Genomic DNA, 455,465 nt, shown 5'->3' on the forward strand with positions numbered 1-455,465 from the left:
CGGCGCGACGGTCGAGGAGGGTGACGACTTCCTGCGCGTCACGCCGCCGGAAACCCTGCGCGCGGGCGCCGTTATCGACACCTACGACGACCATCGCATGGCGATGTGCCTGTCGCTCGTGTCGCTCGGCGGTGTCGCCGTCCGCATCAACGACCCGGGCTGCGTCGCCAAGACCTTCCCCGGTTACTTCAACGCCTTTGCGGAGATCGCGCGATGAGACCGTCCGATTCCTTGGCCCCGGTCCTGACCGTCGACGGCCCCTCGGCCTCGGGCAAGGGCACGGTCGCCGAACGCGTCGCGGCCGCGCTTGGCTTCCACTTCCTCGACAGCGGTGCCCTGTACCGGCTGACCGCGCTCATGGCCATGAAGCGCGGCGTCGCGCTCGACGACGAAGCGCGGGTCGCCGAACTCGCGGCGCAACTGCCGGCGAGTTTCGGCGGCGGCGCGGTCCGTCTCGACGGCGAAGACGTCAGCGACGCGATCCGTGCCGAAGCGGTCGGCGAGGGCGCGTCGAAAGTCGCCGCCTTGCCCGCCGTGCGCGCGGCCTTGCTCGACCGTCAGCGCGCGTACCGCGAGGCGCCGGGGCTGGTCGCCGACGGGCGCGACATGGGCACGGTCGTGTTCGCCGACGCGGTGGCCAAGGTTTTCCTCACTGCGAGCGCCGAAGCGCGGGCGGAACGACGCTATAAGCAGTTGATCGAAAAGGGGATGTCTGCTAGTCTACCGGCCCTTGTTGCGGATATGCAGGCCCGCGACGCACGCGATAGCGCGCGTGCCGTCGCCCCGCTGAAACCCGCCGCCGACGCCCTGGTTCTCGATACCACCGACATGGACGTCGTCGCAGCGGTCGATGCGGTGCTCGCCCACTACCGCGACAAGTCTGGCAAGTAAGTTTTTATTCCGTGTCGGTCGTGCGCCCTGCCGGCTGACGATGTGCAACGAACCCCGTCCTCGCCGACGGACTGAAGGTTTTTAATGTCTACTGCTACCGCTTCTTCCGCTCCCGCCTCCATGGAAAGCTTCGCCGCGCTGTTCGAGGAGTCGCTCTCGCATCAGGAGATGCGTCAGGGCGAGGTCATCACCGCCGAGATCGTCGGCATCGACCACAACTTCGTGACCGTGAACGCCGGCCTCAAATCCGAGAGCCTGATTCCGCTCGAAGAATTCAAGAACGACCAGGGCGAAGTCGAAGCCAAGGTCGGCGATTTCGTTTCCGTCGCCATCGAATCGATCGAAGACGGCTTCGGGGCGACCAAGCTGTCGCGCGAGCGTGCGAAGAAACTGGCAGCGTGGCTCGACCTGGAAGCGGCCATGAACGAAGGCCGCGTCGTTTCGGGCATGGTGCAGGGCAAGGTCAAGGGCGGCCTGACGGTGCTGGTCGGCGGCCTGCGCGCTTTCCTCCCGGGTTCGCTGGTCGACATGCGCCCGGTCAAGGACACCACGCCCTACGAATACAAGGAAATGGAGTTCAAGGTCATCAAGCTCGACCGCAAGCGCAACAACGTCGTCGTGTCGCGCCGTGCCGTGCTCGAAGAGACCATGGGCGCCGATCGGGAAGCGCTGATGGAAAGCCTGAAGGAAGGCTCGATCGTCAAGGGCGTCGTCAAGAACATCACCGACTACGGCGCGTTCGTCGACCTCGGCGGCATCGACGGCCTGCTCCACATCACCGACATGGCGTGGCGCCGCGTCAAGCATCCGACCGAAGTCGTGCACGTCGGCCAGGAGCTCGAAGCCAAGATCCTGCGCTACGACACCGAGAAGAACCGCGTTTCGCTCGGCCTGAAGCAGCTCGGCGACGATCCGTGGGTCGGCATCGCACGCCGTTACCCCCAGGGCACCCGCATGTTCGGCAAGGTCGCGAACCTGACCGACTACGGTGCGTTCGTCGAGATCGAAGAGGGCATCGAAGGTCTGGTCCACGTTTCCGAAATGGACTGGACCAACAAGAACGTCAGCCCGTCGAAGATCGTGCAGCTCGGCGACGAAGTCGAAGTCATGGTGCTCGACATCGACGAGGACAAGCGCCGCATCTCGCTCGGCATGAAGCAGTGCAAGTCGAACCCGTGGGAAGACTTCGCGATGAACCACAAGAAGGGCGACAAGGTCTCCGGCGCGATCAAGTCGATCACCGACTTCGGCGTGTTCATCGGCTTGCCTGGCGGCATCGACGGCCTCGTCCACCTGTCCGACCTGTCGTGGAGCGTGCCTGGCGAAGAAGCCGTGCGCAACTTCCGCAAGGGCCAGGACGTGGAAGCCGTGGTGCTCGGCATCGATCTCGAGCGCGAGCGCATCTCGCTCGGCATCAAGCAGCTCGAAGGCGATCCGCTGACCAGCTACGCGACCGGCCACGAGAAGGGCAGCATCGTCAAGGGCACGATCAAGACCGTTGAAGCCAAGGGCGCCACCGTCAAGCTCGACAGCGACATGGAAGGCTATCTGCGTGCCTCCGAAGTCTCGCGTGACCGCGTCGAAGACATGCGCAGCCACTACAAGGAAGGCGACGAAATCGAAGCCATGATCATCAACGTCGATCGCAAGAACCGCGTGATCAACTTGTCGATCAAGGCCAAGGACATGACCGAGCAGGACGCGGCGATGAAGAAATTCGCAGCCGAATCCGCTGCGGCCGCGAGCGGCTCGACCAATCTGGGAGCGCTGCTGAAGGCCAAGCTCGACAACAAGAACGCTGAGTAACCATGACCAAGTCCGAGCTGATTGCTCAACTGGCGGGGCGGCATTCGCAGTTTTCGATCGCGGATATCGAAATGGCGGTGAAAACGATCCTCGACGCGCTGGCGAAGAACCTGTCGCGCGGGGAGCGCATCGAGATCCGCGGTTTCGGCAGCTTCAGCCTGAGCTTTCGACCCGCGCGTCTCGGTCGCAACCCCAAGTCGGGCGAGCGCGTGCAGGTGCCGGCGAAGTATGTGCCGCACTTCAAGGCCGGCAAGGAACTGCGCGACCGCGTCGATTTCCCGCTGTAGTCGCTTCCGCCCGCCTCGCGGGCGGGTCGGCGGGCACGGCCTCGCTTGGAAAGGACTGGAAAACGGCGCGCAAGCGCCGTTTTCTTTTTCCGGTGCGCGCTTTTTGAAGCCGGTGCGCAAAGGTAGAATGGCGCCAACCCGACGCGACATACCATGAAAAATCTCACCCGTTATCTGGGACTGGCGGCGAAAGTCGCGCTGTTCCTGCTGGTTCTGGGGTTTGCGCTGAAGAACAGCCACACCGCGACCTTCTATTCCTATCTCGGTTACGTGTGGCAGGTGCCGCTGATCGTGTTGCTCGGTCTCGCTTTCCTGCTCGGTGCCTTGACCGGCGTGGTCGCGCTCCTGCCGACGCTCTTCCGCCTGCGGCGCGAGCTTGCGCGCAAGCCGCGCCTGCCCGAGCCGGATACGACGACGATTCCGACCGATCTGCCGGGCGTGTGACCGCGGATGGAATTCGAATTCTGGTGGCTGCTCGCGTTTCCGCTCTTTTTCGCCCTCGGCTGGATCGCGGCCCGGGTCGACATCCGGCAGGTCGTCACCGAATCGCGGGCGCTGCCCAACTCGTATTTCCGCGGCCTCAATTTCCTGCTCAATGAGCAGCCGGACAAGGCCATCGAGGCGTTTCTGGAAGTCGTCAAGCTCGAGCCCGAGACCATCGATTTGCATTTTGCGCTGGGCGGACTGTTCCGGCGCCGCGGCGAATTCGACCGCGCCATCCGCATGCACGAGCACCTGCTCGAGCGCGAATATCCTCAGGGTCACAAAGGGCTCGCCGAGGAGCAGCGCCTGCGGGCGATGAGCGAGCTGGGCCAGGACTACCTCAAGGCCGGCCTGCTCGATCGCGCCGAGCAGGTGTTCGGCAAGCTGCTCGAGACCTCCCAGCACGGGCAGGCGCGCACGCATCTGCTCGAAATCTACGTGCAGGAAAAGGACTGGCAGAAAGCGATCGACGCGGCGCGCCTGCTCGAGCGCGACACGAGCAAGCCGCTGAACGCGGATATCGCGCACTTTTATTGCGAGCTCGCCCTGCTCGAGTCAGCCAAGGGCAATTCGGACGCCGCAGCAGCGCAGCTGCAGCAGGCGCTCGCCGCGAACCGCCAGTCGGTGCGCGCGAACCTGATGACGGGCGACCTGCACGCCGCGGCCGGGCGGCACGAAGCGGCGATCGCGGCGTGGCGTCTGGTCGAGACCCAGAGCGCGGGTCACATGGCGCTCGTCGTCGACCGCGTGCTCGGGAGCTATCGCCAGCTTGGGCGCGTCGGCGAGGGCGTGCAGTGGCTCCGCGCCTTCTATGCGCGGCAGCCTTCGCACGATGTTTTCAACGCCTTGTATCTGGCGGTGTCCGAGACCGAAGGGGCGGCGGCCGCGCGCCAACTCGCACGAGAGGAACTGCGCCGCAACCCGAGCCTGCGCACGCTCGATCGCCTGCTCGAGGCCGAAATCGTCACGGCAGACCCCGAGCAGCGTGAGCTGTTGCAGGTGGAAAAGAGCCTCGTCGCCTCGTACAGCCAGCGCATGATGCGCTACCAGTGCGGCAGCTGCGGCTTCAAGGCCAAGCAATTCTTCTGGCGTTGTCCGGCGTGCGGGCGCTGGGACAGCTTCGATCCCGAGCGCGGCGAAGGCGAGAGCTAGAGGCACGATCCAGGGGGCAGGGAAGAAGAATGACGCACAAGATTATCGTCGCGCTGGATTTTCCGGCGGGTGCCCCGGCGCTGGCACTGGCGGATCGGCTCGATCCCGCACGATGCCGGCTCAAGGTCGGCAAGGAGTTGTTCACGGCAGCCGGACCCGATCTCGTGCGCGCGCTGGTCGCGCGCGGCTTCGAGGTCTTTCTCGATCTCAAGTTTCACGATATCCCGAATACCGTCGCCGCCGCGTGCCGCGCGGCCGCGGGACTCGGCGTGTGGATGCTCAACGTCCACGCCGCGGGCGGTCGGCGCATGATGGACGCCGCCCGCGAGGCGCTCGAATCCCTGCCCCCGGGGGATGGCGCCGCGGATACGCCGCAACGCCCTTTGCTGATCGCGGTCACTGTGTTGACGAGCATGAGCGCCGGCGACCTCGCCGAGACCGGCGTCGCCGACACGCCGGCCGAGCAGGTGATGCGGCTCGCCCGCCTCGCACACGCCTGCGCGCTCGACGGCGTCGTCTGCTCCGCGCAGGAGGCCGCAGGTCTGCGTGCCGCGCTCGGCGCGGACTTCCGTCTGGTCACCCCGGGGATTCGCCCGGCGGGCGCCGCAGCGGCGGACCAGCGCCGCGTGATGACGCCGGTCGAGGCGCTGCGCGCCGGAGCCACCGATCTGGTGATCGGCCGCCCCATCACCGGCGCGGGCGATCCGCTCGCGGCGCTCGCGGCGATTCAAGCGGACATTGAAGAAAATCTAGGGAGAGCGTTTTGAAAATCACTGTGATCGGCACGGGCTACGTCGGCCTGGTGACCGGAACCTGCCTGGCCGAGGTCGGCAACGACGTGCTGTGCCTCGATCTCGATCCGAAGAAGATCGAAACGTTGAAAGCCGGCGGCATCCCGATCTACGAACCCGGGCTCGAAGACATGGTGCAGCGCAATGTCGCCGCGGGCCGCCTGCACTTCACGACCGACATCGAGGAATCGGTGGCCTTCGGCCAGATCCAGTTCATCGCCGTCGGCACGCCGCCTGACGAGGACGGCTCGGCCGACCTGCAGTACGTCGTCGCGGCCGCGCGCAATATCGGGCGGCACATGGACGACTACAAGCTCGTCGTCGACAAGTCGACCGTGCCCGTGGGCACCGCCGACAAGGTCAGGGCGGCACTTGCCGAGGAACTGGCGAGGCGCGGCGCGGCGATCGAATTCAACGTCGCCTCCAACCCCGAATTCCTGAAAGAAGGTGCGGCGGTCGAGGATTTCATGAAGCCCGACCGCATCGTGATCGGCACCGACAGCGAGCGCGCCACACAGCTTCTGCGCCAGCTCTACGCGCCCTTCCAGCGCAACCACGAGCGCCTGCGCGTGATGGACGTCAGGAGCGCCGAATTGACCAAGTACGCCGCCAACGCGATGCTGGCGACGCGCATCTCCTTCATGAACGAACTCGCGGTCCTCGCGGAAAAGCTCGGCGCCGACATCGAGCAGGTGCGCCACGGCATCGGCTCCGACCCGCGCATCGGTTACGACTTCCTGTATGCCGGCTGCGGCTATGGCGGGTCGTGCTTCCCCAAGGATGTGCAGGCCCTGCGCCGTACCGGCCAGGAAAACGGCGTGCCCCTGCGCGTGCTCGACGCGGTCGAGGAGGCCAACGACGCGCAGAAGCAGATTCTCGTGAACAAGCTCGTCGCGCGCTTCGGCAACGACCTCGAAGGCAGGCGCTTCGCGATGTGGGGGCTCGCGTTCAAGCCGAATACCGACGACATGCGCGAGGCGCCGAGCCGCACGATGCTCGACGCGCTCTGGGCGATGGGTGCGAGCGTTTCCGCCTACGACCCGGCGGCGATGGACGAGACCCGCCGTATCTACGGCGAGCGGGCTGACCTGCAACTCGTCGACAGCCCGATGGACGCCTTGAAGGGCGCCGACGCGCTGCTCATCGTGACCGAATGGAAGGTGTTTCGCAGCCCCAACTTCGACACCCTTAAATCGCTGCTGAAGGCGCCGTTGATCTTCGACGGCCGCAACCTCTACGAGCCGCGCGCGATGCGCGAAATGGGCTTCGACTATTTCCCGATCGGGCGCCCGTGACGCCGTTGCGTGACGCGATCGCGCGCACCCGCATCCTCGTCGCGGGTGACGTGATGCTCGACCGCTACTGGTTCGGCGAGGTTTCGCGCATTTCGCCCGAAGCGCCGGTGCCGGTCGTGCATGTCACGCGCAACGAGGATCGCATCGGCGGCGCAGGCAACGTCGCACGCAACGCCGCGGCGCTCGGTGCGCAGGTAACCCTGCTGTCGGTGGCGGGGCGCGACGAAGCCGGATTGGCCTTGCGCCGCCTGCTCGACGCCGAGCCGTTCGCCGTGCAGTTGCACGAGGACCCGGCGTATTCGACGATCACCAAGCTGCGTGTCATCGGCCGGCAGCAGCAACTCCTGCGCGTCGATTTCGAAACCCAGCCCGGCCATGAAGTGCTCGCCGCCAAGCTCGAAGCCTTCGCTCGGCTTCTCGCGGAGTGCGACGTGGTGATTCTCTCCGACTACGGCAAGGGCGGGCTGACGCACGTCGGCCGCATGATCGAATTGGCGCGCGACGCGAAGAAGCCTATTCTGGTCGATCCCAAGGGTGACGACTGGGCGCGTTACGCCGGTGCGACGCTGATCACGCCGAACCGCAGCGAATTCCGCGAGATCGCGGGCGGCTGGAAATCGGAGCGCGAGCTCGCCGACAAGGCAGCGGAGGTACGTCGCAAATTCCGCTTCGACGCCCTGCTCGTGACACGCAGCGAGGAGGGCATGAGTCTCTTCGACGCCGAGGGCGCGCACCACGAAGCGACGCGCGCGCAGGAGGTGTTCGACGTCTCGGGCGCCGGCGATACCGTCATCGCTGCCCTCGCGGTTGCGTTGGGTGCGGGGGCGAGCAGCGTCGAGGCGATGCGGCTGGCGAACCGCGCCGCAGGCATCGTCGTCGGCAAGTTCGGCACCGCGGTCGCGACGGCGGACGAGGTTTTTGCAAACAGCTCAACCGGAGGACAGCCATGAGCCAGTACACCGTGGTCACCGGCGCCGCCGGTTTCATCGGCGCCAACATCGTCAAGGCGCTGAACGAGCGCGGCGAGACGAACATCATCGCAGTCGACAACCTCACCAAGGCCGACAAGTTCAAGAACCTGACCGACTGTGAAATCGCCGACTATCTCGACAAGACCGAATTTCTCAGCGTGGTCGAAGAGGGTGTGCTCGACGGCAGCGTCGCGGCGATCTTCCACGAGGGCGCCTGCTCCGACACAATGGAGACCGACGGCCGCTACATGATGGACAACAACTACCGCTATTCGGGCGCGTTGCTGAAGTTCTGCCAGGATGAAGGCGCGCAGTTCCTGTACGCCTCGTCGGCGAGCGTCTACGGCAGCGGGCGGGTGTTTTCCGAATCGCGCGAGTGCGAGTCGCCGCTCAACGTCTACGGCTACTCGAAGTTCCTGTTCGACCAGAGCGTGCGCCGGCTGTGGGCAGAGCGCACGGCGCAGATCGCGGGCTTCCGCTACTTCAACGTCTACGGGCCGCGCGAGCAGCACAAGGGCCGCATGGCCTCGGTCGCCTTCCACTTCTTCAACCAGTACCGTGCCGAGGGCCGGGTGAAGCTGTTCGAGGGGTGCGACGGCTATCCGAACGGCGAGCAGCGCCGCGACTTCGTCTCGGTCGAGGACGTCGTGCGGGTCAACATGTGGTTCCTCGACCATCCCGAGGTGTCGGGCATCTTCAACGTCGGAACCGGGCGCTGCCAGAGCTTCAACGACGTCGCCGTTGCCACGGTCAACGCCTGCCGCGCGGCCGAGGGCCAGGATGCGTTGACGCTCGACGAGATGCAGGCTCAGGGGCTCATCGGCTACGTAGCCTTCCCCGAGGCGCTCAAGGGCAAGTACCAGAGCTATACCGAAGCGGATACGGCGGCCCTGCGTCGCGCCGGCTACGACGGCTCGTTCTACAGTGTCGAAGAGGGAACTGCACGCTACATCGAGCGTCTGCTGCAGTCATGAGCACTTACAAGACCATCGAGGATACGGTCGGCAATACGCCGCTGGTGCGTCTCAAGCGTCTGCCCGGCGAGACGTCGAACATCGTGCTGGTCAAGCTCGAAGGCAACAATCCGGCCGGTTCGGTGAAGGACCGCCCCGCGCTGTCGATGATCGAGCAGGCCGAGGCGCGCGGCGAGATCCGGCCCGGTGACACGCTGATCGAGGCGACCAGCGGCAACACGGGCATCGCGCTCGCGATGGCGGCGGCGATGCGTGGCTACAAGATGGTGCTCATCATGCCCGAGCATCTGTCGATCGAGCGGCGCCAGACCATGCGTGCCTTCGGCGCGGAGTTGCGGCTCGTCAGCCGGGAGGCGGGCATGGAGGGGGCGCGCGATCTGGCGATCGAACTCGAGAAACAGGGCGTCGGCCGCGTCCTCGACCAGTTCACCAACCCCGACAATCCGGCCGCGCATTACCGCAGCACCGGCCCGGAGATCTGGCGCGACACCGAAGGCCGGATCAGCCATTTCGTCTCGAGCATGGGCACGACCGGCACGATCATGGGCTGCTCGCGCTACCTCAAGGAGCAGAACCCCGCGATCCAGATCGTCGGCGTGCAGCCGACCGAAGGCGCGCAGATTCCCGGCATCCGTAAGTGGCCGGCCGAATACGTGCCGAAGATCTGCGACCCGAGCCGCGTCGACCGCATGATCTACGTCGGCCAGCAGGACGCCGAGGAGACGACCCGGCGCCTCGCGCGCGAGGAAGGCATCTTCGCCGGCATCTCTTCGGGCGGCGCGCTGTGGGCCGCGCTGCAACTGTCGAAGGAAGTCGAGAACGCGACCATCGTCTCGATCGTCTGCGACCGCGGCGACCGCTATCTGTCGACCGGCGTGTTCCCCGCGTAAGCGGCGTCATGGCGAAGGCCAAAACGGTTTACACCTGCACCGAGTGCGGCGGCAGCTCGCCCAAATGGCAGGGCCAGTGCCCGGCGTGCAACGCCTGGAACACGCTGGTCGAGACGATCGCCGAGACGGCAAAGCCCCGCTTCGCCGCGCTCGCGGCGACGAGTCAGGTACAGCTGCTGCACGAGGTCGAGGCCTCGGAGGAAAGCCGCATCGCGACAGGGATCGGCGAACTCGACCGCGTCCTGGGCGGCGGCCTCGTCCCGGGCGGCGTCACGCTGATCGGCGGCGACCCGGGCATCGGAAAATCGACGCTGCTGCTGCAGGCGCTCGCCGGGCTGGCGGAGCGCATGGGGACGCTCTACGTCAGCGGCGAGGAATCGGCACGTCAGGTCGCCTTGCGCGCCCGGCGTCTTGCCCTGCCCGAAACGCGGCTGCCGGTTTTGCCCGAGATTCGGCTCGAGGCGATCCTCGCGCAGCTCGCGGCGACCTCGCCCGAGGTCGCCGTCGTCGACTCGATCCAGACCGTTTATTCGGAGGCCCTGACCTCGGCGCCGGGATCGGTCGCGCAGGTGCGCGAGTGCGCGGCGCAGCTCACCCGCCACGCCAAGCAGAGCGGCACCGCGGTCATCCTGGTCGGGCACGTCACCAAGGAAGGCGCGATCGCCGGGCCGCGCGTGCTCGAGCACATTGTCGACACCGTGTTGTACTTCGAGGGGGACACGGGCTCGAGCTACCGCCTCGTGCGCGCGTTCAAGAACCGCTTCGGGGCGGTCAACGAGATCGGCGTGTTCGCGATGACCGAAAAGGGCCTGAAGGGCGTTTCGAACCCCTCGGCAATCTTTCTCTCGCGTCACGGCGAGCCCGTGCCGGGTTCGTGCGTGCTCGTGACGCAGGAAGGAACGCGCCCGCTCCTCGTCGAGATCCAGGCGCTCGTCGACACGAGTCACGCGCCCAATCCACGCCGTCTGAGTGTCGGCCTCGAGCAGAACCGTCTCGCGATGCTACTCGCCGTCTTGCATCGCCACGCCGGCATCGCCTGTTTCGATCAGGACGTCTTCGTCAACGCGGTCGGCGGGGTGAAGATCAGCGAGCCGGCGGCCGACCTCGCCGTCCTGGCCGCGATCGTGTCGTCGCTTAGGAGCCAGCCGCTGCCCGACAAGCTCGTGATGTTCGGCGAAGTGGGGCTCGCCGGCGAGATCCGTCCGGTGCAGCGCGGACAGGAGCGCCTGAAGGAAGCGGCCAAGCTCGGCTTCACCCAGGCCATCGTGCCGGCCGCGAACCAGCCCAAGCAGAAAATCGCCGGCATGACGGTGCACGCGGTGCAGCGTCTCGACGACGCGATCAGCCTGTTCCGCGGCTAGCGGTCATGCCTGCGCGGAGCGTTTCGGCCCGCAGCCGCTGGCTATACTTCGAAGGCGAATCAAACGCGTACGGAGGCTGTCATGAAGAGATGCGGAAAGGTATTCGTCACGGCCGCTCTGCTCGGCACCGTTTTCCCGGCGTATCCGGCCGAGGCGCAGCAGGCCGACGACACGGCGCCCGCCGCCCAGTCGCCCAGCGACGCGCCTTCCGCGGCGGAAGTCCGGCAGAAGCTCGGCAGCGCGGCCGACGCGATCAAGCGCTACAGTGCGGACAAGCGCGACGAAGCCGCGCAGAAAGCCAAGGTCGCGCTCGACCTGCTCGACCGCCGCATGGACGCGCTCGAGACCGACATCGACCGGAACTGGGAGCGCATGGATGCCGCGGCGCGCGCGCGTTCCCGCGAGGCCATGCGTGCCTTGCAGGACGAGCGCGTTGAGGTTGCCGAGTGGTACGGCAGCCTCAAGAGCAGCACGGCGAGCGCCTGGGAGGAAACCCGGCAGGGCTTCGTCCGAGCGTATCAGGCGCTCCAGCGCGACTGGGAAAACGCCGAGCGCCAACAGGCGGACGACGCAAGCGGGAAGTAGCGCGGGTCGCGCGGCGCTTTTCACCGGAAGATTTTCCTGAAAGACCGGCATCCATCAGCCGGCCTTTTTTGGCGTGCGACCGCCCGCTTAGCCTTTTGCGGCGACGACCGGCGCGGCGGCCCTTGAGGCGCTCTGCCCGTGCTTCAGCGAACCGTGTTCGTCGGCGTATACCTTCGTGAACTCGGCACCGAGCAGGAAGATCTGCGAGGCATAGTAGACCCAGGCCAGCAGCACCACCAGCGAGCCGGCCGCGGCGAAGGATTCGGAGAGCGCGCTTTTGCCGAGGTAGAGCCCGATCAGCAGCTTTCCGAGCTCGAAGAGGACCGCGGTCACCGCCGCGCCTATCCACACGTCGCGCCATGCGACGTCGGCGGACGGCATGAGCTTGAAGATCATCGCGAAAAGCAGGGTCGTGATCGACAGCGATATCGCCATGTTGACGCACTGCAGCACGACTTCCCATCCCGGCATGAGCGCGCCGGTCCATCGGCCGAACACCGCGATCGCCGTGCTTACGATCAGCGACACCATGAGCAGGAAGGCGAGGCCCAGGATCAGGCCGAAGGACAGCAGGCGTGCGCGCAGCAGCGCCCAGATGCCCGATGGCCTCTCGGATTTCGGCACCTTCCAGATGCGATCGAGCGCGCGCTGCAGTTCGGCAAAGACGGTCGTCGCACCGAGTGCCAGGACGCCGCCGCTGACGAGGCCGGCGACCAGCCCTTTTTCCGTGTCGCTCGCGCTGCGCACGAGACGTTCCACGAGGATGGCGCCCTCCTGCCCGATCAGTCCGCCGATCTGCGCGACGATCTGACCCTGGATGGCATCGCGGCCGAACACGGCGCCGGCGACCGCGATCACGATCACCAGAAGCGGGGCGAGCGAGAACGCGCTGTAATAGGCGATGGCGGCGCCCATGCTCGGTGCGTAGTCCGCGATGTAGGCGGACACCACCTTGCGGGCGAGGACGAACAGACTGCGAACACTCAGCATTGCACGGCTCCTTCGTTGCCGCCGGGAGGCCCCCGCGGCGAGAGCTCTTGGTATAGCAAAGGCGCCGCGGCACGCGTGTCACGAAGCGCGCCGCTTGCGTTACCGCGCGATCACCGCGACCGCGCGATCCTCAGGCGTGTTCTTCAACGGCCGCGCCGCATACGGAACGTGCGACTCAAGTCAGGAGCTGTCCGTGCTCGCGCGTGTCGTGGAACGCGACCTTGGGCCAACGTTCCTGGGCGAGGGTGAGGTTCACGCGCGTGTCGGCCAGATACACGAGATTGCCGTCGACGTCCTTGGCGAGCCGCAGCGAATTGGCCTTGGTGAATTCGGCGAGGTGCTGGGCGTCGGGGCAGGTGACCCACCGCGCCGTGTGAATCCCCGCGTTCTCGAAGCTCGCGTCGACGCCGTATTCGGTCTTCAATCGGTGCGCGACGATCTCGAACTGCAGCGGGCCGACTGCGCCGATCAAGAGCGTGTTGTCGGCGAAGGGCTCGAACACCTGCACCGCGCCTTCCTCGCCGAGTTCGAGCAGGCCCTTGTTGAGCTGCTTGGCGCGCAAGGGATCGCGGAGCCGCGGCTTGGAGAACAATTCGGGCGCGAAGTAGGGGATGCCCTTGAACTGCAGCGCCTCGCCTTCGGTCAGCGTGTCGCCGATCTGCAGCTGGCCGTGGTTGTGGATGCCGATGATGTCGCCCGCGACGGCGTCGTCCGAGCGCTGCCGCTCGTTGGCCATGAACACGACCGCGTTGGCGATCTTCATGTCCTTGCCGGTGCGCCGGTGGCGCACCTTCATACCCGGCGAATAGCGGCCAGAGCAGACGCGGAAAAACGCGATGCGGTCGCGGTGCTGCGGGTCCATGTTGGCCTGAATCTTGAAGACGAAACCGGTGAACTTCGGTTCGGTCGGCTCGACCGTGCGCTCGACCGCATCGCGCGGCAGTGGCGAGGGCGCCCAGTCCGACAGTGCGCGCAGCACCTCGCGCACGCCGAAGTTGTTGATGCCGGAGCCGAAGAACACGGGCGTCTGGCGGCCAGCGAGAAAGTCTGCCAGGTCGAAGGCCGCGCCGGCCCCGCGAACGAGTTCGATCTCGGACAGCAGCGCGTCGGCCTCGAGCGGAAAGAGCTCGCGCAGCTTCGCGTCGCCGAGGCCCTGCAGCGACTCGAACTGCTGGCCCGCGTTTTCCTCGCCTGCCTTGAACCGCAGGATCTCGTCGTGGATCAGGTGATACACGCCCTGGAAGCGCTTGCCCATGCCGATCGGCCAGGTCACTGGCGCGCAGTGGATCTTCAGGATCGACTCGATCTCGTCCAACAGCTCGAGCGGCTCGCGCACCTCGCGGTCCAGCTTGTTGATGAAGGTGATGATCGGCGTGTCGCGCAGTCGGCAGACTTCGAGCAGCTTGATCGTCTGTTCTTCGACGCCCTTCGCGGCGTCGACGACCATGATCGCCGCGTCGACCGCGGTCAGCACGCGATAGGTGTCTTCCGAGAAGTCCTTGTGGCCCGGCGTGTCGAGCAGGTTGAACACGCAGTCGCCGTAGGAGAACTGCATGACCGACGAGGCGACCGAGATGCCGCGCTCCTGTTCGACCGCCATCCAGTCCGAGGTGGCGAACTTGCCGCTCTTCTTCGCCTTGACCGTGCCGGCCATCTGGATCGCGCCGCCGAACAGCAGCAGCTTTTCGGTCAGCGTCGTCTTGCCGGCGTCCGGGTGGGAGATGATCGCGAACGTGCGGCGCTTCTTGACGTCGCGCGCAAGGGCCGGGTCGCCGGCCTGGGCCGGTGCGGGGGAAGCGGATTCCATCGGGGTGTTCTGATACTGAGGCAGGCGCAATTTTAAGCGATTCCGCGTGCTTCCCTACGGCGTGGATGACGATATCGCAGGGTGCGGGGTTGCCGTCACGCAGGCCGTTTGCATGCGACGCCGAAAAGCCGGACCGGCGATCTGCGATAAGAAAAAAAAGTCCGGTCGGATGACCGGACTTTCGATGTTTGGCGCGCCCGAAGAGATTCGAACTCCTGACCCCTTGGTTCGTAGCCAAGTACTCTATCCAGCTGAGCTACGGGCGCTTTGAAGGATGCGCATTATACGCGGTTTTCGCGCTGCGACGCAAACTTGTTCGGATTGGCGGAGACGGAGGGATTCGAACCCTCGATACAGGTTTAAGCCCGTATGCTCCCTTAGCAGGGGAGTACCTTCAACCACTCGGCCACGTCTCCGAACCGCCGCGCATTGTAGCGGAATGCGCGGCGGAAAGCCACTTCAGGCCGTCGCCTTGTCCAGTTCGAAGGCCTGGTGCAGCGCGCGCACGGCGAGTTCGAGGTACTTGTCCTCGACCACGACCGAGATCTTGATCTCGGAGGTCGAGATCATCTGCAGGTTGATGTTTTCCTTCGACAGCGTCTCGAACATCTTTTTCGCGATGCCGACGTGCGAGCGCATGCCGACACCGACGATCGACACCTTGGCGATCTTGTCGTCACCGGTGACTTCGCGTGCGCCGACCGTCGCGGCGGTCGCCTTGACGAGGCTCATCGCCTTGGCGAAGTCGTTGCGGTGCACGGTGAAGGTGAAGTCGGTGGTGTTGGCGTGACCGACGTTCTGCACGATCATGTCGACGTCGACGTTGGCGTCGGCGACGGGGCCAAGAATCTGATAGGCGATGCCCGGATGGTCCGGCACGCCGACGACAGTGATCTTCGCTTCGTCACGGCTGAAGGCGATGCCCGAGATGATGGCCTGTTCCATGTTGTCGTTTTCCTCGAATGTGATGAGCGTGCCGTCGCCTTCGTCCTGAAAGCTCGACAGCACGCGCAGTTTGACCTTGTACTTGCCTGCGAACTCGACCGAGCGGATCTGCAGCACCTTGGAGCCGAGGCTCGCCATTTCGAGCATTTCCTCGAACGTCACGGTCTTCAGCCGCCGTGCTTCGGGGACGATGCGTGGGTCGGTCGTATAGACGCCGTCGACGTCGGTATAGATCTGGCATTCGTCGGCCTTGAGCGCGGCCGCGAGCGCGACGCCGGTGGTGTCAGAGCCGCCCCGTCCCAAGGTCGTGATGTTGCCGCCCTCGTCGACGCCTTGGAAGCCCGCGACGACGACGACGTGACCCGAGTCGAGGTCGCGCCGCATCTTGGCCTCGTCGATGCTGAGAATGCGGGCCTTGGTGAAGGCGTCGTCTGTGAGGATGCGCACCTGGGCGCCGGTGTAGCTCTTCGCCTTGAGGCCGAGATCCTTGAGCGCCATCGCGAGCAGCGCGATCGTGACCTGCTCGCCAGTCGACACCATCATGTCGAGCTCGCGCGGGTCGGGTTCGGCCTGGATCTGTTTGGCGAGGCCGATCAGGCGGTTGGTTTCGCCCGACATCGCCGAGAGCACGACCACGACCTGGTGGCCGAGCATTTTGAACTTGGCGACGCGTTCGGCCACGGCGCGGATGCGTTCGACGTTGGCGACCGAGGTGCCGCCGTACTTTTGTACGATGAGTGCCATTTCTGGGGGCTGGGATCCAGGAGTTAGGGGCTGGGGGCGAAAAAAACGGATTCTAAGGGATTAGCGCTCGAATAGCGCGATCGATTCGACGTGCGCGGTGTGAGGGAACATGTTGGCGACGCCGGCCGCTTCCAGCCGGTAGCCCTTGACGTGGACGAGCACCTCGGCATCGCGTGCGAGCGTCGCTGGATCGCAGGAAACGTAGACGATGCGGCGGGGCGCGCCGGCCTCCGGCAGCGACTTCACGACCTCGATCGCGCCCGAGCGCGGGGGGTCGATCAACAGCTTGTCGAAGGGCCCGAGCGCGGCGAATTTTTCCGGCGTCATCTCGAACAGGTTGTCGACCTCGAATCGCGCGTGGGGCAGGGCGTTGCGCAGGGCGTTTTCGCGCGCCCGGGCGACGAGCTCCGTGCTGCCCTCGATGCCGAGGACGTCGGCGCCGCGGTGCGCGATCGGCAGCGTGAAGTTGCCGAGGCCGCAGAACAGGTCGGCGATGCGTTCGCCTGGCCGCGGGTCGAGCAGGCGCAGCGCGCGGCTCACGAGCGCGCGGTTGATCGCACTGTTGACTTGGGTGAACTCGGTCGGCCGGAAAGGCATTACCAGCCCGAATTCGGGCAGGCCGTAGCTCAATTCCGGCGCGATGTCGGGCCAGAACGGGCGCGCGGTCTCCGGACCCTTGCGCTGCTCCCAGACCTGCACGTGGTGCGCGTCGGCGAATGCGCGAACGTGCGCCGCATCGTCGTCGTTCCAGGGTTCGAGCAGGCGGAACACCAGCACGATGACGTGTTCGCCGGCGGCGACTTCGATCTGCGGGATGCGGTCGGCGTTCGACAGGCGGCCGATCAGCTCGCGCAGCGGCTGGATCAGGGCCGACACGCCGGGGGCGAGCACCTCGCAGCTGGCCATGTCGGCGATGAAGCTCGAGCGCTTCTCGTGAAAGCCCACCAGCACGCCGCCTTTCTTCTCGACGCGGCGCACCGAGAGGCGCGCGCGGCCGCGGTAGCCCCAGCTCGGGCCGTGCAGCGCCGGCAGCAGGACACTGGGGCGGACCTTGCCGATGCGGGCGAGGTTTTCCTCGAGCACGCGTTGCTTGGCCGCGACCTGGGCGCTCGGCTCGAGATGCTGCATCGAGCAGCCGCCGCAGCGGCCGAAATAGCGGCAACGCGGTTCTGCGCGCTGCGCGCTGGGCGCGAGAATCGCGACCGCATTGGCCGAGTTGTACTTGGCGTGCTTGCGAAAGATCGCGATTTCCGCGCGCTCGCCGGCCAGCGCGCCGTCGACGAAGGTGACCTTGCCGTCGAGGCGTGCGACGCCGTGGCCCTCGTGATCGAGGGAAAGGATGTCGACGACCGGATTCATGCCCAGGCCGCGAGAAACTCCCGCCAGTGCGCCGCGGGATGCGCCTCGACGGTGGCGCGCGCAAGCGCGATTTCAGCGAGGTAGGCGGCTTCGGAAAGCGTGCCGCGTATCTTCTGGAAACGCAGATAGACGAGCCAGGTGTTCATGACGTCGGTCTCGCAGTAGTTGCGGATCGACTCGATGTCGCCGTTTTGAAACGTTTCGAGCACCTTGGAGCCATCCATCCCGAGCTTGCCGGGGAAGCCACACAGCTTCGCCATCTGGTCGAGCGGCGCGCTCGCGCGCGGCTGGTACATCGCAAGCACGTCCATCAGGTCGAGGTGACGCGTGTGGTAGCGGCCGAGGTAGTTGTTCCACTTGAATTCCTTGTCGTCGTCGCCCCAGTCCCAGTAGCGCGGCGCCGCCACCCCATGGCTGAGGCTGCGGTAGTGGAGAACGGGAAGGTCGAAGCCGCCGCCGTTCCACGAGACGAGTTGCGGCGTGTAACGTTCGATTCCGTCGTAGAAGCGATGAATCAGTTCGGCCTCGCCGCTGTCGTTCTCCCCGAGCGACCAGACACGCAACTGATCGCCGCTGCGCAGCACGCAGGAAATCGCGACGATGCGGTGCAAGTGATGCGGCATGAAGTCGCTGCCGGTCTTCTGTCGGCGCGCGAGCAATGCCATTTCCGCGAGTTCGGCTTGCGGCAGCGCCGACTCGTCTATCCCGTGGACCGCGGCGAAGCCGGCCAGGTCGGGAATGGTCTCAATGTCGAATACGAGGGTCGGGTGCATGGGCTGGCGATGCGCAAAAGCCGCCATTTTACGCCGTCAATGCAGCGCGACATCGAGGGCCGACGCGGCGATCAGCGCGTCGAGATAGGCGACCGATATCTGGTGCAGCGGAACGCCGAGCTGCTGGGCAAAGCGCGCCAGGGTCTCGGCATCGTTGCTCTCGCAGGCGTAAGTCAACTGCAGCAGCCTGCCCTCGGCGGAAGGGTGGGCGCTCAAGGCGCGCGCGCTCGTCGCCGACAGGCCGAGCCTGCGTATCAGACTCTCCACCGGCAGGGAAAGGGCATAGGTGGCGGTCGACAGCAGGCCGATCTCGAACGCGGCCGCCGCGCTCTCGGCCGGTGCGCCGAGCCGGGTGATCTTGCCCATGAACAGCGCACGCGTGAGTGCGGTCACGGCATAGTGGCGGCTCGCATCGCCCGGCGCCCCGCCGGCGAGCGCAAGCAAGGCGGCCACGCGACGTGCGCGCGGCCCGCCGAGCATGACGAGTGCGTGGGCCGCCGACTCGGCGGGCCGGCTCAGCCCGCCCACCGGCGAGTTGGCGATCGCGAGGAAACGCTGGGCCATGTTCGGGTTGAGGCGAAAGAACTGCGCGAGTGTGTCGACGGGCTCGCGCAGCGCGATCGCCAGCAGGTCGAGCTGCATGGCCAACTCGTGGCTGCTCGCTACGGGTTGGGTGTCGCCGGAAAAGAAGCTGCCGCGGAACCACGCGTCGACGGGCCAGCGCGCGAGGGCCGGCGCGTTGCGAATCCCTTCGACGATCAGGCGGGCACTCGTCCTCGGCCGCACGTCGTCAGCATGGCAGGCGAGATAGGGCCAGGCCGACGCGCTGTCCTGCACGACGGCGTCGCCGCGGTCGAGCGTCGGACAGAAATTGAGGCCGGCGTCCTGCAGGGCCAGTGCCCGCGCGAGATCGCGGGAACTGGAAAGACGCACGCACCAGATCAGCTGGCGCTGGTTGATCTCGCGCGGGATCTCGCTGAACAGCACGCCTGTACTGATTCGGACCAGCAGCGGCAACGCTTCGGAAAGGCCGTCCTGCGTCAACGAATACAGGCCCGTCAACAGCATGTCCTCGTCCATCTGCCGGAGTTCCGGCGCAGCGTCCGGGGCGGCGGTGCGGCCGCGCAAGACGAGTTCGTGGGCGACCAGCCGGGACGTCGCGTCGAACAGAGGGTCGAAGGACAAGAACCGTTCGCGCAGCGCTTCTTCACGCACGGGCGCGCTGCTGGCGGCGCCGAGCATCTGGGTCACGGCGACGGGTTGCTCCGAGTCGCCGGTATTGATGCCTCCGCCGACGATGTGGGACGGAGGGGATGCGTCTGAGGTCATGGCGTTCGCTGCGGGTTTGCCCGGCATTCTAGCGCCGCGCGGCAGTTTCGCCGATATCGTGCATCATGGGCGCTACGCTGCAAGGAGGAAAAACCATGTTCCGTAACACGAGGCTGCTCGGCACGGCGATCGCCGGCCTGGCCGTGGCGGGCCTGTCCGCAGGCGCGTCCGCCACGAACGATATCGTCAGCCGGGTCGCCGACCGCGAGAGCGTCGCACTCACGCTCTACGCCGACGATCTCGCCCTGATCAAGGACGTCCGCCGCGTCCGCCTGGGTCCCGACATGAACCGCCTGAGTTGGCTCGACGTCGCCGCGCAGCTTCGCCCGGAGACGGTGCGCTTGCGCAATCTGTCCGATCCCGCCGGCTTTCGGGTCAGCGAGCAGGCCTTCGATTTCGACCTGCTGACGCCAGAAAGACTGATCGAGCACTACGTCGGGCGCGAAGTCGGTGTCATCCGAACACATCCGGGCACGGGCGCCGAAAGCCGCGAGAAGGCGACGCTGCTGACGAGCCGCGGCGGCGTCGTGCTGCAGTTCCCCGACCGCGTCGAAACAGGAATGCCGGCCCGGCTCGCATTTCCCGCCGTGCCCGACGCGCTCCACACGGCGCCCGCACTCGTCTTTTCGCTCGCCGACGCGCGGGCGGGCGCGCAGCGGCTCGAGCTTTCGTATCTGACGACGGGCCTCTCGTGGCGCGCGGATTACGTCGTGGAACTCCGCGACGATGGGGCGCATCTGGATCTCGACGGTTGGGTGACGCTGGTCAACCAGAGTGGCGCCGCCTATCGCGACGCCCGGCTGCAGTTCGTCGCCGGCACGCTCAACCGCGTCCGCGACGGGGCGCAGCCGCTGGCGCGCGAGTCGATGTCGCTCGGCGCGAAGTCCGCGGGTGGCGCGTATCTGCAGCCCGAGCCGCTGGCCGGCCATCATCTCTATACGCTGCCGCAGCCGACGAGCCTCGCGGAAAACCAGACCAAGCAGGTCGCACTCCTGCGCGCGGCGCGCGTGCCGGTCAGGAAGGAACTCGTGCTGCAGGGCGTCGGCCACATCTATACGGGCCGCTATCCGGCCCCGTCGCAGCCGGCGCACGTCGGCATGTTCCTCGAATTTGAAAACCGGGGCGCCGGCCTCGGGCTGCCCTTGCCTGCGGGCGTCGTGCGCGTCTACGAGCAGGATGCCCGTGGCAGCAGCCAGTTCGTCGGCGAGGACCGGATCGGCCACACGCCGAGGAACGAATCGCTCCGGCTGACGCTCGGCGAAGCCTTCGACCACACCGCCGAACGCAGGCAGACGGCTTTCGAGCAACGGCCCGGCACGCAGCGTGACGCCGCCGTCTACGAGTCGGCGCATGAAATCGTGTTGAAGAACGCAGGGAAGGAAACGGCGACCGTCACGGTCCGCGAGCCGATCCCCGGCGACTGGGAGATACTTTCCGAGTCGCGGCCGCACGCGCGACCCGACGCCGGCACCGCCGAGTGGAAGCTGCGCGTGCCGGGCGGCGGCAAAGCGACGCTCGTTTATCGCGTGCGCGTCAAGGGCCTGATGCAGTAGGGCTCGCCGCGTGGAATGGCGGCGGCGCGACGGCGTCGGGGCGTGCGTTAGGTACTGAGGCCGCGGCGCCGCCGGATGTCGGCGATGAGGCCCTGGGTCGAGCCGTCGTGTTCGCCGATCACGCGTACCGAACTGAGCGCCGCGCGAATCGGCGGTGCGAGCTGCTTGCCGAGCTCGACGCCCCACTGGTCGAAACTGTTGATCTGCCAGATCACGCCCTGCACGAAGACCTTGTGCTCGTAGAGCGCGATCAGCATGCCGAGCGTGTGCGGGTCGAGCTTCTGGTAGAGCAGCGTGTTGCTCGGACGGTTGCCCGGAAAAACCTTGTGCGGAGCGAGCGCGCGGGCGTCGTCGCGGGTCATCCCCTGTGCGATCAGTTCGGCTTCGATGACCGCGCGCGACTTGCCTTTCAACAGCGCCTCGGTCTGTGCGAGACAGTTGGCGAGCAGCCATTCGTGCTGGTCGGCCAGCGGCGTGAGGTTGACGGCGGCGACCAGGAAGTCGGTCGGAATCAGCCGCGTCCCCTGATGCACGAGTTCGAAGAAGGCGTGCTGGCCGTTGGTGCCGGGCGCGCCCCACACGATCGGCCCGGTGTTGTAATTGACGAGCTTGTTGGCGCGGTTGACGTTCTTGCCGTTCGACTCCATGTCGAGCTGCTGCAGGAACGGCACGAGCAGGCGCAGACGCTGGTCGTAGGGAAAGACGCCGTAGGTGTCGGTGCCCCAGAAGTTCGCGTACCAGATGCCGAGCATGCCCAGAATGACCGGCATGTTGGCCTCGAGCGGTGCCTCCTTGAAGTGGACGTCCATTGCGTGCGCACCGGCGAGCAGGGCCTGGAAGTTGCCCCAGCCGATCTGCAGCGCGATCGACAGCCCGATCGCCGACCACAGTGAATAACGGCCGCCGACCCAGTCCCAGAAGATGAACATGTTCTCCGGATCGATGCCGAAGGCTTCGACCGCCTGCGCGTTGGTCGACAAGGCGACGAAGTGGCGCGCCACGGCTTCGGGTGCCCGCAGCGCTGCAAGCAGCCAGGCCTTGGCCGAGTTGGCGTTGGCGAGCGTCTCGAGGGTGGTGAAGGTTTTCGAGGCGACGATGAACAGCGTCGTCTCGGGATCGAGCTGGGCGAGCGTTCCGGCAAGATGCGACGGATCGAGGTTGGAAACAAAATGCACGCGCACGTTTTCGACGGCGTAGTGGTCGAGCGCGTGGCACACCATCGCGGGACCGAGGTCCGAGCCGCCGATTCCGATGTTGACGACATTGCGGATCGGCTTGCCGGTGTGGCCGCGCCAGCTGCCGTTGTGGACCGATTCGACGAAGCGCTGCATGCGGTGCAGCACCTTGGCGATCTCGCGTTCGACGTCGACGCCTTCGACCATCAGGGCGGGTCGTACCGGCGCACGCAGGGCCACGTGCAGCACGGCACGCTTCTCGGTGAAGTTGATGCGCTCGCCCGTGCACATGGCGTTGCGCATCTCCTCGAGCTCGGATTCGCGCGCCAGTTGCGCGAGATGCCGCATCGTCTCCTGCGTCACGCGATTCTTCGAGTAGTCGAGCAGCAGATTTCCGCAACGCAGCGACAGGGTCTCGAAACGTGCGGCGTCCTCGCGGAAGGCCGCGCGCATGTCGAAGTTGCGCATGCTCTTGAAGTGCTGCTCGAGCGCTTTCCAGGCGGGGAGGGTCTTGAGTGGTTTCATGGACGTGCGATCAGTCGGCCGGGCTTCGAAGGTATCATAAGCAGCGGCAGCGTCGCCGCCGGGGCGTGCGCCTTTCTTTCGACGGTTCAGGATGAGACAGCATGGTCACCGTGACACGGAACAAACTCGTATACATCACCTATTCCATCCTCGACGCGCGCGGAATGGTCGTCGAGCAGCACGATCTGCCGGTCGGCTACGTCCAGGGCGCGCACAGCGGCATCCTTCCCGCAATCGAGACGGCCGTGGCGGGGCGCAAGATCGGCGACCGCGTCGAGATCCAGTTGTCGCCCGAGGAGGGGTACGGACTGCGTGACGAGAGCCTGGTCTTCGTCGACGAGATCGAGAACGTTCCGCCCGAGTTCCGGCGCACCGGCGCCGAAGTCATGTTCGAAAACGAGTCGGGTGAGACGAAGGTTTTTTACGTCACCTCGGTCGAAAACGGCAAGGTCACGCTCGATGGCAACCCGTCTCTGGCCGGACAAAGCGTGACCTGCCTCATCAACGTCGTCGACGTTCGCGACGCGACGCCCGAGGAAATCCGCAACGGCCGCCCGCTCGACGCCGCGGGCGGAACCGTCCATTAGGCCCGATCCTTTCGGCAGGTCCTGACGCAAGAAAGCCGGGATTTCTCCCGGCTTTCCGTTTCAGCCGCGCGTTTTTACTTGGCCGGGCAGGCTTTGTCGCCGGGGATTTTCCCGGGCAGACGCAGGAAGGCTTCGAACGGGCCCATCACGCTCATCGCCTCCATCTTCGGTCCGGCGAACTTCAGGCGGCCGAACATCATGGCCTTCATGGGGCCGTATTCGCCAGCGCCCATTTCGTCCCAGCGGTCGGTCGTCGCATGCATCGTGTAGTCGACGGCGTGATCCATTTTCGGGTTCTGCACGGCGCCGCCGTAGACGCACATCGCCTTGCCGTCCTTGGCCGAGATCTTCATTTCGGTCTGCGTCGGCTCGCCGCAGTCGGTGCGGTAGAGGTGGATGATCTTGTAGCCGCGGCCCTTGTCGTTCTTGACCCATTTTTCGGCCAGACCGTTGGTGAGTGCCGCGTCCTTGTTCCAGGCGTCGCAAGCCTGTGCGGTCCACTCCGCGGACATCATTGCGGGTGCGGCCTGCGCGGCGCTTGCGAATGCGGCCACAAGGGCCAGTGCGACGGATGCGTATTTCATGGGTACCTCCTCCTTTTATTGAATATTTGGCTTGCAGCCCGACTCGGATACAGCTTGTTGTTACTGCTGAAGAACCGCATTCTCCGAGGCTGCACGGTAATCATAGGTCGCGGCCTTGTCAATGCGGCGAACGGTTTTTCTGGATGCCGCGCGGGCCGGGCTTTGGCGCCGGTTCCGCGGCGCGTGCACCGACACGCGCATGGCGTCGAGCATCGGCCGGCGCAGCAGCCCGCAGGGCGTTAAACCGGTCAGGGTGAGGCCGCGATATTTTCCTCGACGAGACGAATGCGTCGTGCCAGGCGCGCCTCGGTTGCGTGATCGCCGCGGCTGGCGGCCTGCGCTTGCTCGAGTTTGAGATAGGTCAACAGCGGGTGGCGCCAGCCGTTCGACGAGGCGGTTTCCGTCGCGAGCGACAGCGTGGCGGGTCCGGCTTCGCCGCGCATGAGCAGCAGGCTCGCGTCGAGCAAACGCGCGAGCGGATGGTCGATCGCGGCGAGGGCCTCGTGCCGGCGCGCGGCCTCGGCGCGGAGCAGCGCGCGATGCTGCCGGGGCAGCAGGCTCGGATCGAGATCCTGCCAGCGCAGGGTGACGAAGCGGAAGTAGGCCGCGTCCTCGGCATCGGGCTTGGCCTCGGTCGCGGCGAGTTCCGCATATTCGGCGCATGAATCGTCGATCAGCATCGCGCGACGGGTGGCGCAACGCACAAGCCACAGGCGCGCGGTCTCGCGGACTCGGCCGGCGCCTCCGGTCGCGGCGACGGCCTGCTGGAAGTAGCGCTCGGCGAGCGTGTTTTCGCCGCGCAGCGCGTGCTTCTGATAACGCGCGACCAGATCGGCCGAATCGGTCTTCCAGTCGGGCGGCGGCGGGCCTCCGCTGCCGCAGGCCGCGAGCAGAAGCGGGAAGGCAAGCACGATCAGACGCTTCATGGCAGCTTCACCTCTGGGTCGCGCGCAAACGGCCACTTCTTGTTGATCTCGTTGACGAGCGCGTTGGCCTTGCGCACGGCGTCGTCGATTTCGCTGCGCAGGGCGGCGATGTCCTGCGTGCCCTGCTTGACGTCGGCCGAAATGTCGACGGCGTTCGCCATCACCGCATCGGCCTTCTTCAGGCTCGCCTGCGCGTCGTTCAGCATCAGCCTGACCTGGGCGAGCGAGGCCCGTGTCTCCTCGGCGACGCCGTCGGGCGCGAACAGCCAGCGGTCGGTTTTCAGCGCGATGCCGTCGAGTTTGGTGATCAGGGCGCGGGTCTTGTCGAGCGAATCGGTGACTGCGCGCGCCTTCTCCGCGCTGCCGAGCAGGCCTTCGAGCATGCCGTATTCGCCGGTCATGCGCCCGGTGAGCTTCTCGACGTTGGCGAGCGTCGCGTTGACTTCGCCGTCCTTGCGCGTCAGATGTTCGACGTTGGCGAGGATGGCCTTGACGCGCTCGACGAGCGCGGGGATTTCCTTGCTGACGTCGGAACTGAGCAGCAGGACCGTCGAGCCGTCGGCCAGCGTGGGCGCGTCGAGGTCGGGTGAATCGACGCGTATCTTCGCCCCGCCGACCAGCGGCTTGTCGAGCGTGAAGGTGCTGGTTTCGCGCAGCCATTTGGCATTGCGCTCGAGAAACTCGGCGCGGATCACGATGCCGCCGTCGTCGTTGAGGCCCAGCGTGCTGACGCGGCCGATTTCGATGCCGGAGAACACGACCGGGACGCCGGGCGCCACGCCGTCGGCGCTCGCCGCCGCGAGTCGCAGCTCGAAGATGTCTTCGAAAAAGCCGCGCGCGTGCAGCAGATAGACGACGAACACCGCGGCGAGAAAGAGCGACGTCGCGGCAAAAAGCCCGACCTTGAAATGCAGTTTGTTCATTCCGAATGCGTGGCGGGCGCGTAGAGCACCCGGTTCCAGTCGAAGTCGTAGATATCCCAGGTCCCGCCGGTTTCGGCGGTCGCCGCTAGCTGGCGGATGAAATCCGGGTAGGGAACATCGTAAAGCATGGCCCCCGGGCGGTCGATCAGGAGCCGCGGGCGCTTGAGTATGAGCGCGCGCGCGAGCTGGGTGATGAAGCGCTGCGCCGGCGTCATGTCCGGGTCGCGCAGCGACGCGATCTCGCCGTGGCCGAGGCGTTCGAGCAGCTGCCGCGCCTGCCGGGTGGACTCGGCGACGTCGTGATGACGCTGGTAGATCGGGATCAGCGCGATGTTGTCGAGCGCCGAGAGATTGGCCCGCAGCGGCAGCTCGAGCGCGACGCGCGCCACCTGGTCCGACAATGCAGCGACCGCGGCGCGCAGGCTGTCGCGGTCGGCGAACGTGGTCAGATGTATTTGAGCGCTAATGACACCACCTCGATCGCCACAATGGCGAAGAATACGCGCATCATGCCGCGCAGCACCGACACCGGCACCATGAAGAGCTTCTTAGGCGTCTCGAGACCGGCGGTCACCGGGATTAGCGTGACCGCCAGGCCGAAGAGCGCGGACTTCACGACCAGGCCGGCGAGGATGCCGAAGTCGAAGATCTTGGCGATGGTCTGCGTGTAGGGCTCGAAGCCGGCCGTTCCGGCGCCGTAGATCGCGAGATAGCCGAGCAGCAGCGCGAGCAGCCCGGCGAGCCCGGCGAGCGTGACGACCGACACCACGCCGCCGATCAGGCGCGGCAGGAACTCGAATTGCATCGGTGGAACCTTGCAGTGCGCGAGCGCATCCAATTCGTTGTTCACCTGCATCAACGCGACTTCGGTGTTGATCGCGCTGCCCGAACGCAGGGCGACGAACAGGGCCGTGAGGAAGGGCAGCAGTTCGAGAACGAGCACGCGGATCGTCATTTCGCTCGCGAAGGCGGTCAGGCCGAAGTCACGCGCGGTCGACAGAATGATCGTTATGATCAGCCACGAAATGACCAGGGCGTAGCCGAGAAAAACGTGCAGAATCTGTACGGCGGTGAAGTAGACCTGCTTCACGACGACGTCGAAGGTGGCGCGGTTCCAGGTCTCGCGCTCGAGCAGCAGCAGGCCTGCCTTGCCGAGGAACGAGAACATCGCGTAGCCGACCGTGAACCAGCCGACGACCTTGGCGCCGAGCGATTCGAGGGAGGCCGCAATGGAATTCATCGCGGCATCTTAACGTCATCGCCGAGGCTTGCGCCATTGTTCGAAAGGACGGCCGCGCGTGCTTGCGCACGCGTCGGTCACGACATACAGTTTTGCAGTCACACGGAGACCGGCATGAAAAAAACATTTCTGATCAAGGGGCTCGCACTGCTGCTGGCGATGGGCGCGATGCCTGCGCTCGCTGCGCAGGGCACGGTATTGCGTAACGAAAAGCTCTACAGCCAGCCGAGCGCGACGTCGAAGGTGACGGCGACTGCGGCGAAAGGGGCGAGCGTCACGATCCTCGCCAAACGCGGCGGCTGGTTGCAGGTGAAGTCGGGCAGCTCGAGCGGCTGGATCCGGCTGCTGTCGGTTCGCGCGGGCGCCGGAGGTCTCGGCGGCGCGGGGCTCGGTGATGTGGTCGGCGCCGCGACGACGCGCTCCGACCCGAGCCGGGTCGTCGCGGTGGCCGGCCTGCGCGGACTCGACGACGAGGATCTCAAGCAGGCCAAGTTCGACGGCGCGGAGCTGGCGCGGATGGACGCGTGGGACGCCAGCGCCGCGCAGGCGCGCAGCTTCGCGGCGCGCGGCGGTCTTGCCGCCGCCAACATCGCTGCGCTGCCTGAACCGCGGCCCGCGCAGCAGCCTTCGACCTGGGAGGCCAACTGATGAAAACCCGTGCGATGCAAATCAAGGCCCTCGTCCTCGCGGTCGCCCTCGGCCTGAGCGGGGGTGCGAGCGCGATCGATTTCGGCAAGCTGCTCGAAGAGCGCCTCAACCAGGAATTGAACAAGAACAAGCAGCCGCCCGCCGAGCAGACGGCTCCGCCCGCGGCGCAGAGCGCGGCCGCGTCGCCGCCTCCCGAGAACCAGAAAATCGACGCGCGCCAGCTCGGTTTTGCCCTGTTCGGCGACTACTCGCCCGAAGAGGAGGCGCGCATCGGCCGCCAGATTTCCGGAAACCTTCTCGGTGCCGTGCCGCTCGTACCTGACGACAAGCTGCAGAATTACGTCAACCTCGTCGGCAACTGGGTCGCCGCGCAGAGCGGGCGCAGCGACGTCAAGTGGCGTTTCGGCGTACTCGACACCGAGGACATCAATGCTTTCGCGGCACCGGGTGGCTACGTGTTCATCACCAAGGGGCTTTATCGGCGGCTTGGCAACGAAGCGCAGCTCGCCGGTGTCCTCGGCCACGAAATCGCTCATGTCACCAAGAAACATCACCTCAAGGTGCTCAAGCAGTCGAGCCTGATCGGCGCACTCGGCCAAGCCGCCAGCAAGAAGGCGAAGGACAGCGATCAGGTGGTGCAGAACCTGATCGGCAACGGGGCCGAAATCATGGCGCGCGGGCTCGACAAGAACGCCGAGTTCGAGGCGGACCGCGTCGGCATCGTGTTCGCGGCGCGCGCCGGCTACGAGCCGTGGGGGCTTCCCGACGTTTTGCAGGATCTCGCCGGCCTGCCGGCCAAGGACGCGCGCACCGGACTGCTGTTCAAGACCCACCCGCACCCGGCCGACCGGCTGGCGGCGTTGGGCGAGGCGGTCGATGGCCGCCTCGACGCCGTGCAGGGCAAGACGCTCGCCGACCGCTTCTACCGCATCAAGTGACGCGGGTCTCGTCGAGGCTGCTTCAGGCGGGGCTGTCGGCGCTGTTCGTGCTGCTGATCGCGGCGCACGTCGGCGGCGCGCTCCATTTCGATCCGATCGAGCGCGTCGAGGCTTGGCTTTACGACGCGTGGCTCAAGCGCACCGCGCCGACCGGGGCGGACGATCGCATCGCGATTCTCGACATCGACGAGGCGAGCCTGAAGAGCGTGGGCCGCTGGCCATGGAGCCGGGACACGATGACCGCGCTGGTCGAGCGCCTGTTCGACCATTACGGCGTCGCAGCGGTCGGCTTCGACGTCGTCTTCGCCGAAGCCGACCGCAGTTCCGGGCTCGATACCTTGAAGGCGCTCTCGCAGGGCGAGCTCGCAGGCGAGCGCGCGTTCGCTGCGGCGCTGCAGAAGATCGCGCCGCGCCTCGACTACGACGCGCGGTTTGCCGAGGCGCTCGCGGAGCGGCCGGTGTCGCTCGGCTATTACTTCGTCCCCGAGGGATACCGTGCGACGCGCACCGGTACGTTGCCCCCGTGGTCCCTGCCGCCCGAGGTGTTCGGCGCGCTGAAGCCGGGCAGGCCGGCGGCCGGGTATGGCGCCAATCTCGCGCCCTTCCAGGACGCGGCACAGGGTGCGGGCTTCTTCAACATGCTCGCCGACGACGACGGCACGGCCCGGCAGATGTCGCTCGTTCTCCCTTACGGCGAGGGCTATTACCTTGCGCTCTCGGCGTCGACCCTGCGCATCGCGTTCGGGGGCGACGCCGCGAGCGCCGGGGTCGAGCAAAGCGAACTGCTCGGGCGCAACTACCTCGCGCCGTGGCTCGAGGTCGGCGGCATTCGCGTGCCGCTCGGCGCCGACGGCACCGTGCACGTGCCCTACCGGGCGGGCTCGCCGTTTCCCTACATCTCGGCGGCCGACGTGCTGGCTGGCAAAGCGCCGGTCGGGCAACTCGAGAATCGCATCGTGCTCGTCGGCTCGACCGCGCCGGGGCTCGCCGATCTGCGCGTCACCCCGTTCTCCAGCACCTTTCCGGGCGTGGAGATCCACGCCCACCTGATCGCGGGCATGCTCGACGGCACGACGCGGGTGACGCCGCCGTGGGCGCGCGACGCGAGGCTGGCGGCGGTATTGCTGCTGGGCGCCGTGCTGATCGTGGTGCTGCTGCGCTTCGGCCCGGCGCTCGGCCTCGCCGCGACGCTCGCGTTGCTCGGCCTTCTGCTCGCCGCCTACGGCGCCGCGTGGGCGCGCTTCCAGGTGGTGCCGATGGCGGCGCCGATGCTCGCGGTGGCGGGGCTGTATGCGCTCAACACCGCGTACGGCCTTTTCGCCGCGACGCGCAGCAAGCGCCAGATCACGCGGCTCTTCGGCCAATACGTGCCACCCGAACTCGCCGCCGAGATGAGCCGCGATCCCGCGCACTACACGATGGAAGGGCAGTCGCGCGACATGAGCGTCCTGTTCTCCGACATTCGCGGCTTCACCAATTTTTCCGAAAAGCTGAGCCCGACCGAGCTTTCCGAGGTGCTCAACGCCTATCTTTCGACGATGACGCGCATCGTGCAGCAGCATCAGGGCACGATCGACAAGTACATCGGCGACGCCATCATGGCGTTCTGGAATGCGCCGGTCGATCTCGCGGACCATGCCGCGCGCGCGGTCCGCACAGCGCTCGAGATGCAGGCGGCGCTGCCGCAGCTCAACGACGAGTTCGCCGCGCGCGGCTGGCCGGCGGTGAAGATCGGCGTCGGCGTCAACACCGGGCGCATGAGCGTGGGCAACATGGGCTCGGAATTCCGCATGGCCTACACCGTGATGGGGGACGCGGTGAACCTCGGATCGCGCCTCGAGGGCATCACCAAGCAGTACGGCGTCGGCATCCTCGTCACCCAGTCGACGGTCGACGCCGACCCGGTTCACGCCTACATGAAGGTCGACGAAGTCCGCGTCAAGGGCAAGGAGACGCCGGTCGCGATCTATGAGCCGCTCGGGGCAAAAGACCGCCTCGCCGACGACGTGCGCAGCGCCGCCGCCGCCTTCGACGCCGCCTTCGCCGCGTATCAGAAGCAGGACTGGGACGCTGCCGAGACGGCCCTGCGCGCGCTTGACGCGAAGTCGCCGCGCGCGTTGTACGATGTCTATCTTGAGCGCATCGCGCAGTTCCGCGCCGCGCCTCCGCCGCAAGGCTGGGACGGCGTCTACGTCTACACAACGAAATAACGATGAAACTCACCGTATTGGGCTGCAGCGGCGGGATCGGCAGCGGCCGCCACACGACCGGCCTGCTCGTCGACGACGACATCCTGATCGACGCCGGCACGGGCATCACGACGCTCGACTTCGAGCAATTGCAGGCGATCGACCACGTGTTCCTGACCCACGCGCACCTCGATCATGTGCTCGGCCTGCCACTCCTGCTCGACAGCGTCGGCGACCTGCGCGAGGCCCCGCTCATCGTGCACGCGCTGCCCGAAGTCCTGCAGGTGCTGTCGGATCATCTGTTCAACTGGCAGCTGTGGCCGGACTTCCGGAAAATTCCGAGCGAGGACGCGCCGTGGCTGCGTTTCGAACCGCTCGGATTCGGCGAGGTCTGCACCGTCGACGGGCGCAGCTTCCGGCCGCTGCCCGCGAACCATGTCGTCCCCGCCTGCGGCCTGCACGTTTTTGCGGAAGCCGGCGGAATCGTCTTCAGCGGCGACACGACCCATAGCGAGGCATTCGTCGCCGCGCTCAACGCGATTCCCGACCTGCGCCACCTCATCATCGAGACCTCGTTCGAGAATGCACTGGCCGCCATCGCCGAGGTGTCGAAGCATCACTGGCCCGATTCGCTGGCAGCGGAATTGAACGGGGTCAAGATCGCGCCAGCGGTCTGGATCACCCATCTCAAGCCCGGCAACGAGTCGGCGATCATGAACGAGTTGCGCGAGGCCGCGCCCGCGTGGCGAATCGAAGCCCTGATGCAGGGGCAGGTGATCGAAATCTGATCCGTTCGGCGCGCGTGCGCCGCTTCACACCGCAAAAAGCGCCAACTCGTCGGCGAAGCCGGCCGCGCTGAAACCTTCGTAATCCTCACGGCTGAAGCGCGTGACCGCGCCGGCCATTTCGCTCCATCCGTAGCCGCGGACGCGCGCATTCAAGGCCGGCGCATCCTGGGGGGCGCGGGCGACGAGATGCATGCATCCCTGGCTGTAGACGAGGTTGTAGGGGGTGTCGCGGCGATGCAGCCGCTCGAGCGCGTGCCAGGCCTCGGCGCGATCGGCAAAGCGCAGGCAGGCGAGCGGATAGGGCGCCGCGCCGCCATTGTGGACGAAGCGCGCGTCCTGTATCGGCAGCGGCGTCGCCTGCACGAAGCTCTGGAAATGCAGGTGGTTCACCGAAGCACCCGCGCCGTTGCTGTTGTAGCCGAGGCAGAGCCCGGGCACCGCCGCCGTCGCGCAGACCTCCCAGGCCCAGGCGTGCGATTCCGAAGTCAGGAACTGCGGCGCTTCGCGCAGCGGCTCCGGCACGAGCAGGCCGTGGAGGCGGGCGAACGGAAACTTGTTGTACAGCATGCGCACGTGCATGCCGGCGAGGTCGCCTTCCCACAGCACTTCCTTCATCAGGAAGGGCTTGTTGAAATGAAAGCCCCCTCCGTCGAACGGGCGCAGCAGCGCGCCGAATGCCGTGCCGCTGATGCGCGGCGGGCGCAGGGCGCGGACCGGGTTGAACGCGACCTGCCAAGGCCCCGCGCGCCGGCTCTCCATCAGCCCGACGCGGCCGAAGCCGATCGCATCGAGCTTGAGGAAGACCAAAACGTCGTCGTCCGGTTCGTCGATCTGTCGGCCCTCGCGCAGCGCGTTCCGGAGCGCCGTCGCGAGTTCGTCGTGGCGAACTGCAAGTGGCGGCGAGAGGCGTTCCCACAGTCGCGGATCGTAAGCCGCGTTCGCAAGAACGAGGACGAAGACGCCAAGGCCGCGATGCTTTTCGAGCATCGCGAGCAGGCCGTCGGCGAAGTCTTGCTCAAGCGCGGGAAGCGAGCGGAACGGGGAGGAAGCTGTCATGGCGGGTGGCGGGATTTGCGGTCGCGTGAAGAATACCGAAGAACTGCGTGCGCGCTGCGTGGTGTGAAGCGCTGCGCAGGCCGCTTGTCGCCCCGTGCCCCGTCGGTGCGGTCAGAGCTCGCCGTTGGCGCCCGCGCGCATGACGCTGTCGAGTTTTTCGCGGACGACGCGCGCGCCTTCGCGCAGTTCGGGCGTGATCCCGGCTTGCTTGCCGGCCTGGTCGAGCCAGATCAGATCCCAGTCGAGCGTCATGACCCAGATGTTCTTGTCGGCGTCCTCCATGACCGCGATGCGGCAGGGCAGGAATACCGCCATTTCCGGAATCAGCCGCAGCAGATCGCGGCCGACGGCGATATCGCAGAAGCTGAAGACCTCGATCCGCGGCGCGGTCTCGTCGTTCAGCACCGAGCGGAACTCCTTCCAGATCAGATTGCTGCCGACGAACTTGAGGTTGACCTGATTCGCGCGCAGCATCATCGACTCGACGACCTCGTCGAACGAAACGCCGGGCTTGGCCTTGTATTTCGCGGCGAAATAATTCATCGCCTCGCGCGCATCCATCTGCATCATGTGCGCGATGACCGGCATCGTCAGTTCGCGCCAGCGCTGTTTTTCCTCCGGCGTCAGCACCCGGTTCATCTGGTAGTCGCGATACGGCGGCGGCGCGGCCTGCTGCCTCATCAGCGGGCCATAGGGTGTCGGCGTCACGTCGATCCAAGGCGTGCTCTGCGGGTGCGCCTCGGCCGGCGCCTCGGCAGGCGGGGCGGCGAGCGCGACGCTGGCGAAAAGCGCGGCGAGGGTGAACAGGGCAGGGCGCATCATGTTCGGTCTCCCGGACGGTAACAACTTCATCCTATGCATCACAGTGCGGGCGTCAATGCGTAGGCCGCGACGAGCGCTTCGAGCACGGCGAGTTCGGCCGCCGCACCGCCAAAATCCGCGTTTTGCACGCACGCCTCGATGCGCGCCGCGGCATCTTGCACGGCGACGGCCATCACGCTCGCCGCCGCGCCTTTCAGTGCGTGGGCTTCCTTGCGGCAGGCCGCTTGATTCCGCGCGGCAATCGCCTGTTTCAGGGTCGCGAGGCTCGTCTTGGTCGTGGCGATGAAGAGCCGCTCCAGCTCGCCGACGAGTTCGGGATTTCCCGGGTAGCGGGCATCGAGCGCCGCGCGGTCGAGCAGGCTGCCCTTGACCTCGGCCGTCGCGCTCGCAGGCGCCGGCAGCCATTGCATGAGCAGCGCAACCAGGGCGGCCTCGGTGTAGGGCTTGCTGAGGTAATCGTTGGCGCCCGCGGCGAGGCAAGCCTCGCGAAAGCCGACACTGGCGTTCGCGGTAAGCGCGACGACCGGGGTACGGCCCGCCCGCCCGGGGAGCTGGCGAATACGCCGCGTCGCTTCGAGGCCGTCCATTTCGGGCATCTGCCAGTCCATCAGCACAAGATCGAAGTCGGCGCTGCCGAGGCGCTCCAGCGCTTCGCGTCCGCTGGCAGCGAGTGTGTACTGCAGGCCCATTGCACGTAGTTGGTGCGCGAGCACCTTCTGGTTGACCGGGTGGTCTTCGACGACCAGGATGCGCCCCTGCAGTTCGACGCTGCTCGGCGCCGGCAGTTCGGCCAGCGGGAGATCGGTCGTCGGGAGCCGGACGGAAAGCGTGAAGCGGCTGCCGCGGCCGGGCGCACTCTCGACCGTCAGCTCGCCGCCCATCAAGGCGGCGAGCTGGCTGCTGATGGCGAGTCCGAGGCCGGTACCGCCGTAGCGCCGCGTGGTCGACGAGTCGGCCTGCGAGAACGCCTGGAACAGGCCGGCCTGGGTCTCGGCGCTCATGCCGATGCCGCTGTCGGTCACGCTGAAGCGGCATGCGACCTCGTCGCCCAGGGTTTCGAAGCTGCCCGAGAGTTCGACATGGTCGCGATCGGTGAACTTGATCGCGTTGTCGACGAGGTTGAGCAGGATCTGGCGGATGCGCGTGGGATCGCCGAGCAGGGCCGGAGGAGGCGACTCGTGGAGCGCGAGGGTCAGTTGCAGGTTCTTCTCGAGCGCCCGCGCCTGGAAGAGCGCGACCACTCCCTGCATCAGCGCGACCGGCGAGAACGCGACCGCTTCGATCGCGAGCTTGCCCGCCTCGATCTTCGAGAAATCGAGAATGTCGTTGATGATCTTGAGCAGGCTTTCCGCCGAGCTCTTGAGCGTCGAGACGTATTCGCGCTGCCGCCCGTCGAGCGGGGTTTTGAGCAGCAGGCTGCTCATGCCGAGAATGCCGTGCATCGGCGTGCGGATCTCGTGGCTGACGTTGGCGACGAATTCCGACTTCGCGCGCGCCATCTGGAGGGCCGCTTCGCGCGCGGCTTCCTTGGCGGCCTCGGCGGCACGGCGTTCCGATACGTCGCGCATGATCGCCTGGATCACCGGCCGGCCTTCGAGCTGCATGGCATGCAGAGCGATCTCGGCAAAAAAAGTCGTGCCGTCGGCGCGGCGTCCCTGCCAGTCCATGACCGCGTGACCCGTGCTGCGCGCCGTTGCGATGGTCTGGCGCGCGTGATCGGAGGCGCTCACGCCGTTGGCCTGCATCGGCGTGCCAAGCCGGGGAATCGGGGTGTTGACGAAGTCGGCGACGGAGTCGATGCCGAACATCGACAAGGTCGCCGGGTTGCAGTCGGTGAAGCCGTGGTCGTCGAGGATGACGACCGCGTCGGAATTGGTTTCGAAGAGCGTCCGGTACTTCTGCCGTTCGGTCTCGAGCTGACGCGTCTGCGTCAGCATGCGCCGGCTTACGAGCACCGCGACGAGCGTCGCCAAAAGCGTCGCGAAGATGCCGAGCACGAGCATCAGCGTCCGCGTCGCCTGATAGGCGTCGAAGGTCTTGCCGAGCGCGACCTCGTTGGCCTTGCGCTGCAGGTTGGTCATGTTGTCGAGCGCCTCGACCAGGCGGTTCTGCAACGGGATCGCCTCGCGCTGCAGCTGGGTCAGTGCGCCGTAGTTGTTCTCGTCGAGCGCGGCTTCGACCACCGCGAACATCACCGGCTGGTTGGCGAAGGTGATCGCGTCGAGCTCGGCCATCAGCCGCTTTTCCTCGGGCGTCGCGAGCATCGCCGCGAGCTGGCCGCGGTCCTTGGCGTACTGCTCGCCGTAGCGCTGGAAGCGCAGGAACAGGGCGTCCTTCTCCCACGGGTCGATCGACACGACGATGTTGTGCATGATGACGGCGCGGTCGCGCAGGGCGTCGCGCATCTGCGACGCGAGGCGCGTCTTGACGTTGTTCACCGACACGACGCGTTCGAGTTCGGCGTTGAGCTGCGCCATCTGCGTGACGCCGAGTCCGATCACCGCGAGCATCAACAGCAGGGCGGCGGTGAATCCGAGTCCGACGTTGAAGATCAGGCCGCGCAGTGGGGACGGCAGCATGGGCGTCAGGAGACCTACTCGCGACGGAAGGCCACGACGTGATCGACCGCGAGCTTGATGCCGATCTTCTCGCCGATGGCGTGATTGTGGTGCGAGGGCACGAGCGACAGGGCCCGCTGGCCGCTCGGCAGCTTGAGCGTATAGAGGAATTCGGCGCCGCGGAAAGCCTTGTTCTCGACTTCGGCGAGCAGCAGGCTGTCGTCGTCGTGCACGATGTCGTCGGGCCGTAGCAGCACGTCGACCTTGCAGCTGCGCACGCATTCCGCGCAGCCGCTGGCGTCGCACTCGACCGGAATCTGGCCCTTCAGGACCCCGAGTTCGATCTCGACGAGGTGATCGTTGATGACCTCACCGGTCACCAGGGCGCCCTGGCCGACGAAGTCGGCGACGAAGCGGTTGGCCGGTTCGTGATACAGGTTGTAGGGGGTGTCCCACTGCTGGATGCGCCCCTCGTGCATGACCCCGACCCAGTCGGCGAGCGCGAAGGCTTCGTGCTGGTCGTGGGTGACGATCAGCGCCGTCGTCGCCTCGCGCTTGAGGATGTCGCGCACCTCGAGCGACAGGCGCTCGCGCAGCTCGACGTCGAGGTTGGAGAAGGGCTCGTCCATGAGGATCAGGCGCGGGCGCGGCGCCAGCGCGCGCGCGAGCGCGACGCGCTGCTGCTGCCCGCCCGAGAGCTGGTGCGGGAACTGCTCGGCGTGGCCTGCGAGCCCGACGAGCCGCAACAATCCCGCGACGCGAGCGGCGCGGGCGTCCCTCGATTCGTCGCGCAGCCCGAAGCCGACGTTGGCGGCGACGCTCAGATGCGGAAACAGCGCGTAGTCCTGGAACACCATGCCGACGCGGCGTTTTTCCGCGGGGAGCATCCACCCCGGTCGGCTGACGACCTCGCCGCCGATGCGGATCTCGCCGCTCTGTATCGGCTCGAAGCCTGAAATGCAGCGAAGCGCGGTCGTCTTGCCGCAGCCCGAGGGGCCGAGCAGACAGCCGATCGAACCTTCGGGCAGGGTGAAAGTGAGGTCCGCGATGATTTGCCGGGCGGCATACGACTGCGAGACCGAGTCGAGGATCAGTTCAGCCATGGGGCTTAGCCGTGCGCGCGCGTTCCGCGCCAGGTCAGGAGAATAACCGGGATGATACCGGCGATGACGATCGCCAGCGACGGCAGCGCCGCGCGCTCCCATTCGCCCTCCGAGGTCATCTCGAACACGCGTACCGCAAGCGTGTCCCAGCCGAAGGGCCGCGTCATGAGCGTGATCGGCATTTCTTTCATGATGTCGACGAAGGCGAGCGCTGCCGCGGTCAGCAGGCTTGCGCGCAGCATCGGCAGATGGACGCGCGCGAGCAGGCCGGCCGTGCCGGTGCCGAGGTTGCGCGCGGCCTCGTCGACGTTGCGCGTGATGCGATGCAGGCCGCTGTCGACGGGGCCGAAGCCGACGGCGAGAAAGCGCACGAGGTAGGCGAGCAGCATGACGACGAGCGTGCCCTTGAGGATCTCCGAGCCTTCGAAACCGAACCAGGCGTGGCCGGCCTCGATGATCTGGTTGTCGAGCCAGGCGACGGGGATGAAAAGGCCGACCGCTAGGACCGCGCCCGGGAAGGCGTAGCCCAGGGTCGCGAGGCGCTGCAGCCAGGCCATGCCCGAGCCCGGCCGCTGCCGCCCGGCGTAGGCGAGCAGCAGCGCGATCGTGACGACCATCGCCGCACCGATTCCCGACAGCAGCACCGAATGCCAGGCGAAGCCCCAGTAGCGGTTGTCGAGATCGCTGGCGACGACGTCGCGCGTCCACAGCGCCAGCTGCGTCACCGGAATCACGAAGGCGATCGCGAGCACGATGCCCGCGTAGGCGAAGGCGAGCGTGGCGAGCAGCGGCGAGAGCCGGATGCGGCGTGACGCGGCGCCGCGTCCGACCGCGCCGTAGCGCATGCGCGCGCGTGAACGCTGTTCGAACACGACGGCGACCAGCACGAAAAGAATCAGGATCGATGCCAGCTGCGCTGCGGCCGAGAGCGAAAACAGGCTGTACCACGCCTTGTAGATCGCGGTGGTGAAGGTGTCGTAGTTGAAGATCGCCATGGTGCCGAAGTCGGCGAGCGTTTCCATGAGCGCGAGCATCATGCCGGCCGCGATCCACGGGCGCGCCATCGGCAGCGCGACACGAAAGAAACCGCGCGTGCGCGACAAGCCGAGCGACTGCGCCGCTTCGAGCGCGATCGCGCCTTGGGTCGCGAAGGCATTCCGCGCGATCAGGTAGACGTAGGGATAGAGCGCGAGCGACATCACGAGAATGACGCCGCCGCGCGAGCGGATTTCCGGCAGGCCGGTAAGGTTCCAGGTATCGCGCAGCCAGGTCTGCAGCGGCCCGGTGAAATCGAGCAGCCCGATCGCGACGAAGGCCGTGACGTAGGCCGGCAAGGCGAGCGGCAGCAGGAGGGCCCAGTCGAACACGCGGCGGCCCGGGAATTCGCACATTGCGGTGAGCCAGGCGAGCGACACGCCGAGGACGCTCACGCCGACGCCGACGCCGAACATCAGCCACACGGTGTTGCCGACCAGATCGGGCAGCACGAACTCGGTCAGGTGGGCAAGGATGTCGCCTTCGACCTCGGCGAACGAGGAGAACGTGACGGCGACCGGAATCAGCACCAGCGCCGCGACGGTAAGCGCGAACAGCATCCAGCCGCTTGCCCGCCGGCGGGACGCAGGGAAAACAAAAACGCCCGCGGGGGGCGTTTTTGCAGGTGCTGCAGCGGTTTCGGACAAGGTGTGTTTATTTGTAGCCAGCGCGGTCCATCAATTTTACGGCCTTGGCCTGCAGGCTGCCAGCGTCCTTCACGTTGATGAGGTTCTGCTTGAAGTTGCCCCAGGCGGCGACCTTCTGGTCGGGCGAGACCTTCGGGTTGACCGGGTATTCGAGGTTGACGTCGGCGAACTGGTTCTGCGCCTTTTCCGACGACAGCCACTCGATCAGCTTTTGTGCCCCCGCCGGGTTTCTCGCATGGCGTGTGACGCCGGCACCCGAGACGTTGACGTGCACGCCGGCGGCCTTGTTCTTGAGATTCTGGTTCGGCCAGAAGATCGCGAGCGGCAGGTCGGACTTCTTGTCCATCAGGCGACCGAAGTAATAGGTGTTGACGAGCGTGACGTCACATTGCCCGGCGGCGACGGCTTCCATTGCCTTGGTGTCGTCGGGGAAGGGCGAGGTCGCGAGGTTGGCGACCCAGCCGCGCACCATGTCTTCGGTCTTGTCCTCGCCGTATTCGGTGATCATCATCGCGACCAGGCTCTGGTTGTAGACCTTCTTCGAGGTGCGCAGGCAGAGGCGGCCTTTCCATTTGGGGTTGGCGAGGTCTTCATAGGTCGACAATTCGCCGGGCTTCACCTTGCCGGTGTTGTAGACCATCGTGCGCGCGCGCACCGACAGGCCGAACCACTCGTTGTCGGGGTCGCGCAGGTGGGCCGGCACGTTGGTCTGCAGGGTCTTCGACTTGATCGGGCGCAGCAGGCCTTCTTCCGACGCCTGCCACAGGTTGCCGGCGTCGACCGTCAGCAGCACGTCGGCCGGCGTGTTCTTGCCCTCCGCCTTGAGGCGCGCCATCAGGGGGCCTTCCTTGTCGGTCACGAACTTGACTTGTACGCCGGTCTCGCGCGTGTAAGCGTCGAACAGGGGCTTGATCAGCTGCTCGTTGCGCGCCGAGTAGACGACGACTTCCTCTGCCAGGGCAGGCAGCGAGGCGAGGCCGAGGGCTACGACGGAGAGGAGCCGGGTGAGCGTCGATTTCATCTTCGTTTCCTTGGGGTGAAAGGGATTGTGCGGCATCCTACTACTAATGAGAACGGTTATCAATAATATGCCGTTCAGCGGTGCTCGAACTGGAACACAAGGCGCAGTTCCCCTTCGAAATGCGTGTCGAGCTTCACCCGGCCGGGCGCTTCGTCGTGTGCGAAGCCGGGCTGCCGCTCCGGGCTGACGTCGAGCAGCCGCAGTTGCGCCGCGGGGTAGGTGACGTCGAGTGTCACGTGCATCGGGTAATAGCCGTCGAGGAACTTGCGCATGTAGGGGCCGTGCGAGAGGCTGTAGTAGCCGTTGCCGGTGTTGCGCAGCGCACGCGTCCGGGCCGAAAGACACAGCCGCGCGCCCGGTGCGACGTTCTCGAGCTGCACGCTCGCGCCTTCGACCCACGCCCGGCCGATGCCGGAAAAGGTGTCGATCGCGAGCCCGCGCACGTAGCCCTCGCGAAACGTGATCTGGCTGCGCGGCACCGCGTCCATGTGGCTGTGGCATTGCTCGAGTTCGACCCAGCCCGAGCGCAGGCTCTCGGCGGTGACGCGGACGCGGTTCTCGTGATGATGCACGGCGTTCGCAGGCGGCGCCTCGAGGAAACGCAGCGCGCCTTCGTTGACGGCGTCCGCGCTACGCATGTCGAAGTCGTCGCTGGCCGCGGTCGGTACCGCTGCGACCAGTGCCAGCGCCGCGAGTACGCGGCGGCCGAGGCGGGGCTTAGCGCGGATCATCTGCGGCCGGTTGCCCGGCGTCCGGCACGACGACGCGGCGCGCGCCGTCGTAGCGTTCACGCCAGTACGGGTCGCCGATACGGGAGACCATGACCGCGCCGCTGCGGCTGCTCGCCGCGTGCACGAAACGGCCATCGCCCAGATAAATGCCGACATGGGAAAACGCGCGCTCGAGGGTGTTGAAGAAGACAAGATCGCCGGGCAGGAGTTCGTCCGGCGCGAGCGGAATCGTCTGCGTGCTGATCGAACGGCTGTCGCGCGGCAGGACGACCCCGGTCACCTGTCCGTAGACGTGAGCGACGAAGCCGCTGCAGTCGAGCCCTGTCTCGGGCGAGGTGCCGCCGAGCCGGTAAGGGTGCCCGATCAGACTCAGGGCGTAGATCGGGACATCCGCCGGCACGTCTGCCGCCGCGACGGGAAGCGCCAGCAAGGCCAGCAGGGGCAGGAGGGCGCGGTTCATCGAAACAATCTGCTCTATAGTTGAAACGGAAACGGTCACAGGTCGTGAATCTTATACACGAGGACAGCATCATGAACGACGCGCCCGCGCCAGGCACCGCCGGCAGCACCATTCCCGACAACATGCAGTTGGCGAAACTGCACGACGAGGCCGCGGCAAGCGCGTCCGAGCCCGATCTGCGCGAGCGCGTACGCGCGCTGACGGCGCGGGCGCTGGATGAGCGCCGGCTGGCGCTGGGCGAGGTCGCGTCGGTGCTCTCGGCGATCATCTCCGGCGTCGGCAGCGGACTCGGCGCGCGCGGCGGCGAAATCCGCGAGGGCCTTAAGCAGGCGGTTGCCGGTCTGGACGAAGCCGTCGGCAGCGCGGCGCAGGCGACTTCCTATACCCTGAGCGAGGCCGCCGCCCAAGGTCGCGCGTTCAAGGACAACGAACTCAAGGCGAGCCTCGAACAGCTGCGCGCCCTGGAGGGGCAGATGGTCGATGCCCTGAAGCGCGCTGCCAGCGAGTCGGGCGGCAAGCTGAAGGAAGAGCTTGGCTACCTCAGCGATCACCTCAAGCACAGCGGCACCCGCACCGGCACCCAGGTGCGCGAAGCGCTGCAGCAGCTCGCGAGCGGCGTCAAAGCCAGCGGCAAGGCCGGCCGCGCCGGCCTCAGCGAATCCGCGAGCGTCGCCACCGACCACCTCGCGCAGGTCGCGAGCGGCGTACTCGCTGCGCTCTCCGAGTCGCTCAAGCGAAGCAGCGAGCGCTTGCGCCCCTGATACGTACTAAGCCCAAGCGGGGGACACGCCCGCACCGCCTGCCGCTACACTCTCGGCAACGGCATTACTGACGCCACAAAACCAACGATGCTCTGGGAAACCCTCTCGGTCGTTCGCGACCTGCCGCGCCTGCACGAAATTGCCTCGGTGATGATTCGCTACGGCTGGGGCGATCTGGTACGCGTGCTCGGCATCAACGGCGCGCTCGAACGCGCCGGCCGCGTGCTGCACTGGCACAGCACGAGCGAGATCAGTCAACTCGACGCGCCGGTCCGCGTACGCCGCGCGCTCGAGGAACTCGGGCCGACTTTCGTCAAGCTCGGACAGGTGCTGGCGACGCGCGTCGACATGTTCCCGCCGAACTGGATCGCGGAATTCGAGAAACTGCACAGCCAGGTGCCCGCGCAGAGTTACGAGGTGATGTACCCCGAACTGGTCGCCGCGATCGGCGGCGAGCCCGGCGAGGTGTTCGCCGCCTTCGACCCGGTGCCACTCGCCGCGGCGTCGATCGCCCAGGTGTACCGCGCGACGCTCAAGGACGGCACGCCGGTCGTCGTGAAAATGCGCCGCCCGGGCATCGAGACGGTGATCCGCGCCGATCTGCGCATCCTCGACCATGCGGCGCGGCTGCTCGAGAGCGAGGTCGCCGACGCACGCCGCTACGACCCGGTGCAGATCGTGTCGCAGTTCAGGCGCTCGCTCAGCCGCGAATTGGATCTCGCCAAGGAGGCGCGCAACATCGACCAGTTCGCGCGTCATTTCGCGACCGACCCGCTGGTCAAGATTCCGAAGGTCTACTGGGAATTCACCAACGACCAGGTCAACGTCCAGGAGGAGATCGTCGGCCTTGCCGGCGTTTCCCCCGACAAGCTGCGCGCGGCGGGTCTCGACCCCAAGCTCCTCGCCGCGCGCGGCGCCAACGCCGTGCTGTCGATGGTATTGCTGCACGGCTATTTCCACGCCGACCCGCACCCCGGCAACGTCCTCTTCCTGCCCGGCAACCGGATCGGCATGATCGATTTCGGCATGGTCGGGATGCTGACCGAGCCGCGCCGCAACCAGATCGTCGACCTGCTGCATGCGCTGACCCGACGCGACGAACAGGCGCTGCTGCAGGTGCTGCTCGACTGGAGCGGGGACTCGGTTCCCGACGACGAGCGTCTCGCCTACGACGTCGCCGAGCTCATGCAAAGCTACGACGACCTGCAGCTCAAGGACGTCAAGATCGGCGCCCTGCTGAATGACATCACCGCCTTGATGCGCGACAACAACCTCGTGCTGCCGGCCGACCTGACCTTGCTCTTCAAGACCCTGATCACACTCGAGGGCCTCGGACAGCAGCTCGATCCCGAGTTCCACATGATCGACAACGTGACGCCGTTCGTCGAAAGCGTGATCAAGGAGCGCTATACGCCGCAGGCCCTGTTCGTGCGCGGACGCAAGAGCGTGCGCGAGGCGCTCGAAGTGGCGGCCGATTTGCCGCGCGATCTGCGGCACCTGTTGCGTGACATGCGGCGCGGCCGCGTCAAGGTCGATTTCGACCTCAAGCGCCTCGACCATTTCGGTCACCAACTCGACAGTGCCGCGAGCAGGCTGACGATGGGCATTCTGACCGCTTCGCTCGTCGTCGGGTCGAGCATCATCATGACGGTCAAGGGTGGTCCGGAGCTGTTCGGGCTGCCGTTCTTCGGGCTGGTCGGGTTTCTGATCGCGTTTTTCAACAGCGTGTGGATCGTGCTGTCGATCTGGCGTTCAGGGAAGCACTGACGCGACCTCGGCGGATTCGGCGACGCGCTCCTGCGCGGCGCCCGCGTTCGCCAGTTTGTCGAGCGGCAGGGGCCGGCTCAGGAGATAGCCCTGCACGTGCTCGACGCCGAGGCTTTCCACCTTGCGCAGAACGGCGTCGGTCTCGACGCCCTCGGCGACCAGTGAATAGCCGGCTTCGCTCATCATGCGGGCGAAATCTGCGACGACCTGGCCCGCCCGATTGTCCTGGGCGAGCTTGCTGACCAGCGAAATGTCGAACTTCACCACGTCGACCGGCAGGTCGACCAGATAGCGCAGCGGCGAGTAACCGGTGCCGAAATCGTCCATCGCGATTCGGTAGTGCACGGTGCGCAGCAGGTCGAGATAGGTGCTGACCTCGGCCATCTGCGTGATCAGCGAGGTTTCGGTGATCTCGAGCATGAGCGGATGGCGCGGAATGTGGCGCGACAATTCGAGCAGGAGCGAGACGACCTCGGCACGCGACAGGCTTTGCGCCGAGAGATTGAACGAGATGCCGATTCCGGCCGGCAGCCGTTGCGAGGAGAGATCGGCGTCGACCTGGGCGAGCACCGCAAGGTCGAACTCGGTTTCGAGGCGGCGGTTGTTGATGACCGGAAGAAAGGCGTCCGGCATGATCAGTTCGCCGTTGTAGCGGATGCGCGCGAGGGCCTCGTAATAATCGATCTTGCGTCCCGGCAGGCTGTGGATCGACTGGTAATGCATCTCCACCATGCCGGGGGTCGACAATGCCTGGAACAGGGCGTTGGTTTCCCGGCTCGCGACCAGCGCCTGCGCCGCGCGCTCGGTGTCTTCGCCATAAAGCGCGATGCGGTTGCGCCCCGGCTGCTTGGCGGTATACATCGCGATGTCGGCGTGCTTGGGCAACTCGTCGATCTGCTCGGCGTGCTCGGGTCCGCAGAACGCGATGCCGATGCTGATGCCGACCGGCTCGCTGATGCCGAGCTCGCTGAAGGCCGACGCGTCGAGCAGGCTCTGGCAGCGCTGCGCGATCTGCTTCGCCTGGCCGGGCGTCGTGCGCGAAAGAAAGGTCGCGAACTCGTCGCCGCCGAGGCGATACAGGCGGTCGTTGGCGCGCAGGGCCATGACCAGCGCGTCGGCGATGATCGTCAGCACGCGGTCGCCTTTGGCATGGCCGTAGGTATCGTTGATGGCCTTGAAGCGGTCGCAGTCGAAGAGCAGGAAGGCGACGCCCTGCGGTGCGTTCTTGAGGTCGCGACGGAAGGTCTCCCAGTCCTCCTCGTAGGCGCGACGGTTGTGGCAGCCCGTAAGGGCGTCCTGGCGCGCCTGCGAATGAAACTCGCGATTCTGGTCTTCGAGCGAGCCGTGCAGTTCGCGCAGCTGCAACTGATAGTCGTAGAGTGACCGGCGGATGTTCTCGAGCTCGCGGATCCGCATCGACTCGAAGCGGGCCGGCTGGGCGCTGAAACGGCCCTGCTGCATGGCGTCGATGTCCTTCGACAGGTGTCGCAGGGGACGTACCAGCAGCCGGTTGTACGCGACGAAACCGAGCAGCGCGGTAAGCAGCAGGAGCGCGAAAAGCGCCAGCAGTGTGCGCGACAGGATCGTCTGGAAGCGCTTCTGCTCGGGATCGGGGCGTGCGCTGTAGCGCAGGTGCGAGAAGAGCTGCGAGGCGGGCAGCACTTCGCCCGGTTTCAGCGCCAGTTTCACGCTCGGAACGTCGACGAAATACAGCCGATCCTGACTCAGCAGCATGGGCATGAACTCGACGCGGATCACACCGTAGCCGAGCAGGGATTCCCGCTGATCGTCGCCGTAGACCGGGAAGGCGTGATAGAGCGCCGTCATGCCGTTTTCGCTCGCGAGCCAGCTCGCCCGTTCGTGGAGCGCGATGTCCGCTGGCAGCACCGCCGGCAGCGTGCTCTTCGAGGAGTTCGGCGCGAGCAGGGCGCGCCCGCGCGTATAGAGGCCCGCGCGCGTGAAACGTGCCGGCAGCATCCCGCTCTCGTAGACGCGCTGATCCCGCCAGTAGGTGTAGTACTCGGGCAACACCAGTTGCTGGCGGGTCTCATCCCATTGCGCGAGGGCGTCGGCCTGGGCCTTGGTCTGGTCCAGCAGTCGCTGGACCGCCGCGACGAGTTCGGAGCGTGCCGCATTCTCGTTGTGCAGTTCCAGGCTGCGCGTGACCGATCGGGTCTGGTAGGCGGCAAATCCGCCGATCAGGCTGACGAGCACGAGCAGCCCCGCGATGAAGGCGAGCGCGACGTGCTTGACCGACAGACTGTCCGCCTTCAACGTGCGGGCCTCCGCTCGGGCGCTTCGAGGAAGCGCTGCGTGAGCTCGAGCAGTTCGAACTCGTGGGTCCCGTCCATGAAGTGGCTGGCGCCGGGCACGATCACCATCGGCACCTGGATGTGGCGTAGCGCCTTCAGCCAGCCGCGGCCCAGGCGCTCGTCGGCGTCGCCCATGATGAGCAGGGTGTCGACCGGCGACCGCTTGAGTGCGGCCAGCACGCGCGAGGGATCCCATTGCAGGTAGGACAGCAGGCTCTCGGGCGTCGAGGTGTAGTTTCGGCAGAACGAGAGCGAGCGGGTCACGAGATCGCGCTGTCCGTTCTGCGCACGGCTTTGCATGTCGGCAATGAGCGGCTGGCGCGGGAGCGCCCCGATCTGCGCGTCGACCAGCGAAGCGCCGACGTAGCCTTTCACCGCCGGGTCGGGGTTCTGGCTCAGGTAGGCGAGAAGCTGCAGGCTGCCGAAGCTGTGCCCGACGAGGACGATCGAATCATGCCCGCGCGCTTTCAACCAACTCACCCAGCGCGAGATCTCCATCAGATCCTGATCCATGCCGTGCCGGTGCGCGGCTTCGCAAGCCAGGCTGCGTGTGCGGTTCGGAATGTCGAGGCTCAGTGTCGGCGCGAGCACGGTGAACCCGGCGCTCTGCAACCCGCGGCCCAGCGTCGCGATCGTGGGGAATTCGCGGGTTTGCAGGAAACCGTGCAGCAGCAGGACCGCCGGTTTCCCGCGCTCGCCGACCACATACTCGGCGCTCGCCGTGATGGCGGGCCGCATCTGCTGCTCGACGATCGCTGCCTGAGCAGCGGGAACAAAAGCGGAGAGCAGCAGGCAGAACAAATGAAATCGCATGTCGAACTGCTACGGGGAGATATCCGGACCTAACGACAGAATGGGGGCAAAACTAAAGGGGCGGACGCCCGGGGCCTTGCCTACCCGATGGTAAACTCGATGCCGCTCAATCCGGTCTCGACATGTCCGATCTGACCCACTTTTTTTCTCCGGAAGGCGCCTGCGCGGCGGTTCTCCCGGGGTGGCGCGCGCGCCCGCAGCAGCTCGCCATGGCCGAGGCGGTCGAGCGCGCGATCGCCGGCAATCTGACCTTGCTCGCCGAGGCCGGGACCGGCACGGGAAAGACGCTCGCCTACCTCATCCCCGCCCTGCGCTCGGGCGGCAAGGTAGTGATCTCGACCGGTACCAAGGCGCTGCAGGATCAGCTCTTCCATCGCGATCTGCCGGCCGCGCGCCGCGCGCTGAAGTCGCCGGTCAAGGTGGCACTGCTCAAGGGGCGTGCCAATTACGTCTGCCACCATCATCTGCAGCGCAACCTGGCGGACGGCCGTTTTGCCCACCGCGACGACGCCGCGTGGTTGCAGAAGATCGCACGCTTCGCCGAGGCGAGCGCCAGCGGCGACCGGGCCGAGGCCGAGGGCATTCCCGAGGACGCGACGGCCTGGCAATACGCCGTGTCGACTCGCGACACCTGCCTCGGCAGCGAGTGCGCACACTTCAAGGACTGTTTCGTCATGGCGGCGCGCAAGGCCGCGCTCGACGCCGAGGTCGTCGTGGTCAACCACCACTTGTTCTTTGCCGACCTCTGGCTCAAGGACGAAGGCGTCGCCGAACTGCTGCCGGCCTGCAACACGGTGATTCTCGACGAGGCCCATCAGCTCGCCGAAACCGCCGCGCAGTTCTTCGGCGAAACGCTGTCGACGGCCCAGCTGCTCGATCTGGCCGGCGACACCAAGCGTCTGGCGGCGGTCAAGGCCGGCGATTTTCCGGCCCTGCGGCGTGCGGCCGAGGATCTGGCCAAGGCCGCGCGCGATCTGCGTCTCGCCTTGCCGCAAAACCCGCTCAAGTCGACGCTCGCCGAAATTGGGCGCCACGAAAAATGGCCGGACGCGCTGGCGGGGCTATCGACCGCGCTCGGCGCTGCGCGCAAGCTGCTCGAAACCCAGGCCGAGCGCGATGCCGACCTCAAGAATTGTCACGAGCGCGCAGAGGCGCTTGCCGCGACGCTCGATCGGTGGCGGCGCGACGACGAACCTGACGCCCCCCGGGTGCGCTGGCTCGAGACCACGATGAGTTCGCTGCTGCTGCATGCCACGCCGCTTTCGGTCGGCAGCCTGTTCGGCGCCAAGCTCACCGAACGTGCGCAGGCGTGGATCCTGACCTCGGCGACACTGTCGGTCGGCGGCGACTTCAGCCACCTGAAAACCCGGCTCGGCATCGAGGAGGCGGAAACCCTCTGCGTCGACAGCCCCTTCGACTACCCGCGGCAGGGCGTGCTCTACGTGCCGCCGAACCTGCCCGCGCCGAATACGCCGAGCTTCACCGAGGCGGTCGTCGACGCCGCGTTGCCGGTGCTCGAAATCAGCCAGGGGCGCGCCTTCATTCTGTTCACGAGCTTGCGCGCACTGGAAAAGGCGCGCGAATTGCTCGCTGCCGCGTTCACGTTCCGCGGCTGGGCGTTTCCCTTGCTGGTGCAGGGAGAGGCGCCGAAAAACGAACTGCTCGCACGTTTCCAGCAATCCGGCAACGCCGTCCTGCTCGGCAGCCAGAGCTTCTGGGAGGGCGTCGACATGCCGGGCGACGTGCTCTCTGTCGTCATCATCGACAAGCTGCCCTTCCAGCCGCCCGACGATCCCGTCGTCGCAGCCCGCATCGCGCATCTCGAGAAAAGCGGCGGCAAGCCCTTCATGGACTACCAGCTGCCGCACGCGGCGATCAGCCTCAAGCAGGGGGCGGGGCGGCTGATTCGCACCGAGACCGATCGGGGGGTGCTGATGATTTGTGATACGCGGCTGGCGGAGAAGCCGTACGGGCGCTTGCTGCTCAATGCGCTGCCGGCGATGACGCGGACGCGGAAGCTGGAGGTGGTGGAGCGGTTTTTTTGCGGCGCATGAGGGTTCGCCGGTTGGTGCGAGGGATGCGAAGCAAAGTGGTTGAGTTTGGGCGCGGAGCAGTGGTTAGGTTTCGCTGGACTGCTGACCGTTGGCCGGGGGTTGCCCGGCGGCAAGTTACTTTTCTTGTCTCGCCAAGAAAAGTAACCAAAAGAAGGCGACCCCGACATCCCCGAAACCCCGAAGCTCAAGCGCGCCGGGCGGGCGGCAAAGAACTCGCCCCGCTTGTGCTGTTATTAATTTGATTTTCGTGAGCGGGGCTCAGACACCTTTGCCGCTGATCCGCCCGACGCACTTGAGCTTCGGCGGGGCTGTGAGGGGAGAAAAGTCAAAACCAGGGCGCGATGCGGTGGCGGTTTGTGTGCTTGCGGGGAGGCTGCCTGCCGTGAACGTTACCGCGAAGCACTCGATCCGGTTGCTTCGGTCGCTATCGATCACACTGGTTTTGACTTTTCCCCTTACGACCACGCCGAGAATTGGCCCTGCGGGGCGGATCAGCGGCGAAGGTGTTTGAGCCCCGCGCACAAAAATTAACTTAGCCCAGCAAAAGCGGGGCGAGTTCTTCGACGCCCGCCCGGCAGGGCTAATTCTCGGGAATTCGTGGCCGTCGGGGTCGCTTTTTCTTGGGTTACTTTCTTTTGGCGAGACAAAAGAAAGTGACTTGCTGCCGGGCAACCCCCGGCCAACGGTTAGTACCCCGGTGAAGGTTTAACCACTACCGTGCCGCGCGTCTAACCACGCCGTGGACCGCGGGCGGCTTCGCTGGTTCACCATGGCGGCGCGGGGTCGCGACTTCACAGCCCCTGCACAAACCCCAGCACCTCCGCCGCATGCCCCGGCGCCTTCAACCCGCGCCAGCTCTTCACGAGCTTGCCGTTCACGTCGAACACGAAGGTGCTCCGCTCGACGCCGCGCACCTGCTTGCCGTACATGTTCTTCAATTTCATCACGCCGAACAGTTCGCAAACCTTCTCGTCGGTGTCGGCAAGGAGTTCGAACGGAAAACCGTGCGCCGCCTTGAAGCCCTCGTGCGATTTCAGGCTGTCACGCGAGACGCCGACGACGATCGTGTTGGCTTTGGTGAATTCGGGATAGAGGTCGCGGAATTCCTGGCCCTCGAGCGTACAGCCCGAGGTGTTGTCCTTCGGGTAGAAGTAGACCACGACATTCTTGCCGCGCTGCCCGGAAAGCTTGAAGGGCGTGTTGCCGGTCGTGGGGAGTTCGAAGTCCTGGATTTCGGGTTCGTTCATTACGATCTTTCTCGATTTGCTAGCGGGTTGACGATTTGAGCAGCACGAGGACGGCGCCGGTGCCGCCGTCGACCGCGCGTGCCTGGCAGAAAGCGAGCACGTCGTCGCGCTGGGTCAGCCAGTGGCGGACCTTGTTTTTCAGAACCGGCAAGCGGTTCTTCGAGCGCAGGCCCTTGCCGTGGATGATCCGCACGCAGCGCCTGTCCTCGATCATGCAGCGGTTGAGGAAAGCCGCGAGCGCGACGCGGGCCTCGTCCGCGGTCAGACCGTGCAGGTCGAGCTCGGCGCGAATCACCCAGCCGCCGCGGCGCAGCTTGCGCAGGGCTGCCGAGGGAACGCCGGGGCGGACGAAGAACAGCTCCTCGCCGGTAGACGCAGCCGCTTCCCAGTCCCACGGGTCGGAGAGGGCGTCGACGAGGACTTGGCGCTCGTCGCGCTGCCGCTGGCGGGCGATCGGCTTGAGGCGCGGGCGAGTGGGCTCGGCACGGCCGGCGGGCGGCAACGGGACGACGTCGGCGACCGCACGGCGGAAAAGCAGCCGTCCGTCGGCGGGCGCCGCCGGCTCAAGCGGGGTTTGGGGCGCCTGTTCCGGACGGCCAGGCTGTTCGTGCAGGACGCGGCGCACGCGCGCCAGCGCGTCGAACGCGGCTGGCGCGAGCGCGCTGCGACGCCGTTTCATCTCACTTGGTCTTGCCCAGCGCGTCGAGATAGCGCTCGGCGTCGAGTGCCGCCATGCAGCCAGTGCCGGCGCTCGTGACGGCCTGGCGGTAGATGTGGTCCTGCACGTCGCCGGCGGCGAACACGCCCTCGACGCTGGTCGCCGTCGCGTTGCCCTTGTTGCCGCCGCGGGTGACGATATAGCCGCCTTCCAGTTCGAGCTGCCCTTCGAAGATGCCGGTATTGGGCTTGTGGCCGATGGCGATGAAGACGCCGGTCAGCGCAATGTCGCGGGTCGCGCCGTCCTTGGTGCTCTTGATGCGCATGCCCGTCACGCCGGTCTTGTCGCCCAGTACTTCGTCGAGCGTGCTGTCGAGCGCGAGCGTGATCTTGCCCTCCTTGACCTTGTCCATCAGGTTGTTGATCAGGATCTTCTCGGCCTTGAAGGTGTCGCGGCGGTGCACCAGGGTGACGTGGCGCGCAATGTTGGCGAGATAGAGCGCTTCCTCGACGGCGGAGTTGCCGCCGCCGATGACGGCGACGTCCTGGCCCTTGTAGAAAAAGCCGTCGCAGGTCGCGCAGCCCGACACGCCCTTGCCCATGAAGGCCTGTTCGGACGGCAGGCCGAGGTACATGGCCGACGCGCCGGTTGCGATGATCAGCGCGTCGCAGGTGTAAGTAGCCGAATCGCCGATCAGCGTGAACGGCTTCTCGCTCAGCTTGGCGGTGTGGATCTGGTCGAAGATGATCTCGGTCTGGAAGCGCTCGGCGTGGCGCTGGAAACGGTCCATCAGTTCCGGGCCCTGCACGCCGTCGACGTCGGCCGGCCAGTTGTCGACCTCGGTCGTCGTCATCAGTTGGCCGCCCTGCTGCATGCCGGTGATCACGACGGGCGAAAGATTGGCGCGCGCCGCATAGACGGCGGCCGAGTAGCCGGCGGGGCCGGAACCGAGAATGACAAGTTTGTGGTGTTGAGTGCTCATGGCTCGTGTTCTTTGGCTTCCGAGTGGTGGGATGGGGCAGTGGCTTATTCTAACCAAAACCGGGAGCGGCATTTCCATGCTGCCGCCCCGGTATAATCCGCCACACTTTCGCTCGTCACCTTTCCATGGCGCGACCCGCTCCCCGTTCGTCCCCTTCGCTGCCGCCACGCATGCAACGCCTGGTGCGCGAGGCGCGTGCCTTGCTCGTAGGCTTCGTGGCGCTGCTGCTCGCGAGCATTCTGCTGACCCACGACGCGGCCGACCCCGGCTTCAGCACGACCGGCAACGGCGGCCCGCTGCAAAATCTCGGCGGCAGCGCCGGCGCCTGGCTGTCCGATCTGCTGCTCATGCTGTTCGGCGCATCGGCCTGGTGGCTCGTTGCGCTGGCGGCCGCCTACGTGTTCCATACCTTCCGTCACCTCGATGAGGCGCCGATCGCCGGCGCGCGCCAGCGCTGGCTGCGTCTCGGTGGCTTCGCGCTGCTGTTGCTCGCGAGCACGGGCGTCGAGTGGTTGCGCGCCTGGCATTGGGCGCTTGCGCTTCCCGACGCAGCCGGCGGGGTTCTCGGCACCGGCGTCGGCGCTGCGGCCGCCGCCGTGCTCGGGTTCACGGGCGGCTCGCTGCTTCTGCTGCTCCTGATGGCGGTCGGGTTTAGCCTCTTCACGGGCGTGTCCTGGCTCACCATGGCCGAACGGACCGGCGAATGGCTCGAGCGCGCGTACTGGAAGACGATCGACAGCTGGCAGGCCCGGCGCGACCGCAAGCTCGGCGAAGTCGCGCAGCAGAAGCGCCAGGCCAAGGTTTCGGTCGTCAAGAAAAAGCTCGAGGAGGCGCCGCCGGTGCGCATCGAGCCGGTCGTGCGAGAAGTGCCGCAGTCGGAGCGCGCGGTGACCGAGAGGCAGGCGCCGCTCTTCTCCGATCTACCGGATTCACCGCTGCCGCCGCTGCACCTGCTCGACCCGGCCGACGAGGCGGTCGAGACCGCGAGCCCGGAAGCGCTCGAGTTCACCTCGCTGATGATCGAGCGCAAGCTGGCCGAGTTCGGCGTCGAGGTCAAGGTGGTGTCGGCGTCGCCCGGCCCGGTCATCACGCGCTACGAAATCGAGCCCGCCACAGGCGTGAAGGGCAGCCAGATCGTCAACCTGGCGAAGGACCTCGCGCGCACGCTCTCGGTGATCAGCATTCGCGTCGTCGAGGCGATTCCGGGCAAGCACACGATGGGACTCGAGATTCCGAACCCGAAGCGGCAGATCGTTCGCCTCTCCGAGATTCTCGGCTCCAAGGCCTACCACGACAGCGCGAGCGCGCTGACCGTCACGCTGGGCAAGGACATCGCCGGCAACCCGGTCGTCGCCGATCTCGGCAAGATGCCGCACCTGCTCGTCGCCGGCACGACCGGCTCGGGCAAGTCGGTCGGCGTCAACGCGATGATCCTGTCGCTCGTCTACAAATCCGACCCGAGCGCGGTGCGCATGATCATGGTCGACCCCAAGATGCTCGAGCTGTCGATCTACGAGGGCATTCCGCATCTGCTCGCGCCGGTCGTCACCGACATGAAGCAGGCCGCGAGCGCGCTCAACTGGTGCGTCGCCGAGATGGAGCGGCGCTACAAATTGATGAGCGCGGTCGGCGTGCGCAACCTCGCGGGCTACAACCAGAAGGTGCGCGACGCGAAGAAGGCCGGTACGCCGCTGACCCATCCGTTCAGCCTGACGCCCGACGACCCCGAGCCGCTGGAGACCATGCCGATGATCGTCGTCATGATCGACGAGCTCGCCGACCTCATGATGGTCGTCGGCAAGAAGGTCGAGGAACTGATCGCGCGGCTCGCGCAGAAGGCGCGCGCGGCCGGCATCCACCTGATCCTCGCCACGCAGCGGCCCAGCGTCGACGTCATCACCGGCCTCATCAAGGCCAACATCCCGACGCGCATCGCCTTCCAGGTGTCGTCCAAGATCGACTCGCGCACGATTCTCGACCAGATGGGCGCAGAGGCGCTGCTGGGGCAGGGCGACATGCTCTACCTGCCGCCCGGCACCGGGCTGCCGCAGCGCGTCCACGGCGCCTTCGTCTCGGACAATGAGGTGCACCGCGTCGTCGACTATCTCAAAGCGCTGGGCGAGCCCGAATACATCGAAGGCGTGCTCGAGTCGCCCGAGGAGGGCGGTGAAGGCAGCGAGTTCGGCGAGCCCGGCGCCGAGGCTGATCCGCTCTACGACCAAGCCGTCGCCTATGTGCTCAAGACGCGTCGTGCGTCGATTTCGTCAGTGCAGCGCCAATTGCGCATCGGCTACAACCGCGCCGCCCGCATGATCGAGGATATGGAACGCGCCGGGCTCGTCTCGTCGATGCAGTCGAACGGCAACCGGGAGGTGCTGGCGCCCGGAGGTGAGGCATGAAATTCTACGCACTGATACCCGCTGCCGGCTCGGGCTCACGCATGGGCGGCGCGATCGAAAAGCAGTATATGGATGTCAACTCGGTGCCGATGATCGCGCACGCGATGATGGTGCTCGCGCGCGAGCCGCGCATCGCCCGAATTTTTGTTGTGCTCTCGCCGACCGACAAGCGCTGGAACAACTACGAATGGCAGGGCTGGGAGGAGCGCATCGAAGTCCTGCGCTGTGGCGGCGGGACCCGCGCCGAAACCGTGCTGAACGCGCTCGACGCCATCGCCGAGGTCTGCGACCCCGCTGACTGGGTGCTCGTGCACGACGCCGCGCGGCCCTGTCTGCCCGACGAAATGCTCGGCAAGCTGCTCGACGAAGTTGCGGACGACCCGGTCGGCGGGTTGCTTGCGGTGCCGGTCGCCGACACCCTCAAGCGCGCCGCTGGCGACACGTCATCGGGCACGCGGGTTGAGGCCACCGTGCCGCGTGCCGGCCTGTGGCAGGCGCAGACCCCGCAGATGTTCCGCCACGGCACGCTGACCGAAGCGCTGCGCGCGGCGGGCAGCGACATGACCGACGAGGCCTCGGCGATCGAGAAGCTCGGGCTGCAGCCGCAGCTCGTCGAATCCGACAGCCGCAACCTCAAGGTCACCTATCCGCAGGACCTCGAACTCGCGAGCCTGATCCTGGGGAAGATGAATGCGTGAGATGCGCGTCGGCCACGGTTACGACGTCCACGTGCTCGTCGAAAATCGCCGGCTCATCATCGGCGGGGTCGAGATTCCCTACGAGCGCGGCCTCGCGGGACATTCGGACGCCGACGTGCTGCTGCACGCGATCTGCGACGCGCTCCTGGGTGCGGTCGGGCTCGGCGACATCGGCCGGCATTTTCCGGACACCGACGCTGCGTTCGCCGGCATCGACAGCCGTATCCTGCTGCGCCGCGTCGCGCAGCAATTGAAAGAGCGCGCCTGGCAAGTCGGCAACGTTGACGCGACCATCATCGCCCAGGCGCCGAAGATGGCGCCGCACATCGCGCGCATGACCGCCCACATCGCCGACGATCTCGGCGTCGCGATCGACCGCGTCAACGTCAAGGCGACGACCACCGAAAGGCTCGGCTTCGCCGGCCGCGGCGAGGGCATCGCCGCCGAGGCCGTATGCCTGATCGAGCGTGGCTGACTCCCGCACGCCGGACGTCCCTTCCCTCCGCCTGTTCTTCGCCCTGTGGCCGGACGACGCCACCCGCGACGCGCTCGACCGCACCGGCAAGTGGCTGCATCGGCACTGGGGCGGGCGGCGCATGCGTGCCGAGACCCTGCACATCACGCTCGCCTTTCTCGGCACGACGCCCGCCGACAGGCTCGACGCGCTTATTGGCTGCGCCGACGGCATAGCCGCCGAGCCCTTCGCGCTTGTGCTCGACCGGCCCGGCTACTGGCGGCATAACCATGTCGGCTGGCTCGGCGCGAGTGAGGCGCCGCCGCCTCATCTCGCGCTCGTGACGGCGCTCAATGCCGCTCTCCAGGCGGGCGGTTTTCCGGTCGATGCACGTGCGCACGTGCCTCATGTCACGCTGTTGCGCAACACCGCCGGCGGCGACCTGCCCCTATGCAGGCCGGTAAGTTGGGCGGTCCCGGATTTCGTGCTCGTGAGATCCCGTACCGATCCCACAGGTGCGCAGTACGAAGTGATTCGACGCTGGCTGCTGGTCCATCCTAAATGAGAGCCAGGGAACCGAGTCGGCGACGCTGGAAATGAGCTGTCTGGCCCTTTGCGTGCCCTGAAATGATCGGTTGATCGCCTACCTGTGTGCTCCGCACGCGCTCGTGCTTCAGAAAGAGGCCAGCCACCGCCTGCGCCCTAAAGTCTCTCGGCCCCGCACCCGTTATGTGATCGGACGACTCCACTCTCAACGGGCTGCCGCGCATCCCGCCTCGACGTCCCCCCTAATGTTTCGATTAAGTCGCTATTACTCGATTGCCAGCCTCGTCGGCATATCGATCGTCGTGGTGGTGCTGTCCTGGTTTTACCGTCAGCTGGCCATCGAGACCCTGCTCGCACACCAGACCCGTTCCAACGTCGACCTGACCCGTAGCTATGCGAACGCGATCTGGCACCGGTTCGATGCATTCGTGTCGGCCTCGGGCGAGTGGTCCGCAGAAGATCTCAGGCGACGGCCCGAGGTGGCATCCTTGCACGCCGCGACCTTGGCGCAGATGCATGGCATGAATGTCGTCAAGGTCAAGGTGTACAACCTGTCCGGGACGACGGTGTACTCGTCCGAAGCCGGCCAGATCGGCGAGGATAAACACGACAATCCGGGCTTTCTCAGCGCGCGTGCCGGCAAGCCGGCGAGCGAAATCGTGTTTCGCGACCAGTTTTACGCCTTTGAGGAGGTGATCGCCGATCGCAATCTGATCGCGACCTATCTGCCGATTCACGAGCACGGCAACGGGCCCGTCAAGGCCGTGTTCGAGGTGTACACGGACGTCACGCCACTGGTCGCGAAAATGGAGGCGACGCAGACGAAGATCATCACGGGCGTCGTGCTGGCGCTGGCACTGCTTTACCTGTTCCTGTTCTTGATCGTCCGCCGCGCCGACCAGATCATCACGCGACAGGACCGGGAGCGGCAGGACAACGAGCAGCGGATCCGCCATCAGGCCTTCCACGACTCGCTGACGGGCCTGCCGAACCGCAACAGTTTCTTGGAGCACATCTCCGAAGCGATCGACCGGTCGAAACGCTCAGGCAACCCCGGCGCCTTGTTGTTCCTGGATCTCGACCGCTTCAAGCTGGTCAACGACAGTCTTGGCCACGATGCGGGTGATCAGTTGCTGCGGATCACCGCTTCGCGGATTCAGAAATGCCTTCGCGAGACCGACATGGCCTTCCGCATGAGCGGGGACGAGTTCGTGGTCATTCTTGAAAGCGTGGACAAGGGCGAGCACGCCGCGCTGGCCGCGCAGCGCGTCATGCAGGAGATGGCTGTGCCCATGTCGCTCAGCGGCTGCGAAGTGATCGTAAATGTCAGCATAGGCATCACGACTTTCGCTGGCGACAGCGCCGACGTTCAGGCCCTGCTGAAAGAAGCGGACTCCGCGATGTATCGCGCCAAGCAGGTCGGCCAAAACCATTACGAGTTCCATACGCCGGACATGAACAGTGCCGCGCATGAACGGCTATCGATGGAAACGGATTTGCAGCGCGCCCTGCAGAACCAGGAATTCGTCCTGCATTACCAGCCAAAAATCGACACCGCGACGAAAGCGATCGTCAGTGTCGAGGCGCTGCTACGCTGGAACCATCCCACTCGCGGCCTGGTGCTACCGAACACGTTCATACCCTTGCTGGAGGATACCGGACTGATTAACCCGGTCGGCGAATGGGTGCTGCTTCAGGCGGCCTGCCAGGCGCAGGCCTGGATCGACGCGGGCCTGGAGCCGATACGCATGTCCGTGAACATTTCGGCCAAGCAGTTCCGTAGCCACATTCTTGTCGAGACGGTACGACGCACGCTCGGCGCGTCGCAACTCGAATCACGCTATCTGGAGCTCGAACTTACCGAGAGCATGTTCATCGAGAACGCGGAACGCTCGATCCAGATAATGCAGGAATTGAAATGTCTGGGTGTGAGTCTGTCCATCGATGATTTCGGTTCGGGGTATTCTTCGCTTGCCTATCTCAAGCAGTTTCCGGTCGACTACCTCAAGATCGACCGCTCGTTCGTCACCGATCTGGTGTCCAACAAAAAGGATGCGGCCATCGCGGTGGCGATCGCGGCGCTCGCGCACAGCCTGGACCTGAAGCTCGTGGCGGAAGGCGTCGAGGATCAGGCCCAGGTCGAGTTCCTCGAAAAACAGGGGTGCCATGAACTGCAGGGTTATCTGTTCGGTCGCCCGGTTTCCGCCGAAGAACTGGAACAGGTGCTACGCCAAGCGGACCGTGGACAAGAGGCGCGGCGGCCGGTTGACACGGCCGCGTAAGGCCGCGTTTTTTCGTTACGGGATGCCGTGCATCACCAACAAGTATTTTTTCGCAGGTGACTGAGCACTGAAAAAAAGCGCCGCCGACTCGACAGTCACAGCGGCTTTCGGTTATGATGCGCCCCGCATTAGGCGCGTAGCTCAGCTGGTTAGAGCACCACCTTGACATGGTGGGGGTCGTTGGTTCGAGTCCAATCGCGCCTACCAATATTCAGAGGGCCGGGATGGCCTGTGGGGGTTGCGAAATGTCACCGCGAACTAGCTCGGCTGTCACTGGATAAACACCCGGCGCACAGTCGTTCGCAGACGTTCTGCAATCTTGAAAAATGTAGTACCCCGAAAAGCGCGGCCGGTCCGCGCTTTTTTTCTTTTCCGGAGTCTGAAACATGGTCACTGTCACGCTGCCCGACGGCTCGGTCCGCCCCTTCGAGGGTCCCGTCACGGTCGCCGAGGTCGCGTCGAGCATCGGCGCCGGGCTTGCCAAGGCGGCACTCGCGGGCAAGGTCGACGGCAAACTCGTCGATACCAGCTACGTGATCGACGCCGACGCGCAGCTCGCGATCGTCACCGCCAAGGACGCCGAGGCGCTCGACCTGATCCGCCACGACGCGGCGCACGTGATGGCGCAGGCCGTGCAGGAGCTCTACCCGGGTACCCAGGTGACGATCGGCCCGGCGATCGAGGACGGCTTCTACTACGACTTCGCGCGCGAGCAGCCTTTCACGCCAGAAGACCTCGAGAAGATCGAGAAGCGCATGGACGAGATCGTCAAGCGCGACCTGCCGATCCGGCGCGAGGTGTGGAGCCGCGACGAGGCGATGAAGGTGTTCGGCGATCTCGGCGAGACCTACAAGGTGCAGATCATCGACGAGGTGATACCCAAGGGCGAGGAGCTGTCGATCTACCGTCAGGGCGAGTGGTTCGACGTCTGCCGCGGCCCCCACCTGCCGTCGACCGGCAAGTTGCCGCGCGCGTTCAAGCTGATGAAGCTCGCCGGCGCGTACTGGCGCGGCGACTCGAAGAACGCGATGCTGCAGCGCATTTACGGCACGGCGTGGGCGAAGAAGGAGGACCTCGAGGCCTATCTGCACCGGCTGGAGGAGGCCGAGAAGCGCGACCACCGCCGGCTCGCCAAGCAGCTCGACCTCCTGCACATGCAGGATGAAGCGCCGGGCATGGTGTTCTGGCACCCCAAGGGCTGGATCGTCTGGCAGCAGATCGAGCAGTACATGCGCGAGAAATTCGTCGAATACGGCTATCAGGAAGTGCGCACGCCGGCTGTCATGGACCGCAGCATGTGGGAGAAATCCGGCCACTGGGAAAACTACCGCGACAACATGTTCACGACGGCGTCGGAAAACCGCGACTACGCGGTCAAGCCGATGAACTGCCCAGGTCACGTGCAGATCTTCAATAGCGGGCTGCATTCCTATCGGGACCTGCCGCTCAGGCTCGCCGAGTTCGGCTCGTGCCACCGCAACGAGCCGTCGGGCGCGCTGCACGGCATCATGCGCGTGCGCGGCTTCACTCAGGACGACGCGCACATCTTCTGCATGGAGGAGCAGGTCGAGCAGGAGGTGGCCGACTTCATCGTCATGCTGCAGAAGGTCTACGCCGACTTTGGCTTCAACGACGTATTGGTCAAGCTTTCGACCCGGCCCGACAAGCGCGTCGGCTCGGACGAGAGCTGGGATAAGGCCGAGTCGGCGCTCGCAGCCGCGCTCGAGAAGAACGGTCTCTCCTTCGACCTGCAGCCGGGTGAGGGCGCGTTCTACGGGCCGAAGATCGAATTCACGCTCAAGGACACGCTCGGCCGTCTGTGGCAGTGCGGCACGATCCAACTCGACTTCAACCTGCCGGTGCGGCTCGGCGCCGAATTCGTCGCCGAGGACAACACGCGCAAGATCCCGGTGATGCTCCACCGCGCGATCCTCGGCTCGATGGAGCGCTTCATCGGCATCCTGATCGAACACCACGCCGGGAACTTCCCGTTGTGGCTCGCGCCGGTCCAGGTCATGGTGATGAACATCAGCGAGCGCCAGGCGGCCTACGCCGAGGCGGTCGCCGAGGCCTTGCGCCGCGCCGGAATCCGGGCCGCGCTGGACTTGAGTAATAACAAGATTAACTATAAAATCCGCGAGCACAGCTTGCAGAAGCTGCCCTATCAGCTTGTCGTCGGCGACAAGGAAATGGAGGCGCGCGTGGTCGCAGTCCGCGCCCGCGGCAACCAGGACATGGGGCAGTTGGGTTTGGATGACTTGATTGCGCGGCTCAGGGCGGAAGTCCTGGCGCGTCAGTAACAGCGGTCAAACAAGGCGTGGGGACTTCGTTCCGCGCCTTCTTTATTTAGTGTTTGGCCATTTGCCTCGGCATGGCGCCGGGTTTTATTTGGAGAACGACTCATCGCGACAGAAAAGAAGCAGACACGCATCAACGGCGAGATTACGGCGCCTGAAGTGCGTTTGGTCGGCGCGGAAGGGGAGCAGCTTGGCATCGTAAAGATCTACGAGGCGCTGCGGCAGGCTGAGGAAGCTGACCTGGACCTGGTAGAGATCGCGCCCACGGCGCAGCCGCCCGTGGCCAAGATCATGGACTACGGCAAGTTCAAGTATCAGGAAAGCAAGAAGCAGCACGAAGCCAAGCTCAAGCAGAAGCAGGTCCAGATCAAGGAAATCAAGTTCCGTCCGGGCACGGACGAGGGCGATTACCAGATCAAGCTGCGGAACCTGATCAAGTTTCTTGAAGAAGGCGATAAGACGAAGATTACGCTGCGTTTCCGGGGCCGCGAAATGGCCCACCAGGAAATCGGCATGGCGCAGTTGAGACGGGTGTCGACGGATCTGGCCGAATTGGCCGTCGTCGAGCAGTTCCCGAAGATGGAAGGTCGTCAGCTCGTGATGATGCTGGCGCCGAAGAAGAAATAAGGTTTGTGAGGCTGGCGTTCCTCGGCTCGTCAGGGCCAAAACGCCGACAATACGTGCATCCGGGTAGGTGAAGCATTCCGCGTCGCGGGGTCACCTGGCTGCATGAAATAAAGGAAGCATCATGCCCAAGATGAAAAGCAAGAGCGGCGCTGCGAAGCGTTTCCGCGCGCTCGGCGGCGGCGGTTTCAAGCGCTCGCACGCCTTCATGCGTCATATTCTCACCAAGAAGAGCACCAAGCGTAAGCGCCAGTTGCGCGGCATGGAAACCGTCAATGCCAGCAACCACAAGGCGGTTGCCCGCATGTTGCCCTACGCATAAGGAGAGATTAGATGCCACGCGTCAAACGGGGCGTAACCGCCCGCGCCAGCCACAAGAAGATCCTCGACGCCGCCAAGGGTTACCGCGGTCGTCGCAAGAACGTATTCCGCGTCGCCAACGAAGCGGTGATGAAGGCCGGTCAATACCAGTACCGCGACCGTCGTCAGCGCAAGCGCCAGTTCCGCGCACTGTGGATCGCCCGTATCAACGCGGCAGCCCGCCAGCACGGCCTGACCTACAGCGTGTTCATGAACGGTTTGAGCCGCGCCGAGATCGGGGTCGACCGCAAGGTGCTGTCGGATATCGCGATTTTCGACAAGGACGCCTTTGCCAAGATCGTCGATCAGGTCAAGGCCAAGCTGGCGGCGTAAGCCGTCAACGTGTCACAAGAAAAGGCCGCAAGGCCTTTTTTTGTTTGTGAGTGATTCGAGATTTCCGCCATGCGCAACCCCAACGAAATCGTTGCCGAAGCCCTAGCCGCCATCCATGGCTGCCCTGACCTGCCGAGCCTGGAACAGATCAAGGCCGGCTACCTCGGCAAGAGCGGCCAGCTCACCGAACTGCTGAAGAGCCTCGGCGCGATGCCGGCGGACGCGCGCAAGACCGCGGGTGCGCGCATCAACGAAGCCAAGCAGGCCGTCGAGGCGGCGCTCAAGATACGGCGCGAGGCCTTGCAGCAGGCCGAACTCGACCGCCAGCTCGCGGCCGAGACGCTCGACGTGACCCTGCCCGGCCGCGGACTCGGCACGGCTGGCGTGCATCCGGTGTCGCGCACGCTCGCGCGCATCGAGGCGCTGTTCCATTCGATCGGCTTCGACGTGGCGACGGGGCCGGAAATCGAGACCGATTTCTACAACTTCACCGCGCTCAACATCCCCGAGGATCATCCGGCGCGGGCCATGCACGACACCTTTTATCTGCGCCAGAACAATGCGGGCGGCGGTGAACTGCTGCGCACGCACACGTCGCCGGTGCAGATCCGGCACATGCAGACGCACGAGCCGCCGCTGCGCATCATCGCGCCGGGCCGCGTCTACCGCTGCGATTCCGACGTCACCCACACGCCGATGTTTCACCAGATCGAGGGCCTGTGGGTCGACGAGTCGGTGTCGTTCGCCGACCTGAAGGGCGTGCTCGCCGACTTCATGCGCAACTTCTTCGAACGCGACGACCTTGCCGTGCGCTTTCGCCCCTCGTTCTTCCCGTTCACCGAGCCCTCGGCGGAAATGGACATCGGCTGCGTGATGTGCGGCGGCTCGGGCTGCCGCGTGTGCTCGCACACCGGCTGGCTCGAGGTGCTCGGCTGCGGCATGGTCCACCCCAACGTCTTCAGGCACGTCGGCGTCGACGCCGAGCGTTTCATCGGCTTCGCCTTCGGCCTCGGCGTCGAGCGCCTCGCGATGCTGCGCTACGGCGTCGACGACCTGCGGCTGTTTTTCGAAAATGATCTGCGTTTTCTCAAGCAATTCAATTAGTCGGGCGCGGATCGCTTCGTCGGAGAGTTGTCCTTGCACGGCATGGGCCGGAGCGGTTTCCTGAAGAATTTCAACTAAATACGGCGCACTTATCATGCAATTTTCCGAAGCCTGGCTGCGCAAGCTCGTCAATCCCGCGCTCGATACCACCGAACTCGCCCACGCCCTGACGATGGCCGGGCTCGAAGTCGAAGCGCTGACGGCGGCGGCACCGCCTTTCAACGATGTGGTCGTGGCGGAAATTCTCTCGGCCCAGAAGCATCCCGACGCTGACCGCCTGCGCGTATGCCAGGTCGACATCGGTGAGGCCGCGCCCGCGACGATCGTCTGCGGCGCGCCGAACGCGGCGGCGGGTCTCAAGGTTCCGTGCGCGCGCCCGGGGGCGAAACTGCCGGGCATCGAAATCAAGGTCGCCAAGGTGCGCGGCGTCGAGTCGTTCGGCATGCTGTGCTCGACGAAGGAACTCGGCCTCGAAGGCGCAGCCGACGGCCTCATGGTGCTTCCCGACGATGCGCCCGTGGGGGAGGACCTGCGTGGCTGGCTCAATCTCGACGATACGCTCGTCACGCTGAAGCTCACGCCGAACCGGGCGGACTGCCTGTCGCTCGTCGGCATCGCGCGCGAAGTCGGCGCGATTACCGGTGCAGAAGTCCGCATTCCCCAGGCATCGCCGGTCGCGCCCCGCATCGCCGATACCGTCGAGGTGACGGTCGCCGCGAGCGACGCGTGTTCGCGCTACCTCGGCCGCGTCGTGCGCGGCATCGACGCCCAGGCGACGACGCCGCGCTGGATGGCCGAGCGCCTCGAGCGGGGCGGCATCCGCCCGCTGCTCGCGCCGATCGACGTCACCAATTACGTCCTGCTCGAGCTGGGCCAGCCGATGCACGCCTTCGCGCTGTCGCGCCTGTCCGGCGGGATCGAGGTGCGGCTGGCGCGCGCGGGAGAAACGCTCGCGCTGCTCAGTGGGCAGACGGTCGAACTGTCGCCCGACATGCTGGTGATCGCCGACGCGAGCGGTCCGGTCGCGCTCGCCGGGATCATGGGCGGGCAGGCGACCAGCGTCGAGCGCGCCACCGTCGACGTCTTCCTCGAAGCCGCGTTCTTCGCCCCCGCAGCGATCGCCGGGCGTGCGCGTCGCCTGGGGCTTTCGACCGATTCGGCGCACCGCTTCGAGCGCGGCGTCGATTTCGGTGCGATCCACGCGGCGATGGAGCGCGCGACGCAACTGCTGCTCGACATCTGTGGCGGTCAGCCGGGGCCGATCAGCGAGGTCACGGGTTCGCTGCCGCGGCGCGAGCCGATCGAGCTGCGTCTTTCCCGCCTGCGCCGCGTTGCCGGCGTCGAGCTTGGCGCCGATCAGGTCATCCGGGATCTCGCCGCGCTCGGCTGTGTCGTCGAGCAGGCGGATGAGCGTCTCGTCGTTACCCCGCCGAGCTTTCGCTTCGACCTCGCGATCGAGGAAGACCTGATCGAGGAGGCCGTCCGTCTGTTCGGCTACGACCGCATTCCGGCGCGGCCGCCCGCCGCGCCCTCGCGCATGCTTGCGCAAGACGAAACGCGGATCGCCGACGACGCGCTGCGGCAAAAGATGGTCGACCTCGATTATCAGGAGGTCATCACCTACAGCTTCGTCGATCCGGCAGGGGAGCAGGCGCTCGACCCCGACGTACGCCTGCTCACGCTCGCGAACCCGATCGCGAGCCAGCTTTCGGTCATGCGTACGACGCTATGGGGCGGACTGATCGAGACGCTGCGCCACAACCTGAACCGTCAGCAGGAGCGGGTGCGGATCTTCGAACTCGGGAGGGTGTACGCCTCGCTCGCCGAGCAGCCGCGGAAGCTCGGCGGCCTGGCCTACGGCGAAGCGCTGCCCGAGCAGTGGGGCGTGCCGGGGCGACGCGTCGATTTCTTCGACGTCAAGGGCGACCTCGAGCGGCTTTTCGGGCAGCCGCTCGACGCCGGGCGCGGCGAGCATCCTGCGCTTCATCCCGGGCAAAGCGCCGCGCTCTGGGTGGACGGTCACCGCGGGGGCTGGATCGGCGCCCTGCATCCGCGTCTGGTGCAGGCGTTCGACCTCGCCGCCGCGCCGGTATTGTTCGAGCTCGACAGCGAAATCCTTGCCCGGCGTGCGTTGCCGCGACACGCGGGGCTGTCGCGCTTTCCGCAGGTCCGCCGCGATCTTGCCTTCGTCCTGGACGCCGGCCTTGCCGCGGGCGACTTGCTCGCGGCGCTACGTGAAGCGGCGCCGGCATCGATACGCGCGATCGAAGTGTTCGACGACTACCGGGGAAAGGGTGTGGATCAGAACCAAAAAAGCCTTGCAATACGGGTAGTTATGCAAGATACTGAACGCACATTGACGGATCGGGATGTCGACGAAGCGGTGCAGAAACTGGTCGACGCCGCCGCCCGTCGGTGCAGCGCCACGCTGCGCGCATGACTGATTTTTCACCTGCCATTGCGGCCTCTACACCATGACGACTCTCACCAAAGCTGATCTGGCCGAACTGCTGTTCGAAAAAGTGGGCTTGAACAAACGCGAGGCGAAGGACGTCGTCGAATCGTTTTTCGATGAAATCCGTCTCGCGCTCGAGAAGGGCGACATCGTCAAGCTCTCGGGCTTCGGCAACTTCCAGTGTCGCGAGAAGCCGCAGCGCCCCGGACGCAATCCGAAGACCGGCGAGGAAATGCCGATCTCGGCTCGCCGCGTGGTGACCTTCCACGCCAGTCAGAAACTCAAGTCGCAGGTCGAAGGCGCCCGAATTGGAACGCCCAGCCAAGAGTGAACTCCCGCCGATTCCGGCGAAACGCTATTTCACGATCGGTGAAGTCTCCGAGCTGTGCGCCGTCAAGGCGCACGTGCTGCGTTACTGGGAGCAGGAATTCTCCCAGTTGCGGCCGGTCAAGCGGAGGGGCAATCGGCGCTACTACCAGCACCACGAAGTCCTGCTGATCCGGCGCATCCGCGAACTCCTCTACGAAGAAGGTTTCACGATCAGCGGTGCGCGCCAACGCCTCGAACATGACGCCGATTCGGCGCCGAGCCCTGCGCCGGCAGGCGCGACGACCGGCCTCGATGTCGGCGAACTGCGCAGCGAACTCGCCGCGATTCTGAAAATATTAGGTTAACAGGCTTACGCCGGACGCGACTCCTCTGCTAGAATCTCGGGCTTCGTCGGGGCGTAGCGCAGCCTGGTAGCGCACCTGCATGGGGTGCAGGGGGTCGGAAGTTCGAATCTTCTCGCCCCGACCAATCAACACAAGAAGCAGGGTCGGGTCATACCGACCCTTTTTCTTTTGCGGCAATCAAAACCGGATGCGTGAAAGGGTCTGCAAAGCGCGCCGGACGCACTAGAGTGTTTAGTTGTTGTTTCAGTTTGTTCAATATCAGGAGAGAGTTATGGAACATACCTTGCCCGCACTGCCTTTTGCTATGGACGCGCTCGAGCCGCACATGTCGAAGGAGACCTTCGAATACCACTACGCCAAGCACCATCAGGCCTACGTCACGAATCTCAACAACCTGATCAAGGGTGGCGAATTCGAGAGCAAGTCCCTCGAGGACATCGTCAAGACCGCTCCGGCCGGCGGCATCTACAACAATGCGGCGCAAGTCTGGAACCACACCTTCTTCTGGAACTGTCTGACCCCCAACGGTGGCGGTGCCCCGAGCGGCGCGCTCGCTGACGCGATCAACAAGAAGTGGGGTTCGCTCGACGAATTCAAGAAGGCCTTCCAGACCAGCGCCGTCGGCAACTTCGGCTCCGGCTGGACCTGGCTCGTCAAGAAGGCCGACGGCTCGGTCGACATCGTCAACATGGGCGCCGCCGGCACCCCGCTGACCACCGGCGACAAGGCCCTGTTGTGCGTCGACGTGTGGGAGCACGCCTACTACATCGACTACCGCAACCTGCGTCCCAAGTTCGTCGAGACCTTCCTCAACAACATGGTGAACTGGAAGTTTGCCGAAGCGAATTTCGCTTAAGCTGCTTTGCGCGCATCGCGCTTCTGCATAGGCATCAAAAACCGGGACCGAGTGTCCCGGTTTTGTTTGGCAGGCGACGCCGCGGCCGCAAAATTGGATCGCCGTATGCGTCGATCTGCAACCGCTTGTGAGGTAACTGATGGCCTACCGGCCCAAGGCTTTCTCCCGGTGCGGACGGATTTGTTCTTCAACTGAGGCAAACTCTGACTCGAACTCCTGCCGCAGAGCAGCCAACCGCACTACGTTCCCGTGGAGCTTGGCGAGGGTCGCGGCGAGATCTTCCGAAGATGAGCGGCGCAATAGACTCGGATTCTCGATAAGCCTTGACGCCTCTTCGCTCAGGTCGGGTATTTCGCCTTTCTTTTTCTCGACCTTGGCAAGAGCGCTGATTTCCAGTCCGCTTTTGGAACGACCAGCCAAGGCAAACAGGCTCTGATATCCATTTACGAGCCGAGACGAGCTTGCTTCCAGTCGCTGGTGTTCTGCGAGTACACCTTGAGCCGTACCTATGACATCGCGGATAAGGCCACGGACCTCCACTGCGTGCGCTTCACGAGCAGACGTCTCCGCGGCATTTGCAGATCGAGGGCCGTGGCGGCGGAGACCGCGGCAACAGCCAAGGAGAGCAGTCCTGTAATGGCACCAATGATTGCAACGGTATTGCTGCTTTCGTCAGCCACGTCATCCCCCTTTTTTGACGCCTAATGGTTATTCAACAGACCCCAAGAGTCCGATCCTTCCGACATATAGAGCGAGGTAATTCTCACGGAGCTTTTGATCCCTAAGATCTACTGATTGGGGGTTTCGATATTACGTTATGAAAAACCCGACGGCCTGGGTAATTTCGATCGGCGTGGCCTTATCCATCATTGATTGGCCGGTGCGCATCCTGTGTCAGCCTCGGGATCTCGCGATAGCCACCCGCAGCCAGCGTCCGTGCTTCATCCAGCAGTCCCGTGGCATCCGCGTCTGCCGCGGCGGCGCCGTCAAGCAGGCGCAGCATCGTGGTCCAGTGGGCGCGCTGATTCGCCACCGTCTTCGGCGCCGCGTAGCCCTGACGCCGCAAGTCGGCGGCGCGACTGACGAGGCGGAACTTCGCGGCTTCGAGCTGTGGCGGCAACGGCAGGGAAAGATCGAACGCGACGTCGAGGCGGTAGGGTGCTTCGATCTCCCGCTCCTGCTGCGGCGGCGGGCGCCACGACAGTTCGTCGGGCGCGGGCGCGATGCACGCGGGGTCGAGCGGGAATTTGTAGAAGCCCCACTTGGCACCCATCCAGCATTCGAGCAGCACGCGCTCGTCGTCGACCGTGCACAGTTCGCTCTTGGGTGTTGCGACTTCGGCCTCGCCGGGAAGCGGGCCATAGGCGCGGGGGTCGCGCTTCCACTTCGAAAAATCGCGATCGGGAGGCGCGCCGTAGTCCGCTTCGAGTGCGCGCCAGATTGCGATGAAGGCGCGGTAATCACGCTGGTAGTCCGGATTGCGGCGCAGGAATTCCCAAGCCCACTGGTCGCGCGTGAGGGTCGCGCAGTAGGCATAGGCATCTGCGGTCATGTTCAGATCGGCAGCAGGATCATGCTGGCGACGTTGACGACGCCGAAGCGGATCGCGCGGTTGTTCTTGTCTTCGACGATTTTCGCCAACGTGTCCTGCAGGCCGATGAGCTTGCCGAATTCGCGCTCGAAGCTGAGATTGGCGACGCCCTTGTCGTCGACGCCGTTTGCGAGCAGCAGCGGTTTCCCGCCCCGGTCGCGTGCGGTGGCGAGTCGCCAGACGATGGCCTCGGTGTTGCGCGCGGCGTTGTAGAACTTCTGCGGATCGAGTTCCGAGAGCAGGTAGAACTCGGTCTCGTGGTTGTAGGCGGCCATGTGCATCACGAGCAGGCCGCCCATGAGGGCTTCGACGCGATTGCCGGCGTAGTCCTCGCGCAGCGCATCGAGTACGCTCGCTTCCCAATTGATCGAGCGTTGCGACGATGAGCGCCAGTTCGGCAGCGCTTCGAACAGCGCATCGGTCGCGGCTTCGGCGCTCCTGAATCCCGCTTTGCGCCATTCGCCCGGGTTGCGGCGATAGAGCTTGAGCGTCAGCGTCTTCAGTGCTGTTGCGACTTCGTGTTGATGGATCTCGACGACCGTGTCGACGTCGCTCTTCACGAGTTCTTTGAGGCTGAACCCGCGCAGGCTGCTGCTGCCATCCTTGCGCTGAATCGGCTGGCCACCGCAGGCGGCGAGCAGTCCGGCGACGAGCAGGTAGACAAGGAGGGCAGGACCCGGTTTCACGAAGAGCAGCTTACTTCGATCCTTTTCGCCCAGTCCGGCGGCTCGGCCGCGTAAGCCTCGAACGCCGGCTGTTCGTCGAAGGGACGGGCGAGCAGACGATGCAGGCGCTCGACTTCGCTGTAGTCGCGCAGATCGGCGGCCCGGCGAATCGCGTTCTCCGCGAGGTAGTTGCGCAGGATGTATTTCGGATTGCGTGTGCGCATCGTGGCGGCGCGTTCGGCGTCAGGCTGGCCGTGCTGCCGCAAGGCCGCGCCGTAGCGCACGGCCCAGGCGTCGAACGCGGCGCGGTCGAGGAAGAGATCGCGCAGCGGTGCGTTGCCCGCATCCGCCTGGCTGTCGAAAGCGCACAGTTTGCGCAGGAAGATCGTGTAGTCGACGCGATTGCCGGCCAGCAGCTGTAGCGCGTCCGTGATCAAGGGCACGGTGTCGTCGCCCGGTGCGAGGCCGAACTTGGCGGCCATCCGTGCAAGGTAGGCGCGGCCGAAGGCCTGCGGGTACTCGCTGATCGCCTGCGACGCGGTCTCGACCGACATCAGCGGCACAAGCGCCTGCGCGAGCTTGGTGAGATTCCACGCGGCGACGTCTGGCTGCTGGTCGAAGGCGTAGCGCCCGCCGGTGTCCGAATGATTGCAGACGAAGCCGGGGTCGAAGGCGTCGAGAAAGCCGAAAGGGCCGTAGTCGAGCGTGAGGCCGAGAATCGACATGTTGTCGGTGTTCATCACGCCGTGCGAGAAGCCGACCGCCTGCCATTGCGCCATGAGTTCGGCCGTGCGCAGCGAAACCTGGCGCAGGAACTCGGGGTAGGGGTCGGCGAGCGTCTTGAGTTCGGGGTAGTAGCGCGCGATGACGTAATCGGCGAGATGCCGGATCGGCTCGACCTGGTTGCGGTAGTAGAACACCTCGAACGAGCCGAAGCGCACGAAGCTCGGGGCGAGCCGCGTGACGAGTGCAGCGGTCTCCTCGTCCTCGCGGTAGACCGGGTGGTCGCTGCCGACGACCGCGAGTGCGCGCGTGGTCGGAATGTCGAGCGCGTGCATCGCCTCGGAGCAGAGAAATTCGCGGATGCTCGAGCGCAGCACCGCACGCCCGTCGCCGCCGCGCGAATAGGGGGTGCGCCCGGCGCCCTTGAGCTGGATCTCCCAACCCTCGCCGGCGCGGTTCCTGACTTCGCCCAGGAGGATCGCGCGGCCGTCGCCGAGCTGCGGCACGTAATGGCCGAACTGGTGGCCGGCGTAGAGTGCGGCGATGGCGTCCATGCCGGGCAGCAGGCGATTGCCGGCGAGCGTCTCGATCGTTTCGGGCCGCTTCAGTTCAGTTGCGTCGAGATCGAGCAGCGACAGTGCCTCGGGGCTGTAGCAGACGAGATAGGGATCGGGCACCGGTGTCGGGCAGACGCGCGCGTAATAGGTCTCGGGCAGACGGGCGAAGCCGTTGTCGAAGGTGAGCGATTCAAGCGTGGCCATGCGCAAATTCTACGGGCTCGCGGCGCGGACCCGACCCGGCCGACGAAGGGGATAAACGCGGCGAGACTCGGCGTCAGCCGGTTTCGCATGCGCCATACAACTGCACCGCGAAGCCCTCGTGCTCCCAGTGCCGCGCGCATTGCCAGCCTGCGGATTCGGCCAGCGCCGCGAATTCGTCGCCGCGGTATTTGTACGAATGCTCGGTATGCAGCGTCTCGCCGAGCGCGAAGCGGAAGGATTCGCCCGCGACCCGCACCGTCTGTTCCGCGAGGCTGACGAGATGCATCTCGACGCGGCCGCGCACGGGCTGATAGAACGCATAGTGGCGAAAGCGCGCGAGGTCGAAATCGGCGTCGAGTTCGCGATTGAGCCGCGTCAGCAGGTTGAGGTTGAACGCGGCGGTCATCCCGGCCGCGTCGTTGTACGCTGCGTGCAGCCGCAGCGGATCCTTCTTCAGGTCGAAACCGATGAGCAGCCGTCCCTGCCGGCCAGCCAAGTCGCGGAAGCGCGCGAGCAGGGCCTTCACGGCTTCCGGTTCGAAATTCCCGATGCTCGAGCCCGGGTAGTAGACGAGCCGCCGCCCCGAAGGGAGCCACCGGGCGGCCGCTTCGAGATCGCGCAGAAAATCCATCGACAAGGCGGACACGGCGAGCCCGGGATGGTCGCGCGCGACGGCTTCGGCAGCCGCCGCCAGGGGGGCGCCGGCGATGTCGATGACGACGAGGCTCTTCGGATGCAGCGCACCAAGCAGCTGCCTCACCTTGACGCAGTCCCCTGCGCCGGGCTCGATGATGCAGTCGACTTCGCCCACGGCGTCGGCGATCTCGGGCAGATGGGCCGCCATGAGACTTTGCTCGGTGCGGCACAGCGTGTATTCGGGCTGTGCGCAGATCGCGTCGAACAGTCGGCAGCCGGCGGCATCGTAGAAATATTTCGGCGGAATTGCCTTCGGATGCGCGGCAAGTCCCGCGAGGACCTCGCCGCGCACGTCGTCGTGGGCGGCGGGATAGTCCTGGAAGGCGAAGGCCACTAGGGGCGGACCGTGACCCGGCTGCCGGCGCCGAGGCGGCCGATTTCCGCAGCGTCCGCGAAGCCGTGGCGATGAAAGATATCGAGCACGGTGTCGCGCGCAGCGGGATCGCAGCTCACGAGCAGTCCGCCGCTCGTCTGCGGGTCGGTGAGCAATGCGCGTTGCCACTCGGGCATGGCGTCGGGCAACACGACTTCGCCGCCGTAGCTCGCCCAGTTGCGTGCGCTCGCGCCTGTGACGTGGCCACCTTGCGCCAGCTCGCCGACGCCCGGCAACAGCGGCAGACGACCGAGTTCGACCTCGGCCGACAACCCCGACGCCCGCGTGATCTCGAGCAGATGGCCGAGCAGGCCGAAGCCCGTGATGTCGGTCATCGCATGAACGCCGGCGGCGTCCGCGAGTTCGCCGCCCGGGGTATTCAGCTGCGTCGTCGCGGCGATCATTGCCGCATACTGGGCGTCGCTCAGCAGGCCTTTTTTCAGCGCCGCGCTGTAGACACCGACGCCAAGCGGCTTGCCGAGGACCAGGCTGTCGCCCGCGCGGCCGCCCGCGTTCTGCTTGACCCTGCGCGGGTTCACTACGCCGATGCCCACCAGACCATAGATCGGCTCCGGTGCGTCGATCGAGTGGCCGCCGGCGATCGGCACGCCTGCGGCTTTGCAGACCGCTTCGCCGCCGGCGAGAATCTGCCGGATCACCTCGTTCGGCAGCCTGCCGATCGGCATGCCGACGATCGCGAGCGCAAAAAGCGGCCGCCCGCCCATGGCGTAGACGTCGGAGAGCGCGTTGGTCGCGGCGATCCGTCCGAACTCGAAGGGGTCGTCGACGATGGGCATGAAGAAGTCGGTCGTCGCGACGATCGCCTGCTCGTCGTTGAGCTTGTAGACCGCCGCGTCGTCGCCGTGCTCGATCCCGACGAGCAGATCGGGGTAGGCGGCCGCCACGTGCGAGGAGAAGGGTGTGTCGGCGAGGATGTCGCGCAGCACGGCCGGGGCGATCTTGCAGCCGCAGCCGCCGCCGTGCGAGAACTGGGTGAGACGGATCGGAAGAGCGGTGGTGTCGTTCATGTTCGGGTCTGTGAGAAGTGGGCGCCGCACGCATGGGCTAAAGTGTTTTATACAACATGAACGCAACTCGACCTATCAGCGGCTACCGCGCCGATCAACTCGTCGCCCGCCTCGCCGAGGCGCGCGGGCGCCTGCAAAGCCTGATCGATCGCCTGCCGGAAAACAACGGCTGGCTCGGACCCAAGGCGCCGCACCTCAATCCGCCGCTGTGGGAATACGGGCACATCGTCTGGTTCCAGGAGCGCTGGTGTCTGCGCGAGGGCGCGGACGGCGGCCGGGCCGAAAGTCTTCTGCCCGGCGCCGACGCGCTCTACGACTCGTCGAGCGTCGCCCACGACACGCGCTGGGACCTCGCGCTGCCCGCGCCCGAGGCCGTCGACGCCTATGCGGCGCGCGTCGCCGACGCCGTGGCGGCGCGCCTTCACACCGCGCTCGACGACCGGCTCGCGTATTTCGCCGAACTGAGCCTCTATCACGAACTCATGCACGTCGAGGCGTGGTGGATGGCCTTCCAGAACCTCGGCTACGCGCCGCCGGCGTCGCTCGAACGCGTGGCGCGCACACCCTCGCGTCGCCTCGCGTTCGCCGGCGGCGAGATCGATCTCGGCAGCAGTGCCGACGCCGGCTTCATTTTCGACAACGAAAAGTGGCGTCATCCGGCGGCGTACGCCGCGTTCGACATCGACGCGTCGCCGGTCGGCGAAGCCGAGTTCGCCGAATTCGTCGACACCGGCGGCTACCAGCAGCGTGCGCTATGGACCGACGAGGGATGGCAGTGGCGCGCTGCGAATGGCGCGCAGCATCCCATGTACTGGCGGCCCGCGGACGGAACTTGGGAGGTCCGCCGCTTCGAGCGCTGGACGCCGCTCGCGGCGGACCTCGCGATGCTGCACGTCAACCGCTTCGAGGCCGAGGCCTACGCGGCATGGCGCGGGCGGGCGCTGCCGACCGCGGCGCAGTGGGTCCGCGCCGGGCAGTATCCGGGGTTTCGCTCGGGCGATGCCTGGGAGTGGCTGCGCGATCCGTTCACGCCGTATCCGGGCTTCGCACCCGACCCCTATCGCGACTACTCGCAGCCCTGGTTCGATACGCACTGGGAATTGCGCGGCGGCGGCCCGTTGACCGACGCCGCGCTCAAGCGACCCGGGTTTCGCAATTTCTATCTGCCGCACCGCCGCGATCCTTACGCCGGGTTTCGCACCGCGAGCGCCGAGTAGGCGACTAACCGCCGGTCATCGACATGAAGCGCACGAGCTTGTGCGGCGCCTCGCGGAATTCGTGGCGTTCGGGCTTGAGGTTGATTGCCTCGACGATCGCCGCGTCGAGCTCGGCGTCCGAACAGCCGTCGCGCAGAAGCGGGCGGAACTCGAATTTCTCGTCCTGCCCGAGGCACATGTATGCCGTGCCGTCGACCGCGATGCGGATGCGGTTGCAGCTTTCGCAGAAATGCTGCGAGATCGGCGTGATGAAGCCGACGTTGAAGCCGCCGTCGGCAGTGCCGAGATAACGCGCAGGCCCGCCGCCCGGCAGCGCGGTTTCGACGAGGCCGAAGCGTGCGCGCAGGCGTTCCTTTACCGGCTGCAGGTCCAGGTACTCGGTGTTGCGGCCGGTCGCACCCATCGGCATCGCCTCGATGAGGCGCAGGACGAAGCCGCGGTCCATGCAGAAGGCGACCATCTCGTCGATTTCGTCGTCGTTGCTGCCGCGCATCGCGACCATGTTGAGCTTGATCGGCGCAAAGCCCGCTTCCTGCGCCGCGGCAAGGCCCGTCATCACCTTTGCCAGCACGTCGCGGCCGTTGATCCGCTCGACCCGTGCCTGCTGCAGCGAATCGAGGCTGACGTTCAGACGCGTCACGCCCGCGGCCTTCAGCGCGGCGGCGTGCCTGTCGAGCTGGGTCGCGTTGGTGGAAAGCGAGAGGTCCTCGATCCCGGGCAGGGACGCGATGCGCCGCGCGAGTCCGCTGATGTCGCGGCGCAGCAGGGGCTCGCCGCCGGTCAGGCGCACGCGGCGCACGCCGAGCCGGGCAAATGCGCCGAGCAGACGCTCGATCTCGTCGAAGTCGAGCCAGTCGGCGGGCTCCTCGAAACCCTTGAAGCCCTCGGGCATGCAGTAGCTGCAGCGCAGGTCGCAGCGGTCGGTCACGGAAAGCCGCACATAATCGATGTGGCGGCCAAACTGGTCGACGAGGGCGGGCGCGTTCATAGCTGGTGATTGGCAACGACGGGTTATATATGAAAAAATATAACCCTCTTCCTTTCCGATGGCAACGGCATGAAAGTCTTCGGCATCGCCGGCTACAGCGGTAGCGGAAAAACCACGCTCGTCGAGCGCGTCCTGCCGGCCTTGTCCGCGCGCGGCCTGCGCGTCGGGGTGATCAAGCACACGCATCACGATTTCGACATCGACCAGCCGGGCAAGGACAGCTGGCGTGCCCGTGAAGCCGGGGCGGCGGCGGTGTTGCTCGCGTCGGATCACCGCACCGCGCTGCTGACGGAGCACCGCGACGCGCCGCCGGCGCTCGATGCGCTGCTCGCCCGACTGCGCCACTGCGATCTCGTGTTGGTCGAAGGCTACAAGCGCGAGCCGATTCCGAAGCTCGAAGTGCATCGCGCGCAGACCGGGCGTCCATGGCTATTTCCAGACGACGCGAATATTCTCGCAGTCGCGTCCGACGTCGACCCGCCGCGCGCTTTTCCCCGCATCGACATCGATTCGATTTCCCAACTCACCGACTTCATCCTGAACCATGCTCTCAGCCGACCAACTGCTTGATGCCTTGCTCGAACGCGCGCGCCCGCTCGCGGCGACCGCCGTGGTACCCGTCGCCAACGCACTCGGGCGCGTCCTCGCCGCGCCCTTGACCTCCGCGATCACCGTGCCGCCCGCGGACAACAGCGCCATGGACGGCTACGCGGTTCGCACCGCGGATGTCGCGGCGCCCGGCGCGACCCTGCCGGTGACGCAGCGCATCCTCGCCGGCGCGGTCGGCGAGGCGCTGCGCCCCGGGACCGCCGCCCGCATCTTCACCGGCGCACCGGTTCCCGCGGGTGCCGACGCCGTGCTGATGCAGGAAGACTGCAACGTTGCCGGGGACGAGGTCGTCGTCAACGCGATGCCGCGGCAGGGCGAGAACATCCGCCGCGCCGGCGAGGACATCGTGGCGGGGGCCGAGGTGCTTGCCGCCGGAACGCGCATCGGCGCGGCCGAAATGGGTCTGGCGGCGTCGGTCGGCGCCGCGGAGCTGGCCGTGTTTCGCCGGCTCAAGGTCGCGTGCTTCTTCACCGGCGACGAACTCGTCACGCCGGGCACGCCGCTGCGGCCGGGGCAGATCTACAACTCGAACCGCTATACGCTGACCGGGCTCGTGCAGGGGCTCGGCTGCGAACTCATCGACCTCGGCATCGTGCCTGATACCCTGGAAGCGACCGAGGCCGCGCTCGAAGGCGCGGCGAGCGTCGCCGACGTCGTCATCACGAGCGGCGGGGTGTCGGTCGGCGAGGCCGACTACGTCAAGGCGGCCGTCGACAGGCTCGGCCGCGTGGAAATGTGGAAAGTCGCGATGAAACCCGGCAAGCCGCTCGTCTACGGACGCGTGAACGATACCGATTTCATCGGCCTCCCCGGCAATCCCGTCTCGGCCTTCGTGACCTTCTGTCTCTTCGTGCGTCCCTTCCTGCTCAAGCGCATGGGCGCCGGCGACGTGCTCTACCGCGCTTTCAGCGTGCCCGCCGGGTTCACCTGGGCCAAGCCCGGCACGCGGCGTGAATTCCTGCGCGCGCAGCTGCAGCACGACGGGCGGCTCGCGCTCTTCGCGAACCAGAGTTCGGGCGTCCTCACGTCCTGTGCGTGGGCCCACGGTCTCGTCGATGTGGCGATCGGGCAGACCGTGGCGCCGGGCGATCTCGTGCGTTTCATCCCGTTCTCGGAGCTCCTCGCATGATCGTCCGCCTGCTGTATTTCGCGCGCCTGCGCGAGCGCTTCGGCCTGGCCGAAGAAACGCTTGATGTCGCCGGGGGCAGCGTGGCCGATCTGATCGCGCAACTGCAGCGCCGCGGCGGGGTGTGGGCCGAAGAGCTCGGCGCAGGCCGGCCTTTCCGTGTCGCGGTCGATCAGGAAATCGTCGCGCTCGACGCGACGCTTGCGGAGGGCGCCGAAGTCGCGATCTTTCCGCCCGTGACCGGAGGCTAGCCATGAAAATCGCGGTACAGAACGAAGCCTTCGATCTCGGCAGCGAAGTCGCGGCGCTGACGCACGGCCGGCGCGACGTCGGCGCGGTCGCGAGCTTCGTCGGACTCGCGCGCGACATCAACGAAGGCAGCGGCGTCGCCGCGATGACGCTCGAACATTACCCGGGCATGACCGAGAAGGCGCTCGCCGCGCTGGTCGACGAGGCCTGCGCGCGCTGGGCCTTGCTCGACGTGAGCGTGGTCCATCGCGTCGGGCGTCTGCTGCCGGGCGACCCGATCGTGCTCGTCGCGGTCGCGAGCGCCCACCGCGGTGAGGCGTTCGCCGCGTGCGAATTCATCATGGACGCGCTGAAGACGCGTGCGCCGTTCTGGAAGAAGGAAGAGACGCCGGACGGCGAGCGCTGGGTCGAGGCGCGCGCCAGCGACGAAGCCGCCGCCGGGCGCTGGGAGAAACGCTGAGCGTCGCAGCCGGAGGCAGCGCGTAAGGGGTTCCCAGGGCCGCTTGACATTTGTTCTAACAAGAACTAAATTTGGTTCTGGTTAGAACAAATTAGCGCCCATGCCCAAGCAACCCGAATTCCTGCCGACCCTGCGCGCCCTCGTCGAGTGCTACCAGGCGTTCGAGGCGTCGTCGGCCGCCGACATCCGTGCCGCGGGTCTGACGCCGCCGCAGTTCGACATCGTCGCGACGCTCGGCAACACGGCCGGCATGACGGCGACCGAGCTCGGCGAGAAAACCCTGATCACCAAGGGCACGCTGACCGGCATCGTCGACCGTCTGGTCGCACGCGGCTGGGTCGAGCGCGCCGCCCACGACAGCGACCGCCGCTGCCAGATCATCCGCCTGACCCAGGCCGGCGAGCGCCTTTTCAGCACGGTCTTTCCTGCGCACATGGACTACCTCGCGCAGCGCTTCGCCGGCACCGGCGCGGCCGACCATGCGCGCTGGCGCGAGGCCTTGCGCGGCCTCGAGCAGATCTTCCGCAAGGAGGCGTCATGAGCACGGTGAGCCGGTATTCGACCCCGGCGATCGTGCTGCACTGGCTGGTCGTGCTGGGGATCTTCGCGGCCTTCCCGCTCGGCGTGTACATGCACGAGCTGCCGCTCTCGCCGTACAAGCTCCAGCTCTATAGCTATCACAAGTGGATCGGGGTGACGATTTTCCTGCTCGTCGCGCTCCGGCTCGCCTGGCGCGCCGGCCATCCGCCGCCCGCGCTTCCGCCGCTGCCTGCCTGGCAGCGCCGCGCGAGCGCCGCCGTGCACGGCCTGCTTTACCTCTTGATGGTCGCGATCCCGCTCTCGGGCTGGCTCATGAGTTCGGCCAAGGGCTTCCCGACCGTGTGGTTCGGTGTGCTTCCGCTGCCCGATCTGGTTGACAAGAATCGCGAGCTCGGCGAGCTGCTGACCACGGTGCACAAGGGGCTCAACATCACGTTGCTGGCTTTGGTCGTCGTCCACGTCGCGGCGGCCCTGCAGCATCACTTCATCGAACGTCACCCGTTCCTGCAGCGCATGGGCTGGGGAAGAAAGGAGTTGTCATGAGGTCGACACTGAGACTGGCCGCGCTGCTGGCCGCGTTTACCGCGCCCGCGGCGCACGCCGTCGAGTACCGCACTGTGCTGCCGGAAAAGAGCACGCTTGCCTTCGAATTCCGCCAGATGGGCGTTCCGGTTAAAGGCGGCTTCAAGCGCTTCGCCACTGCGTTGCGCTTCGACCCGGCCAGACCCGAAGCGGGGCAGGCGCGGATCGAGATCGACCTCGCCAGCATCGACGCCGGTTCGCCCGAGGCCGACGAGGAGGCCGCCGGGAAGCTCTGGTTCAACCGCAGCGTCTTTCCGAAGGCGACTTTCGTCTCGCGCGAGGTGCGTGCGCTCGGCGGCAACCGCTACGCCCTGGACGGCACGCTGACGCTCAAGGGCAAAAGCCGCCCGCTGACGGTGCCCGTCACCTATACGCCAGGGCGCGAGGTCGCCACGTTCGACGGCGCCTTCGTCCTCAAGCGCCTCGATTTCGGCATCGGCGAGGGCATGTGGGCCGACGTCTCGGCCGTCGCCAACGAAGTCCGGGTCAAGTTCCGAATTGCCGCCCGCGGCAACTAACCGTGCTCATCCACCGAAGGAGATCGAAATGAACCGTCTTGCCACCCTTGCATCAATTCTGTCCGCCGGCTTCGTGCTGTCCGCGCAGGCCGCGCCCGTGACCTACGTCATCGACAACAGTCACACCTACCCGCACTTCACCTACAACCATCTGGGCTTCTCGAACCAGACGCACAAATTCGACAAGACCAGCGGCAAGATCGTGATCGACCGCGCCGCGAAGACCGGATCGGCCGACGTGACGATCGAGGCGACCTCGGTGAATACCGGTTACGCCCTGTTCAACGAGCATATCCAGGGCGCCGACTACTTCGACACGGCGAAGTACCCGACGATCCGCTTCAAGGCGGACGCGATGCAGTTCAAGGGCGACGTCCCCGCGAGCCTGAGCGGCGCGCTCACCATCAAGGGCGTGACCAAGCCGGTCAGCCTGACGATCACCCACTTCAAATGCCAGCCGCACCCGATGCTCAAGGTCGATGCCTGCGGCGCCAACGCCACCACGCAGGTCAAGCGCTCGGAATTCAACATGGGCAAGAACGCGCCCTACGTCAGCGACGAAGTCACGCTGAACCTCGCGATCGAGGCCGTGAAGGAGCACGCGCCGGCCGCCGAGTAGCCGAGCGCTCGCCAGTCCGCCGGCCCGACCCGGCGGGTGGCGCGTAACCCGTCGCCGCGGCGGTATTCCGTCACATTGCGGCGCGCGGCGTCGCCCCCCGGTCTTGGGGAGATTTCCTCAAGCCATTGTTAGACAAGCGATTTTTCGGCGTTCCCGGCGGGGCCGCCGCGTGGCACGTCCCTTGCCGGGGAAGCAGACCGGCCTCCGCTCGGCGTATCCGAGCTGCCGGGGTTCTGAAGTGTCCAATGGAAGTGTCTGCGTGTTCCCTCAACGAGGAGCTCGAATGAAACGTCCAGCCACCTTTGCCGCGCTTGTCCTTTTCACCGCCGCCACCCACGCGGCCTCCGAAACCTACGTCATCGACGCCCATCGCACATCCTCGCTGTTCAGCTATCGCAGCCTGGGGTTCGTCACGCGCGCACGCACCGCTTCGAAAGAATCAGCGGCACACTCATCGTCGACCGTGCCGCGCGCACCGGTCGCGCCGACGTGCGGATCGACGTCTCCTCGGTCGATACGGGGGCTGCGTCCCTGAACGAAACGCTATTGGGCGCGGATTTCTTCGACAGCGCCAACCATCCGGCCATCACCTTCCGCTCGACACAGATGACGCTCGACGGCGAGCATCCGACGCTCAGCGGCGACCTCAGCATCAAGGGCGTGACCCGGCGTGTGACGCTCGCACTCGGCAGTTTCCGCTGCGCCGCCGACGAGACCTTCAAGGCCGACGTGTGTCTCGCGCAGGCGAGCGTGACGATCCGGCGTTCGGATTTCAACATGCGCAAATACGCCTTCCTCGTCGGCGACGAGGTTCGGCTCACCCTGGCCCTGCGCGCGGTCAAGGAGACACCGGCACTGCACCTCGCGCGCGGCGATCCCGCCAGGTAATAGGTAAAATGGCGTTTTGCCGCATGGAACGCCCAGTGGACCCGCATCAACTCGAACTGCTCGCGCCTGCGCGCGACGCCGATATCGGTATAGAGGCCGTCAATCACGGCGCCGACGCGGTCTACATCGGCGGCCCCGCGTTCGGCGCGCGGGCGGCAGCGTGCAACGATATCGCCGACATCGCACGGCTCGTCGCACACGCCCATCGCTTCAACGCGCGCGTGTTCGCCACGCTCAACACCATTCTCGCCGACGACGAACTCGAGCCGGCACGTCGCCAGATCTGGCAGCTTTACGAAGCCGGCGTCGACGCGCTGATCATCCAGGACATGGGACTCCTGCAGCTCGACCTGCCGCCGATCCAGCTGCACGCGAGCACCCAGTGCGACATCCGCACGCCGGAGAAGGCGCGCTTCCTGCAGGATGTCGGGCTGTCGCAACTCGTGCTCGCACGCGAACTCGATCTCCGGGAGATCGCCGCGATCCGCGCCGCGACCGATCCGGCGACCACGCTCGAATTCTTCGTCCACGGCGCGCTGTGCGTGGCCTACAGCGGGCAGTGCTACATCAGCCATGCCCACACCGGGCGCAGCGCCAATCGCGGGGACTGCTCGCAGGCCTGCCGCCTGCCGTATCAGGTCACCGACATGGAGGGCCGCATCGTCGCGCACGACAAACACGTGCTGTCGATGAAGGACAACAATCAGAGTCGGAACCTCGAGGCGCTCGTCGACGCCGGCATCCGCAGCTTCAAGATCGAGGGGCGCTACAAGGACATGGGCTACGTGAAGAACATCACCGCCCACTACCGCGTTCTGCTCGACGAGATCCTCGAACGGCGCCCGGAATTCGCCCGCGCCTCGTCCGGGCGTACGTCGTTCAGCTTCACGCCGGATCCCAACCAGAACTTCAATCGCGAGTTCACCGACTACTTCGTGGAAGGCCGCAAGGCCGACATCGGTGCGTTCGACACGCCCAAGAATCCCGGCTTGCCGATCGGTCACGTCGTCAAGGTCGCTGACAAATGGCTCGAGGTGCGGGTCGATGCGGCCGATCTCGTGCTCAACAACGGCGACGGGCTGTGCTACTACACGCTGCAGAAGGAGTTGGCCGGTCTCGCCATCAACCGCGCCGAAAAAGCGGGCGAGGGCCTGTGGCGCGTGTTCCCCAAGGATCCGATCGCAGGCTTCAAGGACTTGCGCGCCGGAACCCCGGTCAACCGCAACCGCGACATGAACTGGACGCGCCTGCTCGCCCGACCGTCGAGCGAACGCCGCATCGCGGTCTGGCTGCGCTTTGGGGAAACGGCGGATGGCTTCGCGCTGACATTGACCGACGAGGACGGCCACACCGCGACCGTCTCAGCGCCTCACGCCAAGGAGGCGGCAAAGGACGCCGCGAAAAGCGAGCCGATGCTCCGCGAGCAACTCGGAAAACTCGGCGGGACGCCTTTCGCCGCGACCGGCATTGCGCTCGAACTGAGCGCGTCCTGGTTTCTCCCCCCGTCGTTTCTCAATGCCCTGCGCCGCGACGCCGTCTCGGCGCTCGAGACCGCGCGCGCCCGCGCCTACGAACGCCCGCCGCGAGCGCGACCGATCGAGCCGCCGGTCGTCTACCCGGAGGACACGCTCTCGTATCTCGCCAATGTCGCCAACAGCAAAGCGCGCGACTTTTACCTCAGGCACGGCGTCCGGGTCGTCGCCGCCGCTTATGAAGGGCACGCGGAGACGGGCGAGGTGTCGCTGATGATCACGCGCCACTGCGTGCGCTATTCGCTGTCGCTGTGCCCGAAGCAGGCCAAGGGCGTGACTGGCGTGCAGGGGACGGTGCGCGCCGCGCCGCTGACCCTCGTCAACGGCAGCGAAAAGCTCACCCTGCGCTTCGACTGCAAGCGCTGCGAGATGCACGTGCTCGGAAAGCTCAAGCCCGCGGTGGCGCGGCAGACGGCGCCGCTGACCTTTTATCGCTCGCGTCCTTCGGCGGCAGGCGACAACGCGGCGACCGGCACGTGAGCCCTCACGACGCGTCCCGCCCGACGCTGGCCCCGAGCGTCGCCATGAACGCCGTATGCTGCGCCTCCGCGTTCTGGAACACGATGATCAGCCGTTCTGCGTCGTCCGTCAGCCTGCTGCCGGCGGGCCCGCTCTCGACCAGCGGCGACTGCCACGCGGCGTTCATGGCGTCGACCGCGTCCCAGGCCGCCTTGTAGCTCATCTTCATCGCTTTGGCGGCCTTGGAGATCGAGCCGGTTTCGCGCACGCGCTGCAGCAGTTCGACGCGCCCGCGCCCGAGGAAATTTCTGCCGTCGAGCGTCAGCCAGAACCGGCCGTCGGCCTTGAGTTGCCTGTTCATGGCGGCGAGTGTAACAAAGGCCCATTGCCATCGCGGCGCGGGGGCCTAAAAATGAAATCTGAACCGAGGAGAAGACCGTGATGAAAAAACTCGTTGTGATGTGGGCGATGCTGTTGCTGCCGTTTTCCGCGTTCGCGGACGAGGGCTACGTCCGGATATACAAGACGCAGGGCGAATTCGAGATGGTCCGCGACGCGCTGCAGATGGCGATCGAGGGCAAGGGCCTCGTTATCAATCACACCAACCATATCGCCGAGATGCTCGACCGCACCGGCAAGGACCTCGGCGCGAGCAAACAGGTCTACAGTGCGGGCGAGCAGTTCGAATTCTGCAGCGCCGCGCTCTCGCGCCGCATGATGGAAGCCGATCCCCAGGCGATGGTGATCTGTCCGTACAGCGTCGCGGTGTATACGCGGCCGAACGACAAGAACGTCTACCTTGCCTACCGCAAGCCGCCCGAAACGCGCAACGCCGCGCTCAAGAAGGCGTTTGCCGAGATCGAGCAACTGCTCGACGAGATCATCCGCGACGCCATGTAAGCCGCGGGCCGCGCGGCTTCTCGGCTAGAATGCGCGCATGATCACGTCTGCCGCGCGTTCGCGATGACCGCCTTCCTCGCCGTCGGTTTCGGCGCCGCGGTCGGCGCGTGGCTGCGCTGGGGGCTCGGTCTGTGGCTCAATCCGGCGTATCCGGCGATGCCGCTCGGGACGCTGGCCGCGAACGTCATCGGTGGCTATTTCATCGGTCTCGTGCTCGCCTGGTTCGCAGAACATCCAGGGGTGCCGCCGGAGGCGCGGCTCTTCGTCATCACCGGCCTGCTCGGCGGGCTCACGACCTTCTCGACGTTTTCCGCCGAGGTCGTCACCGCGCTCACCCGCGGCCTCTGGCTCACCGGCAGCCTGATCGCGTTCGCGCATCTGGCCGGGTCGTTCATCGCAACCGGCCTCGGTTTCTACTCGTTGAAATTCCTCAAATGAACGCGATCTGCCTGCAGGTGTTTGTCTCGGAAGCGAGCCGCCATCACGGCAGGCTGACCTATGAATGGCTGCTCGATACGGCGCAGGAACTCGGCGTCGCAGGCGGCTCGGCGTTTCGCGCGCTCGCCGGATTCGGGCGCCATGGCAGGCACGACGTCGGTTTCTTCGAGCTTGCCGGCGAACTTCCTGTCGTCGTCGAGTTCTTCGCCGATGCCGCCACGGCCGATCGGATCCTGAACGCGATCGCCGCGGCCGGCCTGCAGCTCGTCTACGCAAAACTTCCCGCGGAGATCGGCGTCACCGCGGGATAGACGTGCTCGACCAGCTGATCCTGTTCGTCGCCTCGCTCGCGGCCAATTTCTTCTCGGCCCTGTCGGGCGGCGGCGCCGGACTGATCCAGTTTCCGATGCTGATTTTTCTCGGCTTGCCGTTCGGTGTCGCGCTCGCCACCCACAAGGTCGCAAGCGTCGCGCTCGGGCTCGGCGCAACCCTTCGCCATCTCAAGGAATCGCATCTCGAGCGGCGCTTCGCGGCGGTGATCCTTGCCGCCGGGCTCCCTGGCGTCGTACTTGGCGCGGTCACGATCCTCCAGATTCCGGAGCGCGCGGCGACCCTCGCACTGGGTCTGCTGACGCTGGGACTCGGCGTCTATTCGGTATTCAAGCCCCGGCTCGGGCTCGCGCACGAACCGAGAAACCGCGAGGGCGTCGCGCTCGTCGGCGGCGCCGCGGGACTGTTTGTCGTCGGCTTTCTCAATGGGTCGATCACCAGCGGAACGGGGCTTTTCCTCACCATCTGGCTGATCCGCTATTTCGGTCTCGATTACACGCGCGCCGTCGCGTACACGCTGATCCTCTGCGGTCTGATCTGGAACGGCACGGGGGCGCTGGTTCTCGGGGTCATCGGCACGGTGGCGTGGGACTGGATGCCGGCCCTGCTCGCGGGCTCGCTGCTCGGCGGTTATCTCGGCAGCCATCTGGCGATCCGCAAGGGCAATTTGTGGATCAAGCGCGCGTTCGAAACCGTGACGATACTGATCGGCTTGAAGCTGATTCTCGGCTAGGCCAGGGCCTGTGCAGGCATGCCGATGTGGACGCGATTGCGGCCGCGGTGCTTGGCCTGGTAGAGCGCTTCGTCGGCGGCCTTGATCAGCGCGTCGCCGCTCTGCTGGTGCGGATAACTCGCGACGCCGGCGCTGACGCTGGCGCTGAAATGGGTGTCCCGATAGGGGTGGCGAATCTGCGCGAAATCCTGGCGCACGCGCTCGAGGATCGCGAGCGCCTGGCCCGCGTCGGTGTGCGGCAGCCCGACGAGGAACTCCTCGCCGCCGTAGCGGCAGAGGATGTCGTGCTTGCGCAGTCGCTGCTTGAGCAGCCACGACAGGCTGCGGATCACCTGATCGCCGGTCGGATGGCCGTAGCTGTCGTTGATCTGCTTGAAGTGGTCGATGTCGATCATGACCACCGACAGCGTGCCTTCCTCATGCGCGATTCCCGACAACACCATGTCGAGCGTGTTCTTCCCGCTTGAGTGGTTGAGCAGGCCGGTCAGGCTGTCGTGGTACATCGAACGGCGCAAGGCGCGATAGCGCTCGATCTTGCTCTTGACTATCGTGTTGAGGAAAACCGGGTTGAACGGCTTGGTGAGGAAGTGATCGCCGCCGAGGCGCATCGCGTCGACCTGCAGCGCGACGTTCGTCTCGCCCGAGAGGTAGACGATGGGCATGCCGAGAAACTCGTCGTGCTGACGGATGATGCGCGCGACCTCGACGCCGGTGCAATCCGGCATGTACATGTCCATCAGGATCAGGTCGGGGTTGAACTGCTTCAGAGCGTTCAAGGTCTGGCGCGGGTCGTTGACGATCTCCGACGCGATCTGGCTCTCGGCCAGCGTGCGCTGGATCATGTGGCTCGCGGTCTTCGAGTCCTCCACGATCAGCACGCGGAAGGTTTCCTGCTCCTGCCGCTCGTTCAGTTCGAGGATATGCTCGACGATGGCGTGCGAAGGCGTCCCCTCGAGCAGGCAACTGTCGCAGCCGCCGCGCAGGGCCTGCTGCAACTGGTCGAAGTCGGAGCCGACTTCGAGGCAAATGAGCTGGCCGGTCGGAAAGCGCTGGCGCAGCTTCTGAAGGCGCGCCGTCCACTCGGGTCGTGGCGAGCCCGACATGTCGAGAAGCAGGAGCGGCGTGACGCCGGCGGCCTCCGGCAGCGCTTCGTCCCAGCGGATCGCGCGCGCGGCCATGCCGAAATACCCGAGCTGCGCCTGCAGCGCCGACCACGCCGAAGCGTCGGCCGTGATCAGCCAGGTCTGGTCGACGCGATCGGCATCCTACTGCGGGTCGTGACGCCGTTCGGCACGGCCCGCCGCGGCGGCGGCGTGGGCCTGCGTCAGGCGCGCGAGTTCCTGCAAACGGGCATCGAGATCGGCAAGCGCCGACGGCGGCAAGGGATGCGAGACTTCGTCGTTGAACAGCGCGAGCGCGACCTGTTCCAATTCATGGCTGGCGTGATGCAGGCCGGCGATCCCCTTGTCGATCAGATACGCGGTGAAGCTGTTGATCGAGACTGCAAGCTCGACGAAGCGCTCGAAGCTCGGCGCTGCCCGGTAGCGCCGCCAGGTGTCCGACAGCGCGCTGTTTTTCTGTACGAGTTCGTCAGGAGAACAGAGCATGGTGGATCGTCCAGAATTGTCCCGGTGATGCTGGTGTCCGAGCTTTCGGTGCGTCGGGTCGGATGACGCCAGCCGGATTCCACAAACGACGGCTGCGTCAGACCGTCACGGTTCGCTTTCCTGTTCGAGCCTCAGGTACTGGTTGTAGGCATTGACCCGATTGGCCTCCTCGAAGGCGGGCAGGTCGCGGTATTTCGACCAGTCGGTCTGCGCATAGGCCTCGTCGAACGGAACGAGATTGCGCGCCGCTTCGCCCATGCGGGCGCGCAGGTAGGCGAGATAGTCGCGGGTGAAGACGAGGTCCGCCCGCGGCGCGCGCGATGGCGCGCCGTGGCCGGGGACGAGTATTTCGGGATCGAGCGCGATCAGCTTGTCCAGCGCGGCGATCCACGCACCGCCGTCGGCGTCGCCGACGAACGGGACGCGGCCGCGAAACACGAGATCGCCCGCATAGAGCACGCGGTCTTCCTTCACCAGCAGCGCCATGTCCTCGCGCGAATGCGCCGGTCCGACGTGGCGCAGGGCGAAGTGGACGCCGCCGAGTTCGAAGTCGATGTCGCCGTCGACGAACCGGTCGGCCTCGAGCAGGCGTGTCGTGTCGTCCACCCACGGGAACAGTGCCTCCTTGCGCTGTTCCAGGCGCTGCGCCGCCTCCTCGGTGCGGGTCGCGCCTTCGGCCAGACGATGCGCCCAGATCTCCGCGCCTTGCGCCTTGAAGACCTGCAGACCGTAGAAATGATCGGCGTGGTAGTGGCTCACGATCACCCGCCTGACCGGCTGGGCGGTCACGCTGCGGATCAGGGCGAGCAGTTTCTCGGCCAGCGGCGGCGAGGCGAGCGCGTCGAACACGACGACGCCTTCGCGGGTGACGACGAAGCCCGCGTTCGACATGAAACCCTGGTTCTCGCTCGACGCTGCGCCTGCTAGCCCCTGCACGAAGTAGCTATGGGGCCCGAGCCGCACGGCTTCCATCGCTACCGTCACCTCGGCGTTTTCCGCTGCGGGCGTCGCGTACGCCAGCGGACAGAAGCACAGCAGGAGCATGAACAGACGCGCGATCATGGGAGTCCTTCGGTTGAACGGACCATTATAGGCGCGCGCGCCCTGTCTCTTCCCCGCCGTCGGGGCAGGGGTGCCCGGCGCCCCAGGCTTCGAATTGCCGCGCGGGCTGGGGCCGGTTGAACAGATAGCCTTGATAGGCTTGGCAGCCGTGTTCCGCGAGGAAGGCATGCTGGGCGTCGGTCTCGACCCCCTCGGCGACCACCTCGAGATTCAGGCTCTGTCCGAGCGCGAGAATGCTGCGCGCGATCGACGCGTCGTTGGCGTCGATCAGCACGTCGCGGACGAAGGACTGGTCGATCTTGATTTCGTCGAGCGGCAGGCGCTTCAGGTAGGCGAGCGACGAATAGCCCGTGCCGAAGTCGTCGAGCGAGAAGCCGATGCCATGGGCCTTGAGCGCGCTCATCTTCAGAATGGTGTCGTCGAGATTGTCTAGCATCAGGCTCTCGGTCAATTCGAGCTTGAGCCGGCGTGGGTCGGCCCCCGAGCGCTCGATCGCCGCGAGCACCTGTGCGGCGAAATCGGCCTGACGGAACTGGCGCGCGCTGACGTTGACCGCGAGACTCAGTCGGGCCATGTGCGGCATCTTCGACCACGCGACGAGCTGGGCGCAGGCGACGTCGAGCACCCACAGGCCGAGCGGCAGGATCAGGCCCGTTTCCTCGGCCAGCGGGATGAAGGAGGCCGGCGCGATCCAGCCGCGCTGCGGATGCTGCCAGCGCAGCAGCGCTTCGGCGCCGGATACGCAGCCGCGGGCGTCGACCTGGGCCTGGTAATGCAGCTCGAATGCGCCGAGCCTCAGCGCCTCGCGCAGATCCACCTCGAGCTCGGCCCGCGCGGCGACCACGGCCTGCATCGCCGGGTCGAAGAAGCGCAGCGCGTTGCGACCATGCGCCTTGGCCTGATACATCGCGAGATCGGCGCGCTTGCGCAATTCGTCCAGCGTGGTCGGACGATCGTTGAAGAGCGTGATGCCGATGCTCGCCGTGCAGTGGTGGACATAGTCCGCAAGCTGGAAGGGGCGGGCGAAGCTTGCGAGGATCTTTTCGCCGACGCGGGTCGCCAGCGACCCGGCGTCGCCCGGCGACGCCGACAGGCCTTCGAGCACGATGACGAATTCGTCGCCGCCCACGCGTGCGAGCGTGTCGCCTTTGCGCAGGCAGGTCTGCAGGCGCTGCGCGATCTGCTGGAGCAGCAGGTCGCCCATCGCGTGGCCGAGCGTGTCGTTGAGCGTCTTGAAGTTGTCGAGGTCGATCAGAAGCAGCGCTCCCACCTGGCCGTGGCGCACCTGCATCGCGTGTTGCAGCCGATCGCCGAGTAGCTCGCGATTCGGCAGCCCGGTCAGAGGGTCGTAGAACGCGAGCTGATGAACCTTGTGCTCGGCGGCCTTGCGCTCGGTGACGTTGGTATTGATCGCGAGGATCGCGTCGGGCTGGTCGTTTTCGTCGCGCAGCAGCGTCCAGTGGGCCTCGACGACGAGCGCGGTGCCATCCTTGCGCAGCTGCGTGATTTCACCGTTCCACTCGCTGTGCGCGATGACCTTCCGCGTGTTTTCGCGGAAGGCCGTCGGGTCGCCGTACAGCAGCATTTCTGTCGAGCGCCCGGTGACCTCGTCGGCTTTCCAGCCATACAGCCGCTCGGCGCCTTTGTTCCAGTAGCGGATCGCGTCGTCGAGGCCGCGCACCATGATCGCGTCCTGCGCCTTGTCGAGCAGTGACGCCTGACGGCGGATATGCGCGTCTGCGCTCTGGCGTTCGAGCTCCGCGGCAACCCGCGAGGCGAAGATCTGCAGGGTCGACGTGATGAAAGCCGTTTCGTGCAGCGGGCGGCTGAACAACACGAAGAGCTGCCCGATCGCTTGTCCGCGCGAGTCGACCAGCCGGTGTCCGACATAGGCGTGCGCCCGCCGTTTGCTGAGGTGTGCGGTGCAGGGGAACAGCTCGCTCACCCGCCTCGGAATGACGTGCGTCGCCGTTTTGGCGAGCTGTTCGCACGGCGTGCCGACGAGCGTGTACTCGAAATTCTCGATCCGCTCGCCCTCGACGTAGGCGACGACGGTCGTCGCAGATCCCGGATCGTCGGCCCGGATGCGGGCGATGAAGCCGGCCTCGGCGCCGAGGGCGGCGGTCATGTTGCGCACCAGTTCGTCGAAAAAGGCCGTGCCGGTGCTCGCGGAAACGCCAGCGGCGATCCTGTACACCGCTTCCTGGGTGCGGCGTTGCTCGCAACGGCTGCGCAGGGTGGCGATGCCGAAGGCCAGATCGTCGGTCAGCTCCTGCAACAGCCGCATCTCGTCGGAGGCGACGCGCGCCACGTCCGAGCCGAACAGCGCAAATATTCCGTAGGTGCGTTCCGCGTCGTGCAGCGGCAGCACGACGAGGCTGCGGTAACCGCGCGCGGAAGCCGCCGCGGCCCAGGGCTCGCGGTCCGGCGCGTTTCGAAGATCCTCGACGATCACGACCTGACGGCCGCGCAGCGCGCGGCCGAAGGGGCCGTTTCCGATCAGCTGTTCGTCGGACCACGTCGCCGCGCTGTCGTTGAAGGCGTCCGCGCCGTCCCCGGCACAGGCCACGGGCCGGATCGACCGCTCGGCCGCATCCTGCGCGAATCCTACCCACGCCGTCTGATAGCCGCCCAGCTCGACGGCGACGCGGCAGATCTCATGCAGCAATTCACCTTCGTCGGTCGCACGGGTCAGCGCCTTATTACAGGCGCTGCGCACGCGCAAGGCGCGGTTGAGGCGGGCGAGCTCGAGGTCGGCTTCCTTGCGCCGGGTGACGTCGCGTTCGACCGCCACGCAATGGGTGTAGTAGCCGTTCGCATCGGTCACCGGCACGACGTCGAGTTCGAGCCAGAAGGGTTCGCCGTGCTTGGAGTAATTGACGAGTTCGCTGCGCACAGGCCGCTGATTCTCGAGCGCTTCACCGATGCGACGCACTTCGGCCCGGTCGGTCAGCGGTCCATGCAGCAAGCGCACCGATTTGCCGAGCACTTCGTCGCGGCGATAGCCCGTAATGTGTTCGAACGCGTCGTTGACGAACACGATCGCCGGCCCGGCGGCGCCCCCGTGATCGGCTTCGGTGATGAGTACGATGTCGTTCAGTCGCGCGACGCTGGTCTCGAGCAGCGCGAGCTGCTGATGCGCCTCATAGCGCCCGCTCGCGTCCCCCGCGTCGCGCACGCGACAGGGATCGTCCCGATCAAGCACGGGCGCTCCGGAATAGCGATACGCAGGCGCGGCGCAGAGGTCGTTGCATGAGGTCGGATCGGGCGCAAGCCGGTTCCGCTGGCTTTTCGTTATCGGGCGAGAATACCCCCTTAGCGGCCATCGCCGGCGGTTCTTGAGGTCTTCCTGTGCGCGGCGACGGCTCGCCGGCCTGTGGTATCTTCACCGTCCTGAAGGGGGTCAACCGTGTTCAAGAAACAGTGGCCGGCATTCGTGCTGGCGTTCGTTCTGCCGCTCCTCGCGGTGTTCTGGTGGTGGGGGGGCTTCAACGCGGTCAGCGTCAGCGAGACCGAGGCCGGGCCTTATCGCTACGCCTACCTCGATTACGAGGGCCCGATCAGCAACATGCGCAAGACCCAGCGCAGGGCGCTCGACGAGTTTGCGGCGGCGAAGATTGAGGCGGGCGACACGATCAGCGTCATCCTCACCGACCCGCGCGCCGACCACGGCAAGGTCCGCGCACAACTCGGCTACACGCTCGCCGAAACCGCGGCCGTGCCGCGCGGGCTCAAGGAAGGGCGGATCGAGCGTCGTCCCGTCTATGCCGCGACCGTGCAGGCGGCCGTGCTGCTGGCGCCGTCGAAGGCCTATCAGGCACTCGCCGATACCCTCGAAGACGCGGGCAGGCCGCTCGTGATGCCGACCGTCGAACGCTATCGTCCGGCGGGCCAGGCCAATCGCATCGGCACGCTCACCCTGGAAATGAATCGCTGATGGTCTTTTTCTCGGTCCTCGCCGCCGTCGCGCTCGAGCATCTGCGGCCGCTGCGCCAGCCGATGCTCCACTATCGGCATTACACGCGTTTCATCCACTGGCTCGAAGGCAAGCTCAACGCCGGGGAATACACGCATGGCGCGATTGCCTGGACGCTTGCCGTCGTTCCCTGGCTCGTCGCGGTGTGGGCGATCTTCGCCGTGCTCGAAGACGTCAGCCCGGTTCTGGGCTGGGTGTGGAACGTGGCCGTGCTGTATTTCACGCTCGGGTTCAAGTATTACAGCGACAACGCCGAGCGCATCGCCCACCTGCTGCGCGCGGGCGACCTCGACGCGGCGCGCGCGCAGCTCGGCCTGTGGCGCGGCGGCGACACCACCCACTTCACGAGCGACGACATCACGCGCGTGACGATCGAGCAGGTGATGGCGGAAAGCCACCGGCAGATGTTCGGCGTGTTGTTCTGGTTCGTGCTGCTGGCGCCGCTCGGCCCGGTCGGCGCCGTCCTGTTCCGCGCGGCGTCGATTCTCTCGCGGCGCTGGGAGGTATCGCGCGGCCGCTTCGGCCTGTGCGCGTGCCGCGTCTTCCATATCATCAACTGGGTGCCCGCGCGTCTGACCGCACTGACCTACGCGATCGCCGGCAACTTCGAGGACGCGACCTACTGCTGGCGCACCCAGGCCGCGGCCTGGCCGGAGGAGGAAGAGGGCGTCGTGATCGCCGCCGGCGCCGGCGCGATGGGGGTCAGGCTCGGGCAACCCGTCACGGTCGGCGGCGAGTCCGTGTGGCGGCCTGAATTGGGGACGGGGCAGGCGCCCGACCCCGACTTCATCGCCAGCGCGGTCAGCATGATCTGGCGCGGCCTCGTGATCTGGCTCACGGCAGGCCTGCTCATCGTCATCGCCGGCTGGGTCTCCTGAACCCGGGCTTTCATTCATGCTGAACGCGCTGTGGGTCGGCTTCTTTTTCGTCGCCTTTCTGATCGCGCTCGCCAATCTCGTTTTCCTCGGCAACGCCGAGATCTTCGCAGCACTGGTCAAGGCGCTGTTCGATAGCAGCAAGGCCGCGTTCGAGATCGCGCTCGGCCTGACCGGCGTGATGGCGCTGTGGCTCGGCGTGATGAAGGTCGGCGAGCGGGCGGGCATGCTCGACCTGCTGACGCGCGGTCTCGCGCCGCTGTTCCGGCGGCTGTTCCCCGAAGTTCCGCCCAATCATCCCGCGCTCGGCGCGATGACCATGAACATGGGCGCGAACATGCTCGGGCTCGACAACGCGGCCACGCCGCTCGGCATCAAGGCCATGCAGGAGCTGCAGACGCTCAATCCTTCGAGCGACACCGCGAGCGACGCGCAGATCCTGTTCCTCGTCATCAATACCGCTTCGGTGACGCTGCTGCCGGTGACGATCTTCACCTACCGCGCGCAGCTCGGCGCGGCCGACCCGACCGACGTCTTCGTACCGCTTCTGATCACGACCTACATCGGCACCCTGACCGGTCTTTTTGTGACCGGTCTTTTCCAGAAGCTGCATCTTTGGAACCGTGTCACCCTCGCTTATCTCGGTGGCGCGACCGCGCTGGTCGGCGGGATGGTCGCCTACTTCTCGAGCCTGGATGCGGCGGCGATGACGCGGCAGTCGGCGATTCTCAGCAACGTGCTGCTGTTCGGTGTCGTCGCCACGTTTCTCGCGATGGCCGCGTGGCGCCGCGTCAACGCTTACGAAGCCTTCGTCGAAGGGGCCAAGGAAGGCTTCCGCACGGCGGTCACGATCATTCCCTACCTCGTCGCGATGCTCGTCGCGATCGCCGTCTTTCGCGCCAGCGGCGCGCTCGACCTGGCGATGTCGGCGATCCGCAGCGCCGTGCTCGCGCTCGGCTACGACGCGCGCTGGGTCGACGCCCTGCCGACCGCGTTGATGAAGCCGTTCTCCGGCAGCGGCGCACGCGCGATGATGATCGACACGATGCAGACCCACGGCGCCGACTCTTTCGCCGGCCGGCTCGCGTCGGTCGTGCAGGGCAGCACGGAGACGACCTTCTACGTGCTCGCCGTCTATTTCGGCGCGGTCGGCATCCGCCGTGTGCGCCATGCCGTCGCCTGCGGGCTGATCGCGGATGCCGCGGGGATCGTCGCGGCGATCGGCATGGCCTATCTCTTTTTCGGAGCCGTTGCATGAAAAGCTACGACACGCTCGCCGCCGTCGACCTCGGTTCCAACTCCTTCCGCCTCGAAGTGGCGCGCGTCGCAGGCGACCAGCTGTACCCCCTCGATTCGCTCAAGGAAACGGTGCGGCTCGCGGCCGGCCTGCAGGACGACAAGATTCTCGACGGTGCGGCGCGGGAACGCGCGCTGGCCTGCCTGAGGCGCTTCGGCGAGCGCCTGCGCGGCCTGCCCGCGGAAGCCGTACGCTGCGTCGGCACCTCGACGCTGCGCGTCGCGCGCAACGCCGATGCCTTCCTCGCCGAGGCCGAGGCGGCGCTCGGGCACCCGATCGAGATCGTCGCCGGCCGCGAGGAGGCGCGCCTGATCTACCTCGGGGTCGCGCATTCGCTGCCGGCCTCTCCCGACCGCCGGCTCGTCGTCGACATCGGCGGCGGCTCGACCGAATTCATCGTCGGCCACGGCCTGAAGCCGCACGAGCGCGAAAGCCTGCACCTCGGCTGCGTGCATTTCTCGCGGCGCTTTTTCGAGCAGGGGGCGGTCAGCCGCGCCGCGCTCAAGGCCGCCGAACTGAGCGCGCGTGCGGAGGTCGAGCGCATCGCTCATGCCTTCGGACGCGGCAACTGGCAGCAGGCGGTCGGCTCGAGCGGCACCGCGCGTGCGCTGCGCGACATCCTCGAGCAAAGCGGCTGGTCGGCAGGCGGCATCACCCGCGACGGCCTCGACCGCCTGCGCGATGCGCTGCTCGCGGCGGGCGACGTCGAGCGTCTCGAATTGCCCGGTCTTTCGCGGGATCGCCGGCCGGTTATAGCCGGCGGCTTCGCGATCATGGCGGGACTGTTCGCCGAGCTCGGAATCGAGCAGATGGACGTCGCCGAGACCGCCATGCGCGAGGGCATCCTCTACGATCTGCTCGGCCGCTTTCACGCCGACGACATGCGCGAGGCGACGGTCGCCGAATTCGCCCGTCGCTATCACGTCGACGCGGGCCAGGCCGAGCGCGTCGGACGCACCGTGCTGAGGCTGTTCGCGGCGACCGGGCGTGAAGACGACAATGACGCCCGGGTTCTCGGCTGGGCCGCGCGCCTGCACGAGATCGGTCTGTCGGTCTCGCACAGCGGCTACCACCGCCACTCGGCCTACATCCTCGAAAACGCCGACATGCCGGGGTTTTCACGCACCGAACAGGCGCGGCTCGCGCTCCTAGCGCGGGCGCAACGGGGCGCGCTGACCAAGGTGGCGGCCGTTGCAGCGGGCGCCGTCGACGAGCGCGACCGCCGCGCGATCTGGCTGCTGCGCCAGGCAGTGATTCTCTGCCGCAGCCGTGCCGATCCTCGCCTCGCCGAGGTCAGCGCCGAATCGACGTCGAAGCGCTTCTGTCTGACGCTGCCTCCGGGCTGGCTCGAGCAGCGGCCGCTCACGCAACGTGCGCTCGACGACGAGATCCAGCACTGGCAGGCGCTGGGGCTCAAGTACGTGCTCGGTTAACCGGCGTCCTCCTTGTCGCTAACGATCGGTTATATCGATAGATAAGTCATAAAAATATCGTTGGTTAAATAGATAGAAATATCTATCTTTTCCCCTGCAACTTTCGGGGGGAGCCACGATGCAAGAAGAGGAGACGCTGGCGATCGCACCAGCGGGCGCACGCGCGCCAGACGATTCGCCGGCAGTATTGCGTGAACTCGCAGCCCAAGCCGGCATTACGATAAACGGCGACGCGCCGTGGGACATCCAGGTCCGTGACCCGCGCCTCTACCACCGTATTCTGACCAAGGGCTCGCTCGGCTTCGGCGAAGCCTACGTCGACGGCATGTGGGAATGCGACCGCCTCGATCAGCTGTTCGACCGGTTGCTGAGGATCGACGCCGACGAAAAACTGGGCAGCTGGGCGCGCGTACGGCTATTCGGCGAAGTATTACGCCACAGCCTGTTCAATCTTCAATCCGACCGCCGCGCCTTCCAGGTCGCCGAGCAGCACTACGACATCGGCAACGACGTCTTCGTCGCCATGCTCGACCCGACGATGAGTTACTCATGCGCTTACTGGGACGGCGCGGCCGATCTCGTCGAGGCGCAGCAGAAAAAGCTCGACATGATCTGCCGGAAACTCGAGTTGAAGCGCGGCGAGGTGCTGCTCGAGATCGGCTGCGGCTGGGGCGGGCTCGCGCGTTTCGCGGCCGAGCGCTACGGCGTCGAAGTGGTCGGCATCACGGTGTCGAAGGAACAGCAAGCCCTCGCGCGCGAGCGCTGCAAGGGCCTCCCGGTCGCGATCGAGCTCATGGACTATCGCGAGCTCAGCCGCAAATTCGACAAGATCGTCTCGGTCGGCATGTTCGAGCACGTCGGCCCCAAGAACTACCGCACGTATTTCGACATCGCCCACCGGGCGCTCAAGAACGATGGCCTCTTCCTGTTGCATACGATCGGCAGCGCGGTCACCGTCGCGAAGACCGACCCGTGGATCGACCAGTACATCTTTCCCAACGGCAAGCTGCCGTCGGCAAGAGAGATCGCGGCGGCGGTCGAGGGCCGCTTCCTGATCGAGGACTGGCACAACTTCGGCGCCGACTACGACCGCACGCTCATGGCGTGGTGGGAGAAGTTCGACGCCGCCTGGCCCGAGCTGGAAGCCCGATACGGCACGCGTTTTTACCGCATGTGGAAATATTACCTGCTGAGTTGCGCCGGCTTTTTCCGATCGCGCCAGGGCCAGCTCTGGCAGGTGGTGCTGAGCAAGCCGCAGCGCGCCTCGACCTACCGCTCGGTGCGCTGACGATCCCTCCTGTCCACCCTGCGCTTGCCGGCCTCGCCGGCGCGCGCCTGCCTTGCCGCCCGGAAGAGACGATCCATGAAATTTCCGACCGATTACCTGCGCCCCGCCGAGGGCCAGGTTTTCAAGAACAATGCGCCCTGGTTGGTCTATGGATGGCAGACCAGCGACGGTAAGTTCACCGCTGTCGACGGCCGCAAATATCCGGCGGAACTCGCCGCGCCGATTGGCGAGCCGCTGGCGGGAGAAGACGGGACGGGCGTGGAACCGTGACGCCGACCGCGCTCAGGCGCTGCCGTGGTAGGCGTGATAGACGGTGTCCATGTCGATTTTCTTCATTTGCAGCATGGCCCGCATCGCCCGTTGGCAGCGGTCGGAGCCGGGGTCGCCGACCCATTCGGGCAGCGCGCGCGGGATCACCTGCCAGGACAACCCGAATCTGTCCTTGAGCCAGCCGCACTGCTGTGCCTGCTCGTCGCCGCCCGCGGCGAGGTGCGCCCAGTAGAAATCGACCTCCTGCTGGTTCTCGCACAGCACCTGAAACGAGACGGCCTCGTTGAACTGGAAGACGGGTCCGCCATTGAGCGCGGTGAAGACCTGGCCCTCGATTTCGAATTCGACGAGCATCACCGACCCCTCGGGCCGGCGGTGCACCTCGAATCCTTCCTTGCCGTAGCGGGTGGTGCGCAATATGCGCGAATTCTTGAAAATTCCGGTGTAGAACGCCGCAGCCTCCTCGGCCTGGTCGGAAAACCACAGGCACGGCGTGATTTTTTGGGCGAGTTGCATGGCAGGCTCCTTGCTCTGTCGGCGCCGCGGCATCGCCAGCGCGTGCCGGTGCCGCGCAGCCGTCCGCCGCGCAAATGAGGGGCGCGGCGGTGGGAATCGGTCGACGGCGCCGCGGGTGTGCGTCACGGCGCCACCAGAGTTTTATAGCATTCTTGATCTGACGCGGGCCGCGAACGAGGCGGGCGGACAGACGCGTGTCTTTACAAACCCAGTTCGGTGTCGCCGGCGGGTTGCCGATACTTGCTTCGCGGCGGCCACGGACGTGCGCGCCAGTCGGGTTCGAGCGCGAACGACGAGCGGCTGCGACCCGGAAGCAGCGCACCGTTGCCGGCGCCGCAGGCGTAGTCGTAATAAAGCTTGATCACTTCTTCCCGCGTGGTCTGCTGCGCGGCGGGATGGGCGACGCATGCGTCGATCCATTCGCGCACCCGCGCGTAACGAGATGCCGTGGGCAACTCGAAGTCTTCGTAGTATTCGAGAAACCAGAAGCGCTGGAAGAAGGGCGTGAACACGGTCTCGGCCCAGCCGAAGGTCTCGAACAGGAAAGGCCCCGGCGCGCCGTGTTCGAGCAGGAAGTCATCGAGCTGCGCGTACTGCTTGAGCATGTTCTCGCGCAAGGCGTCGCGCTGCTTGGGGTCCTGGTTCATGAGCCAGCCGTAGCCCGCGGCGACGAAATCGCGGTCCATTGTCGTCAGCATGTTCTCGACCGCCCGCCGGTAGGGGTCGGTTTGTGCGATCTGCGGCTCGCGATAGATATCCTCGAAGTAGCGCAGGATGACGAGGCTTTCCTTGATGACGCGGCCGTCCGCGGTTTCGAGGACGGGCAGCGCTGTGGTGCCGCGCGTTTTCTGCAACAGCCAGTCGGGCCGCGGCGCGGTGATGTCGATCATGCGGAAGTCGACGTCCTCGCGTCGGCCCTTGAGCGACAGCAGGATCTCGACGCGCTGACAGAACGGGCATACCGGGATGTGGTAGACAGTCGGGCGCGTCATGATGTCTTGCGTCTCCTTGGTCAGACTTGCGAGCGGAACAATGCGGAGCCGTGTTCGAGCAGCTTCTCGCGCCAGGGGCGGCGCTTCCACGCATCGTAGTCGACCCGCCGGGCTTTTCTGAGGTCGTCCTCGAAGATCGCGATCTGGCGCGCTGCGAAGGCGTGGTCGTAGATGTTGAGATTGGCTTCGTCGTTGAGGCGGAACGATCGCGAATCGAAGTTGGTCGAGCCGACCGACACCCAGACGTCGTCGACGATCATGAGCTTGCAGTGGAACATCGTAGGCTGATATTCGTATATCTCGGCCCCCGCCACGAGCAACGCGCCCCAGCGGGCGCGCGACGCGCGGCGCGCGAGCCCCGAGTCGGTGTGCCTGCCGGGCACGAGGATCCTGACTTTCACGTCCCGGCGCAGCGCGCGGGTGAGGGTCTCTACCGAAAGGTCGTCAGGCACGAAATAAGCATTGGCGATATAGACCGTTTCGCGCGCCGCCGCGATCGACAGCAGATACATCAGGCGCACGCTTTCGCTGCCTTCCGACGAGGAGCTCTTGAAGACCTGAGCGTAGTGCTCGCCGACGGGCTCGAGCGCCGGAAAATAGTCCTCACCGTGCAACACCGCCCCGCTGGTTTTCATCCAGTTGTCGAGGAAGGCCGCCTGCATGTGGGCGACCACGGGACCTTCGACGCGGAAATGCGAGTCCCGCCAGTGATTGTCATCCTGCGCATGGCCGAGCCAGGTGTCGGCGATGCCGACGCCGCCCGTGAAGCCGATGTGCCCGTCGACGACCAGGAGTTTGCGGTGCGTGCGGTTGTTCATGCGCGCGAGGTGGTACCAGTGCAGCGGGTGATATTTGAGGATCTCGACTCCGCCGTCTTTCATCAGCTCGAGCAAGTCGTCTTCCATCTTGACGCTGCCCGCCCAGTCGACGAGGACATGGACCTTGACCCCGGCGCGTGCGCGTTCGGCGAGCGCCTCGGCAAATTCCTTGCCGATTTCGCCAGACCAGTAGATGTAGGTCTCGAAGGTGATCGTTTTGCGCGCCGCGCGAATCGCCGCCAGCATCGGTGGAAAGATCTCGTCGCCGTTGATGAGCTCCTGGGCGCGGTTGCCCGGGACGAGTGGCGGGCCGAGCAGATGGCTCATCGAGCGCAGGAACTGCGGGTCGTGGATGAAATAGAGCTCGCTGATCCGGGTCTGGACCTTCTTTTCCCCCGGCAGAAAGTTCAGCGCGATGACGGTGGCCAGCACCGCGCCGAGGACGATCCAGAAAACGAGCATTTTTGTTCTTGAAGACGCCCTGAGGTTGAGATGCCCATCGCGCAAAGGGATGGGGCCGGGCGGCGCCACCCGCTATCGCGCACCGCTGGCCCATCCTAATTCATCGCCGTCCGTGCTTCCAGCCTCGGGGCGGCCTGGTAGCGGAGATCAGCGTAGACCTACACGGCGGGACGGTCCCGACCGGCAGAGACGGCACGAGGCCGGCGATATCGTGCAAACGGGTTCGCGGCGACGCGCTGCGAACGCCGCGGCTGTAGCCTCGCTTCGGCAGCAGTCGAACCCTTAACGCAAAGTGGAGGATAGAAAATGAAACTAGCGACTGGATTGATCTTGGTGCCGGCACTCGTCATGGGTCTCGCCGCTTGCGACGTCAAACAGACCGAAGAGGGCAAGCTGCCGGACGTCGACGTCGAGGGCGGCCAGGCGCCGAACTACGACGTCGATGCGGGCGACGTCGACGTCGGCTCCGAGAAAAAGGAAATGACGGTGCCGACGATCGACGCGGATACCCCGGCCCAGGACGAGGCCGAGGAAAAGGCCGGCAAGGACTGAGTCTCCGGCACAAGTGCCCGCGCGCGCGACGGTTGCGGTCGGCGCGGGCCGATTCCTCTGGTCCGGGCCCGAGGCTGCCCTCTCACGGTGCCGGATGGCCGGCGCGCCGTCCGATCCCGTTGCCCGGCAGAACCCACGTTTCGTCTCGACCGATGGCAACGCCGAGCCGCGCCGCTGATCGGCGCCGCCGCGTCGAGCGCGCTGACGATATTTCTCCTCTCATTCGAACGTTTTCCTAGCGGGCCGATCCATCAGAGGACGGTCAAGTGCGCTCGGCGTTTCGGCGCCTGCGCCCGTCGCCCCTGCAGGCGTTGACCCGCTTGCGCGCGGCCCCACGCAAAGCGGCCCTGTCCCCCAACATGCGGCCGTAACGGCCCGTTCGACTTATGGAGAAACGATTCGTGAAAGTCCCGCCCAAGATTGCCGCGCTGGCCTTGTTCCTCGCGCTCCCCGTTCCGTTGCATGCATTTGCCGAAGAATTCGCGCCCTACGGCACCGCCAAGGTCGACATGCACGCGATGCCCGTGACCGACGTCGTGTTCGACGTCAACTACGAGGACCCGCAGCAGTTGAACATCCTCTACAACTTCATCCGCAACACGCAGGCAGTCACCAAGGGCAAGGTCGCGGTGGTGACCCATGGCCCCGAGTTGCGCGCCTTCGCCAAGGAGAATTACGCGAAATATCAGGGCATCGTCGACAAGATGGCGGAGCTCGCGCAGGACGGCGTCGAATTCAAGATGTGCAGCAACGCGATGAAAGCGGCCGGTTTCCGCGCCGAGGACATGCACGGCTTCATCACGGTCGTTCCCGCGGGCTTCCCGGAGATCGCCTACTACCAGGCCAAGGGCTACCAGTACATCAACCCGATTCCGCTGCCGGTCAAGGACGTGCGCTATCTCGACCAGTCGCAGCTCAAGAAACAGTAGTTCCGTCCCGGCGCGTCCACGCCGCTGCGCGCGCTGTTTTCACCAAAGCGCCGGCCCGGATAGCTCGGACGGCAAGAACGGGCAACAGGCCGCGCCGCGTCAGTCGAGCTTCTTGCACAGCGGCAGATCGGACGGGTTTTCGATTGCCTGCGCGATCGCGCTGGCGATGTCGTGGATCTCGTCGACGCTGAAATGCTCGAACAGGCGGCGCGCGACCGGCGGCGGAATCCGCACCGAACGCGTCGTGCCGTCGCTCAGCGTGACCATGATCCCGGCCGCGTGATGGCTCACGAGCTCGGCGTCGGATTCGGCGGCCAGCATCTGCGCGTCCATGATCGCTTCGTACTCGGCCTCGAGCGCCTCCTGCTGGGCGTCGTCCAGGTTGTCCGGCAACTCGACGACGAAGCCCGCGATGTTGTCCTGCTCGACGGTGCTCGGAATGCCGAGCGCCGACGCAAACGCGACGAAGCGATCGCGCAACGCCGCATCGAAAAACATGTATTCCAGACCCATGCTCGTGACCTCCGTTTGCGTCAGGCGCGCCGTGCCGTCATCAGGAAAACCGGGTAGTCGCGCGTGCCGGCCGGCTGTTCCTTGCTGATGCTGAACACGGGCTGAAAGCGCACGTCGGTGAAGCCGGCGGTGGTCGCGCGCTGGCCGAGCGCGGCCCGGTCGAAGCCGTGGTGCACGTCGACCTCGACGCCGTGGAAGGAACCGTCTTCCTTGTCGAGGTCGGCGACGCACAGATAGGCGCCGGGCTTCAGAAGCGCGTGAAAGATGCCGAGGATGCGCGCCGTGTCGGGCACGTGGTGCAGCGTCATCGACGTATAGATCAGGTCGAAGCGCTGCGCCGGCGGCGGGTCCGCGAGCAGGTCAAGCTTGACCGGAGTCATGTTGTCGACGCCTTGCGCGGCGATCTTCTCGGCCAGCACGTCGAGCATTCCGCTCGAACTGTCGGCCAACAGGATCGAGCCGAGTTCATCCTTGAGCGGGAAGGAAAGCAGGCCCGTCCCGCAGCCGTAGTCGAGCGCCGCCATGTCGCGGCGCAGCGGCACGGTCGCGCGGATCGCGTCGGCGATCTTGCTGCCGCGTTCCTGGAACACCGGGTTCTCGTCCCACGCGCGGGCCTTGCTGTCGAAATGGGCGGCGTCGAGCCGGGTCGTGGGCGTAGTGGGTGGCGTGCTGGTCATGGCGTTTTCGTAAGCCGGGGAAATGTGCGAGGGGTACCACCGGATTCCGGCGTCCCCGTGTGACTGCGGTATGCCCGCTTCGCTCCTTGAAACGGAGTGCTTTAATGACGGAAGTGTCCATCTTCACGGGAGCGCGGCGATGCAGGATAAGCTCAACGACGTGGGCAAGCTGGTCTTGCGGCTGGCCCTGGGAATCCTGATTTTATTACACGGCGTCGCCAAGCTCACGCATGGCGTCGGGCCGATCGAAGGCATGCTGGGCGGAATCGGCCTGCCGGGTTATATCGCCTACGGCGTCTTCGCCGGCGAAGTGCTCGGGCCGCTGTTGCTGATTGCCGGCTTCTACGCCCGTATCGGCGCGGCGCTGATCGCGATCAACATGGTCTTCGCCTTGGTACTCGCGCACAGCGACGAACTTGCAAGCCTGAGCGAACAGGGCGGTTGGGCGCTGGAACTGCAGGGCATGTTCCTGTTCACGGCGATCGCGTTGCTCCTGATGGGGCCGGGCCGGATCAGCGTCAATCGCCGTTGACATAATGCGGCAGAAAAATGGCGGGACTGTGCGAACCGCCGGCATTTTTCAGTGACCGGCCGCCTCCTTGACGACCGACCAGTGCGCGAGTTTTTCCTCGAAGCGCATGCCCGCGTGCGCCGGGCTCGTCGACGGCAGTGTCCGGTAGGCGACGAGCCGCGGCGCCTCGGGCAGATCCGGCAGCACGAGGCGGCGATAGAGGCCCGCCGCCTTCGCCCCGTTGAAGCAGACGAGATGGATATGCGGGTGCGAGGCGAGGAACGCGGCGAAGTCGTTCGGCACCACGCTCGATGTCACGATCGCCGAATCGAGGCTGCCCGGCCGCTCGGCGGAGGCGCACACGTCCCAGAGCGCGACCCCACTCCTGACGAGCTTGCGGTAGCGTTCGGCGTAGGGCACGTCCGCGCCGGCACCGAAGAGGCGTCCCATGATCTTCCAGAACGCATTCTGCGGCTGCGCGTAGTACTGCTGCATCCTGAGCGACGTCTGCCCGGGCAGGCTGCCGAGGATCAGGACGCGCGCGTGCGTATCGGCGATCGGCGGGAAGCTCTGTGCGTGCGTCACGATCGCGGTGGGGCGACGAAGCTGGGGGAGGGCGAGGCGGGCGGCATGGAAAGGCTCGGGTCGGCGGCGCTCGTGTCATCCCGCCGCGCCGTCATTATCGGGGTTGCCGCGCAGATCGGTAAAGCCGCGTCGAGGTATGACGCGACTCGGTAAAGCCGCACCAACTCAAGCGGCGGCTCCGTGAAACCCCGCCCAGGTAGAGCGGCGCGCCCTCCCGCAGTGGCGACCACCCTGCGTCTGCCGCAGCCGCGCAAAGGCGGGGCCCGTGTGCTCAGTTCACGAGTTCAGGATTGACCCGGTCGTAGAAACGCGCGCGGAAGAGCAGGCGCTTGTGCGCCGCGTCGTCGCTGTCGACCAGCTTTTCCCGGGTATGCAGCACGTTGTTCGAGATCAGGCCCATTCCGGATTCGAGCCGGCCTTCGATGACCTGTGCCGACTCGTCCGAGATCAGCGACTCGAGCACCTGCCGCGCGGCGGCGACGTCGCTGTCCTCCGACCACGCCATGTCGGTCTTCCGGAACGAGAAGCGGTGGCACAGCGGGCCGTAGGGATTGGTCCAGAAGACCTTGCCGCCGCGGTGCAGGTCGATCTCGCCGCTCGCGGGGTTGCGGTAGTTGAAGCAATCCCGGTTCATCAGCACGTCGAGGGCCTCGGGGGCCTTGTCGCGCAGGTGGATGTAGAGCACTTCGTGGTCGAGCACCTTGTTGCTGCCGCCCTCGAGCGCGGGGCGCTTGCAGAGCAGGAACAGCGCCTGGATCGTGTGGTTCGAGCCGTAGTAGGTCGCATCGGTGTGCCAGTTGCAGTGCCGGGTCGAGAACGGGACCGCGCGGTTCAGGATGCCCGAGTCGGTCAACTCGTCGGACTGCGCGTGCCGCGCCGACTTGTCGGTGCGGCTGACGCCGAGCTGGGCGCCGAGTGCCAGCAGCGAAGCCATTTCGAGCTCCGCGGAACCGGCCGTGAAGACGCACATGTTCGCGCGTTCGACCGTTTCGAGGATCTTGGCTTTTTCCGCGGCGGTGGGCGCCGTCATGTCGCCGAGCTCGACCACGAGGTCGCCGACGTGGCCCGGATAGGCGGCGAGCTTCTCGTCGCGCCATCTGAGGTAATCGTCGTCCGAATCGAGGTCGAACCGGCGGGGATATTTGACGTTCCAGCGTTTCATGATCGGCCCTTAGTGCGGATATTCAGAGGGCAATATCTTAGAACAAAATCCCCAATGAAGCACCATGGGTACCTCTCTTAGACTGCCTCCCGCTCGAAACAGGTGAGCCGCACGTCGACGCCGAGCGAGAGCGCCGTCAGCGCGGCGGCGTCCGCGCGCGCTTCGGCCGTGGCGCGGTAGAGATGCGGCGTCATCGCGAGCAGGTCGGCGATCTCCTGCGCGCTTGCGAGTTCGATGCGAAAGCGCAGCGTCGTCGCCGGTCGCTCGGTGAAGCCCGCCGGGGTCGGCGGGTCCGCTGTGCGTTGCGGCTTCAGCGCGGGGTAGATGATCTCGCGCAGCTCGCGCAGATGCTCGGGCCCGGCGTCGACCTGGATGAGCCGTCCGCCCGGCTTCAGCACGCGCGCGAACTCGGGGTAGACCGGAAAGCCGAACATGCACAGCACGCGGTCGAGCGTGCCCGGCAGTACCGGCAGGTGGGCGTTGCTGCCTACGACCCAGCTGACCCGCGCATCCTGCTTCGCAGCCGACAGCACCGCCCATTTCGAAATGTCGAGGCCCATGAGTGCCAGCCTGCAGCCGGCCGGTGCCGACGCCGCGAGTTGACGCAGGTAGTAGCCCTCGCCGCATCCGGCGTCGAGGCAGGCGACGGTCGCGTCCGGCGGCAGGTCAGCGAGCACGGCCCGGTTCACGGCATCGGCGATCGGCGCGTAGAAACCCGCAGCGAGAAAGCGCCGCCGTGCCGCGACCATCTCCTTGCTGTCGCCCGGATCACGCGAGCGCTTGTGCTGCACCGGCAGCAGGTTCGCGTAGTTCTGGCGTGCGACATCGAAGCTGTGGCCCGAAGGGCAGCGCCATGCGGCGCCGTCGCGCTGCAGGGGCGTGCCGTCCAGCGGGCAGGCGAGCGCCTGGAAGAGCGTTACCGGCATCGCTTATGGCTGCGCGAGAACCGCCTCGAGCCGACGCGCATCCACCGGATAGCTCAGCACGGCGTGGAGGGGAAACAGTTCCAGCAGCTTGCCGATATGGTCTTCTTCGCGCGGATGCATGAACACGATCACTTTCGCCTGCGGCGCGAAGCGCTGCAGCGTGCGGATCGTGACGTCGAGATTCGAGACGTTCGCGCCAGCGTAGTTGTTGCCCCAGCCGTAGATGAACTCCCCGACGAAGAAATCCGGCGGCTGCTTCTGCAGCGCGCGGTGAAGGTTGCGCGCGGAGTCGAAGCGCTGGGCCGCGATGCCGAGCTTCCGATAGAGCGCGGCGAAATCGGGATGGAAAGGCGATTCGACCAGGGAAAAAAGCGTTTTCATGAGACGGGTTCAGAGCGGCGCGATCCGCGCCGCGTCAAGCGGGGCGACCGGCTTCGCATGCCGGATATGGAGGACGCGACATTAAACCAGACAGCAGGCGCCGCCAGAATCCCTAGGCGTCGCCGGGATAGGGCGCCGGACGCCCAAGCAAGTAACCCTGCACCTTGTTCACGTTGAGCTCGCGCAGCGCCTGCAATTCGCCTTCGGTCTCGACGCCCTCGGCGACGACCTTGCTGCCGGTCGCCTCGGCGAAGCGGATGACCGCTGCGGCGAGGGCGCGACGGTCGCCGTCGCGATCGATGCCGTGGATCAGGCTGTAGTCGAGTTTGATCACGTCGGGCTTCAACTGCAGGATGTGGCGAAAGCTCGCGAAGCCGGCGCCGGCGTCGTCGACCGCGAGTCGCAAGCCCTGCTGCCGTAGCGGCGCGAGTGTCGCGGCCACCCGCTCGTAGTCGTTGATCGACGCGTGTTCGGTCACTTCCAGCATCAGGCGTTCGAGGGGATGGCCGTTCAAGGCCGAGGCCAGCGAGCCCTTCAGAATCGTGTTCGGCGAGACATTGAGCGACAGATAAACCGTCGTCGGCAGGCGCGCGACGACCGCCAGGGCCGCGCGAATCGCCGCCAGTTCGAGCTCCTCGTCGAGGCCGACCTCGTCCGCTTCGCAAAACCACGCATCGGGCGTCCTGACGGGTTCTAGCGAGAACCGCGTCAGGGCCTCGTATCCGACGAGCGCATTCGGTTCGAGGTTGAAGATGGGCTGGTAGACGATACGGTAATGCCGGCCGTCGAGCACGGCGCGCACGCGCTCGCGGATGATGTTTTCGCGGGTGGTTTCGTTCGACTTCCTTTCGAGCAGCTTGGCGACGAAATCCGCGAACAGGCGCAAGGTCCCGAGGTCGCGCTCGGTGAGCGACGCGTCGGCGAAGGTGCTGAAGCAGCAGAAGGTCCCGTAGACGCGGCCGTCCCGGAACCGGATCGGCACGCTGAGATGGGCGCCCACCGGTAATTCGGTCGTCACCGGCAGGGCCAGGGCGGCCGGCTCCTGGCAGGCGTCGCGCATCAAGGGAGGCAGGCGTCCGTCGACGACACGCTGGCAATACGACGCGTCGAGCGGGTCCCATGCACCGACCTGAATGACCGAAAAGTCGGCGTCCGCATCGACGTGGCGAAAGATGCGCGCGCCGTCCCGAAACTCTGACACGAACGCGACCTGCATGCCGAGCAGGCTGCGGACCGAACGCAGGGCGTCGGAAACGATCTCGTCGATCTGCTGGGGCGTGCCGCAGACGTCGACGTCCAGTATGCTCATTTTGTCTTCGCGTGTTTGCATACTCGGTTCCGTCCGGAGGGTGATACGTGTCGCGTGCGTGGGGGAAGCACCCTGCACACTAGGTCGCGCCACCATCAAGCGCAACGTTCGACGACCGGCGCGCGCCATTTTTTTTGCGCTTGTGAACGCGTGAAACACGCCTGTCATGGCCCGCCCGTGAAAGCGAAGGCACAAGGAAACATTCCACGCCCGGCGCGCTCAAAATAATTTGAAATGAATGCGACGGCGGCGCTTTGCACGAGGCACCGACCGCCGACCCAAGGAGGTGCTCATGACCTACACAAGCAGCGACAGACAGGTGATCGAACTCGAGCGCGGCTACTGGCAGGCGCTCAAGGACAAGGACATCGACGCCGTGCTGAGCATGACCGACGATCCCTGCATCGTCAGCGGTGCTCAGGGCGTCGCTGAGATCGACCACAAGACATTCGAGCAGATGATGCGATCCGCGCCGTGGACGATCGACGCCTTCTCGCTCGGCGATGACGTACATGTACGCATGCTGAGCGAGGACGTCGCCGTCGTCGCCTACAAGGTCCACGAAGAACTTTCCGTCGAGGGCAAGCCGCTCACCCTCGATGCGGCCGATTCGTCGACCTGGGTGCGGCGCGGCGGCCGATGGCTCTGCGCCGCGCACAGCGAAGCACTCGCGGGCGATGCCTACGGGCGCGACCGGCGTTCGGCGGGCTGAGGCGCAGGATCAGTGCCGGCGAGGCCGGCCATACAAGGCGCGCAATTCGTCCTTGGCGGCTTCGAGCCGAGCCCTTTGTTCGGCCGTGAGCTGGCGGCCGGCGCGGTTGATGAAGAAGACGAGCATCGACATCGCCGAACGGAATGGCGTCGTCTTTCTGCGGTCGCTTCGCTCCGCCGAGCGCTTGAGCGAGCGCGCGATCGCACGCGGGTCGTCAAGCCGGAATACGCCGGCTTCGAGGTCGAGGGCATTGCTGTGGGCCGTGACCTGCTGGGACCAGCGGGCGCGTCCGGCGGAACCGCGTGTCTGCCGAGACGGTTTCACGCAACGCCCCTTAGGAAGCATCGGGCGAACGCGCGGGACGCCCGCTCGGGCCGCCCGTCGGGGCGGCGAGGCCGGAGCAAGAAAGCGCCGTATGAAAACATGATCGCCCGCTACCGTAGCGGCGCGCTGCTGTCGGCGCCCGGCAGGCCGAACGCGAACGAGTCCATCGACAGCACCTCGTAGGTCATGCCGCCTTCGATCAGCCGGGTTGCGTCCCGCGCATCACTGGCGCCCGCGGCCACCAGCAGCGGCAGATAATGATCCTCGCTCGGATGCGCGCGCGCAGCGTGGGGCGCGCGCCGGCGATAGTCGACCAGTGCCGCGACATCGCGGGCCTCGACCGCACCGCGAACCCAGTCGGCGAATTCCTGCGCGTACTCGGGATCGCGGACATGCTGGCGGAACTCGTAGAGATTGTGCGTAAGGCTGCCGGAGCCGACGATCAGCACGCCCCGCCTGCGCAGCGCCGCGAGCGCCCGACCCAGACGCAGCGCGCCGGCTGCATCGATGTCGTGCGGCAGCGAGACCTGAAACACCGGCTTGTCGGCCTTCGGGAACAGATGCCGCAGCGGCACCCAGGCGCCGTGATCGAGCCCGTGCCGTTCGTCGAGTCCCGCGTCGAATCCGGCCTGCGCGAGCAGTGTCGCAGCCTCTTGCGCCCATCGCGGCGCGCCCGGCGCGGGGTATTGCAGCGCATAGAGCGGCGCCGGAAAACCGCTGAAATCATGAAGGGTTTCCGGCGCCGGGCTGCTGCCGACGCGCAGCCCACGGGTTTGCCAGTGCGGCGACACGACCAGCACCGCGACGACGTCCGCGAGCGATTCACCGAGCGCGCGCAGGTTCGCGCCGAGCAGTCCCGGCTCGAGCGCGAACATCGGCGAACCGTGGGAAATGAAGAGGCAAGGGGCGGGAGTCATGAGGCCGGGCCGGACCCGCTTCGCGTCAGTGCCGACGTTTGAAGAACTGGATTTCGCGCTCGTGCTTTTCCGCCGCTTCGCGCGTCGCGAACGTCCCGAGGTTGCGCCGCTTGCCGGTCTTCGGGTCAGTCTTGATCGAATAAATGCGGTATTCGCCGGACTTGAGTTTCCTGATCATGGGATGCCTCCTTCGGATGAGCGCCCGAGCGGCCGTCGGCCGCGTCGGACCGGGGATATATCGCTAGAGGCGGGCGCAGGATCCGAAGTTCCTCTGTCTGCCGGCCGCTGCGAGGGCTTGCGCGCGGCTTCGGGGGCGCCATCGGGTTCAAACAAGAGGCCTGTTGATCATGATGCGCATTTTGTGGACTCGGACCTGCACGCCGCGCTTCTGCGAGGTGCGGCAATCCGTCGCATTGCCAGCGGGGAAGCCTGCTCGTTAGCATGGCTAAGGTAACCGAAAGACCCGGGCATTAAGGAGTCACGCCATGCGTATCCCTCTGACCTTCACCGTCCTGGCGGCGACCATTCCAGCCATGGCCGCGGCCGGCGCTTGCCGACACCACGGCATGCACCACGTCAGCTTCTCCGCGGCGCCAGCAGTCAGTGCAGCTGAACCTCAGTCGCCCGGCGCCCAACTCGTCGGTGCGTATTGCACCCAATGCCATCTCCAGCCCAGCACGGGACAACACGCCGCAGAGGAATGGCCGCATGTAGTGTCGCGCATGCTTGGCCACATGCGCCACTTCGCGGGCGGTTCCAGCGCGATCGCATCGCCGACCCGCCAGGAAGTCGCCGCGATACTCGATTACCTGCAGAGAAACGCAAGCAACTAGGCCGCATGGCGCGCAAGGCTCACGCTTGACGCGTGAAATCGGCAGAGGCCTCGCGTCTCGACGCGGGAAAGCCGTCCATCGTCTTTCGATGCTCGCGCTCGGGCGGAACAGTTCGACTTTCCCGGGAACTTGCCCCGAGGCAGTCGCCGCCTCGCTGCTTTATTGCGTGGCGCCCGGCGAGCTCGCCTTGATCGCTCGCATCATCTCCTGTTGCAGAACGGGCATCAGATCGGCCATGTAGTACTTCATCTTCCCCATCGCCGAGCGCGCCTCGGGCTGCTTGATGAAATCGACGAACAGCCGCAGTTCGCCCACCGTGAGATGCTTGGCGAGGCTTTGACGCGCCGCGTTCTCGAGCACTTCCACCCGCACGCTCTTCGTCATGACGTCGATGAACTGCTGGCGCCTTTCGGCCGGGAGCTGCCTGGACATCTCCTGGGCCATGTCGGCCATCAGCGCCTTCATCGGGATGTAGGAGAAATACTCGTTGATGAGCGCGGCCTTGGTGTCGCGCTCGCTCGCCGCGAAGGCCGGACCGGTCAGAAAGAGGGACAAAGCCAGCAGGGTCAGAATGCGTTTCATCGTTGGTCTCCTATCGGTATGTGATCGCGGCTCGAACGGAAAGCGGCTTCCATCTCGGAGTGCGGACGGTTTCGCGCGCGCGAATGACTGTTTGCGGCGCGTCCTCGCCGGGTCTTTAACTTCGATCGCAACCCTGCGTCTGCTCGGACGCGATATTGTCTCTCTCGTGTCGGGACTGCCTTTGCGCCACGACGCGTTTGAAGGGCGCGGACAACGCGATCTATTCGTTCACCGTGCAGAAATGGCTTGTTTGCCCGTGATCTCGGCCGCGGGCGAGTAGGTGTAACGCGTGTCGAGCCTGCCGTCCTTGTCGACGTCGACCTCGGCAGCGGTCAGCACGCTGAGTCGATAGTGCTCGACGCGGACCGGCAAGGCCGTATGGGGGTTGAGGTATTCCACGGATGCCAGTACGCCGTGTTGGTATGTCATCTTCAAATCGACGATGGTGTCACCATCGGTATCCACCTCGCCTGATTCGTAGTTGCCCGCATGAAAGCGGTATCCGGTTTCGAAGTTCCCGTCGAAGTCGTCATCCGCTTCGGCCGATACCACATAGCCGCGCCTGTCCGCGACTTCCAGGTAGTCGGTTCTTCCGTCGAGATTGCGGTCGACCCGGGTACCCAGAAATGTACCGCTCGGCGAATAGCGCCAGACCTGGTCGAGAACGCCGTCATGGTTGTAGTCGACTCCGTCATTGTTCATGGGTGCACGGAAGAACAGGAATGCACCGACGACGCCAATCAATACCCCGGCCAGGACACCGCCGAAACCTCCTGCCAGCGGTTGGGCCGGCGGTGGAGTCGGCTCGGATACCTCCGTTGCTTCCCAACGCCGAATGACGGCTCTCGCCCGCTCGTAGTCGTCATCTTCGACCACCAGCCGAACCAGGCCGCTGGCCGGAAGTTCGCCCACGGCGCCCTGAAGATAGGCCCCGTCCACCCGCGAGGGTATGCCTTCGTGCTGCAGGAGATCGTGAAGCATGTGGGCTTCGAGGGCGTTTGACGGTTCGTATACGGTTTTCATCGGTTCCGGTTGGCGGATGCCGGGGTCGTTTCGAGGGACCCAGCCTGGCAGGCGGCCCGCGGTACCAGCGCCAGCGCCGGTTGTGTTCGATATCAGCGAACCCGTTTCAGCAGCGATGGCCGAACCTGAAGCGGGGCGCCCCCGGCCGTCTTCAGCGCTGCAGCGATATCCCTGCGCTCGTCGACGACCTCCACCTTCGTGATGCGGTTGAAGTCGTTGCGGTGGTAGCGCAGCGTTCCGATGTAGACCGCACGCGCGCCTTCCGGAACGTCGAAATAATAGCCGCCTGGAAACCAGAGGCGGTCCTGTTCGCGGACGTCGAGGTAGGTCACGGCGCCGTTGAGAAAGGTCCGCTGGCGGGGTGCCTTCACGATGAAGGGCACGCCCCACTCGGCCTCCAGGCTGTCCCGGAAGTCCGAGCCGGCGAACGCGGAGGCATCGACCGGTCTGTTTTTAGCACCGGTTGCCATCAGCACGTGGTTCAGCATGCGTTCTTCGCCGAATACGTTCCAATACCGCCGCTGCTCGAACTCGCCATTGATCGGCGGGACCAGTTCGATCTTGCCGATGACGATCACTTCGGAGGCCTCTGTCTTCAGGTCGGTCGCCGGCGGTAGGGGGCGCGGCAGGGCGCAGGCCTGGAGCGCCAGACATAAAACCACCAGAAGCGCCTTCTTCATTTCAGCTTGGCCAGTTCACGCCGGACCCGCTCGGCGACCACCGGCTCGTCCTGCACGTTCTTCAGGATTTCCTCGAGCTGCTCGCGCTTCGACGGCGCGTCACGGGCCGGCGCGACGTCGAACTTGCCCTGTTCGAAAAAGCCGGTCTTCACTTTCGTCAGCTTGTAAGAACCGAGCGAATAGACCCCCGGGTTTTTGATGGCCACTGCGCCGACCTTATCGCCCTGCTTGCCAAACGAATACTCGTAGATCGTGTTGCTGCAGAGGAAGCCCAGGCATCGTTGGCCCGAGGCGGACTCTGTCTTGTGCGACCCGTTGGGAAGCACCATCGAGTAATAGAGAAATCCTTCCTTGAATTTGATCACCCGCGCCGGGTAGTACGGCTCGGCCGTGTGGGGACGGAACTGGTAGATGTTGACCGCATGCAGGCGGTTGGCGTCCACGTCGGTGATGTCCAGCCAGCCGTAGGCCAGCGAGCGGTCATGGAGTTCCGTGATCCGCGTTCCTGTCGCGCAGGCCGAGACCAGCAGTGCCAGACAAACCAGTGTCAATCGTTTCAGCATGAATACCCCCTGATCGTGTTATGCGAGCCGGGTCGGCTCTTTATTGAATCCCCGGCGTTTTAGCGGCAGCCATTTGTTGATCTTGAGCGGACGAGGGGATTAACACCCGGGGGACATGGATAGCGCGCGTCGGATTCAACAATGGGGGAAGTGCCGGTGTCGCACGCCATGCGCGCCCCCGTCGATCCAGTGCGCGGGGAGAGATAGCGGAAGTTGACGCTGCGCCGCCCCGATTCGATGCCGGTGGCGTCCGGGACGGAACAGTTCGACGATGCGCGGCTCGGTTCCCCACCGCGCGGGTGACTGCAGGCCGGCCGGCGGCGGGACGTAGGAGGCGATCAGGCGGAACAGCTCGCCGGTGAAGGCGCAGGCAGGGCGATAAGGAAGGGGCCGGGCCCAAGGCAACCGATGTTCGGCTGAAAGCCGGAAACAGGTGATGCGTGATTGCGCGACGTGGACCGGGATCGGGTAGGCCAAATGCGCGAAGCGGGTCTCGCCTCCCCGACCTTCCTAACCGGGCTGACCAGGCCGAACCGGACCGACGCGAAACGGCCGCATCATCTCGTTGTCCTCGTGCTCGAGGATGTGACAGTGCCAGGTGAACTGGCCGGGCGTGTTGAACCGCGCCCGCACGCGCGTGACGTGCCCGGGATAAGCGATGACGGTGTCCTTGAAGCCTGTCTCCCAGGCTGCGGGCGGCGCAGGCTCGGAACCGGGAGCAAGCGCGACCCTGCCCTCGGCCTCGTCCACGACGATATCCTGCCGATTGACGACTTCGAACGCGACCTCGTGGATGTGGATCGGGTGGGCGTCGCCGGTGGCGTTGTAGATTTCCCAAACCTCGGTGGCGCCCGTTTCCGGGTTTTCGCTGACCGGCTCCATCCACAGGCGCCCGGTGCACACGCCCGTGCCATTGCCGTCGAAGGCCACGGTGCCAAGCAGCGCCTCGACCGGCGCGTCCTCGAAGGCCGCCGACATCTCCTCGAGCAACGCCAACGGGCGGGTGACGGTTTCGGGCGGCAGCGGCGTGATCGCCGGCAACTGCAGGAACGCGGGCGGCGTGCTCGGATCGGGCCTCGCCGCCGGCGCGACGCGGAACTGCATGATTTGCCCGGTCGTGTCGGGGTCGGCGGCGTCGAATTCGTCTTCCAGACCCGGAAAAGGCTCGTCCGGCCCGACGTTGCCGAGCACGTAATGGCCAGGCGGAACGTTGGTGAAATCGACGATCACGTCCGCACGCTCGGCCAGGCCCATCAGCAGCGTGTTGTCGTTGATCGCGGTGAGGTTCACGGGTGCGGCGAGGAAGCCGCCCTCGTTGCCGATCTGCCAGACTTCCACGCCCGGAATGTTGCCGAAGTCCAGGATCAGGAAGCGCGACTGGCAACCGTTCAGGAAGCGGAAGCGGTAGCGCGCCTGCTCGACGGTCTGGAAAGGCCAGGTGTTGCCGTTGACCGTCATCATGTTGCCGAAGAACTCGGGGTTCCAGATCGGCGAGAGGTCGGACTCCGGAACGAAGGGGCCCGCGACCCCGTCGAAAAACGTGCGCGTGTCCGGATAGAACAGCGAGCCGTCGGCGTTGAACGAACGATCCTGGATCGCCATCGGGATCTCGCGATAGCTCTTGTTGGGCGGGAATTTGTCGTGCTCCCGCGGGGCCGGTCCCGGCAGTATGGCGGGCGTCCCGGTTCGGCTGTCGATCACGGTGTCATCGCCCGCGGGGCCGCCGCGGATGATGTAGAAACCGGCCGGGCCGGCGTATACGTTGAGGCGGGTCATGCCCAGGGTGTGGTCGTGGTACCAGATGGTCGAGGCGCGATTCTTGTTCGGATACTGGAAGACCGCGTAGCCCGGACCCCAGGTGACCCCGAACTTGGCGGCGGCCTTGTCGGCGAAGAAGCCGTACCAGCTACCCTCGGTCGCAAAACCCGGCGGGATGCCGCCCGCGGCGGGCAGATACCAGGCTTCGGCGTAGCCGTCGCTCTCGTCACCCACGCCCGCCGCACCATGCACGTGCGTGACGATGGGCACCGGCCCGTCATAGGGGCCGGGCGTCTCCGTGAAAGTCGGTCGCGTGTCGCGTCCTGTTGCGCCGCCGGGCGGGTTCGCCCAGTGCAGCGTCGGGTCGACGGGCAGCAGATGGGGCACGAAGTTGCCCGCCGCGTCCTTGAGATCGTTGATCCACTTCACGCGCACCGGCGTATCCCACTTGGCCTCGATCGTCAGCGACGGCGCATTGTGCAGCAGCAATCCTTTCTTGCTCGCGGACGTCACCGCGCCGTAGCCCCAGACCGGCGTGGCGGGCAGGCCTACGGGGAGGATCTGCTGATGGAGGGGCTTCATCGAGATCTCGTAATAGTCGACGTTCTTGCCGGCGCGAGCGATCTTCGCTGCTCGCGGCATCACGGGCGGGATCAGCAGCGGCGTTTCGAATTTTGGAACCCCGCGCGGGTCGAGCGATCCCCCGGGGATGTCAGCGATCGCCTTGCGGATCCCGAATCGGTCGAACGCGAACCAGGTCAATACGGTGCTTGCGGTGTATTTCAGGAATGCGCGACGTGTGACCATACGCTTGCCCCCCTTTGCCGATCGGATGAACCGCGCGAAGCCTTCCGCTGCGACGCCCCCGAGCATTCAGCACGGGCCAGTCGTCGCCGTCAGGCCGATTTTTATTGTGTAAATCTATTCTTAGGTCGGCTTGGGGGGGTCTGCCAAGGGGCGAGCCCCGGCCGTCACATACAGGCCGCCATATCGACCTCCTCGTCCGAGACGCAGCCGGCGGCATCGCCACGGATGAACTTCCCCTGGCCCCAAGTTCACCGGCCCCGCGCGGAGTGCGCAAGGATCAGCGATCGATTCTTCTTCTTCCAATCGCGGGGACCGAGCGATATTGCCCTTCGCCCCTACGGAAAAACATCAACGCTGGGAGCAGGAGCATCAGCCACAGCGTTCCGGGCTCGGGAACGGCAGCGACAGTTGCCGTGATCGTGTAATTGAAACTGGCATCGTAAGAGGTCTGGAAGCCACGCCACACGAGCGTCTGCCCGTCCCACGTCCCTTCCGATCCGGTTCGTGGCCCTGTCACCCATCCGCTACAGGATCCGGGGCCGACGAACAGGAAACAGGGATTGTCTTGTATCTCGAATGACTCCCCGCTCATCAGCCCCAAGTCGCCGGACAGGCTCAGACCAAGATCCAAGGCTTCCGAGGTCAGGTTGCTCGTAATCAGGTTCAACAGATCCCGCTCAACGTCGGGGTAACCGAAGCCAAACTGCCAGTGCTCGTGAATCGCGTTGGCGTCGACGTTGCCGGCAATCGCGAACGCCTGGGGCGGCGCCGGCGGCGGGCAGTCGATGCCCCCGAACTGGTCAACCGTGCAGATCGGGAATGGGGAATTGGGTGTGTAGAGAACTTCGCTGCGCGCAGGATCGATTTCCAGCAGGACCGCCTCGGACGCTTGTGAGAATAGCGTCAGCAGGAGCAAGGCGAGGGCTGACATGAGCGTTCCCAGGCGGGGGTTCGCCGATTTGCAGATGGTGGTTCGCATCGCGGATTTTCTCCAGAAGTGAATGCAGGACACGTGGCCGTTCAATCCGCTTTATTTGTAAGTTTTAGGTATCCATGCGGGCAGAGCATGAGTCATGCCATCGTCTCGAACGACGACTTTTTCCGATATGAATCAACGTTCCAGGCGCTCTCATGGAGAGCTTCGGGGAGAGATGCGTATAAGAATCCGACAGAGGATTGTCGGCCCGAGGATATTCGAGCATGCCCCTTTTATTCGCCACGATCCTGACCCCCCGTTGCGCATGCGCGATCGGCTTCGAGGCGGAGGCCGAGACGGGCGGTCGCTGGCCTAACGCCCCCTCGGCGGCAGGCTGGCGGTGCATGTCTGGAGTGATTCGGCGGCGGCCTCGACGAGCGCGGTCAAGTTTGAAATGGCTTCCGCTTCACCTTCCGCGCCAATCGGAGTCGTGAAATATCGAAGCCCGGCGACCTCTATACGGTCGCGCCCATGGACGAACAGCCGATGGACGGAAAGCGAAGCCAGCTGGCCGTCCGGGTCGGCCCTGACAGACCGAATGAAAGGGAACGGCGCCTCCTTCGAGCCTTCGGTTGCATTGCGCACGGTGAGCACGAGAGGCGGCCCAAGCAATCCGGTGGTTTGACGTTGCGAGAAATAGTCCGGGTAGGCGTCCACGAGCTTTTGATTCTGAGCAGCGAGGTTTCCGATCTCGGCCTCAACCGATCTTCCGGCCGGGACGACCGAGGTGACGACGTAAAGCGCGGTCATGTCCTTATATGCCGCATGGCTGTAATACAGCGTATCGCGGTTGTACATGGCTTGGCCAAGCGCCTCGACGTCCGTGCTGTGCGGAAAGGTCAGGCAAAACACGTTGCCGAATCGATGCGTGCCGTCCCAGGCATTGCCGCGAACAAAGCGGGCCTCGTGGAATTTTGAGGAGAGTTGAAAGGGCGGTTGCGCCGAGGCGGGCACTGCGCCGATCAGCGTTGTCACGGCGAGCATGGCGGCGCAAGCGAGACGGAAAGAATTCATGAGGACTTTCGATTATTTGGTCAAAGGCAATTCATAAATCGCGGGCAGGTCCTGCGGCTCTTGCTCGCGCGACTTCAGGGCCAAACGGGCTTCTGTTGTTTTCACCGCTTCTTCCGGGTTGAGGATGGCCCGTGGAGGGCGGCGGGGCATCGTCTAATTCGTTGCTGGTCAGCTAGCGCAACACGTCAGGATATTCGAGCCGGGCCCCTTTGATTCGTCGCCGAGCCATCACTCGTCACCGTGCCATCAGTGCGAACACGCCCCAGCCCAGGTATTCGCGGGTGTTAGTCGCGTAGCGTTCGGGTTCCGAGCTCAGTTGCGCGCGAACCTCTTCGGCGAGCTCGTCCTCGGGATTGGCGTCGAGCCATCGGCGCATCGTGAGCCACTTGGCCGCCTCGTACCGGTCCCAGCTGTCCTGGTCAGCCAGAACCATTTCGACGACGTCGTAGCCAAGCTTGCGGAAAGAGGCGAGAAATTCAGGAAGCAGCAGAAAGTCGGAGATCGTGTTGGCATGACACGCCTTGGCAACCGCTTCGGTCGTCGGCAACTTGCGCCAGAAGGGCTCGCCCATGAGGATGATTCCTCCCGGTTCGAGGCTTTGCGCCAGCAGCGTGATCGTGCCGGCGACGCCGCCGGCTATCCAACTGGCACCCACACAGGCTGCCACATCGACCTTCTCGTCCGAGACGTAGCCGGCGGCGTCGCCGTGGATGAACTTCACTTGGCCGGCAACGCCGAGCGCTTCGGCACGGCGTTTCGCTTGCTCGGTGAACAGCTGGCTCAGGTCGATGCCGGTGCCGACGATCCCGTGATCGCGTGCCCAGGTGCACAGCATCTCCCCCGAACCGCTGCCGAGGTCGAGTACGCGTGCCCCCGCTTCCAGACGCAGCGCCGCGCCGAGCGTGGCGAGCTTTTCGGGGGTGAACGGGTTGTGGATGCGGTGAGCGCTTTCGGTGATGTTGAAGATTCGTGGAATGTCCACTTCGGATAGCCTCCTTGGCGTGAGGGTTCACCCGGCCGCGTTATTGTTGCGCTGTGAGAGCTACCGCCACTGTTTTCTGAACCCGCGGTATTCGGGTAGGGGATGTGTTAATGCAAGGACCTGACCCCGTGACCTTCTCGGGTGAGGCGGCGGCGGGGCATTGGTATCGTTTGTCGATTAGGTAGTGAGACCGTCAGACATATTCGGCCTGGCCCCTTTGATTTTTTTAAGTAGCGTCTACCATTTTTTTCTGGTGTCAAATTGAGAAAGGCTCATAGGGCAAGACCCTGGCGACTGCAAGTAGAACCACCTTCATGAACAAGTCGGGAGTCACCTGCCCGACAATGAAGAACAAGCAGCCTACTAATACCAAGGCGGTGTGGCGAATAACACCTCCACCGTTTGCACGACGCACTTTTTTCACCATAGCCATTGCTCCTTTCTGCCCATTGGTGGGCTTATTACGAGATTTGCCAGGGTTACTCCTGCCCGCACCAAGCTGTGCCCTATGAGTCCTCCATTCTTAGGTGGAGAAAGGGGGCAGTAGTGCATCAACGGTATTCGCCCTCTTTAGCTTGCTTAAATTCCCGCGCTCAAGACTCATGCCTTCACATAGCGAAAGTTAAATGCGCTGGCATTCTCGTCAAGTGGCACGATATGGCCGGCTGCCCTGAGCTTTTGAAGTGCCAATTTCACCTTCTGCATGTCGTCTTCACCACTCAACTGACGAACAAGTTTATTAGTGATTTCAGTACCTGGATTTTCCTCGAGATAACTCAGTACGACTTCTTCAACAGAAGCGATTCGCTGATGTTTGATGGTTACAAGGAAAGCGTTATCTTTTTCTTCAAAGATGGGCTCAACTAATCCTGCTTTTTTTAATTCATTCTTGGCCGTGTCTAGACCCTCACCGATGTCGTGGTTTACTGGATTGGGAAGATTGTGAAGCATCCTAACGAGGTTGGGATTCCTCGAAAAGCGTTCTTCATAAAGATTGTCTAGGCTCATGTATCCAGGTAGCTTTCCGGGGCTTTGAACCTCGATTCGGTTGTCAAATATTCGAACGTGGATATCGTCGTTTAGGCTGTAGTCGCGATGAATTACAGCGTTAACTAATATTTCTTTTAGGGCTTCTGCTGGGTACCTAAGCTTGACAAGCTTGCCGCCATCCCGGAACGCTGCCCCATCAATATATTTCACGACTTGATCAATTGTTTTACGAATTACTTCTTCCGTGCCACCGTTGATGGTTACAGGCATTTCTTCCAACTGCTCTCTCTTATATTCCTTCTCGGTTGTTCGAAGTCGGTAGACTTTAACTGCACAACGTGTTTCCAGGGTCGCCTGGGGTTCTTCATCAAATAGGAGCACACAACCAACGTTCGGAATGCGTGTGCCGTCATGTGACGTTAAGAGTCTTTGCTTCCTTAAAAAAATTGTTGGCTCGAGATGAGTGGAAACGCGTCGCATATAGTCAGCGAGCTCTTCGCTTTGCGCGATCTCCTGAAGTTCAACATCGGCAACAGGTTTCCGTTCGTATGGCTCTGCCCCTTTGGAGTACCCAAGCTGAGTAATCCTTTCTCCTTTGATTTTCCTTTTTTGAGCATTAATTCGGATAAAGCAATCGCCCGAAGCTGTGTAGTGGACTTTTGGACTTTTGGGAATTCCAATATGTAACACCAAGCCTTTACCATCGGTATCGAGGAACTCAATGGAGACATTTTCAACTGCGGGCTGAGTCTCTTCCAGCAAAGTCGAGACGATAGCGTTTGCTTCTTCCTGTTCGCCAAATCCTACGACACGCTCACCGGTGTGCGCTTTATCCTCGATTCCAACATACAAGTCTCCGCCATCCGAGTTCGCGAAAGCGACGAACGTTTCCTGGAGTTTTGCGGGAAGAATCCGTTTGCTTTTTACATCGTTAAAGTGATCCTCATTCAAAAGCAAAAGGGAATTAAGTTCGTCTTCCTGAATTCTCGTGACTTCCACAAGATCTCCTTTGAATTATAAAAATTGGGTGCGAATGGCCAGGCATCAAGGATTGCAGCATTCAGATGAGTGCGCAACTTTGCGACTAGGCCAAAGCAATAAAAAACGCGACTGATTGCTCAGTCGCGTTGGATACAACAATTAAGGTCATTCGTGTTTCGACAAGCTCAACACGAACGGCTCTTGCGTCCTCAACCCGGCAACATCGCCAGCAACCCATTCAACCGCCGCACAAAACTCGCCGGATCGTCGAGCTGTCCACCTTCCGCCAGCAGCGCCTGCTCGAACAGCAGGTTGGCCCAGTCCTTGAAGCGGTCTTCGTCGGATTCGCTGTCGAGCCGCGTGACCAACGCGTGCGACGGGTTGATCTCCAGCGTGGGCTTCACGGTGGGCGCGGCTTGGCCGGCGGCTTTCAATAGCCGTTCGAGGTTGGCGCTCATGTCGCCTTCGCCGGTGACGAGGCAGGCGGGCGAATCGGTGAGGCGGTGGGTGACGCGGACGTCCTTGACGCGCTCGCCGAGCATGGCCTTGATGCGCTCGACCAGCGGCTTCATCGACTCCTCGGCTTCCTTCTGCGCGGTCTTCTCGGCTTCGTCTTCGAGTTCGCCGAGGTCGAGGCCGCCCTTGGCGACGGACTTGAGCGGCTTGCCGTCGAACTCATGCAGGTTGCCGGTGAGCCATTCGTCGACGCGGTCGGACAGCAGCAGGACTTCGATGCCTTTCTTGCGGAAGATTTCGAGGTGCGGGCTGTGCTGGGCGGCGGCGAAGCTGTCGGCGGTGATGTAGTAGATCGCGGTCTGGCCTTCCTTCATGCGGCCGACGTAGTCCTTGAGCGACACGACCTGCGCGTCGGTGTCGGTGTGGGTGGAGGCGAAGCGGAGCAGGCCGGCGATCTTCTCCTTGTTGGCGAAGTCCTCGCCCGGGCCTTCCTTCATGACCTTGCCGAACTCTTTCCAGAACTCGACGTATTTTTCGGGCTGGTTCTCGGCGAGGTCTTCGAGCATGCCGAGCACCTTCTTCACCGAGCCGTTCTTGATGGCGTCGATGTCGCGGCTCGACTGCAGGATTTCGCGCGAGACGTTCAAGGGCAGGTCGGCCGAGTCGATGACGCCGCGGACGAAGCGCAGGTATTGCGGCATCAGCTGCTCGGCGTCGTCCATGATGAAGACGCGGCGCACATAAAGTTTGATGCCGTGGCGCTTCTCTCGGTCGTAGAGGTCGAACGGCGCGTGCGAGGGCACGTAGAGCAGGGAGATGTATTCCTGCTTGCCCTCGACGCGGTTATGCGACCAGGCGAGCGGCGGCTCGAAGTCGTGGGCGACGTGCTTGTAGAACTCGTTGTACTCGTCGTCGCTGATGTCCTTCTTCGGGCGAGCCCACAAGGCCGAGGCTTTGTTGACCGTTTCGTCCTCGTCGGTCGGCGTCTCGACGCCGTCCTTCCATTCGGTCTTCTTCATCACGATCGGCAGCGTGATGTGGTCGGAATAGGTGCGGATGACCGACTTGATCTTCCAGTCGGAGAGGAATTCGTCCTCGCCTTCACGCAGATGCAGCACGATCTCGGTGCCGCGTTGGGGCTTCTCGACCGTTTCCAGCGTGTAGTCGCCGGCGCCCTCGGATTCCCAGCGCACACCGTGCTCGGCGGTAAGGCCGGCGCGGCGGGTCGTGAGCGTGACGCGGTCGGCGACGATGAAGGCGGAATAGAAGCCGACGCCGAACTGGCCGATCAGCGCGGCGTCCTTCTTCTGGTCGCCGGAAAGCTGGCTGAAGAATTCGCGCGTGCCGGACTTGGCGATCGTGCCGATGTGGTCGATGACCTCCTGCCGGCTCATGCCGATGCCGTTGTCGGAAATGGTGAGCGTGCGCGCGTCGCGGTCGAAGGCGATGCGGATCTTGAGCTCGGGGTCGTTCTCGAACAGCGCGGCGTCCGACAAGGCTTCGAAGCGCAGCTTGTCGGCGGCGTCGGAGGCGTTGGAGATCAGTTCGCGGAGGAATATGTCCTTGTTCGAATACAAGGAATGGATCATCAGCTGCAGGAGCTGTTTGACTTCGGCTTGAAAGCCCAGGGTTTCTTTGCTGCTGGTGGCGGACATGCCTTTATCTCCCGTTGGTTACACGTACAAACAAGGTGGGAGCGGAGATGGGGGCGGCGGCGCCGAGTTTCAAGCCCCCCATGCTCAGCGCCTCGGTGCGCGTCGCCGCCGGGGGGTCTATAAAAAAATTTCCCTTATGGTGGCCTTGGGCCGTCCGGGGCGAGGGAAAAGGAGGTGATCATGCAACGCAAATTCATCGATTGCCGGGACTACCCGAGCGAAATGAACTGCAGCCTGTTCATGTCGGCCGACAGCGAGGAGGAACTGCTGGAAGCAGCCGTTCAGCATGCCGTCGCCGTTCACGGCCACGCCGATACGCCCGAATTGCGTGAGACCTTGCGCGGATTGTTCAAGGAGGACTTGAGGACCGCCGCGTGACGTTCTTGAGGCAAATCGCTAGCCCGGGCGGCCGACCCGGGCTTTTTTTACACTAATCCATAGTCCCGGTCGCACCCACGGGGCGGGCAGACGGCTGCCGATCTTCGCCTCGTGCCGGATGCAGATGACCGACGAACTGCTCGGTCGCCGCGCGCCATGAGAACTTCTCGGCGTGGGCGCGGGCGGTGCTGCGTTCGATATTGAGCGCGGCCATGCACGCCTCGCGCAGGTCTTCGTGCATGACGCCGGCGCCGGAATCGCCGAGCACGTCGATCGGGCCGCTGACCGGGTAGGCGGCGACCGGCAGGCCGCAGGCCATCGCTTCGAGCAGCACGAGGCCGAAGGTGTCGGTCTTGCTCGGAAAGACGAAGACATCGGCGGCCGCGTAGACCTCGGCGAGCTCGGGCTGTTTCATGACGCCGAGGTAGTAGGCATCGGGGTAACGCTCCCGTAGCGCGGGCAGCGCCGGGCCGTCGCCGACGACCCACTTCGAACCCGGCAGGTCGAGTTCGAGGAAGGCCTCGACGTTCTTTTCGACGGCGACGCGGCCGACGTAGAGAAAGATCGGACGCGCGGTGTCGAGGCGGTGCGAGGTCTGCAGCCGGAACACGTCGAGGTCGACGCCGCGCGACCACAGCACGACCCTGTCGAAGCCGAAGGCCTCGAGGTCGGCCTTGACCGCGGGCGTCGGCGTCATGACCGCGCGCGCCGGCGCGTGAAACCCGCGCAGGAAGCGGTAGGTCCAGGCGAGCGGGATGCCGGTGCGCGCCTTCACGTATTCGGGAAAGCGCGTGTGGTAGGCGGTCGTGAAGGGCAGGCGGTGGCGCAGGGCGAAGCGGCGCGCGGCCCAGCCGAGCGGGCCTTCGGTCGCGATGTGCAGCGCGTCGGGGGCGAATTCGCGGATGCGTCGCGCGACCTTGCGTCCGGGCAGCAGCGAGAGGCGGATGTCGGGGTAGGTCGGGCAGGGCAGGGTGCGGAATTCGAGCGGCGAGAGCAGGTCGACTTCGTGGCCCATCGCCTCCATTTCGCGGCGCGTCGTCGTCAGCGTGCGCACGACGCCGTTGACCTGTGGCGACCAGGCGTCGGTCACGATCATGATCTTCATGCGGCCTGCCGCACTGCGGCGCTCCGTGGCGACGCCGCCGCGTCGAGACAATGTGTCCAGTGGAGGATTTCGAGCGTGCCGTCGGCGGTTTCGGCGAGCGCGCTCAGGCTTTCGACCCAGTCGCCGTCGTTGCAGTAGACGAGGCCGTCGACGGTGCGGATCTCGGCCTTGTGGATGTGGCCGCAGATCACGCCGTCGCAGCGGCGTCGCCGCGCCTCGTCGATCATGACCTTCTCGAACGCGGTGATGAAGCTGACCGCGTTCTTGACCTTGTGCTTGATGTATTGCGACAGCGACCAGTAGGGGTAGCCCATGCGCGCGCGCAGGCCGTTGAACCAGCGGTTGAGCGCGAGGATCAGCGTGTAGCCGCTGTCGCCGATGTAGGCGAGCCAGCGCGCGTGCTGGATCACGCCGTCGAAGCGGTCCCCGTGGGTGACGAGAAAGCGGCGGCCGTCGGCGGTGACGTGGATCACCTCGTCGGCGACCTCGATGTCGCCGAAGGCGAGACCGATGAACTGCCGCGCCATCGAATCGTGGTTGCCCGGCACGAAGATCACGCGCGTGCCCTTGCGCGCCTTGCGCAGGAGTTTCTGCACGACGTCGTTGTGCGCGCGCGGCCAGTACCAGCCGCGCCTCAGCTGCCAGCCGTCGATGATGTCGCCGACCAGATAGAGCGTGTCGGATTCGTTGTGCTTGAGAAAGTCGAGCAGGTAGCGCGCCTGGCAGCCGGGCGTGCCGAGGTGGATGTCGGAAATCCAGAGCGTGCGGTAGTGGCGGGGCGCGGACTGCGGCGAGTCGGGCGTGGCGTCCGGGCCGTGCGCGGGCCACGCGGGGCTTTCGGTGTGCGCGCAGGACGATGCATCGGGGCGCGCGCGGAGCAGGGTGGTGACGCGATTCAACATGCGCCCATGAAGCCAGCGCGACATGAAGGCGGCGTGACGGACCGGTGAAGATTTGCGGACGCACGGGGCCGGCCCCCGGGGCGCGCGGCGGTTTGTCAGTCGAGCGTCTTGCGGTAGCGCTTGAAGCCGATCGCCATCACGATCGCCATGAACAGCAGCAGCGGCCAGACATTGGGCCAGGTTTCGGCCCAGCCGTTGCCCTTCAACATGATGCCGCGAACGATCCGCAGGAAATGGGTAAGCGGCAGGGCCTCGCCGATGACCTGCGCCCAGTGCGGCATGCCGCGGAAGGGGAACATGAATCCGGACAGCAGCATCGACGGCAGGAAGAAGAAGAAGGTCATCTGCATCGCCTGCAACTGGCTCTTGGCCAGCGTGGAGAACATCATGCCGACCGTGAGATTGGCGGCAAGAAAAACCAGCACCGAGGCCAGCAGCAAGGACAGGCTGCCGGCGATCGGCACGCCGAACAGGAAATGCGCGGCGATCAGGATGACCGCGACCTGGATGTAGCCGACGATGATGTAGGGCAGGATCTTGCCGATCATGACTTCGAGCGGGTGCACCGGGAAGGCGAGCAGGTTTTCCATCGTGCCGCGCTCGAGTTCGCGGGTCATCGCCATGCCGGTCATCATGATCATGGTCATCGTGAGGATCGTCCCCATGAGGCCCGGCACGATGTTGTACTGCGTGATGCCCTCGGGGTTGTAGTTGCGCTGAACGCGGATTTCGAACGGCGCGGGCCCGCCTGCCAGCGGCGCCAGCGGGCCCTTGAGGTCATGCTGCAAGGCGGTCTGGTTGATCGTCGCGAGCGCCGAGAGCGCGTTGCCGGTGGCGGCGGGATCGGACGCGTCGGCCTCGAGCAGCAGCACCGGCTTTTCCCCGCGGATCAGCTGGCGGGAGAAATCAGGCGGAATCGAGACGATGAACTGGACCTCGCCGATGGCGAGCGCCTCGCGCGCCTCGGCGACGGTGGAGGGGGTCTCCAGCACGTTGAAATAGCCGCTGTTTTCGAGGCTGGCGACGAAGCTGCGCGAATAGGCGCTCTGGCTCGCGTCGAAGACCACGGTCGGCAGCCGCTTGGGGTCGGTGTTGATCGCGAACCCGAACAGCACGAGCTGGATCACGGGGATGCCGACCATCATCGCGAAGGTGATGCGGTCGCGCCGCATCTGCACGAATTCCTTCAGAACGATCGCCCACAGGCGGTGCCAGGCCAGCGCGGACCTCACGGCAGCGGGTCCTGCACGGTGTCCATGAGCCGGATGAAGACCTGTTCCAGCCCTGTTTCGGCACGCTCGAACCGCAGCGCCGGCAGGGCGGCGAGGCTGCGTTCGATCGATGCCCCATCCTCGCCGCTCACGCTATAGACGTTGCCCATCGCGACGACCTGCTGCACCCCGGGCAATTCGCGAAGGCGCGGTGCCAGCGCGGGGTCGTCGTCTTTCACGAGAAAGGTCGAGAGGCCGCTTTGGGCGATGAGTTCTTCGGGCGTGCCGGAGGCGAGCAGGTTGCCGAACGCGATATAGGCGAGGCGATGGCAGCGCGCCGCTTCGTCCATGTAGTGGGTCGACACGAGCGCGCTGATGCCGCGGCCGGCGAGGCGGTGGATTTCGTCCCAGAAGTCGCGCCGTGCCTTGGGGTCGACGCCGGCCGTCGGTTCGTCGAGCAGCAGGAGCTTGGGCCGATGGAGCATGCACGCGGCCAGCGCGAGCCGTTGCTTCCAGCCACCGGAAAGCGTGCCCGCGAGCTGGTTCGCGCGATCGGCGAGGCCCAGGTCTTCCATGCCGGCTTCGACTGCCTGCTTGCGTTCCGGCATCGCATAGAGCCGCGCGACGAAGTCGAGATTCTCGCGGATCGTGAGGTCCTCGTAGAAGCTGAAGCGCTGGGTCATGTAGCCGACCTGCTTCTTGATCTCGGCGCTTTGCCGGAGCACGTCGAAGCCGAGGCAGGTGCCCTGGCCTTCGTCCGGGGTCAGCAGGCCGCAGAGCATGCGGATGGTGGTCGTCTTGCCGCTGCCGTTGGGGCCCAGGAAACCGTAGATCTCGCCCGCTTCGACGCGCAGGCTCAGATCGTTGACGACGCGTTTGCGGCCGAAGGATTTGCTCAGGCCCTGCACGTCGATGGCGTAATCGCCACTCATCGTTTGCCGCTGTCGAGGGCGACGCTCACGGGCTGCCCCGGGTGCAGCCGCGCGGCGTCCCCGGCGGCCGGCCAGGCTTCGACGAGGTAGACGAGCCGATGGCGGTTCTTTTCGCTGTACAGCACGGGCGGCGTGTATTCGGCGGAGGCGCTGACGAAGCGGATCGTGGCGGGGATCCCGGCGCCGCAGCCGTCGCAGTGGATCGCGACGCCTTGCCCGGTCCGCAGCGCGCCGAGGCGGGGTTCCGGAATGAAGAATCGGACCTTGATGTTTTGCGGCGGCAGGATCGAGACCACCGCCTGCCCCGGCGTCGCCCATTCGCCCACCCGGAAAAACACGTCCTGCACCGAACCGCCCACGGGGGCGCGCTGCGATTTCTGCTCGAGCCTGATTGCGCTTTGCTCGAGCGCGGCCTGGCTCGCCGACACCGCCGCGCGGGCACCGGCGCGCTCGTCGCGGCGGCCCGGCAGGCGCGCGGTCGCGAGTTCGGCCCGCGTTTGCGCGACGCTGGCCTCGTCGCGCGCGAGTTGCGCGCGCGCCTCGTCGAGGGCTTGGGCGCTGATGAAGCCCTTCGCGACCAGGGCCTCCTGACGCGCGAGGTGGGCGGCGGACAGCTCCCGCCGCGCCTCGGCCTCGCGCTCGCGGGCGGCGATCGCCGCGATCTCGGGCGGTCGCTTGCCGGTCGCGAGATTGCCGAACTGAGCCTGCGCCTGTGCCAGCTGCGCGCGGGCCTCGCCGAGGCTGGCGGCTTCGGTCGCCGCATCCTGGCTGAAAAGCGGCGCGCCCGTCGCAATCATGTCGCCGCGTCGCACCTGCAGTGAGGTCAACTGGCCGCTTTGCTGCGCTGCGACCAGGACCGGCTCGCCTTCGACATAGCCTTGAAACCGGTCCTCGTCGGCCGCCTGGCAACCGGCCAGCAATGCCACGAACAGGAGCCGAAGGGGAGCGAGATGCAGGTTCATCGGGGCAGCCCGAAAGGACGCAATAAATAAGCCGAGTGTAATTCGTTTCACCGCTGCCCGCGGCGGTCCGGCGTTGCCCGCCGATGAGCGCGCAGGGGGAGTCACGGGCGGCGTGACGGGCGGCGCCGATCCCGTGCGAGGGCGGTTTGTCAGCTGGGGGTCGTCAGCAGCGCCAGCAGTGCGCACTGCGCGCAATAGGCTTTCGCGCCGCGCTTGGTGCGGCGGCGGTAGCTGCCGTCGGGCTGCATATCCCAGGCCTGGACGTTGTCGCGCAGATAGGGCGTGAGGCCTTCGTTGATGACGCGCTTTTTCAGCTTGGGGTTAAGGATGGGAAAGCTCGTCTCGATGCGGCGGAAGAAGTTGCGGTCCATCCAGTCGGCCGACGACAGGTAGACCTGCTCGTCGCCGCCGTTGCGGAAGTAGAAGATCCGCGAGTGCTCGAGAAAGCGCCCGACCACCGAGCGAACGCGGATTGTCTCCGAGAGGCCCGGGATGCCCGGGCGCAGCGCGCAGACGCCGCGGATGACGAGATCGATCCGGACGCCGGCCTGGCTCGCGGCGTAGAGCGCGGCGATGACCTGCGGCTCGACCAGCGCGTTCATCTTGGCGACGATCGCGGCGGGCTTGCCGGCGGCGGCGAATCCGGCCTCGCGGTTGATCGCGGCGATGACCTCGCTGTGCAACGTGAACGGCGACTGCCACAGGCGTTTGAGCTTGCCGGCCTTGCCGAGCCCGGTGATCTGGGTGAAGAGACTCGCGACGTCGGCGCTGATCGCCTCGTCGGCGGTGAGCAGGCCGAAGTCGGTGTAGAGCCGCGCGGTGCGCGCGTGGTAGTTGCCGGTGCCGAGGTGGACGTAGCGCCTGAGCTTGCCTTCCTCGCGGCGCACGACGAGCGCGAGCTTGGCGTGGGTCTTGTGGCCGACGACGCCGTAGATCACGTGGGCGCCGGTTTCCTCGAGCCTGGCCGCCCAGTTGATGTTGGCCTCTTCGTCGAAGCGCGCCATCAGTTCGACGACGACCGTGACTTCCTTGCCGGACTGGGCGGCGCGGATCAGCGCCTGCATGAGCTGCGAATCGGTGCCGGTACGGTAGACGGTCTGGCGGATCGCGACGACGGCGGGATCGGCGGCGGCCTGTTCGATGAAGTCGATGACCGGCTGGAAGGATTCGAAGGGGTGATGCAGCAGGATGTCGTTCTTGCGGATGTGCGCAAAGATGTCGTCCTGCTTGGCGAGCCGCGCCGGCAGCGCGGGGACGAAGGGCGTGAACTTGAGGTCGGGCCGCTCGACCCAGTCCGGCACCTGCATGAGCCGCACGAGGTTGACCGGGCCGCGTTCCTGGTAGAGGTCGTCGGCGTCGAGCTCGAACTGGGCGAGCAGGAAGGCCGCCATCTCCGGCGAGCAGTTGTCGGCGACCTCGAGGCGCACGGCGGCGCCGAAGTGGCGCTGCGGCAACTCGCCCTGCAGCGACTGACGCAGGTTCTTGTTTTCCTCCTCGTCGACGAAGAGGTCCGAGTTGCGCGTGACGCGGAACTGGTAGCAGCCCTGCACCGTCATCCCGGCGAAGAGTTCGCCGACGTGCGCGTGCAGGATCGAAGACAGGAAGACGAAGCCGTACTCGGCGCCGGCGATCTCGGGCGGCAGACGGATCACGCGCGGCAGCGAGCGTGGCGCCTGCACGACGGCAGCGCCCGAATTGCGGCCGAAGGCATCGCGCCCCGACAGTTCGACGGCGAAATTGAGGCTCTTGTTGAGCACGCGCGGAAACGGGTGCGAAGGGTCGAGGCCGACCGGCGTCAGCACCGGCATCAGTTCGTTGAAGAAATAGTCGCGTATCCACGCCGCCTGGGCCTCGTCCCACTGCGTGCGGCGGATGAAATGGATGCCGTGCGCGGCGAGTTCCGGAATGAGGTCCTCGTTGAAGAGCGCGTATTGGCGCGCGACGAGCAGGTGCGCGGCGTCCGCCACGGCGCGGAACTGCTGGCGCGGCGTCAGGCCGTCGGGCGAGGTGCGGGTCGAATCGGCGCGGATCTGTTCCTTGAGGCCGGCGACGCGCACCTCGAAGAACTCGTCGAGGTTGCTCGACACGATGCACAGAAAGCGCAGCCGCTCGAGCAGCGGTACGGCCGGGTCCTCGGCCTGGGCGAGGACCCGGCGCTGGAAGCCGAGAATGCCGAGTTCGCGATTGATGAGTGTGTCGGGGCTGGGCAGGTTCATGAGCCGGTGGTCAGGGTGTGCTTCAATGATAAGCCTCGACGTTTCTCGTGACACGGAGTTTATGGCCGCCGCGCATCCGCTCGAAATCGAGCTCAAGCTGGCCTTGCCGCCCGGGCAGGTCGAGGCGTTCCGCAAGAAGATGGCGCGGCGCCGGGCGGGCAGGGGCACGCGCAGTGCGCCGCAGCAGCAGGCGCTCGTGACGCGCTATTTCGATACGCCCGACTTCGACCTCGCCGCCCGCGGCGTCGCGCTCCGCGTCCGTCAGGCCGGCGCGGTCTGGCTGCAGACCCTGAAGACCGCGAGCGCGTCACACGGCGGGCTGTCGCGGCGCGTCGAGTTCGAAATGCCGCTCGACGGCGACGCACTCGACTGGGCCCGGTTTCCGCCCGAGGCGCGCGACTACGTGCCCGAGGCGCTGCGCGCGCAGGTGCGGCCGCTGTTCGAAACCGGCTTCGAGCGGACGACCTGGCAGGTCGCGTCCGACAACGGCGACCGCATCGAGGTCGCGCTCGATCTCGGCACTATCCGCACGCTGGAGGCCCCCGCCCTTGAAGGCGAGGTCGGCGAGCGGACGCTGCCGCTGTGCGAAATCGAACTCGAACTCAAGGCCGGCGAGCCCGACGCGCTGTTTGTGCTTGCCCTCGAATGGGCCGAGGCCTTCGATTGCGTGCCGCTCGACGCGAGCAAGGCTGCGCGCGGGATCGCGCTCGTGCGCGGCGAGGTCCCCGGTGCGACCGGGGCCCAAGCGCTCGCGCTCGACGCAGGCATGCGCGTCGAGGAGGGCTTCGCCGCGACCTGCCAGGCCTGCCTCGAACATTTCCAGGCGAACCTGCACGGCCTGCTCGAGTCGGACGAGGTCGAGTTCGTGCATCAGGCGCGCGTCGCCTTGCGCCGGCTGCGCGCCGCGCTGCGGCTGTACCGCGGGATCTGCGTCCCGCCCGACGAACTGGCCGCCGTCGTGCGCGAGCTCGCAGCCGCGCTCGGGCCCGCCCGCGACTGGGATGTATTCTGCAGCGAGACGCTGCCGGCGATCGCGCCTCATTACCCGGACACCGCGTTGTGGCAGCAGCGGGGCGAGACGCTGGATGCGCGCCGCGCCGCGGTCCGTGCCGAGATGCACGCGACCCTGCGCGCGGCTCGCCCGGGACGCTGGCTTCTCGCGATGCAGCGCTGGCTGCAGCAGGCGGGCTGGCGCAGCGACCCGTCGGGGCGCCCCTTTGCGCCCGCACAGCGCGACGCCCAGCAGGCGCCGCTTGAAGCCTTTGCGCGTGGCGCGCTCGACAACGGAGAACGCCGGATCGCCCGTCGCGCGCGCAAATTCAGTAAGGCCTCGGCGGCGCGACGCCATGCGCTGCGCATCGCGATCAAGCGGCAGCGGTACGCCGCCGAATTTTTCGAGGCCCTGTTCGACGCGACGGGCAAGCGGCGTCGGCGGCGGGCGCGCTACGTCGCGGCGCTGCGCGAGGCGCAGGACAGCCTGGGGCGCGCGAACGACCTGCGCACCGCGACGCGGCTGTTGCAGGAAGTCGATGCGGGCGCCACGGGCGCTTTTGCGCTCGGCTGGCTCGCGGCGCAGCAGGCGGGCGCCGGTGTCGGACAGAGCGCAGGGCCGGTGCGCGCCGTGTTGAAAGCGAAAACCTACTGGTAGATCGTGCCCACAGCCTTGCCGTTGCGGCGCGGTGCAATCCACGATCCGCTTTTTTTGGGAGGAAGACCGATGGAACTCATCTTGTGGCGCCACGCCGAGGCCGAAGACACGAGCCCCGACATGACCCGCGCGCTGACCGGTCGCGGCCGCAAGCAGGCCGCCCGCATGGCCGACTGGCTCAACCCGCGGCTGCCACAGGACATCCGCGTTCTGGTCAGCCCGGCGACACGCGCGGTCCAGACCGCGCAGGCGCTCGGCCGCTATTACGACCAGCTGCCCGAACTCGCGCCGGGTGCGGGCGTCGACGCGGTGCTCGCGGCGGCAGGCTGGCCGGACGGCGCCTACCCCGTGCTGATCGTCGGCCATCAGCCCACGCTCGGGCAGGTCGCGCTTCATCTGCTGGCCGGCCAGGAGGGCGACGTCGCGATGCGCAAGGGCGGAATCTGGTGGTTCCAGAACCGCGAACGCAACGGGCGCCTGCAGGTCGTGCTGCGCGCGGTCGCCAGTCCGGACTGGCTGTGATTCGTCCGTGCGGCAGGCGGGGATCAAGGCGAAGTCCGGCGGCATGCAGCCATTTCGGTGCCGCTTCAATATAATCGCCGTGTGACTACCCGCCCGATTCCACAGGACGCGAACATGCCGGACGCCACGCGCGAGCGGGCGCCGGACCCCGCCAGGCAGGGACGGACCCTGCGCGCGGCCCGGCCTGAACAGGCGACCCGCGCAGCGATGCGAGGAAGGTGCGAGCCGTGCCGGCCGGGCTGAGCTTCCTGCGCGAGCTTGTCGCGGAGGCGAGCCCGTGGCGCCGCCTCACGCTCGCCCTGCTGATTCTCGTGCCGCTCGGCGCGCTTGCTGCCGCCTACATCTGGTTCAATCCCCCCGCTTATCGCGTGCTGTACGGGCAGTTGTCCGATCGTGTCGGCGGCGAGGTGATTGGCGCGCTCGAACAGCTCGGCATTCCCTACCGCCTCTCCGCCGGCGACGGCCGCATCGAAGTGCCGGTCGACACTTTGCACGTCGCGCGCTATCGCCTTGCGGCGCTCGGGCTGCCGCGCTCGGACGCCGACGTCGAGGCCGACGTCGAGCGGGCGCCGAGCTTCGGCCTGTCGTCGTTGCAGCAACAGCAACGCCAGCAGCGCGCGCTGGAACACGAGCTTGCGCGCTCGATCCAGTCGCTCGAGGCGGTCGAGCTTGCGCGCGTCCATCTCGCGCTTCCCAAGGTCTCGCCCTTCCTGCGTGACGCGCCGCGCGCCACCGCGGCGGTGCTGGTGCGTCTGCGCCCGCGTGCGCAACTGTCGACCGAGCAGGTGACGACGATCCAGACGCTGGTCGCAGCCGCGGTGCCGCGCATGAAGCGCGCCGACGTCCAGGTGCTCGACCCGCGCGGCGTCGTGCTCGGCGGCGCTGCGCCGGAAATCGAGCCCTCGCTGCGCGTGGCGCTCGAGCAGGATCTGGCGCGGCGCGCGCTCGCCGTGCTGACGCCATGGCTCGGCGCGGAGCGCGTCAGCGTGCAGGTGACGGCGACCCTCGAGGACGCCACCACGCGCGAGACCGTCGAGCGCATGCGCCGGGTAGCGGGCGAGGGACAGGCCCGGCCGCTCGAAAAGACGGTGCGTACGACGGTCGAGCCCGAAGGCCGGATCCGCCGCATCGACGCAATCGTCATCCTCGCTTTCGACGCTGCGCCGGACGAGATCCGCAAGGCCGACGAATTGGCGCGGCAGGCGTTGGGCCTGCAGCCTGCGCGCGGCGACGCCCTGAACGTCTATGCACTGCCGCTCGCGCGCCGCCACGGCCGGCGCCGCCGGTGGTCGAGAAGCCTGCAGCCTCGCCGGTGTCGCTCGCGCTGGTCGCGGCCCTGGCCGGCGCGCTCGTCCTCGGCGGCTGGCAGTTAAGCCGGCGCAGGGTTCCGCCCGCGGCCGAGACAGCAGGCGAGGATTTCGACGCCGAGCTCGACGCCGCCCGGGCCGAAGTGCTCGCCGACCCGCGCGTCGCCGCCGACGTGATCAAGCTGTGGATGCGCGCATGAGCCAGGCCGGCACGCAAAAAGCCGCGGCGCTGCTGCTCGCCCTCGGCGAGGAGGCGACGGCTGCGGTGCTCCGTTACCTGAGCCCGCTCGAAGTCGGGCGGCTCGGTGCCGCGATGCGTGAGCTCGAGGTGCTGCCGCGCGAACGCGTGCGCGAAATCCTCCGTGACTACCACGCCGAAGCCGCCGAGCAGACCGGATTCGCCGCCGACACCGGGCGTTTCCTCGACGAGACGCTGAAGCGTGCGCTGAGCCCCGAGCGCGCCCAGATGCTGCTGCAGCGTCTCGGCGCGGGCACGGCGCAGGCGCTGGAAAAACTCGCGTGGCGAGAGCCGACCGAGATCGCCGGCCTGCTCGAAACGCAGCCGCCGCAACTGATCGCGGTCGTGTGCGCGCGTCTGCCGCGCGACGTCGCGGCCGCCGTGCTCGAACTGCTGCCGGGCAAGACGCGCGCCGACACGCTCTCGAGCCTCGCGCATAGCGACGTGCCCGACGGCGACATGCTCGGCGAGCTCGACGACTGGCTCGCGACGCTCGATCAGGGCGAGTCGGCGCAGGGCGAGGCCGCCGCGGCGCGCCTGCTCGGCCAGATGAGCCCGGGCAGCGTCGAGGCGGCGCTCAGCCAGCTCGACCAGAACGATGCAGGGCTCGCCGCGCGGCTGCGCGCACGCAACTTGGTCTTCGAAGACCTCGTGCGGCTGCCCGAGCCGGGGCGCAAGGCCTTCTTGCGCAACGTCGGCGCGCGCACGCTTCTGCATGCACTCAAGGGCAGCGACGGACGGGTGTTCGCGGCGCTCGCCGCAGTGATGAGCCCGACCGCCGCGCGGCGGATGAAGGACGATCTCGACACCCTCGGCGCCGTGCCGGTGACGGCGATCCAGGCGGCACAGGACGAGGCCGGTGCGACCTTGCGGCGACTCGTCGCCGAGGGCGCGATCGATTACCCCGAGGAGGAGACGGTATGAGCCTGGGCGACAAGCCGTCGGACGACGCCACCGCCTTCGAGCAGTGGGAGGTCGTGGAGGCCGCGCCGGCGAGCCCGGCGGCTCCTGCGGTCGACCCCGAAGCCGAACTCGCGCGCCTGCGCGAGACCGCACACGCCGAAGGTTACGCGGAGGGAATGGCCGCCGGCCGCGCCGCCGGCGAGCAGGCCTGCGGGCGTATGAAGCAGCTCGTCGAAAGCTTTTCGGCGACACTCGACAACCTCGATTTCCGCCTCGCCGACATGGTGCTCGACCTGGCGCTCGACGTCGCGCGCCAGGTCGTCGCCGGCGAACTCGCGGTGCGTCCGGAGCGCATCCTCGACGTCGTCAACCTCGCGCTCAAGCAGATGGCCGAGACCAGCCGGGAGGCGCGTCTGCTGCTGCATCCGGACGACGCCGCGCTGGTGCGGCCGCATCTCGACCAGGTGCTCGACAAGAACCGGCTGCGCATCGTCGAGGACGTGCGCATGGTGCGCGGCGGCTGCATGATCGAAACCGGACAGGGCGATCTCGACGGCACACTGCCGGCGCGCTGGCGCCAGGTCGTGCAGGTCCTCGGCTCCAATCAGAACTGGCTCGAATAGTATCCTGGGAACCCCGGTTGACCGCTCTTGCTGCTAATTTGCCATCACTTTCTGAATCAGCGTCGAGAATCTTCGATGTCCGAATCTGACGCTACGCATTCGATTGCACGACTGTCGCGCCGTCTGGCGGCGTTGCGCCTCGTTGCATGGAATGACCATGCTGCCTCGTTGCGCCTTGCCAGCCGACTCGACAGCCGCACACTCGAACGCGTCCAACCGGGGTTCTCAGGATAATGGATCGCATCGTCCGCCTGCGCGAATACCTCGCCGACTGTCGCCGCGCCACGGGCTGGGCGACGCCGATCGCCGCGAGCGGCCGGCTCACGCGGGTGTCGGGCCTGGTCATGGAAGCCGTCGGCCTGCGCATGCCGGTAGGCAGCCAGTGCCACATCCAGATTCCGGGCGGGCAAAGCATCGAGGCCGAGGTCGCGGGCTTCGCCGGCGACCGGCTATTCATCATGCCGGCTACCGACATCTACGGCGTGATGCCCGGCGCGCGCGTGGTGCCGGACAACCCGCTCGCCGCGCAGCCGCCGCGGCTCGGCATGCGCTACATCCCGCGCCGTCGCGCCCAGGACCGCGTGCGCCAGGTGCCGGTCGGCGACAGCCTGCTCGGACGCGTGCTTGACGGCGCGGGCCGCCCGCTCGACGGTATCGGCCCCTTGTCGCTCGAGCGCCGCGTGCCGCTCTACAGCCGGCCGATCAACCCGCTCGAGCGCGCGCCGATCCGCGAGACGCTCGACGTCGGCGTGCGCGCGATCAACGGCCTGCTGACCGTGGGACGTGGCCAGCGGCTCGGCCTCTTCGCCGGCAGCGGCGTTGGCAAGAGTGTGCTGCTCGGCATGATGGCGCGCATGACCGAGGCCGACGTCGTCGTCGTCGGCCTGATCGGCGAGCGCGGCCGCGAAGTCAAGGAGTTCATCGACCGCATCCTCGGCGCCGAGGGCATGGCGCGCGCCGTGGTGGTCGCGGCGCCGGCCGACCATCCACCGTTGATGCGGCTCAACGGCGCGGCCTACGCGATGTCGATCGCGGAATATTTCCGCGACCAGGGCAAGCACGTACTGCTGATCATGGATTCGCTGACGAGATATGCGATGGCGCAGCGCGAGGTCGCGCTGGCGATCGGCGAGCCGCCGGCGACCAAAGGCTATCCGCCGTCGGTATTCGCCAAGCTGCCGCAGCTCGCCGAGCGCGCCGGCAATGGCCGTAGCGGCAGCGGCTCGATCACGGCGTTCTTCACCGTGCTGATGGAAGGCGACGACCAGCAGGACCCGATCGCCGACGCCGCTCGCGCGATTCTCGACGGCCACATCGTGCTCTCGCGCGACCTTGCCGACGCCGGGCATTATCCTGCGATCGACATCGAGGCCTCGATCAGCCGGGCGCAGCCCGACCTGCTGACGGAGGAGGCGCTCGAGCGTACGCGCCGATTCAAATATCTCTATTCGCGCTACATGCGCAGCCGCGATCTGCTCGCAGTCGGCGCCTACGTTCCCGGCGCCGACGTCGTGCTCGACGAGGGCGTACGGCTGTATCCCCGCATGCAGGGCTACCTGATGCAGGGCATGCGCGAGCAGGCCTCGCTCGACGCGGCGCGCGACGGCCTCGAAGGGATACTCGGGTGAAGCCGTTCGCGCTCGCGCGCGTGTTGCAGCTGGCCGAGCGCCGCAGCGAGACGCTGGCGCGGACGGTCAAGCTCGCGCATGGCGTCTGGCTGCGCGCGCGCGGCCATCAGGTGCGGCTCCTCGCCCTGCGCGACGCCCACATCGGCGAACTTGCGAGCGAACTGCGTGCCGGCGTGAGCGCGGCGCAGTTGCAGCAAACCAGCCGCCTGCAGCGCGCGCAGGCCGCGAAGATGGCGGCGGCACAGGCGAGCATCGACAACGCGCACCGCGCGTGGCAAGCGCGGCTTGCCGAATGGATGGAGGTCGAGCAGAAGGTGAAGGCCTTGCGGCTGCTCGAGGCGCGCCATCGCGCCCATGCGGCAGTCCAGCAACGGCGCATCGAGCAGCGCCAGCACGACGAACTGGTCGAGCTGATCCACGGCCGCGCCGGGCGGGGGGTGCGCTGATGCAGCTGCTCGACCTGTCGGCCGAAGAATGTGCCTTCCTTGCCGGCCCGGCCCCCGCGCCGCCGGAAGGATTGGCGCCCCGTCTGACGCGCAGGCTGGCGGCGACCTTGAGCGCGCGCCTGCGCATGCCGGTGCAGGTGAGCGAAACCGGCGCGCCCTGTTCCGAGGTGCCCGGCCCGCTTTGGCAGCCCGATAACACGCTCGCCGCGTTGTGGCTCACGCGTCGTCTCGGCGGCCGTCACGTCGCGGGGCGTGCCGCCGGCGTGCCGCGCGGCCTGCTGCAGACCCTCGACGAAGTTCTGGCCGAGACCTGGCTCGACGCCCCGGTCGCCGCGTTGCCGGCTTGCCTCGCCTGGCAGGTGAGCGCGGAGGCGACGCGATCCTTGCTCACGCTCGCACTGCCGAGCGATTCACGCGACATGACGCGCTGGGCGCAGGAGGTCATTCGACATGGCTAGACGAACGTGCGCAGCGGCGATGCTGTTCGTGCCCGCACAGGTGTGGGCGGCCGCCCCCGACGCGACCGGCAGCATGCTGAGTGTGTTCGTGAGCTTGGCCCTCATTCTCGGCGGCTTCGTCGCCGTCGCATGGCTGGCCCGACGCTACCTGCCCGGGATGGCCTCGCAGGGGATCGTGAAGGTGATCGGCACGACCTCGGTCGGGCCGCGCGAGCGCGTCGTCGTCGTCGAGATCGACAATACCTGGCTGACGCTCGGCGTGGGCGGCGGCAATGTGCGATTGCTCCACACGCTGCCCAAGCCGGCGGCCGGCACGGAGTCTTCCCGATGAGTCGCCTGCTGCTGTTGACGCTCGCTCTGAGCACGCCCGCTCTGGGCGCGGAACCGACCGTGCCGCTGCTCGCGGTGACGCCGGCCGCAGGCGGCGAGGTGATTGGCGTGCCGGCCGCGAGCCTGCCGTGGCTGCTGCTGTTTCCGTTTCTTCCGGCCTTGCTGCTCGCGTTCACCGCGTTCACCCGGATCGCGGTCGTGCTGTTCCTGTTGCGTCAGGGCATCGGCAGCCCGACGGCGCCGCCGAATCTCGTGCTGACCGGCCTCGCCGTGCTGCTGACGCTGTTCGTGATGTCGCCGGCGCTGAAGACGATCAACGCGGACGCCTACGAGCCGTATCTCGCGGGAACGCTGGCCCTCGACGAGGCCGCCGCCGAGGCGGCCGCGCCGCTCAAGCGCTTCATGCTGCATCAGACGCGTGCGGAGGATCTCGCGCTTTTCGTCGAGGACGACCCGACCGTTGATCCGAGGCGCGCGGAAACGGTTCCGCTCGCCGCGCTCGCGCCGGCCTTCCTTACGAGCGAACTGAAGACCGCGTTCCAGATCGGCTTCATGGTCGTTCTGCCGTTTCTGGTGATCGATCTTGTCGTCGCGGCCGTGCTCACCGCGCTCGGAATGATCATGCTGCCGCCGCAACTCGTTTCGCTGCCGCTCAAGCTCTTGCTGTTCGTCGCGGTCGACGGCTGGCATCTGCTGGTCGGCTCCCTCATCGGCAGCTTCTGATGGAAGACCTGGCCCGCGACGCGCTCTGGCTGACCGTCACGATCGCCGGCCCGCTCCTGGTCGCGGGGCTGCTCGTCGCGTTCGCCGTCAGTCTCTTCCAGGCAGCGACGCAGATTCTCGAGCCCACGCTCGCCTTCGTGCCCAAGCTCTTGATCGTCGTGCTCGTGCTCGCCGCGCTCGGCGGCTGGATGAGCGATCAGCTGGTGGAATTCGCGCGGGGCGTGCTGACGGATTTCCCGAGCCTCCTCGAATGACGAGCTTGCCGCGGAAAGGTGTAGCGACCCGGCTTGCGCCGAACCCGGGGCAGCGGTGCCACTGACCGAAGCAGCGCTTGGTGCCTGGCTCTATGGCTTCGCCCGCCTTGCGGGGTGGACGCTGCTCGACCCGTTGACCGGTCGCCTGCCAGTCGGCCTGCGCCTGCTGCTCGCGGCGGTGCTCGCGCTGGCGCTGATGCCGGGTCAGACGCTCGCGGTGCCGCCGCCCTTTACCGCCGCCGGGCTGCTCGCGCTCGGCGTCGAGTTCGCGTGGGGCGCCGCGCTGGCCCTGTGCGTGTGGCTCGTGTTCGCGGCGGCGGCCGCCGCCCTGACCTGGACCGGGCACACCGCGACGGCGGGTCTCATGACGTTGACGGCCGAGCAGGCCGCGCCGGCCGACGCCGCGTGGCGGGCGCTGGCGGGGTGGCTCGCCGCGATGGCCTTCCTCGGCGCGAGCGGACACTTGCTCGTGGTCGACGCCCTGCGCGACAGCTTCACGGCGATGCCGCTCGCGGTCTTGCCCGAGGCCGCGGCATTGCGCGAGCTCGCCGAAGCCGGCGCCTGGCTCTTCGCGGCCGGGGTCCAACTGGCCTTGCCGCTGCTGGCGCTTGTGCTGCTCGTGCAACTCGCATTCGCCCTCGTCGCGCGGACGACGCCGGGCCTCGACCTGTTCTCGGCGGGCCTCGGCATCGCGGCTGCGGCTCTCGTGCTGGCGTGGATCTGGGCCGTGCCGCGGATCAGCCAGGGAATCGGCTCCGCCGTCGCGCAACTGGCGACCTGGATGGCCGCGCTCGCCGGGCGATGACGCCGGTCGCGTCACGCCCCGCGGCCAGATGGATTAGAATGTGGCGATTTATCACGGCTGTCGCCCCAAGGCGGCGCGGCAGTCCCATAACAGCGGCGGAAACAGCATGGCAGAAATAAGCACGGCCAGAGGAAGCCTGGTCGCGATCGTGACCCCGATGTCGGATGACGGCGCGCTCGATCTGGGCGCGTTGCGCCGTCTGATCGACTGGCACATCGAACAGGGAACTGACGGCATCGTCATCGTCGGCACGACCGGCGAGTCGCCGACGGTCAACTTCGACGAGCACTGTCTGCTGATCCGCACCGCGGTCGAACAGGCGGGTGGACGCGTGCCGGTCATCGCAGGTACCGGTGCCAATTCGACCAGCGAGGCGATCGCGCTCACCGAATGCGCGCGCGCGGCCGGTGCCCAGGCGGGCCTCTCGGTCGTGCCCTACTACAACAAGCCGACGCAGGAAGGGCTCTACCAGCACTACCGCAAGATCGCCGAAGCGGTCGACCTGCCGCTCATCCTTTACAACGTGCCCGGGCGGACGGTGGCCGATCTCGCCAACGACACGGCGGTGCGCCTCGCGGAAGTGCCCGGCATCGTCGGCCTCAAGGACGCGACTGGCAACATGGAACGCGCGGCCGATCTGGTGCGTCGGGTGCCGAAGGGTTTTGCTCTCTACAGCGGCGACGACGCGTCGGCGTTGCCGTTCATGTTGCTCGGCGGACACGGCGTGATCTCGGTCACGGCGAACGTCGCGCCTCGGTTGATGCACGAAATGTGCGTCGCGGCCTTCGAAGGGAATCTCGCGCGTGCGCGCGAATGCAACGACGCGCTGTTGCCGCTGCATAGCAAGCTTTTCGTCGAAGCCAATCCGATTCCGGTCAAGTGGGCGTGCGCCGAACTTGGCCTGATTCCCCCGGGCCTGCGCCTGCCGCTGACGCCGCTGTCTGGCGGACAGCACGAAGTCGTGCGCGCCGCAATGCGCCACGCCGAATTGATCTAGCGTGACGCGGCCGCGTTGCGTGCTCCAGATGTAAAACCCGCGATTTAGGACACCCTTTCATGCGTTTATTGCCCCTGTTCTTGATGGTCACCCTTGCTGCATCGGGTTGCGGCATCGTGGAATCCAAGAAGATCGACTACAAGTCTTCGAACAAGCTGCCGACGCTCGAGATCCCGCCGGATCTGGTCGCGCCCACCGCCGACAACCGCTACGCGATTCCAGACACCGAAGGTAGCGGTACCGCGACGCTCTCGACCTATAGCGCGGAACGCAAGGCGGCGCCCTCCGGCACCCCCAGCCTGCTGCCGGCGCAGGACAAGGCGCGTATCGAACGCGCTGGCACGCAGCGCTGGCTCGTCGTCCAGGCGACGCCGCAACAGGTCTGGCCGGTGATCAAGGATTTCTGGCAGGAGAACGGCTTCATCGTCAATCTCGAGTCCCCGGAGACCGGCGTGATCGAAACCGACTGGGCGGAAAACCGCGCCAAGATCCCGCAGGACGTGATCCGCCGCACGCTCGGCAAGGTGCTCGATGGCCTCTACTCGACCGCCGAGCGCGACAAGTTCCGTACACGCATCGAGGCGGGGTCAGGCGGCACCGAAATCTATCTGAGCCACCGCGGCATGATGGAAGTCTACGCGACCGAGGGCAAGGACAAGACGGTCTGGCAGCCGCGCCCGGCCGATCCAGAACTCGAGGCCGAGATGCTGCGTCGTCTGATGTTGCGCTTTGGCGTCGAGGAGAATCGCGCCCAGACGCTGCTCACGGCGAAACAGACGCCGGACCAGGCGCGCGTGATCCGCGACGCCGGCGGCAGTTTGCTCGAAATGGACGAAGGCTTCGACCGCGCCTGGCGCCGCGTCGGCCTCGCGCTCGACCGCGTCGGCTTCGCGGTCGAGGACCGCGACCGCTCGAAGGGCACCTACTTCGTGCGTTACATCGACCCTGACGCCGACAACGCGAGCAAGCGCGACGAGGGCATGTTCGCCAAGCTGGCCTTCTGGCGCAGCAAGAAGGATCAGGCGTCGCCGCAATTGCAGATCGTCGTCGACGAGGCCGGGGAAGGCAAGAGCCGGGTCCGCGTCGCGGGCGGGGAGGGCAGGGCGGCCGACGCGGCGACGCAGAACCGGATCATCAATCTGCTGCACAAAGAGCTGAAGTGATGCAGGAAGCGCGCTGATGCGGTTCGCGAGTCTCGGTAGCGGGAGCGAAGGCAACGGCCTCGTCGTCGAGGCGGGCGCGACCCGGGTGCTCATGGATTGCGGCTTCGGGCTGGCGGAAAGCACCGTGCGTCTGGCGCGGCTCGGCCTCAAACCGGGCGACCTCGCGGCGATCGTCGTCACGCACGAGCACAGCGACCATATCGGCGGGGTCGGCCGGCTGGCGCGCAAGTACAAGCTGCCGGTGCGGCTGACCGCCGGGACGCTGGCCATGGCGAACGATCTCGCCGGCGTCACGGTCGAGGTGATCGACAGCCACGCGGCGTTCGCGCTGGACGATCTCGAAATCCAGCCGTTTCCGGTGCCGCACGACGCGCGCGAACCGGTGCAATTCGTGTTCGGCGACGGCCAGCGCAGGCTCGGCGTGCTCACCGACGCCGGCTGCGGCACGCCCCATATCGAGGCGACGCTGGCGGGCGTCGACGCGCTCGTGCTCGAATGCAATCACGACGCCGTCATGCTGGAAAACGGGCCCTATCCGGCGAGTCTCAAGCGTCGCGTCGGCGGCCGCTTCGGCCACCTCGAGAACGGCCAGTCGGCGGCGCTGCTCGGCAAACTCAAGCACGAGCGGCTGCGCTGTGTGGTCGCCGCGCACGTGTCGAAGCGGAACAACACGGCGGCGCTCGCGCGGCGGGCGCTGGCACAGGTGCTCGACTGTGCCGACGACGAGGTGCGGGTGGCCTGTCAGACGGCGGGCTTTGACTGGATCAGTGTTTAATTGGACGGACTTTGACGACTTTTGCTGAACTCGGGCTTGCGCCCGACATCCTGCGCGCCCTCGACGAAATGGGCTACGTCTCGCCGACGCCGATCCAGGCGCAGGTGATTCCGCGTGCGCTGCAGGGCGGCGACATTCTCGGCGCGGCGCAGACCGGGACCGGCAAGACCGCGGCTTTCGCGCTGCCGCTGATCCAGCGCCTGCTGCCCTTCGCCAACACCAGCACCTCGCCGGCCAAGCATCCGATCCGTGCGCTCATCCTCACGCCGACGCGCGAACTCGCGATCCAGGTCGAGGAGGCGATCCAGGCCTACACCAAACACGTTCCGCTGCGCTCGCTGGTCGTCTACGGCGGCGTCAACATCAACACCCAGATACCGATCCTCAAGACCGGCGTCGAAATCCTGGTCGCGACGCCGGGGCGGCTGCTCGATCATGTGCAGAACAAGACGCTGATGCTGACCCAGGTCAACACACTCGTGCTCGACGAAGCCGACCGCATGCTCGACATGGGCTTCATGCCGGATCTCCGGCGCATCGTCGCCTTGCTGCCGGCGCAGCGCGTGAACATGATGTTCTCGGCGACCTTTCCGGAAGAAATTCGCAAGCTCGCCGACAGCATCCTCAGCACGCCGACCTTCATCGAGGTGGCGCGCAACGAGACGGCCGTCACGGTCACCCAAGTCGTGCATCCGGTGCATCACGAGCGCAAGCGGCAATTGCTCGCGCACCTGATCAAGAGCCGCGACCTGCGCCAGGTGCTCGTCTTCACGGGGACCAAGCTCGGCTGCAACCGGCTGGCCAACGAACTCAACAAGGCCGGCATTCATGCCGACGCGATCCACGGCGACAAGACCCAGCAGGAGCGTATCAAGGCGCTCGACGCCTTCAAGGCCGGCACGATCCGTGTGCTCGTCGCGACCGACGTCGCGGCGCGCGGAATCGACATCGAGGCGCTGCCTTTCGTCGTCAACTACGACCTGCCGCACAACGCCGAGGATTACGTCCATCGCATCGGCCGGACCGGGCGCGCGGGCGCCAAGGGCGAGGCGATCTCGCTCGTCAGCGAAGCCGAGACGCGCTACCTCAAGGACATCGAAAGACTGATCGGCACGCCGCTCGAGCCCGTGATCGTTCCCGGCTTCGAGCCCGGCGCGGCCGACGTGCCGGCGTTCGAGTCGCGCCCGGCGCGCGCCCCGCGCAGCAGCGACCGGGGACGTGAACGGGCGCCCGCCAAACCCCAGCCGAGCCGCGACGCGCTGTTCGACGCACCCTATGTGCCGCGCGAGCCCGGGCAGGGCGACGCTGCCCACGCTCCGGCGCGGCCGGCGCCGACAAAGCAGGTGGCGGCCCTCTTTCGCAGCCCGGTCAAGCGGAACGTCCCGGACCAGTGAGCTGGGAATTCCTGCTGCTGGGCCTGTTCGGCGCCCTCGGCTGGTATTGGTACGCGGGCATGCAGGCGCGCGAGCTGGCGGTCGCGGCCGGCCGTCGCGCCTGCGCGGACGCGGGTGTCCAGTTCCTCGACGAGAGCGTTGCGCTCCAGCGGCTCAGGTTTGCGCGCAACGACAACGGGCAGTTGCAGTTCCAGCGCGATTTCAGGTTCGAATTTTCGGACACCGGCGACAATCGCAGGCCGGGGGTCGTGCACATGTTCGGCGCGCGCGTGGTGTGGGTCAATCTCGACGGTGAATGGCGGCCGCAGGCGGTCGCGAGCGTGACCCGCCTGCACGATTGAAGCACGCGGCAAGTGCCGCGTGACTGCCTATTCCTGCTCGATCTCGAGTATCGCCAGGCTGATCTGGGGCCCGAGGTTGGCGTCCCACTCGGCCCAGTTCTTGTAGGCCTTGAGCTTTTCGGCGATGAGCGGCTTCATTTCGAAGTCGCTCTTGCCTTCGTCGTAAAGTCGCCGCACTTCGGCCATCAGCGCGTCGAAATAGGCTTTCTGTTCCTCGACCAGTTTGCGGTCGCCGGTCTTGCCGTGGCCGGGGACGTAGAGCTTCGCGTCGACCGCGAGCGCACGCTCGGTTTCCTTCATCACGCCCTTGAACGTGCCGTCGCGCAGGTTCATGACCTGACGGCTGAGGACGTTGTCGCCGGTGAAGAGCGTGCGGTCCTCGACGACCTCGATCATGAGGTCGGTCTTGCTGTGCGCGTGGGTCGACGAATGGATGCGGAAGGTCTTTCCGCCGATCTTGAATTCCTGTCCGTCGCGGGCCTCGACGGTCGGAATCTCGGCGCGCGTCCCGTCGGTATAGCCCTTGGTCATGTCCGACATCAGCTTGATCCAGAATGCGCCGGCGCCGTCGCGCGCGCCTTTGATCATGTCCGGGTGGCCGATGATCGTCGCCTTGGGCCAGACCTCGAGGATCGCCTGATTGCCGAGCCAATGGTCACCGTGGACGTGGGTGTTGAAGACGTGGGTGACCGGCTTCTTGGTCGTCTTGCGAACCTGCGCGACGACCATGCGGCCGGCCTGCACGCTGGAACCGGGATCGATGACGACGACGCCGTCGGGGGTGACGATCCACGCCGGGTTGTTCATGAAGCTCTGGTTTTCGACCGAGGGAACGCCTTGCGGGCCGTGGATGACGTAGGTCTCGGCGCCGACTTTCTGCGCGGGGTGCGTGCGGACGACGTCCTTGGGTCCAGCGGCTGCACTGGTGCAGAAAGCGAGGGTGGCGAGCAGCGGAAGTAGGCGCATATCAGAGTCTCCTTGTGGTTGCGGAACCATACACAGACAACCCTGAGAGTTTAATGGTCGAAAACGCCTACCACCATTTTTCGAAGATGATCCGGTTCATCGGCACGCCGAGGTCGTGGAGCAGCGTGCTCATGTCTTCGACCATTCCGCGCGGCCCGCACAGGTAATAGAGCGTATCGTCCGGCACGTCGAGCGCATGCAGCTTGACCGGATCGATGCGGCCGGTCAGACCATGCCACGCCGGATCGGGTTGGGTGACCGTGATGCTGAGATGCAGGTTGCGGTGGTTGCGGACCGCGGCTTCGAGTTCGTCGCGGAAGAGGATTTCGCGACTGTCCGATACGCTGTAGACCAGGTGCGCCTGCGTCCCCAGTCCGGCGTCGCGGACGTGGCGAAAGATCGAGAGCATCGGCGTGATGCCCACGCCGCCGCCGATCAGCACGACGTTGTCGCTCATCTCGGGCAGGTAGACGAACGGCCCCTGGCCCTGGCTCACGCGCACGCGGTCACCCGGCGCGGCCTCGTCGTGAACCCAACGCGCGAGCGGATGCCGCGCGCTCGCCTTGACGGCGAGTTCGATCGTGCCGGGATGCAGCGGCGAGGTCGTGATCGAGTAACCGGACGTGTGCCTGGCGCCGTCGACATCGACGCTCAGATCGACCCACTGCCCGGGCAGGAAGCGGAAGCCGGGGTCGGCGACGGCGAGGCGGAGAACACGTATCTGGGGGGTGGCGGCGACGACTGCCGCGATCTCGGCTTCAAAGACGTGCAAGGCTCAGTCCTTCGGGTGAAAACTGAGCGACGCCGAATTGATGCAGTAGCGCAGACCGGTGGGCGGCGGCCCGTCGGGGAAGACGTGGCCGAGGTGCGAGTTGCAGCGGCTGCACAGCGCTTCGGTGCGGACCATGCCGTGGGTGGTGTCGGTGCGCTCGCGCACGGCCTGCGCGTTCAGGGCCTCGTAAAAGCTTGGCCAGCCGGTGCCCGAGTCGAACTTCGCCGACGACGAGAAGAGCGGCGCGCCACAAGCCGCGCAGCGGTATTCGCCGTTCGCGTGGTGATCCCAGTACTCCCCGGTAAACGCCCGCTCGGTGCCCTGTTCGCGCAGGATGCGGTACTGCTCCGGCGACAGTTCGGCGCGCCACTGCGCGTCGGTTTTGGGTTCGTCAGTGCTCATCTCGCTTCTCCGTTCGAGGGCAAAAAAGTGTAACTGCGCGCCGCAAGTGGTACGGGCGTTCCGGCACCGCGACGATTTGCCGCGCGCGTGTTGACAGCATTATCGTAGCGGGTTTAATCTTCGTTCAGGTATTAGACTTAGTCTAAACACCGCAATTTCATCCCGCGGAGCCGTCGAACGCCGGCGGTGGAGGGCCCCGGGATGGAAGGTCTATGCTGCAAAGCATTTAATCAAACAAGGAGATCACGTCATGCAACTCAAAGGTTCGAAAACCGAAGAACATCTGAAGGCCGCATTTGCCGGCGAATCGCAGGCCAACCGCCGCTACCTCTACTTCGCAGCGAAGGCCGACGTCGAAGGCTACAACGACGTCGCTGCCGTCTTCCGTTCGACCGCCGAAGGCGAAACCGGCCATGCCCACGGCCATCTCGAGTACCTCGAGAAGTGCGGCGACCCCGCGACCGGCATGGCTTTCGGCCCCACCGCCGACAACCTGAAGACCGCGATCGCCGGCGAGACGCATGAGTACACCGACATGTACCCGGGCATGGCGAAGGACGCGCGCGGCGAAGGCTTCGATGAGATCGCCGACTGGTTCGAGACCCTGGCCAAGGCAGAACGCTCGCACGCCAACAAGTTCCAGAAGACCCTCGACAGCCTGGGTTCCTGACGCACTACGGGGAGACGGGCCGCGGGCCCGTTCCCTGGCCGGCGAGGGCGCCGACCGGACGCAAGCGTCCAAGCGCCTTCGTGCCGGGCCGAATACCCTGAATCCCATTTGGAGTTTGCATGAGCACCCGCGAAGGTAGCCTCGAAGCCCCGACCCGTCATCCGCTCGACTGGAAAAACCCCGATTTCTACGACGAAGAAAAATTTCTGCACGAGGCGGAGCGCGTCTTCGACATCTGTCACGGCTGCCGCCGCTGCGTCTCGCTCTGCACGGCGTTTCCGACCCTCTTCGACCTCGTCGACGAATCGTCGACCATGGAGGTAGACGGGGTCGCCAAGACCGATTACTGGAAGGTCGTCGACGAGTGTTATCTGTGCGACCTCTGCTACATGACGAAGTGCCCCTACGTACCGCCGCATCCGTGGAACCTCGACTTTCCGCACACGATGCTGCGCGGCAAGGCGATCAAGTTCAAGAAGGGCGAGACGATCTTCCGCGACAAGCTCTTGTCGAGCACGGACGCGATGGGCAAGCTCGCGTCGATTCCGGTCGTCGTGCAGGCCGTCAATGCCAGCCTCAGAAGCCGCCCGATCCGCAAGATCATGGACAGCGTGCTGAAGATCCATCCCGACCGCCGGCTGCCACATTACGACAGCGCGAAATTCCGCTCGACCGCGCAGCCGCGCAATGAATTCGCGGTCAGGGACGGCGCGAAGACGCCCGGCAAGGTCGCGATCTACGCGACCTGTTACGTCAACTACAACGAGCCCGGCATCGGCCACGATCTGCTCAAGCTTCTCGCGCACAACGAGGTTCCGACCGTGCTCGTCGACAAGGAGGCCTGCTGCGGCATGCCCAAGCTCGAACTGGGCGATCTCGACGCGGTCGAGAAGCTCAAACAAATCAATGTTCCGCATCTGGCGAAGCTCGCGCGCGAAGGCTACGCGATCCTGACGGCGGTGCCTTCGTGCACGCTGATGTACAAGCAGGAGTTGCCGCTGATGTTCCCGCACGACGCCGAGGTGCAGGCGATCAAGGAGGCGATGTGGGACCCCTTCGAATACCTGATGGCGCGCAACGCCGACGGCCTGTTGAAAACCGATTTCACGACGCCGCTCGGCAAGGTCGCCTACCACGTGCCCTGTCATCAGCGCGTGCAGAACATCGGCAACAAGACCCGCGATGCGCTGCAGCTGGCGGGGGCGGAGGTCAACATGGTCGAGCGTTGTTCGGGCCACGACGGCACCTGGGGCGTGAAGACCGAGTTCTTCGACAAATCCATGAAGATCGGCAAGCCGGTATTCCGGCAGATGTCCGAGCCCGCGCCGGACTATGTGAGTTCGGACTGCGCGATCGCCGCGCGCCAGATCATGCAGGGCATGGGCGAAACCGCGGCGCAGAAAGAGCATCCGATCACGCTCCTGCGCATGGCCTACGGCCTCGAATGAAGCGTTTTCTATGAACACCCATCTGCAAGGGGAAAGACATGCCGCAGATTACCCGTGACAGCCTGCTGACGCTCGAGGGCTACGCCAAGGTGCGGCCCGCGATGCGGGCCGAAGTGATGGCGCACAAGAAGAACCGCATGGTCGACCTGGGTGAGCACGTCACCCTGATCTTCGAGGACGAAAAGACCATGCGCTACCAGATCCAGGAGATGCTGCGTGCCGAGCGCACCTTCGAGGACGCGGGCATCCAGGACGAACTCGACGCCTACAATCCGTTGATCCCGGACGGCAGCAACTGGAAGGCGACGATGATGATCCAGTATTCCGACCCGGACGCCCGCAAGCAGGCGCTGTCCGACCTCAAGGGCATCGAGGGGCGGGTGTGGGTGCGGGTCGGCGATCAGCCGGCGATCTTCGCGATCGCCGACGAGGATCTCGAGCGCACGAATGCGGAGAAGACTTCCGCGGTGCACTTCCTGCGCTTCGAGCTCGACGCCGCGTCGATCGCCGCGGCCAAGGCCGGCAACCCGGTCCGCATGGGCATCGATCTTCCTGCCTACCAGGTCGACGCGCTCGTGCTGCCCGAGAACACGCGCGCTGCGCTGGCACTGGATTTGGCCTAAAGTAAATCCAGGGCGGCACCACAACGACGACAGCAACACGCCGCCTTTCCGAGGAGGGCGTGATGCTGGATCAACTGCTGGTTCATCAGGTGCGGCGGCGTGTCGAATCGTCGGAGTTGCCGCTCTCGGTCGAATTCTGGGATGGTCAGAAAGTCGGGCGCACCCCCGCTGCGGTGCGTGTGCGCCTGCGCGAGGCGCGGAGCCTCAGGGCGATCGCGAATCCCAGCCTCGGTGCGCTCGCCCGCGCCTACGTCGAAGGCCAGCTCGATCTCGAAGGCGACGTGCACGACATCCTGGCGCTCGGCGATCGCCTGTGCAGCGCGGGCGACCATAAAGCGGAAAGCGGTGTCGAGCGCTGGAAGTGGTGGCGGCACACGCGCAGCCGCGACCGCAGGAACATCCAGTACCACTACGACGTTTCCAACGACTTTTACGGCCTCTGGCTCGATGCGCGCCGCGTCTATTCCTGCGCGTATTTCCGCTCGCCCGACATGGATCTCGATGCGGCGCAGGAGGCCAAGCTCGAGCATATCTGCCGCAAGCTCGACCTCCGGCCCGGCGAGCGTTTTCTCGACATCGGCTGCGGCTGGGGCGGCCTGCTCCTGCATGCGGCCGAACGTCACGGCGTCCAGGGCGTCGGTATCACCTTGTCGGACGACCAGCATCGGCACGTCAGCGACCTCATCGCCCGCAGCGGTCTGGCCGACCGGGTGGAAGTACGCAAAATGGATTACCGCGATGTTCCCGAGCACGGGGGGTACGACAAGATCGCCAGCGTCGGAATGTTCGAGCACGTGGGGCGGGTGAACCTCGTCACCTATTTCGACAAGATCAATGCATTGCTGCGCCCCGGCGGTCTTGTTCTCAACCACGGCATCACGGCGGCGGCGCCGGGCTCGGCCGGACTCGGCAGCGGAATCGCAGAATTCATCAACGACTACGTCTTCCCCGGGGGCGAGCTCGTGCACGTGTCGGACGTCTTCCGCGCCGCCGCCGACAGCGGCCTCGAATGCCTCGACGCCGAGAATCTGCGGCCGCACTACGGCAAGACGCTGTGGCACTGGGTGAACCGTCTCGAGCAGCACGCCGACGTGGCGCGCCGTCTGATCGGCGAGCAGAAATACCGCATCTGGCGCATCTACATGGCCGGCTCGGCCCACGCCTTCGAATGCGGGTGGATGGAGTTGTGGCAGCTCCTCGCCGGCAAGGCCGAGCGCGGGAGCCAGCCGAATTACCCGTTCACGCGGGACTTCATGTACGGCACCCGCTGAACCGCCCTATCGCCGCGAACCAACGCCCAGCGACCCGCGCCGATACTGTCGAGCGAGCCCGATACAGCTTGGGTGCCTGTGCGGCCCTCCGTTTCCGGCGCTGCTTCGCTGCAGCGCCTAGGAGGCCGGACAAGGCGGCGGCGCCTGGCAGACCGGGCCGGCCGCCACAGGGCGTTTTCCCATGCGTTTTTCCATGTCCTCCAGGGTTTCCGCGAACGTGCGCTCGGCCGGTGCGATGCGCGCCGCGCAACGCGCCGCCTTGCGCGCCGCCTCGATGCAGCCGCGCCCGGCGAGCGCATAGGCGAGGTTGTTCCAGGCGGGCGCGGCATCGGCCTGGGCGCCGACCGCCGCGCGAAACGCGGCTTCGGCTTCCGGCAGTGCCCGCCGCGCGTAATGGCTGTTTCCGAGCGCGAGCCAGGCGGCGGCATGGTCGGGCCAGCGACGGGTGGCGGCCCGATAGGCAGTCGCGGCTGCGTCGCGTTGGCCGAGGGTTTCGAGCGTGCTCGCCGCCGCCAGATAGCTTGCCGGCTCGGCGCGCGCGGGGAGGGCGCCCGGTTCGAGAACGACCAGGCCCCAGCGGCCTGAACGGTCCCAGGTCTTGAGAAAAACGTCGAAGGGCGTGAGGCGTCTCGCCTCCGTTCCCGAACGCAGGATCATCGTGCTCTGCTCGAGGTCGTAGCCAATCACGACGGCGTAATGCCAGCGCGGCAGCCAGTCGAGTCCCAGGTTCTGCAGGACCAGCACCGGATGCCCGGCCGCGACTTCGGCCAGCAAGCCGTCGAGCGTCGACGACACGGGCACCGCCAGCTTTCCGCGTTTGCGCGCCGCGGCAACGATTTCCGTCTGCAGACTGCCCTTGCGCGACGGCAGGTAGACCTCGGAGACGAGCGCCTCGGGTGCCACCGCGCTGCCTTCGGCACCGAGCACTGTCGCGAGCGCGGCAGGCCCGCATTGATAGCGCTCCTGCGGGAAGAACGGGGTCTCGCTCAGTTCGACACGTTGTGGCAAGTCGCCAGCGTGTTCGAGCACGGCCCCGCGATGCGCGCAGGACGCCACGCCCAACCCCAGCCAGGCGGCGAGCAGAAGTGCTGCGCTGCGACGACCCGGCATCGGCCGCCGTTTACCGGATCGGGTCGACGAAGGGGAAGATGTCGGTCGCGCCGAGTGCGTCGGTGATGATGAAGATGATGAAGATCAGCACGATCACCCCGAGCGCGTCGCCGCCCGCAGGCAGTTCGGCGATGCGCGCATTCAGCTGGGCGACTTCGGGGTCGGTCAGCGAAGCCACGCGGGCCTTGGCATTCTGGACGTCGACGCCGAGCGCCGAGAGCTGTTGCTGCAGATCCTCGCGTTCGAGCAGCGTCGCCAGCTTGTCACGGTCGAGGCGTCCCTGCTCGGCGGCGAGGACCTGCGGCGTAGTCACCATCGCCGCGTGGACCGGAACGAGCTGTCCGCCAAGCAGGCAGGCCGTGAGCATCAAGGGAATCGATTTTCTGGACAATTGGGAATAGCGCATAGAACCTCCTCGCGTGAACGGGCGTCACAGTCATATCCAGCGAGCCTTACTGCCGGCCGCCGAACGCACGGGCGCACCAAAAATCGCAGCAACATGCAGCTTTGAACCTAGCATACCTGCCGACGTCCGCGAGCCGAATCGGAGAACGCCCACGGCGCCACGCGCCGCCGGCCGACATCCCAACGCCGATCGGTGCCTGCCAGGAGGCTCGATCCGAGCACACCATCCGACCCATGGAGCAGACCATGAAAATCCGCACGATCCGCCAGGTCGTTCCCGCCTTCGAGGTGACCGAAGGCGCGGGCGTTACCGTTCATCGCAGCATCGGCACGCCGGCGCTGAAGAACCTCGACCCCTTCCTGATGCTCGACCACTTCGGCAGCGACAACCCCGACGACTACATCGCCGGCTTTCCCGAGCACCCGCACCGCGGCTTCATCACCTTCACCTACATGCTCGACGGCCACATGGAACACCGCGACAGCATGGGCAACCGCGGTGACCTCGAAGCTGGCGGTGCGCAGTGGATGAAAGCCGCGAGCGGTGTCATCCATTCCGAGATGCCCAGGCAGACCGACGGCCTGATGCGCGGCTTCCAACTCTGGATCAACCTGCCCGCGAGTGAAAAGATGTCCGATCCGCAGTACCAGGAATTCTCGGCTGGGTCGATTCCCGAGGCGGCGGTCGAGCAGGGCAGGGTCCGCGTTCTCGCAGGCGAGTTCGGTACCGCGCGCGGCGTGATCGAAGACCCGGCAACGGACGTGCTTTACCTCGACGTGGCGCTCGACCGCGGCGCGGGCTTCCGTCATCTGCTGAGCGACGTGCGCAACGCCTTCGTGTACGTCTTCGAAGGCTCCGCGCGGGTCGGCAGCGAGGCCTTGGCGACGCACGCGCTCGCGGTCCTCGGCGCCGGGGATGCCGTCGAGATCGAAGCGGGCGGCGAGGGGGTGCGTTTCATCCTGGTCGCGGGCCGGCCGATCGGCGAACCCGTCGTGCAGCACGGCCCCTTCGTCATGAGCAGCCGCGAGGAGATCGAGCAGGCTTTTGCGGACTACCGTGAGGGCCGCTTCGTGCGCAGCAAGGCCACGATGACGGGAGGCTGACGGGAGCCAAGGCAGGATGGCGGCCTTCGCTGCCGACGCGCTCGTCGTCGTTCACCTGCTGTTCGTTGCCTTCGTCGTGCTTGGCGGCTTCCTGCTCGTGCGCTGGCCACGGCTGCTCTGGCTGCATCTGCCCGCGGCCGTGTGGGGCGCCTACATCGAATTCTCGGGAGGGATATGTCCGCTCACCCCGCTCGAAAACCGACTGCGCGTGCGTGCCGGCGAAAGCGCATATGCCGGGGATTTCGTCGAGCACTATCTGCTGCCGGTGCTGTATCCCGCGTTTCTCGACACCTCGCTGCAGACCGCGCTCGGTGGGGTGGTCGTCGTCGTCAACCTCGCCGCCTATCTCCTGGCATGGTCGGCGTGGCGGCGAAAAACGCGAGGCTAGGGCGGGGGCTGTCCCTGGGCGTGCGCCGTCGCGTTCATTCCCGCCTTCCCTCGTCGTGGCGGTCGAGGCCGGAGTCGGCCAGCGACAGCGGATCCTCGAGGGGCTCGAGATGGGTCGTGATGTGGACCTGGCTGACCGCGCGCCGGATGTCGGACTCCACGCGCTCCGACCAGTCGTGGCCCTGCTGGACGGTCCACGCTCCCGGCACCAGCAGATGCACACTGACGAAGGCGCGGGCACCGGCCTGGCGCGTGCGCAGCGCGTGAAAGTCCAGGCCGTGGCGGCGGTAGCCATCGAGGATGGTTTCGATGGCGCGCAGGTCGGCCTCGGGTAGCGAGACGTCCATGAGTCCGGAGGCCGAGCGCTGCAGCAACTGCCATCCGGTCCAGACGATGTTCAAGGCGACGAGCAGCGCGATGACCGGGTCCAGCCACAGCCAGCCAGTGAACCAGACGAGCGCGACGCCGGCGATTACCCCCGCCGACGTCCAGACGTCGGTCAGCAGGTGGTGCGCGTCCGCCTCGAGCGTGATCGACTTGTATTTGCGGCCGACGCCCAAGAGGACGCGCGAGGTGACGAGATTGATGATCGACGCGATGACCGAGATCGCGAGTCCGATTCCGACCGTCTCGAGCGGCTGCGGATTCAGCAGGCGCTCGACCGCGGCGTAGCCGATGCTCATGGCGGCGACGAGAATCAGGAAACCTTCGAACGCGCTCGAGAAATATTCGGCCTTGCCGTGGCCATGCGCGTGGTTGTCGTCGGCCGGCTGCGCCGCGAGCGAAAGCATCGCCAGCGCCATCATCGCGCCGGCGAGGTTGACGAAGGATTCGAGGGCGTCCGAGAGCAGGCCGACCGATCCCGTGAGCCACCATGCCGAGCCCTTGAGGAGGATCGTGGCCACCGCGGCGGCGATCGAAAGCCAGGCATAGCGTTTGAGGGAGGCGTGCATGTGCGGGGTCTGCGGAGCGGGAGGGGCATTGTATCGCGCGGCCGCGGCCGTCCCGCGCGGCTACGGGCGACTTGCGCTACGCTAGCGCGTCACGACCTTGCGAGCGGCCGGCGCCGCCCCGACCGATCTTATGGAAAACCTGCTGTACTGGGCCGGCCTGTCGGCCGTTGCGGTCAATGCGCTGACCGGCGTGCTCGACGCGGGCCGCAAGCGGATGGACCTGATCGGTGTGGTCATGGTGGGCGCAGCCACCGCGCTCGGCGGCGGCACCGTGCGCGACGTGCTGCTCGCGCGCCCCGTGTTCTGGATCGCCGACCAGGTCTATCTGATCGTCGCGCTCGCGGCCACGCTGGCCGTCTTCTTCGTCGTGCGCAACCTGCGGCTGCCGCCGCGGCTGTTTCTGATTCCCGATGCGTTCGGCCTCGCGCTCTTCACTATCGTCGGCACCCAGATCGCGCTCGAGTGGCAGGCGCCGTGGCTGGTCGCGAGCCTGCTGGGCATGATCACGGGCGTCGTCGGCGGCGTGTTGCGCGACGTGCTGTGCAACGAGGTGCCGCTGGTTTTCGTGCGCGGCGAACTGTATGCCTCCGCGGCGTGGCTCGGCGCGCTGGTCCTGGTCGGGCTGCAGGCCTTGTCGGTGTCGCCGGTCGCCGCGGCGTGGGCGGGGATGGCGACCGTTCTCGTCGTCCGGCTGGCGGCGATGGCCTTCCGCATCACCCTGCCGACGTATTCGGAGCGAGAGTAGGCGCGACCTCGTCGCCAGCCGGCGGTTCGCCGGCGCCGCCGAGATGGCCGGCGAGAAAGTCGATGAAAGCGTGCGCGCGGGCGGAAAGATGGCGCGTCGGCGGATAGACGGCATAGGCGGCGGGTTCCGGCCATCGATGATCCGCCAGCACTTCGCTCAACTGGCCCGATCGCAGCGCGGCGTGCAGGTAGAACGCGGGCAGCAGGACGAGGCCTTCGTCGGCAATCGCCGCCTGCAACAGGAATTCGCCGCTGCTCGCGGCGAGCCGGACCACTACGCGCACCTGGCCGGGCTCGCCGCCCGGATCGCGATAGCTCCACAGGCCCGGGTCGCGCACGTTGCTGTAGGCGAGGCAGTCATGCTGGGTCAGATCCGCGGCCGCCCGAGGCGTTCCGCGTCGCGCCAGGTAGCCGGGGCTCGCGACGACCCGGTGGGGAATCGCCGCGAGTCGGCGCGCGATCAGGGTCGAATCGGCAAGCGTGGCGATCCGTATGGCGAGGTCGAAGCCTTCCTGCATCAGGTCGACCTGCCGATCGTTGAAGTCGAGTTCGAGGCGGACGTCCGGGTGCCGCTTCATGAAGGTCTGGATCAGCGGCGCGAGATGGAGCAGGCCGAAGGCCTGCGGTAGCGCGACCTTGAGGCGTCCACGCAGCGCCCCGTGCCCCTGCGAGACCTCGGCCTCGGCGTCCTCGACGTCGGCGAGGATCGCGACGCAGCGCGCGTAGTAGGTACGCCCGCTTTCGGTGAGGTTGAGGCGACGCGTCGTGCGCTGAATCAGCGAGACGCCGAGGCCCGCCTCGAGTTCAGCAAGACGCCGGCTGACCGCCGACTTGGCGAGGTTCATGCGTTCCGCGGCCGCGGTGATGCTGCCGGCTTCGACGACGGCGACGAACATCTGCATATGCGCTAAGCGGTCCATTGTTCAGATTTTAGCAACACTTATTTCATAAACACCGCCTTTATTCTCTATCCGGCAAAACAAATAATGGCATCACCGCGTCACTTTTTGACGCCCTTCTTCCAGGAGCTGATGTCATGCAAGCCACGCCCGTCCCGTCCCTTCAATCCTCACTTCGCGTACTGCGCGTCGACGCGAGTGCCCGCGTCGACGATTCCGTCACCCGCCGCCTGGCCGACCTCATGCTCGAGATATTGGGCGAACGGGTGCCCGACCTGTCGGTCGTCCGGCGCGAAGCAGCGGGCATGCCCTTCGTCGATGACGCTTGGGTCGGCGCCAATTCGACGGACCCTGAAGCGCGCGATTCCGCGCAACGCTGGGCCCTGGCGAAATCGGACGAACTCGTGAGCGAAGTGATGGCCGCGGATGTATTGGTGATCGCTACCCCGATCTACAACTTCGGCGTGCCCGCCAGTCTCAAGGCCTGGGTCGACCAGGTCGCGCGCGCCAGGCTGACCTTCCGCGACACCGAGTACGGCCCGGAGGGGCTGCTGACCGGCAAGAAGGCTTATGTCCTCGTGGCGAGCGGCGGTACCGAAGTCGGGAGCGACATTGACTTCGCGACGCCGTGGCTGGAGTTCGTGCTGGGCTTCCTCGGTATCACCGACGTCGAGGTGATCGCGGCCGATCGCGGCATGTTGCGCGGCGACAGCGCTCGGCAGAACGCTGCCGAACACGTCGCCGACGTGCTGGAACGCGACTGGCCGGCGCTGGCCGAGGCGAGCTGACTGTGCTGTCCAACCGAATCACCGCATAAATCCGGAGCAGGAGCAGACCATGAAAATCCGTACGATCCGCCAGGTCGTTCCCGCCTTCGAGGTGACCGAAGGCGCGGGCGTTACCGTTCATCGCAGCATCGGCACGCCGGCGCTGAAGAACCTCGACCCCTTCCTGATGCTCGACCACTTCGGCAGCGACAACCCCGACGACTACATCGCCGGCTTTCCCGAACACCCGCACCGCGGCTTCATCACCTTCACCTACATGCTCGACGGCCACATGGAGCATCGCGACAGCATGGGCAACCGCGGTGACCTCGAAGCTGGCGGTGCGCAGTGGATGAAAGCCGCGAGCGGTGTCATCCATTCCGAGATGCCCAGGCAGACCGACGGCCTGATGCGTGGCTTCCAGCTCTGGATCAACCTGCCGGCGCGTGAAAAGATGTCCGATCCGCAATACCAGGAATTCTCGGCTGGGTCGATTCCCGAGGTCGGCGTGGAAGGCGGGCGGGTCCGCGTTCTCGCGGGCGAATTCGGCACCGCGCGCGGCGTGATCGAAGACCCGACGACGGACGTGCTTTACCTCGACGTCGCGCTCGGCGTGGAGGGAAGTTTCAGCCTGCCCCTCGACGATGCACGCAACGCCTTCGTCTACGTTTTCGAGGGCAGCGCCAGGCTCGCCGGCCAGCCCCTGCCTCGGCACACGCTGGCGGTGCTCGACAAAGGCGAGCGCTTCGAAATCCAAGCGGGCGGCGAGGGGGCGCGCTTTATCCTCGTCGCCGGCCGGCCGATAGGCGAACCCGTCGTGCAGCACGGGCCCTTCGTCATGAACGCCCGCGAGGAGATCGAGCAGGCTTTCGCGAACTACCGGGACGGAAGGCTGGTGCGGGCTCGCGCCGCGATCGCGGGCGATTGAAAAACGCCGCGCGGGCGGGCGATCTTTCTGCAGACAGCGCGCGGCCGAATCAATAAAATGCCGGGCATGAAAATCCTGCCCCTCCTGCTGCTCTGCCTGCCCGTCGCCGCGCACGCGGCCTGGGTCGACTTCGAAGGCGAGTTCGAAGAAGAAAAACCCTGGGTCGAGGTCGCGGCGCAATTGCCCACGTATCCGAAGGTCGAGAACCTGATTCCCTTCGACGTCTCGGCGGCGACGCGCAATCGCTTCTTTATCGACGCCGCATCAATCAGCGTCGGCAGCGACGGCGTCGTGCGCTACACGGTCGTCGTCGAGGCTGCCGGGGGCGCGAAGAACGTGTCCTACGAGGGCTTGCGCTGCGCTTCCGGCGAACGGCGGCTCTACGCCTACGGGCATCCCGACGGCAACTGGTCGAAGGCGCGCAACGCCGGCTGGGAGCCGGTCAAGTTCCGTTCGCTGCTGTCCTACCATAAGGCCTTGTTCGAGGATCATTTCTGTCCCGACGGCATCAGCGTTCGCGATGCCAAGCAAGCCGTGCAGAGCCTGCGTCGGGCGTCGCGGTGAGCACGTCGGTCGTCCGCCACGCACGGCGCATCGTCGTCAAGGTCGGTTCCAGCCTGGTCACGGCGGACGGGCGCGGCCTCGACCACGCGGCGCTGTCGCGCTGGGCCGAGCAGATCGCCGCGCTGGCCGAACAGGGCAAGGAAGTCGTGCTCGTGTCGTCGGGCGCGATCGCCGAGGGCATCGCGCGCCTCGGCTGGAAAAAGCGCCCGAAAGCGGTCAACGAGTTGCAGGCCGCGGCGGCGGTCGGGCAGATGGGTCTCGTGCAGGCCTACGAGTCGATTTTTCGCACCCACAAGTTGCATGCGGCCCAAGTTCTTCTGACCCACGAGGATCTCGCCGACCGCACGCGCTATCTCAACGCGCGCTCGACGCTACGCACGCTGCTTGAATTACGCGTGGTCCCGATCATCAACGAGAACGACACGGTGGCGACCGACGAGATCCGTCTCGGCGACAACGATACGCTGGGCGCGCTCGTGACCAATCTGATCGAAGCCGACTGCCTCGTCATCCTCACCGACCAGGCGGGGCTTTATACGGCCGATCCGCGCAAGGTCGCCGATGCGAGCCTCGTCATGGAGGCGCACGCCGGCGACCCCGAGCTCGAGCGCATGGCCGGCGGGGCCGGTAGCAGCGTCGGGACCGGCGGCATGCTGACCAAGATCCTCGCCGCCAAGCGCGCGGCGCGCAGCGGCGCGCACACCGTGATCTGCAGCGGCCGCGAGCCGCGCGTGCTGCTGCGTCTTGCCGAGGGCGAACCCATCGGCAGCCAGCTGGTCGCGCGCCAGGCGCCCCTCGCCGCGCGCCGCCAGTGGCTCGCCGATCACCTGCAACTGCGCGGCGGGCTCGTGCTCGACGACGGCGCCGTGCGCGCGCTGCAGGAGGACGGCAAGAGCCTCCTGCCGGTCGGCGTCCGGGGCGTGACCGGAGAATTCGAACGCGGCGAGGTCGTCGCCGTCGTCGACGCGAGCGGACGCGAGATCGCCCGCGGCCTGACCAACTACAGCGCCGCCGAAGCGCGCCGTATCGCGGGCAAGCCCAGTACCGCGATCGAAGCCGAGCTCGGCTACATGGACGAGCCCGAACTGATCCACCGCGACAACCTGGTCGTTCTGGCGTGACGACCGTGCTGGACTTCCTGCGGCACGGCGAACCCGTCGGCGGCCGCAAGTACCGCGGGCAGGTCGACGACGCGCTGTCCGAGTTGGGCTGGGCCCAGATGCACGCCGCGGTCGGCGAAGCCGCGCCGTGGACCCGGATCGTCGCCTCACCGCTGCTGCGCTGCCGCGCGTTCGCCGAGGTGCTCGCCGCGCAGCGCGGCCTGCCTCTGTTTTTCGACCCGCGCCTGAAGGAAGTCGGCTTCGGCGAGTGGGAAGGCAAGTCTGCCGCGGAGATCGAGCAGGCGGCGCCCGGTACGCTCGCGCGCTTCAAGGCCGATCCGATCAACGCGCGGCCGGCCGGGGCGGAAGCGCTCCCCGACTTCCTCGCGCGCGTCTCGGCGGCGCTCGACGAACTCGTCGCGCGCCATGCCGGCGAGCATGTGCTCGTGGTCGGCCATGCGGGCGTGATGCGCATGGCGCTCGCGTGGGCCCTGGATATTCCGTTGCAACAGGCCTACCGGATCGAAGTGGCGAATGCCTCGTTCACGCGTCTGCGTTGCGAGGGCGGCCGATCGACACTGGTTTTTCACGGCAGCGCGCGCGTCGAGGCGTGACCCGGCGGGGCATCCTCGCGCTGTGCCTGCTGCTCGCCGGGGTGACGCACGCCGCCCCGGTCCGCGTCGTCGACGACGCCGGGCTCACGCTGGAGCTTGCCCGAACGCCGCAACGCATCGTTTCCCTGACGCCGCACCTGACCGAGCTGTTGTTCGCGGTCGGCGCCGGCGAACAGTTGGTGGGGGTCGACAGCGCGAGCGACTTCCCGGAAGCGGCACGCGGTCTGCCGCGCGTCGGCGACTACAGCCGCGTCAGCTTCGAGCGCATCCTCGCGCTCAAGCCTGATCTCGTGCTTGTCTGGCTCGGTGGCAATCGCCCGGTCGACATCCACGGCCTGAAAGCCATGAAGCTGCCGCTCCTGCATACGCGTGCGGCGAAGCTCGACGACGTCGCGCGCCTGCTGCGCCTGCTCGGACGGGCGAGCGGGCATCCAGTGCAAGGGGAGCGGGCGGCGCAACAGTTCGCGCAGCGGCTTGCAGTGCTCGAGGAGCGCTACGCAAGCAGGCGGCCGATCCCGGTCTTCTACCAGGTATGGGACCGCCCGTTGATGACGGTGGGCGGCGGGCACTGGATCAGTGAGGCGCTGACAGTGTGCGGCGCGCGCAACGTCTTCGCCGACCTGGCGGCGCTCTCGCCGGTGGTGTCGCGCGAGGCGGTGCTGACGCGTGGGCCCGAAGTGATCGTCAGCGGCAGCGACGCGCCGGCCGTCCGATCCCAGTGGGAGCGCTATGCGGAATTGCCGGCGGCCAGGACGGGCGCCTTTCTGCGGATAGACGCCGACCGGCTGCACCGCCCGAGCCCGCGTCTGCTCGACGGGGTCGTGCAGTTATGTGAGGCGATCGCCCCTTACGGCCGCTGACGGTCGACGGACTTGCGGTTGGGGCAGTTTTCCTTGATGCAATCGGCGTAGATCTGCAGCGAGTGGTCGTGGATCGCGAAGCCGCGTTCCTTTGCGATGCGCTGTTGCCGCTTTTCGATCTCGGCGTCGACGAACTCCTCGACCTTGCCGCACTGCAGGCAGACCAGGTGGTCGTGGTGGTCGCCCTGGTTCAGTTCGAACACGGCCTTGTCGCTGTCGAAATGATGGCGCATCAACAGGCCGGCCTGCTCGAACTGGGTCAGCACGCGATAGACCGTGGCGAGCCCGATGTCCTGGCCTTCGTCGGAGAGCAGGCGGTAGATTTCCTCCGCGCTCAAGTGGCGCTTGTTGCTCTGCTCGAACAGATCGAGAATTTTCAGGCGCGGCAAGGTGGCCTTGAGGCCGATGCTCTTGAGGTCGGTCGGATTGCTCAACGAGGCTCCAGAACGGAAACGCGAATACGTTATGATACGTTTTTTTCACCCGCCTGGGCCCTTCAGGCTTCCCGGTTATGCCTCGTCTCCTGATCTCCGTTCTGCTTGTGGCCCTGGTCGCCGGCTGTTCGATCCCAAAGCTCGGCCCGCATCGCATCGACGTTCAGCAGGGCAACGCACTCGATCAGGAGAACGTCTCCCGCCTGAAGCCCGGCCTCAACCGCTCCCAGGTTCGTTTCCTGCTCGGCACGCCGCTCGTCGTCGACCCGTTCCGTGGCGACCGCTGGGACTACGTGTACGTGTACTACAAGGCGGGCAAACTCGCCGAGCAGAAGCGGATCACGCTCCATTTCGACGGCGATACGCTGGCGCGGATCGAGGGCGACGTGCCGCAGGAGGTCGCCGAAGCTCAGGCACAGCAGGCGCCGCCCGCACCTGAGGCCGACGCGGCGCCGGCAGCCGCGAGCGTCACCGCGGTCCAAGATCCTGCGTCTGCGTCTGCTCCGGAACCGGCCGCCGCGAACGTTGCTGAGCCCGCATCCGCACCCGCCGCGGCGCCGACGCAGGTCTCCGGGGAGCGGACATCTGAAACGAGTGCGGTCGCGCCCCGCTCGAGCCCGGAAGACGCGCCGGCCTCCGTCGACTCGCCTGCCGCAGCGGGCGCTCTGCGCAGGGACACCGACGTCGCGAAGATACACCCCGACGTCACGCCTGCATTCCCCGGAAGCGAGCAGGCCGCGCCGGTCGACGCGGCGCTGCTCAAGGCGCTTACCGAGTGGGCGGACGCCTGGTCTCGCCGCGATTCCGAAGCGTATTTCGCCGCCTACGACGCCCACTTTGTTCCCGACGACGGCGCCAGCCGCGAGGCGTGGCGGCGGCGCAAGCTGCAGGCGTTCGACGCGACGAAGGCGCTCGAGGTCAAGGTCGACGCGCCGGCGGCCGAGCGCACCGAAGAGGGCGCGGTCGCCCTGACCTTCAAGCAATTTTTCCGCTCGGATACTTACCGCGACGCCGTGCTCAAGCGGCTGCTCATGGTCGAACGCGATGGTCGCTGGCTGATCGTCGAAGAGAAAGTGCTGCAGACCCTCGAGCGAGGCCGCCCGTGAGCGTGCGCGTCGCCATCGCAGGGGTGTCGGGTCGCATGGGCCGTGCCTTGCTCGAAGCCGTGGCCGCGGACGACGGCTGCGCGCTCTACGCGGCGCTGGACCGGCCGGGCAGTTCGCTCGTGGGCCAGGACGCCGGCGCGGCCTGGGGCGCGGCGAACGGGGTGACGGTGACCGATCAGGCGCAGGCCGCGCTGAAGGGTGCGCAGGTGCTCGTCGATTTCACGCGCCCCGAGGCGACGTTCGGCTATCTCGAGGCCTGCGCGCTTGACGGCGTTCCCGTCGTGATCGGCACGACCGGGTTCGATGAGGCCGGCAGGGCGCGGATCGCCGCCGCGGCCGAGCGTGTCCCGGTCGTCTTCGCACCCAACATGAGCGTCGGCGTCAATCTGTTGATGAAACTCGCCGAAGTGGCGGCCGAGGTCCTGCAGGACGGATACGACATCGAAATCATCGAGGCGCACCACCGCCACAAGGTCGACGCGCCGTCGGGCACCGCGCTCGGACTCGGGCAGGCGGTCGCGCGCGCCAGCGGTCGCGACCTCGAGGCCTGCGCCGTCTATGGGCGCGAAGGGGTGACCGGTGAGCGTGATCCGCGCACGATCGGCTTTGCCACCGTGCGCGGGGGCGACATCGTCGGCGACCACACCCTGCTCTTTGCCGGCGTCGGCGAGCGGGTCGAACTCACCCACAAGGCCAGCAGCCGCGCGACCTTCGCCCAGGGCGCTCTGCGCGCCGCGAAGTGGGTGCAGGGCCGTGCGCCCGGTCTCTACGACATGCGCGACGTCCTTGGCCTGAAATAGTCAAACGTCTGAACAGGAAAACAGCATGAATGCCGTCAAGGTCTACAGTACGGGCACCTGCCCGATTTGCGTCAAGGCCAAGGCCTTTCTCGACAAGCGCGGAATCGGCTACGACGAGGTCCGCATCGATCTCGACCGCGAGGCGATGAAGGAATTCTCCGTCGTGACCAACGGCGCGCGCACCGTGCCGCAGATCGTCGTCGACGGCACCTGTATCGGCGGGTTCACCGAACTGACCGAGCTCGACATGGACGGCGGCCTGGACCATCTCCACCCCGCATCGCCGGGCGGCCAAGGGGGCTGAGCGCCGACGCCAAGATTGAAGCCGAAGGGCGGATCGGCTACAATCTCGTGATTCAAGTTCAGGCGGGTTCGCGCAAGCGGCTCGCCTGAATTTTGTCACCTGCACCACGCCCATTCGTCTTGCGGAGTTTTCCTTGTCACGTGCCCAGCCCGCCATCCTCGTTCTCGCCGACGGTTCGGTATTTCGTGGCCGGTCGATCGGCGCCGACGGCATCACGACCGGCGAAGTCGTGTTCAATACCGCTCTCACCGGGTACCAGGAAATTCTGACCGATCCGTCGTACTCGCGGCAGATCGTGACGCTGACCTATCCGCACATCGGCAACACCGGCGTCAATCCCGAAGACGTCGAGGCGGGGCGCATCCATGCCGCGGGCCTCGTGGTGCGCGACGTTCCGCGTCGCCACTCGAATTTCCGCTCTGCCGAGTCGCTGAGCGACTATCTCGCGAGCCAGAACATCGTCGGTATCGCCGACATCGACACCCGACGCCTGACCCGCATCCTGCGCGAGAAGGGCGCGCAGAGCGGCTGCGTGATGGCCGGCGGGGTCGACGAGAGCAAGGCGCTCGAGGCGGCGCGCGCATTCCCGGGGCTCGCCGGGATGGATCTCGCCAAGGTGGTCACCGCGCCCGCGATGTACGAATGGCACGAAACCGAATGGCGGCTCGGCCGCGGTTACGGCCAGGTGAGCGAGCCGCGTTACCACGTCGTGGGTTTCGACTACGGGGTCAAGCGCAACATCCTGCGCATGCTCGCCGAGCGCGGTTGCCGCGTCACGGTTCTGCCCGCTACCGCCACGGCGGCCGAAGCGCTCGCGCTGAAGCCTGACGGGATTTTCCTGTCCAACGGCCCCGGCGACCCCGAGCCCTGCGACTACGCGATCCGGGCGATCGGCGAACTGGTCGGCGCAGGCGTACCGACCTTTGGGATTTGCCTCGGCCATCAACTGCTCGCGCTCGCCTCCGGCGCGAAGACCGTGAAGATGAAATTTGGCCATCACGGCGCGAACCACCCAGTCAAGGATCTCGACAGCGGGCGCGTCACGATCACGAGCCAGAACCACGGCTTTGCGGTGGACCCCGCGACGCTTCCGGCCAATCTGCGCAGCACGCATGTCTCGTTGTTTGACGGCTCGCTGCAGGGCCTCGCGCGCACCGACGCGCCCGCGTTCAGCTTTCAGGGCCACCCCGAAGCCGCCCCCGGTCCCCACGACCTGAGCTACCTGTTCGATCGATTTATCCAGCTGATGGCCGACCGTGCCGCAGTACACTGATTATGCCCAGCCGCACTGATTTACAAAGCATCCTCATCATCGGCGCGGGCCCGATCGTCATCGGGCAGGCCTGCGAGTTCGACTACTCCGGCGCGCAGGCGTGCAAGGCCCTGCGCGAGGAGGGCTACAAGGTTATTCTCGTCAACAGCAACCCGGCGACGATCATGACCGACCCGGACATGGCCGACGTGACGTACATCGAGCCGATCTCGTGGCAGATCGTCGAGAAGATCATCGCCAAGGAGCGCCCCGACGCGCTGCTGCCGACGATGGGCGGGCAGACCGCGCTCAACTGCGCGCTCGACCTCGCCAAGCACGGCGTGCTCGAGAAATACGGCGTCGAGATGATCGGCGCGTCCAAGGACGCGATCGACAAGGCCGAGGACCGCGAGAAATTCAAGGCCGCGATGACCAAGCTCGGGCTCGGCTCGGCGCGCTCGGCGATCGCCCACAGCATGGAAGAGGCGCTGCAGGTGCAGGCCGCGCTCGGCTTCCCGACCATCATTCGGCCGTCGTTCACGATGGGCGGCTCGGGCGGCGGCATCGCCTACAACAAGGACGAATTCGTCGCCATCTGCGAGCGCGGGCTGGAAGCCTCGCCGACGCACGAACTGCTGATCGAGGAATCGCTGCTCGGCTGGAAAGAGTACGAGATGGAGGTCGTGCGCGACAGCAAGGACAACTGCATCATCGTCTGCTCGATCGAGAACTTCGATCCGATGGGCGTGCACACCGGCGATTCGATCACCGTCGCCCCGGCGCAGACGCTGACCGACAAGGAATATCAGATCATGCGCAACGCGAGTCTCGCGGTGTTGCGCGAGATCGGCGTCGACACGGGCGGCTCGAACGTCCAGTTCGCGATCAACCCCGACGACGGGCGGATGGTCGTCATCGAGATGAACCCGCGCGTCTCGCGCTCGAGCGCGCTCGCGTCGAAGGCGACCGGCTTCCCGATTGCCAAGGTCGCGGCCAAGCTCGCGGTCGGCTACACGCTCGACGAACTGCAGAACGACATCACGGGCGGCGCGACCCCGGCCTCGTTCGAGCCGTCGATCGACTACGTCGTGACCAAGGTGCCGCGCTTCGCGTTCGAGAAATTCCCGCAGGCCGACGACCGCCTGACCACGCAGATGAAATCGGTCGGCGAAGTCATGGCGATGGGGCGAACCTTCCAGGAATCGCTACAGAAAGCCCTGCGCGGACTCGAGGTCGGCGCCGATGGCCTCGATCCGAAGACGACCGATCGCGAGGAGATCGAGGCCGAACTGATGTCGCCCGGACCCGAGCGCATCTGGTACGTCGGCGACGCTTTCCGCGTCGGCATGACGCTCGACGAGGTCCACGCGGTGTCGAAGATCGACCCGTGGTTCCTCGACCAGATCGAGGTGCTGATCGAACTCGAAGCCTCGCTCGCGGGCCGCGCACTGGTCGACCTCGGGCGCGACGAACTGCGCGACCTGAAGCGCGCCGGCTTTTCCGACCGGCGTCTCGCCAAACTCCTGAACACCGACCAGCACGCGGTGCGCGCCCGGCGTAACGAGCTGGCGCTGCACCCGGTCTACAAGCGCGTCGACACCTGCGCGGCCGAATTCGCGACGCAGACCGCGTACATGTATTCGACCTACGAGGAAGAGTGCGAGGCGCATCCGAGCGACAAGAAGAAGATCATGGTTCTCGGCGGCGGCCCCAACCGCATCGGTCAGGGCATCGAGTTCGATTACTGCTGCGTGCATGCCGCGCTCGCGCTACGCGAGAACGGGTTCGAGACCATCATGGTCAACTGCAACCCGGAGACCGTCTCGACCGACTACGACACGTCCGATCGCCTTTATTTCGAGCCGCTGACGCTCGAGGACGTGCTCGAAATCGTGCGCATCGAGAAACCCTTCGGCGTCATCGTGCAGTACGGCGGCCAGACGCCGCTCAAGCTCGCGCGCGACCTGGAACGCAACGGCGTGCCCATCATCGGCACCAGCCCCGATATGATCGACGCCGCCGAGGACCGCGAGCGCTTCCAGCAGATGCTGCACGACCTCGGCCTCAAGCAGCCGCCCAACCGTACCGCGCGCGACCCCGAGAGCGCGCTGCGCATGGCCGCCGAGATCGGCTATCCGCTCGTCGTGCGCCCGTCCTACGTGCTCGGCGGCCGCGCCATGGAAATCGTGCGCGAGGAGGCCGACCTCGTCCGCTACATGACGGAAGCGGTCAAGGTGTCGAACAAGTCGCCGGTGCTGCTCGACCGCTTCCTCAACGACGCGATCGAGGTCGACGTCGACGCGCTCTCCGACGGCGAGCAGGTCGTGATCGGCGGCATCATGCAGCACATCGAGCAGGCCGGCGTGCACTCCGGCGATTCGGCGTGCTCGCTGCCGCCGTACAGCCTCGCGGACGCGTTGCAGGACGAGCTGCGCCGGCAGACCGTCGCGATGGCGAAGGCGCTGAAAGTCGTCGGCCTGATGAACGTGCAGTTCGCGATCCAGGGCGATACGGTCTACGTGCTCGAAGTGAATCCGCGCGCCTCGCGTACCGTGCCTTATGTGTCGAAAGCGATCGGCGCGCCGCTGGCGAAGATCGCGGCGCGGGCGATGGCCGGCATTTCGCTGAAGTCGCAGGCTTTCGAGAAAGAGGTCATTCCGCCGTATTTCTCCGTCAAGGAAGCCGTCTTCCCATTCCGTAAATTCCCCGGAGTCGACACGATTCTCGGCCCCGAAATGAAGTCGACCGGCGAGGTCATGGGGGTTGGCGACAATTTCGGCGAGGCCTTCGTCAAGTCGCAACTGGCGTCGAGTTCGGAGCTGCCGAAACCGGGCGGGCGCGCCTTCATCAGCGTGCGTTCGGGAGATCACAGCGCCGTGGTCGATCTGGCGCAAGGGCTGCGCGACCTCGGCTTCAGCCTCGTCGCGACGCGGGGGACGGCACAGGTCATCGAGGCCGCGGGGATTCCGGTCGCGATCGTCAACAAGGTCAAGGAAGGCCGGCCGCACATCGTCGACATGATCAAGAACGGCGACATCGATTTCATTGTCAATGTCGTCGAAGACAAGAAGGCGGTGAAGGATTCGTACGCGATTCGCGCCGAGGCGCTCTCGCGCAGGGTCGTATACTTCACCACGCTTGCCGGCGCGCGCGCGGCCTGCATGGGCATGCAGCACGGCAACGAACTCGAGGTGTATTCTTTGCAGGCGCTGCACCGGCGTCTGAACTGACTGGACAAAGGTAGGCTGTGACTAAATTTCCCCTCACCGTCGTCGGCGCCGAAAAGCTGCGCGCCGAACTCCAACATCTGAAGAGCGTCCAGCGGCCGGCTGTGATCCAGGCGATCGCCGAAGCGCGCGCGCAGGGGGACCTTTCCGAAAACGCGGAGTACGACGCTGCCAAGGAGAAGCAGGGCTTCATCGAAGGCCGCATCGCCGAGCTGGAAGGAAAGCTGTCCAACGCGCAGATCATCGACCCCACGACGCTCGACGCCGACGGCCGCATCGTCTTCGGCGCGACGGTCGACCTCGAGGACGTCGAGTCCGGCGACAGCGTGACCTACCAGATCGTCGGCGACGACGAAGCCGACATCAAGCAGGGCAAGATCTCGGTGTCGTCGCCGATCGCGCGCGCGCTGATCGGGAAGTACGCGGGGGACGCCGTCGACGTGCAGGCGCCCGGCGGGGTTCGCCAGTACGAAGTGCTCGACGTTCTTTACAAGTAAGCGGTCAGATGCGGCGTTTCTGGGACGGGCTGGCGGGCACCTTGCTCGTGCTGTGGATCGGCGGGCTCTGGGCGATCGGCTATGTCGCGGCGCCCACCCTGTTCGGCAATCTCGGCGACAAGCACCTGGCCGGCGTACTGGCCGGCAAGCTGTTCGAGATCATGGCCTGGATCGGCATCGTCGCGGCGGCCTATCTGCTGATTTACCGCATTGCGCGCGACGGCGGCGCGGCCTTGAAGACCCTGTTCTTCTGGGTAGTGGTTGTGATGCTCGCGCTGACGCTGATCGGCCAGTTCGGCATCCAGCCGATCCTGCAGGGTCTGAAGGATCAGGCGATGCCGCGCGCGGTGATGGAAAGCGTCTTCGCCGACCGTTTCCGGCATTGGCACGGCGTATCGAGCATTCTCTACCTGCTGCAGAGCGGATTGGGCCTCCTGCTCGTGTGGCGCGCGGGCCTCGCCCGCTGAGCGCGGCTTCAGGCGGGGAGCGTGATCTCAGGCTTCGCCGCCGGGCGATAAATCACCAATACCTTGCCGATTTGCTGGACCGGTTCGGCGCCGCTCGCGGCGCAAATTTCCGTCAGCCAGGCCCGGCGCACCTCGGACTCGTCGCTGGCCGCCTTGATCTTGATCAGTTCATGCGCCGCGAGGGCGCGCTCGATCTCTTTCAGCACCGCCGGCGTCAGCCCCTGGCCACGGATCATGACGACGGGCTGGCGGTTGTGAGCGAGGCCTCGCAGGTATTGGCGCTGCGCGGGGGTGAGTGGTTTCATGGGTATTCCTTAAATCGAGCGCGGATTGTAGCCGATACGACCTGAAGAAATGGCGCAGAAACCCAAGCGGACGAAATCGGGCAGCGCGTGGATGCACGAGCACGTGACCGACGCCTATGTCAAAAAGGCCCAGCAAGACGGCTTCCGTTCCCGCGCGGCCTACAAGCTGCTCGAAATCGACAGCCGCGACCACCTGTTGCATCCTGGAATGACGGTCGTCGACCTCGGTGCGGCGCCGGGCAGCTGGTGCCAGGTCGCCGTACAGAAAATGAAGCGGCAGGGCAGGGTGCTCGCGATCGACCTCCTGCCGGTCGCGCCGCTGCCCGGGGTCGAGGCGCTGCAGGGCGACTTCACCGCGCCCGATACCCTCGCATGGCTCGAAAATACCCTGCAGGCCGCGCGCGTCGACCTTGTTTTGAGCGACATGGCCCCCAATATGAGCGGGGTGATGCTGCGTGACCAGGCGCGCCACTACGAATTATGCGAGTTGGCGCTCGATTTCGCCGTAAATTGGCTGAAACCCGACGGCGCTTTTCTCGTCAAAGTGTTCCAGGGGAGCGGTTTCGAGGACTTTCGAAACGCGATGCGTCGAGCGTTCGACCAGGTGGTCATCCGTAAACCCGATGCGTCGCGCGACCGCAGCAGCGAGGTCTACCTTCTGGGGCGCCGTCCGGTTAAGCTGGAGTCCGTCGCAGCCACGGGCGCTTCGTGACAGGCTTCCGAAGTGGGCTTAGAATGAGTCTAAACTGCTGCGCAGAATTTGAACGTGCCGTGTTCGGCACCAAGGAGTGAACGTGAACAACTTGTCGAAGAACGTCGCCATCTGGTTGATCATCGCTGTCATCCTGATGACGGTCTTCAACCAATTCGGCGCGCAGCGCAGCGCCCAGTCGCAGATTCCTTATTCGCAATTCATCGAGGAAGTGCGGCAGCAGCAGATCGCCAAAGTGGTGATCGAGGGCAACGTGCTGAAGGGCGAGCGCAGCGATGGCCAGCGCTTCACGAGTTATGCGCCGAGCGATCCGTGGATGGTGTCGGATCTGCTGAAAAATGGCGTCATGGTCGAGGCCAAGCCCGAGGAGCAGCCGTCCTTCCTGATGAGCCTCTTCATCTCGTGGTTCCCGATGCTGCTGCTGATCGGCGTGTGGATCTTCTTCATGCGTCAGATGCAGGGCGGCGGACGCGGCGGCGCGTTCTCGTTCGGCAAGAGCCGCGCGCGCCTGCTCGACGAGAACGCCAACCCGGTGACCTTCGCGGACGTCGCCGGCTGCGACGAAGCGAAGGAAGATGTCGCCGAACTGGTCGACTTCCTCAAGGATCCGTCCAAGTTCCAGAAACTCGGCGGCCGCATTCCGCGCGGCGTGTTGATGGTCGGTCCGCCCGGCACGGGCAAGACGCTGCTCGCGCGCTCGATCGCCGGGGAGGCGAAGGTGCCGTTCTTCAGCATTTCGGGCTCCGATTTCGTCGAGATGTTCGTCGGCGTCGGCGCCGCGCGCGTGCGCGACATGTTCGAACAGGCGAAGAAGAACGCACCGTGCATCATCTTCATCGACGAAATCGACGCCGTGGGCCGTCAGCGCGGCGCCGGCCTCGGCGGCGGCAACGACGAGCGCGAGCAGACGCTCAACCAGCTGCTGGTGGAGATGGACGGCTTCGAGGCGACGACTGGCGTCATCGTGATCGCGGCGACCAACCGCCCCGACGTGCTCGACCCCGCGCTGCTGCGCCCCGGCCGTTTCGACCGCCAGGTCGTGGTCGGCCTGCCGGACATTCGTGGACGCGAGCAGATCCTGCTCGTGCACATGCGCAAGGTGCCGGTCGCACCCGACGTCCGTGCCGACATCCTCGCGCGCGGCACGCCCGGCATGTCCGGCGCCGACCTCGCCAACCTTGTGAACGAGGCGGCACTGTTTGCGGCCCGGGGCAACAAGCGCCTCGTCGATATGGACGATTTCGAGCAGGCCAAGGACAAGATCCTGATGGGCGCCGAGCGCAAATCCATGGTCATCACGCCCGAGGACAAGAAGAAGACGGCTTACCACGAGTCGGGCCACGCGGTGATCGGCATGTCCTTGCCTGGCTGTGACCCGGTACACAAGGTGACCGTGATCCCTCGCGGGCGCGCCCTGGGCGTGACGATGTCGCTGCCCGAAATCGACCGCTTCAGCCTGTACAAGGACCAGATGCTGGCGCAGATCAGCATGCTGTTCGGTGGACGCGTCGCCGAAGAAATCTTCGTCGGCAGCGTCTCGACCGGGGCATCGAACGACTTCGAGCGTGCGACGAGCATCGCCCGCGACATGGTGACGCGCTACGGCATGTCGGAAGCGCTGGGACCCATGGTCTATGGCGAAAACGAGGGCGAAGTCTTCCTCGGCCGCTCGGTGACGACGCACAAGAACATGAGCGAGGCGACGATGCAGAAGGTCGACGCCGAAATCCGCCGCATTCTCGACGAGCAATACGACGTCGCGCGCAAAATCCTCACCGACAACCGCGACAAGGTCGAGGCGATGACGGCCGCGCTGCTCGAGTTCGAGACGATCGATGCGGAGCAGATCGCCGACATCATGGCCGGTCGTCCGGTCCGTCCGCCGCGGCCTTCCGCGCCGCCGCAGCCGCCCGCGAGCGGGGGAGACAAGCCCAGCGCACCTGCGCCCACGGCGCACCCGGCGCAGGAAACCTAGGCGGGCGTACAGCGTCAGCCAGTACAATGGAGGGGCTTCGGTCCCTCCTTTTTCATGTCCATCCTGCACGCCGGACCCCACCGCATCTCTCTCGCAGAGCCCGTCCTCATGGGCATCGTCAACGTCACGCCCGATTCGTTTTCGGATGGCGGCTGCCTGGCCGGTCCGCGCGCTGCGATCGATCACGCGCTGAGGCTGCACGATGCGGGCGCGGCGATCCTCGACGTCGGAGGCGAGTCGACCCGGCCGGGCGCGGCGCCCGTTCCGCTCGACGAAGAACTGCAGCGCGTGCTGCCGGTGGTCGACGCGCTCGCGCAGCGCGGCCATGTCGTCTCGATCGATACGCGGAAACCCGAGGTGATGCGCGCGGCGGTCGCCGCGGGCGCCGCCATGGTGAACGACGTGGCGGCCCTGCAGGCGCCGGGCGCACTCGAGACTGTCGCCGCTTCCCCCGCCGCCGTGTGCCTGATGCACATGCAGGGCGCGCCGCAGACGATGCAGCAGGCGCCGCACTACGCCGACGTCGTCGAGGAGGTGAAGACCTTTCTCGCCGCGCGGGTCGCGGCGGCCGCGCAGGCGGGCATCGACCGTGCACGGCTCGTGGTCGACCCGGGCTTCGGCTTCGGCAAGACACTCGAACATAATCTCGAATTGCTGCGCAAACTCGATGGCCTGCTCGCGCTGGGCCTGCCGATCCTGGCCGGGATGTCGCGCAAGGCGATGCTCGGCGCACTGACCGGACGCCCTGTCGGCGAGCGCGAATTCGCCGGCGTCGCCGCGCACCTCATGGCTGTGGCGCGGGGCGCGCGGATCGTTCGGGTACATAATGTCGCAGCCATGCGCGATGCGCTGGCGATCTGGAAAGCGGTTGAGGGGAGGAGTCGTCAAGATGGGTCGTAAATACTTCGGTACCGACGGGGTCCGCGGCAAGGTCGGCGAAACGCCGATCACGCCCGAGTTCGTCATGCGTCTCGGCTACGCGGCCGGCAAGGTGTTGGTGTCCGACCGCGGGAGCTTGCCCGCGAACGAGCATCCGACCGTGCTGATCGGCAAGGACACGCGCATTTCCGGCTACATGCTCGAGGCGGCACTCGAAGCAGGCTTCACGGCGGCCGGCGTGAACGTTCTCATGACCGGTCCGATGCCGACCCCCGCCGTCGCCTACCTGACGCGTGCGCTACGCCTGCAGGCTGGCGTCGTGATCTCCGCCTCGCACAATCCCTTCGAGGACAACGGCATCAAGTTCTTTTCGGCGAGCGGGCAGAAGCTCCCCGACAGCGTCGAGGAAGCGATCGAGGCTGCGCTCGACCAGCCGCTCGCGACCGTCGCGGCGCGCCAGCTCGGGCGCGCGCGGCGAATCGAGGATGCGGCCGCGCGCTACATCGAATTCTGCAAGAGCACCTTTCCCAACCGGCTCGACCTGCGCGGCATGCGCATCGTCGTCGACTGCGCGCACGGCGCGACCTACCACGTCGCCCCCCATGTGCTGCACGAACTCGGCGCGGAAGTCGTGGCCATTGGCAACGAGCCCAACGGCTTCAACATCAACGAAGCCTGCGGCGCGACGCATACGCCGGCGCTGGCCGACGCGGTTCGCGCGCATCACGCCGACATCGGGATATCGCTCGACGGTGACGGCGACCGCCTGATGATGGCCGATGCCCACGGCCGGATCTACGACGGCGACCAACTCGTTTACGTGATCGCGCGCCACCGCCTCGAGACGGGCTACATGAAGGGCGGCGTGGTCGGCACGCTGATGACCAATCTGGGTACCGAGCATGCGCTCGCGCGCATTCACGTGCCCTTCGAGCGCGCGAAGGTGGGCGATCGCTACGTGCTCAAGCGTCTCCATGCCAACGGCTGGTTCCTCGGCGGTGAGACGTCGGGGCATATCCTCTGCCTCGACAAGCACACGACCGGTGACGGCATCGTCTCGAGCCTGCAGGTGCTGCGCGCGCTGCGCGAGACCGGCAAAACGCTCGACGCCTTCACCGCCGACCTGGAAACCTATCCGCAGGTCATGATCAACGTGCCCGTCGTCAAGGGATTCAGGCTTAGTGACGCGGCGGCCGTCACCGTTGCCGTTGCCGATGCGGAGTCTGCGTTGAATGGCAGCGGTCGCATCGTGCTGCGTGCGTCCGGTACCGAACCGCTGATCCGGGTGATGGTGGAGGGTCGCGACGGCGACCTCGTCCGCCGCACCGCCGAGATGATCGCGGACGCGGTACGAGCGGCCGCGGCGGCGAGCGATATCGCGGTCTGAAATATATCTGTAATATTCGGCCGCTAGTATGGCGCGGTTGCCCGCGCGGCGACGTCCAACTACTACGGAGATTCTTCAGATGCTTACACTCAACGGACTGGCGCGCGCCGCCGCAGCCGTCTTCGCGAGCGTCGCCGTGGCGGCGAGCGCGATGGCAGCGGACGTCACCGGCGCCGGCGCGACCTTCCCCTACGCCGTCTATACCAAGTGGGCCGAGGCCTATCGTGCGGCGACCGGCAACAAGGTCAATTACCAGGGCATCGGTTCTTCGGGCGGTGTGAAGCAGATCAAGGCGAAGACCGTCGATTTCGGCGGCACCGACGCGCCGCTCAAGGACGCCGATCTCGATGCGGTGCGCCTCGTGCAGGTGCCTACCGTCATGGGTGGCGTGACGATCGTTGCCAACGTCCCGGGAATCGACTCGGGCAAACTCAAACTCGACGGGGTGACGGCGGCGAACATCTTCCGCGGGGCGATCTACAAGTGGAACGATCCGGCAATCCGGAAACTGAACCCGGGCGTCGCATTGCCGAATCTGGCGATTACCGTCGCGCACCGTTCCGACGGCTCGGGTACGACCTACGCCTTCACCCATTACCTCGCCAAGCAGTCGCCGCGTTTCAAAAGCGAGGTCGGGGCGGGCAATACCGTGAACTGGCCGGCCAACGCAGTCGGGGGCAAGGGCAACCCCGGCGTGGCGGCCAACGTTCAGAAGATCAAGGGCGCGATCGGGTATGTCGACATCGCCGACGCGATGAAGAACGGGATGCGTTTCGTCGCCCTGAAGAACCGCGCCGGGAACTACATCGTCCCGAGCCAGCAGTCGGTCGCCGACGCCGCCGCCGGGGCCAACTTCAAGGTCAAGGGTATGGCTCCCGACCTGCTCGACCAGACGCACAAGAACGCCTGGCCGATCACCAGCGCGACCTATATCCTTGTCTATCAAAAAGGCGCCAGCGCTGCTAAACAGAAGGGCGTGGTCGATTTCTTCCGGTGGTCGCTCAGAAACGGCCAGAAGATGGCGACCGACCTCGGTTTCGTGCCCTTGCCGCCGAACGTCGTGCAAATGGTCGAAGCGGAGATGGGCAAGATCAAGTAAGGCTAGAGGCCCTCGCGCAATGCGCCGCGAGGGTATCTACGCAAGCTGCTGTCGCCGGGCGGCTGCTTGCGTAGATAAAATTGATCCATAGGCATTCCACCGTGAGCGAGCCCAGCGCATCCGCCCGAGTCGACCTGCATGCCCGTCAGGTCAGGACCTTCCAGCTGCAAGACAAGCTTTTCCATCAGGCGACCCGCCTGTTCGCGTTCGTCGTGCTGGCGGCGCTGGTCGGCATCCTGGTTGCGCTGAGCATCGAGGCGTGGCCGAGTCTGAAGGCCTTCGGTCCGGCCTTTCTGTGGACTAACATCTGGAGCGTGCCGGACGACCAGTACGGCGCACTGGCGGCGATCTACGGCACAGTCGTGACCTCGGTGCTGGCGCTGCTGATTGCCGTGCCGATCAGTTTCGGCATTGCGCTGTTTCTTACCGAGACCTGTCCGGTGTGGCTGCGCCGTCCGCTCGGCACGGCGATCGAGTTGCTCGCCGGCATCCCGTCCATCGTCTACGGCATCTGGGGCCTGTTCGTGTTCGCGCCGCTGTTTGCCGAATACGCGCAGCCCCGTCTACAGCAAGTGCTCGGCGACGTCCCCGTGATCGGCAGCTGGTTCTCCGGGCCGCCCATCGGCGTCGGCATTCTGGCTGCGAGCATCGTCCTCGCGCTGATGGTGATTCCGTTCATCGCCTCGGTTATGCGCGACGTCTTCGAGACCGTGCCGCATGTGCTCAAGGAATCGGCGTACGGCATGGGCTGCACCACCTGGGAGGTCGTGCGCAACATCGTCTTGCCATACACGCGTGTCGGGGTCATCGGCGGGATCATGCTCGGGCTGGGCCGTGCGCTCGGCGAGACGATGGCCGTGACCTTCGTGATCGGCAATGCCAACCGCATCAACGGCAGCCTGTTCGCGCCGGGCACCTCGATCGCATCCACCCTGGCCAACGAGTTCGGCGAAGCCGATCCGGGCCTGCACATCGCCTCGCTGTTCGCGCTGGGCCTGGTGCTGTTCGTCATCACCTTCGTGGTGCTGGCGATATCGCGCTGGCTGATCAGCCGCGGCCGCGGCGCCGAAGGGCTGTAGAGCATGATGAGTTTGTACGGACGCCGGGTTTGGAAAAACCGCATCGGCATCACGCTGTCGATGGTGGCGATGAGCCTCGGGCTGATCGCGCTGCTGTGGATATTGTGGACGCTGTTTTCGAAGGGATTCGCGGCGCTGAGCCTGGATCTGTTCGCGCAGGACACGCCGGCGCCTGGCTCGGAAGGCGGCGGCCTGCGCAATGCCATCGTCGGCAGCGGTTTGATCCTGCTGTTCTCGATGCTGATCTCGACGCCCATCGGCATTCTGGCCGGGATCTATCTCGCCGAATTCGGCCGGGTTTCGAAGTTCGCCTCGTTCACCCGCTTCATGACCGACATCATGCTGTCGGCGCCGTCCATCGTCATCGGCCTCTTCGTCTACGCCCTGTTCGTCGCGACGACGGGTGGCTTCTCAGGCTGGGCAGGGTCGCTGGCCTTGGCGCTGATCGCGATTCCCGTCGTGGTGCGCACGACCGAGAACATGCTGAAACTGGTGCCGACGAGTCTGCGTGAGGCGGCGTTCGCAGTCGGTGCGCCGCGCTGGCAGGTATCCCTCAAGGTAACCCTGCGCGCGGTGAAGTCGGGTGTGGCGACCGGCGTGCTGCTGGCGATGGCGCGGATCACCGGCGAAACGGCGCCGCTCCTCTTCACGGCGCTGAACAACCAGTTCTTCAGCACCAAGATGGCCGAGCCCATGGGCAACCTGCCCGTGGTGATCTACCAGTTCGCGCTCAGTCCGTACGACAACTGGATCAACCTTGCCTGGGGCGGCGCCTTGCTGATCGCCTTCGTCGTCCTCGCGGTCAACATCGGCGTGCGTGTGGTCTTCCGCAACAAAGACAAACGTTAACTACTCCGGAGCTTTCTTTCGATGTCCGATCAAGTCATGCCGACCGGTCAGAATCCCGCGCTGCAAATCCGCAATCTGGATTTCTTCTACGGCGATTTCAAAGGCCTCAAGAACGTCAATCTCGACATCGCGCAGAAGAAGGTGACGGCCTTTATCGGTCCGTCCGGTTGCGGCAAGTCCACGCTGTTGCGTACGTTCAACCGCATGTACGACCTGTATCCGGGACAGCGCGCCGAGGGGGAAATCCTCTTTCACGGCAAGAACCTGCTCGAAAAAAGCCAGGACGTTAACCTCGTGCGCGCCAAGATCGGTATGGTGTTTCAGAAACCGACGCCGTTCCCGATGACGATCTATGAAAACATCGCGTTCGGCGTGCGCCTTTATCAGCGCATGTCGGGGAGCGCGATGGACGATCGCGTGGAGTGGGCGCTCAAGAAAGCCGCGCTCTGGGGCGAGGTCAAGGACAAGCTCAATCAGAGCGGCCTGTCGTTGTCGGGCGGGCAGCAGCAGCGTCTGTGCATCGCGCGCGCCGTCGCCGTCAAACCCGAAATCGTTCTGCTCGACGAGCCGACTTCCGCGCTGGATCCGATATCGACGGCCAAGATCGAGGAACTCATCAACGAGTTGAAGAGCGACTACACGATCGCGATCGTCACCCACAACATGCAGCAGGCGGCGCGAATTTCGGACTACACGGCGTTCATGTACCTCGGAGAGCTGATCGAATTCAACGAGACCGGGACGATTTTCATGCGGCCCGGCAAGAAGCAGACCGAAGACTACATCACCGGTCGTTTCGGTTGACCGCGTCACGCGTAGCGCTTACCATCGCGCACTTTTGTTCGGCAGACATCCATGCGCAAGAAGCTCGTAGCCGGTAACTGGAAAATGCACGGCAGCCTCGCCGAGAACGCGGCGCTGCTCGCCGCGCTCAAACCCGCTCTGCAGGGGATCGAGGCTGCGGTCTGCGTGCCGTTTCCCTATCTGGCACAGGTGCAGACCGCGCTGGCAGGCTCGTCGCTTGCGTGGGGCGCACAAAACGTTTCCGAGCATGGCAAGGGTGCATTTACCGGTGAAGTGTCGGCGTCAATGCTGCTCGATTTCGGCTGCAAGTACGTCATCGTCGGCCATTCCGAGCGGCGCAGCCTCTATGGCGAGTCGGACGCGCTCGTGGCCGCGAAATACATGGCTGCGCAGGCCGCCGGGCTCACGCCGATCCTCTGCGTCGGCGAATCGCTCGCCGAGCGTGAGTCGGGCGTCACCGAGCAGGTCGTCGCGCGCCAGCTCGACGCCGTGGTCGCCGCCGCCGGCATCGCATCGTTGGCCCGGGCGGTCGTCGCGTACGAGCCCGTCTGGGCGATCGGAACGGGCAAGACCGCGAGCCCCGAACAGGCGCAGGCCGTGCACGCGTTCATTCGCGGCAAGCTCGCCGACCTCGATGCTGCGGTCGCAGCCGGCCTGATCATTCAGTATGGGGGTAGCGTAAAGGCCGCAAATGCGGCAGAATTGATGGCTCAGCCGGATATCGACGGCGGGCTGATCGGCGGCGCCTCGCTGCTTGCCGATGAGTTCGTGGCAATCTGTCGGGCGGCTGCCAAATAAGAGTTAGCACATGGAAACGCTGGTCTGGGTCCTTCACGTAATCGTCGCCATCGCCGTCATTGCACTGGTTCTGTTGCAGCACGGCAAAGGCGCCGATATGGGCGCAGCCTTCGGAAGTGGTTCATCCGGCAGCCTGTTCGGTGCCAGCGGTTCGGCCAACTTTTTGAGCCGGAGCACGGCGATCGTCGCGACGCTGTTCTTTTTGACCAGCCTCGGCCTCGCGTATTTCGGCCTTCAGCAGCACAAGCCGGCCAGCGTGCTCGATCGCACGCAGGTTCCGGCCCAGTCGGCGCAGCCTGCAGCGCCGGCGCCGAGCCAGGACACCGGCTCGAAAGCGGAGGATATTCCGCAGTAAGCTTTGCAGCACCCATCGGGCGCAAGCCCATTGGCCGACGTGGTGGAATTGGTAGACACGCTATCTTGAGGGGGTAGTGACCTTGGTCGTGCGAGTTCGAGTCTCGCCGTCGGCACCATCAAATTTCCTGATTCATTCATTAGTTCAGACTATTGGATAAATCATTGATTTAATGCGAGAAATCGCGATTTTTTCGGCTTGACACTCGGCGCTCGCGCCTAATACACTCCCCAGATGATTCAACAGCCTGTCTAGGCGCGCGGAGGGGCTCTTGCTGGAAAATTACCTCCCTATTCTGCTGTTCATTTTGGTCGGCCTCGCGTTTGGTATCGGTCCGATCGTGGCCGGCGGGCTCCTTGCCCCGCATCGGCCGGACAGCGAGAAGCTTTCTCCCTACGAGTGTGGCTTCGAGGCCTTCGAGGATGCGCGGATGAAGTTCGACGTGCGCTACTACCTCGTCGCCATTCTGTTCATTCTGTTCGATCTCGAGATCGCTTTTCTGTTTCCCTGGGCGATTGTGCTTGAGGAGATCGGAATGGCCGGGTTCCTTGCGATGATGGTGTTTCTCGGCATCCTCGTCGTCGGTTTCATCTACGAATGGATGAAGGGAGCGCTGGAGTGGGAGTAAGGCCTGTGAGCCCCAGGGCGAGGCGTGGCGCATGAGCATCGAGGGCGTCCTCGAGCAGGGCTTCGTCACCACCAAGGCGGACCAGCTCATCAACTACATGCGCACGGGGTCGATGTGGCCGATGACCTTCGGTCTTGCCTGCTGCGCGGTCGAGATGATGCAGGCCGGCGCCTCGCGCTACGACCTCGATCGTTTCGGCATCGTCTTTCGTCCGAGCCCGCGGCAGTCCGATGTGATGATCGTCGCCGGCACGCTCTGCAACAAGATGGCTCCGGCCCTGCGCAAGGTCTACGACCAGATGGCGGAGCCGCGCTGGGTGATCTCGATGGGCTCGTGCGCGAACGGCGGTGGCTATTATCACTATTCGTATTCGGTCGTGCGCGGGTGCGACCGCATCGTGCCGGTCGACATTTACGTGCCCGGGTGCCCGCCGACGGCCGAGGCGCTCATATTCGGGATCATCCAGTTGCAGAAGAAGATCCGCCGCACCAACACCATCGCCCGCTGACATGTCGATCACGCTGGAGTCCTTGTCCGCCTGCCTGAAAAATGCCCTCGGTGACGCGCTCGTTCAGACGATCGAGCGCCTCGGCGAACTGACGCTCGTGGTCAAGCCCCAGGCCTACGCGCCGGCGATGCTGGCCTTGCGCGACCACCCGGACTGCCGCTTCGAGCAGTTGATCGACCTGTGCGGTGTCGACTATTCCGGGTATGGCGAGGGCGCCTGGGAGGGTCCGCGCTTTGCCGTCGTCGCGCACCTGCTTTCGGTGTCGAAGAACGCCCGCGTGCGTGTGCGCGTGTTTTGCCCCGACGACGATTTGCCCGCGGTCGCGTCCGTCGTGGATATCTGGCCCGCCGCGAGTTGGTTCGAGCGCGAGGCTTTCGATCTCTACGGCATCGTTTTCGAGGGTCACCCGGACTTGCGTCGCATCCTCACCGACTACGGCTTCATCGGTCATCCTTTCCGCAAGGACTTCCCGCTTTCGGGCAACGTCGAGATGCGTTACGACCCGACCCAGCAGCGCGTGATCTACCAGCCGGTGTCGATCGAGCCGCGCGACAACGTGCCGCGCGTCGTGCGCGACGAAAGCTACGGCGACGGGCGGGCATGATGTCGCTCGATCGCATCACGGGCCCGAAGGGGGTCTGACGCCATGGCAGAAATCAGAAACTACACGATGAACTTCGGTCCGCAGCATCCGGCCGCGCACGGTGTTCTGCGCCTCGTGCTGGAACTGGACGGCGAAGTCATCCAGCGTGCCGACCCGCACATCGGGCTCCTGCACCGTGCGACCGAAAAGCTGGCGGAACACAAGACCTTCCTTCAGGCGCTCCCGTACATGGACCGTCTCGACTACGTGTCGATGATGGTCAACGAGCACGCCTACGTCATGGCGATCGAGAAGCTGCTCGGCATCGAGGTGCCCGAGCGCGCGCAATACATCCGCGTGATGTTCGACGAGATCACCCGCGTCCTCAACCACCTGCTGTGGCTCGGCGCGCATGCGCTCGACGTCGGCGCGATGACCGTGTTCCTCTACGCCTTCCGCGAGCGCGAAGACCTCATGGACTGCTACGAGGCGGTGTCCGGGGCGCGCATGCACGCGGCGTACTACCGGCCTGGCGGCGTCTACCGCGACCTGCCCGACCGCATGCCGCAGTATCAGGCGCAGCACACGCGCAACGAGTCGACGATGAAGTCGATGAACGCGAACCGACAGGGTTCGCTGCTCGATTTCATTGAGGATTTCACGACCCGCTTCCCGGCTTACGTTGACGAGTACGAAACCCTGCTGACCGACAACCGCATCTGGAAGCAGCGCACCGTCGGCATCGGCGTCGTCGCCCCGGAACGGGCGCTGGCCCTGGGTTTTACCGGGCCCATGCTGCGCGGTTCCGGCGTCGAGTGGGATCTGCGCAAGAAGCAGCCCTACGAAGTGTACGAGCGCATGGATTTCGACATCCCGGTCGGGACCAACGGCGACTGCTACGACCGCTACCTGGTGCGCATCGAGGAGATGCGCCAGTCCAACCGCATCATCAGGCAATGCGTCGACTGGCTGCGCAAGAACCCCGGCCCGATTATGGTCGACAACCACAAGGTCTCGCCGCCGCCGCGGGTCGACATGAAGCAGAACATGGAAGAGCTGATCCACCATTTCAAGCTCTTCACCGAGGGCATGCACGTGCCCGCCGGGGAAGCCTACGCCGCGGTCGAACACCCCAAGGGCGAGTTCGGCATCTATCTCGTCTCCGACGGTGCGAACAAGCCTTACCGCATGAAGATTCGCGCGCCCGGCTTCGCCCATCTCGAGGCGCTCGACGAGATGAGCCGCGGGCACATGATTGCCGACGTCGTCGCGATCATCGGGACGCAGGATATCGTTTTCGGGGAGATCGATCGTTGATGGCCGATCAGGATGTGAAAGACAAGGTCGAGCTCAGCGCCGAGGCGCTGGCTTTGATCGACGCCGAAGTCGCCAAATACCCGGCGGACCAGAAGCAGTCCGCGGTCATGGCCGCGCTCAGGATCGCGCAGGTCGAGAAGGGCTGGCTCAAGCCGGAACTGATCGACTATGTCGCCGACTACCTGCAGATGCCGCCGATCGCGGCCTACGAAGTGGCGACCTTCTACAACATGTACGACACCCAGCCCGTCGGTCGCCACAAGATCACGGTGTGCACGAATCTTCCCTGTGCCTTGAGGGGGGCGGGCGAGATCGCCGCGCACCTCAAGGAAAAACTCGGCATCGGCTTCGGCGAGACGACCGAGGACGGGCGCTACACGCTGAAGGAAGGCGAGTGCATGGGGGCATGCGGCGATGCGCCGATGTGCCTGCACAACAATCACACGATGCACACGCACCTTACGCCAGAGAAGGTCGACGAGTTGCTGGACAAGCTGAAATGAGTCTGCTCACGCCCACGCCGCAGGTCTGCAGCTGGACGCAGACGCTCGACGATCCGGCATCGCTCGCCACCTACGTCGCCAACGGCGGGTACCAGGCTCTGCGCCGCGTCGTCACCGAAGCGGTCCCGGGTGACGACATCATCGCCGAGATCAAGACCAGCGCGTTGCGCGGGCGGGGCGGGGCGGGGTTTCCGACCGGCCTCAAGTGGAGCTTCATGCCGCGTGCGTTTCCGGGCGACAAGTACATCGTCTGCAATAGCGACGAAGGCGAGCCGGGCACCTTCAAGGACCGCGATATCCTGCGCTACAACCCGCACCAGCTGATCGAAGGCATGGCGATCGCCGGGTACGTGCTCGGCGCGCGCGTGGGTTACAACTATATCCACGGAGAGATTTTCGAGGTCTACCAGATCTTCGAACGCGCGCTCGAGGAAGCACGGCAAGCGGGCTACCTCGGCGCCAACCTGTTCGGAACCGATTTCTGCTTCGACCTGCACGCCCACCACGGCTACGGTGCGTACATCTGCGGCGAAGAAACGGCCCTGCTCGAGTCGATCGAAGGCAAGAAGGGGCAGCCGCGCTTCAAGCCGCCGTTTCCCGCAAGCTTCGGTCTCTACGGCAAGCCGACCACGATCAACAATACCGAAACGCTGGCGAGCGTCCCCTGGATCGTGCAGCACGGCGGCCAGGCCTTCCTCGAGCTCGGCAAGCCGAACAACGGCGGCGCCAAGCTGTTTTCGGTATCCGGCCATGTCAACCGGCCGGGCAATTACGAGGTGCCGCTCGGCACGCCGTTCACCGAATTGCTGGAAATGGCCGGCGGCGTGCGCGACGGCCGCAGCCTGAAGGCCGTCATCCCCGGCGGATCTTCGGCGCCGGTGTTGCCGGGGCACATCATGATGGAGACGACGATGGATTTCGATTCCATCGCCAAGGCCGGCTCGATGCTCGGCTCCGGGGCCGTCATCGTGATGGACGAAACCGTATGCATGGTGCGCGCGCTCGAGCGGCTCTCGTACTTCTATTACGAGGAGTCGTGCGGCCAGTGCACGCCCTGCCGCGAGGGGACCGGATGGATGTATCGCGTGATCCATCGCATCGAGAACGGGCAGGGACGCCCCGAAGACATGGATCTCCTCAACAGTGTCGCAGGCCAGATCGGCGGACACACGATCTGCGCCCTCGGTGACGCGGCGGCCATGCCGGTGCAAAGCTTCCTCAAACATTTCGGCCACGAGTTCGAGCATCACATCGAACACAAGCGCTGCATGGTCTGACGGTACGACAACGATGGCTACCCTGAATATCGAAATCGATGGGCGCGCGCTGCAGGTCGAAAGCGGCGACACCATCATGGACGCCGCGAACCAGGCGGGTATCACGATTCCGCATTTCTGCTATCACAAGAAGCTCTCGATCGCCGCGAACTGTCGCATGTGCCTGGTTCAGGTCGAGAAGGCGCCGAAGCCGCTGCCGGCCTGCGCCACGCCCGTCACCGAGGGCATGAAGGTCCACACCCGCTCGGAATATGCGATCAACGCACAAAAAGGCGTGATGGAATTCCTGTTGATCAATCACCCGCTCGACTGCCCGATTTGCGACCAGGGCGGCGAATGCACGCTGCAGGATCTGGCGGTCGGCTACGGCGGTTCGTCCTCGCGCTACCAGGAGATCAAACGCGTCGTGCGCGAGAAGAATCTCGGGCCGCTCATCGCGACCGACATGACGCGCTGCATCCACTGCAGCCGCTGCGTGCGTTTCGGCCAGGAAATCGCCGGGATGATGGAACTCGGCATGCCTGGGCGCGGCGAGCACACGGAAGTTATGCCCTTCCTCGAAGGCCAGGTCGCGTCGGAATTGTCGGGCAACGTCATCGACCTCTGCCCGGTGGGCGCGTTGACCAGCAAGCCGTTCCGCTACACCGCCCGGCCCTGGGAGTTGTCGCGCCGCCCGTCGATAAGCCCGCACGACAGCCTCGGCTCGAATCTCGAGGTGCACGTCAAGAACAACAAGGTCATGCGCGTGGTGCCGCGCGAGAACGAGGACGTCAACGAATGCTGGCTCGCCGACCGCGACCGCTTTTCGTACGAGGGACTCAACACGGCCGAGCGCCTGACCTGGCCGATGATCAAGCAGGACGGCCAGTGGATCGAGACCGACTGGCGGACCGCGCTGCAATACGTCGCCGACAGGCTGAAGGCCATTCCGCCCGAGCAGATCGGTGCGCTGTCGACGCCGCACCGGCCGGCGGAAGAACTGTTTCTGCTGCAGAAGCTCATGCGCGGCATGGGCAGCGGCAACGTCGACCACCGTCTGCGGCAGTCGGATTTCGCGCTCGACGCCAAGGCGCAGGGCGGCTTCTGGCTCGGCATGCCCGTGACCTACATGTCGCGCCTCAACCGCATGCTCGTCGTCGGCTCCAACCTGCGCAAGGATCATCCGCTGATGGCCCACCGCATACGCGAGGCGGTGCGGTGGTACGGCGAACTTAACCTGATCAATGCTGCGGACGACGAATTCCTCGGCAAGGTCCACGCCAAACGCATCGTCGCACCGTCGCAGCTCGCCGGCGCGCTCGCCGGCGTGTGCGTCGCGCTGGCCGAACTGAAAAATCAGGCGGTGCCGAAGATCGCGGCGCACGGAGTCGTCGACGAGGTGGCGCGCAAGATGGCCGCGAGCCTCGCCGGCGGCGAGACCCGCGCGGTCTTCCTCGGCAACATGGCGCAGCATCATCCGGCTTACTCGCAGATTCACGCGCTCGCGCAGGAAGTCGCGGCGCTTGCGGGGGCGAGTTTCGGCGTCCTCGGCGAGGCGGCCAACAGCGTCGGGGCCGTCGCCGTCGGCGCGATCCCGGGGCGCGGCCCGCTCGGCCAGCCGGCAGTCGCCGGACTCAATGCCCAGGAAATGCTCGCGAAGCCCTTGCGCGCGTATCTGCTCCTCGGCGTCGAGGCCGAACTCGACACCTACGACCCCGTGGCCGCCATGGCGAGCATCGACGCCGCCGACTTCGTCGTCGTGATGTCGCCGTACAAGGGCAAATCGCTCGACTACGCGGACGTGTTGCTGCCGATCGCACCGTGGACCGAGACCTCGGGCACCTTCATCAACACCGAGGGCCGCGTGCAGAGCTTCGCCGCAGTCGTGAAGCCGCTCGCCGAGACGCGGCCGGCGTGGAAGGTGTTGCGCGTGCTGGGCAACCTGCTGGGGCTCGCGGGTTTTGAGCACGCCGATTCGAAGGAGGTCCTGCGCGATGCCTTGGGTGAGACACCCATCGGCTCGGTCCAGGCCTTCCTCAATAACGCTGTCAGTGACGTGGACATGCAGCCCGCTCCCGCGGGCGAGCATCTCGAACGCGTCGCCGAAGTGCCGATCTACCAGACCGACGCCGTCGTGCGCCGCGCGCCGTCCCTGCAACGCACGCAGGACGGCGCACTGCCGGTCGCGCGCATGCACAGCCGGCTCATCGCCCGCCTCGGACTCGAGGAAGACGGGCGGGTCTCGGTGCGCCAGACCGCGTCGGCGCTGACACTGAAGGTGCAGCGCGACGACCTGCTGCCTGACAACTGCGTGCGTATTCCGAGCGGCCATCCGTTGACGGCCGGGCTCGGCCCGATGTTTGGGCCGATCACCGCGGAGCCGGTCTGATGGAGGCGGGTATCGTGGAGGCCGCGGGAATGGATTGGGAGGCGTTCCAGACCGTCGCATGGACGCTGGTCAAGATCATGGCGCTGGTCGTGCCGCTGATGCTCGGCGTCGCGTATCTGACCTATGCCGAGCGCAAGATCATCGGCTGGATGCAGGTCCGGATTGGCCCCAACCGCGTCGGTTTCCAGGGTCTTCTGCAGCCGATCGCCGACGCCGTGAAGCTGCTGATGAAGGAAATCATCATTCCTTCCGGCGCCAGCCGCGCGCTTTTCATCCTCGGCCCGATCCTCGCTATCGCGCCGGCGCTCGCGGCTTGGGCGGTCATCCCGTTCAGCGACGGGCTCGTTCTCGCCGACATCAACGCGGGACTGCTCTACGTGATGGCGATCACGTCGATGGGCGTCTATGGCGTGATCATCGCGGGCTGGGCATCCAACTCGAAGTACGCATTCCTCGGCGCGATGCGCTCGGCGGCGCAGATCGTGTCCTACGAGATCGCGATGGGCTTCGCGCTCGTCGGCGTATTGATGGCCTCGCAGTCGCTCAATCTGAGCGCGATCGTGCAGGGCCAGGCCGGCGGCATCCAGCAGTGGTATCTGTGGCCATTGTTCCCGCTTTTCGTCGTCTATCTCGTCGCCGGCGTCGCCGAGACCAACCGCGCGCCGTTCGACGTCGCGGAGGGCGAGTCCGAAATCGTCGCCGGCTTCCACGTCGAATACTCGGGCATGGCTTTCGCCGTGTTCTTCCTTGCGGAATACGCCAACATGATCCTGGTCGCCGCGCTGACGACGCTCATGTTCCTCGGCGGCTGGCTGTCGCCGGTCGCCTTCCTGCCGGACGGCATCGTCTGGTGGTTGCTGAAGACCGGCTTCGTGTTGTTCCTCTTCCTGTGGTTCCGCGCGACCTTCCCGCGTTATCGCTACGACCAGATCATGCGTCTCGGCTGGAAGGTCTTCATCCCGATCACCATTGTCTGGATCGTCTTCGTCGGCGGCATGATGCAGACGCCCTACGGTCACCTTTTCCATTGAGCGCCCGATGAGACGGATCACCCATTTCTTCGGCAGCCTGTTCCTCGTCGAGCTTCTGCGCGGCATGATGCTGACCGGGCGCCATCTGTTCGCGCGCAAGGTCACGGTGCAGTTTCCCGAGGAAAAAACGCCACAGTCGCCGCGTTTCCGCGGCCTCCACGCGCTGCGACGCTATCCCAACGGCGAAGAGCGCTGCATCGCGTGCAAGCTCTGCGAGGCCGTGTGCCCGGCGCTCGCGATCACGATCGACTCCGAGCAGCGCGCCGACGGCACGCGCCGCACGACGCGCTACGACATCGATCTGACGAAATGCATCTTCTGCGGGTTCTGCGAAGAGTCCTGCCCGGTCGACTCCATCGTCGAGACGCGCATTCTCGAATACCACGGCGAGCAGCGCGGCGACCTCATCTACACCAAGCCGATGCTGCTCGCGATCGGCGACAAGTACGAGGCGCAGATCGCGCAGGACCGAGCCCAGGACGCTAAGTATCGGTAGAGCAGTATCCAGGCGCTGGATACGCGATTTAGGGGTGGCGCGCTGCGCGCCACTTGATTGAAAACAAACGAAACGGGAGGCAGGCAAACGGATAACTTCGAGCACGGGCGCGGAAGCTGGCTTCATGCCCCTGGCCCCTGATTCCAAGCCGTAACCCCTATGTATACGACCGCGATCTTCTACTTCTTCGCTGCCATCCTCGTGTTCGCCGGATTGCGCGTGATCACGGCGCGCAACCCGGTGCACGCGGCGCTATTCCTCGTTCTTGCCTTTTTCACCGCCGCGGGGCTGTGGCTGCTGCTCGAAGCCGAATTCCTCGCGATCACGCTGGTGTTGGTCTACGTCGGCGCGGTCATGGTGCTGTTCCTGTTCGTGGTCATGATGCTCGACATCAACCTCGACCAGTTGCGCGAGGGGTTCTGGAACTACCTGCCGCTCGCCGGCGTCGTGGCCATACTGCTGGTGATCGAGATGGCGCTCATTCTCGGCGGACGCCACTTCGGCCTCGATGTGATCGGCGTGCCGCCGGCGCAGCCTGCCGACTACAGCAATACCAAGGAACTCGGGCGCCTTATCTATACCGACTACGTCTACGCCTTCGAACTCGCCGCAGTGATCCTGCTGGTTGCCATCGTCGCGGCCATTGCGCTCACGCTGCGCCGGCGCAAGGACACGAAGTACATCGATCCGGCGCAGCAGGTGAAGGTCAAGCGTAACGACCGGTTGCGCATCATCAAGATGCCGGCCGAGAAAAAAGCCACGGCCGGCGCGCCGGCAGGGGGAGGGGACGCGTGATTTCCTTATCGCATTTTCTGGTGCTCGGAGGCGTCCTGTTCGCCATCGCCGTGCTGGGTATTTTTCTCAACCGCAAGAACGTCATCGTTCTCCTGATGGCGATCGAACTCATGCTGCTTGCGGTGAACATGAATTTCATCGCGTTTTCGCACTACCTCGGTGACGTCCACGGCCAGGTATTCGTCTTTTTCATCCTGACCGTGGCGGCGGCCGAATCCGCGATCGGTCTAGCGATCCTGGTGCTGTTGTTCCGCAACCTGCGCACGATCAACGTCGACGACCTCGACCAATTGAAAGGCTGATGCGGATGGACATGCAGACGCTTTATCTGGTCGTGGCGCTCGCGCCGCTGGTCGGTGCGATCATCGCCGGGCTGTTCGGCAGGCTCGTCGGCCGCGTCGGTGCGCACACCGCGGCGATCGCCGGGGTGGCCGTGTCGTTCATCGCCTCGGTACTCGTGTTCCAGGACGTGCTCGCGGGCAACGTCTACAACGGCACGGTCTACACGTGGATGACGGTCGGCGAGCTACGTTTCGAAGTCGGCTTCCTGATCGATTCGCTGTCGGCGATGATGATGCTGGTGGTGACCTTCGTCTCGCTCATGGTGCACGTCTACACCATCGGCTACATGCACGACGACCCGGGCTACCAGCGTTTCTTCAGCTACATCTCGCTCTTCACCTTCTCGATGCTCATGCTCGTCATGAGCAACAACTTCCTGCAGCTGTTCTTCGGCTGGGAGGCGGTGGGCCTCGTTTCCTATCTCCTCATCGGCTTCTGGTACACGAAGGAAACCGCGATCTACGCCAACCTCAAGGCGTTCCTCGTCAACCGCGTGGGTGACTTCGGTTTCATCCTCGGCATCGGCCTGGTCCTCGCGTATTTCGGCTCCCTCGATTACGCCACGGTCTTTGCCAAGGCGCCCGCGCTCGCCGACGAGACGATCACGCTGTGGCCGGACAGTCCGTGGATGCTGATGACCGTCATCGGCATCCTGCTGTTCATCGGTGCGATGGGGAAATCGGCCCAGTTTCCGCTGCACGTCTGGCTGCCCGATTCGATGGAAGGCCCGACGCCGATTTCGGCGCTGATCCACGCCGCGACGATGGTCACCGCCGGCATCTTCATGGTCGCGCGCATGTCGCCGTTGTACGAACTGTCCGACGTCGCGCTGTCGTTCATCATGATCATCGGTGCCGTCACCGCGCTGTTCATGGGCCTGCTCGGCATCGTGCAGAATGACATCAAGCGGGTCGTCGCGTATTCGACGCTCTCGCAACTGGGCTACATGACCGTCGCGCTCGGCGCGTCCGCGTATTCGGTCGCGGTGTTCCACCTCATGACGCACGCCTTCTTCAAGGCCTTGCTGTTCCTCGCCGCAGGCAGCGTCATCATCGCGCTGCACCACAACCAGGACATCCGCTACATGGGCGGACTGAAGAAATACATGCCGATCACCTGGATCACCTCGCTGATCGGGTCGCTCGCGCTGATCGGCACACCCTTCCTGTCGGGCTTCTATTCCAAGGAAAGCATCATCGAAGCGGTCAGACTCTCGCACCTGCCGACCGCACAGATTGCCTACTGGGCGGTGCTGATCGGCGTGTTCGTCACGGCCTTCTATTCGTTCCGCATGTACTTCCTCGTATTCCACGGCAAGGAGCGTTTCCGCCAGGGTCACGCGCACGGCAACGAGCCCGACGCGCACGACGATCACGGGCATGGCCACGGCGGCACGCCGCACGAAACCCCGTGGGTCGTGACCGGGCCACTGCTGGCGCTCGCGCTGCCGTCGCTGGCGATCGGCTACATGACAATCGAGCCGATGCTGTTCGGCGATTTCTTCGACCGGGCGATCTACGTCTCCGACCGCCACCCCGTGATGGTCGAGCTCAACCAGCATTTCCATGGGGCGGCCGAAATGGGCCTCCATGCGCTGGCGACACTGCCGTTCTGGCTGGCGGCAGCCGGCGTCGCGCTCGCGGCCGTGTTCTACCTGCGGCGTCCCGACATCCCGGCGGCGCTCGCGCAGCGCTTCGCGCCGATTCACCGCATGCTGCTCAACAAATACTGGTTCGACGAGCTCTACAGCTGGGCGTTTGCCAAGGGCGCGCGCGTCCTCGGCGGCTCGCTGTGGCGACGCGGCGACCAGGCCTTCATCGACGGCGTCCTCGTCAACGGCTCGGCGCACGTGGTCGAGCGTGTCTCCCGTCTGACCAAGCTTGTCCAGTCCGGCTACATCTACCATTACGCCTTCGCCATGCTGATCGGGGTCGTCGCCCTGGTGACCTGGTTCGCGCGGCTTAACTAACAACAACGCCCATGTTCGGACAGTCGATTCTTTCCCTCGTCATCTGGGTCCCGATTCTTGCAGGTGCAGCGGTCCTCGCCACGGGCTCCGACCGCAACGCGCCGCTCGCGCGCTGGCTTGCGCTGCTGGGGGCTGTGCTTGGCCTTGCGGTCGCGATCCCGCTGGTTACGGGTTTCGACAACGCGACTTCGGCGATGCAGTTCGTCGAGAAGAAAAGCTGGATTCCGGCGTTCAACGTCTTCTACCACCTGGGCGTCGACGGCATTTCGATGCCGCTGATCCTGCTGAACAGCTTCGTCACCGTGCTCGTCGTCATCGCCGGCTGGCAGGTGATCCAGGACAAGGTCGCGCAGTACATGGCAGCGTTCCTGATCATGTCGGGGCTCATCAACGGCGCCTTCGCTGCGCTCGACGGCATCCTGTTCTACGTCTTCTTCGAAGGCATGCTGATCCCGCTCTACCTGATCGTCGGTGTCTGGGGCGGACCGAACCGCGTCTATGCCGCGTTCAAGTTCTTTCTCTATACCTTGCTCGGCTCGCTGCTGATGCTGGTGTCGCTGATCTATCTCTATTTCCAGTCCGGCGGCAGCTTCGACATTCAGAGCTGGTACACCACGCCGCTCAGCATGACCGCGCAGACGCTGATGTTCTTCGCCTTTCTGCTCGCATTCGGCGTCAAGGTCCCGATGTGGCCGGTGCACACCTGGTTGCCCGACGCGCACGTCGAGGCGCCGACCGGCGGTTCGGTCGTGCTCGCGGCGATCACGCTCAAGGTCGGCGCCTACGGGCTCGTGCGCTTCCTGTTGCCCATCGTTCCCGATGCGGCCCACGAATACGCCTGGTTCGTCATCACCCTGTCGTTGATCGCGGTCGCGTACATCGGCCTCGTTGCGCTCGTGCAGGCCGACATGAAGAAGCTCATCGCCTATTCGTCGATCGCCCACATGGGATTCGTGACCCTCGGTTTCTTCCTGTTCAACCCGCTCGGCTGGGAGGGCGGCCTGGTGCAGATGATCTCCCACGGCTTCGTCTCGGCCGCGCTGTTCCTCTGCATCGGCGTGATGTACGACCGCCTGCACTCGCGTCAGATCAAGGATTACGGCGGCCTCGTCAATCGCATGCCGGTGTTCGCGGCCTTCTTCATGCTGTTCGCGATGGCCAATTCGGGGCTTCCGGCGACCAGTGGTTTCGTCGGCGAATTCATGGTCATCATGGCAGCCACCGAGGTCAATTTCTGGTTCGCCTTCGTCGCCGCGACGACGCTGATCTTCGGCGCGGCCTACACACTCTGGATGTACAAACGCGTCGTTTTCGGCAGCGTGACCAATTCGCGCGTCGCCCAGATGCGCGACGTGAACGCGCGCGAGATCCTGCTGCTCGGCCTCCTTGCCCTGTTCGTGCTGGGGATGGGGCTCTATCCCAAACCCTTTACCGACGTCATGCATGCCTCTGTCGTCGACCTGCTGGCGCACGCCGCGCAGAGCAAGCTTCCGTGAGCGCGACGCGATGAACATGCCCCTGAGCCTGATGCAATTTGCCCCCGCGCTGCCCGAGATTTTCGTGCTGGCGATGGTTTCGCTGATCCTCGTGATCGATGCCGCGGTCGGCGACGGCAAGCGCTACCTGGCCTACGGCCTGTCGCTCGTGACGCTGGCCGGCGCCGCCTTCCTGACCGTGCGCGATTTCTCGACCCTGCCGGTGCTCGCCCTGGGTGGCCTGTTCATCGACGATCCGCTGTCGGACGTCCTCAAGCTCTTCCTCTACCTGACGGTCGCGATCGTGCTCGTCTACTCGCGCGATTACCTCCGGGTCCGTGGCCTGTACAAGGGCGAATTCTTCGTGCTCGCGCTGTTCGCGCTGCTCGGCATGATGGTGATGGTGTCGGCGAGCCATTTCCTCACGCTCTATCTCGGCCTCGAACTCTTGTCGCTGTCGCTGTACGCGATGGTGGCATTGCAGCGCGATTCGAGCGTCGCGACCGAGGCCGCGATGAAGTATTTCGTGCTCGGTGCGCTCGCGTCGGGCATGCTGCTCTACGGCATGTCGATGGTTTACGGCGTGACGGGCTCGCTCGCGCTCGGCGACATCGCCATCGTGCTGCAGGACGGGACCGACCTGCGCATCCCGCTGGTGTTCGGCATCGTGTTCGTTGTCGCCGGCCTGGCCTTCAAGCTCGGCGCGGTTCCTTTCCACATGTGGGTGCCCGACGTCTACCACGGCGCGCCGACCGCGATGACGCTCTTCGTCGGCTCGGCGCCGAAGATCGCCGCCTTCGCGTTCGTCGTGCGCGTCCTCGGGCAGGGACTGGAGTCGCAGGTCAGCGAATGGCGGGACATGCTCGTGATCCTCGCGGTGTTGTCGATGGCGATCGGCAATATCGCGGCCATCGCGCAGAGCAATCTCAAACGCATGTTCGCCTATTCGACCATCTCGCACATGGGCTTCATGCTGCTCGGCGTGCTTGCCGGCTCGCAGAACGGCTACGGCGCCGCGATGTTCTACGTGCTGGTCTATACGCTGATGACGCTCGGCGGCTTCGGCATGATCCTGCTGCTGTCGCGGGCCGGCTTCGAGTCCGATCGGCTCGACGACTTTAAGGGACTGAACCGGCGCAGCCCGTGGCTCGCCTTCGTCATGCTGCTGCTGATGTTCTCGATGACCGGCATTCCGCCGACGGTCGGCTTCTACGCCAAACTCGCGGTGCTCCAGGCCGTCGTCGAAATCGGTTATGTCTGGCTCGCGGTGGCCGCCGTGCTGTTCTCGCTCGTCGGCGCATTCTATTATCTGCGTATCGTCAAGCTGATGTATTTCGACACGCCGCAGGACACCGCACCGATCGCCCCCGGCATCGACGCGCGGCTCCTCATGTCGGCGAACGGCCTCGCGGTTCTGGCGCTCGGGATTCTGCCGCAACCGCTCATGGCCGTGTGCGTGCAGGCGATCGGTACCTCGTTCTAGATCTCCCCTCCGGCCTGCGCGCCGGATCCATCTCGATTTTTCGGATTCATCGTGAATTTCTCGACTGTTTTATTGCTGCTCCTGGCCTTTGTGGCCGCCAACCTGCCGTTCCTGATCGAGCGGATCTTCTTCACCGTCAAGCCCAGGCGCGGCGAGAAGGCATTCAGCTGGCGTCTGCTCGAACTCGTGATCCTCTTTTTCGTGGTGGGTGGGGTCGCGGTGCTGCTGGAAGGCAAACTGGGCGACATCCACCAGCAGAACTGGGAGTTCTACGCGATCAATGCGTCGCTGTTCGTCGTCTTCGCCTATCCCGGATTCGTCTATCGCTATCTCTGGCGCCGGCGTGGGGCTTAGAGGATGAACGATTCCATCGAATTCGTACTGCGCGGCGAGCACGTCGCGCTCTGCGACCTATTGAAACTCGCCGGCATCGCCGACAGTGGCGGGCAGGGGAAGATGCTGATCGTCGATGGCGAGGTGAGCGTCGACGGCCGCCCCGAGTCGCGCAAGACGGCGAAGATCAGGGCGGGCCAGACCGTGACCTGCTTGGGGCGCACGGTCAGGGTCGTCGCGCAGGCCTAGAGGAAGCAGAAGGTGTAGCGGCCGGAATCGAAATCGACGGCCAGGCGCGCCCCGCGATTCAAGGCGTAATCCCACGACCCCTTGGTCGGACATCCCTGGTGGCATTCGCTCACCCCTGCCGGTGACTCGAGATCGCGTTCGCGGTCGTACCAGCTCAACAACATGGCGTCGTCACCGAGCTGCTGCTCGGCGATGGCCGTCGCCAGTTTCAGCGCGGCATTGAAGTCGATCGCCAACTCGGCGCTGTCCAGACGCAGGGTTTTCATGCCGCCGGATCGCGTCACGGTTCGCTGTCGGTCAAGGCTTTCAATGCGTAAAGCATGTCGAGTGCGGCCTTGGGCGTGAGCGTGTCGGGGTCGAGTTCGCGCAGCTGGTCGAGCGCCGGGTGCGGCGGGGCTTCGTCCCTGGGCAGGTGAGCGGCGAACAGGTCGCCTTGCGGGCCCGGCTGCAATTGCGCGTCTTCGAGTTCGCGCAAACGGCGCCGCGCCGCGTGGATGACGGGGCCCGGCACGCCGGCAAGCCGTGCGACCTGGATGCCGTAACTCTGCGAGGCCGGGCCGTCCTCGACGGCGTGGAGGAAAACCAGGTCCGCGCCGTGTTCCTTGGCGTCGAGATGAACATTGGCGAGTTGGCGGTATTCCTGCGCGAGCTGGGTCAATTCGAAATAATGCGTCGCGAACAGCGTGAACGCGCGGGTCGCACTGACGAGATGACGCGCGACGGCCCACGCGAGGGCGAGGCCGTCGAAGGTCGAGGTGCCGCGGCCGATTTCGTCGAGCAGCACGAGGCTGTCGGCGGTCGCGCTGTGCAGAATGTTCGCCGTCTCGGTCATCTCGACCATGAAGGTCGAACGCCCGCCCGCCAGGTCGTCCGACGCGCCGATGCGGGTGAAGATCTGGTCGATGGCACCGATCCTGGCCGAAGCTGCCGGTACCCACAAGCCGCAGCACGCCATGAGCGTGATCAGCGCGACCTGACGCATGTAGGTCGACTTGCCGCCCATGTTGGGCCCCGTGATCAGGAGCATCTGGCGCGTGCGATTGAGGACGACGTCGTTGGGAATGAAATGCTCGACCTGTGCTTCAACGACCGGATGCCGCCCGCCGCGGATCACGATGCACGGGTCGTCGCTGAACTCGGGCGCGCAGAGCCTGAGCGTACTCGCGCGTTCCGCCTGGCTGGCCAGCACGTCGATTTCGGCGAGGGCGGACGCGATCGACAGCAGGTTGGGGACGTGCGGGATCAGCGTGTCGAGCAAGGCCTCGAACAAGGCCTTCTCCCGCGCCAACGCGCGCTCCTGCGCCGACAAGGCCTTGTCCTCGAAGGCCTTGAGCTCGGGCGTCAGATAGCGTTCGACGTTCTTGAGCGTCTGCCGGCGGCGATAGTCGTCCGGCACCCGCTCGGCCTGTGCCCGCCCGACTTCGATGTAGAAGCCGTGCACCTTGTTGTACTCGACCTTGAGTGTCGCGATGCCCGAGCGCGCACGTTCGCGGGTCTCGAGTTCGAGCAGGAAGGCGCCGGCATCGCGCGTCAAGGCCCGCAGTTCGTCCAGTTCGGCGTCGTAGCCGTCGGCGATCACGCCACCCTCGCGCAGCACGCTGGCGGGCTCGGGCTGGATCGCGCGGACCAGCAGCGCGTGCACGTCGGGTGTGGCGGCGACCGCGTCGCGCAAGGCGGCGAGGCGTGCACCATCGGTGGGCAACGCCGCGGCGAGTTCGGGGAGCAGGGCGAGCGTGTCGCGCAGGCCGGAGAGATCGCGCGGCCGTGCGTTCTTCAGCGCGATACGGCCGCCGATGCGTTCGACGTCGGCGCAGCGTTTGAGCAGATCGGCGAGGCGGGCGGCGCTGTCCGGCGCGGCGGCGAGCACGCCGATCGCGTCACGACGGGCGGCGACGGCGGCGCGGTCGCGCAAGGGGTGGTGCAGCCAGTGACGAAGCAGGCGCGTTCCCATTCCGCTGCAGGTGGTATCGAGCACCGAGCGCAAGGTCGGCGCCGCGTCGCCGCGCAACGTCTCGGTCAGTTCGAGGTTGCGCCGCGTCGCCGCGTCGAGCAGCACAAAGTCGCTGTCGCGCTCGGCGCGGATCGACAGAAGGTGGGGCAGGGCGGTGCGCTGCGTCGTCTCGATGTAGCCCAGCAGCGCGCCGGCGGCGGCAATGGCGCAGTGCATTTCGGCCACGCCGAAGCCTTGGAGATCGCAGCTGCCGAACTGTCGCGCGAGGCGCTTGCTTGCCCCGTCCGCATCGAACTGCCAAGCATCGAGCCGGCGCACGGGACAGTCGGCAGCGAGGTCGAGGTGCTCGTGCGCAAGGATCTCGGCCGGCCGCACGCGCGCGAGCAGGGCGGGCAGCGCAGTGCGGTCGAGTTCGGTGACCTGGAAACGGCCGGCAGCGAGGTTGAGCCAGGCCACGCCCAGCACGTCGCCGGCGACGGCGATCGCCATGATCAGCGCGTCGCGCGTCTCGTCGAGAAGCCCCGCGTCGGTCAGCGTGCCGGGGGTGACGACGCGGCTGACGCGGCGCTCGACCGGGCCTTTCGATGCCGCCGGGTCGCCGACCTGTTCCGCGATCACGACCGATTCACCGAGCTTGAGCAGGCGCGCCAGGTATTGCTCGGCGCTGTGGTAGGGCACGCCGGCCATCTTGATCGGGCTGCCGGCCGAAGCGCCGCGCGTCGTGAGCGTGATGTTGAGCAGCCGCGCGGCCTTCTCCGCGTCCTCGAAGAACAGCTCGTAGAAATCGCCCATGCGATAGAACAGCAGCATGTCGGGATGCTGTGCCTTGATGCCGAGATACTGCTGCATCATCGGCGTGTGGGCCGCGGGCGCGATCGACATGGGGAGACGCGAATTCAGACCTTGAGTTCGGGCGGCAGATGCGGCGCGATCAGTTGCAGCATCTGCGCGAAGACTTTCGGGCTCGCGGCGACGATATTGCCGGACTCGAGGAAGCCTTCGTCACCGACCAGGTTGCCGACGAGCGCGCCCGATTCCTGGGCGATCAGGCTGCCGGCCGCGAGATCCCAGGGCTTGAGACGGATTTCCCAGAACCCGTCGTAACGGCCGCAGGCGACGTAGGCAAGATCAAGTGCGGCCGAACCGGGCCGACGCAACCCGGAGGTCGCGCGCATCATCTCGCGGAACATGTTGATGTAGGCCTCGGCGTAGCTGAACTCGCAGTAGGGAAAGCCGGTGCCGATCAGGCACTCGGAGAGTTTGCTGCGCTTGCTCGCACGGATCCGCCGGTCGTTGAGCATCGCACCGCGGCCGCGGCTCGCGGTGAAGAGTTCGTTGCGCGAGGGATCGAACACGACGGCCTGGGTGATCTGGCCCTTGTGCTTCAGCGCGATCGACACGGAATACTGCGGCAGGCCATGCAGGAAGTTGGTCGTGCCGTCGAGCGGATCGATGATCCACTGGTAGTCTTCGCCGTTCTTGGCGTCGGTGCTGCCAGACTCCTCTGCTAGAATCCCGTGGTTCGGATAGGCGTCGAGCAGCGTTTCGATGATGGCGCGTTCGGCCATCTGGTCGACTTCGCTGACGTAATCGCGGTCCTGCTTGCTCCGTACGGTGAGTTGGTCGAGGTCGAGCGAGGCGCGATTGATGATCGCCCCCGCCTTGCGTGCGGCTTTCACCGCCGTATTGAGCATGGGATGCATGATGTCTGGCAATGGATTCAAAGAACGAGCGCGCCATTTTACTTGATGACATCGAGCGATCCTAAACTTCTCGCCGACATTCGCGTGGTGCTCGCGCGCACGAGTCACCCAGGCAACATCGGCGCCGCGGCACGCGCGATGAAGACGATGGGATTGTCGCAACTGGTTCTGGTTGATCCCGCGGTATTTCCCAACAGCCAGGCCGACGCGATGGCCTCGGGCGCCGTCGACGTGCTTGCCGGCGCACGCGTTTGCCCGACCCTGACCGAAGCCCTCGCCGACACCACGCTCGCGCTCGGCGTCTCGGCGCGCCGACGCGACATCGTCGCCGAGGTGCTGAATCCCGCGGAGGCAGCGCTTCGGCTGCTCGGCGAGGCGCAGCGCGCGCCCGTCGCGCTGGTGTTCGGCAACGAGACCAGCGGACTGTCGAACGAGGAGCTGAGTCTGTGCCAAGGGCTCGTGACGATCCCGGCCAACCCCGACTACAGTTCCCTCAACCTCGCCGCAGCGGTCCAGGTGCTGAGCTACGAGATCCGCCAGGCCTGGCTCGACCGTCCGTCCTGGCCGGCGCCCGAGATCGACGCCGCGAGCGGAGACGAAGTCGAGAAGTTCTACGGCCATCTCGAGGCCGCGCTCGCCGACCTCGAATTCCTCAATCCCGGCTCGCCGGGCAAGCTCATGCTCAAGCTCCGGCGCCTGTTCGCACGCACCCGCCTGGCGAAGGAGGAAGTCAACATCCTGCGCGGCATCCTCAGCGCGGCGCAGGACGCCAAGCGGGCCGCGCGCCGCAGCGGAACCGTCGGGCATAATAGTTGACTAAAATACTCGGAAATAGCATCCTCATCGCATGAGCCTGTTCAGCCAACTGAAGGAAGACATCGCGGTCGTCTTCGACCGCGATCCCGCGGCGCGCTCGACCTTCGAGGTGGTGACGACCTATCCCGGCTTTCATGCCGTTTTGATCCATCGCCTCGCGCACCGCCTGTGGCGCATGCAGTGGAAGTGGCTCGCGCGATTCACCTCGCACCTCGGCCGCTGGCTCACGGGCATCGAAATCCACCCCGGGGCGACGATCGGGCGGCGCGTCTTCATCGACCACGGGATGGGCGTGGTCGTCGGCGAGACCGCGGAAATCGGCGACGACTGCACCCTCTACCACGGCGTGACGCTCGGCGGCACGTCCTGGAACAAGGGCAAGCGCCATCCGACCCTGATGAACGGGGTGGTCGTCGGCGCCGGCGCCAAGATCCTCGGCCCGATCACCGTCGGGGCCAACGCGCGGGTGGGGTCGAATGCGGTCGTGGTCAAGGACGTGCCGGAGGATGCGACCGCCGTCGGCATCCCCGCGCGGATCCTCGACAGCGCGGCGGAAAAGCAGCGCAACCGGCAAGCCGAAAAGCTCGGCTTCTCGGCGTACGCGATTTCGGCGGACATGAACGACCCGGTGGTCAAGGCGATCCACGGGCTGATCGATCATTCGGCGCATATCGACCACCGGCTCGACCTGATTCTGGCCCAGCTCCAAAAGCTCGGCGTGGAGATGCCGGCGGGGCAGGACAAGCCCGACGATTTCGACGCGAACTATTTGAACAAAATAGTTGACTAAATTGCTAAGGTAAGGAATAGTTGACTGAAATGCTCGGGAATTTTATAGTTCGAGCGAAATTTCAGGAGAAAGAGACATGAGGTTGACGACCAAAGGTCGCTTTGCCGTCACGGCCATGCTGGATCTGGCCCTGCGCGGTGGCAAGAATCCGGTGACGCTGGCCGGTATCAGCGAGCGCCAGGACATTTCCCTGTCGTATCTGGAGCAGCTCTTCAGCCGGCTGCGCCGCCATGCGCTGGTGGAAAGCGTGCGCGGACCCGGCGGCGGCTACTATCTGGCGAAACCCCTGGCCGACGTCAGCGTCGCCGACATCATCCGCGCGGTCGACGAGCCGATCGATGCGACCCAGTGCGGCGGCAAGGAAAACTGCCACGACGAGCATCGCTGTCTGACGCACGACCTGTGGGTGGGCCTCAACTCCCACATCTACGACTATCTCGACAACGTCACGCTCGCCTCGCTGGTCGCCAAGCAGGACGAGTGCAAGGAAAAGGTATTGCAGGATCGTCGCGCGTCGAAAATGACGCTCGCGGTTTGAAACGATAGATTAAGGTCAAACGATGAAAACGATTTACTTCGACTATTCCGCCACCACTCCGGTCGATCCGCGCGTCGCCGACAAGATGATCCCGTACCTGACCGAGCACTTCGGCAATCCGGCGTCGCGCTCGCATCCATTCGGCTGGGAAGCCGAGGCTGCCGTCGAGGCGGCGCGCGGCCATATCGCGGCGCTGGTGGGCGCGGACCCGAAGGAAATCGTGTTCACCTCGGGCGCCACCGAGTCTAACAACCTCGCCATCAAGGGCGCCGGCCATTTCTACTCGGGCACCAAGGGCAAGCACATCATCACCGTCCGCACCGAGCACAAGGCCGTGCTCGACACCGTGCGCGAGATGGAGCGCCAGGGTTTCGAGGCGACTTATCTCAACGTCAAGGAAAACGGCCTGCTCGACCTCGACGAGTTTCGCGCCGCGATCCGTCCCGACACGGTGCTGGCGTCGGTGATGGCGGTCAACAACGAGATCGGCGTGATCCAGGATATCGACGCGCTCGGCAAGATCTGCCGCGAGAAGGGCGTGGTGTTCCACGTCGACGCGGCGCAGGCGACCGGCAAAATGCCGATCGACCTGAAGACGCTGCCGGTCGATCTGATGTCGTTCTCGGCGCACAAGACCTACGGCCCCAAGGGCATCGGCGCCCTGTACGTGCGCCGCAAGCCGCGCATCCGCCTCGAGGCCCAGATGCACGGCGGCGGGCACGAGCGCGGCATGCGTTCGGGCACGCTCGCGACGCACCAGATCGTCGGCATGGGTGAAGCCTTCCGCATCGCCCGCGAGGAAATGGCGACCGAGAACGAGCGTATCCGCATGCTCCGCGACCGCCTCTATGCGGGCCTCAAGGATATCGAGGAAGTGCACCTGAACGGCGACCTCGATCGCCGCGTGCCGCACAACCTCAACGTCAGCTTCAACTTCGTCGAGGGCGAGTCGCTGATCATGGCGATCAAGGACCTGGCTGTCTCGTCGGGTTCGGCCTGCACCTCGGCGAGCCTCGAGCCGTCCTACGTGTTGCGCGCGCTCGGCCGCAGCGACGAGCTCGCGCACAGCTCGATCCGCTTCTCGATCGGCCGCTTCACGACCGAGCAGGAAGTGGACTACGCGATCAAGCTCCTGCACGAGAAGATCGGCAAGCTGCGCGAACTGTCCCCGCTGTGGGAAATGTTCAAGGAAGGCATCGATCTCAATACTGTGCAGTGGGCGGCACACTGATTTTTTGGGGGTCGGGATTCAGGGATCAGGATTCAGAGGAGGTGCGGTCGGTGGCCGCACCAAGTTAGAAAGCGCGAAGCACCGCGCCCGACCCCTGGCCCTGAATCCTGACCCCTGCACTGAAAGGAGCAAGAAATGTCATACAGCGACAAGGTACTCGACCACTACGAAAACCCGCGCAACGTCGGCGCTTTCAACAAGGAAGACGAAGGCGTCGGGACCGGCATGGTCGGCGCGCCCGCGTGCGGCGACGTCATGAAGCTGCAGATCAAGGTCGGCAAGGACGGCTTGATCGAAGACGCGAAGTTCAAGACCTACGGCTGCGGATCGGCGATCGCCTCGTCGTCGCTCGTGACCGAGTGGGTCAAGGGCAAGACGCTCGATCAGGCGATGGAAATCAAGAACACGGCGATCGCGGAAGAACTCGCGCTGCCGCCGGTGAAGATCCACTGCTCGATTCTCGCCGAAGACGCGATCAAGGCGGCTGTCGCCGACTACAAGCAGAAGAAGGGTCTGGAGTAAGCCATGGCCGTCACATTGTCCGAGCGCGCAGCGCAACACGTTACCAACTTCCTCGCCAAACGCGGCAAGGGCGTGGGCATCCGTCTCGGCGTGCGCACCAGTGGCTGCTCCGGCATGGCCTACAAACTGGAATTCGCCGACGAGACGCCCGAGGGCGACGAGGTCTTCACCAGCCACGGCGTCACCGTCTTCGTCGATCCGAAGAGTCTGCCCTACATCGACGGGACCGAGCTCGACTACACGCGCGAAGGCCTGAACGAGGGGTTCAAGTTCAACAACCCCAACGTCAAGGACGCGTGCGGCTGCGGCGAGTCGTTCAACGTTTAAGGGATCAGGGGTCGGGGTTCGGGGGTCAGGGTTCTTGTGCGGCCCATGGCCGCGCCTTTCGGAATGCGCAGCACAAGGCCCCCTGAATCGTGATCCCTGAATCCTGATCCCTGAAAATGAATTTCACCCGCAACCATTTCGAACTGTTCGGTCTGCCCACGGCGTATGCACTCGACCGCGACCGCCTCGACGCGGCTTACCGCGAGTTGCAGAATACCGTGCATCCCGACCGTTTCGCCGCCCAGCCCGAAGCCGAACAGCGCGTCGCGATGCAGTGGGCGACGCAGGTGAACGAGGCTTATCGCACCTTGCGCGACCCGGTCAGCCGCGGCGTGTACCTGCTGCGCTTGCAGGGCATCGATGCGCTCGACGCGAGCAATACCAAAATGGCCCCGGCATTCCTGATGCAGCAGATGGAATGGCGCGAGGCGATCGACGCTGCGCGGGTCGACCAGAGCATCGAAGCGCTCGACGCGCTGACCGATGAGTTGCGCAGCGCGCATCGTCGCATCGAGGCCGAACTCGCGAGCCTGATCGACACCGCGAAGGATTTCGCCGCGGCGTCGGAAGCGGTGCGCCAACTGCGGTTCATGGACAAACTCATCGCCGAGCTTGGCGACGTTTACGAAGAATTGGAAGCTTAGGCATGGCCCTGCTGCAGATTTCCGAACCTGGCATGTCGAGCGCGCCGCATCAGCATCGCCTCGCCGTCGGCATCGACCTCGGGACGACCAACACGCTCGTGGCGACGGTGCGCTCGGGCCTTGCCGTCGTGCTCGACGACGAGGCGGGGCGCTCGCTTCTGCCTTCGGTCGTGCGCTACCGTCCCGACGGTGCCATCGACGTCGGCTATCCCGCGCAGGCCGCGCAAAACGTCGATCCGCACAACACCATCGTTTCGGTGAAACGCTTCATGGGCCGCGGCATCGCCGACATCGACGACATCGCCAGTCTGCCGTATCGCTTCGTCGACGCGCCGGGCATGGTGCAGCTCAAGACCGCTGCCGGCGTGAAGAGCCCGGTCGAAATCTCGGCCGAGATCCTGAAACTGATGCGCGAGCGCGCCGAAGCGTCGATGGGCGGCGAACTGGTCGGCGCGGTGATCACGGTGCCGGCCTATTTCGACGACGCTCAGCGCCAGGCGACCAAGGACGCCGCGCAACTCGCCGGCCTCAATGTACTGCGCCTGTTGAACGAACCCACGGCGGCCGCGATCGCCTATGGCCTCGACAATGCGTCCGAAGGCGTCTACGCGGTATACGACCTCGGCGGCGGCACCTTCGATATTTCGATTCTCCGCCTCGCGCGCGGCGTTTTTGAGGTGCTCGCAACGAATGGCGACTCGGCGCTCGGTGGCGACGATTTCGACCAGCGCGTGTTCTGCTGGATGCTCGAGCAGGGCCGTTTTGCCCCGCTCTCCGCGAGCGACGCGCGCCTGCTGCTGACCAAGGCGCGCGACGCCAAGGAGGCCTTGACCGAACACAGCGAGGTCCGCGTCACCGCTGTGCTGTCGACCGGTGAAATGATGGACGCGACGCTGACGCAGCGCGATTTCAACGCCATGACCGCGAGTCTCGTAGCGAAGACGCTCGCGCCCACGCGCAAGGCGCTGCGCGACGCCGGCCTGGCGGCGGACGAGGTCAAGGGCGTCGTCATGGTCGGCGGCTCGACGCGCATGCCGTGCATCCGCCAGGCGGTCGCCGATTTCTTCAAGCAGACGCCGCTCACCAACCTCGACCCCGACAAGGTCGTCGCGCTCGGCGCGGCGATGCAGGCCGACGTGCTGGCAGGCAACCGCGGCGGCGACGACTGGCTGCTGCTCGACGTGATCCCGCTGTCGCTGGGTCTGGAGACCATGGGTGGGCTGACCGAGAAGGTGATTCCGCGCAACACGACGATTCCGACCGCGCGCGCCCAGGATTTCACGACCTTCAAGGATGGCCAGACGGCGATGAGCGTGCACGTGCTGCAGGGCGAGCGTGAACTCGCGGCGAACTGCCGCTCGCTGGCGCGGTTCGAGCTGCGCGGCATCCCGCCGATGGTCGCGGGCGCCGCGCGCATCCGCGTGACCTTCCAGGTCGACGCCGACGGTCTGCTCGCCGTGTCGGCGCGCGAACAGAGCACAGGCGTCGAGGCGAGCATCCAGGTCAAGCCTTCGTACGGGCTCGCCGATGAAGACATCACGCGCATGCTGAAGGACGCGTTCACGCACGCGAAGGACGACATGTACGCGCGTGCGCTCAACGAGCAGATCGTCGAAGCCCAGGGCCTGATTGCCGCGACCCGCGCCGCGCTCGCCGAAGACGGCGCACTGCTGGACGATGCGGAGATGGCGGCGATCGAGGCGGGCATCGCCGGCCTTGAAAAATTGATGGCGGGTCCCGATCATCAGGCGATCAAGCGCGGCATCGAGGCGCTGAACGCCACGACGACCGGCTTCGCCCAGCGTCGCATGGACCGCAACGTGCGACGCGCGATGGCCGGCCAGAAGCTCGAAACCTTCGATTGACGCGGCGTCCCGCCGCAACCTTACCCGCGGTTCGACCGCACGAATAGCGCCCTACGGAAGAATCATGCCCCAACTCATCGTACTGCCCCACGTCGAACTCTGCCCCGAAGGCATCGTGATCGAGGCCAAAAGCGGCGAAACGATCTGTGATACGCTGCTTGCGAACGGCGTCGAGATCGAGCACGCCTGCGAAAAATCGTGCGCCTGCACGACCTGCCACGTCGTCGTCCGCGAAGGTTTCAATTCCCTGGCGCCCTCGAGCGAGGACGAGGACGACCTGCTCGACAAGGCATGGGGACTCGAACCGCAGTCGCGGCTGTCTTGCCAGGCGCGCATCGCGAACGAAGATCTCGTAATCGAAATTCCGAAATACACCATCAACATGGTGAAAGAAGGGCATTGAACATGAAGTGGACTGACACGCTGGACATTGCGATCGAACTCGCCGAAGCCCACCCGGAAATCGACCCGCGCACGATCCGCTTCACCGATCTGCACACTTGGGTCATGGAACTCCCGGATTTCGACGACGACCCCAACCACTCGGGCGAGAAAATTCTCGAGGCGATCCAGATGGCGTGGATCGACGAGGTCAGCTGAGCGTTCGGCCGATCGACACGGTGAACAGAAATGAAAAACGGGGCGCGGGCCCCGTTTTTCATTTGCCGAACGCGTTTCAGAATTTGAAGACGACGCCAGCGGTAAGGAGATCGATATCGGCTTCGCCCGTGCTGTCCGGGTCGCCGACTTCGAAGTAGCGTTCCCATTCGACGCGCAGGCCGACCGATTTGGTGAGGTTGTATTGCGCGCCGAGACCCAGCGACCACGAGACGTCGGTGTCGCCCTCGTTGCCCCGCGCGCCTGCAACCGCGCCCTCGACTTCGGTATTCAGGATGTTCATGCCGCCGCGGCCGAGCAGCGTGAACTTCGGGCCGAGCGCGTAGGAACCGACGAGCTGCAGGATCATGCCGTGGGTGCCGCGGGTGCCGGTCGGCGCGCTGTACTCGACTTCGCCGAGTTCGACATAGCCGACTTCCATCGAGATGAATTCGTTGACTTCGAGACCGCCGTAGATTTTCCAGGCGGTATCGGCGTCGTCGCAGGTACCCGTGATGCAGGAATCGGTCGTCGATTCGCCGGCACTCGCGCCGACGTACGGGGCGAGCGTGAAATCGAAGAAACCGGCGGTTGCCGGCGCCGACATGGCCATGGCCGATGCCAGCGCAGCGGAGACAAGCAGCTTGCGCATAGTGACACTCCTCCAAAAATTATTGTGATGTTGAAAACGCGCTTGCTCCCGCACCGCGGACGGCGCAGGCAAGCCCTCGGCAGATTACGGGATTTCGCCCGTTTCCGGTAGCGGAGCGTCTTATCTTACGGCCGCGCTGCGCCGCTTCCGACTGCGCGAAGAGCCAGTTTTGTCTATCTTGAGAACGGGTGCGCGCTTGCACCGGCCCCCGCTTTCCCGTCTGCCGCAGGAACCGAATGGAAGAAAATGACCCGCTCTGGTACAAGGACGCAATTGTCTACGAACTGCACGTCAAGGCGTTCTTCGACGCCAACGGCGATGGCGCGGGCGACTTCCGGGGCCTGATCAGCAAGCTCGACTATCTCCAGGAACTCGGCGTCAACGCGCTCTGGCTGTTGCCGTTCTACCCGTCTCCGGGCCGCGACGACGGCTACGACATCTCGGATTACCACAACCTCCACCCCTCGTTCGGCGACATGGCCGACTTCCGCAGGTTCATCCGCGAAGCGCACCAGCGCGGACTGCGTGTCATCACCGAGCTCGTCGTCAACCACACCTCCGACCAGCATCCGTGGTTCCAGGCGGCGCGGCGCGCGCCGCCTGGTTCGGTCAAGCGCAACTATTACGTGTGGAGCGATACCGACACGCGCTTCAGCGAAACGCGCATCATCTTTTCGGATACCGAGAAATCGAACTGGGCGTGGGATGAAGTCGCGCAGGCCTACTACTGGCATCGCTTCTTCTCCCACCAGCCCGATCTCAACTTCAACAACCCGCACGTCTTCAAGGCCATCATGCGCACGATGCGCTTCTGGTTCGATGCGGGCGTCGATGGCATGCGGCTCGACGCCGTTCCCTACCTGTGCGAGCGCGACGGCACGAGCAACGAAAATCTGCCCGAGACGCACGCGGTCATCCGAAGGATGCGCGCCGAACTCGACGCGCGCTACAGCAACCGCATGTTCCTCGCCGAAGCCAACCAGTGGCCCGAGGACGTGCGCGAGTATTTCGGCAACGGCGACGAGTGCCACATGGCCTACCACTTCCCGCTGATGCCGCGCATGTACATGGCGATCGCGCAGGAGGATCGCCACCCGATCGTCGAAATCATGGAACAGACACCGGACATCCCCGACCTTTGCCAGTGGGCCGTGTTTCTGCGCAACCATGACGAACTGACGCTCGAGATGGTGACCGACCGCGAACGCGACTATCTCTATCAGGCCTACGCGAGCGACCCGCAGGCCCGCCTCAATCTCGGCATCCGCCGCCGCCTGGCGCCCTTGCTCGACAACGACCGCCACCGCATCGAGTTGATGAATCTGCTGCTGATGACGATGCCGGGCTCGCCGATCGTCTATTACGGCGACGAGATCGGCATGGGCGACAACCTCCTGCTCGGCGACCGCAACGGCGTGCGCACGCCGATGCAATGGGACGGCGGCCCCAACGGCGGATTCTCGTCCGCGCCGACCGAGCGTCTGTTCCTGCCGCCGATCACCGATCCGGTCTACGGCTACGGCGCGGTAAACGTCGAGGCGCAGCAGCGCAATCCCTCGTCGCTGCTGAACTGGACCCGGCGGCTGATCGCAATGCGCAAGGCGCACCGCGCGCTCGGTCGCGGCACGCTGCGCTTCCTGCGGCCTGGCAACCGCAAGGTGCTCGCCTATCTCCGCGAATACGAGGGCGAGACGATTCTGTGCGTGGCCAACGTCGCGCGTGCGCCGCAGGCCGTCGAACTCGATCTCTCGCCCTTCAAGGGACACGTGCCGGTCGAACTGATGGGGCGCAGCAGCTTCCCGCCGATCGGCGAGTTGCCCTATCTGCTGACGCTCGGCGGATACGGCTGTTTCGTGTTCCGGCTCGCGACCGACGTCGAGGCGCCGGCCTGGCACGAAGAAAGGCCGGTGCCGCCCGATCTGCCCGTGCTCGTTTTGGTCGACGCGGGCTGGCGCACGCTCTTCGCGCGGACCGACGAAGGCGTGAACCAGCTCATGGTGCGGCGTGCACGCGAGCAGCTCGAGCGCCAGATCATTCCGCGCTACTTCCGGACGCAGCCGTGGTTCGTCTACAGCGAGGCCGCGCTCGAGAAATTCGAGTTCGGGACCTTGCGCGAGTGGGGGACCGACAGCGGAACCTGGCTGCTCGCGACCGTCACCGTCACGCTCCTCGACGGCAGCATTTATCACTACGCGCTGCCGCTGGGCCTCGCCTGGGAAGACGAAGACGAAGGCCGCGTCGCCGCCCTGCTGCACGTGACGCTCGCCAAGGTGCGGCGGCTGGCGCGGGTCGGCATCCTGTTCGACGCCTTCTGGGACGACGGCTTCTGTTGCGCGATCGTCTCCGCCATGGAGCGCGGCGAGACGCTTGCCTACGGCGACGGCCACCTGACGTTCCGCACGGCCAGCGCCTACCCCGGATTCTTCTGTCCGCTTGTCACGTCGTCGATCACCCGTACGGTCTCCGAACACGGGCGTCTGCGCGTGAATCTCAACGACCAGCTGGTCCTGAAAAGCTATCCGCGACAAATGCAGGGCACGCATCCCGAGCTCGAGATGTCCCGGTTCCTCACCGAGACCGCGAAGTTTGCGCACATCCCGCAACTCGGCGGCACGGTCGAATACGTCGCGAGCAGCGGCAGGCACTCCACGCTCGCGATCCTCGAGCGCTATGCGCCCAACCAGGGCGACGCCTGGGCCTACACGCTCAACTACCTCGAACGTTTTCTCGATCTCAGCCGCACGACGGGCGAGCAGGCGCCCGACGGCCGGCACGGTCGCTACATGGGGCTGATGAAGACGCTCGGCGAGCGCACGGCCGAGTTCCATCGCGCGCTCGCGACCCCGGATCGCTCGGGCGACTTCGGCAGCGAGCCGATCGCGCCGCCGGATATTCTGGAGTGGGTCAACAAGGTACGGCACGAGATGGGCGTGATGTACGAGCTGCTCGAACGTGCCTTGCCGGCTTTGCCGGAGCCCGTGGCCGTCGCCGCGCAGCAGCTTTTTCTCGTTCGCCCCAAGCTCTACCGGCGCGTCATCCGCGCCTCGCGCGTGCGTGTCGACGCGAGCAAGACGCGCTGCCACGGAAACTATCACCTCGGTCAGGTCTGGCTCGTGCAAAACGATTTCCTGATCGCGAATTACGGCGGCATACCCGGCCGCAGCTGGGAAGAACGCCGCGCAAAGCACGCGCCGCTGCGCGACGTCGCTAGCATGCTGCTTTCGCTGTCGCAGGCGGGCGCGGCCGCGCTCGCGCGTGTCGCCGGCGACTCCGTCGATGTGATGGCGGCCCTGCAGCCCCATGTCGACGCATGGGAGCTGGCGGCGCGCAAGGCGTTCTACCGCGGTTACCGCAAGGGCATGGACGGTCATGCCGCGTACCCGACGGACGCGACCGCGGCCGAGGCCTTGCTGACTTTGTTCCTGGCTGAAAAAGCGATTGCGGAGCTGACCGAGGCGCTCGAACGCCGCGCCGTCGGCAGCGCTGCTGCAATGCGTCGGCTGGTTCAGGTGACACGCCGTTGATCGAAGGAGACATTTTGGCGAACGCTCGACACCACGAAATGCCGTTCGGCACCCGGATCACGCCCGAGGGCGTGCGATTTCGCCTGTGGGCGCCGGGATGCGAGCGGGTGATGCTGCACATCGAGGAGGGGGCGGCAGTGGGGCGGATGATGATGCCGAGCGGCGACGGCTGGTTCGAGCTCCTAGTCGATGGGGCAGGTGCGGGAACGCCTTATCGCTTCGAGGTGAACGACGGCCTGCGCGTCCCCGACCCGGCCTCGCGTTTCAATCCCGACGACGTGCACGGAGCGAGCGTCGTCGTCGACCCGACCGCCTTCGCCTGGCGTGACACGGCGTGGAAGGGGCGGCCCTGGGAAGAAGCAGTCGTGTACGAACTGCACGTCGGGACCTTCTCGCCGTCTGGCACCTTCGCCGGCGTGATCGAGCGGCTCGACTACCTCGTCGACCTCGGTGTCACGGCGATCGAGCTGATGCCGGTCGCGGACTTTCCGGGTGTGCACAACTGGGGTTACGACGGCGTCCTGCTGTTTGCGCCGGACAGCCGCTACGGCACGCCCGACGACCTCAAGGCGCTCGTCCAGTCCGCGCACGACAAGGGGCTGATGGTGTTGCTCGACGTCGTCTACAACCATTTCGGCCCCGAGGGGAATTACCTGCATGTGTACGCGCGCAAGTTCTTCAGCGAGCGCCACCACACGCTGTGGGGCGCCGCGATCAACTTCGACGGCTCCGGCAGCCGTACCGTGCGTGATTTCTTCATCCACAACGCGCTCTACTGGCTGCAGGAATACCACTTCGACGGCCTGCGCCTCGACGCGGTGCACGCGATCATCGACGATTCGGCGCGCCACATCCTCACCGAGCTTGCCGAGCGCGTGCACGCAGAGATCGGCAGCGAGCGTGCCGTGCATCTGATCCTCGAGAACGATGCCAACGAAGCGCACCACCTTGGACAAGGTGGCTACACGGCGCAATGGAACGACGACATCCATCACGCGCTGCACGTGCTCGCGACCGGGGAAGCCGACGGCTATTACGGCGACTACGCCGATGCGCCGCTCGTCCACCTCGGCCGCTGCCTGACCGAGGGCTTCGCCTACCAGGGCCAGGCGTCGGCCTACCACGAGGGCGAATCGCGGGGCGAGCCGAGCGGCCATCTCCCGCTGCAGGCTTTCGTCGCCTTCGTGCAAAACCACGATCAGGTGGGGAACCGCGCCTTCGGCGAGCGCCTGACGCAACTCGCTCCGGAATCCGCGCTGCGCGCGGTCGCCGCCGTCCTGCTGCTCGCGCCGTCGGTGCCCATGCTGTTCATGGGCGAGGAGTTCGGCGCGCGGACGCCGTTCCAGTTCTTCTGCGACTTCGGCGGCGAACTGCGGGACGCGGTGACGCAGGGACGGCGGCGGGAGTTCCGCAAGTTCGCGCGCTTTGCCGACCCCGCCGCGCAAGCCGCGATACCCGACCCGAACCGGCCCGAGACGTTTCTCGCGTCGCGGCTCGACTGGTCGGAGGCGGGCGCCGGCGCGCTCGACCAATACCGCGGCCTGCTGAAGCTGAGGCGTGAAACGATCGTCCCGCGCCTGCGCCTGATCGAGCCCGGCTCGGCCGCATTCGAGGTCGTCGCGGGCGTCCTGCGCGTGCGCTGGGGCTTGCACGACGGCGCCTCCCTGCAACTCACGGCCCATCTGTCGCAAGAGCCGCTCGGCGAGGTCGCGCTCGAAGGCGAGGTCATTTTCGCCACCTCCGATGCGGCGGCGGCCGGCGTTCTCGGTCCCTGGTCGGTCGTATGGACGCTCGCGGCCGCGGAGACCCAGGCATGAGCACGCTGCTCGATCAGGCCTGCGAACGCTGCGGGATACTGCCGGAGTACTACGACATATGGGGTGGGGCGCATCCGACCAGCGAGGCGGCGAAGCGCGCCTTGCTCGAGGCGATGGGTGTCCCCGCGGCGAGCGACGCGGATCTCGCGCGCTCGCTCGACGAACTCGAGCGGCGCGAGTGGTCGCGCGCGCTGCCGCCCGTGGTCGTCGTTCGCGAGCCTGAACGCCCGTATCGCGTGCCGCTCGTCGTCGCGGAGGCGGACTTGGGAGCCGGCAGGCGCTGGAAGCTGCGCCAGGAGTCGGGGGGCGAGATCGCTGGCGAGTTTTCCCCGGCCGCACTCGAAGAGGTGGCGCGTGTCACGTTCGATGGCGTCGCCTACACGCGGCGGACGCTCGTACTCGCGATCGAACCCGGCCTGGGATATCACCGCTTCGTGGTCGAGCGCGCGGATGGGGGCGGCGAGGCCTGCGAGATGTCATTCATCGTCGCGCCGCCGGCCTGTTACCAGCCGCCGGCGATTCACGGCGACGGGCGCGCCTGGGGCATCGCCGCGCAGCTCTATGGCGTGCGATCCGAACGCAACTGGGGCATCGGCGACTTCGGCGACCTGCGGCACATGCTCGAATTCTGCGCAGACAGCGGTGCGGGCTCGGTGCTGCTCAATCCGTTGCATGCGATGTTTCCGGACGCGCCCGAGCACGCGAGCCCCTACAGTCCGTCCAATCGCGCGTATTTCAACACGCTGTATCTCGACGTCGAGGAGATCACCGATTTCGGCGAGTGCGAGGCGGTGCGCGCGGTCGTCCACGCGCCGCATTTTCAGGCGCGGCTGCGTGCCCTGCGCGCTGCCGATCAAGTCGACTACCGCGGCGTCGCCGACGCCAAGGCCGAGGTGCTGCGCGAGCTCTACGCGCATTTCCGCGCCGAGCACCTGGCGCGCGAGAGTGCGCGAGGGCGGGAATTCCGGGCGTTCCAGGCGGCCCACGGCAACAGCCTGCGCAGTCAGGCCCTGTTCGAGGCGCTGCAGACCCATTTCCGCAACGAGGATGGCGCAGTCTGGGGCTGGCCGGTGTGGCCGGAGGCCTACCGCACGCGCGAAGCGCCCGAGGTCTCCGCGTTCGGCGAGGCCAACCTCGAGCAGGTCGAGTATTTCGAATACCTGCAATGGCAGGCGTCGCTGCAGTTGCGGGCTGCCGGTACGCGGTCGTGGGAGCTCGGGCTCGGCGTCGGCGTGATGCTCGACCTCGCGATCGGCGTCGCCGAGGGCGGGGCGGCCACCTGGATGTGCCGCGACCTCTACGCGTTCGGCGCGAGCGCGGGCGCGCCGCCCGATGAATTCAACCGGCTGGGGCAGGACTGGGGCCTGCCGCCGTGGATTCCGCACCGGCTCAAGGCGCGCGCCTACGAGCCTTTCATCGAACTGATCCGCGCCAACATGCGCGATTCAGGCGCGCTGCGGCTCGACCACGTGATGGGGCTCTTCCGCCTGTTCTGGGTGGCGCGCGGGCTGCCGATCAGCCAAGGCGCCTACGTCGCCTATCCGTTTCGCGACCTGCTCGGCATCCTCGCGCTCGAGAGTCAGCGCAACCGCTGTCTCGTCGTCGGCGAGGACCTCGGCACCGTGCCGGAGGAAGTGCGGGCCGTGCTGCAGCCGATGGAAGTCCTCTCGACCCGGCTGCTCTATTTCGAGCGCCAGGAAAACGGCCGGCTCGCGCCGCCCGGTTCCTATCCGGCGAACGCGGTCGCCGCGGTTACGACCCACGACCTGCCGACGCTTGCCGGCTACTGGCGCGGACTCGATATCGACCTGCGCGAACAGCTGCGTCTCTTTCCCGACGCCGAGGTGCGCAACCAGCAGGTCATCGCGCGTTCGGAAGATCGCGCCCAGCTGCTCGTCGCGCTCGAAGGCGAGCAGGTGTTGCCGCCCGGCGGCGTCCAGCCGGTGGCCTTTCCCGAGTTGACGACCGAACTCGCGGTCGCGGTCTACACCTACCTCGGGCGCGCGCCGTCGAAGCTGCTGCTGCTGCAACTCGAAGACGGCTTCGGGGTGCACGAGCAGCCCAACCTGCCTGGCACCGTGTCGCCGACTTATCCGTGCTGGCGACTCAAGATTCCCATCAACCTCGAGGAGTGGCGCAGCAGCGAACCCTTGCAGGGCATCATGCAGGCGCTGCGCCAGGAGCGGCCGGTGACCCAGGTCGCGGGGCCGGCCGGGGCCGGGATGGAGGAGGGCGTACGTCTGTGGATCCCGCGGGCGACCTATCGGCTGCAGCTGAATCGCGATTTCAAGCTGCCGCAGGCAATGGCGCTGCTGCCGTATCTCGACGCGCTCGGCATCAGCCACTGTTACCTCTCGCCGATCCTCAAGGCGCGGCCCGGCAGCCGCCACGGCTACGACATCACCGACCACAGCAGCCTGAACCCCGAGATCGCGAGCGCCGAGGACTTCGAGCAGTTCGTCGCCGAAATCAAGCGCCGCGGCATGGGGCAGATCATGGATCTGGTGCCTAACCACATGGGCATCAACGGCGCGGACAACGCGTGGTGGCTCGACGTGCTGGAGAACGGGCCGGCCTCGCGCTACGCCACCTACTTCGACATCGACTGGTATTCGAACACGGCCGACATGTCGGGGCGCGTCCTGCTGCCCGTGCTCGGCGAGCATTACGGCGCGGTACTCGACAAGGGCGAACTCAAGCTCGTGTTCGACCCCGAGGACGGCGCGTTCAGCGTCTTCTACTACGAGCATCGCTTTCCGGTCGACCCACGCGAATACCCGCGCATTCTCGGACACGGGCTCGAGCGGCTGCAGGCGCGGCTCGGCGCGGAGGACATCGTGCTGCTCGAGTTCCAGGCGCTGGTCACGACCTTCGGCCACCTGCCGGCGCGCGACCGCGTCACGCCCGAAGCCGTCGCCGAGCGCAGCCGCGACAAGGAAGTGCACAAGCATCGCCTGGCCGCGCTCTATGCCGGCAGTGCCGACGTCGCGCGCTTCATCGACGAGAATCTCGCGGAATTCAACGGCATCGGGCAGGCCGGCGCGAACTTCGACCTGCTGCACGAACTGCTGCAGAGCCAGGCCTACCGCCTCGCGTTCTGGCGCGTCGCCGCAGACGAGATCAACTACCGCCGCTTCTTCGACATCAACGATCTGGCGGCACTGCGCATGGACAACCCCGAGGTGTTCGAGGCGACGCATCGCCTGCTGCACGAGCTGCTCGGGCGCGGCTACATCAACGGCCTGCGTATCGACCACCCGGACGGCCTCTACGCGCCAAAGGCCTACTTCGAACGCCTGCAGGCCATGGCCGCGACGCTGATGCCGAAAGTCGGCAACGGCCATGCCGAGAGCACGCCGCGCCCGCTTTACCTCATCGTCGAGAAGATTCTCGCGGTGCACGAGCACCTTCCGGAATCGTGGGCGGTTCACGGCACGACGGGCTACGACTTTGCGGCGGCATGCACCGGGCTCTTTGTCGACGCCAGTGCCGCGGACGCGTTCACGCGCACCTACCAGGGCTTCATTCGCGCACGCCCCGCTTACGAAGAAATGGTCCGCGCGAACAAGCATCTGATCATGCAGACCTCGCTCGCGGGCGAGCTGCAGGTGCTCGCGACCCAGCTCACGCGGCTGGCGAAGGAGGACCGCTGCACCTGCGATTTCACGCTCAACAGCCTGCGCAGCGCGATCGCCGAGATCGTCGCGAGTTTCCCCGTTTACCGGACCTACGTCACGCCGGGCGAGACGTCGGCCGACGATGTGCGCTACGTCGATTGGGCAGTCGGCGTCGCCAAGAAACGCAGCCGCGCCGATCCGAGCATTTTCGATTTCGTGCGCGACGCGATGCTCGGGCGCCTCGGCCGGGTCGATCGCGACGACTACCGCGAGGCGGTCGCCGCGTTCGCGATGAAGTTCCAGCAATACAGCAGCCCGGTGACGGCCAAGGCGGTCGAGGATACGACCTTCTATCAGTACAACCGGCTCGTGGCGCTCAACGAGGTCGGCGCCGAGCCACAGCGCTTCGGCGTCTCGCTCGCGGCCTTCCATCGCGAGAACCAGGAACGATCCCGGCGCTGGCCGCATGCGATGCTCGCGAGTTCGACGCACGATACCAAGCGCTCGGAAGACGTGCGGGCGCGGCTGTGCGTGCTGTCGGAAGTCCCCGAACTGTGGCATCAGGCCTTGTCGCGCTGGAGCAACCTCAACCGCAGCAAACGGCGCCGGCTCGGCGAATCGCGCGTGCCGAGCCGCAACGACGAATACCTGCTATACCAGACCCTGCTCGGCATCTGGCCGTTCGATGCGCCCGACGCCGACACGCTCGCCAGCCTGGCGGCGCGCCTGCGGACCTACATGCTGAAGGCCGTGCGCGAGGGCAAGACCCACAGCTCGTGGATCAGCCCCGACACGGCGTACGAAGACGCGGTCGGCGACTTCGTCAGCGCGCTGCTGTCGGCGGACGCAGGCAACCTGTTCCTGCGCGACTTCGCGCCCTTCCAGGCCGGCGTCGCGCGTGCCGGCGCGTTCAACAGCCTGTCGCAACTGCTGCTCAAGCTCGCCTCGCCGGGCGTGCCCGACGTTTATCAGGGGTGCGAGATGTGGGATTTCAGTCTGGTCGACCCCGACAACCGGCGACCGGTCGACTACGCACGGCGCCAGCGTGCGCTGCAGGCGGTCAGGACGATGCACGCGGAACAGGGCGCGGCCGCCTGCACGGAAGCCTTGCTCGCGCGCCTGCAGGACGGCGAGATCAAGCTTTATCTCGTCTGGCGGCTGCTCGCATTTCGGCGTGCGTACGAAGCCCTGTTCCGCGAGGGCGACTATGTCCCGCTCAAGGTCCACGGTGCGCGCGCCGAGCAGATTTGTGCCTTCTCCCGTCAGGCGGGAGGCGACGCGCTGGTGCTCGTGGTTCCGCGGCTCATCGCACGCCTGGTGTGGGAGAGCGACGCGCTGCTGGTCGGTGAAGCGGTGTGGGGAGACACCTGGATCGAACTGCCGCCGGAGCGGGTGCGTCCGGGTTGGGTCGACGTGCTGACCGAACGCGGCGTCGATACGCGTGGCTTCGGTGATTCGACCGGATTGTCGGTCGCGGAGACGCTGGCGACAGTTCCGTTTGCCGTCCTGCACGCCGCGCCTGCCTAGAGGACTCGCTGCGGCCGGCGATTACCGCGCTGAACCGGCGCATTTGCGCCACGTCTACTATAAATAGGACCGGACACACCGGTAAGCAAAGGCGATGAATGATGACACTTGAAAGACGCCGACGAGAAAAAAAGGTGGTGGCGTTTGTGATGGCAGGAGGTGAGGGCTCGCGTCTGCAGCCCTTGACGGCGGATCGCTGCAAGCCAGCCGTTCCCTTCGGCAGCCGCTACCGCATCGTCGATTTCGTACTGAGCAACCTGACCAATTCCGACATCCGCTCGATCTACGTGCTCGTGCAGTATCGGCCGCAGTCGCTGATCGAACACGTGCGCAAGGCGTGGACCGTCACCTCGCTGTTTGCCGATCAGTTCCTGACCGTGGTGCCGCCGCAGATGACCAAGACGTCGACCGTTTTCGGGGGAACCGCGGACGCGGTCTACCAGAGCCTCGACCTGATGAACATGCACCGTCCCGACCTCGTCGCGATATTCGGCGCCGACCACATCTATCGCATGGACGTGCGGCAGATGGTGCGCTTCCATTGCGAGCACGATGCCGAGGCGACGGTCGCGGCCTTGCCGGTTTCTCTAAACCAGGCGTCGAGTTTCGGCATCATCGAGACCGACGCGCAAAACCGGATCATCGGCTTCGACGAGAAACCCAAGGCGGCAAAACCGATGCCGGACGATCCCGACCATGCCTACGCGTCGATGGGGAATTATCTTTTCAACGCCGACGTGCTGCGCGAGGCGCTGGAGGAGGCGCACCGGCGCGGGGAGACCGATTTCGGCCGGCATGTCCTGCCGCGCCTCGCACAGAGCCACGGCGTCTACGCCTACAACTTCGCGACCAACGAAGTGCCGGGAACGAAGCGCTACGAGGAACAGGCCTACTGGCGCGACGTCGGCACGCTCGACACCTACTTCGACGCCCACCTCGACGTGCTCGGACTCGAACCGCGCTTCGACGCGTTCAACCCGCAGTGGCCGATCTATTCGAGCCACTATCAGGGTCCGACGGCACGTGTGTTGCGCGCGGAACTCGACAACGTCCTGCTCGGTGCGGCGACGATCGTGACCGGCGCAAAAATCCGCAACTCGATCCTTCGCCGGGAGGTCGTCGTCGAGCCCGGCGCCGAAATCGAGGACAGCGTGATCATGGATTACGTCTGTATCGGCGCCGGCGCGAAGCTGCGCCGCGTGATCATCGACCGCCACAACGTCGTTCCGCCCGGCGCGCGGATCGGCTACGACCACGATGCCGACCGCGCGGCCGGCTACCACGTCACCGAAGGCGGGGTCGTCGTCGCGCCGCTCGGCGACGTGCGCTTCTACGCGCGCGAGGCCTCGCGCCACAGCGGCGGCTATTCGGAGTAGCGCCTTAGGAGCCGGACCCGGCGGGCAGCCGTGCTAGACTCGCGCAAAACCCGAGACCCGCATGGCTGAGGAGAACGACCTGTCCCGCACCGAACCGGCGAGCGCGCGGCGCCTGCAAGACGCGCGCGCAGCCGGCGATGTGCCGCGTTCCTCCGAATTCGCCGCCTGGCTCGTGCTGCTCGCCGCCATCGGTGTGCTGAGCTGGCAGGGGCCCCGGCTGCTCGGTTCCTTGCAAACGCTTGTCGCCACGGCTCTGCAGCATGCTGCCAAACCTTTTTCGCCGGCCGTCGTCGAAGCCGTGGGCAGCGCGCTCTGGGCCGTACTGCCGGTTCTCGGTGCCGTCTTCGTCGCGGCGCTGATTGCGCCGCTGCTGCTCTCCCGCTGGGTCTACGCCCCAGGGTCCCATCCGCGCCGCCGTCATCCGTTTCACGCGGTCGCACGCCTGTTCTCCCTCGATTCCGTCGCCGACCTCGCCCTCACGCTGCTCAAGGTCGCACTCGCCGCGCTCGCCGTGTGGTGGGCGTTCGGCGCATCGACGCCGGGCATCGCCGCGCTCGACGCGATCGCCGCGGATGCCGCACCTGAAGCCGCCGCCGGCTGGCTGGGGCACGGCGTGCTCGCGCTCGTCGCTGGGCTCGCCCTCGTCGCCGCGCTCGACGCGGGATGGCAATGGCTGCGCTATCTGCGCCGTCATGCCATGACCTGGCAGGAGGTGCTGGCCGAGGCACGCGAAGCCGAGGTGCATCCCGAGATCCGGGCGCAGTTGCGTGGACGGCAACAGCAGGCGGGCGCAAGGCCCCGGCCCGCAACTGCTGAGCACCCCGTGATCGACGAGGTGATCGGATGAACGCGCAAGGCGTGATGCTCATGGGCATGCCGGTCAATCGCGTCGCGGTGCCGCTGCTGGTGCTGCTGATCCTGGCGATGATGGTGCTGCCGCTGCCCACCTTCATGCTCGACGTGCTGTTCACGCTCAACATCGCGCTCGCGATGATCGTGCTGCTCGTCAGCCTCAACGCGCGCCGCCCGCTCGATTTCTCGGTCTTTCCGACCGTGCTGCTGCTGACGACGCTGCTGCGGCTTTCGCTCAACGTCGCGTCGACGCGCATCATCCTGATGCAGGGGCATACCGGCCCGGATGCGGCCGGCAAGGTGATCGAGTCGTTCGGCAATTTTCTCGTCGGGGGCAACATCGCGGTCGGCTTCGTCGTTTTCCTGATACTCGTCATCATCAATTTCGTCGTCATCACCAAGGGCGCGGGACGGATCGCCGAGGTCGCGGCGCGCTTCACGCTGGACTCGATGCCCGGCAAGCAACTCGCCGTCGACGCCGATCTCAACGCCGGCTTCGTCGACGAATCGGAAGCGCGCATGCGTCGCGCCGAGATCGGCCGCGAGGCCGACTTCTACGGGGCGATGGACGGCGCGTCGAAGTTCGTGCGCGGCGACGCGATCGCCGGCATGATCATCCTGCTCGTCAACCTGATCGGCGGCATCGCGGTCGGCCTCTTGCAGCACGATCTCGGCGTCGGCGAGGCGCTCGCGCGCTACGCGCTGTTGACCGTTGGCGACGGCCTGGTCACGCAGATTCCCGCGTTGATCATCTCGACCGCGGCGGGCATCGTCGTCAGCCGCGCGTCGAGCGAGCAGGATTTGTCGCGAGAATTCTCGACCCAGATTTTCGGTCGGCCGCAGACCCTTTACGTCGCCGCCGCGGTGCTCGCGGCGCTCGGCGTGATTCCCGGAACCCCGCACGTCGCGTTTCTGACGATCGCGGCCGTCCTCGCGGCCCTCGCGCTCTGGCTCACACGGCACCGGGAAAGCGCCGCTTTCGACAGCACGCCGCTGCCGCCGATCGAAGAAGAGGCCCTCCCGGTCGATGTGACCTGGGACGACATTCCGCCCGTCGACGTCCTCGCGCTCGAGGTGGGCTACCGGCTGATACCGCTCGTCGACCGCAACCAGGGCGGTGCGGCGCTCACGCGCATCACCGAGTCGCGCCGTCGTTTTGCGACCGACATGGGCCTCGTCGTGCCGCTCATCCGCGTGCGCGACAACCTCGACCTCAAGCCCAACACCTTCCGCATCACGCTGAAGGGCGTCGACGTCGCGCACGGCGAGATGCCGACCGGCCAGATCCTCGCGGTCGACACGGGCGACGTCCTTGGCCGTATCGACGGCACGCCGGGCGTCGACCCGCTGATGCATCTCCCGGGCGTCTGGATCGACGCGGCGCGCGTGGAGGAAGCCGAACTGCGCGGCTTCGTCGTGCTCGAACCGGCCGAACTGATCGCCCGCCAGGTCGAGGCCGTCTTCCGCCAGCACGCGCCGGAGCTGCTCGGCCGGACCGAGGTCCAGCAGCTCCTCGATGCGCTCGCGCGCAGCCATCCCGGGCTCGTCGAGGACGTGACGCCGCGCCATCTGCCCCTGACCACGGTGCAGGCCATCCTGCAGCAACTGATCGCCGAGAACGTCCCGATCCGCGATACCCGCACCTTGTTCGAGACGCTCGCGGCGCGGGCGCCCAAAACGCAGGACATCGACGATCTCGTCGAAACCGTGCGCGCGGCGCTCGGCCGCAGCATCGTCGATCGCCTGTTCGAGGGCAGCGACACGTTGCTCGTCATCGGTCTCGCGCCGACGACCGAAAGCCGTCTGCTCTATGAAATGGGCGACGAGGGCGAGGCCTTGTTGGCGCCGAGCACCCTCGACGCGCTGAACGGTGCGGCCGAGCAGGCGGTCGCCGAACACGAGGCTGGAGGCCATCCGCCGGTGTTGCTGACCTCGCCCGGCCTGCGTGCGATTCTCTCGCGGCTGCTGCGTCGCACGCTGCCGCGGCTCGCGGTGATCGCCTACGCCGAGGTACCGGCCGACAAGACGGTCCAGGTGAACGTTGAATTGAGCATCGGGGAGACCCCATGAGCGTACAGACATTCGTCGCCACCACCGCACGCGAGGGGTTGGCGCGCGTACGGCAGGCGCTCGGCGACGACGCCGTCGTGCTGTCGACGCGTCCGCATCCGCAGGGCGTCGAGCTGCTCGCCAGTGCCTACGCTGAACTGGCTGCGCCCGACGCAGCGGACCTCGCGACCGAGGGCGCAAGCGGCTCACGCATCCTGAACGAGTTGTCGCGTCTGCGCGGACTGCTGCAGAACCAGCTCGCGGGCTTCGCGTGGGGCAGCGCCCGCCGGCGCGATCCGCGCCGTGTCATGGTGTTGCAGTCGATGTTCGCCGCCGGATTCGGCAGCACGCTCGCGCGCACGCTCGCCGCACGGCTGCCGCGCGGACTCGACGACGACGCCACGCAGCGCTGGCTCCGCCAGGTGCTGATCCGCAACCTGCCGTGCGTGGCCGCGCAAGACGAGCTACTCGATGCGGGCGGGTGCTATGCGCTGGTCGGCTCGACCGGCAGCGGCAAGACGACGACGCTGGCGAAGCTCGCAGCACGCGCTGTCGAGCACCACGGCAGCGAGGGCGTGGCGCTCGTCGCCGCGGACCCTTACCGGGTCGGTGCGCACGCGCAACTCGCCGTCTATGCCGAGCTGCTCGGCGTCGCGCTCCATCTCGCCGGCGACCCGGACGAACTGGCAAATCTGTTGCCGCGCCTGTCGGCCCACACGCTCGTGCTGATCGATACCGCGGGTTTCGCGCCTTCCGATCCCCGCAGCCGAGCCTTCGATCGCCTCGACGCCATCGGCGTCCAGCGGCTCGCGGTCGTCGCCGCGTCTCAGCAGGGCGCCGCGATCGAGCAGGCGATGGCGCGCTTCGGCCGCGGGGCGAAGGCGTGCATTCTCACCAAGCTCGACGAAACTCCGCAATTGGGCGCCGCGCTCGACAGCCTGATCCGCCACCGTCTGGCGCTGGCGTATGTGACTGGCGGCCAGCGCGTGCCCGAGGACCTGCATCGGCCGAGCGCGGCCTACCTCGTCGACCGCGCGCTGAAAGGGGGACGGCTCGCCACCCCTTACGCGCTCGAAGCGGAGGACTGGCCGCTGTTCGCCGGCGTCGAAGCCGAGCGCGACGAGCGTGCCGCGATGCGGGGATGAGCGGTGACTGACCAGGCCGCCGGTCTGCGCCGGCGCGCCGCCCGCCTGGCCACGCGCGCGGTCATGGTGTTTTCCGCATCGCCGCAGTCCGCGCCGCGCCTCGCCGAGGCTTTGCATGCGCACGGCCCGGTCGTGCTGCTGATCGACACGCAGGACCGTCAGTTCAGCGACTCGGCGCGCAATCTCTTCGGCTGGCGCCAGCAGCTCGAGCGTGGACAAGCGCTGACATTGCCGATGTCCTACGGGGCGGGCTGGCGCGCGCCGGGGGCGAGGCTGGACGAGCCGGCGCTCGCCGCGCTGGCGCGGCGCTACGACCTCGTCGTCGTCGACGCCGCACCCGACATACCCGAACTGGTCCTGATGCCCGGGGCGACGCATCTCGCTGCGATCGAGGTGCAGGCTTCTGTCGAATCACTACACTACGCATACCGTCTCGTGAAAACCCTGGCGCAGCGCCCGGCCGTGGCCGGCGTTGGACTTTTCGGCGACCCCGCCGCCTGTGCGCGTGTGCTTGCCGCAAGCGGCAACTTTCTCGCCGCGGCGTTCTCCGATACGGTATGCAGCGTGGCTGCAGAGACTGACGCTTTTGCCGCGCTTGCCGTTAGAATGAGCGCGGAGGAGGGCCGTTTGACGGCTTTTTATAACAAAGGGGCAAACCCGAATCATGGTCGGTAAACCATCGTCGCAGGACGAGCAGATCACCAAATATGCACCGCTGGTCAAGCGCATCGCGTATCACATGATGGCGCGCCTGCCGGCCAGCGTCGAAGTCGACGACCTGATCCAGGTCGGGTTGATCGGCCTCATGGACGCCGTATCGCGCTTCGACGGCACGCAGGGTGCGCAATTCGAGTCGTATGCGACGCAGCGCATCCGTGGCGCGATGCTCGACGAGTTGCGCGAGGCGGACTGGCTGCCGCGCCACGTACGGCAGAAGTCACGGCAGATCGAAGCGGCGATCCACAAGCTCGAACAGCGGCACGGCAAGGCGCCGAGCGAGTCGGAAATATCGGCCGAACTCGGCATTCCGATCGATCAGTACCAGTCGATGCTTGGCGACGTCAAATGCTCGCAGCTGCTCTACTACGAGGATTTTTCCGACGAGGACAGCGCGAGTTTTCTCGAACGCTATCTCGTCGACGGCAGCAACGATCCGCTCGCGGTGCTCGAGGACGAGGGCTTCCGCGCCAGCCTGATCGCAGCGATCCATCACCTGCCCGAGCGCGAGCGCAGCATGATGGGCATGTACTACGAGCAGGACATGAACCTCAAGGAGATCGGCGCGGTGCTCGGCGTCTCCGAATCACGCGTATGCCAGCTGCACTCGCAGGCCGTCGCGCGGCTGCGCGCGCAACTCAAGATCTGGAAAGACTGACCGCGGCCCGCGCCGACATGCGCGGTCAAATCCGCGATAATGGCGGCTTCGTCAATCCGCTCGCCGTCTTTCCATGAGCCAAGCCTCCCTCAAGAAAAAAGCCCTCGACTACCACCGCCTGCCCAGACCTGGCAAGCTCGAAGTCGTTTCGTCGAAACCCTGCGCGACCCAGGCCGACCTCTCGCTCGCCTATACCCCGGGCGTCGCCCAGCCGGTGCTGGAGATCGCGAAGAATCCCGCCAAGGCCTACGACTACACCAACAAGGGCAATCTCGTCGCCGTGATCACCGACGGTACCGCGATTCTCGGACTCGGTGACCGCGGCGCGCTCGCCGCGAAGCCGGTCATGGAAGGCAAGGCCGTCCTCTTCAAGCAATTCGCCGACATCGACGTCTACGACATCGAGGTCAATGCCAGAACGCCGCAGGACTTCATCAAGGTCGTCGAGGCGATCGCGCCGACCTTCGGCGGCATCAATCTCGAGGACATCGCCGCACCGCACTGCTTCGAGATCGAAGCCGCGCTGAAGAAGAAGCTCGACATCCCGGTGTTCCACGACGACCAGCATGGCACCGCCGTTATCATCTGCGCGGGGCTCATCAACGCGCTGCACGTCCAGGGCAAGACGCTCGACAGTGCGAAGATCGTCTGCCTCGGCGCGGGCGCCGCGGGGATCGCGTCGATGAAGCTCCTGCTCGCGATGGGCGCGAGGAAGTCCAACATCCTGCTCGTCGATTCCAAGGGCGTCGTGCACAAGGGGCGCACCGACCTGAACGCCTTCAAGAAGGGTTTCGCCCGCGCGACCAAACTGCGTACGCTCGAGGACGCGATGAACGGCGCCGACGTGTTCGTCGGCGTCTCGGGCGCCGACCTCGTGAGCCCGGCCATGGTCAAGAGCATGGCCGACAACCCGGTGGTTTTCGCGCTCGCCAACCCGAATCCCGAGATCTCGCCGGCGAAGGCGATGGCCGCGCGCAGCGACCTCGTGATGGCGACCGGACGCTCCGACTATCCGAACCAGGTCAACAACGTACTTGGCTTTCCCTTCATCTTCCGCGGCGCGCTCGATGCGCGCGCACGCGAGATCACGCAGGACATGCTGATCGCCGCCGTCAACGCGCTCGCCGAACTCGCGCGCGAGCCGGTTCCGGCTGCGGTGCTCAAGGCCTATCAGCTGAAGAAACTCAAGTTCGGACCGGACTACATCCTGCCCAAGCCTTTCGACCCGCGGCTGGCCGAGCGTGTGCCGCAGGCCGTCGCCAAGGCGGCCCGGAAGGCCGTCAGAAAACGGCGCTGAGCGAACAAAACACGGCCGTGAAGCCCGTCCCGCGCCCCGTTTATCTCGATCTGTTCCGCATCCATCTGCCCCTGCCGGGCTGGGTGTCGATCCTGCACCGGGTGTCGGGCGCGCTGCTGTTTCTCGCGTTGCCGACGGGCGTATGGCTGCTCTCGGTCTCGCTGTCGGACGAGGCGGGCTACCGGTACGTCAGCGAGGTCTTCGCGCATCCGCTCGCGCGCACCGCCACGCTGGTGCTGGTCTGGGCCGCGAGCCATCACTTCTTCGCCGGGCTGCGCCACCTGGCGCTCGACGTGCACTGGGGCGAAGACCTCGCGTCGGCGCGCCGGAGCAGCCTCGCCGTGATGGTCGCGGCGGGGCTCGCGACGGGCCTCGCCGCGTGGAGACTGTTCGGATGAAAGCCGCGACCGGCTCGCACACGGGGACCGGAACCTGGCTCGTGCAGCGCGCGACGGCGGTCGTGCTCGCGCTGGCCCTGCCGCTCCTGCTGCTGCGCTTTCTCGCCGCGCCGCCGCTCGACTTCGCCGCCTGGCAGGCGCTGCTCGCGCCGCTCTGGCTGCGTCTGCTGATGCTGCTCGCGGCCGGCGCGCTGGCCCTTCACGCCTGGGTCGGCGTGCGCGACATCCTGATGGATTACGTCCATGCGACCGGACTGCGCCTGACGATATATATGGCCGTGATCGGCACCCTGGCGACGAGTGTCGCGTGGCTCGCCGCGATCCTGTTCGGCCCGGTCTTCGGGCGCGCGGCGTGAACCGGCGCCGCTTCGACGCGCTGATCGTCGGCGGCGGCGGTGCCGGCCTGCGCGCCGCGCTGCAGCTTGCGCGCTCGGACCACAAGGTCGCCGTGGTGTCGAAGGTATTCCCGACACGCTCGCACACCGTTTCTGCACAGGGCGGCATCACGGCGGCGCTGGCGAACGTCGACGACGACCGCTGGGAATGGCACATGTACGACACGGTCAAGGGCGGCGACTGGCTGGGCGACCAGGATGCGATCGAGTTCATGTGCCGCGAGGCGGCGTCGGCCGTCTACGAACTCGAACACATGGGGCTGCCGTTCTCGCGGCTCGACGATGGCAGGATCTACCAGCGGCCCTTCGGCGGGCAGTCGAAAAACTTCGGCGGCGAGCAGGCGACGCGCACCTGCGCCGCGGCCGACCGCACCGGCCATGCGCTGCTGCACACGCTCTACCAGCAGAACATCGCGCACCGCACGCAATTCTTCGACGAATACTTCGCGCTCGACCTCGTGCGCGACGACGCGGGCTACTGCCTCGGCGTGACCGCGCTTTCCATCGAAACCGGCGAGCCGGTGTTGATCGAGGCGCGCACGACGCTGCTCGCGACGGGCGGGGCAGGGCGCATTTTCGGCAACACCAGCAACGCGATGATCAACACCGGCGACGGCCTCGGCATGGTCCTGCGCGCCGGCCTGCCGCTGCAGGACATGGAGTTCTGGCAGTTCCACCCGACCGGGATCGCCGGCGTCGGCAGCCTTATTACCGAAGGCGCGCGTGGCGAGGGCGGCTACCTGCTGAACCGTCACGGCGAGCGCTTCATGGAGCGCTACGCACCGCACGCCCGGGACCTCGCCGGCCGCGACGTGGTCGCCCGCGCGATCGCGATCGAGATCGCGGAAGGGCGCGGCTGCGGGCCCCGGGCGGACTACGTCGAGCTCAAGATCGACCAGCTCGGCGAACAGACCATTTCGGAGAAACTGCCGGGCATCCGCGAACTCGCGATCCGCTTCGCCGGCGTCGACCCGGTCGAGAAGCCGATTCCAGTCGCACCGACGGCGCACTACATGATGGGCGGCATTCCGACCGACCTGCATGGCCAGGTCGTCGCCCCCGCGCGCTTCGGCCCCGAGGAGCCGGTGCCCGGCCTCTATGCCGTCGGCGAGTGTGCCTGCGTGTCGGTGCACGGCGCGAACCGCCTCGGCGGCAACTCGCTGCTCGACCTCATCGTCTTCGGCCGCGCCGCGGGCCGGCACATGCTCGACTACCTGCGCGACAACCCCTACCCGCGCGCGCTGCCCGAGAATGCCGCCGAAGCGAGCCTGCAGCGCCTCGCGCGCTGGGAGCGCCCGGGCGGCGAACGCGTCGCCGCGATCACCGACGACCTGCGGCGCATGATGGGCGCGCACGCCGGCGTTTTCCGCACCGAGACGAGCCTGCGCGAAGGCCTGCGCAAACTCGACCTGCTCGAAGCGCGGCTCGCGCACGCCGGCCTGCAGGACACCAGCCGCATCTTCAACACGGCGCGCATCGAAGCGCTCGAGCTGGAAAACCTGATCGGGGTCGCGCGCGCGACCCTGGTCTCGGCGATCCACCGCACCGAGAGCCGCGGCGCCCATACGCGCGAGGACTTCCCGCGACGCGACGACGAGAACTGGCTCAGGCACACCCTCTATTCGCGCGAGGGGGATCAGGTGGATAGCAAGCCGGTGCGCTTGAAGCCGTTGACCGTGGAGTCGATACGGCCGAAGGAGAGGGTGTATTGATGGTTCAGGGGCGGGTTAAGCAACGGGCGAAACGCGAAGCCATTGCCCATACTGGACGGCATTCACGGCGTTGGCGTAGGACGCCGATATGAAATTCCGCGTCTACCGCTACTCTCCGGAGTCCGGCAAAAAACCCTTCATGCAGGACGTCGAGCTCGACATCGACCCGGCCGGCAAGATGCTGCTCGACGCGCTGCTCGCGATCAAGGCTCAGGACGAAACTTTGTCGTTGCGCCGCTCGTGCCGCGAGGGCGTGTGCGGGTCCGACGCGATGAACGTCAACGGCAGGAACCGGCTCGCCTGCATCACGCCCTTGTCCGAACTGAAGGAGCCGATCGAGGTGCGGCCGCTGCCGGGGCTGCCCGTGATCCGCGATCTCGTCGTCGACATGGAGCCGTTCTACAGGCAGTACCGCTCGATCAAGCCCTGGCTCATCAACGACGATCCCGAGCCCGAAGTCGAGCGCATGCAGAGCCCGGAAGACCGCGGGCTGCTCGACGGCGCCTACGAATGCATCCTGTGCGCCTGCTGCACGTCGTCGTGTCCCTCGTACTGGTGGAACCCGGAGAAGTTCGTCGGCCCAGCCGGACTGCTGCAGGCCTACCGCTTCATCGCCGACTCGCGCGACGAAGCGACCGCAGCGCGCCTCGACAACCTCGAGGATCCCTACCGGCTGTATCGTTGCCGCGGCATCATGAACTGTGTCGACGTCTGCCCCAAGGGCCTCAACCCTGCGGGGGCGATCGCGCGGATCCGCACGCTGCTGGCCAAACGCCGTGTCTGAGTCACGGCCGGCGGTGGATGATGCCGAAGGCGCAGGGGGAAATTTTCCCGACGACGCGGGCAACCTGCAAAGCGCCCGGATCGCCTGGCGCTGCCGTCGCGGCCTGCTCGAGCTGGATCTCTGGCTGGGTGGCTTTTGGGCCGCGCAGCGCGCTACACTTCGGTCTCGTGAGACCGCCGCGTTCGTGCGCCTCCTGGCCTTGTCGGACATGGAAATCCTCGACAGGCTGCACGGCCGCTCGGCGCCGGACGATGCCGACGTCGACGCGCTCATTCAACGCCTGAAAAATTTTCGAGAAGCAAAATGAAGAAAACCGTCACCCTCACTTTCAGCGACGGCAGTCCCGCGATTGAATTGCCGATCGAAGAGGGCACCTACGGCAAGCCCGTGATCGACATCCGCGCCCTCGGCGCACACGGCTATTTCACGCACGACCCGGGCTTCACCGCGACTTCGAGCTGTACCTCGTCGATCACCTACATCGACGGCGACGAAGGCCTGCTGTACTACCGGGGCTACCCGATCGACCAACTCGCCTACCAGTCGGACTTCATGGAAGTCAGCTACCTGCTGCTGCACGGCGAACTGCCGACGGCGGAACAGAAGGCCGGGTTCGAGCAGTCGATCCGTCACCACACGCTGCTGCACGACCAGATCGAAAACGTGTTCCGCGGCTTTCGCCGCAGCGCGCACCCGATGGCGGTGATGATCGGCGTGACCGGCGCGATGTCGGCCTTCTATCACGCCGGCCTCGACAACTTCAATCCCGAGCACCGCGAGATCGTCGCCCACCGCCTGATCGCCAAGATCCCGACCGTCGCCGCGTGGGCGTACAAGTTCAACGAGGGCCAGCCCTTCGTCTACCCGCAGAACCGCCTGTCCTACGCCGAGAACTTCATGTACATGATGTTCTCGAGCCCCTGCGAGGAATACGTGCCCAACCCGGTGCTGGCGCGCGCGCTCGACCGCATCTTCATCCTGCACGCCGACCACGAGCAGAACGCGTCGACCTCGACGGTACGGCTCGCCGGGTCGAGCGGCGCCAACCCCTACGCCTGCATCGCGAGCGGCATGGCGTCGCTGTGGGGGCCGCTGCACGGCGGCGCCAACGAAGCCGTGCTCCGCATGCTCGAGGAGATCGACGACGCGTCCAAGATTCCCGATTTCATCAAGCGCGCGAAGGACAAATCCGATCCTTTCCGCCTGATGGGCTTCGGTCATCGCGTCTACAAGAACATGGACCCGCGCGCGGCGATCATCCGCCGCACCTGCTACGAGGTGCTCGACGAGCTTGGCCTGCGTGACGATCCGCAGTTCAAGATCGCGCTCGAGCTCGAGCGCATCGCGCTTGAGGACGAGTACTTCATCGAGCGCAAACTCTATCCGAACGTCGACTTCTATTCGGGCATCATCTTCCGCGCGATGGGTATTCCGACCAGCATGTTCACGGCATTGTTCGCGATGGCGCGCACGGCCGGCTGGGTCGCGCAGTGGCACGAGATGTTATCCGACCCGGCGCACAAGATCGGCCGCCCGCGCCAGCTCTACGCGGGTCCGGCGCGACGCGACTTCGTGCCGCTCGACCAGCGCAGGGCCTGAGCTCGCCGCCGGCATGAGCGCGCCCGACTGGCTTTCGACCTCGCCGCTCTACTCGGGCAACGCGGCGTATCTCGAGCAGTTCGGCGACGCCGCCCTCGCGGCCTGGCTCGGCCGACCGGTGTCGGCCGCGACTGACGAATCGGACGCCGCGCAGGTCGCCGTCCTGCGTCTGATCAACGCCTATCGCTATCTGGGTGTTCGCCAGGCTGCGCTTGATCCGCTGCGCCGTTTCGAGCCGCCGTCGACCCCCGAACTCGATCCCGCACACTACGGCCTGACCGACGCCGACCTCACGCGCGAATTCGATACCGGCTCGCTGTTCGGGGTCGAGCGCACGACGCTCGACGACATCCTGCAGCGCTTGCGCAGCGCCTACTGCGGCCACGTCGGCGTCGAATACATGCACATCACGGAGGTCACGCGCAAGCGCTGGCTGCAGGAACGCATCGAATCGGCGCAGGGCCGTTTCGGCGTCACGGCGGCGCAGAAAAAACGCCTGCTCAAGCGACTGACCGACGCCGAGACGCTCGAGAAATTCCTGCACACGCGCCACGTCGGGCAGAAGCGTTTTTCGCTCGAAGGCGGTGAAAGCCTGATCCCGCTGCTCGACCACGTGATCGCCCGCTGCGCACGGCACGGCGCGAAGGAAATCGTCATGGGCATGGCGCATCGCGGCCGCATCAACGTGCTCGTCAACATCATGGGCCGCACGGTCGACAGCCTGTACGACGAGCCGCAGGACGGCCATCCCGAGACACCGCTGTCGGGCGACGTCAAATACCATCAGGGATTCTCGACCGACATGGGCACCGACTACGGGCCGGTCCATCTCGCGCTCGCCTTCAATCCCTCGCATCTCGAAATCGTGCACCCGGTCGTGCGCGGCTCGGTGCGTGCGCGCCAGGACCGGCGCGGCGACGTGCTCGGCTACGAGGTCGTGCCGGTGATCCTGCACGGCGACGCGGCGCTGTCGGGGCAGGGCGTCGTCATGGAAAGCCTCAACATGTCGCAGACGCGGGGCTTCCGCAACGGCGGTGCTATCCACGTCGTCATCAACAACCAGATCGGCTTCACTACATCCGATCCGCGCGACGTGCGCTCGACGCTTTATTGCACCGACGTCGCGAAGATGGTCGAAGCGCCGGTCCTGCACGTCAACGGCGACGACCCCGAGGCGGTCGCGTTCGCGGTCCAAACCGCGGTCGACTACCGCTACACCTTCCACAAGAACGTCTTCATCGACCTCGTCTGCTATCGCCGTCACGGCCACAACGAACAGGACGAGCCGCTGGCCACCCAGCCCTTGATGTACCGGCGCGTGCAGGCGCATCCGAGCACGCGCACGCTCTACGCCCAGCGCCTGGTCGACGAGGGCGTGCTGACCCAGGCCGAGGCCGACGATCTGGTCGACGTGTGTCGCGAGCGCCTCGAGCACGGCAGGCCGCTGAGCGCGCCGGCACTGTCCGATTTCAAGGAAACCTTCGCCACCGACTGGAGCCGCTTCCGCGGCGATGCGGGCGCCGCGACGCCGGGTATTTCCGCGACGCGCCTCGACTTTCTCGGCGAGCGCATCACGACGCTGGAGCACGAGATCGAGCTGCATCCGCGCGTGCAGAAGGTGCTCGACGACCGCCGGCGCATGCGTGCGGGCGAACTCGCGGTCGACTGGGGCTACGCCGAGAACCTCGCCTACGCGAGCCTGCTCGACGTCGGCTACAACGTCCGCGTCTCGGGCCAGGACTCGGCACGCGGCACCTTCTTCCACCGCCACGCGGTGTGGCACGACCAGAAGCGCGAACGCCGGCAGAGTGGGGTCTACGTGCCGCTCGAACACATCCACGCGCGCCAGGGCAACTTCACGATCATCGATTCGCTGCTGTCGGAGGAAGCCGTGCTCGCGTTCGAGTACGGCTATTCGACGGCCGATCCCGACACGCTCGTCGTGTGGGAGGCGCAGTTCGGCGACTTCGCGAACGGCGCACAGGTCGTCATCGACCAGTTCATCACCAGCGGCGAAGCCAAGTGGGGCAGGCTCTGCGGCCTCACCCTGATGCTGCCGCACGGCTTCGAGGGGCAGGGGCCCGAACATTCGTCGGCGCGCCTCGAACGCTTCCTGCAACTGTGCGCACAGGAAAACATCCAGGTCTGCGTGCCGACGCTGCCCGCGCAGATGTTCCACCTCCTGCGGCGGCAACTGCTGCGCCCGCTCAGAAAGCCGCTCGTCGTTCTGAGCCCGAAAAGCCTGCTGCGCCACCCGGCGTCGACCTCGTCGCTGGCCGACCTCTCGGACGGCGCCTTCCTGCCGGTCATCGACGATCCGCGCCAGCCGCGCGAGGCGCGGCGCGTCGTCGTGTGCAGCGGCCGGGTCTGGTTCGACCTCGAAGCGGCCCGGGCTGCCCGCGGCCTCGACGATGTCGCACTCGTGCGCATCGAGCAGCTCTATCCCTTCCCGGACGCCGAATTCGGCGCAGTGCTCGACGTCTATCCGCTCGCCGGAACATTGGTCTGGGCACAGGAAGAGCCGATGAACCAGGGCGCCTGGTATCAGACGCTGCACCACCTCAATCGCTGCGCCCCGGCCGGACGACGTTTCCACTACGCCGGCCGGCCCGCGGCCGCGGCGCCCGCGTCGGGCTACATCTCGCGCCATCGTGCCGAACTTGAAGCGCTGCTGCGCGACGCCCTGGAGACCTCGTATGAAGTTTGAAGTACGCGTGCCCACGCTGTCGGATTCGGTCGCCAGCGGCACGCTTTTGCCGTGGCGCAAGGCGGTCGGCGACACGGTCGCGCGCGACGAGACGCTGGTCGATCTCGAGACCGACAAGGTCATCCTCGAAATCCCCGCGCCGGCCTCAGGCACGCTGGTCGAGGTGCGCGCGGTGGGGGGCGCCGAAGTCAGGGCGGACGAAGTCATTGCCCTGATCGAGACTGGCGAGGCCGCCGCGGCGGGCGCGCGCGAAAACGCGACGCCTGCCGCGCCCGCGCCGGCGCCCCCGGCCGCGACTGCGCCCGCTCGGGCCGCAGCGCCGGCGGAGTCTCCGTCAGTGGCGGCGCCGCCTCCCCGCGTGGCGACGGCCACCGCGCCGCAGCCGCGGGTCGCCCCGCCTCCGGCCCGTGCCGCCGCGCAGCCGGGCGAGAGCCGTCGCGAGCCGATGTCGCGTCTGCGCCAGCGCGTGGCCGAGCGCCTCGTCGCGGCACAGCACACGGCGGCCATGCTCACCACGTTCAACGAAGTGAACATGCAACCCGTGAACGAATTGCGCCAGCGCTTCAAGGCCGACTTCGAGGTCCGCCACGGCGTCAAGCTCGGCTACATGTCGTTCTTCGTGCGTGCGGTCTGCCGGGCGCTCGAAGCCTTCCCGATCGTCAACGCGCGGATCGACGGCAATGACATCGTGTGGCATGGCGACGCCGACATCGGCATCGCGATTTCGAGCCCGCGCGGACTCGTCGTGCCCATCCTGCGCCGCGCGCAGCAGCTCTCGTCGGACGAAATCGAACGCGCGATCGCCGACTTCGCGCGGCGCGCACGCGACAGCAAGCTCGCGCTCGAGGAGCTCGCCGGCGGGACGTTCTCGATCACGAACGGCGGCGTGTTCGGCTCGCTGCTCTCGACCCCGATCCTCAATCCGCCGCAGTCGGCGATTCTCGGCATGCACACGATCCAGGAAAGGCCGGTCGCCGAGCATGGCCAGGTCGTGATCCGGCCCATGATGTATCTCGCGCTGACCTACGACCACCGGCTGATCGACGGCCGCGACGCGGTGCAGTTCCTGGTCGCGGTCAAGGCGGCGCTCGAAGCGCCCGACGCGCCGCTGCCGGAATACCGCGCATGACGCGGCCGGATCAGCGGAGCGAGGCAGATCGGGCGTCTAGCACGCTGCTCGAGGTCGAAGACCTGCATTTCGCGTTCGATGGCAAAGCCGTTCTGAAGGGTGTTTCCCTCGCCATTCCGCGCGGCAAGGTGGTCGCGATCCTCGGCGTCAGCGGTTGCGGCAAGACGACGCTGCTCAGGCACTTCGGCGGCCAGCTGCAGCCCGCGCGCGGGCGCGTGCGTTTCGACGGGCAAGTCGTTCACGAACTCGACAACGCCGGTCTTTACGCGATGCGACGCAAGATGGGCATGATGTTCCAGGTCAGCGGCCTGTTCAGCGACCTGTCGGTGTTCGACAACATCGCCTACCCGATGCGCGAGCACACCGACCTGCCTGAGGACGTCATCCACGACCTCGTCCTGATGAAGCTCCACGCCGTCGGCCTGCGCGGCGCCTGTGCGCTGCGCACGCGCGAGCTCTCGGGCGGAATGGAGCGGCGCGTCGCGCTCGCGCGCGCGATTGCGCTCGACCCCATGCTCATCATGTACGACGAGCCTTTCGCCGGTCTCGATCCGATCTCGCTCAACACGATCGGCGACCTGATCCGCCGTCTGAACGACGCGCTCGGCCTGACGTCGATCTTCGTGACCTACGACGTCTCGGAATCGCTCAAGGTCGCCGACTACGTGTACTTCCTGCACGAGGGCGTGGTCGTGGCCGAAGGGGAGGCAGCGGGCATGATCGACTCCGACGATCCCTTCGTGCGCCAGTTCGTCCATGCCGAGCCCGATGGCCCGGTGCGCTTCCAGTATCCAAGCCGGCCCTACCGCGACGAACTCGAGCTCGGGACGGGCGACCGCTGAGCGCCGCGCGCGAGCCAGACGCCACCGGCTAAGGCTCGCTATCCGCAGTGGACGCGGCCGCCTCACCGCTGCCCCCGGCCGCGTGCCTGGCGAGAAACGGCGTGAGCGCGTCGGCGGGCAGGGGCCGGCTGAAATGGAATCCCTGGATGAGATCGCAGGCGCGCCTGCGCAGGAAGGCAAGCTGTTCCGCGGTCTCGACGCCTTCCGCGACGACTTCCAGGCCGAGCTTGTGTCCCAGCGAAATGCTCGCCTCGGCGATCGCCGCGATGTTGGCGTCGCGCGGGGCGTCGCGGATGAACGCCTGATCGATCTTCAGCGCGTCGAGCGGAAAGCGCTTCAGATAGGCGAGCGACGAATAGCCGGTGCCGAAATCGTCGATCGCGAGGCGTACGCCGAGCGCGTCCAGCGCGGCCAGAATGTCGCCGGTCGCCGCGACATCCTGCATCGCCGTGCTTTCGGTGATTTCGAGTTCCAGATGATGCGGCGGCATGCACTCCTCGCGCAGCACCTGTTCGACCTGCCGCAGCAGCGTGTCCTCCCTGAACTGGCGGGCCGAGACATTGACCGAGATCCTGACCGGGGCGACGCCGGATTCGCGGCACGCGCGGTACTGGGTACACGCGTTGCGCAGCACCCATTCGCCGACGGGCACGATCAAGCCCGTATCCTCGAGCAGCGGAACGAAATCGCCCGGTGCGATCACGCCATCGCGCGGATGCTTCCAGCGTAACAAGGCCTCGACGCCCGCGATGCGGTTGTCGCGCAGATCGAGCTGCGGCTGGTAGTGAAGGCGGAACTCGCCGCGATCGAGGGCGCGGCGGAGGTCGGTTTCCAAGGACAACAGCTCCTGTCCGCGCGCATTCATTTCGGGTGCGTAGAACTGGTAGCGGTTGCGGCCGCTCGCCTTGGAGCGGTACATCGCCGTGTCGGCGTTCTTCAGCAGCGTCGCCCCGTCGTCGCCGTCGTGCGGGTAGACCGAGACACCCACGCTGAACGAGGCGTACACCTCCTGCCCCGAGATGACAAGCGGCGTTTCGAAGGCCGCGCGCACCTTGTGCAGAATGGCCGGGATGTTGTCGACGTGGGACAGATCGCCGAGCACGATCGTGAATTCGTCCCCGCCGTAACGGGCCACGACGTCGGTCGGGCGCACGCAGTCGCGCAGCCGCTGCGCGGCGTGCCGCAGCATGGCGTCGCCCGCGGCGTGCCCGAGGCTTTCGTTGATGCGCTTGAAGTTGTCGATATCGAGGAACAGCACCGAAGCGAGCTTGTGGCTGCGTGCGGAATGCGCGACGACCGCCTCGATCTGATCTTCGAGCAGGATGCGGTTCGGCAGGCCGGTCAGCGCGTCGTGCGTCGCCTGCCGGCGCAGTTCCTGCTCGAAGTGTTTGCGTTCGGTGATGTCACGGGCAATGGTCGAGAAAAATTCGGGCATCTCGTTGGCGCCGCCGTGCGCCAGCACGACCTGGGACACGGGGATTTCCCTCCCATCGGCCAGCCGCGCCGCGATCTCCCCCTGCCAGGCGCCGTCGCGCCGCGCGGTGGGGAAGGCTTCCATCAGCAGGCGATGGGTCGCCCATTCGGGGTGACATTGGGCGATGTGGCGCGAACTGACGTCTTCGGTCGCCGTCAATCCGAGCACGGCACGGCCCGCGCGATTGAGATAGCGCAGCCGCCCGTCGCCCTCGATGATCGCGACGAAGTCGGTTGTCGCCTCGAGAATCTCCAGCAGCTGCCCGCGCGTCTGCTCGTCGCGAATCCGGTCGGTGACGTCGCGGCCGGTCGAGACGAAGCCCGCGATCCCGCGCCCCTCGTCGAACAGCGGGGCGATGGTTTTTTCCTCGTAGAACAGGCCGCCGTCCTTGCGCCGGTTGACCAGTGTTTCCTGGAAGATCCGGCCGGCCAGGATGGTGTCCCACAATTTATGGAAGAAGGCGTCGTCGTGGCGATCCGACTTGATGAGCGCGGGCGTCCTGCCGATGGCCTCGGCCGCGCTGTAGCCGGTGAGGCGCTCGAAGGAGGGGTTGACGTACTGGATCGTTCCCTGCCGGTCGGTGATGAAGACACTGTCGGCCGCCTGTTCGACGGCCTGCGACAACCGGCGTACGAGGTGTTCGGTCTGCCGCCGCTCGCGGCGCACCCTCGCCTCCGCGAGCTCGCGCTCGACCGCCGGCAACAGCCGGGCGAGGTTGTCCTTCATGACGTAATCCTGGGCGCCCGCGCGCATGCCGCTGACTGCGGTCTCTTCGCCGATGGTGCCGGAAACGAATATGAAAGGAATGTCCGGGTCGTGCCGCTTGACGATTTCGAGTGCCCGCGCGCCGCTGAAGTGCGGCATCGAGTAATCGGAGAACACGATGTCCCATTCGTCGGCGAGCGCTTCGCGCAGCGCCTGCTCGGTGTCGACGCGTAGCCACTCGAGCTGGAAATCGGCGCTCAGCAGCTGGTCGGCCAGCAGCAGCGCATCGTCTTCGGAGTCTTCGACGATCAGGGCGCGCAGCCCGCCCTGATCGGTGTCGGGGTTCGTCTTGCTTTTCATGCCGTCCTCAACTGCCTCGCCTCGATATACCTAGCCGACCGCAGGCGGCGCCTGGTTTAGCAGCAGCCAGTAGAGGCCGAGCTGTCCCGCCGCCCGGACGAAGTCGTCGAAGTCGACGGGCTTGCGCACATAACTGTTGGCACCCAGCGAATAGCCCTTGATGCGGTCCTCCTCCTCGTTGGACGACGTCAGGATCACGACCGGCAGCAGCCGTGTCCGCTCGTCGGAACGGATACGGCGAAGCACTTCCAGCCCGTCGATCTTGGGCAGCTTGAGGTCGAGCAGCACGACCGCGGGGAGATCGGCGACGGGGCGTCCCGCGTGGCTGCCGGTCCCGAACAGGTAGTCCAGCGCTTCGACGCCGTCGCGCGCGACCGCGAGCGTGTTGCCGATTTTGTTGGTTTCCAGGGCATGGACGGTCAGCGCTTCGTCGTCCGGGTTGTCTTCGACCAGCAATATGCTCTTGTCGCTCACGCTCCTCCCTCCGCCTCCAGTGTGAAGTAAAACCGCGCGCCCCTGCCGACTTCGCTCTCGGCCCAGATGCGGCCGCCGTGCTTGTGGACGATGCGCTGAACGGTCGCAAGTCCGATGCCGGTTCCCGGAAATTCCTTGACGTCGTGCAGCCGCTGGAAGACGCCGAACAGCTTGTCGGCGTAGGCCATGTCAAAACCTGCGCCGTTGTCGCTAACGACGTAGACGGTTTGTCCGCCACGGAGGTCCACATCGAGCGACACGCGCGCGTCGGGGCGGCCGCCGGTGAATTTCCAGGCATTGCCGAGCAGGTTGTCGAGGACGATGCGCAGCAGGCCGCGGTCGCCGTTCGCATGCAAGGCAGGCGCGATGCTGAAAGCCACCTCGTGCTCGGGCGTCTGCCGGCGCAGATCGTTGGCGACGTCTTCGGCCAGCGCGCTCATGTCGACGTCTTCCGGCTTCAACTCGGTGCGGGTGACGCGCGACAGCTTGAGCAGGTCGTCGATCAGCGTGCCCATGTGCTGGGCCGCGCGGCGTATCCGTCCGAGGCGGTCGCGCCCGGTCTCGTCGAGGCGCTCGGTGTAGTCGGTGAGCAAAATGCGGCTGAAGCCGTCGATCGCGCGCAGCGGCGCGCGCAGGTCGTGCGAGACGGAATAGCTGAACGCCTCGAGTTCGCGATTGATCGCCTCCAGTTCGGCGGTGCGACTCTCGAGCTGGCGCTCTATTTCCTTGCGCGCGGTGACATCCTCGATGATGCCGTCGTAATACGTCCTGCCGTCCGCCTCGCGCCGCAGGCGGGCGCTGATGGCACCGTGGAACGGGCGGCCCTTGAGGGTCAGCAGCTCGATTTCGGCGTTGACGACCGCGTCGAGCTGGCGTTCGTCTCCGCCGAAGAGAGGCCGGCCCTCGGCCGTCCTGAAGGTCGCGAGCGGGCGTTCGAGCAGCGCCGCGGCCGAGTCGGCCTCGAGCATGCTCACCAGCGCCGGGTTCACCTCCAGGAAGCGCCCGTCCGCACCGGCCGTCTTGCGGTATACCCCTACAGGCAGGTTGTCCATAAGTTCACGATAGCGTGTCTGCGCGTCCTTGCGCTGACGTTCGATCTGCTTGCGTGCGCTGATGTCGCGAATGATCGCGGTCACGACCATTCCCTGAGGGGTTTGCAGCGGGCTCAGGCTGATCTCGATCGGAAATTCGCTGCCATCCTTGCGCCGCCCGAACAGCTCGAGGCCGGCGCCCATCGGACGCGGATAGGGATCGGCGGCGTAGTTCGCGCGGTGGGAGACATGGCGGTCGCGCAGCGACTCGGGAACCAGGATCTCGATCGACTGGTGCAGCAACTCATCGCGCGTGTAGCCGAAATATTTCTCCGCCTGCGCATTCGCCAGCTCTATGCGGCCCTTCGGGTCGGCGATCACGATCGCATCCGGCGCGGATTCGAGCAGCGCGCGAAAACGTGCCTCGCTGGCCCGCACGTTCTCCTCGGCCATACGGCGCCGCATGCTGTAGAACGTGATCGCCCAGGCGGCGAAGGTGAACAATAGCGCGAGCACGCCGAACACCAGCCAGAGCCGCTGCTTGAGCGTGCCGCCGATGGCGTCGACCGCCGCCGCCGGCTTGTACGCCAGCAACAGCGCGCGTCGGGTGTCCGCGTCGGCAGGGGCCGCGCCCGGCGGCGACAGGGGGTCGATCCAGGCGTAGGTGTACAAGCCCTGACCGGTCACGAACTGACCTTCGGCGGCGCCGCTGCCGATCCGCTGCCACGCCTGAGGATCGCGTTCGCCGAGTCGGCTTTCGGTTTCACGCTGACCCATCGGGTCGGGGCCATCGGGCTTTTCCTGATCGGGCAGTGTGTAACCGTCGGCGCTCAGGAGCCGGATCGAGCGGGGCTGACGGTCGGACTCGCGGATGTTGCGCAGACGGTCGAGGAACAGCTCCACCAGATAGTCGAGCACAATGATGCCGCGTCTGTTGCCTTGCCGGTCGTAGACCGGGGTCGCGAGACGCAAGGTGGGTTTGAGCGGTCGCGCCGGAGTGGCCTGCCCGCCGTCGAGGTCGAGGCGCGAGACGTAGATTTCGTCCCGCTCCAGCGCGAGCATCGCATGGAAGTCGGCGCTGCCGGACGCATCCCGCAATCGCTCGCGTGCCACGCCCAGCGGACTCCCATCGTTCCAGTCGACGCGAACGGCCTCGCGGCCGCGCAGGTCGAGCAGACGCAACCGGTCGTAGACCTTCTTGCGCGTCGCAAAGGCGGAATAGCGCGCGGCGAGCCCGGCGTGCACGTCGGACTCTGCGCGGGTCATGTCGTCGAGGAGGGTGTACTGGTCCGACAGGTAGAGCAGATCGGAACGGACGTCTGCGGATTCGCTCTGGCTCGCCTGGACCGACAACTGGATCGCCTCGCGCTCCGCGGCTTTCAAGAGTGCAAGCGCGCTCTTCGCCTGCACGGCGTAAAACGCCCAGATGACGGCACCCAACACCAACAGGCCTGGCAACCAGATGGCCAGAAAGCGCCGCACGAACGCGGGCTGCCACGCAGATTCCGGTCGTTGTGAGGCGGCGTCTACGGCTTGCACGGTCGGTTCGATTTTTCTCGCCGGGGCGACTGCAAGGCGATCACGCGCGCGGGCGCTTTACCTCGCGACGAGATTCGGTGTGTCGATGCTGGGTCTTTGAGCGGGCCTTGACGGGCGGAGGAAGGGCACTTTGCTGAGCGCGGAATGGGACAGGTGCGTCGATCGCTGGCACAGGGACAGGCCTCTTGTTCGGTTGACCCCGTTAATGAAACACGACTTTATCGACCCCCGCAAGAACAAAAAGACCCGTCAAAAAACGTGGAATTCGGCCACCCCAGGCAGCCGTGCGGCGTTCCTGCATGCGGGTTCGGAAAGTCCCCCGGCGCTAATCGTCGAGCAGCGCGACCCGCGCTTCGCCACTCGTGCGGTCGATGTCGAGCTGCAGTACGCAGTACTCGGTTTGCACGTCGATCGGCGTCGGGTCGTCGGCGCAACTGCAGCCGGCGATGGTGCCGCCGTAGAAAATTCCGGCTTTGATGCAGAGCACGCCGGGCGCCTCGCGAGCGTCGATCAGCATCGCGTGGAACGGCTGGTCGGCGACGTGACTGCTGCGCGCAAGCCCCTGCTGCAGCGGCAGCTCGGCAGCGTCGAGCGCTTCGATTTCACGCTTGAAGGCTTGCTCGAACCCGGGTTTACCCCAGCTCTGCACGGTCTGCGGCAGGTGCGTCATGGCGGGACCTCCTTACTCGTTTATACGTTGCGGCGCGCCGCGTGCAAGCGGAGCGGCAGGTCGGCTCAGCAGGCCTCGGCGAGCAGCGCGTCGTAGCGCGCGAGATCGTCGGCCGAGTGGCAGCAGAATAGTATCTCGGCGATCCCGGCAAAGCGCGGCAGCGTCTCGCGTACCGTCGCGACTGCGATGCGAGCCGCCTCGTTCTTGGGATAGCCATAAACGCCTGTGCTGATCGCCGGGAACGCAATGCTCGCAAGGCCGTGGTCCGCAGCGAGTTCGATCGCGCGCCGATAGCATGACGCCAGCAGGGCGGGCTCGCCATCAAGCCCGCCGCGCCACACCGGTCCGACCGTGTGGATGACGAAGCGCGCGGGTAGCGCGTAGCCGGGGGTGAGCTTCGCGTCGCCGGTGGCGCAGCCGCCGAGAGCGCGGCACGCCTCGAGAAGTTGCGGACCGGCGGCGCGGTGGATAGCACCGTCGACGCCGCCGCCACCGAGTAGCGAAGGGTTGGCGGCATTGACGATCGCGTCGACGGCAAGCGTCGTGATGTCGGCCTGCACCGCGCGCACGAGCGCCGGCACCGCGTCAGTGCCCCGTGTGCGGCGTGCGCACGAAGGCCTGCCGCGCGAAGCCGAGTGCGTCGGCGCGCGCGAGCAGGCGCGCGAGCGTCGCGTCGTCGAGTTCGGGTGCGCGCGCCAGCACCCAGGCATAGCGCCCGGCCGGCTCGCCGACGAGGACCCAGCGGTAGTCGGGGTCGAGCGCGAGTATCCAGTAGTCGCCGTAGAACGGGCGAAAGAAGCTCACGCGCAGCTTGCTGCCCGCGCTGCCGGCGACGACGTGCGCGACGCCTTCGGCCCGCTCGAGCTTGCCGTCGCCGGTGCGGCAACTGTTGACGACCGCGATCGCGCCGTCCTCAGGCGCGTAGTGCGCGCGCACGTCCGACGCGCACATCGACTGGAAGCGGTTGGGCAGGCGCGCGATTTCGTACCAGGTCCCCGCATAGCGCTGCAGGTCGACGGCGCCGACGGTAGGAAGCGGCTGCGGCATCGGCGACGCGCAGGCGGTGAGCCAGACGAGCGCGACGAGGACGGGGTAGGCGGGCGACATCGAACCGGTCAACGCGGAGGTGGTCAGTCGAAATCGAACAGGTCGGACAGGAAACCCTCACGCCGCTTCTTGCGGTGGTGGCCGTAACGGGGATCGCCTTCGTAGGGGCGCGGCGCGTGGCCGGGGTGGGGTGCGGGCGCGGCTTCGCGCGGACTCGGCGCGGCCGACGCCGAACGGTCGATGATCTTGTCGAGTTCGCCGCGGTCGAGCCAGACGCCGCGGCACTGGGGACAGTAGTCGATTTCGATGCCTTGGCGTTCCGACATCACCAGATCGACGGTTTTGCAGACGGGGCAATGCATGAAGCTTCTCCTTGAGTTGTCAGTTTTTTTGCACCGCGACGCGTCAACGCGCGCCGAGCCAGAGGGCCACCGACGCAACGATCAGCGCGACCACGGCGGTCGCACCCAGCCACAGCATGTACCGGCGGTTCGACTCGATACGCTGGACGAGTTGCGCATTTTGGTCGGCGAGCGCCTTGATAAGTTCCGACGACGCGAGCATCTCGGCGTGGAGATCGGCCGCTGCAGTCTCGAGCTGGGTCACCCGCGAGGCGACGCCGGCGAGGGACTGCGCCTCGCGGCTGACCGCGGGCGGCTGGGCCGCAGCACCGGGGGTCGGCGGTTTGCCGGCGACGTTGTTCCAGAGCTTTTTCGCGCCCTCGGCGAGCTTGGGCGCGTTGCGGATGACCTCGGTCCAGGGAACGGTTTGCAGTACGGTAAGCCAGCCGATTGCCATGGATTTGTCTCCGGTTGGAAGCGAGTGAACAACCCGGTGGCGAGCCGTCCCGGGCGTGAATCCGGATTCTAGTATGCAGAGTGCGAGCGGCGCACAGGGAGACCGACATGTATCTGATCCAGATCCTCATTCCGATCTATGACAACGCCGGAAACCGTTTCGGGCGCGAGACCTTCGACGCACTGCGGCGCGAGTTGCTCGAGCGATTCGGCGGCCTGACCGCCTTCGTGCAGTCGCCGGCACTCGGCTTGTGGACCGACGCCGAGAGCGGAGCGACGGCGCGCGACGACATGATCCTGGTCGAAGTCATGACCGACGCGCTCGACCGCGTGTGGTGGGCGGACTATCGCTCGCGCCTCGAACAGAGCTTCCGCCAGGACGAGATCGTCGTGCGCGTGCTCGGCTGCGAGCGGATCTAGGAGCGTTCGCCCGCCCCGGAGGCTTCGCGCCGAAACGAGGGTTCCACGCCGCCCGCGCGGTGCCGCCTCGACTATCCTGAAACCTACACGCACTGTCTTCGGGGACTCCGTGCAAACACCTGACGCCAAACGACGCAGCGTGCTCGCGGCGCTTGCCATGCTGCCGCTCGCCTGCACCCTGCGCGCCGCCCCCGCTCGCGCGCTCGCGACGCGGAACGTGCCGTCGACCGGCGAGGTCCTGCCGCGCGTCGGCCTCGGCACCTGGATCACCTTCAACGTCGGCGACGACCCCGCGGCGCGCGACGCCCGCGCCGAGGTGCTGCGCAATTTCTTCGCCGCCGGCGGGCGGCTCGTCGACAGCTCGCCGATGTACGGCTCGTCGCAGGAGGTCATCGGTCACGCCTTGCGCTCGATCGGGCGGCTCCGCACGCTCTTCGCAGCCGACAAGGTGTGGTCGGCCGACGGCGACGACGGGCCGGAACAGATCGAACGCTCGCGTCGCCGCTGGGCGGTGCCGCGTTTCGACCTGCTGCAGGTCCACAACCTTCTCGCGTGGCAGGACCATCTGCCGACCCTGTTCGCGATGAAGGCCGCGGGGCAGCTGCGTTACGTCGGCATCACGACCTCGCACGGCCGGCGGCATCGCGAAATGGAAAAAATCATGACGACGCAGCCGATCGATTTCGTCCAGTTCACTTACAACCCGGTCGACCGCGAGGCCGAGGCGCGGCTCCTGCCGCTCGCGCAGGCGCGCGGAATCGCGGTCATCGCCAACCGCCCGTTCCAGCAGGGCCAACTGCTCGAACGGCTGGCGGGCAGGCGATTGCCGTCGTGGGCCGGCGAAATCGACTGCACGAGTTGGGCGCAGTTCGTGCTCAAGTTCATCATTTCGCACCCGGCCGTGACCTGCGCGATCCCGGCGACGACGCGCGTCGACCACGTGCTCGAAAACCTCGACGCGGCGGCGGGTCGATTGCCCGACCAGGCCTTGCGTGCACGCATGGCCGCAGCCGTGGCCGGGCGCTGATGTCGGAGTGGTGGACCTACGGGCTGCGCGACCTGCTGCTGTTTTCGCCGCAGGCCTATTACCGGCTGTTCGAGCTGCACAATCTCGCTTGGTGGCCGCTGCCGCTCGTCATGCTCGGACTTGGCGTACTGACGCTCGCGCTCGCATTGCACGGCGGAGCGCGCGCGGTGCGTGCCGCCGCTCTGATCCACGCGGCGTGCTGGATCTGGGTGGCCTGGGCCTTCCATGGGGAGCGTTACGCCGCGATCAATCCGGCCGCGGCCTACTTCGCTTGGGCGTTTGCGCTCCAGGGCGTGCTGCTGTTGGGTCTGCAGCGGGCCAAGCTGGCCCCCGCCGGGGCGCTGCAACGCCGCGTCGGCATCGGGCTTCTGGTATTCGCGCTCTTGGGTCTGCCGCTGGCCGGTCCGCTGTTCGGCAGAAGCTGGGCCGGCGCCGAAGTCTTCGGCATGGCGCCGGACCCGACCGCGGTCGCGACGCTCGGCGTCCTGCTACTCGTCGAGGCGCGTCGCCTCTGGGGACTCTATGTGATCCCTTTGGCCTGGTGCGGGGTCAGCGGCGCGACGTTGTGGGCGCTCGACGCGCCGGAATTCGTGGTCTTGCCGCTCGCCGGAGTGCTGGCCCTTGTGGTCGCGCGTCGTGGCGCGTAAACGCGCACCGGAGCTTGGCTCAGGCGCCGGAGCCTGACAACGCGATGTCGAAGATCGCGGCGTACGCCTCGCCAGCTTGGCTCGCGCTCTCTCCGCTCCGCGTCAAATTCAGTATCAGTTTCTCGCCGCCCGCCTGGAAAATCCCGTCGTCGGCATTGCGCGTTCGGCGCACGCCTTCGCGTCGGTAAGGCGGGCGGGAATGGATGCGGTCGGTGAGCGCGTCGTCGAAATAGAGCTGTGAGGTGAACGCCTCGCCGCGGGCTGCGCCCGGCTCGGTGCGGATCTTGAAGTGGAGGTGGACCGCCCGGCCGGGATACCAACCCGGGTAGATCGTGACGAAGCGCGCAAGGCCCTCGGCGTCGGTCATCTGGTAGCCGCGTAAAAACTGCTCGCCGCGCGTGTCGAAGCGCCCCGCGAAATCGCGCACGCCCGAATAGACGCCGCGCGCGTCGCACTGCCAGACGTCGACCACGGCGCCGGGCACCGCCGTGCAGCGGCGCCCGTCGAAGCGCAAGACGCGGAACGTCAGGTGCAGCGGTACGCCCGGCTTGGGTGCGCCGCCGACGCGCTCGGCGCGGATGTCGCTTCGCCGGAGGCGCGCCTCGACGAAATACGGGCCTTCCATCTGCTCCGGCCGTACGATGCAGCCGGGCGTTCGCGGCGCCTGGGCGGCCGTGCCGACGCCGGTCGCGAGCGAACTCAAGCCCGTGCCGATGAGGCCGAGCAGCGCGCGCCGCGTCTGGCAGCAAGGGGTGCGATCTTGCGGGGGGCGTGTCATCGTCTCAGGCTCCAGTCCGGCAAATCCCACTGTAGGCCATCCCGGCGGCGGCGACGGGTGCCGGCCGTGGCGGGCGGCCCCGTTTTGCGGGCCGGCCTCGGCGCGTTGCCGTCACGAAGCAATTGCCGCCATGCTCACTCGAGCGCCGCCCCGCGCTTTTCGAGCAGCTCCCTCAGGATCGAGCGGTGACAGCGGCTCTCGTCCTCGCAATAACACCCGATGGAAAAATCGGCAGTCCGCGAGAGCGCCGCGAGCAGGTCGAGATCGTGCTTCGCCGCCGGCGATTTCATTTCGGCGAGAAACCGTCGTCGGAACGTCCGCCAGGTCTTGTCGTCGGCGATCGGGAAGGCCTCGTGCAACAGCGCTTCGCTCGGCGCCAGGTTCGGAAACCAGACGTCGTAGAAGTTTTTCGACGCGTAGTCCGCCTTCCGCACCCCGCGCGGCGGCCGCCTGACCGCACCGACTCGCAGCCCTTCGCCGGCTGTCCGCGCACTGCCCAGGCGTACGATGCGGATAGCCATTGTCCGGCGCGGCGCCTCAGTGCTGCTCCGCGCAATTGAACATCCAGCGCACGCCGAAGCGGTCGGCGAGGCTGCCGTAATAGCCGCCCCAGAACATCTCCTGCAACGGCATCTCGACCTGGCCGCCTTCGGCGAGCGCCGCGAACAGGCGATCGGTCTCGGCCCGTGTCTCGGGCTCGAGCAGGATGTGTACGTTATTGCCCGGCGTGACGCTGAACCCGGCCGAGGACGGCGCATCGGTGCCCATCAGCACGTGGCCGCCCAGAATCGGCAGCTCGACGTGGATGACAAGATCGAGGTCGGCGTCCGGAAGCGGGGCGGTTGCCGGGTCAGGCGGCATGTCCCGCCAACGGCCGATCGGCCCGATGAAATCGGTCCCGAAAACCGATTTGTAAAACAGGAATGCGCCTTCGGTTGAGCGTGCAAAATTCAGATAGGGGCTGACGCGTGCCATGCTGTCCTCCTGCCAGAGACCGTCGATCCTGTTCTCTATAGCACCTCGCCTTGAATCCCTCTTGTCCGGGTGAAGGCCCCGATGGGTTCAGCCCCCGTGCTGGCCCTTGATTGCCCTAATTAGCGGCGTTCCCACGAGGCGACGTCGCCTGGACACACCTCGAACAGCGGATGAGGCGCCGGCGTCGTCGTTCCGTGCCACCGCTGAAACCAGGTCGGATTGCGCGCCTGCAGTTTCTTCATCAGGTGCGCCCACTCGTAGTCGAGCTGCCCGGCTGTGACGACGAGCGTGGACCGCTCGGACGGCGCGCCGATCTTGCTCTTGTCGAAAGCGTAGCCCCGCCGTCCCGCTTCGGCGTACACGGCCTCGAGATAGGCGGCAATCGCGGCCAGCGGCGCCGCATGATTCCTGAAACGCTCGAGCTGCGGATGGTTGCGGTAGCCGCGCGTGTCTCCGCGCAGCACCGCCTGGGCGAGAAGCGCTTCGCGCCAGAGCGCGACGAGGCCCTGCGGGTCGAGGTATTGCGGGTGAAGAGACCAGAGTCGCACGTGAGCCGTTCAGCCAGCGTCGGGGGGAAGCGAGCGGACGAAGCGGCCCGGATTTCCAACCGCGACCACGTCGGGCGGGATGTCGCGCGTCACCACGCTGCCGGCGCCGATGACCGCCCGGTCGCCGATGCTCACGCCCCTTGGCCCCAACTCACTAGCGCAAAAGAGGCGTCGCGAGTTTTTCGGCCCGCGGAGTGATCGGTTAGCGATGCGCTTCAACACGCCCGAGCACCTGAAGATCGATAAAGAGCAGCGGCTTTGTTGCCCCGAGCGCGTCCACTTTCACGTCCGTTACCTTTCCGGTGTACGCGACAGTTTCTCCTGATGGGATGCGCCGCCAGTCTTCCGAATAGCGAGGCGCGGCGTAATACATCACTCGCGCCGCTCTGGTCCCCGGCTCGACTTCGGCAAAGCTCTCATTGAAGTACAGCCGCTCGCCGCGGACCCGACGCACCGTTCCTGTCCACCGGACCGTTACACCTGCCAGCCTGCGCGTGAATTGCTCAAGATACGCCGAACGATCACGAGCCTCCGTAAGCTCGGCCGACGCGCAGTCCATCAGCTTCATGAACGCTGAAAAGTCATACGCCCAGTGCGGATAGGATTCGGCACACGAACCTTTTGCACCGGCTGGCATCGTAACTAGCAGAGTAAGCATCGCGATTAATCGGCGCACTCTTGCTCTCCACCGTTTGGATTCCAGGGACGGCATAAGCGCAGTTTTTGACGGTCCGCTGGAATGACGCGTTGGGCCTAGCCTCATGGGCCTACTGAGCATGACGTACGAGTTAGCGTTGAGCACAGCCTCGGTGACCGGCCACGGGCAACGACCCTAGTCCGATGCCGCGAACTCACGATTGGTTTGTCCATATGGCAATACCGATGAGCAGTGCGAGAGTGACCAGGCCACCAAAAAGGCTCACGAGCGGCTGACTTCGGTCGCCTATGCGCGCATCAAAACGGCGAAGCGTCAGCGTCAATAGATAAAACCGTCCCAGATGAAAAGCGATCACTTCGAAGAGGACGTTAAACACTGCGCCTAGCATTTGCTATTGACCTCTAACGTGAAAGCGCAGGGCGCCCCGATGGAGGGGAGCGTTAGGGGTAAGCTGCTTGTGTGCCAAACGAGTCCCCAGGACCAGCAAAACGGCATAAGCCAAGATCTCGTACGCAGAGATCAGCAAAGCCAAGACATTGCGTGATGGATCCAGCAACTCCGGGGTACGCAACAGTAAAACCGGCAAACTGATCGCTAGGGCTGCGTAAGGGGAATGCCGACGAAACACCTTTGCCAGGGGAAAACATAGCAGAGCAGACACAAGAACAGCGGCGATAAACCCCTGCAACAGGACGGCACCGACAGCCAACCGGCGATCCGGGGAAACGATGATCTCATTGAGATAGCCAAGCGCGTTTCCGTACACAAAGAAAGCCGCTTGCGGCGGGTCGGCCTTGACCGCAGAGTTAGGCACTGCTTACCCGTGCGCAGAATGTGGAATGCGCGTGCTTGGCGACGAATACCACCCCTATGCCGCCTGCTTAATGTTCAAAGGTTGTCATGACAGCGAGGCAGTGCGTGCAAACCTTGATGCTGTGCGGGCGCACGGATACGAGGATGCGGACGCCAACAAAGGAGATAGAGCATGAGCAACCTAGAGCCGAAAACGAAGCCTGATGGTGGAGAGTCCGCGTCGACTGCCGGGTTTGGCCGCACTGACCCACGTCGCTTTATGGCCGTAGCAAGCAAACCGCACGCGCAACTCGCGGGGGAAATGGCCGACGAAATCAAAGCAGTGGTTTACGCATACGAGCAGCGAATACCACTAGCCCTAGCGATTGGTGTTCTTCGCATCGTGGAAAAAGAGATTCTTGATGCGGCCTAACGTTTGAATTCACCGGCCTGCGCGGCTTTTCGCGCAGGTCCGGTGGAATGAATTGTTAGCGCTCATATGGCACCGGCTGGAGGTCTGCGCTCTTATACAGCGGATGACCTGGATAGCCGCTTTTCAGCTTGGTGAGGCAGTGGGGGTTGTGGAGGAACCCAAGAACGGCCTTGTCTCGGTTGCGGTAGCTACCTGTCGCACTCCACGCACAAATGACTATCGCTGCTTCTGCTTGAAGCCTCCGAAGCCAAGCATCATTATCGGAGCCAACGGGATCAGAAGCAGTGTACAAAGCTGACTGATCGGTAGAACGGAAGGCGAATAGGTTTCCAAGCAACAAGCCCCCATAGCCCCAGCGCTTTGCGTAATTGATACATACGCGAGAAGTGTTGTCATCCGTTTCCGCATCTGCGGTAGAGGGATTCAGGCCGATGAATAGCGCAAGCGGTTTAGTGTCATCCCATACACGCCGCAACTCGTAGCGATATTGCTGGCAGTCCGAAATTATGGCGGTCTGTATCATGATGCTCCTGTGATTTTTTAGTGCTTATTTTTCATGTTTCCCTGTAGGACTGTGAGGGCAGCCACTCCCAACTGAAGTTGACCCACACCACTGACATTTATTTGCACCGCTTCCATGACGATGTTTTTTCGTCGGGCTATGAGGACAGCCAGAGCCATAACTTGACGAATTGCAATATTCGCATTTTTTCTCGTCTCCTGCATGTTCGTGTTTCTTGCTCGGGCTGTGTGGACAGCCGCTTCCAAAGCTTGAAGAGTTGCAATACTTACACTTGCTCATGAGGCTTCTCCTTTGAGAGGGCTAACGTGGAATTGAGGGGCTGCGCGCTTTTGCGCAGTCCCGCTCGAATGTAGGGTTAGAAGCCGTTAATTCAGAGCGCATAAGTAACCTTGCTCCCTTCCACGGTGACCTTGCCCGTTGATTGCAACTGCTGAACCAATGCGGCGAGATCAGCCTCAGAAATGCCCTTTGGAAAGAGGGATGAGACAGAACTCGTGAGGGTTTTGAGTGTGCGGGGTTTGGAGTTGCCGCGCTGCTTCAGATTGGCAATAACCAGCGCGAGCTTGTCATCCTTTGGCTTTGCGATGGCTGGTGCTTTTGGCTTTGCGGCTGCTTTGGCAGAGCCAGCTCCGTTGGGGCATTTGAACTGCCCTTTCTGATTTAGCACGACCTGAAATTTTTCTTTGAGCGACATACTGCCGAGCAGCGCATTAACCGCCTTGCAGCAAGCGACGCAGTTTTCATCGCTGTTGCCTCCGCCATTGGCGCTGGCAAGTAAATGCTCAACACTTGCCTCTGCCTTGGGCAAAGGTTGTTTGCAAAAAAAGCATACGCCTCCTTGGACAAACATCAGACGGTCTAGTGGTTTGGTGGGCATAGGCTTCTAACGACAAAGTTTAGGGGCTGGCCGCTTGCGGACAGTCCCGCTAGAACGCCGTGTTAGGCACGGCGGAAAGGTGAGAAATGGGAACGAACAAAGCAAAAGACCGCAAGAAACTCGAACAACTGCCGCATGGAAAAGAATGCACTGTTTTTTGGTTTGAGGAGGGCGGCGGTTTGGTTTATCGGGTTTGGGATATGTACGTTCTTTTTGAGGTTCCGCAATATGGTGGAGAACCGAGATATGAAGGCACATTCCACGAGAAGCAAATAGATGAACTGCTGGACTTGGCATATAGCTGGACTTGAGTGCCTAACGTTTGAATTCAGGGGCGGGCGGCTTTTCGCCCGTCACCTGGAATGACTTGTTGGGCACTGGCCAAGGAGAGAACGATGCTACACGACACGATAGCGAAGCAGATACCGCAACTGGCACGCGGGCAGGTGTGGTGCCGCAAATGCGGGAGCACGCAGCGCACCGATAGCGCGGGGGCGATGCGCTATGGGTGGCCGAAGTGTTGCGGCTACACGATGACGATTGACAGCCCGGAAGAACAGAAGCGGTTGGCAGAGAAGGTGCCCAACGTTTGCGGTGAGCCGGGCCTTACGGAACCCGGCAAGGATTGAAGGCGCTGGCGGGCCTCGGCTCGACCGGATTGTTGGGCGCGGAATATTTTTTGGAATAATTTGGAGCGAAAAATGGTGCAGGCAGCCGAAGACCAGCGCGGGCGCTACCTTGGAGGGCTGTACATAGCCCGCAGGAAGTGCGGAAAGGTGAGCGCGATGTGCTGGGATGACCCCGGCAGCGAGAAGGACACGGCGAAGCATGTGGCGGGCTACATCAAGCGCGGCGATCAGGTGGAGCGTGTGGAGCGATACGAGAACGACCCGCAGCCCGAGTGGATTTGCAGGAGCGGCTGCACTGACTGCACGGCGCCCAACGGTTGAGATAACCGGCGCGCTTCGGCGCGTCCCAGCGGAACGAAGTGGAGCGAACTTGACCGTAGGGTTAGAACTGCAATGCCGATAAGACCAGAGAACCGCAAACGCTACCCGGCAGACTGGAAACTGCGCAGCCGGTTTGTGCGCTTCTACCGCGCAAAGAACCGCTGCGAGTGGTGCGGAGCCGAGAATGGGAAGCCGCACCCGGTAACGGGCGGGAAAGTAGTTTTGACGACGGCGCATGTATTCGACCACCGGCCAGAAGCGGCGAGCCTGTTGAACCTCGCTGCGCTGTGCCAGCGGTGCCATAACGGCCACGACGCCAAGATGCGGCGAGAGGGACGGAAGCAAAGAGCGGAACTGGCGAGCGGGCAACATGCCTTGCAGTTCTAACGTAGAGCTAACCGGCGGCGCTTTAGCGCCGTCCAGCGACCGAAGGGAGCGAGGTTGAGCGCCATGTTAGACCGTGAATATATGTTGGCTACGACAAGGCAGAGACAAGCAAAATATGCCGCGCTGTTTAAGGGGCAAGCCTGGGCAGAAAACGAATTAAGCGACGGTGGATGGCTATGCCTCATAGGTGTGCCGTGGCTACTTTACGAAATGGAAAACAATAGAAAGAGCAACGGCGAAAACAGAAATGCCGATTGCCAGCCAAGACCGGATTGCATTGGGCCGCTGGAGCCTGCGTTCCAACTCATGTTGCCCGAGCAGACGATGGCCGATACCACGTTGGTCGTTCCAACCGGCAATCCACTCGCAAAGTTCCTCGTCAGTTTTTTGGCGAAGATCGTAGGGGTCTCGTTCGTTGCTCATGTGGGGGCGAGGTCTAACGTAAAAGTGAGCGAGGGCGAGAATGGAAAATAGCAAAGCAAAAGGGGCCGCTGCCGAGCCTCTGCTCGACTGTAGGGTTAGAGGGGTGAAACGCAGGCACGGGTTTGTTTTGGTGACACCACAGCGCGAGATTGTGGCAGAAACATTCCGGCCCACCAGGGAGGCCGCAAAGGGCTGGCTAATTATGCTGGAGGTGGACGGCAGGTATGAGCGTTGGGACTGGTTCTATCGGCGCGGGTGGCGATGCCGTCCAGCCGAACTACTGGTAGATACCAAGCCCGCTAACGTAGAGCTAACCGGCGGCGCTTTAGCGCCGTCCAGCGACCGAAGGGAGCGGGGTTGAGCGCCGGGTTAGAGAGCACTTTGTCTGCGCTCATTTCATTTCCTTGATAGCGGCAGTCGCATTCGTGGCCAATTCTTTGCATAGGCGACTTGCGCCCACAGGGCACTTTTCCATCGCGTTTTTGAGGGCTTGGTTGAGTTCATCCGGGTCAGTGGTTGCGTCGATGTGCCGAAGAACAAAGGCACGAAATGCCGGGTCGCGATCTGTTATGTTTTTCAGTTCTCGACCGTCATCCCAGCGCTTCGCAAGCGCGCGAACGATAACATCGGAGTATCCCTCAGCAAACATTCCATCATCAGGGCAGCCCGGGAAATTGCGTTTGAAAACAGCGTAAATTGTTTTCCAGTCCTTCATTGTCGAAAGTTGGCTGACAAATTCTTGATCGGTAATTTTGCAGCCAGTGGGACTTTCGTGTGCAATTGCGGGGCTCGCCGCACATATAGCGATGATTGTGAATGTTGCCAAGAGATAGCGCCATGCAACCATTGGAAGTGTTCTCTAACGCTACAGGTAAGCAGCCGGCCACAACGGACGCAACGAGGGACGAGAACAATGGATGACCAGCAGAACATGAACGAAGCCGCTGATGGCCGGTCTGCCTTGACCGCAGAGTTGGGCTTGAAGCCTCGCCCGTTTTGCGGAGGCACGCCGGAGATGCTTCGCAAGGGAAACGACTTCACCAAGAAGCGCAGCATAACGATCAAGTGCCGTGGGTGCAGGGCAGAGCGAACAGACTCAGCATTGCGGAACGGCATGGCTTGGCTTGAAGGCGTGGCCGTAGAGAACTGGAACCAGCGGCCCAACGTTATTTAGACGGCCCAGACTTTAGACCGCCGCGCCGCCTAAATCAACCAGCCGGGCTTATTTCGCGCCGCTCAGTGACATCCACGCTTGAGCCCGCTTTTAGACACGCCTAAAATTCAGCGGATGGAAGCTAAGGCTGTTTCTCAAGATTCGCCTAAATTGCTCGACCGGGTTCGGGCCGAGATCCGCGTGCGCCACTACAGCCTGCGCACCGAGCAGTCCTACGTCGACTGGGCGCGGCGCTACATCCTCTTTCACCAGAAGCGGCACCCGGCGGAGATGGGCGCGGCAGAGGTGCGCGAATTTCTTTCCCATCTGGCGGTCGAGCGGAATGTTTCGGCTTCGACGCAGAATCAGGCCAAGTCGGCGCTGCTTTTCCTCTATCGCGAGGTGTTGAAGATCGAATTGCCGTGGCTCGACGAGGTTGTCGTCGCGAAGTCGGCGAAGCGCCTGCCCGTGGTGCTGACGCAGGTCGAGGTGCGCGCGTTGCTGAACGCGATGTCGGGGACGATGGGCCTGGTGGCGAGCCTGCTCTACGGCACTGGGATGCGGCTGCTCGAGGGGTTACGCCTGCGCGTCAAGGACGTGGAGTTCTCGCGGCGCGAGATCATCGTGCGCGAGGGCAAAGGCAACAAGGATCGGGTGACGGTGCTGCCGGAAAACCTGATCCTGCCGCTCAAGGCGCATCTCGAGAAGGTGCGGACGCTGCACGAGCGCGATCTCGAAGCGGGCTACGGCGCGGTCTATCTTCCCGATGCGCTGGCGGCCAAGTATCCGAATGCGGCCCGCGCCTGGGGCTGGCAGTACGTCTTTCCGTCGCCGGTGCGTGCGGTCGATCCGCGCTCGGGTGTCGAGCGCCGGCACCACGTCTACGAAACGAGCGTGCAGCGCGCGGTGCGCGAAGCGGCGAGGGCGGCCGGCCTGCACAAGCCGGTGACGCCGCACGTTTTGCGCCATTCGTTCGCGACGCATCTGTTGCAGGCCGGTTACGATATCCGCACGGTGCAGGAACTGCTCGGCCACAAGGACGTTTCGACGACGATGATTTACACCCACGTATTGAACAAGGGCGGGCGCGGCGTGACGAGCCCGCTCGACATGTGATGGGCGACGAGGATTACATGCGCGCGGCGCTCGAACTCGCGGCCGAGGGCGCAGCGGCAGGCGAGGTGCCGGTCGGCGCGCTTGTCGTGTGCGGCGGCGAGATCGTCGGACGCGGCTACAACCGGCCGATTTCGAGCTTCGATCCGACGGCGCACGCCGAGGTGATGGCGCTGCGCGACGCCGCAGCGCGGCTGGGCAACTATCGACTAGTCGGCTGCACGCTCTACGTCACGATGGAACCCTGCGTCATGTGCGCCGGCGCGATCCTGCATGCGCGCATCGCGCGCGTCGTCTACGGCGCGCGCGAATACAAGACCGGCGCGCACGGCAGCATCGTCGACGTCTTCGCCGAGCCGCGGCTCAACTTCCATTGCGAGGTCGAGGGCGGGGTGCTGGCCGACGAATGCGCGGCGACGATCTCGGGTTTTTTCGAGGCGCGGCGATTGGAGAAGAAAAAGGAGACGACGCAGTGAACGAACGTGTGATCGACGTCGACATCGCCCGGCAGCGACTCTATCTGTGGGAGCGCTTCCCCGATGGCGACATGCTGATCCGCGAGTATCCGGTGTCGACGGCGGCCAACGGCGCGGGCGAGCAAAGCGGCAGCTATTGCACGCCGCGCGGGCGACACCGTGTCGCGCAGAAGATCGGCGCCGGCGCGCCGCTCTACGCCGCGTTCAAGGCTCGCCAGGCGACGGGGGAGATATGGACGCCCGGGCTGGACGCCCAGAATCCGGGGCGCGACTGGATCCTCACGCGCATCCTCTGGCTCGAAGGCCTCGAACCGGGCCGCAATCAGGGCGGCACGGTCGACAGCCACGACCGCTATATCTACATCCACGGCACGAACGAGGAGCACCGCATCGGCACACCGGCCTCGCACGGCTGCGTCCGCATGAAGAACGCCGACGTCGCCGAGCTTTTCGAGCTCGTCGAAGTCGGGACCGAGGTGCGGATTTCGTAGCTGCGGACGGGCGGGTCGCCAGCCCGGCGCAGGCTTACAAGGCCATTGGCTTGTTGTCGTTGAGGTTGAGCCAGCCCTTGGCGATGCGGTAGATGAACCAGACGTAGGCGACGCCGAGGACGACCCAGCCGATTAGGATGAAAACCGTGATCGAGCCGAGCACGAACCAGACGACGCTCCACCAGAAAGTGCGGATCTGCCAGGTGAAGTGGCTCTCGAGCCAGGTGCCGCGGGCGTCGTCCTTCTTGATGTAGTTCAACACGATCGCGACGATCGCGGTCACGCCGACGACCAGCGACAGCGCGTAGAGCGCGTAGGTCACCGTCGTCAGGGACTTCAGGCTCGCGAGCTTCGCGTCGTCGGCGACGCCGTTGTCGGGGCTCGTGTTCATCGACGCGCCTTCTCGTAGATCGGCATCATCTGTGGCACGAGTGCGTTGAGCGCCTGGATGCGATTGCCCGGCGCGGGGTGGGTGCTGAGGAATTGCGGCGGGCCGTTGCCGCTCGCCTGACTCATTTTCTCCCACAGGCGCACGGCGGCGCGCGGGTCGAAGCCGGCGCGCGCGGCGAGCTCGAGGCCATAGCGGTCGGCTTCGGTTTCGCCCTCGCGGCTGTTCGGCAGCGTGATTGCGACGTCGGCGACGGGCGCGAGAATGCTCAGGTCGCGCCCCGAGACGATCGAGCCAAGCGCCATGCCGCCCTGCATCGCAATTGCGCGCGACATGCGCTCGCGGCCGTGGCCGAGCAGGGCGTGGGTGATCTCGTGGCCCATGATCTGGGCGATTTCGTCGTCGGTCAGGTTGAGTTTGCGCACGATGCCGGTATAGATCGCCATCTTGCCGCCCGGCATGCACCAGGCGTTGAGCGTCGGCTCGTCGATGACCGCGACCGACCATTTCCAGTCGCGGCTCGGTGGGTACATGGCCTCGGCCTGGGTCACCAGACGGTCGGTGATGCGCTTGACGCGGGCGTTCAGCGCGGTGTCGGTGCTGAGCTTGCCCTGCTTCTGCGCCGCGCTGATCGTCTGCACGTAGGCCTGCGCCGACGAGGCCTGGGCCTGTTCTTCGGACACCAGCACGAGCTGCTTGCGGCCCGACACGGGGTTCGCCTCGCAGCCGAGGAGGCTGGCGGCGAGCAGCGCGGTCACGACGAGTTTGCGGTTCATGGTCGCTCCTTGAGGAAGATCAGGGGTGCAGCTTCGTCGCGGCTGATGCCCCGGGCGAACGCCGGGCAGGCGCCGCGTTCATTCAGACTCAGATTCCGCGCAGCAGTTCGTTGATGCCGACCTTGGACAGCGTCTTGGCGTCGACCTTCTTCACGATCACCGCACAATACAGACTATAGCTGCCGTCCTTGGAAGGGAGGTTGCCGGAGACGACGACCGAGCCGGCCGGCACGCGGCCGTAGTGGATTTCGCCGGTCTCGCGGTCGTAGATCTTGGTCGATTGGCCGATGTAGACGCCCATCGAGATCACGCAGTTGTCCTCGACGATCACGCCCTCGACGACTTCGGAACGCGCGCCGATGAAGCAGTTGTCGCCGATGATCGTCGGGTTGGCCTGCACCGGCTCGAGCACGCCGCCGATGCCAACACCGCCCGAGAGGTGGACGTTCTTGCCGATCTGCGCGCAGGAACCAACCGTCGCCCAGGTGTCGACCATCGTGCCTTCGTCGACGTAGGCGCCGATGTTGACGTAGGAAGGCATCAGCACGACGTTCTTGCCGATGTAGGAGCCCTTGCGCGCGGCCGCAGGCGGCACGACGCGGAAGCCGCCTTCGCGGAAGTCCTTCGAGTTGAAGTCGGCGAACTTCGACGGCACCTTGTCGTAATAATTGGTGTAGCCGCCCTTGATGAAGGCGTTGTCCTCGAGGCGGAACGACAGCAGCACGGCCTTCTTGACCCACTGGTTCGTCGTCCAGTTCTGGCCGTCCGTCCGCTCGGCGACGCGCAGCTGTCCCATGTCGAGCAGGTCGATGACGGCCATGACGGCGTCCTTGACCTGCGGGGTCGCGTTGCGCGGCGTGATGTCGGCGCGGCGTTCGAAGGCTTCTTCGATGATGGGCTGGAGTTCTTGCATGATCTGTGCGGTCCGTTTCAAGAAAGTTGGAGAAAGAGTCAGGCGGCCTCGGTGACGAAGGCCGCGATGCGTTCAGCGGCCTCGACGCAGGCGTCGAGCGTGTCGACCAGCGCGATCCGCACGAAGCCCTTGCCGGGGTTGGCCCCGGCGGCGTCGCGCGCGAGGAAGCTGCCGGGCAGCACAGTGACGTGCTGTTGCGCGTAGAGGCCGCGCGCGAACGCGGCGTCGTCGCCGCCGGGCACGCGGGCCCAGAGATAGAAGGCCGCGTCGGGCGCGTCGAAAGACAGCACGTCGCGCAGCAGCGGTATGACGGCGGCGAATTTCGCGGCGTACTGGCGACGGTTGTCGAGGACGTGGGCTTCGTCGTTCCACGCGGCGATGCTCGCCGCCTGCACGGCCGGGCTCATCGCGCTGCCGTGGTAGGTGCGGTAGAGCAGGAATTTCTTCAGCACCTCGGCGTCGCCGGCGACCATGCCCGAGCGCAGCCCGGGCACGTTGGAGCGCTTGGACAGCGAGTTGAAGACCACGAGGTTCCTGCAGCCGCGCCCCAGTTGATGCGACGCTGTTAGCGCGCCAAGCGGGGGATGGGCCTCGTCGAAGTAGATCTCCGAATAGCATTCGTCGGCGGCGATGACGAAGCCGTGTCGGTCGGCGAGCGCGAACAGGGTTCGCCATTCGTCGAGCGTCATGACCTTGCCGGTGGGGTTGCCAGGCGAGCAGACGTAGACGAGGCTGATGCTGTCCCAGAGGTCTTCCGGCACGCGCGACCAGTCCATCGTGAAGCCGTTCTCGGGCAGCGTGTTGAGGAAGAACGGGCGGGCGCCGGCGAGCAGCGTCGCGCCTTCGTAGATCTGGTAGAAGGGGTTGGGCGAGACCACCGTGCGCCGACCGTGGCGGGTCGAGTCGACAGCCGCCTGGGCGAAGGCGAACAAGGCTTCGCGCGAGCCGTTGACCGGCAGCACCTCGCTCGCCGGATCGAGCGTGACGCCATAGCGGCGCGCGGCCCAGCCGGCGATCGCGGCGCGCAGCGCGTCGGAACCCTGGGTGATGGGATAATTCGCCAGCCCGTCGAGGCCGCCGACCAGCGCGTCGCGGATGAAGCCCGGGGTCGGGTGTTTGGGTTCGCCGATCGACAGGTTGATCGCCGCGAGTTCGGGGTTCGGCTCGGTTCCGGCGAGCAGCTCGCGCAGTTTCTGGAACGGATACGGGTGGAGTTGGTCGAGACGCGGGTTCATTGCAGTGCAGTTCGAGTGTGCCGTGGTTTCTCGGCCGGCCTCTATACTTGCGGCCGGCTCCCTGAGCCATCGTTTTTCAAGCCCGACATTATAAGGCCCATGCCCGCCCTTACCTCGCAGCGCGCGCTGCCCGTCGCCAGTCTCGTCTACGCCGCCGCACTGTGGGGGGTGATCTGGTATCCCTACCGCCTGCTCGACGAAGCCGGGGTCGGCGGAGTCGCGTCCGGCGTCTTCTCCTACGCGCTGCCGCTGGTCCTGATGGGCTGGCTGCATCTGCGCGACCTCCGCAAGGCAAGGGGGCACTGGCTGTGGCTCTCGGCGCTCGGCCTCGCCGCCGGCTGGACCAATCTCGCCTACGTGCTCGGCGTGCTCGAAGGCGAGGTCGTGCGCGTGCTGCTGCTGTTCTACCTGTCGCCTTTGTGGACCGTGCTGTTCGCCCGCTTTCTCTTGCACGAGAGGCTCAACCGCGCCGGCTGGGCGGTCATGGCGCTGGCCGCCGGCGGCGCGCTGACCATGCTCTGGCGGCCCGGCGAGTGGCCGCTGCCGGCCAACCGCGCCGAGTGGCTCGGGCTCTCGGCCGGCGTGATGTTCGCGCTGAGCAACGTCATCGCGCGCCATCTCGATGGCGTTACCGAAGGTGCCAAGGCCGTGGCGGTGTGGGGCGGCGTCGTCGTGCTGGGCGTGGTCGGACTCGCTCTGCGCCCGGCCGACCTCGACTTCGCGTCGACCGCCCCCGTGGAGGTCTGGGCGCTGCTGCTCGCGGTCGGGGTGCTGATCGGCAGCATGACCTACGCTGTGCAGTACGGCCTTGCGCGCGTGCCGGCCAACCAGGCGATCGTGGTTTTCCTGTTCGAACTCGTCGTCGCCGCGATCGCCGCGTATTTCCTGTCGGAGGAGCGCATGGGTCTGCAGGAATGGCTCGGCGCCGCAATGATCATCACCGCGAGCCTGTTTTCGGGGCACATGGAGGACGCGCAAGCGCAGGAGACACGTCATGGCTGAATCGCCACACATCGCCGGCCTGTTGCACGCGGGCCTGCTGGTATCCGACCTCGCGCACGCGCAGGCCTTCTACGAGGGCGTGCTGGGTCTGGCCCCGTGTCCTCGTCCTGAGTTGCCGTATCCCGGCATCTGGTATGACCTCGGCGGCGGGCAGCAACTGCACCTGATGCGCTTGCCGAATCCGGATGCTGCCGCGGCGCGCCCCGAGCACGGCGGGCGCGACCGCCACGTCGCACTGGGCGCGGGCGATCTCGCGGCCCTCGCGCGCCGGCTCGACGCCGCCGGCATCGCCTACACCACGAGCAAGTCGGGGCGCGCAGCGCTGTTCTGCCGCGATCCCGACGCGAACACGCTCGAATTCGTCGAGCACCGATAGGCGTCAGCCGCGGCGCGGGAAAGCCGTGAAGAGGCCGCTCTGCGCACGGTCCTGCTCCAGCAGATTCACAAGGACATCCACGGTCTGGCCGGCCGGATCCCCCTGCAGCGACGCCTTCTTGTCGAGGACGGGCTCTCCATTTTCTGTTGTGGCGATGACTTCGGCTGCAACGCGCACCTGCTTCTTCACAAAACCGGTGGCTCGCACCTGAAAGAAATTGGCCATCGCTTGCACGTATTCCGGCGACAGTGGGGTCTCCAGATTGAAAATACGCACCTCGCCGTCCACTGCAAAGGCTTTGCGCACATCGGCCAGCTTGACATCCCCGTCGCTTGTGCTGATTGGCGCTCCGCCGTTGAGTGAAATCAGCTTCTGAAGATCGAGCGCCGACAGCGTCGTTGGCTCGGCGTCACGGATCGTGAACGATTCGTCGGACTTGGTGTAAATGAACTCCCGGGTAAGGGCCAGCGACCGATTATTTTTGGCGTAGGCCACAATGTTGAGCGCGCGCATGCTGCCCGCCGGCAGCAAAGCCAAGGCAAACAGCAAATCCCCGAAATCAGCGGCGAGCACCTTCCGGTCGCCGAGCAGCAAGGATCGGAAGTCCTCTGCTTTCGTCGGGGTCCAGGAATCGGCCGCGATGATCTCTTCGATTTGCGCCCCGGCGGCGAGCTCCCGCGGCCCAGCATTGGTTTCCTGGTAGAAAAGAGCGTAGCCGCCGCCGATAAAGTCCCAGTCCTGCAGCGGTACGCCTTCGTCGGTGACCGCGGGCGTCGGCACCGGCGAGTCGGGCGCAAGGCCGATGAACGAACGCAGGGATTCGTCGTTGCCGATGATGCGGTCGAGCGCCGAGTTGCCCGTCGAGCGCGGCGCGGCCGGGCCTGAGGAGCCGCCTCCGCCGCCGCTTCCCGAGCTGCCGCTCGTCCCGCCGCCGCTTGTTCCCCCGCTTGTTCCGCCACCGCCGCTCGTGCCCCCGCCCGCGGGCGCCTTGCCGCCGGCGGCCTTGGCTTGTTCCTGCTGCTTCTTCTTGAGTTCCTCTTCCTTGTTGACGACGGCGCCGGCCTCGGTGATGTTCTTGTCCTGGATCGACTTGCCGAGCTTCGCCTTGGCCAGATCGGTCGCCGCCTGCACCTTGGCTTTTTCGAGGTCGGCCGCGATCTTGCGCCGCTCGGTGTCGGCGCTGACCGAGGTCTTCATCGCTTCGCCGGCCTGTTGCCCGACCGCGGTCGCGCCCGCCGCGGATAGCTTGGCGGTTTCGGTCGCGAGCTTGATCGTGTCGGCGAGACCGCTCATGTCGCGGAACATCGCGCCGTTCTGGATCGCAGCGAGCGTGCCCGCGAGTCCCGTCGGGTCGGGCAGCGCCGCCGGCTGGCTGATGCTGACGAGCGGCTGGCTGAACTGGCCGGGGGTGAGGTTCACGTCGCGCGCGCGGCTGCCGGTCTGTATCGCCGCGATCTCCGATGGCTGGATCGGAATCGGCGAATCCTGCCAGTTGAAGAAGCGCGACATGTCGAGCTTCTCGGCGCAGTTGAAGCGGCCGAGCACGGCCTCGGCGAAGATGCCCCCGCTCGAAAGCGGCACGATGTCGACCTTGGACTGGCCGATCACGAGGCCGCGGCTGGCCATGAAATCGCGCCATTCCTGGTCGTTGACCGGGTCGGTGTTGATCTTGAACGCGAGCGCGTTGCCGACGATGCGCAGCGGAATCGGCTCCGCAACCTGGACCAGCGGGAAGTTTCGGCCATTGAGCGTGATGCTGAATGGCGCCAGCAGACCTGCGATCATCGCCGGGTCGAGGCTGCGGAACACGGCCTGGCTGTAGTGCAGGCGGTTGTCCATCAGGTGCTGCACCAGATTGACGTCGGCGCCCGCGGCGCGCACGTCGATGAGCTTGGTTTCCTGCGCGCCTTTTTCGACCGTCACGGTCGGCAGTTCGAGCGGGAACACGACGCCGTTGCGCGACAGCGCGAGCACGGCCGTCGCCGGCGTGTCCGCTGCCGGATTGCTGCCTTGCAGGGCGATGCGGTCGACCTCGCTGAGGGCGACGCTCGCAGACAGGTCGACGATGCGCGTGCCGTCACGCAGCACGAAGACGAGCTTGATCGTGCGCATCGTGCTCTGCACCGCGCCTTCCTCGATCTGCACGTCGGACGGCACGAACAGCGACTGCGAGTTGCGGCGTACGCTCGGCGTGCCGAAGAAGGACGAGAGCTTGGAAGCCGCGGATTCCCATAGCGTGCCGGCGACGTCGTCGGGACGGCCGGGGCGGGGCGGCCGCGTCGGAGGTTCCTCCTCCGGCTCCGGGGGCTCGGGCGGTTCGCCTTCGGGAACGGGTTCTTCCTCGCCGGGCGGGCGGCGGCGGCGCGCGAGCCGCGCGGGACGGATCAGGACGCGCGGATTCTCGAGCACCTCGGCGATCGAACCGCCGAGTCCCGGAAACACCACGCGGCGCTCGGGAACGAGTTCGAGCATGTCGAAGTTCACGAGCGCGTCGCGCACGGCGGGGGTCAGCGCCGCGTCGATGAGCGCCGCGCGGAAGCGCCGCAGCAGGTCGACGTTGGCGAAGTCGATCAGGCGGAAGGGCACGAAGACGACGCGGTCGCAGCGCGTGAGCGCGATCTCGGTGCGGTAGATCTGCAGCACCTCGTAGTACTGCACGGTCAGCGCGTGCATGTGGTTGTAGTTCGTGATGACGCGCGTCGACACGGCCTCGTGCTCGGTCTGGCTGACTTCGCGCACCACCGACGCGCGTCGCGTGCGTGATGCGTGCGCGTGCTGATGCGTGCGGTCGCTGGCGTTTTGCAGCATCGACGCGCCGACTTCGCGGCTGCCCGCGCTCGTCGCATAGCTGTCGGCCGAGGTCGACGTCTTGGAGAGACTCGCGCTCACCCCGCCGCCGAAGGGGCCGATCGAGATGCCCGCGGATGCGCCGACCTGCTTGGTCGTCGACTGACTTTCGGTATGCGAGAACCCGCTCTGCGCTTCGCGCGCGACCGCCTGCGTGACTTCGCTGATGCTGCGGTTGCGGGAAGTGTCCTGAGCGAGTTCCTCGGTCTCGCCCAAGACCTCGGTTTGCCCGGCGCTCTCTTTTCTGGACCAGTCGACGACCGCGAGGCGTGTGCTCTCGCCCGCGGCGAGCGCCATGCTGTGCAGCAGATGGCCGAGCGTGACGCCCTGCATGAACCACGACTGATTCAGCGTCAGCAGCATGCCGAGCCCGAGCGTGCTGAAGCCGAAGTCGGCGTCGGTCACGCGCGTCGCGTCGATCGGCGTGAACTGCGGACTCGAGATGTCGATCAGCGGCGGCGCGTTGTCGGGGCGCAGGATTTCGTCGAGCACGAGCGAGGTGTATTGCACGCGCTCGGTCGGGAACTCGCCCGACTTCGGCACCAGGTCCGCCGGGCTCTCTGGGTCGAAGGCCTCGAGCTGTTCGGGAAAGAACGCGCGGTTGAGGATTTCGCGCGCGGCGCGAAACGGCGGATAGACCGACAGATCGCGCACGGTGACAACGCCGAGCGCGTTCTGCACCGCGGCTGCGTCGGCGATGTCGGCGAGGATGTCGATCGATTCGTTGCGCAGATCGGCGACCGCGATGCTGTCGGCGATTCCCGGTTTGAGAAGATCGGAGACGGGGCGGCCGAAGCGGTTCATCGCGTTGGCGGGGTCGTCGGCGGCGCGCTCGATCTCGACCGCGGCATCGAAGACGCTCGACATGGCAAGATCGAAGATCGTCCGGATGCCGAGCGTGCCGAGCGCCGCGAGCGCATCGGCATCGACGCCCAGCAGGCGGTCGGGCGGCAGGTTGAGCACCTCGGCCAGCGGCACGAGCTGGGCTTCGGAGACCAGCAGGTCGGTCGGGTCGGTTGTTAGGGGCATGTCGTGCTCCTTTCCGGGAGTCCCTGGAGATCAGGCCGACGGAACCGCCGCCGACGTCCAGGATGGAATGGGTTATACAGCCTTGGGTGGCGGGACCGCTTTCATCGCCACGCCCACAGGGGCGAGACGTCGGCCGAACCGGCGGGGCGGTCGACAGCCCCAAAAGCCACCGACGGTGTGGCGCCGCCGCGGCGCTCCTTGCAGCCGACCAGCATCAGCAGCAGGGGCAGCAATAGCAGGACGATGAGGGTCAGACGCAGGAGGTCGTTGGCGAGGCAGCGTGGCTTGAGACCACAACCGCAGCACTTCGGGTCGGGCGCGCGCGTGTCCTTGGCGGGCGCATGCATGTCAGGCGCTTCTTCCGGGCGGGCGGAGCGGGGAACAATGGGAGTTGGACCGGGTCGTGTGCGCCACGCCGGCGTGGAATGCGCTTTGCGATCGGCTTCGTGGCCCGCGCGGCCGGCTGGCCCCCGGGTCCGCTCCCCGCCAGTGCGTACGCATCTTCATCGCGCCGTCCCTCCGCGTAAGTCACCGGCAGCGGGCCCTGCGAGCCCATGTCATGCGCGGCGACAGACTGCAAGATAGGTCAGCGGCGCACCGATTCCTATACGACTTTAGTCGTAACGCCGATCAGGGCGCAGGTGAGAAGCAGCGCGTCCCCTCCAGCGCGAGGCGCGCAGCACCATAAGCCGCGTCGGTGTGGGTCGCGGGCGCGACCGGCACGTTCAGGAGGCGGGCGCGTATTCCGGTCCAGGCAGCGTTGCGGGCGCCGCCGCCCGCAGTGCGGACGCGCGCGGGCGGGGTCGCGCCGAGTTCGGCCAACAGGCCGTAGCCGCGCGCCTCGATCCGCGCGAGGCTTTCGAGCAGACCGTGCAGGAATTCGCGGTCGTCGCGCGGGCGCGGCGCGAGCCGCGGCGCGAGCGCCGGGTCGTTGACCGGGAAGCGTTCGCCGGGCCGCGGCAAGGGCATGTAAGCGAGCGGGCTCGCGAGGCTCGCGTCGATCCCGGCGCTGAGCGCGGCCAGCTGGCGGTCGTCGAAGAACTGCCGCAGCACCGCGCCGCCGGCGTTGCTCGCGCCGCCGGCGAGCCAGCGCCCGCCGAACCAGTGCGAATAGATGCCGTGCGCGCCGGACTCGACGCGGACGTCGGACAGCAGCTTCAATACCAGCGTGCTGCCGAGCGAGGTCACGGCGTCGCCGCTTCGCTGCATGCCCGAGGCGAGGAAGGCGGCGATCGAGTCGGTCGTGCCGGCGTGGACCATGCAGCCCGGGTTCACCCCCAGGTAGCGGGCGCGCGGTCTCGACACGGTCGCGAGCCGGGTCCCGGGGGCGAGCGCCACCGGGAGGTAGTCGACGTCGGCGAGGTAGTCGACCCAGGCGGGCCAGCGCAGGTCTTCGAGATCGAAGCCCATCTTCAGCGCATTGTGATAGTCGGTCATGCCGACGCGGCCGCTCAACATGCCGGCGAGCCAGTCGGCCTGATTGAGGTAGAGGCGCGCGCCGGTGAGCCCGAGGCGCTTTTTCAACCAGAGGATCTTGGCGAGTCCCGAGGTCGGGGCGGCGGCCGCGTGGTCGGAGGTCGCGGTCTTCGCGATCAGCGCCGCTTCCTCGACGGCCCGGCCGTCGTCGTAGAGCAGCGGCGGGTGCCGCGGGCTCAGCTCCTCGTCGCAGGCGAGCACCGTGCCCGAGGTGCCGTCGAGTGCGATGTCGCTCAGCGCCGAACGGACGACGGCGGGAAGCGCGGCGACGAGATCCCACAGCGCCTCGCGCCAGACCCCGGCACGCTCGTAATCCTCGAGGGTTCCGAAGTCGCGTTTATCCTCGACGACGACCGCGCCCTGGGCGTCGATGACACAGGCGCGGGCGCCCGTGGTGCCGAAGTCGATTCCGAGGAAATACAAGGAATTATCCGCGCGTATTCGACTGGTGCTCGAACTGCGTCAGGTCCACGCGCGGCGCCGGCTGCCAGCCGTCCTTGCGATGCTCGGCAACGACGTTGGTGAAGATGCCGCCGCGCACGTAGAACTTGGCGGTCAGCCGCATGTAGCGCGGGTCCGTCGCGGCGACGAGGTCATCGAGGATGCGGTTGGTGACGTCCTCGTGGAAATGCCCCTCGTCGCGGAAGCTCCACATGTAGAGTTTCAGGCTCTTGAGTTCGACGCAGGCCTGGTTGGGGATGTAGTCGAGCACGAGCGTGGCGAAATCGGGCTGCCCGGTCTTGGGGCAAAGACACGTGAATTCAGGGACCTCCATGTGGATGTGAAAGTCGCGTCCGGGCTTGGGGTTGGGGAAGGTTTCGAGGGTCTTGCTCGGCGTGGAGGGCATAAAAAAGCTCGGTGTAGAATGGGCGGCGGAAAAAGCGTCCGCCCGGGACGCTCGGGGACACCATTATATAAAGCTAAGGTTGCACGGTCTTGCGCTTAACCCACATCAAACTCGCCGGTTTCAAGAGCTTCGTCGACCCCACCGTGATCCCCGTACCCGCCCAGCTCACCGGCGTCGTCGGCCCGAACGGCTGCGGCAAGTCGAACGTGATCGACGCCGTGCGCTGGGTGCTCGGCGAATCGTCGGCCAAGCATCTGCGCGGCGAAACCATGCAGGACGTGATCTTCAACGGCTCGGGCAGCCGCAAGCCGGCGTCGCGCGCCTCGGTCGAGCTCGCGTTCAACAACGACCTCGGCCGCGCGGCCGGGCAGTGGTCGCAGTACGCCGAGATCGCGGTCAAGCGAGTCCTTGATCGCAGTGGCGACTCGACCTACTACATCAACAACATGCGGGTGCGGCGGCGCGACGTCGCCGACCTCTTCCTCGGTACGGGCGTCGGTGCGCGCGCCTACGCGATCATCGAGCAGGGCATGATCGCACGCCTGATCGAGGCCAAGCCCGAGGAATTGCGCGGCTATCTCGAGGAAGCCGCGGGCGTGTCCAAATACAAGGAGCGCCGCAAGGAAACCGAGGCGCGCCTGAAGGACGCCCGCGACAACCTCAATCGCGTCGAGGACATTCGGCGCGAGCTCGGGCAACAGGTCGAGAAGCTCGCCGCCCAGGCCGAGGTCGCGCAGCATTACCGCAGCCTGCAGGCTGACCTGACCTTCGCGCAGCACCGGCTGTGGTTCGCGCGCAAGCACGACGCGGCGCAGCAGCGCGCGCGCATCGACAAGGATCTCGCCGAGGCGCAGAACAGGCTCGAAGCGGAAACGGCGCGGCTGCGCCACATCGAATCGACGCTCGAGACCGCGCGCCAGAGCCAGTTCGCCGGACAGGACACGCTCAATACGGCGCAGGCGGCGTATTACCAGGCGCAGTCCGAGGTCGCCCGCATCGAACAGACGATGGCGCATCAGAACGCGACCCGCGAGCGGCTGTATCGCCAGGTGCAGGACTTGGGCGCGCGCGTGGAGACCCAGCAGGCGCGGCGCGCGACGACCGGCGACGCGCTGAGCGAGGTGACGGCGGAGCAGCCGGCGCTCGAAATGGCCGTCGCCGAAGCCGAGGCCGCGGCGCGACAGGCGACCGACAGCACGCTGCCGCAGAAGGAAGCCTTGCTGCGCGAAGCGCAGCAAGCGGTCGGCGAGGCGCAGCGCACGGTGACGCAGCTCGACCAGTCGCGCCAGGTCGACGAGAACAGCCTCGGTCACACCCGGCGCCAGATCGAACAACTCGACGCGCGCCAGCGGCGCCTTGCCCAGGAACACGCGCAACTGCCGCGCGCCGATGCAGGCGGCCTCGCGACCAAACAGCTCGAGGTCGACGAACTCGCGCAGACGCTCGCCGAAGCACAGGCGAAGCTCAAGGACGCCGAAACCGCGCTGCCCGAACTCGACGCCGCGCGGGCGCGGCATACGCGCGAACTCGAGGCCGCACGCAAGGCCTTGCATCAGGCCGAAGCCGAGCTCGCCGCGTTGAAAAAGCTGCAGGAAAGCCTCAAGGCCGACGAAAAGCTCGGCGCCTGGCTGGGCGCGCATGGTCTCGGCGACGCGCCACGCCTGTGGGAGAAGCTGCGGGTCGCGCCGGGATGGGAAGCCGCGGTCGAGGCCGTGCTGCGCGAACGACTGCAGGCGGTCGCGGCCGACGCGGCGGCAGCCTGGTTCGACGACGTTCCGCCGGCGCGCCTGACGCTGTGGGCGGGGCACGGCGGGGACGCGGAGCCGGCGCCCGAGCTGCTCGCGAGCAAGATCACGAGCGACGACGCGGCCGCGCGGATCGTGCTCGGCGACTGGCTCGCCGGCGTCTACTGGGCCGAAGACGTCGACGCCGCGCGGGCGCGGCAGCCGAGCCTCGGAGCCGGCGAGCATGTCGTGACCCCGCAAGGCCATTTATTCACACGTCACAGCGTGACCTTCCATGGCCCGCACACGGCGGTCGAGGGGATACTTGCGCGCGGGCGCGAACTCGAGCGCCTGGGCCAAGATTCCGCCCGGCTGCATGAGGAAGTGGCGGGACTCGAAGCGGCCTACGCCGAGACGCAGCAGGCCTACGCGGAACGCCAGCGCGAAGTCCAGGCCTTGCGCGCACAGAGCGGGCAGGTGCAGGCGCGCCACCATACCGCGCAGATGGAATTGCTCAGGCTGCAACAGGCCGTCGAGCGGGTGCAGAGCCGCAGTACCCAGATCACCCGGGAGCTCGAGGACGTCGCCGGCCAGCAAGCGGCCGAGCACGCGGCGATCGAAGCGCTCGAAACCCGTCTCAAGGACTATCGCGCCCAAGGCGAGGTCGCGCGCGAGGCACTCTACGCCGCACGCCAGCAGCGCGATCAGGCCGACCGCGCCGTGTTCGAGGCGCGCGAACTGCAGCGCGCTGCCGAACGCCGCCATCAGGAAGCGGGGTTCGCGCTGACCACCTGCAGCAACAAGATCCGCGAACTCGGCGACGCGCTCGCGCGCATCGATCAGGAGATCGCCGACGACGAGACGCGGCTGGCGCAGGCGCGGGAAGAGCTCGCGCGCTTGCCGGCCGACGCGCTCGACGTCGAACTGCAGGCCGCCCTGATGACGCGCACCGAGGCCGAGGCGGCGCTCGCCGCCGCGCGCGACGCGCTCGAGGGCCTAAGCGCGCAGCTGCGCACGCACGACGAATCGCGACTTGCGTGCGAGCAGGGGCTCGATCCGCTACGCCGCACGATCGAGCAGTTGAAGCTCAAGGATCAGGAAGCGATGCTGACGCAGTCGCAGTTCGAACTGCAGCTGCGCGAGGCGGCGGCCGACGAGGCGAGTCTCGAATCGGGGCTCGCCGACAGCCCGCGGCCGAACCAGCTCCAGGCCGAGATCAACCGTCTGCAGAACGAAATCGCCGCGCTCGGTGCGGTCAACCTCGCCGCGCTCGAGGAGCTGACCCAGGCCCAGGCGCGCGCCGAGTATCTCGCGGCGCAGTGCGCCGACCTCACCGAAGCGGTCACGACGCTCGAGGATGCGATCCGCCGCATCGATCAGGAGTCGCGCGCGCGCCTCAAGGAAACCTTCGACACGGTCAACCAGCACATGGGCGAACTGTTTCCCAAGCTCTTCGGCGGCGGCCAGGCGCGCCTGATATTGACCGGCGAGGAACTGCTCGATTCGGGCGTGCAGGTGTTCGCGCAACCGCCCGGCAAGAAGAACGCGTCGATCCATCTGCTGTCGGGCGGCGAGAAGACGCTGACCGCGCTGTCGCTGGTGTTCGCGATGTTCAAGCTCAACCCGGCGCCGTTCTGCCTGCTCGACGAGGTCGACGCGCCGCTCGACGACGCCAACACCGACCGCTATTGCAACCTCGTCAAGGCGATGTCCGACCAGACGCAGTTCCTGTTCATCACCCACAATCGCGTGACGATGGAAATGGCGCAACATCTGGCCGGCGTGACCATGCAGGAGCCAGGCGTCTCGCGCATCGTCGCGGTAGACGTCGACGAGGCGGTCGGCATGGTCGAAGCGGCCTGATTCGGTTCCGCCCCTAGCGGGGAACCCGCGCGATCGGCGAAAATGGCGCCTTTCGCGCACCGATCCCGAGACCATGCTTGATATCCAACTGCTGCGCAAAGACGCGGCCCTCGTCGCCGAGCGCCTCGCGGCGCGGGGCTTTGCCTTCGATGCCGCGCGCTTCGATGCGCTCGAAGCCGAGCGCAAGACGATCCAGACCCGTACCCAGGATGCCCAGAGCCGTCGCAACACGCTCTCGAAACAGATCGGCATGTTGAAAGGCAAGGGCGAGGACACGACGGCGGTGATGGCCGAGGTCGGCGGGCTCGGGGACGAGCTGAAGCAGCTGGAGACCCGGCTTTCCGAACTGCAGGCCGAGCTCAACGATTTCCTGATGGGCATTCCGAACCTGCCGCACGAATCCGTTGCGCCGGGAAAGGACGAAACCGCCAATGTCGAAGTCAGCCGCTGGGGGACACCGCGTCAGTTCGATTTCGCGGTGCGTGACCACGTCGACCTCGGCGAGGGGCTCGGCCAGCTCGACTTCGCCGCCGCAGTCAAGATCACCGGCAGCCGCTTCAGCGTGATGCGGGGCGGCCTGGCGCGGCTGCACCGCGCGCTCGCGCAGTTCATGCTCGACCTGCACACGACCGAGCACGGCTACACCGAGGTCTACGTCCCTTACGTCGTCAACGCCGAGTCGATGCGCGGCACCGGCCAGCTGCCGAAGTTCGAGGAGGACTTGTTCCACGTTCCGCGCAGCGATGCCGACAGGCTCTACCTGATCCCGACGGCCGAAGTCCCCGTCACCAACCTCGTGCGCGACGAGATCGTTGCGGCCGAAGCGCTGCCGCTGAAATTCGTCGCCCACACCCCGTGCTTCCGCTCGGAGGCCGGCTCCTACGGCCGCGACACGCGCGGTATGATCCGCCAGCACCAGTTCGACAAGGTCGAGCTCGTGCAGATGGTCAGGCCCGAGGACTCGTACGCCGCGCTGGAAGGACTGGCTGCGCACGCCGAGACGGTCCTGCAGCGGCTCGGCCTGCCTTACCGCAAGATGGCGCTGTGCAGCGGCGACATGGGCTTCTCGGCGGCCAAGACCTACGACCTCGAAGTCTGGCTGCCGGCGCAGAATACCTATCGCGAAATTTCGTCGTGCTCGAACTTCGAAGCCTTCCAGGCGCGGCGCATGCAGGCGCGGTTCCGCGAGGGGCAGGGCAAACCCGAACTTCTGCATACCTTGAACGGGTCGGGGCTCGCGGTCGGGCGCACGCTCGTCGCGATCCTCGAAAACTATCAGAACGCCGACGGCAGCATCACGGTCCCCGAGGCCTTGCGTCCGTGGATGGGCGGTGTCGAGCGGCTGACGCCGGCCTGAGGTCTCAGCCCGGCGGTGGCAGGCCGTCTTCGCCTCGCCCGAGATTGATCAAGGGATCGTATTCGGGCTCGAGCCGCAGCAGGATGTCGTAGTAGTTGCGGATGTTCTCGGCGAAGCGCAGCGCTTCGCCGCCGCGCGCATAGCCGTATTTCATGACCTTCGCGTAGCTGCCGCGGCTCAGGTAGGGCAGCGCCTCCTTGACGTCCGCCCAGCTGTTCGGGTCGCCGCCGCGTGCCTGCGCGATCCGCCGCGCGTCCTCGAGGTGGCCCTGACCCTGGTTGTAGGCAGCGAGCGCGAGCCAAGTGCGATCCGGCTCGGCGATGCGTGCGGGAAGCGCGTCCTTCAACAGCGCCAGATAGCGTGCGCCGCCGAGGATGCTCTCGCGCGCGTTGAGGCGGTCGCTGACCCCCATGCGGTCCGCCGTCTCGCCGGTCAGCATCATCACGCCGCGCACGCCGGTTGGCGAGGTCGCCAGACGGTTCCACTGCGATTCCTGGTAGCCGATCGCGGCGAGCAGACGCCAGTCGATTCCGCTCAGCGTCTGCGCTTCCTGGAAATGCTCGCGCAGGTCTGGAAGGCGTTGCGGGCGGCGTTGCAGGATGCCGAGAATGTCGCTGCTGCCCAGGCGCTTGACGTGCCCGAAGTAGCGTTCCAGCGCGCGCTTGATCGTGCCGTCCGAGCGCGCGCGTTCGACGAAGCGTGCGAGCGCGTTGCGAAAGGCGTGCGAACTGCCGGGCGACAGCGCCCAGACGATTTTTTGCTTGTACGGCAGATCGAAGGCGACGGCGAGGCCGGGATAGAAGTTGCGCATCGCGTCGAAATCCATGCCGTTGATGATCACCGCGTCGTACTTGCCCGCCTGCAGTTGCGCGAGCAATTCCTCGGGCCAGACGTTCTCCACCGCGGCCCAGCTGAGTTCCGGGTGCTTGCGTTTCAGCCGCATGAGCATCGGGCCGTGCCCGGAGCCGATGATGAATGCGAGTTTTTTTCCGGCGAGTCCGGCGACGCCGCGCGGCGCGCGATCGGCTGTGCGATAGACGACGTGGACTGGGGTCTCGAACAGGATCGGACCGGAGATCAGGTGGCGGTCCTTGACCACGGCCTGCGGCAGCGCAGCCGCCGCGAGATGGATTTCGCGCCGCTCGAGCATGTCGAACAGCGCCTGTGGCCGGGACTTTTCGGTCCAACTGAGCGTCCAGTTTTGTGCGCGGCTGAATGCGAGGATGAGGTCGTGTTCGAATCCCGCGGTTTCGCCGTCGTGGCCGATGTAAAAGGTGGCCGGACTGTTGCGTGTCCCGACGCGCAATTCGCCGCTCGTTTCCGGCGGCGGCGCGGGCCGGCTGCAGGCGCTCAGCGCGAGCACCAGCAGCAACGAAGCGAATTTCCCGGCCGCTCCCTTTGTCTTGAGGCTGGGCATGCGCGCAGTCTGACCGAGTGTGAAATTTTCGTCCAGCAGGCGCGCGCTGGCGCCGACTCGGTTACAATACGCGCCGCCGGAGAGGTGGCAGAGTGGTCGAATGTACCTGACTCGAAATCAGGCGTAGGTGCAAGCCTACCGTGGGTTCGAATCCCACCCTCTCCGCCAACAGATGAGAAAAAAGCGCCCCCGTGGCGCTTTTTTTGCGCCCCGGCTCGACGCTGCCTCGCGCCTCTCACGTATTCCTGTCCTCGCTTTCACCCGGGCCGACCCGGTGCCACGTGGTGGCAGACGAGGACGCATAAGCCCTCACGCCTCCGGGACGATCGGAGGTGCCGTTGAACTTCGTGCGCTGAGCCTCGGTCGCTAGACGGCGAGACCTTTCCGCGGACCTTGCGCGCGTCGCGCCTCAGCGATCAATTGTTTTTATCGCCTGTTCCACGCGGCAAAGATCGGGTGTCTAATGGCGACTGAATCGCAGAACATCCTATAAAGCAGGGAGCGATGTGAGAGATTCTTGAAGATGCCGATGGATAAAAGTGTTGCGCTGCTGTACTTCGTCCGGACGCCCCGTTGCCACGGGTCGGAGCGAGGACTTCGCAGCGAGGCCGGGCCCCCTCGGCGAGCGTCGAGCCGGGGAACGCACCGGCGAAGCGGGCTCGGATGGTAGTTCGGCACGCCCGCTTTTCTGAACCTGATCTGCGGCGCGCAGGCGCCAGCGATTTTCCCTTCCCCAAGCCGCACAGCGCGTTTCGCGCGATCGCGCACGTCCGCGCCGCCCTCGTTGTAGAAGCTACAACCCTTTACGACCGTTTGGGGCGAACCCGCGTAGCCGGCTCGAACCATGACGCGGCGCGAGCCTCGGTCGCCTCGACAGGTCGCGGCACCAATCGTCCTCAACCCGGTCGAATCGTTGCCGCTATTGGGTATGGCACGATCGTTGCGAGTTTCGAGTCAGCGCATCATCGATCAACGAGCAGGAGTACGTCATGAGCTTGTTCAATCAGTACATCGAACGTTACCGCCGCGAGGAAGAGGAATATTCCCTCGAGGAATTCCTCGCGATCTGCAAGAAGGATCCGCTCGCGTACGCCAGTTCGGCCGAGCGCCTGCTGGCGGCGATCGGCGAACCCGAACTGGTCGACACCCGTCAGGACCCGCGGCTGTCGCGGCTGTTCTCGAACAAGGTCATCAAGCGCTACCCGGCGTTCAAGGATTTCTTCGGCATGGAAGAGACGATCGAGCAGATCGTTTCGTACTTTCGCCATGCGGCGCAGGGGCTCGAGGAGAAGAAGCAGATTCTCTACCTGCTCGGGCCGGTCGGCGGCGGCAAGTCTTCGCTGGCCGAAAAGCTCAAGCATCTGATGGAGAAGGCACCGTTCTACGCGATCAAGGGATCGCCCGTGAACGACTCGCCGCTTTCGCTGTTTTCGGCCGACGAGGACGGCGACATCCTCGAGCAGGAGTACGGCATCCCACGCCGCTACCTCGGCAGGGTTCTGTCGCCGTGGGCGGTCAAGCGCCTGCACGAATACAACGGCGACATCACGAAATTCCGCGTCGTCAAGCGCTGGCCCTCGGTGCTGGGTCAGGTCGCGATTTCGAAGACCGAGCCGGGCGACGAGAACAATCAGGACATTTCGTCGCTGGTCGGCAAGGTCGACATCCGCAAGCTCGAGAAATACTCTCAGGACGACCCTGATGCCTACAGCTACTCGGGCGGACTATGCCTGGCGAACCAGGGTCTGATGGAGTTCGTCGAAATGTTCAAGGCGCCGATCAAGGTCCTGCATCCCTTGCTGACGGCGACCCAGGAAGGCAACTACAAGGGCACCGAAGGCTTCGGTGCGATTCCGTTCGACGGCGTCGTGCTCGCGCACAGCAACGAAAGCGAATGGACGGCCTTCCGTAACAACAAGAACAACGAGGCTTTCCTCGACCGCATCTATATCGTCAAGGTCCCGTACTGCCTGCGCGTGTCGGAAGAGGTCAAGATCTACCGCAAGCTGCTGCAGCACAGCTCGCTGTCGGAATCACCGTGCGCGCCGGGCACGCTCGAGATGCTCGCCCAGTTCGCGGTACTGACGCGCCTCAAGGAGCCCGAGAACTCGAGCATCTATTCCAAAATGCGGGTCTACGACGGCGAGAACCTCAAGGACACCGACCCCAAGGCGAAGAGCTATCAGGAATACCGCGACTTCGCGGGCGTCGACGAGGGGATGACCGGGGTCTCGACGCGCTTCGCGTTCAAGATACTATCGCGCGTGTTCAACTTCGACCACAGCGAGATCGCGGCCAACCCGGTGCACCTGCTCTACGTCCTCGAGCAGCAGATCGAGCAGGAACAACTGCCGCCCGAGTCCGAGCAGCGCTACGTCGCCTATCTCAAGGAATATCTCGCACCGCATTACGCCGAGTACATCGAGAAGGAACTGCAGACCGCCTACCTCGAGTCGTATTCGGAGTATGGGCAGAACATCTTCGACCGCTACGTGACCTACGCCGACATGTGGATTCAGGATCAGGAGTTCCGCGATCCCGACACCGGCGAGATCCTCGACCGCGGCCAGCTCAATACCGAGCTCGAGAAAATCGAGAAGCCGGCGGGAATCGCCAATCCCAAGGACTTCCGCCACGAGGTCGTCAACTTCGTGCTGCGGGCGCGCGCGCAGAACCATGGCAAGAATCCCGCGTGGACGAGCTACGAGAAGCTGCGCGCGGTCATCGAGAAGCGCATGTTCTCGAGCACCGAGGACCTGCTGCCGGTGATTTCCTTCAACGCCAAGGCGTCGAGCGAGGAACAGAAGAAACACCAGGACTTCGTCCAGCGCATGGTGGCGAAGGGCTACACCGAGAAGCAGGTGCGCCTGCTCGCCGAGTGGTACCTACGGGCGAGGAAAACCTCCTGACGGGGATGCCACCATGAGTCAACTCGTCGACCGCCGGCTTTCGGGCAAGAACCGCAGCGCTGTCAACCGCCAGCGCTTCCTGCGCCGTTTCAAGGCGCAGATCCGCAAGGCAGCGGCGCAGGCCGTGTCGGGACGGAAAGTCGCCGATCTCGAGCGCGGCGAGAAGATTTCGATCCCGTCGAAGGACCTCTCGGAACCGATCTTCCACCACGGTCCCGGCGGTCGCCGCAACGTCATCCTGCCCGGCAACCGCGAGTTCGTCAGCGGCGACCGCATCGACCGTCCCGCGGGCGAGGGCGGCGGCGGAAGCGGCGGATCGCCTGACGGCGAGGGCATGGACGACTTCGTCTTCGAGCTCTCGAAAGAAGAGTTCATGGACTACTTTTTTGAAGACCTCGCCCTGCCCGACATGGTGAAGAAGCAGCTCGCGGCCGTGCCCGAGGTGAAGAAGTCGCGGGCAGGCTTCGTCAGCCACGGCAACCCGGCCAATCTGCACGTCGTGCGCTCGATGAAGCAGGCGATCGGCCGTCGCCTGGCGATGGCCGCCGGCCCGCGCGAGGCGCTGCGGCAGGCGGAAGAAGCCCTCGAGGCGCTCGTCGCCGAGGGCCGAGGCGCGGAACCCGACGCCGAGGCCTTACGCGAGGAGATCGCAGCGCTCAAGGCGCGCGTTGCGGCCGTGCCTTTCATCGACACCTGGGATCTGCGCTATGCGCATCGCGTCGACCAGCCGGTGCCGAGCAGCCAGGCCGTGATGTTCTGTCTGCTCGACGTGTCGGGGTCGATGGACGAAGACCGCAAGAACATCGCCAAGCGCTTCTTCATGCTGCTCTATCTTTTTCTGACCAAGAGCTACGAGCGGATCGACGTGGTCTTCATCCGTCATCACACCGTCGCCAAGGAAGTCGACGAGGAGGAGTTCTTTTCCTCACGCGAGAGCGGCGGCACCGTCGTGTCGAGTGCGCTCGAATTGATGCGAGACATCATCCTCGCGCGCTATCCGACCTCGAACTGGAACATCTACGCCGCGCAGGCGTCAGATGGCGACAACTGGGACGACGACTCGCCACGCTGCCGTGACCTGCTGCTGCAGAGCATCCTGCCGCTGACCCAGTATTTCGCCTACGTCGAGATCGAGGCAGAGGAGCCGCAGAGCCTGTGGCGCGAGTACGAGCGCGTGAAGGCGGCGAGCCCACGCTTTGCGATGCAGCGCATCCTTGCGCTCGAAGACATCTACCCGGTGTTCCGCGAATTGTTCAGGAAGAAGGCCGCTTGATATGGAAGCAGAAACCGAGCACGCCGCCCCGATCGATTCCGTCCGCAAGCCGCTCTCCGAGGGCTCGGAATGGACCTTCGAGCTCCTCGACCTCTACGATCACGAAATCGCCCGGGTCGCCGAACACTACGGCCTCGACACCTATCCCAAGCAGATCGAGGTCATCACGTCCGAGCAGATGATCGACGCGTATTCGTCGGTCGGGATGCCCGTCGGTTACCACCACTGGTCCTACGGCAAGCATTTCCTCTCGACACAGAAGAGCTACAAGCGCGGCCAGATGGGACTGGCCTACGAAATCGTCATCAACTCCAACCCCTGCATCGCCTATCTCATGGAAGAGAACACCATGACGATGCAGGCGCTCGTGATCGCTCACGCGGCGTATGGCCACAATTCCTTCTTCAAGGGCAATTACCTGTTCCGCACCTGGACCGACGCCGAGGGCATTCTCGACTACCTGGTCTTCGCGCGAAACTTCATCGCCGAATGCGAGCAGCGCTATGGCGAGACGGCGGTCGAGGAGTTGCTCGACTCCTGTCACGCCCTGATGAACCTCGGCGTCGACCGCTACAAGCGGCCAGCCAAGCTCTCGATGGCCAAGGAGCAGGCGCGCCAGCTCGAACGGGAAGCCTATCTGCAGTCGCAGGTCAACGACCTATGGCGCACGCTGCCGAGCAAGCAGACGGTCGATCGGGCAGAGCAGACGCGCCGCTTTCCGAGCGAGCCGCAGGAAAATCTGCTCTATTTCATCGAAAAAAATGCGCCGCGCCTCGAGCCCTGGCAGCGCGAGGTCGTGCGGATCGTGCGAAAGATTGCGCAATATTTCTACCCGCAGCGGCAGACCCAGGTCATGAACGAGGGCTGGGCGACCTTCTGGCATTACACCCTGCTCAATCACCTGTACGAGGAGGGCAAGCTGACCGACGGCTTCATGATCGAGTTTCTGCAGAGCCACACCAACGTGATCTACCAGCCGCCCTACAACAGCCGCCACTACAGCGGCATTAATCCCTACACACTCGGGTTCGCGATGTTCCAGGACCTGCGGCGCATCTGCGAGCACCCAACGGAGGAAGACCGCCGCTGGTTCCCGGAGCTCGCCGGGGCCGACGGGGTGAAGGCGCTCGATTTCGCGATGCGCAACTTCAAGGACGAAAGCTTCATCGCGCAATACCTCTCGCCCAAGCTGATTCGCGATCTCAAGCTGTTCGCGCTGGTCGACGACGAGCGCGACGAACAGCTTGAAGTCGCCGCGATCCATGACGATGCCGGCTACCGGACCGTGCGCCAGCTGCTCGCCGAGCAGTACAACCTCGGCAGCCGCGAGCCCAATATCCAGATCTACGAGGTCGACGTCTTCGGCGACCGCTCGCTGACCCTGCGCCACTACATGCACGACCGCCGCCCGCTCGGCGACTCGACCCCGGAAATGCTTCGCCATGTCGCGCGGCTCTGGGGCTACAAGGTGAGGATGGAAAACGTCGACCAGGACGGCATCGTCCGCCTCGTCGGCGTGAGCGAGGCCTGAGGCGGGGCGTTACCCGATCTCGGCGTCCCCGGCCTGCCCGAGGTCGACCGGTTCCAGGGCGGCGAGTGCCGGCCCCTCGATCACGCTGCCGTCGGTGCCGAAGCGGCTGCCGTGACAGGGGCAGTCCCAGCTTTTCTCCAATGCGTTCCAGTGAACGATACAGCCAAGGTGGGTGCACGCTGCGGACACCCCGTGCAGCGCACCGGCCGGGTCGCGGTACAGCGCGATATTGCGTCCCTGCGCCTTGACGACAGCACCGCTACCCGGCGGTATCGAGGACGCCTCCGCGTAGTCGGGTATGGCGAGCCGGTCGCCGATCAGGCCTTTCAACGCGACCGTCTGCTCCTCGAGCGTCTGCTTCGCAGATTTGAGCGGCGCAAAGCGTCCGGGGCGGTATAGCTCGGCCCAACGGTTGTCCTTGCCGACTATCGCGTCGCAGAGGATCTGGGCGGCGAGCGTGCCGTAGGTCAGGCCGTCGGCCCCGAAGCCGGTCGCAATATAGACGTCGTGCAGGGCGCTGTGACCGATGTAGGGCAAGAGATCGGGCGAATGGTAGGCCTGCGCCGACCAGGCCCAGCGTTCGTCACCGGCGCGGACTTTCCGGTCGAACAGCGATTCGACGGCCGCGAGCGATTTCTGCGGATCGTGCAGCCCGGTCTTGTCGGGCGAGCCGACCGTGATCAGATAGCGCCTTCCCCCCACTTCGAGCTTGCGGAACGAGCGCGTGACCGCCCCGCGCTGCCAGAAGATGCCCTGGGGCAGCGAAAGCGACGGAAATTCGTAGGCCGCGGCGTATTCCCTGCAGGTCAGCATCTGCCCATGCAGGCCGTAAACGCCCTTGGGCGTGTGGGTGGCGACGACGATGGCCTTGGCCTTGACTGCGCCGGACGCGGTGCGCACCAGGCCGTCCCCGGCCGAGATCTCCACGACCGCCGAGTCCTCATAAATCTGTGCGCCGTGCCCGACCGCGCGCTCCGCCACGCCCTGTACATAGTTGAAGGGATGGAACTGCGCCTGGCCGTCGAGGACCATGGCGCGTCCGGTCGCGCCGGGCAGTTCCTCGGCGTCACCGAACCGGACCGCCACCCCCGCTGCTTGCAGGGTCTCGTACTCTTCTTCGATTTGCGACCAGTCGTCTTCGCTGTACTGGACCAGCGGGCAGCGACGAAATGCGACCGCCTCGCCGATGCCGGCGGCGAAGCGCTCGACCAGATCGACCGCTTCGCGCCGCGAGGCAATGACCTGGCGGACCACGTCCTTGCCCCATTTTTTCTCGACGCCGGCGAGCCCCGCATCGAGGGCCTCGTAGAGATTCCCGGTCGAATGGCCGGTCGTGCCGAAGCCGAGCGTGCGTGCCTCGAGCACAACGACCCGGCGGCCGGCCAGCGCGAGCAGGGCGGCACAGGTGACCCCGGTGATGCCGCCGCCGATGATCGCGACGTCGGCCTCCACCCGGCCGGAAAGTTGCGGGTGACGACTCGCGCGATCGTTTGCGGCCGTGCCGCGCCATACGGAATGGGTCATGCGAACTCCTTGAGGGAAGCCGAGCAGGTTCGAATCGGCGCTCTGGCGCCAGGTTCTGTTATAGGACGCAACGGCGCTGAAAAGCGGCTGCGATCCCGCGCGGAGAGCGTCGCCGAAGTCGGCGGCCCTACTGTCAGCAGGCTTGAAAAATCCCCGCGTCGGCTCAAAATAAAGCCAGTAATCAAGGCATATTCGGGCTATGGCAACCAAGCGAGAAGGCTCTACCCTACTGGAACCGGCAGCGGCCAAGGTAAAGCCTCCGCCGCTGTACAAGGTACTGCTCTTGAACGACGACTACACCCCCATGGAATTCGTCGTTCACGTGCTCAGAAAGTTTTTTGGCATCGACGAAGAACGGGCGACACAAATCATGCTCAAAGTGCATACTGAGGGTGTCGGGGTTTGCGGTGTGTTCACGCGGGATATCGCGCATACCAAGGTCGAGCAGGTTGTGGATTTCGCGCGGCAGCATCAGCACCCGCTGCAGTGCACGATGGAGGAAACTTAGATGATTGCCCAAGAACTTGAAGTCTCGCTGCACATGGCCTTCATGGATGCGCGGCAGAAGCGCCACGAGTTCATTTCGGTGGAACATCTGCTGATGGCGATGCTCGACAACCCCTCCGCTGCGGAAGTGTTGCGTGCCTGCGGCGCCAACATCGACACCATGCGCGAGCAGCTCGGAAAATTCATCGACGAGCACACGCCGCGCGTCGGCGGCGACGGCGAAGTCGATACCCAGCCCACGCTCGGTTTCCAACGCGTGATCCAGCGCGCGATCCTGCACGTCCAGTCCTCGGGCAAGAAGGAAGTGACCGGAGCGAACGTGCTCGTTGCGGTGTTCGGTGAAAAGGATTCGCACGCCGTCTACTTCCTGACCCAGCAGGGCGTCACGCGGCTCGATATCGTCAATTTCATCTCCCACGGCATCACGAAGACGCCGCAGAGCGAGCCGACCCGTCCGGAGGACGCGACCGAGGCGAGCGCCGAAGCCGTCTCCAACGCGCCGCTCGACAGTTTTGCGCAGAACCTCAACGCCCAGGCGCTGGCAGGCCGCATCGACCCGCTGATCGGGCGCGATCCCGAACTCGAGCGCGTCGTCCAGACTCTGTGCCGCCGGCGCAAGAACAATCCTCTGCTCGTTGGCGAGGCCGGCGTCGGCAAGACCGCGATCGCGGAAGGCCTGGCGCGCCGTATCGTCGAAGGCAACGTTCCCGACATCCTCGCGCAGAGCACGGTCTACGCCCTCGACATGGGTGCCTTGCTCGCCGGCACGAAATACCGCGGTGATTTCGAGCAGCGCTTGAAGGGCGTGCTGAAGCAGTTGGCGGACAATCCGAAGGCGATCCTGTTCATCGACGAAATTCATACCCTGATCGGCGCCGGCGCCGCGTCCGGCGGCACGCTCGACGCGTCCAACCTGTTGAAGCCCGCGCTCTCGTCGGGGCAGCTCCGCTGCATCGGCGCGACGACCTATACCGAATACCGCGGGATCTTCGAGAAGGACCACGCGCTGTCGCGGCGCTTCCAGAAGGTCGACGTCCCCGAGCCGTCGGTCAACGAGACGGTCGCAATCCTGCGTGGTCTCAAGTCGCGCTTCGAGGACCACCATGGCGTCAAATACACCGCGGCGGCCTTGAGCACGGCGGCGCAACTGGCGGCACGCTACATCAACGACCGCCATCTGCCCGACAAGGCGATCGACGTGATCGACGAGGCCGGCGCGGCGCAGCGGATTCTGCCGAAGTCGAAGCAGCGCCGCGTGATCACGCCACGCGAGATCGAAGAGATCATTTCCAAGATTGCGCGCATCCCGCCGAAGACCGTGTCGTCGGACGACAAGAATTCGTTGAAGACGCTCGATCGCGACCTCAAGGCAGTCGTCTATGGCCAGGACGCGGCGATCGACGCGCTGTCGACCGCGATCAAGATGTCGCGCAGCGGCCTGGGCAATCCGCAGAAGCCGATCGGCAACTTCCTGTTCTCCGGCCCGACCGGTGTCGGCAAGACCGAAGTGGCCCGCCAGCTCGCTTATGTGCTCGGCGTCGAGCTGATCCGCTTCGACATGTCCGAATACATGGAACGGCACGCCGTCTCGCGCCTGATCGGCGCCCCGCCCGGCTACGTCGGTTTCGACCAGGGCGGGCTGTTGACGGAAGCGGTGACGAAACATCCCTACGCCGTTGTTTTGCTGGATGAAGTCGAGAAGGCGCATCCGGATATCTTCAACGTGCTCCTCCAGGTGATGGATCACGGCACCCTGACCGACACCAACGGCCGCAAGGCGGACTTCCGCAACGTCGTGCTGATCATGACGACGAACGCCGGCGCAGAGATGCTGAACAAGGCGACCATCGGCTTTGCGGGCGCGCGCGAAAGCGGCGACGAGATGGGCGAGATCAAGCGCATGTTCACGCCCGAATTCCGCAACCGCCTCGACGCGATCATTCCGTTCGCGCCCTTGAGCGAGCCGGTCATCCTCCAGGTCGTCGAGAAGTTCCTGATGCAGCTCGAGGAGCAGCTGCACGAGAAGAAGGTCGAGGCGGTCTTCACGGACGCGCTCAAGGCCTATCTGGCGAAGCATGGCTTCGATCCATCGATGGGCGCGCGGCCGATGGCACGCCTGATCCAGGACACGATCCGCAAGGCGCTCGCCGATGAGCTGCTGTTCGGCCGACTCGCGACCGGTGGACGCGTCACGATCGACGTCGGCGCCGACGACCGGGTCGCGCTCGAGTTCGAGGAGGCCGTGCCAGCTTAGTCGGGCAAGGGCCGGGTAAAGATTCCGCGTCGGTGGCCGTTAGCCGTGGCAGCGGCAGAGCCCGACCCGGCTCCTGGCTGATCGTGATCAGGGAGACTGTTGTACCGGGTCGGACGCCTGCGGCAATTTGCCCAGCCGGAGAACGATTCATGACACGTCACCCTGTCCTCGCCCTTGCTTTCCTCGCACTCGCCGGCTCGCTGCCGGTAGCCGCCAAGGCCGACCCGGAGCCGGCCCCCACGCAAAACCGTACCCTTTCGGACGAGGATCTCGCGGTCATAGGCGAGCGCATTCGTCAGACCGGCGTGCAGATTCGCGCCGACCTCAAGGAGGCGCGTGCGCGGCTCGAAGCGCAAAAGGCGCATGAAGCCCGGGAGCGGGCACGAAAGGCGGAGCAAGCGCTGCGTGAAAAGCGCGAGCAGGAGGCCCACGAAGCGCAGGCCCGCGAGGCGGCCGCAGCGCGGGCCGCGCAGGCGGAAAAAGAGCGCCGCGAAGCGGAACGTAGCAGGAGGGAGCTGGCGGAGACGGCGCGCCGCGACAAGCAGGCGGCCTTGCTCGCGCAGTCCGCGCAGAAGGACGAGGCGGCGCGGCGTGCCGACGCCAAGCGACGCGCCGCTGAAGCACTCAGGCAGGTCCGCGAGTCGACCGGTGCGCGCGCCTTCGACTAGGCGCAGTAAAACGAGGCAGCGGAATAAAAAAGCGGCGCCGAAGCGCCGCGGAAATCCCGGTGTGGCAGGAGGAGGAGCGCCTGGGGAAAAACCCCGTACCGGGAAAATCTACAAGGGAAATCACACAAACCCCACACTCTTCCCAACTATAAGCCGGCGGAAGAATCCTGCCACCGGCACATTCGTCTGGCGTCGTGTAGTGCGTTTGGATTACGGCAGGAAAAGCGTTTTTCTTTAGGACTTTTTGAATGTGCGCGCGCCGCTCGGCCGGCACGGCCAGCGTGTCAAGGCAGGCAGCATATGCCGGCGACGTGCCCGGGTCGCCCGCGGTGCGGCGCGCTCGGGGAGGAGGGCGGGCGCGACGCAACTGCTCGAACTGACGGTAAACTTCGCGTGGCGGCAAGCAGTACGACCCGACGGCAATCCGGCGCGTTCACCCGACAAAACCGAACCACGAGCGAGCGACATGACCATTCATCCAGTGATTCTTTCCGGCGGTTCCGGCACCCGTCTGTGGCCCTTGTCGCGTGCGGCTCTGCCCAAGCAACTGCTGCCGCTCGCGAGCGAGCGCAGCCTGCTGCAGGATACGGTCCTCCGGCTCGCCGATTTCCCCGACATGGCGGCGCCGCTCATGGTGTGCAACGTCGAGCATCGGTTCATGATCGCCGAGCAGATGCGGCAGATCGGGGTCCATCCAAGCGCGATCGTGCTGGAGCCGGTCGGCCGCAACACCGCGCCTGCGATCGCCGTGGCGGCCCTGCGGCTGTCGCGCGAGGATGCCGACGCGCTCATGCTGGTGCTGCCGGCCGACCATCTGATCGGCGATATCGCGGCCTTCCACGCTGCCATCACGCGCGCCGCCGACGCAGCGAAGCACGGCTACCTCGCGACGTTCGGCATCGTGGCCGCGACGCCCGAGACGGGCTACGGCTACATCCGTAAAGGCGATGCCCTGGCCGAGGCGGCAGGTGCGCACGCGGTCGCCGGCTTCGTCGAGAAGCCCGATCTCGCCACCGCTCAGCAGTACGTCGCTTCGGGGGATTATTTCTGGAACAGCGGGATGTTCCTGTTCCGGGCGTCAGATTTCCTCAAGGAGCTCGAGACCCTGCGGCCGGACATCCTGAGCGCGAGCCGCGCCGCGCTCGATGCCGCGAAGCCGGATCTCGATTTCGTGCGTCTCGACCCCGTCGCTTTCGAGGCCTGCCCGTCGGAATCGGTCGACTACGCCGTGATGGAGCATACCCGCCGCGCTGCCGTGGTGCCGGCCGACATCGGGTGGAACGACATCGGCGCCTGGTCGGCGCTGTGGGAGGTCGCCGAGAAGGACGCGGCGGGCAACGCGGTCCGTGGCGACGTGATGCTGGAGAACGCGGCGAACAACTTCGTCCGCGCCGAGACGCGGATGGTCGCGATGCTCGGCGTGTCGGATCTCGTCGTCGTCGAGACGGCCGACGTGGTGCTCGTGGCGAACAGGGACCAGGTCCAGGACGTGAAGAAGCTCGTCGATCGCCTGAAAGCCGCCAAGCGCTGCGAGCATCTGGTTCACAAGCAGGTCTACCGTCCCTGGGGCTGGTACGAGGGGATCGACGGCGGCGACCGCTTCCAGGTCAAGCGCATCATGGTCAAGCCGGGCGAGAAGCTGAGCCTGCAGATGCACCACCATCGTGCCGAGCACTGGGTGGTCGTCTCGGGGACCGCGAGCGTCACCTGCGGCGACGAGGTTATGCTCCTGGCCGAAAACCAGTCGACCTACATACCGCTCGGCACCACCCACCGGCTCGAGAACCCCGGCAAGGTCGATCTTCACATGATCGAGGTCCAGTCCGGCACCTATCTCGGCGAAGACGACATCGTCCGCTTCGAGGACGTCTACAAGCGCGACTAGCCGGAAGTCTGTCCGCTCGTGCGGCAGACGGTCTCGCCGCCCCCGCGTTTTTCCCGCCTCGCTCCCGAAGGGCAGGGGGCGACTTCCCCAACTCGCGTGTAGGACAAACACCTACATGACGCAGCCGGTGATTCTGTCTCCGGAACCAGCGCTTTTCTTTATTAACTTTCCGGGGTCGCGTCCGAAAACGAATTCACCACGCCGACTTGAGCGTGAGTTCGAAAAAAATCGAGACGCGGAGACAGACCGATGAAAATGGACGAAATGCTCGACGAGATGCGTGACGTCAATCTCAACTACCTGATGCTGGCGCAGAACATGATTCAGCACGACAAGGCGACCGCCGTTTTTCGCCTTGGCATCAGCCAGGACGTCGCCGACCTGATCGAGAACCTGACTCCCGCCCAGATCCTCAAGCTCGCCAGCTCGGGAATGCTCGTGTCGCGCTTCCGTTTCGACGACGGCATGGTGCTCAATCTGCTCACCAATTACACCAAGGATCGCGCGCTCGCTCAGTCGCACGCTGCCATTCTGATGGCCGGCCAGGCGATGGCAACGGTCTGAGTAGCGGCATCGAGGAGCGCGGGGATGAGCAAGAAAAGCCTGTTGACCGAAATGCGCGACACCCAGCTCGCGATCGAACTGATCGAACTCGGTGCCCGTCCCCAGGTGCTCGAAGCCGAGACGTCGTTGTCGCGCGAGCGCCTGCTCAAGCTGTACAAGGAAGTCAAAGGCGTCTCGCCACCGAAGGGCATGCTCCCGTTCTCGACCGACTGGTTCCTGACCTGGCTGCCCAACGTGCACGCGTCGCTGTTCATGAACATTCACGGCTACCTCGTGCGCAACAGCGAGTGCAGCGGCATCGAGGCCATGCTCAAAAGCTATCGCCTGTACCAGGAATATCTGCACAGCAACGAGATCGAGGCCGTGCTGAGCTTTACCCGCGCGTGGACGCTCAACCGCTTCTTCGAGAGCCGCATGCTGGCGACGGCGGCGTGCACGGAATGCGGCGGCCATTTCGTCGTCCACCCTGAAGACCTTCACACCCACTACGTCTGCGGGCTCTGCAACATGCCGGCCCGCGCGGGCAAGACCCGCAAGGCCAAGGCTGACGCGCAGGCCGAATTGACCGCAGCGGCCTGACCGCCGCGCGCAGCCTGTCCGTGCGTCTGCCGGTCACGCTCCAGTCACTCCTCATCCAGGGCCTTGCCGTCCTGCTCGCGTTGGTTTCGTACCGTCTGCTGGACGAGGTGCTTTCGTATCGACCCTCGCTCGCCCAGATCGCACTCGTGCAAGGCGGCATCGCGGCCTTGCTGAGCCGCTTCGCCAGACAGGCGCGCTGGTGGCATCCGCTCCATTTCGTGTTCCTGCCTGCGGTCGTCGTGGCGCAGCGCCTGAACATTCCGCCCTTGGGCTATCTCGCCGCCTTCATCGTGCTCGTGCTTTTCTACTGGAGCAGCTTCCGCACCCAGGTTCCCTTGTATCTTTCGAGCCGCAAGGCCTGGGACGCTCTTGCCGGGCTCCTGCCCGCGACCGAACGCTTCAGCTTCGTCGATCTCGGGAGCGGTGTCGGCAGCGTGCCGCTGCATCTCGAGCGGCGTTTTCCGCAAGCCCGTTTTTACGGGGTCGAGATCGCGCCCGCGCCCTGGCTCATCAGCTGGCTGCGCGGCCGGCTGCGCGGAAGCGGCACGCGCTTCACGCGGCGCGATTACAGCGCACTCGATCTCGCCGAATTCGACGTCGTGTTCGCGTTTCTTTCGCCGGCGGCGATGCCCGCTCTGTGGCGCCAGGCGTCCGCGCAAATGCGCAGCGGCAGCCTCTTCATCAGCCAGGCGTTTCCGGTCGGATCGCGGCCGCCTGATCACGTCGCGGGAGAGGGCGACGGCGCGCGTCACACCCTGTACGCCTGGCGCATGTGACGGCCACGGCGGCGGAAATAGTCCCGCTACGCCATCAAGTTTCCCTCGAACCGGTCGAATTCCTAGCCTGAGAGTCCTGCTTTCGCGCAGCTGAAAAAGGGCAGGGGCAGCGCGTTTGCCCGTCGAATCATTCGGAAGGAAGAGCCGGTTTGCTAGTCATCGTCGGATACGTCATCGTCGTCCTGAGCGTCTTCGGAGGGTTCGTGCTCGCGGGCGGCCATCTGGCCGCGCTTTTCCAGCCGCTGGAACTCCTGATGATCGGCGGCGGCGCGATCGGCGCCTTTCTCGTCGGCAACAACAACAAGGTGATCAAGGCGACGCTGAAGGCCTTGCCGACCGTGCTCAAAGGCTCGAAGTACACGCGCGCGCTTTACATGGACACGCTTGCGCTGCTCTACGAACTGCTGACCAAAATCCGCAAGGAAGGCCTGATGTCGGTCGAAGCCGACGTCGATTCCCCCGAGAGCAGTCCGCTGTTCAGCAAGTATCCGGCGATCATGGCGGACCACCATGTCGTCGAGTTCCTGACCGACTACCTCCGGCTCATGGTGAGCGGCAGCATGAACGCGTTCGAGATCGAAAACCTGATGGACAACGAAATCGAAACGCATCATCACGAAGGCGAGGTGCCGGCTCACGTTATCGCGAAAATCGGCGACGGGCTGCCGGCCTTCGGTATCGTCGCGGCGGTCATGGGCGTCGTCCACACCATGGAGTCGGTCGGGCTGCCGCCTGCGGAACTCGGGATACTGATCGCGCACGCGCTGGTTGGAACCTTCCTCGGCATCCTGCTCGCCTACGGGTTCGTCGGCCCGCTGGCCGGTCGTCTCGAGCAGAGAGTGCACGAATCGACCAAGATGCTGCAGTGCGTGAAGGTGACGTTGCTCGCGAGCATCAACGGGTATGCGCCAGCGATCGCGGTCGAATTCGGCCGCAAGGTCCTGTTCTCCACCGAGCGTCCTTCGTTCAGCGAACTCGAAGTGCACGTCAAGAGCGCGAAGTCGCGCTGACCGTTGGTACCCGATCGGTAGCGTCGAATGAGCGAGCAAAAAGCACCGATCATCGTCAAGCGGATCAAGAAGACCAGCGGGGGCCACCACGGCGGCGCGTGGAAGATCGCCTACGCAGATTTCGTGACCGCGATGATGGCGTTCTTCCTGCTGATGTGGCTGCTCGGCTCGACGACGCGCGGCGATCTCGAAGGCATCGCCGAGTATTTCAAGACACCGCTCAAGGTCGCGATGCAGGGTGGAACCGGCAGCGGCGACAGTTCGAGCGTCATCAAGGGCGGCGGCGCCGATCTCACGCGCAAGAACGGCCAGATCAAGAAGGGCGAGGTCGACGCCGACAGGAAGTCGTACAACCTCAAGGCCGCGCAGGCCGAACTCGAGCGGCTCGAGACGGCGAAGCTCAAGCAGTTGAAGCAGCGCCTCGAGGCGGCGATCGACCGCAACCCGACGCTCAAGCAGTTCAAGCGGCAGTTGCTGATCGACATCACGAGCGAAGGCCTGCGCATCCAGATCGTCGACGAGCAGAACCGGCCAATGTTCAACCTCGCGAGCGCCGAGTTGCAGCCCTATACCAAGGTCATCCTGCACGAGATCGCACAGGTCCTCAACGACGTCGAAAACCGCATCAGTCTTTCCGGCCACACCGACGCCCGGCCCTACGCCAACGGCGAGCGTGGCTACAGCAACTGGGAATTGTCGGCAGACCGCGCCAACGCCTCGCGACGCGAACTGATCGTCGGCGGCATGTCCGAGGCGAAGATGTTGCGAGTGGTCGGCCTGGCGTCCTCGGTGCCGTTCACCCAGGCAAAGCCCTTCGATCCGGTCAACCGGCGCATCAGCATCATCGTGCTCAACAAGCGCACCGAAGAGGCCATCACCAAGGAGGCGAGCGGCGCCGAGGTCACTGACCAGAACGGCGCGAGCGACGCGCTCGACAGACGGGCCCCGCCCTCCGACGTCGCGGCCCCTGCCGCCGCCGCGAAATAGCTGGCTAAACCCCCCTTATTCCCGCGATCGCCGGCGCGTCCGCCAGCCAATAATCGAGCCTGAAGAAAGTCCCGCCTGCGCACGAGCGCTGGGGCGGCTCTGCAACAGGTGAGATCGGGATGGCTGAAGAAAGCGATCAGGAACGCACAGAAGCCCCGTCGCCACAGCGACTGGAGAAAGCGCGCGAAGAAGGCCAGGTGCTGCAGTCGCGCGAGCTCGCCACGTTCGTCGTGCTGATGACCGGGGGCGCCGCGCTGTGGGCGATGGCGAGCCAGCTCGGGCAGACGCTGTCGCAGATCGTGCGCGGCGGCCTGCAGTTCCATCCGGCCGTCGCGCGCGACAGCGCCCACGTGATGACCCAGCTGTCGCAGCAGTTCTTCGACGCGACCCTCGCGCTGGCGCCTTTCCTGCTCCTGGTTGTGATCGCCACCTTCGCCTCGCCGATCCTGCTGCGCGGCTGGCTCTTCAGCACCAAGGCCTTCATGCCGGATTTCAAGCGGCTGAGCCCGCTCGCGGGTTTCAAGCGCATGTTTTCGAGCCAGGGTCTGGTCGAGCTCGTCAAGGCACTGGCCAAGGTCGGTCTGCTCGGCGGCGTTGCCGCATGGCTCGTCTGGTCGAACGTCGAGGCGATCGTGAGCCTGAGCCTCGAAGCACCCACGGCCGCGATCGGGCACATGGGCGACATCATCGGCAAGGTCTTCCTGCTCGCCTCGGGCGCGATGATTTTCATCGTCGTGCTCGACCTGCCTTACCAGCTCTGGAACTTCTACAACAAGCTCAAGATGACCAAGGAGCAGTTGCGCCAGGAAGCGAAGGAGTCGGAAGGCGACCCGCACGTCAAGGCACGCATCCGCGCCCAGCAGCGCGAAGTCGCGCGACGCCGCATGATGGCCGAAGTTCCCAGCGCCGACGTCGTCGTCACCAACCCGACCCACTATGCGGTCGCCCTCAAATACAGCGAAGGCAAGATGGGCGCGCCGCGCGTCGTCGCGAAGGGCGCCGACCTCGTCGCGGCAAAGATCCGCGAGATCGCGGCCGAGCATCGCGTCCCGCTGCTCGAAGCGCCGCCGCTCGCGCGCGCGCTGTTCCGCCACACCGACATCGGCAACGAGATTCCCGCGACGCTCTACGCGGCCGTCGCCGAGGTGCTCGCCTACGTGTTCCAGTTGCGGCATTTCGAGAAGGCCGGCGGGGCCTATCCGGCGGCGCCGACGGCCTTGCCCGTCCCGCCCGAACTCGACCCGCTGCAGGCGCAGGGCGCGCCTGCCGCTGACATGGGTGCCCAGGCATGAACGGCACGCTGAGTCTATCGAACGTCTTCAGCGCCGCCAACGGCCGCGCCCTCGCGGCGCCGATCTTCATCGTCCTCATTCTGGCGATGCTCGTGCTGCCGCTGCCGCCGTTCGCGCTCGACCTGCTGTTCACCTTCAACATCGCGCTCTCCATCATGGTGCTGCTGGTGAGCCTGTCGACCAAGAAGGCGCTCGACTTCGCCGCCTTCCCGACGGTGCTGCTGCTGTCGACGCTGCTGCGCCTGTCGCTCAACGTCGCGTCGACGCGCGTGGTCCTGATGCACGGCCATACCGGGCCGGATGCCGCGGGCAAGGTGATCGAGGCCTTCGGTCACTTCCTCGTGGGCGGCAACTACACGGTCGGCATCATCGTCTTTGTGATCCTCGTGGTCATCAACTTCATCGTCATCACCAAAGGTGCCGGGCGCATTGCCGAAGTCAGCGCGCGCTTCACGCTCGACGCGATGCCGGGCAAGCAGATGGCGATCGACGCCGACCTCAACGCCGGCCTGATCGACGAGAACGAGGCCCGTCGCCGCCGCGCCGAGATAGCGCAGGAGGCCGACTTCTACGGGTCGATGGACGGTGCGTCGAAATTCGTCCGCGGCGACGCGATCGCCGGCATCCTGATCCTCGTCATCAACATCGTCGGCGGCCTCGTCATCGGCGTCATACAGCACGATCTGTCGGTCGCCGACTCGGCGAGCAACTACACGCTGCTTGCGATCGGCGACGGTCTCGTCGCGCAGATCCCCGCGCTCGTGATCTCGATCGCCGCCGGCATCATCGTCAGCCGCGTCAGTACCGAGGAGGACATCGCCGGGCAGATGCTGTCGAACGTCTTCAGCAAGACGCAGGCGCTCTACATCACTGCGGCGATCCTCGGCATGATGGGCATGATTCCGGGCATGCCCAACTTCGCGTTTCTGGCGCTGGCCGCCGGAATCGCCTGGCTCGCCCACAAGGCGCGCGTGCGGCCGCAGGACGCGCCGGCCGAGGTGCAGGCGGCACCCACCGTCGCGCTCGAGTCGCAGGAGGCGAGCTGGGAGGACGTCGCGCCGATCGACACGCTCGGCCTCGAGGTCGGCTACCGCCTGATCCCGCTCGTCGACAGCACGGCCGACGGCGAACTCGTCGGACGCATCAAGGGCATCCGCAAGAAGTTCGCCCGCGAGGTCGGCTTTCTTCCGCCGGCCGTGCACATCCGCGACAACCTCGAAATCAATCCCAACAGCTATCGCATCACGCTCAAGGGCGTCGAAATCGGCAGCGGCGAGGTGCGCACCGGCCACTTCCTCGCGATCGACCCGGGCAACGTGGTCACCGCGCTTCCGGGCGTGGCGACGCAGGACCCGGCGTTCGGCCTGCCGGCGATATGGATCGAACCCGGCCTGCGCGAGCAGGCCCAGGCCATGGGCTACACCGTCGTCGACCCCGGCACGGTCATCGCCACCCACCTCAACCATCTCGTGACCATGCATGCCGCGGAACTGCTCGGCCGCCAGGAAGCGCAGGCGCTGCTCGATCACCTCGGGAAAAGCGCGCCCAAGCTCGTCGAAGACCTGGTGCCCAAGCTGCTGTCGCTTTCGGCGGTGCAGAAGGTCCTGCAGAACCTGCTCACCGAGGGCGTCGCGATCCGCGACATGCGCACTGTCATCGACACGCTGCTCGAACACGCGGCGCGGGTCCAGGACCCCAACGAACTCACGGCCCTCGTGCGCGTCGCGCTCGGCCGCTCGATCGTGCAGCAGATCTATGGTTCGGCCAACGAGCTCCCGGTGATGACGCTCGATCAGGGCCTCGAGCGTCTGCTGCTGCAGACCCTGCAGGGCGGCCACGACGCGGCCGGTCTCGAGCCGGGGCTCGCCGACGCCCTGCTCGAACGCGCGCGGACGAGCACGCAGCGCCAGGAGGCACTGGGGCACCCCGCCGTCCTGCTGACGCCGGCCGTGCTGCGGCCGCTGCTCGCCCGTTTCCTGCGGCGCACGGTGCCGCAACTCAAGGTGCTTTCGCACGCTGAAGTGCCCGAAGGCAAACAGATCAAAGTGACTTCCCTGGTAGGAGGAGCAGCATGAACGTCAAACGTATCGTCGCCAAAACGTCCCGCGAGGCCATGCGCCAGCTGCGCGACGCACTCGGCCCCGACGCCGTGATCCTCTCCAATCGCGCGGTCGACGGCGGCGTCGAAGTGCTCGCGCTGGCCGCCGACGACATCGCCGCGATGGCGCCGCCTGTGGTCGAGCCTGCGCCCGCTGAGGTGCGTGCGCCGGCGCAGCGCGACGAAGCGGAGGCGCCGGCGGTGACCTTCAAGCGCCGACTGGTCGAGCGGGTCGCGGTGCCGAGCCCGGACAGTGCCGAACTCGCGCAAAGCGTGCTCTGCGAAATCAAGTCGATGCAGACGCGGCTGGAGAGCCAGCTTGCCGACCTGACCTGGCGCGATCTGCCCGGACGTGATCCCGCAGGCGCCGCCGTCATGCGCGAGATGCTCGGCGCCGGATTCAGCGCGACCCTTGCGCGCGAGATGCTCGAAAGCCTGCCCAAGGGCGAGGGCGAGCAGGCCCAGACTTGGATGCGCAACACGCTGATGAAGCGCCTGCAGGTGATGCAGACCGAAAACGACATGCTCGACGGCGGCGGCGTGTTCGCCCTGATGGGCCCGACCGGCGCCGGCAAGACGACGACCACGGCCAAGCTCGCCGCACGTTTCGTGGTCCGCCACGGCGCCGACAAGCTCGCGCTCCTGACGACCGACAGCTACCGGATCGGCGGTCACGAACAGCTGCGCATCTACGGCAAGATCCTCGGCGTCGCCGTGCACGCGGTGCGCGACGCGGCCGACCTGCGGCTCGCGCTGTCGGAACTGCGCAACAAGCACACCGTTCTGATCGACACGGTCGGCATGAGCCAGCGCGACCGCGCGGTGGCCGAGCAGGTCGAAATGCTCGGCCAGGCCGGCAAGCCGATCAAGCGCCTGCTGCTGCTCAACGCGACGAGCCACGGCGACACCCTCAACGAGGTCGTCGAGGCCTACCGCACGCGCGGCCTCGACGGCTGCATCCTGTCGAAGATCGACGAGGCGGCGAGCCTCGGCCCGGCCCTCGACTGCGCGATCCGCCATCAGCTGAACGTGCATTACCTGGCGACCGGCCAGCGCGTGCCCGAGGATCTGCACCTCGCCAATCGTCAGTACCTGATCCATCGTGCCTTCAAGACCCGCGTGCCGGCGTCGCCCTGGCAACTCGAGGAGAACGAGCTCGCGTTCGCGCTCGCCGGTCAATCGGCGGCCTACCGTGAAAGCGCGGTGACCCTTGGATAAGTTCGTCAGCGATCAGGCCGCCGGCCTGCGGCGGCTCCTCGGGCAGACCGGGTTCCAGGTCATCACCGTGATGTCGGGCCAGAAGAACGCCGGCAAGACCGCGGCGACCGCCAATCTCGCCGTCGCCCTTGCGCGCTCGGGGCGCGACGTGCTCATCGTCGACCAGGACCGCCACGGCCGCGGCGCCGCCGCGGCGTTCGGCCTGACCCCGCGCTACGACGTCGCGGACGCGTTGGCAGGGCGGTGTGACCTGGATGCGCTGATCCTCACCGGCCCCGACAACGTGCAGGTACTGCCACTCGGCGGCGGTTTCAAGCAGCTCGGTTCGCTGTCGGAACGCGATCAGGACTGGCTCGCACAGAATTTCAACCGGTTGCAGTGCGGGGTCGACGTCGTGCTCGTCGACATGGAGGAGGCGACCGATCCGGACGCCTTGCCGCTCGGCCTCGCAGCGTCGGAAATCATGGTCGTGCTGCCGCCGGGCAACAGCGCGATCACCGAGGCGTACACGCTGGTCAAGCGTCTCGCGCAGAACTTCGGCAAGTGCCAGTTCCGCCTGCTGCTCAACCGCATGTCGTCCGCGGCGCAGGCCGAGGCCGTGGCGCGCAATTTCTCGCGTACCGCCGAGCAGTATCTTGGCGTCTCGGTCGACTATCTTGGTTACATACCGCTCGACGAGCGGCTCGACCGCGCGAACCGGCTGCGCACGTCGGTCGTCGACGCGTTTCCGGTCGCCCAATCGACCTCGCACTTCCGCACTCTCGCTGACGGCCTGCTGCGCTGGCCGCAACCCGCGAGCCTCGGCGGACTGGGCGGGTTCATGCAACGCGTGATCCAGGGCGGACGCCTCGCAGAAGCCTGCAGGAGAGGGTGAAGATGTACACCGCAAGCGGCAAGACCGCGAAGAGCGAAAAAAACGATCTGCTCGAGCAGTACATGCCGATGGTCAAGCGGCTCGCGCACCACATGATGGGCCGGCTGCCGCCCAGCGTCGAGGAGGACGATCTTGTCCAGGCCGGCATGATCGGCCTGCTCGACGCCGTCAGCCGTTACGACGAGGCGCAGAGCGCGCAGTTCGAGGCCTACGCGATCCAGCGCATCCGCGGTTCGATGATCGACGAGTTGCGGCAGTCGGACTGGATGCCGCGCAGCGCTCGGCAATCGATGCGCAAGATCGAGCAGGCCATCGCCGCGCTGCAGCACCAGTTGGGGCGTCAGCCGAGCGAGGGCGAAATCGCCGAGGCGATGAAGATCCCGCTCGCCGACTACCAGTCGATGCTTGGCGATGCGCGCGGCCACCAGTTGCTTTACTTCGAGGATTTCGGCGAGTCCGACGAGGACGACTCCTTCCTCGACAAGCAGTCCGCCGACGAGGCGACTATGCCGCTGCCGCAGCTGCTCGACGCCAACCTCAGGGCCTGCATCATCGCCGGCATCGAGAACCTGCCCGAGCGCGAGCAGCTCCTGATGTCGCTGTATTACGAACAGGAACTCAACCTGCGCGAGATCGCCGAGGTCTTCGGCGTCAGCGAGTCGCGCATCTGCCAGCTGCACGGCCAGGCGATTGCGCGGCTGCGCGCCCGGCTCAAGGAAGATTCGTGGATCGCAGCAGCCTGATCGGGCTCGCGCTCGGCGGCGCCGCGATCCTCGGCGGCCAGGCGATCGAAGGCGGTCACCTCGGGCTGTTCGTTCAGCCGGCGGCCCTGCTCATCGTCGTCGGCGGCACGCTCGCCGCGGTGCTGCTGCACCATCCCTTGCCGGTTTTCCTGCGCGGCGTGCGCATGGCGAAATGGGCCTTCCATCCGCCGCCCTGCGAGGCTTCGACGCTCATCCGCCGCATCGTGCAGTGGTCGCATACGGCGCGCCAGGAGAGCATCCTCGCGCTCGAGAAACATCTGAACCTGACCCACGACCCGTTCCAGCGGACCGGGCTGCAACTGCTGATCGACGGTGCAGACCCGGTGAAATTGCGCGAGACGCTCGACGTGCAGATCGTCGGCTTCGAGACCGCCGAACGGCAGGCCGCGCGCGTATGGGAGGTGGCGGGCGGTTACGCGCCGACGCTCGGTATTCTCGGCGCCGTCATGGGGCTGATCCACGTGATGGAGAATCTGAGCGATCCGGGCAAGCTCGGCAGCGGCATTGCGGTCGCCTTCGTCGCGACGATCTACGGGGTCGGGCTCGCCAACCTGCTGTTCCTGCCGGTCGCCAACAAGATCAAGTTCACGATCGCGCGGCGGGTCACCGAGCGCGAGATCGTCTGCGACGGCCTCATCGCGATCGCGCAGGGCGACAACCCGCGCATCATCGAGGCCAGGCTGAAGGGCTATCTGTGATCCCAGGAGCCGGGGATGATCGCTTCCGAGACGCTGGCAGGCCGACGACCACCGACGTTCGCACCTTAGGTGTGGACGGCCACCGCCCTGAAGACGCTACGCGCGCGCTGGTTCGCCTGGTCAGGCGCCTGCCTTTGTCATTCGTCGTTGCAGGCATGAGCCTGCCGCCTCCTTATTTCGCGGCAGCCACCTCCCCAGGCGCACCATCGCATGCGTCCACCCCCGGTTCCTAGGATCATGCGCCGGCGCCGCCGTATCGATTCCGACCACGAGAACCACGATCGCTGGCTCGTTTCCTACGCCGACTTCATCACGCTCCTGTTTGCGTTCTTCGTCGTCATGTACGCGGTGTCTGCGGTCAACGAGGGCAAGTACCGGGTTCTTGCGAATGCCCTCGGCGGCGCATTCGGCAAACCCGTCGCCGAGCTTCCGGTTCCTCAGTTGCCGGGCACGACCCTGCCGCCCGAGGTCAGGCAACGCAGCCTGCGCCAGCAGCAGGCGATCGAGGAGCAGGCGCACATGACCGAGGTCGCGAGCAATCTGCTCGATGTCATGGGCCCCTTGGTCAAGGAAGGCAAGGTGCGTGTGACGCAGAGCCGCCGCGGCGTCAGCATCGAGATCAATGCGAACGTGCTGTTCGAACCGGGACGCGCAGAACTCGCGCCGGAGTCGCTCGCAGTGCTGCGCGCCGTCGCGGCGCAGTTGCGGCACGAGCCGTTCAATATCGAAATCACCGGGCACACCGACATCGTGCCGATCAGCAATTCCGTCTTCGCGTCCAACTGGGAGTTGTCGGCCGTGCGCGCGACGAGCGTCGTGCGCCTGCTCGCCGACGGCGGCATCGCGCCTTCACGGCTGTTCGCGATCGGCCGCGAGGCGAGCCAGCCGATCGCATCGAACGGCACGGCCGAAGGCCGCGCGCGCAACCGGCGCGTCGAATTGATGATCCTCTCCGCGATGCCCGACACGGTCGACGAAATCCCCGTACCCGCCGCGCCTTGAAAAGCCGGGGATAGCCCCGATACTTCCAGTTCCGCTTGTCGAACTGAGAAGGATCCCGTATGGCCAATGATTTCAGCGACGCGACGCTCGAAGGCGAAGTCATTCCCGACGACCGAAGCCTGCCGGCGGCGCCCGTCCTGCCGCCCGAGCTCTATCTGCTGCCGCTGACCGAGAAGCCGTTCTTTCCGGCGCAGACGCTGCCGCTCCTGATGAACGAGGCGCCCTGGCTGTCGACCGTCGAAGCGATCGGCGAAACGCCGCAGCACATGGTCGGACTGGTCGTGGTCAAGCCGGACAACACCGACGACGTCAAACGCGGCGACTTCCAGACGGTCGGCACCGCGGTGCGTATCCATCATCCGGTGCGCGCCGACGGCAAGATGCAATTCATCGCCGAGGGCGTGCGCCGCTTTCGAGTGGTCGAGTGGCTGTCGGACACGGCGCCGTACCGCGTCCGCGTCGACTATCCGAACGAGACCGGCAAGCCGGAGTCCGAGGAAATCCGCGCGTACTCGATCGCGATCATCAATACGATCAAGGAGTTGCTGCCGCTCAATCCGCTGTACTCGGAGGAGCTCAAGTTCTTTCTCAATCGCTTCGGCCCGAACGAACCCTCGCAGCTGACCGATTTTGCCGCGAGCCTCACGACCGCGTCCAAGCTCGAACTGCAGGATGTGCTCGAGGCGTTCAGCCTGAAGAAGCGCATGGAGAAGGTGCTCGTGCTGCTGAAGAAGGAGCTCGACGTCGCCCGGCTGCAGTCGCAGATCCGCGAGCGGGTCGACGAGAAGATGAGCGAGCAGCAGCGCGAATTCTTCCTGCGCCAGCAGTTGAAGGCGATCCAGAAGGAACTGGGCATCGCGAAGGACGACAAGACCGCCGAGCTCGACACCTTCCGTGAGCGGATCGCCAAACTCGCACTGCCCGAGCAGGCGAAAAAGCGCATCGACGAGGAAATGCACAAGCTCTCGATGCTCGAAACGGGCTCGGCCGAATACACGGTGACGCGCAACTATCTCGACTGGCTGACCGTGCTGCCCTGGGGCGTCCATACCCAGGACAAGATCGACCTCGAACGCGCGCGACGCATCCTCGACCGCGACCACGACGGGCTCGACGACGTCAAGGATCGCATCATCGAATTCCTCGCCGTCGGCGCGATGCGCGGCGAGATGGCAGGCTCGATCCTGCTGCTGATAGGCCCGCCCGGCGTCGGCAAGACGTCGATCGGCAAGTCGGTCGCCGAGGCGCTCGGGCGCAAGTTCTTCCGCTTCTCGGTCGGCGGCATGCGCGACGAGGCCGAGATCAAGGGCCATCGCCGCACCTATATCGGCGCGATGCCGGGCAAGTTCGTGCAGGCGCTGAAGGAGGCCGGCTCGGCCAACCCGGTCATCATGCTCGACGAGGTCGACAAGATCGGCGCGAGCTACCAGGGCGACCCGGCGTCGGCGCTGCTCGAGGTGCTCGATCCCGAACAGAACGCCGACTTCCTCGACCACTATCTCGACGTGCGTTTCGACTTATCCAAGGCGCTTTTCATCTGCACGGCGAACGATTTTTCGATTCCCTCGGCGCTGCTCGACCGCATGGAGGTCATCCGCCTTTCGGGCTACATCACGGCGGAAAAGATCGACATCGCGAAGCACCATCTGTGGCCGCGCGTGCTCGAACGGGCGGGGCTCAAGAAGAACCAGCTGACGATCACCGAAAGCGCGCTGCGGCACGTGATCGAAGGCTATGCCCGCGAGGCCGGCGTGCGTAACCTCGAAAAACAACTCGGCCGGGTCGCGCGCAAGGCGGTCGTCAAGATTCTCGGCGGCGCCGACACGCCGATCAAGATCGGCGTGCGCGAGATCGAGGCCTATCTCGACAAGCCGGTGTTCCTGCGCGAACGGCCGCTGTCGGGGATCGGCGTGGTGACCGGCCTCGCCTGGACCTCGATGGGCGGCGCGACGCTTCCGGTCGAGGCGACACGCGTCCACACGCTCAACCGCGGCTTCAAGCTCACGGGCAAGCTCGGCGAAGTCATGCGCGAATCGGCCGAGATCGCATACAGCTACGTCGCCTCGCATCTCAAGGACTACGGCGCCGACCGCAGCTTCTTCGACACGAGCTTCGTCCACCTGCACGTGCCCGAAGGCGCGACGCCGAAGGACGGCCCGAGCGCCGGCGTCACCATGGCGAGCGCGCTGCTGTCGCTGGCCAAGAACACCAAGATCGCGCGGCCCCTCGCGATGACCGGTGAACTCACGCTGACCGGGCAGGTGCTGCCGGTAGGCGGCATACGCGAGAAGGTCATCGCAGCGCGTCGCGTCGGCATCGGCGAACTGATCCTGCCCGAAGCCAACCGCCGCGATTTCGACAAGCTGCCCGAGCACATCCGTGCGGGACTGACCGTGCATTTCGCCAAGCGTTATCGCGACGTCGCCGACGTCATCTTCGGGCCGCGTGCCTGAGACGGCGCGGCCCGGCAAACCGGCCGCGGCCGGGTTCAGATGAAGAGGTTGACGTCCGACTTCTGCGCGATCGACAGGAAACTCGCCGCGCCGATCCAGCCCTCGATCTCGGGAATGAACGCGTCCTGCGAATAGCCGAACAGGTCGACCGTCATCTGGCACGCATAGAGCTTGGCCTCGGCCTCAAGGCAGGCGCTGCGCAAGTCGTCGATGCTGGCGACGCCCTTGTTTTTCACCGTCTGTTGCATGAGGCCGGTCGCGACTTTCTCGAAGCCGGGTACGCCCGCCATCACGAGGTTGGGGACATGCCAGTTGATGTCCTTGAGCCACTGCGGCCCGAATGGCATCTTCATCGGCATGCTCGGGTTGCCGAGCGGGCTGATTGCGAGCTTCAGGTCCTTCTTCAGCAGTTCGAGACCGTAGAAGGTGAAGAACACCGACACGTCCCAGCCCAGCGCGCCGGCTGTCGACGCAAGAATGAAGGGCGGGTAGGCCCAGTCGAGCGTGCCCTTGGTCGCGATGATCGCGAGCGACGGCACGTGTGCGGCTTCGCGTTCAGCCATCCTGGCCTCGAAACGCTGGTCGAACCACTCGTCGAGCCGGGCGGGGTCGAGATGCCCGGCGAGGGTGTTTTCAGGTGCGCCCATGGCCGTCTCCTTAGGATTTGCGAATCACGAACGCGAACTCGCCTTGGTTCGCACTCGACGAAACCAGTTCGTTGCCAGTCTGCTTGCAGAAGGCCTGCATGTCCTTGAGCGAGCCCGGGTCGGTCGCCGTGACCGCGAGCGTGTCGCCCTTGGCAAGCGAAGCCAGGGCCTTCTTCGTGCGCAGGATGGGAAGCGGGCAGTTCATGCCGCGTGCGTCGAGCGTCTGGGTAGCGGTCGTGCTCATGGGTAAAACCTCCTCTGGTAGATGACCGTTCGGTCAAGGCAATCGGCAAAAAAATTTGCCGGGCGAAAAGTGCAGGGCGCCGCTGTTGAAACTGGCAGCGCGGCTCCCACGGAGCGACCGCTAGACCGGTCGGTTAACTCCCGCGTGAAAAAAATGGCCTTTACGCATGCGTATCAGGCCGCCGTTTCGACGCGCAGGGTCTTGATCGCGGGGCCGAGGCGGTGGATCACCTCGGGATCGTTCTGCGACTTGGCGAGCAGGATCACGCCTTCGAGGTAGGCGAGCATGGCTTCGGCGGTCCGGTCGGCATCGAGCGGCGCGATCGCGCCGGCCGCTGCCGCTTGCTCGAGCGTTTCCTTGAAACGCGATTTAGCGCGCGAAAAGATCGCCAGCAGCTTGGCGCGCAGGATGTCGTCCTGCGTGCTGACTTCGAGCGTCAGGTTGCCGAAGATGCAGCCGAGCATGCGCCCGTGCACCTGCTTGATCGACTTCTGCCAGAAGTAGGCCGCGTCGACGAGGTAGTCGATGCGCTCCATCGGCGGCAGCGCGGGGTCGAAGGCCTCGGCGACGAAGCCGTGGGCCCATTCGTCGGCAAATTCGTCGATGACCGCGAGCACGAGATCGCGCTTGGATGGAAAAAAGTGATAGAAGCTGCCTTTCTGCACGCCCGCGCCCTCGCAGATTTCCTGGATGCCGACGTTGGCGTAGCTGCGCGAGTGGAAGCGCGGCTTGGCGGCGGCGATGATGCGGGAGCGGGTGTCGGTGGCGATGTTCATGAGGGGGATCCTAGTTGACCGTTCGGTAAAGTGCAAGCGGGATCGTTGTTCGTGTGTCCCTATACGGCTTACGGAAATTCCGTGCGTCGATGAACGCGCCCGCAGGAGGCCGACCCACCGGCCTCGGGTAAAATGCCGCGCATGAACGAAGCCGAGCTGCTCGATCCGCCTCTCGAAACGCCGCCCCGGCCAGCGGTCAAGATACGCGGCGAGCCGCTCGCCGAGTTGCCGCAGGATCTCTACATCCCGCCCGACGCGCTCGAGGTCTTTCTCGAAGCCTTCGAAGGTCCGCTCGACCTTCTGCTCTACCTGATCCGCAAGCAGAACCTCGACGTCCTCGACATTCCGATGGCCGCGCTGACCCAGCAGTACATGGCCTACGTCGAGGCTGCGCGGGCGACCCGGCTCGAACTTGCGGCCGAATATCTACTGATGGCGGCGGTGCTGATCGACATCAAGTCGCGCATGCTGCTGCCGCGGCGCGAGCAGGCCGACGAGCCGGGCGAGGCCGACGATCCGCGCGCGGAACTGGTGCGGCGGCTGCTCGAATACGAGCAGATGAAGCGGGCCGGCCAGCAGCTCGACGCCTTGCCGCAGGCGGGGCGGGATTTCGATACGGTCAGTGTTTTCCTGCCGGCCGCGGCCAAGCGGCTGCCGAGCGTGCACGCGGAAGAACTCGCCGCGGCCTGGCTTGCGATCCTGTCGCGCGCGAAGAACCGCACCCATCACCGCATCGGCCGCCAGGAACTGTCGATCCGCGAGCACATGAGCCGCATCCTGAAACGGCTCACGCCCGGAGAATTCATGGAATTCAAGGAGCTGTTTCCGGAAGCTTCGACGGTGCATGAACTCGTGGTGACCTTCCTCGCCGTCCTGGAACTGAGCAAGGAGACGCTGCTCGACGTGACGCAGGCCGAACCTTTCGCCCCCATCTACGTGAAGCTCCATGAATCTGCAGCCGAGTGACAATCCCGACGACCTCAAGGTCGTTCTCGAAGCCGCGTTGCTGGCGGCGATCGAACCGCTGACGCCCGCGGAACTCAAGCGCATGTTCGAGCACGAGCTGTCGAACGAGACCTTGCGTCGCGCGCTCGACGAACTGCGCGCGGCCTGGCACGGGCGCGGCGTCGAACTGATCCAGGTCGCGGACGGCTGGCGTTTCCAGACCCGCGCCGAGATGCAGCCCTGGCTATCGCGGCTCAAGAACGAGAAGCCGCCGCGTTACTCGCGCGCCGTGCTCGAGACGCTCGCGATCATCGCGTATCGCCAGCCGGTGACGCGCGGCGACATCGAGGACGTGCGCGGCGTCGCGGTCAACCCCAACATCATCAAGGCGCTCGAAGAGCGGGGCTGGATCGAGGCGATCGGCCATCGCGACGTCCCGGGCCGGCCCGCGCTGTTCGGCACCACCGGCCACTTCCTCAGCGATCTCGGCCTGCGCACGCTGTCCGAGCTCCCGCCGCTGGAGGAACTCGGCACGCTCGTGACGCCCGACGAAACCGCATTGATTCCTGAACTGCGCGAGGAATTGCAGGACAATGACGCCGCGCCGGCATTCGGCGCAGTGATCGAAACCGCCGCGCCCGCCGGCGCGGTCACCGAGAATATCTGACTTCATGGCCCGACCCGCATCCCCCATCCGCCGCTCGCCTAACGCTCCCCAGGGGCGCGCGGCGAGCCGCCTGCAACAGGCGACCGCGCCCGAGGCTGCGAGCGAGCGTCTGCACAAGGCGCTCGCCTCAGCCGGGCTCGGCTCGCGCCGCGAGATGGAGGAGTGGATCGCCGAAGGGCGCGTGCAGGTCAATGGCGAGACGGCGACCGTCGGCAGCAAGGTCGGTCCGCGCGACGTCGTCAAGGTCAGCGGCCGTCGCGTCTATCTGCGCTTCGACGAAAAACGCACGCGCATCCTGATCTATCACAAGTCCGAAGGGGAAATCGTCAGTCGCGACGACCCCGGCGGCCGCGCGACCGTGTTCGACGCCTTGCCCAGGTTGCGCGGGTCGAAGTGGATCGCGGTCGGCCGGCTCGACTACAACACCGACGGTCTCATGATCTTCACGACCTCGGGCGATCTCGCCAATCGGCTCATGCATCCGCGCTTCGAGGTCGAACGCGAATACGCGGTGCGCGTGCTCGGCGAACTGACCGAGGACATGATCGCCGAGCTGCTGGCAGGGGTCGAACTCGACGACGGCCCGGCGCAGTTGCAGAGCTGTTTCGCCGCCGGGGGCGAGGGCGCCAACCGCTGGTATCGCGTCGTCATCAAGGAAGGCCGCAAGCGTGAGGTGCGGCGCCTGTTCGAGCACTTGGGGCTGACGGTCTCGCGGCTGACGCGTATCCGCTTCGGCCCGATCGTGTTGCCGCCGCAACTGCGGCGCGGCCAGAAGACCGAACTCGACGACGACCTCGTCGCGCAGGTCATGCGCTGGGCCGGAATGGAAGCGAGCCCGCGCCGCAAGACGCGCGGCGTCCCCGACAAGCACACGCGCAAGCCGCGCATCCGCTGACGCGCCTGTCCGGCGTCGCCGGCCGCCGGTGGGCCGGGACGCCGCCGCCTTAAGCTGTAGTGCGGGCAGGGCGCCGCAGCCGTAGCCTTCGACCGGGCACCGCCCATATGATCACCGCTGCTTCACTACTTTTTCGTCATGCGCTCGATGACGCCCGCGGCCCACTCGCGGCCGCCGAGGCCGAAGGCCAGCGCGAACGCGAGCCCGACTGCGCCGAAGCCGATCTGGAAGGCCGCGGTGAGCAGGCTGGTGCCGATTTCGAGCTGCTCGAGCGCGACGAACACGACAAAGATGATCACCGCGTATTCGGACAGGGTGCTGATCGTCAGCGCGCCCTGGACGCCGATGTTGTTGAGGTAGGCGAAGACGAGGCGATTGATGAAGCGCGCGACGAGTACGCCGAAGACGAGCACCAGGATCGCGACGATGATGTTGGGGATGTAGAACACGACCTGGTTGAACAACTCGGCGACCATGTGCAGGCCGAGGCTGTTCGCCACGGTCACGACGACGACGAAGATCACGATCCAGTAGGCGAGCCGCGCGAGGATGCGCGACAGTGAGATGTCGAGGTTGCCCTGTTTGAGGAAGGCTTCGATGCCGGTTTTTTCCGCGAGGCTGTCGAAGTGCAGCAGGTCGAGGAGCTTCGTCACCCCCGTACGCACGAGGTTCGCGAACAGCCATCCGAGGAACAGCAGCAGGAGTGCCGCCAGCAGCTGCGGCACGAAACTCGCGAGCTGGGTCCAGAAGGAAGTCAGGGAAGCGACGAAGACGTCGAGTTGCTGCTGCATGGCTCACTCCTCATATACCGCGAAAACACAAATTATAGCGGGGCGTACGGGGATGGCTTTCCGCTTTGCGGGCGCGGCGGCAGTCTATTGCGTGGCCCGCTTTGTGCATACACTGTAAATTCGTTCGCAACGAGCCGCCCCCATGTTCCCACGCACCGGTCGAGCCGGATTCCTGCCGCTTGGCGAAATGCCCCGCCTGGTCGGCGAACTTATGCGGCTCGGCTACGAATGCCTGGGGCCCACGGTGGAAAACGGCGCGATCGCAATGCGCGGGCTCGCCACCGCCGACGCCTTGCCGCGCGGCCTGAAGACCGAGCAGGAGAAGGGCACTTATCGCGTCACGCGCGATCCCGCCAATCGCTATTTCGCCTGGGCCAATGGTCCGCAGGGCATCCGGCCGCACGCATTCGCGAGCCGGGAATCGCTGTGGCGCGTGGCGCGCGACACGGGTGGCGCGCTCAGCTTCGAACCCGTCACCGTCGACGCGCCGAAGCAGGCGCTGATCGGCGTGCGGGCCTGCGATCTCGCGGCGCTCGCGATCCAGGACACGCACTTCCTGCGCGGCGGACGCGTCGACGCGCACTACGCGGCGAGGCGCGCCGCGCTGTTTCTGGTCGCCGTCCAATGCGCCGAGCCCGCTGCCACGTGCTTCTGCGCGTCGACCGGCGACGGCCCGACGCCGGTCACGGGTTACGACCTTGCGCTCGCCGAGCTGGCCGAGGGGTTCGTCGTCGAGGCCGGGAGCGAAAAAGGCCAGGCGGTTTTCGACGGATTGAATCTGCCGCCGGCGAGTGACGCGCAGCTTGCCTCGGTGCGGACGCAGGGCGAGGCTGCGGCCGCGGCACAGACGCGCAGCCTGCCCGCCGCTGCGCTGCACGGCGCCTTGATGAGCCGGCTCGATCATCCACGTTGGGACGACGTGGCGGCCCGCTGCCTCGCGTGCACGAACTGCACACTGGTCTGCCCGACCTGCTTCTGCCACGCCGAGGTCGACGAGGTCGCGGTCGACGGCGACACGACCGAGCACGCGCGCGTATGGGATTCGTGCTTCGGCGAGGCGCACGGGCACCTGCACGGCTTCAACGTGCGTCCGGACGTGCGCACCCGCTACCGTCAGTGGCTGACCCACAAGCTCGATACCTGGCACGACCAGTTCGGGCGCAGCGGCTGCGTCGGCTGCGGGCGCTGCATCGCGTGGTGCCCGGCCGGCATCGACCTCACCGAAGAATTCGCAGCCCTGACCGCGGGCGAGGTGGCCGCTTGAGCGCGTCGCGCCCGCTCGACGCGGGCCCGCCGCTCGCGGCGACGGTCGTCGCGCGCGTCGAAGAATCGCCCGGTGTCTTCACGCTGCGCGTGCGCCTCGACGACCCGGGGGCGCAGGCCGCCTACCGCTTCGCGCCGGGCCAGTTCAACATGCTCTACCTCTACGGTGCCGGCGAGGTGCCGATCTCGATCATGTCCGACCCCGAGGAGCGCGACGCCATCGGGCACACGATCCGCGCGGTCGGCCGTGTCACCCAGGGGCTCGCCGCGCTCGGGCCCGGCGACGCGATCGGGCTGCGCGGCCCGTTCGGCCGCGGCTGGCCGCTGCGGGAAGTCAGCGGCTCCGACGTCGTGCTGGTGACCGGCGGCCTCGGCTGCGCGCCGGCCGTGTCGGTGATTCACTACGTGCTGCGTCGGCGCGAGCGCTTCGGCAAGCTCGTCATCATCCAGGGCGTGCGCCACGCCGACGATTTGATCTGGCGCGAGCACTACGACCGCTGGGCGAAACTGCCCGCGACGCAAGTGCTCGTCGCGGCCGACGTCGCGACACCGCTGTGGCCCTGGCACGTCGGCCGCGTCACTGACCTGTTCGGCCTCGCGCGCTTCGATCCCGAGGGCGCGGTCGCGATGATGTGCGGTCCGGAAGGCATGATGCGGACGGCAGGCAACGGGCTGCTCGCCCTCGGCCTGCCCGAGGCGCGCCTTTACCTCAGCATGGAAAGGAACATGCAGTGTGCGGTCGGGCGCTGCGGCCACTGCCAGATCGGCGCTGCCTTCGTCTGTCACGACGGGCCCGTGTTCAGCTGGGGCGAAATGAAAACCTTGCTCGGACGTCGGGGATTCTGATGGGCGCCAAGGCCGATATCGCCAAGCCGAGCAAGCCGCGCGTCGCGATGCACAAGTTCAGCTCGTGCGACGGCTGCCAGCTCGCGTTCCTCAACATGGGCGAGGGTCTGCTCACGCTCGCCGAGCGCGTCGACCTGGTCTACTTCGCCGAGGCCGGCACGCTCGACGAAAGCGGCGGCTTCGACGTCTCGTTCGTGGAAGGCAGCATCGCGACGCCCGAAGACGTCGAGCGCATCCAGCGCATCCGCAGCAACAGCCGGGTTCTCGTCGCGACCGGCTCGTGCGCGACCGCCGGCGGCATCCAGGCCTTACGTAACGGCGCCGACACGGCGCAATGGATCGCGCAGCTCTACGCCCATCCCGAGGCGATTTCGGCCTCGGCCGATTCGACGCCGATGGCAGCCCACGTGCAGGTCGACTTCGAGTTGTGGGGCTGCCCCGTCAACAGCCAACAGATACTCGCGGTCGTGAATGCCTTGCTGCTCGGCGCCACGCCGCGCGACAGTGCCGACAAGGTATGCGTCGAGTGCAAGCGCCGCGGCTACACCTGCGTGCTCGTCAGCCGCGGCATTCCGTGCATGGGACCGGTGACGCGCACCGGCTGCGGCGCGCTCTGCCCGAGCCTCGGCCGCGACTGCTACGGATGCTACGGCCCGGCCGAAAACGCCAACACCGACGCGTTGAGCGCGCGCTTCACCGACCTCCGGCTCGGGCCTGTGGCGCTCGTGCAGCGCTTCCAGTCGATCAACAGCCAGGCGCCCGCGTTTCTTGCCGCGGCCGAGAAGGTGAAGCGCGATGGGTGAGGGCGAACGCAGCGTCCGCATTCACGTCCCGGTCCTGACGCGGGTCGAGGGCGAAGGCGCGCTCGACCTCGGCATCGAGGCCGGGCGGATCACGGAAATGCGGCTGCGCATCTTCGAGCCGCCGCGCTTTTTCGAGAAATTCCTCGAGGGCCGGCACTACAGCGAAATCCCCGACATGGTCGCGCGCATCTGCGGCATCTGCCCGGTCGCCTATCAGGTCACGGCCGCACAGGCGCTCGAGCGGCTTTTCGCGGTCGAGCTGAGCCCGTGGGCGCGCGCGATGCGCCGGGTCTTCTATTGCGGCGAGTGGATCCAGAGCCACAGCCTGCACATCCACCTGCTCGCGGCGCCGGACTTCTTCGGCTGCAGCAGCGCGATCGAGCTTGCCCGCATCGCGCCCGACGCGGTGCGCCGCGGCCTGCGCCTCCAGCGGCTCGGCAACGACCTCATCGACCTCTTCGGCGCGCGCTCGGTGCACCCGGTCGGTTTGCGCGTCGGCGGCTTTCATGCCGCGCCGACGCGCGCGCAGATCGCGGCAATCCGCGCAAACTTGCACGCTGCGCTCGCGGACGCCGAGGCGCTGGTGCGCTGGGCGGCGGAAATCGCCGTGCCGCGCGACGCGCAGGCCTTCGTCTCGGTCGCACTGAGGCATCCGCAGGCCTACCCGATCGAAGCGGGCGACATCCACGCCGACGACGGTCTCGCGATCGGCGTCGACGACTTCGAGCAGAATTTCCACGAGCATCACGCGCCGCATTCCACCGCGCTTTACAGCGCGTATCGCGGACAGCCTTACCTGGTCGGCCCGCTCGCGCGGCTCAATCTCAACCACGACCGTCTGCCCGCGCAGATCGTGGCGCTCGCCGCCGAATGCGGCATCGCACTGCCGAGCCGCAACGTCTTCGACAGCCTCCTCGCGCGCGCGATCGAAATCCTGCTCGCGGTACACGAGGCGCACGCGCTGCTGGCGGACTATCGCGAGCCCGATTCGCCCTGGACGCCGGTGACGCCACGCGCGGGCATCGCGGTTGGCGCGACCGAGGCGCCGCGCGGGCCGTTATGGCATCGCTACGAGATCGACGCCGACGGCCGCGTCGTCAGCGCGCGCATCGTCCCGCCGACGAGCCAGAACCAGGCGCGCATCGAGGAGGATTTGCGCCTGTCGCTCGAGGCGTTGGGCCTCGACCAGCCGGACGATGCGCTGCGGCTGCACTGCGAAAAAGTCATCCGCAATTACGACCCGTGCATCTCCTGCGCGACCCACTTCCTGCGCCTGAACGTCGAGCGGACATGACCCTACGCGTCTTCGGAATCGGTTCGCCCTCGGGCGACGATCAGGCCGGCTGGCTCGTGGTCGACGCGCTGCGTGCCGCAGACCTCGAGAGCCGCGGAATTGTGGTCGAGAAGCTCGACCGCCCGGGCGCCGCGCTCGTCGGCCTGCTCGAGCACACGGCGCACGCGATCCTGATCGATGCCATGCAGGGCAGCGGGGCGCCCGGCACGATCCACCGCTTCGACCGGAACAGCTGGCCCACCTACCGCCAGGGGCTTTCCAGCCACGGCTTCGGTGTCTTCGCCGCGCTGTCGCTCGGGCAGGCACTCGGCAGCCTGCCGGCGCGGCTCGACCTCTACGGCATCGAGATCGCGTCGGCCGGCCCGGGCGAGGCGCCGGGGCCGGCCGTGCAGGCGGCGGCACGCCGTCTTGCCGCACGGCTCGGCGAAGAACTTAGCGACGCCGCGCGCTGAGCTACGCGGCAGCCGCGCTGAGGCGCCGACCGCTACCTATACTTGAGCGACGACGGGCACCGATTCGAGCGCGGTTTGGCCGCTTCAATCCGAGGACACGGGCTGGCATGGTGTACCGAATCTTGCTGCAGGTGTGGCTGGGCTGCGTCTTCCTGCTTGCTCCGGAGTCGGACGCGCACGCCCAGCCGGTCCGCGTCGGCGTTTTCGAAAATCCGCCCATCGTTTCCGCCGGCCTTGACGGCATGCCGCGCGGCATCTCGATCGACGTCATTCAACTCGTCGCCCAGCGCGAAGGCTGGCAGGTCAGCTATGTGAGCTCGCCGGTCGACGATCTCATCGGTCGCCTCGAACGCGGCGAGATCGACGTGCTCGCTGCCATTGGCTACAGCGAGGAATACGCGCGCAGACTACGCCTGAGCCGCGAGAGCCTGATTGCGAACTGGGCCATGATTTTCCGGCGCGCCGACGTCGCGATCGATTCCCTCCCGCAACTCAAGCGCCGGCGCGTGGCGCTCGTCCGCGGCAGCGTGCAGGCGAAGGCCCTGATCAGGCTGGCGGAGCAGTTCGACGCGCCGTTCAAGCCGGTCTATGTCGACGACTTTCCGGCAGTCGTGCGTGCGCTGCAGGAACGCCGCGCCGACGCCGGCTCGGTCAATCGGCTGTTCGCGGTCGAGTACGCGAACCAGCCCGGTGTGGTCGAGACGGCTATCGTCTTCAGCCCGGTTTCGGTGCATTACGCTGCGCCGAGAAGCGCCGATCCCGCGCTGCTCGACGCCCTCGACCGTCATCTCGCGGAACTCAAGGCCGACACCGATTCGGTCTATTACACATCGCTCAAGCGCTGGCTTGCCGCCGCGCCGGACGGGCGTCTGCCTCCCTGGTTGCCCTGGCTGATCGGCGGCGGCGGCGGCGCGCTGCTGCTCGCGCTCGCCTTCGTCGTCCTGCTTCGCCACAAGGTCGGGCGTCAGACTGGCGAATTGCAGCGTCGTGCCGACCAGCTCGAACTCGAGGTCGAACAGCGCGAGCAGGCGCAGCGCCATCTCAACCGGCTCGCCTATTTCGATGGCCTGACGCGGCTGCCCAATCGCGAGGCCTTCCGACTGACCCTGAGCCAGGCGCTGCGCACGCTGAATGGCAGTGGCGGGCGTCTGGCCCTGCTTTTCGTCGACGTCGACCGCCTGAAAAACGTCAACGACGGCCTTGGCCACCGTGCCGGCGACATGCTGCTGCAGCAGATCGCAGGCCGTCTCCAGTCGGTTTTACGCGGCCACGACCACCTGAGCCGCTTCGGCGGCGACGAGTTCGTCGTCATCGTCTCCGAGATCGTCCGCGACACGGACGCCGAGCGGGTGGCTGGCCGCCTGCTCGCCGCCCTCGCGGCGCCGGTCGACATCGGCGGCACCCAGGTCTACACCGGCGCGAGCATCGGCATCGCGCTCTACCCCGAGGACGCCGAGTCGCTCGACGGCCTGCTCAAGCACGCCGACACCGCGATGTACCAAGCCAAGGAGCAGGGCGGCAATCGCTATGTCTTCTATCACGCCCAGCAGACAGAACGGGCCGTCGAGCGGCTCACGCTGGATACCCGGCTGCGCCAGGCGCTCGAGCGCAACGAACTGGTCCTGCATTACCAGCCGATCGTCGAACTGGCGAGCGGACGCATCGTCGGCGGCGAGGCCCTGGTGCGCTGGGAAGACCCCGAGCGCGGACTGGTCATGCCGTCGGCCTTCATTCCGGCTGCCGAAGACACGGGCTTGATCGTGGCACTCAGCGACTGGGTACTCGAGGCCTGCTGCACCCAGCTGCGCGCGTGGCAGCAGCAGGGCCGGGCGGCGGACGATCTGACGCTCTCGGTCAACATCTCGACGCGCCAGTTCGAGGGCGAGCATCTGACCCGCGCGGTCGACCGGGCGCTCGCGCGCAGCGGCCTGCGTCCGGACTGCCTCGAACTCGAGATCACCGAGAACGTCATGCTCGTCATGACCGACGAAGTCCGCACTTGTCTGGACGCGCTGCGTGCACGCGGCGTGCGGCTCGCGCTCGACGATTTCGGCACGGGCTATTCGAGCCTGAGCTATCTGAGCCAGTTGCCTTTTCACGGACTGAAAATCGACCAGTCCTTCGTGCGCAAGATCCCAGCGCACCCGAGCGAGACGCAGATCGTCACGACGATACTGGCGCTCGCCAGGGGGCTGGGGATGGAGGTCGTCGCCGAGGGCATCGAAACGGCCCAGCAGTACGCCTTCCTGCGCGATCGCGGCTGCGAGTTCGGACAGGGAAACCTCATGAGTACCCCGCAGGCGGCGGACGCGTTCGCGTCCCTGCTCGACCGGCAAAAGGCCAGCGGCCAGCGCCCGGTGCACGGGCACGAAACGGCCCCTTGACGGGGGCGCCTAAACCATCGCCGGCGACGCAAGGGGCGTGCGCAGCAGTTCTCTGACCTGTCCGCACACAGGTCGTCAAACCACGCCTCCGCGAGGGTCTTTAAGGCGTCTGGACGCGGGTTTCACGCGACCGGGCAAATTTGTCGGCAAGCCATCAAGTCGACGCCGAGGCCGCCGATAGGTAGGGAGGCTGGTCTCGCCAGGGCCGCCCCCGCCGCCGGCCCGGATCAAGGCTGTGCAGTCGCGAACTTGCCCGCAATGAGTCGTTTCCCGAAGCACCTTTCCGCTCTGCCCCGCCCGAACCACGCGCCTCGCACGTCCGGCCGCTTGCGCGCGCTGTCTTTTCTGCTGCCCGCTTTGCCCCTGCTGGCTGGCCCGGTGCAGGCGTCGCCGCTCGACCTCGACATCACGCAGATGAGCCTCGAACAGCTCATGGAAATCAGCGTCACCGGCGCGTCGAAGTACGAGCAGAAGCAGAGCGAGGTCGCGGCCGCCGTCAGTGTGATCACGCGCGACGAGATCCGGACCTACGGCTGGCGAACGCTCGCCGAGGCGCTCGCGAGCCTGCCGGGCGTCCACACCACCTACGACCGCCAGTACAGCTATGTCGGCGCCCGCGGCTTCGGGCTGCCAGGGGATTTCAACTCGCGTTTGCTGCTCACCGTCGACGGCAACCGCGCCAACGAGGTCGTGTACGGCACGGCGCTGATGGGCCGGGAATTCCTGGTCGATCTCGACCTGGTCGAACGCATCGAATACATCCCCGGTCCAGGGGGCGCGGTGTATGGGCAAAACGCATTGTTCGGCGTCGTCAATGTCGTCACGCGGACGGGAGCGGACGTGAACGGTGGCGAGGTCGCGCTGGCCCACAGCACGCTCGACTCCGGCAACGAAGGCCGCGCGACCTGGGGAGGCGTGCTCGACAACGGCGTCGATGTCCTGCTGTCCGCCAGCGCCTATGAAGCGGAGGGGCGCGACCTCTACTTCGACTACGGCAGTTCGGGTGTGGCCGGCGTCGCCTCCGGAATGGACGGTGAGCGCGACAAGCAGTTCTTCGGTCGCGCGGGGCGGGGACCGTGGTCGTTCGATTTTTCCTACGGAGAGCGGCGCAAGGACGACCCGATCGCCGCCTACAAAAGCGATCCGCTCGTACCGGGCCAGTACGCCGAGGATCGCCATCTGCTGACGCAACTGCAATACCAGGATCGCTTCGCCGGCGGCACGCTGCAGGTCTCGGGTCGCCTGTTCCTCGGACGCGAGCGCTTCAGGGGGCTGTTCCACCGTTCCGGGGACGCGCATCGCTACGCGTTCTCGAGCGACTGGCAGGGCATGGAGGTCCGGCTGGTGTCGACCGCCCGGGCCGACCACAAGACCATGTTCGGCTTCGAGTATCAGGACAACGCGCGCCAGGACCAGTCCGTCGTCGGCGCGGCCGCAGGCGTCATGATTCCGGGCGCCGGCTGGCGCGCCGGCGTTTATGCGCAGGACGAGTGGACCCTCACGGAGACATTGAGCGCGACGCTCGGCGTGCGCGCCGACCGCAGCGACGTCTCCGGCAGCGCGCTGAGTCCTCGCCTCGCCCTGGTCTGGCAGATGACGCCCGACACCACGCTGAAGGCCATGTACGGACGTGCCTTCCGGGCGCCGAACGCGCTCGAAAGCAATCTCGGCGACGGCGTGACCCAGCTTCCCAACCCCAACCTCGACGCCGAGCGCATCGATACCCTCGAGTTGCTGGCCGAGCAGCGCGTTACGCCAAGCCTGCGCCTGCGCGCGACGGCCTACCGCTGGACGATGCAGGGGCTGGTCACGCTTGCGGGACTCCCCGGCGGCTTCACCCAATATCAGAACGGCGCCGACATCGAGGCGCGCGGGGTCGAGCTTTCCGCCGACAAGACCTGGGACTGGGGCGGGCGCATTCGCGGAAGTCTCTCGCGCCAGGATGCCTGTTACGCCGACGGCCCGGTGTTGCTCAATTCGCCGCGGCTACTGGGCAAGCTCAATGTCTCGAGCCCCGTTCCGCAGACGGGCCTGCGCCTCGGCTACGAGCTTCAATACTCCGCGGATCGTCGCGCGGTCGACGGGACCGACGTGCCGGGTTACTGGCTTTCCAATCTCAATCTCGTCGCCGACAAATGGGCGAGGGGGCTCGAGCTGTCGCTTGGCCTTTACAACCTTCTCGACCGCGACTACGCCCAGCCCGGCTCGGCGTTCAACTGGCAGAACGTTTTCGAGCAGGACGGGCGGAGTGCACGGCTGAAGGCCGTGTACCGATTCTGAGCGGACGATGGCGACGATTCGATTCCTTCGCCAGGCCGGGATGCTTGCGCTGGCATTCAGCCTGTTTGCAGGCAGTCCCGCAGCCGCCCAGAACAACGCCGAATACCGCGTCAAGGCCGGGTTTCTGTACAACTTCATCGCGTTCACCGAGTGGCCGGCAGGCGTCGGGAGCCGGCTCACGCTCTGCGTCCACGGTGGCCACCCCTTTAACGGCGAACTGCACGCGCTAGAGGGCAAGACGGTCAACGGCCGCACGCTTTCGCTCCGCCACACCGAAGGACTTCATCAGCTGAAAGGTTGCCAGGTCGTGTTCGTTGCACGCGCGGCGATCGACAGCTTGCCGCGCGTTGTCGACGCGCTGCGCGGCGAGCCCGTGCTGATCGTGGCCGATAGTCCCGGCGCGCTCGACGCCGGCGCCGGCATCAATCTGCTGCTGCGGCAGGACCGCGTCGCGTTCGAGGTGAATCTGGGCGCGACGCGCGCTGCGCGGCTCGGCCTGAGTTCGAAGCTGCTGCGGCTCGCGAGCGAGGTGCGGCGATGAGCCCCGAGGGAACGTCGACGACGCTGCGGGCGCGGCTGCGGCGCACGAGCCTGATCACGCTCGCGGTCGCCCTCGGCATCGTCGCCGTGATCATCATGGCGAGCAGTTTCGCGGCCGGCCTCATCTCGCTCGCCAGCACCAATCGCGTCGAGGCCAGGGTACTCGCGGAAAACGTCAGCGCGAGCCTGTTGTTCGAAGACCGCACTTCGGCGGAGGAACTGCTGCATTCACTTCGTCATTCGCGCGTGGTTCACGGCGCCGCGGTCTACGACAACGCCCGGCGTGTATTCGCGCGCTACGAGCATGGCAGCGACCGCGTGCCCGCCATACTCGGGCCGCTGAGCGAAGGCGTTGATTACGGACTGCGCAGGGTCACGGTCGTGCAGCCCGTCATGCTCGACGGCAGGCAGGTCGGCAGCGTTCTGCTCTCGGTCGGCCTCGAATCCCTCTATGCGCAGATCGGCTGGCAGGCGCTGGTCACGCTGCTCGCCGCGGCGCTGGCCATGCTCGTGGCGAATCGGCTGCTCGGCCGTCTGAACGAATCGGTCGTGGTTCCACTCGCTCGCCTGTCCGCACTGATGCTGAGAATTTCGAGCCGCAACGACTATACCGTGCGGGCCGCCGGAAGCGAGATCGCCGAAATGAATACGCTGGCTCGCGGCTTCAACGACATGCTCGGGCAGATCCAGCAGCGCGACCAGGAGCTTGCCGAGCATCGCGCCCGGCTCGAGGACCAGGTCGCGCATCGCACCGTCGCGCTGAAGGCTGCGGAGGCGGCGAGTCAAGCGAAGAGCGATTTCCTCGCGACCATGAGTCACGAGATCCGCACGCCGATGAATGGCGTCCTCGGCATGAACGAGCTGCTGCTCGGAAGCAGCCTCGACCCGCAGCAGCGCATGTGGGCCGAGTCCGTCCAGCATTCGGGCCAGCATCTGCTCGGTGTCATCAACGACATCCTGGATTTCTCGAAAATCGAGTCGGGCCATCTGTCGCTCGAAACCGTCGACTTCGACCTCGTCGAACTGATCGACGACACGATGAGGATGTTCGCGCATCAGGCCGAGCACAAGGGCCTCGAACTCGCCTGCCGAATCACCCCGTCGCAGCGCACCATCGGCCTGCGCGGCGATCCGTTCCGCCTGCGCCAGATCGTCGCCAACCTCGTCGGCAACGCGATCAAGTTCACCGAGCACGGCGCGGTCGTCGTCCACGCCACCGTGAATGACAACGGCGACGCCGCCGCTGTCGGCCTGTGCGTGGAGGACACCGGGATCGGCATCGCACCCGAGGCGCAGGCGCGGATATTCGAGCATTTTTCCCAGGCCGACGGCTCGACGACGCGCCGCTTCGGCGGCACCGGACTCGGCCTTGCGATCTGCAGGCGCCTCGCCAACCTCATGGGGAGCGACATCACGGTCGCGAGCGCCCCGGGGCAAGGCGCGCGTTTCTGCCTCGATCTTCGCCTTGCGCGCGCGAGCGCCGACTTCGAGCGCCCCGATCCTGCGGGCGAGGCGAGCGGCGCGGGGACGTCGGCCCCGGCGTTCCAGGGACGGGGCGAACGCGTCTTGCTGGTCGAGGACAATCCGGTCAACCAGCAGGTCGCGCAAGCGATGCTGGCGAAGCTGGGACTGGCGACGACGGTCGCGAGCGACGGGCGCGAAGCGGTCGACCTCGTCGCATCCCGCGCATTCGACGCCGTGCTGATGGATTGCCAGATGCCGGTCATGGACGGCTACGAGGCGACGCGGGCGATCCGGCGCCTGCCGGGCGCGCGCTTGCCGGTGATCGCGCTGACGGCCAACGCGTTGCACGGAGACCGGCAGAAATGCCTCGATTCCGGCATGGACGACTTCCTGCCCAAACCCTACTCGCTGGCACAATTGCAGGCGACGCTGGCGCGCTGGCTGCGGCCGACGAACCCGACCCCGGAAGCACAGGCGGCGGCACCGCAGCACGGCCCCGATGGGGAGATCGCGTCACCGCAGGCGCCGGCCATCAACATGAAGACACTGAACGCCTTGCGCGAACTCGACCCCGAAGGCGGCATGGGCCTCGCGCACCAGATCGTGCGAACCTTCCTCGAGTCGGCGCAGACGTGGGTCGACCGCGTCGAGCAGGCGGTGGCAGGCGGCGACGGCGACGCGCTGCGGCAGTCCGCCCATGCGCTCAAGTCGAGCTCGGCCAATGTCGGCGCCGAACGTCTATCGGGTCTGTACCGGCAGATGGAAAAGCTCGGGCGCGAGCGGCGGCTCGACGAGGCGCGCGAAGCGCTCGGCGAAGTACGGGGCGAATACGCTCGCGCGGTATCCGAAATGCACGCGATCCTGACGGGAGGACGTTGATGGCCGCTGCGACGCGTATCCTCGTCGCCGACGACGAGCCGACGGCCCGCCTGCTCATGGCGGCCGCCCTCGAGAAGGCCGGCTTCGAGGTCGCCGTGGCGGTCGACGGCGACGACGCCTTGCGGCAGTTTCGTGCGCAGCCGAGCGCCCTGGTCATGCTCGACGTCGACATGCCCGGTCGCAACGGCTACGAATTGTGCGCGATCCTGCGCCGCGAATTCGGCGACGAACTGCCGATCGTGATGGTCACCGCGATGGACGACAACGAGTCGATCGAGCGGGCCTACGAATACGGCGCGACCGATTTCATCCCCAAACCGATTAACTGGTCGCTCATCGGCCACCGGGTCAAATATCTGCTGCGCGCCTCCGACGCGCTGCGCGAACTGCATGCGGCGAATGCCCGCAACGCCGCGCTGCTCAGAGCGATCCCGGATCTCCTGTTCGAAGTCGACGTGGACGGCCGTTACCTCAGTTGCCATTCCTCGAGGAAAGACCTGCTCGTCGCGCCCGGCGAATCCCTGATCGGACGCACCATCGACGACGTACTTCCGCCCGAGGCCGCGCGCATCTGCATGGCGGCCTTGCATGAGGCGAACGAGGCCGGGCTGGTGACCGGCAGGCAGTTCGAGTTGATGCTCGCGTCCGGCGCATTCTGGTTCGAGTTGTCGGTTTCGCGCAAATCCGCCGAGCCCGGACAGAAGCCGACCTTCGTCGTCCTTGCGCGCAACATCACCGAACGCAAGGCGGCCGAGCAGAAGATATACGAACTCGCCTTCTTCGACAGCCTGACGCATCTGCCGAACCGGCAGTCGTTTCTCGAGCGGCTCGCGCAGGACATCCGGGTCGCGCAGCGCGAGAAACAGAAGCTCGCCGTCCTGTTCATGGACCTCGACGGCTTCAAGGGCGTCAACGACACCATGGGTCACGATGCCGGCGACCTGATTCTCCAGTCCGCGGCCGAGCGGCTGCGAAACAGCATCCGGCCCGGCGACAGCGCGTCGCGCCTGGCCGAAGACGGGGCCCAGGTGGGGCTCGCGCGCCTGGGGGGCGACGAGTTCACGGCGGTGATCCCGGGGATCACCCATGAGGAGGACGCGTTGCGCGTCGCCAATCGCATCCGCGAACAGATGCGCACCCCGTTCGTGCTGGCCGGCAGCGAAGTCGTCCTCACGTCCAGCATCGGCATCGCGGTTTTCCCGCACGACGGGGCCGACGCGGCGACCCTGCTCAAGCACGCCGACACCGCGATGTACCACGCAAAGAGCTGCGGCCGCGACAACTGCCAGTTCTATAGCGCCGCGCTCACGCAGCGTGCGCAGCAGCGGCTGACGCTCGAGAACAACCTGCGTCAGGCGCTGGAGCGCGGCGAGTTCGACCTCGTCTACCAGCCGCAGATCGACGTCGCGAGCGGGCGTATCCGCTCTGTCGAAGCCCTCATCCGCTGGAATCACCCGGCCGGCGGCGTCATCGCGCCGCAGGACTTCATCCCGCTCGCCGAGGAGAACGGCCTCATCGTGCCGATCGGCGAATGGGCGTTGCGCACGGCCGCGACGGACGCCGCACGCTGGCAGGATGGCGGGCGGGTCTGCGTGGCGGTCAACCTGTCTCCGGTGCAGCTACGCGCCGCCGACCTCGTCCCGACGCTCGTCGACATCCTGCGCGAGACCGGCCTGGCGCCGGGCCTGCTCGAACTCGAAGTGACCGAAGGCGCACTGATGGAAGAGCGCGAAGCCACCCACGCGACGCTCGAAGCACTGCTCGCCGGGGGCGTGCAGCTCGCGCTGGACGATTTCGGTACTGGCTACTCGTCGCTGGGCTATCTCAAGCGTGTGCCGCTCAGCAACCTCAAGATCGATCAGAGCTTCGTGCACGGGCTGCCGCACGACCGCGAAAATCTGGCGATCGTGCGCACGATCCTGGCGCTGGCGAAGAATCTCGGTTTCCGCACCACGGCGGAGGGGGTCGAAACGGCCGAGCAGGCCACGACCCTCGCAGGCATCGGCTGCGACGCGCTGCAGGGCTTTTACTTCAGCCGGCCGCTGCCGGCCGGCGCGATTCCCGCGCTGCTGCAGCGGCGTTGGCGGCTGGACGAAACCGACCCGGGCGGCGGCTAAACCGTCGTGCTGCCGGATGCGTTCGGTTCGAGCAAATCTTCGCGACGCAGCATGAACACGAACTGGTCGCCGCCTTCGGTGTCGAGCCAGGTGAAGGGCAGGGCGGGGTAGGCCGCCTCGAGTGCGTCGCGGTTGTGGCCGATCTCGACGACCAGCAGACCGCCGGGCTTGAGGTGGTCGCCGGCGGCTGCGAGTATCTTGCGCGTCGCGTCGAGACCATCCTCGCCCGAGCCGAGCGCGAGCGCCGGCTCCGCCCGATATTCCGCCGGCAATGCGGCGACCGCTGCAGCATCGACGTAAGGCGGATTGCTGATGATGAGGTCGTAGCGGCGGCCGCCGAGCGTGGCGAACAGGTCCGATTCGATCAGCGCGATACGTGCGTCGAGGTCGTAGTCGGCGACGTTTCTCGCCGCGACCGCGAGGGCGTCCTGCGACAGGTCGACTGCGTCGACGTCGGCAGAGGGGAAAGCGAGTGCGGCAAGCACCGCGAGGCAGCCCGAGCCGGTGCACAGATCGAGGACGTCCTCGACCGCGTCGGCATCCTCGACCCATGGCGCGAGTTGATCCTGCAGTAGTTCGGCGATGAACGAGCGTGGCACGATCACGCGCTCGTCGACGTAAAAATGGTGGCCGGCGAGCCAGGCCTCACGGGTCAGATAGGCGGCGGGCAGGCGCTCGCGCACGCGCCGCTCGAGCATTGCGCGGACCTGCTCGGACTCGGCGTGCGTCAGGCTCGCGTCGAGGAAGGGCTCGAGCCGGTCGAGCGGCAGATGCAGCGTGTGCAGGATCAGGTAGGCGGCCTCGTCGAAGGCATTGTCCGAGCCATGGCCGAAGAAGAGCCTGGCCTCGTTGAAGCGCGATACGGCGAAGCGCAGCCAGTCGCGGACCGTGATCAGCGATTCGGTGTCGTCAAACGCGTTCATCGCTCTCGCCCAGCAGCTTTTCCAGCGCCTTCTCGTAAACCGCTGCGAGCTGCTCGACGTTTTCGAGTGCGACGTGCTCGTTCAGCTTGTGGATGCTCATGTTGAGCGGGCCGAACTCGACGACTTCGCGACAGATGTCGGCGATGAAGCGGCCGTCCGACGTGCCGCCCGTGGTCGAAAGCTCGGGCGTGAGCCCGGTGACCTCGTGGACGGCTTCGGAGAGCCTGTCGCACAAGGCGCCGCGCGGCGTGAGAAAGGGCTTGCCGGAGAGGTTCCAGTCGATTTCGTAGTCGAGGCCGTGGCTGTCGAGGATTTCGTTGACGGCGTCCATCAGGCCCTCGGCCGTGCTGGCCGTGGAAAAGCGGAAATTGAACTGGATCTCGACCATGCCCGGAATCACGTTGGTGACGCCGGTGCCGGCATGGATGTTGGAAATCTGCCAGGTCGTCGGCGGGAAGTAGCTATTGCCTTCGTCCCACATCGTCTCGGCGAGCTCGGCGATCGCCGGCGCCGCGAGATGGATCGGGTTTTTCGCGAGGTGGGGGTAGGCGATGTGCCCCTGTACACCCTTCACGCGCAGGGTGCCCGAGAGCGAGCCGCGCCGTCCGTTCTTGATCGTGTCGCCGAATTCGGCGGCGCTCGTCGGCTCGCCGACGATGCAATAGTCGAGCAGTTCGCCGCGTGCCTTGAGCGCTTCGACGACGCGCACCGTGCCGTCGGTCGCCGGACCTTCCTCGTCGGAAGTCAGCAGGAAAGCGATCGAGCCCGGATGGTCGGGACGGCGGGCGAGGAAGCGCTCGGTCGCAGTGACGAAGGCCGCATCCGAGGTTTTCATGTCGGCGGCGCCGCGGGCGTAGAGCTTGCCGTCGCGCAGCGTCGGCTCGAAAGGATCGGAGAGCCACTGCTCGAGCGGCCCGGGCGGGACGACGTCGGTATGGCCGGCGAAGCACACGACCGGGGAGGCCGTGCCGCGACGCGCCCACAGATTGTCGACGTCGTTGTGGCGATGGCGCTCGATGTGGAAGCCAAGCGCTTGCAGCCGCGCCGCGATCAGGTCGTGGCAGCCGGCGTCGTCGGGCGTGACCGAGCGGCGCTTGAGCAGTTCGACCGCGAGCGCCAAGGTTTCACTGGCAAGGACGGCATCCTCGAGCGTTTCATTGGCCATGCCGGGTCATGCTCCGAAAAGATTGCGGTAATAGTCTTCGCTGAAGCCGAGATGGTAGCGCCCGTCGCGTTCCAGCACGGGCCGCTTGATCACGCTCGGATGAGCCTGCATGAGCGCGAGCGCGCCGGCCTCGTCGACCGCTGCCGCTCTCTCGGCATCACTGAGCGTGCGCCAGGTCGTCCCGCGGGTATTCATCAGGTTCTTCCAGCCGGCGTCGGCGCTCACGGTCCGCAGCCAGGCGGGATCGACGCCGAGTTTCCTGAAGTCGTGGAAGGGCACGTCGAGGCCGCGACCGGCGAGCCAGGCGCGCGCTTTCTTCACCGTCGTGCAGTTGGGGATACCGTAAAGCTTCATCGTTATGCATGCCTGCGCCGGCGAGCGCGGCGCATGGACGTAAAATCGGAAAAACCAAAGACGCGATTCTAACCGACCTGATGCATCCCGCCGTCCATTCCCACACCGCGCCGCCGCCCCCCGGCGAAGCCAGCCTGCGTTCGATCGGCCGCCTTTTCCCTTATCTGTGGGAATTCCGCGGGCGCGTGCTCGTGGCGCTCGCGCTGCTCGTCGGCGCGAAGCTCGCGTCGGTCGCGGTGCCGCTGGTGCTCAAGGAAATCATCGACGCGCTCGACAAGCCGCGCCCCGAGCTCGTGCTGCCGCTCGCGTTCATTCTCGCCTACGGCCTTCTGCGCTTCGCGAGCACGACCTTCGCCGACCTGCGCGACGTCATTTTCGCCAAGGTCACGCAGCGCGCAATGCGGCGCATCAGCATGGCCGTGTTCGATCACCTGCACGCGCTGTCGCTGCGCTTTCACCTCGAGCGCCAGACGGGCGGCATCACGCGCGACATCGAGCGGGGCGCCCGTGCAGTGTCGAGCCTGGTCGGCTATCTGCTGTTCCGCATCACGCCGACCGTGCTCGAAATCCTCATGGTCGCCGGAGTGCTGTTCGTCAAGCTCGACTGGGTATTCGGCCTCATCACGCTCGTGACGCTGGCCGCCTACATCGGCTTCACCGTCACGATCACCGAATGGCGGACGCAATTCGTGCGCCGCGCCAACACGCTCGATTCGGAGGCCTACGGCCGGGCGATCGACAGCCTGCTTAACTACGAGACGGTCAAGTACTTCGGCAACGAGAAATACGAGGCGCGCCGCTACGACGGCAGCCTCGCCGAGTGGGAGGACATGTCGATGAAGTCGCAGCGCTCGCTCGGCCTGCTCAACGCGGCGCAGGCGGGGGTGATTTCGATCGGCGTCACGCTGATGGTGCTGCGCGCGGCCAACGGCGTCGTCGCCGGCACGCTGACGCTCGGCGATCTCGTCATGGTCAACGCCTTCCTGCTGCAGATGTTCCAGCCGCTCAGTTTTCTCGGCGTGATGTACCGCCAGATCAAGGAATCGATCACCGACGTCGAGCGCATGTTCGGCCTGCTCGGCCGACCCCGCGAGATCGAGGACAAACCCGACGCGCGCGCGCTCGACGTGGTCGCGGGCGAAGTCAGGTTCGATCACGTGAACTTCGCCTACAACGCGGACCGGCCGATCCTGCGCGACGTCAGCTTCGCGATCCCGGCGGGCAATACCGTCGCCGCCGTCGGCGCGAGCGGCGCCGGCAAGTCGACGCTCGCGCGCCTGCTGTTCCGCTTCTACGACATACAGCAGGGCAGCATCACGATCGACGGCCAGGACATCCGCCACGTCACGCAGGACTCGCTGCGCGCGGCGATAGGCGTCGTGCCGCAGGACACCGTGCTGTTCAACGACAGCATCTACTACAACATTGCCTACGGCCGGCCCGAGGCGAGTCGCGAGGAAGTGATCGAGGCGGCACGTGCGGCGCATATCCTGGCGTTCATCGAGAGTCTGCCGCAGGGCTGGGACACCGTCGTCGGCGAGCGCGGCCTCAAGCTCTCGGGCGGCGAGAAGCAGCGCGTCGCAATCGCGCGCACGTTGTTGAAGAACCCGGCGATCCTCATTCTCGACGAGGCCACGTCCGCGCTCGACACCCAGACCGAGAAGGCGATCCAGGGCGAACTGCTCGAAATCGCGCGCAGCCGCACCAGCCTCATCATCGCCCACCGGCTCTCGACCGTCGTCGAAGCCGACGAGATCCTCGTGATGGAAGGCGGACGCATCGTCGAACGCGGCCGCCATCCCGACCTACTCGTGAAAAACGGCGTCTACGCCCACATGTGGGCACTGCAGCAGCAGGCCGAGGACGAGACCGCCTGATGGCGCCCCCGCTGCTGCAAGCGGGCGTGCGCCGGCACGAAGTCGCCGCGTGGGCGATGTACGACTTCGCGAACTCGGGCTACACGACGGTCGTCATCACCGCGGTGTTCAGCGCCTATTTCGTCGGTGTCGTCGCCGCGGACGCGCCGTGGGCGACCTTCGTCTGGACGCTAGCACTCTCGGCGTCCTACGCGCTGGTGATGCTGAGCGCGCCGCTCGTCGGCGCCTGGGCCGACGCCCACGCGAGCAAGAAGAAGCTGCTCTGGCTGACGACCCTCGGCTGCGTCGGCTTCACGGCGCTGCTGTACTTCGCGGCGCCGGGCGCGCTCGTGCTCGCAGTCGCCGCGCTCGTTATTTCGAATTACTTCTTCGGCACAGGCGAGAACCTGATCGCGGCCTTCCTGCCCGAACTCGCGCGGCCGCGGGCGCTCGGCCGGGTGTCGGGCTGGGGCTGGGCGCTCGGCTATTTCGGCGGTCTCGTCGCGCTCGGCGTCTGCCTCGCCTACATCGGCTGGGCGCGGGCGCGCGGGCAGGGCGCCACGGACTTCGTGCCCGTGACGATGCTGCTCACGGCGGGCCTGTTCGCGCTGGCGAGCCTGCCGACGCTGATCCTGCTGCGCGAGCGCGCGACAGCGCGCGCCGAGCCGTCGCGAAAAAGCGCTTGGTCGCAGCTGCGCCACACGCTGTCGCACCTCGACCGGCTGCCCGATCTCAAGGCCTTCCTCGTCTGTACCGTGCTCTACCAGGCGGGCATCCAGGCCGTCATCACACTGGCCGCGATCTACGCGAGCCAGGTGTTCCACTTCGATACCGAACGGACGATCCGCCTCGTGTTCGTGGTCAACGTCACGGCCGCCCTCGGGGCGTTCCTCTTCGGCCACGTGCAGGACCGGATCGGCCACGTGCGGGCGATCGCACTGACCCTCGTAGGCTGGATCGTGATGGTCGCCCTCGCGTGGGCGGCGCCCGACGAACGCATGTTCTGGGTCGCCGCCAATCTCGCCGGCCTGTGCATGGGCGCCTCGCAATCGGCCGGTCGCGCGATGGTCGGTCTGCTCGCACCGCCGGCGCAGCAGGCCGAATTCTTCGGCCTCTGGGGGCTCGCCGTGAAGCTCGCCTCGATACTCGGCCCGTTGACCTACGGCGTGGCGACCTGGCTTACGCACGGCGACCACCGCCAGGCCTTGCTCGTCACCGGCAGCTATTTCGTTGCCGGCCTGTGGACGCTGCGACACGTGCGCGCCGCACGCGGGCGCCGCGCCGCACAGCGTTTCGCGCGCGCAGCGGCATGAGCGCGGCCATGCTCCTCGAAACCGACTGGGCGCGCGACGCACCGCGGCTCGCCGCGGTGCGTCGAGCCGTCTTCATCGACGAACAGGGCGTGCCGGAGCATATGGAATGGGACGCCGACGACGCCGTGTCGACGCATTGGCTCGCGCTGGTCGACGGTGAGCCGGTCGGCTGCGCGCGCCTGCTGCCGGACGGCTGGATCGGCCGGATGGCGGTGCTGCCGGCGTGGCGCGGACGCGGCATCGGTCGCGCGCTGCTTGGCGCCGCGCTCGCGGCGGCACGAGAACGCGGGCACCGCACGGTGCGCCTGAGCGCCCAGCGTCACGCCGCGGCGTTTTACGCGCGAGCCGGTTTCGTCGTCAGTGGCGACGTCTACGAGGAGGCCGGCATTCCGCACGTCGCCATGCAGAAAACGCTGGCGGCGACCTGAAGCGGGTCCGCACAGGCGAACGCCGAATATCCGCACATTTCGCCGCGGCATCACGGGCTGCCGCCGCATCAGCCGGAATTTTTGCTGATAGAGTTCAGCTTCGCCGCGTCCGCGCGTGATTGCCTGGCGCGACGAGGATTTTTACCGGAGAGGACAAGGATCAAGCAGATGGCAGGACTTCACTCGGGAGAGGAAAACACCGGTTGCGAAGGCGTCGCAACCCCGGCTGCCGCGCCGCGCGCGGCCGTGGTCGGTGCGGGGATTTCGGGCGCCAGTTGCGCCGGGGTGCTCGCCGCAGCGGGATGGGAGGTCGACGTGTTCGAGAAGGCGCGCGGCGCCGGCGGACGCATGTCGAGCAGGCGCATCGAGCAGGGCTGGGCGACGCTCGGTACGCCATTTCTCTCGGCGAAGCGCGAAGCCTTCCGCGGCAAGCTGCGCGACTGGGCACGCCAGGGCTGGATCGCGCCCGTGCGCGGCAGCCTCTGGCAGGGCCGCGCGACGATCCATTGGGGCGAGGCGCAGTTGCAGAACCAGTATCGGCCGATGATCGAGCCTTCCCAGCTCGTCCGCTCGCTGCTCGGCGGCGCACGCCTGCATACCAGTGCCGAGGTGAGCGCGGTGGCGCCGCGCACGATCGTGCTCGCGGACGGTCGCACGCTCGCGGACTACGACTGCGTGGTCTGCAGCATGCCGACGACGCAGGCGATTCCGCTGCTCGGCGCGCTGCCCTTGCTGCAGGAGCGCCTCGGCGCAGTGCGCTATCGGCCGATCTGGACCTTCCTGATGCGCTGGGAAGGCGGGCCGGCGGCCGACGTCATCAAGTTCGACGACCATTTGCTCAATCTGGCCGTGCGCCAGGTCTCGGGGGGCCCAGGCCTGTGGGTCGTCTACAGCAGTCACGAGTTCGCCGAGACCTATCTCGAGGCCGGCTACGAGGAAGCGACGACGCGCGGCGCCTCGGCCTTGATGGGTCTCCTCGGCCTGCCATGGCCGGTCGAGGTCGAAGCCGCGCACCTCTGGCGCCACGCGCGGCCGGTCGGCGCGCTCGGCGGGTTCTGGGCCGGCGATCGCGAAAACCGCGTCGCCGTGATCGGCGACGGCGTCACCGGTGTCGGCGTCGAGCGCGCTTGGGAAAGCGGCGTGCGCCTCGCCCAGGCGATGCAGCAATCGAAGGAAGAATTGATGCCGTGACGCCTCAGGCGTCCGCGATCACGTAGCGGTTGCGGCCGCGGCGCTTGCCCTCGTACAGCGCGAGGTCGCCGCGTCGTCGACCGGCACCGGCGTCGTCGCGACGGTCTCCAGCACGCGTTGCGCCGAGCGCCCGGCCTCGTCGGGCGAGTTGCACTTCAGCAGCCAGAGAAACTCTTCGCCGCCGTAGCGATAGAGCGGCTCGTCGCTGCGCAGCGTCCGCTTCAAGGTCTCCGCGACGTGGCGCAGGACCCGGTCGCCGGCGGGATGGCCATAGGTATCGTTGATCGGCTTGAAATGGTCGACGTCAATCATCGCGACGTAGAGCGCGCTTCGCTTGCGTCGCGCTTCCTTCTGGTAGAGGAGATAGTCGCTTTCGATGTTGTGACGCATCGGCAGTTGCGTCAGCGGATCGCGACGCCCGGCCTTGGACAGGATCAGGGTCTTGAACGTCGCCAGCAGCTGAATGAGCGCCTCCTGCGATTGCTCGAAGGCGTCGAGTTCCTCGGCCGGCGCGGCCTCCCCGCGGACGATGCACAGGCAGATCGCCCGCATTGCGTCGTGCATCGCGCGGTGCGCGACGTCGACACGGTCGGCGGCGGCCGCGTCGAGCGACTCGAGATGCTTGTGATGGTGCGCGAGCCAGCCACCGAAGCGGCACAGCGCATGCGCCTGTGGGTCGATCACGTCGTCGTCGGGCGTCGTGTGCAGTACGGCGCAACGCAGGATGCGTCGCGTCCAGTCCATGTGGGCCTGGACGGCGGCGTCGAGTTCGGCGACGAGATGTTCGGTTTCTGGGAGCAGGGGCGTTTCCTCGGCTATCGGTGCGCGACCGGTTGCGCAGCAAAGCGGCGCGACGGGTCGCCCACGGGCGGGTTGGACTTACGCGAGTTCGCGCAGGACACGAAAGCCGAGATTGATGTCGAGTTCGTCTTCGAGGCGCCGCCTGCGTGCGGCGGCACGGCAATCCTCGGGGCCGTCGAACCAGGAGCCGCCCTTGGTGACGATGGCCTGCGGTTTGCCCTGCGCCGGCCGCTCGGGCAGACGGCTATGGCTCTCGGTCCAGGGGCTCGCCGTGAACTCCCAGACGTTGCCGGGCATGTCGTGCAGACCCCAGCGATTGGGCGCGTTCCGGCCGACCTCGGTCGCACCGCGGCCGATGAAACGGCGCGCCAGCAGATAGGGGCGCCGCGGGTGAATGGCGTCGAAGCCGCCACGCGTGTTGTAGCGCGCCTGCGAAGCGGTGATGCAGTTGCCGCAGGGGTAGGCGCTCGCGGCGCCGGCGCGGCAGGCGTACTCCCACTCCTGCTCGGTGGGCAGGCGATAGCGCTGTCCCGACTGCTCGGACAGCCATGCGCAGTAGTCGCGTGCATCGGTCTGACGTACGTTGATCGCGGGCTTGCGACCGGAAAGCCAGACCAGCTCGGCGCGCGGCCGCCACCCGGTCGCGTGCGCGAAGGCTTCGAATTCCTCGGTGGTGACGGGGCAGACGCCCAGGGCAAAACTGCGCTCGATCAAGGCCGCGCGACGCGGCCGCTCGTGGGCGGGCGCGGCCTCGTCGGTCGCGGCGCCGTATTCGAAGGCGCCCGCCGGAATCGTCGCGAGCAGCGGGCCGCTGCCGCCGGCGCGCAGCGCATCGCTGAAGACGACGTCGGGCAGCGAGAAGGCCTGGGCGGCGCGCACCTGCAGCGCGATCAACTCGCCTTCGTGCAGGGCGAAGGTGTTGGGAAGCGGCTCGGCGACGGAATCGAGGTTCATGGGCAGGCGGCGGGCAGACAGATCCGATTATGCCAGTTTCGGCGAGCCCCGCGGGCAGGGGCGGCCGGCGCGTCTGCCGCTAGAACTTGAGCGACACGCTGACCGCACCATAGCCATCGTTATCCTCCTGGGTCCGGAACTCGCGCGTGCGCAGGACGTGGGTGTAGCTCACCCGCACGTCGGGCCAGTCGAGTACGAAGCCGAACTGGAGATCGCCGACGAAGGGCTTCTTGTCGACGCTGCGGCTGTCGCGGAAGGTGTTGCCGTCGAGGAAGATGTTCTGTGCCACGGCGCGGCCCTCGACGCCGGCGAACACATACCAGCCGAAATCCGAGGCCGGACTGAAACGGGCCGCGGCGGGCAGGCCCTGGCGAACGTAGGGCGCGCCATAGTCGTTCGGAAGCTGCTTGCCGTAGCGCAGCGTGACGCCGGCGTTGGCGTAGGTGTAGACGTTCCCGAGCGCCGCGCCGGCGTGGGGAATGAGGTCGAACCGGGGGCCGCTGGCGTCGCCCGTCGCCGGCCCGCGCCAGCTGCGCTGATAGGTCAGGACGATGCCGGGCTCGTTCTCGAGTTGCGTGTCCCAGCCCTGCGGGTCGTCGGAGCCGAGAGCCTCGTGGAAGAATTTCTGCGTGTCCTCGGCGAAAGAGGCGGGACCGACCACGCCAACCGTGACGCCGAACTGGTCGAGCGTCGAACCCGAGTCGGCGGCGAGGCCGAGCGAGGCGTAGAGCCAGCCGGCGTAGGGGCGGTCGGTCAAGGGCGGGTCGGCGACCGTGATGTCGCTCGGCACGAAGGTGCTCTGGCCGAATGCGTAGCCGTGCCGTACCTCGCCGTGCTGCGGGAACCATGGCATCAGGCGCGCGAGGTTCACGGCCCACTGCGGTGGCGGGGCAGCGTCGCCCGGCACCCAGCCGACGCTGAAACCGTTCGTGTAGTGGCTGTCACTGCCGTTGAACCAGTCGTTCTCGAGCACGAAGCTCAAAGTTCCGGGCGCCTCGGAGGCGGCATAGGTGGGATGCGATGCCGAGGCGGCGATGAGCAACAGGATCAAGCGGCGTGTTTTCGTCATGTCGTATTCCAAGGGTTTTTCTTCAGCCTAGCAAAGCCGCGCAGCCTGGTGAGGCGTCGCGCAAGGCGCGCCTGCACAGGAAGCGGGCTGTCGTATGATCCGGACGGTGTTCGCGCTTGGCGCTCACCCGGTCCGCGCCGCCTTTTTGATGGAGGAAAACATGTCCGACCCGCTCACGGCGACGCCCGCCGCGCCCGCGCATTCCCTCGGCGACGAGTTCGCGCTCGACCCGGGCCTCGTCTATCTCAACCACGCGGCCGTCGCGCCCTGGCCGCGGCGCACCGCGCGCGCCGTCCAGCGCTTCGCCGACGAGAGCCTGCATTACGGCGCGAGCCATTTCCCGCGCTGGATGGAGAAGGAAGTGCAGTTGCGCGGTCAGTGCCGCGACCTCGTCAACGCGCCGTCGGCGGACGACATCGCGCTTTTGAAGAACACCTCCGAGGCCTTGTCGGTCGTCGCCCATGGCCTCGACTGGCAGGCTGGCGACAACGTCGTGATCAGCGACGAGGAATTCCCGTCGAACCGCATCGTCTGGGAATCGCTCCGCGCGCGCGGCGTCGAGACGCGCCGCGCACGCCTCGCCGCCGCGCCGTCGCCGGAGGATGCGCTCGCCGCGTGCATTGACGCGCGCACGCGGCTGCTTTCGGTCAGCTCGGTCGAGTACGCGAGCGGACTGCGCCTCGACCTCGATCGCCTGGGCGAGATCTGCCGCGCGCGCGGCGTGCTGTTCTGCGTCGACGCGATCCAGAGCCTCGGCGTCCTGCCCTTCGATGTCGCGGCATGCGGCGCCGACTTTGTCATGGCCGACGGGCACAAGTGGCTGCTCGCCCCCGAGGGCCTGGCGCTGTTCTACGTTCGGCCCGAGATTCGCGACCGGCTCCGGCTCAACCAGTACGGCTGGCACATGGTCGAGGAGGCGTTCGATTTCTCGCGCGACGACTGGCAGATTGCCGCGAGCGCGCGCCGCTTCGAATGCGGCAGCCCGAACATGCTCGGCATCCACGCGCTGAGCGCGAGCCTAGAAGTACTGGCCGAAGCGGGGACTGCGAACGTCGCCGCGCAGGTGCTCGCGCACAGCGCGTATTTGATGGACGCACTCGCCGCGCTGCCGGGCATCGAGATACTGACGCCGCGCGCGCCGGGGCGCTACGCCGGCATCGTGAGCTTTCGCCACGTCCGCGTCGCACCGGTCGAGCTGCACGCCCGCCTGATCGCGCAGCGCATCCTCTGCGCGCAGCGTGGCGGCGGCGTGCGTTTCTCGCCGCACTTCTACCTCACTCGCGAGCAACTCGACACCGCGGTCGCGGCGGTTGCGGCGGCGACGCGCTGAGCCGCGCCGGCTACGCGTCGTCGGCGAGCCGGATGCCCTGGAACTGCCAGCGTTCGTGCGGATAGAAGAAGTTGCGGTAGCTCGCGCGGATGTGGTCGGCCGGGGTCACGCACGAACCGCCGCGCAGGACCATCTGACCGCACATGAACTTGCCGTTGTATTCGCCGAGGGCGCCGGGCGCGGTGCGAAAGCCGGGATAAGGCAGGTAGGCCGAGCCCGTGTGCTCCCAGACGTCGCCGAACATCTGCAGCAGGCCGCCGCCGGTCGGCGCGACGACGGGATGGAAGTGGCCGGCGTCGCGCAGATTGCCGCGCACCGGAAGGCCCGCTGCACCGATTTCCCATTCGACTTCGGTCGGCAGCCGCTTGCCGGCCCAGGTCGCGTAGGCCTCCGCCTCGTAGTAGCTGACGTGACAGAGCGGCTGCTCGGGGTCGAGCCGGCGCACGCCGCCGAGCGTGTATTGCTGCCACACGCCGTCGACCCGCTCCCAGTAGAGCGGGCCGCTCCAGCCGAGACGCTTGAGCGTGGCCCAGCCGTCGGCGAGCCAAAGCGCGGGATTGACGTAGCCGCCGTCGTCGATGAAACCGAGATACTCGCCGTTGGTGACGAGGCGCGTCGCCAGGTGGAAGGGCTCGACATAGCTGCGGTGGCGCGGCATTTCGTTGTCGTAGGCGAAACCGTCGCCGCGCGCGCCCATCTCGTGCACGCCGCCCGGAAAAGACTGCCAGCCGAGGTCCGGCGCGAGCCCGCCGGGCACGGCGGGCAGGTCGTCGCGGTACGCCGGGCGCAGCGGATTGGCGTAGAGATTGAGCTTGAGATCGGTCAACAGCAGTTCCTGATGCTGTTGCTCGTGATTGAGGCCGATCGCGAGGCGCTTCTCGATTTCGGGCCAGACGGCGCCGCCGGCGCCTTGCATGAGTTTGAGCATCGCTTCGTCGACGTGGGCACGATAGCGAAGGATTTCCTCGACGCTCGGACGCGACAGGAAGCCGCGGTGCGCACGAGGATGGAATTCGCCGACCTGCTCGTAATACGAATTGAAGAGATAGCCGAAGCGCGGATGGAAGTCGCGGTAACCGGCAAGATAGTCGCGCAGCAGAAAGGTCTCGAAGAACCAGCTCACGTGTGCGAGATGCCATTTTGCGGGGCTCGCCTCGGGGGCGGTCTGGATCACGTAGTCCTCGGCGGCGAGCGGCGCGCAGAGCGCCTTGCTGCGCTGGCGCACGGCAAGGTAGGCGTCGGCCCAGAAGACGCGTGCGTCTTCCCGTCGTGTCGTTGCGGCCTGCGAAGCTGTCATCGCGCCTCCTGAGGGGTTCGAGGGTTCGTGGGAAGGGGGCGGGCGCGTGGAGAATGCGGCTTGGCTCGGCCGCGACGCTGCCCCTCCGATCATAGGTGGCCGCGCGCCTGAGTAAAGCCGCCACCGGAAACGCTCGCCGCCGCGAGGAGGCGAGGGCAGCGGCTCACTGGCCGAGCGCGCAGATGTTCTTGCCGAGTTCCAGTTCGCGGGCGCGCCGTTCGTCCACGTCGACCAGGCCGGCGTTGGCGCGCTTGATCTCGACGTAGGCTTCGGGAAATTCGGGCAGGCTCGCGAGCACGTGCGCCAGAAACGCCGCCTCGCCCTCGGCCAGCTTCCGCAGGCCCGGATTGCGCCGCTTCAGTTCGCCGAGCGTCGCGCGGTAGACGCCGTCGTCGTCGCCCGCGGTGATGTCGCTGAAATGCGCTGGCAGCACGACGGTCGCGTCGGGCAGCGCGGCCATGCGCGCGAGCGAGGCGTAGAGCAGCGGCGCCCAGGCGTCGGCGCGGCCGCCGAGATCGGGCCGCGCGATCGAGGTCAGGAACAGGCTGTCGCCGCTAAGCAGAAAGCGCTCGTCGACGAGGAAGGCGACCATGCCGAGGGTGTGCCCCGGAAAGTGCAGCACCTTGATCTCGGTCTCGCCGCAGCGCAGCGTCTGGCCGGCTTCGAGCGGACGGTAGTCGATGCGCGCGGGCAGAAGATCGGTCGGGTGGATCGCATCGTAGGGGTGCAGGTGGTAGCGAACATGGGCCTGTCGCCCGAGGGCAGGCCCGCCACTCAGATGGTCCGCATGGAGATGGGTGTCGAGCACGGCCTCGATCGTCGCGCCGAGCGAATCGGCCAGTTCGCGGTAATGCGCGACATGCCGCGCGGGGTCGAAAACCATCGCGTGACGCCCGCTGACGAGAACATGGCTCAGGCAGCCGCGCGCCGGCCGCACGACCTGGAACAGGGAAAAGCGCGCGTTGCGCTCGACCGTACGCGAGTAATAGAAATCGCCCCAGGCCTCCATTCCGCCTTCGAGGTTCATCGCCTCGAAGCCGGCGCGGCGCAGGCCTTCGGCCACGTAAGCGGACGTATTGCCTTCGGCGCAGACGGCGAGAATCGGGCGGTCGCGCGGCACCTTGTCCATGAGCTGTGCGTGTATGCCGCGCGTGACGGCCGCGCCCACGTCGTCGTCGGCGTCGAGATCGAGAAGTGTGTAATAGGGGACGTTGAGCGTCGGTACCGGGCGCGGGCCTTCGACGCGCCAGCGCTCGAATTCGTCGGCGTTGCGCACGTCGAGGATGAAGAGCGGCGCCGCATGCAGCAGGCTTTCCCAGACTTTCGCGGGGCTCGCGCTTGTATCCGGTGCCGGCATGGGATTCTCCTTGTCCGCGAAATGCGGAGGTGTTTGCGTGGCCGAGCCGTTTCGAGGCGCGGCCGCGCTTCACGCTATAGGCCCCGCCGCGGCACGGCGAGTTCCCGCGCGCGGGCAAAGTTCCCGTGCGCGAGCATGGACGCGTGGCGGCGCCTGAGGTAAAAGGCGAGTCTTGTCCAATCGCCGCGAGGCCGCATGCCGAGGTCCGTTCCGTTCCTGCCCTTGCTGCTCGCGCTCCTGCTGGCGCTGAGCGGGACTGCGTTCGCCGCCGAGGTGCAGGTCGCGGTCGCGTCGAACTTCATCGCCCCGATGCGCGCCGTCGCCGCGGGTTTCGAGCGGTCCACGGGGCACCGGGTGCGTCTCGCCTTTGGCGCTACCGGCAAGTTCTACGCTCAGATACGGAACGGTGCGCCGTTCGACGTCCTGCTCGCGGCCGACGACACCACGCCGGCGAAGCTCGAGCGCGAAGGCCGTGCCGTGGCGGACAGCCGCTTCACCTATGCGATCGGCCGGCTCGCGCTCTGGTCGGCAAAGCCCGGCTTCGTCGACGTCGAAGGCGCGGTGCTCGAACTGGGGCGATACCGGCGGCTGGCGATCGCGAATCCGCGGCTCGCGCCCTATGGCGCCGCGGCCGTCGAGGTGCTCGAGCGCCGCGGACTGCTCGCGCGCCTGCGCCCGCGGCTCGTGCAGGGCGAGAACATCGCGCAGACCTACCAGTTCGTCGCCAGCGGCAACGCCGAACTCGGCTTCGTCGCGGCGTCGCAGGTCTTCGTGGACGGGCGCCTCGGGCGCGGTTCGGCCTGGGTCGTGCCACAGGCCTTGCACGCGCCGATCCGCCAGGACGCGGTCGTCCTTGCCCGCGGGCGCGACAATCCCGCTGCTCGCGCGCTGATCGACTACATGAAGCAGGACGAAGCGCGGGCTATCATCCGCGCCCATGGCTATGACCACTGACGCGACACCGTGCTGAGCGACGCCGACTGGAACGCGATCCGCCTGAGCATCGAGCTCGCCGGCATCACGACGCTTCTGCTGCTCGTCATCGGGACGCCCATCGCATGGTGGCTGGCGCGCACCCGTTCCGCGTGGAAAGGCGCGGTCGGCGCCGTGGTCGCGCTGCCGATCGTGTTGCCGCCGACCGTGATCGGCTTCTATCTGCTCGTGCTGATGGGCCCTGAGGGGCCGGTTGGCCGGCTGACCCAGGCGCTCGGAATCGGCGTGCTTCCGTTCAGCTTCGCCGGCCTCGTCGTCGCGTCGCTGTTCTATTCGCTGCCCTTCGTCGTCCAGCCGCTGCAGAACGCGTTCGAGACGATCGGCGAGCGGCCGCTCGAAGCCGCGGCGACGCTGCGCGCCTCGCCGCTCGACCGCTTCTTCAGCGTCGTGCTGCCGCTCGCGCGCCCGGGCTACCTGACCGCGGGCGTGCTCGGCTTCGCCCACACCGTCGGCGAATTCGGCGTCGTGTTGATGATAGGCGGCAACATTCCGGGCGAGACGCGGGTCGTCTCGGTGCAGATCTACGACCACGTCGAAGCGCTCGAATACGCGCAGGCACACTGGCTCGCGGCCGCGATGCTGGCGTTCTCCTTCGTCGTCCTGCTGGCGCTCTATACGCTCAATCCGGGCGGGCGGCGAAAATGAGCGGCGCCGGCGAGGCAGCTATCCGCGCGCGCTTCCGCCTCGACTGGCCGGGCTTCGCACTCGACGTCGACCTCGATCTGCCGGGGCAGGGCGTGACCGCGCTGTTCGGCCATTCGGGCTCGGGCAAGACCACGCTGCTGCGCTGCATCGCCGGCTTGGAGCGCGCGGCCGAGGGCGAACTGCGCGTGCGCGGCGAGGTCTGGCAAGACGCGACGCGTTTCGTGCCGACGCACCGCCGCCCGCTCGGCTACGTGTTCCAGGAGGCGAGCCTGTTTCCGCATTTGTCCGCGCGCGGCAATCTCGAATACGGCATGAAACGCAGCCGCGAGCCGCTCGCGCGCGCCGCGCTCGACGACGTCGTCGGACTGCTTGGCATCGGCCGTCTGCTCGACCGGCGACCCGAGCAGCTTTCCGGCGGCGAACGCCAGCGCGTCGCGATCGCGCGCGCGCTGGCCGTGAAGCCGCGGCTGCTGCTGATGGACGAGCCGCTCGCGGCACTCGACTTCGCGCGCAAGCAGGAAGTTCTGCCTTACCTCGAGCGTCTGCACGACGAACTCGATATTCCGGTGCTCTACGTCAGCCATGCGCCCGATGAGGTCGCGCGACTCGCCGACCACCTCGTCGTCATGCAGGATGGGCGCGCGCATGCCTCGGGCCCGCTGGGCGACACGCTCGCGCGCCTCGATCTGCCGATCCGGCTCGGCGAGGACGTCGGCGTCGTGCTCGACGCGGTCGTCGCCGCGCGCGACCCGGCCTGGCATCTGGTCGAGATGGCGTTCGCCGGTGGCCGCCTCTGGGCCCGCGACAACGGCCAGCCGCTCGGCCACCGCGGGCGCGTCCGCATCCTCGCGCGCGACGTCAGCCTCTCGCGCGCGCCGGTCAGCGGAACGAGCATCCTCAACACCTTGCCCGCCGTTGTCGTCGACAGCGTCGACGACGGCCACCCCGCGCTCGTGCTGGTCAAGCTGCGCGTCGGCGACTCGCCGCTGCTCGCGCGGCTGACGCGGCGTTCGGCGCACGCGCTCGAGCTTGCGCCCGGCCGGCAGGTGTACGCCCAGATCAAGGCGGTGGCGCTGGTCGGCTGAACGCCGGCCGCGCCGCGCGACCAACCCCCGCTTCGTTATCTGGCGAGGTCTCCCCGCACCGCTTTCGCAATCCGTTGTCGCGCTGCGCAGCAGCCGTCGCAGCTGCGCGCGAGCCGTGGTAATACAACGTAACAATTCGCCATCATCCGCAAGCCAATCGGCCTGCGGATGGCGCTACGCTTGGCTTGTAGCAATCACAAGGAGCCGAGGATTTATGAAGAATGCGAGAAGCAGCAAAGCAAAGGCATGCGCCGTAGCAGGATTTGCATGGTGTGCCATCGGACAGGCCTTCGCGGCGACGCCGCCCGACGTGAAGCTGACCTTCATCGAGATCAACGACCTCCACGCCAACCTGATCGGGCACAAGGACCTCGTCCGCAAACCCGACGGCACGACGGCCGTGGCGATGCGCGGCGGCATGGCCCGCATCAAGACGATCATCGACGGCGCGCGCAGCACCAATCCCAACACTGTCGTCATGAACGTCGGTGATACCTTTCACGGCGGCGTCGAGGCCTTCTATTCCCTCGGCAACGCGGTCGCCGGCCCGCTCAATGCGCTCGGCATCGATGTCGGCGTGGCCGGCAACTGGGACTACTATTTCACGCCCGGCATCACGCGCGCCCGCTACGGGCGCATCGTCGGCCTCGAGGACGACGTCGTCGAGGCGACGCTGCCGGGATTCGACAATCCGGTCCCGATCAAGCGCCCCAACTTCCCGAACCTCGGCGCCAACGTCAAGGACATGACCGACCCCTTCATGCCCAAGGATTTCTTCGCGCCGACGCACATGATCACGCGCCAGGGCGTCAAGATCGGCTTCATCGGTTTCACCTCGGACATCGTCGAGCAGATGCACCCGCTGCTCGCCGAAGGTATGGATTTCGCGTACGGGCTCGAGGAACACAAGAATCTGATCATCCAGCACGCGCGCGCGCTGCGGCGGCAGGGCGCCGACATCGTCGTGCTCATGAGCGAGCTCGGCATCCACAAGGACATCGCGCTGTCGAAGCGCCTGGCCGCGATGCAGTCGGCGGGCGAACTCGAAGCGGGCCTGCTCGACGCCGTGTTTTCGGCGCATACGCACGAGTTGACCGAAAAGCCGGTCGCCGTGTCCGAGGACGGCAGCCCGCTCTACGCACCCGTCGTCGAGGCGGGCAACGACGGCCAGCTGGGCCGCCTCGACGTGACGATGCGCTACAAGGGCGAGACGACGACACGGCTCGGCCTGCGCCGTGCGGTCACGGAGCAGCACTGGACGCCGGCCGCCACGCAATGGCAGATCCTCGAGGTCGGCGAGTCCGTCCCCGAAGACCCGACGGTCAAGCAGCTCGTCGACGCCGAGCGCGCGCCCTTCCTCGTGCCCAACCCCAAGCTGCACGCGCTGCCCTTCGTCATGCAGTCGCTCAATCAGCCGATCGACACGGTCGTCACCCATATCGAGCCCGGCAGCATCGTGCACCAGGACGCGCTGTTGTCCGGGGTCATCCATCGCAACCATTCGAACGAGAGCACCTTCAACAACGTGTTCACGCAGATGCTGCTCGACCTGAGCCACGACCCCGAGCTCGCGATCCCCGACGCGAAAGTGTCGATCTCGCCGGCCTTCCGCATGGGGGCGACGATTCCCGAAGCACGCTATCTGATGGAGAACGGCGTCGTCGCGACGGGCGCGCTCACGCTCGAGGACGTCTATCGCTTCTTCCCGATGTACTACGGCGTGGTGACGGCGCAGACGACCGGTGCGGACCTCAAGCGACGCGTCGAGGATTCGTTGAAGCACACCTATTCGTCCGACGCCTTCAACCACGGCACGGGATGGGCGACGGCCTGGGGGGGTGTGAAGCAGACGCTCGACCTCGGGCGCGGCGACCCGCGCGAGGACGGCCAGTTGAGCCGCCTGCTGTCGCTGCGTTACGACTCGGGCGAGGAGGTCAGGGATGATGAAGTCGTCACCGTGATCGGCTGCCGGCGCCTGCCGATCGATTATGTCGGCACCGTGTGCGGGCAGCCCGGGTTCGCGAACGAACAGACGGTCAAGCGCGCGGGCGGGGTGCTGCCGATCTCGATGATCGATCTCTTCGTCGACACGCTCAAACGGGGCTACAAGCTCAAGACGTCGAAAACCTCGGTCGAGGACCTGAGCCGGTTCGCGATGTTTCCGTCGACCCCCTTCATCCAGCCGCTCGAAGGGACCGGCGGATACGTCCAGCCGGCGCCGACTGAGGACCCCTGCGGCTATCTCAAATGGAAGTGCCAGCCCGATCAGCCGCTCTGAAGTCACGACGTCAGCCGCCGTGACCGCTTGACGGTTCACGCAAACCGCTGAAATATGGAGCCCCGGAATCTGTTCCGGGGCTTCTTTTTTTTCTCAGCTTATCCCTCGCTGCCGCCCGCGGTCCCTGCGCCGCGGGCGGCGCGCCTGCGTGAACACCGTGATACATCCCCCTATGGAGAGCAAGCGCATTTTAGTAGTGGACGACGACCAGGAACTGCTCGACATGGTCTGCCGTTACCTCGGTGAAAACGGCCTCGACGCCCACGCGGCGGCCGACAGCGTGCACATGGACGCCTGGCTGGCGAGCAGCAGGCCTGACCTGATCGTGCTCGACGTGATGCTCCCCGGCGAAGATGGCCTCTCGGTCGTGAAGCGGCTCAAGTCGCGGCTCGACGTCCCGGTCCTGATGCTCTCGGCGCGCAGCTCGGACGTCGACCGCATACTCGGCCTGGAAATGGGCGCCGACGACTACCTGACCAAGCCGTTCCACCCGCGCGAGCTGCTCGCCCGCATCCATGCGCGCCTGCGCAGGTCGCCCGCCCCGCGGCAGGAAGACGCGCTCGAGGCGGGGTCTTTCCGCCTCGATTTCGTGCGGCGTGACGCCTACAAGCACGGCCAGCCACTCGCGCTGTCGACCGCGGACTTCTCGCTGCTGTCGCTCCTGATGCGGCATAGCCACCGGGTTCTCGACCGCACCCAGCTCGTCGACCTGGCGTCGGCGATGGAGCGCATGCCGTTCAACCGCTCGATCGACGTCCGCGTCGCGCGGCTGCGCCGCAAGATCGAGGACGACCCGGCGCAGCCGCGCTACATCCGCACCGTGCGCGGCAGCGGCTACCTGTTCGTGCCCGACGGTGGCGACGAGCGGTGAAGCTGCTGCCAGGCAGTTTTTACTATCGAACCGCGGCGGCGCTGTTCATCGCCACGCTGGCGAGTTCGGTCCTGCTCGTCGGCATCGGCTGGCTGCTGGTCGGCAAACCGATGGTCAAGCACCAGGCGATGACCTTCGCCAGGCAGATCCAGAACGCCGCCGACACCTATCGCATCGTCGCCGGGCCCCGACGCGCCGAATTTCTTGCGCACCTCGAGCGCGACCAGGCCCTGACGCTCGAGCCGGGGGCGACATCGGCGCTGAGCGGCGAACGTCCGCGCCTGCCGTATTTCGGCCATCTCGAAGCGGCGGTCTCGCAACTCGCCGGCAGGCCGGTCCCGCTGCTGCGGCGCGGTGAGGTGTATTCCTTCGATTTTCCGCTCGGCGACACGCGGCTGCGTTTTCATTTCAACGAAAACAGGACCGGTGCGGCGCCGGTCCTCGCGCTCTCGGCGATGACCGTGTTCGCGGTCCTCTCGAGCCTGCTGGCGGCCGTGCTCGTCGGCAAGTACACGGCGCGCCCGATCGAGACGATCGCCCACCGCACCGAGGCCCGGCACGAAAGCGGGCTGCGCGGGCCGATTCCCGAGGAGGGGCCGCGCGAGCTGCGCGAAATCGTCCGCAACTTCAACCAGATCAGTTCGCAGAACCGCGACCTGATCAACAGCAGTTCGATCATGCTCGCCGGCATCTCGCACGACCTGCGCGCGCCGATCACGCGTGCGCGCATGGCCCTCGAACTCGCGCGCGCAAGCATGGACGAGAGCCTGGCGCTGCGCATCGAGCGCGCGCTGATCCAGATGGAAACGCTGATCGCGCAATATCTCGACTTCACCGGCGGCAGCATCAAGGAGGGCGCCTCACCGCTCAACATCTCCGCGCTGCTCAGGGAGGTGATGCAGACCCACAAGCATTCCGAAATCCATCTCGACGTGTCGTGCGAGGAGGTCGCCTACCTGCCGTCGCGCGCGTTCATCCGCTGCGCACAGAACCTGATCGACAACGCGGTCAAGCACGGCCGTGGCGCGCCGATCGACGTCTCGTTCCGCAAGAGCGCGTCGATCTGGACGCTCGAAATCGCCGACCGGGGCCCGGGCATCCCCGACGCCCAGCTCGAGCGCGTCTTTCAACCCTTCCTGCGCCTCGACAACGCGCGCACTCAGACCGGAAGCGGACTCGGGCTCTCGATCGTCCAGGAAATCTGCCGCACCCAGGGCTGGTTCATCACGCTGCTGCCGCGCCCCGGCGGCGGCCTGATCGCGCGCCTGGCCCTGCCGGTCGCGGTGCAGAGTTGAGCAGGCCGCAAACGCTTCGCAGGGATGGCGGCCCGCGGCGCTGCCGGCACGTCGGGCGCCGCGCCCGGGTCCGCGCGCACGATCCGACCCGCAGACGCGCTTTATCCGGGTGTCTTGTGCTTCACTAGCGGTATGAGGTGTCTGCTGCTGGTCCGCTTCGTCAGTTCGTTCTGCCTGCTGCTCGGCGCGGCGGTGCTCTTTTTCGCGCTCGCCGGCGCACCGCGCGACCTTGCCCCGCTTGTCGACGCGGTGAGCCCGAAGAGTGCGCTCATCATTGTTTTCGCGGCGCTGACCCTGATCCTCGGCGAACTTGACGCACGCTGGGCGCGGCGCGTGCGCGTCGGCCTGGGCGCGGGAATCGTCGTGCTCGCCGCACTCACGCTTGTCCAGCAGGGCCTGCGTCTATATCCCCACCTGGCGGCCTGGCCCTGGGCGCTGCTTTTGAGCCTCGACGTGGGGATCCCTGCCGGCGCCGAGACCTTCCGCGCCGTGAACATGGCGACGACCGCAGCCCTCGGCTTTGCGCTCTTCGGCGTCGCACTGATATTGCTCGAGCGGCTCGGACGCCCCGTGGTGCTGTGGACCGTTCAGCTGCTGTGCGCGGTCTGCTTCATGCTCGCGCTGATGGTCGTCATGATCCACGTAATGGGCGTGTCCTTCGTGCTCGACGGTGAGGCGCCGGCCGGTCGGGAAGCGGGCTGGCCCGCGGCGGCGGCGCTGCTGCTGTTGAGCGTCGGGCTTTATTTCGGCGTCAGCCGCCACGCGGAGGCCCGCGCGTACTACGCCCGCTACGAAGACCACAAGATCATCGGCGTGACGACCTTTCTGCTGCTCGTGACCGCAGTCGGTGCGGGGCTCGCCGGCGCCGGCATCCTCTTGCGCCAGTCCTACGAGGTGTCGCAACAGACGCTGAAGCAGACTCAGGCAAGCAAGGCCATCCTGTTCCACGACACGCTCATCGCCGCGCAGAACCAGGCCTTGCGCGTCGCGCGGCTGGTGGGCGAACTCGAGGGCAGCCACCTCCGGTCGCTTTTCCTTGGCCTCAACGATTCGCGCACGGCCACTGACGGCGCGCAAAAGAACTACGAACTGGCGGCGCTCGAGATCATCGAGCCCGACCTCGGCCGGACCGTGGCGCTCGGCGAGATCGGCGGCGAAACGGCTCGCGTCGCGCTGCGCGAACCGGCGAACACCTGGCTCGTGCGGCGCGGCGCCTGGCTGCTCGAAAGCCATATCCCGATCGCGCGGGCCGGCGGCTTCACGGGCACGCTCGTCACCCACATCCGCCTGCACCGCGTCGAGCAGCTGCTCGAGCAGGCGCGCGGTCTCGGGCAGACCGGCGCGCTGGTCGTCTGCGCGCCGCGCGACGCGACGAGCATGCAATGCCTGCCTTCCCGGCAAAACCCGCAGCACGGGCGCGTCATGCTGCAGCGCGTCGGGCCGCCCTTGCCGATGGCGCGCGCGCTCGCCGGCGAAGAGGGCATCGCCGTCGCTTACGACAACTTCGGCGTCAACGTCATCTCCGCCTACGGGCCGATCGGTTCGACCGGTCTCGGCATGGCACAAAAAATCGCGACCGCCGAGCTCTACGCGCCGCTGCGTGAACGCCTTGGCCTGGTCGTCGCCAGCGTGCTCGGGCTCACGCTCGTGGGGGCGGCGCTGCTCTGGCGTCTCGTTCACCCGCTGACCTCCCGGCTGCTCGAGACCCGGGCGTATCTGCAGGGGCTGACGAACAGTGTTCCGGAAGCGGTCATCACGACCGACGAAGGCGGTGGGATCAAGACGTGCAATCCGGCGACGACCGCGCTGTTCGGATACCTCGAGCCCGAGCTTCAGGCACGGAAAATCGGCGCGCTTTTCGCACCGACGTCGGCGGTCGCCGAGCGGGCGGACGAACTGATCGACAGCAGCGGAAGGATGCGCAGCACCGGCAAGGTCGCGCTCGAGCGCCTCGGCAGCCGGAAGGACGGGACGAGCTTCCCGGTCGAACTGACCGTCACGCCATTCAACCTCGAGGGCAAACGGCGTTTCGTCGCGGTCGTGCGCGACGTGTCCGCGCGGCAGGCGGCCGAAGAGGCCTTGCACCGCAGCGAGGAGATGTTCCGCGCGCTGGTCGACAACGCCCCGGACGTCATCATCCGCATCGACCGCGGGCACCGTCGGCTGTACGCCAACCCCGCGTTCGAGACGATCACCGGCCTGGCGCGGCACGCCGTCATCGGCAAGACGCACGAGGAATCGGGCATGGCCGCGCTGGTGAGTCTCGATTGGTACGGGACGGTCGACGAAGTGTCCGAAACGGGGCAGGACAAGGTCGTCGACTTCACACTGCACGGCCCGGCCGGGCCCCGCTTTCTCCAGGTCCGTTTCGTTCCCGAGCGGGCGCGCGACGGGTCCGTCCAGTCCGTCCTCGCGCTGGGCCGGGACGTCACCGTGGCGAAACAGGCGGAGGCCGTCCTGCGCGAGAGCGAGAACCGCCTGCGGCGGATCACGGGCCACGTGCCCGGCATGGTTTTCCAACTCGTGAGCGCGCCGGGCGCGGAGCCGACGTTCAGCTACGTCAGCGAAGGGGCGAGCGCGCTCTGCGGGCTGGCGAGCGAAACGGTGCTGGCCGACGCGCCACGCTTCCTGGATCTGATTTTCGACGAGGACCGGCCGCTGTTCGAGCAGTCGATGGCGCAGTCGGCGCGCGGGCTCTATCCGTGGAGTTGGGAAGGGCGGATACGCGCGGGGAGCCTCGGCGAAACCTGGGTCAGCCTGCGCGCTACGCCAACGCTGCTGCTCGACGGCGGCGTGGTCTGGGATGGCATCATTCTCAACGTGACCCAGACCAAGCTCAACGAACTCGAACTGCGGCAGTCGCGCGAATCCCTGCGGCTGCTGACGGCTCACCGCGAGGCAGTGCGCGAAGACGAGCGCAAGCATATCGCGCGCGAGATCCACGACGAACTCGGACAATTGCTCACCGCGCTGCGCATGGAGGTTTCCGCGGTCGGCATGGCCTTCGGCCGCGATAATCCGGAACTGGACGAGAAAGTGCGGTCGATGAAAACGGTCATCAACCAGACGATCCAGACGGTTCGCCAAGTGGCGACGTCCTTGCGCCCGGCCGCGCTCGACCTCGGGCTCGAGACCGCGATCGACTGGCTGGCGAGCGAGTTCTGCAAGCGTAACGCGGTCGAGTGCGCGGTCGCGATTCCGGGCGAGATCGCGCTCGACGAAGTCCGCGCGACCGCGCTGTTCCGTATCCTGCAGGAAACGCTGACCAACATCGCGCGTCACGCCGGCGCGACCTCGGTCTCGATAAAACTGAAAACGACCGGCGAGGAGATCTGCTTGAAAGTCACCGACAACGGCCGCGGCTTCGACCCCGAGGAAGCGAAGCAGGGCGGCAGCTTCGGCTTGAAGGGAATCGCCGAACGCGTACTCATCCTCGGCGGAACGATGACGATAAAAAGCGCACCGGGGCAGGGGGCGGAACTCGCGGTCTGCATCCCGGCCGCGGACCCGGCAAGCGGAGGGGTGCAATGATCCGAGTGCTGATCGCAGACGACCATGCCGTCGTCCGCCAGGGCCTGCGGCACGTGCTGTCCGCCTCGCCCGACATCGTCGTCGCCGCCGAGGCGGCGGACGGATTCGAGGTGCTCGAGAAGATCCGCAAGGAGGCCTTCGATCTTGTCTGCCTCGACCTGTCGATGCCGAATCTGAGCGGTATCGACCTGATCAAGCGGATTAGGCTCGACTGCACGACCTTGCCGATCCTCGTCCTCAGCATGCACAACGAGGCGCAGTTCGCGGCACGCGCGCTGAAGGCAGGCGCGGCCGGCTATCTGACCAAGGACAGCGACCCCGAAACGCTGATCGGGGCGATCCGCAAGGTCGCCTCGGGCCGGAAGTTCATCGACCCGACGCTGGTCGACGAATTGATCTTCGAAAAAATCCTGACCGACGAGCGCGCGCCGCACGAGCAACTGTCCGATCGCGAATTTCAGATCGTCCGGCTGATCGCGCAGGGCGAATCGCTGAACCAGATCGCCGACAAGCTCTCGCTCAGCGCCAAGACGATCAGCACCTACAAGGCGCGAAGCATGCAGAAGCTGGGTATTTCGAACCATACCGAGCTCGTGCGCTACGCCATCGCCCACCATTGGATATGATCGCGCGCCGTCACTTCTGCGCTCGCGCGTAGGGATTCCCTTACAGACAGACGGGCCGCTTCGCCGCCTGCGAATCGGCCCGCGAGCCCAGGCCGGGCGCGCTGCTCGGCCCCGATGCGGGCCGTCTCGCCTGCCGCATCTTCTGATTTTTCACCTCGACGGGCGCGCCGGATTTCCCTACAGCGCCGTCAGCCCATCACCCGAAATGCTTCCTGCGCCGCATCGCGCGATTGCGGCTTCCACACGCTGATCTTCAGCCGCACCTGATTTTTTCCAAGCGCGTCCCCACGCACCATAGCGCCTCCGAACAACGGGCTCGCCCGATCGGTTTTTGTCAGCCAAGACCAACTGTTAGAGGAAGCGCAATGAGTGACAACACGAATACTCCGCACGACAGCGACGCGGAGCGGGGAGAGGCCAGCACGCTGAGCCGCCGCGAAATGCTGAAGAGCCTGGGAATGGCTGGCGCCGTGTGCGCCGTCGGCCTGACCGCCGTCAAGGGGGCACAAGCGGCGCTGCCGACCTTGTCCACGCCGTTCTCGGTGGCGACGAACGAAGGCTTCCCGCTGCCGAAAAGCCCGGAAGAGATCTGGTCGCTCGACTACGCCGGCAACCTGTTTCCCGGCATGCGCAACGGCCCCGCGCTGTCCGCGTTTTTCTACCCCGCGACCGGCATGTACATCGAGGACAACGGCTCGATCAAGGTCGCCGACGCGCGCAATTCGCTGATCCGCAACATCTCCAACCTCGGCGACGTGACGATCTTCAGCGGCAGCATGCAGCAGTATCCGTTCAAGGACGGCAGCGCCGTCGACACGAACTTCAACAGCCCGAACGACATCGACAAGCTCAGCGACGGCACCTACGTCGTGGGTGATCGCGAGAACAACGCGATCCGCCGCGTGTTCGCCGACGGCTCGGTCAAGACGATCGCCGGCCAGGGCAACTGCAAGAACAAGTACAACGGCGACCAGAGCATCGGCACCCAGGCGCTGCTCAACCGCCCGTTGACGCTGACCGTCGCCCGCGAGAACACCGCGTGGCACACCGTCGACACGGTCTACTTCTGCGACCGCGACAACCAGCTGATCCGCAAGCTCGTCCCCAACGGCGACGGCACCTTCGCCGTCGTCACCGTCGCCGGCACGCCGCCGACGCCCGGTGCCGACCCCTGCGGCGCCTTGACGTATTACCCCGGCCGCGTCGACGGCCCGACCGCCACGGCGAAATTCCGCGGCGCCTGCGGCATCGTGCTGAGCCCCGATCAGCGTTACCTCTACATCGCCGAACGCGACAACAACATCGTTCGCTGCATCGACCTGATGAACAACGTCGTCAGCACCTATGCCGGCGTGCTGATGGTCGGCCAGAAGCAGGGCGCTTTCGTCGACGGCCCAGCCAACGAGGCGCGCTTCAACGGCTGCTCGCAGATCGACTACGACAACGCGGGCAACCTCTACGTCGCCGACCGCTTCAACCACGTGATCCGCAAGATCACGCCGAGCGCCGATCCGATGGTCGGCAAGATGGTGTCGACCTACGCCGGCGTGCCGATGCAGAGCGGCCGCATCAGCGGGCCCGCGAGCAAAGCCAAGTTCTACGAGCCCTGGGGCCTTTCGGTCGACCGCAAGAACAACCTGATCTTCATCGGCGATACGGCGAACAGCCGCGTAGCCGTGATCGGGCCGTACAAGGCGATCTGGGCCGCATTCGTCGAGCGGGTCAACAAGTCCCGTCTGTTCGAATACCAGCAACTCATGGCGCTGTACCAGAACTACTACCGCGGCGAGCAGATGCGCGATCCGCAGATGCCGAAGTCCTACGCCAGCGAAAGCACGGGCGAATTCAGCGCGCCGGACGGCACGCTGTTCAGCGACGCACCGCGTTCGACCTACTAAAGCCAACCCGAGGGGGCTCGCCCCCCTCGTATTCAACCTCAAGTGGAGCAACGAAAAATGCAAAAAGGGATTCTTTCCCGGGCCGTACTGGCCACCTTCGCCGCCGGCGCGATCACGGCGGCATTTCCTGTGGCGGGCCAGACGCTCGCCACGACCGCGGCCACCCTGCCGGTGCAGAAGCCCGCCCCGGACAGCAAGACCATGAAACTCACGCTGCTGCAGATGGGCGACATTCATGGCCACATGATCCCGCGCGCCCACCTGCGCAACGACGGCAACGGCGCGATGCTCGGTGGCCTCGCCTACATGTACAGCAAGATCCAGGAGATTCGCGCCAGGAATCCGAACACGCTGTTGTTCAACACCGGTGACACCATCCAGGGCAGCGCCGAGGCGCTCTACACCAAGGGTCAGGCGCTCGTCGACGTGCTCGACCGCTTCGGCGTCGTCGGCTTCGCGCCCGGCAACTGGGATTACCTCTACGGCGCCGAGCGCTTCGTCGAGCTCTTCGGCAGCGGACGCTGGGGCGCGGTCGCGGCGAACGTCTATTACGATCCCGCGATCTACCCCGACAAGGCTGGCCAGACTGTCCTGCCGCCTTACCGCATCCTGACCGTGAACGGCCTGAAGATCGGCGTCATGGGCCTGAGCACCGAGCGCATCACGCTGGCCCCGGGACCGTTCGCCACCGCCGGCCTGATCGCGACCAGCGAGGGCCAGGAAGTCCCCGGCGTCATCGACACCCTGCGCAATCAGGAAAAGGTCGACCTCGTCATTCTGGTTTCTGAATTCGGCCTGGCGAAGAACGTCCATTTCGCCGAAAACTTCCCCGGCATCGACGTCGTCCTGTCGGCCGACATGCACGAGGAAACCCGCGATCCGATCACGACCAGCAACGGCACGATCATCAGCGAGGTCGGCCAGGACGGTACGCGTCTCGGTCAGATCGATCTCGACATCCGTGACGGCAAGATCGCGAGCTGGAAATACACCTTCAACACGATCGACACGAGCACGATCCGTCCGAACCCGGTCATCGCGCAACTGGTCGCCGAGAAGCGCAAGGAGTTCGTCGCCGGCAAGTTCTTCAAGAAGCACGTCAATCCGTTCAACGGCATGGTGCTGAAGACGCCGATCGACAAGGTCGTCGGCAAGGCCGATGTCGCGCTGCATCGTTCCAACTACTCGGACGCCGCCGTTCCGGGCGCGATCGAGGGAACGTCGCACAACTTCATCGCCGATGCCTTCCGCGAGCAGGCCGGTGCCGATGTCGGCCACATGCGGGGCTTCCGTTACGGCACGCACATCGCGCCGGGCGACATCAAGCTCGACGATCTGTACCACTACATCGCGATCGGGCCCCAAGTGGCGAAGACGACGATCACCGGCCAGATGCTCAAGGACGATCTTGAAAACAACGCCGCCGGCTCGTTCAACTCGGACATCTTCAAGTGGACGGGCGGCTGGCAGCAGGCGCTGAGCGGCGTGCGCTACGACCTCGACCTCTACGCCTCCCTGGGCGCACGCGTGCAGAACGCGCAGGTGTTCAACCAGGCGACCGGTCAGTGGGAGCCGCTGGATCCGGCCAAGAGCTACAGCTACGCGGGCTATTGGTACGACCAGGCGCCGAAGAAGGTCGGGGCGCTGGTTTCCGCGAACCCCGTCACTGCGGTGAAGGGCGCCGCCGGCGAGACGCTGGACGGCACCGAGGTCGTCGTCAACTACCTCAAGACGCACAGCGCGAACCCGGGTGAGAGCCGTATCCGCCTGGTGAACCCGCTGCCGGCGGCGGCTTACGGCAGCGCCGAGATCCAGCCGCTGAAAGGCGTGAGCAGCGCGTACTGAGGCGTGCGGGGGGCGTCGCCCGAGTGGGCGGCGCGGCAGTCCCCCGTCGCAGTAAATGTTGCGGGCGTCGATCGACGTCGACCGGCGCCCGCAGCCAACGGTTGTTTTGCAAGCGAGAGATGCCCATGCAGTGCAACAAACCCAATTCCCGTTTCCTTGGCAAAAGCCGGGGATTCACGCTCCTCGAACTCCTCGTCGTGCTGGTCATCATCGGCCTGCTCGCGGGGTACGTGGGGCCCAAGTATTTCGCCCAGATCGGCAAGTCCGAGGTGAAGACCGCGCGCGCTCAGATCGACGCGCTGGAAAAGGCGCTCGACCAGTACCGCCTCGACGTCGGCCGCTACCCGGCGACCGAACAGGGCCTGGCCGCGCTGACCGAGCGGCCGCAGGACGAAGCCAAATGGGCCGGACCCTACCTCAAGAAGGCCGCGCCGCTCGACCCCTGGGGCAAGCCCTACGTCTACCAGCAGCCCGGCACCCACGGTGAGTACGACCTGTCTTCCTACGGTACCGACGGCCAGCCTGGCGGCACCGGCGAATCCGCCGACATCACGAACTGGTAAGCGCGATGGCACAGTTCGAGGTCCGTGGGGTGGGAAGCGCGTCGGCGATCGTCTCGCTCGTGCTCGAGGCGCCTGACGCCGCGAGTGCCGAGGCGCGCGCCGCCGCCGACGGCCTGACGGTGCTGTCGGTCCGCCGCCGTGCGAGCGGGGACGGCTGGCGCCTCGGCCGCGCGAAGCGCTTCCCGCTCCAGCTTTTCACGCAGGAACTGCTGGCCCTGCTCAACGCGGGCCTCGCCCTGGTCGAGGCGCTCGAGGCGCTCGCCGAAAAGGAGGCGCGGCCCGAGAGCAAAAGCGTTTTCGACCAGCTGCTGCGCGCGCTTTACGAAGGGCAAACCCTGTCGGCGGCGCTCGAGAAGCTGCCGGCGGTTTTTCCCGCGCTCTACGTCGCGAGCATCCGGGCGAGCGAGAAAACCGGCGACCTGCCGGAGACGCTGCGCCGCTACATTGCCTACCAGGCCCAGCTCGACGTGATCCGCAAGAAACTCGTCAGCGCGTCGATCTACCCGCTCGTGCTCATCGGCGTCGGCGGGCTCGTCGCGCTGTTCCTGATGGCCTACGTCGTGCCGCGCTTCAGCGAAGTCTATGAAGGCCTGGACGGCGACCTGCCGCTGATGTCGCGTCTGCTCATGCAGTGGGGCCAGTTGCTTGAACAGCACGGCAGTGCGGTGCTGCTCGTGCTGGCGGCGCTGCTGGCGGGCCTCGTCTTCGGTCTCACCCGGCCGGCGCTCAGGGCCTGGGCGGGACAAAAGCTCTGGCAGATTCCATCGGTCGGCGAGCGCATGCGCGTCTACCAGCTCGCGCGTTTCTACCGCACGCTCGGCATGCTGCTCGCCGGCGGCGTCTCGATCGTGCCGGCCCTCGACATGGCGTCGGGAATCCTCCATGCCTCGCTGCGTGACGGCCTTGCACGGGCCGGCGCGCGCATCCGCGAGGGGCAGCCGATCTCGTTCGCGATGGAAGCCAATGGTCTGACCACCCAGGTCGCGCTGCGCATGCTGCGCGTCGGCGAGCGCACCGGGCAGATGGGCGAAATGATGGAGCGCATCGCGGCCTTCTACGACGAGGAAATGGCGCGCTGGGTCGACTGGTTCACCAAGCTGTTCGAGCCCTTGCTGATGGCCGTGATCGGGGTCGTCATCGGCGCACTCGTGGTCCTGATGTACATGCCGATCTTCGAACTCGCGGGGAGCATTCAATGAGCATCGCGCAACAGGTTGCGGCCGACACCGCGTTTCCGATCAGTGCCGGGCAGTTCGGCGCGGCGCGTGCCGAGGCGGCGCGCAGCGGGCGCCCGCTGCTGAACGTGCTCGACGAACAGCTCGGCCTGCCGGCGCAGGACTTCGTGCGCCGCCTCGCGCATACCGTGCATTACCCCGTGCTCGACGCGCACGCGCTGCGTTCGCTCACGCCGGCCTTCGATCTCGTGCCCTACGCCGAGGCGTTCGCGCACGACTGTCTGGTGCTGCGCAACGCGGGCGGGCAGCTTTACCTGGTTCTGGCCGATCCGTTCGCGCCGGACCTCGTTGCCTGGGCCGAAGGCCGGCTCGACCGGCCCTTTACGCCGGCGCTCGTCGCGGCGGCCGATCTCGCGGCGCTGCTCGCGCATCACGAAGACCAGCTGCGCGCGATGGACGCGATGGTGCTGTCCGAGACTGCGCCGGACCGCTCGGCGGAGGAGATCGAGGACCTCTCGCTCAAGGCGATCAGCGAGGACAGCAGCCCGGTCGTCAAGCTCGTGCGCTCGACGCTCTACGACGCGCTCAAGAGCGGCGCGAGCGACGTCCACCTGGAAACCGGCGCGACCGGGCTCGCGATCAAATACCGGATCGACGGCGTGCTCAGCGCGGTCGGCAACGCAGCCGGGCAGGACACGGCTGAGCAGGTCATTTCGCGCATCAAGGTGCTTGCCGAGCTCGACATCTCCGAGCGGCGCGTGCCGCAGGACGGCCGCTTCAAGGTCGCGGTGCGCGGACGCGAAGTCGATTTCCGCGTCTCGATCATGCCGAGCGTGTTCGGCGAGGACGCCGTCCTGCGCGTGCTCGACAAGCAGACGCTCTCCGACCAGATGCAGGGCCTGCGGCTCGACAGCCTCGGCTTCGACGCCGACAGCATGGCGATGCTGCGGCGCATGGCGCGCGAACCCTACGGAATGATCCTGGTCACCGGCCCGACCGGTTCTGGCAAGACGACGACGCTTTACGCCGCGCTGTCGGAAGTGAATACCGGCCTCGACAAGATCATCACGATCGAGGACCCCGTCGAATACCACCTGCCCGGGGTGCTGCAGATCCCGGTCAACGAGAAGAAGGGCCTCACTTTCGCGCGCGGCCTGCGCTCGGTGCTGCGGCACGACCCCGACAAGATCATGGTCGGCGAAATCCGCGATCCAGAGACCGCGCAGATCGCGGTTCAGTCCGCGCTGACCGGCCACCTCGTGTTCACGACCGTGCACGCCAACAACGTCTTCGACGTGCTCGGCCGCTTCGTCCACATGGGCGTCGACGTATACAGCTTCGTCGCGGCGCTGAACGGCATCTCGGCGCAGCGCCTCGTGCGCCAGATCTGCAGCCACTGCGCCGAGCTATATGTGCCGAGCGCCGAACTGCTCGCCGAGTCGCGGCTCGCCGCCGACGCCGTCGCCGGGTTCGACTTCCGCATCGGCCGCGGTTGCGAACACTGCCGCGGCTCGGGTTACCGCGGGCGGATCGCGATCGCCGAAATTCTCCTGCTCAACGACGAGCTGCGCGAACTCATTCTCGAGCGCGCACCGATCCGGCAACTGAAGGAGGCCGCACGCCGCAACGGCGTGCGCTTCCTGCGCGATGCCGCGCTCGAACTCGTGCGCAAAGGGCAGAGCACCTTACAGGAAATCAATCGTGTCACTTTTGTCGCCTGACGCGCTCTACGTCGCCCTCGCGCCCGAGCACGTCGCCCTCCTGCACGTGCGCGGCGGCCTGCGCCCGCGCGTGCTCGCGCGCGAGTCGGTCGCCGTGGATGCCGCTTCGACCACGGGCGCGGCCGAAAACTGGCGCGCCACCCTCGAGGCGATGCGCCACGCCATCGACGGCAAGCCCTTGCGCGGCGCGCGGACCCACGTCGTGCTCGCCAACGGCTTTGCGCGCTACCGGCTGGTGCCGTGGCGCAGCGGCCTGCGCGACCGCGAGGAAAAACAGGCGCTCGTCCGCCACGGCTTCGCGCGCGTCCACGGCGAACGCGTCGAGCGATGGGCGCTGCGCTGGAGCGAAGGCGGCGCTTCCGAACCGGCAGTCGCCTGCGCCATCGATCAAGGACTGCTCGCCGGGATCGAGGCGGTCGCCGCCGACGCAGGCCTGCGCCTGCTCTCGGTCCAGCCCTACCTCGTCACCGCGTTCAACGCCTGGCGCAAGCAGCTGCGCGAGAACACGGCATGGCTCGTGCTCCCCGAGCGCACGCGCGTCTGCGTCGCGCTGTTCGAGAACGGCGTCTGGCGGCACGTCGCCGTGCGCGCGTTGTCCGGCCGGCTCGACGAGGCGCTGCCGGTCCTCCTCGATCAGGAAGCCTTCGCCGCGCAATTGCCAGGACTTGCGGCCCCCGTCTATGTCCACGCGCCCGCGGCCATGGTGCCAGGGCCGCGTGCCGAGGACGAGCCGGTGCACGCGCTGACCGTCGCCGACGCCGCGCGCTTCGGCGCCGCCCGCCACCGCGCCCACGCGCTCTCGCTTTTCGGAGGCGACGATGCGTGAACTGAAGATCGATTTCGCAGACACCCGCCGCTTGCCGCGCAGCGTGACGCTCGCGCTGCTCGCGGTGTCGCTCGCGCTCGCTGCCACCGCCGTCGACGCCTACCGCGACGCGCGTGCTGCGCTCGACTACTGGCATGACGAAGTCGCGCAACGCCAGGCCGCGAGCAGCCGGGCGGCGCGGACGCCGGCGCCGGCGCGCGGCGTGGACAAAGCCGCTGCGGCGGAGCTTGCGCAGGCCCACGAGATCGCCGCGCAGCTCGCGCTGCCATGGGATCCGCTGTTTCGCGCGGTCGAAGCGGCGACGCCTGCGGACATCGCACTGCTCGGCGTCGAGCCGAACGCGCAGAAACGCAACCTCAGGCTGGTCGGGGAGGGCAAGGACATCCATGCGGTCCTCGGGTATGTGCGACAGCTCGAAGCGCAGCCGCTGCTTCGCGACGTCTATCTGCTCGACCACGGCACGTCCGACGCCGACCCGCAACGGCCGGCGCGTTTCGTCATCGAGGCGGCGTGGGGAAGCGGATCATGATGGCGGCGCTATCCCTGTTGCGCCGTGCCGAGCGCGCCATCGGCCGCAGCGGCCTTGGCGCGCTGCTCGTGCTTGCCGGCGCAGCGGCCTTCCACCTGCTCGCGGTGATGCCGCTCGAGGCCGAGATCGCCGACCTGCGTGCACAGGCCGACGGCCTGCAGGCGACGGCGCAGCAAGCGCGGCGGGCGACGGCCGCACTCGAGGGGTCCGAGCAGTTGCAGACCTTCTACGGGCTCATTCCCGCGTTCGGCGACGCGCCACTCCTGCTGAACGAGGTGTTCGGCACGGCGGCCCGCTCGGGCGTTCGCATCGACGCGAGCCATTACCGGATCGCCGAGGACAAGGGCGGCCGGATCACGCGCTACGAAATCACGCTGCCGGTGACGGGGTCCTACGTGCAGGTGCGCAACTTCGTCGCGTTCGTCCTGAGCTATGTGCCGAGCCTGTCGCTCGATGCGCTCGCGATCCGCAAGGACAAGATCGACGACGGCGAGGTCCGGGCGGACATCCGGATGACGCTTTATCTGGAGCGTGCGTCATGAGCCTGTCGCCGGCAAAAAGAAAGATCGCCCTCGGCGTCGCGCTCGCGGCGACGCTCGGCGCGACGGTGTGGGTCGGCGAGCAGGAAGACGCCGCGCCCGAACTCGTCGCGCAGGCGGTGCCGCGGCCTGCCGCCGAGTCGGCCGGGCGGCCGGCGCCGCCCGCAAGCGGCCCGGCGATCACGCGCGGCGGCCTCAAGCGCGAGATTTCGCGCGAGCCGGTGCCCGACGTCTTCGCCGCGAAATCCTGGTACGTGCCGCCCCCGGCGCCCAAGTACGTTCCGCCGCCTCCACCCCCGCCGCCCCCCGCGCCGGTGCCGCCGCCATTGCCCTTCGTCTATCTCGGCAAGCTCGTCGACAACGGTGAAATCACGGTTTTCGTCGTGTTCAAGGGCCGCAATCTCGCCGTCAAGGCCAACGAGGTGATCGATTCGACCTACCGGATCGACAGTGTCGACGCACGCAGCATGGCGCTGACCTACCTCCCCCTGGACATGAAGCAAACCCTCTCCCTCGGAGAAAGAAATTGAAAACGAAGCACGTCGTTGTGAGTCTTGTCTGTGTTCTGGGCCTTTCGGGCTGCGCTGCCGACCGCGCCTTCACCCGCGGCAAGGGCATGCTGGAGCAGGGCCAGACCGAAGCCGGTCTGCGCGAGGTCGAAAAGGCCGCGCGCATCGCCCCCGAGAACAAGGAATACCGGATCTACCTCGCGCGCCAGCGCGAGGGCTCGATCAACACGCTGCTCGGTGAGGCCGAGCAGGCGCGGCGGACCGGGCGCCTCGACGCCGCCGAGCAGGCCTTCCGTCGCGCCCTCGCGCTCGATGCGGAAAACCGTCGGGCGGCGGACGGCCTCGAGGCCGTGGCGACCGCGCGGAAGCATCGCGTGCTGCTCGCCGAAGCCGAGACGCTGGCCGTGCAGGGCAATCTCGCAGCCGCGGCGACGAAGCTCGACACCGTGCTCGCCGAGGACCCGCGCAGTGCCGAGGGCCGCGCGCTGAAGACGCGACTCGCCGCGCTGAAGGCCGAGAAGCGGTCGGAACTGCCGGGCTTGCGCTCGCTCTTCGAGAAGCCGATCACGCTCGAATTCCGCAACGCCGACCTCAAGGCGATCTTCGAAGTCATCTCGCGCAGCGCCGGGATCAATTTCATTTTCGACAAGGACGTCCGCCAGGACCTCGTCGCGAGCATCTTCGTCAGGAACACGCGCATCGAGAGCGCGATCGACTTCCTGCTCATGAGCAACCAGCTCGCGAAGAAGGTGCTCAACGAGAACACGGTTCTGGTCTACCCGAACATCCCGGCGAAGACCCGCGACTACCAGGATCTTCGGGCCAAGACCTTCTATCTCGCGAGCATGGACGCCAAGCAGGCGCTCAACATCGTCAAGACCATCGTCAAGACCCGCGACGTCGTCATCGACGAGAAGCTCAACACGCTCGTGATGCGCGATACCCCCGACGCGATCCGGCTCGCCGAAAAACTGCTCGGAAGCCAGGACCTCGCGGAATCCGAGGTGCTGCTCGAGGTCGAAGTGCTCGAGGTCAGCCGCAGCCGCCTGAGCGACATCGGCATCACGCCGCCGACCGAGGCGACGTTCCGCACGCTCGGTCCTTCGGGCGCGCCGAGCACGACGCTCGCCGATCTCAAAGGGCTCAACTCCGGGCTGATCGGGGTGTCGTCGCTGAGCGCGAGCGTGCGCGCGCGCATGGACAACGGCGATACCAACCTGCTCGCGAACCCGCGCATCCGCGTCAAGAACCGCGAGAAGGCCAAGGTGCACATCGGCGAGCGCGTGCCGATCATCACGACCACGGTGACCTCGGCCGGCACGACGAGCTTTTTGCCCGAGACGGTCAACTATCTCGACGTCGGCATCAAGTTCGAGGTCGAGCCGCTCATTTCGCTGAACGACGAGGTGACGATCAAGGTCGCGCTCGAGGTGAGCAGCCTCGGACAGAAGAGCGTGACCAAGAGCGGCAGCGAGGTCTACCGGGTCGGCACGCGCAACGCGTCGACGACGCTCGCGCTGCGCGATGGCGAAACGCAGGCGCTGGCTGGTCTCATCAGCGACGAGGAGCGCGAGACGGTCAACGGGATTCCCGGCTTCGGCCGCATCCCGGCGATCGGCCGGCTGTTCGCGAGCAAGAGCAACAGCACCGACAAGACGGAGATCGTCCTCCTCATCACGCCGCACATCGTGCGCAATCTCGACCGCACGGCGCTCACCGCGTCCGACTTCGCGGCCGGCACCGATTCGGCAGCCGGCAGCGCGCCGGTGACGCTGCAGGCGATCACGCCCGAAGTCATGCGCGCGGTCGAGGAAGGCACGGCAGGCGCGCCGGGCGCGGCGCCCGCGGCGCCGGCGGACGCACCCGCAGGCGGCCAGGCGCCAGCCGGGGTGGAGATCGGACGCGAACCGGCGGCCGAGGGCGGCGACGCCGCGGGCGAACCGGCCGCAGCGCAGGACGCCGAACCGGGGAACGCAGCGCCCGAGCCCTCCGCCGACGGCGACGCACAGGAAGGGTCCTAGCATGGGCGCCTCCCGCCAGCAGCCGGCGCGGGCCCGCCGCCGCGGGGCCGGCTTCACGCTGATCGAACTGGTCGTCACCGTCGCGATCGTCGGCATCCTCGCGACCGCAGCGATGCCGATGGCCGAAGTGACGGTGCGACGCAGCAAGGAGCAGGAATTGCAGCGCGCGCTGATCGAGATCCGCAGCGCGATCGACGCCTACAAGGAGGCCTCCGACACCGGGCGCATCGCCCGGGCGGCCGACGCGAGCGGCTATCCGGCTTCGCTCAGGGTGCTCGTCGAGGGCGTGCCCGACGCGCTCGCGCCGCAGGCGGCGAAGATCTATTTCCTGCGCCGTGTGCCGCGCGACCCGATGACGACCGACCGGACGCTGCCGGCCGAGGAGACTTGGGGCTTGCGCAGCTACGCGAGCAGCGCCGAGGCGCCGCAGGAAGGCGAGGACGTCTACGACGTCTATTCGAAGAGCGACGGGGTCGGCCTGAATCAGGTGCCGTACCGGGAATGGTGAAGACGATGGTCATGCGCAAGCGAGGCGCGGGTTTCACGCTGATCGAGATTCTCGTCGTGATGGCGATCGTCGCGACCCTGCTGACGATTGCCGCGCCGCGATATTTCAACCAGAGCGACCGGGCAAAGGAGGCCGTGCTGCGCCAGAACCTCGCGGTGATGCGCGACGCGATCGACAAGTATTACGGCGACGTCGGCGTCTATCCCGAAAGCCTCGACGCGCTCGTCGCCGGCAAGTACCTGCGCCGCATTCCGCCCGATCCGATCACCGAGAGCGACGCCACCTGGGTGACCGTCTCGCCTGAGGATCCGGCGCAGGGCAGGGTATTCGACGTTCGCAGCGGCTCGCCCGCGCACGCGGCATGGTGAGCGTCGCGCCGGCGCGACGCCGGCCAGGGCGGCCAGCGCAGGGCGGGTTCACCTACATCGGCCTGCTGGTGCTGATCGCCTTGCTCGGCTTCAGCCTCGCGGCGACCGGCGTGGTCTGGAGCCAGGCGCAGCAAAGGCAGAAGGAACGGGAGCTGCTTTTCATCGGCAACCAGTTCCGCGAGGCGATCGGCCGCTATTACCGCAGCACCCCCGGCCCGGTGAAGGAATATCCGCAGAAGCTTGCCGATCTGTTGCAGGACCCGCGGCAGCTCACGACGCAGCGCCATCTGCGCAGGATCTACCGCGACCCGATGACCGGGGAGGCCGACTGGGCGCTCGTCACGGCGCCGTCGGGCCGGATCATCGGCGTCTACAGCCATGCGTCGGGACGGCCGATCAAGCAGGGAAATTTCCGCCACCGCGACCGCGGTTTCGCCGGCAAGAACCACTATTCGGAATGGTGGTTCGTCTACACGCCGGTCGAGCAGGCGACGGAAGCCGAGGCGCCCGGCTAGGCTCGGCATGTCGACCCGCGCCCGGCTCGCGCCGGTATCGGGTCAGCCTCGCCCGCCTGCCGGCGCGACACGACACGATTCAGCTCAGGCGCACCTCGATGCGGTGTTCCTGCCCGTCGTCGACGAGCGGAATTCTGGCGTGCGGGCGCCCGGCCTGCAGGACGCTCGCTTCGCGGACCGGCGCGCCGTCGACGCTCACCTCGATCGCCTGCGCCGCAGGCTCGTGGAGGCGGCTGACCGTGATGTGGTGCGGCGTGTCGCGGTAGCGGTAGTGGATCGTGTAGCTCGCCCAGTGATCGGGAACGCGCGGCGCGATCAGCAGGTGGTCGACCTCGCGGTGCAGGCCGAGCAGGGTTTCCGTCGCCAGGCGATACATCCAGCCGGCAGCGCCGGTATACCAGGTCCAGCCGCCGCGACCCGTGTGCGGCGCGGCGCCGTAGATGTCGGCGCACATGACGTAGGGTTCGACCTTGTAGCGCGCGATCGCGTCGGGCGTGTTGCCGTGGTTGACCGGGTTGAGCATCGCGAAGAATTCCCAGGCGCGCGCGGTGTCGCCCATCATCGCGAAGGCCATCGTCGTCCAGATCGCCGCGTGGGTGTATTGCCCGCCGTTTTCGCGCACGCCCGGCACGTAGCCCTTGATGTAGCCGGGTTCGAGCTCGGACTTGTCGAAGGGCGGGTCGAGCAGCTGTATCAGCTTTGCCTCGCGCCGCACCAGGCGCTGGTCGACCGCCGCCATCGCCTGACGCGCGCGCTCGGCCTCGCCAGCGCCCGAGATGACCGACCAGCTCTGGCTGATCGAATCGATCTGGCACTCGTCGTTGAGCGCCGAGCCGAGCGGCGTGCCGTCGTCGAAATAGGCGCGCCGGTACCAGGCGCCGTCCCAGGCCTGGGCCTCGATGTTGCCGCGCAGCTGCGCGGCCTGCCCGCTGCACAGGTCGGCGAGCGCGAGGTCGCCGCGGTCGCGCGCGAGCGCGGCGAACAGGTCCAGGTTCTCGTACAGGAACCAGGCGAGCCAGACGCTCTCGCCTTTGCCCTCGCGGCCGACGAGGTTCATGCCGTCGTTCCAGTCGCCGGCCCCCATGAGCGGCAACTGGTGCACGCCGAAGCGCAGGCCGTGCTTGATCGCGCGCACGCAGTGCTCGTACAGGCTCGCGGCTTCGGGCGAGCGCTGCGGCTGGTCGTAGTAGGCCTCTTCTTCCGGGTTCAGCTCGCGCCCTTCGAGGAAGTGGACGGACTCGTCGAGCACGCCGGTGTCGCCGGTCGCGCGCACGTAGCGAACCGTGGCGTACGGCAGCCACAAATAATCGTCGGAGAAATGGGTGCGCACGCCCTGACCGTTGGGCGGATGCCACCAGTGCTGCACGTCGCCCTTGAGGAACTGGCGGCCGGCGCAGCGGATCAGCTGTTCGCGCGCGAGCCAGGGCGCGGCGTGGACCAGGGCCATCGTGTCCTGCAACTGGTCGCGGAAGCCGTAGGCGCCGCCCGACTGGTAGTAGCCGCTGCGTCCCCAGAACCGGCAGGAGAGGGTCTGGTAGACCAGCCACCCGTTCGCGAGCACGTTGAGTGCGGCGTCGGGCGTTTCGACGTGCACCGCGCCGAGCGTGCGGTTCCAGTGCTCCCACACGGCCTCCAAGGCCTGCCGCGCGCCGGCCGGTCCGCCGAAGCGCTGGACAAGATGGCGCGCCTCGTCGGCGTCGTGCGCGGCGCCGATGACGAAGACGAATTCACGTGTCTCGCCCGGGTCGAGCGCCATCCGTGTCTGCAGCGCCGCGCAGGGGTCGAGGCCGGCCCCGGTGCGGCCCGACAGGCGCTTGCGCCGCATCGCCGCCGGGTCGCCGAGCGTGCCGTTGCGGCCGATGAATTCCGAGCGGCTTCCGCTCACCGAGCGCTCGCGCTCGCTGACATGGGCGAAGACGACGCGGTGCGCGTATTCACGGCTGTAGGCGTTGCGGGCGAGCAGGGCGCCGCTGAAGCCGTCGACCTCGGTCACCACGTGCATCATGTTCGCGTGGCGCCACTCGCCGAGCACGAGTTCCCAGTAGCCCGTCAGCGACAGCGTGCGCGGGCGCTTCGACTGGTTGTGTAGCTTGACGGTCACGAACTTGACCGCCGCATCCATCGCCACGTAGGTCGACAGCTCCGACGCGATCCCGGCTTCATAGTGCTCGAACACGCTGTAGCCGAAGCCGTGGCGGCAGATGTAACCCGAGCGTCCGCGGGCGGGCAGCGGCGTCGGCGACCAGAACGCGCCGGTTTCCTCGTCGCGGATATAGATCGCCTCGCCGCTGGTGTCCGAAAGCGGGTCGTTGTGCCAGGTCGTCAGCCGGAACTCGTGCGCGTTTTCCGACCAGGTGTAGGCGCCGCCGCTTTCGCTGACGACGGTGCCGATATGCGGACTCGCGATCACGTTGACCCAGGGCGCCGGCGTGGTTTGCCCGGGTTCGAGCATGACGACATATTCGCGACCGTCGGGCGTGAACCCGCCGAGGCCGTTGCTGAAAATCAGATCGCGCGGCGCCAGCGGATAGACCGTCTCGCGCGCGACCTGCAGCGGCGGCTCGAGGCGGTCGGAGGCACGCTCGGCGGATACGCGGCGCTCGATCTGTTCGATCAGGGTTTCGCGGGTGTCGCTGAAAACGATGCGCGCGACGGTCTGCAGCAGCACGCGTTCGTCCTCGGACAGTTCCTCGGCGCGCCGCACGAAGACGCCGCCCGGCTTGTCGAGCATGTGCGCTTCGGGCCCCGCGTTGATGCGGCCCATGATCTGGTCCTGCAGGACCGCGCGGTAGCCCGAGAAATCCTCGTTCACGATTACGAGATCGGCCGCCAGGCCTTTCATGCGCCAGTAGGCGTGGGCCTGCAGCACCTGTTCGACGAGATCCATGCGGTCGAGGCTGGCGATGTGTAGCAGCACGATCGGCAGATCGCCCGAGATCGCGAAGCGCCAGAGTCCGGATTGTCCGAGCTGGTTGCGCGCGATGACGCTCGGCGGGGCGCGGCGCAGTGCGCTCGCGTAGACGACCGAGCTCGCCAGACGGCCGTATATCTGCGCGTCGGCCTCGTTCGCATTGAGATGGCGCAGCACTTCGAGGCTCTCGAACCAGGCCATTTCGAACGCGCGCTCGACGAAGTGCCGGTCGCAATATTTCTCGAGCAGGGCGAGCGCGGCTTCCCGCGTGTCGGCGACGCCGGAGATGATCTGCACGGTCGCGGCGTGGTCCGGCGACACCGTGACGACGCGGCGGATCGCCACGATCGGGTCGAGTACGGCGCCCGCGGTATTCGACAAGGCGGACGCACCGGCGTCGCTGTCGAGCATGACCGGGTTGACGGGCGTGCGCCCGCGCCCGATGAAGCGCGCGCGGTCGGTTTCGAACGACGGTTCGCCGCTCATCGTCCCGGGCGCGGCGAGCAGGTGGAACATCCACGGCGTCTGCTCGCCCGGCGTGCGCGGACGGCGTGTGCACAGAATCGCCTGCCGTTCGGCGACGATTTCGGTCTGCACGAAGAGATTGCTGAACGAGCGGTGGGCGAGGTCGGCATTCAGTGGTGCGAGCACGACCTCGGCGTAGCTCGTGACTTCGATGTGGCGCGCTCGGGCCGACTGGTTGGTCAGCGTCACGCGGCGGATCTCGACGTCGTCTTCCGGCGAGACGCAGATTTCGGTGTGCGCTTCGATCGCATGGTCGCGCCGCCGGTATTCGGCGCGCGCCTGCACGAAGATCGCCTCGTAATGGTCGGCGCGCTGCAGGGTCGGCTGATGCGCGGTCGACCAGTAGCGGCCGCTGTCGCGATCGCGCAGGTAGATGAATGTCCCCCAGCCGTCCGACGTCGGGTCCTCGCGCCAGCGCGTGATCGCATATTCGTTCCGGCGGCTGCAGCTGCCGCCGGCGTGGGTCGCCATGACGTGATAGCGGCCGTTCGACAGCAGGTGGACTTCGGGCAGCGGCGTATTGGGCTCGGTGAAGACCCGCATGATCGTGCCGGCCTCGGCGCTCGGCGGCCGCGCCGACGCGCTGACCTCCGCGGCATGCGGATGCAGGGTCGCGCCCTTCTTCGGCACGCGCTCCTGCAGCAGCAGCTCGGTCGCGCGGGCAAGCGGGTCGGACATGAAGCGACGCTGCATCGGCTGGTCGAGCAGGACGTGGGCATAGGCCAGAAGACTCATGCCCTGGTGATGCGCCATGAACGCGCGTACGGTCGCGTGCGCCTTGCCGCGGGGCACGCGCGAGGGCGTGTAGTCGACCGCTTCATAGAAGCCGCAGGCGCCGAGAAAACCCTGGCGCGCGAGCGTCTGCAGGTTGCGGCACGCTTCGCGCGGCATCACCGTGAGGGCGAGCGCCGTGGCGTAGGGCGCGATGACGAGGTCGTCCCCGAGACCGCGTTTCAGGCCCAGCCCGGGCACGCCGAAGGCGCGGTACTGGTAGACCTGCTGGGCGTCGGTCGCGTTGTAGCACGATTCCGAAATGCCCCATGGCACCGCGCGCTGTCGTCCGTATTCGATCTGGCGCGACACCGCCGCCTTGCAGGTCTGTTCGAGCAGGGTGTCGGGATAGCTCGGCATGATCAGTTGCGGCATCAGGTACTCGAACATCGAGCCGCTCCACGAGATCAGGCTCATGTGTCCGCCGTGGCTCGTCAGCAGACGGCCGAGCGCGAACCAGTGTTTCTGCGGAAGCTGGCCCTGCGCGATGAGCAGGAAGCTCGCCAGCCGCGCTTCCGACGCGAGCAGGTCGTAGCACGCCGGATCGCGGCGGCGTTCGCCGACGTCGTAGCCGATCGTCAAAAGACCCCCGGCTTCGTCGTAGAGGAACGCGAAATCCATCGCACCGAGTTCGCGGCAGCGGCCGATCAGGCGCTCGATCGTCTCGATGCGCGCCTGGGCACGCGCCGCGCCGCTCGCGCCGGCACTTGCCGCGAGCGCCGCGAGCGTCGGGTTGGCGTCGCGCTGCCCCGGCTCGGGAACGAGGAATTCGAGCTCTTCGCGCAGCGCGCGCATTTGCCGGTCGAAGGCGCGTGCCCAGTAGGCCAGTTCGCCGTCGATGTCGATGTCCGCCGGCAGCGCGGCGACGAGCTTGCCGACCGCCTGGTGCATCGCGTCGAGGGCGCGCAGCGCGTCGGCAGGCGTCGGCGAACCCTCCGCCGCGAGCGTCCGTAGCCGCGCCTGCAGCGCGCGGATTTTTTCCTCGAGCTCGGGGGCGGGCGAGGCGGGAAGCTGCTCGGCCAGGACCTGCAGCGTGTCCTCGAGGCCGCGCAGCGCCGCACCGTTCACGACCGGCCGCGCGCCGAGTTCGTTCAGCCCGGCTTCGAGGGTCAGCAGGCAACCGGCGAGGTTGCCGCTGTCGACCGAGGAGACGTATCGCGGATGCAGCGGCTGCAGGCTCCGCGTGTCGTACCAGTTGTAGAGGTGGCCGCGATAGCGCTCGAGCTTCGCCATCGTGGCGAGTGTGTTGTCGAGGCGCTGCAGGCATTCCCCGGCCGTGATGTAACCGAAATCGTGCGCCGCGAGATCGGCGAGCAGGGACATGCCGATGTTGGTCGGCGAGGTGCGCGAGGCGACGGCCGGCGTGGGATGTTCCTGGAAGTTGTCGGGCGGCAGCCAGTTGTCGTCGGCGCCGACGAAGTCATCGAAGTAGCGCCAGGTGCGCCGTGCCGACGCGCGCAGGAACACGGTCTGCTCGCTGCTCAACCCCGGGCTGCGCGCGGCGAGCGGACGGCTGATCCACCAGCCGACGAGCGGCGCAAGCAGCCAGACGAGGACGAGCGGAAGAACCTGGGCCTCGTCCGCCCGCCCGTCCATCGCGAGTGCGAAGCCGACCGCGAGCGCGAGCGCGGGGGCGAACCACATTTCCCGGAAGAAGCCGGGGATGGATCGGCGTGCGTTGCGCCGCGCGTAGGACGGCAGATGCCAGAGCAGCAGGCCCCGCCGCGTGAACGGCATGCGTAAAGCCGAAGCCGCGATCGCGCCGAGCGACACGAGGGCCTCGTAGGGCAGGAAGGCCAGCGCCAGCAGCGCGAGCGCGATGGGCCGGGCCGCGGACCGGCTCGTCAGGCTCAGGTGAACGAGCCAGTCGCGTTCGTGCGGTTTGCGGATCAGTTCGATCAGGGTCGACAGCAGCGTGGGCACGAGCGCCACGCCGACGACGAAGAGCGTCCACAGCCACGCCGGCCCGGGACCGGCGAGCCAGCCCGCGAGCAGCAGCACGAGCAGCGCCGGCGGGACGAGGCTGCGCCGCAGATTGTCGAAAAGCTTCCACCACGACAGCGCCGAGAGCGGGTTGGGCTGGCGTCCGGATTTGCTGCCGTCTGCGCGGGTAATGCCCGGCACGCGCGGCAGGAGCCAGCCCGCGAGCTGCCAGTCGCCGCGTATCCAGCGGTGGCGGCGGCTCGCTTCGACGGCGACGCTCGACGGATGTTCTTCGATGAGCTCGACGTCGCTGACCAGCGCCGAGCGCGCGTAGCCGCTTTCGAGGAGGTCGTGGCTGAGGATGAGATTTTCGGGAAAGCGTCCGTCGAGTGCCTGGCGGAAGGCATCGACGTCGTAGATGCCCTTGCCGATGAACGAGCCCTCGCCGAACACGTCCTGGTAGACGTCGGAGATCTCCCGTGTATAGGGGTCGATCCCGGAGTCACCGGCGGCGAGCTTGGCGAAGCGGGACTGACTGGCGCTGGTCAGGCTGATCGACGCGCGTGGCTGCAGGATCGCGTAGCCCTCGACGATGCGCCCCCTGGTGGCGTCGTAGACCGGCCGGTTGAGCGGATGGGCGATATTGCCGACCAGCGCGCGCGCCGCATCGCGCGGCAGTTGCGTGTCGGTATCGAGCGTGATGACGTAGCGGATCGCGTCGAGCAGCGCGGTGTCGCCGACGATGTCCGAGAACGCCGTCTGCGCGCCGCCGCGCAGCCGCGCGTTGAACGCCTCGAGCTTGCCGCGCTTGCGCTCGTAGCCCATCCATACGCGTTCGTAGGGATTCCACACGCGCGGGCGATGAAACAGATAGAAGATGCAGGGACGATCGTCGGCGTAGCTTGCGTTGAGCGCCTCGACTGCGGCCCGTGCGTAAGCGATCAACGCCGCGTCGTCGGGCAGGGTTTCGGTCTGCGCGTCGGGAAAATCGGTCAGCAGCGCAAAGAACAGATTGGGGTCGCGGTTGCCGAGATAGCGTATCTCCATGGCTTCGAGCAGGGTGTCGACGTCGTGCCGGCTCGCGAGCAGGGTCGGCACGACGACCACGGTGCGCTCGGCGTCCGGGATGCCGTTCGAGAAATCGAGGCGCGGCACGGCGCGCGGCGGCAGGAGGAGCGTGACGAGGAGATTGACGAGCGGCACGGCGAGAGCCGAGGCGGCGACGACGAGTGGGAGGGCGAGCAGCCAGAGCCGCGCGTCATCGGGCATCAGGCCGCCAGTCTCGCGGTCGAGCACGAAGACGAAAGCTGCAGTCACGAGTGCGGTCAATGCCAGGATCGAACCGAGGTACAGCGGCAGGCGGATGCGGCCGGCGCCGCGCAGGAGGCGCGACGTGCGCGAGAGATGGCAGGCGACCGCGCGCTCGAGCTGCGGCCGTCCCCGGTCCACGAGCCAGTAGCCGACGTGCGCACGGCGGTCGTCCTCGCCGTGTTCGTCGGCGGCCGCGCGTGCGAGCGCGATGGCTTCGCGCGCGACCGCGGGCTCGCCGCAGGTGCTGCGGCGCGCGATGTCCTCGACGACATGGCGGTAGCGGTCGCGGGTGGCGAAATCCTGGCGCGCGTGCATCGCGGTCGGGTCTTCGCCGAGGGTCTGCTCGACGACGCTGAGCGATTCGACGAAGTGCGTCCAGTCCATGCCGCCGATGAAGCGCAGGCTGCCGATGCTGTTGGCAATGGAAATCTGGTTCGCCGCCGCCATGCGCGCGGCCGTCTCCGACAATTCGCCCGCGCTCACGCCCTGTTCGAAGAGCTTGTGCTCGACCCAGGTCTGCACGAAGCCGAGCGCCGGCCCCTGCGCCTGAAGGCGCTCGTAGAACTCCTCGACGAAGGGCGCGGTCAGCGGCACGTCGGCGCGGGCAAACTCGGCCAGCAGTTGAATGAGCTGGCCGGACTCGCCCTCGGCCGCCGCCACCATGCGGTCTGCCCAGACGATCGCGGCGTCGCGTGCCTCGCGCCGTTGCGCGATGCGCACGCCGACGCGGCGCAGGTTCTCGAGCAGGGCGAGCTGCAGCATGATCGGGAAGGCCCACAGTTCGCCGAGCCTCAGGGGCTCGGCGCTCTGGTAGGCGGCGAGGAACTGGCTCGCGTTGTCACGATCGACGCGGCCGTCCATGTGCGAGATCAGTTGGAGCGCGAGGTCGTAGATGCGGGGAAAGCCCGCCGAGGGGCCGTCGGCGAGGCGCGGCAGTTGCCGGCTGTATCCGCGCGGCAGATGCCGACGCGCCATGCCGATCTGCTGTTCGATCAGGTAGAAGTTGTCGAGCAGCCAGGCCTCGGCCGGCGCGATGCGCTGTCCCGGTGCGGCCGCGGCGGTGACGACGTCGTAGGCGGCCTGCAGGACCCGCGCATTTTCCGCAAGACGCGGCAACAGCCGGTCCGCGCGCGGGTGCGGGTCGATGCGATGCTGGCCGGCGAGCGTGACGGCGTGGCGCTTGAGCTGCTCGATGCTGAACAGCTCGGCACGCAGCAACTCCGTGTCGCGGTCGCGGCGCAGCGCCTTGCGGGTATGGGTCGAAAATCCGAATTCTTTGATGGCGGTGTCCCTCTACTCGCTCGAACTCGCCGCAGCCGCCCCGTTCCGGACCGTCGACACCGTCTAGACAGGTCTTGGTCCGGCGCCGGATCCACGCGCAGGGCGCAGCCGGCCCGTGAGGTTCTGGCGCGCCAGACCGCATCAGGCAATAAGCAAAGCTCGAGGAAATGTGTGTCCTTGAAATTCAAGACCACGGCCGGAGAGCTTGCAAGTCGAGTCGGCGCGCGTCTTTCCGCGGACGGAGCGATATCCGGACGGCTCCTGACGCCGGGCGCCGTCCACCGGCGGCACGTTTCAGGAAGCACACAGGTTGTTCAGCGCGCGTTCGCGTTGCCGCTCGAACTCGCGGCCCGAGGGCAGGGGCGCATCGCGGTCGCCGAGCCATGCGGCCAGGTCTGCGAGCACGGCCGATGCGCCGAGATCGCGGGTCAGCATGTGGTAGCCGTCCGGGTAGACGGCGACGCGTGCTGCGGGCGGCAGGGTGGCGAGCGTGCGGCAGAACGGGCGACGCGGGATGATCTCGTCGCGCTCGCCGTAGAGGACGAGCGTGGGCGTCGTCAGGCGGGGAGCGGCCGCGAACGCGCCGTCCCTGAGGTCGGCGAGCCCCCAGAGCGTGTCGGCGCGCGCCTTCTTCAAAACCAGCGGATCCTCACGCAGGGCATGCAGCATCGCGTCGTTGTCCGACGCCCTGATGCCGAGCCCGCGACCCGACAACTGCAGGTCGGGGAGGGTATGCGCGACGAGCCACAGGGCCGCGCGCTGCAGCGGATTCATGGTCGCCCGGCTCCACACGGCCGCCGCGACGAGGACCGCGCCGTCGGCGGCGGCCGGCGTGTCGGCGAGCAGGCGCATCGCCACCGCGCCGCCCATGCTCTCGCCGACCAGATAGAGCGGACGCCCGGGGTAGGTCTCGCGCAGCAAGGCGGCGACGCTGCGCGCGTCGTCGACGAGCCGTCCCCGACAGGGCCACAGGCCGCGGCCGGCGGTGCGGCCGAACCCGCGCTGGTCGTAGGCGTAGGTCACGATCCCGCGACGCGCGAGAAACGGTCCGACGTCGGCGAAGGCGTGCCCGTAGTCGTTGAAGCCGTGCAGGGCAAGAACGACCGCCCGCACCTCGCCCGGCGGGCGCCAGACGCTGAGTGGCAGCACTGCGCCGTCTGCGGCGATGACGCGATCGGCCTCGAGGCGCGGGGCCGCCGCGTCGTCGCGGCAGGGCTGCTCGACCGGGGTCGCGCAGGCGGCAAGGCCAGCGACGCCCAGCAGGATCGCGAAAAAGCACACGGAGGCACGGACGGCGAACCACGCCGCGGGACGGGACATGGCATCTCCTCGACTCGTGCCTGAAACATAGTATGCGGCGACCCCTGGCGACCCAGGCCCGTCACGCGGGGCGGCTTGCCAGCGGCGGTCTACTGTATAAAAATACAGCATGTCAGAAACCGCCGTCGTGCCGGGCCAGCAGCCGCCCGCGCTCCCTCCCAGCAGCTACCTGTCGCGCCTGAATCCCGAGCAGCGCCGTGCCGTCGAACACGACGTGGCAGGCGACGCCTGCGCCGGCCCCTTGCTCGTGATCGCCGGCGCAGGCTCGGGCAAGACCAACGTGCTCGCGCACCGCGTCGCGCATCTCGTCGCGCACGGAGCCGACCCGGCGGCGATCCTGTTGCTGACGTTTTCGCGGCGGGCGGCCGACGAGATGGTGCGCCGGGTCGAACGCATCCTGCGCCAGGTCGCCGCCGGACGCCCGCGGCTCGCCGGCGCCAAACTCGCCTGGGCCGGCACGTTTCACAGCATCGGCGCGCGCCTGTTGCGCGAATACGCGCCGCGCATCGGGCTCGATCCGGCTTTCACGATCCACGACCGCGAAGACTCGGCCGATCTGCTGAATCTGGTGCGCCATGAACTCGGCCTCGCCGACACCGGGAAACGCTTTCCGCGCAAGAACACCTGTCTCGCGATCTATTCCGCCGCGGTCAACACGCTCGCGCCGCTCGGCGACGTGCTGCAGCGACGTTATCCGTGGTGCGTCGAGTGGGAAGACGAACTCAAGCGCCTGTTCCTCGCTTACGTCGAGGCCAAGCAGGCGCAGCACGTGCTCGATTACGACGATCTGCTGCTGTACTGGGGGCAGATCGCCGGGGAGCCGACGCTCGCGCGCGAGATGGGCGCGCGGTTCAGCCACATTCTCGTCGACGAATATCAGGACACGAACGCGCTGCAGGCGAGCATCGTGCGGGCACTCAAGCCTGACGGCCGCGGCGTGACCGTGGTCGGCGACGACGCGCAGTCGATCTATGCCTTTCGCGGGGCGACCGTGCGCAACATCCTCGATTTCCCCGGGCAGTTCGCGCCGCCCGCGCGCGTCGTCACGCTCGAGCGCAACTACCGCTCGACGCAGCCTATCCTCGCCGCGGCCAACGGCGTGATCGCGCGGGCGAGCGAGGGTTACGCCAAGTCGCTGTGGAGCGAGCGCGAATCGAGCGAGCGGCCGCAGCTCGTCAGCGTGCGCGACGAGGCCGACCAGGCTGCCTTCGTGGTGGAGGAAGTGCTGGCGCGGCGCGAAGCGGGCATCGCGCTCAAGGCGCAGGCCGTGCTGTTCCGCGCAGCGCAGCACAGCGCGACGCTCGAGATCGAGCTGAACCGCCGGCAGGTGCCGTTCGTGAAGTTCGGCGGGCTCAAGTTCCTCGAGGCGGCTCACATCAAGGACGTGCTCGCGGTGCTCCGCTGGCACGAAAATCCCCGCGACCGCGTCGCGGGCTTTCGCGTGCTGCAGCTCATGCCTGGCATCGGACCGAAGACCGCGGGGCAGGTGCTCGACGGTCTCGCGCAGGTGCACGACGTCCGGATGGCCTTGCAGGAGGCGCGCGTGCCGCCGGCCGCCGCGCATGCGTGGGACGACTTTCTCGGGCTGGTGGCCGCCCTCGCGCAGCCCGGCGCGACGTGGCCGGCGGAGCTCGAAACGATCGGCAGCTGGTATGCACCCCACCTCGAGCGCCTGTATGACGACGCGGCGGTGCGTCAGGGCGACATCAGCCAGCTGGAACAGATCGCGCGCACCTATCCCTCGCGCCAGCGCTTCCTGACCGAGCTCACCCTCGATCCGCCCGACGCCACGAGCGACGAGGCCGGCGTGCCGCTGCGCGACGAGGACTACCTGATCCTGTCGACGATCCATTCGGCGAAGGGTCAGGAATGGGCGGCGGTGTACCTGCTGAACGCGGTCGACGGCTGCATTCCCTCGGATCTCGCGACCGGCAGCCCGCAGGAGATCGAGGAAGAACGGCGGCTGCTCTACGTCGCGCTGACCCGCGCGAAAGACCACCTGCAGGTCGTCGTGCCGCAGCGTTTCTATGTCACGCAGCAGTCGGGCTACGGTGACCGCCACGTCTATGCGGGGCGCACACGCTTCATTCCGCCCGGCATGTCGGAGCTGTTCGACGCCCGCGTGTGGCCGGTGCGCGCGACGGAAACCGCGCCGGCCTGCGCGCCGCCGCCCGAAGTGGTGGAAGTGCTGTCGAGAATGAAGGCGATGTGGCGCTGAGCGCGCGACGCGCGTTCAACAACTATGCTTCGTTCATGTCCGTTTCATGGGGCGCCCGAAGGGGCCCTCATGAAAGACACCCGTATTCTCAGGAGGGCAGCATGCTGGTGACGTTCACGACCAAGGCCTACGCCGACATCACGATGTTCGGCGATGTCGCGGTGACGCTCTTGAAAATGATGGGGCACAGCGGAACCGTGCCCGGGGCGGTCGTCGCGGCCGACGTGCCGGCCGCGCTCGACCGGCTCCGGCGCGCGCTCGACGCGGACAAAGGCGCTCAGGCCCGCCCGCCCGCGGCCGCAGCCGACGATGAAGACGATCCGCCGGTCAGTCTCGCGCATCGCGCCTTGCCGCTACTCGAACTGCTCGCCGCTGCCGCCGACCGAAAAGCGGACGTGATGTGGAAGTAGGCCGGCTCGCTCGCTTGCTGCCGGCTTGATGAGGCGACGGCGCCAGCGAGGGCTCGCAAAGTGCGCGGGCCGCGCGCGCCGCTGGATTCCGCGCCCGCGCGAGGTTTGGGAGATCGTCCGACCACCCCGGGAAAGGCCGCCTGAGTGTCCGATAAGAGCCCTGCGATGTCGCACGAGACCGCTTCCCCGCTGGTTCTGACGATCGGCCATTCGACGCATCCGATCGACGTTTTCATCGGGCTGCTGCAGGCACACGGCGCGGCTTCGCTGGTCGATGTGCGCACGGTGCCGCGCTCGCGGCACAACCCGCAATTCAACACGGAGGCCCTGGCGCAGTCACTCGCCGATGCCGGTCTCGGCTACGTGCATGCGCCCGGTCTCGGCGGCCTGCGGCGCGCCAGGCCCGATTCGCCCAACGCCGGATGGCGCAACGCCTCGTTTCGCGGCTATGCCGACTACATGCAGACAGCCGACTTCGCGCGCAGCCTCGACGCGTTGATCGCCCTCGCGCAGACGCGGCGAATCGTCCTGATGTGCGCCGAGGCCGTACCCTGGCGCTGCCATCGTTCGCTCATCGCGGATGCACTCGTCCTCCGCGGCTTCCGCGTCGAACACATCCTGAGCGCGACGCGCCGTCAGCTTCACGCGCTCACACCATTCGCGCGGGTGAGCGGCGGCACGCTCACCTATCCACCCGAGGCGGGATCCGCGCCGGGGCAAGCGACCGTCGCGACGGACGGATGTTGCCCCAACGAGGGTGGAACCACTCATATCGAAAATACCGATGCAAAAGGCCAAAAAAGATCGTTTGTTAAATAGTTATTAAAAAACTATTTTTCGTCAGGTGCGAACGCCCAATGGGCGGCGCGGCCCGCAGGCTCGAAGGCTCGAGCCTCAAAACATAACGAACCTAACGAAAGGAGCTGTCATGCCCAAGTCCCCCATCGAAACGCCGAACCTCGACGAACTCGAGAAAGGGCCTTGGCCCAGCTTCGTGACCGGCCTCAAGCGCCTCGCCAAAGACAACGACATGATGGTCGATCTGCTCGGGCAGCTCGAGACCTCGTACCAGACCAAGAAAGGCTATTGGAAGGGCGGCACGGTCGGCGTGTTCGGGTATGGCGGCGGCGTGATTCCGCGTTTCACCGAACTCAAGGACGAAAACAACCGGCCGCTCTTCCCGGAGGCGGCCGAATTCCACACCCTGCGCATCCAGCCGCCGGCCGGCATGCACTACACCTCGGATCTGCTGCGCAAGATGTGCGACGTCTGGCAGGAGACCGGCGGCTCGGGGCTGATCGCCTTCCACGGGCAGTCCGGAGACATCATGCTCCAGGGCATCCGCACCGAGAACGTGCAGAAGGCCTTCGACGAATTCAACCAGATGGGCTTCGATCTCGGCGGCGCAGGCCCTTCGCTGCGGACCTCGATGTCCTGCGTCGGCGCCGCACGCTGCGAGCATTCCTGTTATGACGAGGCCCATGCGCTGCGCACTGTCATCAACAACAACATCGACGACATGCACCGGCCGTCGCTGCCGTACAAGTTCAAGTTCAAGTTTTCGGGCTGCCCGAACGACTGCGTGAACGCGATCATGCGCTCCGACCTCGCCACGATCGGCACCTGGCGCGACAACATCCGCGTCGACGAGACGCTCGTGCAGGCCTACATGGCGGCGCACGGCGAGGAGGATCTCGTCAACGACGTGGTGACCAAATGTCCGACTCGGTCGATCAGCCTGGTCGCCACCTCAAAGTTCCAGCCGAGCGAACACGTCTCCGCCGCCGACCTCGGCAACGGCAAGACGATGTGCATCGACAACAAGAACTGCGTGCGCTGCATGCATTGCATCAACGTCATCCCTGGCGGGCTACGCGTCGGCACCGACAAGGGCGTCACGATCCTCGTCGGCGGCAAGGGCGTGCTGAAGATCGGCGCGACCATGGGGACGGTCGTCATCCCGTTCATGAAGCTCGAAACCGAAGAGGACTTCGAGAAGCTCAACGAACTCGGTCGCAACGTGATCGATTTCTTTGCCGAGAACGCACTCGAGCACGAACGCACTGGGGAGATGATCGAGCGCATCGGCTTGAACAATTTCCTCGAAGGCCTTGATCTGCCGGTCGATCCCAACATGATCAGTCAGCCGCGCATGAATCCATTCTTCCGTTCCGACGACTGGGATGAGCAGGTCGAGAAATGGCTCGAGTACAAGGCGCAGAAGTCCGCCTGACTCGCTGATACGCCGCCCGGGTCCCGACCCGGGGCTCCCAGCGTTTTCGCCCGGCCGCTCATGCGGCCGTTTCTGTTTCGGGGCGTACGGGGCCACGGAGCGGCTGCGGCACCCGCGGGAGGGCGGCCAGGGTCGCCCCGGCTTGCTCGGCCGGAACGCTCCTCATCGAATTCTTCGCACGAGCGGGTCGCAGCAGTTCTCTCACGAGGGCGCTTTCCATGAACTCCCGGCCGCGCTTGACCCAGCGGCGCCATGCGGGCCGCTGACAGGCGCGATCCTTTCGAAGTCCCATAACATCAACGTCATAGAGCAACCTGCTCACGCGTTTTGGCGCATCGCGTGGTTGTCGCCTGATCGTAAAAAAGTTGCACCGGCATAGCGCAAAGGCACCCGTTGCAATTTGCGGAGCCGGTTGTCGCCGACTTGCGACAGCATTTTTGCCTTTCCGATCAAGGATCTGCAATTTGCGCCCCGGGACCTGTCGCTCTTCCCCGACGACAGCCCCGGTCAGTTCGTAATATGAATAGTCATGTTTGCATGACAACCTATTGAAAATAAATGATTTCATTGGGTTGGCATAGGGGTTGCATAGGGGCGGTGTCTCCTTAACGGCCCCATCGAATGCGAATTACCCGATACCACGGTACCGAGTCGATCTTCCCTGTGCTGCGCTATCTGCTGGTTGGCGCGCTACTATTTGCGGGAGGGCGGCCGGCGCTCGCCTTCGATCTCGACGACGTGGCCGCCAAGGCCAAGCAACTCGCCAGTCAGCCTTATCAGGCGCGGACGTCTTCGCTGCCTCCCGATCTCAAGGCGCTGAGCTACGACCAGTATCGCGACATCCGCTTCAAGCCCGAGCAGGCGCAGTGGCGCCGGGACAAGCTGCCTTTCGAATTGATGTTCTTCCATCTGGGCAAGTTCCAGACGCAGCGCCTGCAGATCAACGAGATCGACGAGCAGGGCGCGGTCAGGCATCTGCCTTTCGACCGCGCCGATTTCGACTACGGCAAGAACAAGCTGTCGCCCGAAAACTGGGGCGACGTCGGCTACGCTGGGTTCCGCGCCCATTACCCGCTCAATACGGCGGCCTACAAGGATGAAGTCGTCGTCTTCCTCGGCGCGAGCTATTTCCGCGCGGTAGGCGCCGGCCAGCATTACGGCCTTTCGGCACGCGGGCTCGCGATCGACACGGTGGGCGGAAAGGGCGAGGAGTTTCCGCGTTTTTCCGAGTTCTGGATCGAAAAACCCAAGCCCGGCGCGACCACGCTCGTCGTCTACGCGCTGCTCGAATCGCCGCGCGCGGCCGGCGCCTACCGCTTCGAAGTCATGCCCGGCAACGACACCGTGATCGACGTGCAGTCGCAGCTTTACCTGCGCGGCCAGGTCGCCACGCTCGGAATCGCGCCGCTGACGACGATGTACATGTTCGGCGAGAACCAGCCGCACCGCACCGATTTCCGCCCCGAGGTCCACGACTCGGACGGCCTGATGGTCGCGACAGGCGAGGGCGAATGGCTGTGGCGGCCGCTGATCAACCCCAAGCACACGTTGACGACCTCGTTCTCGATGAAGTCGCTGCGCGGCTTCGGACTGATGCAGCGCGACCGCAGTTTCGCCAGCTACGAAGACGTCGAGGCGCGCTACGACCAGCGCCCGAGCGCGTGGATCACGCCGCGCGGCGACTGGGGCCCGGGCCGGGTGGAACTTGTGCAGCTCAACACGCCCGACGAGACCCACGACAACATCGTCGCCTACTGGGTGCCGGAGAAGCTGCCCGCGCCCGGTCAGCCGCTGAGCCTCGCCTATCAGTTGCGCTGGCAGGGTGAGGTGCAGCAGCGCCCGCCCGCCGCCTGGGTCACGCAAACGCGCGCCGGCCGCGGCTTCGACGCGCTCGCCCCGAACGAACACCAGTACATCGTCGACTTCGCGGGGCCGTCGCTCGATGCCCTCGCCCCCGACGCGGCGGTCAAGGCCGTCGTCAGCGCCAACGCGAACGGCCAGATCGTCGAGCGCAACGTCTACCGAAATGCAGCAAACGGCACCTGGCGCATGTCGCTCCGGGTCAAGCAACGCAGGGTCGCGCAACCCGTCGAATTGCGCGCCTTCCTTCAACACGGCAAGGACACGCTGAGCGAAACATGGACCTACGTCATCCCACCCAAATGAGCAACCCGTTTCGGCCCGTCAGGGGCGGAGGCGCGAGTCCCAGCATGCCGGCCATCGCCCGCGGCGCGATGGTGGCCAAGCCGTGGCGCGGGCTCGCGCGCGGTCTGGCGGATTTACTGAGCGGGCGTCACCGACATCCGGCCGCCGATCCGGTGACGGGGAGGGCGCCCTGGGAGGCCGTGGCCCGCCGCCGACGCCGCGCGCTCATGGCGCTCGTCGTCGTCGCCTCGCTTGCGGCGACCGCCGTGCTGTCGCAGGCCCAGCCGACCTACCAGCATCCTTTGCTGCAGTATGCGCAGATCGGCCTGTTCGCGCTGCTGTTCGCCTGGGTGGCGGCCGGCTGCGTCACGGCGGTCATGGGGTTCATGGTGCTCGTGCGCGGCGACAAGCACATGCTGTCGCGGCATTCGGTCGGCAAGGAGCCTGTCGACGACGCCGCGCGGACGGCCGTGATCATGCCGATCTGCAACGAGGACGTGAACACGGTCTTCGCCGGCCTGCGCGCGACCTGCGAATCCCTGAGCGCGACCGGCGCGGCCCGCCTGTTCGACGTCTACATCCTCTCCGACAGCAGCGATCCCGCCTTGCGCGCCGCCGAGCTCGCGGCCTGGACCGAACTGCGCACCCGTCTCGGCACCGACCGCATCTTCTACCGCTGGCGCCAGCGCCGCACCAAGCGCAAGGCCGGCAACGTCGCCGACTTCTGCCGCCGCTGGGGCCGCAACTACCGTTATATGGTCGTGCTCGACGCCGACAGCGTGATGAGCGGCGATGCGCTGCTCACGCTGGTGCGCCTGATGGAAGCGCACCCGAGCGCCGGCATCCTGCAGACCGCACCGCAGGCCTGCGGCCACGACACGCTGCACGCGCGCGCGCAGCAATTCGCCTCGCGCGTGGTCGGACGGCTGTTCACGCTCGGCATGCAGTATTGGCAGCTCGGCGAAGCGCACTACTGGGGGCACAACGCGATCATCCGCGTCGAACCTTTCATGAAGCATTGCGCGCTCGCGTCGCTCCCGGGAAAGGGCCGGCTCAGCGGCGAAATCCTTTCGCACGACTTCGTCGAGGCCGCGCTGATGCGGCGCGCCGGCTATCACGTATGGCTGGTGCCCGACCTCGTCGGCAGCTATGAACAACAGCCGCCGCACATCCTGGCCGAACTGCAGCGCGATCGGCGCTGGTGCCAGGGCAATCTGCAGAACGCGCGGCTGATCGCCGAACCGGGGTTTCATGCGGTCCACCGCGGCATGCTGCTCACCGGCGCGATGGCGTATCTGTCGGCCCCTCTGTGGCTGCTCTACGTGATCCTCGGCGCGCTGCTCTGGCTGGTCGGCGGCAACGTCTTCTTCACGCGCGAGGGCGATTTCGCCGTGGGCGTCCTCGGCCTTTGGGTCGGCACGATCATCCTGCTCGTGCTGCCCCGGGTGCTCGGCGTACTCGCGGTGCTGCTGAAGGGCGAAAAACGCTTCTACGGCGGCGGGACCAAGCTCCTCAAGAGCGCCTTGCTCGAGATCGGCCTCTCGGCCCTGCAGGCGCCGCTGCGCATGGTCGCGCACACGCTGTTCGTCGTCGGCGCGCTGATCGGCCTCAAGCTCGAGTGGAAATCGCCGCCGCGCGAGGCGAGCGACGTGTCCTGGGGCGAAGCGGCCCGGCGGTTCGCGCCGATCGGCCTCGCCGTGCTGGCGATTGCCGCGATGCTCGCACTGATCCATCCGCCTGCGCTGGTGTGGATGATCCCGGTCGGACTGCCGCTGCTGCTCGCCGTCCCGTTCACCGTCCTGACCAGCCGCTCCGGCATCGGCGAGCGGGTACGCGCCGCGCGCCTGCTGCTGATTCCGGAAGAGACCTGGCAACCTTCGGTGCTGCGCCGCGCCAGCGACCACGCGTTGCTGCCGAGTGCGTTGCCGGCCTGGCCCGAGGCGCTGGGCGACGCTCGCCTGTGTGCGCTTGCGTGCGCCGCGATGGGTCCGCGCCGTACCTCGCATGGAGTGCGCGGTATCCGGCGGCGCGAGCAGATCGAGCGCCTCGCGCTGGACGAGGTGCCGCTCGAACGCGCCCACTGGATGCGCTTTTTGAGCGAGCCGAGCAGCTTGCAGCAACTGCGGGCGGCGACGCTTTTCCGCACCCCCGTGCAACTCACGGCGGCCAGGGAGATTGAGCCGACGGCGCCGGAAGTCTCGGGAATGCTGCTGCAGCAGTCGGCGGTTTGACCCGGGCCGTTTGACTTGTGATTCAAAGCCTTGCGCAGGCGTCCTCGAATCCTTCTTTAACCTGATGAAGCCGAGGGCGCAGACGGTCTCGCGAAACGAGCGATAGAGGCAGGGCAGGGTAGGCGCCGCTCGGTTTTCCCTTGTACTCCGGCAGGCGCCCTCTATAGTCGCTTAAGCGCCTGCTCGGGGGCGCCGTGACCTCACCCCATACCCTGCGCCGTATGCGCATCTCTCGGGAGACCGCGATGCAACCCTGTTCCTTGGCCTTGAATTCCCTGCGTGCACTCTGGTTGATGACGCTACTGATATTCGCCGGAGCGGCTGTTGCAGCCGGTCCCGCGGCCGAAAAGAAGGCGGCGAAATTTGAAATCGACTACATGACCGGAATGATCAGCCATCACCAGATGGCCGTGCACATGGGAACGATGTGCGTGCAGAAGGCCGAGCACGAGGAATTGCGCGCGATGTGCGACCAGATCATCGCGGCGCAGACCGCGGAAATCGCGACGCTGATGGGCTGGCTGCAAGCCTGGTATGGCAGCGGTGTGGAACCGAAGATGTCGGGCAAGGATCAGCGCGAGATGGAGAAGCTCGAGGCGCTGAGCGGCGCCGAATTCGAGATCGAGTTCATGAAATCCATGATCCGGCATCACTTCACAGCGATCGTCGTGAGCAGCGAATGCCTGCTGGACGCCGACCACCCGGCGCTCATCGCCATGTGTCAGGACATCATCACCGCGCAAGCGGCCGAGATTCGTCAGCTGCGCAACTGGCTATGCGAGTGGTACGGCATCTGCAGCTACCGCGCGCGCAGCGAGGAAATCCGCGAAGAGACGCGTACGCGCCGGCCTGAGTAAGCGCGCTCGGCCGCAGGGCACGGCGACCAGGGCGCGGTGGGCGTGGGAGAAAAGCGAGGCGCGCTTTCACGCATGGCAGGTACGCGAAAATCGGCCCGATACGGAGCCCGCAGGGCCGGCCTGAGAAAGCTGGTCCCGATTGGCTCCGCTGTCTTGGGTGGTATGTCTTCGGCTGTGGCGCCCGACATGGCACGGCGGCAGTTCTGTCACAGTATTGAACGCTCGGGCACTCTACATTTGGAAAGCACGGGGGTCGAACCTTTCTTGCGATTGTGGCCGGTGTATGGCCGTACAGTGCGCCGAAGTAAATCGGCGTAATTTTTTAGAGGCCAGTTACAACACAAATACAGGAAGTTAGAAGCATTTTATGAGCCTCTAATCTCAGTTAATGATGAAATTTAGTTCGTGGTTTTGGAAGAGAAACCTTGTAATTTCTGCGGGCTGAACTAAAAGGCACAGTTCGCGGCCACAGAGTTCTAGGGTGCTACATAACGGGGTCGCCAAGGAGCGGCTCGTGCCTACGCCAAATCAATCACTGCGATCAACTCTTCGCCGCTCGATACGTGAGGTGTATCGGGGAAGGGGCAGAAGGAATAGCAATCTCTGGCTTGTGTATAGCGTAAAGACGGATAGAGACTGGATCCTTCCGAGTGACCGGCAGCTTGTGCACTGGCTCTACTTCCTCGAGTCTGAACCCACGGTTAGTACCTTTGATTTAGCTCCCGGTCCGATTGTTTCCACGGATGACAAGGAGATAAGGGGCGCAGAGCTCGACGCCGTAGCCGTGTACAGGGATGGGCATATCGAGTGGCATGAAATAAAAGCAGCGACGCGAAACCCCATCGATCGCTCTCAATTCTTGGCTCAAGCTGCAGCGGCTACGAAAGAAGGGGTCAAATATACCGTTTTTACTGACCATATCTTACGACCCGTCGCCGCGGTCGCTTTGCGATGGATCAAGCCGCTGAGCTTTGCTGCAATGCTTCGGGGGCAGGAACAGGCCCCGTGCCGCACTTCACTTGCCGCGTATTTTCGTGAACACAAAAAGGGGACCATCAGGACAGCGCTCACCGATCTCGCGCAATTCGATCAACCAGTAGTGCTGGGGATGATGGTCCGCATGGGTGTGGAGAATGTAATACATTTTGACTTGAGCCGACGCTCGTTTGGCCTTCAGACCGAGTGGAGTCTCAATGGATAAGCAGCAGCGCTGGAAGCGAACTGAATCGCTAATGGATACTCCAGCAGTCGACACATGGCCGACGGTTGATGTTGCCTCACTCCGTCCAGAACACCAGGAAAAGTATGCTGCAAAGAGGGAGGCGGTTCGGTTGTACGTGCAAGGTTACCCCACTGCAGCAATTTTCGAACGGACCGGGGTTCCTGCAGGGGCATTGGTTCATATGGCGAAGAGATGTACGACCATCGCGGAAGACGGGCAAATAATGGGTTTTCGGGCATTGATCCCCTACTCACATCTAAAAGCTTACGAGCGTAAAGCCGAAGTTAAGAGCAAGCGGCAGGAGCAGAGGGGAGGCCACTCGGGAGCCCTCGGTGCGGTGCTTTCGCGTTATCCAGAAGTGGAAGCCAAATTGATCTCCTTGATAAGAAAAGAGGCCAAGTCGCGTGAGATTCATGAACACCGAATTCGCCCAAAAGATCTCCATCGGATATTTCTATCCTGTCTAAAGAACAATGGGGTTTCGTTGGGTGAGTGGCCATTCAATACCAAACACCTAGGAATACGTTCGATCCAGACCTACATGCGGACGCTCCTAAATACGAGCTTCGAGAGAGCGGTAAACACTAGAGGGGAGCAAGAAGCGAGGGCACATCTCGCCGTGGGGCGCGGAATTGCCCCCTTGCTTTTATACGAGGAGCCCTTTGACGCCGTTGAATTGGACGCTTACGACATAAACGCATTTCTTTCGGTTGTTTTTCAGACGCCGGAAGGAGCCGAGACGGATGTTTTGCTTGAGCGGCTATGGCTCCTCGCCATGATTGACCGGGTATCCGGCGCCATACTCACCTATAGCATTGTATACAGTAGCGAGGTGTCAGCGAATGATGTCCTTACGTTGATCCGAGATGCAGTAGCAAGACCTTGGCGGCCCAAAGAACTGACAATACCTGGACTTTCCTACCCAGAGGGTGGCGGCCTTCCGAGCGGTGTCTTCCCAGAGTGTGAGGGAGCGGTATGGGGCAGCATTTTACTGGACGGCGCTTTGGCTCATTTGGCGAAAGCGGTCTATGAGACTGCACGTAGGCACTTAGGCTTTATTGTGAATTGGGGACCTTCTCGACATTTTGAGAGGCGTCCAAATGTCGAACGGCTGTTCAAGAGCATTTCAGACGACGTCTTTTTACGATTCCCCTCTACTACGGGCTCCAATCCTGGAAATGGTCGCGCTATTGGCGCCGAAAAAAACGCAACGCGATATCGCATTAGGTCTACAGAGGTTGAGGAGTTGCTCGACGTGTATGTGGCTCAATTCAATGCGACCCCATCGGAAGGACTGTCGTATAGATCCCCACTTGAGTACATCGAATATTTCCTCGCGGAGGGACATTTCATTGCTAGGCGACTTCCTCGTGTAAGCGAATCCGGAAACCCAATGCCTGTCAGGAAAGAGTGCACAGTTCGCGGAGGGGCGAAAAGTGGTCGACGCCCCTACATTGAACTAGACCGAGCGAGATATACGAGTTCTGTATTAGCGCAGCTGCTAGTTTTGGTTGGAAAAAAAATTGTCATAGAGATTGACGATGAGGATTTAAGACAGGTAAAGGCCTATTTACCTAGTGGCGCCGAGCTAGGATTTCTCAAGGCCTCAGGCAGGTGGGCAATCACAAAACACAGCCGGAAAACCCGCCAAGCAATTAATAGGCTCGTTCATAGACGGGCGCTAGTTGTTTCAGAGCTAGACGACCCCGTGCAGGCCTATATGAGGTATCTAGGGAGTCGGGAAAAAGCATCACCGGGTCGAAAGGTTCTCCCCAGTCAGAGTAAAGCCACTGAAGCAACGCGCGTGGCACGCGAGAGCGGTTTACCTCTGGTTCTCGGTCCTCCGTACGAGGCGCGCCAAACCAGAGAAACTGTATCCTCTGAAGAAAGTGGAACTCTGATGGACAAACCGCCGCCGGATTTAAACGAACTTATTAATCGCCAGCGATAGCGCAGCCGACGGTCTATGGCTACATATAATCAGTTGCGTCACGTTGAATTGTCTGCAGAAGCTCGGGCGTCCATGCTGAGTCGTCATCCCATTGTCGCTAAGGATTACACCGTTCTTACGCCGATGATCAAAGCCACTTATGGATTGGTGCGGGAACGGGTCTGGACTCGCCGGACAGGATCATTTCTGTATGCGCGCCCGAGGACTGGAAAGACCCGCTGCGCAATGGCTATCAGACGCCTCCTTGCTACGGAGTTTCAAGATATCCATATTATGTTTCTCAGCGCGGATAAGCGAGGTAGCACTTCAGACCTAGGGTTTGTATTGGATTTGCTGTCGTCTGAAGAACTGGTGATCAATAAACGCATCTCCTACAGGGAAGCTCTATTAAAACTACTGACGCATATTGAAACCAATCTGGCGTCCCGGGCAGGAAATCACCTTGTACTGTTGGTTGACGAACTACAACTGTTATGTGAGGCAGATTTCAGACTGCTTCTCGTAATACATAACCGCTTGGAGCAAAAGAAAATAGCAATGACGACATTGGGGTTTAGTCAGCCAGAAATTCTTCATGTGCGCACAGCACTCGCAACATCACATTCATTCAACCTCATTGCTCGTTTTCTAAGCGAACCTATCGTATTTGATGGATGCGCCGGTCGTGCGGACCTAGAGGTCATCCTCGAAGCATACGATACGGAAAAGTGCTATCCCGAGGACACTGACTGGGCGTACACGCGCTTTTTTTACCTGAAGCATATAAGGCAGGGTTTCGTCTTAGAGGGTATGCCGAAACGATCTGGGCCTCGCTTAAGGCGGCCTCCGATCCGCTCCCGCACGGGACTGTTCCAATGGAACATCTTACCCGGACCGTCGAGCATCTCTTGCTTGCAAGCCGCAAGGCGGACGCAATAGATTTCGAATTGACGCCGAAGCTAGTTGAAGAGGCGGTAGATGCGAGCAATCTTAGATATTTCTCTGGTTTGATGACAGAAAAGTAGACCCATGCTGTTCACTTGGAATCCAGCTTGGCCCCTTCCATATGAATCTGCGTGGGGACTATTCGCAAAACTGTTGGCGTTAAATTACTGCACTCCTGCAGATGTTGCGCAGGCCATAGCAAAACAGGGAATTCCGAGCCCCCGAGAGATCAATTTTAGGGACAGTTCCTGGATTGATTTTGATCGTTTCTCAGGCATGTTGGGTGTTCATCCAGACCGCCTGCGCCGTTGTTTCTTAGACCAACTAGGTTTTCCTCACGTTTCTCCTGATCTTGCTCGCGGAGTAAGGTTTTGCTCATCCTGTTTAGCCAACGGATATCACAGTGTTTTTTTTGATCTCGGTATTGTGGGCGGGTGCCCGATTCACGGGCGGGCACTGGAGAAGCCTTGCGTACGATGTTCCAGAGCTGTTTCCAAGACTGGGCTGGCGCGCTACGAGAGATATCGCGCTAACTCTGAATATTTTGTTTATTGTTCCGATTGTGGACACGTTTACTTCGATCCGAATCGAATAGTCGGTCCAGCCCCGATGGAAAAAGGCGCGGAGCGCGATCTCGCCCTGTGGGGAAATCGCTTCGTTCGCTGGTGGATGAGTATCTATAGCGGGCCGACCGGAATTCCTGAAATTGTCGGATCCCTGGCGAGGGCTTATGCAAACGAGGAGCACGACCGGGACTTGGCTAACAGAATGGGAATGGCGGAGGCCACAGCAGGGGGCTGAACTCCGCGTACGCCGCAGCGATGAACGCGAGATTGTTCTCCAACTCGGCCTTGGAAAAAATCAGTCGGCGGTTCACTGGGACACGCTTAACCCGGGTGAAGTCGACGTCGGCCATTTCGATGATGGCCGTTCGCTCAGGCTCCAGATACAACAAATCCAGCCCGTTGAAGCTGTGGCTTGCCAATATCCCCACCTCATCGACATCCAAGGCGAAGTCCGGGTAAGCGGCTCATGAGATTTTCCGATGGGAAGGACAAGAGGTGTTTTCTCGCCAGACCCGGGGTATGGAGGCAAACCCTTCTCACGTCTATAGCGCGTCAACTCGATCATCATCTCCTTTGTTGCGGGCACCAATCTCTCCTTCCCTCCCTTTCCCCTTACCTCCAGCCACCAGCGCTCCTCTCCATCGCGGTCGCGCCGGGAAAAGAAATCTCCCATTGAGTTCTCGACGACTTCAGAAATTCTCAAGCCTCCCAAGTAGAGGAGGGTAAAGAGCCACCGAATCCGAAAATAGTGATCTCGCTCCCGTTCGCTCTCCTTCGGCAAAGCTTCTATATACGTCGTGACTTCCTGCCACAGACCCCTGTCCAAGTAGCGGGTTACCCGCGGCTTCGCGCGTCGAGCCCGATGGCGGGAGAGGGACAAGGGATTCCCCGCGAGGTACCGCTTTGCTTTTGGAGATTAAGCAGCTTCGAACTGCGGATTCCTCTCCACCCAAAAAGCCTAGAGCACGCAAAAAAAGCCATGAGGTTCCAGAGAACAAATAACTGAATGGCTGTTCCAGCGATTCACTTCGGCGGAATTTGAGGGATAGACGTGGGTGACGAAGGCGAAGGCGATCGCCTCCGGCACGAGAGCGAGCGCGACGGTGAGGCCGCTCAAGACGCAGAGCTTGATCCGCGCGGGCAAATAGTTCGGGTAGGAGCTGAAAAGCCGCATTGGAGTAACCTGAAGATTTCAGGCCTGATCGCTTCGGCGCGACAGGCATAAGCTGGAGTCTGATCCGGCGCAATCCGGATCCACGACGAGACCGGACCCGGTGTCCCCGCTTCGGACCTGCTGTCGGCACGCAACATCGGAATGTCCGGAACCAACGTCGGCCAGCGCGCGGCCGACGACGAACCGGAGCCCGATGCTGCAGCACAGGCGAGCGGTTGCGGGGCCCGCGAGGCGAAGACGCTCGGGCGCGTGGCATGCACCCCGGGGCGGCTGGTCTAGACTGGAAGCGTCTCCAGCCGGCTAATGCCCGTCAAACCAGGAGAAAGCAATGGCACTCAAAGCATGCGTTTTCGGGCTGGTTTGTGCCGGCAACGCTGCGGTCGCCTTCGCGGCGCCCATCGCGTACATCCCGTTGGGTTCCGGCAATGCGGTCATCGCAGTCGATGTGGCAAACGGGACCATCGTCAAACACTACGCTGGCATAGAAAACCCGCACGGCCTGGTGGCGACGCCGGACGGCGAATACCTCATCGCAGGGAGCCTCGCTGAGACCCCGATACCCGCAGGCGCACCCGCCGACACCCCGAACAGCAAGCTCTACGTCATTCATCCCGCGCATGGCCATGTCATGGCAGAAATCCCCGTGTCCGGGTGGACCCATCACCAGGCGATCACGCCGGACGGGAAATACGTGCTATCGACCCATCCGACGCGTGGCGGCATCAGCGTCGTCGACGTCGTCGGCAACAAGGTCTTCAGGGTCATCGACACCGGGCCCGCCCCCAATTACACCCTGATCACGAAGGACGGAAAGCATGCCTACGTAAGCAACAGCGGCGACGGAACCATCAGCGAGATCGACCTCGGTTCTTGAACCGTGGTCCGCTCCCTGAAGGCCGTTCCTTCCCCCGAACATCTGGCATTCTCGCCGGATGAAAAACTGCTCTACGTTGCCAACGCCCGAGCCGGCACAGTTTCGGTCGTCGGGGTGAGGGAAGGCGAAGTCCGAACGACCTACACGATCGGCAAACGGCTGCACGGGCTGGATATCGGCGACGACGGCAAGACGCTTTTTATCAGCAGTCAGTCGGATGACAGAGTGGTGGCGCTGGATACCGAAACCGGCGAACGGCGCGTCCTTCCGCTTTCACCGGAGCCGTATCACCTCGACAGGATTCCAGGCACCGGGAAGATCTACGTTTCCAGCAGCAAGGCGCCAAAGATCTGGGTGGTGGACCAGGACGCGGTCACCGTCGCGGACGAGATCGAACTGCCCGCGGGCGAAGGCCATCAGATTGCGGTGGTCAAATGAGCGGCTGCGCACGCGTGGAAAGGAGATTCGAATGATGAAACGCGTCGTCGTCGCCATGCTCCTGCTTGCCGGGCTCGGGCCGCTTGGAAGTCTCGTCAACGCGGCAAGCCTCCCGATGCCTCCGGTGTTTTCGCGTGACGCGCTCGTCGAGGTCACGCTGGAGTCGTTTCCCCTGGGTGTCATCACCAGACAGGCGGCCTTCAGCCACCATGGGAAGGCGCACAGGAACGTTACGCTTCCCAATGGCATGGAATGGTGGGTATACGACGTCGGAGGGGTGGTCACGACAAATTCCTACGTCAGTCCGACGGGGCGCAAGCAGGCCGTCGCAGAAACCGCGGCAGATCATGAAGCACGCAGCTACACGCTGGTATTCGACCAACGCGGGGTCGTGATCGACGTCCTTTATAACGAGACCGGCCGTCACGACGGTCTGACGGCCTTGGCGCTGCAGCACCGGAAAGGCGCGGCGCGCAGGGAGGACCCTTCGCATACGGACCCGGGCCGCTGACGGGTGAAAACGCCGTTGCCGCACCCGTATCGACTATGCTTCAGCAAGGCGCAGAACAGATGCCGAGACAGGAGGACATGCCATGCACACCCAGCTAGCAAGACGCTTCCGGCCAACCGCGTGGGCGGCGATCGGCCTGTTGTCACTGAACGTTTCCTTCGCAGCGGAGGCGCCGCGGGATTTTCAGATAGTCGACGGGGTTGCGATCTACCTCGGCGTTGTCCCCGCGCAGATCATCCAGGGGCATCCCAAGGAACACGAGGAAAGGCGGATGCATGGCGGCGTGCCGGCTTCGCGTTATCGCCACCATCTGATGGTGGCGCCGTTTGATGCCGCGAGCGGGCGCCGCATCGAGGACGCGCAGGTAACGGCGGCCGTGACGGAGCTTGGGCTCGCATCCAAGCGAAAAACGCTCGAGCCCATGCGCATCGATGACACCGTAAGCTACGGAAACTATTTCGATATCCGCAGCAACGGCACGTACCGCATCGAGGTGGAGATACGCCGTCCGGGCCACGCGGGGCCGATCAAGGCGACTTTCAATCACCGCCACTTCGCTCCCTGAACCCGAGCGTCGGGGCGGGGAGGGGCACATCAGACTTGGCCCGAGCGGCCCGCTCGGCGCCGGCTTTGTCGACTAGCACTATCTTGTGCACCGGCGCAGTCGCGGTCTGCGGTCGCCCGCGGAGGTGTGACAGCAGGCCGCGACGCCATTGCGTCTGACCCGCACAAAATGTCGGCGGACGACATGTCCGGAAGCAGCCCTCGGCGCGCCATCCGGTGGGCAGGAACGACTGTTCGCAGGTGCCGATGTCGAGTCAGGAGGGCTCCTGAGATTCACCGGGTCGCCCATCGTCCGCCCTAGAGCATGACGCGATTGTAATGGCGCGGTCATGTCGGGGTTGGGGCGCCGATGGCTAAATATCGCGTGTCTTCCAATCCAGGTGACCCCGGGACCGTTACATGAACCCTCATTCTCGATTCTTGCCTGCAACGCCGAATCTCCCGCGCCGGCGGTTTCTCCAGGGACTGGCGGCCGGCGGCATCTTGCTCGGTGCGCCCTCCTTGATACTGCCGGCCTCGGCACGGGAAGCCGGCACGGCCGCAGGCAGTGCGCCGGTACTCAGCGGCACCGAATTTGATCTCACGATCGCGGAGACGGCGGTGAACTTCACCGGTAAACCGCGTATGGCGACGACGATCAACGGCTCGATTCCCGGGCCTACGCTGCGCCTGCGCGAGGGCGACACCGTGACCATCCGCGTACACAACCGGCTGACCGAGGACACGTCGATCCACTGGCACGGCATCCTGCTGCCCTTCGAGATGGACGGCGTGCCGGGCATCAGCTTCAAAGGAATTCCGCCCGGCCAGACCTTTACCTACCGCTTCAAGGTGAAGCAAACCGGCACCTATTGGTACCACTCGCACTCCGGCATGCAGGAGCAGACCGGGATGTACGGCACGATCATCATCGACCCCGCGCGTGGTAACTCCGTCGGCGCCGATCGCGATTACGTCGTGCAATTGTCGGACTGGACCGACGAGCATCCGATGCGGGTGCTCCACAAGCTCAAGGTGCAGGGCGACTACTTCAACTTCAATCAGCCGACCGCCGGGGACTTCTTCCGCGACGTGTCGAAGGAAGGGCTCAAGGCCGCGATCGACAAGCGCCGGATGTGGAACGAGATGCGCATGAGCCCGACCGATCTGGCCGACGTCTCCGCTCACACCTATACCTATCTGATGAACGGCGCGGCGCCGGCCGGCAACTGGACCGGGCTGTTCCGCCCCGGCGGGAAGGTGCGATTGCGCTTCGTCAACAGTGCAGCGATGACCTTCTTCGACGTGCGCATTCCGGGACTCAAGATGACCGTCGTGCAGACCGACGGGCAGGATGTCGAACCGGTCACGGTCGACGAAATCCGCATCGGCGTCGCAGAGACCTACGACGTGATCGTGAGCCCCAAGGACGAGGCGTATACGATCTTCGCGCAGTCGATGGATCGGACCGGCTTCGCGCGCGGCACGCTCGCGACCCGTGCGGGACTTGTCGCGGCGGTTCCGTCACCGGACAAGCCCGTGGCGCTCGAAATGCAGGACATGATGGGCGACATGACCGGCCTCGCGCGGGCCCACCATGCCCGGACCGAGTATGGCCCCAGTGTCGACATGCGCGTCGACACCCCGCGCACCGACCTGGACGACCCCGGCGTCGGCTTGCGCGACAACGGCCGGCGCGTGCTGACCTATGACCATCTCCACAGCGTCGGCGGGCCGCTGGACGCGCGGGGCCCCGGACGCGAGATCGAGCTCCATCTCACCGGCAATATGGAGCGCTACGCCTGGTCCATTGACGGCGTTGAGTTCGAGAAGTCCACGCCGGTGCATTTCCGTCACAACGAGCGGCTTCGCGTGGTCTTCGTCAACGATACGATGATGACGCACCCGATGCACTTGCACGGGATGTGGAGCGAACTCGAAAGTCCGGAAGGGAAGTTCCAGGTGCGCAAGCACACGATCGCAGTACAGCCCGCGCAGCGCGTGAGCTTTCTGGTCACCGCCGATGCCCTAGGGCGTTGGGCATGGCACTGCCATTTGGGGCTGCACATGGACATGGGCATGTTCCGCGAAGTCGTCGTGGCCTGAGTTGCGCAACCGAGGAGAAATCACGATGAATGAGTTTCGAGTGCGCGCGATCGCTGTCGTCATGACACTCGCGGCGTCCACCGCCGCGGCCCAGGATCACGCGGCGCACGACATGGGCGCGATGCCGGGCATGCAGCACGACACGGAAGCCGGCGAGGGCGGGGCAGCGATGTCCATGCAGGGCGGTTCAGCGCCGGCCGACGCGCGCGACCCGCACGCCTATTCGGGGGGTTACACGCAAGGGTCGCTCCGGCTGGGGGACGAGCATAACTTCGCTTCGCTGCTCGTCGACCGGCTGGAAACCGCGAAGGGCGACGACGGCAGCGCGACCGCCTACGACTTGTTCGCGTGGTACGGCGGCACCTACGACCGCGCGTGGCTCAAGGCCGAAGGCGATATCGAGGGCGGCAAGCTCGAAGACGCGCGCACCGAGTTGTTGTGGGGACATGCCGTAGCTGCCTACTGGGACACGCAACTGGGCGTGCGCTACGACAGCGGCGAGGGACCCGATCGCGGCTGGCTGGCGATGGGCATCCAGGGCCTCGCGCCGTACTGGTTCGAGGTCGAGGCCACGGCTTATGTCGGCGAAGCGGGGCGGACGGCGCTGCGGCTTGGCGCGGAATACGACCTGTTGCTGACGCAGAAACTCATCCTGCAGCCGCGGGTCGAGGCGAACGCATACGGAAAGAGCGACGTCGAGCGAGGCCTGGGCAGCGGCCTGTCCGACCTGCATGCCGGACTGCGCCTGCGCTACGAAATCCGGCGCGAGTTTGCGCCATACGTCGGCGTCGAGTGGGCGCGCAAGTTCGGAGACACGGCGGATCTCGCGCGGGATGCGGGCGAGGACGTCTCGGACACGCGGCTGGTCGCAGGCCTGCGCTTCTGGTTCTGACCCATTTTTTTTGGATCGACTTCGATGGAGGAACGTATGGAAAAGACTTTTCCGCTTCTGCTCAACAACGCAATCGAAAGGAACGCAATCATGAAAGGCGTATTTTTGTTAGGGCTTTCCAGCATGGTCGTTCTAGGGATGGGGCTCGCTCATGCCGCGCCGGCCGGCTCGGCCGAACCGCTCAGGGTCGCGGCGGCCGATGCGAAACAGGCGGCGGTGTCGGGAACCGGCGTCGTCGAGCAGGTCAAGGCCGAACAGAGCAAGATCAAGATCAACCATGAGCCGATCCCGGCACTGGATTGGCCCTCGATGTCCATGTACTTCCGCGTCAAGGACAAGGCTGTTCTGGAAGGCATAGCCACCGGGGACAAGGTGCAGTTCGATTTGGAGAAAGGCAAGACGGGTTTGGAAATCACCCGAATCGAGAAAGTGTCCCAGTGACGCTGCCGGCGAGAGTGAACTCCGCGTCCAATCCCCGATGCGTTCCACGTCATTTACCTCTGCGCCAATAGTAATTGCTGCGCGGTGAACTCAAGGTCAGAATTCGCGGCCAAGCGGTTCTCCTGTTTACATAACTTAGCCTTGCAGATAATGAAACTTTGCGACCGACAGGAGTTTGTGGATTGAGTTGCCGCCCCATGCACAGCGGGCCAGTTCTTACTCGTGCTCGGAAACGAATATCTCGGCGAGCCAGGGCACGGAACCGAGACTGCCCATGCCCGAGCATACTCAGCACGGGTTCGATGTCGTTGCGCTCCCACTCGCCGCCTTGCGGCAATCCCGTTCGGCGAGTCCCAGAAACGGCGGAAAGAACAGCCACTCGGACAGGGTTTCCACGCTGGCGTTCCGTGGCGCGGCGCAGAGCGCCATGGCAGCGGCCAGCAGCTGGAGTGGCGGCTTGACCGTAAGGCCGGATGCAAGAGTTCTCTCCTCCAAAGCAATTCTCGTAAGTAAGTGCTTCGTTAATGGTTGGTCTACGTGCGGATCCTCCCGTTTAGAGCAGACCACGCATCTCCGGAGTGACCGGGTTGTTTTTTCTCGTTTGCTTGATAACCCGGCGGGTGTAACGCGTTAACCGCAATCACCACGGTCGAGCCTTCGTGGATGAGAACCGCCAACCCGATCCCCGCCCGACCGAACAGTGTGGCGGGAATCAGCAAGCCACCACGCCCAACGACATCCAGAGGTTCTGACGAATGATGCGGTCAGGTGGGCTGTGCCTGTGGCCTGCCGCTACCGACTGCGCCCGCCTCGATCTCTTCCTCTTTCCTGTGCGCCAGCCGGTACAGGATCGGCAGGACCAGCAGGGTCAGCGCCGTCGAAGACAGGATACCGCCGATGACGACGGTAGCAAGCGGCCGCTGCACTTCCGCGCCGGTGCCGGTGGCGATGGCCATCGGAATGAAGCCGAGCGAGGCGACGAGCGCGGTCATCAGAACCGGACGCAGGCGGGTGAGCGCGCCATCAACGATTGCGGTATCGAGCGTGCGGCCCTGTTCGCGCAGGGTACGGATGAAGGACACCATCACCAGGCCATTGAGCACCGCGACCCCCGACAGCGCGATGAAACCGACGCCTGCCGAAATGGACAATGGGATGTCGCGCAGCCACAGCGCGAGAATGCCGCCGGTAAGCGCGAACGGGATGCCGGTAAAGACCAGGATGCCGTCCTTCATGTTGTTGAACATCGCGAACAGCAGCATGAAAACCAGCAGCAACGCCACCGGCACCACGATCTGCAGACGCTTGGCCGCCGACTGCAATTGCTCGAAGGTGCCGCCCCAGGTGATCCAGTATCCGGTCGGAACCTTGACGTTTTGCTGGATCGCCAGATCGGCCTCATTGACGAACGAGCCGATGTCGCGGCCGCGAACGTTGGCGGTGACGACGACGCGGCGCTTGCCATCCTCCCGGCTGATCTGGTTGGGGCCGGGGGCGACGATGAAGCTTGCGACGTCGCCCAGTTGCAGATAGCCGTGGCTCGCGCCAGTCATGGCGTCCATGGGCATCCTGATCGGCAGTTGCTTCAGCGCCGCCAGATCGCTGCGCAGGCGTTCCGGCAGGCGCACGACGATGTCGAAGCGCCGGTCGCCCTCGAACAGTACGCCGGCGTCGCGTCCACCGATGGCAATGCCGATCGCCTCCTGGATATCGCCGACGTTGACCCCGAGCCGGGCGGCTTTTTCCCGGTCGATCTGGATCGTCATCATCGGCAACCCGGTCGTCTGTTCGACCTTGACGTCGGCCGCACCGGGTATTTTTTCCAGCACTTCGGAAATTTCGGCGGCGGTGCCGTTCATCGTGTCCATGTCGTCGCCGAACACTTTGACCGCGACATCGCTGCGCACGCCAGATAACAGCTCGTTGAAGCGCATCTGGATCGGCTGGGTAAACTCGTAGTTGTTGCCGGGCACTTTGCCGACCGCCTCCTGCATGGCCATCACAAGCTCGGTCTTGGTGCGGCTCGGGTCGGGCCATTCCGACCGCGGTTTCAGCATGATGAAGTTGTCGGCCACGCTCGGCGGCATCGGGTCGGTCGCGATTTCAGCGGTGCCCATTTTGGCGAAAATCCGCTCGACTTCGGGAAACTGCTTGATCGTGCGTTCAAGCTCGGTCTGCATCTCGATCGCCTGGGTCAGACTGGTGCCGGGGATGCGCAAGGCGTGCAGCGCAATGTCGCCCTCGTTGAGACTCGGCACGAATTCGCTGCCCATGCGGGTCGCGAGCAGGCCGGACAGCGCCACCGCAACCACCGCAACGGTGAGCACCAGGGCCTTGTTGCCCATGCCCCAGGCGAGCATCGGCGCGTAGCCGCGCGACGCCCACTGCATCAGGCGGTTTTCCTTTTCGCTGACCTTGTTGCCGATCAACAGCGCAACCGCTGCGGGGATGAAGGTCACGGACAGAATCATCGCGCCCAGCAAGGCGACGACGACGGTGAACGCCATCGGGTGGAACATCTTGCCCTCGACGCCGGCGAGCGCAAAGATCGGCAGGTAGACGACCATGATGATGAGCTGGCCGAAAATCAGGGGGCGGCGCGCCTCGCGCGCGGCAGCGAAGACTTCATGGAAGCGTTCGGTGCGGGTGAGCGGACGTTTGAAATGCGCCTGCGCGTGCGCGAGCCGGCGTACGCAGTTCTCGACGATGACCACCGCGCCGTCGATGATGATGCCGAAGTCGAGCGCGCCGAGGCTCATCAAATTGGCGCTGACCTTGTTCGTGACCATGCCGGTGAAGGTGAAGAGCATCGACAGCGGAATGACCAGCGCAGTAATAACCGCCGCGCGGATGTTGCCGAGGAACAGGAACAACACCGCGATCACCAGCAATGCGCCCTCGACCAGGTTCTTCTTCACCGTGTCGATCGCCTTGTCGACCAGGATCGTGCGGTCGTACACGCTCTGCGCGACGACACCGGCGGGCAGGCTGCGATTGACTTCTTCGAGCCGCTTGGCGACCGCCTGCGAGACGACGCGGCTGTTTTCCCCGATCAGCATGAAGACGGTGCCGAGCACGACTTCGCGGCCGTTTTCGGTTGCGGCCCCGGTGCGCAACTCCTGCCCGAGGCCGACTTCGGCGACGTCGCGGATGCGTACGGGAACGCCCTCGCGGCTGGCGACGACGATGTTGCCGATGTCGGCGAGATCGGCGACCTGTCCCGGTGCGCGGATCAGGTATTGCTCGCCGCGTTTTTCGATGTAGCCCGCCCCCACGTTGGCGTTGTTGCGCTCGATAGCGGCGACCAGATCCATCAGACTCAGGCCGTGCGCGACGAGTTTGTCGGGCAGCGGCGATACCTGAAACGACTTGGCGTAGCCGCCGATGGTGTTGATTTCGGTCACACCCGGCACGTTGCGCAACTGCGGTTTGACGATCCAGTCCTGGATTTCCCTGAGATCCATGGCGGTGTAGGGGGCGCCGTCGGGTTTCAGCGCACCCGGTTTGGCCTCGACCGTCCACATGTAAATCTCGCCCAGCCCGGTCGAGATCGGCCCCAACTCCGGATTGATCCCTGCCGGCAGTTTTCCCTTGGCCTGACCGATGCGCTCGTTGACCAGCTGGCGTGCGAAATAGATGTCGGTGCCTTCCCTGAAGATCACCGTCACCTGCGACAGGCCGTAGCGCGACAGCGAACGCGTCTGTTCCAGCCCCGGCAGCCCGGCCATCGCGGTCTCGACGGGGAAGGTGATGCGCTGCTCGGACTCCAGCGGCGAATAGCCGGGCGCGGCGGTGTTGATCTGAACCTGCACGTTGGTGATGTCGGGCACCGCGTCGATCGGCAGCTTCTGATAGCTGTAGACGCCGAACGCGGCCATACCCAGGACCGCGAGCAGGACGAGCCAGCGCTGCTCGATGGCGAACTGAATGATTTTGTCGAACATGATGGAATGCTTTCCTTTTTAAAGAGCGGCGTCGCCGCACTCGCCGGAGCGGATGCGCAGCCCGCCGCCCGATTCGGATCCTGCAATCAGGCCGTCATCCGGCAAGTGGCCCGCGCAACGTCTGTCCGGCCCGCTCCAGCAGCTACGACTGGACGATGGCAATGACCTGTTTCATGGCTGCCCCTAGTGGTCGTGGCTCGCGCCGGACTTGCCGATGTCGGCCTTGATAAGGAAGCTGTTTTTCGCGGCGTACTGCTCGCCCGCGTTCAAGCCGCTGATGATTTCGGTGAACTTGCCGTCGCTGCGCCCCAGTTCGACCGGGCGGGCCTCGAACTGGTCGCCGTAGCGCCCAAATACCACCGTCCAGCCGCGCACGGTCTGGATCGCCTCGGCGGACACGGCCACCGGCACGTCGACCTCCCCCGACACCACCCGGATACTGACCGGCAGGCCGGGACGCCAGACCCCTTGGGGGTTGGGTAATACGACGCGTGCCTTGGCCGTTCGGGTTTGCTCGCCCACCAGCGCGCCCACATAGGAAATGACGCCACTGCTCTCGGATTCGAACGCGGTCGCCTTGACAGTGGCTTTCTGGCCGACTTTCACGGTGTTGAGGTCCTTGGCATAAATCGTCATTTCCGCCCACACCGTGGACAGATCGGCGACGACGAAGATCGTCGCGTCTTCCTTCACCGTTTCGCCCAGCGAGACTTTCTTTTCGATCACCACGCCGCCGATCGGCGCACGAATCTCGTAGCGTGTGAGGTTGCCGCTGCCGCGCAGTTCGCCGCCAATCGACGCCAGTTTCTGGCGCGCGTTTTGCGCCGCGATTTCGGCTTCCTGCATGGCAGCCTGCGCTTGCAGGTAATCCTGCTCGGGGGAGATTTTGTCCTCCCACAATTTTTTCTCGCGCGTGAACGTCGAGCGCGCCAGCGTCAGGCGTTTTTGCGCGGCGAGCAGTTCACTGCGCTGGTCAGCCAGCGCCGGGCTAAAAATCACCGCGAGCACCTGGCCTTTTCTGACCCGGTCGCCGGCGTTGGCCGAGACGGACTCGACGACGCCGGCGAGGCGCGGCACGACATGAACCTGACGGTCTTCGTTGAAACGGATCTCGCCGATCAGCTCCAGCACGCTCTGAATGCGCGCCGGGCCTGCGCTGAGGATCTCGACCTTGTTTTGCTGCACCTGCTGATCCGACATCGCGACCCGCGCCTCGACCTGCTCGTAGCCAAATCGATACGATTTTCCGCCGTGCCGCGCGGCGATGCCGACCTTGAACGAATGCGGCTCTTCGACGACGGCATCACCCTTGAGGTAATCGTTTTCCGGGGTAAAGCGGAATACCTGCGGCGCGCGACCCAGCCGCTCCAGCGTGAGGCTGACCTCGCTCGCCGAGGGCGCCAGTGGCTTGTCGTTCAGATAGGTGTAAACGCGAAATTGCGGCTCGACGTTGGTCTCGAAGATTGTCACCTCGACGCCGTAGCCATCCTGCGTGAAAAGCTTGCCGCCGTGCGGGCCTTTTTGCGGTGCGCCCGCGTCTTCGCGGCCGCCCTCGGCTTGGCCAGCGGGTTCGCCGTGCGTATCGGTTTCCATCTGCGGTTTGCCGGTACCGAGGACCAGCGCCGCGAGGAGGACGCCGACTGCCAGAACCCCGGCAATAACCAGCGCCTGTTTCTTGTTCGGATTGAATTTCATGTTGAGTTCCTACGGTTGGACGGCAGCGGGTGCCGGACGTGTATCGCCAAGAATGCGCTCGATTTCGGCCGCCGACCGGTGCGCTTCGGCCAATGCGCGCAGGCTTTGCGCGCGGGCCTGAAACAGCGTGCGCTGCGCATCGAGTACGTCGAGAAAGCTGAATTTGCCGAGTTCGAAGCCTCGGGTTGCGGCATCCAGAGCGCTTTGCGCGCCCGGAAGAACGTCCTGCCGCAGCGATGCTGTCTCCTGGCGTGCGGTACTCAGCCGCTCGTATGCAACAGCCAGTTCGTTGAACAGGCGGATCCCGTCGGCGGACAGCTGGTCCTGCGCCTTGTCGGTACGGCGCAACGCTTCCAGCAGGTTTCCCTGATTGCGGTCGAACACCGGGATCGGTATCGAAACGCCGAAAATCGCCTGATTGAGGCCGCGCTCTTCGTCGCGTTTGGCCCCGAGGCTGAGCGTCAGGTCCGGAACGCGACGGCTGCGTTCGACCTTCGCCAGCGCTTGCCGGCGCTCGACCTCGATCTTGGCGCGGAGCAGGCTGGGCGAAGCGGCGAGGCGCGCGTTCAGATGGGCCAGCGCAGGGAGCGGCGGCAAAGCTTCCGGATCGCCCTCGGCGCGTTCGAAGCGCGGCGACGGATTGGCCCAGGTGGCTGCCAGCCGACGGCGCGCGGTCGTCAATTCGCTGGTGGCCGTCGCGAGTTCGACGCGGGCGCCGGCCTCGGCCACGCGCGCCCGGGTTTCTTCGACCGGGGACACCTTGCCGGCCGTGACCCGCCGTGCGGCTGCGGCCGTCGCGCGTTGCGCGAGTTCGACCGACGCCTGGGCAAGCCGCGAGCGCTCCTGGGCGACCAGCACGTCGAAAAACGCCGCGGTCACCGCCGCGCGAATCTCGGCACGCTTGGCGTCCAGTTCCAGGGACGCGGCATCACGGCCGCGCTCGGCGGCTTCGATCCTGGCGCCACGCTTGCCGCCCAGCTCGATCGGCTGGTTCAACTGCAGCGTCGTGGTCCGTGTCGCCCGGCGCGTGTCCTCGATCAAGGCCGAAAATTCCGGGTTGGGTCGGACGTGTGCCTGAGTGATGGTGGCATCGAGCGCCTCCAGTTCGCGGCCCGCCGCCGACAGCTCGGGGTTGGCGCCAAGCGCCAGATTCAGTGCCGCGTTCAGGGTAAGCGGGGCCGTTGGTTCGCTGGCGCGCAGCGTGCCTGCATTCAGCCGGGTTTGCGGTGTTTGCGCCCACGCCGCCAACGGCAGGGCGAGCAGCAATACGGATAGCGTGATTCGCATGGTTTTTCCTCGTGATAACTCAATGGAACGAAGAACACCGGCGTGCGAAACACGCTCGCGACAGGAAGTCGCGTTGGAGCAAACGCTCGCCGGTTCAGGCGCGCGCTAGCGGGGGACGGTCGAGAAGCGGGGGAGTGCGGGTAAAGAAGACGGCGGGCGGATGCAGAATCCGTCCTCCGGATGGCATCAAGCCTAGGGTCATGCCAGATTCCGGCAGGATGAAGGAGAGAACGTGATGGCAGTGGCCACCATGATGCTCATCCTTGTTGTGGTCCTTATCCGTACTGCCGTTCGTGGCGTCGTGATTGGCATGCCCGGCATCATGGTAGTCATGATCGTGGGCGTGGACGCCCATGGCAGCCACGTTCTGCCCCAGGTGTCCATGCAGCCCGGCCGCTGCCGCCCAGGCGAACTGGAGCGGAACGATGAGCATGACGATCAGGGCGATGATGCGGCGCATTGGGGGATTCTACAGATTGCGCCGCATCTGCCAAGGTTCGTTCATACCTCTACGCGCTTCGCGTCTTGAGTTTCGTCGCTTCCTGAGCATCAGCAAGGCCGTCACCGTGCCCTTGCTTGATCGACGTGGCCAGCCGCAGGATTTCATCCCAATGGGCGCGCCCGTGATTGATGTTGAGCGTGCCGCCGAACATTGGCTTGAGCGCCTCATAGGCGGCACCGCCCTTGGGGATGAGAACTTGGTGGCGCCCAAGTCGCGGATGCGCGGCGCAAAGCGGAAGCCAATAGGCTGGATCAGTGCGAAGACATGGTCGGTGAAGCCCGCCGTATCGGTGTAGTGTTCCTCAATGTGCAGGTCGGACTCGCGGTACAGCAGGCTGTCGTAGGTAGGGGTCGCGCACATTGACCCCGTTAATGGGAACGGCGCGTACTGATCGGAGATGGGTGTGTAAAAGGCCCGTCCTGGGCTGCTGCCATATGTCGGTTTGGTGTGTATCCCGCCCGCCGGTGGGTCGGCAGCGAATGGGCTGTCAGCAAAGTAAGGTAAGCAGACGAGCGCATGTCCCGTCTGCTTCGCTCACGGAGGAGAAGAACGATCACTTCACTTTGATGATGACATATCCCTTGTCGGTCTGGGCGAACTCGAAATCAACCGTCTTGCCGACAGTGAGTTTGTCCAACACCATCTTGTCCTCGACCTGAAACCCCATGGTCATGGCGGGCCAGTTCAGGCTTTTGACGGGCGCGTGGGCCAGGGTGACAACGCCGCCAGCCGCATCGACCTTGGTGACCTTGCCCTTGGCCATATGTACGGTTTGTCCTGCCGCTGGCTTGCCCATCGGCATGCTCTTCATGTCATCCATCGTCTTTTGCTGCGCCATCGCCGCAGTTGCCGAAAGCACAAGAATGGCTGCGAGTGACTTGGTCAGTGATTTCTTCATGTTCAGATTTCTCCAGTAAGTGAAAAGGCGGGAAACCGGTCTGTGGCAAATCCAGAGACCGGGGGTTTCATCAAGGGTGTTCGCCGCTTGAATGAATGGGGTGCGCTGGCGCGTGCGGTTGTGGGCGAGGTCGGCGCATCAGGTAGTAGGCTGCCGGGATCACAAACATCGACAACAGCGGCGCGGTGATCATGCCGCCCACCATGGGGGCGGCGATGCGGCTCATGACTTCGCTGCCGGTGCCGCTGCCCAACAGAATGGGCAAGAGGCCGGCGACGATCACCGCTACCGTCATCGCCTTGGGGCGCACGCGCTGCACCGCGCCTTCGCGGATGGCCTCAAGGAGATCAGCCTCGCCCAGATCGGCCTCGCCGGTTTTGCCTTCTTCGCGCTTCGCGTCCCAGGCGTTTTTCAGGTACAGCAGCATGATGACGCCGAACTCGGCCGACACGCCGGCCAGTGCGATGAAGCCGACGCCGGTGGCGACCGACAGCTGGTAGTCCATGGCGTAGAGGAACCACACGCCGCCGGTGAGGGCGAACGGCAGCGTGGCCATGATGAGCACGGCTTCGTCGAAGCGGCTGAAGGTGAGATAGAGCAGCACGAAGATGATCAGCAACGTGGCGGGCACGACCAGCTTGAGCCGTGCGTTGGCGCGTTCCATGAACTCGAACTGGCCGGAATAGGCGAGGCTCATGCCGGGTTCGAGCTTGACCCCGGCGGCCACGGCGGCCTGAAGATCGGCCACGGTGGAGGCGAGGTCGCGCCCGCGCACGTCGACATAGACCCAGCCCGAGGGCCGCGCATTCTCGCTTTTCAGCATCGGCGGGCCGTCGCTGACCCTGACTGCCGCCACCATGCCGAGCGTGATCCGGCTGCCGTTGGGGGCGAGGATGGGCAGCGCGGCGAGCTTGTCGGGCGTGTCGCGCCATTCGCGCGGGTAGCGCACGTTGATCGGATAACGCGCCAGGCCTTCGACCGTCTCGCCGATGTTTTCGCCGCCGATGAGGTTGGCCACCGCCGACTGCACGTCGCCGATGTTCATGCCGTAGCGCGCCGCCGCCGCGCGGTCGATGTCGACGTCGACGTAGCGGCCGCCGGTGAGCCGCTCGGCCAGCGCAGAGGAGACGCCGGGCACGGTCTTGGCGACGCGCTCGACGTCCTGCGCGATGCGGTCGATGTCGGCCAGATGGCTGCCGGCGATCTTGACCCCGACCGGGCTCTTGATGCCGGTGGCGAGCATGTCGATGCGGTTGCGGATCGGTGGAACCCAGATGTTGGCGAGCCCCGGCACCCTGACCGCGCGATCCAGTTCCTCGACCAGCTCGTCCGGCGTCATACCGGCGCGCCACTGCTCGCGCGGCTTGAACTGGATCGTGGTCTCGAACATTTCCAGCGGCGCCGGATCGGTCGCGGTCTCGGCGCGCCCGGCCTTGCCGTAGACGCGGGCTACTTCGGGCACGCTCCGGATCATGCGGTTGGTTTGCTGCAGCAACTCGGAGGCTTTCTGCGCCGACAGCCCCGGCAGGGCCGACGGCATGTAGAGCAGGTCGCCCTCGTCCAGCGGCGGCAGGAACTCGCCGCCGAGGCGGCTCATGGGCCACAGCGCGGTCAGGAAGATCAGCGCGGCGCCGGCGAGCGTGATTCCGGGGCGCCTGAGCACGGCTTCCAGCAGCGGGTGGTAGGCGCGGATCAGCCAGCGGTTGAGCGGGTTCTTCGTCTCGTCAGGAATTTTTCCGCGGATCCAGTAGCCCATCAGCACCGGAATCAGCGTCACCGACAGGCCGGCGGCGGCCGCCATGGCATAGGTCTTGGTGAAGGCCAGCGGGCCGAAGAGCCGCCCTTCCTGCGCTTCCAGCGTGAACACCGGGATGAAGGACAGGGTGATGATCAAGAGTGAGAAGAACAGCGCCGGGCCGACCTCGGCCGCCGCGTCGGTCACCACCTTCCAGTGGGTCTCGCCGGCCAGCGTTTCGCCGGGGTGGGCGTGGTGCCAGGCCTCGATTTTCTTGTGGGCGTTTTCGATCATCACCACCGCGGCGTCGACCATCGCGCCGATGGCGATGGCGATACCGCCGAGCGACATGATGTTGGCATTGATGCCCTGCTGGCGCATGACGATGAACGCGATCAGCACCCCCAGCGGCAGCGAGACGATGGCGACAAGCGACGAGCGCAGGTGCCACAGGAAGAGCGCGCACACCAGCGCCACGACGATGAATTCCTCGACCAGCTTGTCGCTCAGGTTGTCGATCGCGCGGTCGATCAGCTGGCTGCGGTCGTAGGTCGGCACGATTTCGACGCCCGCCGGCAGGCTAACCTTGAGCGTGTCGAGTTTGGCCTTGACCGCCGCGATGGTCTCGCGCGCGTTCTTGCCCGAGCGCAGCACCACGACGCCGCCGACCGCCTCGCCCTCGCCGTCGAGCTCGCCGATGCCGCGCCGCATCTCGGGGCCGAGCTGGATGTGCGCCACGTCGCCCAGGCTCACCGGCGTCGTCCCCGCGAGCTTGAGCGGAATGGCGCGAAAGTCGGCCACGCTCTCGAGATAGCCGCTGGCGCGCACCATGAGTTCGGTCTCGGCCAGTTCCAGCACCGCGCCGCCGGTCTCCTGGTTGGCCGCCCGGATCGCCGCGATCGCCTGGTCATGGGTGACGCCGAAACCGGCGAGCTTCACCGGATCGAGCATTACTTGAACCTGCTTGACCATGCCGCCGACGGTGGCCACCTCGGCCACGTTGGGCAGGGTTTTCAGCTCGTACTTGAGGAACCAGTCCTGCAGGCTGCGCAATTGCGCCAGGTCGTGCTTGCCGGTGCGGTCCACCAGCGCGTACTGGTAAATCCAGCTCACCCCGGTCGCGTCCGGGCCCAGCGCCGGCCTGGCCGTCGCCGGCAGCCGGGCCTGCACCTGGCTGAGATATTCCAGCACCCGCGAGCGCGCCCAGTAGAGATCGGTGCCGTCCTCGAAAATGACGTAGACGAAGCTGTCGCCGAAAAAGGAGAACCCGCGCACCGTCTTCGCGCCCGGCACCGAAAGCATGGTGGTGGCGAGCGGATAGGTCACCTGGTTTTCGACGATCTGCGGCGCCTGCCCCGGATACGCGGTGCGGATGATGACCTGAACGTCGGACAGGTCGGGCAGTGCGTCGATCGGCGTGGTCTTAACCGCCCAGATGCCCCAGGCCACGGTGAACAGCGTCGCCAGCAGGACCAGGAAACGGTTGGCGACCGACCAGCGAATCAGGCGCGCAATCATTTGGCGCCCCCCGTCTTGTCGGTCTTGACGAGTTTTTCGACTACCAGCCCGTCGGCGGTCTCGCGCGCGCCGACCCTCACCCGGTCGCCCGCCTTCAGGCCCTTGGCGAGTTCAGGGCGGGCCAGCGGAAACTCCATGGTCATGCCGGGCATCGCCAGGGTCTTGAAGGGGCCGTGGGTGAGCGTCACATATTCGGCGGAAATGTCGTCGATTACGCCATCAGCCTCGTGCAGCGCGGCCGGCGCGGCGGCCGCTTCGCCTGTCCCGCGCGCGACGATGCCCTGCAGGCTGGCTTCGGAGTCAATCAGGAACTGGCCGCTGGCGACGACTTTCTGGCCCTCGGCGAGGCCGGACAGGATGACGGTGTCGCTGCCCGACTCGGCGCCCAATGTGACTTCGACCGGCCGGTAGCGCCCCTCAGCCTCCGCCACGACGACGAGCGCGCGGCGTCCGGTGCGGATCACCGCTTCGGTTGGCACGCGCAGCGCCGAGTCGCCGCCCGCCCCCCTGAGGCTGACCTGCGCGGTCAATCCCGGCCGCAGGCGCCCGCCGGGATTGGGCAGTTCGACTCGGACCCTCAGCGTGCGGGCGGTATCGTCCAGCGCCGGCAGCAGCGCGGTGACGCGGCCCTGCACCGGTTCGCCCGGAAACGCAGCGAAATGGGCCTCGGCCGCCTGCCCGATCCGCACCGAGCCGGCGCGGGCTTCCGGCACCGCGACGTCGAGCCAGACGGTGCCGATGCCGTTGATGCGCGCCAAAGTCTGGCCGCCCATCACGGTCATGCCGGCGCGCACGTCGAGTTCCTGGATCACGCCGCCCCGCGGCGCGGTGATCGCAATGCGATTCCTGATCTTGCCGCGGGCGGCGACGTCGCGAATCAGGCTTTCCGGCATGCCGCTCAAGCGCATGCGCTCGCGCGCGGCGCCTTCCAGTGAGGGGTCGCCCAGCGCCTTGAGCGCCAGGTACTCCTGCTGCACCGCCGCCCACTCCGGCACCAGCAGTTCCGCGATCAAGGCGCCCGATCGAACGACATCGTTCGGCGCCAGCCTAGCCACGCGTTCCACGAAGCCGCCGCTGCGCGCCTGCACGATCGCCACCTCGCGCTCGTCGAAGCCGACGACGCCGGTCGCCGTCACGTCGCTGCCGAAGGGTGCGTGGGTGACGGTGGCCAGACGCACGCCCAGGTTCTGCGCCACCCAGGGGTCGATTTTGACGGTTGCGGCATCGCCGCCTTCGTCGGCGTATTTGGGCACCAGATCCATGTCCATGAAAGGCGACTTGCCGGGCTTGTCGAATTTTTGCTGCGGCACCATCGGGTCGTACCAGTACAGCACGGTGCGACCATGCTGCGCGGGGGCCGCGGTGTGGGTATCCTGCGTATCCGTGGGGTAGCGGCCGGCCCACCAGAGGCCGGCCGCCACGCCGGCGGCGAGCAGTGCAACCACGACGAAGAGGCCCAGCACGGTTTTTTTAATCGTTTGGCGATTCATTGTTTTTCTCCGGTCAAATCGGGTTCGCTGTAGGCATAGAGCAGGCGGGCGGCCAACTGTCGGCGCTCGCCTTCGAGCGCGATGGCCATGAGTTCGGCGTCGATGCGCTCGCGCCGCGCCATCACCAGATCGACGAGCTCGCCCTTGCCGCTGCGCCAGGCCGCCAGCGCCAGATCCACCTTTTCGCCGGCCAGCGGCAGCAGCACTTCGCGCTGGCGCTTGACGGCGAGGGCGAGGCGCTGGTGCTCAGCAAAATCCGTCTCCAGCATCGCCGCGTGTTCGCGCAACACCGCTTCGCGTTCGGCATCAAGTCCTTCGCGCTCGGCAAGCCGGGCCGCGATCTTCGGATCCTGGCGGGCGGCGGCAAACACCGGCAGGTCAAAGCTCACCTGCACCATGGCCATATCGCCGAACCGCGCGCCGCGCTTCTGGTATGCCAGTTCCAGCGTCCAGTCGGGTTTCTTCTCAGCGCGGGCTTCGGCCGCTTCCGCATCCAGCACGCGCCCCCTAGGCTCGAATATCGCCAGCTCCGGGTGATCATGCAGCGCGTGCGCGAGCTTGCCGTGGACGACCGGCCAGTCCGGAACGCTGCCTTCCAGTGGCGCCTCCGCCCGCGGCCCGACCCAGCGTCTGAGCGCCGCGATGGCTTGTTGGCGGCGCGCAGTCAGCTCATCCCGGCGCGCATCGATCATCGCGGCTTCCTGACGCGACGCCAGCGCCTCCAGCGCACTGCCCTTGCCGCCGGCGATACGGGCACGCACCACGGCATCTAACAGGTGGTTCTCGCCCTCCAGCGAATCGATGCGGGCGAGCTGGCGCTCGACGGCATCCCGCGCAATCCAGGCGACCGCCGTTTCCCGCAACACAGCGAGCCGGGTGATGCGTGTTTGCGCTTCCGCCTGGGCAACGCGTCCCTGCGCCGCCGAAACGCGGGCAGCACGCTTGGCGGCGTTGGGGAATTCCTGCATGAGGCCGAGGCGCTGCATGGTCATGCCGTCGCCGGTCAGGCTGAAACGGTCGGCGCCTTCAATAGGCAGGTTGTCGATGCCGAGCACCAGCTTTGGATCCGGCAATTCGCCGGCCGGAATCGCTGTTTTGCGCGCGGCGTCGCTCTGCGCCGCGACGCTGCGCAATACTGGGGTTTCCCGCACGGCCAGCGCGAGCGCGTCATCGAAGGAAAGAGACGCCGCGCATGCCGTGCTGGCGAGGCCCGACAGTGCGAACAGCGCAACGCTACGGCAAAGCGTGGGCCGCAGCGTGCGGGCGGCAGATAGGGAGGTGACCATGTTCCAACTCCTTGCGAGAACGGCAACATCAGACCGGTAGCGGCGTGATGGCACGAAATAGCCGAACTGTCGTCCGCGCGGGGCGAACGCAGTGCAGCACTCGGTTCAGGAAATCAGAATTGCGCCGGCGGTCGCCAGGCGGTGGGAGGGTCGAAGGAGGGCATGTCCGCAGTGACATGCGGGAAGCGGGTGGCCGTAACCTGCTCCTGCGGCACGACATCGAGCGTGACAGCCGAAAAATGCTGGCCGCCGGTTTGACAGAGGTGGCTGGATTTGCAGGGCGTGCCGGACGATTCCGGCTCGTCGCAGCAGTCGTGCGCCGCAGCCGCATCCGTCAGCGCCATCATGCCGGAGCCCTCCATGGGGCAGGGTACCAGCGGCTGCGCAAAGTGCGCATATCCCTGCAGCGGAACCGCAAGAGAAAGCAGCAGGAAGAGAACTACCCGAAGTCGACGCATGATTTGACTTTAACGTGCGCGGCCGGGTCAAGCAAGCGCACGCCGATTAAGGCATCCCACCGCCCGTGAGCTTCGCAAGCGCCACCGTGATATAGGCGGAGCCCCGTGGCAGCCGGATGTGGTGTGAGCAACCACGCGAGCTTGTCCTGCCTAAGCACCAGCCACGGCAGGTAGCAGCCGACGATTTCCGCCGCCGCGGTGATGGCGAACAGCAAGGAGACTTTGATCCGTCGTCAGCTCCCTTTCAGCGATGCAATGAGCGGACACCGAACATCTCCGCTAATAGCGCAGCAGCGCTGGATCAGGTCGGCCAGTACGCGTTCGATACGCCGCAGGTCGGCGAGACGGGCGCGCACGTCCACGAGCTTGCGTTCGGCCTGCGCGCGCGCTTCGCTGCAATGCGAACCGTCCTCGAGTTCGAGCAGCTCGGCGATCTCGTCCAGACTGAAGCCCAGGCGCTGCGCGGCCTTGATGAACTGCATCCGCGACACATCGGACGTCGTATAGCGGCGAATGCTGCCATAGGGCTTGTCCGGCTCCGGCAACAGGCCCCTTCGCTGATAGAACCTTATTGTTTCCACATTGACCCCGACGGCCTTGGCGAAGGCGCCGATGCTCAGATTCCCTAGATTGCTCTCCATACAACTTGACTCCGTACATAACTACGGAAATAAGGTTACGGTATTTCGAAAGGAGACGCCATGTCGCAAGGGAAAACCGGACGCTTGCCACTCATCGGCGGCGCTATCGCTGCCGTCGCCGCCTCCCTGTGCTGCGTCGGTCCCCTGGTGCTGGTCATGCTCGGCATCGGCGGCGCCTGGGTGGCGAATCTCGCCGTGCTGGAGCCGTTCCGGCCCTACTTTCTCGGGGCCGCCGTCATTGCCCTGTTCTTCGCCTGGAAAAAGATCTACCGGGCACCGGCCGCCGCCTGCACGCCGGCTTCCCTGTGTGCCATGCCGCAGACCAACCGCGTGTACAAGATGATGTTCTGGGTTGTGGCCGCGCTCGTCGCGCTCGCCCTGATCTTCCCCGACCTCGCACCGCTGTTCTACTGAAGGCGTCTCGCTATGAAAACTCTCGTTTTGGCACAAGTCAAAAAATTCATTCTTGCCTCGATCCTCGTATTCGCTTTCGCCGGTGCTGCGTTCGCCGCCGTGCGCACCGTCACGCTGTCTGTGCCCGGAATGTACTGCGAGGTTTGTCCTATCACCGTGCGCAAGGCCCTGGAAAAAGTGCCCGGCGTGTCCAGGGTCAACGTGTCTTTCGAGAAAAAGGAAGCGCTCGTGACCTTCGACGATGCCAGCACCAGCATCAAAGCGCTGGAGGATGCCACCTTCGAGGCGGGCTATGAATCCACGGTCAAAGCCCCCGCCAAAGGAGGGCAGGCCAAATGAGCGAACAGATTCTCCGCGTGACGGGCATGACCTGCGACCACTGTGCAGCGTCCGTGAAACAGGCACTGCTGAGGGTGGCCGGTGTGACCCGTGCGGATGTGTCCTGTCCCGATGCCATGGCCCGCGTGGAGGTGGGTGTGGACACCCCCGTCGCCGCACTGCTCAACGCCGTGCGTGCCAGGGGCTACGGCGCGGAGGTGGGTGGAGACGCCACGTCCAAGGCCTCCACCAAGCTCAACGTCACCATTATCGGCGCCGGGTCGGCGGGCTTTGCCGCCGCCATCCGCGCGGCTGAAGAAGGCGCCGAAGTGACGGTGATCGAAGCCTCCACCATCGGCGGCACCTGCGTAAACGTCGGCTGCGTGCCTTCGAAGATTCTGATCCGTGCCGCCCATGTGGCGCACCTGCAAGCCCGACATCCTTTTCCCGGGCTGGTCAGGCATGCGCCGTTGCTGGATCGCACGGCGTTGGTCGCGCAGCAGCAGGCGCGGGTGGAAGAACTGCGCCATGCGAAGTACGAACGCATTCTGGAAACCAACCCCGGCATCAAGCTGTTGCGCGGCTTTGCGCGTTTCGAGGATGCCAAGACCCTCGTCGTCCGGCAACCGGATGATACGGAAAAGCGCCTCACGCCCGATCGAATCCTGATCGCCCCCGGCCGCTCGCCGCGGATTCCGGACGTGCCCGGCCTTGCCGGCACGCCGTTCTGGACTTCGTCCGAGGCATTGATCGCCACGGAGACGCCGGCGCACCTGATCGTACACGGCGGTTCGGTGGTCGCGCTGGAACTCGCGCAGGCTTTCCTGCGTCTGGGCAGCCGCGTTACGCTCGTTGCGCGCGGCAAGCTGTTGTCCAGGGAAGATCCGGCGATTGGCGAAGGGCTCAATGCCGTGCTGGAGGAAGAGGGCATGCGGGTTCTCACGGATACCGACGTGAAAGCCGTACGCTTCGACGGTACGACATTTGAACTTGAAACAAGCGCGGGAACTCTCAGTGGCGACCGGCTGCTCGTTGCCACCGGCCGTAAGCCCAATACGGCGGGGCTCGCCCTCGACCGCACCGGCGTCACTACGGATACCAGCGGCGCCATCGTCGTGGACGATCATCTCCGCACTTCGGTGCCGCACATCTATGCGGCCGGCGACTGCACCAATGCGCCGCAGTTCGTGTACGTGGCGGCGGCGGCTGGCACCCGCGCGGCAATCAATATGACCGGCGGCGATGCGGCGCTGGATCTCTCCGTGGTGCCTGCAGTGGTGTTCACCGATCCGCAGGTAGCCACGGTTGGCCTCACCGAAGCGCAGGCAAACAAGCTTGGCATGGAAACCGACAGCCGCACGCTCACACTCGACAACGTGCCGCGCGCGCTGGCCAACTTCGACACGCGCGGTTTCATCAAGCTGGTGTCGGAGAAAAAAACCGGACGCCTGCTGGGCGCGCAGGTGCTGGCAGGAGAAGGCGGCGAGATCATCCAGACCGCCGCGCTGGCTATCCAAAACCGCATGACGGTGGCCGATCTGGCGGGACAATTATTCCCCTACATCACCATGGGGGAAGGGTTGAAGCTTTGCGCCCAGACCTTTACCACGGACGTCAAGCAGCTGTCCTGTTGTGCGGGATAAATCACTCTGGCGCTTACGGTGCGAGCGGGTGTAGTCCTGGATTTGCGACCGGACTTCTTCGATCGTCTGAATCCGGCCGAATTGCAGCGATCTCTTCACTACAGCGTGAGGTGGAAGAGGGACAGGCCAAGGTAGGTGCCTTACTTCTGGAGAAGGCGCCTCAAACTTCCCGTTTGAGAAAGCCCAGAGTGGGCAAAAAAAAAGCCAGTAGGCTTTAGGAAAATACGCCGTATTCGATCCTGCCGAGCAGGTCTTTAACAATCTCCGTCCCGATGTCCGTATCGAGCATTGACATAGGGGTCAGCCCGCCGAGAGCGGCGTTTGGGGATCTCAACCAGACGAGACCGTTAGCTCGATGATCGAAAACGTCCCCGGCACGTACGACCACCCGTGCTAATCGGTATAGCCGGTCGGACTCGTTGGGGGTGAGAATTAGCATACGCCGGCGCCGCGCCAATGTCCTTACCGAAAGGCCAAGCATTTTTGCTAGCTCTGCATCCGTCGCATTGATATTTTGGCCGAACGAGTCCAAGGCTCGGGAAGAGAAACCTTTGCGTATCGCGAATAGCCAATCCGTCGGCACGATCGGTTTCTGGTCGTCGGCCGTCATTCTTCCCAGCAGAGAAGCCAACTCCGCCGCACTATCCTGGGTATCGGCCTTCTTCGTAGCGTGGCTGTTTCTTATGCCTTGACGTTTCGTGATCGCGACCATGTGTCCTTCGTCACTACTGAACGTCCCAATTCCGATTGCTTTTCGAAGGGTCGGCGGGACCGTAGTGTTCCTTCATGACCTTAACCGTTATGGTAGTCGGCTCCAACTCTGGGGACTGCTTGCAATACGATATTTATCTCGCGGGCTGCTGAGCGACTAAAGGGCGCCACAGCCGTGGACGCAATAGTGCGACTATTCCGATGCGCGAAAATCGTGGACAGAAATAAGCTAATTTTCGGCCGATAGCCGGGCCTAGCCGGATCATGTTCCAACTTGGCGATTCGACCGCTGGTATTCTGTCCGCGCGCTACGACAATCGTGGTGCAACTCAGTAGTCGGCTGACCATGACTCGGAAGTAAAATTCTGCAATTGCGGCGGCAGCATAATTTCAAACTTTTAGTTCCGAAAATTTCGCACATTTACTTCGGCGGACTCGTACACCCGCTGTAGGAACGAGAGCAACCTGCTAACTCCGAGCCAAAAGAATCAATATCTTAGGAAACGGACTTTTCTGCTACACACGGGATTTGTTCCAACTTTGCAAGTTAATTTTGGCAAATTCTTTTTTTGCGCTTGAAGAAAGTGAAACGGTGGTTGCTGGTAGGCTGATAGGCGCGCGCGTTTTTTTTGCTGTCCGGTGCCACTTGTGCATATGGTTAATCCATATGGCATCATTCGCCTCCTACGGAAATAGCGCTTCAACCGCACGGTGCCTAGCATCGACTGGCTGCCGATGATCACGAACTCGTACTGTCCGTGATATCCCCGCTGGCACGTATCATGTGCTCGAGTTCTTCTCACGACGCTGCCTCTCCTTGGAGCATCCGGCGTCTTGCGAAGTGTCTGGAGTTCCGCCGATCACAACCCCTCTCTCAAGGTCCCTTACTTGCTCCAGGACGCGTTGGCGAGTTTCTTCCGGAAGGACGGTGACGAGGGGCGAGGCTTGCCGTAGCTGCTGAGCGTGTCGAGTGCGGCCAAGTGCCTTGCGCCAGGAACCGGAACCCAGGATATTCAGCCACTCGAGCCACAGGCTCGCGGAGCGCGCGTCGCCGGTGGCGAGCCAGCGCTTGGCGGTGTTCTCGGCCTGCCGCACCAGTGTTGGGTTGGCCTTGGCCAACCGTACGGCCTCCTCGTGGAGCGCCAGACTCTGCAAGTCCTGAAGCCGGTGCTTGCCTTCGTCTGCCGAAATATGTACCTGCACGACTGGCGCCGTACGTCGAGATCTCGCCGCGGCAGAGTCTGCGGGAGCCGGCTGCAGGGTGTCTCCGGCCAGCAGAGCCAACTCGCCGCTGATGCCCAAGGCAGACATTACGCGCAGGTAGGTGCCCAAGGAGGGGGCTGGATCGCCGGCTTCGACCGCTCGCAGCGTGTTGCGGGTAATCCCGACGCGCGCGGCCATCTCGACCGTTCCAAGCCCATTTGCTTTCCGCAGCCCTTTGAGACGGTCGCCCAACTGTAGCAACAGCTGGCGTTCGAGGACAATGTTAATTTCTGAAGTGCTCATTTGGTTAACAACGTAACCATAAACTAGCGCTTTGAGCAAATTATTGACCAAATTATCGGCCTGCCGTCAGCGCAGCGGGAAACATGGAAGCGCGACTTCCTTCGAGGCGCGCCCTTCATCGGCGACCACAACGAGGTGGAATGTCCCCGCCGCGCGGCGATAATGGCTGGGATTTGAGGATCGATACCCGGGCTGGGCTGGGTTTAGCAACAGTATGCGCTGGCACCCAATAGAAGGTTCTCGCGATCGGCAGTCCTGGCCACGGAAGCGGAGCCTAGCACCTCGATTAAGCCGGCCGGTCATCGGCCTAAGACGTTACGCGAACGTAGAACCCTCTCGCCCTTCTCGAAGAACAGCAGGTTGGTGCCGATGCTGGCGTAGGGCTTGAACACGCTGTTGGGCAGGCGAACGATGGTGTGCAGGTCGCACTCCTGCAGCAGGTGTTCCTTAACCCGCCGTTCACTCCGGCGGAGGTCAAGGGAATGCTGGGCGGGAAAACGGGCTCCCCAGAGCGCAGCACCTAAGTCCCGCTAGGGCCCAGGCTCTAAGGGCCGCCAGGAGCCAGTCGTGTCGGTGGCGCCGACCCCCAGAGCCTTTCCAAAACCGTCCGGCAGCACATCTCGTAACTCATTGATCCAAAGGGGGCGCGGTTAGCAGGTTGAACTTGTTGGCTGGCCGCTCTGTAAGTCCTTGTTTTCATGCATCCCGAGTTAGCAACATGAACTTGTTTCATCGGCTGCCATAAGTCCTTGTTTTTATTGAATCATGGTTAGCAGGCAGGCATCCACGTCGTAAGTCATTGAATCGATTGACCTTGGGTGAGCAGGTTGCAGTTGTACGATTTAGCAGCCTTAAGTTGCGATTTAGCAGGTTGCTCTGGTTCTTACACCCGCGCCTGCAGGGCTTGCTCTGAGCCTCCCATAATTCGCATAATGTATATCTTCGTGGGATCAATGGCTTACAGACGGTTTTTGTCTTTTCGTCGTCCGGTTGATCGAATCCGCCAAGAGGAACCAATTTCAGCGGGTCATAAAAAAAACTTGGGGCAATTCTTGCCATCGTAGGGCCTCCGGGGTTCGGGAACAAGTCCAGCGGGTCGCTGGCGTCGGTGCTTCGGCCGCTGGGGGCGGCCTCGAGGACGTGCTGAGGAATGCAGGCTTTCACTTCGGGGAACGGCCCGCGGTCGGTGCGCGCCGAACCGGCGGTAGCAACGAGCCAGCGGACGACTGCTGTCCGTTGGCTCGGCTTGCAGGCTGACGCCTGTCCGGTGGGTGACCAGGTCGACGTGCTGCGCGGAATCTCGCGGAATGCAGCCATTGGGGCAGCGTCACGCCGCCGCGTCGCGCTGACGCGCTGCCGCGTGGCGTTGCCGCCTGCCTTCCGGGCGCTCATGCGACCCTCCGCAGCACTGGCACCTTTTCCGCGAAGGCGGGCAGGGCCGCAGGCGCAGCCGCCACGTAACGCCCTTCCACGTAACGGCGAGCGAGCCCGACGACCAGACGAAGCTGCTGAATCTCCCACGGCTGAAACGCGTAGCCCTCCGGCGTCACCAAAGCGCCGTCACGGTCGAAACGCCAGCCGTCCCACCCCTCGACGTGGACGATGGCCTTCGCGCGCATCCTGACGAGCTTGAAAGCCGGGTAGGGGATGCGGTTGCAGCCGGTCTCCCAGTTGCGCACGGTGCGCAGCGAGACGCCGAGGTATTCGGCGGCCGATTTCTGCGTCAGGCCGGCCGTCAGACGCTCGACGTGGAACTGATCGGGATCGGCCCACACGAAGTGCGGGTGACTGCGCGGCTGCTTGCGGCGGCGGTGTTTTTCAATCATCGCGGCCCCCCGTCAGAAGCTCGGCCGGAACGCCCTCGAGGTCGGCCGGAAGGCCGAAGTCGATGTCGTCGGGGTCGAAGTCCGGCCCAACGTAAGGGCGCAGTACCGCTGCTGTGCCCGCCTGCTCCCCTGCGATCGCGGCGGTGCTCGCAGGGAACGGGCAGGACGCGACCAGCTCGCCGAGACGCGAGCGCAGCACGTAGGCCGTCGCGGACAGCCCCTCGGGCTCCTCGATCCCGGTGAGGACATGCCCGATCGCGTCGGCGAGGATCGCAAGCTCCAGATGCCAGGTGTTGAGGCGGTCGGCGTGGTCGCTCATTGCTGGCCCTCCCGCTTGGCGAAGAGATACGCGGGGTTGCTCTGGCGCTGGCGTGCGGCACGCTCATCAAGGCTCAGGGGCTGGCGTTGAGGCGTCGGCTCATAACCGGGCAGCTTGCGCAGGCTGTTGCCGTTCATGGCGTCAAGCGCCAGCTTGGCGGGCGGGTAGATAGTCCATTTCTTCGTCAACGGATGCTTGCGGGCACCGACGACCTTGCCGGCCCGGCACCACCTGAGCAGACAGCCTTCGGAGACACCGATCTGCTCGGCGAAACGGCGCAGGGAGATTCCGTCATGATGGCTCATGCCGCACCCCCTGTCCGGACGAAAGAATGCGGGTTTGCGGGGAGAAACGCAGCGCAAGCCCAATGCTGGTGCGGAATCACGCGGCGAGAAAATGCGTCCGAAAATGACAATTTGTCACCGAACGGACAAGTGTTACTTAGCCGGAGCAGGTAGGGAGTGCAACCCATTGCACTAAGTCCGGGTATTACAGAGGACCCGGACAAAACCCGGCGACCCTCGATCAAGGGTCGGGAAATCCGATCAGCGGACAGTCCCGAAACGGGACCATTCTGGGCACGAGAGAATGCGGATTCCCGAGGCGGCACGGATTGCCTCTTCGCCTCGGTTACTTCGCATAATGTATATCTTCGTGGGATCAATGGCTTACAGACGGTTTTTGTCTTTTCGTCGTCAGGTTGACAGAATCCGCCAAGAGGAACCAATTTCAGCGTGTCATAAAAAAAACTTGGGGCAATTCTTGCCATCGTAGGGCCTCCGGGGTGCGGGAACAAGTCCAGCGGGTTGCTGGCGTCAGTGCTTCGGCCGCTGGGGGCGGCCTCGAGGACGTGCTGAGATATGCGGGGTTTCACTTCGGGGAACGGCCCGCGGTCGGTACGCGCCGAACCGGCGGTAGCAACGAGCCAGCGGACGACTGCTGTCCGTTGGTTCGGCTTGCAGGCTGACGCCTGTCCGGTGAGCGCCCAGGTCGACGTGCTGCGCGGGATATCGCGGAATGCGGCCATCGGGGCAGCGTCACGCCGTCGCGCCGCGCTAAAGCGCGGCTGCGTGGCGTTGACGCCTGCCTTCCGGGCGCTCATGCGACCCTCCGCAGCACTGGCACCTTTTCCGCGAAGGCGGGCAGGGCCGCTGGCGCAGCCGGCGCCACGTAACGCCCTTCCACGTAACGGCGAGCGAGCCCGACGACCAGACGAAGCTGCTGAATCTCCCACGGCTGAAACGCGTAGCCCTCCGGCGTCACCAAAGCGCCGTCACGGTCGAAACGCCAGCCGTCCCACCCCTCGACATGGACGATGGCCTTCGCGCGCATCCTGACGAGCTTGAAGGCCGGGTAGGGGATGCGGTTGCAGCCGGTCTCCCAGTTGCGCACGGTGCGCAGCGAGACGCCGAGGTATTCGGCGGCCTGCTTCTGGGTCAGACCGGCCGTCCGACGCTCGACATGGAAGCGCTCGGGATCGGCCCAGACGAAATGCGGATGCCGGCGCGGCTGCTTCTTGCGGCGGTGTTTCTCGATCATGGCAGGGCCTCCGGAAACGGGCAGGCCGCGACCAGATCGGCAAGCCGGGTCCGCAGCACATAGGCCGTGGCGGACAGGCCCTCGGGCTCCTCGATCCCGGTGAGGACATGCCCGATCGCGTCGGCGAGGATGGCAAGCTCCAGATGCCAGGTGTTGAGGCGGTCGGCGTGGTCGCTCATTGCTGGCCCTCCCGCTTGGCGAAGAGATACGCGGGGTTGCTCTGGCGCTGGCGTGCGGCACGCTCCTCAAGGCTCAGGGGCTGGCGTTGAGGCGTCGGCTCATAACCGGGCAGCTTGCGCAGGCTGTTGCCGTTCATGGCGTCAAGCGCCAGCTTGGCGGGCGGGTAGATCGTCCATTTCTTCGTCAACGGATGCTTGCGGGCACCGACGACCTTGCCGGCCCGGCACCACCTGAGCAGACAGCCTTCGGAGACGCCGATCTGCTCGGCGAAACGGCGCAGGGAGATTCCGTCATGATGGCTCATGCCGCACCCCCTGTCCGGACGAAAGAATGCGGGTTTGCGGGGAGAAACGCAGCGCCAGCCCAATGCTGGTGCGGAATCACGCGGCGAGAAAATGCGTCCGAAAGTCGCAATTTGAGACTGAACGGACAAGTGTTACTTAGCCGGAGCAGGTAGGGAGTGCAACCCATTGCACTAAGTCCGGGTATTACAGAGGACCCGGACAAAACCCGGCGACCCTCGATCAAGGGTCGGGAAATCCGATCAGCGGACAGTCCCGAAACGGGACCATTCTGGGCACGAGAGAATGCGGATTCCCGAGGCGGCACGGATTGCCTCTTCGCCTCGGTTACTTCGCATAATGTATATTATGTTAAATAGGCAAACGTAGCACGATGGCCGCACCTCCTTTGGTATCGGTCTTGTGAAGTTGGTTTAGCTCCCCTTCAACCACCCTCGACCTTCGCGGACGGCGAACCCGCCGGGCCTCGAAGGCGCTGGACGCCGTAATCAAGCAGATACCAGGTGCCCAGGAAGGCGATCGCTTCCAGGGTGAAGCTGCCGAACTTGTAGAGGGCTTCGGCAACCGCCAGCGACGCGGCGAACGTGGGGAGCTGGCGCGTAAGCAGCGTTCTGGTTGGGGTCGTTCGCATGAGGCTGTACATGGCGCTCTCCGGGTTTGTGCCGCTAGTGACTGTGTCTTCACAACTATAGTCCGCACGACGATGCCGCCGCTGTCGGTTCAGCTGTGCTGTGACGGTAATCGGGACCTTGAACCTCGTACCGGGTCGGGTATTCGCCGCAAGCTGTCGCGCGGTCCCTTAAGGCGGAAACGACCACCGCCGCAGTCAGGTTCTTTGCGGCGCGTCCGCATCCGGGGCGTCGTCGTCGAGCAGGCTCACGTCGGCCGCCTCGTGTACGACGGACCGTCCGTCTTCGAGTGTGACGTTCAGGCGGCCGTCCGGCGCGGTCTCGGCAGTGCCCACGCGGCCATCAGGGGTCCGAACCCGGAAGACCCGCCGCTCGAACGGTGCCGGTTCGCTGTCCGCTTCGGATGTCGCCGTCCGCAGGATCACGCCGCCGGCGAGGCCGAGCTGGCTGATCTTGACGATGCCGCGACCGGCGAATCCGACGTACACGGATGGGTCCGAAGGATCCGACGCCCAATCGAAAAAGCAGTTCGTCGGCAGGCCGCGCATCGCGCCGGTATCGAGCAGACGCTGCCAGGTCGCGCCGTCGTCGGTCATGAAGGCGCCTGCAACCCCTACCGCAAAGCGTCGGCCCGGATTGAACGGGTCGAACTGCATGTCGGCGAGGACGACCTGGGTCGTGTCGCCCACTTCGTCGCGGTCGGCCGGGATCCGGCCGTCGCAGGTGACCATCCGCTCCAGGCTGTCGTCCACCTGCCAGACGGCGCCGCCGTCGTCGGACCGTTTGATGCGGTCACGGTCGATCACGTAGACCAGGTTCGGGTCGTACGGGCTGACGAAGAATCGCTTCGCCTGAGCGGCGCCGCCTCCGGGGATGATCGGCTGCCATTCCGTCATGCCCTCGGTCCATTTCCAGAGCCGCTTGCTCATGTCGCCGCCGATGTAGAAGACGGTGCGCTCATGTCCGCCCGAGGCCTGCACCACGCCAATACTCGGATCCGGGAGGAAGGGGCCTGCCTGCTCGGCGTTCCCGTTCTCGCTGCTCCCGAAGTTCGGGATCACGAACAGCGGCCGCTCGCGGAAGGTCCCGTCGGCGCGCGCGGGGGCGACCAGCGTTCCGGCATCGCCAAAGCCCACGACGTCCACCCTGCCCTCGCCCGTCACGTCCGCCAGGATGCGGGGGTGTTTCTCTTCGCGCCACCCCTGGTGGTAGCCGAAGTCCTCCAGGGCGAGTTGCGGCGCCTGGAAGCTGCCGTCGCCGTTGCCGAGCGCGGTCCACACCCCGGCGTCACCGAAGCCGACGAGGTCGGCGCGGCCGTCGCCGTCGAGGTCCGCGAGGAAGCGCGGATGCCTGTCCACCCGCCAACCGGCGTCGTACCCGAGGTCGGCCAGAACAAACTGCGGCGGCTGGAAGCTGCCATCACCGTTGCCGAGCGCGGTCCACACGCCAGCGTCGCCGAAGCCGACGAGGTCGGTGGGGCCGTTGCCGGTGAGGTCGACGACGAAACGCGGGTGCTTTTCCACGCGCCAGCCCGATTCGTAGCCGAGATCGGCGAGCACGAACTGGGGCGGCTGGAAGGTTCCGTCGCCGTTGCCGAGCGCCGTCCATACGCCCGCACCACCGAAGCCGACGATGTCCGCGCGGCCATCTCCATTGAGATCGACAAGGAAGCGTGGGTGCCTCTCCACGCGCCAGCCCGAGTCATAGCCGAGGTCGCCCAGAACGAACTGCGGCGGCTGGAAGGTTCCGTCACCGTTGCCGAGCGCTGTCCACACGCCCGCATCACCAAAGCCGACGATGTCGGCGCGGCCGTCACCGGTGAGGTCGACGAGGAAGCGCGGGTGTTTCTCCACCCGCCAGCCGGCTTCGTATCCCAAGTCCGCGAGAACGAACTGCGGCGGCTGGAAGGTCCCGTCACCATTGCCGAGCGCCGTCCAAACGCCCGCGTCGCCGAAACCGACGATGTCTGCGCGGCCGTCACCGGTGAGATCGACAAGAAAGCGCGGGTGTTTCTCGACCCGCCAGCCGGCGTCGTAGCCAAGGTCGGCAAGCACGAACCGCGGGTCGGCGAAAAGTCCGCCGCCCTTGCTCAGGGCGGTCCACACGCCAGCGTCGCCGAAACCGACGACGTCCGCGCGGCCACTCGCGGTGAGGTCCGTCAGCAACCGGGGGTGCCGGTCGACCCGCCATCCTCCCGGGGTGTCCCAGTCGGTGCGCTCAGTGATCTTGTGCAGGTCGCGCGCGCGCATGAGGACGGTGAGGTGGTCGGGATAGCGTGCGAAGGGATCGTCTCGCGAGAAGTTGCCGTAGAAGCGGATGAAGACGCAATCCGTCGGCCGCGATGGATCGTCCGACGCGAGGTTGTGGACGAGTGGGCGGTAGCCACGCAGGGCGAAGCCGCTGGTTGCGTTCCAGGTCCTGCTGCCCGGTCGCAGCGGCGGCCCGGGGATGATGTGTTCGTGAGCGGTCGAGCTGATGTCGGGGAGGCTTCCCGGCTCGGTCTCGTACAACGCCAAGGTCTGCCCCCAGCGCGGCGTAAAAATGAGCATCGCGTGCGGGCGCAAGGGGTCGGCCCAGGAGGTATCGTTGTCGCCGCCGCCATACCGCTGCGGCCGCCAGGTCTTGCCGCCGTCGCGCGAGGCGAACCCGTCGTTGTCGCCGGTGTTCAGGGAGAGCAGCGGGCCTTTTCCGGGGAGCGCGGTGCCCGCGAAATTGACGGTGGAGAGCGAACTGATGCTCCCCGCCGGATGGAAGGTGATCCCGCCGTCGGTGCTGCGGTCGATTCCCCCGTCGCTCAGCAGCCAGACGATCCCGCGCGTCGGCGCGTACCCGCCGCCGTCGAAGCCGGCATGGAAATCGGGAGACAGGAACAGCCCGTGCAGATCCACGTGGACCTGGCCCGTCGTGTCGAGCTCGCGCCAATCCGACGCGGACTGCGGATCGAGCGGTGCGACCGACGCCTCGCCCAGGTTGTCGCCGAAGTAGCGTTGCGTTCCGTAGAACAAGGCCTCGCCCTGCCCCGGCCGGGTGATCGCGAGCCACACGTTGCCGGAGTCCTGGCCGCCGACCGCCGGGATCGGCACGTTCTGCCAGGTCGATGCCATGGTCTGGGCGAACTGACTGAAGTCGCCGCGCCACAGCTGGGGCAGGCCCGGATGTGCGTTCGCGTCGCGCGTGACGAAAACCTCGAACGGGGAGCGTGGCGAGACCACCATGACGCACTCGTTGTTCGCGTTGGCCAGACCGACGGGCCCGCCGATCGGCGTCGGCAGCGCGCCGCCGTCGGAGGTCCAGCTGTCGCCGCCGTCGAACGACACCTGGATCATGTTGCTGGCCAGCGCATAGACCACCGGCGGACTCAGCGAGCCTTCGGGCGTCGCCGCGACTGCCACATGGTTCGCCGGCACTGGGCTTCGGGTGCCAATGATGGGACTTGTCTGCGTGGTCGCGGTCTGCCAGGTCGCGCCGCCGTCGCGACTGAACGCCAATGAATTCTCGCCGGCCGCGAAGACGAGGTGCGCCGTGCCTTGCGCCCAGACCAGTTGGCCGGCCGCGGGCGGGCGCCCTTGCGAACGCGGGAACGCGTGGACGAGCGACCAGGTTTGGCCGCCATCGGTCGAGCGCCAGATACCGGCGTCCTCGATTTCGCGATCACTGCGCACGAGGGCGAGGACGGTGAGCCCCGAGCCGAAATTGGGCAGCACGAACCGTAGCGCTTGTTGAAAGCTGCCGTCGCCGCTGCTTTGCGCAACGTACACGCCGGCATCACCGAAACCGACGAGGTCGGCGCGGCCGTCGCCGGTCAGGTCGACGAGAAAGCGTGGGTGTTGCTCCACGCGCCAGCCCGACTCGTACCCGAGATCGGCCAGCACGAATTGCGGCGGCTGGAAGCTGCCGTCGCCGTTGCCGAGCGCGGTCCATACGCCCGCGTCACCGAAGGCGACAAGGTCGGCGCGGCCGTCGCCGGTCAAATCGGCGAGGAAGCGCGGATGTTTGTCCACGCGCCAGCCCGACTCGTAGCCGAGGTCGGCCAGCACGAATTGGGGCTGCTGGAAACTGCCGTCACCATTGCCGAGTGCCGTCCACACGCCCGCGTCACCGAAGCCGACGATGTCGGGACGGCCGTCGCCGTTCAAATCGGCGAGGAAACGAGGATGTTTCTCCACCCGCCAGCCGGCCTCGTACCCGAGATCGGCCAGCACGAACTGCGGGGGCTGGAACGTTCCGTCACCATTGCCGAGCGCCGTCCACACCCCGGCGTCACCGAAGCCGACGAGGTCGGCGCGGCCGTCACCGTTCACATCGGCGAGGAAACGAGGATGTTTCTCCACCCGCCAGCCGGCCTCGTACCCGAGATCGGCCAGCACGAACTGCGGGGGCTGGAAGGTTCCGTCGCCGTTGCCGAGCGCCGTCCATACGCCGGCGTCGCCGAAGCCGACGAGGTCGGCGCGGCCGTCACCGGTGAGGTCGACGAGAAAGCGCGGATGTTTCTCCACCCGCCAGCCGGACTCGTAGCCGAGATCGGCCAGCACGAACTGCGGAGGCTGGAAAGTCCCGTCGCCGTTGCCGAGCGCCGTCCACACCCCGGCGTCGCCGAAGCCGGCGATGTCGGCGCGGCCGTCGCCGGAAAGGTCGGCGAGGAAGCGTGGGTGCTTGTCGAATTGCCACCCCCCGGCCCGTGTGCCAAAGGCGGCGAGCACGACGCGTGGGGGCTGGAAGCTGCCGTCGCCGTTCCCCAGCGCGGTCCACACTCCCGTGCTGCCGAAGCCGACGATGTCGGCCGTGCCGTCACCGGCAAGGTCAGCCAGGACCCGCTGATCCCGGCCATCGAGCCAGCGCGCGATGTCCGGGCCGATCGCGACCGACGGAATACAACATCCTCCAAGCGCGCCCGGCACGCCGAACTGATCAGGAGCAGGCTGCTCCCACGCCAGCTGTACCCAGGACTCGCCGCCGTCCTCCGAGACCCACAGGCCGCTCGAGTACGAGCCCGCGAAGACGGTCTTGCCGTCGTCCGAGCTCGCGAGAGACAGCATCCGTCCGCTCACGTCCTGCCAATCGTGCCCGAACGACATATTCGACCTGTTCGGGCTCACATCGGTGATCGTGGCCATAGGGGACTCCCTCAGCGCTGCGGTCAGGACGGACGCGGACTGCGACCAGCCGCGGCGTCCGACCGGGTTCGGCATTCAGGCTGCGTGACGTCAGCGTGCTTCGGGATGGGGGGCGTCGGGGTCGCCTTCGTCCCCCGCCCGTGGCCGTGAAGTCAGCCTGCGTGGCACCGTAAACTTAGCCTACGCGCCGGATTCGGCAAGACCTCGACCCGCGGTCGACAGGCTGGCGCGGGCCGCGCGTCCGACCCCTGGCGGGAACCCGCATTCGACGCGGCGCGGGTGCTCAGTTCGTCTCCGTCCAGCCGCCCCCCAATGCCTGGTACAAGGCCGCGTTATCGACGAGGCGTTGCGCCTGGGCGGCGACGAGATTGACCCGGGTCTGCTGGGCCTGCTGCTCGGCGGTGAGAATGTCGAGGTAGCTCGCCGCGCCGAGCGCGTAGCGGCGACGCATCGATTCGAGTGCGCCCTGCGCGGCTTCGTCGGCGCTTGCCAGCGCGGCAAGCGCGCTCGCGTCGTGGTCCAGTGCGCGCAGGACGTCGGCCACGTCGCGCAGCGCTTCGAGCACGACGCCCTGGTAGTTTGCCGACGCGGCTTCGAAAGCGGCCAGCGACGCGCGCTTTTCGGCAGGCAGACCGGGATTGAAAAGCGGCTGGGTCAATTGCCCGACCAGGCTCCACACGGCCGAACCGCTGCCGAACAGGGCGCCGGTGCTCAAGGCCTGGGAGCCGAGGTTCGCGGAGAGCTTGAGTTGCGGATAGAGCCTCGCGACCGCGACGCCGTATTCCGCGTTCGCGGCGTGCATGAGCGCTTCGGCTGCGCGGATGTCGGGGCGGCGGCGCGCCAGCTCGGACGGCACGACCAGAGGCAACTCAGCGGGAAGCGTGAATTCCTCGAGGCTGAAGCTCGGCATGTCCCCTGCTCCCGGCGCGCGCCCGGCGAGCACGGCGAGCAGATGTGCAGTCTCGTCCAGACGCTGGCGCAGCGGCGGCAGGCTCGCGCGCGTCTGCTCGACCTGTGTTTGCAACGTGAGGACCTCGTCGGGCGACGCCTGGCCGAGGCGCTCGCGTTCCCGTGCGAGCGCCAATTGCTCGTCCTGCGCACGCAGGATCGCTTCACTGGCGTCGATCTGCGCGGCGAGCATGGCTTGGGTGATGGCCGTGGTCACGATGTTGGCCGCCAGCGTTAGGCGAGCGCCTTCGAGCTCGAAGCGCCGGTGCTCGACGCGCGCGCGCAAGGCTTCGAGGGCGCGCCGGTTTCCGCCCGCCAGGTCGAGTTCGTAACGCACGCCGACGCTCGCGTTGTACAGGCTGAATTCCCGCGGCTCGCCGGCCTGTCCCAGGGCGCTCGGACTCAGCCGCTGCCGCTGCGCCCCGAGTCCGGCGTCGACCTGCGGATAAAGCGTCGAGCCCGCGCGCGCGGCATGCAGTTCCTGCGCCTGCCGCAAGGTCGATTGCGCGGAAGCGAGCGTGGGGCTGGCCTCGAAGGCGGCGTCGATCAAGGCGGACAGCTTCGGCGGGCCGAGACGCTGCCACCACGCCGCGTCGACCGGTGCGTCGGCGAAGCGCTGCGCCTGTCCCAGCGCGACGGGCGCCGACGCGGTTTCGGCCGGCAGAGGCTGCGCCGTGTAGGTGCCGACCGTGGGCGCGGCCGGCCGTTTGAAGTCGGGCCCGACGGCACAGCCGGCGAGCAGGCTGGCCAGTACCGCCGAGGCCACGACGGCGCGAGTGCAAGTACGCCTCGCGCCCGAACCCCCTGCATCGGCGGTCGGCTTGGCTTCAGCGCTCGCCATAGAAATGCTCCACGAAAGGCTTGCGGAAGCTCTCGTGACAGGCCAGGCAGGTGTTTTGCAGCGTCGCGAACGCGGCGATCACCGCCCGCCCGTCGCCGCGCTGCGCCGCCTGTTGCAGGGCCTGCGCCGCGGTGTGGGTTTTCTCGTCGTAGCCCTTGAACTTGCCGGCGTCGCTGCCGGCGAATTTCAGGATGCGCATCTTTTCGACGAGCGGCGGCTGCGGGTGCTCGCCGATGGCGGGCGCGATGCGTGCGACGGTTTCCCAGTCCTCGCGCGAAATGCCGTCGGTGATGCGCTGCATGTTCGTGCCGAGATCCTGCATGATCTTGCGCAGCGCGAGCGGCCTGGCTTTGTCGGGTTCGGCAGCGACCGCTGCGCCAGCCGCGGCGAGCAAGGCGCCGACGACGACAAGGCGAACGGCTTTGCGTGGAAGTCGATGGTGCATGAAGGTCTCCTTGAAAGTTAATCCCTGTTTCTGGCTTACGCCCGGCGAGGTCGAGGCGCCCTCCCCTCGCGGGCGGCCCCAACTATTCGGCCCGCGCGCCCGAGTCCGCTTTCGTCGCCCGAGATTCGGGCAGACGCCGCGCCGCGATCCGCCGGTAGAGCGCCCAGTGGTCCGACAGATCCGGCTCGCAGTGCGCTTCCGTGTCGGTGCTGCGCGCGGGCGACGCGGCGTGAGTCCGCGGTACCGCGTCGATCACGAGTCGCGTGGGACGGGGTACGGCTCCCGTGGCCAGCGCCGGCCAGGCCACGCTGCCGCCCGCCAAAGCGAGGCCGAGCGAGAGCAGGCGGGCGAGCCGAAGCGCCGCTTCGCGCCTCATTCGAATCCCCGCCCTTCCCCGGCTTCCTCGTGGGTCACGCCGTCGCGAATGTGGTAGATGCGCTTGAAGGTCGGGATGATCTTTTCGTCGTGGGTGACGACGATGATCGCGGTTTCGAACTTGCGCGCCATATCGTTGAGGATGCGGATGACCGCCATCGCGCGTTCGCTGTCGAGGGGCGCGGTCGGCTCGTCGGCCAGGATCACGGGCGGGCGGTTGACGAGGCCGCGCGCGATCGCGACGCGCTGCTGCTCGCCGCCCGACAGCTGCGAGGGCATGGCGCGCGCGCGGTGCTGCACGTCGAGCGCGGTGAGCAATTCGAGCGCCTTGGCCCGCGCCTCGGCGTTGGGGACACCCGCGAGCATGGGCAGCAGCGCAACGTTGTCGGTGACGTCGAGGAAGGGGATCAAGTAAGGCGCCTGGAACACGAAGCCGATCTTGTCACGGCGCAAGGCGCGCAGGTCGCGGACTTTCCAGCCGCCGTCGTAGATCGTTTCCTCGCCCAGCGTCATGCGCCCCGCGGTCGGGTCGATGACCGCGCCGAGGCACTTGAGCAAGGTGCTCTTGCCCGACCCTGACGGACCGATCAGGCCGACGACCTCGCCGGGCGCGACGTGCATGTCGACGTCCTTCAGCGCGTCGACGGCGGTGTCGCCTTCGCCGTAGCGTTTTTTCAGACCCTCGAGGTGGATGCCTTTGCCGCTCATCTCAGCCTCCGATCGCTTCGGCCGGATCGACCTTGAGCGCCATGCGTATGGCGACGATGCTCGCCAGCACGCAGATCGCGAGCACGGCGAAGAAGCCGGCGACCGAATCGAGCGGCATCAGGAGCACGTATTTGGGAAAGAGCGGCGCGGCGAAGGTCGCGGTGATCTTGCCGACGACGAAGCCGATCACGCCGAGCGCGAGCGCCTGCTGCATGATCATCGCGGCGATCGTGCGGTTGCGCGTGCCGATCAGCTTGAGCACGGCGATCTCGCGGATCTTGTCCATGGTCAGCGTATAGATGATGAAGGCGACGATGGCCGCGCTGACGATTGCCAGGATCACGAGGAACATGCCGATCTGCTTGGCCGAGGTCGCGATCAGCTTGCCGATCAGAATGTCTTCCATCTGCGGCCGCGTATAGACCGTCAGCCGCTTCCAGCGCCGGATCGACTCGGCGACCTCCTCCGGCGTATGCCCCGGCTGCAGCGTGACGAGCACGGCATTGACGAAGGGATTGCTGCTCTGCGAGTCGATGACCGCGTCGAGCAGGCCCGGCACACCGGGCCGGTTGAGCGCCGGATTGGCCTCGGTGCGGCGGCGGCTCTGCCAGATCGCGTCGTTGTCCTTGAGGAACTGCGCCTCCTGCGCGTCCTTGAGCGGAATGAAGACCATGGGGTCGCCGCTCGACGAGACCATGCGCCGGGTCAGCCCGACGACGAGGTAATGGTTGCGCCGGATCGTCAGGCGGTCGCCGAGCCTGAAGCCGGTCGCAATGTCGGCCACGGCCTCGTAGTGGCCGCGCGTGATCTGCCGTCCGGCGACCAGATAAGGCGGCCACCCGGGCGTCGCACCGAGTTCGCCCGGCGCGATGCCGACGACCATCGTGCGCACGTCGCGCGTCCCCTTGCGGACCTGCATGGTCAGATAGGTCACATTGGCCGCCTCGGCGACGCCCGGCATCGCGAGCACGGTGCGGTACACGTCGTCGTTGAGGCTCGACGACTCGGCGTAGGGCCCGAGCGTATCCTTCTGCACGACCCAGAGGTCGGCGCCGCTGTTGTCGAGCAGCGCCTTGCCGTCGTCGACCATGCCGCGGTAGACGCCGGCCATGACCAGCGTCACGCCGATCAGCAGGCCCAGCCCGACGCCGGTGAAGACGAACTTGCCCCAGGCATGAAGAATGTCGCGACCGGCCAGGCTGATCATTTCGACGTTCCCGCGATGCGCTCGACGACCTTGACGCGGCTGCGCTCGGTCAAGGCCTTTTCGCTATAGGTCACGACGCGGTCGCCCGGTTCGAGTCCTTCACGCACCTGCACATGGCCGTCGAGATCGGAGGCGCCGAGCTTGACCGGCGTGAACCGAAGGTCGCCGTCCACGACCCGCCACACGCCGACCTGCCCGCCCTCGCGGCGGATCGCGGCGTTGGGCACGCTCGGCGCCGCCGCAAGAGCCGGCAGTTCCACCGTGACTTCGGCCAGTTCGCCGACCGGCGGCAGCGGCGCAGGCCGCGTGTCGAACGTCACCTTAGCGAGCGTCTCCTCGGTCACGGCGTCGGCCATCGGTTCGATGCGCAGCACGCGCCCTTTCAGGGTGTGGCCGTCGCGCGAGCGCAGAACGATCCGCGCTGGCAGCCCGCGCGCCAGCCCCGCGGCGCGCATCTGGTCGAAGCGCACGTTGACCCACAGGCTCTCGGGGTCGATCACCTCGATCACGGCCTGCCCGGCGACGACGGTCGTGCCGGGGTCGGCGTCGCGCACGGCGACGACGCCGCCGACCGGCGTCACCAGGCGCAGGTTCCGCCGCTGTGTCAGTAGCGCTTCGCGGTCCGACCGGGCCCGCGCGATGTCTTCCCGCGCCGCCGCCAGCGCGGCTTCCGCGATCTGCAGCTCCTGCTGCTTGGCGGTGAGGATTTCCTCGCTGGTCGAACGCACGGTGAAGAGTTGCTGATAGCGGCTCGCCTGGGCCTCGGCATAGGACTTCCGCGCTTCGGCCTCGCGCAGATTGGCCTGTGCGCGCTTGGCAGCCGCTTCCTGGGCGCGGACGCGATCGTCGAGATCGACCGGGTCCATCTCGCCGAGTACCTGCCCTGCGCGGACCGTATCTCCCGCGTGCACGTCCAGCCGCTTGACGCGCCCGGCGACGGTCGGACCGATCTTGTACGTGTAGCGCGCCTCGACCGTGCCGATGCCGAAGAGCGCCGGCGTGACCGGCCGCGATTCGACTGTGGTGGTCGCGACGGGCACCGGTGCTAGCGGCCCCGAGCGCAGCCCGACGTAGACGAAGAGCGCGAGCAGCGGAAGGATCACGGCGACGAGCATGAGCGTGCGCCGTTGCACAGGGAGCCGTTTCATAGCGTTCTCCCGATGCCGCGCCGGTAGATGGCGAACACCCGCGGCGCGTCGCGGCGGATGCCCGCGACATCACCGGCAAGCAGGGACTGCATGACCAGACCCTGGATCGTGCCGATGAAGAGCGTCGCGGCCGCCTCGGTGTCGAGCGCGGGATCGAGTTCGCCCTGCGTCTTGCCGGCTTCGAGCAGGCGGTGCAGGCGTTCGCCGTATTGCCGGATGAGGGTCTGAACCATGCGCTTGGGCGCCGTGTCCCCGCCGCGCTGTAGCTCGCCGAATATCATCCGCGGCGCCCCCGGGTGCTGCGCGACGAAATCGATGTGGGTCATGAAGATCGCCTCCAACGCCGCGAGCGGCGAGGCGATGCCGTCGGCTGCCTTGTCGACCCGCGAAAGCAGGCGCTCGGCGACCCAGGTCATGACCGCCTCGAGGATCGCATCCTTGCTCGGAAAATGCCGGAACAGCGCGCCCTGGGTCAGCCCATGCGCTTGGCGATCGCCGAGGTCGTGATGTCGTTGGGATTCTGTTCCGCCGCGAGTTCGACCACGGCCTCTACGGTGACCGCCCGGCGTTCATCCGCCGGCAGGTGTTTGACATGGGTGCTCATCGACGGGCCTCGAAAGTGAGTAACTTGTTACTATCATATCAGCGTATCGCGACGAGGCAACCCATCCGAGAAGAAAAAGTGAGTGGTTTATTACCGTCCTTTTTGATGTCCGGGGTCAAAGGCACCAGGAACAGGGAGCGGGAGTTGTCGATCCCCGCGCTCCGATCCCCCAAAGCCCTTGAACGAGCCATCGAATTGCATGTTGGTGCGTGCGACCGCCCGAGAGAGCCCCGATATTCGTTCCTCCCGGATGCCCTGAGCTACGCGGCCGAAGGGGCGCGGGAATCGGCTAAACAGGGTCAACTACCATTCCCATGTGACTGATAAATAATAGTTACTTACTCTGCGGGAAACCGGCCACATTCCAGCCGACCTAATAGGCTCCCCCGTACCCGTGCGTGCTGCGCGCTCCGGTCTGCGTTCCCGCGTACTATCTGCCCTCGCCCCATTCCCTAGACTCACCATGCCCCTTCAAGTAGAAGACAAACCCGCGTACGCGGTCGTCGCCGCCGTTCAGTTGCCTCAGGTCAGCGACCTCGAGTTCGAGGCGTCGTTGACCGAATTACGGGAGCTGGCCAAGACCCTGGGGTTCACAGTCATCCGCACGTTCACGCAAAAGCGCCCGGGCTTCGACACGACGGCCTATCTGGGCGTCGGCAAGCGGCAGGAACTCACGCGCTTCGTCCGCGGCGGGGAAGAAGAAGCGGAAGCCGATCCCGCGGCGCCGTATGCCTTGCATCGCGTCGAGGGCCAGGACGATGTCTCGCCGCATCCGATCGACGTGCTTTTCGTCGACCACGAGATTTCGCCCTCGCAGGCCCGCAACCTGGAAAACGAGGTGGGTTGTCAGGTGATGGACCGCACCATGGTCATCCTCGAGATCTTCCACCGCAACGCGCGCTCCCCGGCGGCACGCGCGCAGGTCGAGATCGCACGTCTGGGCTACCTCGCGCCGCGCCTGCGCGAGGCAGCGAAACTCGCCGGGCCGCAGGGCCGGCAGCGCAGCGGGGTCGGCGGACGCGGCGCCGGCGAATCGCACACCGAACTCGACAAGCGCAAGATCCGCGACCGCATCGCCGAACTGCAGAAGGAAATCGCCGCGATGGATGCGGACCGCAAGACCCAACGCGCCCGGCGGCAGGCGCACCAGGGCCTCGCCAGCGTGGCGCTGGTCGGCTATACCAACGCCGGCAAGTCCACGCTGATGCGCGCCCTCACCGGCAGCGAAGTGCTGGTCGCCAACAAGCTCTTCGCCACCCTCGACACCACGGTCCGCACATTGCACCCCGAGGGCGTCCCGCGCGTCCTTGTCAGCGACACCGTCGGCTTCATCAAGAACCTGCCGCACGGCCTGGTCGCGTCGTTCAAGTCCACGCTCGAAGAGGCACTCGATGCCTCGCTGCTGCTCCATGTCATCGACGCCAGCGACCCTGGCTTCGTGCGGCAGATCGAAACCACCGAAGACGTGCTCGAGGAAATCGACGCGCAGGACGTGCCGCGCTTGCGCATCTTCAACAAGATCGACCACCTCGGCGACGCCGTGGCGCAAGCCGAGCGCGAAGCCGCGCTGCGCGCAGCCTATCCCGGCTGCATCGTCATGAGCGCCCGCCGCCCGGAAGACGTCGCGAAACTGCACGACGCGATCCTCACGTTTTTCCAGAAGGATCTGGTCGAGGCCGAGCTGTTTCTGCCGTGGTCGGCACAGCAGCTGCGCGGCGAAATATTCGCGCGCTGCCAAGTGCTGGAAGAACGCTCGGACGAAGACGGTGCGTTTTTCCACGTGCGCGGCGAGCAGGAGACCTTGAATGGCCTGCGCGACCAACTCGGCCACGCGCGATGAAATCGGCGTGCTCACGGCGACTCCCCGCGGCCCGGTGAACGGCCGTCGCAGCCGTGCCGTGCGCGTCCTCGGCTCAGCTTGTGGCGGCAGGTGCCCCGACCAGATTGAACCGGACCGCCGCTGGGCACCGCCGAGACGCCGCGAACGGGCTGCGCAGGTCGCGGTTCACGCCGCGTCGCACGATGCTGGTGTCGCGGCGCGCCGCTGAAGCAAGCGGCCCGCGCGGCCCGTGCAGAACGGCGTCGCTGAACACGCTCAGTCTTCGCGCAGACTGCGAAAGGTGATCGCGTACCGCAGCGCCTTCACGGGCGCGATGCTGTGTTCCCAAATCGAGCGCGAGGCACCCGTCAGCAGATAAGCCGAGCGCGGCGCCGCGATCAGATTCACGCGCTCCCACTTTTTCCCGGTGGCATGGCGAAAGCGGAAAACGCACGGCGCGAGCAGCGAGACGCCAACGATCTGCCCGAATACACCTTTGTCGCGATGCCAGCCGATCGCGGCACCGGGGCTGTACTCCGTGACGAGTGCCTGCTGCAGGGCCGGCGCGGGCAAGTCGGCGAAAGCCGCGGCGATCGAGCGCAACGGAAGAAGAAAGGCGGGGATTTCCGCTGCCTTGCGCAGGCTGCGCGCCCCGAAATCGTATCGCCAACCGAAGGAGACGACCCGGCGCCTGCCAGTGTAGCCGTGGAATTCGAAGGCCTCGAACGGCAGCTCGCGCAGCTGCGCGACGAGTGCGGTCTCCTCGGCGCGCTCGATCAGGTCGGGTTGATAGCGGAAACCGTCGGGCAGTGGTTGCCGCGGTTCGGGCGCGTCGTCGGCGGTGAAAAGCTCGAATTGCGGGCTCATGTTCGGCATGGGGCGGCTATGCGGGGCGCCAGTCTGGCTATATTCATGACGACTTCGGAGCGATCGACGGAACTGTCGGCGCCGCCCAAGGGTCGCTCCTCTGAGGATAGCCGGCAACCTCGCCTTCACTCACCCACTCAAACTTTGGAGACTCTTCATGGCCCTCAACGTAAACGGCACCAACGTCGAAACCGACGAAGCAGGCTTTCTCAAGGACCCCGAAGACTGGAACGAGGACGTCGCCCGGGCGCTCGAGCGCGAACACGAAAAAGCCGGCAACGCGCCACTCGACGACACGGCGCGCGGGCTGGTCCGGTTCTACCGCCAGTACTACAAGGAGCGGCTCGTCCACCCGACGATGAACGACCTGCTCGAGACGCTGAAAAATCCCGGCGAAAGCCACAGCGACACCGAAAAATATAAAACGCGTCTTTACCAGATGTTTCCGCACGGCCCGGTGCAGGCGCTCTGCCGTCTTGCCGGCTTGCCCAACCCCGGCGTGGAAAACGAAAGTTGACCCAGTACTGTCGTACCGCGACCGGCTAGCTTGAACCGGCCGGTCGGGCCGGTAGCAGCGGATCGACCTGCTGCGCCCGCCTTTGGCTAGCGGATGAGGCCCGTGCCGCTCGCGATCTTCGACGTCTTTGACCTGAAGCCGAGCGCGGGTGCACCGCCTGGGCGCACGCCTCGCCTTGCTCGGCTGATACGTCGCCCGCAATCTCATACGCCCTGACGCCATCCCTCAGGTCGGCGGACTGCCGGACGCCGCAATCCAAAGCCCGACGCCCGGCATTCGGTGCTCGGCGCAGGGGGCGCACACTCACCACACACCCTACCCGATTGCCTGTCCACTCCTCGGCATGCGCGCGGCGCGGCTCGCGACGGACCCCGCGACGTTGCACAGACGACCCGCGACCCTCTCGGTGTTGCCCGCAGCCATGAGCGCGGGGCACCCCCGAAGCGGATTCGCGCCCCCGAGGCCATAGCATGTGTCTACCGCTCAAGAAGCGGTGCCAGGTGCCGAATACGCAAGAAGGAGACAAATCCTCGGTCGACAACGAACGGGAAAAATACAATGACAAACATCGCAAACCCTTACGGCCATCCGCCGGCCGGCCGCTCCGCCCGCTGGGCTGGCGGCTCTCACTGCCCACGCTCCGAGTCGAGACACGTCTAGCTGTTGCGATGTCGCATCAGTCCCCGATTCTGAGCACGCGCCCGGCTCCGCCCCGCGACGCTGCGACCGCGTGCGCCAGGTCGAACTACGTCGAGCCGACGATACGGAGCATCGCCGGTGCCTTCATCCTCGCGTGCGGGATCCTGGTCTTGATCAAGCCGGAATGGTCCGTGCTGTGGGCCGCGACCCTGTGCTTTGTCGGCTTCAACCTGTTCCAGTCCGGCTTCACGCAGTTCTGCGTGATGGAAAAGCTGCTGAAGAAGCTGCGCTTCAAAAGCGAACTCGACGAAATCCGTACCCTGAGCCGATCGCACGCGGAAGCCGAGGCACGGGCCGCGTTCTACGACACGCTCGGGCTCCTCAACGAAGTCGTCGTCGAACTGTCGCGCGAGGGCGAACTCGCGTTCCTATCCGAACACTGGACCAAGCTGCTCGCGGCCGACGGGCGGCGCAACGCCGATTTTCTCGGGCTCGCCTTCCTCTCCTTCGTCAAACAACACGACCGCGACACCCTCGAACAGCGTCTGAGCGCTTTGCTCAAGGGCGAGAGCGACATCGTGACGCTGCGCTTCCGCATGCAGCGCGAGGACAGACTCGAGCACTGGGTGGAAGGGAAGTTCGCCCGCCATCACAAGCACGGGCAGGTGCACGGCATTCGCGGCGTGCTGCGCGACGTGACCGAAGCCTACATGCAGGAAAAGCGCATCAGCCACATGGCGATGCACGACGCCTTGACCGGGCTTCCGAACCGCACCTATCTCGACGCACGCATCAACGAAGCGATCGAACAATCGCGCAGCAGCGCGACGAAATTCGCCCTGCTCTTCATCGATCTCGACAACTTCAAACGTATCAACGACCTCTACGGTCACAAGGCGGGCGATCAGTTGCTCGTCAGCGTCGGCGAACTCCTGCGCGCCAGCCTGCGGGCGACCGACGTGCTCGCGCGCTGGGGCGGCGACGAGTTTGTCGTGCTGCTGCCCTTCCCCGGGGAGATCGACATGGTGCGCAGAATCGCGAGCGAGCTGCTGGACGGCCTGCGAAACGATCTGGAGAAGCAGTGTCGCGACACCTTCGTCACCGTGAGTATCGGTGTCGCGATCTACCCCGACGATGCGGAATCGGCCGAGACGCTCCTCGTTCAGGCGGACAAGGCCTTGTTTTACGCCAAGTCGCAGGGGCGCAACAACATCCAGCTGTACGCGGATCTGCAGACCCGCGCACCCGGCTTCGAGGACGCCGAAATGACCGCTCGCTTCGTCGCCGCGGTCAAACAGAACCTGCTCGAAGTCCACTACCAGCCGGTCATGGACGCGGCGAATCCACGGTGCCCGGTAAGCGTCGAAGCCCTTGCGCGCTGGCACGACGACAAGTACGGCTGGGTCAATCCGGCCGACTTCATTCCGCTCGCCGAGAATATGGGGCTCATCCACGAGGTCGGACGGCAGGTTCTGGAACAGGCGCTCGACCACTTCAGCAAGCGCAACAACACCTGCGACGCACTCAAGCTCGCCGTGAACGTATCGAAACGTCAGTTGATGTCGCCCGATTTCTACCCGACGCTGCTTGCGACCGTCGAGCGCTTTGGCGTGCATCCCCGCCAGATCAAACTCGAGATCACCGAAAGCATCGCGCTCGAGGGCATCGAGCGGGCGCGTGCGCTTCTGCAGCGGCTCTCCGACGCGGGATTCACGCTTTCGCTCGATGATTTCGGCACGGGGTTTTCCTCGCTCTCGCACGTCCACGAGTTGCCGTTCGACGAAATCAAGATCGACATCTCGTTCGTTCGCCGCATCAAGACGCCCGAAGGACGCGTCCTCGTCAAGACCATCGTCGACATGGGGCACGCCATGCGCCTCGCGCTTGTCGCCGAGGGCGTCGAGGACAGCGAAACCGCGGCGATCCTGCAGGGCATGGGCGTCGAAATGCTGCAGGGCTACCATTTCAGCCGGCCCATGCCGAAAGAGGTATGTGCCGATTTCATCGCCAGACTGCAAGCGCCTCCGGCCGCCGCGGCCGCCGCCTGAGCGATTCACCCCCGCTCCAGGGCCTGCTGGCCACGCCGGCGCGTGTGCTATGTTGACCTTGGAGGTGTCGCTGATGAAAAACGGAAACGCTGTTCTCAAAACGGTTCGCGCCGCGCTCGAGCGCGATCCCCGTATCAATCTGCATGTATGGCCCCTACAACTCGAACTGACCGATGACCACGCCCTCGTCGTCCAGGGCGAGGTGCAGAACATCGCAGCGAAAAAGCGCGCGCTCGAGGTGGCGGGCGCGATGCCGGAGGTACTCGGCATCGTCGACCGCGTGCAAGTCGCGCCGGCCGAGCACAAAGGCGACGGCGAAATACTCGAAGTGCTGATCCGTCTCCTGCTCGATTCAGGCGAATTCAAGAGCTGCACCTTGCGTGCGATCAAGAAGGGGCAGGACGTTGTGGTTCAGTCGGCCGAGGGCGCCGACTATCCGGGTGGCACCCTCAGGGTGTGGGTCGACGATGGCGTCATCACGCTCGACGGCTCGCTCATTAGCCTCTCGCACAAGCGCATGGCCGGGGTGCTGGCGTGGTGGGTGCCGGGCTGTCGCGACGTGCGCAATCTGCTCGAAGTCGAACCGCCCGAGCAGGACAACGACGGCGAGATTAGCGAAGCTCTCGCGCTGGTCCTCGAACTGGACCCGATGATTTCACGACCGCATCAGATTCGGGTCGGCATCCGCGACAAGGTCGTGACCCTGCAGGGCGCGGTCGGCACGGAAACGGAAAAAGACCGCGCCGAACAGGACGCGTGGAGCATGTTCAACGTCGGGACCGTCGTCAACCAGCTGACGGTCAGCCGCTGACGCCCGGCGGGAGCTCTCCTGCCGATCTAGCCGCTGATGTTCCCGCAGGCAACCGCACTTTGTGTGCCGCTGCCGCGGACATTGACCGCCGCCGGCTGCTTGACGAGGGTGTCGATCGATGCCGGGACGAGCGTGATCGAACGGCCTTCGCGCAGCGGCTTCAAGGTCCACTTCGCGCTCGATCCGGACGCATCACAGGGCCCGAGCTGGATCGACGCCGATTGCGCTTTTTCCGGCGCCCCTGACAGGTCGATGACCACGCGCGTCTTCTTGCCCGCCGGGATCAGCGTCGCGACCCCGGTCTGACCGGAACCGTTGCGCGGGTCGAGGTTGACTCTCACGCCGTTGTCGAGGGCCGCGCTGGGGTCGGCCAGCAGACCATTCAGTACCAGGATCAGCAGCAGTTTCGACACGACGCGCTCCTCGATGAGCCCACGAACTTTGGGGTTATAGCAGCTGGACGTCGTAGAACAAGCATGATCGGCTAATTTTCTTCGCAGAAACAAGCCTCTCGTGTCCCACCCTACCCGTTTGGAGTAATCCCGATGAAATCGCTCGGGGTTTGTCTAGACTGGGAGGCGTCATCGTCTTCAGGAGATTGAGCCATGTCTTCCAGCAGCCATGACACCCCCATGCTCGACGAACTCGAGCGCGGACCCTGGCCCAGCTTCGTCACCGGGCTCAAGCGTCTGGCCGACGACAACCCCATGATGGCCGACCTGCTCGGCCAGCTCGAAACCTCGTACGAGACCAAGACCGGCTACTGGAAAGGCGGCACGGTCGGGGTGTTCGGCTACGGCGGCGGCATCATTCCCCGTTTCACCGAATTGAAGGACGCGGCCGGCAAGCCGCGCTTCCCCGAGGCCGCCGAATTCCACACCCTGCGCGTCCAGCCGCCGGCCGGCATGCACTACACCTCGGATCTGCTGCGCAAGCTGTGCGACGTCTGGACCGAAAACGGCGGCTCGGGCCTGATCGCGTTCCACGGCCAGTCCGGCGACATCATGTTCCAGGGCATCCGCAGCGAAAACGTTCAGGCGGCCTTCAACGGCCTTAACGAAATGGGCTTCGACCTCGGCGGCGCCGGTCCCGCGCTCCGTACCTCGATGTCCTGCGTTGGCGCTGCGCGCTGCGAAATGTCCTGCTTCGACGAAGCCCGCGCGCTGCGCACCGTCATCAACAACAACCTCGACGACATGCACCGTCCGTCGCTGCCCTACAAGTTCAAGTTCAAGTTCTCCGGCTGCCCGAACGACTGCGTCAACGCGATCCAGCGCTCCGACATGGCGACGATCGGCACCTGGCGCGACAACATCCGCGTCAATGAAGACGAGGTCCAGGCCTACTACAAGGCCCACGGCATGAAGGATCTGTACAACGACGTCGTCGGCCGCTGCCCGACGCGGGCGATCTCGGTCGTGGAAGCCGGCCAGGTCGAGCCCGAGCCACACGTTTCGGTGGCCCGGCTGGGCGACGGCAACGCCCTGTGCATCGACAACAAGAACTGCGTGCGCTGCATGCACTGCCTGAACGTCATTCCGGGCGGCCTGCGCCCCGGCGTCGACAAGGGCGTCACGATCCTCGTCGGCGGCAAGGGCGTGCTCAAGATCGGCGCGACCATGGGCACCGTGATCATCCCGTTCATGAAGCTCGAGACCGACGAGGACTTCGAGAAGCTGAACGAACTCGCGCGCAACGTTCTCGATTTCTTCGCCGAGAACGCGCTCGACCACGAGCGCACCGGCGAGATGATCGAGCGCATCGGGCTCGCCAATTTCCTCGAGGCGATGGACATCCCGGTCGACCCCAACATGATCAACCAGCCGCGTTCCAACCCCTATTTCCGCTCCGACGACTGGGACGAACAGGTCGCGAAGTGGGTCGACTACACGCAGCAGAAGGCTGCCTAGGGCGGCGGCCCTCCTCGGGGCATTGAAATTCCGCGGACCGGAACCACTATTCCAGGACAGGCGACGTGCCTGTCTTCGTAGGAGAAACCATCATGGCAAACCTTGCACGCTTGGATCCCTTCACCTCGCTGACGCGCCTCGATCCCTTCGAGACCATGGTGCGCGAACTCATGCCGACGATGTTCCGTTCCTCGGCCGGCGGCGAGCAGCCGGCGATCCCGATCGAGGTCCAGGAGATGGATAACGCCTATCTCGTCGCGGCCGAGCTGCCCGGCGTCAGGAAAGACGCGATCGATATCAGCATCACCGGCAACCAGGTCACGATCAGTGCCGAAGCCAAACGGGAGATGGCGGCCGACGCCAAGGAGTGGTGCAACGAACGCTGCTACGGAAAGCTCAGCCGCACGATCCAGCTGCCGATCGACATCGAGGAAGAGAGCGCCGACGCGAGTTACACCGACGGCGTTCTGCGTCTGACCCTGCCGAAGAAGGCATCGAGCCTGCCCAAACGGATCGAGATCCACTAGGCACGCGGCTACCGGCCACGCGTCGCTAGGTGCGCCGTCGCGGTCACGGCGCCTCGCTCCCTCACCGCCTTGATTGAAGGCCGCGCTGATCTACATAAAGAAGAGCGGGCCGAGAGTCGGCTCGCCAAGGAGACGGCGATGGCCTCTGTTCCCTCCCTGCGGGCTGCGATGACCGGAGCCGGCGTGCTCGCCGCGAGTCTGGTGCTGGCGAACGCGAGCGACCGGGAGTCGTCTCGCCCCGGCGAGGCCGCGTTGCTGGCCGCCCAATCACAGTTTTGCACGTCGGTCCGGGGCCGCCAGGGTGCCCTGTTCGAACAGCTTGCCGCGGCGAAAACCGAGCTCGGGCCTTTTCCGACCGAGCGAGGGGCAGGCGACCCGGCCTCCTCGGCGGCGCCGCCGCTCTTCGAGAATCTCGGCTCCCTCCACTTCCCGATCACCACGGCCACGTCCGCCGCGCAGCGCTATTTCGACCAGGGTTTGAAGCTCGCCTACGCGTTCAATCATGCCGAAGCCGCGCGCGCGTTCCGCCACGCGCAACGCCTCGATCCGCACTGCCCGCTCTGCTACTGGGGGGAAGCCCTGGTGCTCGGCCCCAACATCAACGCGCCGATGGAGCCGGCAGCCAACACGGCCGCCCTCGAGGCCCTGCGTCGCGCCCAAGCCCTCGTGGACGTCGCGAACCCGAAGGAACGTGCGCTCATCGGCGCCCTCGCCCGACGGTACGCGGACGAACCGGACGGGGCGCGTGGCGGCCTAGACGCGGGCTATGCTGATGCGATGCGCGCGGTTGCTGCGCGTTACTCGGACGACGCCGACGTCAGCTTGCTGTACGTCGAATCGCTGATGGATCTGTCGCCTTGGGACTACTGGGAAGCGGCCGGCACCCGGCCCAAGGGGCGTACTGCGGAAATCGTCGCCCTGCTCGAGAAAGTGCTGCAGAAGCGTCCCGACCATCCCGGTGCGATCCATTTCTACATCCACATGGTCGAAGCGTCGGCCGACCCCGGCCGGGCTCTGCCCTACGCGAACAGGCTCGGCGACCTGATGCCGGACGCGGGGCATCTCGTCCACATGCCCTTCCACATCTACTACCGCGTCGGACGTTACAAGGACGCCATCGAAGCCAACCGGCGGGCCGTGGCGGTCGATGAGCGCTACCTCGCCGCGGCTTCACCCATCGGCATCTATCCGCTTGCCTACTACCCGCACAACATCCATTCCCTGATGAGTTCGGCACAGATGGCCGGAGACGGTCGAAGCGCGGTCGCCGCGGCAGAGAAACTCGCGCGCGTCGTCAGCGCCGAGACGGGGCGAAGCATCGCCTGGGTGCAGCCGATCCTCGTCGCGCCTTACTTCGCCCATGCCCAGTTCAGCCCGCCCGACGTCGCCCTCGCGCAGCCCGACCCCGGGAGCGAGCTTCCGTATGTGAAAGCGATGTGGCACTACATGCGCGGCGCGGCCTTGGCCTTGCTCGGCAGGCCCGCCGAGGCGCGACGAGAAGTTGCCGCGATGCGCGACCTCGCCCGCCACCGCGATCTGGCCATGCTGGCGCAAAACGGCGTGCCCGCGCCGGACCTGATCGAACTGGCACAGCAGGTGGTGCTCGGCCGGATCGCACAGTCCGGCGGCGACCTCGTCGCCGCGCAACAAATCTTCGAGCGCGCGGTTGTGCTCGAGGACAAACTCCCCTACTCGGAGCCGCCCTACTGGTACTACCCGGTGCGCCAATCACTCGGCGCCGTCCTGCTCGAGGCCGGCAGACTCGAAGACGCCGAGAGCGCTTTCCGGACCAGCCTCATGCGCACGCCGAACAGCGGTTGGGCCCTCTATGGACTGGCGGTCGCTTATGCGCGTCAGGGCAGGCAGGGCGCGGCCGCAGAGGTCCGCGAGCGGTTCGCGCGGGCCTGGGCCGGCGACGCTGCCCCCGATCTTGCCCGGCTCTAACGGTTCGGGTGTTTCGCTCGTTTGAAAGGAGACCACGTCATGAATACAAAAATTCTCACCGCCGCCCTGCTCGGCGCAAGCCTCTCGGTGCCTGTCGCGCATGCCGCCGAGGGCAAGGTCACCATTACCGCCCCAACGAAGGGCGCGATCCTCGATTCGATGGACGAGAACCGGCTCGTCTACAGCGTCGACCCGGGACCCCGTGGTGACCATGTCCACGTCTACGTCGACGACCAGGAAGTGGGCATCTTGCGCCAGCTCAAAGGCAGTTATCTGCTCGAGAGCATGGCGTCGGGGCAGCGTGACATCTGCATCAAGGTGGTGAACAAGGCCCACGTTCCGGTCGGCGTCCAGGACTGCGTCAAGGTCACGGTCAAATAGGCGGTGGATCTGGAAAATCTGGCCTATGCGCTCGTCCAGCTCGGGCACAACTTCGGCGCCGCGGCGGTCGTCGGCGGCGCGGTCTTCGCGTTATGGCCGACCCTGCAGGCGAATCACGCCCGCACCCTCGCCGGTCTGGTCCTCGCGGGATGGGCACTGCAGATCGCGACCGGCGTACTCTTCGGCGTCGTCAGCATCTATTACTACGGCCGCACTCCGGATTTGAGCGCGGTCGCAACGACAGCGCTGGCGGTCAAGGTGAGCGCCGCCGTGGCCGGCCTTCTGCTCGCGGGCTGGTATCTCAAACGTGGCGCGCGCTGGGACCCGCACAGGCTACGCGCGACCTTTCGGGCCCTCATCATCCTTGGCGTGACGGCACTCGCTGCCGCGGCGTTTCTGCGCTGGTTTTCCTAGGGCCGGGCGCGGCGCCGGCTCACAGCCCGAGGATGAGGGCAAGGCCGCTCGCCGCGATCGCAGCACCCGCGTAAGGGACTGCGCGCCGCCCCGCCACCCCGCCGAGAAAACCTGCCGCGTGCAGGAGCGCGGTGCCCAACACGAAGCCGGCACCTGCGGCTAAAGGCGAAGCGGCCTGTTGCATCTCGATGCCGTGCGCGAAACCGTGGAAGACGGCAAACGCGCCTGCGAGCGCCATTGCGGCAGGCAATGACTGCGCGTGCCGGGCGGCGACGAGCAGGCCGAGTATCACGACCGAAACGGCAATCGCCGCTTCGGCAGCCGGAAGCACGATCCCGGCCGCGGCGAGCGCGGTGCCGACCGCCGTGGCGCCGGCGAAAGCGCCGGCGAAAGCGCCGGGGATCGCCCAGCGCGCGCGCCCGCTATGCTGGGTGGCCCACAGGCCGACGGCGAGCAACGCGAGCAGGTGGTCGAGGCCGAGGAAAGGATGCGCGAGGCCGGCGGCCAGGCCGCCCGCTGGCGCATCGAGGCTGTGTGCGGCGGCGCTACCGGAGAGCAGCGCGAGGACGGGCGCGATACAGCGGCTGATCGTATTTCGGTACATGGGTGGCTCCAGGGGATTCGGTTATTTGACCTTCACCTGCACGAGTTCCTCACCGTCCGGATCGACCACGTGGACGGCGCAGGCGATGCAGGGGTCGAAGGAATGGATCGTGCGCAGGATCTCGATCGGCTGCTTCGGGTCGAGCATCGTGTGGTTGTGCTGCAGGGCCGCCTCGTAGGCGCCCGGCTGCCCGGCCGCGTCGCGCGGGCCCGCATTCCAGGTGCTCGGGACGACCGCCTGGTAGTTGCTGATCCTGCCGTCGTCGACGACGATCCAGTGGGCCAAGCCGCCGCGTGGCGCCTCCATGAGGCCGACGCCTTGCATGTGCGCTGGCCAGGTCGAGGGATCCCAGTATTTTTCGTTGAAGGTGCGCAGGTCGCCGGCCTTGATGTTCGCCATGAGCTGATCGAACCAGCCCTGCATCGCGTCGGCGAGTATTTTCGACTCGAGCGTGCGTGCCGCGGTCCGCCCCAGCGTCGAATAGAGCGCCGTGACCGGCAGATCGAGCGTCTTCAGCGCGCGGTCGACGAGTTCCTTCGCCTGTTTGTCGCCCTTGGCGACCATCACGAGCACGCGTGCGAGCGGGCCGACTTCCATCGATTTGCCCTTCCAGCGCGGCGACTTCATCCACGAGTATTTCTGCGCGACGTCGAGCTGCTCATAGGGCGGCTTGGGTCCGGTGTAGTTCAGCGCGGTTTCGCCCTTGAACGGGTGCAGGCCCTGGGCGTCGCCGCCTTCGTAGCGATACCAGGAGTGACTGACGAATTCCTGGATTTCCTTGTCGTCGTCGAGGTCGATCGGGTGGACCCGCGTCAGGTCACGATCGAGAATGACGCCGCGCGGAATGAAATAGGAATCCGTATCCCAGAATCCCTTGGACGGCAGGTCGCCGAAGGACAGGAAATTGCCCAGGCCCTCGCCGCGCCCCGCCCAGTCCTTGTAGTAGCGGGCGATCGCAAGGGTGTCCGGCAGATAGACCTGGTCGACGAACTCGCGCATCTGGCGAATGACGGTCTGCACCGTCTGCAGGCCGACCATGTTGACCGCGGTCGCGTCCTGGCCGCCGCGGTAATGCGGCCCCTTGCCGCGGCCCTCGGTGGGAAAGACCGAGATCGCCGACGGCACGCCGCCGACGACGAAATTCGGATGCGGATTGCGGCCGCCGAAGATCGCGTGCAGCTTGACGACCTCACGCTGCCAGGCGAGCGCGTCGAGATAATGCGCGAGCGCCATCAGGTTCGCTTCGGGCGGCAGCTTGTAGGCCGGGTGGCCCCAGTAGCCGTTGGCGAAGATTCCGAGCTGACCCTGTTCGACGAAGGTCTTCACCTTTCGCTGCACGTCGGCGAAATACCCGGGCGACGACCGCGAGTAGTCCGAGATCGACTGCGCCAGCGTCGAGGCCGCGCGCGGATCGGCCTTCAAGGCCGAGACGACGTCGACCCAGTCGAGTGCGTGCAGGTGATAGAAGTGCATGACGTGGTCGTGGACGTGCTGCGCCGCGATCATCAGGTTGCGGATCAGCTCCGCGTTCGGCGGCAGCGCATAGCCGGGGATCGCGCGGTGCAGCGCATCCTCGACCGAGCGCACCGAGGCGACCCCGTGCACGAGCGTGCAGACCCCGCAGATGCGCTGCGCGAAGGCCCACGCGTCGCGCGGATCGCGGCCCCGCAGGATGATCTCGATCCCGCGCACCATGGTTCCGGCCGAGTACGCCTTGAGGATCCTGCCGTCGACGTCGGTCTCGGCCTCGATGCGCAGATGGCCCTCGATGCGCGTGATGGGATCGACGACGACGCGCTGTGTTGTTGCCATGAACTCAGTCCTCCAGATGCTCCGCCATGAGCTCGGTCAAGCCGAGCAGCCTGGTATTCATGCCGTAATGGTCGACTGCCTCTTCCATCGTGATGCGGCAATTGGCGCAGAAAGTGACGATCGTGTCGACGCCCGCGTCCTCGAGCTGCCGCTTCTTGACGCCGAAGGCCCGCGCTCGCAAAGCCTCCGCGTCCGGCGTATGGATCGCCGAAGCGCCTCCGCCGCCGCCGCAGCACCAGTTCCACTTCTGCTTGTCGACAATGGGAATGTAATTCTCCGCGACGTGCTCCACCAGCGGCTCGGGCGCATTGAGCACGCCGCCCCGGCGCACGACCTGGCAGGGGTCATGAAGGATGCACCGATCCTTGAACTTGTCCTTGATCCTGAGCACGCCCTTCTGGCGCAGCGCGTCGAGCAATTCGATCACGTGGACGACGTCGAAGGCGTAAGGGCGGCCCATCAGGTTGGGGCCTTCCCAGCGGATCGCCATGTAGGCATGACCGCATTCGGGCGACAGCACGTTCCTCACCTTGAGCCGTTCGGCGGCCAGCACGATGCGCGCGACGATGACCTCGGCGAGATCGGAGTTGCCGATCTGGATCCCGGCGTTGGTCGCCTCGTAGGCATCGGACGCGATCGTGAAGCTCAGGCCCGCGCGATGCATGATCTTCACGAGGGCCTCGATGTACTCGGGGTAGTTCACGACTTCCATCGACGACAGCAGGATCATGTAGTCGACGCCTGCGCGGTCGACCGGAATCGGCACCCCGGTCTTCTCCTCGACCTTGCGCAGGACGTTGGCGACCGCCGGCCACTTGAGGCCCATCGGCCCCCCCACTTCGACCGTGCGCTTGGTCGCGCTGCGGATGCCGTCCGGCGCGTGACCGGAGACGGCGAGGCCTTCGCGAAACTTGCGGATCATGTAGGTGATGTCGTTGCCGACCGGGCAGACCAGCGAGCAACGATCGCACAGCGTGCAGGCGTCGTAGGCGAGGTGCTGCCAGGCGTCGAGCTCGGCGTCGGTGACCGGTTTGGAAAGGCCGACCAGTTTCTTCAGCCGGCCGAGCAGCGTGTATTCCTGCTCGTACACGCGCCGCATCGGTTCGACCTTGTTGATCGGCGTGTACTTCGGTTCCTTCGTTTCGGTGTAGAAGAGGCAGGCGTCGGCGCAGATGCCGCAGTGCACGCAGCTCTCGAAATAGCTGGCGATGGGGGCATCGATGACTTCCTTGAGGGCATGGATGCCTTTTTCGAGTGACGCACTCATCGTGGCACTCTCCTTGAGCCCGTGCATGCGTGGCCGGTCTTCGTTCGCCGTGGCCGCAGCCCTCCGCGTTTCATACCGGCACGCCGCGATGGGCGTGGGCCTTGCCGTTATACCAACGCGAGCCGAACAGCGTGAAGGTATGGAAAAGCTTGCTGAACGGCAGCACCACGAGCAGGATTTCGGCGGTGAGCACGTGCAGCACCAGCAGGTTGGTATAGGGCAGCACGAGGTGCTGCACCGCCATCCAGCCCGTCAGCACCGGCAGAAAGGTGACGGTCCAGCCGAACCAGTCACCGAACCCGCTCAGAAAGCGCTTGACCGGATTGGTCAGGCGGTCGACCAGAAGAACGACCATCGCCGCCATCGTCAGCACGGTCACGAGTTCGATCACGCCCGAAGGCAGGCCCGGCCATGAGACCCCGACGAGGCCCTCGATGAGCAATATGTGCGGGATGCCGAAGAACACGATGAGCCCGAGACCGATGTGGAACACGTAGCCGGCGATGTAGTTCACCGGCGAGCGCTTGAGCATGCCCTCGGACGCGAGCGAACGGCGCACCACGGTGTGCAGGCCCGACGCACCCCTCGCCCGCCGCGGCGGCGCGAGGTCCCGGTGGCGGCCGAGCAGGAAGACCTCGAGCAGGCGCCAGAGCACGCCAGCGAGAAAGATGCCGGCCGAAATCGCAAGGCCGGGTCCGCGCAGCCAGGTCAGAAGCTCCAGTTCGTTCATTTCTCCAGATCCTCGACCGTGATCGTCCTGTGCGACGCCCGCGCCGCGCTTTTCTTCGCGCGGTTGGCGACCGTGACGGCGGCGCCGGTCGCGAGCCCGCCAGCTGTCGCGGCGAGTCCGACGTTCAGCGGCCCGGAAGGCTGCGACAATGCCTTGTAGAAGCTGCCGGCGTCCCAGAAGTCGGGCTCGGAACATCCGAGGCAGCCGTGGCCCGACTCGACCGGCCAGGAGGTGCCGCCATTCCATTTGACGGTCGCGCAGGCGTTGTGGGTGACCGGACCCTTGCACCCGAGCTCGAACAGGCACCAGCCCTTGCGCGCGCCCTCGTCGTCGAAGGTCTTGGCGAATTTGCCCTGGTCGTAGAAAGGCCGGCGATAGCAGCGATCGTGGATGGTCTCGCCGAAGAAGGCCTTGGGCCGGTTCTTCGCGTCGAGTTCGGGCAGGCTGCCGAAGGCGATGTAATGCGCGAGCACGCCCGTCATGACGACCGGGATGGGCGGACAGCCCGGAATGTTGACGATGGGCTTGTCCTTGATGACGTCGGAGACCGCGACCGCGCCGGTCGGATTCGGGTTGGCGTGGGGAATGCCCCCGTACGACGAGCAGGTGCCGACGCAGATGATGGCCGCGGCGCCTTTGGCCGCCTCCCGCAGGATGTCGACGTTGGAGCGCCCGCCGATGCACGAATAGGCGCCCTCGGCGCCGAGCGGGACAGAGCCGTCGACGACGAGCAGATATTTGCCGAAGTTGTCGCGTATCGCGGCGTCGCGCGCGGCCTCGGCCCGATGCCCTGCGGCGGCCATCAGCGTTTCCTGGTAGTCGAGCGAGATCGCCTCGAAAATCAGGCCCTCGATGGTCGGCGAATGCGAGCGCGTGATCGATTCGGTGCAACCGGTGCATTCCTGGAACGGCAGCCAGATCACCGACGGCCGCCTGACGGCGCCGATGGCCTCGGCCATCGCCCGGCCCGCCGCGGGCGGCAAGGCCATCAGCGAAGCCAGCGTGGCGCAGTACTTGAGAAAGCCGCGGCGCGTGACCCCTTGCCGTCCGAGCATGTCGATCAACGGGCTTTGCTGCATGCGTGTCTCCTGAGCCGAGGCTTTGGCGGCTCCTTCACCTTAGAGGTCCGCCATCCGCAAGACAAGGGCCGCGCGGGCCGCTGCGACGTCCGCGCGCGGCGATTTGACGAGTTCGGGGACGAAGGCCACTTCGATGAACTGCGTCGTCACGGCGCCCTGGGCGTTGCGATGGATGATCCACCAGACCCCGGGAAAGGCCGTCTCGTCGAGCGTCGACGCGCCGTCCGCGTGCAGGGTGACCGACACTTCGCCCCCGCCCAGTTCGGCGCGCAGCCATTCGAGGTCCCCCGGCGTGAGCGGGAGTGCCGACAGGTCGATCGTGGACGCTTCGCCGGTCTCGAGCAGGTGGTGCAGATGTTCGGCGATTTCGCGCAGGAGCGGTAGCGCGTTGCCCGAGCGCGCCGTTTCGACGGGCGCCTCGGGGAGGATCGGGATGATTTCACGCGTCATGCCAGCCCCGGATCAGGTGCGCGATCGCCGCGCATGCGGGCGGCATGGCGGCCGCGACCGGGGCCGTGGGGAATTCGCCCCAGTCGATGACCGCGGGCTGGATCGCGAGCAGCGCACGTCGTTCCGGCCAGTGGCCCGCAAGGAGCGCGATGGTGCGCAGGTCGGCGAGGCCCACTTCGTGCACCGAAGCTTTGCGCGCGCCTATCAGGAACCGGTCCATCTCCTCCCCTTCCAGCACCGCCCATTCGCCCGGGCGGCGTTTCAGCTCGGCCGCGTCGACGACGATCAGCGCGTCGGCATCCTCAATCGACGCGGCAAGTGTGAACGACAGCGTGCCGCCGTCGAGCAGCGTGACGCCGTGCAGGTCGCCGAGCATGGGGCGAAGGACGTCGAGCAGGTGGACGCCGACGCCTTCGTCGGTAAGCAATGTGTTGCCGATGCCGAGCACGAGCGTTTTCATTGTCTCTTTCAATCTACCAGAGCTTATGCGGAGCGCAATCGTCGCCAATCATTGGTCGGCGGCACGCTCCCCTACGTCCTGGGCCCCGCCGGGCAAATCCCCCTATACTGCGGGCAGTGCGGTTCCGGGGTCCACCATGTGCCTTGCCATTCCGATGCAGATCGAGTCGATCGACGGTTTTACGGCGCGCTGCGCAGCGAAAGGCGTGTGGCGCGACGTCAGCCTGTTCATGATGCAGGATGCGCCGCCCGAGGTGGGCGACTTCGTCATGGTGCATGTGGGCTACGCGATCCAGAAGGTCACCGAAGCCGATGCGCGCAGCGCGTGGGAATTGCTCGACCAGATCCTGGAGGAAAACGGTGCATGAGCTGTCGATCGCGCAGGCGCTGGTCGAGCAGGTCGAAGCGGTGATTCGCACGCATCACGCGCTCCGGGCGAGCCTCATTCGCGTGCGCGTCGGGCCCTTGGCCGGTGTCGTGCCCGAGCTGCTGGCGCATGCCTTTCCGCTCGCCGCCGCCGGCAGCCGCATGGAGCACGCGGAACTCGCCCTCGTCAAGGCCCCGGTCCGGGTGCTGTGCGAGCGCTGCGGCGCGGAAAGCGAAGCGGCGATGAACCGGCTGCTGTGCGCCGAATGCGGGGACTGGCATACCCGCATCGTCTCCGGAGACGAATTGCTGCTCGAAAGCGTCGAACTCGAAACCGCCGCTTCCCCGTCCCCTGCATCCTGAGCCCCCCGAAAAATGTGCGACACCTGCGGCTGCAACCTCACCCCGGGCAACAGGCATCTTGCCTACAAGCCGGTCGCCCGCGGCGCGACCGCGGTTTCCGTCCTCAAGGGCCTGCTCGCGAAGAACGACGACCAGGCCGGACACAATCGCGCGCACTTCGACCGGCGCGGCATCCTCGCGCTCAACCTGATGTCTTCGCCGGGCTCGGGCAAGACAGCGCTGCTCGAAGCGACGCTTACGGCGCTGAAGGGTGAATTCACCTGCGCGGTGATCGAGGGCGACCTCGAAACCGAGAACGACGCCGAGCGCATCCGTGCCAAAGGGGTGCAGGCCCACCAGATCGTCACCGGGACGGCCTGCCACCTCGACGCGCATCTCGTGCACGACGCACTGCATGAGATGAAGCTCGACGGCGTCGACATCCTGTTCATCGAAAACGTGGGCAATCTCGTCTGCCCCGCAAGCTTCGACCTCGGCCAGCATCTCAACGTCACGCTGCTCTCGGTCACCGAGGGCGACGACAAACCGGCGAAGTATCCGGTGATGTTCCGTGCGGCCGATGCGCTGCTTTTGACCAAGACCGATCTGTTGCCGGTGCTCGACGATTTCGACCTTGACCGCGCCGAAGCGCATCTGCGCAATCTCGCGAATCCGGCGCCGGTGCTACATCTGTCGGCGCGCAAGGATGCCGGAATGGGCCCGTGGCTCGACTGGATCCGCGTGCAGCTGGCGCAGCAGCTTGCGCGCGTCGCCGCGGGGCAGTCCAGGCGGCCGGCGATCCAGCCCGACGGCGCGCGCTACCACCACACGGAGGCGTGATGGACGAAGCACGGATCTGGCTCGAGAAAGTCCACGCGCTCGCGTTCGACCGCAAGGTCAAGATCATGAACGTATGCGGCGGGCACGAGCGCTCGATCACCCATGCCGGACTGCGCGGCGCGCTGCCGGACTGGCTCGAGCTCGTGCCCGGACCCGGCTGCCCGGTCTGCGTGTGCCCCGAAGAAGACGTCTACCAGGCGATCCAGCTCGCGCTGCAGGACAGGGTCATTCTCGTCGCCTACGGCGACATGCTGCGGGTACCGGTCAACGTCAAGAAAGGCGAAATTCGATCACTGGCCGAGGCGCAGGCCGCGGGGGCGGACGTGCGGCCGATCGCGAGCCCGCTCGACGCCCGCAGGATCGCAGCCGAAAACCCGACGCGGCCCGTGGTGTTCTTCGCCGCGGGCTTCGAAACGACGACCGCGCCGACCGCCGCCATGCTGGCCGAAGGCGTTCCCGACAATCTGAGCATTCTGCTGTCCGGGCGCCTGACCTGGCCCGCGGTCGCGATGCTGCTCGACTCGGGCAGCCCCGGCTTCGACGCGCTGATCGCCCCCGGCCACGTGTCGACCGTGATGGGGCCCGAGGAATGGAACTTCGTCGTCCAACGCCACGAGATCCCCGCCGCGGTCGCCGGGTTCGGCACGGCCTCGCTGCTCGCCTCCTTCTATTCGGTGCTGCGCCAGCTCGAGAGCGGTGAACGCTTTCTCGACAACTGCTACCGCGAAGTCGCGCACCCGGACGGGAATCCAACGGCGCGTCGAATGATGGCCCGCGCGTTCGACGTGGTCGACGCGAACTGGCGCGGCATCGGCGTGATCGCTCGCTCGGGATACGCACTCAAACCGGGCCTCGCGCAGCACGACGCACGCGTCCTGTTCGACGACCACACCGATCCGGCGCGCTGGCGCGCCGGCGAAATGCCGCCCGGATGCGACTGCGCGCAAGTCGTTCTCGGCAAGATCTATCCCAACCAGTGCCGCATCTACGGCAAGGCCTGCACGCCGCGCAAGCCGGTGGGACCGTGCATGGTCTCGGACGAAGGCGCCTGCCGCATCTGGTGGGCCGGTGGCGTGCGCGTCGCGGCCGATGCCTGAGCGCATCGCGCAATTCATCACGATCGGCGGGCGCGTGCAGGGGGTCGGCTTTCGGCCTTTCGTCTACCGCGCCGCGCGCGCGCACGCGCTTGCAGGATGGGTGCGCAACGCTAACGGATCGGTGGAAATTCACGTCGAAGGCGAACGCGCGCAGTTGCAAGGTTTCGTCGACACGCTGCTGAACGAGGCGCCGCCGCTGTCGGCGCCCGGCCCGCTAGCGATCCGGCCGTGCGCGTCCACCCGGCTTCGCGGCTTCTCGATTCTCGACAGCACGGCGGCGAGCGAAGCCGACGTCCATCTTCCGGCAGACGGTTTCGTCTGCGCCGACTGCCTCAACGAACTGCACGATCCGGCCAACCGCCGCTACCGCTACCCCTTCATCAACTGCACGCAGTGCGGCCCGCGCTACACGCTCATCACCGGCCTGCCCTACGACCGGCCAATGACCGCGATGCGCGGTTTCACGCTGTGCGCGGCGTGCCGGCGCGAATACGAGGACGCGGGCGACCGCCGTTTCCATGCCGAGCCAATCGCGTGCCCGGTGTGCGGGCCGCATCTGCAATTCGTGTCGGGCGACAAGACCCTCAGCGGTGACGAGACGGCACTGGCAGCCGCCGTGGCCCAGCTGCGCGCAGGAAAAATCGTTGCGGTGAAAGGCGTCGGCGGCTACCACCTGATGTGCGACGCGCGCAACGACCCGGCCGTCGCCGCACTCCGTGCGCGCAAGCCGCGGCCGGCCAAACCGCTCGCCGTGATGTTTCGCGACCTCGACAGCCTGCGCGACGCGGTCCATTTCGACACGGACGACGCGGCGCTGCTGAGCTCGCCCGCGCGGCCGATCGTGCTGCTGCGGAAGCGCAACACAAACCCGCTTTCAGCTGCCATTGCGCCGGGCCTCGGCGAAATCGGCTGCATGCTCCCCTACTCGCCCCTGCACGATCTCCTGCTGCACGATTTCGGCGGACCGCTCGTCGCAAGCTCCGGCAACCTTTCGGGCGAACCGGTGCTGACCGCCAATGCCGAGGCACAGGCGCGGCTGAGGCATCTCGCCGACGCCTTCCTGCATCACGACCGGCCGATCGTGCGCCCCGCCGACGACCCGGTCTACCGCCGAATCGCCGGCGCGCCACGGCCCTTGCGCCTCGGCCGCGGCCTCGCACCGCTCGAACTCGAACTGCCCGCCGCACTCGCGCAGCCCGTTCTCGCGCTCGGCAGCCACATGAAAAACACGGTCTGCCTCGCCTGGGGAACGCGCGCGGTCGTCTCGCCGCACATCGGAGAACTCGACAGCGCACGCAGTCTGGACACGCTCGCCCGGGTCGCCGCCGATCTGCAAGACCTGTATCAGGTTCGCGCCGCGACGCTGCTTGTCGATCATCACCCCGGCTTCGGCTACCGCCGCTTCGCGCGCGACAGTGGCCTGCCTCTCGCTGCGGTCTGGCATCACCACGCGCACGCCTCCGCGCTCGCGGCCGAGTTTGAGGATATTTCGGAGTGGATCGTCTTCGCCTGGGATGGGGTCGGATTGGGCGAAGACATGAGCCTGTGGGGCGGCGAAGCCTTCGCCGGCGCGCCCGGGCGCTGGCGGCGCGCCGCCTCCTGGCGCCCGTTCCGGCTCCCCGGCGGGGACAAGGCCGGACGTGAACCCTGGCGCGCGGCGGCGGCACTGCTCTGGGAAACTGGCGCGCCGGCGGCCTTCGCGCCACCCGCCCTGCACCAGGCGTGGGCGGCGCGGCTCAACAGCCCGGGCAGCTCGTCGGTCGGCCGGCTCCTCGACGCGGCGGCAGCGCTCTGCGGAATCTGTACCGAGGCGAGCTTCGAGGGCGAGGCGCCGATGCGTATCGAAGCGTGCGCAAGCGATATCGCACCCGACGGCACGTGCATCGACGCCGCGGCGCTCACGCTGCCGCTCGCCGCCGACGCCCAAGGCGTCTGGCGCAGCGACTGGGCCCCGTTGCTGCCTATGCTTGCCGACGCGACCCAGCCGGCCTCGCGCCGCGCTGCCCGCTTCCACCTGAGCCTCGCCGAAGCACTGGTCGCGCAGGCGAAGCAGCTGCGCGGCGATACCGGCATCCGCACCGTCGGCCTGACCGGCGGCGTTTTCCAGAACCGGCTGCTCACCGAGACCGCGGCGCTGGCCCTCGCGGCGGCGGGATTTTCGGTCCGCCTGCCGCAGCGCGTACCGATGAACGACGCCGGCCTGAGCTTCGGCCAGGTCATCGAGTTCCTATACCGACAACACACCAAGACATGAACGAAGAGACCGCTCGCATCCTCCTCGCACACGGCAACGGGGGGCGCCTCATGCGCGAGCTGATCGCCGGCATATTCGCGCGCCACCTCGGCAATCCGCTGCTCGATACCGATGCCGACGCCGTCGCGCTGCCGCGGCTCGACGGCGAGATCATGGTCACGACCGACGGGTTCACCGTGCAGCCGCTCGAATTTCCGGGCGGCGATCTCGGCTCGCTGGCCGTGCACGGCGTCGTCAACGACCTCGCGGTCGCCGGTGCCGAGCCGCGCTACCTGACTCTGTCGGCATTGATCGAGGAAGGACTGGAACTGCCCACGCTGGAGCGGCTCATCGCGAGTCTTGCCGACGCTGCGCGCGCCGCCGGCGTCGCAGTCGTCGCGGGCGACACCAAGGTGGTCAGGCGCGGTGAAGGCGGCGGGCTGTATCTCTCGGTCGCGGGGATCGGCGTGAAACGCGCGGCGACGCTCGATCTGCGGCGCGTCCAGGCCGGCGACGCGGTGCTCGTGTCGGGGCCGGTCGGCGACCATGGCATCGCGGTCATGCTCGCGCGCGAACAATTCGGGCTCTCGGGGGAATTGCGCTCGGACTGTGCGTCGGTGCTTCCGCTTGCCCGGGCGGTGTGGGAGCTGCCCGGTCTCAGGTTCATGCGCGACCCGACCCGCGGTGGGTTGGCAACCGTTTGCCATGAAATCGCCCGCGCCACCGGGCACACGGTCGTGCTCACGCAGGCGAGCGTACCTTTGCGGCCCGAAGTCGTGTCGGTGTGCGAAATGCTCGGCTATGACCCTTACTATCTGGCGTGCGAGGGACGTATCGTCGCCGTGACGGACGCGTCTGCCGCCGGCGAACTGCTCGAGCGTTGGCGCGCCGTGCGGGGCGGGGAGGACGCCGCGATCATCGGTCGCATCGATGAAGCGGGCGCCCGCGTGATCCTCGAGACCGAGCTCGGCGGGCGCCGCGTGATCGACGAACTGGAAGACGATCCGTTACCGCGCATCTGCTGAACGCCCGGACATATGCAAACGTACGTGCCCACTCCCGCCGTTCAGGCGGCGACGTGGTTGCGGCGGTCTCCCGGTCCGGTGCGACGTTCGTGCCCGGCCGGGACGTAGCTCGACGCCATCGTCGACGGCCGCGCCCCCGGCGGCGTTCGTTCGACGGTCACCGATTCGCGCGCGGCGGGAACCGCGCCGATGTGATGTCGGTAGGCCATCTCGCCGCCAAGCCAGGCCGTGACGAGCAAAATGCCGGCGACCACGGCCGAAAGCGTGATCCCGGCGGGGGTGAGGCCGTCGATTGGCGCCTCGTTGCGCATCGAGACGTTGACCCATGCAAGGATCAGTACCGTCGCGTTGCCGATGAAGTGGTACCAGGCGATCTTGTGGTCGCGGATCGTGCGCCGCGAATAGAAGTCGACCAGACCGAACACGGCCGCGAGGATGCCCATCACGAGGCCCGCGCGCAGCAGCCACAGCGAAGCCAGCGCCCAGAATGGATCCTCGGTATTGAGATAGGTCAGGTCCGTGATCAGTGCAGTGACCAGAAAGGCGATCGGGAACGGAACGAGCATGGGGTGGATCGGGTGCCCCGCGACCTGGGCCGTGCTTGGGATATCGGGATGATAAAGCGCCATCGCACACCTCCTTTACGCTTTGACCGGGACGCCAGCGCATGCCGGCGGTGGAGAACAGGATGGAAGAATAGGACGCGGGCATGAACATGCAACCGCACGGACAGCACTTGAGCGGAAGCCGCGCCGGCCCAGGCGTTCGGCCCACCCTAGCCCGGCCCGATGTCGCCGCGCCTTTCGCGCGGCGACCGGCCTCAGTCTTTAGGGCCTCGCTTCGTGCGCGCCGGCACGCGGGGCGTTGTCCCACGCGAAGACGGGCCGCGAGGTCGTGTGTGCGCCCCCGGGCGGCGCTGACGCGATGCGGCCGGGCCGGTGGCTTGCGTCATCGGCGGACGTCGGTTTCGTGCTGGCGCTCGCGCGACAGCAGCTTCGCGACGTTCGTGAGTTCTTCGGCGAACAGCGTGAGAAGGTCGTCGAGCGTGAGGATGCCGACGAGAGCGCCATCCCCATCGACGACGGGCATGCGCCGGACGCCCTTGTCGCGCATGTAGCGCAGCGCCTCGTAGAGGCCCTCGCTCTCGCCCAGGGTCGCGAGCTCTGCCGCCATGATGTCGCCGGCCGTGAGCGCCTCGGGATTCACCCCCGCGGCGACGACCTCGACCGCGATGTCGCGGTCCGTGAGGATGCCGACCGGATGACGCCGACCCCCGCGGTCTTCGACGATGACCAGGTCGCCGACGTGGTGGGTGCGCATCAGGCCCGCCGCTTCGGTCACGGAAAGCGACGTGTCGGCGACGACGACCTCGCGATTGCAGATCTCTCCTATCGGCATGGGGCCTTCCCTCACGCACCTTTCCGTGTATTGAAGAGCGCGGCCGCGAAAAAGCAAGGCGACTTGGGGACGTATCTCCCTCGGCGCGCGCCCCCAGATGTTGCGTCTTTGCCGCAATCCCCTACCCCAAATGGAGTACCTCCAATATACCAAGGGTCGCCTGACCATGGGCAAGCGCGCGTCGTCCCCCCTTTTGCGACAAGGACTTAAGCGTCTTATACGGGCGCCCGACGTATCGCCGGCAATAAAGATGTAGGCGCTCTGCCGTTTTTTTTACAAATCAAACGAGTTTGATATCTTTTTTTTGGTAAAGTGAGTGTGCGACGGAATGTCGCAGGCGCAGACAAGTGGGGGACGCTCGTGGAGATCGGCCCCACCTCTTCCCCCTAGACATTAGCTGTTTTTTTTTTACATGGAGCCGGTAAGAATGACACAGGACGACAACACGAAATCCCTCGACGCCCAGCCTGACCTGGGGCGCCGCAAATTCCTGAATACCGCAGCGCTCGTCGGTCTGTCCGGCGCGGGCCTCTCGGTCGGCCTGTCTGCCTGCAACAAGGACACCGTGCCTGCAGCGACCTCGGGCGGCGAGAAGGCCGGCGCAGCACCCGCGCACGGCAAGTACGAAGTCCCGCCCGGCCAGCTCGACGAGTACTACTCGTTCTCGAGCGGCGGCCACTCCGGCGAAGTGCGCATCTACGGTCTGCCCTCCGGCCGCGAGCTCAAGCGTATTCCGGTCTTCAACATGGACTGTCTGGTCGGCTGGGGCGTGACCAACGAATCCAAGGCGATCCTCGGCACCAAGCCCAACGGCACGCCGAAATACACGACGGGCGACACCCACCACGTGCACCAGTCGTATCGCGACGGCACCTACGACGGCAAGTATATGTTCGTGAACGACAAGATTCACGGCCGCCTGGCACGCATTCGCATGGACACCATGGAATGCGACAAGATCATCGAACTGCCTAATGTCCAGGGCTTCCACGGCACCTTCACCGACAAGCGTGACCCGGTCGACGCCAGCATCAACCACACCACGCGCGTGTTCTGCGGCGGTGAATTCGGCATCCCGCTGCCCAACGACGGTCGCGACCTCGAAGACGTCAGCAAGTACAAGTCCGTGTTCAGCTGCGTCGACGCCGAGAGCATGGAAATGCGCTGGCAGGTGCTGATCGACGGCAACTGCGATCTGGTGGCAAGCTCCTACGACGGCAAACTTGCCGCGACCAACCAGTACAACACCGAGAACGGTGCGCGCTACGAAGACATGATGTCGGCCGAAATGGACGCCTGCCTGTTCTTCAACATCGCCCGTATCGAAGAAGCCGTCAAGGCCGGCAAGGTTACCTATATCGCCGGTTCCAAGGTTCCGGTCGTCGACGGCACGCGCGCTGCGAACGCCGACCCGAAGACCGCACTGACCTGCTACGTTCCGGTCTCGAAGAACCCGCACGGCGTGAACATCAGCCCCGACGGCAAGTACTACGCCTGCTCGGGCAAGCTCTCGCCGACCGCGACCGTGATCGAACACGCCCTCGTGCTGAAATGGTTCGACGGCGCGTTGGCCAAGCCGCGCGATGCAGTCGTCGCCGAAGCCGAAATCGGCCTCGGCCCGCTCCACACGGGCTTCGACAACAAGGGCAACGCCTACACCACGCTGTTCCTCGACAGCCAGATCGTGAAGTGGAATGTCGAAGCGGCGATCAAATCGTTTAAGGGCGACAAGACTGCGAAAGTCGTTCTCGACCGGATCGACGTGCACTACCAGCCGGGGCACGGCTTCACCTCGATGGGCGAGACCAAGGAATCGGACGGCAAGTACTTCATCTCCGACAACAAGTTCTCGAAGGACCGCTTCCTGCCCGTGGGCCCGCTCCACGCCGAGACCGCGCAGATGATCGACATCAGCGGAGACAAGATGAAGCTGGTCGCGGACCACTCGGTCTATTCCGAGCCGCACGACTCGATCATCGTCCGCCGCGACATCATCAAGACGCGCCAGGTCTACGACATGGACGAGTTCCCGCTGGCCGTGAAGGACCCCAAGGATTCGGGCGTGTTCCGGAACGGCAAGAAGGTGACGGTCAAGCTGATCAGCCAGGCGCCCGCGTTCAGCCTGCGTGAATTCAAGGTCAAGAAGGGCGACGAGGTCACGATCATCCTGACCAACCACGACAAGGTGGAAGACCTCACGCACGCGCTGGCGATTCCGAAGTACGATATCAACTTCATCGTCAACCCGCAGCAGACGCAGTCGGTCACGTTCGTCGCGGACAAGCCCGGCGTGTACTGGTGCTACTGCACCAACTTCTGCCATGCGCTGCACCTGGAAATGCGCACGCGCATGATCGTTGAGGCGTAAAACCTGCACTACCCCCTCCTGCCGACTGGCAGGAGGGTCAGCTTCATCCTTGTACGGCCGTGTTGTCCTGCAGCAGCGTGCGGCACGCGCAAGGCAACAATCAGGTCAGCGGCTTCGCCGTGCCGGCCTACGGGATTCGTAATGAAATACTTTTCCGCTTTTGCCTCCCGTCTCTTCGCGTCGGTCCTCCTTTGCTGCGCCAGTGGCCTGGCCACGGCGGCCGAATCCGGCGCCACCTACGAAGCCCCGCTTCCGGTCCAATTGTCGACCGACCCCGATCTCTGCGCCTACGTCCCGTGCAAGGATGTGATCCCCGGCGCGGACAGCTTTTCCAAACGCATGGGCAAGCCCGCTTACGTCGAGGCCTATGCAAACACGTCCGACAGCGACGACGCGCCGGAAACCGACGGCGCGAAGGCGTCCGCTGACGAGAACGGACGCAAGCTCATCGGCTATGTGTTCCTCTCGACCGACATCGTCGACATCCCCGCCTACTCCGGCAAACCCGTCGTCACGCTGATCGGCATGGACACCAAGGGCACGATCACGGGCGTGCGCGTTCTGCGGCATTCCGAGCCCATCCTGCTCCTCGGCATTCCCGAGTCGGAGCTCACCAAGTTCATCAAGCAATACGTCGGCAAGTTCGTCGGCTCCAAAATCGAAGTCGGCGCGGGTCGCCCGGACCAGGGCGTACTCGGCCTCGATGCCATCACCGGTGCGACCGTCACCGTGATCGCGCAAAACCAGGTCGTTCTGCGCAGCGGCGTACAGATCGCCAAGCAGGTCGGCATCATCAAGCCGACGATCCGGCCGCAGGCCAAATTCAAGCAGGCCGAAGGCAATCGCGACTGGAACACGCTCGTCGACGAAGGCAGCGTCGAGCACCTGAGGGTCGAGACGGCCGACGTCGGCATGCCGCGCTCGCGCGAGCCTTACATCGACATGTACTTCGGCTACCTCAATGCCCCCGGGGTCGGCCGCAGCATCCTCGGCGACGCCGTCTACGAAGGCCTGATGTCACGCTTGAAGCCCGGCGAACATGCGATCTTCGTCGTCGCCAACGGCATCGAATCGTTCAAGGGCTCGGGTTTCGTGCGCGGCGGCATCTACGACCGCGTCCAGGTCGCGCAGGACATGGACACGTTCACGTTCCGCGACCTCGACTATCTCAATCTGTACGCGATCCGCGCCGACGGGGCGCCGAGCTTCCGCGAATCGGCGATCTTCATCGTCCGTTCGCCGACCTTCAGCGCAGCCTACCCCTGGCACCTCGTATTCCTCGGCAACAAGATGGACCCGCAAACCGGCGTCCGCACCTTCGCCAACTTCAACCAGAAATACTGGCTGCCGGCCCGCCATCTCGAGGGCGGACGCCCGGAGATCGTCGAGCCCGAGGCGACCTGGGTGACGGTGTGGAAAACGCGCAAGACCGAGGTCATCCTGTTCGTGCTGTGGCTCGCCGCGGCGGGTACCGTCTACGCGCTGCGCGACAAGCTCGTGCGTCGCGCCACCTACAAGGACCGCCGCTGGAAGGACGTCCCCAAGCTGCTGCTGTGGCTCACGTCGATCGGCTTCGTCGGCTTCTACCTGCTCGCCGTGCCGTCGATCACCCAGGTGCTGACCTGGTTCCACGCCATCCTGTTCGAATGGCGCTGGGAGCTGTTCCTGTCGGACCCGTTCATTTTCCTGTTCTGGATATTCATCATCGTCACCGTGTTCTTCTGGGGACGCGGGATGTTCTGCGGCTGGATGTGCCCCTACGGCTCGCTGTCCGAGATCGTCTACAAACTCTCCGGAAAACTCGGTCTCAAGCGTTTCCAGCGCCACCTGCTGCCGCAGCGCTGGCACGACCGGCTGAAATGGGTCAAGTACGGTGTCTTCGCGGTCCTGCTCGCGGTCTCCTTCTATTCGATGGGGATGGCCGAGAAGATGGCCGAGGTCGAGCCGTTCAAGACGACCTTCCTGGTCGGCGTATGGAACCGTACCTGGCCCTTCGTGACCTTCTGGCTGCTGCTGCTGCTCGCGTCGATGTTCTTCGAGCGCCCGTTCTGCAAATACCTGTGCCCGCTCGGCGCCGCGCTCGCCGTCCCTTCGACCTTCCGCTGGTGGGGGCTCAAGCGCAAGAAGGAATGCGGCCCCTGCGCGGCCTGCGCGGTCGGCTGCGGCTCGCAGGCGATCGACCCCTCGGGCCGTATCGACCAGCGCGAGTGTCTGCTCTGCCTCGATTGCCAGGTGTTGTATTACGACGACCACGCCTGCCCGCCCCTCGCCCAGGAGCGCAAGCGGCGCACCAAGGCGGGCGAACCGCTGACACCGATCGGCGCGAACGGCTACTTCATCCCGATCACGCCGGCGGCGGCGACGGTTGCGCCGGCTGCGGCCGTGCGCCAGAGCGCGCCGGCGTGGATCGGCCAGGAAGTGTTCGACCACCTGTTCCCATGGAGCCGCAAGGTGTTCCAGCAGCCGATCCTGCTGCAGGCGACGACCTTCGCTCTCACGATCCTCGTGACCTGGGTGTGGGTGCTCGGCGCCGCCGGCAGGATCGGCCCTGGCATCGTGCTCGGCTGGTGGTCCGCCTGGAGCGTGTACGAACTCGTCGTACGCATG

General features: G+C 65.9%; 436 protein-coding genes, 6 tRNA genes and 2 pseudogenes (2 of these 444 cut by a window edge). 274 read left to right on the forward strand and 170 right to left on the reverse strand.

The features are described 5' to 3' along the window. The 13 genes from aroA to TBD_RS04860 form a co-directional block, all read left to right on the forward strand. A protein-coding gene (gene aroA / locus TBD_RS04800) for a 3-phosphoshikimate 1-carboxyvinyltransferase (protein ID WP_011311466.1) crosses the window boundary here: on the forward strand, window positions 1-217 show its 3' portion. 1,070 nt of this gene lie to the left of the window's left edge; 217 of the gene's 1,287 nt are visible here — the last part of the coding sequence; its start codon lies off the left edge, out of view; it ends in the stop codon at window positions 215-217. Beyond that, entirely contained in the window at window positions 214-891 is a 678-nt protein-coding gene (gene cmk, locus TBD_RS04805; protein ID WP_011311467.1) for a (d)CMP kinase, read from the forward strand. The genes aroA and cmk overlap by 4 nt, the downstream gene beginning before the upstream one ends. Before the next feature lie 84 nt (window positions 892-975). Beyond that, complete coding sequence (rpsA, locus tag TBD_RS04810) at window positions 976-2,697, forward strand: 30S ribosomal protein S1 (protein ID WP_011311468.1); 1,722 nt, start codon at window positions 976-978, stop codon at window positions 2,695-2,697. A gap of 2 nt (window positions 2,698-2,699) precedes the next feature. Further along, window positions 2,700-2,984 carry an integration host factor subunit beta gene (locus TBD_RS04815; protein WP_011311469.1) on the forward strand — a complete coding sequence of 95 codons (285 nt, stop codon included), beginning with the start codon at window positions 2,700-2,702 and terminating at the stop codon, window positions 2,982-2,984. Between the two features lie 153 nt (window positions 2,985-3,137). Then, window positions 3,138-3,428 carry a lipopolysaccharide assembly protein LapA domain-containing protein gene (locus tag TBD_RS04820; RefSeq protein ID WP_011311470.1) on the forward strand — a complete coding sequence of 97 codons (291 nt, stop codon included), beginning with the start codon at window positions 3,138-3,140 and terminating at the stop codon, window positions 3,426-3,428. Window positions 3,429-3,434: 6 nt separating this feature from the next. Next, window positions 3,435-4,619, forward strand: coding sequence for a lipopolysaccharide assembly protein LapB (lapB, locus tag TBD_RS04825; protein ID WP_011311471.1), 1,185 nt, complete (start codon window positions 3,435-3,437; stop codon window positions 4,617-4,619). A 29-nt stretch (window positions 4,620-4,648) separates the two neighbouring features. Beyond that, window positions 4,649-5,386 (forward strand): orotidine-5'-phosphate decarboxylase, encoded by a 738-nt coding sequence (gene pyrF, locus TBD_RS04830; protein ID WP_011311472.1) that lies wholly within the window; start codon window positions 4,649-4,651, stop codon window positions 5,384-5,386. After that, on the forward strand, window positions 5,383-6,705 hold the full coding sequence (locus tag TBD_RS04835) for a UDP-glucose dehydrogenase family protein (protein WP_011311473.1): 1,323 nt from the start codon (window positions 5,383-5,385) through the stop codon (window positions 6,703-6,705). Before pyrF ends, TBD_RS04835 begins: the two co-directional genes overlap by 4 nt. Before the next feature lie 5 nt (window positions 6,706-6,710). Continuing rightward, window positions 6,711-7,655 carry a D-glycero-beta-D-manno-heptose-7-phosphate kinase gene (gene rfaE1, locus TBD_RS04840; RefSeq protein WP_011311474.1) on the forward strand — a complete coding sequence of 315 codons (945 nt, stop codon included), beginning with the start codon at window positions 6,711-6,713 and terminating at the stop codon, window positions 7,653-7,655. Beyond that, entirely contained in the window at window positions 7,652-8,650 is a 999-nt protein-coding gene (rfaD, locus tag TBD_RS04845; RefSeq protein ID WP_011311475.1) for an ADP-glyceromanno-heptose 6-epimerase, read from the forward strand. The genes rfaE1 and rfaD overlap by 4 nt, the downstream gene beginning before the upstream one ends. Next, complete coding sequence (cysM, locus tag TBD_RS04850; RefSeq protein WP_011311476.1) at window positions 8,647-9,540, forward strand: cysteine synthase CysM; 894 nt, start codon at window positions 8,647-8,649, stop codon at window positions 9,538-9,540. The genes rfaD and cysM overlap by 4 nt, the downstream gene beginning before the upstream one ends. A gap of 8 nt (window positions 9,541-9,548) precedes the next feature. Next, complete coding sequence (gene radA, locus TBD_RS04855) at window positions 9,549-10,901, forward strand: DNA repair protein RadA (RefSeq protein WP_011311477.1); 1,353 nt, start codon at window positions 9,549-9,551, stop codon at window positions 10,899-10,901. An 81-nt stretch (window positions 10,902-10,982) separates the two neighbouring features. Beyond that, window positions 10,983-11,486: a hypothetical protein gene (locus TBD_RS04860; RefSeq protein WP_011311478.1), complete on the forward strand. Its 504-nt coding sequence runs from the start codon at window positions 10,983-10,985 to the stop codon at window positions 11,484-11,486. Window positions 11,487-11,573: 87 nt separating this feature from the next. Here the strand turns inward: TBD_RS04860 and TBD_RS04865 are convergent, their stop codons facing one another. From TBD_RS04865 to TBD_RS04900, 8 genes are all read right to left on the reverse strand, one after another. Continuing rightward, entirely contained in the window at window positions 11,574-12,476 is a 903-nt protein-coding gene (locus tag TBD_RS04865) for a YihY/virulence factor BrkB family protein (RefSeq protein ID WP_011311479.1), read from the reverse strand. 175 nt (window positions 12,477-12,651) lie between these two features. Continuing rightward, window positions 12,652-14,283, reverse strand: coding sequence for a peptide chain release factor 3 (locus tag TBD_RS04870; protein WP_011311480.1), 1,632 nt, complete (start codon window positions 14,281-14,283; stop codon window positions 12,652-12,654). Between the two features lie 189 nt (window positions 14,284-14,472). Next, window positions 14,473-14,549: transfer RNA gene (locus tag TBD_RS04875), tRNA-Arg, on the reverse strand. A 56-nt stretch (window positions 14,550-14,605) separates the two neighbouring features. Then, window positions 14,606-14,699 (reverse strand) — tRNA-Ser (locus tag TBD_RS04880). A gap of 43 nt (window positions 14,700-14,742) precedes the next feature. Further along, window positions 14,743-15,972, reverse strand: a complete 1,230-nt coding sequence (locus tag TBD_RS04885) for an aspartate kinase (RefSeq protein WP_011311481.1) — start codon at window positions 15,970-15,972, stop codon at window positions 14,743-14,745. Between the two features lie 60 nt (window positions 15,973-16,032). After that, the gene (gene rlmD / locus TBD_RS04890; protein ID WP_011311482.1) at window positions 16,033-17,331 is read right to left on the reverse strand and encodes a 23S rRNA (uracil(1939)-C(5))-methyltransferase RlmD; all 1,299 of its coding nucleotides are present in this window, start codon (window positions 17,329-17,331) and stop codon (window positions 16,033-16,035) included. Further along, a complete protein-coding gene (locus TBD_RS04895; protein ID WP_041432963.1) occupies window positions 17,328-18,104 on the reverse strand; it encodes a 3'-5' exonuclease in 777 nt (258 codons plus the stop codon). Before TBD_RS04895 ends, rlmD begins: the two co-directional genes overlap by 4 nt. A 36-nt stretch (window positions 18,105-18,140) precedes the next feature. Beyond that, window positions 18,141-19,433, reverse strand: a complete 1,293-nt coding sequence (locus TBD_RS04900) for an HDOD domain-containing protein (protein WP_041432965.1) — start codon at window positions 19,431-19,433, stop codon at window positions 18,141-18,143. Between the two features lie 95 nt (window positions 19,434-19,528). Here TBD_RS04900 and TBD_RS04905 point away from each other — a divergent pair, with 95 nt between their 5' ends. Beyond that, on the forward strand, window positions 19,529-20,986 hold the full coding sequence (locus TBD_RS04905; RefSeq protein WP_011311485.1) for a DUF4139 domain-containing protein: 1,458 nt from the start codon (window positions 19,529-19,531) through the stop codon (window positions 20,984-20,986). 47 nt (window positions 20,987-21,033) lie between these two features. On the opposite strand, the gene pgi is transcribed toward TBD_RS04905, so the two are convergent. Beyond that, complete coding sequence (pgi, locus tag TBD_RS04910) at window positions 21,034-22,686, reverse strand: glucose-6-phosphate isomerase (RefSeq protein WP_011311486.1); 1,653 nt, start codon at window positions 22,684-22,686, stop codon at window positions 21,034-21,036. 101 nt (window positions 22,687-22,787) lie between these two features. Between pgi and TBD_RS04915 the strand changes: the two genes are divergently transcribed. Then, window positions 22,788-23,273, forward strand: a complete 486-nt coding sequence (locus TBD_RS04915) for an FKBP-type peptidyl-prolyl cis-trans isomerase (RefSeq protein ID WP_011311487.1) — start codon at window positions 22,788-22,790, stop codon at window positions 23,271-23,273. Window positions 23,274-23,347: 74 nt separating this feature from the next. Here TBD_RS04915 and TBD_RS04920 read toward each other — a convergent pair whose 3' ends face one another. From TBD_RS04920 to TBD_RS04940, 6 genes are read right to left on the reverse strand one after another with little or no spacing between them, the layout of a single operon-like run. Then, a complete protein-coding gene (locus TBD_RS04920) occupies window positions 23,348-23,857 on the reverse strand; it encodes an SCP2 sterol-binding domain-containing protein (RefSeq protein WP_011311488.1) in 510 nt (169 codons plus the stop codon). Window positions 23,858-23,917: 60 nt separating this feature from the next. Then, complete coding sequence (locus TBD_RS14945; RefSeq protein WP_187147204.1) at window positions 23,918-24,070, reverse strand: hypothetical protein; 153 nt, start codon at window positions 24,068-24,070, stop codon at window positions 23,918-23,920. Window positions 24,071-24,105: 35 nt separating this feature from the next. Continuing rightward, entirely contained in the window at window positions 24,106-24,783 is a 678-nt protein-coding gene (locus TBD_RS04925; RefSeq protein ID WP_011311489.1) for a hypothetical protein, read from the reverse strand. Continuing rightward, window positions 24,780-25,706, reverse strand: a complete 927-nt coding sequence (locus tag TBD_RS04930; protein WP_011311490.1) for an MlaD family protein — start codon at window positions 25,704-25,706, stop codon at window positions 24,780-24,782. Before TBD_RS04930 ends, TBD_RS04925 begins: the two co-directional genes overlap by 4 nt. Then, the gene (locus TBD_RS04935) at window positions 25,703-26,107 is read right to left on the reverse strand and encodes a hypothetical protein (protein ID WP_011311491.1); all 405 of its coding nucleotides are present in this window, start codon (window positions 26,105-26,107) and stop codon (window positions 25,703-25,705) included. Before TBD_RS04935 ends, TBD_RS04930 begins: the two co-directional genes overlap by 4 nt. Before the next feature lie 44 nt (window positions 26,108-26,151). Beyond that, window positions 26,152-26,946: an MlaE family ABC transporter permease gene (locus TBD_RS04940; protein ID WP_011311492.1), complete on the reverse strand. Its 795-nt coding sequence runs from the start codon at window positions 26,944-26,946 to the stop codon at window positions 26,152-26,154. 114 nt (window positions 26,947-27,060) lie between these two features. On the opposite strand from TBD_RS04940, the gene TBD_RS04945 reads away from it, so the two are divergent. The 4 genes from TBD_RS04945 to TBD_RS04960 are packed head-to-tail and all read left to right on the forward strand — an operon-like array spanning window position 27,061 to window position 31,509. Continuing rightward, window positions 27,061-27,594, forward strand: a complete 534-nt coding sequence (locus TBD_RS04945; protein WP_011311493.1) for an SH3 domain-containing protein — start codon at window positions 27,061-27,063, stop codon at window positions 27,592-27,594. Next, a complete protein-coding gene (locus TBD_RS04950) occupies window positions 27,594-28,532 on the forward strand; it encodes a M48 family metalloprotease (protein WP_011311494.1) in 939 nt (312 codons plus the stop codon). The genes TBD_RS04945 and TBD_RS04950 overlap by 1 nt, the downstream gene beginning before the upstream one ends. Further along, entirely contained in the window at window positions 28,529-30,742 is a 2,214-nt protein-coding gene (locus TBD_RS04955) for a CHASE2 domain-containing protein (RefSeq protein WP_011311495.1), read from the forward strand. The genes TBD_RS04950 and TBD_RS04955 overlap by 4 nt, the downstream gene beginning before the upstream one ends. A 2-nt stretch (window positions 30,743-30,744) precedes the next feature. Further along, window positions 30,745-31,509: a 3',5'-cyclic-nucleotide phosphodiesterase gene (locus TBD_RS04960; protein WP_011311496.1), complete on the forward strand. Its 765-nt coding sequence runs from the start codon at window positions 30,745-30,747 to the stop codon at window positions 31,507-31,509. Between the two features lie 24 nt (window positions 31,510-31,533). Here the strand turns inward: TBD_RS04960 and TBD_RS04965 are convergent, their stop codons facing one another. The 8 genes from TBD_RS04965 to TBD_RS05000 all read right to left on the reverse strand — a co-directional run bounded on the left by TBD_RS04965 (window position 31,534) and on the right by TBD_RS05000 (window position 40,942). Next, a complete protein-coding gene (locus TBD_RS04965) occupies window positions 31,534-32,565 on the reverse strand; it encodes a hypothetical protein (protein WP_011311497.1) in 1,032 nt (343 codons plus the stop codon). A 111-nt stretch (window positions 32,566-32,676) separates the two neighbouring features. Beyond that, the gene (locus TBD_RS04970) at window positions 32,677-33,387 is read right to left on the reverse strand and encodes a DUF302 domain-containing protein (protein ID WP_011311498.1); all 711 of its coding nucleotides are present in this window, start codon (window positions 33,385-33,387) and stop codon (window positions 32,677-32,679) included. 38 nt (window positions 33,388-33,425) lie between these two features. Next, entirely contained in the window at window positions 33,426-35,966 is a 2,541-nt protein-coding gene (locus TBD_RS04975) for a hybrid sensor histidine kinase/response regulator (RefSeq protein WP_011311499.1), read from the reverse strand. A 14-nt stretch (window positions 35,967-35,980) separates the two neighbouring features. Beyond that, window positions 35,981-37,048 carry an ABC transporter ATP-binding protein gene (locus TBD_RS04980; RefSeq protein WP_011311500.1) on the reverse strand — a complete coding sequence of 356 codons (1,068 nt, stop codon included), beginning with the start codon at window positions 37,046-37,048 and terminating at the stop codon, window positions 35,981-35,983. A 5-nt stretch (window positions 37,049-37,053) separates the two neighbouring features. Next, window positions 37,054-38,643 carry an ABC transporter permease gene (locus TBD_RS04985; protein WP_011311501.1) on the reverse strand — a complete coding sequence of 530 codons (1,590 nt, stop codon included), beginning with the start codon at window positions 38,641-38,643 and terminating at the stop codon, window positions 37,054-37,056. A gap of 94 nt (window positions 38,644-38,737) precedes the next feature. Beyond that, complete coding sequence (locus TBD_RS04990) at window positions 38,738-39,751, reverse strand: extracellular solute-binding protein (protein ID WP_041432966.1); 1,014 nt, start codon at window positions 39,749-39,751, stop codon at window positions 38,738-38,740. Between the two features lie 74 nt (window positions 39,752-39,825). Further along, window positions 39,826-40,542 (reverse strand): hypothetical protein, encoded by a 717-nt coding sequence (locus tag TBD_RS04995; protein ID WP_238376499.1) that lies wholly within the window; start codon window positions 40,540-40,542, stop codon window positions 39,826-39,828. Next, on the reverse strand, window positions 40,469-40,942 hold the full coding sequence (locus tag TBD_RS05000) for a C40 family peptidase (RefSeq protein ID WP_049750217.1): 474 nt from the start codon (window positions 40,940-40,942) through the stop codon (window positions 40,469-40,471). Before TBD_RS05000 ends, TBD_RS04995 begins: the two co-directional genes overlap by 74 nt. 71 nt (window positions 40,943-41,013) lie before the next feature. Between TBD_RS05000 and TBD_RS05005 the strand changes: the two genes are divergently transcribed. Continuing rightward, window positions 41,014-41,703, forward strand: a complete 690-nt coding sequence (locus tag TBD_RS05005) for a DUF6781 family protein (RefSeq protein ID WP_011311505.1) — start codon at window positions 41,014-41,016, stop codon at window positions 41,701-41,703. A gap of 87 nt (window positions 41,704-41,790) precedes the next feature. Further along, on the forward strand, window positions 41,791-43,470 hold the full coding sequence (locus TBD_RS05010) for an ABC1 kinase family protein (RefSeq protein WP_011311506.1): 1,680 nt from the start codon (window positions 41,791-41,793) through the stop codon (window positions 43,468-43,470). Here the strand turns inward: TBD_RS05010 and TBD_RS05015 are convergent. Both TBD_RS05015 and TBD_RS05020 read right to left on the reverse strand, forming a co-directional pair. Further along, window positions 43,456-45,744: a putative bifunctional diguanylate cyclase/phosphodiesterase gene (locus tag TBD_RS05015; RefSeq protein WP_011311507.1), complete on the reverse strand. Its 2,289-nt coding sequence runs from the start codon at window positions 45,742-45,744 to the stop codon at window positions 43,456-43,458. The two genes, TBD_RS05010 and TBD_RS05015, sit on opposite strands and share 15 nt — an antisense overlap. Beyond that, window positions 45,741-46,595: an alpha/beta fold hydrolase gene (locus TBD_RS05020; RefSeq protein WP_011311508.1), complete on the reverse strand. Its 855-nt coding sequence runs from the start codon at window positions 46,593-46,595 to the stop codon at window positions 45,741-45,743. Before TBD_RS05020 ends, TBD_RS05015 begins: the two co-directional genes overlap by 4 nt. 122 nt (window positions 46,596-46,717) lie before the next feature. On the opposite strand from TBD_RS05020, the gene TBD_RS05025 reads away from it, so the two are divergent. Further along, window positions 46,718-48,649, forward strand: a complete 1,932-nt coding sequence (locus TBD_RS05025; RefSeq protein WP_011311509.1) for an ATP-dependent DNA helicase — start codon at window positions 46,718-46,720, stop codon at window positions 48,647-48,649. Between the two features lie 791 nt (window positions 48,650-49,440). Here the strand turns inward: TBD_RS05025 and TBD_RS05030 are convergent. From TBD_RS05030 to trxB, 3 genes are read right to left on the reverse strand one after another with little or no spacing between them, the layout of a single operon-like run. Beyond that, the gene (locus TBD_RS05030; protein WP_011311511.1) at window positions 49,441-49,896 is read right to left on the reverse strand and encodes a peroxiredoxin; all 456 of its coding nucleotides are present in this window, start codon (window positions 49,894-49,896) and stop codon (window positions 49,441-49,443) included. A 19-nt stretch (window positions 49,897-49,915) separates the two neighbouring features. Beyond that, window positions 49,916-50,575 (reverse strand): Smr/MutS family protein, encoded by a 660-nt coding sequence (locus TBD_RS05035; RefSeq protein WP_011311512.1) that lies wholly within the window; start codon window positions 50,573-50,575, stop codon window positions 49,916-49,918. A 1-nt stretch (window position 50,576) separates the two neighbouring features. After that, entirely contained in the window at window positions 50,577-51,536 is a 960-nt protein-coding gene (trxB, locus tag TBD_RS05040) for a thioredoxin-disulfide reductase (protein ID WP_041432386.1), read from the reverse strand. Between the two features lie 125 nt (window positions 51,537-51,661). Here trxB and TBD_RS05045 point away from each other — a divergent pair, with 125 nt between their 5' ends. The 16 genes from TBD_RS05045 (at window position 51,662) to TBD_RS05120 (ending at window position 66,618) form a co-directional block, all read left to right on the forward strand. Beyond that, window positions 51,662-53,935 (forward strand): DNA translocase FtsK, encoded by a 2,274-nt coding sequence (locus TBD_RS05045; RefSeq protein WP_011311514.1) that lies wholly within the window; start codon window positions 51,662-51,664, stop codon window positions 53,933-53,935. Beyond that, window positions 53,932-54,633 (forward strand): 2-C-methyl-D-erythritol 4-phosphate cytidylyltransferase, encoded by a 702-nt coding sequence (ispD, locus tag TBD_RS05050; protein ID WP_011311515.1) that lies wholly within the window; start codon window positions 53,932-53,934, stop codon window positions 54,631-54,633. The genes TBD_RS05045 and ispD overlap by 4 nt, the downstream gene beginning before the upstream one ends. Then, complete coding sequence (ispF, locus tag TBD_RS05055) at window positions 54,626-55,108, forward strand: 2-C-methyl-D-erythritol 2,4-cyclodiphosphate synthase (protein ID WP_011311516.1); 483 nt, start codon at window positions 54,626-54,628, stop codon at window positions 55,106-55,108. Before ispD ends, ispF begins: the two co-directional genes overlap by 8 nt. Beyond that, entirely contained in the window at window positions 55,101-55,652 is a 552-nt protein-coding gene (gene thpR, locus TBD_RS05060; RefSeq protein ID WP_011311517.1) for an RNA 2',3'-cyclic phosphodiesterase, read from the forward strand. The genes ispF and thpR overlap by 8 nt, the downstream gene beginning before the upstream one ends. A gap of 70 nt (window positions 55,653-55,722) precedes the next feature. Continuing rightward, a complete protein-coding gene (locus TBD_RS14210) occupies window positions 55,723-57,915 on the forward strand; it encodes a putative bifunctional diguanylate cyclase/phosphodiesterase (RefSeq protein WP_011311518.1) in 2,193 nt (730 codons plus the stop codon). Between the two features lie 130 nt (window positions 57,916-58,045). Beyond that, window positions 58,046-58,122 (forward strand) — tRNA-Val (locus TBD_RS05070). A gap of 179 nt (window positions 58,123-58,301) precedes the next feature. Next, window positions 58,302-60,215, forward strand: a complete 1,914-nt coding sequence (gene thrS, locus TBD_RS05075) for a threonine--tRNA ligase (RefSeq protein WP_011311519.1) — start codon at window positions 58,302-58,304, stop codon at window positions 60,213-60,215. 102 nt (window positions 60,216-60,317) lie between these two features. After that, complete coding sequence (gene infC / locus TBD_RS05080) at window positions 60,318-60,839, forward strand: translation initiation factor IF-3 (RefSeq protein WP_081429995.1); 522 nt, start codon at window positions 60,318-60,320, stop codon at window positions 60,837-60,839. A gap of 121 nt (window positions 60,840-60,960) precedes the next feature. Beyond that, complete coding sequence (rpmI, locus tag TBD_RS05085) at window positions 60,961-61,158, forward strand: 50S ribosomal protein L35 (protein ID WP_011311521.1); 198 nt, start codon at window positions 60,961-60,963, stop codon at window positions 61,156-61,158. 11 nt (window positions 61,159-61,169) lie between these two features. Further along, window positions 61,170-61,529, forward strand: coding sequence for a 50S ribosomal protein L20 (gene rplT / locus TBD_RS05090; RefSeq protein WP_011311522.1), 360 nt, complete (start codon window positions 61,170-61,172; stop codon window positions 61,527-61,529). Window positions 61,530-61,598: 69 nt separating this feature from the next. Next, window positions 61,599-62,633 carry a phenylalanine--tRNA ligase subunit alpha gene (pheS, locus tag TBD_RS05095; RefSeq protein ID WP_011311523.1) on the forward strand — a complete coding sequence of 345 codons (1,035 nt, stop codon included), beginning with the start codon at window positions 61,599-61,601 and terminating at the stop codon, window positions 62,631-62,633. A 94-nt stretch (window positions 62,634-62,727) separates the two neighbouring features. Beyond that, window positions 62,728-65,073: a phenylalanine--tRNA ligase subunit beta gene (pheT, locus tag TBD_RS05100; protein WP_011311524.1), complete on the forward strand. Its 2,346-nt coding sequence runs from the start codon at window positions 62,728-62,730 to the stop codon at window positions 65,071-65,073. Window positions 65,074-65,107: 34 nt separating this feature from the next. Then, on the forward strand, window positions 65,108-65,419 hold the full coding sequence (locus tag TBD_RS05105) for an integration host factor subunit alpha (RefSeq protein ID WP_011311525.1): 312 nt from the start codon (window positions 65,108-65,110) through the stop codon (window positions 65,417-65,419). Continuing rightward, on the forward strand, window positions 65,397-65,762 hold the full coding sequence (locus tag TBD_RS05110) for a MerR family transcriptional regulator (protein ID WP_011311526.1): 366 nt from the start codon (window positions 65,397-65,399) through the stop codon (window positions 65,760-65,762). The genes TBD_RS05105 and TBD_RS05110 overlap by 23 nt, the downstream gene beginning before the upstream one ends. 47 nt (window positions 65,763-65,809) lie before the next feature. Beyond that, window positions 65,810-65,886, forward strand: a tRNA-Pro gene (locus TBD_RS05115). 147 nt (window positions 65,887-66,033) lie between these two features. Further along, a complete protein-coding gene (locus TBD_RS05120) occupies window positions 66,034-66,618 on the forward strand; it encodes a superoxide dismutase (RefSeq protein ID WP_011311527.1) in 585 nt (194 codons plus the stop codon). Window positions 66,619-66,762: 144 nt separating this feature from the next. On the opposite strand, the gene TBD_RS05125 is transcribed toward TBD_RS05120, so the two are convergent. The 6 genes from TBD_RS05125 to selD all read right to left on the reverse strand — a co-directional run bounded on the left by TBD_RS05125 (window position 66,763) and on the right by selD (window position 72,455). Beyond that, window positions 66,763-67,158: a hypothetical protein gene (locus TBD_RS05125; RefSeq protein ID WP_148203008.1), complete on the reverse strand. Its 396-nt coding sequence runs from the start codon at window positions 67,156-67,158 to the stop codon at window positions 66,763-66,765. 319 nt (window positions 67,159-67,477) lie between these two features. After that, a complete protein-coding gene (locus tag TBD_RS05130; RefSeq protein WP_011311529.1) occupies window positions 67,478-68,170 on the reverse strand; it encodes a transcriptional regulator domain-containing protein in 693 nt (230 codons plus the stop codon). Window positions 68,171-68,172: 2 nt separating this feature from the next. After that, entirely contained in the window at window positions 68,173-68,895 is a 723-nt protein-coding gene (locus TBD_RS05135) for a hypothetical protein (protein WP_011311530.1), read from the reverse strand. Beyond that, window positions 68,892-70,358 (reverse strand): protein adenylyltransferase SelO, encoded by a 1,467-nt coding sequence (locus TBD_RS05140; protein WP_011311531.1) that lies wholly within the window; start codon window positions 70,356-70,358, stop codon window positions 68,892-68,894. Before TBD_RS05140 ends, TBD_RS05135 begins: the two co-directional genes overlap by 4 nt. Window positions 70,359-70,431: 73 nt before the next feature. Then, entirely contained in the window at window positions 70,432-71,388 is a 957-nt protein-coding gene (gene egtD / locus TBD_RS05145) for an L-histidine N(alpha)-methyltransferase (RefSeq protein WP_011311532.1), read from the reverse strand. Beyond that, entirely contained in the window at window positions 71,388-72,455 is a 1,068-nt protein-coding gene (gene selD, locus TBD_RS05150) for a selenide, water dikinase SelD (protein WP_011311533.1), read from the reverse strand. The genes egtD and selD overlap by 1 nt, the downstream gene beginning before the upstream one ends. A 56-nt stretch (window positions 72,456-72,511) precedes the next feature. On the opposite strand from selD, the gene senA reads away from it, so the two are divergent. Beyond that, on the forward strand, window positions 72,512-73,672 hold the full coding sequence (gene senA, locus TBD_RS05155; protein ID WP_011311534.1) for a selenoneine synthase SenA: 1,161 nt from the start codon (window positions 72,512-72,514) through the stop codon (window positions 73,670-73,672). A gap of 4 nt (window positions 73,673-73,676) precedes the next feature. On the opposite strand, the gene moaA is transcribed toward senA, so the two are convergent. Further along, window positions 73,677-74,660: a GTP 3',8-cyclase MoaA gene (gene moaA, locus TBD_RS05160; protein ID WP_011311535.1), complete on the reverse strand. Its 984-nt coding sequence runs from the start codon at window positions 74,658-74,660 to the stop codon at window positions 73,677-73,679. A 69-nt stretch (window positions 74,661-74,729) separates the two neighbouring features. Between moaA and mobB the strand changes: the two genes are divergently transcribed. The 11 genes from mobB (at window position 74,730) to TBD_RS05210 (ending at window position 82,263) form a co-directional block, all read left to right on the forward strand. Then, complete coding sequence (gene mobB / locus TBD_RS05165) at window positions 74,730-75,230, forward strand: molybdopterin-guanine dinucleotide biosynthesis protein B (protein WP_011311536.1); 501 nt, start codon at window positions 74,730-74,732, stop codon at window positions 75,228-75,230. Beyond that, window positions 75,205-76,398 (forward strand): molybdopterin molybdotransferase MoeA, encoded by a 1,194-nt coding sequence (gene glp, locus TBD_RS05170; RefSeq protein WP_011311537.1) that lies wholly within the window; start codon window positions 75,205-75,207, stop codon window positions 76,396-76,398. The genes mobB and glp overlap by 26 nt, the downstream gene beginning before the upstream one ends. Further along, the gene (moaD, locus tag TBD_RS05175; RefSeq protein ID WP_011311538.1) at window positions 76,395-76,646 is read left to right on the forward strand and encodes a molybdopterin converting factor subunit 1; all 252 of its coding nucleotides are present in this window, start codon (window positions 76,395-76,397) and stop codon (window positions 76,644-76,646) included. Before glp ends, moaD begins: the two co-directional genes overlap by 4 nt. A 2-nt stretch (window positions 76,647-76,648) precedes the next feature. After that, a complete protein-coding gene (gene moaE, locus TBD_RS05180) occupies window positions 76,649-77,104 on the forward strand; it encodes a molybdopterin synthase catalytic subunit MoaE (RefSeq protein ID WP_011311539.1) in 456 nt (151 codons plus the stop codon). 100 nt (window positions 77,105-77,204) lie between these two features. Continuing rightward, window positions 77,205-77,645 (forward strand): MarR family winged helix-turn-helix transcriptional regulator, encoded by a 441-nt coding sequence (locus TBD_RS05185; protein WP_011311540.1) that lies wholly within the window; start codon window positions 77,205-77,207, stop codon window positions 77,643-77,645. Beyond that, the gene (locus TBD_RS05190; RefSeq protein WP_011311541.1) at window positions 77,642-78,187 is read left to right on the forward strand and encodes a cytochrome b; all 546 of its coding nucleotides are present in this window, start codon (window positions 77,642-77,644) and stop codon (window positions 78,185-78,187) included. The genes TBD_RS05185 and TBD_RS05190 overlap by 4 nt, the downstream gene beginning before the upstream one ends. Then, complete coding sequence (locus TBD_RS05195; RefSeq protein ID WP_011311542.1) at window positions 78,184-78,744, forward strand: YceI family protein; 561 nt, start codon at window positions 78,184-78,186, stop codon at window positions 78,742-78,744. Before TBD_RS05190 ends, TBD_RS05195 begins: the two co-directional genes overlap by 4 nt. Before the next feature lie 28 nt (window positions 78,745-78,772). Next, window positions 78,773-79,363, forward strand: coding sequence for a YceI family protein (locus tag TBD_RS05200; RefSeq protein ID WP_011311543.1), 591 nt, complete (start codon window positions 78,773-78,775; stop codon window positions 79,361-79,363). 283 nt (window positions 79,364-79,646) lie between these two features. Further along, window positions 79,647-79,898, forward strand: coding sequence for a hypothetical protein (locus TBD_RS15095; RefSeq protein WP_238376500.1), 252 nt, complete (start codon window positions 79,647-79,649; stop codon window positions 79,896-79,898). Beyond that, entirely contained in the window at window positions 79,817-80,251 is a 435-nt protein-coding gene (locus TBD_RS14490; RefSeq protein WP_238376515.1) for a YceI family protein, read from the forward strand. Before TBD_RS15095 ends, TBD_RS14490 begins: the two co-directional genes overlap by 82 nt. Window positions 80,252-80,274: 23 nt before the next feature. Next, a complete protein-coding gene (locus TBD_RS05210) occupies window positions 80,275-82,263 on the forward strand; it encodes a peptidase U32 family protein (protein ID WP_041432391.1) in 1,989 nt (662 codons plus the stop codon). A 4-nt stretch (window positions 82,264-82,267) separates the two neighbouring features. Here the strand turns inward: TBD_RS05210 and TBD_RS05215 are convergent, their stop codons facing one another. Continuing rightward, window positions 82,268-82,603: a winged helix-turn-helix domain-containing protein gene (locus TBD_RS05215; RefSeq protein ID WP_011311546.1), complete on the reverse strand. Its 336-nt coding sequence runs from the start codon at window positions 82,601-82,603 to the stop codon at window positions 82,268-82,270. An 80-nt stretch (window positions 82,604-82,683) separates the two neighbouring features. On the opposite strand from TBD_RS05215, the gene TBD_RS05220 reads away from it, so the two are divergent. From TBD_RS05220 to TBD_RS05235, 4 genes are all read left to right on the forward strand, one after another. Further along, window positions 82,684-83,142, forward strand: a complete 459-nt coding sequence (locus tag TBD_RS05220; protein WP_011311547.1) for a DUF302 domain-containing protein — start codon at window positions 82,684-82,686, stop codon at window positions 83,140-83,142. A 63-nt stretch (window positions 83,143-83,205) separates the two neighbouring features. Continuing rightward, complete coding sequence (gene crcB, locus TBD_RS05225; protein ID WP_011311548.1) at window positions 83,206-83,580, forward strand: fluoride efflux transporter CrcB; 375 nt, start codon at window positions 83,206-83,208, stop codon at window positions 83,578-83,580. Beyond that, window positions 83,577-83,891 (forward strand): DUF190 domain-containing protein, encoded by a 315-nt coding sequence (locus tag TBD_RS05230; RefSeq protein ID WP_011311549.1) that lies wholly within the window; start codon window positions 83,577-83,579, stop codon window positions 83,889-83,891. The genes crcB and TBD_RS05230 overlap by 4 nt, the downstream gene beginning before the upstream one ends. Before the next feature lie 2 nt (window positions 83,892-83,893). Then, window positions 83,894-84,643, forward strand: a complete 750-nt coding sequence (locus tag TBD_RS05235; RefSeq protein ID WP_011311550.1) for a sulfite exporter TauE/SafE family protein — start codon at window positions 83,894-83,896, stop codon at window positions 84,641-84,643. Here TBD_RS05235 and TBD_RS05240 read toward each other — a convergent pair. From TBD_RS05240 to TBD_RS05255, 4 genes are all read right to left on the reverse strand, one after another. Next, window positions 84,640-85,821 (reverse strand): GGDEF domain-containing response regulator, encoded by a 1,182-nt coding sequence (locus TBD_RS05240; protein WP_011311551.1) that lies wholly within the window; start codon window positions 85,819-85,821, stop codon window positions 84,640-84,642. The two genes, TBD_RS05235 and TBD_RS05240, sit on opposite strands and share 4 nt — an antisense overlap. A gap of 87 nt (window positions 85,822-85,908) precedes the next feature. Next, window positions 85,909-86,250: a hypothetical protein gene (locus tag TBD_RS05245; protein WP_011311552.1), complete on the reverse strand. Its 342-nt coding sequence runs from the start codon at window positions 86,248-86,250 to the stop codon at window positions 85,909-85,911. A gap of 105 nt (window positions 86,251-86,355) precedes the next feature. After that, a complete protein-coding gene (locus tag TBD_RS05250; protein ID WP_011311553.1) occupies window positions 86,356-87,312 on the reverse strand; it encodes an MBL fold metallo-hydrolase in 957 nt (318 codons plus the stop codon). Between the two features lie 25 nt (window positions 87,313-87,337). After that, on the reverse strand, window positions 87,338-90,517 hold the full coding sequence (locus TBD_RS05255; protein ID WP_011311554.1) for an EAL domain-containing protein: 3,180 nt from the start codon (window positions 90,515-90,517) through the stop codon (window positions 87,338-87,340). Window positions 90,518-90,721: 204 nt separating this feature from the next. Between TBD_RS05255 and TBD_RS05260 the strand changes: the two genes are divergently transcribed. From TBD_RS05260 to TBD_RS05285, 6 genes are all read left to right on the forward strand, one after another. Next, entirely contained in the window at window positions 90,722-91,249 is a 528-nt protein-coding gene (locus tag TBD_RS05260; protein ID WP_011311555.1) for a hypothetical protein, read from the forward strand. Then, complete coding sequence (locus tag TBD_RS05265; RefSeq protein WP_011311556.1) at window positions 91,249-92,166, forward strand: CobD/CbiB family protein; 918 nt, start codon at window positions 91,249-91,251, stop codon at window positions 92,164-92,166. The genes TBD_RS05260 and TBD_RS05265 overlap by 1 nt, the downstream gene beginning before the upstream one ends. Window positions 92,167-92,182: 16 nt before the next feature. Then, window positions 92,183-93,421, forward strand: coding sequence for a nucleoside recognition domain-containing protein (locus tag TBD_RS05270; RefSeq protein WP_011311557.1), 1,239 nt, complete (start codon window positions 92,183-92,185; stop codon window positions 93,419-93,421). Further along, window positions 93,418-94,893: an exopolyphosphatase gene (ppx, locus tag TBD_RS05275; RefSeq protein ID WP_011311558.1), complete on the forward strand. Its 1,476-nt coding sequence runs from the start codon at window positions 93,418-93,420 to the stop codon at window positions 94,891-94,893. The genes TBD_RS05270 and ppx overlap by 4 nt, the downstream gene beginning before the upstream one ends. Before the next feature lie 118 nt (window positions 94,894-95,011). Further along, window positions 95,012-96,181 (forward strand): cyclopropane fatty acyl phospholipid synthase, encoded by a 1,170-nt coding sequence (gene cfa, locus TBD_RS05280; protein ID WP_011311559.1) that lies wholly within the window; start codon window positions 95,012-95,014, stop codon window positions 96,179-96,181. A 75-nt stretch (window positions 96,182-96,256) separates the two neighbouring features. Beyond that, complete coding sequence (locus tag TBD_RS05285; protein WP_041432393.1) at window positions 96,257-96,451, forward strand: hypothetical protein; 195 nt, start codon at window positions 96,257-96,259, stop codon at window positions 96,449-96,451. Window positions 96,452-96,463: 12 nt separating this feature from the next. Here the strand turns inward: TBD_RS05285 and TBD_RS05290 are convergent, their stop codons facing one another. The 3 genes from TBD_RS05290 to TBD_RS05300 form a co-directional block, all read right to left on the reverse strand. After that, window positions 96,464-96,967: a VOC family protein gene (locus TBD_RS05290; protein WP_041432395.1), complete on the reverse strand. Its 504-nt coding sequence runs from the start codon at window positions 96,965-96,967 to the stop codon at window positions 96,464-96,466. A gap of 200 nt (window positions 96,968-97,167) precedes the next feature. Continuing rightward, complete coding sequence (locus tag TBD_RS05295) at window positions 97,168-97,959, reverse strand: glutathione S-transferase family protein (protein ID WP_011311562.1); 792 nt, start codon at window positions 97,957-97,959, stop codon at window positions 97,168-97,170. Window positions 97,960-97,979: 20 nt separating this feature from the next. Then, window positions 97,980-99,239: a phospholipase D-like domain-containing protein gene (locus tag TBD_RS05300; protein ID WP_011311563.1), complete on the reverse strand. Its 1,260-nt coding sequence runs from the start codon at window positions 99,237-99,239 to the stop codon at window positions 97,980-97,982. Between the two features lie 306 nt (window positions 99,240-99,545). On the opposite strand from TBD_RS05300, the gene TBD_RS05305 reads away from it, so the two are divergent. Together TBD_RS05305 and TBD_RS05310 are read left to right on the forward strand one after the other, a co-directional pair. Further along, window positions 99,546-99,791, forward strand: a complete 246-nt coding sequence (locus TBD_RS05305; RefSeq protein WP_011311564.1) for a hypothetical protein — start codon at window positions 99,546-99,548, stop codon at window positions 99,789-99,791. 401 nt (window positions 99,792-100,192) lie between these two features. Beyond that, entirely contained in the window at window positions 100,193-100,720 is a 528-nt protein-coding gene (locus tag TBD_RS05310) for a DsrE family protein (protein WP_148203009.1), read from the forward strand. Between the two features lie 99 nt (window positions 100,721-100,819). Here TBD_RS05310 and TBD_RS05315 read toward each other — a convergent pair whose 3' ends face one another. Next, on the reverse strand, window positions 100,820-101,233 hold the full coding sequence (locus TBD_RS05315; protein WP_011311566.1) for a hypothetical protein: 414 nt from the start codon (window positions 101,231-101,233) through the stop codon (window positions 100,820-100,822). Window positions 101,234-101,253: 20 nt separating this feature from the next. Further along, on the reverse strand, window positions 101,254-101,910 hold the full coding sequence (locus TBD_RS05320; RefSeq protein ID WP_011311567.1) for a class I SAM-dependent methyltransferase: 657 nt from the start codon (window positions 101,908-101,910) through the stop codon (window positions 101,254-101,256). A 139-nt stretch (window positions 101,911-102,049) separates the two neighbouring features. On the opposite strand from TBD_RS05320, the gene TBD_RS05325 reads away from it, so the two are divergent. Then, entirely contained in the window at window positions 102,050-102,442 is a 393-nt protein-coding gene (locus TBD_RS05325; RefSeq protein WP_011311568.1) for a DoxX family protein, read from the forward strand. A gap of 48 nt (window positions 102,443-102,490) precedes the next feature. Here the strand turns inward: TBD_RS05325 and TBD_RS05330 are convergent, their stop codons facing one another. The 5 genes from TBD_RS05330 to TBD_RS05350 all read right to left on the reverse strand — a co-directional run bounded on the left by TBD_RS05330 (window position 102,491) and on the right by TBD_RS05350 (window position 106,784). Next, window positions 102,491-103,006: a DNA-deoxyinosine glycosylase gene (locus TBD_RS05330; RefSeq protein ID WP_011311569.1), complete on the reverse strand. Its 516-nt coding sequence runs from the start codon at window positions 103,004-103,006 to the stop codon at window positions 102,491-102,493. Between the two features lie 271 nt (window positions 103,007-103,277). After that, window positions 103,278-104,168: a TauD/TfdA family dioxygenase gene (locus tag TBD_RS05335; RefSeq protein WP_011311570.1), complete on the reverse strand. Its 891-nt coding sequence runs from the start codon at window positions 104,166-104,168 to the stop codon at window positions 103,278-103,280. Window positions 104,169-104,245: 77 nt separating this feature from the next. Continuing rightward, a complete protein-coding gene (locus TBD_RS05340; protein ID WP_011311571.1) occupies window positions 104,246-105,094 on the reverse strand; it encodes a putative RNA methyltransferase in 849 nt (282 codons plus the stop codon). 3 nt (window positions 105,095-105,097) lie between these two features. Continuing rightward, window positions 105,098-105,475, reverse strand: coding sequence for a hypothetical protein (locus TBD_RS05345; RefSeq protein ID WP_011311572.1), 378 nt, complete (start codon window positions 105,473-105,475; stop codon window positions 105,098-105,100). A 112-nt stretch (window positions 105,476-105,587) separates the two neighbouring features. Next, window positions 105,588-106,784: a sensor domain-containing phosphodiesterase gene (locus TBD_RS05350; RefSeq protein WP_049750282.1), complete on the reverse strand. Its 1,197-nt coding sequence runs from the start codon at window positions 106,782-106,784 to the stop codon at window positions 105,588-105,590. A 292-nt stretch (window positions 106,785-107,076) separates the two neighbouring features. On the opposite strand from TBD_RS05350, the gene TBD_RS05355 reads away from it, so the two are divergent. Then, window positions 107,077-107,496 carry a nuclear transport factor 2 family protein gene (locus TBD_RS05355; protein ID WP_148203010.1) on the forward strand — a complete coding sequence of 140 codons (420 nt, stop codon included), beginning with the start codon at window positions 107,077-107,079 and terminating at the stop codon, window positions 107,494-107,496. Window positions 107,497-107,505: 9 nt separating this feature from the next. Here the strand turns inward: TBD_RS05355 and TBD_RS05360 are convergent, their stop codons facing one another. From TBD_RS05360 to TBD_RS14750, 3 genes are all read right to left on the reverse strand, one after another. Beyond that, window positions 107,506-107,820 (reverse strand): DUF3175 domain-containing protein, encoded by a 315-nt coding sequence (locus tag TBD_RS05360; RefSeq protein WP_011311575.1) that lies wholly within the window; start codon window positions 107,818-107,820, stop codon window positions 107,506-107,508. Between the two features lie 110 nt (window positions 107,821-107,930). Beyond that, window positions 107,931-108,737, reverse strand: coding sequence for a dioxygenase family protein (locus TBD_RS05365; RefSeq protein ID WP_011311576.1), 807 nt, complete (start codon window positions 108,735-108,737; stop codon window positions 107,931-107,933). Between the two features lie 25 nt (window positions 108,738-108,762). Continuing rightward, complete coding sequence (locus tag TBD_RS14750) at window positions 108,763-108,915, reverse strand: hypothetical protein (RefSeq protein WP_011311577.1); 153 nt, start codon at window positions 108,913-108,915, stop codon at window positions 108,763-108,765. Between the two features lie 307 nt (window positions 108,916-109,222). On the opposite strand from TBD_RS14750, the gene TBD_RS14755 reads away from it, so the two are divergent. Further along, a complete protein-coding gene (locus TBD_RS14755; protein ID WP_148203011.1) occupies window positions 109,223-109,570 on the forward strand; it encodes a hypothetical protein in 348 nt (115 codons plus the stop codon). A gap of 159 nt (window positions 109,571-109,729) precedes the next feature. Here TBD_RS14755 and TBD_RS05370 read toward each other — a convergent pair whose 3' ends face one another. The 12 genes from TBD_RS05370 to htpG form a co-directional block, all read right to left on the reverse strand. Further along, entirely contained in the window at window positions 109,730-110,152 is a 423-nt protein-coding gene (locus TBD_RS05370) for a hypothetical protein (RefSeq protein ID WP_011311579.1), read from the reverse strand. A gap of 228 nt (window positions 110,153-110,380) precedes the next feature. Then, complete coding sequence (locus TBD_RS14495; protein WP_011311580.1) at window positions 110,381-111,175, reverse strand: putative signal transducing protein; 795 nt, start codon at window positions 111,173-111,175, stop codon at window positions 110,381-110,383. A 92-nt stretch (window positions 111,176-111,267) separates the two neighbouring features. Continuing rightward, window positions 111,268-111,855: a hypothetical protein gene (locus tag TBD_RS05385; protein ID WP_011311581.1), complete on the reverse strand. Its 588-nt coding sequence runs from the start codon at window positions 111,853-111,855 to the stop codon at window positions 111,268-111,270. Then, window positions 111,852-112,418, reverse strand: coding sequence for a hypothetical protein (locus tag TBD_RS05390; protein ID WP_011311582.1), 567 nt, complete (start codon window positions 112,416-112,418; stop codon window positions 111,852-111,854). The genes TBD_RS05385 and TBD_RS05390 overlap by 4 nt, the downstream gene beginning before the upstream one ends. 510 nt (window positions 112,419-112,928) lie before the next feature. Further along, entirely contained in the window at window positions 112,929-114,983 is a 2,055-nt protein-coding gene (locus TBD_RS05395) for a multicopper oxidase family protein (RefSeq protein ID WP_041432978.1), read from the reverse strand. A gap of 277 nt (window positions 114,984-115,260) precedes the next feature. Beyond that, entirely contained in the window at window positions 115,261-115,914 is a 654-nt protein-coding gene (locus TBD_RS05400; protein ID WP_187147205.1) for a PEP-CTERM sorting domain-containing protein, read from the reverse strand. Window positions 115,915-116,271: 357 nt separating this feature from the next. Continuing rightward, window positions 116,272-116,973, reverse strand: a complete 702-nt coding sequence (locus TBD_RS05405; protein WP_011311587.1) for a hypothetical protein — start codon at window positions 116,971-116,973, stop codon at window positions 116,272-116,274. Window positions 116,974-116,985: 12 nt separating this feature from the next. Beyond that, on the reverse strand, window positions 116,986-117,123 hold the full coding sequence (locus tag TBD_RS14950; protein ID WP_187147206.1) for a hypothetical protein: 138 nt from the start codon (window positions 117,121-117,123) through the stop codon (window positions 116,986-116,988). 85 nt (window positions 117,124-117,208) lie between these two features. After that, the gene (locus TBD_RS05410; RefSeq protein ID WP_011311588.1) at window positions 117,209-117,955 is read right to left on the reverse strand and encodes an SAM-dependent methyltransferase; all 747 of its coding nucleotides are present in this window, start codon (window positions 117,953-117,955) and stop codon (window positions 117,209-117,211) included. A gap of 256 nt (window positions 117,956-118,211) precedes the next feature. Continuing rightward, window positions 118,212-118,382 (reverse strand): hypothetical protein, encoded by a 171-nt coding sequence (locus TBD_RS14955; protein WP_187147207.1) that lies wholly within the window; start codon window positions 118,380-118,382, stop codon window positions 118,212-118,214. 173 nt (window positions 118,383-118,555) lie between these two features. Then, window positions 118,556-119,944 carry an RNA-binding domain-containing protein gene (locus TBD_RS14505; protein WP_081429996.1) on the reverse strand — a complete coding sequence of 463 codons (1,389 nt, stop codon included), beginning with the start codon at window positions 119,942-119,944 and terminating at the stop codon, window positions 118,556-118,558. Window positions 119,945-120,135: 191 nt separating this feature from the next. After that, on the reverse strand, window positions 120,136-122,037 hold the full coding sequence (gene htpG, locus TBD_RS05425) for a molecular chaperone HtpG (RefSeq protein ID WP_011311590.1): 1,902 nt from the start codon (window positions 122,035-122,037) through the stop codon (window positions 120,136-120,138). 180 nt (window positions 122,038-122,217) lie between these two features. Here htpG and TBD_RS05430 point away from each other — a divergent pair, with 180 nt between their 5' ends. After that, on the forward strand, window positions 122,218-122,415 hold the full coding sequence (locus tag TBD_RS05430; RefSeq protein WP_041432980.1) for a DUF1059 domain-containing protein: 198 nt from the start codon (window positions 122,218-122,220) through the stop codon (window positions 122,413-122,415). Window positions 122,416-122,467: 52 nt separating this feature from the next. Here TBD_RS05430 and TBD_RS05435 read toward each other — a convergent pair whose 3' ends face one another. From TBD_RS05435 to ppk1, 6 genes are all read right to left on the reverse strand, one after another. After that, window positions 122,468-123,520: a glycosyltransferase family 4 protein gene (locus TBD_RS05435; protein WP_011311592.1), complete on the reverse strand. Its 1,053-nt coding sequence runs from the start codon at window positions 123,518-123,520 to the stop codon at window positions 122,468-122,470. Beyond that, window positions 123,517-124,446, reverse strand: a complete 930-nt coding sequence (locus TBD_RS05440) for a UDP-2,3-diacylglucosamine diphosphatase (protein WP_011311593.1) — start codon at window positions 124,444-124,446, stop codon at window positions 123,517-123,519. Before TBD_RS05440 ends, TBD_RS05435 begins: the two co-directional genes overlap by 4 nt. 71 nt (window positions 124,447-124,517) lie before the next feature. Beyond that, a complete protein-coding gene (locus tag TBD_RS05445; RefSeq protein ID WP_011311594.1) occupies window positions 124,518-125,654 on the reverse strand; it encodes an ABC transporter permease in 1,137 nt (378 codons plus the stop codon). Next, a complete protein-coding gene (locus TBD_RS05450) occupies window positions 125,651-126,565 on the reverse strand; it encodes an ABC transporter ATP-binding protein (RefSeq protein WP_011311595.1) in 915 nt (304 codons plus the stop codon). Before TBD_RS05450 ends, TBD_RS05445 begins: the two co-directional genes overlap by 4 nt. After that, window positions 126,562-127,527, reverse strand: a complete 966-nt coding sequence (locus tag TBD_RS05455; RefSeq protein ID WP_041432406.1) for an HlyD family secretion protein — start codon at window positions 127,525-127,527, stop codon at window positions 126,562-126,564. The genes TBD_RS05450 and TBD_RS05455 overlap by 4 nt, the downstream gene beginning before the upstream one ends. A 149-nt stretch (window positions 127,528-127,676) precedes the next feature. Further along, window positions 127,677-129,743, reverse strand: a complete 2,067-nt coding sequence (gene ppk1 / locus TBD_RS05460; RefSeq protein ID WP_011311597.1) for a polyphosphate kinase 1 — start codon at window positions 129,741-129,743, stop codon at window positions 127,677-127,679. A 61-nt stretch (window positions 129,744-129,804) separates the two neighbouring features. On the opposite strand from ppk1, the gene TBD_RS05465 reads away from it, so the two are divergent. From TBD_RS05465 to TBD_RS05545, 18 genes are all read left to right on the forward strand, one after another. Then, window positions 129,805-131,391 (forward strand): CYTH and CHAD domain-containing protein, encoded by a 1,587-nt coding sequence (locus tag TBD_RS05465; RefSeq protein ID WP_041432407.1) that lies wholly within the window; start codon window positions 129,805-129,807, stop codon window positions 131,389-131,391. 69 nt (window positions 131,392-131,460) lie between these two features. Beyond that, window positions 131,461-131,913 carry a SixA phosphatase family protein gene (locus TBD_RS05470; protein WP_011311599.1) on the forward strand — a complete coding sequence of 151 codons (453 nt, stop codon included), beginning with the start codon at window positions 131,461-131,463 and terminating at the stop codon, window positions 131,911-131,913. Window positions 131,914-132,140: 227 nt separating this feature from the next. Beyond that, window positions 132,141-133,286: a flagellar basal-body MS-ring/collar protein FliF gene (fliF, locus tag TBD_RS05475; protein WP_011311600.1), complete on the forward strand. Its 1,146-nt coding sequence runs from the start codon at window positions 132,141-132,143 to the stop codon at window positions 133,284-133,286. Further along, entirely contained in the window at window positions 133,226-133,420 is a 195-nt protein-coding gene (locus TBD_RS15100) for a hypothetical protein (protein WP_081429997.1), read from the forward strand. Before fliF ends, TBD_RS15100 begins: the two co-directional genes overlap by 61 nt. After that, on the forward strand, window positions 133,417-134,382 hold the full coding sequence (locus tag TBD_RS05480) for a flagellar motor switch protein FliG (protein WP_041432409.1): 966 nt from the start codon (window positions 133,417-133,419) through the stop codon (window positions 134,380-134,382). Before TBD_RS15100 ends, TBD_RS05480 begins: the two co-directional genes overlap by 4 nt. Then, the gene (locus TBD_RS05485; protein WP_011311602.1) at window positions 134,379-134,984 is read left to right on the forward strand and encodes a flagellar assembly protein FliH; all 606 of its coding nucleotides are present in this window, start codon (window positions 134,379-134,381) and stop codon (window positions 134,982-134,984) included. The genes TBD_RS05480 and TBD_RS05485 overlap by 4 nt, the downstream gene beginning before the upstream one ends. A gap of 233 nt (window positions 134,985-135,217) precedes the next feature. After that, on the forward strand, window positions 135,218-136,612 hold the full coding sequence (gene fliI / locus TBD_RS05490; protein ID WP_011311603.1) for a flagellar protein export ATPase FliI: 1,395 nt from the start codon (window positions 135,218-135,220) through the stop codon (window positions 136,610-136,612). Continuing rightward, window positions 136,609-137,058, forward strand: a complete 450-nt coding sequence (locus TBD_RS05495; protein WP_011311604.1) for a flagellar export protein FliJ — start codon at window positions 136,609-136,611, stop codon at window positions 137,056-137,058. The genes fliI and TBD_RS05495 overlap by 4 nt, the downstream gene beginning before the upstream one ends. Beyond that, the gene (locus tag TBD_RS05500; protein WP_011311605.1) at window positions 137,058-137,516 is read left to right on the forward strand and encodes a hypothetical protein; all 459 of its coding nucleotides are present in this window, start codon (window positions 137,058-137,060) and stop codon (window positions 137,514-137,516) included. Before TBD_RS05495 ends, TBD_RS05500 begins: the two co-directional genes overlap by 1 nt. Next, complete coding sequence (fliO, locus tag TBD_RS05505; RefSeq protein ID WP_011311606.1) at window positions 137,509-137,847, forward strand: flagellar biosynthetic protein FliO; 339 nt, start codon at window positions 137,509-137,511, stop codon at window positions 137,845-137,847. Before TBD_RS05500 ends, fliO begins: the two co-directional genes overlap by 8 nt. Beyond that, window positions 137,844-138,569 (forward strand): flagellar type III secretion system pore protein FliP, encoded by a 726-nt coding sequence (gene fliP, locus TBD_RS05510; protein ID WP_011311607.1) that lies wholly within the window; start codon window positions 137,844-137,846, stop codon window positions 138,567-138,569. Before fliO ends, fliP begins: the two co-directional genes overlap by 4 nt. Continuing rightward, window positions 138,569-138,823, forward strand: a complete 255-nt coding sequence (locus tag TBD_RS05515; protein ID WP_011311608.1) for a flagellar biosynthetic protein FliQ — start codon at window positions 138,569-138,571, stop codon at window positions 138,821-138,823. Before fliP ends, TBD_RS05515 begins: the two co-directional genes overlap by 1 nt. A 55-nt stretch (window positions 138,824-138,878) precedes the next feature. Continuing rightward, on the forward strand, window positions 138,879-139,628 hold the full coding sequence (locus TBD_RS05520) for a flagellar biosynthetic protein FliR (RefSeq protein ID WP_011311609.1): 750 nt from the start codon (window positions 138,879-138,881) through the stop codon (window positions 139,626-139,628). Window positions 139,629-139,734: 106 nt separating this feature from the next. After that, on the forward strand, window positions 139,735-140,625 hold the full coding sequence (gene dapA / locus TBD_RS05525) for a 4-hydroxy-tetrahydrodipicolinate synthase (RefSeq protein ID WP_011311610.1): 891 nt from the start codon (window positions 139,735-139,737) through the stop codon (window positions 140,623-140,625). A 59-nt stretch (window positions 140,626-140,684) separates the two neighbouring features. Further along, window positions 140,685-141,788: an outer membrane protein assembly factor BamC gene (gene bamC / locus TBD_RS05530; protein WP_011311611.1), complete on the forward strand. Its 1,104-nt coding sequence runs from the start codon at window positions 140,685-140,687 to the stop codon at window positions 141,786-141,788. A 16-nt stretch (window positions 141,789-141,804) separates the two neighbouring features. Next, on the forward strand, window positions 141,805-142,563 hold the full coding sequence (locus TBD_RS05535; protein ID WP_011311612.1) for an MBL fold metallo-hydrolase: 759 nt from the start codon (window positions 141,805-141,807) through the stop codon (window positions 142,561-142,563). Between the two features lie 11 nt (window positions 142,564-142,574). Next, window positions 142,575-143,957 carry a DEAD/DEAH box helicase gene (locus tag TBD_RS05540; RefSeq protein ID WP_011311613.1) on the forward strand — a complete coding sequence of 461 codons (1,383 nt, stop codon included), beginning with the start codon at window positions 142,575-142,577 and terminating at the stop codon, window positions 143,955-143,957. Further along, entirely contained in the window at window positions 143,954-144,298 is a 345-nt protein-coding gene (locus TBD_RS05545) for a DUF3301 domain-containing protein (protein WP_011311614.1), read from the forward strand. Before TBD_RS05540 ends, TBD_RS05545 begins: the two co-directional genes overlap by 4 nt. A 27-nt stretch (window positions 144,299-144,325) precedes the next feature. Here the strand turns inward: TBD_RS05545 and TBD_RS05550 are convergent, their stop codons facing one another. The 3 genes from TBD_RS05550 to msrB form a co-directional block, all read right to left on the reverse strand. Beyond that, window positions 144,326-145,264, reverse strand: coding sequence for an MBL fold metallo-hydrolase (locus TBD_RS05550; RefSeq protein WP_011311615.1), 939 nt, complete (start codon window positions 145,262-145,264; stop codon window positions 144,326-144,328). Between the two features lie 67 nt (window positions 145,265-145,331). Continuing rightward, window positions 145,332-146,036 carry a ferredoxin--NADP reductase gene (locus TBD_RS05555; protein ID WP_011311616.1) on the reverse strand — a complete coding sequence of 235 codons (705 nt, stop codon included), beginning with the start codon at window positions 146,034-146,036 and terminating at the stop codon, window positions 145,332-145,334. Between the two features lie 3 nt (window positions 146,037-146,039). Next, window positions 146,040-146,438, reverse strand: a complete 399-nt coding sequence (gene msrB / locus TBD_RS05560) for a peptide-methionine (R)-S-oxide reductase MsrB (RefSeq protein WP_011311617.1) — start codon at window positions 146,436-146,438, stop codon at window positions 146,040-146,042. Window positions 146,439-146,688: 250 nt separating this feature from the next. Between msrB and TBD_RS05565 the strand changes: the two genes are divergently transcribed. From TBD_RS05565 to TBD_RS05580, 4 genes are all read left to right on the forward strand, one after another. After that, window positions 146,689-147,108 carry a rubrerythrin family protein gene (locus tag TBD_RS05565; protein ID WP_011311618.1) on the forward strand — a complete coding sequence of 140 codons (420 nt, stop codon included), beginning with the start codon at window positions 146,689-146,691 and terminating at the stop codon, window positions 147,106-147,108. Window positions 147,109-147,227: 119 nt separating this feature from the next. Next, entirely contained in the window at window positions 147,228-148,556 is a 1,329-nt protein-coding gene (locus TBD_RS05570; RefSeq protein ID WP_011311619.1) for a heterodisulfide reductase-related iron-sulfur binding cluster, read from the forward strand. Between the two features lie 38 nt (window positions 148,557-148,594). After that, entirely contained in the window at window positions 148,595-149,179 is a 585-nt protein-coding gene (locus TBD_RS05575) for a DUF3501 family protein (RefSeq protein WP_011311620.1), read from the forward strand. Between the two features lie 62 nt (window positions 149,180-149,241). Further along, a complete protein-coding gene (locus TBD_RS05580; protein ID WP_011311621.1) occupies window positions 149,242-150,450 on the forward strand; it encodes a class I SAM-dependent methyltransferase in 1,209 nt (402 codons plus the stop codon). A 117-nt stretch (window positions 150,451-150,567) separates the two neighbouring features. Here TBD_RS05580 and TBD_RS05585 read toward each other — a convergent pair whose 3' ends face one another. Together TBD_RS05585 and TBD_RS05590 are read right to left on the reverse strand one after the other, a co-directional pair. Beyond that, window positions 150,568-151,560: a PA2778 family cysteine peptidase gene (locus TBD_RS05585; RefSeq protein ID WP_041432412.1), complete on the reverse strand. Its 993-nt coding sequence runs from the start codon at window positions 151,558-151,560 to the stop codon at window positions 150,568-150,570. Between the two features lie 10 nt (window positions 151,561-151,570). Further along, on the reverse strand, window positions 151,571-151,966 hold the full coding sequence (locus TBD_RS05590) for a DUF6627 family protein (RefSeq protein WP_011311623.1): 396 nt from the start codon (window positions 151,964-151,966) through the stop codon (window positions 151,571-151,573). Window positions 151,967-152,211: 245 nt separating this feature from the next. Here TBD_RS05590 and TBD_RS05595 point away from each other — a divergent pair, with 245 nt between their 5' ends. Both TBD_RS05595 and TBD_RS05600 read left to right on the forward strand, forming a co-directional pair. Next, window positions 152,212-153,069, forward strand: a complete 858-nt coding sequence (locus TBD_RS05595; RefSeq protein ID WP_011311624.1) for a pirin family protein — start codon at window positions 152,212-152,214, stop codon at window positions 153,067-153,069. Window positions 153,070-153,085: 16 nt separating this feature from the next. Further along, entirely contained in the window at window positions 153,086-153,457 is a 372-nt protein-coding gene (locus TBD_RS05600) for a DUF2784 domain-containing protein (protein ID WP_011311625.1), read from the forward strand. A 34-nt stretch (window positions 153,458-153,491) separates the two neighbouring features. On the opposite strand, the gene TBD_RS05605 is transcribed toward TBD_RS05600, so the two are convergent. Beyond that, window positions 153,492-154,409, reverse strand: a complete 918-nt coding sequence (locus tag TBD_RS05605; protein ID WP_011311626.1) for a cation diffusion facilitator family transporter — start codon at window positions 154,407-154,409, stop codon at window positions 153,492-153,494. Window positions 154,410-154,539: 130 nt separating this feature from the next. On the opposite strand from TBD_RS05605, the gene TBD_RS05610 reads away from it, so the two are divergent. Further along, entirely contained in the window at window positions 154,540-155,154 is a 615-nt protein-coding gene (locus TBD_RS05610; protein WP_011311627.1) for a trimeric intracellular cation channel family protein, read from the forward strand. Here TBD_RS05610 and TBD_RS05615 read toward each other — a convergent pair. After that, complete coding sequence (locus tag TBD_RS05615) at window positions 155,123-156,073, reverse strand: LysR family transcriptional regulator (protein WP_011311628.1); 951 nt, start codon at window positions 156,071-156,073, stop codon at window positions 155,123-155,125. The genes TBD_RS05610 and TBD_RS05615 overlap by 32 nt on opposite strands. Before the next feature lie 116 nt (window positions 156,074-156,189). Between TBD_RS05615 and TBD_RS05620 the strand changes: the two genes are divergently transcribed. The 6 genes from TBD_RS05620 to TBD_RS05645 all read left to right on the forward strand — a co-directional run bounded on the left by TBD_RS05620 (window position 156,190) and on the right by TBD_RS05645 (window position 160,885). Continuing rightward, window positions 156,190-156,840, forward strand: a complete 651-nt coding sequence (locus TBD_RS05620) for an FMN-dependent NADH-azoreductase (RefSeq protein WP_011311629.1) — start codon at window positions 156,190-156,192, stop codon at window positions 156,838-156,840. A 49-nt stretch (window positions 156,841-156,889) separates the two neighbouring features. Next, complete coding sequence (locus TBD_RS05625; RefSeq protein WP_011311630.1) at window positions 156,890-157,747, forward strand: pirin family protein; 858 nt, start codon at window positions 156,890-156,892, stop codon at window positions 157,745-157,747. 66 nt (window positions 157,748-157,813) lie between these two features. Next, a complete protein-coding gene (locus tag TBD_RS05630) occupies window positions 157,814-158,311 on the forward strand; it encodes a CNP1-like family protein (RefSeq protein WP_148203012.1) in 498 nt (165 codons plus the stop codon). Then, window positions 158,308-159,432 carry a glutamate 5-kinase gene (proB, locus tag TBD_RS05635; protein WP_011311632.1) on the forward strand — a complete coding sequence of 375 codons (1,125 nt, stop codon included), beginning with the start codon at window positions 158,308-158,310 and terminating at the stop codon, window positions 159,430-159,432. The genes TBD_RS05630 and proB overlap by 4 nt, the downstream gene beginning before the upstream one ends. Then, window positions 159,429-160,025, forward strand: a complete 597-nt coding sequence (locus tag TBD_RS05640) for a histidine phosphatase family protein (protein ID WP_011311633.1) — start codon at window positions 159,429-159,431, stop codon at window positions 160,023-160,025. The genes proB and TBD_RS05640 overlap by 4 nt, the downstream gene beginning before the upstream one ends. Continuing rightward, window positions 160,022-160,885, forward strand: a complete 864-nt coding sequence (locus tag TBD_RS05645) for a cobalamin-binding protein (protein WP_011311634.1) — start codon at window positions 160,022-160,024, stop codon at window positions 160,883-160,885. The genes TBD_RS05640 and TBD_RS05645 overlap by 4 nt, the downstream gene beginning before the upstream one ends. On the opposite strand, the gene fur is transcribed toward TBD_RS05645, so the two are convergent. Then, window positions 160,873-161,319: a ferric iron uptake transcriptional regulator gene (gene fur / locus TBD_RS05650; protein ID WP_011311635.1), complete on the reverse strand. Its 447-nt coding sequence runs from the start codon at window positions 161,317-161,319 to the stop codon at window positions 160,873-160,875. The two genes, TBD_RS05645 and fur, sit on opposite strands and share 13 nt — an antisense overlap. Window positions 161,320-161,396: 77 nt before the next feature. Between fur and bamE the strand changes: the two genes are divergently transcribed. The 7 genes from bamE to TBD_RS05685 all read left to right on the forward strand — a co-directional run bounded on the left by bamE (window position 161,397) and on the right by TBD_RS05685 (window position 168,972). After that, entirely contained in the window at window positions 161,397-162,425 is a 1,029-nt protein-coding gene (gene bamE / locus TBD_RS05655; RefSeq protein WP_011311636.1) for an outer membrane protein assembly factor BamE domain-containing protein, read from the forward strand. Beyond that, window positions 162,422-163,225, forward strand: coding sequence for a 4-hydroxy-tetrahydrodipicolinate reductase (gene dapB, locus TBD_RS05660; RefSeq protein WP_011311637.1), 804 nt, complete (start codon window positions 162,422-162,424; stop codon window positions 163,223-163,225). Before bamE ends, dapB begins: the two co-directional genes overlap by 4 nt. Before the next feature lie 25 nt (window positions 163,226-163,250). Then, window positions 163,251-163,529, forward strand: coding sequence for a glutaredoxin domain-containing protein (locus TBD_RS05665; RefSeq protein WP_011311638.1), 279 nt, complete (start codon window positions 163,251-163,253; stop codon window positions 163,527-163,529). 133 nt (window positions 163,530-163,662) lie between these two features. Next, entirely contained in the window at window positions 163,663-164,802 is a 1,140-nt protein-coding gene (gene carA / locus TBD_RS05670; protein ID WP_011311639.1) for a glutamine-hydrolyzing carbamoyl-phosphate synthase small subunit, read from the forward strand. Between the two features lie 2 nt (window positions 164,803-164,804). Continuing rightward, window positions 164,805-168,011: a carbamoyl-phosphate synthase large subunit gene (gene carB / locus TBD_RS05675; protein WP_011311640.1), complete on the forward strand. Its 3,207-nt coding sequence runs from the start codon at window positions 164,805-164,807 to the stop codon at window positions 168,009-168,011. A 17-nt stretch (window positions 168,012-168,028) separates the two neighbouring features. Continuing rightward, a complete protein-coding gene (gene greA, locus TBD_RS05680) occupies window positions 168,029-168,505 on the forward strand; it encodes a transcription elongation factor GreA (RefSeq protein WP_011311641.1) in 477 nt (158 codons plus the stop codon). Between the two features lie 8 nt (window positions 168,506-168,513). Then, window positions 168,514-168,972 carry a DUF4149 domain-containing protein gene (locus TBD_RS05685; RefSeq protein WP_011311642.1) on the forward strand — a complete coding sequence of 153 codons (459 nt, stop codon included), beginning with the start codon at window positions 168,514-168,516 and terminating at the stop codon, window positions 168,970-168,972. 8 nt (window positions 168,973-168,980) lie between these two features. On the opposite strand, the gene TBD_RS05690 is transcribed toward TBD_RS05685, so the two are convergent. Then, entirely contained in the window at window positions 168,981-169,277 is a 297-nt protein-coding gene (locus tag TBD_RS05690; RefSeq protein ID WP_011311643.1) for a YhbY family RNA-binding protein, read from the reverse strand. A gap of 49 nt (window positions 169,278-169,326) precedes the next feature. On the opposite strand from TBD_RS05690, the gene TBD_RS05695 reads away from it, so the two are divergent. The 27 genes from TBD_RS05695 to TBD_RS05825 all read left to right on the forward strand — a co-directional run bounded on the left by TBD_RS05695 (window position 169,327) and on the right by TBD_RS05825 (window position 194,571). Further along, window positions 169,327-169,989: an RlmE family RNA methyltransferase gene (locus TBD_RS05695; protein ID WP_011311644.1), complete on the forward strand. Its 663-nt coding sequence runs from the start codon at window positions 169,327-169,329 to the stop codon at window positions 169,987-169,989. Between the two features lie 82 nt (window positions 169,990-170,071). After that, complete coding sequence (gene ftsH, locus TBD_RS05700) at window positions 170,072-171,964, forward strand: ATP-dependent zinc metalloprotease FtsH (RefSeq protein WP_011311645.1); 1,893 nt, start codon at window positions 170,072-170,074, stop codon at window positions 171,962-171,964. A gap of 54 nt (window positions 171,965-172,018) precedes the next feature. After that, entirely contained in the window at window positions 172,019-172,864 is an 846-nt protein-coding gene (gene folP, locus TBD_RS05705; protein ID WP_011311646.1) for a dihydropteroate synthase, read from the forward strand. Next, window positions 172,854-174,230 carry a phosphoglucosamine mutase gene (glmM, locus tag TBD_RS05710; RefSeq protein ID WP_011311647.1) on the forward strand — a complete coding sequence of 459 codons (1,377 nt, stop codon included), beginning with the start codon at window positions 172,854-172,856 and terminating at the stop codon, window positions 174,228-174,230. Before folP ends, glmM begins: the two co-directional genes overlap by 11 nt. Window positions 174,231-174,309: 79 nt before the next feature. Beyond that, window positions 174,310-175,329, forward strand: a complete 1,020-nt coding sequence (gene pstS / locus TBD_RS05715; protein WP_011311648.1) for a phosphate ABC transporter substrate-binding protein PstS — start codon at window positions 174,310-174,312, stop codon at window positions 175,327-175,329. Between the two features lie 101 nt (window positions 175,330-175,430). Beyond that, window positions 175,431-176,408 carry a phosphate ABC transporter permease subunit PstC gene (pstC, locus tag TBD_RS05720; protein ID WP_011311649.1) on the forward strand — a complete coding sequence of 326 codons (978 nt, stop codon included), beginning with the start codon at window positions 175,431-175,433 and terminating at the stop codon, window positions 176,406-176,408. A gap of 3 nt (window positions 176,409-176,411) precedes the next feature. Then, complete coding sequence (gene pstA / locus TBD_RS05725; protein WP_011311650.1) at window positions 176,412-177,257, forward strand: phosphate ABC transporter permease PstA; 846 nt, start codon at window positions 176,412-176,414, stop codon at window positions 177,255-177,257. 21 nt (window positions 177,258-177,278) lie between these two features. After that, window positions 177,279-178,061: a phosphate ABC transporter ATP-binding protein PstB gene (gene pstB / locus TBD_RS05730; RefSeq protein WP_011311651.1), complete on the forward strand. Its 783-nt coding sequence runs from the start codon at window positions 177,279-177,281 to the stop codon at window positions 178,059-178,061. 51 nt (window positions 178,062-178,112) lie between these two features. Continuing rightward, window positions 178,113-178,859, forward strand: coding sequence for a triose-phosphate isomerase (gene tpiA / locus TBD_RS05735; protein ID WP_011311652.1), 747 nt, complete (start codon window positions 178,113-178,115; stop codon window positions 178,857-178,859). Window positions 178,860-178,869: 10 nt separating this feature from the next. After that, window positions 178,870-179,214 carry a preprotein translocase subunit SecG gene (secG, locus tag TBD_RS05740; protein ID WP_011311653.1) on the forward strand — a complete coding sequence of 115 codons (345 nt, stop codon included), beginning with the start codon at window positions 178,870-178,872 and terminating at the stop codon, window positions 179,212-179,214. Window positions 179,215-179,247: 33 nt separating this feature from the next. Beyond that, a tRNA-Leu gene (locus TBD_RS05745) sits at window positions 179,248-179,332 on the forward strand. A gap of 153 nt (window positions 179,333-179,485) precedes the next feature. Continuing rightward, window positions 179,486-179,842, forward strand: coding sequence for an NADH-quinone oxidoreductase subunit A (locus tag TBD_RS05750; protein ID WP_011311654.1), 357 nt, complete (start codon window positions 179,486-179,488; stop codon window positions 179,840-179,842). 31 nt (window positions 179,843-179,873) lie between these two features. Then, window positions 179,874-180,350 carry a NuoB/complex I 20 kDa subunit family protein gene (locus TBD_RS05755; RefSeq protein WP_011311655.1) on the forward strand — a complete coding sequence of 159 codons (477 nt, stop codon included), beginning with the start codon at window positions 179,874-179,876 and terminating at the stop codon, window positions 180,348-180,350. Window position 180,351: 1 nt separating this feature from the next. Next, complete coding sequence (locus TBD_RS05760) at window positions 180,352-180,954, forward strand: NADH-quinone oxidoreductase subunit C (RefSeq protein WP_011311656.1); 603 nt, start codon at window positions 180,352-180,354, stop codon at window positions 180,952-180,954. A gap of 42 nt (window positions 180,955-180,996) precedes the next feature. Further along, entirely contained in the window at window positions 180,997-182,250 is a 1,254-nt protein-coding gene (locus TBD_RS05765; RefSeq protein WP_011311657.1) for an NADH-quinone oxidoreductase subunit D, read from the forward strand. Next, a complete protein-coding gene (gene nuoE / locus TBD_RS05770; RefSeq protein ID WP_041432415.1) occupies window positions 182,250-182,753 on the forward strand; it encodes an NADH-quinone oxidoreductase subunit NuoE in 504 nt (167 codons plus the stop codon). The genes TBD_RS05765 and nuoE overlap by 1 nt, the downstream gene beginning before the upstream one ends. Then, on the forward strand, window positions 182,750-184,030 hold the full coding sequence (gene nuoF, locus TBD_RS05775; RefSeq protein WP_011311659.1) for an NADH-quinone oxidoreductase subunit NuoF: 1,281 nt from the start codon (window positions 182,750-182,752) through the stop codon (window positions 184,028-184,030). The genes nuoE and nuoF overlap by 4 nt, the downstream gene beginning before the upstream one ends. 13 nt (window positions 184,031-184,043) lie before the next feature. Further along, complete coding sequence (nuoG, locus tag TBD_RS05780; RefSeq protein ID WP_011311660.1) at window positions 184,044-186,398, forward strand: NADH-quinone oxidoreductase subunit NuoG; 2,355 nt, start codon at window positions 184,044-184,046, stop codon at window positions 186,396-186,398. Continuing rightward, a complete protein-coding gene (gene nuoH / locus TBD_RS05785) occupies window positions 186,398-187,429 on the forward strand; it encodes an NADH-quinone oxidoreductase subunit NuoH (protein ID WP_011311661.1) in 1,032 nt (343 codons plus the stop codon). The genes nuoG and nuoH overlap by 1 nt, the downstream gene beginning before the upstream one ends. A 7-nt stretch (window positions 187,430-187,436) precedes the next feature. Next, window positions 187,437-187,925 carry an NADH-quinone oxidoreductase subunit NuoI gene (nuoI, locus tag TBD_RS05790; protein ID WP_011311662.1) on the forward strand — a complete coding sequence of 163 codons (489 nt, stop codon included), beginning with the start codon at window positions 187,437-187,439 and terminating at the stop codon, window positions 187,923-187,925. A 159-nt stretch (window positions 187,926-188,084) separates the two neighbouring features. Beyond that, a complete protein-coding gene (locus TBD_RS05795; RefSeq protein WP_011311663.1) occupies window positions 188,085-188,720 on the forward strand; it encodes an NADH-quinone oxidoreductase subunit J in 636 nt (211 codons plus the stop codon). Then, window positions 188,717-189,022, forward strand: a complete 306-nt coding sequence (gene nuoK / locus TBD_RS05800; RefSeq protein ID WP_011311664.1) for an NADH-quinone oxidoreductase subunit NuoK — start codon at window positions 188,717-188,719, stop codon at window positions 189,020-189,022. The genes TBD_RS05795 and nuoK overlap by 4 nt, the downstream gene beginning before the upstream one ends. Window positions 189,023-189,027: 5 nt before the next feature. After that, window positions 189,028-191,031 carry an NADH-quinone oxidoreductase subunit L gene (gene nuoL, locus TBD_RS05805; RefSeq protein ID WP_041432987.1) on the forward strand — a complete coding sequence of 668 codons (2,004 nt, stop codon included), beginning with the start codon at window positions 189,028-189,030 and terminating at the stop codon, window positions 191,029-191,031. Window positions 191,032-191,042: 11 nt separating this feature from the next. Beyond that, window positions 191,043-192,527, forward strand: a complete 1,485-nt coding sequence (locus tag TBD_RS05810) for an NADH-quinone oxidoreductase subunit M (RefSeq protein WP_011311666.1) — start codon at window positions 191,043-191,045, stop codon at window positions 192,525-192,527. Between the two features lie 10 nt (window positions 192,528-192,537). Next, complete coding sequence (gene nuoN, locus TBD_RS05815) at window positions 192,538-193,989, forward strand: NADH-quinone oxidoreductase subunit NuoN (RefSeq protein ID WP_011311667.1); 1,452 nt, start codon at window positions 192,538-192,540, stop codon at window positions 193,987-193,989. Window positions 193,990-194,040: 51 nt separating this feature from the next. Continuing rightward, window positions 194,041-194,343, forward strand: a complete 303-nt coding sequence (locus TBD_RS05820; protein ID WP_011311668.1) for a DUF2818 family protein — start codon at window positions 194,041-194,043, stop codon at window positions 194,341-194,343. Window positions 194,344-194,346: 3 nt separating this feature from the next. Next, on the forward strand, window positions 194,347-194,571 hold the full coding sequence (locus TBD_RS05825; protein ID WP_011311669.1) for an RNA-binding S4 domain-containing protein: 225 nt from the start codon (window positions 194,347-194,349) through the stop codon (window positions 194,569-194,571). Here the strand turns inward: TBD_RS05825 and TBD_RS05830 are convergent. The 3 genes from TBD_RS05830 to TBD_RS05840 are packed head-to-tail and all read right to left on the reverse strand — an operon-like array spanning window position 194,568 to window position 198,225. Further along, the gene (locus TBD_RS05830; RefSeq protein ID WP_011311670.1) at window positions 194,568-194,837 is read right to left on the reverse strand and encodes an AF1514 family protein; all 270 of its coding nucleotides are present in this window, start codon (window positions 194,835-194,837) and stop codon (window positions 194,568-194,570) included. The two genes, TBD_RS05825 and TBD_RS05830, sit on opposite strands and share 4 nt — an antisense overlap. A 14-nt stretch (window positions 194,838-194,851) precedes the next feature. Beyond that, window positions 194,852-197,404 (reverse strand): DNA mismatch repair protein MutS, encoded by a 2,553-nt coding sequence (mutS, locus tag TBD_RS05835; RefSeq protein WP_011311671.1) that lies wholly within the window; start codon window positions 197,402-197,404, stop codon window positions 194,852-194,854. 14 nt (window positions 197,405-197,418) lie between these two features. After that, complete coding sequence (locus TBD_RS05840; protein ID WP_011311672.1) at window positions 197,419-198,225, reverse strand: inositol monophosphatase family protein; 807 nt, start codon at window positions 198,223-198,225, stop codon at window positions 197,419-197,421. A 45-nt stretch (window positions 198,226-198,270) separates the two neighbouring features. On the opposite strand from TBD_RS05840, the gene TBD_RS05845 reads away from it, so the two are divergent. From TBD_RS05845 to iscX, 10 genes are all read left to right on the forward strand, one after another. Next, a complete protein-coding gene (locus TBD_RS05845) occupies window positions 198,271-199,041 on the forward strand; it encodes an RNA methyltransferase (RefSeq protein ID WP_011311673.1) in 771 nt (256 codons plus the stop codon). Window positions 199,042-199,072: 31 nt separating this feature from the next. Then, window positions 199,073-199,831, forward strand: coding sequence for a serine O-acetyltransferase (gene cysE / locus TBD_RS05850; protein WP_011311674.1), 759 nt, complete (start codon window positions 199,073-199,075; stop codon window positions 199,829-199,831). 76 nt (window positions 199,832-199,907) lie between these two features. Further along, window positions 199,908-200,369, forward strand: a complete 462-nt coding sequence (iscR, locus tag TBD_RS05855) for a Fe-S cluster assembly transcriptional regulator IscR (RefSeq protein WP_011311675.1) — start codon at window positions 199,908-199,910, stop codon at window positions 200,367-200,369. Between the two features lie 22 nt (window positions 200,370-200,391). After that, entirely contained in the window at window positions 200,392-201,600 is a 1,209-nt protein-coding gene (locus tag TBD_RS05860) for an IscS subfamily cysteine desulfurase (protein ID WP_011311676.1), read from the forward strand. A 135-nt stretch (window positions 201,601-201,735) separates the two neighbouring features. Continuing rightward, entirely contained in the window at window positions 201,736-202,122 is a 387-nt protein-coding gene (gene iscU, locus TBD_RS05865) for a Fe-S cluster assembly scaffold IscU (RefSeq protein ID WP_011311677.1), read from the forward strand. A gap of 3 nt (window positions 202,123-202,125) precedes the next feature. Next, window positions 202,126-202,449: an iron-sulfur cluster assembly protein IscA gene (gene iscA, locus TBD_RS05870; protein ID WP_011311678.1), complete on the forward strand. Its 324-nt coding sequence runs from the start codon at window positions 202,126-202,128 to the stop codon at window positions 202,447-202,449. 116 nt (window positions 202,450-202,565) lie between these two features. Then, window positions 202,566-203,093, forward strand: a complete 528-nt coding sequence (gene hscB, locus TBD_RS05875; RefSeq protein ID WP_011311679.1) for a Fe-S protein assembly co-chaperone HscB — start codon at window positions 202,566-202,568, stop codon at window positions 203,091-203,093. Window positions 203,094-203,095: 2 nt separating this feature from the next. Then, entirely contained in the window at window positions 203,096-204,958 is a 1,863-nt protein-coding gene (hscA, locus tag TBD_RS05880) for a Fe-S protein assembly chaperone HscA (RefSeq protein WP_011311680.1), read from the forward strand. A 64-nt stretch (window positions 204,959-205,022) separates the two neighbouring features. Continuing rightward, window positions 205,023-205,361, forward strand: coding sequence for an ISC system 2Fe-2S type ferredoxin (gene fdx / locus TBD_RS05885; RefSeq protein ID WP_011311681.1), 339 nt, complete (start codon window positions 205,023-205,025; stop codon window positions 205,359-205,361). A 2-nt stretch (window positions 205,362-205,363) separates the two neighbouring features. After that, entirely contained in the window at window positions 205,364-205,558 is a 195-nt protein-coding gene (gene iscX / locus TBD_RS05890) for a Fe-S cluster assembly protein IscX (RefSeq protein WP_011311682.1), read from the forward strand. Between the two features lie 76 nt (window positions 205,559-205,634). Here the strand turns inward: iscX and TBD_RS05895 are convergent, their stop codons facing one another. Then, window positions 205,635-206,207 (reverse strand): outer membrane beta-barrel protein, encoded by a 573-nt coding sequence (locus tag TBD_RS05895; RefSeq protein ID WP_011311683.1) that lies wholly within the window; start codon window positions 206,205-206,207, stop codon window positions 205,635-205,637. 236 nt (window positions 206,208-206,443) lie between these two features. Between TBD_RS05895 and treS the strand changes: the two genes are divergently transcribed. The 19 genes from treS to TBD_RS05990 all read left to right on the forward strand — a co-directional run bounded on the left by treS (window position 206,444) and on the right by TBD_RS05990 (window position 234,352). Next, window positions 206,444-209,731 (forward strand): maltose alpha-D-glucosyltransferase, encoded by a 3,288-nt coding sequence (gene treS / locus TBD_RS05900; RefSeq protein ID WP_011311684.1) that lies wholly within the window; start codon window positions 206,444-206,446, stop codon window positions 209,729-209,731. Between the two features lie 14 nt (window positions 209,732-209,745). Next, window positions 209,746-211,548, forward strand: a complete 1,803-nt coding sequence (gene treZ / locus TBD_RS05905) for a malto-oligosyltrehalose trehalohydrolase (protein WP_238376502.1) — start codon at window positions 209,746-209,748, stop codon at window positions 211,546-211,548. Then, a complete protein-coding gene (locus tag TBD_RS05910) occupies window positions 211,545-216,692 on the forward strand; it encodes a malto-oligosyltrehalose synthase (protein ID WP_011311686.1) in 5,148 nt (1,715 codons plus the stop codon). Before treZ ends, TBD_RS05910 begins: the two co-directional genes overlap by 4 nt. 101 nt (window positions 216,693-216,793) lie before the next feature. Next, complete coding sequence (locus tag TBD_RS05915) at window positions 216,794-218,068, forward strand: glucose-1-phosphate adenylyltransferase (RefSeq protein ID WP_081430025.1); 1,275 nt, start codon at window positions 216,794-216,796, stop codon at window positions 218,066-218,068. Between the two features lie 61 nt (window positions 218,069-218,129). After that, the gene (locus tag TBD_RS05920; RefSeq protein WP_011311688.1) at window positions 218,130-218,915 is read left to right on the forward strand and encodes an EscU/YscU/HrcU family type III secretion system export apparatus switch protein; all 786 of its coding nucleotides are present in this window, start codon (window positions 218,130-218,132) and stop codon (window positions 218,913-218,915) included. After that, the gene (gene flhA, locus TBD_RS05925) at window positions 218,912-220,990 is read left to right on the forward strand and encodes a flagellar biosynthesis protein FlhA (protein ID WP_011311689.1); all 2,079 of its coding nucleotides are present in this window, start codon (window positions 218,912-218,914) and stop codon (window positions 220,988-220,990) included. Before TBD_RS05920 ends, flhA (TBD_RS05925) begins: the two co-directional genes overlap by 4 nt. Further along, window positions 220,987-222,114, forward strand: a complete 1,128-nt coding sequence (gene flhF, locus TBD_RS05930; protein WP_011311690.1) for a flagellar biosynthesis protein FlhF — start codon at window positions 220,987-220,989, stop codon at window positions 222,112-222,114. The genes flhA (TBD_RS05925) and flhF (TBD_RS05930) overlap by 4 nt, the downstream gene beginning before the upstream one ends. A gap of 3 nt (window positions 222,115-222,117) precedes the next feature. Next, the gene (locus TBD_RS05935) at window positions 222,118-222,789 is read left to right on the forward strand and encodes a hypothetical protein (protein WP_011311691.1); all 672 of its coding nucleotides are present in this window, start codon (window positions 222,118-222,120) and stop codon (window positions 222,787-222,789) included. Then, window positions 222,779-223,489: an RNA polymerase sigma factor FliA gene (locus TBD_RS05940; RefSeq protein ID WP_011311692.1), complete on the forward strand. Its 711-nt coding sequence runs from the start codon at window positions 222,779-222,781 to the stop codon at window positions 223,487-223,489. Before TBD_RS05935 ends, TBD_RS05940 begins: the two co-directional genes overlap by 11 nt. A gap of 73 nt (window positions 223,490-223,562) precedes the next feature. Further along, window positions 223,563-224,786 (forward strand): malic enzyme-like NAD(P)-binding protein, encoded by a 1,224-nt coding sequence (locus tag TBD_RS05945; protein WP_011311693.1) that lies wholly within the window; start codon window positions 223,563-223,565, stop codon window positions 224,784-224,786. A 17-nt stretch (window positions 224,787-224,803) separates the two neighbouring features. Next, on the forward strand, window positions 224,804-225,184 hold the full coding sequence (gene sdhC, locus TBD_RS05950; protein ID WP_011311694.1) for a succinate dehydrogenase, cytochrome b556 subunit: 381 nt from the start codon (window positions 224,804-224,806) through the stop codon (window positions 225,182-225,184). Then, window positions 225,181-225,540: a succinate dehydrogenase, hydrophobic membrane anchor protein gene (sdhD, locus tag TBD_RS05955; protein ID WP_011311695.1), complete on the forward strand. Its 360-nt coding sequence runs from the start codon at window positions 225,181-225,183 to the stop codon at window positions 225,538-225,540. The genes sdhC and sdhD overlap by 4 nt, the downstream gene beginning before the upstream one ends. Further along, window positions 225,537-227,291 carry a succinate dehydrogenase flavoprotein subunit gene (gene sdhA, locus TBD_RS05960; protein ID WP_011311696.1) on the forward strand — a complete coding sequence of 585 codons (1,755 nt, stop codon included), beginning with the start codon at window positions 225,537-225,539 and terminating at the stop codon, window positions 227,289-227,291. The genes sdhD and sdhA overlap by 4 nt, the downstream gene beginning before the upstream one ends. 88 nt (window positions 227,292-227,379) lie before the next feature. Next, window positions 227,380-228,075, forward strand: a complete 696-nt coding sequence (locus TBD_RS05965; protein ID WP_011311697.1) for a succinate dehydrogenase iron-sulfur subunit — start codon at window positions 227,380-227,382, stop codon at window positions 228,073-228,075. A 13-nt stretch (window positions 228,076-228,088) separates the two neighbouring features. Further along, window positions 228,089-228,382 (forward strand): succinate dehydrogenase assembly factor 2, encoded by a 294-nt coding sequence (locus TBD_RS05970; RefSeq protein ID WP_238376503.1) that lies wholly within the window; start codon window positions 228,089-228,091, stop codon window positions 228,380-228,382. Further along, window positions 228,379-229,674, forward strand: a complete 1,296-nt coding sequence (gene gltA / locus TBD_RS05975) for a citrate synthase (protein WP_011311699.1) — start codon at window positions 228,379-228,381, stop codon at window positions 229,672-229,674. Before TBD_RS05970 ends, gltA begins: the two co-directional genes overlap by 4 nt. A gap of 13 nt (window positions 229,675-229,687) precedes the next feature. Next, complete coding sequence (locus tag TBD_RS05980) at window positions 229,688-232,381, forward strand: 2-oxoglutarate dehydrogenase E1 component (protein WP_041432422.1); 2,694 nt, start codon at window positions 229,688-229,690, stop codon at window positions 232,379-232,381. Next, window positions 232,371-233,510 (forward strand): dihydrolipoyllysine-residue succinyltransferase, encoded by a 1,140-nt coding sequence (sucB, locus tag TBD_RS05985; RefSeq protein WP_011311701.1) that lies wholly within the window; start codon window positions 232,371-232,373, stop codon window positions 233,508-233,510. The genes TBD_RS05980 and sucB overlap by 11 nt, the downstream gene beginning before the upstream one ends. Further along, entirely contained in the window at window positions 233,507-234,352 is an 846-nt protein-coding gene (locus TBD_RS05990) for an ABC transporter ATP-binding protein (protein ID WP_011311702.1), read from the forward strand. Before sucB ends, TBD_RS05990 begins: the two co-directional genes overlap by 4 nt. A 28-nt stretch (window positions 234,353-234,380) precedes the next feature. On the opposite strand, the gene TBD_RS05995 is transcribed toward TBD_RS05990, so the two are convergent. The 8 genes from TBD_RS05995 to TBD_RS06030 form a co-directional block, all read right to left on the reverse strand. Continuing rightward, the gene (locus TBD_RS05995; protein WP_011311703.1) at window positions 234,381-236,891 is read right to left on the reverse strand and encodes an EAL domain-containing protein; all 2,511 of its coding nucleotides are present in this window, start codon (window positions 236,889-236,891) and stop codon (window positions 234,381-234,383) included. A gap of 30 nt (window positions 236,892-236,921) precedes the next feature. Beyond that, window positions 236,922-237,365, reverse strand: a complete 444-nt coding sequence (locus TBD_RS06000) for a response regulator (RefSeq protein WP_011311704.1) — start codon at window positions 237,363-237,365, stop codon at window positions 236,922-236,924. Then, window positions 237,362-239,935, reverse strand: a complete 2,574-nt coding sequence (locus TBD_RS06005) for a sensor histidine kinase (protein WP_011311705.1) — start codon at window positions 239,933-239,935, stop codon at window positions 237,362-237,364. Before TBD_RS06005 ends, TBD_RS06000 begins: the two co-directional genes overlap by 4 nt. A gap of 325 nt (window positions 239,936-240,260) precedes the next feature. After that, the gene (locus tag TBD_RS06010; RefSeq protein WP_011311706.1) at window positions 240,261-240,605 is read right to left on the reverse strand and encodes a hypothetical protein; all 345 of its coding nucleotides are present in this window, start codon (window positions 240,603-240,605) and stop codon (window positions 240,261-240,263) included. A 65-nt stretch (window positions 240,606-240,670) separates the two neighbouring features. Then, entirely contained in the window at window positions 240,671-241,186 is a 516-nt protein-coding gene (locus TBD_RS06015; protein ID WP_011311707.1) for an O-acetyl-ADP-ribose deacetylase, read from the reverse strand. Between the two features lie 4 nt (window positions 241,187-241,190). Beyond that, complete coding sequence (locus TBD_RS06020) at window positions 241,191-241,712, reverse strand: lipocalin family protein (protein ID WP_011311708.1); 522 nt, start codon at window positions 241,710-241,712, stop codon at window positions 241,191-241,193. Between the two features lie 23 nt (window positions 241,713-241,735). Beyond that, a complete protein-coding gene (locus TBD_RS06025) occupies window positions 241,736-242,014 on the reverse strand; it encodes a zf-TFIIB domain-containing protein (RefSeq protein ID WP_011311709.1) in 279 nt (92 codons plus the stop codon). 43 nt (window positions 242,015-242,057) lie between these two features. Then, window positions 242,058-242,450 (reverse strand): hypothetical protein, encoded by a 393-nt coding sequence (locus TBD_RS06030; RefSeq protein WP_011311710.1) that lies wholly within the window; start codon window positions 242,448-242,450, stop codon window positions 242,058-242,060. Between the two features lie 107 nt (window positions 242,451-242,557). Between TBD_RS06030 and TBD_RS06035 the strand changes: the two genes are divergently transcribed. The 3 genes from TBD_RS06035 (at window position 242,558) to TBD_RS06045 (ending at window position 244,543) form a co-directional block, all read left to right on the forward strand. Further along, complete coding sequence (locus TBD_RS06035) at window positions 242,558-242,869, forward strand: hypothetical protein (RefSeq protein WP_011311711.1); 312 nt, start codon at window positions 242,558-242,560, stop codon at window positions 242,867-242,869. Between the two features lie 109 nt (window positions 242,870-242,978). Continuing rightward, on the forward strand, window positions 242,979-243,896 hold the full coding sequence (locus TBD_RS06040) for an aldo/keto reductase (RefSeq protein ID WP_011311712.1): 918 nt from the start codon (window positions 242,979-242,981) through the stop codon (window positions 243,894-243,896). Next, a complete protein-coding gene (locus TBD_RS06045) occupies window positions 243,896-244,543 on the forward strand; it encodes a DUF6064 family protein (RefSeq protein ID WP_011311713.1) in 648 nt (215 codons plus the stop codon). The genes TBD_RS06040 and TBD_RS06045 overlap by 1 nt, the downstream gene beginning before the upstream one ends. 19 nt (window positions 244,544-244,562) lie before the next feature. Here the strand turns inward: TBD_RS06045 and TBD_RS06050 are convergent, their stop codons facing one another. From TBD_RS06050 to TBD_RS14765, 7 genes are all read right to left on the reverse strand, one after another. Beyond that, window positions 244,563-245,321 carry an intradiol ring-cleavage dioxygenase gene (locus TBD_RS06050; protein WP_011311714.1) on the reverse strand — a complete coding sequence of 253 codons (759 nt, stop codon included), beginning with the start codon at window positions 245,319-245,321 and terminating at the stop codon, window positions 244,563-244,565. A gap of 134 nt (window positions 245,322-245,455) precedes the next feature. Further along, window positions 245,456-245,842, reverse strand: coding sequence for a DUF488 domain-containing protein (locus TBD_RS06055; RefSeq protein WP_011311715.1), 387 nt, complete (start codon window positions 245,840-245,842; stop codon window positions 245,456-245,458). Window positions 245,843-245,858: 16 nt separating this feature from the next. Continuing rightward, window positions 245,859-246,296: a VOC family protein gene (locus TBD_RS06060; RefSeq protein ID WP_011311716.1), complete on the reverse strand. Its 438-nt coding sequence runs from the start codon at window positions 246,294-246,296 to the stop codon at window positions 245,859-245,861. Window positions 246,297-246,415: 119 nt separating this feature from the next. Further along, a complete protein-coding gene (locus tag TBD_RS06065; RefSeq protein WP_011311717.1) occupies window positions 246,416-246,844 on the reverse strand; it encodes a pyrimidine dimer DNA glycosylase/endonuclease V in 429 nt (142 codons plus the stop codon). 9 nt (window positions 246,845-246,853) lie between these two features. Further along, on the reverse strand, window positions 246,854-246,979 hold the full coding sequence (locus TBD_RS14515; protein WP_274378369.1) for a hypothetical protein: 126 nt from the start codon (window positions 246,977-246,979) through the stop codon (window positions 246,854-246,856). 67 nt (window positions 246,980-247,046) lie between these two features. After that, entirely contained in the window at window positions 247,047-247,412 is a 366-nt protein-coding gene (locus TBD_RS06070; RefSeq protein WP_148203013.1) for a hypothetical protein, read from the reverse strand. Between the two features lie 283 nt (window positions 247,413-247,695). Then, window positions 247,696-247,878, reverse strand: coding sequence for a hypothetical protein (locus TBD_RS14765; RefSeq protein ID WP_148203014.1), 183 nt, complete (start codon window positions 247,876-247,878; stop codon window positions 247,696-247,698). Between the two features lie 609 nt (window positions 247,879-248,487). On the opposite strand from TBD_RS14765, the gene TBD_RS06075 reads away from it, so the two are divergent. Further along, window positions 248,488-248,727: a hypothetical protein gene (locus TBD_RS06075; RefSeq protein WP_011311721.1), complete on the forward strand. Its 240-nt coding sequence runs from the start codon at window positions 248,488-248,490 to the stop codon at window positions 248,725-248,727. A gap of 55 nt (window positions 248,728-248,782) precedes the next feature. On the opposite strand, the gene TBD_RS14520 is transcribed toward TBD_RS06075, so the two are convergent. Together TBD_RS14520 and TBD_RS14525 are read right to left on the reverse strand one after the other, a co-directional pair. Continuing rightward, entirely contained in the window at window positions 248,783-249,250 is a 468-nt protein-coding gene (locus tag TBD_RS14520) for a DUF1643 domain-containing protein (protein WP_011311722.1), read from the reverse strand. 370 nt (window positions 249,251-249,620) lie between these two features. After that, window positions 249,621-250,127 (reverse strand): HNH endonuclease, encoded by a 507-nt coding sequence (locus tag TBD_RS14525; protein WP_011311723.1) that lies wholly within the window; start codon window positions 250,125-250,127, stop codon window positions 249,621-249,623. Between the two features lie 86 nt (window positions 250,128-250,213). Here TBD_RS14525 and TBD_RS14775 point away from each other — a divergent pair, with 86 nt between their 5' ends. The 4 genes from TBD_RS14775 (at window position 250,214) to TBD_RS14780 (ending at window position 251,938) form a co-directional block, all read left to right on the forward strand. Further along, window positions 250,214-250,438, forward strand: a complete 225-nt coding sequence (locus tag TBD_RS14775; RefSeq protein WP_148203016.1) for a hypothetical protein — start codon at window positions 250,214-250,216, stop codon at window positions 250,436-250,438. An 84-nt stretch (window positions 250,439-250,522) separates the two neighbouring features. Beyond that, window positions 250,523-250,756: a hypothetical protein gene (locus tag TBD_RS06085; RefSeq protein ID WP_041432427.1), complete on the forward strand. Its 234-nt coding sequence runs from the start codon at window positions 250,523-250,525 to the stop codon at window positions 250,754-250,756. Between the two features lie 72 nt (window positions 250,757-250,828). Then, window positions 250,829-251,077, forward strand: coding sequence for a hypothetical protein (locus TBD_RS06090; RefSeq protein ID WP_041432429.1), 249 nt, complete (start codon window positions 250,829-250,831; stop codon window positions 251,075-251,077). Between the two features lie 450 nt (window positions 251,078-251,527). Then, complete coding sequence (locus tag TBD_RS14780; RefSeq protein WP_148203017.1) at window positions 251,528-251,938, forward strand: hypothetical protein; 411 nt, start codon at window positions 251,528-251,530, stop codon at window positions 251,936-251,938. Window positions 251,939-252,278: 340 nt separating this feature from the next. Here TBD_RS14780 and TBD_RS14785 read toward each other — a convergent pair whose 3' ends face one another. Continuing rightward, entirely contained in the window at window positions 252,279-252,734 is a 456-nt protein-coding gene (locus tag TBD_RS14785) for a hypothetical protein (protein WP_148203018.1), read from the reverse strand. A gap of 84 nt (window positions 252,735-252,818) precedes the next feature. Here TBD_RS14785 and TBD_RS15290 point away from each other — a divergent pair, with 84 nt between their 5' ends. From TBD_RS15290 to TBD_RS06110, 4 genes are all read left to right on the forward strand, one after another. Continuing rightward, the gene (locus TBD_RS15290) at window positions 252,819-253,061 is read left to right on the forward strand and encodes a Lar family restriction alleviation protein (protein ID WP_425314940.1); all 243 of its coding nucleotides are present in this window, start codon (window positions 252,819-252,821) and stop codon (window positions 253,059-253,061) included. 114 nt (window positions 253,062-253,175) lie between these two features. Then, complete coding sequence (locus tag TBD_RS06100) at window positions 253,176-254,156, forward strand: integron integrase (RefSeq protein ID WP_011311727.1); 981 nt, start codon at window positions 253,176-253,178, stop codon at window positions 254,154-254,156. Beyond that, a complete protein-coding gene (gene tadA, locus TBD_RS06105) occupies window positions 254,156-254,629 on the forward strand; it encodes a tRNA adenosine(34) deaminase TadA (RefSeq protein WP_041432433.1) in 474 nt (157 codons plus the stop codon). The genes TBD_RS06100 and tadA overlap by 1 nt, the downstream gene beginning before the upstream one ends. Further along, the gene (locus TBD_RS06110; protein ID WP_011311729.1) at window positions 254,626-255,120 is read left to right on the forward strand and encodes a L,D-transpeptidase; all 495 of its coding nucleotides are present in this window, start codon (window positions 254,626-254,628) and stop codon (window positions 255,118-255,120) included. Before tadA ends, TBD_RS06110 begins: the two co-directional genes overlap by 4 nt. Before the next feature lie 34 nt (window positions 255,121-255,154). Here the strand turns inward: TBD_RS06110 and TBD_RS06115 are convergent, their stop codons facing one another. The 4 genes from TBD_RS06115 to dapC all read right to left on the reverse strand — a co-directional run bounded on the left by TBD_RS06115 (window position 255,155) and on the right by dapC (window position 258,432). Further along, window positions 255,155-255,511, reverse strand: coding sequence for a DUF4870 family protein (locus TBD_RS06115; RefSeq protein WP_011311730.1), 357 nt, complete (start codon window positions 255,509-255,511; stop codon window positions 255,155-255,157). Next, a complete protein-coding gene (locus tag TBD_RS06120; RefSeq protein WP_011311731.1) occupies window positions 255,508-256,284 on the reverse strand; it encodes a M48 family metallopeptidase in 777 nt (258 codons plus the stop codon). The genes TBD_RS06115 and TBD_RS06120 overlap by 4 nt, the downstream gene beginning before the upstream one ends. Before the next feature lie 88 nt (window positions 256,285-256,372). Beyond that, window positions 256,373-257,197 carry a 2,3,4,5-tetrahydropyridine-2,6-dicarboxylate N-succinyltransferase gene (dapD, locus tag TBD_RS06125; RefSeq protein WP_011311732.1) on the reverse strand — a complete coding sequence of 275 codons (825 nt, stop codon included), beginning with the start codon at window positions 257,195-257,197 and terminating at the stop codon, window positions 256,373-256,375. A 38-nt stretch (window positions 257,198-257,235) separates the two neighbouring features. Further along, window positions 257,236-258,432 (reverse strand): succinyldiaminopimelate transaminase, encoded by a 1,197-nt coding sequence (dapC, locus tag TBD_RS06130; RefSeq protein ID WP_011311733.1) that lies wholly within the window; start codon window positions 258,430-258,432, stop codon window positions 257,236-257,238. A gap of 99 nt (window positions 258,433-258,531) precedes the next feature. Here dapC and TBD_RS06135 point away from each other — a divergent pair, with 99 nt between their 5' ends. Both TBD_RS06135 and TBD_RS06140 read left to right on the forward strand, forming a co-directional pair. Beyond that, on the forward strand, window positions 258,532-259,434 hold the full coding sequence (locus TBD_RS06135; RefSeq protein ID WP_041432435.1) for a DMT family transporter: 903 nt from the start codon (window positions 258,532-258,534) through the stop codon (window positions 259,432-259,434). Further along, window positions 259,427-259,810, forward strand: coding sequence for a VOC family protein (locus TBD_RS06140; RefSeq protein WP_011311735.1), 384 nt, complete (start codon window positions 259,427-259,429; stop codon window positions 259,808-259,810). Before TBD_RS06135 ends, TBD_RS06140 begins: the two co-directional genes overlap by 8 nt. Before the next feature lie 3 nt (window positions 259,811-259,813). On the opposite strand, the gene TBD_RS06145 is transcribed toward TBD_RS06140, so the two are convergent. The 4 genes from TBD_RS06145 to queF form a co-directional block, all read right to left on the reverse strand. Continuing rightward, entirely contained in the window at window positions 259,814-263,686 is a 3,873-nt protein-coding gene (locus tag TBD_RS06145) for a hypothetical protein (protein ID WP_011311736.1), read from the reverse strand. Window positions 263,687-263,787: 101 nt separating this feature from the next. Beyond that, the gene (locus TBD_RS06150; protein WP_011311737.1) at window positions 263,788-264,033 is read right to left on the reverse strand and encodes a hypothetical protein; all 246 of its coding nucleotides are present in this window, start codon (window positions 264,031-264,033) and stop codon (window positions 263,788-263,790) included. 283 nt (window positions 264,034-264,316) lie between these two features. After that, window positions 264,317-265,585: an FGGY-family carbohydrate kinase gene (locus TBD_RS06155; protein WP_011311738.1), complete on the reverse strand. Its 1,269-nt coding sequence runs from the start codon at window positions 265,583-265,585 to the stop codon at window positions 264,317-264,319. Between the two features lie 4 nt (window positions 265,586-265,589). Beyond that, window positions 265,590-266,009: a preQ(1) synthase gene (gene queF / locus TBD_RS06160; protein WP_011311739.1), complete on the reverse strand. Its 420-nt coding sequence runs from the start codon at window positions 266,007-266,009 to the stop codon at window positions 265,590-265,592. Window positions 266,010-266,098: 89 nt separating this feature from the next. Between queF and smc the strand changes: the two genes are divergently transcribed. Next, window positions 266,099-269,596: a chromosome segregation protein SMC gene (gene smc, locus TBD_RS06165; protein WP_011311740.1), complete on the forward strand. Its 3,498-nt coding sequence runs from the start codon at window positions 266,099-266,101 to the stop codon at window positions 269,594-269,596. Window positions 269,597-269,669: 73 nt separating this feature from the next. Next, window positions 269,670-270,953 carry a serine--tRNA ligase gene (gene serS / locus TBD_RS06170; RefSeq protein WP_011311741.1) on the forward strand — a complete coding sequence of 428 codons (1,284 nt, stop codon included), beginning with the start codon at window positions 269,670-269,672 and terminating at the stop codon, window positions 270,951-270,953. A gap of 4 nt (window positions 270,954-270,957) precedes the next feature. Here the strand turns inward: serS and mltF are convergent, their stop codons facing one another. Continuing rightward, window positions 270,958-272,370, reverse strand: a complete 1,413-nt coding sequence (gene mltF / locus TBD_RS06175) for a membrane-bound lytic murein transglycosylase MltF (protein ID WP_011311742.1) — start codon at window positions 272,368-272,370, stop codon at window positions 270,958-270,960. A 78-nt stretch (window positions 272,371-272,448) separates the two neighbouring features. On the opposite strand from mltF, the gene TBD_RS06180 reads away from it, so the two are divergent. The 4 genes from TBD_RS06180 to TBD_RS06195 all read left to right on the forward strand — a co-directional run bounded on the left by TBD_RS06180 (window position 272,449) and on the right by TBD_RS06195 (window position 278,083). Then, a tRNA-Ser gene (locus TBD_RS06180) sits at window positions 272,449-272,538 on the forward strand. Window positions 272,539-273,359: 821 nt separating this feature from the next. Continuing rightward, on the forward strand, window positions 273,360-275,279 hold the full coding sequence (locus tag TBD_RS06185; protein ID WP_011311744.1) for a PrkA family serine protein kinase: 1,920 nt from the start codon (window positions 273,360-273,362) through the stop codon (window positions 275,277-275,279). 13 nt (window positions 275,280-275,292) lie between these two features. Further along, window positions 275,293-276,552 carry a YeaH/YhbH family protein gene (locus TBD_RS06190; protein ID WP_011311745.1) on the forward strand — a complete coding sequence of 420 codons (1,260 nt, stop codon included), beginning with the start codon at window positions 275,293-275,295 and terminating at the stop codon, window positions 276,550-276,552. 1 nt (window position 276,553) lies between these two features. Beyond that, entirely contained in the window at window positions 276,554-278,083 is a 1,530-nt protein-coding gene (locus TBD_RS06195; RefSeq protein WP_011311746.1) for a SpoVR family protein, read from the forward strand. A gap of 9 nt (window positions 278,084-278,092) precedes the next feature. On the opposite strand, the gene TBD_RS06200 is transcribed toward TBD_RS06195, so the two are convergent. Beyond that, on the reverse strand, window positions 278,093-279,607 hold the full coding sequence (locus tag TBD_RS06200; RefSeq protein ID WP_011311747.1) for an FAD-dependent oxidoreductase: 1,515 nt from the start codon (window positions 279,605-279,607) through the stop codon (window positions 278,093-278,095). A gap of 199 nt (window positions 279,608-279,806) precedes the next feature. On the opposite strand from TBD_RS06200, the gene clpS reads away from it, so the two are divergent. The 17 genes from clpS (at window position 279,807) to lon (ending at window position 299,236) form a co-directional block, all read left to right on the forward strand. Beyond that, window positions 279,807-280,115 (forward strand): ATP-dependent Clp protease adapter ClpS, encoded by a 309-nt coding sequence (clpS, locus tag TBD_RS06205; protein ID WP_011311748.1) that lies wholly within the window; start codon window positions 279,807-279,809, stop codon window positions 280,113-280,115. Beyond that, window positions 280,116-282,368, forward strand: coding sequence for an ATP-dependent Clp protease ATP-binding subunit ClpA (gene clpA, locus TBD_RS06210; protein WP_011311749.1), 2,253 nt, complete (start codon window positions 280,116-280,118; stop codon window positions 282,366-282,368). A gap of 149 nt (window positions 282,369-282,517) precedes the next feature. Then, entirely contained in the window at window positions 282,518-283,036 is a 519-nt protein-coding gene (locus TBD_RS14220; protein ID WP_011311750.1) for a hypothetical protein, read from the forward strand. 466 nt (window positions 283,037-283,502) lie between these two features. Further along, window positions 283,503-284,921 carry a mannose-1-phosphate guanylyltransferase/mannose-6-phosphate isomerase gene (locus TBD_RS06220; RefSeq protein WP_011311751.1) on the forward strand — a complete coding sequence of 473 codons (1,419 nt, stop codon included), beginning with the start codon at window positions 283,503-283,505 and terminating at the stop codon, window positions 284,919-284,921. A gap of 249 nt (window positions 284,922-285,170) precedes the next feature. Next, a complete protein-coding gene (gene flhD / locus TBD_RS06225) occupies window positions 285,171-285,485 on the forward strand; it encodes a flagellar transcriptional regulator FlhD (RefSeq protein WP_011311752.1) in 315 nt (104 codons plus the stop codon). Window positions 285,486-285,509: 24 nt separating this feature from the next. Further along, window positions 285,510-286,064: a flagellar transcriptional regulator FlhC gene (gene flhC / locus TBD_RS06230; protein WP_011311753.1), complete on the forward strand. Its 555-nt coding sequence runs from the start codon at window positions 285,510-285,512 to the stop codon at window positions 286,062-286,064. A 20-nt stretch (window positions 286,065-286,084) separates the two neighbouring features. Next, window positions 286,085-286,840 carry a class I SAM-dependent methyltransferase gene (locus tag TBD_RS06235; protein WP_011311754.1) on the forward strand — a complete coding sequence of 252 codons (756 nt, stop codon included), beginning with the start codon at window positions 286,085-286,087 and terminating at the stop codon, window positions 286,838-286,840. Between the two features lie 149 nt (window positions 286,841-286,989). After that, window positions 286,990-287,850 (forward strand): flagellar motor stator protein MotA, encoded by an 861-nt coding sequence (gene motA, locus TBD_RS06240; protein WP_011311755.1) that lies wholly within the window; start codon window positions 286,990-286,992, stop codon window positions 287,848-287,850. Between the two features lie 27 nt (window positions 287,851-287,877). Further along, window positions 287,878-288,837, forward strand: a complete 960-nt coding sequence (gene motB / locus TBD_RS06245) for a flagellar motor protein MotB (protein ID WP_011311756.1) — start codon at window positions 287,878-287,880, stop codon at window positions 288,835-288,837. A gap of 119 nt (window positions 288,838-288,956) precedes the next feature. Further along, the gene (gene flhB, locus TBD_RS06250; protein WP_011311757.1) at window positions 288,957-290,129 is read left to right on the forward strand and encodes a flagellar biosynthesis protein FlhB; all 1,173 of its coding nucleotides are present in this window, start codon (window positions 288,957-288,959) and stop codon (window positions 290,127-290,129) included. Next, complete coding sequence (gene flhA, locus TBD_RS06255) at window positions 290,126-292,204, forward strand: flagellar biosynthesis protein FlhA (protein ID WP_011311758.1); 2,079 nt, start codon at window positions 290,126-290,128, stop codon at window positions 292,202-292,204. Before flhB ends, flhA (TBD_RS06255) begins: the two co-directional genes overlap by 4 nt. Then, a complete protein-coding gene (gene flhF / locus TBD_RS06260) occupies window positions 292,201-293,445 on the forward strand; it encodes a flagellar biosynthesis protein FlhF (RefSeq protein WP_011311759.1) in 1,245 nt (414 codons plus the stop codon). The genes flhA (TBD_RS06255) and flhF (TBD_RS06260) overlap by 4 nt, the downstream gene beginning before the upstream one ends. Then, window positions 293,438-294,319 (forward strand): MinD/ParA family ATP-binding protein, encoded by an 882-nt coding sequence (locus TBD_RS06265; protein WP_041432439.1) that lies wholly within the window; start codon window positions 293,438-293,440, stop codon window positions 294,317-294,319. The genes flhF (TBD_RS06260) and TBD_RS06265 overlap by 8 nt, the downstream gene beginning before the upstream one ends. A 2-nt stretch (window positions 294,320-294,321) precedes the next feature. Continuing rightward, complete coding sequence (locus tag TBD_RS06270; RefSeq protein ID WP_011311761.1) at window positions 294,322-295,062, forward strand: RNA polymerase sigma factor FliA; 741 nt, start codon at window positions 294,322-294,324, stop codon at window positions 295,060-295,062. Further along, window positions 295,044-295,781, forward strand: a complete 738-nt coding sequence (locus TBD_RS06275) for a flagellar motor protein (protein WP_011311762.1) — start codon at window positions 295,044-295,046, stop codon at window positions 295,779-295,781. The genes TBD_RS06270 and TBD_RS06275 overlap by 19 nt, the downstream gene beginning before the upstream one ends. 237 nt (window positions 295,782-296,018) lie before the next feature. Then, window positions 296,019-296,783 (forward strand): flagellar motor protein MotD, encoded by a 765-nt coding sequence (motD, locus tag TBD_RS06280; protein ID WP_041432441.1) that lies wholly within the window; start codon window positions 296,019-296,021, stop codon window positions 296,781-296,783. A gap of 59 nt (window positions 296,784-296,842) precedes the next feature. Next, on the forward strand, window positions 296,843-299,236 hold the full coding sequence (gene lon, locus TBD_RS06285) for an endopeptidase La (RefSeq protein WP_011311764.1): 2,394 nt from the start codon (window positions 296,843-296,845) through the stop codon (window positions 299,234-299,236). A gap of 35 nt (window positions 299,237-299,271) precedes the next feature. Here the strand turns inward: lon and TBD_RS06290 are convergent, their stop codons facing one another. The 3 genes from TBD_RS06290 to TBD_RS06300 form a co-directional block, all read right to left on the reverse strand. Further along, on the reverse strand, window positions 299,272-299,883 hold the full coding sequence (locus tag TBD_RS06290) for a DsrE/DsrF/DrsH-like family protein (RefSeq protein WP_011311765.1): 612 nt from the start codon (window positions 299,881-299,883) through the stop codon (window positions 299,272-299,274). Between the two features lie 10 nt (window positions 299,884-299,893). Next, on the reverse strand, window positions 299,894-300,127 hold the full coding sequence (locus tag TBD_RS06295) for a sulfurtransferase TusA family protein (RefSeq protein WP_011311766.1): 234 nt from the start codon (window positions 300,125-300,127) through the stop codon (window positions 299,894-299,896). Between the two features lie 173 nt (window positions 300,128-300,300). After that, window positions 300,301-300,903 carry a TetR/AcrR family transcriptional regulator gene (locus tag TBD_RS06300; protein WP_011311767.1) on the reverse strand — a complete coding sequence of 201 codons (603 nt, stop codon included), beginning with the start codon at window positions 300,901-300,903 and terminating at the stop codon, window positions 300,301-300,303. Between the two features lie 141 nt (window positions 300,904-301,044). On the opposite strand from TBD_RS06300, the gene TBD_RS06305 reads away from it, so the two are divergent. The 3 genes from TBD_RS06305 to TBD_RS06315 are packed head-to-tail and all read left to right on the forward strand — an operon-like array spanning window position 301,045 to window position 303,410. Continuing rightward, entirely contained in the window at window positions 301,045-301,869 is an 825-nt protein-coding gene (locus tag TBD_RS06305; protein ID WP_011311768.1) for a segregation and condensation protein A, read from the forward strand. Next, the gene (gene scpB / locus TBD_RS06310; protein WP_011311769.1) at window positions 301,850-302,515 is read left to right on the forward strand and encodes an SMC-Scp complex subunit ScpB; all 666 of its coding nucleotides are present in this window, start codon (window positions 301,850-301,852) and stop codon (window positions 302,513-302,515) included. The genes TBD_RS06305 and scpB overlap by 20 nt, the downstream gene beginning before the upstream one ends. Window positions 302,516-302,519: 4 nt before the next feature. After that, complete coding sequence (locus TBD_RS06315) at window positions 302,520-303,410, forward strand: pseudouridine synthase (protein WP_011311770.1); 891 nt, start codon at window positions 302,520-302,522, stop codon at window positions 303,408-303,410. A gap of 125 nt (window positions 303,411-303,535) precedes the next feature. Here the strand turns inward: TBD_RS06315 and TBD_RS06320 are convergent, their stop codons facing one another. Beyond that, the gene (locus TBD_RS06320) at window positions 303,536-304,201 is read right to left on the reverse strand and encodes a mechanosensitive ion channel family protein (RefSeq protein ID WP_011311771.1); all 666 of its coding nucleotides are present in this window, start codon (window positions 304,199-304,201) and stop codon (window positions 303,536-303,538) included. Window positions 304,202-304,343: 142 nt separating this feature from the next. Between TBD_RS06320 and TBD_RS06325 the strand changes: the two genes are divergently transcribed. The 10 genes from TBD_RS06325 to TBD_RS06370 all read left to right on the forward strand — a co-directional run bounded on the left by TBD_RS06325 (window position 304,344) and on the right by TBD_RS06370 (window position 318,523). After that, entirely contained in the window at window positions 304,344-305,465 is a 1,122-nt protein-coding gene (locus TBD_RS06325) for a 4Fe-4S dicluster domain-containing protein (RefSeq protein WP_011311772.1), read from the forward strand. After that, window positions 305,462-306,310, forward strand: a complete 849-nt coding sequence (locus TBD_RS06330; protein ID WP_011311773.1) for an FAD/NAD(P)-binding protein — start codon at window positions 305,462-305,464, stop codon at window positions 306,308-306,310. Before TBD_RS06325 ends, TBD_RS06330 begins: the two co-directional genes overlap by 4 nt. Then, window positions 306,310-307,113 carry a sulfhydrogenase subunit delta gene (locus TBD_RS06335; protein WP_011311774.1) on the forward strand — a complete coding sequence of 268 codons (804 nt, stop codon included), beginning with the start codon at window positions 306,310-306,312 and terminating at the stop codon, window positions 307,111-307,113. The genes TBD_RS06330 and TBD_RS06335 overlap by 1 nt, the downstream gene beginning before the upstream one ends. Beyond that, window positions 307,106-308,407, forward strand: a complete 1,302-nt coding sequence (locus TBD_RS06340) for a Ni/Fe hydrogenase subunit alpha (protein ID WP_011311775.1) — start codon at window positions 307,106-307,108, stop codon at window positions 308,405-308,407. Before TBD_RS06335 ends, TBD_RS06340 begins: the two co-directional genes overlap by 8 nt. Continuing rightward, window positions 308,404-308,859: a hydrogenase maturation protease gene (locus TBD_RS06345; RefSeq protein ID WP_041432444.1), complete on the forward strand. Its 456-nt coding sequence runs from the start codon at window positions 308,404-308,406 to the stop codon at window positions 308,857-308,859. Before TBD_RS06340 ends, TBD_RS06345 begins: the two co-directional genes overlap by 4 nt. Before the next feature lie 107 nt (window positions 308,860-308,966). Continuing rightward, entirely contained in the window at window positions 308,967-311,243 is a 2,277-nt protein-coding gene (locus tag TBD_RS14225; protein ID WP_011311777.1) for a putative bifunctional diguanylate cyclase/phosphodiesterase, read from the forward strand. Between the two features lie 327 nt (window positions 311,244-311,570). Next, window positions 311,571-313,523 (forward strand): TonB-dependent receptor plug domain-containing protein, encoded by a 1,953-nt coding sequence (locus TBD_RS06355; RefSeq protein ID WP_238376504.1) that lies wholly within the window; start codon window positions 311,571-311,573, stop codon window positions 313,521-313,523. A gap of 7 nt (window positions 313,524-313,530) precedes the next feature. Next, window positions 313,531-314,064 carry a YfiR family protein gene (locus tag TBD_RS06360; protein WP_011311779.1) on the forward strand — a complete coding sequence of 178 codons (534 nt, stop codon included), beginning with the start codon at window positions 313,531-313,533 and terminating at the stop codon, window positions 314,062-314,064. Then, window positions 314,061-316,406: an ATP-binding protein gene (locus TBD_RS06365; protein WP_011311780.1), complete on the forward strand. Its 2,346-nt coding sequence runs from the start codon at window positions 314,061-314,063 to the stop codon at window positions 316,404-316,406. The genes TBD_RS06360 and TBD_RS06365 overlap by 4 nt, the downstream gene beginning before the upstream one ends. Then, entirely contained in the window at window positions 316,406-318,523 is a 2,118-nt protein-coding gene (locus TBD_RS06370) for a putative bifunctional diguanylate cyclase/phosphodiesterase (RefSeq protein ID WP_011311781.1), read from the forward strand. The genes TBD_RS06365 and TBD_RS06370 overlap by 1 nt, the downstream gene beginning before the upstream one ends. Here the strand turns inward: TBD_RS06370 and prmB are convergent. From prmB to TBD_RS06385, 3 genes are read right to left on the reverse strand one after another with little or no spacing between them, the layout of a single operon-like run. Then, window positions 318,520-319,446 carry a 50S ribosomal protein L3 N(5)-glutamine methyltransferase gene (gene prmB, locus TBD_RS06375; RefSeq protein WP_011311782.1) on the reverse strand — a complete coding sequence of 309 codons (927 nt, stop codon included), beginning with the start codon at window positions 319,444-319,446 and terminating at the stop codon, window positions 318,520-318,522. The two genes, TBD_RS06370 and prmB, sit on opposite strands and share 4 nt — an antisense overlap. After that, window positions 319,433-320,611 carry a succinyl-diaminopimelate desuccinylase gene (gene dapE / locus TBD_RS06380; RefSeq protein WP_011311783.1) on the reverse strand — a complete coding sequence of 393 codons (1,179 nt, stop codon included), beginning with the start codon at window positions 320,609-320,611 and terminating at the stop codon, window positions 319,433-319,435. The genes prmB and dapE overlap by 14 nt, the downstream gene beginning before the upstream one ends. Window positions 320,612-320,617: 6 nt before the next feature. Beyond that, window positions 320,618-320,965 (reverse strand): ArsC family reductase, encoded by a 348-nt coding sequence (locus TBD_RS06385; protein WP_011311784.1) that lies wholly within the window; start codon window positions 320,963-320,965, stop codon window positions 320,618-320,620. Between the two features lie 80 nt (window positions 320,966-321,045). On the opposite strand from TBD_RS06385, the gene TBD_RS06390 reads away from it, so the two are divergent. The 4 genes from TBD_RS06390 to TBD_RS06405 all read left to right on the forward strand — a co-directional run bounded on the left by TBD_RS06390 (window position 321,046) and on the right by TBD_RS06405 (window position 325,753). Further along, window positions 321,046-322,842: an ABCB family ABC transporter ATP-binding protein/permease gene (locus tag TBD_RS06390; RefSeq protein ID WP_041432448.1), complete on the forward strand. Its 1,797-nt coding sequence runs from the start codon at window positions 321,046-321,048 to the stop codon at window positions 322,840-322,842. After that, window positions 322,842-324,134, forward strand: a complete 1,293-nt coding sequence (locus TBD_RS06395; protein ID WP_011311786.1) for an MFS transporter — start codon at window positions 322,842-322,844, stop codon at window positions 324,132-324,134. The genes TBD_RS06390 and TBD_RS06395 overlap by 1 nt, the downstream gene beginning before the upstream one ends. Next, complete coding sequence (locus TBD_RS06400; RefSeq protein WP_011311787.1) at window positions 324,131-324,562, forward strand: GNAT family N-acetyltransferase; 432 nt, start codon at window positions 324,131-324,133, stop codon at window positions 324,560-324,562. Before TBD_RS06395 ends, TBD_RS06400 begins: the two co-directional genes overlap by 4 nt. 168 nt (window positions 324,563-324,730) lie before the next feature. Next, a complete protein-coding gene (locus TBD_RS06405) occupies window positions 324,731-325,753 on the forward strand; it encodes an NAD(P)/FAD-dependent oxidoreductase (protein ID WP_011311788.1) in 1,023 nt (340 codons plus the stop codon). Between the two features lie 18 nt (window positions 325,754-325,771). Here the strand turns inward: TBD_RS06405 and TBD_RS06410 are convergent, their stop codons facing one another. The 3 genes from TBD_RS06410 to TBD_RS06420 form a co-directional block, all read right to left on the reverse strand. Beyond that, window positions 325,772-326,497: a diguanylate cyclase domain-containing protein gene (locus tag TBD_RS06410; RefSeq protein ID WP_011311789.1), complete on the reverse strand. Its 726-nt coding sequence runs from the start codon at window positions 326,495-326,497 to the stop codon at window positions 325,772-325,774. Between the two features lie 135 nt (window positions 326,498-326,632). After that, complete coding sequence (locus TBD_RS06415; RefSeq protein ID WP_011311790.1) at window positions 326,633-327,508, reverse strand: formylglycine-generating enzyme family protein; 876 nt, start codon at window positions 327,506-327,508, stop codon at window positions 326,633-326,635. Window positions 327,509-327,587: 79 nt separating this feature from the next. Next, window positions 327,588-328,577, reverse strand: coding sequence for a lipid A deacylase LpxR family protein (locus TBD_RS06420; RefSeq protein ID WP_011311791.1), 990 nt, complete (start codon window positions 328,575-328,577; stop codon window positions 327,588-327,590). Window positions 328,578-328,737: 160 nt separating this feature from the next. Here TBD_RS06420 and TBD_RS06425 point away from each other — a divergent pair, with 160 nt between their 5' ends. After that, the gene (locus TBD_RS06425) at window positions 328,738-329,907 is read left to right on the forward strand and encodes an aminotransferase class V-fold PLP-dependent enzyme (RefSeq protein ID WP_148203019.1); all 1,170 of its coding nucleotides are present in this window, start codon (window positions 328,738-328,740) and stop codon (window positions 329,905-329,907) included. 10 nt (window positions 329,908-329,917) lie between these two features. Here TBD_RS06425 and egtB read toward each other — a convergent pair whose 3' ends face one another. Together egtB and TBD_RS06435 are read right to left on the reverse strand one after the other, a co-directional pair. Then, complete coding sequence (gene egtB / locus TBD_RS06430) at window positions 329,918-331,204, reverse strand: ergothioneine biosynthesis protein EgtB (protein ID WP_011311793.1); 1,287 nt, start codon at window positions 331,202-331,204, stop codon at window positions 329,918-329,920. A gap of 163 nt (window positions 331,205-331,367) precedes the next feature. Then, window positions 331,368-332,561, reverse strand: a complete 1,194-nt coding sequence (locus TBD_RS06435; RefSeq protein ID WP_011311794.1) for an MBL fold metallo-hydrolase — start codon at window positions 332,559-332,561, stop codon at window positions 331,368-331,370. Between the two features lie 195 nt (window positions 332,562-332,756). On the opposite strand from TBD_RS06435, the gene modA reads away from it, so the two are divergent. From modA to TBD_RS06540, 21 genes are all read left to right on the forward strand, one after another. Then, the gene (modA, locus tag TBD_RS06440; protein ID WP_011311795.1) at window positions 332,757-333,515 is read left to right on the forward strand and encodes a molybdate ABC transporter substrate-binding protein; all 759 of its coding nucleotides are present in this window, start codon (window positions 332,757-332,759) and stop codon (window positions 333,513-333,515) included. A 9-nt stretch (window positions 333,516-333,524) separates the two neighbouring features. Further along, entirely contained in the window at window positions 333,525-334,199 is a 675-nt protein-coding gene (gene modB, locus TBD_RS06445) for a molybdate ABC transporter permease subunit (protein WP_011311796.1), read from the forward strand. Continuing rightward, the gene (gene modC / locus TBD_RS06450; protein ID WP_011311797.1) at window positions 334,196-335,284 is read left to right on the forward strand and encodes a molybdenum ABC transporter ATP-binding protein; all 1,089 of its coding nucleotides are present in this window, start codon (window positions 334,196-334,198) and stop codon (window positions 335,282-335,284) included. The genes modB and modC overlap by 4 nt, the downstream gene beginning before the upstream one ends. 214 nt (window positions 335,285-335,498) lie before the next feature. Then, window positions 335,499-337,562 carry a bifunctional metallophosphatase/5'-nucleotidase gene (locus tag TBD_RS06455; RefSeq protein WP_011311798.1) on the forward strand — a complete coding sequence of 688 codons (2,064 nt, stop codon included), beginning with the start codon at window positions 335,499-335,501 and terminating at the stop codon, window positions 337,560-337,562. Between the two features lie 148 nt (window positions 337,563-337,710). Next, entirely contained in the window at window positions 337,711-338,433 is a 723-nt protein-coding gene (locus TBD_RS06460; RefSeq protein ID WP_238376506.1) for a response regulator, read from the forward strand. Next, window positions 338,430-339,728 carry an ATP-binding protein gene (locus tag TBD_RS06465; RefSeq protein ID WP_011311800.1) on the forward strand — a complete coding sequence of 433 codons (1,299 nt, stop codon included), beginning with the start codon at window positions 338,430-338,432 and terminating at the stop codon, window positions 339,726-339,728. The genes TBD_RS06460 and TBD_RS06465 overlap by 4 nt, the downstream gene beginning before the upstream one ends. A 132-nt stretch (window positions 339,729-339,860) precedes the next feature. Continuing rightward, window positions 339,861-343,259, forward strand: a complete 3,399-nt coding sequence (locus TBD_RS14230; protein WP_049750222.1) for a PAS domain-containing sensor histidine kinase — start codon at window positions 339,861-339,863, stop codon at window positions 343,257-343,259. After that, window positions 343,256-343,885: a response regulator gene (locus tag TBD_RS06475; RefSeq protein WP_011311802.1), complete on the forward strand. Its 630-nt coding sequence runs from the start codon at window positions 343,256-343,258 to the stop codon at window positions 343,883-343,885. Before TBD_RS14230 ends, TBD_RS06475 begins: the two co-directional genes overlap by 4 nt. Window positions 343,886-344,250: 365 nt before the next feature. After that, entirely contained in the window at window positions 344,251-345,783 is a 1,533-nt protein-coding gene (locus tag TBD_RS06480; RefSeq protein WP_011311803.1) for a hypothetical protein, read from the forward strand. 57 nt (window positions 345,784-345,840) lie between these two features. Continuing rightward, window positions 345,841-347,628, forward strand: a complete 1,788-nt coding sequence (locus TBD_RS06485) for a bifunctional metallophosphatase/5'-nucleotidase (RefSeq protein ID WP_011311804.1) — start codon at window positions 345,841-345,843, stop codon at window positions 347,626-347,628. Between the two features lie 125 nt (window positions 347,629-347,753). Beyond that, on the forward strand, window positions 347,754-348,191 hold the full coding sequence (gene gspG, locus TBD_RS06490) for a type II secretion system major pseudopilin GspG (protein ID WP_041432451.1): 438 nt from the start codon (window positions 347,754-347,756) through the stop codon (window positions 348,189-348,191). Window positions 348,192-348,196: 5 nt separating this feature from the next. After that, the gene (locus tag TBD_RS06495) at window positions 348,197-349,390 is read left to right on the forward strand and encodes a type II secretion system F family protein (protein WP_041432453.1); all 1,194 of its coding nucleotides are present in this window, start codon (window positions 348,197-348,199) and stop codon (window positions 349,388-349,390) included. Further along, window positions 349,387-351,087, forward strand: coding sequence for a GspE/PulE family protein (locus tag TBD_RS06500; RefSeq protein ID WP_011311807.1), 1,701 nt, complete (start codon window positions 349,387-349,389; stop codon window positions 351,085-351,087). The genes TBD_RS06495 and TBD_RS06500 overlap by 4 nt, the downstream gene beginning before the upstream one ends. Continuing rightward, on the forward strand, window positions 351,068-351,913 hold the full coding sequence (locus TBD_RS06505) for a hypothetical protein (protein ID WP_011311808.1): 846 nt from the start codon (window positions 351,068-351,070) through the stop codon (window positions 351,911-351,913). The genes TBD_RS06500 and TBD_RS06505 overlap by 20 nt, the downstream gene beginning before the upstream one ends. Continuing rightward, window positions 351,906-352,442: a PilN domain-containing protein gene (locus TBD_RS14235; RefSeq protein ID WP_011311809.1), complete on the forward strand. Its 537-nt coding sequence runs from the start codon at window positions 351,906-351,908 to the stop codon at window positions 352,440-352,442. The genes TBD_RS06505 and TBD_RS14235 overlap by 8 nt, the downstream gene beginning before the upstream one ends. Then, complete coding sequence (locus tag TBD_RS06515) at window positions 352,424-352,984, forward strand: hypothetical protein (protein ID WP_238376507.1); 561 nt, start codon at window positions 352,424-352,426, stop codon at window positions 352,982-352,984. The genes TBD_RS14235 and TBD_RS06515 overlap by 19 nt, the downstream gene beginning before the upstream one ends. Next, window positions 352,981-353,511: a hypothetical protein gene (locus TBD_RS14960; protein ID WP_011311811.1), complete on the forward strand. Its 531-nt coding sequence runs from the start codon at window positions 352,981-352,983 to the stop codon at window positions 353,509-353,511. The genes TBD_RS06515 and TBD_RS14960 overlap by 4 nt, the downstream gene beginning before the upstream one ends. Beyond that, on the forward strand, window positions 353,508-355,511 hold the full coding sequence (locus TBD_RS06525; RefSeq protein WP_011311812.1) for a secretin N-terminal domain-containing protein: 2,004 nt from the start codon (window positions 353,508-353,510) through the stop codon (window positions 355,509-355,511). The genes TBD_RS14960 and TBD_RS06525 overlap by 4 nt, the downstream gene beginning before the upstream one ends. Window position 355,512: 1 nt before the next feature. After that, window positions 355,513-356,019 carry a type II secretion system protein gene (locus TBD_RS06530; RefSeq protein ID WP_011311813.1) on the forward strand — a complete coding sequence of 169 codons (507 nt, stop codon included), beginning with the start codon at window positions 355,513-355,515 and terminating at the stop codon, window positions 356,017-356,019. Window positions 356,020-356,024: 5 nt separating this feature from the next. Then, window positions 356,025-356,387, forward strand: coding sequence for a type II secretion system protein (locus TBD_RS06535; protein WP_049750287.1), 363 nt, complete (start codon window positions 356,025-356,027; stop codon window positions 356,385-356,387). Beyond that, window positions 356,381-356,902 (forward strand): type II secretion system protein, encoded by a 522-nt coding sequence (locus TBD_RS06540; protein ID WP_011311815.1) that lies wholly within the window; start codon window positions 356,381-356,383, stop codon window positions 356,900-356,902. The genes TBD_RS06535 and TBD_RS06540 overlap by 7 nt, the downstream gene beginning before the upstream one ends. Before the next feature lie 79 nt (window positions 356,903-356,981). On the opposite strand, the gene TBD_RS06545 is transcribed toward TBD_RS06540, so the two are convergent. Together TBD_RS06545 and TBD_RS06550 are read right to left on the reverse strand one after the other, a co-directional pair. Next, window positions 356,982-365,561: a GH36-type glycosyl hydrolase domain-containing protein gene (locus TBD_RS06545; protein ID WP_011311816.1), complete on the reverse strand. Its 8,580-nt coding sequence runs from the start codon at window positions 365,559-365,561 to the stop codon at window positions 356,982-356,984. A gap of 357 nt (window positions 365,562-365,918) precedes the next feature. Beyond that, on the reverse strand, window positions 365,919-366,944 hold the full coding sequence (locus tag TBD_RS06550; protein WP_011311817.1) for an alpha/beta hydrolase: 1,026 nt from the start codon (window positions 366,942-366,944) through the stop codon (window positions 365,919-365,921). A gap of 109 nt (window positions 366,945-367,053) precedes the next feature. On the opposite strand from TBD_RS06550, the gene TBD_RS06555 reads away from it, so the two are divergent. From TBD_RS06555 to TBD_RS14540, 10 genes are all read left to right on the forward strand, one after another. Further along, entirely contained in the window at window positions 367,054-369,162 is a 2,109-nt protein-coding gene (locus TBD_RS06555) for an ATP-dependent helicase (protein ID WP_011311818.1), read from the forward strand. Window positions 369,163-369,263: 101 nt separating this feature from the next. Next, window positions 369,264-369,572, forward strand: a complete 309-nt coding sequence (locus TBD_RS06560; RefSeq protein ID WP_041432460.1) for a DUF1840 family protein — start codon at window positions 369,264-369,266, stop codon at window positions 369,570-369,572. Between the two features lie 165 nt (window positions 369,573-369,737). Beyond that, complete coding sequence (locus TBD_RS06565) at window positions 369,738-370,391, forward strand: DUF488 domain-containing protein (protein WP_041432462.1); 654 nt, start codon at window positions 369,738-369,740, stop codon at window positions 370,389-370,391. A gap of 109 nt (window positions 370,392-370,500) precedes the next feature. Further along, entirely contained in the window at window positions 370,501-371,805 is a 1,305-nt protein-coding gene (gene dsrA, locus TBD_RS06570) for a dissimilatory-type sulfite reductase subunit alpha (protein WP_011311821.1), read from the forward strand. 621 nt (window positions 371,806-372,426) lie between these two features. After that, window positions 372,427-373,971 carry a glucan biosynthesis protein G gene (locus tag TBD_RS06575; protein ID WP_011311823.1) on the forward strand — a complete coding sequence of 515 codons (1,545 nt, stop codon included), beginning with the start codon at window positions 372,427-372,429 and terminating at the stop codon, window positions 373,969-373,971. Further along, window positions 373,968-376,181, forward strand: a complete 2,214-nt coding sequence (gene mdoH / locus TBD_RS06580; protein ID WP_011311824.1) for a glucans biosynthesis glucosyltransferase MdoH — start codon at window positions 373,968-373,970, stop codon at window positions 376,179-376,181. The genes TBD_RS06575 and mdoH overlap by 4 nt, the downstream gene beginning before the upstream one ends. Before the next feature lie 293 nt (window positions 376,182-376,474). After that, window positions 376,475-377,038 (forward strand): DUF305 domain-containing protein, encoded by a 564-nt coding sequence (locus TBD_RS06585; protein ID WP_049750223.1) that lies wholly within the window; start codon window positions 376,475-376,477, stop codon window positions 377,036-377,038. Window positions 377,039-377,702: 664 nt separating this feature from the next. Then, window positions 377,703-378,239 (forward strand): hypothetical protein, encoded by a 537-nt coding sequence (locus tag TBD_RS06590; protein ID WP_202943215.1) that lies wholly within the window; start codon window positions 377,703-377,705, stop codon window positions 378,237-378,239. After that, a complete protein-coding gene (locus TBD_RS14535) occupies window positions 378,232-380,211 on the forward strand; it encodes a hypothetical protein (protein ID WP_011311827.1) in 1,980 nt (659 codons plus the stop codon). Before TBD_RS06590 ends, TBD_RS14535 begins: the two co-directional genes overlap by 8 nt. Window positions 380,212-380,226: 15 nt before the next feature. Continuing rightward, window positions 380,227-381,129, forward strand: coding sequence for an AAA family ATPase (locus TBD_RS14540; protein ID WP_011311828.1), 903 nt, complete (start codon window positions 380,227-380,229; stop codon window positions 381,127-381,129). A gap of 766 nt (window positions 381,130-381,895) precedes the next feature. On the opposite strand, the gene TBD_RS14965 is transcribed toward TBD_RS14540, so the two are convergent. Then, complete coding sequence (locus tag TBD_RS14965; RefSeq protein WP_041432470.1) at window positions 381,896-382,144, reverse strand: hypothetical protein; 249 nt, start codon at window positions 382,142-382,144, stop codon at window positions 381,896-381,898. A 515-nt stretch (window positions 382,145-382,659) separates the two neighbouring features. Then, window positions 382,660-382,875 carry a hypothetical protein gene (locus TBD_RS06605; RefSeq protein WP_011311831.1) on the reverse strand — a complete coding sequence of 72 codons (216 nt, stop codon included), beginning with the start codon at window positions 382,873-382,875 and terminating at the stop codon, window positions 382,660-382,662. Window positions 382,876-383,016: 141 nt separating this feature from the next. Between TBD_RS06605 and TBD_RS14970 the strand changes: the two genes are divergently transcribed. The 8 genes from TBD_RS14970 (at window position 383,017) to TBD_RS14240 (ending at window position 388,680) form a co-directional block, all read left to right on the forward strand. Beyond that, window positions 383,017-383,154, forward strand: coding sequence for a hypothetical protein (locus tag TBD_RS14970; protein WP_187147208.1), 138 nt, complete (start codon window positions 383,017-383,019; stop codon window positions 383,152-383,154). Between the two features lie 49 nt (window positions 383,155-383,203). Continuing rightward, window positions 383,204-383,749 carry a YncE family protein gene (locus tag TBD_RS15105; RefSeq protein ID WP_011311832.1) on the forward strand — a complete coding sequence of 182 codons (546 nt, stop codon included), beginning with the start codon at window positions 383,204-383,206 and terminating at the stop codon, window positions 383,747-383,749. A 3-nt stretch (window positions 383,750-383,752) separates the two neighbouring features. After that, on the forward strand, window positions 383,753-384,187 hold the full coding sequence (locus TBD_RS15110; RefSeq protein WP_011311833.1) for a YncE family protein: 435 nt from the start codon (window positions 383,753-383,755) through the stop codon (window positions 384,185-384,187). Window positions 384,188-384,218: 31 nt separating this feature from the next. Then, window positions 384,219-384,698, forward strand: coding sequence for a hypothetical protein (locus TBD_RS06615; RefSeq protein WP_011311834.1), 480 nt, complete (start codon window positions 384,219-384,221; stop codon window positions 384,696-384,698). An 82-nt stretch (window positions 384,699-384,780) separates the two neighbouring features. Beyond that, window positions 384,781-385,263, forward strand: a complete 483-nt coding sequence (locus tag TBD_RS06620) for a hypothetical protein (RefSeq protein ID WP_011311835.1) — start codon at window positions 384,781-384,783, stop codon at window positions 385,261-385,263. A gap of 398 nt (window positions 385,264-385,661) precedes the next feature. Further along, window positions 385,662-387,347 (forward strand): copper resistance system multicopper oxidase, encoded by a 1,686-nt coding sequence (locus TBD_RS06625; protein ID WP_011311836.1) that lies wholly within the window; start codon window positions 385,662-385,664, stop codon window positions 387,345-387,347. Window positions 387,348-387,372: 25 nt separating this feature from the next. Beyond that, entirely contained in the window at window positions 387,373-388,239 is an 867-nt protein-coding gene (locus TBD_RS06630; RefSeq protein ID WP_011311837.1) for a copper resistance protein B, read from the forward strand. Between the two features lie 24 nt (window positions 388,240-388,263). Further along, window positions 388,264-388,680, forward strand: coding sequence for a copper-binding protein (locus TBD_RS14240; RefSeq protein WP_081430002.1), 417 nt, complete (start codon window positions 388,264-388,266; stop codon window positions 388,678-388,680). A 764-nt stretch (window positions 388,681-389,444) separates the two neighbouring features. Here TBD_RS14240 and TBD_RS06640 read toward each other — a convergent pair. From TBD_RS06640 to merR, 12 genes and pseudogenes are all read right to left on the reverse strand, one after another. Further along, window positions 389,445-392,624 carry an efflux RND transporter permease subunit gene (locus TBD_RS06640; protein ID WP_011311839.1) on the reverse strand — a complete coding sequence of 1,060 codons (3,180 nt, stop codon included), beginning with the start codon at window positions 392,622-392,624 and terminating at the stop codon, window positions 389,445-389,447. 183 nt (window positions 392,625-392,807) lie between these two features. After that, a complete protein-coding gene (locus TBD_RS06645; RefSeq protein WP_011311840.1) occupies window positions 392,808-394,319 on the reverse strand; it encodes an efflux RND transporter periplasmic adaptor subunit in 1,512 nt (503 codons plus the stop codon). Between the two features lie 9 nt (window positions 394,320-394,328). After that, entirely contained in the window at window positions 394,329-395,585 is a 1,257-nt protein-coding gene (locus TBD_RS06650) for a TolC family protein (RefSeq protein ID WP_238376509.1), read from the reverse strand. A 115-nt stretch (window positions 395,586-395,700) separates the two neighbouring features. After that, window positions 395,701-396,066 carry a hypothetical protein gene (locus tag TBD_RS14550; protein ID WP_011311842.1) on the reverse strand — a complete coding sequence of 122 codons (366 nt, stop codon included), beginning with the start codon at window positions 396,064-396,066 and terminating at the stop codon, window positions 395,701-395,703. Window positions 396,067-396,144: 78 nt separating this feature from the next. Then, a pseudogene (locus TBD_RS14555) lies at window positions 396,145-396,558 on the reverse strand (Tn3 family transposase); the annotation flags it as partial. A 103-nt stretch (window positions 396,559-396,661) separates the two neighbouring features. After that, the gene (locus TBD_RS06660) at window positions 396,662-397,006 is read right to left on the reverse strand and encodes a copper-binding protein (RefSeq protein WP_011311844.1); all 345 of its coding nucleotides are present in this window, start codon (window positions 397,004-397,006) and stop codon (window positions 396,662-396,664) included. 70 nt (window positions 397,007-397,076) lie between these two features. After that, a complete protein-coding gene (locus TBD_RS06665) occupies window positions 397,077-400,259 on the reverse strand; it encodes an efflux RND transporter permease subunit (protein ID WP_011311845.1) in 3,183 nt (1,060 codons plus the stop codon). Then, a complete protein-coding gene (locus TBD_RS06670) occupies window positions 400,256-401,749 on the reverse strand; it encodes an efflux RND transporter periplasmic adaptor subunit (protein ID WP_011311846.1) in 1,494 nt (497 codons plus the stop codon). The genes TBD_RS06665 and TBD_RS06670 overlap by 4 nt, the downstream gene beginning before the upstream one ends. Next, window positions 401,746-403,035 (reverse strand): TolC family protein, encoded by a 1,290-nt coding sequence (locus TBD_RS06675; protein ID WP_011311847.1) that lies wholly within the window; start codon window positions 403,033-403,035, stop codon window positions 401,746-401,748. The genes TBD_RS06670 and TBD_RS06675 overlap by 4 nt, the downstream gene beginning before the upstream one ends. A 113-nt stretch (window positions 403,036-403,148) precedes the next feature. After that, window positions 403,149-403,382 (reverse strand): hypothetical protein, encoded by a 234-nt coding sequence (locus TBD_RS06680; protein WP_148203022.1) that lies wholly within the window; start codon window positions 403,380-403,382, stop codon window positions 403,149-403,151. A gap of 92 nt (window positions 403,383-403,474) precedes the next feature. Continuing rightward, complete coding sequence (locus TBD_RS15295; RefSeq protein WP_011311849.1) at window positions 403,475-403,708, reverse strand: hypothetical protein; 234 nt, start codon at window positions 403,706-403,708, stop codon at window positions 403,475-403,477. 18 nt (window positions 403,709-403,726) lie between these two features. Further along, entirely contained in the window at window positions 403,727-404,134 is a 408-nt protein-coding gene (merR, locus tag TBD_RS06690) for an Hg(II)-responsive transcriptional regulator (protein WP_011311850.1), read from the reverse strand. Between the two features lie 60 nt (window positions 404,135-404,194). Between merR and merT the strand changes: the two genes are divergently transcribed. From merT to merA, 3 genes are read left to right on the forward strand one after another with little or no spacing between them, the layout of a single operon-like run. Next, the gene (gene merT, locus TBD_RS06695) at window positions 404,195-404,548 is read left to right on the forward strand and encodes a mercuric ion transporter MerT (RefSeq protein WP_011311851.1); all 354 of its coding nucleotides are present in this window, start codon (window positions 404,195-404,197) and stop codon (window positions 404,546-404,548) included. 12 nt (window positions 404,549-404,560) lie between these two features. After that, window positions 404,561-404,887 (forward strand): mercury resistance system periplasmic binding protein MerP, encoded by a 327-nt coding sequence (merP, locus tag TBD_RS06700; protein ID WP_011311852.1) that lies wholly within the window; start codon window positions 404,561-404,563, stop codon window positions 404,885-404,887. Further along, window positions 404,884-406,509 (forward strand): mercury(II) reductase, encoded by a 1,626-nt coding sequence (gene merA / locus TBD_RS06705; RefSeq protein ID WP_011311853.1) that lies wholly within the window; start codon window positions 404,884-404,886, stop codon window positions 406,507-406,509. The genes merP and merA overlap by 4 nt, the downstream gene beginning before the upstream one ends. 214 nt (window positions 406,510-406,723) lie before the next feature. Here the strand turns inward: merA and parS are convergent, their stop codons facing one another. The 19 genes and pseudogenes from parS to TBD_RS15300 all read right to left on the reverse strand — a co-directional run bounded on the left by parS (window position 406,724) and on the right by TBD_RS15300 (window position 424,911). Continuing rightward, window positions 406,724-407,221 (reverse strand): type II RES/Xre toxin-antitoxin system antitoxin, encoded by a 498-nt coding sequence (gene parS / locus TBD_RS06710; protein ID WP_148203023.1) that lies wholly within the window; start codon window positions 407,219-407,221, stop codon window positions 406,724-406,726. Window positions 407,222-408,000: 779 nt separating this feature from the next. After that, window positions 408,001-408,726, reverse strand: coding sequence for a helix-turn-helix transcriptional regulator (locus TBD_RS06715; RefSeq protein WP_049750224.1), 726 nt, complete (start codon window positions 408,724-408,726; stop codon window positions 408,001-408,003). Between the two features lie 299 nt (window positions 408,727-409,025). After that, window positions 409,026-409,178: pseudogene (locus TBD_RS14800) on the reverse strand (N-6 DNA methylase); the annotation flags it as partial. A 936-nt stretch (window positions 409,179-410,114) separates the two neighbouring features. Next, the gene (locus TBD_RS14250) at window positions 410,115-410,552 is read right to left on the reverse strand and encodes a VC1465 family Xer recombination activation factor (protein WP_011311859.1); all 438 of its coding nucleotides are present in this window, start codon (window positions 410,550-410,552) and stop codon (window positions 410,115-410,117) included. Next, the gene (locus TBD_RS06725) at window positions 410,545-410,871 is read right to left on the reverse strand and encodes a hypothetical protein (protein ID WP_011311860.1); all 327 of its coding nucleotides are present in this window, start codon (window positions 410,869-410,871) and stop codon (window positions 410,545-410,547) included. Before TBD_RS06725 ends, TBD_RS14250 begins: the two co-directional genes overlap by 8 nt. Next, a complete protein-coding gene (locus tag TBD_RS06730) occupies window positions 410,868-411,176 on the reverse strand; it encodes a hypothetical protein (RefSeq protein ID WP_011311861.1) in 309 nt (102 codons plus the stop codon). Before TBD_RS06730 ends, TBD_RS06725 begins: the two co-directional genes overlap by 4 nt. A 793-nt stretch (window positions 411,177-411,969) precedes the next feature. Further along, on the reverse strand, window positions 411,970-412,410 hold the full coding sequence (locus tag TBD_RS14255) for a VC1465 family Xer recombination activation factor (RefSeq protein WP_011311863.1): 441 nt from the start codon (window positions 412,408-412,410) through the stop codon (window positions 411,970-411,972). After that, window positions 412,407-412,589 carry a hypothetical protein gene (locus TBD_RS06740; protein ID WP_011311864.1) on the reverse strand — a complete coding sequence of 61 codons (183 nt, stop codon included), beginning with the start codon at window positions 412,587-412,589 and terminating at the stop codon, window positions 412,407-412,409. The genes TBD_RS14255 and TBD_RS06740 overlap by 4 nt, the downstream gene beginning before the upstream one ends. Beyond that, entirely contained in the window at window positions 412,586-412,894 is a 309-nt protein-coding gene (locus TBD_RS06745; RefSeq protein ID WP_011311865.1) for a hypothetical protein, read from the reverse strand. Before TBD_RS06745 ends, TBD_RS06740 begins: the two co-directional genes overlap by 4 nt. Before the next feature lie 422 nt (window positions 412,895-413,316). Further along, window positions 413,317-413,535 (reverse strand): hypothetical protein, encoded by a 219-nt coding sequence (locus tag TBD_RS06750; RefSeq protein WP_011311866.1) that lies wholly within the window; start codon window positions 413,533-413,535, stop codon window positions 413,317-413,319. A 183-nt stretch (window positions 413,536-413,718) separates the two neighbouring features. Then, entirely contained in the window at window positions 413,719-418,635 is a 4,917-nt protein-coding gene (locus TBD_RS14260) for an FG-GAP repeat domain-containing protein (RefSeq protein ID WP_011311867.1), read from the reverse strand. A gap of 283 nt (window positions 418,636-418,918) precedes the next feature. Continuing rightward, the gene (locus TBD_RS06765; protein ID WP_011311868.1) at window positions 418,919-420,424 is read right to left on the reverse strand and encodes an efflux transporter outer membrane subunit; all 1,506 of its coding nucleotides are present in this window, start codon (window positions 420,422-420,424) and stop codon (window positions 418,919-418,921) included. After that, a complete protein-coding gene (locus TBD_RS06770) occupies window positions 420,411-420,869 on the reverse strand; it encodes a cytochrome c (RefSeq protein WP_011311869.1) in 459 nt (152 codons plus the stop codon). The genes TBD_RS06765 and TBD_RS06770 overlap by 14 nt, the downstream gene beginning before the upstream one ends. A gap of 82 nt (window positions 420,870-420,951) precedes the next feature. Beyond that, entirely contained in the window at window positions 420,952-421,245 is a 294-nt protein-coding gene (locus TBD_RS06775; RefSeq protein WP_011311870.1) for a hypothetical protein, read from the reverse strand. Beyond that, on the reverse strand, window positions 421,242-421,952 hold the full coding sequence (locus tag TBD_RS06780) for an ABC transporter ATP-binding protein (protein ID WP_011311871.1): 711 nt from the start codon (window positions 421,950-421,952) through the stop codon (window positions 421,242-421,244). Before TBD_RS06780 ends, TBD_RS06775 begins: the two co-directional genes overlap by 4 nt. Window position 421,953: 1 nt before the next feature. Further along, complete coding sequence (locus TBD_RS06785) at window positions 421,954-423,159, reverse strand: ABC transporter permease (RefSeq protein ID WP_011311872.1); 1,206 nt, start codon at window positions 423,157-423,159, stop codon at window positions 421,954-421,956. Further along, window positions 423,156-424,307, reverse strand: a complete 1,152-nt coding sequence (locus TBD_RS06790; RefSeq protein ID WP_011311873.1) for an efflux RND transporter periplasmic adaptor subunit — start codon at window positions 424,305-424,307, stop codon at window positions 423,156-423,158. Before TBD_RS06790 ends, TBD_RS06785 begins: the two co-directional genes overlap by 4 nt. Beyond that, the gene (locus TBD_RS06795) at window positions 424,304-424,723 is read right to left on the reverse strand and encodes a TetR family transcriptional regulator C-terminal domain-containing protein (RefSeq protein ID WP_011311874.1); all 420 of its coding nucleotides are present in this window, start codon (window positions 424,721-424,723) and stop codon (window positions 424,304-424,306) included. The genes TBD_RS06790 and TBD_RS06795 overlap by 4 nt, the downstream gene beginning before the upstream one ends. Window positions 424,724-424,779: 56 nt before the next feature. Then, window positions 424,780-424,911, reverse strand: coding sequence for a hypothetical protein (locus TBD_RS15300; protein WP_274378370.1), 132 nt, complete (start codon window positions 424,909-424,911; stop codon window positions 424,780-424,782). A gap of 463 nt (window positions 424,912-425,374) precedes the next feature. Between TBD_RS15300 and hflX the strand changes: the two genes are divergently transcribed. Then, on the forward strand, window positions 425,375-426,751 hold the full coding sequence (gene hflX, locus TBD_RS06800; RefSeq protein WP_011311875.1) for a GTPase HflX: 1,377 nt from the start codon (window positions 425,375-425,377) through the stop codon (window positions 426,749-426,751). 255 nt (window positions 426,752-427,006) lie between these two features. Here hflX and TBD_RS06805 read toward each other — a convergent pair whose 3' ends face one another. Beyond that, the gene (locus TBD_RS06805; protein WP_238376510.1) at window positions 427,007-427,726 is read right to left on the reverse strand and encodes an alpha-ketoglutarate-dependent dioxygenase AlkB; all 720 of its coding nucleotides are present in this window, start codon (window positions 427,724-427,726) and stop codon (window positions 427,007-427,009) included. Between the two features lie 28 nt (window positions 427,727-427,754). On the opposite strand from TBD_RS06805, the gene TBD_RS06810 reads away from it, so the two are divergent. From TBD_RS06810 to TBD_RS06820, 3 genes are all read left to right on the forward strand, one after another. Then, window positions 427,755-428,114, forward strand: coding sequence for a TusE/DsrC/DsvC family sulfur relay protein (locus TBD_RS06810; RefSeq protein WP_011311877.1), 360 nt, complete (start codon window positions 427,755-427,757; stop codon window positions 428,112-428,114). Window positions 428,115-428,782: 668 nt separating this feature from the next. Further along, the gene (locus TBD_RS14265; protein ID WP_049750225.1) at window positions 428,783-430,801 is read left to right on the forward strand and encodes an EAL domain-containing protein; all 2,019 of its coding nucleotides are present in this window, start codon (window positions 428,783-428,785) and stop codon (window positions 430,799-430,801) included. A gap of 73 nt (window positions 430,802-430,874) precedes the next feature. Continuing rightward, window positions 430,875-431,612 (forward strand): BON domain-containing protein, encoded by a 738-nt coding sequence (locus TBD_RS06820; RefSeq protein WP_011311879.1) that lies wholly within the window; start codon window positions 430,875-430,877, stop codon window positions 431,610-431,612. A gap of 26 nt (window positions 431,613-431,638) precedes the next feature. On the opposite strand, the gene TBD_RS06825 is transcribed toward TBD_RS06820, so the two are convergent. Continuing rightward, the gene (locus TBD_RS06825; RefSeq protein ID WP_049750226.1) at window positions 431,639-432,025 is read right to left on the reverse strand and encodes a hypothetical protein; all 387 of its coding nucleotides are present in this window, start codon (window positions 432,023-432,025) and stop codon (window positions 431,639-431,641) included. A gap of 192 nt (window positions 432,026-432,217) precedes the next feature. Between TBD_RS06825 and dsrA (TBD_RS06830) the strand changes: the two genes are divergently transcribed. The 5 genes from dsrA (TBD_RS06830) (at window position 432,218) to TBD_RS06850 (ending at window position 436,788) form a co-directional block, all read left to right on the forward strand. Continuing rightward, window positions 432,218-433,522: a dissimilatory-type sulfite reductase subunit alpha gene (gene dsrA, locus TBD_RS06830; protein WP_011311881.1), complete on the forward strand. Its 1,305-nt coding sequence runs from the start codon at window positions 432,218-432,220 to the stop codon at window positions 433,520-433,522. A gap of 92 nt (window positions 433,523-433,614) precedes the next feature. Further along, the gene (locus TBD_RS06835; protein ID WP_011311882.1) at window positions 433,615-434,049 is read left to right on the forward strand and encodes an Hsp20/alpha crystallin family protein; all 435 of its coding nucleotides are present in this window, start codon (window positions 433,615-433,617) and stop codon (window positions 434,047-434,049) included. A gap of 138 nt (window positions 434,050-434,187) precedes the next feature. Continuing rightward, window positions 434,188-435,993 carry a tetratricopeptide repeat protein gene (locus TBD_RS06840; protein WP_011311883.1) on the forward strand — a complete coding sequence of 602 codons (1,806 nt, stop codon included), beginning with the start codon at window positions 434,188-434,190 and terminating at the stop codon, window positions 435,991-435,993. A 39-nt stretch (window positions 435,994-436,032) separates the two neighbouring features. Beyond that, a complete protein-coding gene (locus tag TBD_RS06845) occupies window positions 436,033-436,374 on the forward strand; it encodes a hypothetical protein (RefSeq protein ID WP_011311884.1) in 342 nt (113 codons plus the stop codon). Between the two features lie 3 nt (window positions 436,375-436,377). Continuing rightward, the gene (locus TBD_RS06850) at window positions 436,378-436,788 is read left to right on the forward strand and encodes a hypothetical protein (protein ID WP_011311885.1); all 411 of its coding nucleotides are present in this window, start codon (window positions 436,378-436,380) and stop codon (window positions 436,786-436,788) included. A gap of 19 nt (window positions 436,789-436,807) precedes the next feature. Here the strand turns inward: TBD_RS06850 and TBD_RS06855 are convergent, their stop codons facing one another. The 7 genes from TBD_RS06855 to TBD_RS06885 all read right to left on the reverse strand — a co-directional run bounded on the left by TBD_RS06855 (window position 436,808) and on the right by TBD_RS06885 (window position 443,190). Beyond that, window positions 436,808-437,392, reverse strand: coding sequence for a HupE/UreJ family protein (locus TBD_RS06855; RefSeq protein ID WP_011311886.1), 585 nt, complete (start codon window positions 437,390-437,392; stop codon window positions 436,808-436,810). A 21-nt stretch (window positions 437,393-437,413) separates the two neighbouring features. Continuing rightward, window positions 437,414-439,204, reverse strand: a complete 1,791-nt coding sequence (locus TBD_RS06860) for a nickel-dependent hydrogenase large subunit (RefSeq protein WP_011311887.1) — start codon at window positions 439,202-439,204, stop codon at window positions 437,414-437,416. Between the two features lie 4 nt (window positions 439,205-439,208). Further along, window positions 439,209-440,471 carry a (Fe-S)-binding protein gene (locus TBD_RS06865; protein WP_011311888.1) on the reverse strand — a complete coding sequence of 421 codons (1,263 nt, stop codon included), beginning with the start codon at window positions 440,469-440,471 and terminating at the stop codon, window positions 439,209-439,211. Between the two features lie 70 nt (window positions 440,472-440,541). Beyond that, a complete protein-coding gene (locus tag TBD_RS06870) occupies window positions 440,542-441,201 on the reverse strand; it encodes a hypothetical protein (protein ID WP_011311889.1) in 660 nt (219 codons plus the stop codon). Next, window positions 441,198-442,280 carry a hydrogenase small subunit gene (locus tag TBD_RS06875; protein ID WP_011311890.1) on the reverse strand — a complete coding sequence of 361 codons (1,083 nt, stop codon included), beginning with the start codon at window positions 442,278-442,280 and terminating at the stop codon, window positions 441,198-441,200. Before TBD_RS06875 ends, TBD_RS06870 begins: the two co-directional genes overlap by 4 nt. Before the next feature lie 39 nt (window positions 442,281-442,319). Then, complete coding sequence (locus TBD_RS06880) at window positions 442,320-442,730, reverse strand: hydrogenase expression/formation protein (protein ID WP_011311891.1); 411 nt, start codon at window positions 442,728-442,730, stop codon at window positions 442,320-442,322. Then, window positions 442,720-443,190, reverse strand: coding sequence for a HyaD/HybD family hydrogenase maturation endopeptidase (locus TBD_RS06885; RefSeq protein WP_011311892.1), 471 nt, complete (start codon window positions 443,188-443,190; stop codon window positions 442,720-442,722). Before TBD_RS06885 ends, TBD_RS06880 begins: the two co-directional genes overlap by 11 nt. Before the next feature lie 136 nt (window positions 443,191-443,326). Here TBD_RS06885 and TBD_RS06890 point away from each other — a divergent pair, with 136 nt between their 5' ends. From TBD_RS06890 to hypE, 6 genes are read left to right on the forward strand one after another with little or no spacing between them, the layout of a single operon-like run. Continuing rightward, window positions 443,327-443,557, forward strand: coding sequence for a HypC/HybG/HupF family hydrogenase formation chaperone (locus TBD_RS06890; RefSeq protein ID WP_011311893.1), 231 nt, complete (start codon window positions 443,327-443,329; stop codon window positions 443,555-443,557). Beyond that, complete coding sequence (locus TBD_RS06895; protein WP_041432481.1) at window positions 443,550-443,918, forward strand: hydrogenase maturation nickel metallochaperone HypA; 369 nt, start codon at window positions 443,550-443,552, stop codon at window positions 443,916-443,918. The genes TBD_RS06890 and TBD_RS06895 overlap by 8 nt, the downstream gene beginning before the upstream one ends. Window positions 443,919-443,930: 12 nt before the next feature. Beyond that, window positions 443,931-444,737 carry a hydrogenase nickel incorporation protein HypB gene (gene hypB, locus TBD_RS06900; protein ID WP_011311895.1) on the forward strand — a complete coding sequence of 269 codons (807 nt, stop codon included), beginning with the start codon at window positions 443,931-443,933 and terminating at the stop codon, window positions 444,735-444,737. After that, window positions 444,737-445,834 (forward strand): hydrogenase formation protein HypD, encoded by a 1,098-nt coding sequence (gene hypD / locus TBD_RS06905; RefSeq protein ID WP_011311896.1) that lies wholly within the window; start codon window positions 444,737-444,739, stop codon window positions 445,832-445,834. Before hypB ends, hypD begins: the two co-directional genes overlap by 1 nt. Next, on the forward strand, window positions 445,827-448,088 hold the full coding sequence (gene hypF / locus TBD_RS06910; protein ID WP_011311897.1) for a carbamoyltransferase HypF: 2,262 nt from the start codon (window positions 445,827-445,829) through the stop codon (window positions 448,086-448,088). Before hypD ends, hypF begins: the two co-directional genes overlap by 8 nt. Further along, window positions 448,085-449,092 (forward strand): hydrogenase expression/formation protein HypE, encoded by a 1,008-nt coding sequence (gene hypE, locus TBD_RS06915; protein WP_011311898.1) that lies wholly within the window; start codon window positions 448,085-448,087, stop codon window positions 449,090-449,092. Before hypF ends, hypE begins: the two co-directional genes overlap by 4 nt. A 41-nt stretch (window positions 449,093-449,133) precedes the next feature. On the opposite strand, the gene TBD_RS06920 is transcribed toward hypE, so the two are convergent. Together TBD_RS06920 and TBD_RS06925 are read right to left on the reverse strand one after the other, a co-directional pair. Then, a complete protein-coding gene (locus TBD_RS06920) occupies window positions 449,134-449,721 on the reverse strand; it encodes a DUF2231 domain-containing protein (protein WP_011311899.1) in 588 nt (195 codons plus the stop codon). A 319-nt stretch (window positions 449,722-450,040) separates the two neighbouring features. Continuing rightward, window positions 450,041-450,490 carry a CBS domain-containing protein gene (locus tag TBD_RS06925; protein ID WP_011311900.1) on the reverse strand — a complete coding sequence of 150 codons (450 nt, stop codon included), beginning with the start codon at window positions 450,488-450,490 and terminating at the stop codon, window positions 450,041-450,043. A 427-nt stretch (window positions 450,491-450,917) separates the two neighbouring features. Between TBD_RS06925 and nosZ the strand changes: the two genes are divergently transcribed. Together nosZ and TBD_RS06935 are read left to right on the forward strand one after the other, a co-directional pair. Beyond that, window positions 450,918-452,858 (forward strand): TAT-dependent nitrous-oxide reductase, encoded by a 1,941-nt coding sequence (gene nosZ / locus TBD_RS06930; protein ID WP_011311901.1) that lies wholly within the window; start codon window positions 450,918-450,920, stop codon window positions 452,856-452,858. Between the two features lie 141 nt (window positions 452,859-452,999). After that, window positions 453,000-455,465, forward strand: partial view of a 4Fe-4S binding protein gene (locus TBD_RS06935; protein WP_011311902.1) — the 5' portion only. Its footprint extends 189 nt past the window's final position; the window shows 2,466 of its 2,655 coding nt (coding positions 1-2,466); its start codon is at window positions 453,000-453,002; the stop codon falls past the right edge of the window.

The organism is Thiobacillus denitrificans ATCC 25259, from assembly GCF_000012745.1.
GTDB lineage: Bacteria > Pseudomonadota > Gammaproteobacteria > Burkholderiales > Thiobacillaceae > Thiobacillus > Thiobacillus denitrificans_B.

Coding starts and splice junctions, on each gene's coding strand:
- TBD_RS05610 (WP_011311627.1), top strand. CDS start 154,540: ATGGAAAACCTGCTGTACTGGGCCGGCCTGTCGGCCGTTGCGGTCAAT.
- egtB (WP_011311793.1), bottom strand. CDS start 331,204: ATGACAGCTTCGCAGGCCGCAACGACACGACGGGAAGACGCACGCGTC.
- cmk (WP_011311467.1), top strand. CDS start 214: ATGAGACCGTCCGATTCCTTGGCCCCGGTCCTGACCGTCGACGGCCCC.
- TBD_RS05920 (WP_011311688.1), top strand. CDS start 218,130: ATGGCTGAGGAGAACGACCTGTCCCGCACCGAACCGGCGAGCGCGCGG.
- TBD_RS04950 (WP_011311494.1), top strand. CDS start 27,594: ATGAAAACCCGTGCGATGCAAATCAAGGCCCTCGTCCTCGCGGTCGCC.
- TBD_RS05350 (WP_049750282.1), bottom strand. CDS start 106,784: ATGAGCATACTGGACGTCGACGTCTGCGGCACGCCCCAGCAGATCGAC.
- TBD_RS05620 (WP_011311629.1), top strand. CDS start 156,190: ATGCAAGCCACGCCCGTCCCGTCCCTTCAATCCTCACTTCGCGTACTG.
- TBD_RS06410 (WP_011311789.1), bottom strand. CDS start 326,497: ATGGACTGGACGCGACGCATCCTGCGTTGCGCCGTACTGCACACGACG.
- TBD_RS14220 (WP_011311750.1), top strand. CDS start 282,518: ATGACACGTCACCCTGTCCTCGCCCTTGCTTTCCTCGCACTCGCCGGC.
- TBD_RS05120 (WP_011311527.1), top strand. CDS start 66,034: ATGGAACATACCTTGCCCGCACTGCCTTTTGCTATGGACGCGCTCGAG.
- TBD_RS05030 (WP_011311511.1), bottom strand. CDS start 49,896: ATGAACGAACCCGAAATCCAGGACTTCGAACTCCCCACGACCGGCAAC.
- ppk1 (WP_011311597.1), bottom strand. CDS start 129,743: ATGAACCTGCCCAGCCCCGACACACTCATCAATCGCGAACTCGGCATT.
- TBD_RS05195 (WP_011311542.1), top strand. CDS start 78,184: ATGAGGTCGACACTGAGACTGGCCGCGCTGCTGGCCGCGTTTACCGCG.
- gspG (WP_041432451.1), top strand. CDS start 347,754: ATGCAGTGCAACAAACCCAATTCCCGTTTCCTTGGCAAAAGCCGGGGA.
- TBD_RS05215 (WP_011311546.1), bottom strand. CDS start 82,603: ATGAACAGGCAACTCAAGGCCGACGGCCGGTTCTGGCTGACGCTCGAC.
- TBD_RS05895 (WP_011311683.1), bottom strand. CDS start 206,207: ATGCGCAAGCTGCTTGTCTCCGCTGCGCTGGCATCGGCCATGGCCATG.
- cysM (WP_011311476.1), top strand. CDS start 8,647: ATGAGCACTTACAAGACCATCGAGGATACGGTCGGCAATACGCCGCTG.
- TBD_RS05795 (WP_011311663.1), top strand. CDS start 188,085: ATGTATACGACCGCGATCTTCTACTTCTTCGCTGCCATCCTCGTGTTC.
- TBD_RS05940 (WP_011311692.1), top strand. CDS start 222,779: ATGGTCGGTAAACCATCGTCGCAGGACGAGCAGATCACCAAATATGCA.
- TBD_RS06145 (WP_011311736.1), bottom strand. CDS start 263,686: ATGCCCCTAACAACCGACCCGACCGACCTGCTGGTCTCCGAAGCCCAG.
- motD (WP_041432441.1), top strand. CDS start 296,019: ATGCGCCGGCGCCGCCGTATCGATTCCGACCACGAGAACCACGATCGC.
- TBD_RS05245 (WP_011311552.1), bottom strand. CDS start 86,250: ATGCTCTGTTCTCCTGACGAACTCGTACAGAAAAACAGCGCGCTGTCG.
- flhC (WP_011311753.1), top strand. CDS start 285,510: ATGAGCAAGAAAAGCCTGTTGACCGAAATGCGCGACACCCAGCTCGCG.
- TBD_RS05355 (WP_148203010.1), top strand. CDS start 107,077: ATGACCTACACAAGCAGCGACAGACAGGTGATCGAACTCGAGCGCGGC.
- TBD_RS05605 (WP_011311626.1), bottom strand. CDS start 154,409: ATGCACGCCTCCCTCAAACGCTATGCCTGGCTTTCGATCGCCGCCGCG.
- iscR (WP_011311675.1), top strand. CDS start 199,908: ATGAGGTTGACGACCAAAGGTCGCTTTGCCGTCACGGCCATGCTGGAT.
- TBD_RS06390 (WP_041432448.1), top strand. CDS start 321,046: ATGCATCCCGCCGTCCATTCCCACACCGCGCCGCCGCCCCCCGGCGAA.
- TBD_RS14265 (WP_049750225.1), top strand. CDS start 428,783: ATGTCGCATCAGTCCCCGATTCTGAGCACGCGCCCGGCTCCGCCCCGC.
- TBD_RS05045 (WP_011311514.1), top strand. CDS start 51,662: ATGGCGCGACCCGCTCCCCGTTCGTCCCCTTCGCTGCCGCCACGCATG.
- fliI (WP_011311603.1), top strand. CDS start 135,218: ATGGATCGCATCGTCCGCCTGCGCGAATACCTCGCCGACTGTCGCCGC.
- TBD_RS05910 (WP_011311686.1), top strand. CDS start 211,545: ATGAGCACGCTGCTCGATCAGGCCTGCGAACGCTGCGGGATACTGCCG.
- glmM (WP_011311647.1), top strand. CDS start 172,854: ATGGGTCGTAAATACTTCGGTACCGACGGGGTCCGCGGCAAGGTCGGC.
- crcB (WP_011311548.1), top strand. CDS start 83,206: ATGACCGCCTTCCTCGCCGTCGGTTTCGGCGCCGCGGTCGGCGCGTGG.
- TBD_RS05285 (WP_041432393.1), top strand. CDS start 96,257: ATGAAATTTCCGACCGATTACCTGCGCCCCGCCGAGGGCCAGGTTTTC.
- TBD_RS06645 (WP_011311840.1), bottom strand. CDS start 394,319: ATGAAATTCAATCCGAACAAGAAACAGGCGCTGGTTATTGCCGGGGTT.
- scpB (WP_011311769.1), top strand. CDS start 301,850: ATGAATCTGCAGCCGAGTGACAATCCCGACGACCTCAAGGTCGTTCTC.
- TBD_RS06775 (WP_011311870.1), bottom strand. CDS start 421,245: ATGAGGCGCGAAGCGGCGCTTCGGCTCGCCCGCCTGCTCTCGCTCGGC.
- TBD_RS05455 (WP_041432406.1), bottom strand. CDS start 127,527: ATGAACCTGCATCTCGCTCCCCTTCGGCTCCTGTTCGTGGCATTGCTG.
- TBD_RS06820 (WP_011311879.1), top strand. CDS start 430,875: ATGAAAAACGGAAACGCTGTTCTCAAAACGGTTCGCGCCGCGCTCGAG.
- TBD_RS06865 (WP_011311888.1), bottom strand. CDS start 440,471: ATGAGTGCGTCACTCGAAAAAGGCATCCATGCCCTCAAGGAAGTCATC.
- lapB (WP_011311471.1), top strand. CDS start 3,435: ATGGAATTCGAATTCTGGTGGCTGCTCGCGTTTCCGCTCTTTTTCGCC.
- TBD_RS05665 (WP_011311638.1), top strand. CDS start 163,251: ATGAATGCCGTCAAGGTCTACAGTACGGGCACCTGCCCGATTTGCGTC.
- TBD_RS06075 (WP_011311721.1), top strand. CDS start 248,488: ATGAGCAACCTAGAGCCGAAAACGAAGCCTGATGGTGGAGAGTCCGCG.
- TBD_RS06660 (WP_011311844.1), bottom strand. CDS start 397,006: ATGAAGAAATCACTGACCAAGTCACTCGCAGCCATTCTTGTGCTTTCG.
- cysE (WP_011311674.1), top strand. CDS start 199,073: ATGAGCCTGTTCAGCCAACTGAAGGAAGACATCGCGGTCGTCTTCGAC.
- flhA (WP_011311758.1), top strand. CDS start 290,126: ATGAACGGCACGCTGAGTCTATCGAACGTCTTCAGCGCCGCCAACGGC.
- TBD_RS06035 (WP_011311711.1), top strand. CDS start 242,558: ATGTATCTGATCCAGATCCTCATTCCGATCTATGACAACGCCGGAAAC.
- radA (WP_011311477.1), top strand. CDS start 9,549: ATGGCGAAGGCCAAAACGGTTTACACCTGCACCGAGTGCGGCGGCAGC.
- TBD_RS06615 (WP_011311834.1), top strand. CDS start 384,219: ATGATGAAACGCGTCGTCGTCGCCATGCTCCTGCTTGCCGGGCTCGGG.
- TBD_RS06315 (WP_011311770.1), top strand. CDS start 302,520: ATGGCCCGACCCGCATCCCCCATCCGCCGCTCGCCTAACGCTCCCCAG.
- TBD_RS14550 (WP_011311842.1), bottom strand. CDS start 396,066: ATGCGCCGCATCATCGCCCTGATCGTCATGCTCATCGTTCCGCTCCAG.
- TBD_RS05625 (WP_011311630.1), top strand. CDS start 156,890: ATGAAAATCCGTACGATCCGCCAGGTCGTTCCCGCCTTCGAGGTGACC.
- TBD_RS05365 (WP_011311576.1), bottom strand. CDS start 108,737: ATGACTCCCGCCCCTTGCCTCTTCATTTCCCACGGTTCGCCGATGTTC.
- selD (WP_011311533.1), bottom strand. CDS start 72,455: ATGAACGACACCACCGCTCTTCCGATCCGTCTCACCCAGTTCTCGCAC.
- TBD_RS04895 (WP_041432963.1), bottom strand. CDS start 18,104: ATGCACCCGACCCTCGTATTCGACATTGAGACCATTCCCGACCTGGCC.
- TBD_RS05810 (WP_011311666.1), top strand. CDS start 191,043: ATGTTCGGACAGTCGATTCTTTCCCTCGTCATCTGGGTCCCGATTCTT.
- TBD_RS06200 (WP_011311747.1), bottom strand. CDS start 279,607: ATGACCCATTCCGTATGGCGCGGCACGGCCGCAAACGATCGCGCGAGT.
- TBD_RS04925 (WP_011311489.1), bottom strand. CDS start 24,783: ATGAAGCGTCTGATCGTGCTTGCCTTCCCGCTTCTGCTCGCGGCCTGC.
- TBD_RS05695 (WP_011311644.1), top strand. CDS start 169,327: ATGGCGCAGAAACCCAAGCGGACGAAATCGGGCAGCGCGTGGATGCAC.
- TBD_RS06630 (WP_011311837.1), top strand. CDS start 387,373: ATGAATGAGTTTCGAGTGCGCGCGATCGCTGTCGTCATGACACTCGCG.
- TBD_RS04990 (WP_041432966.1), bottom strand. CDS start 39,751: ATGAAATCGACGCTCACCCGGCTCCTCTCCGTCGTAGCCCTCGGCCTC.
- TBD_RS05580 (WP_011311621.1), top strand. CDS start 149,242: ATGCTGGATCAACTGCTGGTTCATCAGGTGCGGCGGCGTGTCGAATCG.
- TBD_RS05010 (WP_011311506.1), top strand. CDS start 41,791: ATGCTCTGGGAAACCCTCTCGGTCGTTCGCGACCTGCCGCGCCTGCAC.
- TBD_RS05565 (WP_011311618.1), top strand. CDS start 146,689: ATGCAACTCAAAGGTTCGAAAACCGAAGAACATCTGAAGGCCGCATTT.
- TBD_RS14755 (WP_148203011.1), top strand. CDS start 109,223: ATGCGTATCCCTCTGACCTTCACCGTCCTGGCGGCGACCATTCCAGCC.
- TBD_RS06010 (WP_011311706.1), bottom strand. CDS start 240,605: ATGACGCACCTGCCGCAGACCGTGCAGAGCTGGGGTAAACCCGGGTTC.
- sdhD (WP_011311695.1), top strand. CDS start 225,181: ATGAAAGCCGCGACCGGCTCGCACACGGGGACCGGAACCTGGCTCGTG.
- folP (WP_011311646.1), top strand. CDS start 172,019: ATGTCCATCCTGCACGCCGGACCCCACCGCATCTCTCTCGCAGAGCCC.
- TBD_RS06725 (WP_011311860.1), bottom strand. CDS start 410,871: ATGAGCGACCACGCCGACCGCCTCAACACCTGGCATCTGGAGCTTGCG.
- hypE (WP_011311898.1), top strand. CDS start 448,085: ATGAACGAAGAGACCGCTCGCATCCTCCTCGCACACGGCAACGGGGGG.
- TBD_RS04970 (WP_011311498.1), bottom strand. CDS start 33,387: ATGATGCGCCCTGCCCTGTTCACCCTCGCCGCGCTTTTCGCCAGCGTC.
- TBD_RS04865 (WP_011311479.1), bottom strand. CDS start 12,476: ATGCTGAGTGTTCGCAGTCTGTTCGTCCTCGCCCGCAAGGTGGTGTCC.
- dsrA (WP_011311821.1), top strand. CDS start 370,501: ATGCCCAAGTCCCCCATCGAAACGCCGAACCTCGACGAACTCGAGAAA.
- TBD_RS05240 (WP_011311551.1), bottom strand. CDS start 85,821: ATGGCCGCGCGCGCGATCCGCTGGGACGAAGCGCTGCCGGAGGCCGCC.
- TBD_RS05965 (WP_011311697.1), top strand. CDS start 227,380: ATGAAATTCCGCGTCTACCGCTACTCTCCGGAGTCCGGCAAAAAACCC.
- TBD_RS06605 (WP_011311831.1), bottom strand. CDS start 382,875: ATGCGGCTTTTCAGCTCCTACCCGAACTATTTGCCCGCGCGGATCAAG.
- TBD_RS04930 (WP_011311490.1), bottom strand. CDS start 25,706: ATGAACAAACTGCATTTCAAGGTCGGGCTTTTTGCCGCGACGTCGCTC.
- TBD_RS05185 (WP_011311540.1), top strand. CDS start 77,205: ATGCCCAAGCAACCCGAATTCCTGCCGACCCTGCGCGCCCTCGTCGAG.
- flhD (WP_011311752.1), top strand. CDS start 285,171: ATGAAAATGGACGAAATGCTCGACGAGATGCGTGACGTCAATCTCAAC.
- nuoF (WP_011311659.1), top strand. CDS start 182,750: ATGAGTCTGCTCACGCCCACGCCGCAGGTCTGCAGCTGGACGCAGACG.
- TBD_RS05535 (WP_011311612.1), top strand. CDS start 141,805: ATGCGGTTCGCGAGTCTCGGTAGCGGGAGCGAAGGCAACGGCCTCGTC.
- nosZ (WP_011311901.1), top strand. CDS start 450,918: ATGACACAGGACGACAACACGAAATCCCTCGACGCCCAGCCTGACCTG.
- rplT (WP_011311522.1), top strand. CDS start 61,170: ATGCCACGCGTCAAACGGGGCGTAACCGCCCGCGCCAGCCACAAGAAG.
- TBD_RS04820 (WP_011311470.1), top strand. CDS start 3,138: ATGAAAAATCTCACCCGTTATCTGGGACTGGCGGCGAAAGTCGCGCTG.
- TBD_RS05500 (WP_011311605.1), top strand. CDS start 137,058: ATGCAGCTGCTCGACCTGTCGGCCGAAGAATGTGCCTTCCTTGCCGGC.
- TBD_RS06320 (WP_011311771.1), bottom strand. CDS start 304,201: ATGCAGCAGCAACTCGACGTCTTCGTCGCTTCCCTGACTTCCTTCTGG.
- motB (WP_011311756.1), top strand. CDS start 287,878: ATGAGCGAGCAAAAAGCACCGATCATCGTCAAGCGGATCAAGAAGACC.
- gltA (WP_011311699.1), top strand. CDS start 228,379: ATGAAGAAAACCGTCACCCTCACTTTCAGCGACGGCAGTCCCGCGATT.
- TBD_RS06385 (WP_011311784.1), bottom strand. CDS start 320,965: ATGAAGCTTTACGGTATCCCCAACTGCACGACGGTGAAGAAAGCGCGC.
- TBD_RS05485 (WP_011311602.1), top strand. CDS start 134,379: ATGAGCCTGGGCGACAAGCCGTCGGACGACGCCACCGCCTTCGAGCAG.
- TBD_RS05220 (WP_011311547.1), top strand. CDS start 82,684: ATGAAAAAACTCGTTGTGATGTGGGCGATGCTGTTGCTGCCGTTTTCC.
- TBD_RS06640 (WP_011311839.1), bottom strand. CDS start 392,624: ATGTTCGACAAAATCATTCAGTTCGCCATCGAGCAGCGCTGGCTCGTC.
- TBD_RS05760 (WP_011311656.1), top strand. CDS start 180,352: ATGTCGATCACGCTGGAGTCCTTGTCCGCCTGCCTGAAAAATGCCCTC.
- TBD_RS05615 (WP_011311628.1), bottom strand. CDS start 156,073: ATGGACCGCTTAGCGCATATGCAGATGTTCGTCGCCGTCGTCGAAGCC.
- TBD_RS06405 (WP_011311788.1), top strand. CDS start 324,731: ATGGCAGGACTTCACTCGGGAGAGGAAAACACCGGTTGCGAAGGCGTC.
- TBD_RS06500 (WP_011311807.1), top strand. CDS start 349,387: ATGAGCATCGCGCAACAGGTTGCGGCCGACACCGCGTTTCCGATCAGT.
- TBD_RS05390 (WP_011311582.1), bottom strand. CDS start 112,418: ATGCTGAAACGATTGACACTGGTTTGTCTGGCACTGCTGGTCTCGGCC.
- TBD_RS04915 (WP_011311487.1), top strand. CDS start 22,788: ATGGTCACCGTGACACGGAACAAACTCGTATACATCACCTATTCCATC.
- TBD_RS06190 (WP_011311745.1), top strand. CDS start 275,293: ATGAGTCAACTCGTCGACCGCCGGCTTTCGGGCAAGAACCGCAGCGCT.
- TBD_RS14235 (WP_011311809.1), top strand. CDS start 351,906: ATGCGTGAACTGAAGATCGATTTCGCAGACACCCGCCGCTTGCCGCGC.
- TBD_RS06565 (WP_041432462.1), top strand. CDS start 369,738: ATGTCGCACGAGACCGCTTCCCCGCTGGTTCTGACGATCGGCCATTCG.
- hscA (WP_011311680.1), top strand. CDS start 203,096: ATGGCCCTGCTGCAGATTTCCGAACCTGGCATGTCGAGCGCGCCGCAT.
- TBD_RS05130 (WP_011311529.1), bottom strand. CDS start 68,170: ATGACCGCAGATGCCTATGCCTACTGCGCGACCCTCACGCGCGACCAG.
- TBD_RS05440 (WP_011311593.1), bottom strand. CDS start 124,446: ATGTCGCGCTGGCTTCATGGGCGCATGTTGAATCGCGTCACCACCCTG.
- TBD_RS06845 (WP_011311884.1), top strand. CDS start 436,033: ATGAATACAAAAATTCTCACCGCCGCCCTGCTCGGCGCAAGCCTCTCG.
- rfaD (WP_011311475.1), top strand. CDS start 7,652: ATGAGCCAGTACACCGTGGTCACCGGCGCCGCCGGTTTCATCGGCGCC.
- TBD_RS05515 (WP_011311608.1), top strand. CDS start 138,569: ATGGAAGACCTGGCCCGCGACGCGCTCTGGCTGACCGTCACGATCGCC.
- TBD_RS06730 (WP_011311861.1), bottom strand. CDS start 411,176: ATGAGCCATCATGACGGAATCTCCCTGCGCCGTTTCGCCGAGCAGATC.
- pheT (WP_011311524.1), top strand. CDS start 62,728: ATGCAATTTTCCGAAGCCTGGCTGCGCAAGCTCGTCAATCCCGCGCTC.
- merA (WP_011311853.1), top strand. CDS start 404,884: ATGAGCGAACAGATTCTCCGCGTGACGGGCATGACCTGCGACCACTGT.
- TBD_RS05465 (WP_041432407.1), top strand. CDS start 129,805: ATGGCCGCCGCGCATCCGCTCGAAATCGAGCTCAAGCTGGCCTTGCCG.
- TBD_RS05685 (WP_011311642.1), top strand. CDS start 168,514: ATGCGGCGTTTCTGGGACGGGCTGGCGGGCACCTTGCTCGTGCTGTGG.
- TBD_RS06395 (WP_011311786.1), top strand. CDS start 322,842: ATGGCGCCCCCGCTGCTGCAAGCGGGCGTGCGCCGGCACGAAGTCGCC.
- iscA (WP_011311678.1), top strand. CDS start 202,126: ATGGCCGTCACATTGTCCGAGCGCGCAGCGCAACACGTTACCAACTTC.
- TBD_RS06370 (WP_011311781.1), top strand. CDS start 316,406: ATGGCCGCTGCGACGCGTATCCTCGTCGCCGACGACGAGCCGACGGCC.
- TBD_RS06870 (WP_011311889.1), bottom strand. CDS start 441,201: ATGAACGAACTGGAGCTTCTGACCTGGCTGCGCGGACCCGGCCTTGCG.
- rpsA (WP_011311468.1), top strand. CDS start 976: ATGTCTACTGCTACCGCTTCTTCCGCTCCCGCCTCCATGGAAAGCTTC.
- dapC (WP_011311733.1), bottom strand. CDS start 258,432: ATGAACCCGCGTCTCGACCAACTCCACCCGTATCCGTTCCAGAAACTG.
- prmB (WP_011311782.1), bottom strand. CDS start 319,446: ATGAACGCGTTTGACGACACCGAATCGCTGATCACGGTCCGCGACTGG.
- TBD_RS05570 (WP_011311619.1), top strand. CDS start 147,228: ATGAGCACCCGCGAAGGTAGCCTCGAAGCCCCGACCCGTCATCCGCTC.
- TBD_RS05305 (WP_011311564.1), top strand. CDS start 99,546: ATGAAACTAGCGACTGGATTGATCTTGGTGCCGGCACTCGTCATGGGT.
- TBD_RS14970 (WP_187147208.1), top strand. CDS start 383,017: ATGTCCGGAACCAACGTCGGCCAGCGCGCGGCCGACGACGAACCGGAG.
- mobB (WP_011311536.1), top strand. CDS start 74,730: ATGAAAGTCTTCGGCATCGCCGGCTACAGCGGTAGCGGAAAAACCACG.
- TBD_RS04965 (WP_011311497.1), bottom strand. CDS start 32,565: ATGACAGCTTCCTCCCCGTTCCGCTCGCTTCCCGCGCTTGAGCAAGAC.
- TBD_RS06740 (WP_011311864.1), bottom strand. CDS start 412,589: ATGAGCGACCACGCCGACCGCCTCAACACCTGGCATCTGGAGCTTGCC.
- TBD_RS05105 (WP_011311525.1), top strand. CDS start 65,108: ATGACGACTCTCACCAAAGCTGATCTGGCCGAACTGCTGTTCGAAAAA.
- TBD_RS05825 (WP_011311669.1), top strand. CDS start 194,347: ATGAACGATTCCATCGAATTCGTACTGCGCGGCGAGCACGTCGCGCTC.
- TBD_RS04975 (WP_011311499.1), bottom strand. CDS start 35,966: ATGCTGCCGTCCCCACTGCGCGGCCTGATCTTCAACGTCGGACTCGGA.
- TBD_RS05585 (WP_041432412.1), bottom strand. CDS start 151,560: ATGCCGGGTCGTCGCAGCGCAGCACTTCTGCTCGCCGCCTGGCTGGGG.
- moaD (WP_011311538.1), top strand. CDS start 76,395: ATGATCGTCCGCCTGCTGTATTTCGCGCGCCTGCGCGAGCGCTTCGGC.
- TBD_RS05025 (WP_011311509.1), top strand. CDS start 46,718: ATGTCCGATCTGACCCACTTTTTTTCTCCGGAAGGCGCCTGCGCGGCG.
- TBD_RS05830 (WP_011311670.1), bottom strand. CDS start 194,837: ATGAAAACCCTGCGTCTGGACAGCGCCGAGTTGGCGATCGACTTCAAT.
- TBD_RS04905 (WP_011311485.1), top strand. CDS start 19,529: ATGTTCCGTAACACGAGGCTGCTCGGCACGGCGATCGCCGGCCTGGCC.
- TBD_RS14785 (WP_148203018.1), bottom strand. CDS start 252,734: ATGGTTGCATGGCGCTATCTCTTGGCAACATTCACAATCATCGCTATA.
- TBD_RS06840 (WP_011311883.1), top strand. CDS start 434,188: ATGGCCTCTGTTCCCTCCCTGCGGGCTGCGATGACCGGAGCCGGCGTG.
- TBD_RS06495 (WP_041432453.1), top strand. CDS start 348,197: ATGGCACAGTTCGAGGTCCGTGGGGTGGGAAGCGCGTCGGCGATCGTC.
- TBD_RS06620 (WP_011311835.1), top strand. CDS start 384,781: ATGCACACCCAGCTAGCAAGACGCTTCCGGCCAACCGCGTGGGCGGCG.
- modA (WP_011311795.1), top strand. CDS start 332,757: ATGCCGAGGTCCGTTCCGTTCCTGCCCTTGCTGCTCGCGCTCCTGCTG.
- TBD_RS05755 (WP_011311655.1), top strand. CDS start 179,874: ATGAGCATCGAGGGCGTCCTCGAGCAGGGCTTCGTCACCACCAAGGCG.
- merP (WP_011311852.1), top strand. CDS start 404,561: ATGAAAACTCTCGTTTTGGCACAAGTCAAAAAATTCATTCTTGCCTCG.
- TBD_RS05450 (WP_011311595.1), bottom strand. CDS start 126,565: ATGAGTGGCGATTACGCCATCGACGTGCAGGGCCTGAGCAAATCCTTC.
- serS (WP_011311741.1), top strand. CDS start 269,670: ATGCTTGATATCCAACTGCTGCGCAAAGACGCGGCCCTCGTCGCCGAG.
- tpiA (WP_011311652.1), top strand. CDS start 178,113: ATGCGCAAGAAGCTCGTAGCCGGTAACTGGAAAATGCACGGCAGCCTC.
- iscX (WP_011311682.1), top strand. CDS start 205,364: ATGAAGTGGACTGACACGCTGGACATTGCGATCGAACTCGCCGAAGCC.
- TBD_RS05435 (WP_011311592.1), bottom strand. CDS start 123,520: ATGAAGATCATGATCGTGACCGACGCCTGGTCGCCACAGGTCAACGGC.
- TBD_RS05250 (WP_011311553.1), bottom strand. CDS start 87,312: ATGATCGCGCGTCTGTTCATGCTCCTGCTGTGCTTCTGTCCGCTGGCG.
- TBD_RS06300 (WP_011311767.1), bottom strand. CDS start 300,903: ATGAACATCGCCACCGACACCCGCTCCCGCATCATCGCCGCCGCCAAG.
- queF (WP_011311739.1), bottom strand. CDS start 266,009: ATGCCCTCCACGCCGAGCAAGACCCTCGAAACCTTCCCCAACCCCAAG.
- TBD_RS06785 (WP_011311872.1), bottom strand. CDS start 423,159: ATGATCAGCCTGGCCGGTCGCGACATTCTTCATGCCTGGGGCAAGTTC.
- TBD_RS06675 (WP_011311847.1), bottom strand. CDS start 403,035: ATGGTCACCTCCCTATCTGCCGCCCGCACGCTGCGGCCCACGCTTTGC.
- flhF (WP_011311759.1), top strand. CDS start 292,201: ATGAACGTCAAACGTATCGTCGCCAAAACGTCCCGCGAGGCCATGCGC.
- TBD_RS06360 (WP_011311779.1), top strand. CDS start 313,531: ATGGCGACGATTCGATTCCTTCGCCAGGCCGGGATGCTTGCGCTGGCA.
- bamE (WP_011311636.1), top strand. CDS start 161,397: ATGCCTCGTCTCCTGATCTCCGTTCTGCTTGTGGCCCTGGTCGCCGGC.
- TBD_RS06780 (WP_011311871.1), bottom strand. CDS start 421,952: ATGAGCGGCAAAGGCATCCACCTCGAGGGTCTGAAAAAACGCTACGGC.
- TBD_RS04885 (WP_011311481.1), bottom strand. CDS start 15,972: ATGGCACTCATCGTACAAAAGTACGGCGGCACCTCGGTCGCCAACGTC.
- hflX (WP_011311875.1), top strand. CDS start 425,375: ATGCCCCTTCAAGTAGAAGACAAACCCGCGTACGCGGTCGTCGCCGCC.
- TBD_RS06890 (WP_011311893.1), top strand. CDS start 443,327: ATGTGCCTTGCCATTCCGATGCAGATCGAGTCGATCGACGGTTTTACG.
- TBD_RS04985 (WP_011311501.1), bottom strand. CDS start 38,643: ATGCTGTTCGCGCTTACCGTCGCGGCGCTGGTGCTGATTCCGGTCGCC.
- TBD_RS05860 (WP_011311676.1), top strand. CDS start 200,392: ATGAAAACGATTTACTTCGACTATTCCGCCACCACTCCGGTCGATCCG.
- TBD_RS06055 (WP_011311715.1), bottom strand. CDS start 245,842: ATGGCTATCCGCATCGTACGCCTGGGCAGTGCGCGGACAGCCGGCGAA.
- hypF (WP_011311897.1), top strand. CDS start 445,827: ATGCCTGAGCGCATCGCGCAATTCATCACGATCGGCGGGCGCGTGCAG.
- TBD_RS14495 (WP_011311580.1), bottom strand. CDS start 111,175: ATGAAAACCGTATACGAACCGTCAAACGCCCTCGAAGCCCACATGCTT.
- bamC (WP_011311611.1), top strand. CDS start 140,685: ATGCGTTTATTGCCCCTGTTCTTGATGGTCACCCTTGCTGCATCGGGT.
- TBD_RS05400 (WP_187147205.1), bottom strand. CDS start 115,914: ATGTCAGCCCTCGCCTTGCTCCTGCTGACGCTATTCTCACAAGCGTCC.
- hypB (WP_011311895.1), top strand. CDS start 443,931: ATGTGCGACACCTGCGGCTGCAACCTCACCCCGGGCAACAGGCATCTT.
- lon (WP_011311764.1), top strand. CDS start 296,843: ATGGCCAATGATTTCAGCGACGCGACGCTCGAAGGCGAAGTCATTCCC.
- fliO (WP_011311606.1), top strand. CDS start 137,509: ATGGCTAGACGAACGTGCGCAGCGGCGATGCTGTTCGTGCCCGCACAG.
- TBD_RS06100 (WP_011311727.1), top strand. CDS start 253,176: ATGGAAGCTAAGGCTGTTTCTCAAGATTCGCCTAAATTGCTCGACCGG.
- mutS (WP_011311671.1), bottom strand. CDS start 197,404: ATGTCGATCGCGCCCGCGGCCCACACGCCGATGATGCAGCAGTATCTC.
- glp (WP_011311537.1), top strand. CDS start 75,205: ATGCTCTCAGCCGACCAACTGCTTGATGCCTTGCTCGAACGCGCGCGC.
- TBD_RS05995 (WP_011311703.1), bottom strand. CDS start 236,891: ATGAAAAGCAAGACGAACCCCGACACCGATCAGGGCGGGCTGCGCGCC.
- trxB (WP_041432386.1), bottom strand. CDS start 51,536: ATGAGCACTCAACACCACAAACTTGTCATTCTCGGTTCCGGCCCCGCC.
- TBD_RS06115 (WP_011311730.1), bottom strand. CDS start 255,511: ATGAACACGAGCCCCGACAACGGCGTCGCCGACGACGCGAAGCTCGCG.
- TBD_RS06045 (WP_011311713.1), top strand. CDS start 243,896: ATGTCGGAGTGGTGGACCTACGGGCTGCGCGACCTGCTGCTGTTTTCG.
- TBD_RS14525 (WP_011311723.1), bottom strand. CDS start 250,127: ATGCCCACCAAACCACTAGACCGTCTGATGTTTGTCCAAGGAGGCGTA.
- TBD_RS14535 (WP_011311827.1), top strand. CDS start 378,232: ATGGATAAGCAGCAGCGCTGGAAGCGAACTGAATCGCTAATGGATACT.
- TBD_RS06680 (WP_148203022.1), bottom strand. CDS start 403,382: ATGATGGCGCTGACGGATGCGGCTGCGGCGCACGACTGCTGCGACGAG.
- TBD_RS06295 (WP_011311766.1), bottom strand. CDS start 300,127: ATGAGCACGACCGCTACCCAGACGCTCGACGCACGCGGCATGAACTGC.
- TBD_RS05340 (WP_011311571.1), bottom strand. CDS start 105,094: ATGCCGGTAACGCTCTTCCAGGCGCTCGCCTGCCCGCTGGACGGCACG.
- treS (WP_011311684.1), top strand. CDS start 206,444: ATGGAAGAAAATGACCCGCTCTGGTACAAGGACGCAATTGTCTACGAA.
- fdx (WP_011311681.1), top strand. CDS start 205,023: ATGCCCCAACTCATCGTACTGCCCCACGTCGAACTCTGCCCCGAAGGC.
- TBD_RS06435 (WP_011311794.1), bottom strand. CDS start 332,561: ATGCCGGCACCGGATACAAGCGCGAGCCCCGCGAAAGTCTGGGAAAGC.
- TBD_RS05430 (WP_041432980.1), top strand. CDS start 122,218: ATGCAACGCAAATTCATCGATTGCCGGGACTACCCGAGCGAAATGAAC.
- TBD_RS06925 (WP_011311900.1), bottom strand. CDS start 450,490: ATGCCGATAGGAGAGATCTGCAATCGCGAGGTCGTCGTCGCCGACACG.
- TBD_RS06030 (WP_011311710.1), bottom strand. CDS start 242,450: ATGGCAATCGGCTGGCTTACCGTACTGCAAACCGTTCCCTGGACCGAG.
- TBD_RS05210 (WP_041432391.1), top strand. CDS start 80,275: ATGGAACGCCCAGTGGACCCGCATCAACTCGAACTGCTCGCGCCTGCG.
- TBD_RS06665 (WP_011311845.1), bottom strand. CDS start 400,259: ATGATTGCGCGCCTGATTCGCTGGTCGGTCGCCAACCGTTTCCTGGTC.
- pheS (WP_011311523.1), top strand. CDS start 61,599: ATGCGCAACCCCAACGAAATCGTTGCCGAAGCCCTAGCCGCCATCCAT.
- TBD_RS06860 (WP_011311887.1), bottom strand. CDS start 439,204: ATGGCAACAACACAGCGCGTCGTCGTCGATCCCATCACGCGCATCGAG.
- TBD_RS06550 (WP_011311817.1), bottom strand. CDS start 366,944: ATGTCCCGTCCCGCGGCGTGGTTCGCCGTCCGTGCCTCCGTGTGCTTT.
- TBD_RS06085 (WP_041432427.1), top strand. CDS start 250,523: ATGCTACACGACACGATAGCGAAGCAGATACCGCAACTGGCACGCGGG.
- TBD_RS05320 (WP_011311567.1), bottom strand. CDS start 101,910: ATGACCAGCACGCCACCCACTACGCCCACGACCCGGCTCGACGCCGCC.
- TBD_RS05295 (WP_011311562.1), bottom strand. CDS start 97,959: ATGACGCGCCCGACTGTCTACCACATCCCGGTATGCCCGTTCTGTCAG.
- TBD_RS04920 (WP_011311488.1), bottom strand. CDS start 23,857: ATGAAATACGCATCCGTCGCACTGGCCCTTGTGGCCGCATTCGCAAGC.
- TBD_RS06135 (WP_041432435.1), top strand. CDS start 258,532: ATGCCCGCCCTTACCTCGCAGCGCGCGCTGCCCGTCGCCAGTCTCGTC.
- TBD_RS06745 (WP_011311865.1), bottom strand. CDS start 412,894: ATGAGCCATCATGACGGAATCTCCCTGCGCCGTTTCGCCGAGCAGATC.
- modC (WP_011311797.1), top strand. CDS start 334,196: ATGAGCGGCGCCGGCGAGGCAGCTATCCGCGCGCGCTTCCGCCTCGAC.
- TBD_RS04815 (WP_011311469.1), top strand. CDS start 2,700: ATGACCAAGTCCGAGCTGATTGCTCAACTGGCGGGGCGGCATTCGCAG.
- secG (WP_011311653.1), top strand. CDS start 178,870: ATGGAAACGCTGGTCTGGGTCCTTCACGTAATCGTCGCCATCGCCGTC.
- TBD_RS05690 (WP_011311643.1), bottom strand. CDS start 169,277: ATGAAACCACTCACCCCCGCGCAGCGCCAATACCTGCGAGGCCTCGCT.
- rpmI (WP_011311521.1), top strand. CDS start 60,961: ATGCCCAAGATGAAAAGCAAGAGCGGCGCTGCGAAGCGTTTCCGCGCG.
- TBD_RS06715 (WP_049750224.1), bottom strand. CDS start 408,726: ATGAGCACTTCAGAAATTAACATTGTCCTCGAACGCCAGCTGTTGCTA.
- dapA (WP_011311610.1), top strand. CDS start 139,735: ATGGCAGAAATAAGCACGGCCAGAGGAAGCCTGGTCGCGATCGTGACC.
- TBD_RS06020 (WP_011311708.1), bottom strand. CDS start 241,712: ATGTCGCCCGCCTACCCCGTCCTCGTCGCGCTCGTCTGGCTCACCGCC.
- parS (WP_148203023.1), bottom strand. CDS start 407,221: ATGGTCGCGATCACGAAACGTCAAGGCATAAGAAACAGCCACGCTACG.
- TBD_RS05550 (WP_011311615.1), bottom strand. CDS start 145,264: ATGCGCCTACTTCCGCTGCTCGCCACCCTCGCTTTCTGCACCAGTGCA.
- TBD_RS06485 (WP_011311804.1), top strand. CDS start 345,841: ATGCAAAAAGGGATTCTTTCCCGGGCCGTACTGGCCACCTTCGCCGCC.
- mltF (WP_011311742.1), bottom strand. CDS start 272,370: ATGCCCAGCCTCAAGACAAAGGGAGCGGCCGGGAAATTCGCTTCGTTG.
- TBD_RS14240 (WP_081430002.1), top strand. CDS start 388,264: ATGGAGGAACGTATGGAAAAGACTTTTCCGCTTCTGCTCAACAACGCA.
- flhA (WP_011311689.1), top strand. CDS start 218,912: ATGAACGCGCAAGGCGTGATGCTCATGGGCATGCCGGTCAATCGCGTC.
- TBD_RS05325 (WP_011311568.1), top strand. CDS start 102,050: ATGCAGGATAAGCTCAACGACGTGGGCAAGCTGGTCTTGCGGCTGGCC.
- TBD_RS14540 (WP_011311828.1), top strand. CDS start 380,227: ATGGCTACATATAATCAGTTGCGTCACGTTGAATTGTCTGCAGAAGCT.
- TBD_RS06835 (WP_011311882.1), top strand. CDS start 433,615: ATGGCAAACCTTGCACGCTTGGATCCCTTCACCTCGCTGACGCGCCTC.
- dsrA (WP_011311881.1), top strand. CDS start 432,218: ATGTCTTCCAGCAGCCATGACACCCCCATGCTCGACGAACTCGAGCGC.
- nuoE (WP_041432415.1), top strand. CDS start 182,250: ATGGCCGATCAGGATGTGAAAGACAAGGTCGAGCTCAGCGCCGAGGCG.
- TBD_RS04980 (WP_011311500.1), bottom strand. CDS start 37,048: ATGGCTGAACTGATCCTCGACTCGGTCTCGCAGTCGTATGCCGCCCGG.
- TBD_RS05980 (WP_041432422.1), top strand. CDS start 229,688: ATGAGCGCGCCCGACTGGCTTTCGACCTCGCCGCTCTACTCGGGCAAC.
- iscU (WP_011311677.1), top strand. CDS start 201,736: ATGTCATACAGCGACAAGGTACTCGACCACTACGAAAACCCGCGCAAC.
- thrS (WP_011311519.1), top strand. CDS start 58,302: ATGGTCACTGTCACGCTGCCCGACGGCTCGGTCCGCCCCTTCGAGGGT.
- ppx (WP_011311558.1), top strand. CDS start 93,418: ATGAAAAGCTACGACACGCTCGCCGCCGTCGACCTCGGTTCCAACTCC.
- sucB (WP_011311701.1), top strand. CDS start 232,371: ATGAAGTTTGAAGTACGCGTGCCCACGCTGTCGGATTCGGTCGCCAGC.
- TBD_RS06765 (WP_011311868.1), bottom strand. CDS start 420,424: ATGGCGAGCGCTGAAGCCAAGCCGACCGCCGATGCAGGGGGTTCGGGC.
- TBD_RS14775 (WP_148203016.1), top strand. CDS start 250,214: ATGGGAACGAACAAAGCAAAAGACCGCAAGAAACTCGAACAACTGCCG.
- fliP (WP_011311607.1), top strand. CDS start 137,844: ATGAGTCGCCTGCTGCTGTTGACGCTCGCTCTGAGCACGCCCGCTCTG.
- TBD_RS04900 (WP_041432965.1), bottom strand. CDS start 19,433: ATGACCTCAGACGCATCCCCTCCGTCCCACATCGTCGGCGGAGGCATC.
- TBD_RS05290 (WP_041432395.1), bottom strand. CDS start 96,967: ATGCAACTCGCCCAAAAAATCACGCCGTGCCTGTGGTTTTCCGACCAG.
- TBD_RS04945 (WP_011311493.1), top strand. CDS start 27,061: ATGAAAAAAACATTTCTGATCAAGGGGCTCGCACTGCTGCTGGCGATG.
- TBD_RS05630 (WP_148203012.1), top strand. CDS start 157,814: ATGAAAATCCTGCCCCTCCTGCTGCTCTGCCTGCCCGTCGCCGCGCAC.
- TBD_RS06885 (WP_011311892.1), bottom strand. CDS start 443,190: ATGAAAACGCTCGTGCTCGGCATCGGCAACACATTGCTTACCGACGAA.
- TBD_RS06810 (WP_011311877.1), top strand. CDS start 427,755: ATGGCCCTCAACGTAAACGGCACCAACGTCGAAACCGACGAAGCAGGC.
- mdoH (WP_011311824.1), top strand. CDS start 373,968: ATGAGCAACCCGTTTCGGCCCGTCAGGGGCGGAGGCGCGAGTCCCAGC.
- TBD_RS05470 (WP_011311599.1), top strand. CDS start 131,461: ATGGAACTCATCTTGTGGCGCCACGCCGAGGCCGAAGACACGAGCCCC.
- rlmD (WP_011311482.1), bottom strand. CDS start 17,331: ATGAATCCGGTCGTCGACATCCTTTCCCTCGATCACGAGGGCCACGGC.
- TBD_RS14750 (WP_011311577.1), bottom strand. CDS start 108,915: ATGATCAGGAAACTCAAGTCCGGCGAATACCGCATTTATTCGATCAAG.
- TBD_RS05345 (WP_011311572.1), bottom strand. CDS start 105,475: ATGAAAACGCTTTTTTCCCTGGTCGAATCGCCTTTCCATCCCGATTTC.
- TBD_RS06305 (WP_011311768.1), top strand. CDS start 301,045: ATGAACGAAGCCGAGCTGCTCGATCCGCCTCTCGAAACGCCGCCCCGG.
- TBD_RS05480 (WP_041432409.1), top strand. CDS start 133,417: ATGAGCCAGGCCGGCACGCAAAAAGCCGCGGCGCTGCTGCTCGCCCTC.
- TBD_RS06090 (WP_041432429.1), top strand. CDS start 250,829: ATGGTGCAGGCAGCCGAAGACCAGCGCGGGCGCTACCTTGGAGGGCTG.
- TBD_RS06880 (WP_011311891.1), bottom strand. CDS start 442,730: ATGACGCGTGAAATCATCCCGATCCTCCCCGAGGCGCCCGTCGAAACG.
- hypD (WP_011311896.1), top strand. CDS start 444,737: ATGGACGAAGCACGGATCTGGCTCGAGAAAGTCCACGCGCTCGCGTTC.
- TBD_RS06050 (WP_011311714.1), bottom strand. CDS start 245,321: ATGACACGCCCCCCGCAAGATCGCACCCCTTGCTGCCAGACGCGGCGC.
- TBD_RS15095 (WP_238376500.1), top strand. CDS start 79,647: ATGAAACGTCCAGCCACCTTTGCCGCGCTTGTCCTTTTCACCGCCGCC.
- TBD_RS06540 (WP_011311815.1), top strand. CDS start 356,381: ATGGTGAGCGTCGCGCCGGCGCGACGCCGGCCAGGGCGGCCAGCGCAG.
- TBD_RS06770 (WP_011311869.1), bottom strand. CDS start 420,869: ATGCACCATCGACTTCCACGCAAAGCCGTTCGCCTTGTCGTCGTCGGC.
- TBD_RS05000 (WP_049750217.1), bottom strand. CDS start 40,942: ATGAACCGCGCCCTCCTGCCCCTGCTGGCCTTGCTGGCGCTTCCCGTC.
- TBD_RS06455 (WP_011311798.1), top strand. CDS start 335,499: ATGAAGAATGCGAGAAGCAGCAAAGCAAAGGCATGCGCCGTAGCAGGA.
- TBD_RS14250 (WP_011311859.1), bottom strand. CDS start 410,552: ATGATTGAAAAACACCGCCGCCGCAAGCAGCCGCGCAGTCACCCGCAC.
- TBD_RS06855 (WP_011311886.1), bottom strand. CDS start 437,392: ATGTACCGAAATACGATCAGCCGCTGTATCGCGCCCGTCCTCGCGCTG.
- TBD_RS06340 (WP_011311775.1), top strand. CDS start 307,106: ATGGGTGAGGGCGAACGCAGCGTCCGCATTCACGTCCCGGTCCTGACG.
- clpS (WP_011311748.1), top strand. CDS start 279,807: ATGGCAACCAAGCGAGAAGGCTCTACCCTACTGGAACCGGCAGCGGCC.
- TBD_RS06425 (WP_148203019.1), top strand. CDS start 328,738: ATGTCCGACCCGCTCACGGCGACGCCCGCCGCGCCCGCGCATTCCCTC.
- TBD_RS04960 (WP_011311496.1), top strand. CDS start 30,745: ATGAAACTCACCGTATTGGGCTGCAGCGGCGGGATCGGCAGCGGCCGC.
- TBD_RS06345 (WP_041432444.1), top strand. CDS start 308,404: ATGACCCTACGCGTCTTCGGAATCGGTTCGCCCTCGGGCGACGATCAG.
- cfa (WP_011311559.1), top strand. CDS start 95,012: ATGCAAGAAGAGGAGACGCTGGCGATCGCACCAGCGGGCGCACGCGCG.
- pstB (WP_011311651.1), top strand. CDS start 177,279: ATGTCCGATCAAGTCATGCCGACCGGTCAGAATCCCGCGCTGCAAATC.
- TBD_RS14260 (WP_011311867.1), bottom strand. CDS start 418,635: ATGGCCACGATCACCGATGTGAGCCCGAACAGGTCGAATATGTCGTTC.
- TBD_RS05230 (WP_011311549.1), top strand. CDS start 83,577: ATGAACGCGATCTGCCTGCAGGTGTTTGTCTCGGAAGCGAGCCGCCAT.
- TBD_RS15290 (WP_425314940.1), top strand. CDS start 252,819: ATGAACGAAGCCGCTGATGGCCGGTCTGCCTTGACCGCAGAGTTGGGC.
- TBD_RS05575 (WP_011311620.1), top strand. CDS start 148,595: ATGCCGCAGATTACCCGTGACAGCCTGCTGACGCTCGAGGGCTACGCC.
- TBD_RS05405 (WP_011311587.1), bottom strand. CDS start 116,973: ATGAATTCTTTCCGTCTCGCTTGCGCCGCCATGCTCGCCGTGACAACG.
- carB (WP_011311640.1), top strand. CDS start 164,805: ATGCCCAGCCGCACTGATTTACAAAGCATCCTCATCATCGGCGCGGGC.
- TBD_RS14255 (WP_011311863.1), bottom strand. CDS start 412,410: ATGATCGAGAAACACCGCCGCAAGAAGCAGCCGCGCCGGCATCCGCAT.
- nuoN (WP_011311667.1), top strand. CDS start 192,538: ATGAACATGCCCCTGAGCCTGATGCAATTTGCCCCCGCGCTGCCCGAG.
- nuoH (WP_011311661.1), top strand. CDS start 186,398: ATGGAGGCGGGTATCGTGGAGGCCGCGGGAATGGATTGGGAGGCGTTC.
- TBD_RS06670 (WP_011311846.1), bottom strand. CDS start 401,749: ATGAATCGCCAAACGATTAAAAAAACCGTGCTGGGCCTCTTCGTCGTG.
- TBD_RS06120 (WP_011311731.1), bottom strand. CDS start 256,284: ATGAACCGCAAACTCGTCGTGACCGCGCTGCTCGCCGCCAGCCTCCTC.
- TBD_RS06150 (WP_011311737.1), bottom strand. CDS start 264,033: ATGCATGCGCCCGCCAAGGACACGCGCGCGCCCGACCCGAAGTGCTGC.
- moaE (WP_011311539.1), top strand. CDS start 76,649: ATGAAAATCGCGGTACAGAACGAAGCCTTCGATCTCGGCAGCGAAGTC.
- TBD_RS06585 (WP_049750223.1), top strand. CDS start 376,475: ATGACGCTACTGATATTCGCCGGAGCGGCTGTTGCAGCCGGTCCCGCG.
- TBD_RS06195 (WP_011311746.1), top strand. CDS start 276,554: ATGGAAGCAGAAACCGAGCACGCCGCCCCGATCGATTCCGTCCGCAAG.
- TBD_RS14960 (WP_011311811.1), top strand. CDS start 352,981: ATGAGCCTGTCGCCGGCAAAAAGAAAGATCGCCCTCGGCGTCGCGCTC.
- ispF (WP_011311516.1), top strand. CDS start 54,626: ATGCGTGAGATGCGCGTCGGCCACGGTTACGACGTCCACGTGCTCGTC.
- TBD_RS06920 (WP_011311899.1), bottom strand. CDS start 449,721: ATGGCGCTTTATCATCCCGATATCCCAAGCACGGCCCAGGTCGCGGGG.
- clpA (WP_011311749.1), top strand. CDS start 280,116: ATGATTGCCCAAGAACTTGAAGTCTCGCTGCACATGGCCTTCATGGAT.
- TBD_RS06875 (WP_011311890.1), bottom strand. CDS start 442,280: ATGCAGCAAAGCCCGTTGATCGACATGCTCGGACGGCAAGGGGTCACG.
- TBD_RS04870 (WP_011311480.1), bottom strand. CDS start 14,283: ATGGAATCCGCTTCCCCCGCACCGGCCCAGGCCGGCGACCCGGCCCTT.
- TBD_RS05035 (WP_011311512.1), bottom strand. CDS start 50,575: ATGAAACGGCGTCGCAGCGCGCTCGCGCCAGCCGCGTTCGACGCGCTG.
- pyrF (WP_011311472.1), top strand. CDS start 4,649: ATGACGCACAAGATTATCGTCGCGCTGGATTTTCCGGCGGGTGCCCCG.
- TBD_RS14780 (WP_148203017.1), top strand. CDS start 251,528: ATGTTAGACCGTGAATATATGTTGGCTACGACAAGGCAGAGACAAGCA.
- TBD_RS05140 (WP_011311531.1), bottom strand. CDS start 70,358: ATGGCCACGCTTGAATCGCTCACCTTCGACAACGGCTTCGCCCGTCTG.
- TBD_RS14950 (WP_187147206.1), bottom strand. CDS start 117,123: ATGCCCCGCCGCCCTCCACGGGCCATCCTCAACCCGGAAGAAGCGGTG.
- msrB (WP_011311617.1), bottom strand. CDS start 146,438: ATGAGCACTGACGAACCCAAAACCGACGCGCAGTGGCGCGCCGAACTG.
- TBD_RS05840 (WP_011311672.1), bottom strand. CDS start 198,225: ATGCATCCCATGCTCAATACGGCGGTGAAAGCCGCACGCAAGGCGGGG.
- TBD_RS05300 (WP_011311563.1), bottom strand. CDS start 99,239: ATGCTCGTTTTCTGGATCGTCCTCGGCGCGGTGCTGGCCACCGTCATC.
- flhF (WP_011311690.1), top strand. CDS start 220,987: ATGAGCGTACAGACATTCGTCGCCACCACCGCACGCGAGGGGTTGGCG.
- TBD_RS06400 (WP_011311787.1), top strand. CDS start 324,131: ATGAGCGCGGCCATGCTCCTCGAAACCGACTGGGCGCGCGACGCACCG.
- TBD_RS05600 (WP_011311625.1), top strand. CDS start 153,086: ATGGCGGCCTTCGCTGCCGACGCGCTCGTCGTCGTTCACCTGCTGTTC.
- TBD_RS05395 (WP_041432978.1), bottom strand. CDS start 114,983: ATGGTCACACGTCGCGCATTCCTGAAATACACCGCAAGCACCGTATTG.
- dapD (WP_011311732.1), bottom strand. CDS start 257,197: ATGCAAGAACTCCAGCCCATCATCGAAGAAGCCTTCGAACGCCGCGCC.
- TBD_RS06420 (WP_011311791.1), bottom strand. CDS start 328,577: ATGACGAAAACACGCCGCTTGATCCTGTTGCTCATCGCCGCCTCGGCA.
- TBD_RS06220 (WP_011311751.1), top strand. CDS start 283,503: ATGACCATTCATCCAGTGATTCTTTCCGGCGGTTCCGGCACCCGTCTG.
- TBD_RS14520 (WP_011311722.1), bottom strand. CDS start 249,250: ATGATACAGACCGCCATAATTTCGGACTGCCAGCAATATCGCTACGAG.
- TBD_RS06625 (WP_011311836.1), top strand. CDS start 385,662: ATGAACCCTCATTCTCGATTCTTGCCTGCAACGCCGAATCTCCCGCGC.
- dapE (WP_011311783.1), bottom strand. CDS start 320,611: ATGGCCAATGAAACGCTCGAGGATGCCGTCCTTGCCAGTGAAACCTTG.
- pstA (WP_011311650.1), top strand. CDS start 176,412: ATGATGAGTTTGTACGGACGCCGGGTTTGGAAAAACCGCATCGGCATC.
- TBD_RS06335 (WP_011311774.1), top strand. CDS start 306,310: ATGGGCGCCAAGGCCGATATCGCCAAGCCGAGCAAGCCGCGCGTCGCG.
- tadA (WP_041432433.1), top strand. CDS start 254,156: ATGGGCGACGAGGATTACATGCGCGCGGCGCTCGAACTCGCGGCCGAG.
- hscB (WP_011311679.1), top strand. CDS start 202,566: ATGAATTTCACCCGCAACCATTTCGAACTGTTCGGTCTGCCCACGGCG.
- TBD_RS05265 (WP_011311556.1), top strand. CDS start 91,249: ATGGTCTTTTTCTCGGTCCTCGCCGCCGTCGCGCTCGAGCATCTGCGG.
- TBD_RS05020 (WP_011311508.1), bottom strand. CDS start 46,595: ATGCGATTTCATTTGTTCTGCCTGCTGCTCTCCGCTTTTGTTCCCGCT.
- TBD_RS05335 (WP_011311570.1), bottom strand. CDS start 104,168: ATGAAACGCTGGAACGTCAAATATCCCCGCCGGTTCGACCTCGATTCG.
- TBD_RS06530 (WP_011311813.1), top strand. CDS start 355,513: ATGGGCGCCTCCCGCCAGCAGCCGGCGCGGGCCCGCCGCCGCGGGGCC.
- TBD_RS05200 (WP_011311543.1), top strand. CDS start 78,773: ATGAACCGTCTTGCCACCCTTGCATCAATTCTGTCCGCCGGCTTCGTG.
- flhB (WP_011311757.1), top strand. CDS start 288,957: ATGGCTGAAGAAAGCGATCAGGAACGCACAGAAGCCCCGTCGCCACAG.
- TBD_RS06795 (WP_011311874.1), bottom strand. CDS start 424,723: ATGACCTGGGTCGCCGAGCGCCTGCTTTCGCGGGTCGACAAGGCAGCC.
- htpG (WP_011311590.1), bottom strand. CDS start 122,037: ATGTCCGCCACCAGCAGCAAAGAAACCCTGGGCTTTCAAGCCGAAGTC.
- TBD_RS06790 (WP_011311873.1), bottom strand. CDS start 424,307: ATGAAACGGCTCCCTGTGCAACGGCGCACGCTCATGCTCGTCGCCGTG.
- TBD_RS06365 (WP_011311780.1), top strand. CDS start 314,061: ATGAGCCCCGAGGGAACGTCGACGACGCTGCGGGCGCGGCTGCGGCGC.
- senA (WP_011311534.1), top strand. CDS start 72,512: ATGAACGCAACTCGACCTATCAGCGGCTACCGCGCCGATCAACTCGTC.
- TBD_RS06750 (WP_011311866.1), bottom strand. CDS start 413,535: ATGTACAGCCTCATGCGAACGACCCCAACCAGAACGCTGCTTACGCGC.
- TBD_RS14955 (WP_187147207.1), bottom strand. CDS start 118,382: ATGGTGAAAAAAGTGCGTCGTGCAAACGGTGGAGGTGTTATTCGCCAC.
- TBD_RS05190 (WP_011311541.1), top strand. CDS start 77,642: ATGAGCACGGTGAGCCGGTATTCGACCCCGGCGATCGTGCTGCACTGG.
- TBD_RS06475 (WP_011311802.1), top strand. CDS start 343,256: ATGATCCGAGTGCTGATCGCAGACGACCATGCCGTCGTCCGCCAGGGC.
- moaA (WP_011311535.1), bottom strand. CDS start 74,660: ATGAACGCGCCCGCCCTCGTCGACCAGTTTGGCCGCCACATCGATTAT.
- TBD_RS05990 (WP_011311702.1), top strand. CDS start 233,507: ATGACGCGGCCGGATCAGCGGAGCGAGGCAGATCGGGCGTCTAGCACG.
- TBD_RS14945 (WP_187147204.1), bottom strand. CDS start 24,070: ATGCTCGACGCCATGCGCGTGTCGGTGCACGCGCCGCGGAACCGGCGC.
- TBD_RS15105 (WP_011311832.1), top strand. CDS start 383,204: ATGGCACTCAAAGCATGCGTTTTCGGGCTGGTTTGTGCCGGCAACGCT.
- TBD_RS05315 (WP_011311566.1), bottom strand. CDS start 101,233: ATGGGTCTGGAATACATGTTTTTCGATGCGGCGTTGCGCGATCGCTTC.
- nuoL (WP_041432987.1), top strand. CDS start 189,028: ATGGACATGCAGACGCTTTATCTGGTCGTGGCGCTCGCGCCGCTGGTC.
- TBD_RS06535 (WP_049750287.1), top strand. CDS start 356,025: ATGGTCATGCGCAAGCGAGGCGCGGGTTTCACGCTGATCGAGATTCTC.
- nuoG (WP_011311660.1), top strand. CDS start 184,044: ATGGCTACCCTGAATATCGAAATCGATGGGCGCGCGCTGCAGGTCGAA.
- TBD_RS04860 (WP_011311478.1), top strand. CDS start 10,983: ATGAAGAGATGCGGAAAGGTATTCGTCACGGCCGCTCTGCTCGGCACC.
- TBD_RS05845 (WP_011311673.1), top strand. CDS start 198,271: ATGACATCGAGCGATCCTAAACTTCTCGCCGACATTCGCGTGGTGCTC.
- TBD_RS06270 (WP_011311761.1), top strand. CDS start 294,322: ATGTACACCGCAAGCGGCAAGACCGCGAAGAGCGAAAAAAACGATCTG.
- pstS (WP_011311648.1), top strand. CDS start 174,310: ATGCTTACACTCAACGGACTGGCGCGCGCCGCCGCAGCCGTCTTCGCG.
- ispD (WP_011311515.1), top strand. CDS start 53,932: ATGAAATTCTACGCACTGATACCCGCTGCCGGCTCGGGCTCACGCATG.
- TBD_RS06560 (WP_041432460.1), top strand. CDS start 369,264: ATGCTGGTGACGTTCACGACCAAGGCCTACGCCGACATCACGATGTTC.
- TBD_RS06185 (WP_011311744.1), top strand. CDS start 273,360: ATGAGCTTGTTCAATCAGTACATCGAACGTTACCGCCGCGAGGAAGAG.
- TBD_RS05385 (WP_011311581.1), bottom strand. CDS start 111,855: ATGAAGAAGGCGCTTCTGGTGGTTTTATGTCTGGCGCTCCAGGCCTGC.
- TBD_RS04940 (WP_011311492.1), bottom strand. CDS start 26,946: ATGAATTCCATTGCGGCCTCCCTCGAATCGCTCGGCGCCAAGGTCGTC.
- TBD_RS06070 (WP_148203013.1), bottom strand. CDS start 247,412: ATGAAGCTGATGGACTGCGCGTCGGCCGAGCTTACGGAGGCTCGTGAT.
- TBD_RS14225 (WP_011311777.1), top strand. CDS start 308,967: ATGGTGTACCGAATCTTGCTGCAGGTGTGGCTGGGCTGCGTCTTCCTG.
- TBD_RS06325 (WP_011311772.1), top strand. CDS start 304,344: ATGTTCCCACGCACCGGTCGAGCCGGATTCCTGCCGCTTGGCGAAATG.
- TBD_RS06555 (WP_011311818.1), top strand. CDS start 367,054: ATGTCAGAAACCGCCGTCGTGCCGGGCCAGCAGCCGCCCGCGCTCCCT.
- TBD_RS06415 (WP_011311790.1), bottom strand. CDS start 327,508: ATGAACCTCGATTCCGTCGCCGAGCCGCTTCCCAACACCTTCGCCCTG.
- merT (WP_011311851.1), top strand. CDS start 404,195: ATGTCGCAAGGGAAAACCGGACGCTTGCCACTCATCGGCGGCGCTATC.
- pgi (WP_011311486.1), bottom strand. CDS start 22,686: ATGAAACCACTCAAGACCCTCCCCGCCTGGAAAGCGCTCGAGCAGCAC.
- TBD_RS05005 (WP_011311505.1), top strand. CDS start 41,014: ATGAACGACGCGCCCGCGCCAGGCACCGCCGGCAGCACCATTCCCGAC.
- TBD_RS05765 (WP_011311657.1), top strand. CDS start 180,997: ATGGCAGAAATCAGAAACTACACGATGAACTTCGGTCCGCAGCATCCG.
- TBD_RS06290 (WP_011311765.1), bottom strand. CDS start 299,883: ATGGGCGCACCTGAAAACACCCTCGCCGGGCATCTCGACCCCGCCCGG.
- TBD_RS05595 (WP_011311624.1), top strand. CDS start 152,212: ATGAAAATCCGCACGATCCGCCAGGTCGTTCCCGCCTTCGAGGTGACC.
- merR (WP_011311850.1), bottom strand. CDS start 404,134: ATGGAGAGCAATCTAGGGAATCTGAGCATCGGCGCCTTCGCCAAGGCC.
- TBD_RS15300 (WP_274378370.1), bottom strand. CDS start 424,911: ATGAGCACCCATGTCAAACACCTGCCGGCGGATGAACGCCGGGCGGTC.
- TBD_RS06480 (WP_011311803.1), top strand. CDS start 344,251: ATGAGTGACAACACGAATACTCCGCACGACAGCGACGCGGAGCGGGGA.
- TBD_RS14230 (WP_049750222.1), top strand. CDS start 339,861: ATGAGGTGTCTGCTGCTGGTCCGCTTCGTCAGTTCGTTCTGCCTGCTG.
- TBD_RS06025 (WP_011311709.1), bottom strand. CDS start 242,014: ATGCATTGCCCCGTCTGCAAAACCGTCGATCTGGTGATGTCGGAACGC.
- TBD_RS05945 (WP_011311693.1), top strand. CDS start 223,563: ATGAGCCAAGCCTCCCTCAAGAAAAAAGCCCTCGACTACCACCGCCTG.
- TBD_RS05270 (WP_011311557.1), top strand. CDS start 92,183: ATGCTGAACGCGCTGTGGGTCGGCTTCTTTTTCGTCGCCTTTCTGATC.
- TBD_RS06140 (WP_011311735.1), top strand. CDS start 259,427: ATGGCTGAATCGCCACACATCGCCGGCCTGTTGCACGCGGGCCTGCTG.
- TBD_RS05590 (WP_011311623.1), bottom strand. CDS start 151,966: ATGCGCTATTCCCAATTGTCCAGAAAATCGATTCCCTTGATGCTCACG.
- TBD_RS06575 (WP_011311823.1), top strand. CDS start 372,427: ATGCGAATTACCCGATACCACGGTACCGAGTCGATCTTCCCTGTGCTG.
- TBD_RS05915 (WP_081430025.1), top strand. CDS start 216,794: ATGACACTTGAAAGACGCCGACGAGAAAAAAAGGTGGTGGCGTTTGTG.
- TBD_RS06060 (WP_011311716.1), bottom strand. CDS start 246,296: ATGGCACGCGTCAGCCCCTATCTGAATTTTGCACGCTCAACCGAAGGC.
- nuoI (WP_011311662.1), top strand. CDS start 187,437: ATGAGACGGATCACCCATTTCTTCGGCAGCCTGTTCCTCGTCGAGCTT.
- TBD_RS05370 (WP_011311579.1), bottom strand. CDS start 110,152: ATGAAACGCATTCTGACCCTGCTGGCTTTGTCCCTCTTTCTGACCGGT.